Annotated in this window: 340 protein-coding genes, 2 tRNA genes, 5 pseudogenes and 1 riboswitch; of the genes and pseudogenes, 212 read left to right on the top strand and 135 right to left on the bottom strand. The window is 61.5% G+C overall.

Annotated features, from left to right (window positions below; all coding sequences use genetic code 11):
• Nucleotides 1–29: 29 nt before the first annotated feature.
• The 4 genes from ACFSDX_RS22010 to gap all read right to left on the bottom strand — a co-directional run bounded on the left by ACFSDX_RS22010 (nucleotide 30) and on the right by gap (nucleotide 3,340).
• On the bottom strand, nucleotides 30–374 hold the full coding sequence (locus ACFSDX_RS22010; protein ID WP_382317528.1) for a translation initiation factor: 345 nt from the start codon (nucleotides 372–374) through the stop codon (nucleotides 30–32).
• Nucleotides 375–386: 12 nt separating this feature from the next.
• The gene (locus tag ACFSDX_RS22005) at nucleotides 387–1,175 is read right to left on the bottom strand and encodes a DUF3050 domain-containing protein (RefSeq protein WP_382317526.1); all 789 of its coding nucleotides are present in this window, start codon (nucleotides 1,173–1,175) and stop codon (nucleotides 387–389) included.
• 136 nt (nucleotides 1,176–1,311) lie between these two features.
• Nucleotides 1,312–2,187: a diacylglycerol/lipid kinase family protein gene (locus ACFSDX_RS22000; protein ID WP_382317524.1), complete on the bottom strand. Its 876-nt coding sequence runs from the start codon at nucleotides 2,185–2,187 to the stop codon at nucleotides 1,312–1,314.
• 145 nt (nucleotides 2,188–2,332) lie between these two features.
• Nucleotides 2,333–3,340 carry a type I glyceraldehyde-3-phosphate dehydrogenase gene (gene gap, locus ACFSDX_RS21995; protein WP_382317522.1) on the bottom strand — a complete coding sequence of 336 codons (1,008 nt, stop codon included), beginning with the start codon at nucleotides 3,338–3,340 and terminating at the stop codon, nucleotides 2,333–2,335.
• Between the two features lie 252 nt (nucleotides 3,341–3,592).
• Here gap and ACFSDX_RS21990 point away from each other — a divergent pair.
• Both ACFSDX_RS21990 and ACFSDX_RS21985 read left to right on the top strand, forming a co-directional pair.
• Nucleotides 3,593–3,664 (top strand) — tRNA-Glu (locus ACFSDX_RS21990).
• 53 nt (nucleotides 3,665–3,717) lie between these two features.
• Nucleotides 3,718–3,789, top strand: a tRNA-Glu gene (locus ACFSDX_RS21985).
• Nucleotides 3,790–4,429: 640 nt separating this feature from the next.
• On the opposite strand, the gene ACFSDX_RS21980 is transcribed toward ACFSDX_RS21985, so the two are convergent.
• Nucleotides 4,430–5,446 carry a 2-hydroxyacid dehydrogenase gene (locus tag ACFSDX_RS21980; RefSeq protein WP_382317520.1) on the bottom strand — a complete coding sequence of 339 codons (1,017 nt, stop codon included), beginning with the start codon at nucleotides 5,444–5,446 and terminating at the stop codon, nucleotides 4,430–4,432.
• A 202-nt stretch (nucleotides 5,447–5,648) separates the two neighbouring features.
• Here ACFSDX_RS21980 and ACFSDX_RS21975 point away from each other — a divergent pair, with 202 nt between their 5' ends.
• The 7 genes from ACFSDX_RS21975 (at nucleotide 5,649) to ACFSDX_RS21945 (ending at nucleotide 14,867) form a co-directional block, all read left to right on the top strand.
• Nucleotides 5,649–6,473: a universal stress protein gene (locus ACFSDX_RS21975; protein WP_382317518.1), complete on the top strand. Its 825-nt coding sequence runs from the start codon at nucleotides 5,649–5,651 to the stop codon at nucleotides 6,471–6,473.
• Nucleotides 6,474–6,563: 90 nt separating this feature from the next.
• The gene (locus tag ACFSDX_RS21970) at nucleotides 6,564–7,316 is read left to right on the top strand and encodes an SDR family NAD(P)-dependent oxidoreductase (RefSeq protein ID WP_382318219.1); all 753 of its coding nucleotides are present in this window, start codon (nucleotides 6,564–6,566) and stop codon (nucleotides 7,314–7,316) included.
• Between the two features lie 47 nt (nucleotides 7,317–7,363).
• Complete coding sequence (locus ACFSDX_RS21965; RefSeq protein ID WP_382317516.1) at nucleotides 7,364–7,666, top strand: hypothetical protein; 303 nt, start codon at nucleotides 7,364–7,366, stop codon at nucleotides 7,664–7,666.
• A gap of 134 nt (nucleotides 7,667–7,800) precedes the next feature.
• Entirely contained in the window at nucleotides 7,801–10,203 is a 2,403-nt protein-coding gene (locus tag ACFSDX_RS21960) for a phosphoketolase family protein (RefSeq protein ID WP_382317514.1), read from the top strand.
• Nucleotides 10,204–10,396: 193 nt separating this feature from the next.
• Complete coding sequence (locus ACFSDX_RS21955) at nucleotides 10,397–13,039, top strand: cation-translocating P-type ATPase (protein WP_382317513.1); 2,643 nt, start codon at nucleotides 10,397–10,399, stop codon at nucleotides 13,037–13,039.
• Nucleotides 13,040–13,130: 91 nt separating this feature from the next.
• Nucleotides 13,131–13,976, top strand: coding sequence for a universal stress protein (locus tag ACFSDX_RS21950; protein ID WP_382317511.1), 846 nt, complete (start codon nucleotides 13,131–13,133; stop codon nucleotides 13,974–13,976).
• 39 nt (nucleotides 13,977–14,015) lie between these two features.
• Entirely contained in the window at nucleotides 14,016–14,867 is an 852-nt protein-coding gene (locus ACFSDX_RS21945) for a universal stress protein (protein WP_382317509.1), read from the top strand.
• Between the two features lie 255 nt (nucleotides 14,868–15,122).
• Here the strand turns inward: ACFSDX_RS21945 and ACFSDX_RS21940 are convergent, their stop codons facing one another.
• From ACFSDX_RS21940 to ACFSDX_RS21910, 7 genes are all read right to left on the bottom strand, one after another.
• On the bottom strand, nucleotides 15,123–15,518 hold the full coding sequence (locus tag ACFSDX_RS21940; RefSeq protein ID WP_382317507.1) for a hypothetical protein: 396 nt from the start codon (nucleotides 15,516–15,518) through the stop codon (nucleotides 15,123–15,125).
• Between the two features lie 166 nt (nucleotides 15,519–15,684).
• Nucleotides 15,685–16,098 (bottom strand): response regulator, encoded by a 414-nt coding sequence (locus ACFSDX_RS21935; protein ID WP_382317505.1) that lies wholly within the window; start codon nucleotides 16,096–16,098, stop codon nucleotides 15,685–15,687.
• A 39-nt stretch (nucleotides 16,099–16,137) separates the two neighbouring features.
• Complete coding sequence (locus tag ACFSDX_RS21930) at nucleotides 16,138–18,681, bottom strand: PAS domain-containing sensor histidine kinase (RefSeq protein WP_382317503.1); 2,544 nt, start codon at nucleotides 18,679–18,681, stop codon at nucleotides 16,138–16,140.
• A gap of 202 nt (nucleotides 18,682–18,883) precedes the next feature.
• Nucleotides 18,884–19,117: a PID-CTERM protein-sorting domain-containing protein gene (locus ACFSDX_RS21925; protein WP_382317501.1), complete on the bottom strand. Its 234-nt coding sequence runs from the start codon at nucleotides 19,115–19,117 to the stop codon at nucleotides 18,884–18,886.
• A gap of 87 nt (nucleotides 19,118–19,204) precedes the next feature.
• The gene (locus tag ACFSDX_RS21920) at nucleotides 19,205–21,916 is read right to left on the bottom strand and encodes an ice-binding family protein (protein WP_382317499.1); all 2,712 of its coding nucleotides are present in this window, start codon (nucleotides 21,914–21,916) and stop codon (nucleotides 19,205–19,207) included.
• Nucleotides 21,917–22,020: 104 nt separating this feature from the next.
• Nucleotides 22,021–22,569 (bottom strand): helix-turn-helix domain-containing protein, encoded by a 549-nt coding sequence (locus ACFSDX_RS21915; RefSeq protein ID WP_382317497.1) that lies wholly within the window; start codon nucleotides 22,567–22,569, stop codon nucleotides 22,021–22,023.
• A gap of 229 nt (nucleotides 22,570–22,798) precedes the next feature.
• A complete protein-coding gene (locus tag ACFSDX_RS21910) occupies nucleotides 22,799–23,173 on the bottom strand; it encodes a YbbN family protein (protein ID WP_382317495.1) in 375 nt (124 codons plus the stop codon).
• Nucleotides 23,174–23,370: 197 nt separating this feature from the next.
• Between ACFSDX_RS21910 and ACFSDX_RS21905 the strand changes: the two genes are divergently transcribed.
• The 4 genes from ACFSDX_RS21905 (at nucleotide 23,371) to ACFSDX_RS21890 (ending at nucleotide 27,395) form a co-directional block, all read left to right on the top strand.
• Entirely contained in the window at nucleotides 23,371–24,984 is a 1,614-nt protein-coding gene (locus ACFSDX_RS21905) for a sensor histidine kinase (protein ID WP_382317493.1), read from the top strand.
• Nucleotides 24,985–25,176: 192 nt separating this feature from the next.
• The gene (locus ACFSDX_RS21900) at nucleotides 25,177–26,229 is read left to right on the top strand and encodes a response regulator (RefSeq protein ID WP_382317492.1); all 1,053 of its coding nucleotides are present in this window, start codon (nucleotides 25,177–25,179) and stop codon (nucleotides 26,227–26,229) included.
• Nucleotides 26,230–26,360: 131 nt separating this feature from the next.
• A complete protein-coding gene (locus ACFSDX_RS21895) occupies nucleotides 26,361–26,501 on the top strand; it encodes a hypothetical protein (protein WP_382317490.1) in 141 nt (46 codons plus the stop codon).
• Nucleotides 26,502–26,714: 213 nt separating this feature from the next.
• A complete protein-coding gene (locus ACFSDX_RS21890) occupies nucleotides 26,715–27,395 on the top strand; it encodes a porin family protein (RefSeq protein ID WP_382317489.1) in 681 nt (226 codons plus the stop codon).
• A gap of 62 nt (nucleotides 27,396–27,457) precedes the next feature.
• On the opposite strand, the gene ACFSDX_RS21885 is transcribed toward ACFSDX_RS21890, so the two are convergent.
• From ACFSDX_RS21885 to ACFSDX_RS21875, 3 genes are all read right to left on the bottom strand, one after another.
• Complete coding sequence (locus tag ACFSDX_RS21885; RefSeq protein WP_382317487.1) at nucleotides 27,458–30,355, bottom strand: glycoside hydrolase family 2 protein; 2,898 nt, start codon at nucleotides 30,353–30,355, stop codon at nucleotides 27,458–27,460.
• Nucleotides 30,356–30,502: 147 nt separating this feature from the next.
• Nucleotides 30,503–33,859, bottom strand: a complete 3,357-nt coding sequence (locus ACFSDX_RS21880) for a DUF5107 domain-containing protein (RefSeq protein WP_382317485.1) — start codon at nucleotides 33,857–33,859, stop codon at nucleotides 30,503–30,505.
• Nucleotides 33,860–34,072: 213 nt separating this feature from the next.
• Nucleotides 34,073–35,443, bottom strand: a complete 1,371-nt coding sequence (locus tag ACFSDX_RS21875; protein WP_382317483.1) for a sugar porter family MFS transporter — start codon at nucleotides 35,441–35,443, stop codon at nucleotides 34,073–34,075.
• Between the two features lie 215 nt (nucleotides 35,444–35,658).
• On the opposite strand from ACFSDX_RS21875, the gene ACFSDX_RS21870 reads away from it, so the two are divergent.
• On the top strand, nucleotides 35,659–36,531 hold the full coding sequence (locus tag ACFSDX_RS21870; protein ID WP_382317482.1) for an AraC family transcriptional regulator: 873 nt from the start codon (nucleotides 35,659–35,661) through the stop codon (nucleotides 36,529–36,531).
• Nucleotides 36,532–36,675: 144 nt separating this feature from the next.
• On the opposite strand, the gene ACFSDX_RS21865 is transcribed toward ACFSDX_RS21870, so the two are convergent.
• Nucleotides 36,676–37,263, bottom strand: coding sequence for an RNA polymerase sigma-70 factor (locus ACFSDX_RS21865; protein ID WP_382317480.1), 588 nt, complete (start codon nucleotides 37,261–37,263; stop codon nucleotides 36,676–36,678).
• A 230-nt stretch (nucleotides 37,264–37,493) separates the two neighbouring features.
• Between ACFSDX_RS21865 and ACFSDX_RS21860 the strand changes: the two genes are divergently transcribed.
• From ACFSDX_RS21860 to ACFSDX_RS21845, 4 genes are all read left to right on the top strand, one after another.
• The gene (locus ACFSDX_RS21860; RefSeq protein ID WP_382317478.1) at nucleotides 37,494–38,522 is read left to right on the top strand and encodes a FecR family protein; all 1,029 of its coding nucleotides are present in this window, start codon (nucleotides 37,494–37,496) and stop codon (nucleotides 38,520–38,522) included.
• 110 nt (nucleotides 38,523–38,632) lie between these two features.
• Nucleotides 38,633–42,019, top strand: a complete 3,387-nt coding sequence (locus ACFSDX_RS21855) for a SusC/RagA family TonB-linked outer membrane protein (protein WP_382317476.1) — start codon at nucleotides 38,633–38,635, stop codon at nucleotides 42,017–42,019.
• Between the two features lie 22 nt (nucleotides 42,020–42,041).
• Complete coding sequence (locus ACFSDX_RS21850) at nucleotides 42,042–43,559, top strand: RagB/SusD family nutrient uptake outer membrane protein (RefSeq protein WP_382317474.1); 1,518 nt, start codon at nucleotides 42,042–42,044, stop codon at nucleotides 43,557–43,559.
• Between the two features lie 272 nt (nucleotides 43,560–43,831).
• A complete protein-coding gene (locus ACFSDX_RS21845) occupies nucleotides 43,832–45,877 on the top strand; it encodes a HelD family protein (protein WP_382317472.1) in 2,046 nt (681 codons plus the stop codon).
• A gap of 207 nt (nucleotides 45,878–46,084) precedes the next feature.
• Here ACFSDX_RS21845 and ACFSDX_RS21840 read toward each other — a convergent pair whose 3' ends face one another.
• Nucleotides 46,085–47,059 carry a DUF5694 domain-containing protein gene (locus ACFSDX_RS21840; protein WP_382317471.1) on the bottom strand — a complete coding sequence of 325 codons (975 nt, stop codon included), beginning with the start codon at nucleotides 47,057–47,059 and terminating at the stop codon, nucleotides 46,085–46,087.
• 457 nt (nucleotides 47,060–47,516) lie between these two features.
• Here ACFSDX_RS21840 and ACFSDX_RS21835 point away from each other — a divergent pair, with 457 nt between their 5' ends.
• From ACFSDX_RS21835 to ACFSDX_RS21735, 21 genes are all read left to right on the top strand, one after another.
• Nucleotides 47,517–48,824 carry a flavin monoamine oxidase family protein gene (locus ACFSDX_RS21835; protein ID WP_382317469.1) on the top strand — a complete coding sequence of 436 codons (1,308 nt, stop codon included), beginning with the start codon at nucleotides 47,517–47,519 and terminating at the stop codon, nucleotides 48,822–48,824.
• Between the two features lie 375 nt (nucleotides 48,825–49,199).
• Nucleotides 49,200–49,385 (top strand): hypothetical protein, encoded by a 186-nt coding sequence (locus ACFSDX_RS21830; RefSeq protein WP_382317467.1) that lies wholly within the window; start codon nucleotides 49,200–49,202, stop codon nucleotides 49,383–49,385.
• A gap of 72 nt (nucleotides 49,386–49,457) precedes the next feature.
• On the top strand, nucleotides 49,458–49,679 hold the full coding sequence (locus ACFSDX_RS21825; RefSeq protein WP_382317465.1) for a hypothetical protein: 222 nt from the start codon (nucleotides 49,458–49,460) through the stop codon (nucleotides 49,677–49,679).
• Nucleotides 49,680–49,990: 311 nt separating this feature from the next.
• Nucleotides 49,991–51,295 carry an L-fucose:H+ symporter permease gene (fucP, locus tag ACFSDX_RS21820; protein ID WP_382317463.1) on the top strand — a complete coding sequence of 435 codons (1,305 nt, stop codon included), beginning with the start codon at nucleotides 49,991–49,993 and terminating at the stop codon, nucleotides 51,293–51,295.
• A gap of 216 nt (nucleotides 51,296–51,511) precedes the next feature.
• Nucleotides 51,512–52,276 (top strand): SDR family NAD(P)-dependent oxidoreductase, encoded by a 765-nt coding sequence (locus ACFSDX_RS21815; protein WP_382317461.1) that lies wholly within the window; start codon nucleotides 51,512–51,514, stop codon nucleotides 52,274–52,276.
• Between the two features lie 127 nt (nucleotides 52,277–52,403).
• On the top strand, nucleotides 52,404–53,261 hold the full coding sequence (locus ACFSDX_RS21810; RefSeq protein ID WP_382317459.1) for a fumarylacetoacetate hydrolase family protein: 858 nt from the start codon (nucleotides 52,404–52,406) through the stop codon (nucleotides 53,259–53,261).
• The gene (locus ACFSDX_RS21805) at nucleotides 53,248–54,084 is read left to right on the top strand and encodes an amidohydrolase family protein (protein ID WP_382317457.1); all 837 of its coding nucleotides are present in this window, start codon (nucleotides 53,248–53,250) and stop codon (nucleotides 54,082–54,084) included. The genes ACFSDX_RS21810 and ACFSDX_RS21805 overlap by 14 nt, the downstream gene beginning before the upstream one ends.
• A gap of 53 nt (nucleotides 54,085–54,137) precedes the next feature.
• Complete coding sequence (locus ACFSDX_RS21800; RefSeq protein ID WP_382317455.1) at nucleotides 54,138–54,926, top strand: L-fucose dehydrogenase; 789 nt, start codon at nucleotides 54,138–54,140, stop codon at nucleotides 54,924–54,926.
• Between the two features lie 51 nt (nucleotides 54,927–54,977).
• Nucleotides 54,978–55,994, top strand: coding sequence for a zinc-binding alcohol dehydrogenase family protein (locus ACFSDX_RS21795; protein WP_382317453.1), 1,017 nt, complete (start codon nucleotides 54,978–54,980; stop codon nucleotides 55,992–55,994).
• A gap of 530 nt (nucleotides 55,995–56,524) precedes the next feature.
• Nucleotides 56,525–56,974: a protein-disulfide reductase DsbD domain-containing protein gene (locus ACFSDX_RS21790; protein ID WP_382317451.1), complete on the top strand. Its 450-nt coding sequence runs from the start codon at nucleotides 56,525–56,527 to the stop codon at nucleotides 56,972–56,974.
• Nucleotides 56,975–56,982: 8 nt separating this feature from the next.
• Nucleotides 56,983–58,731 carry a protein-disulfide reductase DsbD family protein gene (locus ACFSDX_RS21785; protein ID WP_382317449.1) on the top strand — a complete coding sequence of 583 codons (1,749 nt, stop codon included), beginning with the start codon at nucleotides 56,983–56,985 and terminating at the stop codon, nucleotides 58,729–58,731.
• A gap of 541 nt (nucleotides 58,732–59,272) precedes the next feature.
• Nucleotides 59,273–62,395, top strand: a complete 3,123-nt coding sequence (locus tag ACFSDX_RS21780; protein WP_382317447.1) for a SusC/RagA family TonB-linked outer membrane protein — start codon at nucleotides 59,273–59,275, stop codon at nucleotides 62,393–62,395.
• Nucleotides 62,396–62,481: 86 nt separating this feature from the next.
• Nucleotides 62,482–64,047: a RagB/SusD family nutrient uptake outer membrane protein gene (locus ACFSDX_RS21775; protein ID WP_382317445.1), complete on the top strand. Its 1,566-nt coding sequence runs from the start codon at nucleotides 62,482–62,484 to the stop codon at nucleotides 64,045–64,047.
• Between the two features lie 264 nt (nucleotides 64,048–64,311).
• Nucleotides 64,312–65,514, top strand: coding sequence for an aldose epimerase family protein (locus ACFSDX_RS21770; RefSeq protein ID WP_382317443.1), 1,203 nt, complete (start codon nucleotides 64,312–64,314; stop codon nucleotides 65,512–65,514).
• 117 nt (nucleotides 65,515–65,631) lie between these two features.
• Nucleotides 65,632–67,356 (top strand): ribulokinase, encoded by a 1,725-nt coding sequence (locus ACFSDX_RS21765; protein ID WP_382317441.1) that lies wholly within the window; start codon nucleotides 65,632–65,634, stop codon nucleotides 67,354–67,356.
• Nucleotides 67,353–68,051 carry an L-ribulose-5-phosphate 4-epimerase gene (locus tag ACFSDX_RS21760; protein WP_382317440.1) on the top strand — a complete coding sequence of 233 codons (699 nt, stop codon included), beginning with the start codon at nucleotides 67,353–67,355 and terminating at the stop codon, nucleotides 68,049–68,051. Before ACFSDX_RS21765 ends, ACFSDX_RS21760 begins: the two co-directional genes overlap by 4 nt.
• Nucleotides 68,052–68,140: 89 nt before the next feature.
• Nucleotides 68,141–69,628: an L-arabinose isomerase gene (araA, locus tag ACFSDX_RS21755; protein WP_382317438.1), complete on the top strand. Its 1,488-nt coding sequence runs from the start codon at nucleotides 68,141–68,143 to the stop codon at nucleotides 69,626–69,628.
• A 205-nt stretch (nucleotides 69,629–69,833) separates the two neighbouring features.
• Nucleotides 69,834–71,900 carry an alpha-L-arabinofuranosidase C-terminal domain-containing protein gene (locus tag ACFSDX_RS21750; RefSeq protein ID WP_382317436.1) on the top strand — a complete coding sequence of 689 codons (2,067 nt, stop codon included), beginning with the start codon at nucleotides 69,834–69,836 and terminating at the stop codon, nucleotides 71,898–71,900.
• A gap of 132 nt (nucleotides 71,901–72,032) precedes the next feature.
• The gene (locus ACFSDX_RS21745; RefSeq protein ID WP_382317434.1) at nucleotides 72,033–73,526 is read left to right on the top strand and encodes an arabinan endo-1,5-alpha-L-arabinosidase; all 1,494 of its coding nucleotides are present in this window, start codon (nucleotides 72,033–72,035) and stop codon (nucleotides 73,524–73,526) included.
• A 126-nt stretch (nucleotides 73,527–73,652) separates the two neighbouring features.
• Nucleotides 73,653–75,497, top strand: a complete 1,845-nt coding sequence (locus tag ACFSDX_RS21740; RefSeq protein WP_382317432.1) for an NPCBM/NEW2 domain-containing protein — start codon at nucleotides 73,653–73,655, stop codon at nucleotides 75,495–75,497.
• Between the two features lie 219 nt (nucleotides 75,498–75,716).
• Nucleotides 75,717–77,822, top strand: a complete 2,106-nt coding sequence (locus ACFSDX_RS21735; RefSeq protein WP_382317430.1) for an alpha-galactosidase — start codon at nucleotides 75,717–75,719, stop codon at nucleotides 77,820–77,822.
• 199 nt (nucleotides 77,823–78,021) lie between these two features.
• On the opposite strand, the gene ACFSDX_RS21730 is transcribed toward ACFSDX_RS21735, so the two are convergent.
• Together ACFSDX_RS21730 and ACFSDX_RS21725 are read right to left on the bottom strand one after the other, a co-directional pair.
• Nucleotides 78,022–79,014, bottom strand: a complete 993-nt coding sequence (locus ACFSDX_RS21730) for a glycoside hydrolase family 43 protein (protein ID WP_382317429.1) — start codon at nucleotides 79,012–79,014, stop codon at nucleotides 78,022–78,024.
• 174 nt (nucleotides 79,015–79,188) lie between these two features.
• The gene (locus tag ACFSDX_RS21725) at nucleotides 79,189–80,172 is read right to left on the bottom strand and encodes an arabinan endo-1,5-alpha-L-arabinosidase (protein WP_382317427.1); all 984 of its coding nucleotides are present in this window, start codon (nucleotides 80,170–80,172) and stop codon (nucleotides 79,189–79,191) included.
• Between the two features lie 346 nt (nucleotides 80,173–80,518).
• Here ACFSDX_RS21725 and ACFSDX_RS21720 point away from each other — a divergent pair, with 346 nt between their 5' ends.
• The 6 genes from ACFSDX_RS21720 (at nucleotide 80,519) to ACFSDX_RS21695 (ending at nucleotide 87,593) form a co-directional block, all read left to right on the top strand.
• Nucleotides 80,519–81,577 carry a LacI family DNA-binding transcriptional regulator gene (locus tag ACFSDX_RS21720; protein WP_382317425.1) on the top strand — a complete coding sequence of 353 codons (1,059 nt, stop codon included), beginning with the start codon at nucleotides 80,519–80,521 and terminating at the stop codon, nucleotides 81,575–81,577.
• Nucleotides 81,578–81,682: 105 nt separating this feature from the next.
• Nucleotides 81,683–83,785 (top strand): glycoside hydrolase family 97 protein, encoded by a 2,103-nt coding sequence (locus ACFSDX_RS21715; protein ID WP_382317423.1) that lies wholly within the window; start codon nucleotides 81,683–81,685, stop codon nucleotides 83,783–83,785.
• Between the two features lie 36 nt (nucleotides 83,786–83,821).
• The gene (locus ACFSDX_RS21710) at nucleotides 83,822–84,196 is read left to right on the top strand and encodes an L-rhamnose mutarotase (RefSeq protein WP_382317421.1); all 375 of its coding nucleotides are present in this window, start codon (nucleotides 83,822–83,824) and stop codon (nucleotides 84,194–84,196) included.
• Nucleotides 84,197–84,307: 111 nt separating this feature from the next.
• Nucleotides 84,308–85,357, top strand: coding sequence for an aldo/keto reductase (locus ACFSDX_RS21705; protein ID WP_382317419.1), 1,050 nt, complete (start codon nucleotides 84,308–84,310; stop codon nucleotides 85,355–85,357).
• A 163-nt stretch (nucleotides 85,358–85,520) separates the two neighbouring features.
• Nucleotides 85,521–86,516 carry an aldo/keto reductase gene (locus tag ACFSDX_RS21700; RefSeq protein WP_382317417.1) on the top strand — a complete coding sequence of 332 codons (996 nt, stop codon included), beginning with the start codon at nucleotides 85,521–85,523 and terminating at the stop codon, nucleotides 86,514–86,516.
• Nucleotides 86,517–86,672: 156 nt separating this feature from the next.
• Nucleotides 86,673–87,593 carry a helix-turn-helix domain-containing protein gene (locus ACFSDX_RS21695; RefSeq protein WP_382317415.1) on the top strand — a complete coding sequence of 307 codons (921 nt, stop codon included), beginning with the start codon at nucleotides 86,673–86,675 and terminating at the stop codon, nucleotides 87,591–87,593.
• A 97-nt stretch (nucleotides 87,594–87,690) separates the two neighbouring features.
• On the opposite strand, the gene eutC is transcribed toward ACFSDX_RS21695, so the two are convergent.
• The 17 genes from eutC to ACFSDX_RS21610 all read right to left on the bottom strand — a co-directional run bounded on the left by eutC (nucleotide 87,691) and on the right by ACFSDX_RS21610 (nucleotide 109,340).
• Nucleotides 87,691–88,464 carry an ethanolamine ammonia-lyase subunit EutC gene (eutC, locus tag ACFSDX_RS21690; RefSeq protein ID WP_382317413.1) on the bottom strand — a complete coding sequence of 258 codons (774 nt, stop codon included), beginning with the start codon at nucleotides 88,462–88,464 and terminating at the stop codon, nucleotides 87,691–87,693.
• Nucleotides 88,465–88,517: 53 nt separating this feature from the next.
• Nucleotides 88,518–89,906, bottom strand: coding sequence for an ethanolamine ammonia-lyase subunit EutB (locus ACFSDX_RS21685; protein WP_382317411.1), 1,389 nt, complete (start codon nucleotides 89,904–89,906; stop codon nucleotides 88,518–88,520).
• Between the two features lie 193 nt (nucleotides 89,907–90,099).
• The gene (eat, locus tag ACFSDX_RS21680; RefSeq protein ID WP_382317409.1) at nucleotides 90,100–91,419 is read right to left on the bottom strand and encodes an ethanolamine permease; all 1,320 of its coding nucleotides are present in this window, start codon (nucleotides 91,417–91,419) and stop codon (nucleotides 90,100–90,102) included.
• A gap of 130 nt (nucleotides 91,420–91,549) precedes the next feature.
• On the bottom strand, nucleotides 91,550–92,617 hold the full coding sequence (locus tag ACFSDX_RS21675) for an ABC transporter ATP-binding protein (protein ID WP_382317407.1): 1,068 nt from the start codon (nucleotides 92,615–92,617) through the stop codon (nucleotides 91,550–91,552).
• A gap of 179 nt (nucleotides 92,618–92,796) precedes the next feature.
• Nucleotides 92,797–93,867, bottom strand: a complete 1,071-nt coding sequence (locus ACFSDX_RS21670) for an iron chelate uptake ABC transporter family permease subunit (RefSeq protein WP_382317405.1) — start codon at nucleotides 93,865–93,867, stop codon at nucleotides 92,797–92,799.
• The gene (locus tag ACFSDX_RS21665; RefSeq protein ID WP_382317403.1) at nucleotides 93,864–95,015 is read right to left on the bottom strand and encodes an ABC transporter substrate-binding protein; all 1,152 of its coding nucleotides are present in this window, start codon (nucleotides 95,013–95,015) and stop codon (nucleotides 93,864–93,866) included. Before ACFSDX_RS21665 ends, ACFSDX_RS21670 begins: the two co-directional genes overlap by 4 nt.
• 91 nt (nucleotides 95,016–95,106) lie before the next feature.
• Nucleotides 95,107–95,313: riboswitch (cobalamin riboswitch) on the bottom strand.
• Between the two features lie 178 nt (nucleotides 95,314–95,491).
• Nucleotides 95,492–96,322 carry a 5-dehydro-4-deoxy-D-glucuronate isomerase gene (gene kduI / locus ACFSDX_RS21660; protein ID WP_382317401.1) on the bottom strand — a complete coding sequence of 277 codons (831 nt, stop codon included), beginning with the start codon at nucleotides 96,320–96,322 and terminating at the stop codon, nucleotides 95,492–95,494.
• Between the two features lie 141 nt (nucleotides 96,323–96,463).
• On the bottom strand, nucleotides 96,464–97,234 hold the full coding sequence (locus ACFSDX_RS21655) for an SDR family NAD(P)-dependent oxidoreductase (protein WP_382317399.1): 771 nt from the start codon (nucleotides 97,232–97,234) through the stop codon (nucleotides 96,464–96,466).
• Nucleotides 97,235–97,319: 85 nt separating this feature from the next.
• Nucleotides 97,320–99,230, bottom strand: a complete 1,911-nt coding sequence (acs, locus tag ACFSDX_RS21650) for an acetate--CoA ligase (RefSeq protein ID WP_382317397.1) — start codon at nucleotides 99,228–99,230, stop codon at nucleotides 97,320–97,322.
• A 164-nt stretch (nucleotides 99,231–99,394) separates the two neighbouring features.
• A complete protein-coding gene (locus ACFSDX_RS21645) occupies nucleotides 99,395–99,763 on the bottom strand; it encodes a response regulator transcription factor (RefSeq protein WP_382317395.1) in 369 nt (122 codons plus the stop codon).
• A 2-nt stretch (nucleotides 99,764–99,765) separates the two neighbouring features.
• Nucleotides 99,766–102,618, bottom strand: coding sequence for an ATP-binding protein (locus ACFSDX_RS21640; RefSeq protein WP_382317392.1), 2,853 nt, complete (start codon nucleotides 102,616–102,618; stop codon nucleotides 99,766–99,768).
• Nucleotides 102,619–102,652: 34 nt separating this feature from the next.
• Nucleotides 102,653–102,868, bottom strand: coding sequence for a hypothetical protein (locus ACFSDX_RS21635; RefSeq protein WP_382317390.1), 216 nt, complete (start codon nucleotides 102,866–102,868; stop codon nucleotides 102,653–102,655).
• 118 nt (nucleotides 102,869–102,986) lie between these two features.
• Nucleotides 102,987–104,465 carry an MFS transporter gene (locus ACFSDX_RS21630; RefSeq protein WP_382317389.1) on the bottom strand — a complete coding sequence of 493 codons (1,479 nt, stop codon included), beginning with the start codon at nucleotides 104,463–104,465 and terminating at the stop codon, nucleotides 102,987–102,989.
• A gap of 55 nt (nucleotides 104,466–104,520) precedes the next feature.
• Nucleotides 104,521–106,086: a hypothetical protein gene (locus ACFSDX_RS21625; RefSeq protein ID WP_382317387.1), complete on the bottom strand. Its 1,566-nt coding sequence runs from the start codon at nucleotides 106,084–106,086 to the stop codon at nucleotides 104,521–104,523.
• Nucleotides 106,087–106,517: 431 nt separating this feature from the next.
• Nucleotides 106,518–107,786, bottom strand: a complete 1,269-nt coding sequence (locus tag ACFSDX_RS21620; RefSeq protein ID WP_382317385.1) for an MFS transporter — start codon at nucleotides 107,784–107,786, stop codon at nucleotides 106,518–106,520.
• Between the two features lie 140 nt (nucleotides 107,787–107,926).
• Entirely contained in the window at nucleotides 107,927–108,349 is a 423-nt protein-coding gene (locus ACFSDX_RS21615; protein WP_382317383.1) for an IS1/IS1595 family N-terminal zinc-binding domain-containing protein, read from the bottom strand.
• Nucleotides 108,350–108,428: 79 nt separating this feature from the next.
• Nucleotides 108,429–109,340, bottom strand: coding sequence for a M28 family peptidase (locus ACFSDX_RS21610; RefSeq protein WP_382317381.1), 912 nt, complete (start codon nucleotides 109,338–109,340; stop codon nucleotides 108,429–108,431).
• Nucleotides 109,341–109,421: 81 nt separating this feature from the next.
• On the opposite strand from ACFSDX_RS21610, the gene ACFSDX_RS21605 reads away from it, so the two are divergent.
• Nucleotides 109,422–110,351: a flavin reductase family protein gene (locus ACFSDX_RS21605; RefSeq protein ID WP_382317379.1), complete on the top strand. Its 930-nt coding sequence runs from the start codon at nucleotides 109,422–109,424 to the stop codon at nucleotides 110,349–110,351.
• Between the two features lie 82 nt (nucleotides 110,352–110,433).
• Here the strand turns inward: ACFSDX_RS21605 and ACFSDX_RS21600 are convergent, their stop codons facing one another.
• From ACFSDX_RS21600 to ACFSDX_RS21580, 5 genes are all read right to left on the bottom strand, one after another.
• Nucleotides 110,434–111,024, bottom strand: a complete 591-nt coding sequence (locus ACFSDX_RS21600) for a DUF2911 domain-containing protein (protein ID WP_382317377.1) — start codon at nucleotides 111,022–111,024, stop codon at nucleotides 110,434–110,436.
• 141 nt (nucleotides 111,025–111,165) lie between these two features.
• Complete coding sequence (locus ACFSDX_RS21595) at nucleotides 111,166–112,461, bottom strand: MFS transporter (RefSeq protein ID WP_382317375.1); 1,296 nt, start codon at nucleotides 112,459–112,461, stop codon at nucleotides 111,166–111,168.
• A gap of 146 nt (nucleotides 112,462–112,607) precedes the next feature.
• Nucleotides 112,608–113,168, bottom strand: coding sequence for a DapH/DapD/GlmU-related protein (locus ACFSDX_RS21590; RefSeq protein ID WP_382317373.1), 561 nt, complete (start codon nucleotides 113,166–113,168; stop codon nucleotides 112,608–112,610).
• Nucleotides 113,169–113,316: 148 nt separating this feature from the next.
• The gene (locus tag ACFSDX_RS21585; RefSeq protein ID WP_382317371.1) at nucleotides 113,317–113,895 is read right to left on the bottom strand and encodes a hypothetical protein; all 579 of its coding nucleotides are present in this window, start codon (nucleotides 113,893–113,895) and stop codon (nucleotides 113,317–113,319) included.
• Nucleotides 113,896–113,928: 33 nt separating this feature from the next.
• Entirely contained in the window at nucleotides 113,929–114,123 is a 195-nt protein-coding gene (locus ACFSDX_RS21580; protein WP_382317370.1) for a hypothetical protein, read from the bottom strand.
• 200 nt (nucleotides 114,124–114,323) lie between these two features.
• Here ACFSDX_RS21580 and ACFSDX_RS21575 point away from each other — a divergent pair, with 200 nt between their 5' ends.
• Nucleotides 114,324–115,892 (top strand): NAD(P)/FAD-dependent oxidoreductase, encoded by a 1,569-nt coding sequence (locus ACFSDX_RS21575; protein WP_382317368.1) that lies wholly within the window; start codon nucleotides 114,324–114,326, stop codon nucleotides 115,890–115,892.
• A 241-nt stretch (nucleotides 115,893–116,133) separates the two neighbouring features.
• The gene (locus tag ACFSDX_RS21570) at nucleotides 116,134–116,496 is read left to right on the top strand and encodes a CoA-binding protein (protein ID WP_382317365.1); all 363 of its coding nucleotides are present in this window, start codon (nucleotides 116,134–116,136) and stop codon (nucleotides 116,494–116,496) included.
• A gap of 132 nt (nucleotides 116,497–116,628) precedes the next feature.
• Here ACFSDX_RS21570 and ACFSDX_RS21565 read toward each other — a convergent pair whose 3' ends face one another.
• Nucleotides 116,629–118,137 carry a S8 family peptidase gene (locus ACFSDX_RS21565; protein WP_382317363.1) on the bottom strand — a complete coding sequence of 503 codons (1,509 nt, stop codon included), beginning with the start codon at nucleotides 118,135–118,137 and terminating at the stop codon, nucleotides 116,629–116,631.
• Nucleotides 118,138–118,596: 459 nt separating this feature from the next.
• Here ACFSDX_RS21565 and ACFSDX_RS21560 point away from each other — a divergent pair, with 459 nt between their 5' ends.
• The 6 genes from ACFSDX_RS21560 to ACFSDX_RS21535 all read left to right on the top strand — a co-directional run bounded on the left by ACFSDX_RS21560 (nucleotide 118,597) and on the right by ACFSDX_RS21535 (nucleotide 124,134).
• The gene (locus tag ACFSDX_RS21560; RefSeq protein WP_382317361.1) at nucleotides 118,597–120,036 is read left to right on the top strand and encodes an amidohydrolase; all 1,440 of its coding nucleotides are present in this window, start codon (nucleotides 118,597–118,599) and stop codon (nucleotides 120,034–120,036) included.
• A gap of 26 nt (nucleotides 120,037–120,062) precedes the next feature.
• The gene (locus ACFSDX_RS21555) at nucleotides 120,063–120,551 is read left to right on the top strand and encodes a peptide deformylase (protein WP_382317359.1); all 489 of its coding nucleotides are present in this window, start codon (nucleotides 120,063–120,065) and stop codon (nucleotides 120,549–120,551) included.
• Between the two features lie 113 nt (nucleotides 120,552–120,664).
• Nucleotides 120,665–121,111 carry a hypothetical protein gene (locus tag ACFSDX_RS21550; RefSeq protein WP_382317357.1) on the top strand — a complete coding sequence of 149 codons (447 nt, stop codon included), beginning with the start codon at nucleotides 120,665–120,667 and terminating at the stop codon, nucleotides 121,109–121,111.
• A gap of 148 nt (nucleotides 121,112–121,259) precedes the next feature.
• Nucleotides 121,260–121,826 carry an RNA polymerase sigma factor gene (locus tag ACFSDX_RS21545; RefSeq protein WP_382317355.1) on the top strand — a complete coding sequence of 189 codons (567 nt, stop codon included), beginning with the start codon at nucleotides 121,260–121,262 and terminating at the stop codon, nucleotides 121,824–121,826.
• A 21-nt stretch (nucleotides 121,827–121,847) separates the two neighbouring features.
• Nucleotides 121,848–122,894, top strand: coding sequence for a hypothetical protein (locus ACFSDX_RS21540; protein WP_382317353.1), 1,047 nt, complete (start codon nucleotides 121,848–121,850; stop codon nucleotides 122,892–122,894).
• Between the two features lie 100 nt (nucleotides 122,895–122,994).
• Nucleotides 122,995–124,134 carry an outer membrane beta-barrel protein gene (locus ACFSDX_RS21535; RefSeq protein WP_382317351.1) on the top strand — a complete coding sequence of 380 codons (1,140 nt, stop codon included), beginning with the start codon at nucleotides 122,995–122,997 and terminating at the stop codon, nucleotides 124,132–124,134.
• A 143-nt stretch (nucleotides 124,135–124,277) separates the two neighbouring features.
• On the opposite strand, the gene ACFSDX_RS21530 is transcribed toward ACFSDX_RS21535, so the two are convergent.
• Nucleotides 124,278–125,045 (bottom strand): TrmH family RNA methyltransferase, encoded by a 768-nt coding sequence (locus ACFSDX_RS21530; RefSeq protein ID WP_382317349.1) that lies wholly within the window; start codon nucleotides 125,043–125,045, stop codon nucleotides 124,278–124,280.
• On the opposite strand from ACFSDX_RS21530, the gene ACFSDX_RS21525 reads away from it, so the two are divergent.
• The gene (locus tag ACFSDX_RS21525; protein WP_382317347.1) at nucleotides 125,045–127,843 is read left to right on the top strand and encodes a BamA/TamA family outer membrane protein; all 2,799 of its coding nucleotides are present in this window, start codon (nucleotides 125,045–125,047) and stop codon (nucleotides 127,841–127,843) included. The genes ACFSDX_RS21530 and ACFSDX_RS21525 overlap by 1 nt on opposite strands.
• Before the next feature lie 31 nt (nucleotides 127,844–127,874).
• Here ACFSDX_RS21525 and ACFSDX_RS21520 read toward each other — a convergent pair whose 3' ends face one another.
• The 7 genes from ACFSDX_RS21520 to aroB all read right to left on the bottom strand — a co-directional run bounded on the left by ACFSDX_RS21520 (nucleotide 127,875) and on the right by aroB (nucleotide 137,564).
• Nucleotides 127,875–129,140, bottom strand: a complete 1,266-nt coding sequence (locus tag ACFSDX_RS21520) for a metal-dependent hydrolase family protein (protein ID WP_382317345.1) — start codon at nucleotides 129,138–129,140, stop codon at nucleotides 127,875–127,877.
• A gap of 165 nt (nucleotides 129,141–129,305) precedes the next feature.
• On the bottom strand, nucleotides 129,306–130,640 hold the full coding sequence (locus tag ACFSDX_RS21515; protein WP_382317343.1) for a glycoside hydrolase family 28 protein: 1,335 nt from the start codon (nucleotides 130,638–130,640) through the stop codon (nucleotides 129,306–129,308).
• A 156-nt stretch (nucleotides 130,641–130,796) separates the two neighbouring features.
• Nucleotides 130,797–132,998 (bottom strand): penicillin acylase family protein, encoded by a 2,202-nt coding sequence (locus ACFSDX_RS21510; RefSeq protein WP_382317341.1) that lies wholly within the window; start codon nucleotides 132,996–132,998, stop codon nucleotides 130,797–130,799.
• A 136-nt stretch (nucleotides 132,999–133,134) separates the two neighbouring features.
• Nucleotides 133,135–133,725 carry a hypothetical protein gene (locus tag ACFSDX_RS21505; RefSeq protein WP_382317339.1) on the bottom strand — a complete coding sequence of 197 codons (591 nt, stop codon included), beginning with the start codon at nucleotides 133,723–133,725 and terminating at the stop codon, nucleotides 133,135–133,137.
• 23 nt (nucleotides 133,726–133,748) lie between these two features.
• Nucleotides 133,749–134,963 (bottom strand): PAS domain-containing sensor histidine kinase, encoded by a 1,215-nt coding sequence (locus ACFSDX_RS21500; RefSeq protein WP_382317337.1) that lies wholly within the window; start codon nucleotides 134,961–134,963, stop codon nucleotides 133,749–133,751.
• A gap of 152 nt (nucleotides 134,964–135,115) precedes the next feature.
• Nucleotides 135,116–136,357, bottom strand: coding sequence for a 3-phosphoshikimate 1-carboxyvinyltransferase (locus ACFSDX_RS21495; RefSeq protein ID WP_382317335.1), 1,242 nt, complete (start codon nucleotides 136,355–136,357; stop codon nucleotides 135,116–135,118).
• Between the two features lie 166 nt (nucleotides 136,358–136,523).
• Nucleotides 136,524–137,564, bottom strand: a complete 1,041-nt coding sequence (gene aroB, locus ACFSDX_RS21490; protein ID WP_382317333.1) for a 3-dehydroquinate synthase — start codon at nucleotides 137,562–137,564, stop codon at nucleotides 136,524–136,526.
• Nucleotides 137,565–137,719: 155 nt separating this feature from the next.
• Here aroB and ACFSDX_RS21485 point away from each other — a divergent pair, with 155 nt between their 5' ends.
• Nucleotides 137,720–138,163 carry a hypothetical protein gene (locus tag ACFSDX_RS21485; protein WP_382317331.1) on the top strand — a complete coding sequence of 148 codons (444 nt, stop codon included), beginning with the start codon at nucleotides 137,720–137,722 and terminating at the stop codon, nucleotides 138,161–138,163.
• A gap of 82 nt (nucleotides 138,164–138,245) precedes the next feature.
• Here ACFSDX_RS21485 and ACFSDX_RS21480 read toward each other — a convergent pair whose 3' ends face one another.
• The gene (locus ACFSDX_RS21480; protein WP_382317329.1) at nucleotides 138,246–139,376 is read right to left on the bottom strand and encodes a chorismate mutase; all 1,131 of its coding nucleotides are present in this window, start codon (nucleotides 139,374–139,376) and stop codon (nucleotides 138,246–138,248) included.
• Between the two features lie 191 nt (nucleotides 139,377–139,567).
• Here ACFSDX_RS21480 and ACFSDX_RS21475 point away from each other — a divergent pair, with 191 nt between their 5' ends.
• The 9 genes from ACFSDX_RS21475 (at nucleotide 139,568) to ACFSDX_RS21435 (ending at nucleotide 152,118) form a co-directional block, all read left to right on the top strand.
• Complete coding sequence (locus ACFSDX_RS21475) at nucleotides 139,568–140,770, top strand: proline dehydrogenase family protein (RefSeq protein ID WP_382317327.1); 1,203 nt, start codon at nucleotides 139,568–139,570, stop codon at nucleotides 140,768–140,770.
• 207 nt (nucleotides 140,771–140,977) lie between these two features.
• Complete coding sequence (locus ACFSDX_RS21470) at nucleotides 140,978–141,358, top strand: hypothetical protein (protein WP_382317325.1); 381 nt, start codon at nucleotides 140,978–140,980, stop codon at nucleotides 141,356–141,358.
• A gap of 209 nt (nucleotides 141,359–141,567) precedes the next feature.
• Entirely contained in the window at nucleotides 141,568–142,443 is an 876-nt protein-coding gene (locus ACFSDX_RS21465; protein ID WP_382317323.1) for a hypothetical protein, read from the top strand.
• Nucleotides 142,444–142,937: 494 nt separating this feature from the next.
• A complete protein-coding gene (locus ACFSDX_RS21460; RefSeq protein ID WP_382317321.1) occupies nucleotides 142,938–146,297 on the top strand; it encodes an efflux RND transporter permease subunit in 3,360 nt (1,119 codons plus the stop codon).
• An 89-nt stretch (nucleotides 146,298–146,386) separates the two neighbouring features.
• Entirely contained in the window at nucleotides 146,387–147,583 is a 1,197-nt protein-coding gene (locus tag ACFSDX_RS21455) for an efflux RND transporter periplasmic adaptor subunit (RefSeq protein ID WP_382317319.1), read from the top strand.
• 167 nt (nucleotides 147,584–147,750) lie between these two features.
• Nucleotides 147,751–149,274: an efflux transporter outer membrane subunit gene (locus ACFSDX_RS21450; protein ID WP_382317317.1), complete on the top strand. Its 1,524-nt coding sequence runs from the start codon at nucleotides 147,751–147,753 to the stop codon at nucleotides 149,272–149,274.
• 91 nt (nucleotides 149,275–149,365) lie between these two features.
• Nucleotides 149,366–151,141: an ABC transporter ATP-binding protein gene (locus ACFSDX_RS21445; protein ID WP_382317315.1), complete on the top strand. Its 1,776-nt coding sequence runs from the start codon at nucleotides 149,366–149,368 to the stop codon at nucleotides 151,139–151,141.
• A gap of 136 nt (nucleotides 151,142–151,277) precedes the next feature.
• Nucleotides 151,278–151,649, top strand: coding sequence for a DoxX family protein (locus tag ACFSDX_RS21440; protein WP_382317313.1), 372 nt, complete (start codon nucleotides 151,278–151,280; stop codon nucleotides 151,647–151,649).
• A gap of 61 nt (nucleotides 151,650–151,710) precedes the next feature.
• The gene (locus ACFSDX_RS21435; RefSeq protein ID WP_382317311.1) at nucleotides 151,711–152,118 is read left to right on the top strand and encodes a hypothetical protein; all 408 of its coding nucleotides are present in this window, start codon (nucleotides 151,711–151,713) and stop codon (nucleotides 152,116–152,118) included.
• Nucleotides 152,119–152,241: 123 nt separating this feature from the next.
• Here ACFSDX_RS21435 and ACFSDX_RS21430 read toward each other — a convergent pair whose 3' ends face one another.
• Nucleotides 152,242–153,273, bottom strand: a complete 1,032-nt coding sequence (locus ACFSDX_RS21430) for an SMP-30/gluconolactonase/LRE family protein (RefSeq protein ID WP_382317309.1) — start codon at nucleotides 153,271–153,273, stop codon at nucleotides 152,242–152,244.
• A gap of 177 nt (nucleotides 153,274–153,450) precedes the next feature.
• Between ACFSDX_RS21430 and ACFSDX_RS21425 the strand changes: the two genes are divergently transcribed.
• Nucleotides 153,451–154,539 carry an SMP-30/gluconolactonase/LRE family protein gene (locus tag ACFSDX_RS21425; RefSeq protein WP_382317307.1) on the top strand — a complete coding sequence of 363 codons (1,089 nt, stop codon included), beginning with the start codon at nucleotides 153,451–153,453 and terminating at the stop codon, nucleotides 154,537–154,539.
• Between the two features lie 98 nt (nucleotides 154,540–154,637).
• Here ACFSDX_RS21425 and ACFSDX_RS21420 read toward each other — a convergent pair whose 3' ends face one another.
• The 6 genes from ACFSDX_RS21420 to ACFSDX_RS21395 form a co-directional block, all read right to left on the bottom strand.
• Nucleotides 154,638–155,627 (bottom strand): aldo/keto reductase, encoded by a 990-nt coding sequence (locus ACFSDX_RS21420; RefSeq protein WP_382317305.1) that lies wholly within the window; start codon nucleotides 155,625–155,627, stop codon nucleotides 154,638–154,640.
• A gap of 160 nt (nucleotides 155,628–155,787) precedes the next feature.
• Nucleotides 155,788–156,513 (bottom strand): methyltransferase domain-containing protein, encoded by a 726-nt coding sequence (locus ACFSDX_RS21415; RefSeq protein ID WP_382317303.1) that lies wholly within the window; start codon nucleotides 156,511–156,513, stop codon nucleotides 155,788–155,790.
• 123 nt (nucleotides 156,514–156,636) lie between these two features.
• Nucleotides 156,637–157,338, bottom strand: coding sequence for a DUF2459 domain-containing protein (locus tag ACFSDX_RS21410; RefSeq protein ID WP_382317301.1), 702 nt, complete (start codon nucleotides 157,336–157,338; stop codon nucleotides 156,637–156,639).
• 27 nt (nucleotides 157,339–157,365) lie between these two features.
• Nucleotides 157,366–157,815: a peptide-methionine (R)-S-oxide reductase MsrB gene (msrB, locus tag ACFSDX_RS21405; RefSeq protein WP_382317299.1), complete on the bottom strand. Its 450-nt coding sequence runs from the start codon at nucleotides 157,813–157,815 to the stop codon at nucleotides 157,366–157,368.
• A gap of 66 nt (nucleotides 157,816–157,881) precedes the next feature.
• The gene (locus tag ACFSDX_RS21400) at nucleotides 157,882–158,814 is read right to left on the bottom strand and encodes a DMT family transporter (protein WP_382317297.1); all 933 of its coding nucleotides are present in this window, start codon (nucleotides 158,812–158,814) and stop codon (nucleotides 157,882–157,884) included.
• Between the two features lie 75 nt (nucleotides 158,815–158,889).
• A complete protein-coding gene (locus tag ACFSDX_RS21395; RefSeq protein ID WP_382317295.1) occupies nucleotides 158,890–161,169 on the bottom strand; it encodes an aconitate hydratase in 2,280 nt (759 codons plus the stop codon).
• A gap of 224 nt (nucleotides 161,170–161,393) precedes the next feature.
• Between ACFSDX_RS21395 and ACFSDX_RS21390 the strand changes: the two genes are divergently transcribed.
• On the top strand, nucleotides 161,394–162,725 hold the full coding sequence (locus ACFSDX_RS21390) for a TlpA disulfide reductase family protein (protein WP_382317293.1): 1,332 nt from the start codon (nucleotides 161,394–161,396) through the stop codon (nucleotides 162,723–162,725).
• An 88-nt stretch (nucleotides 162,726–162,813) separates the two neighbouring features.
• Here the strand turns inward: ACFSDX_RS21390 and ACFSDX_RS21385 are convergent, their stop codons facing one another.
• A complete protein-coding gene (locus tag ACFSDX_RS21385) occupies nucleotides 162,814–163,695 on the bottom strand; it encodes a hypothetical protein (protein WP_382317292.1) in 882 nt (293 codons plus the stop codon).
• 200 nt (nucleotides 163,696–163,895) lie between these two features.
• Here ACFSDX_RS21385 and ACFSDX_RS21380 point away from each other — a divergent pair, with 200 nt between their 5' ends.
• Nucleotides 163,896–165,329, top strand: a complete 1,434-nt coding sequence (locus ACFSDX_RS21380) for a M48 family metalloprotease (RefSeq protein WP_382317290.1) — start codon at nucleotides 163,896–163,898, stop codon at nucleotides 165,327–165,329.
• Between the two features lie 168 nt (nucleotides 165,330–165,497).
• On the opposite strand, the gene ychF is transcribed toward ACFSDX_RS21380, so the two are convergent.
• On the bottom strand, nucleotides 165,498–166,598 hold the full coding sequence (gene ychF / locus ACFSDX_RS21375) for a redox-regulated ATPase YchF (protein WP_382317288.1): 1,101 nt from the start codon (nucleotides 166,596–166,598) through the stop codon (nucleotides 165,498–165,500).
• A 190-nt stretch (nucleotides 166,599–166,788) separates the two neighbouring features.
• Nucleotides 166,789–167,175, bottom strand: coding sequence for a DUF3276 family protein (locus ACFSDX_RS21370; protein WP_382317286.1), 387 nt, complete (start codon nucleotides 167,173–167,175; stop codon nucleotides 166,789–166,791).
• Nucleotides 167,176–167,408: 233 nt separating this feature from the next.
• Between ACFSDX_RS21370 and ACFSDX_RS21365 the strand changes: the two genes are divergently transcribed.
• From ACFSDX_RS21365 to ACFSDX_RS21355, 3 genes are all read left to right on the top strand, one after another.
• Complete coding sequence (locus tag ACFSDX_RS21365) at nucleotides 167,409–168,347, top strand: DUF58 domain-containing protein (RefSeq protein ID WP_382317285.1); 939 nt, start codon at nucleotides 167,409–167,411, stop codon at nucleotides 168,345–168,347.
• 5 nt (nucleotides 168,348–168,352) lie between these two features.
• Nucleotides 168,353–168,595 carry a hypothetical protein gene (locus ACFSDX_RS21360; RefSeq protein ID WP_382317284.1) on the top strand — a complete coding sequence of 81 codons (243 nt, stop codon included), beginning with the start codon at nucleotides 168,353–168,355 and terminating at the stop codon, nucleotides 168,593–168,595.
• 135 nt (nucleotides 168,596–168,730) lie between these two features.
• Entirely contained in the window at nucleotides 168,731–169,189 is a 459-nt protein-coding gene (locus ACFSDX_RS21355; RefSeq protein ID WP_382317282.1) for a hypothetical protein, read from the top strand.
• Nucleotides 169,190–169,481: 292 nt separating this feature from the next.
• On the opposite strand, the gene ACFSDX_RS21350 is transcribed toward ACFSDX_RS21355, so the two are convergent.
• Nucleotides 169,482–170,243 (bottom strand): SDR family oxidoreductase, encoded by a 762-nt coding sequence (locus ACFSDX_RS21350; protein ID WP_382317280.1) that lies wholly within the window; start codon nucleotides 170,241–170,243, stop codon nucleotides 169,482–169,484.
• A 53-nt stretch (nucleotides 170,244–170,296) separates the two neighbouring features.
• On the bottom strand, nucleotides 170,297–170,749 hold the full coding sequence (locus ACFSDX_RS21345; protein ID WP_382317279.1) for a helix-turn-helix domain-containing protein: 453 nt from the start codon (nucleotides 170,747–170,749) through the stop codon (nucleotides 170,297–170,299).
• Nucleotides 170,750–170,869: 120 nt separating this feature from the next.
• Between ACFSDX_RS21345 and ACFSDX_RS21340 the strand changes: the two genes are divergently transcribed.
• The 4 genes from ACFSDX_RS21340 (at nucleotide 170,870) to ACFSDX_RS21325 (ending at nucleotide 174,365) form a co-directional block, all read left to right on the top strand.
• Nucleotides 170,870–171,433, top strand: a complete 564-nt coding sequence (locus ACFSDX_RS21340; protein ID WP_382317277.1) for a DUF1572 family protein — start codon at nucleotides 170,870–170,872, stop codon at nucleotides 171,431–171,433.
• Nucleotides 171,434–171,483: 50 nt separating this feature from the next.
• Nucleotides 171,484–172,386, top strand: a complete 903-nt coding sequence (locus tag ACFSDX_RS21335; RefSeq protein ID WP_382317275.1) for a helix-turn-helix domain-containing protein — start codon at nucleotides 171,484–171,486, stop codon at nucleotides 172,384–172,386.
• A gap of 81 nt (nucleotides 172,387–172,467) precedes the next feature.
• Nucleotides 172,468–173,307, top strand: coding sequence for an SDR family NAD(P)-dependent oxidoreductase (locus ACFSDX_RS21330; protein ID WP_382317273.1), 840 nt, complete (start codon nucleotides 172,468–172,470; stop codon nucleotides 173,305–173,307).
• A gap of 206 nt (nucleotides 173,308–173,513) precedes the next feature.
• Nucleotides 173,514–174,365, top strand: coding sequence for an SDR family NAD(P)-dependent oxidoreductase (locus ACFSDX_RS21325; RefSeq protein WP_382317271.1), 852 nt, complete (start codon nucleotides 173,514–173,516; stop codon nucleotides 174,363–174,365).
• Between the two features lie 218 nt (nucleotides 174,366–174,583).
• On the opposite strand, the gene ACFSDX_RS21320 is transcribed toward ACFSDX_RS21325, so the two are convergent.
• The 6 genes from ACFSDX_RS21320 to ACFSDX_RS21295 form a co-directional block, all read right to left on the bottom strand.
• Entirely contained in the window at nucleotides 174,584–175,555 is a 972-nt protein-coding gene (locus ACFSDX_RS21320) for a deoxyhypusine synthase family protein (RefSeq protein WP_382317269.1), read from the bottom strand.
• A gap of 143 nt (nucleotides 175,556–175,698) precedes the next feature.
• Nucleotides 175,699–176,241: an ATP-dependent protease subunit HslV gene (gene hslV, locus ACFSDX_RS21315; RefSeq protein WP_382317267.1), complete on the bottom strand. Its 543-nt coding sequence runs from the start codon at nucleotides 176,239–176,241 to the stop codon at nucleotides 175,699–175,701.
• Between the two features lie 138 nt (nucleotides 176,242–176,379).
• Entirely contained in the window at nucleotides 176,380–177,453 is a 1,074-nt protein-coding gene (locus ACFSDX_RS21310) for an acyltransferase family protein (protein WP_382317265.1), read from the bottom strand.
• A 304-nt stretch (nucleotides 177,454–177,757) separates the two neighbouring features.
• Nucleotides 177,758–180,340, bottom strand: coding sequence for a TonB-dependent receptor (locus ACFSDX_RS21305; protein WP_382317263.1), 2,583 nt, complete (start codon nucleotides 180,338–180,340; stop codon nucleotides 177,758–177,760).
• 159 nt (nucleotides 180,341–180,499) lie between these two features.
• The gene (locus ACFSDX_RS21300; protein WP_382317261.1) at nucleotides 180,500–182,218 is read right to left on the bottom strand and encodes a pyruvate dehydrogenase complex dihydrolipoamide acetyltransferase; all 1,719 of its coding nucleotides are present in this window, start codon (nucleotides 182,216–182,218) and stop codon (nucleotides 180,500–180,502) included.
• Between the two features lie 92 nt (nucleotides 182,219–182,310).
• Nucleotides 182,311–182,928, bottom strand: coding sequence for a histidine phosphatase family protein (locus ACFSDX_RS21295; protein ID WP_382317259.1), 618 nt, complete (start codon nucleotides 182,926–182,928; stop codon nucleotides 182,311–182,313).
• Nucleotides 182,929–183,078: 150 nt separating this feature from the next.
• Between ACFSDX_RS21295 and ACFSDX_RS21290 the strand changes: the two genes are divergently transcribed.
• The 6 genes from ACFSDX_RS21290 to ACFSDX_RS21265 all read left to right on the top strand — a co-directional run bounded on the left by ACFSDX_RS21290 (nucleotide 183,079) and on the right by ACFSDX_RS21265 (nucleotide 190,501).
• Nucleotides 183,079–183,513 (top strand): hotdog fold thioesterase, encoded by a 435-nt coding sequence (locus tag ACFSDX_RS21290; protein WP_382317257.1) that lies wholly within the window; start codon nucleotides 183,079–183,081, stop codon nucleotides 183,511–183,513.
• Nucleotides 183,513–184,745, top strand: coding sequence for a chorismate-binding protein (locus ACFSDX_RS21285; protein ID WP_382317255.1), 1,233 nt, complete (start codon nucleotides 183,513–183,515; stop codon nucleotides 184,743–184,745). Before ACFSDX_RS21290 ends, ACFSDX_RS21285 begins: the two co-directional genes overlap by 1 nt.
• Nucleotides 184,746–184,820: 75 nt before the next feature.
• Complete coding sequence (gene menD / locus ACFSDX_RS21280; RefSeq protein ID WP_382317253.1) at nucleotides 184,821–186,572, top strand: 2-succinyl-5-enolpyruvyl-6-hydroxy-3-cyclohexene-1-carboxylic-acid synthase; 1,752 nt, start codon at nucleotides 184,821–184,823, stop codon at nucleotides 186,570–186,572.
• 122 nt (nucleotides 186,573–186,694) lie between these two features.
• Nucleotides 186,695–187,519: a 1,4-dihydroxy-2-naphthoyl-CoA synthase gene (gene menB / locus ACFSDX_RS21275; RefSeq protein ID WP_382317251.1), complete on the top strand. Its 825-nt coding sequence runs from the start codon at nucleotides 186,695–186,697 to the stop codon at nucleotides 187,517–187,519.
• A gap of 295 nt (nucleotides 187,520–187,814) precedes the next feature.
• On the top strand, nucleotides 187,815–188,633 hold the full coding sequence (locus tag ACFSDX_RS21270) for a tyrosine-type recombinase/integrase (RefSeq protein ID WP_382317249.1): 819 nt from the start codon (nucleotides 187,815–187,817) through the stop codon (nucleotides 188,631–188,633).
• Nucleotides 188,634–188,827: 194 nt separating this feature from the next.
• Complete coding sequence (locus tag ACFSDX_RS21265; protein WP_382317247.1) at nucleotides 188,828–190,501, top strand: matrixin family metalloprotease; 1,674 nt, start codon at nucleotides 188,828–188,830, stop codon at nucleotides 190,499–190,501.
• A gap of 77 nt (nucleotides 190,502–190,578) precedes the next feature.
• On the opposite strand, the gene ACFSDX_RS21260 is transcribed toward ACFSDX_RS21265, so the two are convergent.
• Nucleotides 190,579–190,779 carry a hypothetical protein gene (locus ACFSDX_RS21260; RefSeq protein WP_382317244.1) on the bottom strand — a complete coding sequence of 67 codons (201 nt, stop codon included), beginning with the start codon at nucleotides 190,777–190,779 and terminating at the stop codon, nucleotides 190,579–190,581.
• Nucleotides 190,780–190,928: 149 nt separating this feature from the next.
• Between ACFSDX_RS21260 and ACFSDX_RS21255 the strand changes: the two genes are divergently transcribed.
• The 8 genes from ACFSDX_RS21255 to ACFSDX_RS21220 all read left to right on the top strand — a co-directional run bounded on the left by ACFSDX_RS21255 (nucleotide 190,929) and on the right by ACFSDX_RS21220 (nucleotide 198,021).
• On the top strand, nucleotides 190,929–191,378 hold the full coding sequence (locus ACFSDX_RS21255; RefSeq protein ID WP_382317242.1) for a hypothetical protein: 450 nt from the start codon (nucleotides 190,929–190,931) through the stop codon (nucleotides 191,376–191,378).
• A 35-nt stretch (nucleotides 191,379–191,413) separates the two neighbouring features.
• Nucleotides 191,414–191,665 carry a UPF0175 family protein gene (locus ACFSDX_RS21250; RefSeq protein WP_382317240.1) on the top strand — a complete coding sequence of 84 codons (252 nt, stop codon included), beginning with the start codon at nucleotides 191,414–191,416 and terminating at the stop codon, nucleotides 191,663–191,665.
• On the top strand, nucleotides 191,622–192,095 hold the full coding sequence (locus ACFSDX_RS21245; RefSeq protein ID WP_382317238.1) for a PIN domain-containing protein: 474 nt from the start codon (nucleotides 191,622–191,624) through the stop codon (nucleotides 192,093–192,095). Before ACFSDX_RS21250 ends, ACFSDX_RS21245 begins: the two co-directional genes overlap by 44 nt.
• A 9-nt stretch (nucleotides 192,096–192,104) precedes the next feature.
• The gene (locus ACFSDX_RS21240; protein ID WP_382317236.1) at nucleotides 192,105–193,211 is read left to right on the top strand and encodes an AMP-binding protein; all 1,107 of its coding nucleotides are present in this window, start codon (nucleotides 192,105–192,107) and stop codon (nucleotides 193,209–193,211) included.
• A 98-nt stretch (nucleotides 193,212–193,309) separates the two neighbouring features.
• Entirely contained in the window at nucleotides 193,310–194,116 is an 807-nt protein-coding gene (locus ACFSDX_RS21235; protein WP_382317234.1) for a DUF481 domain-containing protein, read from the top strand.
• Nucleotides 194,117–194,443: 327 nt separating this feature from the next.
• On the top strand, nucleotides 194,444–195,157 hold the full coding sequence (locus tag ACFSDX_RS21230; protein ID WP_382317232.1) for an HAD family hydrolase: 714 nt from the start codon (nucleotides 194,444–194,446) through the stop codon (nucleotides 195,155–195,157).
• Between the two features lie 15 nt (nucleotides 195,158–195,172).
• A complete protein-coding gene (locus ACFSDX_RS21225; RefSeq protein ID WP_382317230.1) occupies nucleotides 195,173–196,210 on the top strand; it encodes a UbiA family prenyltransferase in 1,038 nt (345 codons plus the stop codon).
• A 98-nt stretch (nucleotides 196,211–196,308) separates the two neighbouring features.
• Entirely contained in the window at nucleotides 196,309–198,021 is a 1,713-nt protein-coding gene (locus ACFSDX_RS21220; RefSeq protein WP_382317228.1) for a hypothetical protein, read from the top strand.
• Between the two features lie 19 nt (nucleotides 198,022–198,040).
• Here the strand turns inward: ACFSDX_RS21220 and ACFSDX_RS21215 are convergent, their stop codons facing one another.
• Both ACFSDX_RS21215 and ACFSDX_RS21210 read right to left on the bottom strand, forming a co-directional pair.
• Entirely contained in the window at nucleotides 198,041–198,820 is a 780-nt protein-coding gene (locus tag ACFSDX_RS21215) for a hypothetical protein (RefSeq protein ID WP_382317226.1), read from the bottom strand.
• A 234-nt stretch (nucleotides 198,821–199,054) separates the two neighbouring features.
• Complete coding sequence (locus tag ACFSDX_RS21210) at nucleotides 199,055–200,494, bottom strand: TlpA family protein disulfide reductase (RefSeq protein ID WP_382317224.1); 1,440 nt, start codon at nucleotides 200,492–200,494, stop codon at nucleotides 199,055–199,057.
• 181 nt (nucleotides 200,495–200,675) lie between these two features.
• Here ACFSDX_RS21210 and ACFSDX_RS21205 point away from each other — a divergent pair, with 181 nt between their 5' ends.
• The 6 genes and pseudogenes from ACFSDX_RS21205 (at nucleotide 200,676) to ACFSDX_RS21180 (ending at nucleotide 205,771) form a co-directional block, all read left to right on the top strand.
• Complete coding sequence (locus ACFSDX_RS21205) at nucleotides 200,676–201,131, top strand: ABA4-like family protein (protein WP_382317222.1); 456 nt, start codon at nucleotides 200,676–200,678, stop codon at nucleotides 201,129–201,131.
• 3 nt (nucleotides 201,132–201,134) lie between these two features.
• Nucleotides 201,135–202,013: a hypothetical protein gene (locus ACFSDX_RS21200; protein WP_382317220.1), complete on the top strand. Its 879-nt coding sequence runs from the start codon at nucleotides 201,135–201,137 to the stop codon at nucleotides 202,011–202,013.
• A 198-nt stretch (nucleotides 202,014–202,211) separates the two neighbouring features.
• Nucleotides 202,212–203,153 (top strand): alpha/beta fold hydrolase, encoded by a 942-nt coding sequence (locus tag ACFSDX_RS21195; protein WP_382317218.1) that lies wholly within the window; start codon nucleotides 202,212–202,214, stop codon nucleotides 203,151–203,153.
• A gap of 3 nt (nucleotides 203,154–203,156) precedes the next feature.
• On the top strand, nucleotides 203,157–204,212 hold the full coding sequence (locus ACFSDX_RS21190; RefSeq protein ID WP_382317216.1) for a sensor histidine kinase: 1,056 nt from the start codon (nucleotides 203,157–203,159) through the stop codon (nucleotides 204,210–204,212).
• A 101-nt stretch (nucleotides 204,213–204,313) separates the two neighbouring features.
• Nucleotides 204,314–205,129 (top strand): LytR/AlgR family response regulator transcription factor, encoded by an 816-nt coding sequence (locus tag ACFSDX_RS21185; RefSeq protein WP_382317214.1) that lies wholly within the window; start codon nucleotides 204,314–204,316, stop codon nucleotides 205,127–205,129.
• A 60-nt stretch (nucleotides 205,130–205,189) separates the two neighbouring features.
• Nucleotides 205,190–205,771 (top strand): annotated as a pseudogene (locus ACFSDX_RS21180) (Uma2 family endonuclease).
• Nucleotides 205,772–205,842: 71 nt separating this feature from the next.
• Here ACFSDX_RS21180 and ACFSDX_RS21175 read toward each other — a convergent pair.
• From ACFSDX_RS21175 to ACFSDX_RS21150, 6 genes are all read right to left on the bottom strand, one after another.
• Nucleotides 205,843–206,706: a LytR/AlgR family response regulator transcription factor gene (locus ACFSDX_RS21175; RefSeq protein ID WP_382317212.1), complete on the bottom strand. Its 864-nt coding sequence runs from the start codon at nucleotides 206,704–206,706 to the stop codon at nucleotides 205,843–205,845.
• Between the two features lie 100 nt (nucleotides 206,707–206,806).
• Nucleotides 206,807–207,307, bottom strand: coding sequence for a hypothetical protein (locus tag ACFSDX_RS21170; RefSeq protein WP_382317210.1), 501 nt, complete (start codon nucleotides 207,305–207,307; stop codon nucleotides 206,807–206,809).
• A gap of 39 nt (nucleotides 207,308–207,346) precedes the next feature.
• The gene (locus tag ACFSDX_RS21165; protein ID WP_382317208.1) at nucleotides 207,347–208,498 is read right to left on the bottom strand and encodes a sensor histidine kinase; all 1,152 of its coding nucleotides are present in this window, start codon (nucleotides 208,496–208,498) and stop codon (nucleotides 207,347–207,349) included.
• Between the two features lie 69 nt (nucleotides 208,499–208,567).
• Nucleotides 208,568–209,284 (bottom strand): hypothetical protein, encoded by a 717-nt coding sequence (locus ACFSDX_RS21160; RefSeq protein ID WP_382317206.1) that lies wholly within the window; start codon nucleotides 209,282–209,284, stop codon nucleotides 208,568–208,570.
• Between the two features lie 235 nt (nucleotides 209,285–209,519).
• Nucleotides 209,520–212,123, bottom strand: coding sequence for a PIG-L family deacetylase (locus ACFSDX_RS21155; protein ID WP_382317204.1), 2,604 nt, complete (start codon nucleotides 212,121–212,123; stop codon nucleotides 209,520–209,522).
• 62 nt (nucleotides 212,124–212,185) lie between these two features.
• Nucleotides 212,186–214,438, bottom strand: coding sequence for a TonB-dependent receptor (locus ACFSDX_RS21150; protein ID WP_382317202.1), 2,253 nt, complete (start codon nucleotides 214,436–214,438; stop codon nucleotides 212,186–212,188).
• Nucleotides 214,439–214,641: 203 nt separating this feature from the next.
• Between ACFSDX_RS21150 and ACFSDX_RS21145 the strand changes: the two genes are divergently transcribed.
• The 5 genes from ACFSDX_RS21145 (at nucleotide 214,642) to ACFSDX_RS21125 (ending at nucleotide 220,717) form a co-directional block, all read left to right on the top strand.
• Nucleotides 214,642–215,934 carry a PAS domain-containing protein gene (locus ACFSDX_RS21145; RefSeq protein ID WP_382317199.1) on the top strand — a complete coding sequence of 431 codons (1,293 nt, stop codon included), beginning with the start codon at nucleotides 214,642–214,644 and terminating at the stop codon, nucleotides 215,932–215,934.
• Between the two features lie 267 nt (nucleotides 215,935–216,201).
• On the top strand, nucleotides 216,202–217,776 hold the full coding sequence (locus ACFSDX_RS21140) for an AMP-binding protein (RefSeq protein WP_382317197.1): 1,575 nt from the start codon (nucleotides 216,202–216,204) through the stop codon (nucleotides 217,774–217,776).
• Between the two features lie 23 nt (nucleotides 217,777–217,799).
• The gene (locus ACFSDX_RS21135) at nucleotides 217,800–218,987 is read left to right on the top strand and encodes a DUF3419 family protein (protein ID WP_382317195.1); all 1,188 of its coding nucleotides are present in this window, start codon (nucleotides 217,800–217,802) and stop codon (nucleotides 218,985–218,987) included.
• Nucleotides 218,984–220,117 carry an aminoglycoside phosphotransferase family protein gene (locus ACFSDX_RS21130; RefSeq protein WP_382317193.1) on the top strand — a complete coding sequence of 378 codons (1,134 nt, stop codon included), beginning with the start codon at nucleotides 218,984–218,986 and terminating at the stop codon, nucleotides 220,115–220,117. Before ACFSDX_RS21135 ends, ACFSDX_RS21130 begins: the two co-directional genes overlap by 4 nt.
• Before the next feature lie 381 nt (nucleotides 220,118–220,498).
• A complete protein-coding gene (locus tag ACFSDX_RS21125) occupies nucleotides 220,499–220,717 on the top strand; it encodes a hypothetical protein (protein ID WP_382317191.1) in 219 nt (72 codons plus the stop codon).
• A gap of 33 nt (nucleotides 220,718–220,750) precedes the next feature.
• Here ACFSDX_RS21125 and ACFSDX_RS21120 read toward each other — a convergent pair whose 3' ends face one another.
• Both ACFSDX_RS21120 and ACFSDX_RS21115 read right to left on the bottom strand, forming a co-directional pair.
• A complete protein-coding gene (locus ACFSDX_RS21120; protein WP_382318217.1) occupies nucleotides 220,751–221,110 on the bottom strand; it encodes a transposase in 360 nt (119 codons plus the stop codon).
• Between the two features lie 202 nt (nucleotides 221,111–221,312).
• A complete protein-coding gene (locus ACFSDX_RS21115) occupies nucleotides 221,313–221,531 on the bottom strand; it encodes a transposase (protein ID WP_382317189.1) in 219 nt (72 codons plus the stop codon).
• Between the two features lie 222 nt (nucleotides 221,532–221,753).
• Here ACFSDX_RS21115 and ACFSDX_RS21110 point away from each other — a divergent pair, with 222 nt between their 5' ends.
• The 4 genes from ACFSDX_RS21110 to ACFSDX_RS21095 all read left to right on the top strand — a co-directional run bounded on the left by ACFSDX_RS21110 (nucleotide 221,754) and on the right by ACFSDX_RS21095 (nucleotide 224,997).
• Nucleotides 221,754–223,547, top strand: a complete 1,794-nt coding sequence (locus ACFSDX_RS21110; RefSeq protein ID WP_382317187.1) for a PAS domain-containing sensor histidine kinase — start codon at nucleotides 221,754–221,756, stop codon at nucleotides 223,545–223,547.
• 194 nt (nucleotides 223,548–223,741) lie between these two features.
• Complete coding sequence (locus ACFSDX_RS21105) at nucleotides 223,742–223,936, top strand: hypothetical protein (RefSeq protein WP_382317185.1); 195 nt, start codon at nucleotides 223,742–223,744, stop codon at nucleotides 223,934–223,936.
• Between the two features lie 3 nt (nucleotides 223,937–223,939).
• Nucleotides 223,940–224,593: a hypothetical protein gene (locus ACFSDX_RS21100; protein ID WP_382317183.1), complete on the top strand. Its 654-nt coding sequence runs from the start codon at nucleotides 223,940–223,942 to the stop codon at nucleotides 224,591–224,593.
• Between the two features lie 227 nt (nucleotides 224,594–224,820).
• Nucleotides 224,821–224,997, top strand: coding sequence for a hypothetical protein (locus tag ACFSDX_RS21095; protein WP_382317181.1), 177 nt, complete (start codon nucleotides 224,821–224,823; stop codon nucleotides 224,995–224,997).
• Nucleotides 224,998–225,414: 417 nt separating this feature from the next.
• Here the strand turns inward: ACFSDX_RS21095 and ACFSDX_RS21090 are convergent, their stop codons facing one another.
• Nucleotides 225,415–228,507, bottom strand: a complete 3,093-nt coding sequence (locus tag ACFSDX_RS21090; RefSeq protein WP_382317179.1) for a PAS domain S-box protein — start codon at nucleotides 228,505–228,507, stop codon at nucleotides 225,415–225,417.
• Nucleotides 228,508–229,177: 670 nt separating this feature from the next.
• Here ACFSDX_RS21090 and ACFSDX_RS21085 point away from each other — a divergent pair.
• Nucleotides 229,178–230,443 (top strand): helix-turn-helix domain-containing protein, encoded by a 1,266-nt coding sequence (locus tag ACFSDX_RS21085; RefSeq protein WP_382317177.1) that lies wholly within the window; start codon nucleotides 229,178–229,180, stop codon nucleotides 230,441–230,443.
• Between the two features lie 225 nt (nucleotides 230,444–230,668).
• Nucleotides 230,669–233,125: an outer membrane beta-barrel protein gene (locus ACFSDX_RS21080; protein WP_382317175.1), complete on the top strand. Its 2,457-nt coding sequence runs from the start codon at nucleotides 230,669–230,671 to the stop codon at nucleotides 233,123–233,125.
• A 466-nt stretch (nucleotides 233,126–233,591) separates the two neighbouring features.
• Here the strand turns inward: ACFSDX_RS21080 and ACFSDX_RS21075 are convergent, their stop codons facing one another.
• The 6 genes from ACFSDX_RS21075 to ACFSDX_RS21055 all read right to left on the bottom strand — a co-directional run bounded on the left by ACFSDX_RS21075 (nucleotide 233,592) and on the right by ACFSDX_RS21055 (nucleotide 238,232).
• A complete protein-coding gene (locus tag ACFSDX_RS21075) occupies nucleotides 233,592–234,509 on the bottom strand; it encodes a hypothetical protein (RefSeq protein WP_382317173.1) in 918 nt (305 codons plus the stop codon).
• 865 nt (nucleotides 234,510–235,374) lie between these two features.
• Complete coding sequence (locus ACFSDX_RS21070) at nucleotides 235,375–236,646, bottom strand: transposase (RefSeq protein WP_465262261.1); 1,272 nt, start codon at nucleotides 236,644–236,646, stop codon at nucleotides 235,375–235,377.
• A gap of 62 nt (nucleotides 236,647–236,708) precedes the next feature.
• The gene (locus ACFSDX_RS25200) at nucleotides 236,709–236,906 is read right to left on the bottom strand and encodes a transposase (RefSeq protein WP_465262260.1); all 198 of its coding nucleotides are present in this window, start codon (nucleotides 236,904–236,906) and stop codon (nucleotides 236,709–236,711) included.
• 161 nt (nucleotides 236,907–237,067) lie between these two features.
• Complete coding sequence (locus ACFSDX_RS21065) at nucleotides 237,068–237,424, bottom strand: hypothetical protein (protein WP_382317171.1); 357 nt, start codon at nucleotides 237,422–237,424, stop codon at nucleotides 237,068–237,070.
• A gap of 131 nt (nucleotides 237,425–237,555) precedes the next feature.
• Nucleotides 237,556–237,825: a hypothetical protein gene (locus ACFSDX_RS21060; RefSeq protein ID WP_382317169.1), complete on the bottom strand. Its 270-nt coding sequence runs from the start codon at nucleotides 237,823–237,825 to the stop codon at nucleotides 237,556–237,558.
• A 47-nt stretch (nucleotides 237,826–237,872) separates the two neighbouring features.
• Nucleotides 237,873–238,232 carry a hypothetical protein gene (locus tag ACFSDX_RS21055; protein ID WP_382317167.1) on the bottom strand — a complete coding sequence of 120 codons (360 nt, stop codon included), beginning with the start codon at nucleotides 238,230–238,232 and terminating at the stop codon, nucleotides 237,873–237,875.
• A 909-nt stretch (nucleotides 238,233–239,141) separates the two neighbouring features.
• On the opposite strand from ACFSDX_RS21055, the gene ACFSDX_RS21050 reads away from it, so the two are divergent.
• The 6 genes from ACFSDX_RS21050 (at nucleotide 239,142) to ACFSDX_RS21025 (ending at nucleotide 245,679) form a co-directional block, all read left to right on the top strand.
• Nucleotides 239,142–239,699, top strand: coding sequence for a hypothetical protein (locus ACFSDX_RS21050; RefSeq protein ID WP_382317165.1), 558 nt, complete (start codon nucleotides 239,142–239,144; stop codon nucleotides 239,697–239,699).
• A 462-nt stretch (nucleotides 239,700–240,161) separates the two neighbouring features.
• Nucleotides 240,162–241,604 carry a S41 family peptidase gene (locus ACFSDX_RS21045; protein WP_382317163.1) on the top strand — a complete coding sequence of 481 codons (1,443 nt, stop codon included), beginning with the start codon at nucleotides 240,162–240,164 and terminating at the stop codon, nucleotides 241,602–241,604.
• A 171-nt stretch (nucleotides 241,605–241,775) separates the two neighbouring features.
• The gene (locus tag ACFSDX_RS21040; RefSeq protein ID WP_382317161.1) at nucleotides 241,776–242,186 is read left to right on the top strand and encodes a hypothetical protein; all 411 of its coding nucleotides are present in this window, start codon (nucleotides 241,776–241,778) and stop codon (nucleotides 242,184–242,186) included.
• A gap of 1,333 nt (nucleotides 242,187–243,519) precedes the next feature.
• On the top strand, nucleotides 243,520–243,906 hold the full coding sequence (locus ACFSDX_RS21035) for a hypothetical protein (RefSeq protein ID WP_382317159.1): 387 nt from the start codon (nucleotides 243,520–243,522) through the stop codon (nucleotides 243,904–243,906).
• A gap of 8 nt (nucleotides 243,907–243,914) precedes the next feature.
• Complete coding sequence (locus ACFSDX_RS21030; RefSeq protein ID WP_382318213.1) at nucleotides 243,915–244,820, top strand: IS3 family transposase; 906 nt, start codon at nucleotides 243,915–243,917, stop codon at nucleotides 244,818–244,820.
• Between the two features lie 250 nt (nucleotides 244,821–245,070).
• A complete protein-coding gene (locus tag ACFSDX_RS21025) occupies nucleotides 245,071–245,679 on the top strand; it encodes a recombinase family protein (RefSeq protein ID WP_382317157.1) in 609 nt (202 codons plus the stop codon).
• On the opposite strand, the gene ACFSDX_RS21020 is transcribed toward ACFSDX_RS21025, so the two are convergent.
• Complete coding sequence (locus tag ACFSDX_RS21020) at nucleotides 245,676–245,903, bottom strand: oxidoreductase (protein WP_382318212.1); 228 nt, start codon at nucleotides 245,901–245,903, stop codon at nucleotides 245,676–245,678. The genes ACFSDX_RS21025 and ACFSDX_RS21020 overlap by 4 nt on opposite strands.
• 265 nt (nucleotides 245,904–246,168) lie before the next feature.
• Here ACFSDX_RS21020 and ACFSDX_RS21015 point away from each other — a divergent pair, with 265 nt between their 5' ends.
• The 5 genes from ACFSDX_RS21015 (at nucleotide 246,169) to ACFSDX_RS20995 (ending at nucleotide 251,002) form a co-directional block, all read left to right on the top strand.
• Complete coding sequence (locus tag ACFSDX_RS21015; protein WP_382317155.1) at nucleotides 246,169–246,669, top strand: cupin domain-containing protein; 501 nt, start codon at nucleotides 246,169–246,171, stop codon at nucleotides 246,667–246,669.
• Between the two features lie 94 nt (nucleotides 246,670–246,763).
• Nucleotides 246,764–247,651, top strand: a complete 888-nt coding sequence (locus ACFSDX_RS21010; RefSeq protein WP_382317153.1) for an NmrA family NAD(P)-binding protein — start codon at nucleotides 246,764–246,766, stop codon at nucleotides 247,649–247,651.
• Between the two features lie 193 nt (nucleotides 247,652–247,844).
• A complete protein-coding gene (locus ACFSDX_RS21005) occupies nucleotides 247,845–248,825 on the top strand; it encodes a helix-turn-helix transcriptional regulator (RefSeq protein WP_382317151.1) in 981 nt (326 codons plus the stop codon).
• A gap of 238 nt (nucleotides 248,826–249,063) precedes the next feature.
• Nucleotides 249,064–249,927: an aldo/keto reductase gene (locus ACFSDX_RS21000; protein WP_382317149.1), complete on the top strand. Its 864-nt coding sequence runs from the start codon at nucleotides 249,064–249,066 to the stop codon at nucleotides 249,925–249,927.
• Between the two features lie 145 nt (nucleotides 249,928–250,072).
• Entirely contained in the window at nucleotides 250,073–251,002 is a 930-nt protein-coding gene (locus tag ACFSDX_RS20995) for an AraC family transcriptional regulator (RefSeq protein WP_382317147.1), read from the top strand.
• Between the two features lie 37 nt (nucleotides 251,003–251,039).
• Here the strand turns inward: ACFSDX_RS20995 and ACFSDX_RS20990 are convergent, their stop codons facing one another.
• The gene (locus ACFSDX_RS20990) at nucleotides 251,040–251,975 is read right to left on the bottom strand and encodes an alpha/beta hydrolase family protein (protein WP_382317145.1); all 936 of its coding nucleotides are present in this window, start codon (nucleotides 251,973–251,975) and stop codon (nucleotides 251,040–251,042) included.
• Nucleotides 251,976–252,449: 474 nt separating this feature from the next.
• Between ACFSDX_RS20990 and ACFSDX_RS20985 the strand changes: the two genes are divergently transcribed.
• From ACFSDX_RS20985 to ACFSDX_RS20960, 6 genes are all read left to right on the top strand, one after another.
• Nucleotides 252,450–252,833 (top strand): helix-turn-helix domain-containing protein, encoded by a 384-nt coding sequence (locus ACFSDX_RS20985; protein WP_382317143.1) that lies wholly within the window; start codon nucleotides 252,450–252,452, stop codon nucleotides 252,831–252,833.
• Between the two features lie 198 nt (nucleotides 252,834–253,031).
• Nucleotides 253,032–253,469, top strand: a complete 438-nt coding sequence (locus ACFSDX_RS20980) for an ester cyclase (RefSeq protein ID WP_382317141.1) — start codon at nucleotides 253,032–253,034, stop codon at nucleotides 253,467–253,469.
• A gap of 128 nt (nucleotides 253,470–253,597) precedes the next feature.
• The gene (locus tag ACFSDX_RS20975) at nucleotides 253,598–254,275 is read left to right on the top strand and encodes an SDR family NAD(P)-dependent oxidoreductase (RefSeq protein ID WP_382317139.1); all 678 of its coding nucleotides are present in this window, start codon (nucleotides 253,598–253,600) and stop codon (nucleotides 254,273–254,275) included.
• A 68-nt stretch (nucleotides 254,276–254,343) separates the two neighbouring features.
• Nucleotides 254,344–254,634: a DUF3861 domain-containing protein gene (locus ACFSDX_RS20970; RefSeq protein ID WP_382317137.1), complete on the top strand. Its 291-nt coding sequence runs from the start codon at nucleotides 254,344–254,346 to the stop codon at nucleotides 254,632–254,634.
• A gap of 55 nt (nucleotides 254,635–254,689) precedes the next feature.
• Nucleotides 254,690–255,451, top strand: coding sequence for an SDR family NAD(P)-dependent oxidoreductase (locus ACFSDX_RS20965; protein WP_382317135.1), 762 nt, complete (start codon nucleotides 254,690–254,692; stop codon nucleotides 255,449–255,451).
• A 49-nt stretch (nucleotides 255,452–255,500) separates the two neighbouring features.
• Nucleotides 255,501–256,250, top strand: coding sequence for an SDR family NAD(P)-dependent oxidoreductase (locus tag ACFSDX_RS20960; RefSeq protein WP_382317133.1), 750 nt, complete (start codon nucleotides 255,501–255,503; stop codon nucleotides 256,248–256,250).
• 24 nt (nucleotides 256,251–256,274) lie between these two features.
• Here the strand turns inward: ACFSDX_RS20960 and ACFSDX_RS20955 are convergent, their stop codons facing one another.
• From ACFSDX_RS20955 to ACFSDX_RS20940, 4 genes and pseudogenes are all read right to left on the bottom strand, one after another.
• Nucleotides 256,275–256,412 (bottom strand): hypothetical protein, encoded by a 138-nt coding sequence (locus ACFSDX_RS20955; protein ID WP_382317131.1) that lies wholly within the window; start codon nucleotides 256,410–256,412, stop codon nucleotides 256,275–256,277.
• A 15-nt stretch (nucleotides 256,413–256,427) separates the two neighbouring features.
• Nucleotides 256,428–256,598: pseudogene (locus ACFSDX_RS20950) on the bottom strand (integrase core domain-containing protein); the annotation flags it as partial.
• A gap of 10 nt (nucleotides 256,599–256,608) precedes the next feature.
• Nucleotides 256,609–257,307, bottom strand: a complete 699-nt coding sequence (locus ACFSDX_RS20945) for an IS3 family transposase (protein WP_382317129.1) — start codon at nucleotides 257,305–257,307, stop codon at nucleotides 256,609–256,611.
• Nucleotides 257,304–257,468 carry a hypothetical protein gene (locus ACFSDX_RS20940; RefSeq protein WP_382317127.1) on the bottom strand — a complete coding sequence of 55 codons (165 nt, stop codon included), beginning with the start codon at nucleotides 257,466–257,468 and terminating at the stop codon, nucleotides 257,304–257,306. The genes ACFSDX_RS20945 and ACFSDX_RS20940 overlap by 4 nt, the downstream gene beginning before the upstream one ends.
• A 667-nt stretch (nucleotides 257,469–258,135) precedes the next feature.
• Between ACFSDX_RS20940 and ACFSDX_RS20935 the strand changes: the two genes are divergently transcribed.
• From ACFSDX_RS20935 to ACFSDX_RS20835, 21 genes are all read left to right on the top strand, one after another.
• Entirely contained in the window at nucleotides 258,136–258,645 is a 510-nt protein-coding gene (locus tag ACFSDX_RS20935) for a hypothetical protein (protein ID WP_382317125.1), read from the top strand.
• A 264-nt stretch (nucleotides 258,646–258,909) separates the two neighbouring features.
• Entirely contained in the window at nucleotides 258,910–259,497 is a 588-nt protein-coding gene (locus ACFSDX_RS20930) for a hypothetical protein (RefSeq protein WP_382317123.1), read from the top strand.
• Between the two features lie 530 nt (nucleotides 259,498–260,027).
• Nucleotides 260,028–261,302, top strand: a complete 1,275-nt coding sequence (locus ACFSDX_RS20925; protein WP_382317121.1) for an erythromycin esterase family protein — start codon at nucleotides 260,028–260,030, stop codon at nucleotides 261,300–261,302.
• 258 nt (nucleotides 261,303–261,560) lie between these two features.
• Nucleotides 261,561–261,947: a hypothetical protein gene (locus ACFSDX_RS20920; RefSeq protein WP_382317119.1), complete on the top strand. Its 387-nt coding sequence runs from the start codon at nucleotides 261,561–261,563 to the stop codon at nucleotides 261,945–261,947.
• 737 nt (nucleotides 261,948–262,684) lie between these two features.
• The gene (locus ACFSDX_RS20915; RefSeq protein WP_382317117.1) at nucleotides 262,685–264,289 is read left to right on the top strand and encodes a sensor histidine kinase; all 1,605 of its coding nucleotides are present in this window, start codon (nucleotides 262,685–262,687) and stop codon (nucleotides 264,287–264,289) included.
• Nucleotides 264,290–264,846: 557 nt separating this feature from the next.
• Nucleotides 264,847–265,371, top strand: coding sequence for a hypothetical protein (locus tag ACFSDX_RS20910; protein ID WP_382317115.1), 525 nt, complete (start codon nucleotides 264,847–264,849; stop codon nucleotides 265,369–265,371).
• Between the two features lie 108 nt (nucleotides 265,372–265,479).
• Complete coding sequence (locus ACFSDX_RS20905; RefSeq protein ID WP_382317113.1) at nucleotides 265,480–265,959, top strand: hypothetical protein; 480 nt, start codon at nucleotides 265,480–265,482, stop codon at nucleotides 265,957–265,959.
• Between the two features lie 758 nt (nucleotides 265,960–266,717).
• Nucleotides 266,718–267,725 (top strand): DUF2931 family protein, encoded by a 1,008-nt coding sequence (locus tag ACFSDX_RS20900; protein WP_382317111.1) that lies wholly within the window; start codon nucleotides 266,718–266,720, stop codon nucleotides 267,723–267,725.
• Between the two features lie 185 nt (nucleotides 267,726–267,910).
• The gene (locus ACFSDX_RS20895) at nucleotides 267,911–268,735 is read left to right on the top strand and encodes a hypothetical protein (RefSeq protein ID WP_382317109.1); all 825 of its coding nucleotides are present in this window, start codon (nucleotides 267,911–267,913) and stop codon (nucleotides 268,733–268,735) included.
• Nucleotides 268,736–268,757: 22 nt separating this feature from the next.
• A complete protein-coding gene (locus ACFSDX_RS20890; protein ID WP_382317107.1) occupies nucleotides 268,758–269,360 on the top strand; it encodes a hypothetical protein in 603 nt (200 codons plus the stop codon).
• 47 nt (nucleotides 269,361–269,407) lie between these two features.
• Nucleotides 269,408–269,800, top strand: a complete 393-nt coding sequence (locus ACFSDX_RS20885) for a hypothetical protein (protein ID WP_382317105.1) — start codon at nucleotides 269,408–269,410, stop codon at nucleotides 269,798–269,800.
• A gap of 53 nt (nucleotides 269,801–269,853) precedes the next feature.
• On the top strand, nucleotides 269,854–272,385 hold the full coding sequence (locus ACFSDX_RS20880; RefSeq protein ID WP_382317103.1) for a DUF4132 domain-containing protein: 2,532 nt from the start codon (nucleotides 269,854–269,856) through the stop codon (nucleotides 272,383–272,385).
• Nucleotides 272,386–272,410: 25 nt separating this feature from the next.
• Nucleotides 272,411–273,985: a TPM domain-containing protein gene (locus ACFSDX_RS20875; RefSeq protein WP_382317101.1), complete on the top strand. Its 1,575-nt coding sequence runs from the start codon at nucleotides 272,411–272,413 to the stop codon at nucleotides 273,983–273,985.
• A 214-nt stretch (nucleotides 273,986–274,199) separates the two neighbouring features.
• Complete coding sequence (locus tag ACFSDX_RS20870; protein WP_382317099.1) at nucleotides 274,200–274,898, top strand: hypothetical protein; 699 nt, start codon at nucleotides 274,200–274,202, stop codon at nucleotides 274,896–274,898.
• Nucleotides 274,899–274,904: 6 nt separating this feature from the next.
• The gene (locus ACFSDX_RS20865; RefSeq protein WP_382317097.1) at nucleotides 274,905–275,693 is read left to right on the top strand and encodes a hypothetical protein; all 789 of its coding nucleotides are present in this window, start codon (nucleotides 274,905–274,907) and stop codon (nucleotides 275,691–275,693) included.
• A 22-nt stretch (nucleotides 275,694–275,715) separates the two neighbouring features.
• Nucleotides 275,716–276,243 carry an SMI1/KNR4 family protein gene (locus ACFSDX_RS20860; RefSeq protein ID WP_382317095.1) on the top strand — a complete coding sequence of 176 codons (528 nt, stop codon included), beginning with the start codon at nucleotides 275,716–275,718 and terminating at the stop codon, nucleotides 276,241–276,243.
• 21 nt (nucleotides 276,244–276,264) lie between these two features.
• Nucleotides 276,265–276,849 carry a hypothetical protein gene (locus ACFSDX_RS20855; RefSeq protein ID WP_382317093.1) on the top strand — a complete coding sequence of 195 codons (585 nt, stop codon included), beginning with the start codon at nucleotides 276,265–276,267 and terminating at the stop codon, nucleotides 276,847–276,849.
• Nucleotides 276,850–276,879: 30 nt separating this feature from the next.
• Complete coding sequence (locus ACFSDX_RS20850) at nucleotides 276,880–277,692, top strand: hypothetical protein (protein ID WP_382317091.1); 813 nt, start codon at nucleotides 276,880–276,882, stop codon at nucleotides 277,690–277,692.
• Between the two features lie 12 nt (nucleotides 277,693–277,704).
• On the top strand, nucleotides 277,705–278,454 hold the full coding sequence (locus ACFSDX_RS20845) for a hypothetical protein (RefSeq protein ID WP_382317089.1): 750 nt from the start codon (nucleotides 277,705–277,707) through the stop codon (nucleotides 278,452–278,454).
• Nucleotides 278,455–278,477: 23 nt separating this feature from the next.
• A complete protein-coding gene (locus tag ACFSDX_RS20840) occupies nucleotides 278,478–278,822 on the top strand; it encodes a hypothetical protein (protein ID WP_382317087.1) in 345 nt (114 codons plus the stop codon).
• Nucleotides 278,823–278,901: 79 nt separating this feature from the next.
• Nucleotides 278,902–279,123: a hypothetical protein gene (locus ACFSDX_RS20835; protein WP_382317085.1), complete on the top strand. Its 222-nt coding sequence runs from the start codon at nucleotides 278,902–278,904 to the stop codon at nucleotides 279,121–279,123.
• 61 nt (nucleotides 279,124–279,184) lie between these two features.
• Here ACFSDX_RS20835 and ACFSDX_RS20830 read toward each other — a convergent pair whose 3' ends face one another.
• The gene (locus ACFSDX_RS20830) at nucleotides 279,185–279,517 is read right to left on the bottom strand and encodes an RsiV family protein (protein ID WP_382317083.1); all 333 of its coding nucleotides are present in this window, start codon (nucleotides 279,515–279,517) and stop codon (nucleotides 279,185–279,187) included.
• Nucleotides 279,518–280,151: 634 nt separating this feature from the next.
• On the opposite strand from ACFSDX_RS20830, the gene ACFSDX_RS20825 reads away from it, so the two are divergent.
• Nucleotides 280,152–280,772: a hypothetical protein gene (locus ACFSDX_RS20825; protein WP_382317081.1), complete on the top strand. Its 621-nt coding sequence runs from the start codon at nucleotides 280,152–280,154 to the stop codon at nucleotides 280,770–280,772.
• A 313-nt stretch (nucleotides 280,773–281,085) separates the two neighbouring features.
• Here the strand turns inward: ACFSDX_RS20825 and ACFSDX_RS20820 are convergent, their stop codons facing one another.
• From ACFSDX_RS20820 to ACFSDX_RS20810, 3 genes are all read right to left on the bottom strand, one after another.
• The gene (locus tag ACFSDX_RS20820; protein ID WP_382317079.1) at nucleotides 281,086–281,214 is read right to left on the bottom strand and encodes a hypothetical protein; all 129 of its coding nucleotides are present in this window, start codon (nucleotides 281,212–281,214) and stop codon (nucleotides 281,086–281,088) included.
• A gap of 150 nt (nucleotides 281,215–281,364) precedes the next feature.
• Nucleotides 281,365–282,330, bottom strand: coding sequence for a Na/Pi cotransporter family protein (locus tag ACFSDX_RS20815; protein ID WP_382317077.1), 966 nt, complete (start codon nucleotides 282,328–282,330; stop codon nucleotides 281,365–281,367).
• Between the two features lie 365 nt (nucleotides 282,331–282,695).
• Nucleotides 282,696–283,175 carry a YciE/YciF ferroxidase family protein gene (locus tag ACFSDX_RS20810; protein WP_382317075.1) on the bottom strand — a complete coding sequence of 160 codons (480 nt, stop codon included), beginning with the start codon at nucleotides 283,173–283,175 and terminating at the stop codon, nucleotides 282,696–282,698.
• A 554-nt stretch (nucleotides 283,176–283,729) separates the two neighbouring features.
• Between ACFSDX_RS20810 and ACFSDX_RS20805 the strand changes: the two genes are divergently transcribed.
• Nucleotides 283,730–283,855, top strand: a complete 126-nt coding sequence (locus ACFSDX_RS20805; RefSeq protein ID WP_382317073.1) for a hypothetical protein — start codon at nucleotides 283,730–283,732, stop codon at nucleotides 283,853–283,855.
• Nucleotides 283,856–283,909: 54 nt separating this feature from the next.
• Here ACFSDX_RS20805 and ACFSDX_RS20800 read toward each other — a convergent pair whose 3' ends face one another.
• The 3 genes from ACFSDX_RS20800 to ACFSDX_RS20790 form a co-directional block, all read right to left on the bottom strand.
• Nucleotides 283,910–284,905: a hypothetical protein gene (locus tag ACFSDX_RS20800; protein WP_382317071.1), complete on the bottom strand. Its 996-nt coding sequence runs from the start codon at nucleotides 284,903–284,905 to the stop codon at nucleotides 283,910–283,912.
• Nucleotides 284,906–285,161: 256 nt separating this feature from the next.
• Nucleotides 285,162–285,779: a hypothetical protein gene (locus ACFSDX_RS20795; RefSeq protein ID WP_382317069.1), complete on the bottom strand. Its 618-nt coding sequence runs from the start codon at nucleotides 285,777–285,779 to the stop codon at nucleotides 285,162–285,164.
• A 433-nt stretch (nucleotides 285,780–286,212) separates the two neighbouring features.
• Complete coding sequence (locus ACFSDX_RS20790; protein ID WP_382317067.1) at nucleotides 286,213–286,923, bottom strand: hypothetical protein; 711 nt, start codon at nucleotides 286,921–286,923, stop codon at nucleotides 286,213–286,215.
• Between the two features lie 168 nt (nucleotides 286,924–287,091).
• Here ACFSDX_RS20790 and ACFSDX_RS20785 point away from each other — a divergent pair, with 168 nt between their 5' ends.
• The 3 genes from ACFSDX_RS20785 (at nucleotide 287,092) to ACFSDX_RS20775 (ending at nucleotide 289,250) form a co-directional block, all read left to right on the top strand.
• Entirely contained in the window at nucleotides 287,092–287,688 is a 597-nt protein-coding gene (locus ACFSDX_RS20785) for a hypothetical protein (protein ID WP_382317065.1), read from the top strand.
• A gap of 196 nt (nucleotides 287,689–287,884) precedes the next feature.
• Nucleotides 287,885–288,190 (top strand): hypothetical protein, encoded by a 306-nt coding sequence (locus ACFSDX_RS20780; protein WP_382317063.1) that lies wholly within the window; start codon nucleotides 287,885–287,887, stop codon nucleotides 288,188–288,190.
• A 631-nt stretch (nucleotides 288,191–288,821) separates the two neighbouring features.
• Nucleotides 288,822–289,250 (top strand): hypothetical protein, encoded by a 429-nt coding sequence (locus ACFSDX_RS20775; RefSeq protein ID WP_382317061.1) that lies wholly within the window; start codon nucleotides 288,822–288,824, stop codon nucleotides 289,248–289,250.
• Nucleotides 289,251–289,291: 41 nt separating this feature from the next.
• Here ACFSDX_RS20775 and ACFSDX_RS20770 read toward each other — a convergent pair whose 3' ends face one another.
• Nucleotides 289,292–289,771: a hypothetical protein gene (locus tag ACFSDX_RS20770; RefSeq protein ID WP_382317059.1), complete on the bottom strand. Its 480-nt coding sequence runs from the start codon at nucleotides 289,769–289,771 to the stop codon at nucleotides 289,292–289,294.
• A gap of 208 nt (nucleotides 289,772–289,979) precedes the next feature.
• Nucleotides 289,980–290,138: a hypothetical protein gene (locus tag ACFSDX_RS20765; RefSeq protein WP_382317057.1), complete on the bottom strand. Its 159-nt coding sequence runs from the start codon at nucleotides 290,136–290,138 to the stop codon at nucleotides 289,980–289,982.
• Nucleotides 290,139–290,361: 223 nt separating this feature from the next.
• On the opposite strand from ACFSDX_RS20765, the gene ACFSDX_RS20760 reads away from it, so the two are divergent.
• From ACFSDX_RS20760 to ACFSDX_RS20740, 5 genes are all read left to right on the top strand, one after another.
• Nucleotides 290,362–291,165: a hypothetical protein gene (locus tag ACFSDX_RS20760; RefSeq protein WP_382317055.1), complete on the top strand. Its 804-nt coding sequence runs from the start codon at nucleotides 290,362–290,364 to the stop codon at nucleotides 291,163–291,165.
• A 13-nt stretch (nucleotides 291,166–291,178) separates the two neighbouring features.
• Nucleotides 291,179–291,790 carry a hypothetical protein gene (locus tag ACFSDX_RS20755; RefSeq protein ID WP_382317053.1) on the top strand — a complete coding sequence of 204 codons (612 nt, stop codon included), beginning with the start codon at nucleotides 291,179–291,181 and terminating at the stop codon, nucleotides 291,788–291,790.
• A 63-nt stretch (nucleotides 291,791–291,853) separates the two neighbouring features.
• Complete coding sequence (locus tag ACFSDX_RS20750) at nucleotides 291,854–292,474, top strand: M949_RS01915 family surface polysaccharide biosynthesis protein (RefSeq protein WP_382317051.1); 621 nt, start codon at nucleotides 291,854–291,856, stop codon at nucleotides 292,472–292,474.
• A 423-nt stretch (nucleotides 292,475–292,897) separates the two neighbouring features.
• Nucleotides 292,898–293,314, top strand: a complete 417-nt coding sequence (locus ACFSDX_RS20745; protein ID WP_382317049.1) for a hypothetical protein — start codon at nucleotides 292,898–292,900, stop codon at nucleotides 293,312–293,314.
• 338 nt (nucleotides 293,315–293,652) lie between these two features.
• Nucleotides 293,653–294,372, top strand: coding sequence for an SIMPL domain-containing protein (locus tag ACFSDX_RS20740; RefSeq protein ID WP_382317047.1), 720 nt, complete (start codon nucleotides 293,653–293,655; stop codon nucleotides 294,370–294,372).
• A 155-nt stretch (nucleotides 294,373–294,527) separates the two neighbouring features.
• Here the strand turns inward: ACFSDX_RS20740 and ACFSDX_RS20735 are convergent, their stop codons facing one another.
• From ACFSDX_RS20735 to ACFSDX_RS20700, 8 genes are all read right to left on the bottom strand, one after another.
• Entirely contained in the window at nucleotides 294,528–294,887 is a 360-nt protein-coding gene (locus ACFSDX_RS20735) for a hypothetical protein (RefSeq protein ID WP_382317045.1), read from the bottom strand.
• Nucleotides 294,884–296,872, bottom strand: a complete 1,989-nt coding sequence (locus tag ACFSDX_RS20730) for a zinc ribbon domain-containing protein (RefSeq protein ID WP_382317043.1) — start codon at nucleotides 296,870–296,872, stop codon at nucleotides 294,884–294,886. Before ACFSDX_RS20730 ends, ACFSDX_RS20735 begins: the two co-directional genes overlap by 4 nt.
• Nucleotides 296,873–296,901: 29 nt before the next feature.
• On the bottom strand, nucleotides 296,902–297,477 hold the full coding sequence (locus tag ACFSDX_RS20725) for a hypothetical protein (protein WP_382317041.1): 576 nt from the start codon (nucleotides 297,475–297,477) through the stop codon (nucleotides 296,902–296,904).
• 106 nt (nucleotides 297,478–297,583) lie between these two features.
• Entirely contained in the window at nucleotides 297,584–297,856 is a 273-nt protein-coding gene (locus ACFSDX_RS20720) for a hypothetical protein (RefSeq protein WP_382317039.1), read from the bottom strand.
• Nucleotides 297,857–297,879: 23 nt separating this feature from the next.
• On the bottom strand, nucleotides 297,880–298,887 hold the full coding sequence (locus ACFSDX_RS20715) for an SPFH domain-containing protein (RefSeq protein WP_382317037.1): 1,008 nt from the start codon (nucleotides 298,885–298,887) through the stop codon (nucleotides 297,880–297,882).
• Nucleotides 298,888–298,889: 2 nt separating this feature from the next.
• The gene (locus tag ACFSDX_RS20710; RefSeq protein ID WP_382317035.1) at nucleotides 298,890–300,269 is read right to left on the bottom strand and encodes a hypothetical protein; all 1,380 of its coding nucleotides are present in this window, start codon (nucleotides 300,267–300,269) and stop codon (nucleotides 298,890–298,892) included.
• A gap of 331 nt (nucleotides 300,270–300,600) precedes the next feature.
• Complete coding sequence (locus ACFSDX_RS20705; protein ID WP_382317033.1) at nucleotides 300,601–301,584, bottom strand: hypothetical protein; 984 nt, start codon at nucleotides 301,582–301,584, stop codon at nucleotides 300,601–300,603.
• 153 nt (nucleotides 301,585–301,737) lie between these two features.
• Nucleotides 301,738–302,916, bottom strand: coding sequence for a DUF4272 domain-containing protein (locus tag ACFSDX_RS20700; protein ID WP_382317031.1), 1,179 nt, complete (start codon nucleotides 302,914–302,916; stop codon nucleotides 301,738–301,740).
• Nucleotides 302,917–303,157: 241 nt separating this feature from the next.
• Between ACFSDX_RS20700 and ACFSDX_RS20695 the strand changes: the two genes are divergently transcribed.
• The 4 genes from ACFSDX_RS20695 to ACFSDX_RS20680 all read left to right on the top strand — a co-directional run bounded on the left by ACFSDX_RS20695 (nucleotide 303,158) and on the right by ACFSDX_RS20680 (nucleotide 305,409).
• Complete coding sequence (locus ACFSDX_RS20695) at nucleotides 303,158–303,304, top strand: hypothetical protein (RefSeq protein WP_382317029.1); 147 nt, start codon at nucleotides 303,158–303,160, stop codon at nucleotides 303,302–303,304.
• A 33-nt stretch (nucleotides 303,305–303,337) separates the two neighbouring features.
• A complete protein-coding gene (locus tag ACFSDX_RS20690) occupies nucleotides 303,338–303,880 on the top strand; it encodes a hypothetical protein (RefSeq protein ID WP_382317027.1) in 543 nt (180 codons plus the stop codon).
• Between the two features lie 3 nt (nucleotides 303,881–303,883).
• The gene (locus ACFSDX_RS20685) at nucleotides 303,884–304,459 is read left to right on the top strand and encodes an SWIM zinc finger family protein (protein WP_382317025.1); all 576 of its coding nucleotides are present in this window, start codon (nucleotides 303,884–303,886) and stop codon (nucleotides 304,457–304,459) included.
• A gap of 146 nt (nucleotides 304,460–304,605) precedes the next feature.
• Nucleotides 304,606–305,409 (top strand): DUF6493 family protein, encoded by an 804-nt coding sequence (locus ACFSDX_RS20680; RefSeq protein WP_382317023.1) that lies wholly within the window; start codon nucleotides 304,606–304,608, stop codon nucleotides 305,407–305,409.
• A 425-nt stretch (nucleotides 305,410–305,834) separates the two neighbouring features.
• Here ACFSDX_RS20680 and ACFSDX_RS20675 read toward each other — a convergent pair whose 3' ends face one another.
• A complete protein-coding gene (locus ACFSDX_RS20675) occupies nucleotides 305,835–306,182 on the bottom strand; it encodes a transposase (RefSeq protein ID WP_382317021.1) in 348 nt (115 codons plus the stop codon).
• Nucleotides 306,183–306,310: 128 nt separating this feature from the next.
• Here ACFSDX_RS20675 and ACFSDX_RS20670 point away from each other — a divergent pair, with 128 nt between their 5' ends.
• A complete protein-coding gene (locus ACFSDX_RS20670) occupies nucleotides 306,311–306,532 on the top strand; it encodes a hypothetical protein (protein WP_382317019.1) in 222 nt (73 codons plus the stop codon).
• A 354-nt stretch (nucleotides 306,533–306,886) separates the two neighbouring features.
• Here the strand turns inward: ACFSDX_RS20670 and ACFSDX_RS20665 are convergent, their stop codons facing one another.
• A complete protein-coding gene (locus ACFSDX_RS20665) occupies nucleotides 306,887–307,303 on the bottom strand; it encodes a transposase (protein WP_382317017.1) in 417 nt (138 codons plus the stop codon).
• 499 nt (nucleotides 307,304–307,802) lie between these two features.
• On the opposite strand from ACFSDX_RS20665, the gene ACFSDX_RS20660 reads away from it, so the two are divergent.
• Nucleotides 307,803–308,918: a TlpA family protein disulfide reductase gene (locus ACFSDX_RS20660; protein ID WP_382317015.1), complete on the top strand. Its 1,116-nt coding sequence runs from the start codon at nucleotides 307,803–307,805 to the stop codon at nucleotides 308,916–308,918.
• Between the two features lie 228 nt (nucleotides 308,919–309,146).
• On the opposite strand, the gene ACFSDX_RS20655 is transcribed toward ACFSDX_RS20660, so the two are convergent.
• Together ACFSDX_RS20655 and ACFSDX_RS20650 are read right to left on the bottom strand one after the other, a co-directional pair.
• The gene (locus ACFSDX_RS20655) at nucleotides 309,147–309,911 is read right to left on the bottom strand and encodes an outer membrane beta-barrel protein (protein ID WP_382317013.1); all 765 of its coding nucleotides are present in this window, start codon (nucleotides 309,909–309,911) and stop codon (nucleotides 309,147–309,149) included.
• A 771-nt stretch (nucleotides 309,912–310,682) separates the two neighbouring features.
• On the bottom strand, nucleotides 310,683–311,471 hold the full coding sequence (locus tag ACFSDX_RS20650; protein WP_382317011.1) for a serine aminopeptidase domain-containing protein: 789 nt from the start codon (nucleotides 311,469–311,471) through the stop codon (nucleotides 310,683–310,685).
• Between the two features lie 579 nt (nucleotides 311,472–312,050).
• Here ACFSDX_RS20650 and ACFSDX_RS20645 point away from each other — a divergent pair.
• Nucleotides 312,051–312,350, top strand: coding sequence for a hypothetical protein (locus tag ACFSDX_RS20645; RefSeq protein WP_382317009.1), 300 nt, complete (start codon nucleotides 312,051–312,053; stop codon nucleotides 312,348–312,350).
• Between the two features lie 303 nt (nucleotides 312,351–312,653).
• Here the strand turns inward: ACFSDX_RS20645 and ACFSDX_RS20640 are convergent, their stop codons facing one another.
• Nucleotides 312,654–313,007, bottom strand: coding sequence for a recombinase family protein (locus tag ACFSDX_RS20640; protein ID WP_382318210.1), 354 nt, complete (start codon nucleotides 313,005–313,007; stop codon nucleotides 312,654–312,656).
• Nucleotides 313,008–313,156: 149 nt separating this feature from the next.
• Here ACFSDX_RS20640 and ACFSDX_RS20635 point away from each other — a divergent pair, with 149 nt between their 5' ends.
• From ACFSDX_RS20635 to ACFSDX_RS20620, 4 genes are all read left to right on the top strand, one after another.
• Nucleotides 313,157–313,648: a hypothetical protein gene (locus ACFSDX_RS20635; RefSeq protein ID WP_382317007.1), complete on the top strand. Its 492-nt coding sequence runs from the start codon at nucleotides 313,157–313,159 to the stop codon at nucleotides 313,646–313,648.
• 1,044 nt (nucleotides 313,649–314,692) lie between these two features.
• Complete coding sequence (locus ACFSDX_RS20630) at nucleotides 314,693–315,505, top strand: DUF6597 domain-containing transcriptional factor (protein WP_382317005.1); 813 nt, start codon at nucleotides 314,693–314,695, stop codon at nucleotides 315,503–315,505.
• Nucleotides 315,506–315,587: 82 nt separating this feature from the next.
• The gene (locus tag ACFSDX_RS20625; protein ID WP_382317002.1) at nucleotides 315,588–316,229 is read left to right on the top strand and encodes an NAD(P)-dependent oxidoreductase; all 642 of its coding nucleotides are present in this window, start codon (nucleotides 315,588–315,590) and stop codon (nucleotides 316,227–316,229) included.
• Between the two features lie 10 nt (nucleotides 316,230–316,239).
• Entirely contained in the window at nucleotides 316,240–316,752 is a 513-nt protein-coding gene (locus ACFSDX_RS20620; protein WP_382316999.1) for an anthrone oxygenase family protein, read from the top strand.
• A gap of 19 nt (nucleotides 316,753–316,771) precedes the next feature.
• Here ACFSDX_RS20620 and ACFSDX_RS20615 read toward each other — a convergent pair whose 3' ends face one another.
• A complete protein-coding gene (locus ACFSDX_RS20615; RefSeq protein ID WP_382316996.1) occupies nucleotides 316,772–317,689 on the bottom strand; it encodes an MFS transporter in 918 nt (305 codons plus the stop codon).
• A 987-nt stretch (nucleotides 317,690–318,676) separates the two neighbouring features.
• On the opposite strand from ACFSDX_RS20615, the gene ACFSDX_RS20610 reads away from it, so the two are divergent.
• Nucleotides 318,677–318,877, top strand: a complete 201-nt coding sequence (locus ACFSDX_RS20610) for a hypothetical protein (RefSeq protein WP_382316994.1) — start codon at nucleotides 318,677–318,679, stop codon at nucleotides 318,875–318,877.
• Nucleotides 318,878–319,159: 282 nt separating this feature from the next.
• Here ACFSDX_RS20610 and ACFSDX_RS20605 read toward each other — a convergent pair whose 3' ends face one another.
• Complete coding sequence (locus ACFSDX_RS20605; protein ID WP_382316992.1) at nucleotides 319,160–319,459, bottom strand: energy transducer TonB; 300 nt, start codon at nucleotides 319,457–319,459, stop codon at nucleotides 319,160–319,162.
• A 2,023-nt stretch (nucleotides 319,460–321,482) separates the two neighbouring features.
• Between ACFSDX_RS20605 and ACFSDX_RS20600 the strand changes: the two genes are divergently transcribed.
• On the top strand, nucleotides 321,483–321,782 hold the full coding sequence (locus ACFSDX_RS20600) for a hypothetical protein (protein WP_382316990.1): 300 nt from the start codon (nucleotides 321,483–321,485) through the stop codon (nucleotides 321,780–321,782).
• An 81-nt stretch (nucleotides 321,783–321,863) separates the two neighbouring features.
• Here ACFSDX_RS20600 and ACFSDX_RS20595 read toward each other — a convergent pair whose 3' ends face one another.
• Nucleotides 321,864–323,099, bottom strand: a complete 1,236-nt coding sequence (locus tag ACFSDX_RS20595) for an alpha/beta hydrolase-fold protein (protein ID WP_382316988.1) — start codon at nucleotides 323,097–323,099, stop codon at nucleotides 321,864–321,866.
• A gap of 731 nt (nucleotides 323,100–323,830) precedes the next feature.
• On the opposite strand from ACFSDX_RS20595, the gene rbsK reads away from it, so the two are divergent.
• From rbsK to ACFSDX_RS20535, 12 genes are all read left to right on the top strand, one after another.
• The gene (gene rbsK, locus ACFSDX_RS20590) at nucleotides 323,831–324,739 is read left to right on the top strand and encodes a ribokinase (protein WP_382316987.1); all 909 of its coding nucleotides are present in this window, start codon (nucleotides 323,831–323,833) and stop codon (nucleotides 324,737–324,739) included.
• A 15-nt stretch (nucleotides 324,740–324,754) separates the two neighbouring features.
• Entirely contained in the window at nucleotides 324,755–325,729 is a 975-nt protein-coding gene (locus ACFSDX_RS20585) for a nucleoside hydrolase (RefSeq protein WP_382316985.1), read from the top strand.
• Between the two features lie 1,200 nt (nucleotides 325,730–326,929).
• A complete protein-coding gene (locus tag ACFSDX_RS20580; protein ID WP_465262259.1) occupies nucleotides 326,930–330,088 on the top strand; it encodes a TonB-dependent receptor in 3,159 nt (1,052 codons plus the stop codon).
• 397 nt (nucleotides 330,089–330,485) lie between these two features.
• Complete coding sequence (locus tag ACFSDX_RS20575; protein WP_382316981.1) at nucleotides 330,486–331,409, top strand: glycerophosphodiester phosphodiesterase family protein; 924 nt, start codon at nucleotides 330,486–330,488, stop codon at nucleotides 331,407–331,409.
• Between the two features lie 149 nt (nucleotides 331,410–331,558).
• Nucleotides 331,559–331,831 (top strand): hypothetical protein, encoded by a 273-nt coding sequence (locus ACFSDX_RS20570; RefSeq protein ID WP_382316979.1) that lies wholly within the window; start codon nucleotides 331,559–331,561, stop codon nucleotides 331,829–331,831.
• Entirely contained in the window at nucleotides 331,783–332,085 is a 303-nt protein-coding gene (locus ACFSDX_RS20565; protein WP_382318208.1) for a helix-turn-helix domain-containing protein, read from the top strand. Before ACFSDX_RS20570 ends, ACFSDX_RS20565 begins: the two co-directional genes overlap by 49 nt.
• Nucleotides 332,086–332,191: 106 nt before the next feature.
• On the top strand, nucleotides 332,192–333,010 hold the full coding sequence (locus ACFSDX_RS20560) for an SDR family NAD(P)-dependent oxidoreductase (RefSeq protein ID WP_382318206.1): 819 nt from the start codon (nucleotides 332,192–332,194) through the stop codon (nucleotides 333,008–333,010).
• A 560-nt stretch (nucleotides 333,011–333,570) separates the two neighbouring features.
• Nucleotides 333,571–334,158: a Crp/Fnr family transcriptional regulator gene (locus ACFSDX_RS20555; RefSeq protein WP_382316978.1), complete on the top strand. Its 588-nt coding sequence runs from the start codon at nucleotides 333,571–333,573 to the stop codon at nucleotides 334,156–334,158.
• A 78-nt stretch (nucleotides 334,159–334,236) separates the two neighbouring features.
• Nucleotides 334,237–334,419 (top strand): hypothetical protein, encoded by a 183-nt coding sequence (locus ACFSDX_RS20550; protein ID WP_382316977.1) that lies wholly within the window; start codon nucleotides 334,237–334,239, stop codon nucleotides 334,417–334,419.
• Nucleotides 334,420–334,889: 470 nt separating this feature from the next.
• Entirely contained in the window at nucleotides 334,890–335,432 is a 543-nt protein-coding gene (locus ACFSDX_RS20545) for a hypothetical protein (protein WP_382316975.1), read from the top strand.
• Between the two features lie 227 nt (nucleotides 335,433–335,659).
• Complete coding sequence (locus ACFSDX_RS20540) at nucleotides 335,660–336,439, top strand: alpha/beta hydrolase (protein WP_382316973.1); 780 nt, start codon at nucleotides 335,660–335,662, stop codon at nucleotides 336,437–336,439.
• A gap of 146 nt (nucleotides 336,440–336,585) precedes the next feature.
• Nucleotides 336,586–337,425, top strand: a complete 840-nt coding sequence (locus ACFSDX_RS20535) for a sialate O-acetylesterase (RefSeq protein WP_382316971.1) — start codon at nucleotides 336,586–336,588, stop codon at nucleotides 337,423–337,425.
• 363 nt (nucleotides 337,426–337,788) lie between these two features.
• Here the strand turns inward: ACFSDX_RS20535 and ACFSDX_RS20530 are convergent, their stop codons facing one another.
• On the bottom strand, nucleotides 337,789–337,989 hold the full coding sequence (locus ACFSDX_RS20530; RefSeq protein WP_382318204.1) for a transposase: 201 nt from the start codon (nucleotides 337,987–337,989) through the stop codon (nucleotides 337,789–337,791).
• A gap of 99 nt (nucleotides 337,990–338,088) precedes the next feature.
• Nucleotides 338,089–338,274, bottom strand: coding sequence for a transposase (locus tag ACFSDX_RS20525; RefSeq protein ID WP_382316969.1), 186 nt, complete (start codon nucleotides 338,272–338,274; stop codon nucleotides 338,089–338,091).
• A gap of 170 nt (nucleotides 338,275–338,444) precedes the next feature.
• On the opposite strand from ACFSDX_RS20525, the gene ACFSDX_RS20520 reads away from it, so the two are divergent.
• From ACFSDX_RS20520 to ACFSDX_RS20480, 9 genes are all read left to right on the top strand, one after another.
• A complete protein-coding gene (locus ACFSDX_RS20520; protein ID WP_382316968.1) occupies nucleotides 338,445–339,020 on the top strand; it encodes a Crp/Fnr family transcriptional regulator in 576 nt (191 codons plus the stop codon).
• Between the two features lie 155 nt (nucleotides 339,021–339,175).
• Nucleotides 339,176–339,706 carry an SRPBCC domain-containing protein gene (locus ACFSDX_RS20515; protein WP_382316966.1) on the top strand — a complete coding sequence of 177 codons (531 nt, stop codon included), beginning with the start codon at nucleotides 339,176–339,178 and terminating at the stop codon, nucleotides 339,704–339,706.
• The gene (locus ACFSDX_RS20510; protein WP_382316964.1) at nucleotides 339,615–340,379 is read left to right on the top strand and encodes an NADPH-dependent F420 reductase; all 765 of its coding nucleotides are present in this window, start codon (nucleotides 339,615–339,617) and stop codon (nucleotides 340,377–340,379) included. Before ACFSDX_RS20515 ends, ACFSDX_RS20510 begins: the two co-directional genes overlap by 92 nt.
• A gap of 3 nt (nucleotides 340,380–340,382) precedes the next feature.
• Nucleotides 340,383–340,886 carry an SRPBCC domain-containing protein gene (locus tag ACFSDX_RS20505; protein ID WP_382316962.1) on the top strand — a complete coding sequence of 168 codons (504 nt, stop codon included), beginning with the start codon at nucleotides 340,383–340,385 and terminating at the stop codon, nucleotides 340,884–340,886.
• Nucleotides 340,887–341,023: 137 nt separating this feature from the next.
• A complete protein-coding gene (gene budC, locus ACFSDX_RS20500) occupies nucleotides 341,024–341,800 on the top strand; it encodes a meso-2,3-butanediol dehydrogenase (protein WP_382316960.1) in 777 nt (258 codons plus the stop codon).
• Nucleotides 341,801–342,401: 601 nt separating this feature from the next.
• Nucleotides 342,402–342,836 carry a hypothetical protein gene (locus ACFSDX_RS20495; protein WP_382316958.1) on the top strand — a complete coding sequence of 145 codons (435 nt, stop codon included), beginning with the start codon at nucleotides 342,402–342,404 and terminating at the stop codon, nucleotides 342,834–342,836.
• Nucleotides 342,837–343,597: 761 nt separating this feature from the next.
• Nucleotides 343,598–343,933, top strand: coding sequence for a DUF7668 domain-containing protein (locus ACFSDX_RS20490; protein ID WP_382316956.1), 336 nt, complete (start codon nucleotides 343,598–343,600; stop codon nucleotides 343,931–343,933).
• A 365-nt stretch (nucleotides 343,934–344,298) separates the two neighbouring features.
• Nucleotides 344,299–344,622 carry a hypothetical protein gene (locus ACFSDX_RS20485; protein ID WP_382316954.1) on the top strand — a complete coding sequence of 108 codons (324 nt, stop codon included), beginning with the start codon at nucleotides 344,299–344,301 and terminating at the stop codon, nucleotides 344,620–344,622.
• 836 nt (nucleotides 344,623–345,458) lie between these two features.
• Nucleotides 345,459–345,905, top strand: coding sequence for a BLUF domain-containing protein (locus ACFSDX_RS20480; RefSeq protein WP_382316952.1), 447 nt, complete (start codon nucleotides 345,459–345,461; stop codon nucleotides 345,903–345,905).
• 670 nt (nucleotides 345,906–346,575) lie between these two features.
• Here ACFSDX_RS20480 and ACFSDX_RS20475 read toward each other — a convergent pair.
• Nucleotides 346,576–349,179, bottom strand: a complete 2,604-nt coding sequence (locus ACFSDX_RS20475; RefSeq protein WP_382318202.1) for a malectin domain-containing carbohydrate-binding protein — start codon at nucleotides 349,177–349,179, stop codon at nucleotides 346,576–346,578.
• A 393-nt stretch (nucleotides 349,180–349,572) separates the two neighbouring features.
• Between ACFSDX_RS20475 and ACFSDX_RS20470 the strand changes: the two genes are divergently transcribed.
• From ACFSDX_RS20470 to ACFSDX_RS20455, 4 genes and pseudogenes are all read left to right on the top strand, one after another.
• On the top strand, nucleotides 349,573–349,710 hold the full coding sequence (locus tag ACFSDX_RS20470) for a hypothetical protein (RefSeq protein WP_382316950.1): 138 nt from the start codon (nucleotides 349,573–349,575) through the stop codon (nucleotides 349,708–349,710).
• Nucleotides 349,711–349,725: 15 nt separating this feature from the next.
• Nucleotides 349,726–350,616, top strand: a pseudogene (locus ACFSDX_RS20465) (transposase); the annotation flags it as partial.
• A 27-nt stretch (nucleotides 350,617–350,643) separates the two neighbouring features.
• Nucleotides 350,644–351,072: a transposase gene (locus ACFSDX_RS20460; RefSeq protein ID WP_382316949.1), complete on the top strand. Its 429-nt coding sequence runs from the start codon at nucleotides 350,644–350,646 to the stop codon at nucleotides 351,070–351,072.
• Between the two features lie 1,021 nt (nucleotides 351,073–352,093).
• Nucleotides 352,094–353,779, top strand: a complete 1,686-nt coding sequence (locus ACFSDX_RS20455) for a twin-arginine translocation signal domain-containing protein (protein WP_382316947.1) — start codon at nucleotides 352,094–352,096, stop codon at nucleotides 353,777–353,779.
• A 311-nt stretch (nucleotides 353,780–354,090) separates the two neighbouring features.
• On the opposite strand, the gene ACFSDX_RS20450 is transcribed toward ACFSDX_RS20455, so the two are convergent.
• From ACFSDX_RS20450 to ACFSDX_RS20435, 4 genes are all read right to left on the bottom strand, one after another.
• Nucleotides 354,091–354,327 carry an integrase core domain-containing protein gene (locus ACFSDX_RS20450; protein WP_382318198.1) on the bottom strand — a complete coding sequence of 79 codons (237 nt, stop codon included), beginning with the start codon at nucleotides 354,325–354,327 and terminating at the stop codon, nucleotides 354,091–354,093.
• Complete coding sequence (locus tag ACFSDX_RS20445; RefSeq protein ID WP_382316945.1) at nucleotides 354,290–354,592, bottom strand: DDE-type integrase/transposase/recombinase; 303 nt, start codon at nucleotides 354,590–354,592, stop codon at nucleotides 354,290–354,292. Before ACFSDX_RS20445 ends, ACFSDX_RS20450 begins: the two co-directional genes overlap by 38 nt.
• Before the next feature lie 405 nt (nucleotides 354,593–354,997).
• Nucleotides 354,998–355,288: a transposase gene (locus ACFSDX_RS20440; RefSeq protein ID WP_382316943.1), complete on the bottom strand. Its 291-nt coding sequence runs from the start codon at nucleotides 355,286–355,288 to the stop codon at nucleotides 354,998–355,000.
• A 110-nt stretch (nucleotides 355,289–355,398) separates the two neighbouring features.
• The gene (locus ACFSDX_RS20435) at nucleotides 355,399–356,406 is read right to left on the bottom strand and encodes a LacI family DNA-binding transcriptional regulator (protein WP_382316942.1); all 1,008 of its coding nucleotides are present in this window, start codon (nucleotides 356,404–356,406) and stop codon (nucleotides 355,399–355,401) included.
• 298 nt (nucleotides 356,407–356,704) lie between these two features.
• Between ACFSDX_RS20435 and ACFSDX_RS20430 the strand changes: the two genes are divergently transcribed.
• The 9 genes from ACFSDX_RS20430 to ACFSDX_RS20390 all read left to right on the top strand — a co-directional run bounded on the left by ACFSDX_RS20430 (nucleotide 356,705) and on the right by ACFSDX_RS20390 (nucleotide 371,612).
• The gene (locus ACFSDX_RS20430) at nucleotides 356,705–357,637 is read left to right on the top strand and encodes an aldo/keto reductase (protein WP_382316940.1); all 933 of its coding nucleotides are present in this window, start codon (nucleotides 356,705–356,707) and stop codon (nucleotides 357,635–357,637) included.
• A 102-nt stretch (nucleotides 357,638–357,739) separates the two neighbouring features.
• Nucleotides 357,740–358,114, top strand: coding sequence for an L-rhamnose mutarotase (locus ACFSDX_RS20425; protein WP_382316938.1), 375 nt, complete (start codon nucleotides 357,740–357,742; stop codon nucleotides 358,112–358,114).
• Nucleotides 358,115–358,187: 73 nt separating this feature from the next.
• A complete protein-coding gene (gene fucP, locus ACFSDX_RS20420) occupies nucleotides 358,188–359,441 on the top strand; it encodes an L-fucose:H+ symporter permease (protein ID WP_382316936.1) in 1,254 nt (417 codons plus the stop codon).
• A gap of 39 nt (nucleotides 359,442–359,480) precedes the next feature.
• Nucleotides 359,481–360,497, top strand: coding sequence for a zinc-binding alcohol dehydrogenase family protein (locus tag ACFSDX_RS20415; protein ID WP_382316934.1), 1,017 nt, complete (start codon nucleotides 359,481–359,483; stop codon nucleotides 360,495–360,497).
• Between the two features lie 122 nt (nucleotides 360,498–360,619).
• Nucleotides 360,620–363,667 (top strand): SusC/RagA family TonB-linked outer membrane protein, encoded by a 3,048-nt coding sequence (locus tag ACFSDX_RS20410; RefSeq protein ID WP_382316932.1) that lies wholly within the window; start codon nucleotides 360,620–360,622, stop codon nucleotides 363,665–363,667.
• A gap of 39 nt (nucleotides 363,668–363,706) precedes the next feature.
• Entirely contained in the window at nucleotides 363,707–365,344 is a 1,638-nt protein-coding gene (locus ACFSDX_RS20405) for a RagB/SusD family nutrient uptake outer membrane protein (RefSeq protein WP_382316930.1), read from the top strand.
• A 108-nt stretch (nucleotides 365,345–365,452) separates the two neighbouring features.
• Nucleotides 365,453–367,093, top strand: coding sequence for an alpha-L-fucosidase (locus ACFSDX_RS20400; RefSeq protein ID WP_382316928.1), 1,641 nt, complete (start codon nucleotides 365,453–365,455; stop codon nucleotides 367,091–367,093).
• Nucleotides 367,094–367,198: 105 nt separating this feature from the next.
• Nucleotides 367,199–369,358 (top strand): glycoside hydrolase family 43 protein, encoded by a 2,160-nt coding sequence (locus tag ACFSDX_RS20395; protein WP_382316926.1) that lies wholly within the window; start codon nucleotides 367,199–367,201, stop codon nucleotides 369,356–369,358.
• Nucleotides 369,359–369,773: 415 nt separating this feature from the next.
• The gene (locus ACFSDX_RS20390; RefSeq protein WP_382316924.1) at nucleotides 369,774–371,612 is read left to right on the top strand and encodes a glycoside hydrolase family 97 protein; all 1,839 of its coding nucleotides are present in this window, start codon (nucleotides 369,774–369,776) and stop codon (nucleotides 371,610–371,612) included.
• Nucleotides 371,613–371,819: 207 nt separating this feature from the next.
• Here the strand turns inward: ACFSDX_RS20390 and ACFSDX_RS20385 are convergent.
• Nucleotides 371,820–371,945, bottom strand: a pseudogene (locus ACFSDX_RS20385) (transposase); the annotation flags it as partial.
• Between ACFSDX_RS20385 and ACFSDX_RS20380 the strand changes: the two are divergent.
• From ACFSDX_RS20380 to ACFSDX_RS20370, 3 genes are all read left to right on the top strand, one after another.
• Nucleotides 371,907–372,230, top strand: a complete 324-nt coding sequence (locus tag ACFSDX_RS20380; protein WP_382318196.1) for a winged helix-turn-helix transcriptional regulator — start codon at nucleotides 371,907–371,909, stop codon at nucleotides 372,228–372,230. The pseudogene ACFSDX_RS20385 and the gene ACFSDX_RS20380 sit on opposite strands and share 39 nt — an antisense overlap.
• 251 nt (nucleotides 372,231–372,481) lie before the next feature.
• On the top strand, nucleotides 372,482–373,597 hold the full coding sequence (locus tag ACFSDX_RS20375) for a Gfo/Idh/MocA family protein (protein WP_382316922.1): 1,116 nt from the start codon (nucleotides 372,482–372,484) through the stop codon (nucleotides 373,595–373,597).
• 1,086 nt (nucleotides 373,598–374,683) lie between these two features.
• Complete coding sequence (locus ACFSDX_RS20370; protein ID WP_382316920.1) at nucleotides 374,684–375,250, top strand: zinc-binding dehydrogenase; 567 nt, start codon at nucleotides 374,684–374,686, stop codon at nucleotides 375,248–375,250.
• Between the two features lie 515 nt (nucleotides 375,251–375,765).
• On the opposite strand, the gene ACFSDX_RS20365 is transcribed toward ACFSDX_RS20370, so the two are convergent.
• From ACFSDX_RS20365 to ACFSDX_RS20345, 5 genes and pseudogenes are all read right to left on the bottom strand, one after another.
• Nucleotides 375,766–376,629: a sigma-70 family RNA polymerase sigma factor gene (locus ACFSDX_RS20365; protein WP_382316918.1), complete on the bottom strand. Its 864-nt coding sequence runs from the start codon at nucleotides 376,627–376,629 to the stop codon at nucleotides 375,766–375,768.
• A gap of 260 nt (nucleotides 376,630–376,889) precedes the next feature.
• Nucleotides 376,890–377,285: a transposase gene (locus ACFSDX_RS20360; protein WP_382316916.1), complete on the bottom strand. Its 396-nt coding sequence runs from the start codon at nucleotides 377,283–377,285 to the stop codon at nucleotides 376,890–376,892.
• A gap of 606 nt (nucleotides 377,286–377,891) precedes the next feature.
• Nucleotides 377,892–378,308, bottom strand: a pseudogene (locus tag ACFSDX_RS20355) (transposase); the annotation flags it as partial.
• A gap of 24 nt (nucleotides 378,309–378,332) precedes the next feature.
• Nucleotides 378,333–379,688 carry a sensor histidine kinase gene (locus ACFSDX_RS20350; RefSeq protein ID WP_382316914.1) on the bottom strand — a complete coding sequence of 452 codons (1,356 nt, stop codon included), beginning with the start codon at nucleotides 379,686–379,688 and terminating at the stop codon, nucleotides 378,333–378,335.
• Entirely contained in the window at nucleotides 379,678–381,060 is a 1,383-nt protein-coding gene (locus tag ACFSDX_RS20345) for a sigma-54-dependent transcriptional regulator (RefSeq protein ID WP_382316913.1), read from the bottom strand. Before ACFSDX_RS20345 ends, ACFSDX_RS20350 begins: the two co-directional genes overlap by 11 nt.
• A 300-nt stretch (nucleotides 381,061–381,360) precedes the next feature.
• On the opposite strand from ACFSDX_RS20345, the gene ACFSDX_RS20340 reads away from it, so the two are divergent.
• From ACFSDX_RS20340 to ACFSDX_RS20330, 3 genes are read left to right on the top strand one after another with little or no spacing between them, the layout of a single operon-like run.
• On the top strand, nucleotides 381,361–382,620 hold the full coding sequence (locus tag ACFSDX_RS20340; RefSeq protein WP_382316911.1) for an efflux RND transporter periplasmic adaptor subunit: 1,260 nt from the start codon (nucleotides 381,361–381,363) through the stop codon (nucleotides 382,618–382,620).
• 32 nt (nucleotides 382,621–382,652) lie between these two features.
• Nucleotides 382,653–383,336, top strand: coding sequence for an ABC transporter ATP-binding protein (locus ACFSDX_RS20335; RefSeq protein ID WP_022821726.1), 684 nt, complete (start codon nucleotides 382,653–382,655; stop codon nucleotides 383,334–383,336).
• A 21-nt stretch (nucleotides 383,337–383,357) separates the two neighbouring features.
• Nucleotides 383,358–385,715 (top strand): FtsX-like permease family protein, encoded by a 2,358-nt coding sequence (locus ACFSDX_RS20330; RefSeq protein ID WP_382316908.1) that lies wholly within the window; start codon nucleotides 383,358–383,360, stop codon nucleotides 385,713–385,715.
• Between the two features lie 322 nt (nucleotides 385,716–386,037).
• Here ACFSDX_RS20330 and ACFSDX_RS20325 read toward each other — a convergent pair whose 3' ends face one another.
• Entirely contained in the window at nucleotides 386,038–386,775 is a 738-nt protein-coding gene (locus ACFSDX_RS20325) for an SDR family NAD(P)-dependent oxidoreductase (protein ID WP_382316906.1), read from the bottom strand.
• 200 nt (nucleotides 386,776–386,975) lie between these two features.
• Between ACFSDX_RS20325 and ACFSDX_RS20320 the strand changes: the two genes are divergently transcribed.
• Nucleotides 386,976–387,314 (top strand): winged helix-turn-helix transcriptional regulator, encoded by a 339-nt coding sequence (locus tag ACFSDX_RS20320; RefSeq protein WP_382316904.1) that lies wholly within the window; start codon nucleotides 386,976–386,978, stop codon nucleotides 387,312–387,314.
• Between the two features lie 292 nt (nucleotides 387,315–387,606).
• On the opposite strand, the gene ACFSDX_RS20315 is transcribed toward ACFSDX_RS20320, so the two are convergent.
• Nucleotides 387,607–388,635, bottom strand: coding sequence for a glycoside hydrolase family 5 protein (locus tag ACFSDX_RS20315; protein WP_382316902.1), 1,029 nt, complete (start codon nucleotides 388,633–388,635; stop codon nucleotides 387,607–387,609).
• 400 nt (nucleotides 388,636–389,035) lie between these two features.
• Between ACFSDX_RS20315 and ACFSDX_RS20305 the strand changes: the two genes are divergently transcribed.
• The 3 genes from ACFSDX_RS20305 (at nucleotide 389,036) to ACFSDX_RS20295 (ending at nucleotide 394,038) form a co-directional block, all read left to right on the top strand.
• Entirely contained in the window at nucleotides 389,036–389,362 is a 327-nt protein-coding gene (locus tag ACFSDX_RS20305) for a recombinase family protein (RefSeq protein ID WP_382318232.1), read from the top strand.
• Between the two features lie 71 nt (nucleotides 389,363–389,433).
• Entirely contained in the window at nucleotides 389,434–393,504 is a 4,071-nt protein-coding gene (locus ACFSDX_RS20300) for a PAS domain S-box protein (RefSeq protein ID WP_382316900.1), read from the top strand.
• A 144-nt stretch (nucleotides 393,505–393,648) separates the two neighbouring features.
• On the top strand, nucleotides 393,649–394,038 hold the full coding sequence (locus ACFSDX_RS20295) for a response regulator (RefSeq protein WP_382316898.1): 390 nt from the start codon (nucleotides 393,649–393,651) through the stop codon (nucleotides 394,036–394,038).
• Here the strand turns inward: ACFSDX_RS20295 and ACFSDX_RS20290 are convergent.
• Both ACFSDX_RS20290 and ACFSDX_RS20285 read right to left on the bottom strand, forming a co-directional pair.
• Nucleotides 393,950–394,678 carry an esterase family protein gene (locus ACFSDX_RS20290; protein WP_382316896.1) on the bottom strand — a complete coding sequence of 243 codons (729 nt, stop codon included), beginning with the start codon at nucleotides 394,676–394,678 and terminating at the stop codon, nucleotides 393,950–393,952. The two genes, ACFSDX_RS20295 and ACFSDX_RS20290, sit on opposite strands and share 89 nt — an antisense overlap.
• A 56-nt stretch (nucleotides 394,679–394,734) precedes the next feature.
• On the bottom strand, nucleotides 394,735–395,343 hold the full coding sequence (locus ACFSDX_RS20285) for a GDSL-type esterase/lipase family protein (RefSeq protein WP_382316894.1): 609 nt from the start codon (nucleotides 395,341–395,343) through the stop codon (nucleotides 394,735–394,737).
• A 365-nt stretch (nucleotides 395,344–395,708) separates the two neighbouring features.
• Here ACFSDX_RS20285 and ACFSDX_RS20280 point away from each other — a divergent pair, with 365 nt between their 5' ends.
• Nucleotides 395,709–396,689, top strand: coding sequence for a Na/Pi cotransporter family protein (locus ACFSDX_RS20280; protein ID WP_382316892.1), 981 nt, complete (start codon nucleotides 395,709–395,711; stop codon nucleotides 396,687–396,689).
• The last annotated feature ends 540 nt before the right edge of the window (nucleotides 396,690–397,229 follow it).

The raw sequence follows: 397,229 nt of genomic DNA, 5'->3' as shown, positions 1-397,229 counted from the left end.
ACGCCAATTACCCCATTACCTATAGCACCCTACCCCCCTATCTGCTTGGCTTTGTAGCCTTCTTTCAGAAGAATCTCCAGCACTTTGGCGCGGAAGTCGCCTTGGATTACTACTTCGCCATCTTTGGCGCTGCCGCCCACGCCGCACTTGGTTTTGAGGAGTTTACCTAGGGTCTGTAAATCTTCCTCCCGGCCCACGAAGCCCGTGATGAGCGTGACCTGCTTGCCGCCGCGCTGCTTCTTATCAAGCTGCACGCGCAGCTGCTGCTGCTGGGGCGGCAGGGTGGTGGCCTCGGTGGGCTCGTTGGTTTGGTAGCTAAAGTCGGAGTTGGTTGAATAAACTACTCCCTGGCGCTGCGGCTGGTCTTTTTTCATAGTGGCAAAGGTCTATGCGGCGGCCGGCTCTTTGGCCAGCGCCGCCGCTATGCCATCCCAGAGGGCCACGCGGGCGGCCATGCCTTGGGCGGCCACGTCGGCGGCCTCGCGCCAGCGGGTGGCATCGGTGCCGCAGAGCTCGCGCACCATTTGGTGAGCCAGCGGCGCGTGGTGGTCCTCATCGAGCTCGATGTGGCGGTTGAGGTAATAAATAAACGTGTCGAGTTGGCCCGGAAAACGCTGCCCTAGGTCAGCTACCAAGTTGCGAAACATGTCGGGTATCACATCCTCCCGCCCGAAAGTGAAGGCGGCGGCCACGGCGTGCGTGTGCCCGCTGGCAATGACCTCAAACGTGTGCTTTACAAAGGCTTGCACGTTGGCCGGAGCTTCAGCGGCACCTAGGGCTTCCGTGACGCTGGCCCCTTGGGCCAGGGCCGCCAGCAGGCGCTCGGCGGGGGCGGTGTCGGCCCCGGCTTCGCGCATGGCGCGTAGGTACAGCTCGAAGTGGCTGGTGGGCCGGCCCTCGGGGTCGAGGTCAGTTTCTTCTTCCAGCACGATGTCGTTGATGAGGCGGCGCGTGGCGGAATTGCCGGTGGGCACCCACGGCAGCGTCACGCAGGTGAGGTCGCGCTGCAAGGCTTTGAGCAGCGACATAAAATCCCAAACCGCGAATACGTGGTGGCTCATGAACACCCGCAGGTCGTCGAGCGACTGAATGCGGCGGTAGAGCGGGTGGTCGACCATGCGCTGGCGGGCGGGCCGCAACTGCGTTTGCAGCTCCTGAATAAAATCCTGAGACATTGGGTTAGTAAAACTTAGCGAAGACAGAACGGCCTGATAACCATTTAACGGCTCTTTTTGTCCAGTTTTTTCCCGAAAAAATGGCGGCCGCGTCCACATTTATGCCATCAAAACCGCCCTACGTTGCCGGCGGGCCTCACATGGCCACCTCCAGCGCCAGCGGCAGCAAGTCGATAACGAACTCGGTGGCGTGCCCTAGGTAGTCGCCATCGGCGTGGTAGCCGATGGGCGCGGCGGCCCGCACCGTGGCGTGGCTGGTGTGGCTGTAGGCCGCGCCGCCCGTGCGCGGCAGCGTGCCCAGGGCCATACCCATGGCCACCTGCACCGCCCGCCAGGGCGGCAGCGCATTGATGAGGCACATATCGAGCAGGCCATCCTGGAGGCTGGCATTGGGGGCGATGTACACGTCGTTGCCATACTGCGAGGCGTTGGCAAAGGCCAGCACGTAGCAATCGGTGCGCAGCGTCTGGCCGTTGGTATCAACCGCTATCGGCACGGGCTCAAACGTTTTATATTCCTGCAACGTCACGCGCAGGTAGGTGCTGAGGCCCCGCGAGCCAGCCTGCGCAAATTGCTGGCTCACCCGCGCGTCGAAGCCTAACCCCGCCGTGCAAAAGAATGGCCGGTCATTTATGCATCCCACATCCATGCGGCTGAAGGCGGGCTGCCTCAGCCGCCGCAGGGCGGCCCCTAGGTTCAGCGGCACCTTCAGGTGGCGGGCCAGGCCATTGCCCGAGCCGCGGGGCACGATGCCCATAGCGGTATTTTCCTGATGCAGAAGCCCTTGCCCTACCTCATTCACGGTGCCATCGCCGCCCACGGCCACTACCACCCGACAGCCGGCCTGGGCCGCCGCGCGGGCCAGTTCGGTAGCGTGGCCGGGCCCTTCGGTGGGGCGTAGCAAGTAGTCGCCGCTGGCTTCCGAGCCAAAGTATCGCGCCAGCAGCGCCGGAAACTCGGCCCGGCGGCCAGTACCGGCCATCGGATTAAAAATAAAACAGGTACGCGGCATAAAACACGCAAGGCTACCAAGGGCAACCCATCAGGCCAGAAAATAAAAAGGCCTGCCTAGCAGGCAGGCCTTTTTTTAGTGATTAGTGGGTAGTGATTAATTATCAGCAGCTAATCACTACCCACTACTCGTTAATCACTACTAATTACCCTACCATTTTCTCACCCAGCTTCTGGATGAGGTCGGCGGTGCGGGTCGAGTAGCCGGTTTCGTTGTCGTACCAGCCCACTACTTTGGCCAGCGTGCCATTGGTCGAAGTCAGCTCCGAGTCGAAGATGCACGAATGCGGGTTGCCCACGATGTCGATGCTCACAATCGGGTCGGTGGTGTACTCCAGAATACCTTTCATGGCGCCGTCAGCGGCCGCTTTGATGGCGTCGTTGATTTCCTGCTTGGTGGCTTCTTTCTTCAGAATCACGGTCAGGTCAGTCAGCGAGCCGTCCGGCACGGGCACGCGCATGGCGATACCATCGAGCTTACCTTTCAGGGTAGGCAGCACCAGGCCCACGGCCTTGGCAGCCCCGGTCGAGGTCGGGATGATGCTGTAGGCAGCGGCGCGGGCGCGGCGCAGGTCTTTGTGAGGCGCGTCTTGCAGGTTCTGGTCCGAGGTGTAAGCGTGCACCGTGGTGATGTAGCCTTTCTCGATGCCAAAAACATCGTCTAGCACCTTGGCCATCGGGGCCAGGCAGTTGGTGGTGCAGCTTGCGTTCGAGATGATGGTTTCGTCACCCTTTAGGGTGTCCTCGTTCACGCCGAGTACTACCGTGGGAATGTTGCCGGTTGCCGGGGCCGAGATAACTACCTTTTTGGCACCCGCCGTAATGTGCTGACCAGCGCCGGCTTCATCCACAAAGCGGCCCGTGCTTTCGAGCACAATGTCGACGCCCATGTCTTTCCAGGGCAGCAGCTTGGGGTCGCGCTCGGCCAGGGCCGCGATGTGCTGGCCATTTACGGTCAGGCTATTGTCGTCGTAGCTCACCGTGCCGTCGAAACGGCCGTGGATGGAGTCATACTTGAGCAGGTGAGCCAGCGTCTTGTTGTCCGTCAGGTCGTTGATAGCCACAATCTCCACGTTGTCGCGCCCAAGCAGCGACTTGAAGGTGAGGCGGCCAATGCGGCCGAAGCCGTTGATGGCGACTTTAATTTTTGCCATTGTTGTTGGGAAAAATGGAAGTAGGGCGGGCCGCCCAAGCGGCACCAATGAAATACGGGGCGAAGGTAAGGGGTAGGGCGAGTTTACCGCCTATCCGTCCTTGTGTCTCCTGCCCGCTTCAACAAATAATGCCCCTGCGCAGTTTTTTTCCGGCTGAAAATCAGCGCAGTTTTAATGCCCAGACATTTTTATCAAGGCCAGTATTTGCTTTGAAGCTATGTTTTCGTACCTTTGCACCACCGAAACAAAAACGGTCCGTTCGTCTAGGGGTTAGGACAGTAGATTTTCATTCTACCAACAGGGGTTCGATTCCCCTACGGACTACTTCGAGGCTATCCCCTCACCGAGTAGTTACACTTGCTATATCACCATAACCCGGTCCGTTCGTCTAGGGGTTAGGACAGTAGATTTTCATTCTACCAACAGGGGTTCGATTCCCCTACGGACTACACCAAGTCGCTGAAAAGCGCAAAACAAAAGCCTCTCAGAGCCTCTGAGAGGCTTTTTTGCGTCTTAGGAGTACCACTTGCGCATAGGACTGTCCCGGCCGAAGAAGTGCAATCGCTTCTTATTGAAGCACTGCTCTTTTGGGAGCGAGCAAGTTTCCAATTTCAATAGTGCGGCCTCTCACCTGGTCGATGTTCGCCTCCTTACCAAGGAATTACGGAGTTACAGCCATGCCCGAGGTAGGCGCCAGCAGCGGCCCTGCTGCCGGACACAGCACTAAGCCGCCGAGCCTACCTAGGCACGGCATTGCGCCGAAGAGCATGGCTAGCAAGCCCACCGCGCCGCCGGGTACACCACCCTAAAAGGGTTAAGGCCACGCTCGACCACGCCGACAGGCACCGCGTATTTGGGACCGGCGCGGTCGGGTATAAAGACAATTGGCCGGCCCGTAAGAGCATCAGCTTATTGATACACCTAGGATGTTGCCAAGGCCTCGGTCGGCACACCAGCGGCCGGGGCCAGCTCCGGCAACACAACCGCTGAATGCCGAGTGGCTGGGCTAAGAAATGAAAGCGGAACAAGTCTCCTGGGCAATGACGCAGGCTGGGTAGTAGAGCAAGTAGCTTTCTTTACAACAAGCACCTAAGCCAAGGCGGTTACTGCTGGGGCGGGCAGTATCTCATTGGCGGTAAGCTGCCCGGCCAGCCAGCAGCCCAGCGTTTCGAGGGTAGTGGCGGCGATGTTGGTGAGCGCGTCGTGGGTCAGGAAGCCCTGATGGCCGGTTACGAGCGCATTGGGAAGGGCCAGCAGCCGCCCCAGCAGCTCATCTTGCAGGGGGTGCTGCGAGTGGTCATTGAAAAATAGGCCTTTCTCGTGCTCGTACACATCCAGCCCTAGGTAGCCCAGCTGGCCCGATTCGAGGGCCACGAGGGCCGCCGCAGTATCGAGCAGCGCGCCCCGACCCGTGTTGATAAGCATGGCCCCGCGCTTGAGGCGGGCCAGCCGGGCGGCGTCGAAGAGGTGGCGGGTAGCGGAGGTGAGCGGCGCGTGCAGCGAGATGACGTCGGACTGGGCACAGAGCTCGTCCAGCGGCACGTAGGTGAGGCCGTAGCGCTGGGTGAGGGTGGCATCGGGTTGCACGTCGGTGCCCAGCAGGCGGCAGCCGAAGCCGTGCAGCAGGCCCGCCAGCGTGCCGCCAATGGTGCCGCAGCCCACGATGCCCACCGTTTTGCCGTGCAGGTCGAAGCCCACGAGATTGTCGAGCCGGAAGTCGGCGCGGCGCACCTGGGCATCGGCCTGGCGCAGGTGGCGGTTGAGGGCCAGCATCAGGGCCAGGGCGTGCTCGGCAATGGCGAAGGGCGAATAGTGGGGCACGGTGGCCACGCGCAAACCCAGGCGGTGGGCGGCGGGCAGGTCCACGTTATCGTGGCCAGCGGCGCGCACTAGCAGGTAGCGCACACCCAGCGCCGCGAGCTTTTCGAGCACCGGCTCAGAGGCGTCGTCATTCACAAAAACGGCCACGGCGGTGCTGCCGGCGGCCTGCGCAGCGGTGTCCAGAGTCAGGGCCGCGTCCAAAAAAGCCAGGGCGGAGTGGCCCTGCGCGGCGGCGGTGAGGTAGGGACGCTCGAAGGGATAGGCGCTGAAAACGGTAATGGTCATGGGCGGTGGTGGAGGGGCAGCCAGCAGCTGGAAAAAAGGTGCCCGAGGCCGGCGGCCGGCGGGCGATGGCACAAGATTACGCCCCCGCCTAGGCCGGCAACTTGATGAAAATCATGCGGTGGGCTTGACTTTCCGCATGCCGATGGCAGCCCGCCCGCCGGTCCTTTGCCAGTGATTTTACCCCTGTGTTAATCACCGCCCCATGACGCCTTCGCTGCTCATTCTCACCGACTTCTTCCAGGCCGCCGACCGGGCGCTCGACTACGCTACCAACCTGGCCGCGCCGCTCGGCGCGCGGCTGGTGCTGCTGCACGTGCGCCGCGATTCTATTCTCGACCCGGAGATACTCACCGGTACATTTTCGAACCTGAGCCAGGAGGCGACTAATCTGGCCCTGAGCCGGGTAGCCAGCGACCTGGCCGTGCCGGTAGTGGTGGAGATTGGCCACGGCCGCGTGGCGGTGGCCGTGGCCGACGCCGTGAGCCGGCACCATCCGCTGCTGGTGGTGCTGGGCCGGGCCGACTACGCCGACATCCCCGACGAGCTAGTGCACACCACGGCGCTCGACATTCTGCGCACGGCGCCCTACCCCCTGCTGGTGGTGCCGGCCGCTGTGGCCACCACGGCCCCACCCCAGCGCGTGCTGCTGGCCCTCGACCGCGAGGCTTTCACGCTGGGTGACTATGCCGGCATGGCTCGCCACCTGCTCAATACCCTAGGGGCGAAGCTGACCGTGGTGCACGTGGCCGCCCACCCCGGCCCCGCGGACCGGGCGGCCGAGGTGTTGGAATCGGTGCGGTGGACGGGGCTGGCTATCGACCTGCCCACGCCCGTGCGCTTCCGCCACTCCACGGCCACCGCGCCGGCCGAGGGCATTCTGGCAGTGGCCCAGCCCGAAGACTACGATTTGGTGGTGGTGCTAGCGCGGCCCCGCAGCTTTTGGGGCGAATTATTCCACCACAGCGTCACGGCGCAGGTGCTGAAGCACAGCACCATCCCGGTGCTGGTACTACCCACCGAGGCCTAGCCGCCCCAGGGCCCGGCATGCAGCCGGGCATCGCTTTAACAACCGAGCGGGCCGTTACCAGCCCACCATCACGCATTTTTTATGAAACTGATAAACAACGATTTGCAAGGTAAAACCGCCCTCGTTACCGGGGGCGCTTCGGGCATTGGCAAGGCCGTAGCCCAGCTCTATGGGCAGTACGGCGCCAACGTTATGGTGTCGGACATCGACGAAACCCAGGGCCAGCAGGTGGCGGCCGAGATTGAGGCCGCCGGCGGCAAAGCCCGGTTTTTTCGGGCCGACGTGGGCGACCCCGCCCAGTGCCGGCAGTTGGTGCAGGAAACGGTGGCCGCTTTCGGTAGCCTCGACGTGGCCTGCAACAACGCCGGCATCACGGGCGAGATGAGCCTGACGGCCGACATGTCGCTCGAAGGCTGGCAGCGCATCATTAATGTGAACCTGAACAGCGTCTTCTTCTGCCTCAAGTACGAGCTGGAAGTGATGCTAAAGCAGGGCCACGGCGCGATTATCAACATGTCCTCCATCCTGGGGCAGGTGGGCACGCCCACGCTGGCGGGCTACGTCACGGCCAAGCACGGCGTGGTGGGCCTCACCAAAACGGCGGCCATGGAATACGCCGCCCAGGGTATCCGCATCAACGCCGTGGGCCCCGCCTACATCGACACGCCGCTGCTCCAGGGTTTCAGCCCCGAAACCAAGGCCGGGCTGGTGGCGCTGCACCCCATCGGCCGGCTGGGCCGGCCCGAAGAGGTGGCCGAGCTGGTCATCTGGCTCAGCTCCGAGCGGGCCTCGTTCGTGACCGGCGCCTACTACCCGGTCGACGGCGCTTACCTCGCCAAATAGCACCTAGTCAAGTGCTTAAGCTATTATCGCTTTCCTATCAAATTTCAATGAAACTCGCCGCAACAACCCCCACCCCAAAGTTCGAGCTATCTCAAAACCTATCTGCCGAACTGGATGAGTTGACCAAGAAGCACGCCCGGCAAATGCGGAAGCTGCTGGCTGGCTCCGCGAAGAAGCTAGCCAAAAAATTTGAGCGCCTGCTGGCCAAAGAGCAGCGCGCCCGCGCCCGGCAGCAGCGCGAAGTCGCCAAGGCCGCGGTGCAAACCCTGGTATTACAGGTCCACGAAGTCTTTGTTGGCTCGGTGGTGCAGGCGCACCGGGCAAGCCACCCCGGCGCCCTGGCCGCCTAGGGTACCCTACTGCAAAAGCAGCGCGGTGGCCCCGGTCGGCCGGCTCACGCCAGCGGACCGGAACCACCGCGGAAACTACGCCGGTCGACCCATTAGCGTCAACGAAGAACCCATCCAAAACCCTCCCAGCCTCTATGGAAACTACCCTCCTCGCGCCGGCCCCGGCCCTGGCTTTTGCTACCCCGCTCGCGCCCGATACCCTCCGGCTTATCGATGCCTACTGGCGGGCGGCCAACTACCTATCGGTGGGCCAGATGTATTTGTACGACAATCCCTTGCTGCGCGAGCCGCTGACGCTGGCCCACATCAAGCCGCTGCTGCTGGGGCATTGGGGCACTACGCCGGGCCAGAACTTCATTTACACCCACCTCAACCGGGTAATTAGCCGGTACGACCTGGACATGATTTACGTCTGTGGCCCCGGCCACGGCGGGCCGGCGGTGGTGGCGGGCACCTACCTGGAGGGCACGTACAGCGAGGTGTACCCCCACATCAGTCAGGACGAGGCGGGGCTGCGAAAGCTGTTTCGGCAGTTCTCGTTTCCGGGCGGCATTTCGAGCCACGCGGGGCCCCAGACGCCGGGCTCCATCCACGAGGGCGGCGAGCTGGGCTACTCGCTGAGCCACGCCTTCGGGGCGGTGTTCGATAACCCCGAACTCATCGTGGCCTGCGTGATTGGCGACGGCGAAGCCGAAACCGGCCCGCTGGCCACCGCCTGGCACGGCAACAAGTTCCTGAACCCCATCAGCGACGGCGCGGTACTGCCCATTCTGCACCTCAACGGCTACAAGATTTCCAACCCCACGGTGCTGGCCCGCATCACCCACGAGGAACTGGACCAGCTGCTGCGCGGCTACGGCTGGACGCCCTACTACGTGGAGGGCCACGAGCCCGAGCTGATGCACCAGGCCATGGCCCTGGCGCTCGACGAGGCCGTGGAAAATATCCTGGCCATTCAGCACAACGCCCAGTCGCAGACCGAGCCTACCCGGCCGCGCTGGCCGCTCATCGTGCTGCGCTCGCCCAAGGGCTGGACCGGCCCCAAGGAAGTGGATGGCCAGCCCAACGAAGGCTCTTTCCGCGCCCACCAGGTGCCGCTGGCCGTGTCGGCCGATACGCCGCCCGCGCACCTGGCGCAGCTAGAAGCCTGGCTGAGAAGCTACCGGCCCGAAGAGCTATTTGACGAAGCCGGCCGCCTGCTGCCCGAGCTAGCCGAGCTGGCCCCCCTAGGTGCCCGCCGCATGGGCGCCAACCCCCACGCCAACGGCGGCTTGCTGCTGCAACCGCTGCACCTACCCGATTTTGCCGACTATGCCGTGGCCGTGCCCGCACCGGGCACGGTAGAAGCCAGCGATACGGGCACGGTAGGCAAATTTCTGCGCGACATCGTGCAGCGCAATTCCGCGCCGCGCAACTTCCGCATCTTCGGCCCCGACGAGACACTTTCCAACAAGCTAGGGTCGGTGTTTGAGGTGACGAACCGGCAGTGGGACGCCGACACGGCCGCGCACGACGAGTTTCTGGCCCCCGCGGGCAGCGTGGTGGAAATGCTAAGCGAACACCAGTGCGAAGGCTGGCTGGAAGGCTACTTACTGACCGGCCGGCACGGACTGTTCAACAGCTACGAGGCGTTCATTCACATCGTCGATTCGATGTTCAACCAGCACGCCAAGTGGCTGAAATCGACCGCCGAGATTCCGTGGCGCCGCAACATCGCCTCGCTCAACTACCTGCTCACCAGCACCGTGTGGCGGCAGGACCACAACGGCTTCACGCACCAGGACCCCGGCTTTATGGACCACGTGGTGAACAAAAAAGCTAGCATCGTGCGGGTGTACCTGCCACCCGATGCCAACTGCCTGCTCTCGGTAATGGACCACTGCCTGCGCAGCCGCCACTACGTGAACGTCATCGTGGCCGCCAAGCACCCCGCTCCGCAGTGGCTGAGCATGGACGCCGCTATCAAGCACTGCACCCAGGGCATCGGCATCTGGCCCTGGGCCAGCTCCGACGCCGGCCAGGAGCCCGACGCCATCATGGCCTGCTGCGGCGACGTGCCCACCCTCGAAACCCTGGCCGCCGTCTCCATCCTGCGCGAGCACCTGCCAGAGCTGAAAATCCGGGTCGTGAACGTGGTGGATTTGCTGCGTCTCCAGCGCAGTATCGACCACCCGCACGGCCTGAGCGATGCCGACTACGACGCGCTGTTCACCCGCGACAAGCCGGTGATTTTCGCCTTCCACGGCTACCCCTGGCTGGTGCACCGCCTCACCTACAACCGCCCCAACAACACCCACTTGCACGTGCGCGGCTATAAGGAAGAAGGCACCATCACGACGGCCTTCGACATGACGGTGCTCAACGAGCTAGACCGCTTTCACCTGGTAATGGACGTGCTCGACCGCGTGCCCCAGCTCGGCAACCGCGGCGCGCACCTCAAGCAGCTGCTCAAGGATAAGCTCGTGGAGCACAAGCAGTATATCTACCGCCACGGCCAGGACATGCCGGAGATTCAGGACTGGAAGTGGGTGGGGTAAAGGGGAGAAATGATGAGGAATAAGTAAGCAAGAAGGCGGTCATGCTGAGCGCAGCGCAGCGGAGTCGAAGCATCTTGGCTGGGTTACTAACTCCCAGACGCTAGCAACGAAGCGGGCAAGATGCTTCGACTCCGCTGCGCTGCGCTCAGCACGACGATTTCGGACCCTAGCCAAAAACACACTTAGTTGATTTATGGACTATTACCTCACCCCCGTGGCCGACGTAGCCGCCGAGCTGGCGACCTCGCCGGCCGGCCTCGACGTGGCCACGGCCGGGCAGCGGCTGGCCGAGCACGGCCCTAACCAGCTGACCAATTCGCACCAGAAAACCATCTGGCAGTTGGTACTGCACCAGCTCTCCGACGTGATGATACTGGTGCTGCTGGCCGCCGCCGGGATGTCGGTGCTCATTGGGGAGGCCAAGTCGGCCTACGTCATTCTGGCTATCGTGGTACTTAATGCCATCATCGGCTTTGTGCAGGAGTACCGGGCCGATAAGGCCATGGAGGCCTTGCAAAAGATGGCCGCCAGCCACGCCCAGGTACTGCGCGACGGCCAGACCCAGCAGGTGCCCACGGCCGAGCTAGTGCCCGGCGACGTGGTGCTGCTCGAAGCCGGCAACGTCATTCCGGCCGACGTGCGCTTTCTGGAAACCCACGCCCTGAAGGTGGACGAGTCGTCGCTGACCGGCGAATCCAGCAACGTGGAAAAAACCGTGGCCGCGCTGCCGCCCGGCGAGTACCCGCTCGGTGACCGGCTCAACTTGGGCTACAAGGGCACGTCCGTCACTAATGGCCGGGCCACGGCCTACGTGGTGGCCACCGGCATGGGCACCGAGTTAGGCAAAATTGCGACCCTCATCCAAACGGCGGAGGTGGTGACGCCGCTGCAAAAGCGGCTGGGCACCCTGGGCAAGCGTCTCTCGGTGGTGGCGCTGGTAGTGGGAGCCCTGTTTTTCGGGATTGGCTGCCTGCGGGGCGAGCCCTGGGAAAACCTGCTGCTGGTCGCCATCTCGCTGGCCATCGCGGCGCTGCCCGAGGCGCTGCCAGCATTGGTTACCATCTCGTTAGCCCTAGGGGCCGGCCGGCTCATGAAAAGCCACGCTCTGATGCGCAAGCTGCCCGCCGTGGAAACCCTAGGGTCGGTTACCTATATCTGCACCGACAAAACGGGCACGCTCACCCTCAACCAGATGACGGTGGAGGCTCTCTACGAAGTGCCTGCGGTGCAGCTCGACGGGCTGGCCGACCGCAACGGGCTCCTCACGGCGATGGCCCTCAATACCGACGCCAGCCACGACCCAGAGAACCACTGGCTGGGCGACTCGACCGAGGTGGCGCTGGCCCGCTACGCGGAAGAAAAGGCCTACGCCCGCCCCGCCCTGGAAGCGCAGTTTCCGCGCCTGGCCGAGCTGCCCTTCGACTCGGAGCGCAAGTGCATGACCACCCTGCACCAGACCCCGCAGGGCGTGCTGGTACTCACCAAAGGAGCGGCCGGCTCGTTGTATAAGCAGCTCACCGCCAGTCAGCAAGGCAGCCTAGCCGACCTCACCCAACGCGTGGATGCGCAAGCCTCCCAGGGCTACCGGGTGCTGGCCTACGGAGCCAAGCTACTGCCCGAACTACCCGCCGACCTCACCCCGGCTACTGTCGAAACCGACCTCACTTTTCTGGGCTTCGCCAGCCTGATTGACCCACCTAGGGAAGAAGCCCGCCAGGCCGTGGCCGAGTGCAAGGCCGCCGGCATCATCCCCGTCATGATTACCGGCGACCACAAGCTCACCGCCCAGGCCATTGCCGAGAAGCTCGGCATTATTTCTTCCAAAGAAGAGCTGGTGCTAACCGGCCCCGAACTGACCGCGCTGGATGAGCCCGCCTTTGCCACCGTGGTGGAAAAAGTGCGCGTGTACGCCCGCGTAGACCCGGCCCAAAAGCTGCGCATCATCAACGCATTGCAGGCCAAGCACCAGTTCGTGGCCATGACTGGCGACGGCGTGAACGACGCGCCGGCCCTCAAAAACGCCGACATCGGCATCGCCATGGGCATCAACGGCACCGAGGTGGCCAAGGAAGCGGCAGCCATGATTCTGCTTGACGACGACTTCGCCACCATCGTGGAGGCCGTGAAGCACGGCCGCCGCATCTACGACAACATCCTCAAGTTTATCCGCTACATTTTGGCGGGCAGCGTGGGCGAAATCACGACCCTCTTTTTTGCGCCGCTGCTGGGCCTGCCCATCACGCTGCTGGCCATTCACATTCTGTGGATTAACCTCATCACCGACGGGCTACCCGGCCTGGCGCTGGCCTACGAGCCCTCCGAAAAGAACAGTATGCAGCGCCCGCCCGTGGACCCGCGCCAGACCATTTTCGCCGACGGCCTGGGCTGGTTCATTATGGGCGTGGGGCTGCTGGTGGGCGGCCTCACCATCGGGATGCAGGCCTGGTCCATCCAACAGGGCCTACCCCACTGGCAAACAATGGCCTTTACCGTGCTCTGCTTCAGCCAGCTAGGCTTGGCGCTGGCCATCCGCTCGCGCCGCGAGTCCATTTTTAGCCTCGGGCTGCTTTCCAACAAGCCCATGCTAGGCGCCGTGGCCTTGACCGTGGCGCTGTACCTGCTCATCATTTACGTGCCGTTCGGCAACCACCTCTTCAGCACCCAGCGCCTCACGGTGGCCGAACTGGGCATCACGCTGGCTTTGTCCAGCCTAGTGTTTTGGGCAGTTGAGCTGCAAAAGCTTATCAGCCGACGGCGCGGGGTGGCTATGGCTTCGCAAGTGGCAGCAGCGGCTACCTCGCTACTGCCGAAATCTGCTGCGCTCGCGCCGGCCTAGGTATCTGACAAAAAGCAAAGAGGCTGATTATTTAATTACCCAAGCAGCGATAGCCTACCTAGGCTATTGCTGCTGTCTTACCCCGTTACTTATGCCGCCCGCCCTTGTTGTGCTCACCGATTTCTCGCCTGCCGGTGACCGGGCCTGCGCCTACGCCGCCGCGCTGGCCGCCCCGCTAGGGGCCGCGCTGCACCTAGTGCACGTGTTTTCGATGCCCTTCACCAGTCCCCGTATGGCGGTGGCTATGCACGAAGCCATCGCTGAGCACGTGCAGGAAGACAGCTGGCTGCTTCAGCAAAAGGCTAGCGAGCTGCCCTTGCCGGCCACCACGCAAATAATCGAGGCAGACTGGGCGGGCGCCGTGGCGCAGGTCGTGGCCGAGTACCATCCGTTGCTGCTGGTCGCGGGCCTCACCGCCACTGATGGCCCCTTTGACGAATGGCAGAGCAACCGCCCGCTGCCGCTGGCTCACCAGACGGGCTACCCCCTGCTATTGGTGCCCGAAAACCTACCCCTGGCCGCGCAGCACCCGCCCCGCCGCCTGCTGCTGGCCGTGGAGGACCGGGCTTTTCAGCTCTCGCCCGAGGCGCAGTCACTAGGGCCGCGGCTGGACATTTTGGGCTGCCAGGCATTCGTGGCTACCGTCGTATCGCCCGACGCGCCCCCGGCTGGCCAGGCCGGGCTGCGCGCGGCCCAGCAGTGCGGCCTAGCCGCGGCCCTCACCAAGGCCAAGCTGCGCCAGGTAGTGGACGCGCAACCAGCCGCGGGCATCTGGCAGGCCGCCGATGAGGTAGAAGCTGACCTGGTGGTGCTGCCCGACCAGGGCCACGGCTGGGCGCACAAAGTATTCAGCGGCAGCGTCATCGCCGACGTGGTGCGCTACTCGCAGGTGCCCGTGCTGCTGCTGGCCGCGCACCTATGGTCTAAAACTGACTAGCGCCGCTTGCCCACTCTTCTCTTCTTCAAATTCTCTACCATGCCCCTCACCCTGATAGTATTCGCCGGCTTTTATGCCGCCGCCCGCCACGCCGTACGCTACGCCGATACCCTGGCCCAGGCAGTGGGTGGCAAGCTAGTGCTGCTGCACGTGAAGCGCGCCTCGCTTTTCGACCCCTACGAAGTGCTGTCCGAAGACTTGCGCCAGGCCGAGCTAGGCACCCAGCTCGACACCGCTGCCGCGCTCTACCGGCTCGCCGACGAGCTGCCCTCCCACCCCACCGTGGAGATAGCCCTCGACCTGCTGCCCATAGTGGCCCAAGACCAGGCCGACCAGCACCAGCCGGCGCTCTTCGTGCTGCCCCGGCCCGAGCCCTACTTCACCGATGCCGCCGGCCTGGCCCGCGATTGCGCCGAGCTGCTGCGCGCCGGCCACCACCCGCTGCTGGTGGTACCCGCCCACGGCCCAGCTAACCAGCTCCCACGCCGCATCCTCATCGCCGCCGATGCCGAAGCCTTCGCACTAGCCCGCCACGCCAAGCCGCTGCACCAGCTGCTGGCCCTGCCGGAAGCCACGCTGTTCTTGGCCCACGTATCGGACGGTGTGCGCGACGATGCCGACTGTGGGGCCGCCCTGCACGCCGTGCAAGTCAGTGGCCTACTCAAAGGCCTTGCCTCCCCCGAGCTAAGGGGCTATGAGTGCGACAATTATGAGCAGGGTGTCCTGAACGCCGTCCAAGACACCGAGGCTGACCTGCTGGTGGTATTTGCGCGTCAGCGCAGCTACCTAGGCGAGCTGTTTCACCACAGCGTCACGGCCCAGCTACTAGCGCGCTCGCCCGTACCGGTGCTGGTAGTGCCCACCGCCGCCGAGGTGGTACCGGCTCACTAGTCATGGCCCTAGGTAACCTAGCTCACGCCCCAGTGCCTGTTCCCTTAGATTAGGTGCGGGCCTTACACCCGCTCGCTTCCCTGCTCCCGGCCGTGCATTCCTTCCTCGCTTTACCGCCCGTTCTGCTACTGGTGACTGTGTCGCTCACCCACCCCTTTACGCTGGTTTCGCGCAGGGTAGCAGTGCGCTCATTGCCGGTTTTTAGGCAGCTAGCTACCAGCTTGAAGCCGGCACCCTGGTAGGGGCCGAGGCTTTTTAAACGACCCTTATTTTACCAGCTTGCTGCACCAGCCACTCGTTGGCCGCGCCTTCTTCATTGAAAAGGGCAACGTGGACGGACCGTTGCAGCTGCGCAACGTGCACTATATCTATTGCGTGGTCATCAACGCGCACCAAGTGAGTGGGCGACAGCAGGTAAGACAGAAAGGTTGGGCCGCCAAAATGGGCCGCCAGCGTGGGCATAAAGGTATCTAGCAGCCACTGCGCCGTTTCCGGGTCCTCGTTGTTGCGCCGCCGAATGTCCAGCAGCCAGAGCCGGGAGCCAAGGACCTGGGCCTCTGCAAATAAATATTGATAACTCGTCCGCATTTCGGCGGGGGTGACTTCGCCTAGCCACCGGCAAACCATCGTGCCCGTTTCGACGCGGTGCATACACTCCAAATAACCCGTTAGTCTCTTCATTAACGCTTTAAATTCTCTGATTCGGTTGAGGTTTTAGAATAAATAGCCAGTCCTTTTGACTAAGCATGCGTTGGAAATTGCATCCCCCTACCTAGGGTAGCCAGCGCAACGCAAACACTTCATTGTCTTGAACTTATTAGGCCGCCAGCTGGCGCTGAAAGTGCTCTTGCAGTAAGGCATCAATTTTGGCCCGCGTCAGGGGCTTTTGCAGCACGGCTATGTGGCGCAGGCCCCGCAGGCGTGCCAGGTCGTGGGGATGCGCGGAGGAAGTGAGAATGACCACGTAAATCGCTTGCGCCGGGGGCTGGGGCTGGTAAGCCGCCAAAAAATCGATGCCGCCCATGACGGGCATGTGGAGGTCAAGCAACACCAGCGCCGGACACGCCGCCCCCGCGGCGGCGCAGTGGTGGGCCAGTAGCGCCAGCGCTTCCTGCCCGTTGTGGGCTACCAGCACGTGGTCCGTAACCCCTAGCTGCTTGAGCAGGTGCGTATTTAAGTAGTTGGTGGACTCATCGTCGTCGACCAATAGAACACTGGAGAGCTTTTGCATGAGATGGCGAAAGGGAGGGCTAAAAATGGGAGTGTCGTCCTATTCTTTAGCTTTGCTCCTTGTTTCGTGGCTGGGCAGCGAGACGGTAAAGGTGGTGCCTTCCCCAATTTGGCTCTGCACGGCAATGGTGCCCCCGGCGTTTTCTACCAGGCGCTTGACCATGTAGAGGCCGATGCCCGTGCCGGCCACGTGGTCGTGCAGGCGCTGAAACAGGCCAAACAGCTGGCCTTGCTGGCCCTCCGTTAGCCCCAGCCCGTTGTCCTGGACTTCGAGCACCACGGTACCGCTGGTGCTGCGGCAGCGCAGCTCCACGATGGGCGGGCGGGCCGGGTGCCGGTACTTGAGCGCGTTGCTCAGCAAATTGTACACGATGCTGCGCAGGTTCTGCGGCGCAAACGACACGTGGGGGCACGCCGCCACCGTAACCGTGAGCTCAGCCCCGGTGGCGGCCAGGTCGGGGGCTAGGTCAAGGCGCAGGTCTTCTACTAGGGCGGCTAGGTCCACATTTTCAGCGGGTTGGGTATGAACCCGTTGCAGCAGGGCCACGTCGGTGAGCTGGGCGATGGTGAGCTGGAAGCGCTCCACGGACCGCTGCATCCGGTCGAGCAAAGGCTCGACCACCCCGGCGTGCAGGGCCTCGGCCGGCAGTTCCTCCCGCAGCGCCGCCAGCAAGCCCTCGATGTTGCCAATCGGCGTGCGCAGGTCGTGAGACGCCACGTAGATAAACGTGTCGAGGTCCGTGCTCGTGCGCAGTAGTTGCTGGCTGGTGCGGTCGCCTTCGAGGCGCAGCGCCTGCATCTGGCCGCGGGCCAGCACCTGTTCCGTCACGTCGTAGGCCAGGATGGAAAGACCGGCCGTCTGGCCGTTTTCCTGAAACGCCTGGTAGGTAAAAGTGAGATACGTTGTGGTGGGCGGGCCGCCGCCCGAAGGCGCCAGCACCAGCGGCATCTCCACACCAAAGTACGTTTCGCCCGTGCGGTACACCTGGTCGAGCAGGGCCACGTACCCCTGGGCCGCGGCCTCGGGCACGGCATCTACCAGCGAGCGGCCGCGCAGCTCGCGGCCCGGAAACAGCCGCTGGTAGGCCGGGTTTACGTACTCGATGCGGTGATTAGGCTCGCGCAGCAGGCAGATGGCGGCCGGGGTTTGCTCGAACACCTGGTGGAACGTAGCCCGCTCCTGGGCCTGGCGCTGGGCGGCGGCCAGCGCTTCGGCCTGCAAGGTATCGTTCTGGCGGCGGGCGAGCACCGCGTCCGTAACGTCGTAGGCGAAGAAGGAAACCCCCACGATGCGGCCCTGCTCCTGGTAGGCGTCGAAAGAGAACGTGAAATAGCGCGGGTGGGCGGGCCGCTCGGCAGACGGGGCCAGGGCCAATTCCTGCTCGACCCCCATGAAGGAGACGCCGGTGCGGTACACCTCGCCGAGCGCGGCAACCAGTTCCGGCGCGATGGCCCCGGCAAACACCTCGGCCAGGGGGCGGCCGGGCGGTAGGGGCTGGCCCGAAAAGAGCCGCTCAAAGGCGGGGTTGCAGTAGTCGAGCACCTGGGCCGCATCGCGCAGCACGCAAATGGCGGCGTGGGTCTTATTCAGGAAGCGCGTCAGGCTGGCGTGCTGCTGCTCGGCGGCGGCCCGGGCGCGGCGGGCATCGCGGGCGTGCACCCGCAGCGCCAGCGTGCGGCCCTCAATGCGCTCCTCCATCTCCCGGATGAGCAGGCGCAACTGCGCAGCCTGCACCTGCACTTGCTGGCGGGCCTGCTGGCGCACCTCCACCTGCTCGGTCACGTCGTAGCTAAAGTCCAGGACGCCGCAAATGCGGCCCTGGGCATCGCGCAAAGGGTAGTAGAACAGGTCTAGGTACACTAGCTGCAGCTGCCCGGTGCGGGTGAAGTCCAGCTTGACCGCTACGGCCTCGGCGTGGTACGGCTCCCCGGTTTTGTACACCCGGTCGAGCCGGGCCAACAGGTCTGGCTTGCCGGTTTCGGGCGGCGCCTCGCGCAGGGGGCGGCCGAGCAAGTCCGGACCCGAAAAGTAGCGCTGATAGCGCGGGTTGGCGAAGGCACAAACGTGGTCGGGGCCCTGGTAGGTGGCAACCTGGGCCGGCACCAGCAGCAGCACCTCGTCAGGGTACTGGCGCGGGGCATCCTCTTCGGCACGAGTGGTTGCTTCGGCGGCTTGGGTTGCGCGCCGGGCCAGCGCCGGGGAGCCGCCCGCCGGGCCGGTGGGGCCGGTGAAGCTCACGGCCAGCTGCGGGCCCTGGCGGCGGGCGGCCACCCGGAAGCCAGTATGCAAGCCGTCGGGCGGGTAGTTGCCCTCAAAAGTGCCGGCCTCGCCGGTCGCATACACGCGGCGGCAGAAGGCCAGCACTTCGGGGTCGTGGGCGGCAGGAAAACTAGCGAGGAAGCTGGTGTCGGGCCGCTCGGGCAAGCCCAGCATCCGCTGGCCGGCGGGGTTAAGGTAGTCGAAGGCAAAGTCTGTTAGTTCGTCGGGGCCGGGCCCGTAGAGCGGGCGCAGCAGAGCAAGGGCTGTGAGGGAGACGTTGAGCAGGGCCTGCAAAACATCGGCATCGGCCAGGGAAGTGGGCAACGGAGATTCAGAGGAAGGGATGAGCATGGCGGCGGCAGACGCGGCAAGGAAATAAAGTAGCCAGGAGTGCCGCCCTGGGAACTGCAAACGGGTGACGGGCCAACGGGTAGCCTTGCTGCCCACGGCCGCGAGCCCAACGCACACCAGCCGGCCCTTCCGAGCCGGAAGAGCCGGCTGGTGGCTTACCTAGGAACAAGGCGGATTAATTGGCGCGGCGGCGGGCGCGGAGTTTTTTTAGGCCGAAGGCCACCCCGCTCACCAGCAGCAGCGAGGCGCCCCCATCGAGGGGCACGGCCGTGGGGTCGGCCTGGGGCTGGGGTGGGCCGCCGGTGGCGCCGCCGTTGCCGGGGGCCTGGGCGTGGCTGACCAGGGCGGCCAGTAGCAGGCCCACCAGCAAGGCTGGGCGGCGCAACGAAAATAACAAAGAAGTAAACATTTAACAAGCAATAAGTAAGGCGAAGAGATGGGACTGCGGGGGCCGGTTGAGCGGCTGGCAAACCGCCTGCCCAACCGGCCCGTTGGCTTAGTGCAGGCTGAGGCGCTGGGCCGCTAGGCTGCCCACTTGCTGGCCTTGGGCATTCTGGGCGCGCAGGCGCACCAGGTATACCCCGCCGGCCAGGCCGGTAGTAGGCAAGCCGGTGCGCGCCGCACCCTGGCTTGCGGCCAGCGTGTAGCGGCCCATTACTTGACCTAGGGCATTAACCAGCGTGGCTTCCACGCTGCGCACCTCGGCCGGCAGGCCGGTTAGGGCCAGCGTGACTTCGCCCGGCGCGGCGGGGTTGGGGTAGAGCGTAGCCAGCGATTGGCTTAGCGCGGCGCTGGGCGCGGCAGCCAGGGGCGCGGCGGTGCCAAAAAGCAGCGAGAAGCGCCCGGTGCTCGGGGCATTGGCAGCTACGCTGAAGCTGTAGCTGGGCGTGGTGCCTAGGTTGGTGAGCGTGCCCGTGAGCGCATCGCGCAGCTGCACTGTGGTGCCGCCCGCCATCGTGGCAAAGTTGACCAGGGAAGTAGCCGTCAGGCTGTAGCTGCCGGCCGGCACGCTCAGCCATACGGGCACTACCTCGCCGGCCGTGGCCAGCGGCGCGCGGCCACTGATGCTCAGGCCCAGCTCGGGGGTGCCGGCGGTTACCTGGGCGGCCGTGCCTAGGTAGTAGCCGCTGGGGTTGGCCAGCTTATAGGCATCGAACTGGCCTTCGTAGCCAGCCGTAGCGCCTTGCTCATAGTACACGAAGGCCTCATCCTGGGCCGTAGCCACGGTGGCGGCCTGGGCCCCCAGGCCCAGGCTCAGGCGCAGTACGGGGCGCGTTTCGGCCATTTGGCGCTGAAACTTGGTGGCACCATCGAAGGTGGTGGCGCGGTTGGCATTGGTGAGGGCGATGCTGCCGGTGGTGCCGGCCGTGCTGGTGCGCACAAAAAAGGCCTGGCCGGTCGCAATCAGGCCGTTGCCGGCGCCTACGTTATTCGTGAAAGAGGTGTAGCGGCCCTGGTAAGCCTGGGTGCTCTGAAACACGTACACCGCCGCGTCAACGCCCGACAGCTGGCTGCTCCCCACGGTGCTCCAATCGAGCGGGGCGGGGTAAGGGTTGCCCACCAGCTGCCAGCCGGCTTCAGCTTGGCTACCGCGCTGCAACCCGCCAATAGTGAGGTCACCGTTGTTGAGCAGGCCCGTAAACTGCACTTTCTCGGCATTGCCAATCTGCACGGTATAGCCCTGCCCCACGGCGAGCGGGTCGGTGAGCGCGGCGGGCGACGCGTAGCCCTTATCAAACGCCGTCAGGTTGGTGCCCGTGGCAGCGTTGGCCAGCCGGCTCTGGTCGTAGCTGTATACCGAGGGGTAGGGCGTCACGCCGTTGGTTGTAATGGCCGTGTTATACAACGGATTAACCACCGGGCTGAAGCTGCCGCCGCGGGCGGTGGTGCTCAGGCTGGCCACTGTGGCATTGCTAACCGGCGCGCTGTAGTGGCGGTAGCCCGTGGTGCCGGTGTTGCCGCTGGCATCGAGGTAGCGCTGCACCGTCACTGGGCCCGTTACTTCGTTGCCGGCGCTCTGCACCACCAGGGCCGTGCCCAGCCCGTCAGATAGGAGCGTCAGCGGCTGGCCGTTGGTGCGCAGGCCGCCGCTGGCTAGGCCCAGCACGCCGTGCACGCTCAGGGCGCCGGTCTGGCTGGCCCCGGCGCTGTTGGCCACGCTCAGGTTCCAGAACTGCGTGCTGCCGCTGCCGCCCACGCCCTGCGCCACGGTGCCGCTCAAGGCAACCGTGCCGCCCGTGGCGCTGATGGTGCCGCTGTTGTCGATGGCATTGAGCACATTGAGCGTGCCGCCGCCCTGCGTGAGGCTGGCTGTGCTGCCAATAGTGAGGCTCTGGGCCACCGCGCTGCCGCTGCCAATCACGGGGTAAGGAGTAGTGCCGGTGGGCACAATGGCTTCTAGGGTGCTGGTAGGTACGCCATTAGACCAGTTGGCGGCCGTGTACCAGTCCGTGTTGAGGCCGCCATTGGCAGTACCCAGCCAGGCGGTCGACGTCACGGTTGGCAAGCTAAAGGTGCTGACGAAGGAGGGCGTCGAAGTCGGCAGAATGGACCCCGCCCGCGAAAGCCCCCGGCCTATCAGCGTCGTGCCTTCGGCCATGCTAATGGCGCCATCCACGAGCAAGGTGCCCTGCATGGTCGAGTTCTGACCTAGGTTAACGGCCCCGCCCGAAATCTGCCAATACACGTTGTCGGCGGTTGCGCCGCCGGCCAGCACCACCTTCGAGTTGGCAGCCGTAGTTAGCGCGCCCCCGCTTACCCGCAAGTAAAATTTTGCGTTCGCTACCCCGCCCGCATCCAGTATCAGCGTGCCGGCCAGCGTAGTTGCCCCGGTTACGCAGTAGGAGCCCGGCAGCAGCGTCACGGCCGGCGTGCCGCCGTAGATGGCCAGCGACGTAACGCAGGGGATGTTGGCCGAAAAGTAGCCGTAGGCAGTCTGCACATCGGTGGCCGCCTGCGTGGTAAAAGTGCTGGCCACCAGCGCGCTGCCAATGTTGATTACGCCCGGCGGAAACCCGCTGAAGGCGCCCGCATTGGTACCAATATTTCCGTTAACGATGGTAGGGCCGGCGTTGTTGACCGCGCCCACGGCCGTAAACAGCGCGAAGCTAGCGGCGGCGCCCAGCGGCGGCGGCGCTTGCCCCCACGCGGCCTGGGGCCCGTGCAGAAGCACCGCGGCCGTTGATACAAAGAGTAAGGAAAATTTCATGAATTAGAGATAGTTGACAGAATAAAATGTACCCTGCAAATCTCTGCCTTTTCCCACGCATGTATTTTACGCGATTATCCAAAAAAAATGCATTATTTCTACCTCTACAAATGCCGCATTTTATGCTTCAGCTGCTTGAAGAAAGTGGGCGTCAGCCCCGTCGTTTTTTTGAACTGTCCCGACAAGTGCGCTACACTGCAATAGTTGAGCTTATGCGCGATTTCCGTCAGGTTTAGCTCATCATAGAGCAGCAATTCCTTCACGCGCTCAACCCGATGATTGATGATTGACTGCTCAATCGTGACGCCAGTAGCCTCCGAAAACAGCGTAGACAAGTACTTGTAATCGCGGCTCAGCTGCTGACTTATATACTCAGAATTCTTCATTTTAGGCAGACTATCAGCCTGATGCACCATTTTTTGGATAACTTCTTTTATCCGCTCTATCACTTTGCCGTGGCTTCGGTCGAGTAGCTCTACGCCTAGCTGCTGTAGCTCATCCTTGAGTTGGTCCTGCTGCTGCGGCGTGATGCCCTTTTTGAATACCAGCTCTCCCAAATCCACTGTGCCGTGGTAGAGGCCTAGCTTATCAAGCTTGTCTTGCACGGCCATTTTACAGCGAACGCTGACCATGTATTTTATGTACAACTTCATCTTTAAATCTTACCAAAATACCATTATAATAGGGCAAAGGTAACGAGCTATTTCCTGTATGAGGCAGCCTGCTTGGCACTGGCGTGTTCTTCCATACGCTGGCGGATGGGGAAGCATTTCTACACTCGCGCGCAAGGCTCAAATAGTCAGATTTTTACCGCCGCCAAGCTTTTGCCCCGGCCTGGTGCAACAGCCGCCAGCCGCCCTGCGGGGCCGCGCGGCCCTGGCCCTAGGGGCCTGGTTGCCGGCCGGTCGGCCGGCCGGCGGCGGGCGCACTGGCCAGCTCGCTCAGCAGCAGCGACGCCAGCAGGGCACCATCGGGCAGGCCTTGCTGGCGATACAGTTCCGCACCGTCGCGCAGCAGCACAAAGGCGGGCACGCCCCGGCCGTCGAAGGCGCGCACCACGGCGGGGTGGCTGGCTTCGTCTACCCTTAGCACCCGGATGGCGGTGCCCAACTCGGCCTGCAAGTCTTGCAGCAGCAGATTGGTAGCCGTGCGCGCCTGCGGCGTTTCCTGCTGGGGGCCGGGGCCCACGGTGGGTAGCAGCACGAGCAACATGGCCGCATGAGCAGGCAGCAGCGGGACTATGGCGGAAGGAAACATGGGCTAGAGGGAAAGGTGATTTACACCGCGGCCGGCCCGGGGCGAGCCAGAAATAAGTAGCCGCAAAATTACCGGCAGCCCCTGCCGGCCCGTATGATAGATATCAGGAAGCCGGGTTGACGTTTGTCAAGTCCAGTTGCTAAGGGCCGCGCGTGCCTGCTGTCCCTCGGGGCCTCCGCGCGGTTGGTCCGCTGCCTATGCCCCTGCTCCCGGATGCCTATTCGGCCGTGATGGCCGACTTGCTGTACACTCATTCGGGCGAAATGCTGGGCATCTACGACCTGGCCCTAGGGTGGTTCACGCACGTGAACCCGGCCGGGGTGCGCCTGCTGGCCTACCCTTCCAAAGAAGCTTTTCTGGCCGACCCCAACCACTCGCTGCGCGTGCCGCCCTGGACGCCCGCCCAGTGGCAGCACCTGTGCGACCTCACCCGCCGCGAGGGCCACCACGAGCTGAAGGCCGACGTGCGCCGCCACGTGGGCGAGCCGTTTCGAGCCTACGTGAAGCTGACGTATTGCGAGCTGGCCGGTAAGCCCCTGCTGCTGGTCAACATCACCGAGCACAACCGCTTGCAGCAGGCAGAGCGCGCGCTGGCCCACAGCGTGCGCCGCTTCGAGGCCGTGTTTGCCAATGCTACCCTAGGCATCGTCGTCTGCGACGAGCCGGGGCGCATGGTATCGGTGAATGCGCAGGCCGGGCAGCTCTTTGGCTACGCGCCGGCCGAGCTACTGGGCCAGCCGATAGAACTGCTGGTGCCCGATGCCGCCGGCCGCCAGCACGTGCAGCAGCGCGCGGCCTACAACGCCGACCCGCAGGTGCGTAGCATGGGCCATAGCGACCGCCCGCTGGCCGGCCAGCGCCGCGACGGCACCGTGTTTCCGGTGGAGGCTAGCCTGAGCTATTTCTACCTCGATGAGGAGCTCTACGGGGTGGCTTACATCCTGGACCTGAGCGCCAAGCAGGCCGCCGAGCAGGAGCTGCTGGCCCAGCACGAGCGCGTGGCCCGCCTCAACGCCGAGCTGGAGCAGCGGGTAGTAGACCGCACCAATGCCCTGCTGCTGACCCTGGAGCAGCTTGAAAAGCGCGGCGATGAGCTGGCCCTGGCCCTGCAAGCCGAGCAGCAGCTAGGCGAGCTCAAGTCGCGCTTCGTGAGCATGGCCTCGCACGAGTTTCGCACCCCGCTCACGGCCATGCTCTCCTCGGCCGACCTCATTGAGGAGTTTCCTGGCGCGCACCAGCAGCCCCAGCGCCTCAAGCACGTGAACCACATCCGCACCTCGGTGCAGCACCTGAACACCATTCTGGAGGAGTTTCTATCGGTGGGCCGCATCGAGGAAGGCAAAATCGAGGCGCGCCCGGCCAACCTCAACCTCGATGACCTGGTGCGCGACACCGTGGCCGACGTGCAGAGCTTGCTCAAAACTGGCCAAACTATCGACTGGCAGGTGGAGTGCCCCGTACCGGTGCGGCTGGACGCTTCGCTGCTGCGCAAAATCCTGATGAACCTGCTCTCCAACGCCCTCAAATACTCGGGCGAGCACTCGGTTATTACCGTGCGGGCCGGCTGCGTACCCGAGGAGCTGACCATCACGGTGCAGGACCAGGGCATCGGTATTTCGCCGGAAGACCAGAATCACCTGTTCGAGCAGTTTTTCCGGGCACCCAGCGTCATCACCGAGCCGGGCACCGGCCTAGGGCTCTACATCATCGCCAAATATCTGGAGCTGATGGGCGGCACCATCGACCTGCAAAGCGCTCCCGGCGCTGGCACCACCGTCACCATCGCGCTGCCTCTTACTACGCCCGATTAGGGGTAGGCTAGCCAGAAAACGACCGCTGTAAAGCATCGGCATGCTCATCTGACGTCCGCAGGGCGCAGCGCAGTCGAAGCAGCTCTACTGCCCCATCCGCAACCGTTCAACGAAGCAGTAGAGCTGCTTCGTTGAACGGTTGCGCTGCGCGGACGCCAGATGAGCATGACGGCTAACCACTCCCCTCCCCCCATGCCCACTATCCTGCTTATTGAAGACCACCAGATTATTCGCGAGAACACGGCCCAGCTGCTGGAGCTGGCCGGCTACGCAACGCTGCTGGCCGAAAATGGCGAGCTGGGCGTGCAGCTAGCCCTGGCCACCCGGCCCGACCTCGTTATCTGCGACATCATGATGCCGGTGCTCGACGGCTACGGCGTGCTCCAGATTTTCAACCAGCACCCGCAGCTCACGGGCATTCCTTTCATCTTCCTCACTGCCAAAACCGAGCGCACCGACCAGCGCCTGGGCATGGCCCTAGGGGCCGACGACTACCTCACCAAGCCCTTCGTGAAGGCCGAGTTGCTGAGCGCCGTGCAGGGTCGCCTCAGCCGCTTTCAGCACCTCAAGCCTACTTACGAACCCACGCCCAGCGGCCTGGGCCACTTTCTGGACGACGCGCAGAAAACGGGTGACTTAGCCAGCCTCTCGCTCGACCGCAAAGCTCACCTGATTCGCAAAAAGCAGGATATTTACCTGGAGGGCGACGAGGCCACGCGGCTATACTTTGTGCAGAGCGGGCGGGTAAAAACCGTGAAAACCACCGACGGCGGCAAGGAGCTGCTGGTGGGCCTGCACGGCCCCGGCGACTTTTTTGGCTACCTGCCGCTACTCGAAAACACGCCCCACCGCGACTCGGCCATGGCCGTGGACGAAGCCGAGCTGCTCTACATTCCGAAGGATGATTTTACGGAGCTGCTGCTGTGCAACCCCGCCGTGGGCCAGCAGTTTGTGCGCCTGCTGGCGGGCCAGGTGAGCGGGCAGGCCGAGCAGTTGCTGGCCCTGGCCTACAACTCCATCCGGCGGCGCGTGGCCGACACGCTGGTGCAGCTGCACGCGCAGGCCGGCGGCACGGCCGAGGCCACCATTCAGCTCACCCGCGACGACATGGCCGCCATGGTGGGCACCGCCCCCGAATCACTGAGCCGCACGCTCAACGAGTTTAAGCAGGACGGCCTGGTTGAGCTGGCTCCGAATACCATTCGGGTGCTGGCACCCGAGAAATTGCGCCGGGCGCGTTGGTAGCCCACCAAGGTAGGCCCCCTGCTCGCCGCCTGGGCAGGCAGTTTACGAAGCTCATCCCCAGGGGATGAGCTTTTGCACTTCCGGGGATTTGGGAGGCTGGCACCTTTGATTCGTTGCTTCGGGGGCAGCTGATGGGCCTCTTGTCGAGGCCTCTGCCCCGCCCGGTCTGGCCCCGGCAGCTTCGCAGATACGAGCCGATGAATCTAAAAATCCTGTTGCTGCTGTTCATCGTGATTCTAGGGTCGGGGGCGCACGCGCTGGCCGAGGCCTAGGTGCCACCGCTTCCCTGCGTGGCCATGCCGCGGCAGTATCCGCTGCCCCGGCAGGTGATGTGGCGCCGATAGGTGACGTGGCGCCGGTTCTAGAGCTGGTACCGGGCCAGCTACGCCCAGGGCCCGGCCCGCCGGCGACAGGTCCGGGTAGCCGGCTATGCAACCCTTGCGAAGCGTAGTGGCTCTTCCGGTTGTCTATCTTCCCTTTTCATCATGCAACGAGCACTATTTTTACTCGGCGGCGGCCTGCTACTGGCCAGCTCCGCCCACGCTCAGCTAGGCGTGCGGGCGGGGGGTAACACGGCCACCTTCACCAAGGGAACGCGCCTGAGCGATGAAAACCCAGCCACGCGCCGGCTGGCGGGCTACCAAGTTGGGCTCTACTACCAGGTGCCGCTTACCAAGCACCTAGCGCTCGTTCCCGAAGTCCAGTTCAGCCGCGAGCGCTTCTCCGTCAGTTACACGCCGTTCACCCCTCCTGGTATTATCTACTTCGAAGGGCCGCCCCACAGCGAGTACGACCAGTCGCTGTCGTATCTGAACCTGCCCGTCTTACTACGGGCCAGCGCAGGGGCATTTTACCTCGAAGCCGGGCCGCAGGTTAGCTTACTAGTGGGGGGCCGCGCCAAAGATATTCCTTACGCAAACGGTACCATTAACAACTCCATCCACGTTGACCAAGCGGCTACCAGCAGCTACCGCCGCTTCGACGCCGGGCCCTGCGTAGGCGTTGGCGTCAAGCTGCCCGCCGGCCTGGAGGTAGGGCTACGCGCCTACTGGGGCCTCACCAAGCTCACGGCCGACGAGGACTATTCGATGGTTAGCCGAACATACACCGGCTTTCAGCGCCGCCAATCGCTACAAGCCTCCCTTACTTATCAGCTACCCGGCTAGCAGTAGTGTGGCAGTTTTCTTGTCTGAAAGCTTTTTCTCCCAAAAACAACCTAGGGTAATGGCTACTTAAACAAGCCCGCAATGCGCTGCGGCGCCACGGGCGTGGCTGGCTGAAAGCGGGGGCTGGCCATGTACTGCTCCAGGCTGGTGCGCAGCTGCCGGGCCTCGGGCCGGGTGGCGGCGTCGCCGACCAAGTCGATGGCCGAGAACAGGAGCTTGCCCCGGCCCACCCGGCACTCAAATATTAGCCCTAGGGACTGGGCCGTGACCCAGTCGTCGATGACGCGCACGATGGGCTGCAGGCCGGGCGCCACCGCCTCGAGCCGGATGGGGCTGGCGTGACTCATGGCATCCCACCACTGCCAGTTGCTGTGGTAGGCGGTGGGGAAGCCTTGCAGCGCGGGGTGCCGGGGGTTGCAGAGGATGCCGAGCGTGGTGGGGGCCTGCCCGCTGGTCCAGGCGGTGTTCCAGAAAATGCTGGAAAAGCCCATGGCCACGTTACCGCCCGCCGCGGCGCTGATGCTGCCCTTGGCAGCCGTGAGCAGCACGCTGCCGCCGCTTGCGAGCTTATCCAAGGCTTGCTTATCGAGCCGCTGCGTCACCAGAATCTGCTTACTAGCGGCAGGCTGGGCGCTGGGGTACACGAAGAAATCCCAGGAGTTTTCGAAAGCACCCACGGCCACGCGCAGCCGCAGTTGACGGGCCCGCGCCACGCTACCTAGGGATTGCCGGATTTCGCCCAGCACCTGGCCGTTGCCCAGCACGATGGCGCGGGCCGGCAACGTGCCGCTGAACAGGCGCTGCCCCTGCGCATCCTCGATAATCCAGGTGGGGGTTACGCTAGCCAAAGGCGCGGCGCCGAAGTGGGCGATTTCGACGGGCACCGTCAGGGTTTCCGAGTTGAGGTACACCATTTTGGGGAAGCGGGCCAGCGGCACGGTGGGGCTGCAAAAGCGCCGGTACTCGGGGCCGGTTACGTAGCCTTTGTCTTCCCAAAACGGGCTCAGCACGCCCACCAGCGCCGTGCCCTGGCCCGGAAAGTCGTAGAGGCCCAGCAACTGAAAGCCGCCGAAGCCGGGCGTACGCAGCGCCGCCTCAATGTCGGCCTTGTAGCAGAGCACTTGCAGCTTGCCCGAGGCCAGCAAAAAGCTATCGGCCAAACCCGCGAGGTGGCTGGCGGCCAGCCGGTCACGGAAAATCTCGAAGTTCTTGGCCTTCAGCACGCCGTCGTACTTCGCGATTTCCTTGAAGTCGGGGTACACGCACCACTGGCCGATTTCGTGGCTCACGGTGGGGTGCTGCCACTTGGCCGTGGTGGCGCGCCAGTCGTAGTCCGAGCGGGGCGGCTGGCCGTTTATGATGCTCTTGAGGCCCTGGCCCCAGGCCTGGATGCGCGGGTCGGGCGTGACGTTGTAGTTGTCGTCGGCCACGATGGGCCAGCCCGAGGCCACGGTGTAGAGCCGGCGCGCGTCGGTGGCCTTCCAGTAGTTGAGAAACTTGGTGAGGTAAGGAATGTGCTGCTTGCCGGCGGGCTCGTTGCCGTAGGTCATCATACAAAACGAGGGGTGGTTGCCGTAGGCGCGCACCATGCGCCGGCTCTCGGCGTAGAGGTAGGCGTCGAGCGGCAGGCCGTCGCCCACGGTGGCGCCCTGGTTGGCCCACGACGAGCACTCAATCTGCAAATACATCCCCGCCTGGTCGGCGGCCGCAAAGGCCGCTTCGGGCGGGCACCAGGAATGAAAGCGCAGGTGGTTAAGCCCATACGATTTGCAGATGGCAAAAATGCGCTGCCAGGCGGCCACGTCGGTCGGCGGGTAGCCGGTCTTAGGGAAGCTGGCGCACTCCAGCGTACCCCGCAAAAAAGTGGGCTGGCCGTTGATGGTAAACTGGGTGCCCCGCACGCCAAATTCGCGCATCCCGAAGGCCACCTGCTGGGTTTCCGGCTGGCTTTTGCCGGCGCTTAGCGTAAGGGCCAGCTGGTACACGTTGGGCGTAAACTCGCTCCACAATTGCGGCTGGGCGCCCATCGGGTAAGTGATTTCCAGGGCGGTGGTGTCGGGGTTGAGGCGCACTTTTTGGGTGAGAGCGGGCAGCGCGGCGGCGCCCGGCGCGCGCAGGGTGGCTTGCAGCCCTAGGGTAGCTGCCACGGCCTTGCCGGTGGTGTTGCGCAGCCGCAGCCGCACGACCACCTGCTTGCGCTGAATGTTGGGAAAGAGCTGGGCATCGGCCACGTACACTACCGGGCGGGCGGCCAGGTAGAGCTGCCCCACTAGGCCGTTCCAGTTGCCCTGGGTGTGGTCGGAAATGCTGTGCGAATTCTGTCCCACGTTGAAGTCCTTCACCCGGTTATCGACCCGCACCGTGAGGCGGTGCCGGCCGGGCGTGGCCCCGCGGCCCAGCATGACCACGTGGGCCGTGCCCAGGCTGTTTTGGGTACCTAGGGGCTGGTCGTCGAGCCAGACGGTGGTTTCCCAGTGCGCCCGCTCCAGGTACAGCTCAATGGGCCGCCCAGCCCAGGCGGCCGGAATGTCGATGGTTTTCTGGTACCAGGCCGCGCCCTTGTAGTACTTCACGGGCTGGAGCCAGAAGGGAATTTTGATGTCGCCCGGCCGCCGGTACGCTGCGTACTCGGGCTTGAAAAACCAGGAGGAATCCACAATCTGCCCGGTCCAGGGCGTGTTCACCCGAATTTCGTCGCCCTTGCCGTTGCTCGTCATCGAGCCCGGCAGGGTGATTTTATCGGCCAAATCGCGCGCAAACCAGCGCTGCGCGCCGCCTCGGTCAAGCGAATCGATGGCAAAGCGCCACTCACCCGCCAGGTCGAGGCGCTCGCTTGGCGCGCCCAGGCTATGCACCGCCTGGGCACGGACGGCCCCGGCCGCCGCCAGCCACACGAGTAGCAAAAGCAAGCCCCGGCCGGTGCGGAGGAAGGCGGAAGTGGTAGTAGAGCGGCGTATCATAGGATGAAGCTGGGTGGGATTCTGAGAAATGGAATGCGTTGGTCATGCAGAGCGCAGCGAAGCATCTCGCGTGGTGCAGTAACTCTTTGCGCAAGCAACGGTAGCAAGCGCGATGCTTCGCTGCGCTCTGCATGACGGACGACCTACCTAGGCCGGCAGCGCGGCGACGCTGGGCTGCCGCAGCAGCCGCAAGTGAGTGTGAGCCCCGGCGTGGCGGCCATCCTCGTGCAGCACGGCCGCCAGGGCGGCTTCAGCTTCGGGCAGCTGGCCTAGCCCTAGGTAGCCCAGCCCCATGAGGTAGCGGCAGTGCAGGGCGTTGCGCCGACTCAGGTCGTCCTCGAATATCAGTAAATCAGGCAGCGACACGGCGAAGTAATCGAGCTTCACCTCGTCGGGTAGGTGCTGCCGACCGTATTCCAGCAGGCGCGTGAAGATGACCTGGCTTTGCTCGGGCGAACCGAGCTTGCCCCAGGCCAGGCCCTGGTAGAAAATCTGGTCGGGCGGAGCGTCGTTGTAGAAGAGCGCCGCCGTGGGCTCGCTGTTGCCGGCCGTGGCCCGCTGCCAGGCCTGGCGGGCCGCCTGGGGCTGCCCTAGGGCCGCGTGGGCGCAGCCGAGCCAGTAGTGCAGCTCATTTTCGGGGGCGCCGGGCAGCTTGCCTTCGCCCAGCTTGGGCGGGTAGCTGGGGGCCAGCGCCTGGGTGAGGCGGGCCACGGCGGCGGACGGCTGGCCGGCGTGCAGGTCGGCTTTAGCCAGCTCGGTGAGGCTGCGCAGGTACTCGCCCGAAACCTTGCCTTCGCCGCCTTCCCAGGGGTGAAACTGCCGGGCTGACAGCAGCGCGTAGGCCCGCCCCGACTGGCCGAGCTGGTTAAGCAAAGCCACGCGCTCGAGGTACAGGTCGTCGCGAAACTCGACCAGGGCCGGGTGCGCTTCCAGCAGCGCCAGCTGGTCGGCCAGCGGCTGGTTCAGGCGGCGGTAGAGCTGGGAGAGCTCCAGCAGCACGCGGGCGTCGGTGGGGTCGAGGGCGAAGGCTTTTTCAAAGCAGGCCAGCGCCTTGTCGGGCGCCTGGCGCTTGTTGAAGTAGGCCAGGCCCAGGTTGCGCAGCGCGGTCGGAAAGGCGGGGTCGCGGGCGGCGGCCAGCTCCCAGGCGGCAATCGCCTCATCGTACTGCCGCTTGTCGTACCAGAGGTTGCCGAGCAGATAGTGCGCCTGGGCATCGACCGGGTTGAGGTCAGCGGCCAGCTGCAAGGCCGCGATGTCTTCGAGCCGATTGGGGAAAAACGGGGCCAGCGGCGTGGCCGCGCCCTGCCGGGCGTAGGCCAGCGCCTGGGTTTCGTTGCCCAGCTGCCGGCTGAAATGCGCCAGGTAGTAGGCCACCAGCGGGCCGGGCGCGGCGGCACCTAGGGCCAGCGTCAGCAGCTCGGTGGCTTCGGCGTAGCGGCCCATGGCGCCGTAGTCGAGGGCGTATTCGAGGTAGTTGTGGGCTTCACCGCGGGCCAGCGTTTGCAGCTGAGTCAGGCTTAGTGCGGCGGCTTCGGGCCGCCCAGCGGCGCGGTGCGCCAGCGCCTGCTCAAACAGCGCGCCTAGGTTGAAGCCGTCGCGGCGCAGGGCTTCGGCGGCGGTGGCGAGGGCCGCCTCGGGCTGGCCCAGCAGGCGCTGGGCGGCGGCCTGCACCACGTAGGCTTTGCCGTTACGGGCGTTGCGGTCCAGGGCCCAGCCGATGTGCTCCAGGGCCAGCGCGTAGTGCCCCCGCGCCACGTCGAGCTGGGCCACCGCGAAGTAGGCGCTGTCCTGCCAGCCGCTGTTCCAGGTCGCCTTAAAAAAGGCGTCGTAGGCCTCGTCGGGCCGGTTTTGGTGCTTCAGACTAAGCCCCAGGTTGTAGTAGGGCTCGCCGTCGTAGGGATTGGGGTTGCGCTGGGTGAGGGTGGCCACGGCTCGCCGGAAATACGGCTCGCTGCGGGCGAACTGGCCCCGGCGCAAATACCACGCCCCCAGGGCGTTGTTGCTGCGCGCATCCTGCGGGTCGCGGCGCAGGGCCTCCTCGTAGTAGGGCACGGGGCTGTAAGTGGCGTGGCGGTACTGCTCGAGGTGCTGGCCGGTGAGGAATAGCTGCTCGGTGTTTTCCACGGCCTGAGGCTCCGGGGCTGGGCGGGCGGCCTGGGGCACGTCGTTTTGCTTGTTCGCGGCGGGCGCGTAGCGCAGCAGCTCCCGGCCCTGGGCATCGTGCACGAGCAGCAGCCAGTCGAGTTCGGTAGTGCCGGCGGGCAGCGCCGCGCGCTGGGCAAAGCCTTGTTCGGGCGCCAGGTCGCGGGTTTCGTCGAGCACCGGCTGGCCGGCCACCAGCAGCCGCACCCGGCAGCCGGGCTGGGCCGAGGTCACGAATACCTGCACCTCGGCCGCGCCGGGGCCGGCGGCCTCCACGTTCACCAGCACGTCTTTGGTGGCGTTTTTGACCACCCCTAGGGCCTGGTAGGGCAGGAAATATTGGGTAAACGACTTCTCCTCGTAGGGCATCAGCCAGCTGAAATCGGGCTGGTTATCGGTGAACATCCCCGTCATCAGCTCGATGTAGGGGCCGTCCTCATCAGTGAGGTTGCGGTCCCAGGCCCGGCCGAAGTCGCCGTGGCCCCAGGTCCACTGCTTTTTGCCGGGCGAGACGTGGTGGTCGGCCACGTGCAGCAGCCCCGCCTGCGTGTCGTGCTCGTAGCCGCCCACGAAATCGTACTCCGAGTTGATGGCCATATACGACGTGGGCACCGGGATATTCCGGTAGCGCGAAATGTCGGTGCCCGGCGCGTAATCGACCTTATAATAAGTACCCGTGGCAATAGGAAACGTGGAAACGTCGCGCTTGCCGTGGTCGAACACGGCGTTGACATCGGGCGGAAACACCGACTGGTAATCGTCGTTGACGCGCACCGCCGGGTTGGCCCACCACAAAAACGTCTGGGGCAGCGCGGTCCGGTTGTAGAGCTGGGCCTTGATTTCGAGGTAGGCGCGGTCGGGGTGCAGCGTGAAGCCGGTCAGGCCCTTGGTCCGAAACATGCGCTCGACTTCGTTTATCCACACCGTGGCGCTGCCGTCGGCGTGCTGCTCCAGCCGAAAATCGACCGGCTCAAACGTGCTGGGGCGGTGGTGCTGCGGCCAGTTGAACTCGATGCCGCCCGAAATCCAGGGGCCCGTGAGGCCCACCAGCGCGGGCTTAATCACCTGGTTGTAATACACAAAATGGCGCTGCTTGAGCTTGTCGTAGGCCATTTGCACCCGGCCGCCCAGCTCGGGCAGAATCATGATTTTCAAGTACTTGTTTTCCAGAAACAAGCCCACGTACTCCTGGTCGTGCTTCTCGTCGTAAATCTTGTCGATGACCGGGTGCGGGTACACCACGCCGCTGCTGCCCTGATACACCCGCTTCTCAAAGAACATCGGGTTCTTGTCGGGCTCCCCTACTCCGTAGGTCGGGATGGTCACCGTTTCCTGCCACACGGCTACTGACGAAGGCTGCATAAGAGGTTGGTTAGCATGTAATAATGTTGATTACTTGGGTACTAGTTCGCCGGGCGTGTCACCTCACCCCCTAGCCCCCTCTCTTTGGGGAGAGGGGGGACTAGATTTTAGCCTTATCCCTAGCTGTTAGCTTTTTAGAATTAGAACTAGTCCCCCCTCTCCCCAAGGAGAGGGGGCTAGGGGGTGAGGTTGGCGTAAGGCGAGCCGCCAGGGCTAATGCCCAGTAAAGCCACCCTCCAATTCCTCCAGGGTCTGCCCCTTGGTTTCCTTCACCTTGGCCCGCACGAAAAAGAAGCCCAGCAGGCAAATGCCGGCGTAGAGGTAAAATGGCCCGTAGGTGCCAATGGCCTGGGCCAGAATGGGAAACGTGAACACCAGCACGAAGTAGGAGCCCCACAGCGCCACTGTAGCCACCGACGAGGCCACGCCCCGGATGCGGGTCGGAAAAATCTCGGAAATCACGACCCACGTCACCGGCGCCAGCGATAGCCCGTAGGTGCCGATGGCCGCCAGCACCACCCCCGACACCAGGCCCGGCGCGGCGTGGGTTTGCAGCAAAAAGGCCAGCCCTAGGTAGCTCACGGCCAGCCCCAGCGCCCCGAACAGCAGCAGCGGCCGCCGCCCCAGCTTATCGACCAAAAACATGGATACCAGCGTGAAAGTCAGGTTCACCGCCCCGATGCCGATGGTTTCGAGCAGCTGGCGGTTGAGGTCGGCGCCCACCGCCGCGAAGATGGTGCTTGTGTAGTTGAACACCACGTTGATACCGCAAAACTGCTGGAAAATGGCCAGCGTCACGCCCACCACCACGGCCGGCCGCACGCCCGCGCCCAGCACGTCTTTAAACCGGGCTTTGGGCTCACCACTAGTAGCGCGGGCTTGCAAGTCGGCCAGCGTGGCTTCCACGAAGGCCTCGTTGCCGATTTGGCGCAGCACGGCTTTGGCCTGCGCCACCCGGCCGGCCTGGGCCAGCCAGCGCGGGCTTTCGGGCAGCCACAGCACGCCTAGCAGGAACAGCACCGCCGGCACCGCGCCCAGCCCAAACATCCAGCGCCAGGCGTCGGGGCCCTGGTCGGCCAGCAGGTAGTTGACCAGGTTCGTGACCAGGATGCCTACTACCACGGTGAGCTGATTGATGGCCACATTGCGCCCGCGCACGGCAGCCGGCGACACTTCGGCGATGTAGAGCGGGCTCAGCATGGAGGCCATGCCCACCCCGATGCCGGCCGCAAAGCGCGCCACCACAAACAGCCCTAGGCCCGGGGCCAGGGCCATCGCCACCGACGATACGGCGAAGATGCCCGCCGCCAGCTGCAGGCCGGGCCGCCGGCCGTAGCGGTCGGCCAGCTGGCCCGCCACCAGGCTGCCGGCCATGCAGCCCAGCGCTAGCGAGCCCGTCAAAAAGCCTTCCCACCAAGCCGTGAGCGCAAACTGCGGCCGCAAAAAAGGCAGCGCCCCGGAAATCACCGCAAAGTCGAAGCCAAACAAATAGCCGCCCAGGGCCGCGATAAAGGCAATGCCCACAATGTAGCGCGAGTGGTACGCCACCGCAGAAGCAGCGGGCGGGGAAACGGAGGTAGGCATGGGCACGGGTGGGATGAAAGGTCGGCCGACCAGAAAAGCGCTTCCGGCCGCTGGTAGCACGAGCAGAGGGCTGGGTAGCTCCGGCGCGGCAAGCCGCCGCTGGGGTACCGCTAATTCATTGCAAAGATGACCACCTGGGCACCCGCTTGTAAATAGCTTTTCCAACGAAAAGATGGACGATACTACGGCCCCAGCGGCAGTTACCTTTAAGGCCGATGAAAGAAGGATTTCAGGGCCAACGGGCCTACAGCCTACCAGTGGCCCTGCTGCACGAAACCACCGGCCACCCCCTGTGCCAGGGCCTCTACGTCACGGATATTGGCTTTTACCCCGTGGCGCGGGCACACAAGCGCCACCGCCGCGCCGGCAGCGCCCAGCACCTGCTGCTCTACTGCGTGCAGGGCGCCGGCTGGTACCAGCTCAACCACGCCGAAAAACAGCCGCTGCGGGCCAACCAATGGGTGATTCTACCCGCGCACGTGCCCCACCGCTACGGGGCCGATGAGGCCACGCCCTGGACAATCTACTGGCTGCACTTTGCCGGCACGCAGGCGGCCGCGCTGTACGACTATCTGCAGGCGCAGGTGCCGGATGTGCCCGCTACCATCCGGCCCACCGAGGAGCGGCTTCAACTATTCGAAGCCATTTTTTCGCAGCTTACCCTTACCGCCACGCTGGCCGGCGTAGTGCAGGCCAGCGCTCGCCTAGGGCACTTTTTGCTGGGGCTGCTGCCCGCGGCCAGCCCGCTCGCGCTGCCTTCGGTGGCCGCCGGGGGCGTTGCGCAGTCGATTCAGTTCATGCGCGAGCACCTGGCCGCCAGCTTCACGGTTTCGGAGCTGGCGGCGCAGGCGGGGTTGTCGGCGTCGCACTACGGCGCGCTGTTTCGGGAGCAGGTGGGGCGCCCGCCCATCGTGTTCTTCAACTTTCTAAAAATGCAGCACGCCTGCCAGCAGCTCACCGACAGTAGCTTGCGCATCAAGGAAATAGCCCATCAGCTGGGCTTCGGCGATGTGTACTACTTCTCCCGCGTTTTCACGAAGGTCATGGGCGTTTCGCCCCGGCAGTTCCGGCAGGGCGACCGCGCCTAGGGGCCGCTTTGGGGCTCGAACAATTAACGGCCGTCTATCTGGCTGCTAGGCCGGCCCAGCTACTCGGGAAGCTGCGGGAGGCCGCAGGCAGGTTTTCTCCGAAGACCTGTCACCAGTTATCGCCTACCGAACGCTGATAAGAGGCTACAGCACCTGCCCGGCCAGCAAGATGAGCGCCAGCGACATACCGTGTGCCTGAAAATGCGCTCTCAGGAATTTAAGCGCTTGCGTCATTTGATTTTCCACGCACTTCACCGAGATGTTGAGTTGCTCGGCAATGAGGGCGTAGGAAAGTCCTTCCTGGCGGTTAAGAACAAATATTTGCCGCCGCCGGGCCGGTAGCTGGGCCATCGCCACCTGGTAAAACTGCTCCAGCTCCTGATACTCCACCACCCGGCTGGGGCTCGCTTCATCAATCAGGGTTTCCCCACCATACTCCTCAAACACCCAGTGGCGCTGCCGCCGCAGCTGCTTGAGCACGGCGTGGTAAGCCGACTTGTATAAGTAGGCTTTAAATATGATTCCTTCATCAAAGGAATGACGCCGCTCCCAGAGTTTCAAAAAGCATTCCTGCACCGCGTCGGCGGCGTCGGCGTGGCTCTTTAGGTAGCTGTGCGCAAAGCGACACAGCTCGGGCGCATACTGGTCAAACAGCAGGTCGAAAGCCTGGGAGTCGTCGGCCTGCAAGCGCGCTAAATACACCCGGTCCGGGCATTCTCGGATGATTTTCAAAGGGGGTGGGAAATAGGAAGGGTGGTAAAAGCAGCGGGTAAATATAGGAGTTTTTTACAAGATGCTATAAAAAAATTACAACTAATAATTTAGCTTAACTTCTGTCTATCAATATTTTCATCTTAAATACAAAAGATATTTTTAGGTTTAAGCAAAAATAATCACCTAGGTCGTTGGGGTAGGCACTGGTTCGAGGCTTTTACTGAGTGAATACTCACTTACCGTCGTGTATGCCCCCAGCCATTACTTATGAGGCCTGCTTACGCTACCTGCGCGGCGCAGCCCCGCTGGCTGAGGCGCGCGCCGTGCGGGCCTGGCTGGCCGACCCAGCCAATGAAGCGCAGGCTCAAGAGTGGATGAGCCGCTCGGTGGCGGAGGCGACCGCAGCAGCACCCGCCGCCACTGACTCTTACGACTATAATTATGCCCAGATACGGGCGAACCTCCACGCTCGCCTAGGGCTGGATGTTCGCCCTGCGCCGGTGCAGCCGAAGGCTCCGCACTGGCGCCGCTGGGCCCTGGCCGCCACCCTGGCGGGCGCTACCGTGGGCGCCACCTGGCTCTGGCCCCGGCCGGCGCCACGCAGCAGCGTAACCACGGCGCACTACGCCACCACTTACGGCCAGACGCGGGTGGTGCAGCTGCCCGATGGCTCGGTGGTCACGCTCAATGCGCGCTCGTCGGTGCGCTACGCGGCCCCGGCGCTGGCCTCGGCCCCGCGCGAGGTGTGGCTGGATGGCGAAGCCTTTTTTGCGGTCAAGCACTTGCCTACTAACCAGCGTTTTGTGGTGCACACCACGGCCGGCTTTCGGGTGGAGGTCCTAGGTACCCGGTTTGCGGTGTACCGGCGGCACGCGCAGGCCCGGGTCGTGCTGCTGTCGGGCAAAGTGCGCGTGGCCTTTGCCGACAGTACCCGGCCCGCCGTGGTGCTGAAGCCGGGCGAGCTGCTACAAACCTCCGATAAGCACCCTAGGGCGCTGGTACACAAGGCAGTGCAAGCGGCAGCCTACACGAGCTGGACCGCCAACGAGCTGCAATTTGAGGCCACGCCGCTGGCCGACCTGGCCACCCGCCTGCAAGACACCTACGGCGTGGAAGTGGTGGTGGCCAGCCCGGCGCTGCGCCAGCGCAAGTTCACCGGCACCTTCCCGATGGGCAACCTCGACGTGCTCTGCGAAGACCTCGCCGAGGCGTTTCATCTGCACGTCGAGCGCCAGCGAAACCGCCTGATTTTATCCAGCAAACCCTTGTCTGACTGAGCTTTCAAGAATGCGCTGCGCGCAAGAATATTGGTTAGAAATCCGCTGACGCTACGCCCAGCTGCCTCCGGCCACCACCTACTCACTCACCACTTTTCCCCACCCTTCTTATGAAAAACACGACTACCCAACCAGGCGGGCACGCTGCCCGCCTCGCCCTTCTCACGGCCGGGGCCTTGCTGCTGCAAGCGCCCGGCTCGGCGGCCTTCGCGCAGGTGCTGGCCCTGGCCCAGCCGGTGCAGGGGCCAACTACCCCCGCGGCGCCCACCATTTTGCTGCGGCAGGTGCTGCGGCAGTGGGAAAAGCAGCACAAGAGCATCATTGCCTACGACAGCGACCTGGTGGGCGATAAGCGCGTGGCGCTGCCCAGCGAGGCGGGCACCCTGGAAGAAAAGCTGGCGCGCACCCTAGGCGAGCTAGGGCTGAGCTTCAAGCGCCTGCGCACCAACAACTACGTCATCATGCCGGCCGGCACCAGCAGCGCCGCGAGCGCGGCGGAGGACTTTACGGTGGCGGGGCGGGTGGTCGATGCCAAAGGCGAGGGCCTGCCCGGCGTGACGGTGCTGGTGAAGGGCACGACCATCGGGGCCAGCACCGGCCCCAACGGGGAGTTTAGCCTGCGGGTGCCGGCTAATAGTACGCTGATATTCAGCTCGGTGGGCTTTGCCCGGCAAGAGGTGGCCGTAACGGGCCCAACTACGACGCTGAAAGTCAGCCTAGCCGACGACGCCAAGGACATCGGCGAAGTGGTGGTGGTGGGCTACGGCACCCAGCGGCGCGAGGACGTGACGGGCGCCATCTCTTCGGTGAAGGCGGAGGACATTCGCACGCAGGGCTCGAACACGGTGCAGAAATCGCTGCAGGGCCGCATTGCGGGCGTGCAGATAGAGTCGTCGGGCGGCAACCCTGGCTCGGGCGTGCGGGTGGTGATTCGGGGCGCGGGCTCGCTCAACAACAACAACCCGCTCTATATCGTGGACGGCGTGCAGGTGGACGATATCAACAATCTGCAACCCACGGACATCGCCTCGTTTAACGTGCTCAAGGACGCCTCGGCGGCGGCCATCTACGGCTCGCGGGCGGCTAATGGCGTGGTGCTCATCACCACGAAGGGCGGCAAGAAGGGCGAGAACCGCATGGATTTCAACGCCTACTACGGCGTGCAAACCATTGCCAAGAAGATAGACGTGCTGAACGCCTCGCAGTGGGCCACCGTCAGCAACGCGGCCCACGACAACGCGGGCCTGCCGCGCCTCGACATTGCCAAGAACCCGGAGACCCTAGGCGCGGGCACCGACTGGCAGAAGGAAATCTACCGCACCGCGCCCATGCAGAACTACACGCTGGGCACGAGCGGCGGCGGCGAAAACTTCACCTACAACCTATCGGGCGGCTACCTCGACCAGCAGGGCATCGTGAAGAAAACCGACTACAACCGCTGGAACCTGCGCGTGAAATCGGACTTCAACAAGGGCCGCGTGCGGCTGGGCGAAACCGTGATTCTGACCCGCGAATACTGGCGCAACATGGCCGGCGGCTGGGGCGGCCAGGGCGGCAACCCCGTGGGCTCGGCCCTGAAAATGATACCCGTCTTTCAGGTCTACGACCCCACGGCGGTGGGCGGCTACAGCGGCGCCTCGGGGCCGGTCGTGAACGTGGCCAACCCCGTGGCGCAGCTCAACCTGGAAGTGCCCGAAACCAAAACAACCACGGCCATCTTGAACGGCTTCGCGGAGGTTTCGCTCTTTAAGGGCTTGAAGTATAGGCTCAACCTAGGGTATACATCCACGTTTGGCTCGTACAACGACTACATTTTCCCCTACCAAGTGGGGGCGCTATTTAACAACGCCGATGCCGACCTGGCGCAGAACCGGAGCGAGCGGTCGTACTTCTTGCAGGAGCACACGGTGGCCTACGACCGGGCGTTTGGCAAGCACACCTTGCAGGCGCTGGTGGGCTACACCTACCAGGATACCAAGTACAATATTCTGAGCGGCTCGAAGAGCGGCATGCCCACCGGCATCGCGGTGCTCGACGCGGGCACCACCAACATTGCCAGCGGCGGCTACGCCTACGAAAGCGTGCTGCTCTCCTACCTAGGGCGCCTGGTGTACACCTTCAACGACCGCTACGTGCTCACGGGCACCTTCCGCCGCGACGGCTCGTCACGCTTCGGGCCGGCGTATAAGTACGGTAACTTCCCGTCCATCGCCGCGGCCTGGAACGTCGTGAACGAGCCCTTTTTCCAGCCCGCCCAAAAGGTGGTGAGCAACCTGAAGGTGCGGGCCAGCTACGGCATCCTGGGCAACCAGGAAATCCCGGACTATCGCTACGTGCCGCTGATTCAGCCCAACACCAACTACGTTATCGGCCAAGGGCAACAGCTGTGGTCGGGCGCCATTCAGACGGCGTTTGCCACGCCCGACATCAAGTGGGAAACGTCGAAAACCTTCGACGTGGGCGCTGATTTAGGCTTCTTCCAAAACAAGCTGAACCTGACGGCCGACTACTTCGTGCGGCGCAATTCGGACATTCTGCTGCAAGTGCCCATTCCACTGAGCAGCGGCGCCAGCGGCACCAGCCCCTACATCAACGCCGGCCAAATCACGAACAAGGGCATCGAAACCGCCCTGACCTACAACAACCAGGTAGGCGAGTTTAACTACCAAATCACCAGCACGTTTACGGCCATCGACAACAACGTTGATTTCCTAGGTACGGGCACGCAGCAGATTTCGGGCGGGCAGCCCACGCACCACGGCGCGTCGGCCACCATCACGCAGGCCGGCGGGCCGGTGGGGGCGTTTTATTTGATAAAGACGGACGGCATTTTCAACTCCCAGGATGAGATAAACGCCTACACTCGCGACGGCAAGCTGATTCAGCCGAGTGCCAAGCCCGGCGACGTCCGGTTCGTGGACGCCAACAACGACGGCACCATCAGCCAGGACGACCGCCAATACTGCGGCAGCCCCACGCCCAAGTTCACCTACGGCTTCGGCAGCAACGCCTCGTGGCGCAACTTCGACGTGAGCTTCTTCTTCCAGGGCACCTACGGCAACAAAATCTACAACGGCACGCGCGAAGATTTGGAAGGCATGAACCTGGAATTCAACTACTCGCCGGCCACGCTCAACGCCTGGACGCCCGACAACCACACTAACTTCCCGCGCGCCGTCATCAACGACCCCAACCTGAATAGCCAGACCTCGGACCGGTTTCTGGAGAGCGGCTCGTACCTGCGCCTGCGCACCCTGCAGCTGGGCTACACCCTACCCAAAAACCTGCTGAGCGCCGTCAAAATCAACAGCTGTCGCTTCTACCTCAGCTTCGATAACCTGCTCACCTTCACCAAGTACACGGGCTTCAACCCCGACCTAGGGCGCTACAACGCGGGCGCCGCCGGCGGGGGCATCCTCGACCGGGGCGTCGATTTTCCGCACGTAGCCTACCCGCTGGCGCGCACCTCGCTGCTCGGGGTGCAAGTTTCCTTCTAACCGTCTAGTTCCCACCCCTGATATGAAACGCTTTCTCTACGCTTCGCTGCTCGTGCTGGGCCTAGGCGCCTGCACCAAGGACCTCGACCAGGTCAGCCCCAACTCCATTGTCCAAACCAATTTCTGGAAAACCGACGCCGACTTCTTGTCGGGCCTGGCGGCTACCTACAAGACGTTCCACGACGTCAACAACGGCTACTACGGCGTGCGCGGCATCGAAACCACCAACGGCCGCGGCGACGACTTCTTCATCCGCAACGATGTGAAGGACTTGTACCAGCTGTCTACCTTCACCAACAACCCCACCACCGGCACGCCGGGCTCCATCTTCACGGGCTTCTACACCGGTATTTTCCGGGCCAACCAGGTGATAGAGCAGGCGCAGGCGGCCACCGGCCTCACGACCGATGCGCAGAAGCAGTACGTGGCCGAGGCGCAGTTCCTGCGCGGGCTCAACTACATGCTGGCGGCCACCAATTTCGGGGCCGTGCCCATCATCACCAAAGTGCCCGTGCAGCGCACCGACTACTTCGTGGCGCAGTCGCCCGAGGCCGACGTGTGGGCGCAGGCCGTGAAGGACTTGCAGGCCGCCGCCGCGGGCTTGCCCACCTCTTACCCCAGCGCGTGGGTGGGACGCGCCACCAAGGGCGCCGCCCTAGGTATGCTGGCCAAGGCCTACGTGTACCAGAAGAATTGGGTCGAGGCCGAGAAAATCTTCAAGCAACTGGCGCAGCCCAGTGGCCAGGCCCAGGCCCCCTACACCTACGATTTGATGGCCAACTTCGAAGACAACTTCGCGCGGGCCACCGACAACAACGCCGAGTCGCTGTTCGAAATCCAGAACCAGAACGTGGGCGGCTCGATGCCCTGGGCCGGCGAAAACGCCAACGAGGCCCTAGGGGTGACCACCGCCCAGGAATTTGCCCCCACTGAAGTAGCCGGCTGGTTTGAGGTATCGCCCACCGACAAGCTGTTCAACGAGTTCAAGCAGGAGCGCGCCGTGGGCGGCGACTACGACGCCCGCATGTACGCCACGCTGGTCTGGGACTACCCCGGCGCCATGTACTACAACAAGCCTTTCTCGGCCTTTAAGCTGGTATTTGGCTACAGCTCGCTCATCCGCAAGTACCAGAACTGGCGCGAGAACAACGAGGGCATCTGGATTTCGGACATCAACGAAAAGGTGCTGCGCTACGCCGACATCCTGCTGCTCTACGCCGAAACCGAAGCCATGCTGGGCCGCCCCGCCGACGCCATTCCGCTGCTCAACCGCATTCGCTCGCGGGCCAAGCTGGCCCCGCTGGCAGCCGGCCTCTCGGCTACCCAGATTATGACTGAGATTCGGCACCAGCGCATGCTGGAATTTTTCCGCGAGGGCCAGCGCTTCTACGACCTCAAGCGCTGGGGCCTGCTGGAGCAGGAAATCAAGAACAGCGACAAGGTGGGCCGCGAGTTCTACGCCCCCAAGTTTGCCTACTTCCCCATCCCGCAGGGCGAGCTGAACACCAACCCCAACATCAAGCAAAACGCGGGCTGGTAAAGCCTAGCTAATCAGCTTTATCCAACATGCTGGCTCGGTTGGTTCTTATGATACCCGGTTTCCAAACGGCACCCTAGGGGTAGCCTGACCCACAGTTTGCCCAGCCACGTTGGCTACCGCCCCGCTTCGGCCTCGCGCCGGGCGGGGCGTTTTTGATGGGGGAGTTTGGCGCAGCTACGCGGAGAAAACGGGCTGGGCCAGTGCGCCGCGAGCGGCGGCTGACCGAAATTTGCGGTCACCTTTGCACCCCCATTACCCAAGCCTTACCCAGGATGAACGCCACGGAGCAAGCAGAACGAGAATACCTGGAAGAAATCAAGGAGAAGCTGGCGCTGGCCATCCGGCGCGGCGACGACGCCGTGAAGCAGTTTTCGGAAGAGCTGCGCGAGAAAAAGCAGTATCTTCACGAGCACCAGTCGAGCCTGGACGACGCGGACCTGGTGGCCGCCGACCAGTCCATCAACCGCATGGCCTTCACCGGCGAGGCCGCTGTGGCCCGCAAGCGCCGGCTGCTCAAGCTGCTGCAATCACCCTACTTCGGGCGCATCGATTTCGTGCCGCAGGGCCGGGCCAAGGCGCCGGTGTACATCGGCGTGCACTCCTTCCTGGACGACCAGCAGCGCCAGAGCCTGATTTACGACTGGCGGGCGCCCATCTCGTCGCTGTTCTACGACTACGAGCTGGGCGAGGCCGCCTACCCCACGCCCTCGGGCTCGGTGGCGGGCACCATCGAGTTGAAGCGGCAGTACAAGATTCGGGACGGCCAGCTGGAATTCGTGCTCGAAAACGACGTGAATATCCACGACGACGTGTTGCAGCGCGAGCTGGCCAAGTCGTCCGACGATAAGATGAAGAACATCGTGGCCACCATTCAGCGCGACCAAAACGCGGTGATTCGCAACGAAACGGCGTCGGTAATGGTCATTCAGGGCGTGGCCGGCTCGGGTAAAACCTCGATTGCCCTGCACCGGATTGCGTTTTTGCTCTACCGCTACCGCGACACGATTGCGGCTAAAGATGTACTCATCATCTCGCCCAACAAAGTCTTTGCCGACTACATCTCCAACGTGCTGCCCGAGCTGGGCGAGGAGCACATTCCGGAGCTGGGCATGGAAGAGCTAGCGGCCGACCTGCTCGAAAACCGGTACCCGTTCCAGACCTTCTTCGAGCAGGTTTCGACGCTGCTCGAAAACCCCGACCCCGCCTTTGTCGAGCGCATCCGGTTTAAGTCGGCGGGCGATTTTTTGAGCCAGCTCAATAAATACCTGCTGCACGTGGAGAACAATTACGTCACGGGCAGCGAGTTGCGGCTGGGCCGGCTGCTGGTGCCGCTGCCGTTCATCCAGGAGCGCTTCAAGGCCTACCACCGGGTGCCGCTGCTGAAGCGGTTTCCGCTGGTGGCCCAGGACGTGCGCACCTACGTGCGCGACGCCACCCAGCGCAAGCTGACCGGGCAGGAGAAATCCATCATCGGCGAGGCCATTCCGCGCATGTTCAAGTTTACGCAGGTGCTGGACTTCTACCGCGATTTTTACCGCTGGCTGGGCCGCCCCGAGCTCTGCCGCGTCGAGCCCGGCCAGCGCCTGGAATACGCCGATGTGTTCCCGCTCATCTACCTGCGGCTGCGCCTGGAAGGCATCACGGCCTACGAGCACGTCAAGCACTTGGTAATCGACGAAATGCAGGACTACACGCCCGTGCACTACGCCGTACTGGCCCGCCTGTTTCCGTGCCGCAAAACCATCCTGGGCGATGTCAACCAGACGGTGAACCCCTACAGCGCGTCCTCGGCCGAAACCATCGAGCGCGTTTTTCCGCAGGCCGAAATCGTGAAGCTGCACCGCAGCTACCGCTCCACTCTCGAAATCACGACTTTCGCGCAGCGCATCACCCCCAACCCCGACCTCATCCCACTGGAAAGACACGGCCGCGAGCCCTTTATAATGCGCTTCGACAGCCCTGCCGAGGAATTGCGGGCTGTGCAACAGTTGGTCGCGGCCTTCCAGAGCGGCGGCCAGCAGTCGCTAGGTATCATCTGCAAAACGCAGCGCCAGGCCACGCAGGTGCACCAGGCGCTGCAAGGCCCCGGCGTGCAGCTGCTCACGGCCGAGTCCTCGACCTTTAAGGAAGGCGTCATCATCACCACGGCCTACCTGGCCAAGGGGCTCGAATTTGACGAGGTCGTCGTGCCTTTCGCCTCCGCCGCCACTTACCAAACGGAGGTGGATAAGGGAATGCTCTACGTGGCCTGCACCCGCGCCATGCACCAGCTCACGCTGACGCATACCGGGGCGGTTACGGAGTTCTTGGCGGCCTAGGAGGTTGTTTGGGTTAGCTTTTTTTAATAGTCTCGTTATCAGATAAAAACAAAATAAAAACGGGTCATGCTGAACGTAGTGAAGCATCTCTACCGCTTCGTTCAAGCCGTACAACGAGGCGGTAGAGATGCTTCACTACGCTCAGCATGACCCGTTTTTACAAAGACTCTTAATCCAGAAACAAGTCTACCACCCAGTCATCGCCAGCTAGCCCTTCTTAAGCTTGTTGAGCCGGCGCCCGGCCGGCGCCTTCAGGTACGTGTGCGCGGGCACCACGTGGTAGGTGGGGTTGGCGCCCAGCAGCTCTTCCAGCACGGCCACGTGGTTTTGGCCCATGATTACCAGCAGGCGCTGGGCGCGGGTCTTTTGCTGAATGCGGAGCAGGTTGGAATAGATTTTCAGATTGCGGTTGTAGAACAGCGTGATGTAGTGCGCCCCCACGTAGGCCGTGTCTACCGGGCCTAGGTCGTTGGTATTGAGGCCGCCGGCCGCGAACGTGCCGCCCGTGACCAGCGCCGGCGTGTTGAACAGCGCTCGGTGGCTCAGGGCAATGAGGGCGGGCTGATTGATGAGGGCCAGGTAATCGTAGACCGATAAGCTGTCGTGCTGCACCTGGCGCCGCAGGGGCCGGGCCGCCGTTTGCAGCTCCTTCAGTCCCTGCTGGAAAAAAGCAATGTTGCGGCCGTTGCTCAGCAGCCCTTGCGACGTAGCCGCGTAGTAATCGATGCTCTGGGGCGCGGCCAGGTGCAGCTCCTTGGCCAGCGCAAACCCGATTTGGTAGCGCTCGCTGCGCCCGTAGGGCAGGGCCGTAAATTGCAGGTGGCCTTGCTGGTAGGCGGCATATAGGCTATCTATTTGCGGCTGCTCTTTGGGCTCGGCTTCCAGCAAAATAAACTCGGGCCGGAAGCGCCGAAGCTGGGCGCGGAGTTGGGCCAGCTCGGCCTGCTTTTTGGGGCTGAATACGTCCGACCTGGGGTCCTGGGCCGTGTAGAGCTGGTGCAGATGGTCGCAGCCCATCACCATGACCTCGACGGGGCGGGCGGGCGCCTGTGCCTGTGCCTGTGCCTGGCTGGGCGCAGCCGCCACTGCACCTAGGGCCAGCCCCAGGCTGCCTAACAGGTAACGCGCCGCCCAGGAGGGGGCGGCGGGGCGCAGCTTGGCGCAAAGAGTAGCAAAACGCATGTAGCAGGATAGAGCAATACCGCACAAAAGAAAGGACCAGCCCGCGAACGCCCCAACCGGCAAGGCCGGCCCCGCCGCCGCCGCTAAGCCTCGCACCCAGCCGCCCCAACGGCCCCGATTGTTATGAAAGGCCGGGGCCATCGGGCGCAGCAAGCGGCCCGGTCGCGGGGCGCTACCGCTGTTTGCGGCGGGCCCTCCCACCTACCTAGGCTGCTCAGGTAATGCCGGAGTCAGGGGAAGGGCCGGGTAGTAGCGCAAACTTTGTAATTCACGTTTTTGGACGGGACCCGAGCGGTGCGGGCACGCGAACTACAAAGTTTGCGCTAGTAACTACTGACGTCGAAACCCCTCTGACTGGCAGCACTCAAGGCCTTGCTGGCCCAGTGATAGCGGCTAGGACGCCGGCGCACTCCGTCTGCGCAGGCTTTTCTTTACAGTAATAAATCCTACCCTTATTATGTCCGCCAGCCCCGCTTCCTTCGATACCGACGTGCTCATCATCGGGGCGGGCGCGGCCGGGCTGCTGGCGGCGCGCGACATTGCCGCGGCCGGCCGGCGCGTGCTGCTAGTCGAGGCCCGCGACTACCTAGGGGGCCGCGCGCACACGCTGCAGCCGCCGGGCTTCACGCAGGCCATTGAGGCGGGCGCCGAGTTTATGCACGGCGAAGTGCCCCTCACGCGCGCCCTGCTCGCCGAGGCGGGCATTGGCTGGCAGGACACCGCCGGCCGCACCTACGTAGTGCAAGAGGGTGAGGCCCGGGCCGACGCCGACTTCTTTGCCCAGCTGCCGCTTGTGCTGGCCAAGCTCGCCGAGCTGACGGAAGACCTGCCCCTGGCTGACTTCCTGGCCCGCGAGTTTGCGGGGCCCGCCCACGCCGAGCTGCGGGCCACTACCACGCAGTTTGCCGAAGGCTACGACGCGGCCGATGCCCAGCTCGTCAGCGCCCTGGCCCTGCGCGACGAGTGGCTGGCGGGCGGCGCCGAAGACTCGCCCCGCCCGGTGGGTGGCTACGGGCCGCTGCTGGCCTGGCTGGCCGCGCAGGCCCAGGCCGCCGGGGCCATAGTGCACCTCGCCACGCCGGTGCTGGAAATCCGTTGGCAGCCGGGCCAAGTGGAGGTGCTAGCCACCACCGGCGCCGCCTACCGCGCCCGGCAAGTGCTGTGCACCGTGCCGCTGGGCGTGTGGCAGCGGCGCGCCGGGCAGCCGGGTTACCTAGGCCTCAGCCCCGACCTGCCCGCCCACCGCGCGGCCGCCGCCCAGCTCGGGTTTGGCGAAGTCATCAAATTCGTACTCGAGTTTGAAACCCCCTTCTGGCAAGCGCAGCTGCCCGAGCTGGAGTTTTTGCTGTCCGAAGCGCCCGTGCCCACCTGGTGGAGCCAGCTACCCAACCCCCGCCCCCTGCTCACGGGCTGGGTAGCCGGGCCCGCCGCCCAGCGCCTGCGCACGGCCTCAGCCGATGCCCTGCTGCACCTGGCCCTCACCTCGCTGGCGCAGCTGCTGCACACGCCCATGAGCGCGCTGCAAGCCCAGCTCCGCGCCAGCTACGTGCGCAACTGGGGCGCCGAAGCGCACGCCTACGGGGCCTACTCCTACCCCACGGTGGGCGCGCCCGCCGCCCGCGCCGCGCTCGCCGCCCCTGTGGCCGACACCCTGTTTTGGGCCGGCGAAGGCCTCTACGAAGGCCCCGCGGGTGGCACCGTTGAGGCGGCGCTCGTGAGTGGCCGGCAAGCAGCGCGCGCGCTGCTGGCCGCGCGGCCGGCCTAGGTTCCCTCGCCCACCGCGCCGCTGGCCAAGACCCGCGAGAACGCTAGTCCGCAGCTGATTTTCCCGGGTTGCGAAAGCCGTGGCCAGCAGCGGACTAGGTCCCGGAAACCCGCGCAAAAAGGAAAGAGCTGCTATAGAACTATTTAGCAAAGCCAGCTACTCAGGCAAAGCCGGTGCAGCTGCTTTTTGGTACAGTTTTCGGTAGAAAGTCTTCGTAGCGAGCGGGTTTTGCTTGGCTCGTGCGCTACGCAGCGGGTTAGCTCTTTCCTAAAAATGGCAGGGCCTGAAAATGGAAGCAGAGCCAGCATTTTTTTAGGCGTGGCAATAGCATTTTTCCATAACTTTACTAGTCTTCACTACTTATAAAATTATTCCATGAAAAATGAGCAAGAACGGCGAGGAATCGTGGCAGCAGCCATCTCCTGGACCAAAACCACGGCTATAACCCCCAGTCTCTACGAAAAAAACCTGCTTCAGCAGTACATTGAAGGCGTGCTAACGATTGACCGTGTAATTGAATTATTAGAAGAAAATAGTGAAAATTCAATGAAGCGCCGGTAGCGTTCGCTTTTATTTAAAATAATTGTACGAAATAAGTATCGACGTTCTGGTTTTATCCTCTACCTTCATGCTATGAACTATGCCTTCCCCGCCCAACAATCGCTGCCCGTTTCTTCCTTAGTTACGGAGCAAAGCCGCCAGCGCCTTATCAAAGCCGTTATTTCGTATAAGCAAGGCACGGCTTACACAACAGAGCCCGCCCAGCGCCACCTGCTCAACCAGTTTGTGCAGGGCCGGCTGACTATAGATGAAGTTGTATATTACCTGGAAACGACTGCTGCTTCTCCAAGGTAGGCAGCGGCAAGTCCGGAAGCACCCGTGCCCCTCTATGCTGCTGGTATAGAGGGGCACGGGTGCTTCCGGGCCTCACTGACTCGGTACTCCTAGGTCGCATTTTTGGCTCAAAACAGGAGTAGCCAGGCCCCGCTACTATTCTACAGGAAGAGGCCAAAGGCCGATACAACCAGCTGGTGTACCCAGGCCCCGCCGAATGGGGCGGGGTAAGTACTGTCGATTGCGGCGAAGCGGGCAAAAGGCGTTCGCGCTGCTTAATGCGCAAAATGACGTTCTTTTACCCCACCATCTAACCTCAGCTCTCCCGCCCAATGGCATTGCCCCCGCGCACTACCCCCACCGCCACCCTGGCGGCGGACCCCAGCACTAGCAGCCGGCTTCTGTTTCCGTTCATTCTGGTTACCTGCGTGTTCTTCCTCTGGGGCATGGCGCACAACCTGGATTCCATCCTGATTCCGCACCTCAAAAAAGCCTGCCAGCTCGACAACCGGCAGTCGACGCTGGTGGATACGGCCGTGTTTCTGGCCTACTTTCTGATGGCGATTCCGGCCGGCATGCTGCTCAAGCGGTTTGGGTACAAAAACTGCATTATCATTGGGCTGGTGGCGTTTGCGGCGGGCGCGTTTCTGTTTGTGCCGGCGGCGGGCGCTCGCTCCTACACGCTGTTTCTGACGGCCCTGTTCATTATCGGCTGCGGCCTCACCACCCTCGAAACGGCGGCCAACCCCTACGCCGCCGTGCTGGGCGCGCCGGAGGGCGCCACGGGCCGGCTCAACTTGGCGCAGGCCTTCAACGGACTTTCGGCCATAATCGCCCCCATCCTGGGCACGCGCCTGATATTATCGGGCCAGGAGTACAGCGCCGCGCAGCTCGCGGCCATGCCCGACGCCACGCGGCTGGCCTACCTAGGACACGAGGCGGCGGCCGTGAAGCTGCCCTACATCGTGCTGGGCGGGGTGCTGCTGCTGGTAGCGCTGCTCTTTTACCTGGTGGCGCTGCCCGAGGTGCGGGCTGAGGAGAGCGAGCCTTCGGCGGGCGGCGGCTTCTTTAGCGTGCTGCGGCACCGGCACCTGACCTGGGCCGTGGCGGCGCAGTTTTTCTACGTGGGGGCGCAGGTGTGCGTCACCAGCTTTTTTATTCGGATGGCCAAGCAGGGCGGCGGCTTTGATGAAAAAACGGCCGGCTACTACCTGGGGCTGTACGGGCTGCTGTTCACGGCGGGGCGCTTCATCGGCACGGCTTTGCTGAAGTACGTGTCGTCGCAGCGGCTGCTTTCGCTGTATGCCGTGGCGGCCATTGCGCTGTGCGGGGTGGCGATGCTCGGCAACGGCGCCTCCGTTATTTACGCGCTGGGCGGGCTGGGTTTCTTCATGTCCATCATGTTTCCCACCATTTTCTCGCTGGGCCTGGCCGGCCTGGGCGACGATACCAAGCCCGGCTCGTCGTGGCTCGTGATGTCGATTGTGGGCGGGGCCGTGATGCCCTACCTCATGGGCACGGTCATTGATTTACAAGGCGATGCCATTCAGGCGGGCTACGTGGTGCCGCTGGCCTGCTTCGTGGTGGTGCTGCTGTTTGGGCTGTATGGCTACCGGGTGAAGGGGCGGCTGGTGTAGGGCGCGAACGGGGCGCCGTGCCCCCGCTGGCACCTAGGTGACCCTTAGTAGCGCGGCCGCCCCGGCCAAAAGCCCCCGCACCGCCGGTAGCTTCTGCTAGCTCGCGCATAGCCAGCAGGCGGGCGGGCCGCGGGCTGTTGCGTAGCTTTCCGCCTCCTAGGTAGCCGCGGCCCGCGCCAAACGCCTTGCGCGCGCGGCGGCTTTTACCCTCGCCTTATGTTCAGTTTAACCGGAAAAAGCGCCGTCATCACGGGTGGCGGCAGTGGCATCGGCCGCGCCATCGCCCTCCTTTTTGCCCGCCAGGGCGCCGAGGTTCATATTCTTGAGCTCAGCCTCGAAGCCGGCCAGGCCGCGGCCGACGAAATCCGGCAGGCCGGGGGCACCGCCCACGTGCACGCCGCCGATGTCAGCCAGCAGGCCGCCGTGGTCGCTGCGTTCGCGGCCATCGGCCGGGTCGATATCCTGGTCAACAACGCGGGCATCGCGCACGTCGGCAACGTGGAAACGACCGCCGAGGCCGACTTCGAGCGCGTGTATCAGGTCAACGTGAAGGGCGCCTACAACTGCCTGTTTGCGGCCGTGCCGCTGATGAAGGCGCAGGGCGGCGGGGCCATCGTGAACATGGCCAGCATCGCGGCGCACGTGGGCCTCACCGACCGCTTTGCCTACTCCATGAGCAAGGGCGCCATCTTCGCCATGACGCTCTCGGTGGCCCGCGACTTTCTAGGGAGTAACATTCGCTGCAACAGCATCTCGCCGGCGCGGGTGCACACGCCCTTCGTCGATGGCTTTATCGCCAAAAACTACGCCGGCCGCGAGGCCGAAATCTTCGACAAGCTCTCGAAAAGCCAGCCCATCGGCCGCATGGGCCAGCCCGACGAGGTGGCCGCCTTGGCGCTCTACCTCTGCTCGGATGAGGCAGGCTTCGTCACGGGCTGCGACTACCCACTCGACGGCGGTTTTATCAAGCTCAACACCTAATGCGCAATGCGTAATTTGAGTAATGGGTAATGAGCGTAATCGCTCTCAGGAGGAAACTCAACCGCTACCGATTACTCGCATTACCGATTACGCTCATTACCCATTACTCAAATTACCTATTCTAAAAATGAAACTCATCCGTTTCGGCCAGCCCGGCCAGGAAAAACCCGGCGTTATCATTGACGACCAGCGCTACGATGTGTCGGCATTCGGCCAAGACTATACCGAAGAGTTTTTCGCCACCGACGGCCTAACTCGGCTGGCCGATTTCTTGCAAAGCCACGAGGGCCAGCTGCCCAAAGTAGCCGACAGCGAGCGCCTGGGGCCACCCGTGGCGCGCCCCTCCAAAATCCTGTGCATCGGCCTCAACTACGCCGACCACGCCAAGGAAACCGGCGCCACGCCCCCGGCCGAGCCGGTGCTGTTTATGAAATCGACCACGGCCTACGTGGGGCCCAACGATAACATTATCATCCCCAAAAATTCGGTGAAAACCGACTGGGAAGTGGAGCTGGCGGTGGTCATTGGCAAGCGCGCTTCCTACGTGGAGGAGGCCGACGCGGCCAGCTACATCGCGGGCTACGTGCTGCACAACGACGTGTCGGAGCGCGAGTTTCAGCTCGAGCGCAGCGGCACTTGGGACAAGGGAAAGGGCTGCGACACCTTCGCACCGGTCGGCCCGTTTCTGGCCACGCCCGACGAGCTGGGCGACCTCGACAACCTGCGCCTGTGGCTGACCGTGAACGGCCAAATCATGCAGGACGGCACCACGGCCAACCTCATTTTTAAGGTGCCCTTCCTAGTTTCCTACCTCAGCCAGTTTATGACGCTGCTGCCCGGCGACATCATCTCGACCGGTACGCCGGCCGGCGTGGGCCTGGGCTTCAAGCCGCCCATCTACCTCAAGCCCGGCGACGTGGTGGAATTGGGTATCGACGGCCTAGGTACCTCGCGCCAAGTCGTGCAAGCGTATGCCGCGCATTGATGCCCACCAGCACTTCTGGCAGTTCGACCCGGAGCGCGACGCCTGGATAACGCTCGAGATGGCGGCCATCCGGCGCGACTTTTTGCCCGCCGATTTGCAGCCCCTTTTGCAGGAGCACGGCCTCGACGGCTGCGTGGCGGTGCAGGCCAGCCAAAGCGAGGCCGAAACCGACTGGCTGCTGGCGCTGGCCGCCACCCACGACTTCATAAAAGGCGTAGTGGGCTGGGTCGATTTGCAGGCCCCCGACGTGGCCGAGCGCCTAGGTCACTACCAGCAGTTTGCGAAGCTCAAAGGCTTCCGGCACGTGCTGCAAGGCGAGGCCGACCGGGCCCTGATGCTACAGCCGGCGTTTCGGCGCGGCATCGGGGCGCTGGCGGCGCGCGGGTTTACGTACGATTTGCTGATTTTGCCCGACCAGCTCGGCTACGCGGCCGAGCTGGCCGGGGACTTCCCCTACCAGCCGTTTGTGGTCGACCACATCGCCAAGCCACCCATAAAAGCCCGGGAAATCGACGACTGGCGGCAGGACATCCGGCAGCTGGCGGCGCACGACAACGTGTGCTGCAAAGTGTCGGGCCTCGTGACGGAGGCCGACTGGCAGCACTGGCAACCGCAGGATTTTGCGCCCTACCTCGACGTGGTGTTTGCCGCCTTCGGGCCGCAACGCGTGCTCTACGGCTCCGACTGGCCGGTGTGCAACGTGGCGGGCGGCTACGGCCGCATGTACACGCTGGTGGCCGATTACGTCGCCCGGCTGTCGGCCGCCGAGCAGGCGCAATTTTGGGGCGGCAACGCGGCGCGTTTCTACGGGCTTACTATATAAAGCGGTTTTTAATGCGCAATTGTCATTGCTTATTGTTAATTCCTCACTGAAAAATGGATTTACAGCTTCAGGACAAAGTCATCATCGTTACGGGCGGGGCCAAGGGCATCGGCGAAGGCATTGCCCAAGTACTGGCCCGCGAAGGCGCAGTACCAGTAATCGTGGGCCGCAAAGCGGCCGATAATGAGCAGGCCGTGGCGGCCATCGTGGCCGCGGGCGGCCGTGCCGGGCAGGTGGTAGCCGAGTTGTCGGAGCCCGCCGAGTGCGCCCAGGCCGTGGCGGCCGTAGTGGCGCAGTTTGGCCGCATCGACGGGCTGGTGAACAATGCCGGCGTCAACGACGGGGTAGGGCTGGAACACGGCGATTATGAGGGCTTTATGCAGAGCCTGCACCGCAACGTGGTGCACTACTACCTCATGGCCCACTACGCCCTGCCCGAGCTCATCAAGAGCAAGGGCGCCATTGTCAACATCTCGTCTAAAACCGCCGAAACCGGCCAGGGCAACACTTCGGCCTACGCCGCCGCCAACGGCGGCCGCAACGCCCTCACCCGCGAGTGGGCCGTAGAATTGCTCAAGTACAGCATCCGGGTGAATGCCGTGGTGGTGGCCGAATGCTGGACGCCCGCCTACGAAACTTGGATTGCCACGCTGCCCAACCCTGAGGAGAAGCTGCGCGAAATCACCAGCAAGATTCCGCTGGAAAACCGCATGACCACGGCCGAAGAAATCGCCAACACCACGGCCTTCCTACTCTCGGCCCGCAGCAGCCATACCACCGGCCAGATTCTGCACGTCGATGGCGGCTACGTGCACCTCGACCGCGCTCTGGCGAATGCCTGATTTTCAGTTATCAGTTATCGATACTACGCTAACCGCTCACTGATAATTGACTTGAATACCCTAGTCTGCACCGAGCCCGGCCACTTTGCTTACGAAACCCGGCCCACCCCTACCCCGACCGAGGGGCAAGCGCTGCTGCGCATCCGGCGCATTGGCATTTGCGGCACCGATTTGCACGCCTTTGAGGGCACGCAGCCGTTTTTCAGCTACCCTAGGGTGCTGGGCCACGAGCTGGCCGGCGAACTGGTAGACCCGGGCGGCGCCGCGGGCTTTGCCGTGGGCGAGGCGGTCGCGTTCATCCCGTATTACAACTGCGGGCACTGCGTGGCCTGCCGCGCGGGCAAGCCCAACTGCTGCGTGCAGATGCAGGTGTGCGGCGTGCACGTCGATGGCGGCATGGCCGAGCTGCTGGCCGTGCCCGCCCGGCTGCTGGTGCACGGCGAAGGGCTAAGCTACGACGAGCTGGCCTTGGTCGAGCCGCTGGCTATTGGGGCGCACGGCGTGCGCCGGGCCGACGTGCAGCCCGGCGAGTGGGTGCTGGTGGTGGGCGCCGGCCCCATCGGCCTAGGAGTGATGGAGTTTACGCGCATCGCGGGTGCGCAGGTTATCGCCTTGGATATCAACGAGCAGCGCTTAGCATTTTGTCGCGGTAACCTAGGCGTGGCGCACACCATCCATGCGCTGGCACCCGACGTGGCGGCGCAGTTGGCGGCCATTACGGGCGGCGATATGCCCACCGTCGTTATTGATGCCACGGGCAGCCTCCAGGCCATTACCAACGCGTTTGGCTACCTGGCTCACGGCGGGCGCTTCGTGCTGGTAGGCTTGCAAAAAGACGATATCAGCTTTTCGCACCCTGAGTTTCACAAGCGCGAGGCCACGCTGCTGAGCAGCCGCAACGCCACCCGCGCCGACTTCGAGCACGTTATCAGCTCCATGAAGCAAGGCCTGGTGAAACCCACTACCTACATCACGCACCGCACGGGCTTCGGCGAAGTAAAAGATAAATTTGCGCAGTGGCTGAACCCCGCCACCGGGGTTATCAAGGCGATGGTGGCGCTAGATTAGTCGAGGCTACTACTCTATACTGCGCTTTTAACATTCTAGGGTCCGTAACCGAGCCCCTGGTCCGTAACCGAGCCCCTACCCCTACATTCCTAAGAGCCGTTGGGCTGCGCTATGCGTTGCCCAACGGCTTTTTGCCTATGCCCCCGCGTGGTAGCTCACCTACCAGCACGTGGGCGCAATGAGCGCGGTGCGCTTACTCGGGCGGCAGCGGGCAAGCGCACGCGCGCCCTAGGCGTTAGCGCTAGCTAGCAGCAATAAACCGGTGGCATAGAAATTGTCAAAACAACTAGGCCCAGCAGTGGGTATTCGTCGGAGCAAACCGTTCTTGAGCAGCTACCCACTGCTCCGAAATGACTGGCCAGCCAGCCGACGCAACAGCTTGACTGGCTGCCCGCGGGCACGTCAGCTAGCGTTTACCCTCGCTGCAGAAACTAACTTTACCGGCAAGCGGCTTCTTTTTCTGGCTCCGCCACGAGCCGCTGTTCTCCTTACCATACGCTAGCGGGTACGCGCAGTACCTAGTACTTAACATGAAAAAAATTGCATTGGCAGCCTTTGCCCTGCTGGGTGCCACCCAGGCCCACGCCCAGATTCTGGCCCCGGTTCACTGGAGCTACGCTGCCAAGAAAACCAGCCCCACCGAAGCCGTAGTGCTCATTAAGGCCACCATCGATGCGGGCTGGCACGTGTATTCGCAGAATGTAAAGGACGGTGGCCCCGTGAAAACGACCGTCAAGTTTGACCCTTCCAAAGCCTACTCGCTAGTGGGCACTACGCAAGAGCCGAAGCCCATTACGCGCCTCGAAAAAACGTTTGGTATGGAAGTGAGCTACTTCGCCAACTCGGTTATTTTTCAGCAGAAAGTGAAGCTGACCGGCAAAGGCCCAGTCACGGTGAAAGGCAACCTGGAGTTTATGGCCTGCAACGATGAGAAGTGCCTGCCACCCGACGAAGTCACGTTCAGCATCCCCGTTAAGTAAGCGCCGCAATGAAAATTAGTAACCCCTTTGGGGCATTCGGCTTTTGGCGCAACCACGCAGCCTGGCTCCTGGCCTGCTGGCTGACCCTAGGGCTGCTAAGCGGGCTGCCGGCCCTGGCGCAGGACACCATATCGACCGCCGATATCGACTTCACACCTATGGAGGCGCCCGCACCGGCAGCCCCAGCGGCGGCAGCGGCGGCGCAGCAACCGGCCACTCAGGCCCCCCCTACCGCTAGCCCCGCCGCCCCTACCGAGAGCAGCGCAGCCGCTACCACGGTGGCACCCGCCAAGCCCAAGCCCGCACCCGCCGACACCTCGCTGTGGGTAACGTTCTTAGCGGGCTTGGCGGGCGGCTTTGCGGCCATCATCATGCCGTGCATCTTCCCGCTGCTCCCCATGACGGTGAGCTTCTTCACCAAGCGCTCGGGCACCCGGGCGCGGGGTATTCGCAACGCCTTTATCTACGGCCTGAGCATCATCGTCATCTACGTGGCGCTGGGCTTGCTCATCACCGTTTTGTTCGGCGCCGATGCCTTGAATGACTTGTCTACCAACGGGTTGTTCAACTTCTTCTTCTTCCTGATGCTGGTCGTATTCGGGGCTTCTTTCCTGGGAGCTTTCGAAATTATGCTGCCTACTTCGTGGGCCAATAAGATGGATGCCAAGGCCGATGAAGGCGGCTTGCTCGGTATCTTCTTCATGGCGGCGACGCTTTCGCTAGTGTCATTTTCGTGCACGGGGCCCATCATTGGCACCTTGCTGGTGCAGGCGGCCAGCATGGGCCAGCTGCTGGGGCCGGCCGTGGGCATGTTTGGGTTTGCGCTGGCGCTGGCCCTACCGTTCACGCTGTTTTCGCTCTTTCCGGGCTGGTTGTCTTCCTTGCCAAAATCGGGTGGCTGGCTCAATTCGGTGAAAGTGACCCTTGGCTTTTTGGAGCTGGCGCTGGCCCTAAAATTCCTGTCCAACGTGGACCTAGCCTACCACTGGGAGTGGTTCGACCGCGAAATATTCCTGGTGCTGTGGGTCGTTATTTTTGGCCTCATGGGCCTGTATCTGCTCGGTAAGCTGCGCTTTTCGCACGACAGCGAGATGCCGTTTGTCACGTTGCCGCGCTTGTTTTTGGCCATCATCACCCTGGCCTTCACGCTCTACCTAGTGCCGGGCCTGTGGGGCGCGCCCCTCAAGGCCGTTTCGGCTTTCCTACCTCCGCAGGATACGCAAGACTTTGACCTTTATACTCCTAGCCTACTCGGGGGCAGCGGCACCGCAGTGGCTCCCACCGCCGCTGATGCTACCCCACGTAAGTACGCCGAGCTGTTTCACGCGCCCCTAGGGCTCAAGGCGTTCTTCGATTACGACGAGGGCATGGCCTACGCGCAGAAAGTGGGCAAACCGGTGCTCATCGACTTCACCGGCCACGCTTGCGTGAACTGCCGCAAGATGGAAGCCAACGTGTGGCCCGATAAGCAAGTGCTGCCCCTCCTCCGGGACAAGTACGTACTGATTCAGCTCTACGTGGATGATAAGACCGAGCTGCCGGCGGCCGAGCAACGCGTATCAACCTACAGCGGCAAGACAATCAAAACCATCGGCAACAAGTGGAGCGACATGCAAGCCAGTCGCTTTAGCGCCAACTCCCAGCCCTACTACGTGCTGCTGGGCCAGGGGGGCAAGCAGCTGGCCCCCGCCCAGGGCGCCGACTACGAGCCTGCCAACTTTGCGCGCTTCCTCAACAGCGGCTTACAACTCTATTAGTACTTCGCTACTACCCTAGGGTATCCCGCGTGCGACGCGCATACTGCAATGACCAAGGCATAGCTTCCCAGCAACACGTCTGGGAGGCTAGGCCTTGGTCATTGTGGCAACTCGTAGTACCAGCGCACACTTCACTAAAACTGCTCAACTTCAGCAGGTAGTACCGCCTATTGAAAAGCTAGCGCACAGTCCAACTTACACAATCGTTAATGTTAATAGCTTAACAAAGCGTGCCACAGTCCGTTGTTAGCTTTAAGTAATAGGTACTTACTTCACCTGCTCGAACTAAAATATTTTTTTCACCAAAAAACTATTTTAGTATCGCTTAATCTTCGCTAATATTGTCAAGATATTAGCTACAACTACCCGCGTAGCCCGCGTATTTTTAAAATCAAAGCCTCCAATTTGATTTATCGCGGCTACGGGTTTTTTTAGAATATCTTACACAATCGATTGTGTAAAGTACAAGTTATATCTCCACTTTACCCCACCCAACCCTCTCTTTATGAGAAAGTCTATACCGAAGCTGCGGCGGCTTGCTGTGCCAGTCGCTCTCGGCTGCCTCTCGCTGCAGCCCATCCTGGCTTCTCCGCTGGCCACTACCAGCAGTAGCCACCTAGCGCCAGTAGCGGGCCCCGTAAGCGGCCGCATCGTCGATGAAAAAGGCGCGGGCCTACCGGGCGTTAACGTCATCGTGAAGGGCACCACGGTCGGCACCCAGACCGATGTGGACGGGCGCTATACCATCCAGGCGCCTGATGGGGCTACGCTGGTTTTCTCCTTTGTGGGCTACGCCAGCCAGGAAGTGGCTGTGGGCGGCCGCGCCACGGTAGACGTGGCCCTGGCGCCGGATGCCAAGTCGCTCAGCGATGTGGTGGTGGTGGGTTATTTGGCCCAGGACCGCCAGAACGTGAGCAGCGCAGTAGCATCGGTAGATGTGAAGGAGAGCACCAAACAGCCGGTACCCACCATCACGCAAGCCATTCAGGGGCAGGTAGCCGGGGTGCAGGTGACGGGCTCGGGCGGGCCAGGCGAAGCGCCGGTAGTGATAATTCGGGGAGCGGGGAGCGCTGGCAATAGCAGCAGCGCCCCGCTATACGTCATTGACGGGTTGTGGACGGATAACATTCGTGACCTAAATCCCAATGATATCGCCACGCTCAACGTGCTGAAGGATGCCTCTTCAACGGCTATTTATGGTGCTCGCGGAGCTAATGGCGTCATTCAAATTACCACTAAAAAGGGCAAATCCGGCACGCCTACCATTGGCCTCAATGCCTACATGGGCTTCGACCGGGTATCTAAACGCTACCAGCTCACCAACGCCAGCCAGTGGGCCGACCGCGCGGTGCAGGCCTACGCCAACGCGGGCATCAACCCGCTCGCCGCGGGCCAGAACAGCCTAGCGGGCGCGGTAAAGGGGCCGGGGGGCGCTTTCAACCCCAACGTGGATACCGACTGGCAAAAGGAGTTTTTCCAGACCGGCAAGGTAGAAGATTACAACGTCAGCTTTTCGGGCGGCACCAGCGGCGAAAACGTGGGCAGCAACTACCTGATTTCAGGTGAGTATTTCCACCAAGAGGGTATTGTGAAAGGCCCGGATTTTAAGCGCTATAGCCTGCGCCTAAACTCGGGCATGACCAAAGGTCGTTTCCGCTTTCAGGAAAATGCCCAGCTCACGCACATCAACACCACGCTGCTGAATGGGGCCCCCTTCATCGACGTGCTTACCATACTGCCCAGCGTGCCGGTCTACGACCCCGCCAACTTAGGGGGCTACGGCACGGGCTCGACCACGCAGAACACCTTCGCTACCAATCCTATCGGGGCGCAGCAGCTACTGCGCCGCACGCAGTCAGACAACCGGTTGGCGGGCAACATGACCTTCGACTACTCGATTTTTGACTTCCTGACCTACCGCCTGAACCTGGCCATGGACGGCCACATGTACAGCAACTCCGATGCGCAAAAGCTCGGCATCCTGCGCCAGAACACCACTATTCCCGCCTCTTACCTTTCCGAATACCAAGGGTATGACGTGTTCCTGATGGCGGAGAATACGTTGAATTTCAACAAAACCTTTGGCGACCACCACGTTAACGTGCTGGCGGGCTATTCGGAGCGGTATTATGACTACCACCAGACCACTGCCCAAACCCAGGGCTTTACGCCTACCCCGCAGTATTACTTCCAGCTGAGCGCCGGCCAGACGGTGGGCGTGGTACAGGGCACGGAGGGCGTGATTACCAACCGCTCGTACTTCTCACAGGCTACCTACGACTACAAGAACCGCTACTTGGTGAGCGGCAGCTTCCGCCGCGACGGCTCCTCACGCTTTATTGAGAAGAACCGCTTCGGCAACTTTGGGGCGGCTTCGCTCGGCTATCGCATCAGTGAGGAAGACTTCTTCAAGAATGCCCTGCCGGTAGTGAACAATCTGAAACTGCGCGCTAGCTACGGCATCATCGGCAACGACCAGCTGACGGGCGATTACTACGGCGGCTACCTGCCTACGCCTAACATTAACCAGAACGTGAACTACGTGCTGGGCAATGGGCAAGTTATTACTAACGGCCGCTCGCAAACGGTACTCGCCAGCCCCGACTTGCAGTGGGAAGAGCGCCGCACCAAGGATGCCGGCCTGGACTTGTCGATACTCGATAACCACCTGACCTTCACGGCCGACTACTACATCTCGGAAACGCGCAAGGCGCTGGCCCCGGTGGTAGTGCCCATCTACACGGGCAGCTTTGGCACGGTGTTCCAAAACGCGGGCAACATTGAAAACCGCGGCCTGGAACTGGCGCTGGGCTACCAGAATGTGAAGGGCGGCTTCACGTATAGCATCAACGGCAACATCACGACGCTGCGCAACCGCGTGACGGCGCTGCCCAACGAGGGCCAGACCCTGGTAGACGCGCAGGGCGTAACTAGCACCAGCGTGGGCACCAGCCTAGGCCAGTTTTTCCTGATTCCGATGGCTGGCATCTTCCAATCGCAGGATGAGGTAGCCAACTACAAATCGGCCAGCGGCACGGTAATTCAGCCCTACGCCTCGGCCGGCGACGTGAAGTACACCGACACCAACGGGGATGGTAAAATCGACACCAACGACCGCGTGCACACCGGCTCGGCCTTCCCCACCCTCCAGTACGGCCTCAACCTGAGCCTGGGCTACAAGGGCTTCGACCTCTCGATTTTTGGGCAGGGCGTGCATGGCAACCAGATTTTTAACAATGCCAAGGTGGCCCTAGAGAGCTACAACGGCCCGACCAACTACGAAGTAAACGTGCAGCCCTGGACGACCGACAACCACTCGAACTCGGTGCCGCGGGCCCTGCAGGGTGGCAGTGCCGACCCCAACCTGGCGCAGGCGGCTTCGCAAAACGCGCTTTATAACACCACGCGCTGGCTGGAAAGCGGCTCCTATTTGCGCCTCAAGAACGTGCAGCTAGGCTACACCTTCGGTAAGAATACCTTGGGCTGGGCCCCGGCCATTGCTTCGCTGCGGGTGTACGTAACGGGCCGTAACCTCGTGACCTTCACGAAATACAGCGGCTACGACCCCGAAATCATAGGCACCGGCTACTTTGGCCGCGGCGTCGACAACAGCGCTTACCCCAACGTACGCACCTTCACGGGCGGCATCCAGGCTACTTTTTAGTGGCTGATAACTAACGCCGGAGGCTGCCTATGAGGCAGCACCTAGGTAGTAGCAGCTAGTCATTGGTCATTAAAATACTCCTTTTTATGAAATCCCACAAACTCTTTACCCTAGCCCTGGCGGGTACCCTAGCGGTAACTACCAGTTGCAAAAAAGACTTACTCAACCAAACCAACCCCAACACGCTGTCGGTAGCGCAATTCTGGACCTCGGCTGATGATGCCAACCGGGGGGTAATTGCCTGCTACTCGGGCGTGCAGCAGTACGGCGTGTACGGCCATAGCTGGCAGTTTATGGCGGCGCGCTCGGATGAGTTTTATAGCCAGAGCCCCTACGTGGAGTTGGCCGTATTCACGCGCTTCATTCAGACCAACAACAACTTCTTCATTTCGGCCTACGCCTGGAATGACTACTACCGCACCATCTACCGCTGCAACCAGGCCCTGAACCATATTCCTACCATCACGATGGATGCGACGTTGAAGGCGCAGTACATCGCCGAGGCCAAGTTTATTCGGGCGCTGATGTACTATGACCTGGACTCATTTTTTGGCAACGTGCCGCTGATTGTAGAAGACCCCACCGTCACTACTCGCGTGCAGCAAGCCACGCCGGCCCAGGTAGAAGCCCAGATAATCACGGACTTGCTGGCGGCCATCCCGGACATGCCCACCACGTACCCTGGCGCCGACCTAGGGCGGGCCACCAAGTACGCCGGGCAAGCCCTGCTGGCCAAGATGTATATGCAGCAGCATAAGTACCAGGAGGCGTCCACGCTGATGACGGGCATTATCAGCTCGGGCAAATACTCGCTGACGGCCAACTACGCAGATAACTTTACCGAGAGCAACGAGAATAACAGCGAGTCGATTTTCGAAGTGCAGTATACTGGCTCGGTACTCGACGTGGGCCAAGGCCAGGATAATGCCTCGGCATCGGAAGGCTATGACCGGCCCAACTTCTTCGGGCCGCCCGTTTTATCGTACGCCGACGTGCAGCCCCGCCAGTCGCTGTTTGATAGCTTCACGGACTCTACGGTAGCGCTGGCCCCCGGCAGCACCAAAAAGCACCTAATCGACCCGCGCCGTGACATTAGCATCTTTAGCTACGTGGGCACGCCCAAAGTATACGGGCGGCGCTGGGACCGGTACTACCCCCCCGTGCTGGGCCAAACGGATAGCACGGGCTTGCAGCGTAGCCAACTCTACGGGCGTAAGTACCAGAACGACCGCACCCGCACCACGCCCGAAAACTTTACCTCGGGCATCAATTACCGGCTGATTCGCTACGCCGACATTTTACTGCTACAGGCCGAGGCCCTAAACGAACTCGGGCAAACCGCCAATGCCGTGCCGCTCGTGAACCAAGTGCGGGCCCGCGTGGGCCTGGCCCCCATTTCGGCGGCTAGCTACAACCAAGCCAGCCTGCGTCTCTACATGCGCAATGAGCGTGGCCGCGAGCTGGCCGGCGAAAACCAGCGCTGGTACGATATTCTGCGCTGGGGGCTGCTCGATGACCAAGCTGGCCTCAACTACCTGATAGCGAGAGATGCTGACTTTACCAATTTCGTGCTAGGCAAGTCAAAGCTGTTGCCCATTCCGCAAACGGATATCGACATCGACCCCACCATCAAGCAAAATCCTGGCTACTAGCTGGGCCGTAGCGGGCCGCTACTCTGCCACACCGGCTAGGGTAGCGGCCACTTGGCTTTGCCGTGTGCCCTAGGGTATGCGGCCAGTACAAGGCACGTGCATAACTTGCGGGGCCAACGGCTAATGGCAGCAAATTCAGACGCAGCACCCTTGGCTAGCCCTTGAGGCACAGCCTAGAGTGAGTAATTATTAATGCCGCCAAGCCGCTTGGTGGGTACGTTCACGCAGAGAATGAGTGTACCGTAATCTTTCATTTCCTTTTTCATGCCCATTTCCCACCGCTCCGCGCTTTTGGCCACCGGCCTAAGCACCGCCCTGCTGCTCGCCAGCTGCGACTCCAAACCTACCAGCCAGGATACGGCGGCCACCACCTCGGCACCCGCCGATTCGGCCACCACTGGTACTAAAGACTCTGCCATGCCTATTTCCGCTTCATTCGGCACCGCCGACGGCACCGAAATCCAGCTCTTCACCCTCACCAATGCCAAGGGAATGAAGGCCACCATCAGCACTTTCGGCGGCACGCTCACCAGCCTGCTCGTGCCCGACAAAGACGGTAAGCTGAGCGACGTGGTCCTAGGTTTCGATAATGTGAGCGGCTACACCAGCCCCGAGTTCAAGAAGTCGAACCCCTACTTTGGCGCGCTCATCGGGCGCTACGGCAACCGCATCGCCAAGGGCAAATTCACCATCGACGGTAAGGAATACCAGGTGGGCGTGAACAACAACGGCAACTCGTTGCACGGCGGCAACGTGGGCTTCAACCAGAAAGTCTGGACTGCTAAGCCCGGCACCTCAGCCGATGGCCAGACCCTGACGCTCACCTACCTGAGCAAGGACGGCGAGGAAGGCTACCCCGGCAACCTCAACGTGACGGTGACCTACACCCTCACCGAGGCCAACGCCCTGAGCATCGACTACGCGGCCACCACCGACAAGGCCACGCCCGTCAACCTCACCAACCACGCCTACTTCAACCTGGCCCTAGGGCAGAGCAAGGACGTGCTGGCCCACCAAGTCACCATCCCGGCCGACCGCTACACGGTAGTGGATGACAAGCTCATCCCGACCGGCGAGCTGAAGGCCGTGAAGGGCACGCCCTTCGACTTCACCAGCGCCCACGCTATTGGGGAGCGCATTGCGCAGGTGCCCGGCGGCTACGACCACAACTGGGTGCTGAACCAGGCCACCGGTAAGCACAGCGCCGCCACGGTGTATGAGCCTACCACCGGCCGCACCATGGAGGTAACTACCGACGAGCCCGGCGTGCAGTTTTACACCGGCAACTTCTTGGATGGCAGCCTAAAAGGCAAGGATAGCGTGGTCTACGGCAAGCACGCCGGCTTCTGCCTCGAAACCCAGCATTTCCCCGACTCGCCCAACCAAAAGGAATTTCCGAGCACCATTTTGAAGCCAGGCGAGACGTACCACACCACCACCAGCTACACGTTTGGGGTGCGGAAATAAGGAGTGAATTGGTGAATGAGTGAAGGAGTGAATGGTCTAACTAGACGACACGCACTCCCTCACTCATTCGCCCTTCACCAATTCACTCATTCACCAACTCACTCATTGAACACCACCGTGCCAGACCAAACCGCCACCCCGGCCTACGTTATCGGCCTTGACTACGGCACCGACTCGGCCCGCGCTTTGCTCGTGGATGCCCGCACCGGCGCCGAAATCGCGCAGGCCGTGCACTACTACCCGCGCTGGAAGCAGGGCCAGTACTGCAACCCCGCCAAAAACCGCTTTCGCCAGCACCCGCTCGACCACCTCGAGAGCCTGCAGGCCACGGTAAGCGAAGTAGCCAAAAAGGTGCCCGCCGAGCAGATTCTAGGTCTCGCTATCGACACCACGGGCAGTACGCCCGGTCCGGTGAACGAGCAGGGCCAATTGCTGGGTATGCTGCCCGAATTTGCCGAGAACCCCAACGCGCTGTTCGTGCTCTGGAAAGACCACACCGCGCTGGCCGAAGCCGCCGAAATCAACCACAAAGCCCGCACCTGGGGCGGCGAGGACTACACCAAGTATGAGGGCGGCATCTACTCCTCGGAGTGGTTTTGGGCCAAAATCATGCACATCGTGCGCGAGGATGAGGCTGTGGCCAAGGCCGCGTATTCGTGGATGGAACACTGCGACTGGCTCACGCTGACCCTCACCGGCCAGGACCTAGAGAGCTTCAAGCGCAGCCGCTGCGCCGCCGGCCACAAGGCCCTGTGGCACGCGAGCTGGGGCGGCCTGCCGCCCGAGGAGTTTCTAACCCACCTCGAACCAAAATTGGCTGGTTTACGCAATCGATTATTCACCGAAACGTACACGGCCGATGAAGTGGCCGGGCACCTTTCGGCCGAGTGGGCCGAGCGCCTAGGTCTGACTACCAACACGGTAATCGCCGTGGGCTCATTCGATGCCCACGCCGGTGCGGTAGCGGGCGAGATTGAGTCCTATTCAATGGTGAAGGTGATGGGCACCAGCACCTGCGACATCGTGGTGGCCCCAACCGCTGAGGTGGGTGACCACCTCGTGGCCGGCATCTGCGGGCAGGTTGATGGCTCGGTTATCCCCGGCATGCTGGGGCTGGAGGCCGGGCAGTCGGCCTTTGGCGACCTACTGGCCTGGTTCCGCCAGATGCTGGAGTGGCCCTTGCAGGCCGGGCCGTCGAAGGTATTGACGGCCGAGCAGCAAGCGGCTTATCGCCAGGAAGTGAGCGACAACCTCATCGTGCAGCTCACCAAAGCCGCCGCCGAAGTAGACCCCAACGAAAGCCACGTGCTGGCCCTCGACTGGGTCAACGGCCGCCGCACGCCAGATGCCAACCAGGCCCTGAAAGGCGCGCTGACGGGCCTAACGATGGGCACCTCGGCCCCGCAGGTATTCCGCGCGCTGGTCGAAGCCATTTGCTACGGCTCGAAGCAGATTGTGGAGCGCTTCGAGAGCGAAGGCATTCCGATTAAGCAGGTTATCGGCATCGGAGGCGTGGCTAAAAAGTCGGCCTTCGTGATGCAAACGCTGGCGGACGTGCTCGACCGGCCCATCAAGATTGCGGTGTCGGAGCAGGCGCCAGCCCTAGGTGCCGCTATGTACGCCGCCGTGGCTGCCGGCATTTATCCTGATGTTTTGGCTTCGCAAAAGGCCCTAGGTAGCGGTTTTGCCGAAACCTACACCCCCAACCCGGAGAGCGTGGCCCAGTACGCCACCCGCTACGCGCAGTACCAGGCGCTGGGCAAGTTCGTGGAAAGCGTGACGACCAGCCACTCGGAAGAGCCGGTAATGGAACCCGAAACCCCCGCCATCACCACCGCATGAGCCAGTACCAAGACCTAAAACAGACCTGCTACGAGGCCAATATGCAGCTGCCGGCCCTCGGGCTGGTGCTCTTCACCTTCGGCAACGCCAGCGTGGTTGACCGCGAGCGCAGCGTATTCGCCATCAAGCCCAGCGGCGTACCCTACGCTACGCTGAAGGCGGAGGACATCGTGATTGTGGACTTTGAGGGCAACGTGGTGGAAGGCACCAAGCGGCCTTCTTCCGACACCAAAACCCACGCGCTGCTCTTCAAGGAGTGGACGAACATCGGCGGTATCGTGCACACGCACAGCACCTACGCTACGGCCTGGGCCCAGGCGCAGCTCGATATTCCCATCCTGGGCACGACCCACGCCGACCACCTCACCGCCGACGTGCCCTGTGCGCCGCCCATGAGCGACGAGCTCATCGCGGGTGACTACGAGCACCAGACGGGCTGGCAAATCATCAACGAGTTTGAGAAGCGCGGCCTCTCGCCCGCCGAAGTCGAGATGATTTTGGTCGGCAACCATGCGCCCTTTACTTGGGGCAAAACGGTGGAGAAAGCCGTGTACCACAGCGCGGTGCTGGAAGAAGTGGCGCGACTCGCCTACCTCAGTTGCACGCTCAAGCCCGGCGTGGCGCGGCTGAAAGATGCCTTGATTAAAAAACACTACGAGCGCAAGCACGGCGCCAATTCTTACTACGGGCAATAAGCTGTATCGTGGACCCTGCGGGTCCGCGCGTGCTAGCACCCAACTGTTTAACTCGCGGACCCACAGGGTCCACGGTACTCCTCTTCATCATGATTGATATTTCAAAGTACGAAGCCTGGTTTATTACCGGCTCGCAGCACCTCTACGGCCCCGAAACCCTGGAGGAAGTGGCCCGCCACTCGCAGGAAATCGCCAAGGAGCTTGGTACCAAGCTGCCCATCAACATCGTGTACAAGCCGGTACTGACCGGCCCGGCCGAGATTTACAAGCTCATGCAGGAGGCCAACAACACGCCGAACTGTGTGGGCCTGATTGCCTGGATGCACACCTTCTCGCCGGCCAAAATGTGGATTAACGGCCTGAAAATCCTGCAGAAGCCGCTGGCCCACCTGCACACGCAGTACAACCGCGACATTCCGTGGGATGCCATCGACATGGACTTCATGAACACCAACCAGTCGGCGCACGGCGACCGCGAGTTTGGGTTCATCGGCGCCCGCATGCGCCTGAGCCGCAAGGTTATCGTGGGCCACTGGCAGAGCGAAGACGTGCGTGAGCGCCTCAGCATCTGGAGCCGCGTGGCTAGCGCCTGGGCCGACTGGCAGGGCGCGCATTTCGTGCGCTTCGGCGACAACATGCGTTACGTGGCCGTGACCGAAGGCGACAAAGTAGAAGCCGAAATTAAGTTTGGCTACGAGGTGAACACCTACGGTATCGGCGACCTGGTGGCCGAAGTAAACGCCGTGACCGACGCGCAGCTTGCCGAGCTGGTAGCCACCTACGAAAAGGAGTACGAGTTGGGCGACAACCTGAAAGAAGGCGGTGAGAAGCGCGAAAGCCTGCGCGACGCGGCCCGCATCGAACTGGGCATGCGCAAGTTCCTAACCGACCGCAACGCCAAGGGCTTCACCGACACGTTCGAGGATTTGCACGGTATGAAGCAGCTGCCCGGCATTGCCACGCAGCGCCTGATGGCCGATGGCTACGGCTTCGGCGGCGAGGGCGACTGGAAGACCTCGGCCCTAGTGCGCGCCATGAAAGTGATGGGCGCCGGCCTACCCGGCGGCAACTCCTTCATGGAGGATTATACCTACCACTTCGCGCCTGGCAACGAGCAGGTCCTAGGTTCGCACATGCTAGAAATCTGCCCCACCATCGCCGAAGGCAAGGTGCGCGCCGAAATTCACCCCCTCGGTATCGGTGGCAAGGAAGACCCGGTGCGCCTGGTGTTCAACTGCCCCGCCGGCCCGGCTCTCAACGCGACCATCGTGGATATGGGCAACCGTTTCCGCATGATTGTGAACACTGTGGAGGCCGTAGCCCCCGAGCAAGACCTACCCAACCTGCCCGTGGCCCGCGTGCTCTGGAAGGTGCATCCCGACATGAAAACCGGCCTCGCCGCCTGGATTCTGGCCGGCGGCGCCCACCACACCGGCTACAGCCAGAACCTGACCAGCGAGTACCTGGAGGACTTCGCCGAGATGGCCGGGATTGAGTTTTTGATTATCGACGAGGACACCAAGCTGCGCACGTTTAAGAACGAGCTGCGGTACAATGAGGTCGCTTTTAAGGGCTAGACTATAGCCTAGGGATTGCTAACGTGGCGCCTCACCCCTAGCCCCTCTCCGAAAAGGAGAGGGGGACTAGCTTCTAGAATTAGACTAGATTTTAAGACTAGAAGCTAGTTCCCCTCTCTCCTTCGGAGAGGGGCTAGGGGTGAGGCGCCCGCGTTAGGGCAAAGCCTTCCAACCCCCTCCCCACCCACTTATCTACTCCACTTTTATGATTTCTACTACCCGCTTTCCGGCCCTGGCCACCGGCCTGGCGCTGCTCGGCACCCTCGGGGCCAGCGCGCAGTCGGCGGCCCCGGCCAGCCTTACCGTGCAGGTCAACAAGCCCGGCGCCGCCGTTAATAAGAACATGTACGGCCTGTTTTTCGAGGACATCAACTTTGCGGCCGATGGCGGCCTGTACCCGGAGTTGGTTAAGAATAAGTCGTTTGAAATCGACGCCCGCCTCATCGGCTGGAAAGCCTTGCAAGGCGCGGCCAACCTCGACACCTACGCCGTGCGCAACGAGCAGCCCATCAGCACCAGCAACTCGCACTACGTGCGCCTGACTACCCGCAACGGGGCCAGCGGCGAGGCCGGTATTGAGAACGAAGGCTTTCGGGGCATGGGCGTGAAGGCGGGGGGCGAGTGCACGCTCTCGTTCTACGCGCGGCGCGGCGCGGGTAGCATCAATGGCGTCACGGCCAGCCTGGTGGGCGAGAAAGGCGAGGACCTAGGGCAGGTGGCCCTCACCGGTTTCACCAACGAGTGGAAGCAGTACACGGCCGTGCTCAAGTCGAGCAGTACCCACAACAAGGCCCACCTCAAGCTCGTGCTCAACGGTACCGGCACGGTGGACCTCGACGTGGTGTCGCTCTTCCCGAAAGACACCTGGAACAAGCGCCCCAACGGCCTGCGCACCGACCTGGTGCAGTTGCTCAAGGACATGAAGCCGGGCTTTCTGCGCTTTCCGGGCGGCTGCATTGTGGAGGGCCGCACCCTCTCGGAGCGCTACCAGTGGAAGGAAACCATCGGCGACGTGGCCGCTCGCCTGCCGATGATTAACCGCTGGAACATGGAGTTCAAGCACCGCTCGACGCCCGATTATTACCAGTCGTTTGGCCTCGGGTTCTTCGAATACTTCCAATTGTCCGAAGACATCGGCGCCGAGCCGCTGCCCATCCTCAACGTGGGCATGGCCTGCCAGTTTAACTCGGGCGAGCTCGCCCCGATGGGCACCGCCAGCACCAAGGGCGGCCCCAACGCCCCGGCCGCGGCGCCGCACGACCACGCCGCCGACGACCCGTCGCTGGACGTGTTTATTCAGGATGCGCTCGACCTCATTGAGTTTGCCAATGGCCCGGCCAGCAGCCCCTGGGGCGCCAGGCGCGCGGCCATGGGCCACCCAGCGCCCTTTAACCTCAAGATGTTGGGCATCGGCAACGAGCAGTGGGGCCCGCAGTATCTGGAGCGCTACGAGCCGTTTGCCAAGGCCGTGAAGGCCAAGTACCCGCAAATAGAAATTGTGAGCAGCGCCGGCCCGAGCCCCGACGGCGACCTCTTCGATAAGGCCAGCAAGCGCCTAGGTGAGCTGAAGGCCGAGTACGTGGACGAGCACTACTACGCCAAGGCCGACTGGTTTCGGCAAAATGTGGGCCGCTACGATAACTACGCCCGCACCGGCCCCAAAATATTCGCCGGCGAGTACGCCGCCCAGAGCGGCGCCATCGGCAGCCAGGACAATAAGAACACCTGGGATTGCGCCATTTCGGAAGCCGCTTTCATGACCGGCCTCGAGCGCAACGCCGACGTGGTGGGCATGGCCAGCTACGCCCCGCTCTTCGCCCACGTAGATGCCTGGCAGTGGACGCCCGATATGATTTGGTTTGACAACCTGAACTCATACGGCTCGCCGAGCTACTACGTGCAGAAAATGTATGCCCTCAACAAAGGCACCAAAGTACTGCCTGTAACCATGCCCGCCGGCGCCAAAAACGGAACCGACAACCTCTTCGCCAGCGCCGTGGCCGACGAGCCCACCGGCGAGGTGGTGATGAAACTGGTGAACTACTCCACCAGCCCGCGTCCCGTCAGCATCAACCTGGCCGGCGCCAAGGGCCTCGGCAAAACCGGCCGCGCCCAGACTATGGCCAGCGCCGACCTGCAAACCCAGAACAGCCTGACGGAGCCCAAAAAGCTCGCGCCGCAGGAATCGACCTTCGCTGTGAAGGGCGCCACGCTGACTTACACGCTGGCCCCGAACTCCTTTACGGTACTGCGCGTGCCGGCCAAGAAATAGGTACCTAGGGCCGTAGCTTGGACTTTCAATCCGCGAGTTTGCACACTTCATACTCGCGGACTGAAAGTCCAAGCTACGGTCTATTGTTCCTGGCACTGACTAGCAGCTCCTCTCCTGCTCAAAGAATTCCCTGTGAAAAAGCCCTTTTCTACGGCGCTGCGTTGGAGCAGTCTGCTCGTTGTGCTGCTGCTAGGCACCGCTTCTTGCAAAAAGGACGAGGCCACCGTCGCGCCCACCCCCGCGCCGGCCGCGTTTGACATTAATAACATCAGTGACACCTACCCTAGAGTGGCGCCGCTGAGTTCGTCGGCGCAGTGGGGCCCTTACAACGTGCACGACCCGGCCGTTATCAAGGCCGACGATGGCTATTACTACATGTACAGCACCGATGTAGGCTTTGGCATTCCGGATACCGACCTGACGCCCGGCTTGCAGGTGCGCCGCTCGAAGGATTTGATAGAGTGGCAGTTCGTGGGCTGGGTGTTTACGAATCCCGCAGCCCCCGCTCTGGGCCGGGCCTACATCACGCAGCGCGGCGGCACCCCCAACCGCCTGCTGTGGGCGCCCTACGTGCTGAAGGTGGGCAGCGAGTACCGCCTGTACTACTCGCTGGCTTCCAACAAACTACTGCTGAGCGCCATCGGCCTGGCCACGGCCACGTCGCCCACCGGGCCTTGGACGGAGAAGGGCCTGGTCGTGACCACCGATGACTCGGGGCCCAATATTACCAACGGTATTGACCCCACCGTTATCATCGACCAGCAGGGCCAGCACCACCTGTACTACGGCTCGGCCTTCGACGGCATTCATCGGGTGAAGCTCGACCCCGCCACCGGCCTCAACGCCATTACCGGCGACCGCGGCCCGCGCGTGGCGCAGCGCGGCTTCACGGGCGCGGCCATCAACGGCAACATCGAGGCACCCGAGATTATCTATAACAAGGAGCAGAACAAGTACTACCTGTTCATTTCCTACGACTGGCTCCAGACTAAGTATAACGTGCGCGTAGGCCGCGCCGACTCGCCCGAGGGCCCGTTCCTCGACTTTAAGGGCCGCGACATCAACCTAGCCGAAGACCACGGCCCCATGATTTTGGCGCCCTACCAGTTTGAGGGCCACAGCGGCTGGCAGGGCACGGCCCACTGCAGCGTGTTTGCCGACGCCAGCGGCCAGTACTACATGGCCCACCAGGGCCGGCCGGGCATCAACTCGTTCTACATGGACCTGCACGTGCGCAAGATTTTCTGGACGCCCTCGGGCTGGCCGGTGGTTTCGCCCGAGCGCTACGCAGGCGAAGACAACGCCGCCGTGGCCCAGGCCGACCTGACGGGCGCGTGGGAGCAGATTACGCTCAACTACGTCGTGATTCCGGGCTACGCCGCCGAACAGACGACGCCCAACTTCCAGTACAGCACCCCGCTAACGCTGGCCGCCGATGGCACCTTTGGCGGCAACGCCACCGGCACCTGGACCTACGCCGCGCCGCTGCTGACCCTGCGCTTCAGCAACGGCACTAGCGCCCCAGTAATCGTGCAGAAGGGCCGCGACTGGGAAAACAAGAAAGCCACCATCATCTTCACGGGCCTCGACAACAACGGCACGGCCGTGTGGGGCAAGAAAAAATAGTGCGTTTAGTAGGGTGCGGGGCTAGCCCCCGCCCGGCGTTGTTGAGCACGTGGCTGAACAACGCCGGGCGGGGGCTAGCCCCGCACCCTACCCATTTCGTTCACCACCGTCGTTCTCCTTACTTAAATGAATCACCTGCGTAACCTCTTTTTCGGCGGCGTTTGGGCCCTAGGTAGCACCACAGCCGCCTGGGCCCAGCAAGCCGCGCCCAAAACCGACTTCCACCAGTGGGCCGCTACGCCGCCCATGGGCTGGAACAGCTGGGACTGCTACGGCCCCACCGTGACGGAAGCCGAAACCAAGGCCAACGCCGACTACATGGCCAAAAACCTGAAAAGCAGCGGCTGGGAATATGTGGTCGTGGATATCCGGTGGTACGTGGGCAACGACACGGCCCACGGCTACAACGAGAAAGACCCCAACTGGAACATCGACCAGTACGGCCGCTTCGTGCCCGCGCCTAATCGGTTTCCGTCGGCCGCGGGCGGAAAGGGCTTCAAGCCGCTGGCCGACTACATGCACGCCAAGGGCCTAAAATTCGGCATTCACCTCATGCGCGGCGTGCCCGTGATTGCGGTGCAGCGCAAGCTGCCCATCAAGGGCACCAAGCTCACGGCCGACGCCATCCACAGCAAAGAAGGCCAGGCCGCGTGGCTGCACGATATGTACACGGTAGTGGCCGGCAAGCCCGGCGCCCAGGAGTACTACAACTCGCTGTTTGAACTGTACGCCAGCTGGGGCGTGGACCTGGTGAAGATTGACGACCTCTCGGAGCCCTACCACACCGGCGAGATTGAGATGATACGCAAGGCCATCGACCGCACGGGCCGCAAAATCGTGTTCAGCATGTCGCCGGGCGAAACACCGATTGCCGACGCCAAGCACGCGCAGCAGCACGCCAATATGTGGCGCACGGTGGGCGATTTCTGGGATTCGTGGGAGCAGCTCAAGGAGCATTTCGAGGTGTGCAACCGCTGGGCGCCCTACATCACGGCCGGCGCCTGGCCCGATGCCGATATGCTACCCCTAGGTCGCCTGGGCATCCGGGCCGAGCGAGGCGACGACCGCCAAACGCGCTTCACCCCCGACGAGCAGCGCACGCTTATGACTTTGTGGAGCATCTTCCGCTCGCCGCTCATGTTTGGCGGCGATTTGCCCAGCAACACGCCCGCCACGCTAGCCCTGATAACCAACCCTAGGGTGCTGGCCGTAAACAAAACCAGCACCAACAACCGCCAGCTATTCCGGCGCGGCGACCTGGTGGGCTGGGTAGCCGACGACCCCAAGACGGGCGACAAGTACGTGGCCCTCTTCAATGCCCAGGACCAGGGCCTGGCACCCGCCAGCGCGGCCGCCGCGGTCAGCCCGCTCATCACGCGCCAAACGCCGCAGGCCGCGCTCGACGTAGACATCACCGGCGCCCAAAAGCTGTACCTAAGCGTGCGCGGCGGCGACGATGGCACCGCCTGGGACCACGCCAACTGGCTGGCCCCAGTGCTCAAAAACGCCACCAAAACCACGCCCCTGACCGAGCTGACCTGGCAAAGCGCCAGCGCCGGCTGGGGCAAGGCCACCCTGAACAAAAGCGTGAGCGGCGGCCCGCTGCTGGTAGCCGGCAAAACCTATCCGGCCGGCATCGGCACGCACGCCAACTCCGTGATTGAGTACACCTTGCCCGCGGGCTACACCCGCTTTCAGGCTACCGTGGGTCTCGACCAGGCCGCGGCGGGGCAGAATACCGGCGGCACACTCCAGTTCTTGGTGTTCACCAAGAGCCCGCTGAGTCCCCAGCCCGCCGACTCGGTGCGCGTGCCCGTGGCCCTGGCCGACCTAGGGCTGGCGCCCGGCTGCATTGTGCAAGACCTGTGGAGCGGCCGCCAAGTGGGCAAGTTCACCACCGAGTTTGCGCCCTTCATCCGGCGGCACGGCGCGGGCTTCTACCGCATCTCGGGACCGAAGCTGGTCAAGTAGTTATTCAGCTGTAGCTTGGACTTTGTAGTCCGAGCGCGAGCGCAGCGAGCAGGTGCGTTAAGGCAGTTCGCTTACGCATGATGCTCGCTGCGCTCGCACTCGGACTACAAAGTCCAAGCTACAGTCTCTCCATTTCCCATGCCTAGGTCTCTTTCTTTATCGATGTTCCTATTACGCGCTCTTAGCGGGTTCTCTTTCTTACTCCTTGGGTTTTCTGCCATGGCTCAATTTACCTCGCCCATCGTCATTGAAACCGAGCACGTGAGCTTGGTCTTGGCTGTGGGCCAGCGCCAAAAGCTCTACCAAACCTACCTAGGGCCCAAGCTGGCCAGCGCCACTGAGTACGCGCAGCTGCCCCAGCGCCACGAGGCTTACCCGCCAGCCGGCACCGATAACCTATTTGAGCCCGCCCTGCGCGTGGTGCACGCCGACGGCAACCCCGCGCTGGCCCTGCAATTTGCCGACGTGCAAACTACCAAGGCGGGCGAGGGCGTGACTAATACCACCATCCGGCTGCGCGACCCGCTCTACCCGGTGGAGGTGCAGCTGCACTTCGTGGCCTACCAGCGCGAGGACGTAATTAAGACCTGGACCGAGATTGTGCACCGCGAGAAGAAGCCGGTGGTGCTCACCAACTACGCCTCGGCCATGCTGCACCTCGATGCGCACCAGTACTACCTCACCCAGCTGCACGGCGACTGGGCCGAGGAAGCCCAGCAGCAGGAAAGCCAGCTCACGAGCGGCGTCAAAGTCATTGATACCAAGCTCGGTACCCGCGCCGGCTGGTACCAGACGCCCTCCTTCTTTCTGGCGCCCGACCGCCCGGCCACCGAAACCACCGGCGACGTGCTGGCCGGCAGCCTGGCCTGGACCGGCAACTTCCGGCTGGCCTTCGAGCTCGATAACGAGAACATGCTGCGCGTGTCGGCCGGCATCAACCCCTACGCCTCGGAGTACACGCTGCCGGCCGGCCAGCCCTTCGTTACGCCCGAGTTCATCTTCACCTACAGCACCCAGGGCAAGGGCCAGGCCTCGCGCAACCTGCACCGCTGGGCCCGCCAGCAGGGCGGCACCCTCGACGGTACCCAGCCCCGCCTCACGCTGCTCAACAACTGGGAAGCCACGTTTTTCAACTTCGATGAGCCCAAGCTCGATGCCCTGATGGGCGAAGCGGCCAAGCTCGGCGTCGATTTGTTCCTGCTCGACGATGGCTGGTTTGGCAACAAATACCCGCGCAAAGACGACTCGCAGGGCCTTGGCGACTGGCAGCCCACCAAAACCAAGCTGCCCAACGGCGTGGGCCACCTCGTGCAAAGCGCCACCAGGGAGGGCATCAAATTCGGCATCTGGATAGAGCCCGAAATGGTGAACCCCAAGAGCGAGCTCTACGAAAAGCACCCCGACTGGGTGCTCCAGCTGCCGGGCCGCCCCGCCGACCTCTCGCGCAACCAGTTGGTGCTCGACCTTACCAACCCCAAGGTACAGGACTTCGTGTACGGCGTGGTAGACAGCCAGCTGAGCCAGGGCGCCGCCTACCTCAAGTGGGACTGCAACCGCATGATTACCAACGCCTACTCGCAGCACCTAGGTAAGGACCAGTCGCACCTGTACGTGGACTACGTGCGTGGCCTCTACCGCGTGCTGGCGCGCGTGCGCCAGAAGTATCCGCACACGCCCATGATGCTGTGCTCGGGCGGCGGCGCCCGCGCTGACTACGGCGGGCTCAAATACTTCACCGAGTTTTGGCCCAGCGACAACACCGATGCCTTGGAGCGCGTGTACATTCAGTGGGGCTTCCTCAACTTCTTTCCTTCTAACACCTTGGCGAGCCACGTCACGAACTGGAACCAGGGCCAGAGCCTGAAATTCCGCACCGACGTGGCTATGATAGGCAAGCTCGGCTACGACATTGAGGTGGATAAAATGACGCCCCCCGAACTTCAGTTCAGCCAGCAAGCCGTCAAGGACTACAAGCGCCTGAGCCCGGTTATCTGGCAGGGCGACGTGTTCAAGCTGCGCTCGCCCTACGAAACCAACCAAGCGGCCCTCATCTACGTGGCTGATAATCAGCAGAAAGCCGTCCTCTTCGGCTACGACCTGCGCACGCGCTTCCACGAAACGGTGCTGCCCGTGAAGCTCCAGGGCCTCAACCCCGCCCGGCGCTACCGCCTCACCGAAATCAACCTCATGCCCGGCCGCAAACCAGAAGTGGCCGCCAGCGGCCAAACGTACTCCGGCGACTACCTAATGAAAGTGGGCATATTGCTGAATAACGGCGAAGCCAAGCCGCTAACCAGCCACGTGCTGGAACTGACCGCGGAGTAAGACCTAGGGTATTATTTCACACAGAAAAGCCCGCTAATGCAGTACTAGCGGACTTTTTCTATTTTGCAACTATCTACAAATACTCAAAACCGTTTGTCCTTGCGAGCGGAGCGCAGCAATCGCACCTGTTCAGCCACCATTCGGGTGCGATTGCTGCGCTCCGCTCGCAAGGACAGCCGCTTCTATAATACCCTAGGTCCTACTTGGCGGCCTGTACGCCCTCGGTGGTCATTTGCACCCGTTTCAGCGTGCCGTCCTTGTTATAGTAGAGATAGTCGATGCACACCGAGCGGCGGTAGCTGCTGCCCTTCACGTCCATACCACCGTTGTGGTAGATGAAGTACGACTTGCCCTTGAAGTCGATGATAGACTGGTGATTAGTATTCGAATTACCGGCTATTTCGTTGAGCAAGCCTCTGTATTCCCACGGCCCCTCGATACTGCGGCTCATGGCGTAGGCTATTTTTTCGGGAAACTCGGTGGCGAAGCTCAGGTAGTACCAGCCGTTATGCTCGTGTATCCAGGGTGCTTCGGTGAAGCGCGGCAGGCCGCTCACCGTCTGGATGGGGCCATCGAGCTCGGTCATGTTGGGCTTGAGCTTGGCGTAATAGCAGGCCGTATTACCCCAAAACAGGTAAGCCTGGCCCTTCTTGTCGATAATGACGGTGGGGTCGATATCATCCCAGCTGATAGACGCCGCCTTGGTCATATCATTAGTAATCAAGGCCGAGCCGCGGGCATCCTTGAACGGACCCGTGGGATTGTCGGCCACTGCCACCCCGATGGCCTTGCCATGAATAGTGCCGTGCTCCACGGCCGCGTACCAGTAAAACTTGCCGTTGCGCGCAATTACCTGCGAGGCCCAGGCATCGTCCTTGGCCCAGGCAAAGTCGCTGACCTTCAAGGGCGACGGGTGCTCGGTCCAGTTCACCATGTCCTTAGACGAGAAGCACAGCCACTCATGCATTTCGTAGCGCTCTTGCGGGGCAGGCGCCACGTCGTGGCCGGTGTAGAGGTACACCGTGCCGTTTTGCACCATGGCGGCCGGGTCGGCGGTGTACTTGGTCTTGATGATGGGATTGCCACCGGGCTTCGGAGCGGCAGTTGGGGCTTGCGCCGCGGCCGAGCCGGCGGCCAATACTAGACCTAGGGCAGCGCCGGGAAGCAGAAAAGACAGTGTTTTGCGCAACATGGAAAGTTAAAAAGTGGGATGGGAAAGCGAAGTTGTTTGAGTTATTTCTGCTGCCTTAAAACGTCTGTCCTTGGGAACGCAGCGAAGCAACCGCACCTGAACCGTACCTAGGAAGCTCGTCCTAATGCGATTGCTTCGCTACGCTTGCAAGGACAGATACTTAGCCAGTCCGCGCTATTTAGCAGTCACCGTGGGCCAGCCAGCAGCATTCCAGATTATCGGCTCGATGCGCAGCTTGGGGCGACCTTTATCGTGGCCGTCGTAACCGTGAAATACCAGGTAGTCAACTTTATCGAAGGTCGCCACGGCGTTGTGGCCCACGCCAAACCAGTCGGCGTTGCCCTGCAAAACCAGCGTGCCGCCGCCCTGCTCCAGGGGCGTGCCCGCCTGGTCGAGGTAGGGACCGGTTACGGCCTTGGCGCGGCCCACCATCATCTTATAAGTGCTCTGCGGGCCGCGGCAGCAGTAGTCAAACGACACGAACAGGTAATAATAGTCGGCGTGCTTAAAGATAAACGGCCCCTCGATGGCCCCGTCGCCGGGCAGCGAGTCGGTGAGCGTGGCCGTGCGCGGGCGGCGGGCCAGCGTGCGCCACTGCGCGGGCTCGACTGGGCCGGTGAGGTCGGGCCGCAGCTGCACCAGCTTGATGCCGTTCCAGAACGAGCCGAAGGTGAGCCAGGGCGTGCCGCGCTCGTCGCGCACCAGGTTGGGGTCGATGGCGTTCCACATATCGCGGCCCGGCACCGACTCGATAACCGCGCCGTGGTCGGTCCACTTAAAATCGGGCGACCTAGGGTCCAACGTTTTGTTGGTGGCCAGGCCGATGGCCGAGCGGTTTTTGCCAAACGTGGAGATGGAATAAAACAGGCTGTACTGGCCGTTGGCAAACGAGATGTCGGGCGCCCAGATGTGGCCTTTGAAGCCCGGCACGTCGCGCTGGGCCCAGGCGGGCGGCGCGGCAAAGACGGGCTTCTCAGCCGTCCAACTCTGCCGGTCTTTCGACGACCACACCGTGATGCCGTTGCCAGTGCCGAAGAGGTAGTACGTGCCGTTTTGCCGCGTCAGCACCGGGTCGTGGATGGGAATGGCCGGCGACGGTGCCTGGGCGGGGCTTGCCAGGCTACGGAGCAAGAGCCCCAGCAGCAACAGTTTTTTCATGGAAGCAGCTTTACATAATCGATTGTGTAAAGGACTGCTAAGTACGGGGTTTTTTTGGAATTAGCCCGCGACTGGGTTGGCTGGGTATAAACGAAACGTTTAGCAAGCCGGCGATACCTAGGTCAATAAGCTACGGCGCAGCTTCATTACACAAACGTTTGTGCATTTTCACATTAGCGCAGGGCTAGCTACGTTGCCTATCGATGCCGGGGCCGGGGCACTACTGCGGGAGCCTAGCAGCGCAAAAACTACGAGGTGGGCCTGAAAAAACCGTTATTTTTTCTGAGCCGCTTAGCTTTGCAAGGGTATCTGGCCAGCTTTTTTGCTGCCGGCTCGCCGTGCCAGTATGACTCCCCGCAAAAAGCAATCTTCCGCTCCCAGCCCACACGCCGTTTCGATGGCCGACCTCGCCCGCGAGTTGGGCGTGTCGATGACGACCGTGTCGCGGGCCTTGAGCGACCACCACAGCATCGGGGCGGCCACCAAGCAGCGGGTCCTCAAGCTGGCCAAAAAACTCAACTACCAGCCCAACCACCTGGCCGCGGCCCTGCGCAAGGGCCAGAGCCGGCTGCTGGGCGTGGTGGTGCCCTATATCGAGGGCAAGTTCTTTCCCTCTGTTATTCAAGGCATTGAGCAGGCGGCCAGCAAGGCTGGCTTCAGCGTCATCGTGTGCCAGTCGCACGAAGACGTGCAGCTGGAGCGCCGCAACGTGGAAACGCTGCTGCACGCCCAGGTGGCGGGCGTGCTGGTCTCGCTGGCCCGCAACACGCTTGAGTTTCACCACTTCGACAAGGTGCGGGAGCGCGGCATTCCGCTGGTTTTTTTCGACCGCATTCCGGCCAGCGAGTTTGTCAACTCGGTGGTGCTCGACGACCGCGCCGGAGGCTTTGCGGCCACCAACCACCTGCTGGAGCAGGGCTGCCGCCGCGTGGCGCACCTGGCCGGGCCGCAGCACCTCAACATCTACCGCCAGCGGCAGCAGGGCTACCTCGATGCGCTGGCCGCCCACGGCCTCGAGCCGCAGCAAGAACTCATCATCTACTCCGACATGACCCAGGAGGAGGGCGCCCAGGCCACGCGCCAGCTGCTGACGCTCGCCAACCCCATTGACGGCATATTCGGGGCCGGCGACTCGGTCATCCTGGGAGCACTCCAAACGCTTAAAGGGCAGGGTATTCGCGTGCCGCGAGACATCGCCTTGGCCGGCTTCAGCAATGAGGGCTTCACGGCCATTACGGAGCCCAGGCTCACCTCCGTAGACCAGCGCTGCGAGGAGATGGGCGAGGCTGCCGTGCGCCTGTTTCTGGAGCTGGCCGCCGCCCCGGAGGCCCAGTTTCAGCAGCGCCAGGTAGTGTTGCAGCCCGAGCTGTTCATCCGCGAGTCGTCGCTGCAAGCCGTAGGCTAAAGCAACGCAGCCCTTAGCAGCTTTAATACAAATAATCGGGTGCCAGCCGGCAACCTACGGGGGCAAAACGTAGACTATGGCCTAGCTCCGAAATCGATTTCTAAGATGCATAAATCTCTGTTTGTAGTGCTGCTGGCCGCTGGCTTGCCGGCCCTAGCGCAAGCCCCTACCCCCCTCACGGCCCACCTCGACAAGGTGAGCCTCACCTTTGCCCTAGGTGCCAATGGGCAGCCCAACTACACCATCAACTACGAGCAAAAGCCGGTAGTACAACCCTCGCGCCTAGGTCTGGTTTTCCAGGATGGCCAGGGCTTTGACGGGGCGCTGACGCTGACCGGCAGCGAGATAAAGGACGTGGACGAGACCTGGCAGCCGGTTTGGGGCGAGGTCAAAAACATCCGCAACCACTACCAGCAGCTGACGGTGCACCTGCGCCAAAAGGCCGCGCCCGGCCGCCGGCTCGACGTGGTATTTCGGGTGTTTGCCGATGGCGTAGGCTTCCGCTACGAGTTTCCGCGGCAGCAGGCGCTTGGCAATTTCGTGGTAATGGACGAGCTCACCGAGTTTGCTCTGCCCGCCGACCACCAAGCCTTCTGGATACCCGGCGACTACGACACCAACGAGTACCTCTATACCAAGTCGCGGCTGAGCGCGGTCGATAATTCGGCGCAGGTCAAGAAGTCGGAGGAAATCGCGGTGCGCGTGGCGCCCGATGCGCAGGCCGTGGCCACGCCGCTCATGCTCAAGGCCGATAACGGACTGTACATCAATATCCACGAGGCGGCGCAGGTCAACTACCCGGCCATGCAGCTGCACGTGGACCGGGCCAGCCACCGCCTCACGGCCCGGCTGGTGCCCGATGCGGTGGGCAGCAAGGCCTTCTTGCACGCGCCCGCCCACACGCCCTGGCGCACGGTGGTGGTGAGCGACAAAGCCACCGATATTCTGGCTTCAAAGCTGATTCTCAACCTCAACGAGCCCAGCAAACTCACCAACACCGAGTGGATTAAGCCCATGAAATTCGTGGGCGTGTGGTGGGAAATGCAGATTGGCAAGTCGGATTGGAAGTACGCCAACAGCCTCGACACGCTCGATGCCAAGGGCCAGCTCATCCCAACCGGCCGCCACGGCGCTAATACCGCCAACGTGAAGCGCTACATCGACTTTGCCGCGCAGCACCACCTAGGCGGCGTGCTGGTCGAGGGCTGGAACGTGGGCTGGGAAGATTGGTTTGGCAACTGGAAGGAGAACGTATTCGACTTCGTGACGCCCTACCCCGACTTCAACGTGCAGCAAATCAGCGACTACGCCAAGGGTAAAGGCGTGCAGATGATAATGCACAACGAAACCTCGGGCGCCGCCACCAATTACGAGCAGCACCTCGATACGGCCTATCAATTTATGAACAAGTATGGCTACCCGGCCGTGAAAACGGGCTACGTGGGCCGCATCATCCCGCGCGGCGAGCACCACGACGGGCAGTGGATGAGCAACCACTTTGTGCGCGTGGCCGAGATGGCCGCCAAGCACCACGTCTCGGTCGATATGCACGAGTCGGTGCGCCCCACCGGCCTCTCGCGCACTTACCCCAACTGGATGGCCAGCGAGGCCGGCCGCGGCAACGAGTACAATGCCTTCAGCATCGGCAGCCCGCCCGAGCACGAAACCATTATGCCCTTCACCCGCTTCATGGGCGGCCCGATGGACTACACGCCCGGCATCTTCAAGCTCCAGAACTACGAGCCCACCGGCAAGCGCCGCGTGCAAACCACCCTAGCCAAGCAATTGGCCCTATACGTGACCCTGTACTCGCCGCTGCAAATGGCCGCCGACCTGCCCGAAAACTACAACGAGCACCTCGACGCCTTCCAGTTTATCGAAGATGTGCCGGTAGACTGGGACGATACCCGCATCGTGGCCGCCGAGCCCGGCGACTACCTCACCACCGCCCGCCGGGCCAAAGGCAAAGACGAGTGGTACCTAGGCAGCATCACCGACGAAAACGCCCGCCAGCAGCCCGTAAAGCTGGATTTCCTGACGCCCGGCCGCCGCTACCAAGCCATCATTTACGCCGATGCCAAGGACGCCGACTGGCAGAAGAACCCTGCTGCCTACCAGATTACCCGCCAGGTCGTGACCAGCAAGTCTACCCTCACGCTGCGGCTGGCGCCGGGCGGTGGCGCAGCCGTCAGCTTCAAGCCGCTGTAAGTAAGTTTGACCTTCCCACCACGCCCATTGTCTCTCATGGAATACCCGGAAGCCGCCCGCCCTACCCCCTTCAAACGCTATTGCAAAACCCTGAGTCTGCAAGCCGATGCAGCCCTGATAGCCGCGTACCGCGAACTGCACACGCCGGAGGGCACGTGGCCCGAGATAGCGCAGGGTATGCGCGAAATTGGCATTCTAGACATGGAAATCTACCTGCTCGGCACCCAAGCGTTCATGATAATGGACACGGTACCGGACTTCGACCACGACCAGGCCATGCAAGTACTGGCCACTAAGCCCCGTCAAGCCGAATGGGAACAAGTAGTGGCAGCCTGCCAGCAAACCACCGCCACGGCCACCGCCGCCGAAAAGTGGCAATTGATGGAGCGCATCTATAAGATGGACGGTTAGCCACCCTTTTTGTGTAGCAAAAGCTGCGGTTTGTGTAGGCGGCACTAGCCAACTTACGTGGACCTTTGAAGAACGGAAGCGCGGACTTAGCCGCGCTTCCGTTCTTTCGTTATGACGCTTACTGATTTTCGCACCCTAGGGCACTCGGGCCTAGTAGTGAGCCCGCTGGCGCTGGGCACCATGACGTTTGGCACCCCGCGCTGGGGCTCGGCCGACGACGTTTCCGAAAGTATTTTCCAGGCCTACGTGGAGGCCGGCGGCAATTTTATTGACACTGCCGACGTGTACGCCAAGGGCCGCAGCGAAGAGCTGGTAGGCGGCTACGTGGCCAGCCGCGGCCTGCGCGACCAGCTGGTGCTGGCCACCAAGTTTGGCTTCAACACCCAACCCGGCAACCCCCACGCGGGCGGCAACGGGCGCAAGCACATCCACCAGGCCCTCGAAGGCTCGCTGCGCCGCCTAGGCACCGATTACATCGACCTGTACTGGCTGCACGTGTGGGACATGGTGACGCCCGTGGAAGAGGTTTTGCAGACCCTGGGCGACCTGGTGCGGGCCGGCAAAATCCGCTACTTCGGCTTCTCCGACATGCCGGCCTGGTACGCCACCAAGGCCGCCACACTGGCCCAGGCCCACGGCGTGCCCGGCCCCATCGCCATGCAGATGGAGTACTCGCTGGTAGCGCGCACCCTCGAAACCGAGCACATACCCGCCGCCCGCGAGTGCGGCCTGGGCATCGTGCCGTGGAGCCCGCTGGCGGCGGGTTTCTTAGCGGGCAAGTACGAGCGAGCTGAGGCGGGCGCCACCGGCGAAGGCCGACTGAGCGGCCCCAACCCTTTCGGCAACAGCAAGTTTAGCGACCGCAACTGGCAGGTGCTCGACGTGCTGCGCCAGGTAGCCACCGCAGCCGGCCAGCCGCTGGCCCAAGTGGCCCTGGCCTGGGCGCTGGCCCGGCCGGGCGTTAGCTCGCTCATCGTGGGCGCCAGCAAATTGGAGCAACTGCGCGACAACATCGCGGCACTTAGTATCAACCTCACGCCTGAGCAACTGCAAACGCTGAACGTGGGCAGCGTGCCCGACCCAGCTTTTCCGGATGGCTTTTTCTCGGCGGGGCTGCAGCGCGGCATTTTCGGCGGGCACGCGGTGCAAGGATGGCAGTAGGTGCCATAGGGTAATTGAAGTTGTCATTGCGAGCGCCTTTTACTAACTCAACAGCTTCCAAATCCGCCGCGTTTTGTGTTGCAAAAGCGGTGGTTTGTATAAGCCGGTCCCTAGGTAAGCATCGGACCTTTGCCAGGCAAAACAACCAGTTTACCAACCTATTATGAATACCCTCAAACGCGTAGCCCTGGGTACCCAGGGCCTAGAAGTACCCATCGAAGGCCTCGGCTGCATGGGCATGACGGGCGGCATCAACGGCATGAGCGTGTACGGCGAAGCCGACGAAGCCGAGAGCCTCGCCACCCTGCACCGCGCCCTGGAACTGGGCGTGGACATGCTCGACACCGCCGACCTCTACGGCCCCATGCTCAATGAGCGCCTGGTGGGAAAAGCCATTGCCGGCCAGCGCGATAAGTTTACTATCGCCACCAAATTTGGCTTCGAAGTCGATGACCAGGAGCAGTGGACCGGCGGCTACAACGGCCGGCCCGAGTACGTGCGCAAGTCCATCGAGCGCTCTTTACGCAACCTCGGCACCGACTACGTGGACCTCTACTACCTGCACCGCATCGACCCCAACACGCCCGTGGAGGAAACGGTCGGCGCCATGAGCCGCCTCGTCGAAGAAGGCAAAGTGCGCTACCTAGGCCTGAGCGAAGTATCGGCCGACGTGCTGCGCCGGGTGCACGCCGTGCACCCCATTACGGCCCTGCAAACCGAATATTCGCTCTTTGACCGGCATGTGGAAGAAGAGGGAATCTTGGCCGCCGCCCGCGAGCTAGGCATTGGCTTTGTGGCATACTCGCCCCTAGGCCGGGGCTTTTTGTCGGGCGATATTAAGACGCCCGACGACTTTGAAGCCAACGACTCGCGCCGCTTTTTCCCGCGCTACCAGGGCGAGAATTTCTACAAAAACCTGGAGCTGGTGCAGAAGCTACAAACCCTGGCCGAGGCCAAAGGCGTGACCTCGTCGCAGCTCGCGCTGGCCTGGGTGCTGGCCCAGGGCGTGGTCGCCATTCCGGGCACCAAGCGCCGCAAATACCTAGAGGCCAACGTAGCCGCCGCCAGCATCACGCTGAGCCCGCAGGAATTGTCTGACCTCGACGCCATTATGCCGGTGGGCAGTGCCACCGGCGCGGCGTACCCGGCGGGGTTGTAGCTTGTTGGGTTCTTCAAAAATAACAGTCGTCATGCTGAGCTTGTCGAAGCATCTCTACCGCACCGTTGCAATGCCGTTCAACGGTGCAGTAGAGATGCTTCGACAAGCTCAGCATGACGGACGTTGTTCTAGTAATTTATACTATATTAACTCACTATGAAACCAGCTGCCACCGACCTCCAAGTCCTGCACACTGTCACGGAATTTTCGCGTTTTTGTGGCTTACCGGGTCCGACGCACCCGCTGCTTACGGTCATTGATTTGGCGGCTACGCGGGGCCAGCCGCGGCCGGTGGGCCTGACGCCGATAGTGCAGCAGTTCTATACCGTGTGGCTGAAAAAGGGCCTGAAGGGCAACATCCACTACGGGCGGCAGTCCTACGATTTTGGGGAGGGTATCCTGGGGTTTCAGGCGCCCGGCCAAGTCTTCGCCATCGACGAAACGCTGGACCTTTCCGAAATCAGCGGCTGGATGCTGCTCTTCCACCCCGACCTGCTACATAAGCACCCCCTAGGCAGCAAGATACTGAATTACAGCTTTTTCTCGTACCAAGTGCACGAGGCGCTGCACCTCTCGGCGCGCGAAGAACAGCAGCTCGACAGCGTGCTCACCAGCATCCGGCTCGAGCACGAGCAGCCCATTGATGTCTTTAGCCAGGATGTGCTTATCTCGCAGCTGGAGGTACTGCTCAACTACGCCAACCGCTTCTACCACCGCCAGTTCTTGACGCGGCGGCCAACCGAGCACGACCTCCTCAGCCGCTTCGAAACGCTGCTGACGGCCTACTTTGCCCAAAGCGGCGAGCAGCCGCTGCCCACCGTGCAGTACTTCGCCGACGCGCTGCACGTGTCGCCAGCCTACCTCAGCGACATGCTGCGCACGCTCACCGGCCAAACTACGCAGCAGCACATCCACTACGGCCTTATTGAAAAGGCCAAGCAACTGCTGCTCAGCACCTCGCTTTCCATCAACGAAACGGCTTTCCAGCTGGGTTTTGAATATCCGCAGTACTTCACGCGGCTTTTCAAAAACAAGACTGGCCTGACCCCGGCCGCCTTCCGGCTCTCTGCGCAGTAGCCGATAGGTGTACCGTGGACCCAGCGGGTCCGCGAGTTGCTTGCTGCATCAAGCTACCCACGCGCGGACCCGCCGGGTCCACGGTACACCTAGTCGGCTACTCGGCCAATAAATCAGCCTGGTCTTTTAGCCCTACGCCCGACAGCTCGCGGCGCAGCGCCTCGCGTAGCAGCCAGCCAAGCTTAGCCGCGGCCGCCGCGTAGGGCAAGCCCGCGGGCCGAATATTAGACACGCAATTGCGCGCTTCATCGGTGAGGCCGGGCCGCGGGCCGTAGGTAAAGTACGCGCCTAGGCTATCGGGCGCACTCAGCCCCGGCCGCTCGCCGATGAGCACCAGTACCAGCCGCGCCCGCAGCAGGTGGCCGACCTCGTCGCCCAGGGCCACCCGGGCCTGCTCGGCCAGCACCAGCGGCCCTACTCGAAAGCCGGTTTGCTGCACCTCGGGCAGCAGCAGGCGCAGCAGCGGCACGGCGTGCGCGTTGATGGCCGTGGCCGACAAGCCATCGGCCAGTATAAAGACTAGGTCGCACTCCTGGCCGGCGCTGGCGGCCAGCCGCGCGTTTGACGCGGCGGCTAACTGGCGGCCGTGGTCAGGGCGCTGGAGGTACTCCTGGCGGGTTTGGGCCTGGCTGCTTACCTGGTGCACGGGCAGGCCTAGGGCCTCTAGGTCGGCTACGAGCCGCTCAGTGTCCAGCGCCGAGTACACGGCATCGCGGGCGTGGGCGTGGGCCAGCTTGAAGGCCAGCGCCTCGTGCAGCGGCACGCTGGTGCCCGTGCGCCCCAGGGCAATGCGGGCGGCGGTGAACGCGCGCAGGCTGGCCCATGGGTCGGGCTCCGGGGCGGCCGGGGGTAGGTCGGGCAGGTTGGTCATGGGGCACTCTTGTAAGCGGTTTTCGGATGGTAGTGCGAGCTTTGCAGTTCGCGCTATAGCCGCAGCGCGGGTGGCAGCTGGCCCAGCAACCGCGACGCCGATGCGGCGGGCTGCAATTGTCCCTGACCATTGAAAATACCTTGTTGCGCCAGCCACGCCTCGAACTCGGGCGCGGGGCGCAAGCCCAGCACCTGGCGCACGTAGAGCGCATCGTGGAAGGAAGTGGACTGGTAGCCGAGCATGATATCATCGGCCCCCGGAATGCCCATGATATAGTTGCAGCCGGCCACGCCGAGCAGCGTTAGCAGAGTATCCATGTCGTCCTGGTCGGCCTCGGCGTGGTTGGTGTAGCATACGTCCACGCCCATCGGCAGCCCTAGGAGCTTGCCGCAAAAGTGGTCTTCGAGGGCCGCCCGGATGATTTGCTTGCCGTCGTAGAGGTACTCGGGGCCGATGAAACCGACCACCGTATTGACGAGCAGCGGCCGGAAGCGCCGGGCCACGGCGTAGGCGCGGGCCTCGCAGGTTTGCTGGTCGAGCCCGTGGTGCGCATTGGCCGAGAGGGAGCTGCCCTGGCCGGTTTCGAAATACATGACATCTTGCCCCAGCGTGCCGCGACCCAGGCTCAGCGTAGCCTCGTGGGCTTCTTGCAGCAGCCCTAGGTTGATACCGAAACTGGTATTGGTGGCCTCGGTACCGCCAATGGATTGAAACGTCAAATCGACCGGCACACCCTGCTCGATGAGCTGCAAGGAAGTCGTGACGTGGCACAGCACGCACGACTGCGTGGGAATGGCGTATTGCTCGCGCACCGCGTCGAGCATGTACAGCAAGTCGCCGACGGCTTTGGGATTATCGGTGGCCGGGTTAATACCCAGCACGGCGTCGCCGCTACCGTAGAGCAGGCCATCGACGAGGCTAGCGGCGATGCCGCGTAGGTCGTCGGTGGGGTGGTTGGGTTGGAGGCGGGTGGCCAGGTGCCCGCGCAGCCCCAGGGTGTTGCGAAAGCGCGTGACGACCTCCACGCGCCGGGCCACGGCAATCAGCTCCTGGTTGCGCAGCAGCTTGCTCACGGCAGCTACCATCTCGGGCGTGAGGCCGGGCGCCAGCGCACGCAGCGCCGCCGCATCGGCCGCGTCCGACACGAGGTAGTCGCGCAGCTGCCCCACCGTGAAATGCGCGATACTTGCGAAGGCCACCGCGTCGTGCGTGTCGAGTATCAGGCGCGTGACTTCGTCCTGCTCGTACGGCACCAGCGGCTCGTGCAGAAAGGTGCGCAGCGGCACGTCGGCCAGGGCGTATTGGGCGGCCACGCGCTCCTCGTAGGTGGCGGCAGCCACGCCGGCTAGCACGTCGCCCGAGCGCAACGGCGTGGCGCGGGCGAGCAGCGTTTTTAGGTCGTCGAAGATGTAGGCGCGCTGGCCAATGGTGTGGCGATACATTTTCAGTTAATCAAGTATCAGTGAGCAATTATCAGCAGAGCACGTTGGCATATTTCTACAACTTAGCTGACTCAGAAAAACGGTCGTCATGCTGCGCGCGGCGAAGCATCTCGCGTAGCGCAGTAATCTCTAACGCTAGCAACAGTGCGAGCGAGATGCTTCGCTGCGCGCTGCATGACGACCGTACTTTAAGCTAAGCCTTTTCAGAACTGTCTTCTACTCGCTGCCCCAATAATCGATACAGCACCGCCGCTAAGACCAAGCCGGCCAAAAACACCCCGCTCAGCCGCAAGTTATTGTACACCAGCGTACCTAGGCTTACCAACGTCAGCAGCAGCGCCACGGCCGGCACCAGCGGGTAGCCCGGCACGGCGAAGGGCCGCGCTAGCCCCGGCTCGCGGCGACGTAGGGCGAAGAGGCTGAGCAGGCTCACCCCGTACATCACTAGCGCGCCCAGCACCGAGAGGATAATGACTTGGTCAGTGCGGCCATAGACGACTGCTGCCACACCCACCGCACCGCCCGCCACCAGCGCCCAGTGCGGCGCACCCCGACCATTGAGCCGCGCCAGAAAGCCCGGCAAATAGCCGCTTCGCGCCAGCGCAAACACCTGCCGCGAGTAGCCGATAATGGTGCCGTGAAACGAGGCCACCAGCCCAAACAATCCGATGCTGGCGAAGAACTTGGTCCACGGGCTGGCTGGGCCCAACACCCGGGCTAGGGCCTCGGGCAGGGGGTAATCGAGGTGGGCCAGCTGGCGCCAGTCGGGCACGGCGCCACCCGTGAGCACCATTACGCCCAGGGCCAGCAGCACCAGTGTGCCCAGGCCGTAGCCATAGCCCAGCGGCAGGGTGCGGCGGGGCTCCTGCACTTCCTCGGCCACCATCGCCACGCCCTCGATAGCCAGGTAAAACCAGATGGCGAACGGCAGCGCCGCCAGCACCCCCGACAGCCGCAGCGGCACCGGATGCGCCAGAAAATTGCTCACCCGAAAATGCGGAGCCATAAACCCCATAAACACCAGCAATTCGGCCACCGCCAGCACTGTGACTATCAGCGAGAAGGTGGCCGACTCGCGCATCCCGCGCAGGTTTACCAGGGTGAACACTACGTAGCAGCCCAGCGCCGTGCCCAGCACCGGCACCGCCGGCCACAGAAAATGCCCATAGCTGCCCAGCGCCAGTGCAATGGCCGGCGGCGTGAGCAGGAACTCAATCAGCGTGGCGTAGCCGGCCACCAGGCCGCCCCACGGCCCCAGCGCCCGGTGCGCGTAGGCAAACGGCCCGCCCGCCTGTGGAATGGCCGTGGTCAGCTCCGTAAAGCTGAGGATGAAGGTGATGTATAGCAGCGTAACGACCAGCGTGGCCACCAGCATACCCACCGGGCCGGCCTGCTCCCAACCGTAGTTCCAGCCAAAGTATTCGCCCGAAATCACCAGGCCCACGGCAATGGCCCACAGGCCCAGCGGCGTCAGGGTTTTCTGGAGGCTAGGGGCGGCAGAATGCTCGGGCATGGGGCTAGCGCTGAGTGACGAAGCGCTAAGGTCAGCCGGGTTCGGTCATTTTGGGTTGGGGAGCGCGTGTTTTTTCACCGAAGAAGACGCGGAAGGTTTCGCGGACGGGCGCGGAGGCTGAATGACGGACCTAGGGTTTGCGTGGGTGGTATTGCGTCCGCAGGCCCGCCAAAAGCCCTTGTACGGTGTTATATACCTGCTGCTTACCGTCAATCTCGCTCATCCAGCGCCCGCCGCCGGGCGCTTCGCTCACGGCCACTTGGCAGGGCGCGGCGGGGCTGGTAGTCAGGGTGTAGCCAGCGCGGGTCAGGGCGCGGCGCGTCCAGAAGGCGGCGGGGCCCTCCCCTACTACTTGCACAGTCGGGCCCTGCGCCGCGTGCAGCGGAAAGGTGCCGGTGGCGGGGTCGAAGGCCAGTCCGTCGCGGGCGAAGGCGGCGGCAAACGTGCCGCTGAGTACTAGGTCTTCGGGGGTGCCGGCGTGCAGGCGGCCATCGGCGGGCAGCAGCCAGATGCGGTCGGCGGCTTGCAGGGCCAAGTCGAGCTCGTGAGTCGAGAGCAGGATGGCTTTGCCCAGCTGGCGGGCTAGGCGGTGCAGCAAGCGCATGAGGCTCACGCGGTTGGGCAGGTCGAGGTGGGCGGTGGGCTCGTCGAGCAGCACCACGGGCGTATCCTGGGCCAGGGCGCGGGCCAGCAGCACCTTCTGGCGCTCGCCGTCACTGAGCTCGCCCACTGGACGAGGAGCAAATGCCGCAGTGCCAGTGGCCGCCAGGGCGGCCTGCACCTGGGCCTCATCATGGGCTGAGAGGCTGCCCAGCCAGCCGGTATGCGGGTGGCGGCCTAGGCGCACTAATTCCAATACAGTGAGGCCACTAGCCTCCACCCGGTCGGTGAGCACGATGCTGAGCTGCCGAGCCCGCGCCGCCGCGCCTAGGTCAGTTAGCGGCGTGCCACCCAGGTCGAGGCGGCCGGCCAGCGGCGGCTGCAAGCCGGCCAGCGTCCGCATGAGCGTCGATTTGCCGGCCCCGTTGGGTCCCAGCAGGCATACCAATTCGCCGGGGCGCAGGGCCAGCGATAAGGGACCGGCGATGACTTTGGTCGCCCGGCCGCTGGTACGGTAACCGATGGTCAGGTCTTTCGACGTGAGAAGGGGAGCAGCGTATTCGTGCGGGGAAACAGACAAGTTATCGTTTTCGGTCATATAGGACTTATGCAAAAATCGTTTGTCATTGCGAGCGAAGTAATCCCCCCTGAGCGGCTCGTCCTAATGCGATTGCTTCGCTTTGCTCGCAATGACAAACGATTTTTGCGGTTCTATTAACGAAAGCTACATCTGTCATGCTGAACGCAGGGAAGCCTGACCGCACTCAATTCCCGCCCTCACACCCGCATTCCTTTGCGGCGCAGTACCACCCACAGCACCACCGGCGCCCCCAGCAGCGAGGTTACGATGCTCACCGGCAGCGCTGCTTGGCTGCCGGGCAGCTGCGTGAGGCAGTCGCAGAGCAGCATGAGAGCCGCGCCAGCCAAGCAGGCGGCGGGCAGCAAAATTCGGTGGTCGGCAGTGCCGAGCAGGCCGCGCACCAGGTGCGGCACCGCGATACCGATGAAGCCAATCGGCCCGCAAAAGGCCGTGATGCTGCCCGCCAGCAGGCTCGTGCTGGCAATGGTGAGCGTACGCGAGCGGCCCACCGTGAGGCCCAGGCTGCGGGCGTAATTTTCGCCCAGCAGCAGCGCATTCAGCGGCTTGGCCGAGGCAAAGGCCAGCAGCAGCCCCGCCCCCACGGCCAGCGCCAGCACCGCCAACTGCGGCCCCACCACGCCCCCTAGGGAGCCAAACGTCCAGAGCAGGTACTCCTGAATTTGCTCGGGGGCGCTGAAGTATTGCCACAAGCTTACGATGGCCACCGACAAGCTGCTTATCATCATGCCCACGATGAGCATCACCACGTTGTCGCGCACGCGGGCCGAGAGGCCCAGCACCAAGGCCATTATGAGCCCCGCGCCAGCGGTGGCGGCCGCCACCAGTGCCCAGCTGCCGCCCAGCCCCAGCTGCCGGATGACGTAGACGCTCGCCGCGCTGCCGCCCGCCAGCAGCAGGGCCGCCACGCCCAGGCCCGCCCCCGCCGAAATACCCAGCACCGACGGACTAGCCAGGGGGTTGCGAAACAACGTCTGCATTTGCAAGCCGCTCACCGCCAAGCCGCTGCCCACCAGCACGGCTGTCAAGGCCTTGGGCAGCCGAATCTGGTTGACGATAAACGTCCAGGGGCCCGGCTCGGCGGCGCGGGCGAAGAGGATGCGTACCACCGCCGCCGGCGGAATCCGCACCGACCCTAGGGCAATATCGAGCACGAAGCACCCGACCAGCAGCCCGGCTAGGCCGAGCAGCCAGGCGGCCGGGCGCCGGGCCGCGCCCGCCACCGGCAAGGGTCGAGGGGAGGTACTCACTTTAGCTTTTGGTAATAATAAAGCTGCCGGCCGGGCAGCAGCGCCGGGTGCAGTATTTGGATTAAATCGCCGAGTACCAGGTCGGGCCGCACTGCGCCCGATTCCCAGTAGTCGTTGGAGCCCTGGGCGTTGGTGCGGCGGTTGTTGTTGTAGAGCTGGCCGGTTTTGAAGGGGCGAAACGCGGCGAAGCGCGCATCCTGGGTCACCACGGCAGCCTTGGTCGTGAGGGTGCCGGTGTGTAGCCAGTAATCGGCGGTGAGGGCCACGGGCGCCACGGCTTCCACCGTGAGGGGCAGGCTACCGGTGGCCTTCACGCCGGCCCAGTGGTAGGCGCCGCCCGCATCGCGCAAAAACTGCGTCATATAATTGCCGGCTTCAGGCACGTACCACGTATCCTTAAACGGCAGATTGACAATGACCTGCGGACGCTTGGTTTGCTGGCGGACCAGCGCGGCCAGGCGCTCGTATTCGCGGGCTATTTGGTCGAATTTCTGGTTGGCCAGTGCCTCTTTGTCGAGCAGGGCAGCCAGCACTTTCACCCACTCAGCGCGGCCCAGGGGGGTCGTTTCGACCCACTCCGAGTTGAGCAGCACCGGGATGCCGGCCTGCTGTAGGGTTTGGTATTTGCGCAAGCCCTCGCCGGGCCAGCCGGTAGCCATTACCAGGTCGGGCTGATGCGCGATAAGTAGCTCATTATTCAGCTCGCGGCCATCGCCCACGGCAAAAATTTTGCCCTGCGCTATGCGCTGCCGCACCGGCACGGCCGACACGTATTGCAGGCTCCCGAGCCCCACCAGCACGTCGCTGGCACCTAGGAAATCGGCCAGCGCCACGTGCAGCGACGACAGCCCCACCAGGCTGCGAATGGGCGTTTCGATAACCTGGCTGGCCACAAAACCAGCCGGGTGCGCCCGGCCGCGCGGCACCAGCGCGTAGCGCGTAGCCGTGGTCTGCTGGCCCGAGGGGCTGAGGATGGTCAGCACCTTATACCCGGGCAAGTACTGAATAGTGAAGCCCTTGGCGTAGCGCACTGTGGTGCGTGCCAACACCTGCGGCGTGGCCCCAGCCCGTTGCGGCACAGCACGCGATGCGGCCGCCTGGCCAGCGGCCCCTAGGGTACTCGCCAGCACCAAGCCAGCCAGTAGCAAGCCCGCGTGAAGCGAAGAAAAAAAGCGGCCTCGACCCAACCGGCCAGGCGCAAAAGCATGAGTCATGGGCGAGCCTTTCTGCCGAAAGCTGTGGCGGTGAAGTGGCGTGGCAGGTCTTCTGGCTTCCCCACCGGCCGAGGCCTTCCCAAGCTGCCGGGCAGCTCAGTGGCACTACTTTTCGGCCGGCTTGGTGCGCGGGGTTACAGCAGCGGAGACTGCGCCGGACTCGCACCGGCTTCCCTTTTAAAACCCGCCTAGGTGTTACCCCAGGCCGGCTACCATTCCGCGAGCAAAGGTACTGGACAATTGCTGCGTCGGGTTTTTGCTACTGGCAAGCCTAGGTAGCCAGCACCAACGCCTACCCCTCTGCTGGTGCGAAGCAGAAAAGTAGGCGTTGGTGCTGTGCCGTGGACGCTACGCGTCCGCACGTGGGTAGCCAGTTGACTCGCGGACGCGCAGCGTTCACGGTACACGCCCTACCGTAAATCGGCCAGCGCCACTTGGTCCATGTCGGTATATTCCAAATTCTCACCCGCCATGCCCCAGATGAAGGCGTAGGCCGCCGAGCCGCAGCCGGTGTGGATAGACCACGGCGGCGACAGAATGGCCTGCTCGTTGCTCACCCACAGCGGGCGCGTTTCCTGGGGCTCGCCCAGCATGTGCAGGATGCGCTGGCCGTTGTTCATGTTAAAGTACAGGTACGCCTCCATGCGGCGGTCGTGCACGTGCGAAGGCATGGTATTCCAGACCGAGCCGGGCTTGAGCTGGGTGAGTCCCATCACGAGCTGGCAGCTGGCGAGGCCTTCGTTGAAGATGTACTTGTAGATGGTGCGCTCGTTGGCGGTTTCCATCGCGCCCATTTGCACGGGCGTGGCCTCGGCCTGGGTGCGGCGGGTGGTAGGATATTCCTTGTGCGCGGGCGCCGAAAGCAGGTAAAATTTGGCCGGCTCGGCCGCGTTCAGGCTTTTAAATTCGACCTCCTTGCTGCCCTTGCCCACGTAGAGGCAGTCCTGGTTACCTAGGTCGTAGGTGGTGCCATCGACCACAATCTGGCCCGCGCCGCCCACGTTGAGGGCGCCCAGCTCGCGGCGCTCCAGAAAGAAATTAGCCTTGAGATTATCGGGGTTGGGCAGCGGCAGGCTGGCCTCGGTGGGCATGGCGCCGCCCACTATCATGCGGTCGTAGTGGGTGTAGGTCAGCTCGATGGCGCCGGGCGTGAAGATATTCTCAATCAGAAAATGCTCGCGCAAACCGGTGGTATTCAGGCCGGCGGTTTCGCGGGGGCCAATGGCAAAGCGTTGTTTCATAAATCGCAGATTTAGCGGATTTAACGGATTTCGCAGATACGCCCGCCTGCGGCGGGCTGACTGGCTCTTGGTAAGGAGAATTTTACTTTTAGTGAGATGGGGCCGCGCGTGCTGGTGCTGGTGCTGGTGGCTACTTTAGGCTTAGCGGCCCATCCAGCCGCCGTCTACGGTGAGGATGGTGCCGTGCACGTAGGCGCCGGCCTCGGAAGACAGGAACACTACCGGGCCTTTGAAGTCGGCAGCTTCGCCCCAGCGGCCGGCCGGAATGCGACCTAGGATGCTGGCCGAACGGTCGGGGTCGTTGCGGAGAGCCTCAGTGTTGTCGGTGGCGATGTAGCCGGGTGCGATACCGTTCACGTTCACGCCTTTGCCGGCCCACTCGTTAGCCAAGGCCTTCACTACCGAGCCGATGGCGCCCTTGCTAGCCGCGTAGCCCGGCACATTGATACCACCCTGGAAGGTGAGCAGCGAAGCCGTAAAAATAATTTTGCCCGAGCCCTGCTTGAGCATTCGGCCGCCGATGGCGCGGGCCAGTCGAAAGGGTGAGTCTAGGTTGATAGCCAGCACGTTGTCCCAATCCTCATCGGAATGCTCGGCGGCGGGCGCGCGGCGAATGGTGCCCGCGTTATTTACTAAAATATCAATCTGCGCAAAGTCAGCCAGCACCTTTTCGGTAAAGGCGTCGGCGCTGGCGCGCTGACTGAAATCGGCCTGATAGGCGTGGAATTGCCGACCTAGGGCGCGCACCTGTCGGCCGGTTTCGCCACCATCGGCGGCCATCGTGGCCGATACGCCAATGATGTCGGCGCCCGCCTCCGCGAGACCTAGGGCCATGCCCTGGCCGATGCCGCGGTTGCTGCCAGTGACTAAGGCGATTTTGCCGTCGAGGCGAAAGAGGGAATCTACACTCATGGGGTGGCGGGGAAGTAAATCGATTGTGCCAAAAGTAAGAACGCCGCCCGGAGTCCGGGCGGCGTTCTTGAATTTAAATCAGGGCTTATTTCTTGCCCGCCACAATCTCTTCCACTACCAGCGGGTCGAGCAGCGTGGTGGTGTCGCCTAGGTTCGTGGTTTCGCCCTCGGCTACCTTGCGCAGGATACGGCGCATGATTTTGCCCGAGCGGGTTTTGGGCAAGCCGCTCACCAGCTGTATCTTATCGGGCTTGGCGATGCGGCCGATGTGGGCCACCACCGACTCGATGATGCTGCCTTCCACGCGCTGGCGGTCGAGGTCGTTGTCGGGCAGGCCATTGCGGCAAATGACGTAAGCGTAGATGCCCTGGCCCTTCACGTCGTGAGGGTAGCCGACTACGGCGCTTTCCACCACGTCGGGGCTTTCGTTGATGGCGCTCTCGATTTCGGCGGTGCCGAAGCGGTGGCCACTCACGTTAATCACGTCATCGACGCGGCCGATGATGCGGTACAGGCCCGCCTCGTCGCGGCGGGCGCCGTCGCCGGTGAAGTAGTAGCCGGGGTAGGGTTGGAAGTACGTTTGGCGAGCGCGCTCGTGGTCGCCCCAGGTGGTGCGGATGACGCCCGGCCAGCTCGCCTTAATGGCCAGGTAACCTTCCTGGTCGTTGCCTTCCAGCTCGCTGCCATCCTGGGCCAGCAGCACGGGCTGCACGCCGGGCAGCGGCAGGCCGGCGCGGGCGGGCACGCTGGGCGTGATGCCGGCCAGGGCCGAAATCATGATGCCGCCGGTTTCGGTCTGCCACCACGTGTCCACGATGGGGCAGCGGCCCTTGCCCACGTGCTGGTGGTACCAGTGCCAGGCTTCTTCGTTGATGGGCTCGCCCACCGACCCTAGGACGCGCAAGCTGCTGAGCGAGTAGGCCAGCACGTGGTCGAGGGGGTACGCCATGAGCGAGCGGATGGCCGTGGGCGCGGTGTAGAAAATCGAGACGTGGTGCTTGTCGATGACCTCCCAAAACCGGCCCGGCGAGGGGTAGGTCGGCACGCCCTCGAACATGAGTGAGGTGCTACCGCTCAGCAGCGGCCCGTAGAGCAAATAGGTGTGGCCGGTCACCCAGCCAATGTCGGCGGTGCACCAGTAAATGTCGTTTTCCTCCACCTGAAACACGTTTTGGAACGTGTACTGCGCCCATACCATGTAGCCGGCGGTGCTGTGCACCACGCCCTTAGGCTTGCCGGTGCTGCCGCTGGTGTAGAGGATGAAGAGCGGGTCCTCAGCCTTCATTTCGACGGCCGGGCAGGCTTTGGCCACGCCCCGCACCTCGTCGTGAAACCAGATATCACGGCCTTCCTGCATAATCACCGGCCAGCCGGTGTGCTCTATCACCAGCACGCCGCGCACGCCGGGGCAGGTTTGGAGGGCGTCGTCGACCACGCCTTTCACGGGTATTTGCTTGGCACCGCGGTTCAGGCCGTCGGCCGTGACCACGAAGGTGGCGTCGGCGTCGTTCACGCGGTCGGCAATGGCCGAGGCCGAGAAGCCCGCAAACACCACCGAGTGCACCGCCCCAATGCGGGCGCAGGCCAGCACCGTCACGGCCAGCTCGGGTATCATGGGCATGTAGATAACGACGCGCTCACCCTTCTGCACCCCGTTGTTGAGCAGCACGTTGGCCATCTGGCACACCTGCTCGTGCAGCTCGCGGTAGGTCAGGCGGATGTGGCGGTCCTTAGGGTCGTTGGGCTCGAAAATGATGGCCAGCTTGTTGGCGCGGGTGGCGAGGTGGCGGTCGAGGCAGTTCTCGGTGATGTTGAGCGTGGCCCCGTCGAACCAGGTGCTGGTGCCGGCCGGCGAAAACTCGCCGCCGCGCACGGTGTCCCATTTTTTACGCCAGGTAAATTCTTCGGCCACGTTGCCCCAGTACATATCGGGGTGCTCCGCGGCCTGCTGGTAGGCGGCGTTATATTCTTCGAGGGTGCGAATGCGAGAGGCCATGGTAGGGGTTGGTTGGGAATTTGAAAGTGAATGGTATAAGACGGTCAAAGCCGTCTGTCATGCTGAGCTTGTCGAAGCATCTCTACCGCTTCGTTGTTAACGTAAAAAGTTACTGCGTCACGCAAGATGCTTCGACAAGCTCAGCATGACGACCGTTATCTAGCCTAGTTAATAACCAGCAGCTCGCGGACTTTTTCCATGAGCTGGCGGGTGCTGAAGGGCTTAGCAATGTAAAGGTCGGCCCCCGCCGCGTAGCCCTGCTGCACGTCGGTGGGCTGGCTTTTGGCCGAGAGAAACACAACCTTGGTGGCGGCCCGAGCCGCGTTTTCCCGAATGGCGCGGCACACCTGGTAGCCGTCCACGTCGGGCATCATCACGTCGAGCAAAACTAGGTCGTAAGGCGTTTGGGTGATGGCGGCCAGGGCCTCGGTGCCGTTGCGCGCAATGCCGACCTGGTAGCCGTTTTTGCGCATCAAAAATTCGAGCGACATCACGATATTGGGCTCATCATCAACAATTAGGATAGCCGGCATAATTAGGCAGAATAAGAAGGACTAAATGGCGCCGCGGCGCGCACCGGCGCCACCAGCGGCAGCTCCACGAAGAAGCGGGCGCCCTGCTCGGGCGCGCTCTCGACCCAGATGCGACCCTGGTGCAGCTCGACCAGCTTTTTGGTGATGGCCAGGCCTAGGCCCGAGCCCTCGGGCTTGCGCATGTTCTGGTGCTGAGCCTGAAAAAACTTATCAAAAATCTGGTGGTGCTCGGCCGAGGCGATGCCCTTGCCGTTGTCCTCCACGCACAGCAGCAGGGCGTCGGCGGCGGGCCAGGCCAGCAGCCCGATGCGGCCCGTGCCACCCGGTGGGCAGGCCTTCACGGCGTTACTCAGCAGGTTGATGAGCACCTGCATCAGGCGGTCGCGGTCGGCGGGCAGGGGCGGCAGCTCGGCGGGCACGTCGAGGTGCAGACTGATGCCCTTGGCGCGGGCGAGCTGGCCCACGGCCTCGGCGGCCTCGGCGGCTACCTCGGCCAGCGCCACGGGCGTGCGCACCAGCGTGGCCTGGCCGCTCTCCAGTTTTTCGAGGTCGAGAATCAGGGAAATGAGGCGCGTGAGGCGCTCGGCCTCGCGCCCAATGGTGAGCTGAAACCGCTGCCGCTCGGCTTCCTCTAGGTCGGGGTTATCGGCCAGAATTTCGGCCAGCGCCCGGATGCTGGTGAGCGGCGTGCGCAGCTCGTGCGTCACGGTGTACAAGAACTCATCCTTCTGCTGGTCCAAGGCTTGTAGCTGCTGGTAGGCCTGGCGCAGCTCGTCGGTGAGGCGCTGGAGCTGCCGGCTCTGCTTGTGCAGCTGGCGGTTGGCTTCGAGTAGCTGCTGGCTTTCCTTGAGAATACCCACCACATTATCGTAGCTGATTTGCTCTTCGCCGGCCACCGAGGCCAGCAGCAGCCGCGCCGAGGCCGGCCCTAGGGTGCCGGCGAGCAGCTTTTCGGCGTAGAGCAGCAGGCGCGGGTCGGCGGGGGTGAATTGGTGAGGTGGTGAGGTAGTGAAGGAGTGAGCTACTGGCGGCTCCGCGCTGGAAGCTTCCTGAGAATTGCTCCTTGGTACTTGCTCATTGCTCATTGACAACGCATCGGGGAAGCGCTGGGCAAACGCCTGCAAAGCTTGATTGGTCCGCTTCTTACCTAGGAAGCCGAGGAGCAGCGCGCGCACATCGGGCAGCAGCGGGTGGCCCGGCCAGCCGGCCACTTCCTCGGCCAGGCTGCGGCGCCGAAACACGTCCACAAATACGTCGGCCTGGCGCAGCTCGAGCGCGCTCGGCGGCCAGGCCAATGACGCGCCCACGTAGAGGCCGATGTTAAAAAACCAGCTCCAGAACAAGCCGTGCGACAGGTAATCGAGCCCTTCCAGCCCCAGCAATGCGCCGGGCCGCAGGGCGCTGATGCCCCCTACCCCTTCGCTCAAAATGGATGTGGGCAGCCGGCCCGGCCCCACCACCGTGGGCACTACCAAGGTAAAAAACCACACTGCAAACCCCGCCAGCAGCCCCAGCGTGGCCCCGCGGCGGGTGCCACCCTTCCAGTAAAGGCCGCCCAGCACGGCGGGCACAAACTGCGCCACCGCCGCGAAGGACACCAAGCCGGTATTGACCAGCGGCAGTTGCCGGCCTACGGCCACGTAGTAGCCGTAGGCCAGGGCCAGCACCAGCACCACGGCCCCGCGCCGGCTTTGCAGCGCCACCCGCCCTAGGTAGGCAAAGCGCCGCGGCTGCCCGCCCGCCCGGCCCGACACCTCACGCACCAGCAGCGGCATCAGCAAGTGGTTGCTTATCATCACGCTCAGGGCCACCGCCTCCACGATAATCATGCTGCTGGCCGCCGACAGCCCACCCAGGTAGGTGAGCAGCGCCAGCCACGAGTGGCCCGTGTCCAGCGGCAAGGCTAGCACAAACGTGTCGGCATCGAAGCCGCTGCTGCCGAGGCGCAGCATTCCGCCGAAGGCAATGGGCAACACGAAAATGTTGATAATGAGCAGGTAGAGGGGAAATAGCCACATGGCCTTGCGCAGGTGGTCCTCGGACACGTTTTCGACCACGGCCACCTGAAACTGGCGCGGTAGCAGCAGCACCGCCGACATGCTGAGCACCAGCAGCGTGCCCCACTCGGCACTGCTGGTGCCGGCGCCGTGCAGGGTGAAGAGCCGGGCCAGCGCCGGCACCGCGGCGGCTTGGTCAAACACGTCGGCAAAGCCGTGAAACAGCCCGAACGTGACAAAGCCGCCCAGCACCAGAAAGGCCAGCAGCTTCACCAGGCTCTCGAGGGCCACGGCCAGCACCACGCCCTCGTGCCGCTCGGTGGCCTCCACCGAGCGCACCCCAAACAGGATGGTGAAAACCGCCAGCGCCCCCGCCGTAAACAACGCCGCCACGCTGGCCTCGACCCGCCCGCCGCTACCCACCAGCACCACGAAAGAGCCCGATATAGCTTTGATTTGCAAGGCAATGTAAGGCACCACGCCCAGCACGCATACCGCCGTCACGAGGGCCCCTAGGGCGGCGCTCTTGCCGTAGCGGGCCGAGATAAAGTCGGCAATGGAGGTGAGGCGCTGCTGCCGGCACACCCGCACTATTTTGCGCAGCACCAGCCACCAGGCCGGGGCCAGCAGCGCCGGCCCCAAGTAGATGCCCACGAAGCTGAGCCCCTGGTGCGCGGCCCGCCCCACCGAGCCATAATACGTCCAGGCGGTGCAGTACACGGCCATGCTCAGGGCGTACACGTAGGGGTTGGCGACCAGGCTTTGGCGGGTGGCCGACCGGCGCTCGGCGGCGTAGGCCACGCCGAAGAGCAGGGCCAGGTAGCCGAAGGAAAAGCCGATAACCAACAATTGATTCACCGCAGTAGCTGGGTTGCCGGGGCGCGCCCCGCGTTTAGGAAGTCTTGCTGACTAGCCAGCCAGTGAGGCTGATAAGGAGGGCCCAAATGAGCAGAATATACCAGTACAGCACCGGCACGCCCGCCACCCGCCCCCCGTGGTCGACTAGGGCCAATAAGGGAAAATTGAGTAGCACCCCAAACAGCACCGCCACGAATAGCAGCCGCTGGCCGCGCGAGCGCTCGGCCGGAGAGGTATGGTCTTCTTTCATCTTGTTTTAGCTTTCTAGAAGGCTATAAGGTGGAAACAGCGCTGCACTCACCTTAACCCAAAAACCCGCCAGGCAACGTGCCCAGCGGGTTTTTTAGCATAACCAGCCAGACAATTACTTAGCTGTCCATGAGCTTCACGTCGCGGGTGTCCTTCATCAGGGCCATGCCCACGACGAAGCAGATAAAGGCGATAACGACCGGGTAAATCAGGCCGACAATGCTGCTGTGCTCTTTGGCAAACGTGCCGACCGGCTGGGCCGCGGCCCACACGCCGATGGACGTAGCCACCAGCGGCACGAAGCCGCCAAAGATGCCATTGCCAATGTGATAAGGCACCGAGAGCGAGGTATAGCGCACGCTGGTCGGGAAGAGCTCGACGAGGTAGGCGGCGATGGGGCCGTACACCATCGTTACGAACACGACGAGGCAGAACACGAGCGCAATCATAGCCGGGATATTCGGGTCAAGAGCCTTCATAACGGCGGGCACGGCCTTGCCGGCGGCATCGACGGTGGCGGGCGTAACCTCGGTAATGGGACCGGCGAAGGCCTGGAGGCCGTGGAAGAGCGGCATCGTGAAGAGCGCCCCGCAAATCATACCGGTCATGATGATTTTCTTGCGCCCAATGCGGTCGGAGAGCGAGCCGAAGTACACGAACAGCGGCGTGGCCAGCAGCATCGACACCACCATGATGATGCTCGAATGCACGGTGTCAAGCTTGAGCGTGGCATTCATGAAGGTGAAGGCCTGAAACTGGCTGGTGTAGAAGATAACACCCTGGCCCATCGTCACACCGAAGAGGGCGATGAGCACCAAGCGGCGGTTCACGGGGTTCACGAACGAGTCGCGCAGGGGGCTTTTGCTGGTGGTGCCGGTAGCCTTGGCCTTGGCAAAGAGTGGCGACTCGTGCAGGCGCTTGCGGATGAAGTACGAGGCGATAACCAGGAAGCCCGAGAGCAAAAACGGGATGCGCCAGCCCCACTCTTTGAAGGCGGGCTCGCCGAGCAATTTGCGGGTTATGAGGATGATAGTGATACTGAGAATGAGGCCGCCGGTGGCCGTAATCTGGATGAAGCTGGTGTAGTAGCCGCGCTGCTTATCGGGGGCGTATTCGGCCACGTAGGTGGCCGCGCCACCGTATTCGCCACCTAGAGCCAGGCCCTGCAACAAGCGCAGAATCACTACGATAACCGGCGCCGCAATGCCAATAGAATCGTAGCTCGGCACGAGGCCCGTGATAAACGTGGCCCCGCCCATAATCAGCAGCGTGACCAGGAAGGTATACTTGCGCCCAATCATATCGCCGATGCGGCCGAAGAACACAGCCCCAAACGGCCGCACCACGAAGCCCGCCCCAAAGATGGCCAGCGCCCCGAGCAAGGACTTGGTAAGGTCGCCGGACTGCCCAAACAGCACCGGCCCAATAATGGCCGCCAACGAGCCAAAGATGTAGAAGTCGTACCACTCGATGACCGTGCCCACCGACGAGGCCGTGATGACCTGCCAGATGGTTTTGGAATCGACTTGGTTGTTGTCGTGCGCCGCCGGCGCATCCGCGGCCGCGTTGTAGCCGGCGGGGTTCAGGCTTTGTTCCATTGTAGCGTGTTGGGTGGGGAAAAGAGTTTAATTGCTTGCGGGTACTGCTTCCGGCTTACAAGAATACCTGGGTTTGCAGCGTGATTTCGGGGCGGTGGCGCACCTCGCCTACTACGCCCACGCCGTTCACGGTGGTGAGGTTGAAGTCGGGCCGCGCGCGGTAGTTGAGCGTCACCTTGGCGTTGTGGCCGTCGATGAGGAAGTTGAGGCCGGCGTCGTACATATTCACGCCCTGGATATTGCCAGTGCTGTTGCGTAGGCCCTCGTAGTTGCTGTGCAGGTAAGCCACGTAGGGTTGCAGGCGCACCTTTTTGCCTAGGGTGTTTTTACCCGTCAGGAAGCCGAGCTGCCCGTACACCGAGCCGCCGGTGCCCGACTGCGGCGCGGCATTGCCGCGGGTGGCGGCGGCGCCGTAGCCGGGGTTTTCGCCCCCCACAAAGCGCACGTAGTTCGGGCCAAAATCGTAGTTGTAGTACACCCCGTAGAAGGTAACGGCCGTGCGGCGGGCCGTATCGAGCGGCGCGTCGTAGAACACGTCGGCCCCGAACAGCTTGATGTCATGCTTGTTAGTCGCTACAGCGGCGTAAAGGTCCGAGCCCGCCGGCAGCCCCGACACGTTGGCCACGCTGGCAGTGGGGCGCGAAAACATGCCGTTCTGGTTGTACATAAAGCCCCCGCCCACGCTCAGCACCTTCTTAGTACCCAGGTACGTACCCTGCGTGTAGGGCAGCAGGTTGGCCTCGGGCTCCAGGAAATTGTAGCTGAAATAGCCTTGGTACACGTGGCTGTCGTTCTGCGGATTGTACTGCGCCACATTGGTGCCCGTGTTCAGCGTCACGCCGTTCAGGGTAGAGTTGACGCCCAGGCCCAGCGGGTTGCCGGTTTGCACGCCGCCCACCACGTAATTGGCGTTGGTGGGCAGGTTGGTTAGGAAGGGGTCGCTCATCGAGACGCGGTAATCGAACTTACCCACGCGGCCTTTGGCAAACACCCCCATCCAACGCGCAAACTGGTCGAGCGCGTCGATGGTTGGGAAGTTAGTGAGTGGAAAATCCATCGCCAGCATGCTCGTGGTGCTGGCGCTGCTCAGGCGCGAAATACCGTTGTAGTAGTGCAGGCCTGCCCCCAGGTTGAGGTACTTGTTGACCCGATACTCCGTCACAGCCTCGTGGATGAAGAACTGCGGCTTCTTACCGTCGGTAGTGGCATTCACGCCCCCGCTCAGGTTATTCTGGTTGTTGATACCTAGGTGAGTATAAATCAAAAACCGGGGGCTGAGCTGCGCCAGCAGTATCATGCGCGAGCGCCGGATGCCAAAGTCTAGCTGGCTGCTTTTGGGCAGGTTGGGGCCGCGCAGCGTGCCAGTATTGTTCTCGTTATAGCGGGTGTACACCTGCGTCCAGGCCATGAGGCGCACGTACTTCTGGCCATCGGGCGAAAGGTTGAATTTCATGCCGGCGCCGTAGGGTACGGGCTTGGTGGGGGCGGGCGGCGTAGGCGGGGGGGCCAGCGGAGCCGGGGCCGGCGCGGTGGTAGTGGGGGCCGGCGGGGCCACCTGCGCCCGAGCGGCGCCAGCTAGCAAGAGGCTACCTAGAGCCAGGGCGTAACGGGTATTCTGCATACTGCGGTGGGAATGAGCGAAGAAGTAATGCGTGGCGACAAGCAACCCTAGGGTCGTTTGAGCAGACTAAGTAGCACCTGTTCCCCCCTATACTTTCGTCTGGTGCCGTAGTTTTGGTAAATACTATAGATATACTCGCTTTTGATGGCTTCGAGCACGTTTTGAACCTACTTTTTCAGCTAGCCAATTAGCTACTCACGCTCACCAGGCTAACAATTTCTTTTTTGTTCAATTACTCGCTAATCAATTGATTTTATGTTAAATAATCAAATTATCATACCATAAAACATTGAGCTATAGCTACTAAGCAAACCTATATTACTTTAGCAATAATTGCTTTACTCATCTTTTATGAGCCACTCAAACAGCCAAGGGGCTGCTTCTGGTTAAAAAGCAGCCCCTTGGCTAGGTAAGCAAACAGGACATAGGTCTTACTCTAAGTAGTTGAGGTCCTTGGCATAGGTTTCGGGCAGGGTGCTGGCGCTGAAGAAGGCCAGCACCAGCAGCACCGTGCCGATAATGCCCGCGCCCCCGACCATACCCAGGGACGGCACTGCCTTCAGATATTGGAAGAGCGGCACGATAATGACCGTGGCCCCGCGGGCAAAATTGGGCACCGTGGTAGCCACCGTGGCGCGCAGGTTGGTGCCAAACTGCTCGGCCGCCACCGTCACAAACAACGCCCAAAACCCGCCAGCGTACCCGATGAGGAAGCAGGCCCCGTAGAAGAGCGTGGGTGTGGCGCCGCGCAAACCCAGCAGGTAAAACGCCACCGAGCCCGCCGAGGCGATGATAAAGATTTGCAGCGTGCGGTTGCGGCTGCGCATCCACTGGCTCACGGCGCCGCTCGTGAAGTCGCCGAGCGTGAGCCCGAAGTAGCACCAGAAGATACTGAGGCCGCCCGTAACGGGGCCCGTCAGGCCGAACTGCTTGCCAAACTCGGGGGCCAGGGTAATGAGAATACCCACCAAAAACCAGAACGGCGTGCCAATGAACAAGCAGCGCACGTACCGGTAAAACCGCGGACCGTTGGTAAACAAACTCAGGAAGTTGCCGCGTACCACGTTCGATTCCTTGGTTTGCTCAAACATGCCCGACTCGAATACGCTGGCCCGCAGTGCCAGCAGCGCCAGGCCCAGCCCACCACCAATGAAATAGGCATTGCGCCAGCCAAATTTATTGCCCACCAGGTAGGCCACCATGGCGCCCGACACGCCCACCGACGCCACTATCATGGTGCCGTAGCCGCGCTTTTCCTTGGGCAGCGTTTCGGCCACCAGCGTGATGCCCGCGCCCAGCTCGCCAGCCAGCCCGATGCCCGCCACCAGCCGCAGCCAGCCGTATTGCTCCACGGTTTGCACGAAGCCGTTGGCAATATTGGCCAGCGAATACAGTAGAATGGAGCCAAACAGCACCGAGAGCCGCCCGCGCTTATCGCCCAGCACGCCCCACAGCACGCCGCCCAGCAGCATGCCCCACATCTGCATGCTCAGCAGCTTCAGGCCCTGGTCGGTAATGGCGGTGGCGTCGGTGACGCCGATGCCCTTCAAGCTATCGACCCGGATGATACTGAACAGCACCAGGTCGTAGATATCGACAAAATAGCCGAGCGAGGCCACGATAACGACGGCGCTTAGCAGGCCCACCTCGGGGCGAGGTGTGCCGGGGGCGGGGAGAGAAGAGGCGGGTGGTTGACGCATAATAACCTGAATGAAGTGGCCGGCGGGCCTGTTTTAGCGCTTTCGGCGGCGCCCCGGCTTTAGCTGGGCAAAGTACCACGCGGGCGCAAGTCTTCCGTTTTGATGACCTAGGGCTGTGCTGAGTTGCTATAGCTGCGGCCCTACCCCGCCCGGAAGCGCTCCCAGCGTATCATCATGTACTTGTCGCCCAGCTCGGTCACGACCAGGCCCGCGCTCTTCAGGTTTTCCGGCTTCTGAAAGAACTCGGACAACTCTTTTTGATTCAGAATCTTGTAGGTCGGGTGGTAATCGGTCTGGCGGGGCACTTTAATGCCGTATTTCTTCACCCAGTTCATCACGCTCACGTGGCTCACGCCGAGCAGGCGCTCGATTTCGCGGTAGCTCACGCCCTCAATGTAAAGCTGCAAGGCCTTCACCACGTAGTAGGGATTTACCTCGCGGCCCACCTTGTCGACGGTGTAGTGGTAACCGCAGGCTTTGCATTTAAAGCGCTGTCGGTCATTGATAACGCCACTCTTAGTTGCTTCCTTCGAGTCGCATTTGGGGCAGGCGGGGGCAGACATGGGCGGGTGGGAAAGAGAAGAAAGGCCTAAAGCTATAGCTTTTTGCTAAATTGATAGTGCTTTGGCAAGGTGTTTTACCTCAAGGCAACAGCGCCGCCCGCAGCGCATCTACGGCCAGGGCCAGGCGCGGCAGGCTCATGCGGCCTAGGGTGTCGGTGCTCTGGTGGTAGTGCGCGTTGCGGTAAAAGGCGGTGTCGGTGAGCAGCAGCGCCGGGTAGCCGAAGTGCCAGTAGTTGAGGTGGTCCGAAAAATTGACGCCCGGCAGCCAGGCGGGCGCCTTGAAGCGGCGCACCGGCAGCCCGGCACTTGCCCGGTAGCGCCGCGCCAGTCGCCGCCCCCAGCGCCCGCTGCCGCCAAATTTCTGGGCCACGGTCACGTAGTTGCCGCGGCTGCCGTAGAGCAGTTTCAGCACACCTAGGGGGTAGCGCTGCGAGCCGCGCCGCTCGTCGTAGTAGCCCAGCATTTCGAGGGCCACCATGCCCGTAACGGGGATTTTGGCCGCCCGCAGGCTGGCGGCGTGCACGTAGCTGCCCATGTGCGGGGTGCGAAAGTAAGGCGGTTCTTCGAGGGTGTAGGCCACCAGGTCGATGCGCTGCGGCAGCGGCCGGGCCGACTGGCCTAGCAAGCGGGCCAGCTCCAGCAGGGCCGCCGTGCCGGTGCCGTTGTCGTCGGCGCCAGGCTGTTCGCCGCACACGTCGTAGTGCGCCCCCACGATGAGGCGCGGGCCGGCTTCGGGGCCGAAGGAGGCGATAACATTTTGATACGTAGTGCCATCGGCTGGCACCAGCTGGCGCGCTACGCGGCCGCCGGCCGCCCGCAAGTGCCGGGCCAGGTAGCTGGCCACCGAGTCGAGCACGGCGGGGTGCGCGGCGCTGCGGGCAGGCTGCCGAATGGTGAGGTAACGTAGATGCTGACCCAAGCGGGCCGTATCGGTGGCGGTGGGCTGCGCCTGGCTCAGCAGCGGCAGCAGACATAGACAGAGCATTTTCATGCGTTAAAACTACCACTAGTAGCTGCCTAGCGTACAGCCTAGGGCGCTGCCGACCTTTGCATCCATATCAGCCCCCACTTCATGCCTGCCCCTACCTACCGCACCATCGACCCCGCCGGGCTGCCACCCAGCGACTTTTATCAGTTCCTGATTAGCGCGGTCGCGCCGCGGCCCATCGCGTTCGTCAGCACCGTGTCGGCGGCGGGCGCCGTCAATCTGAGCCCCTACAGCTTCTTCAATGTCATGAGCTCTAACCCGCCCATCCTAGTGTTCTCGCCCACCAGCCGGGGCGCCGACAACTCGGAGAAAGACACGCTGCGCAACGTGCGCGAGGTGCCCGAGGTGGTAATTAATATCTGTGACTACCCGCTGGTCGAGCAGCTGTCCTTGGCCAGCGCCGAGTACCCGGCTGGCGTCAATGAGTTTACCAAAGCCGGCCTCACCGAAGCAGCTTCGACGCGCGTGCGCCCGCCCCGCGTGGCCGAGTGCCCGGCGGCGTTTGAGTGCGTGGTTGAGCAGCTGATTGCCCTAGGCGATGGCCCCGGCCACGGCACGCTAGTGGTGTGCCGCGTGGTGCAGGGGCACTTTCGCGAGGCGCTGCTGCTGGACGGCCGCCCCGGCCTCGACCCGCGCAAATTCGAGGCTGTGTCGCGCCTCAACGGCGACTGGTACAGCCGCCTCTCGCCGGAAAGCCTCTTCCCGGTGGTGCGCCCCAACCGGCGCCTAGGTATCGGTTTCGATGAGCTGCCCGAGCCCATCCGGCACAGCAACGTGCTCACCGGCAACCACCTAGCGCGCCTCGCCAACACCGAGCGCGACGCCCTGCCCACGCCCGCCCAAGTGGCCGAAATCAAGCAGGAACCCATGGTAGCTTACCTGCTGAACAAGCACCGCACCGCCCCCGCCGAGCAAGCCCACCAGCTCACGCTCCTGGGCCGGCAGTGGCTGGAAGAAGGCAAAGTAGCCGAGGCCTGGCGCGTGCTACTGCTGGCGCTCGCGCCAAGTACCTAGGGCGCTTTTTTGCACGCAAAAAGGCCCGGCAACGCCGCTCCAAGGAGTTGCATTGTCGGGCCTTTTACTAGCTTGTTAGCGCTTACTTGACCGTGAAGGAGGCAGCGGTTTTGCCCCACATCATCGTCACTTTGCCCGACTTGTCGGCCGTGATGGTAAACTGCTCGGCGGGCGTAGCGACGGTAGTAGGCTTCACTTTCACGCGCAGCACGTCGTCGGCGGCCTTGTACTCGTAGGCGCCCCACTGCTTGGCGGTTTTGTTGAAGATGATGGTCCACTCGGTGGCGCCGGGGATGGTAAATAGGCCGTAGGTACCGGCGGCCAGCGTCTGGCCTTCGATTTTCACGTCCTTGCTCACCGTAAAGGTGGTAGCCTCATTAGCGCCGGTGCGCCACACTTCGCCCACGGGCGCTAGCGGCGACTTCTCACCAAAAACCGCGCGGTCTTTCAGTGACGGGCGGCTGTAGTCGATGGTGACGTCGGTGCCGCGCACGTTGGTTTTTACTACGGCGGGCGGGCTCGGGCGCTTGGATTTGTCCTCGGGCTTTTTGGCCTGGGCGGGCTCCGGCATGGTAGTCTGGGTTTGGGCCTGAGCTTGGGCCGAATAGGAACCTAGGACCAGCGCGGTGCCGGCTACAGCCGCCACGAGAAAGTGGGATGAGAAGAAACGCATGTGAGGAAAAAAGTGAGTTGTAGGCAGGTAAGCCGAAAGCCCGGCAATTAGTTTGAGGAGTAGCGCGGACTTTCAGTCCGCGAGTGGATATGTCTGATAGTCGCCCAGTAGTTGCGCTAACTCGCGGACTGAAAGTCCGCGCTACTGCCCCGCCACCTCGTCCATGTGCCCGCTGGCCCGGCTCTCGCCCATGCGCCAGTATACCAGCAGCGAGAGCAGGGCGCAGCCCGTTACGTACCAGTAAAACCACTCTTCGCGGCCCTGCTCCTTGGCAAAGAGCGCCAGGTACTCGGCCGTGCCGCCAAAAATGGCCACCGTAAGCGCGTAGGGCAGCCCCACGCCCAGCGCCCGCACCTGCGTCGGAAACAGCTCGGCCTTCACCACGGCCGAAATACTGGTGTAGGCGCTCACCACAAACAGCGCCGCCACCAACAAGCCAAACGCCGCCCCAGCGCTGCTTGCGTGGGCCAGCAGCCGCAGCACCGGCACCGTGCCCAGCGTGGCCCCAATGCCAAAAAACAGCAGCACCGGCCGCCGCCCCACCCTATCCGAAATGGCACCCAGCAGCGGCTGAAACAGCAGCGCCACCGCCATCGCCCCAAACGAAATGAGCGTCGCCTGCTCCTTGCTGAAGCCGCTGGTATTCACCAGAAACTTCTGCGCGTAGGTCGTGAAGGTGTAGAACGCCAGCGTGCCACCTAGGGTGAGGCCCACCACCGTGAGCGTGGCGCGGGGGTAGGCGCGCAGCTGCTGCCAGGCCGAAGGCTTGGCCACGCGGCCGCCCGTAGCCTCACCGGCTTTTTCCTGCTCGAAGGCGGCCGTTTCGCTCATGTGCTGGCGCAGGTAGAGCGCCCCCAGCGCCGCCCCGGCCCCGATTACGAACGGCACCCGCCAGCCCCAGCTCGTCATTTCGGCAGGCGACAGGAACTGCTGGAGCGTCAGCTGCACGCTCAGGGCCAGCAGCTGCCCGCCCATGAGGGTCAGGTACTGAAAGCTCGACCAGAAGCCTCGGTGCCGCGCCCCCGCCATCTCGGAGAGGTAGGTGGCCGAGGTACCGTACTCGCCGCCCACACTGATGCCTTGCAGCAGCCGCGCCAGCAGCAGCAACGCCGGCGCCCCCAGCCCGATACTGGCGTAGCCCGGCGCCACCGCGATGAGCAACGAGCCGCCCGCCATCAATTGCACCGAGAGCAGCAGGGCGGCCCGCCGGCCCCGGCGGTCGGCATACGCGCCGAGCAGCGCCGCGCCCAGCGGCCGCATCAAAAAGCCCACCGCGAAGATGGCGGCCGTGTTCAGTAGTTGCGCCGTGGCGCTGGCCTTCGGGAAAAAGACCGGCGCGAAATACAGGGCAAATGCCGAGTACACGTACCAATCATACCACTCGACCAGGTTGCCGATGGAGCCGGAAATGATGGAGCGAAGCGGGGAAGTGGCCATAGTCGCGAAGGTAACGGCGAGCGGCTTCGGACTGCGGCTAGCAGGTTGCTGCTTTGCTTGATAGGCACTTTAAAAACGGGTCATGCTTCACTGCGTTCAGCATGACCTGTTTTTCAGCTTTCTTAATTCAGAAATAAATCTTATTCCTAAACCGCCTCAAAGGTCTTAATCACCCTAGCCGGAATGCCACCGACAATGGTATTGGCCACCACGTCTTTGTGGACGACCGCGCCCGCCGCCACCACGGCGTTTTCGCCCACCGTGACGCCGGGCAATATCGTGGCCGCCGCCCCAATCCAGGCGTTGCGTTTGATGAGCACCGGTTTGAGCAAGAGCACCTTGCGCTGCGCGGGCTCGATGGGATGATTTTCGGTGATGATGTTCACCTTGGGGCCAATCTGCACGTCGTCTTCGATGGTGATGCCGCCCAGGTCCAAAAACGTGCAGGCGTGGTTGATAAAGACGTTTTTACCCAGCGTGATGTGCCGGCCAAAATTGGTGTGGAACGGCGCGAATACCGTCGTGCCCGCGTCGATTTCGCGGCCGATTAGCTCGCCCAGGAGCTGGCGTATCTGGTCGGTATCGGTGGCGGCGTTGAGGGCGGGCGACAAGCGAATGGCCCGCGCAACCACCTCCCACATGGCGGCAATTTCCGGGTCATCGCGGCGAATTGGTCCGCCGGTCAGCATTCTTGCGAAAATATCCATGCGCTTTTAGTTTTTGGCCGCTGGCAAAGTAAAGTAACTAGCGTTAGCTGCCCGTTAACAATACCAGGTTGCCAGTAGTGGCTATGGTCGCTAGGCGGCTGAGGGGGCGAAGCACGGAAATAGGCATAGCGCCAGATAATACTAATTTCTAGTATACTGTTTTTATTATTGCATCAACTCCAGATATCAACTCGTCAACCTCTTCTTTTTTAGGTTCTTTATCCTTATTGTGGTCGCATAAATTTCTAATATCTCCTAAGTACTGTATTTTCCTCCAAGTTGGAGTATCATATACCTCTGCGGCTTTCAAAGCATTATTTAAGTCTGAAATAGAAGGGTGGCTTTTGGAATTTTTGAGATTATGATTTAGCAACACTTGTGCTAAGTGCTTTTCCAAAACGACGCCCGCGATTGCCCCAGCACCCCTAGAAAACCTATTCTTATTTAACTCTTTTGCTGCTTCAAGCTCGCCATCAAACAAATCAGCTTGTACTAGTTGTTTAATATCAAAAAGAGAACTCTCAAATCTTCGCTCTATTGATTTTAAAATATTAAGCTGTTGCTCAAACTGACTTATAGCAGCTTCTGGCCCAACCTTTCTTTTCTCGTAAGAAGTGACCGTTAAATTCTGAAGATAATCTTCAATTACATAATTACCATATTCAATAGACTTTCTTGCCTTAGGCTTCTCGAACAGTTTTACAAAATCAGATAGTCTATCAGGCAACAACTGCTTAATAAGGACTAATGACTCTGAATACTAGCTCTGATATTCTTTATTAAAAGGAATAATATTTTTTATAAATTCTTCGACTTTTTCTTCGTCACCAAAAGCGCTCTTAATCTGCTTTTTAATATTCTCAGGATAGCAATGATATTTCATAGAAACAACTAGCTCATCACCTTTTGCAGTTAAGAGCTTTAAATCATTTTTATACTTATCAATATTTTTCATTACCGACTTACAATTAATTCCTCAATTTAAATATGAAACTTCTAGTTTTCGTTAGCGCCTAGGACAACTCTAACAGCCATTATGCTCCCGTAATCTGAAACACCCACAAGTATAAACCATAACCAACCCAAAACCCGCCCATCCCGCCACCCATCGTAAATTTGCGCTTGCTTAACGGTTAACTCCCGTTCGCCTGCTTTATGAAACAAGAACTAGACTTGGCCCTACCCCCCGAGGTGGCCTACGACGAGCTGGCCCGCTACGCGGCCATTCTGGCCGCCGCCGGCCTGCGCCCCGGCGAAGCCGACTTCGTGCACATCCGCAAGCGCTCGCTCGATGCGCGGGGCCGGCGGCCGCTCATCCGCCTGCGGGCCGATGTGTACGACCGGGCCCACCCCGCCCCCGCCCGCGAGCTGCTGGGGCCGTGGTTTGAGTACCCCGACGTGCGCCGGGCGCGGCGGCGGGTGCTCATTGTGGGCGCGGGGCCGGCGGGGCTGTTTGCGGCGCTGCGCTGCATCGAGCTGGGTATCAAGCCCATCGTGCTGGAGCGCGGCAAGGACGTGCGCACCCGCCGCCGCGACCTGGCCGCCCTCAACAAGGAGCACCTCGTGAACCCCGACTCAAACTACTGCTTTGGCGAGGGCGGCGCGGGCACCTACTCCGATGGCAAGCTTTACACCCGCGCCACCAAGCGCGGCGACGTGGGCCGCATCTTGCGGCGGCTGGTGCAGCACGGCGCCACCCCCGATATCCTGGTCGATGCCCACCCCCACATCGGCACCAACAAGCTGCCCGCCGTGGTGCAGAGCCTGCGCGATGCCATCATCGAGGCCGGCGGCGAGGTGCGCTTCGAGACGCGGGTCGAGGATTTAATTCTGGATAACAACCACTTGCGCGGCGTGGTCACGCACACCAGCGAGGCCCTGGAGGCCGAGGCCACCGTGCTGGCCACCGGCCACTCGGCCCGCGATATCTACGAGCTGCTACACCGGCGCGGGGTGCTCATCGAGGCCAAACCGTTTGCCCTAGGGGTGCGCGTCGAGCACCCGCAGGCGCTCATCGACCGGGCGCAGTACGGGCAGCCCGAGCGCGGCCTGCTGCCGGCCGCCAGCTACGCGCTGGTCGAGCAAACCAAGGTGCGCGATGCCCAGCGTGGCGTGTTTTCGTTTTGCATGTGCCCCGGCGGCTTCATTGTGCCGGCGGCCACCGCACCCGGCGAGGTGGTGGTAAACGGCATGAGCCCCAGCCGCCGCGACTCGCGCTTTGCCAACTCGGGCATCGTGGCCGCTGTGGAGCTAGCCGATATAGACGTGGCCCAGCACGGCGTGCTGGCCGGCCTGCGCTTGCAGCAGGAAATAGAGCAGCGCGCCTGCCAGCTCGCCGGCAACACCCAACTGGCCCCCGCCCAGCGCCTAGGTGACTTTCTGCAAAAGAAACTCTCCCCTACCCTCCTCGAAACCAGCTACCAGCCCGGCCTGGTGAGCGTGGAGATGGACGCCGTGCTCGGCCCCGCCCTCAGCGAGCGGCTGCGGCAGGGCTTCCGCGCTTTCGGCCGCAAAATCCCCGATTTTGCCACCAACGCCGCCCAGATTGTGGGCGTCGAAAGCCGCACCTCGTCGCCCGTCCGCATCCCGCGCGACAATGACACCCTGCGCCACCCGGTAGTGGCCGGCCTCTACCCCTGCGGCGAAGGCGCGGGCTACGCCGGCGGCATCGTGAGCGCCGCCATGGACGGCGAGCGCGTAGCCGAAGCATTATCGCAGATTTAACGGATTGCGCAGATACGCCCGCCTGCGGCGGGCTGACTATATGCTTTGGACTATCTGTCTGGCTATGCAAATAGGGTTGACCATCTAAAGCATACCGCGCCCAACTGCCTAAATTCACTCACTCTACGTAAAACCAGCTAAGTGGTCAGTCCGACCCACATAACCAGTCCCAACCGCGTAGTCAGCCCGCCGCAGGCGGGCGTATCTGCGCAATCCGTTAAATCAGTTAAATCTGCGATTTATGAAAACGCTTGTTCTCGGTGCTACCGATAACCCCGACCGCTACGCTTACAAGGCCGTGCATTCCCTCAAGCGCCACGGCCACGACGTGGTGCCCGTAGGCATCCGCAAGGGCCAGGTGGCGGGTATCGCCATTCACACCGACCGGCCGCAGGATGCGGACATCGACACGGTAACGTTGTACGTAGGGCCACAAAACCAGCCGGGCTGGTATGATTATATTCTGAGCCTCAAGCCGCGCCGCATCATCTTCAACCCCGGCACCGAAAACCCGGAGCTGGAGCAGAAGGCACAGGCGGCTGGCATCATGACCGAGGAAGCCTGCACGCTGGTGATGCTGAGCGTGGGGCAGTACGAGAAATAGGCACTGCCCATTTCCCTCGCCTTCATGCCTGCCCTAGGTGCGGCGAAACCACCAAAATACAAGAGGCCCCGGCTGCGGGTTGGTACTGATACCAACCCGCAGCCGGGGCCTGCTAGTGTGCGGAAACTATCCTTAGTTAGCCTGCGTCACGGCCTTCAGGGCGTTTACGCGGCCGTAGCCGTAGTAGGGGTCGCGGCCGGGCTTGCCTAGGTCGTCGGCCGAGGCGCGCAGGGCGGACTCTACCTGCGTGGGGTCCATGCTGCCGCCGTTTTTGCCGATGAGGAGGGCAGCTACGCCGGTGGCGTGGGGCGCGGCCATGCTGGTGCCGGCCATCCAGGTGTAGCTACCGGCGCCGGTGGCCGATACGCGGCCCGTGCTCAGCACCATATCCAGGGCCCACACGTACTGGCGCACGCCGCGGAAAACCACAATCTCGTTGCCGGGGTAGGCGAAGTCGCCGCCGGGCGCGGCGAAGGTGACGGCCGGCGTGCCGTAGTTGGAGTACGAAGCAAAGCGGTCCAGATTGGCCGTGAGCGGCGCCAGGGCCCAGCCAATGGGGGCCGTGGCCGAGATGGAAAGCACGCCCGTAGCATCGGCCGGAATGTGCACCAGCGACTTATCCTGGTTGCCGTTGTTGGCGTCGTTACCGGCCGAGGCAATCAGGGTTACGCCGTTTTTGGTGGCGTAGCTCGTCACTTTGCTCAGCGCCACCAGCAGCTCCTGGGTGGCTTTGGTGTCGTTGACTACGTTGCCGGCGTCGTCGAGGTACTTGCCATTGCGCGGCAGGGCGGCCCCTAGGCTCATGTTGATGACGTCGGCGCGCTGCTGCGTGGCGTACAGGATGCCCTGCATCAGCCAGGAGAAGGAGCCCGAGCCCGCATCGCCCAACACCTTTACCAGCAATAGTTTCGCCTTGGGCGCAATACCGATTACGCCGATGTTGTTGTCGACGGCGGCGATGGTGCCGGCCGTGTGCGTGCCGTGGCTGGAGCCCGTGCCCACAAACTGGGCCGGCTCGCCGGGCACAAACGACATGCTGCCCACGATATTTTCCCGCAGGTCGGGGTGTTGCAGCTCAAAGCCGCCGTCTAGGTCGGCCACCAGCACGCCCTGGCCCTGGTTGCCCGTGTTCCAGGCCTCCGGGGCCTGAATGGCAGTGGCGCCCCACTGCAACGGATACAAGGGGTTGCTGTCGCCGGTGCTCGGCGGATTCACGTTGTCGGCGGCGGCAGTCTCCAGCACGCGGTTGGGCTCCGGCTCAAAACCCTGGTACGTGAAGTCGTGCACCACCGAGCGCACACCCGCAATCTTGGCGGCTTTGGTGGCAAAATCGGGGTCGTCGGAAGTAGCGATGGCTACGCCTACCTCGGCTAGCTTATTGGTCACCTTGCCGTTGGCAGCGGCCGTTTGGGCGTCTAGGTTAGCCGGCAGCTGGTCGCCGGTGGCAATGATGATATACTGCTTGGCGCGCAGCACAAAGCCCGGCGTGGCCTGGGCATCGCGCTGCACCGCACTGTTGCTGAGGCCAGCGTCGGCGCCGCCGGCCGTGGGGGATAGATTCTCTTTGGTGCACCCAAAGGCGCTGAGCAGACCTAGGCCCAGCAGAGGTAAAAAATTACGTGAGGAAATCAACTGACTCATACGAACTGGAAAAAGAGAATAAGAAGTATCTGACAGCCAAAGCTCTTGTGAAGCACTGGTGGCCAAATCTAATATTTCTATTTCTTTTCTTTCACATTTTATTCCCAGTAAAACAGGCACATTAATTCACTATAAATCAAGAATATAATTACTTATATTCTTTGCTTAGCAGCGCCTTGCCGCGCAGCAGTCGGCGTTTTATCAATCAGTTACTCGTTGGCTGGCTGGGCCGCTTTTTGCGCAAAAGCTGCCCAGAATAGTTTGCCAGGCTTGCTAAAATATTTCGGATTTTTAGCCGGCGTCTGGTAGCAGCTTGCCCTGGGCTACCACCCGAGCACTGGCCCTGAGCCTTTGACCGCCGGTCCCGCTGTACTATACCAGGTAAAATGTTGGCTGGCACCCGACCAGGGATTCCGGAAAGCCTTTATTTTTGGGCGACTACCTACTTACTAAACCCCGATGAGAAAACCCTACTTCCTAGGCTTGCTCGGCGCCGGGCTACTGGCCTTTCGGCCCGCCCCTACCCCGCCGGCCGAGCCCTTAAAAGCGCAGGCCATGCAAGACCTGCAAGCGCACTACGCCGACTACCGCCAGCTGGCCCAGCGCATCTGGGGCTTTGCGGAGGTGGGCTACAAGGAAACCCAGAGCTCGGCGCTGCTGCAAAAAACGCTGCGCGAGCACGGCTTTGCGGTGCAGGCAGGCGTGGCGGGCATCCCCACGGCCTTCGTGGCCACGTATGGCAGCGGGCAGCCGGTGATTGGCGTGCTGGCCGAGTATGATGCGTTGCCCGGCCTGGCCCAGCAGGCGGTGGCCACCAAAACGCCCATTGCGGGCCAGGATGCGGGCCACGGCTGCGGCCACAACCTGTTTGGCACGGCCAGCGTGGCCACGGGGCTCGAGTTGCAAAAGCTACTCAAGGAAGGCAAGCTGCGCGGCACCGTAAAGGTGTATGGCTGCCCGGCCGAGGAAGGCGGCAGCGGCAAAGTGTACCTGGTGCGCGCGGGCCTGTTTGAGGGCGTAGACGCGGTGGTGCACTGGCACCCGAGCAATAATAACGCGGCCATGACCGGCTCGTACATCGCCAATAAGTCGGCCAAATTCCGGTTTCACGGCATCGCCGCGCACGCGGCCGCCTCGCCCGAGCGCGGGCGCAGCGCCCTCGACGGCGTGGAGGCTCTGGACAATATGGTGAACATGCTGCGCGAGCACGTGCCCCAGGAAACGCGCATTCACTACGTTATCACGAGCGGCGGCAAGGCGCCCAACGTGGTGCCCGACTTCGCGGAGGTGTACTACTACGTGCGCCACCCCGACCGGGCCGTGGTGCAGGCCGTGTTTGAGCGCGTGACCAAGGCCGCCGAGGGCGCCGCCCTAGGTACCGGCACTGCCATGGACTACGAGGTAATCGGGGGCACGCACGAGCTGCTGCTCAACGAAACCCTGGCCCACGCCCTGCAAACTAACCTAGAGCAAGTGGGCGGCGTGACCTACACGCCCGAAGAAATGGCCTTCGGGCAGCAAATTCAGGCAACCCTGGGGGCCGCCGCGCCGCTCGTGGCCCAGGCCGCCGAAATCGGCCCCTACAAACCCCGCGACGGCGGCGGCAGCAGCGACGTGGGCGACGTGAGCTACGTGGTGCCCACCGTAGGCCTCACGGCCGCCACCTGGGTGCCCGGCACGCCCGCCCACAGCTGGCAGGCCGTGGCGTGCAGCGGCAAAGAAATCGGCACCAAGGGCATGATGGTGGCCGCCAAAACCATGACGCTCACGGCTATCGACCTGTTCACCAACCCCGAGCTGCTGACGAAAGCCAAAGCCGAACTCAGGCAAAAAGTGGGTAGCTACGTGTACAAGCCCCTGCTCGGTGACCGCAAGCCGGCCCTGAACTACCGCGACTAAAGCACCGCTTTTTCTCTGCCTTCCCCATGAAAACCCTGGCCGACCTGGTGCTCCTCGGCGACCCGCGCCTCTACGAAGTCTGCGCGCTCGTGACGGCGGCCGACTTGCCCCTGGTAGCCAGCTGGGTGGCCGATTTGCACAACGTAATGCAGGAGGTGCGCGCCCGCTACGGCTTCGGGCGCGGCATTGCGGCGCCGCAACTCGGCCTCATGAAGCGCCTGGTGTACCTGCACCTCGACGGCCAGCCCCACGTGCTGCTCAACCCCGAGCTGAGCGAGCCGAGCGCGGCCATGTTTGAAATGTGGGACGACTGCATGTGCTTCCCCAACCTGCTGGTGCGGGTGCAGCGCCACGAGGCCGTAACCGTAACCTACCGCGACGCCCAGTGGCAGCCGCAGCGCTGGCCGGTGCAGGGCGCGGTATCGGAACTGCTACAGCACGAGTGCGACCACCTGGATGGTATTTTGTGCACCATGCGGGCCCTGGATGACCAGTCGTTCCGGTGGCGGTTGTAGCTTGTCTATCAGTTGTCTACGCGCGGCGAAAACTGCAGCTAGCGCGTGGGGTGCGCGCTCCCTTTCCGCCCAAATTTTGCCCCCTAGGTCATCACTTTTTCCCTGCGTTTGCTATGAAGCTACTAGCTACCTTCCTAAGTATTTCGGGGCTGCTGGCGCTGGCCGGCTGCGCCAAACCCGACCTAGAGGCCGGGCCCCGCCACGACGTGAAAGTGCGGGTAGTGATAAAAGTACCATTCTCGACCGACTACGACTGGAGCTTTCAGGCGATGGATGAGTACAAGGGCAACCGGCAGCAGCTGGCCGCCAGCAGCGGCCGGGGCGGCTACCACTACGAGAGCTTTGAGCACAACGAAACCAACATGGCGGCCGGGCACGTGCTGACTACCACGGGGTCGTTTTCGCCCGCTAGCTTGCGCTCGGGCTCGCTTTCTTCGGCGGCCTACCTCACCATGAAAATCTTGGTGGATGGCACCGTGAAGGCTGATACCACCATCAATTCGCTCTTGCCCCCGACCAGCAGCGGCAACCGCGAAATTCGGCTGCGCGTGGTGCTCTAGGGGGCTGCCCGGCCAGCCGCTGGCCCTGCCCGCCGGGCAGGGCTTTTTTTGGGCAGAAAATTTTACCATCCCAGGCAACCCCTAGCGCACGCCCGGCATCTAGCGCCCCAAACCCCGATTCGCCTCTGCCCTACTCTTACCCGAAAACGTGACCGACGCCGACCTCATTGCCGCCTGCCTGCGAAGCGAACCGCGCGCGCAGCGCCAGCTCTACAACCAGTTTGCGGGGCTGATGCTGACGGTGTGCCGCCGCTACCTCAAGCGCCAGGAAGACGCCGAAGAAGCCCTGCTGCTGGGCTTTACCAAGGTGTTTCGGGCGTTGCACACCTTCAAGCAGGAGGGCTCGTTTGAGGGCTGGGTGCGGCGCATCATGGTGAATGAGGCGCTGATGGAGCTGCGCCGCCGCGAGCCGCTGCACCTCTCGTTTGAGGACTTTGCGCAGCCCGAAAACCTGGCCACCACGCCCGCCACCGCCGATACGCAGCTGCAGGCTGAGGAGCTACTGGCCCTGCTGCAAGAGCTGCCCACCGGCTACCGCACCGTGTTTAACCTCTACGCGCTGGAGGGCTACTCGCACCTCGAAATCGCGGAGGCCCTAGGTATCACGGAGGGCACCAGCAAGTCGCAGCTCAGCAAGGCGCGGGCGCTGCTCCAGCGCCGCCTCAGCGGCGGGCGAGCCGCCGCGCCGGCCAGCCAACCCGTTTATAGTCTATAATTTACTAGCCGCTCTATCCCGATGAATTCCGAAGATATCGACGACTTATTCCGACAGCAACTCGACGGCCACGCCTCGCCGCCAAGCGACGACCTGTGGGCGCGCCTGCAGCTGCCCGGCCCCGCGGCCGAAGCCGCCGGTGCTACGCCGGAACCGCTCGACACGCTGTTTCGGGCGGGCCTGCGCGGCCACGCCACGCCGCCTCGGCGCGAGCTCTGGGAACGCCTCGAAGACGAGCACCTACGCCCGCAGCCCCGCCGGCGGCGGGTAGCGGCCTGGTGGCAATACTCGGCCGCCGCCGTGCTGCTGCTTTTACTGCTGGCGGGCGGCGCCGGGCTATGGCGCGGCTCCTTCGGCCCCAAAGGCAACGACTTGGCTACGACCCAGCCGACAAAAGTGCCGGCGCTGCGGCCACGCCTGGCCCCCGCCACGCCGGGCCGGCCAGCGCTGACCGAACCAAGCCGCCCCGCCGCTACCATAGGTGCTCCGGCCGGCCAGCAGTTGGCGCAAGCCGCGACTGAGGCTTCGAAAAAAAATCGAGAAATTTTCGCTCCCCAGGCAACCGCGCCCCGGGCTTCTACATCTAGCACCCCGATGGCCACCACTACCCGGCCGCGCCGCGCCGCTGCGGCCAGCCGGGCAGCCGGTAGCCATCGCCAGCAGCCGGACGCGGCCGCTGGCCAACTGGCCACCGCCGGGAAGCGGCGCCCGGCCAGCCAGTCCCTGACCCCTTCGCAAGACTTTGATAACCAAGTAAAAGTCACCCACGCACCAACCACCATCCTTGCCGTAGCCACAGCCACTACAGCTACTCCCGAAGTCATCGAGGTAGACGTGCGGCGCGGCCCGGCACCTGCCCCCGTAGCGGCGCCCGTAATACTAGCCGCAATCGATGCCACGCCGCCCCCAACTCGCCGGCGCGTGCGCCTAGGGGGCCTACTGCGTCAGGCCGACCACCTTGTGCACGGCGAGTCGGTGAACCTGGCCGAAGCCTCCGACCCCTCCGAAACCGTAACCTTTCAGGCTCGCCTAGGGGGCCGGGTACTCTCCAAAACCATCCGCCTGTAGGCCCGCGCTCGCCGGCCTTGCCCTTTCTCAAAACTGCTTTTCCTACCTAGGCGTGGTGTGCCCACCGCGCTGCTCCTCACCTTCTTGCCTTTTTTTCACCATGAAACCTGCTCTTTTCTCCGCTGCTTTCCTAACCTTATTCGCCGCCGCCACTACTGGGGCTCAGGCCCGTACGCTGGCCGTGCCGCCCACCGATACCATCGTGGTGCGCCTGCCCAACAAAGCCATTATGACGCTAGTGGTGCGCGATGCCCAGCAGCTGCGCCAGCTGCCGCAGTACCACCTCGACTCGCTGGTGGCGCGGCTCGGCACCTACATCAAGCGGGCCGATGAGGCGGCCAAAACCGCCAAGACTGACCGCGTCACGGTAGAATTTTTCCCCAATCAGGATGCGCCCGGCCAAAACCTGCCCGAGCAAATCCGCATCACGACCCGCAAGCCAGCGCCCGGCGCCTCCGGCCCCAGCAATAGGGTGGAAGTGCTGCTGGAAAAGAAGTTTGGGATGGTGGTGAACATTGATGGCAAGAATAATGACAAGCCGCGGGCTACCGCCAGCCGCGCCGACCGCCAGGCGCACCGCGACTCGCTGCGCCTGGCGCGCATTGAAAACAAGTCGTTTTCGTCCGACTTCGTTTTTGACCTGGGGCTGAACGCGTTGGTCAATAAATCCAGCTCGGCGCTCGCTTCGCAGCGGCCCGAGCTGCGGACCCTGGGCTCGCGCTACGTCAACCTAGGCATCAATTACAAGCAGCGGCTGGGCGGCAAGCGCAGCCCGCTTTACCTGGTGGTGGGCCCCGAGTTTGCCTTCAACAACTACATGCTGGAGGGCAACAACAAGTGGATTAACCAGAACGGCCTCACCAGCGTGGTGCCCGAAACTAACGGCCGCCAGTACCAAAAAACCAAACTGGCGACTTCCACTTTTACCATTCCGCTGATGCTGGAGCTCAAGCTGCGCGACGAGCACCACCGCCGCACGCTCACGCTGGGCGCTGGGGGCTTCGTGGGCTACCGCCTCGCCAGCTGGACCAAGCTCAAGTACTACGAAGAAGGCACGATGTACAAGGACAAGGACCACAACAACTTCAACCTCAACGACTGGCAGTATGGCCTGCAAGGGGTAATCGGCTTCAAGTCGCTGACCTTCTTTGCCAAGTACAACCTCAACCAGCTCTTCAAAGACAACCAGGGCCCGCAGGCCCAGACGCTGAGCTTCGGCCTGCGCCTGTCGGGCAAATAGGCTGCTATACCCATCGTCTGTCATTGCGAGGAGGCACGACGAAGCAATCGCATCAAGACGAGCCATTCGGGTTCTTCCTAGGTGCGATTGCTTTGTCGGGCCTCCTCGCAATGGCAGCTGTCTGCTTTCTAATGCTGCCGCTCCTACAGATTCCGAAAGAAGTTATCGAGCAAAATCGCGGCTGACACGGCCACGTTGAGGCTTTCGGCGCGGCCGCCGGGGCCGTGCGGAATGTGCAGTCGCCGCGTGAGCTGGGCCGCCACGTCTTCGCTCAACCCGTGCGACTCGCTGCCCATCACGAGCACGCCGGCGGGTTGTAGGGTGAGGCGGTGCACGTTGTCGCCCTCCAGGTCGGCGCCGTAGATGCCGACTTCCTTGGGCAGCGTGCCAAGCCAGGCGCCTAGGTCGCGGTCGGCCCACACGGGCACGCGGCCGAAGGCGCCCATGCTGGCGGCCACGGCTTTGGGGTTGTAGGGGTCGGCGCAGTTTTCGCTCAAGACCAGGCCGGGCAGGCCGTACCAGTCGGCCAGGCGCCAGAGGGTACCTAGGTTGCCGGGGTCGGCCACGTTGTCGAGGGCCAGCACGAGGCGGCTGGCGGGCAGCGCGCCCGGCAGCGGCGGCTCGGCGGGCTGGGATACTACGGCCAGTGCGGCGGCGTTGGTTTGCAGGGTGCCGAGCTGGGTCAGCTCGTCTTCGGAGGCCAGGTGCAGGGGCACGCCGGGCGGCAGCTGGCGGCTGGCGGCCAACTGCTCGGCAAAGGCCGTAGTAGCCACTACGTGCTCGATGCCAAGGCCGGAGCTTAGCAATTCTAGCACGCTTTTGGCACCTTCGACCAGGAAGGCGGCGTGGCGTTGCCGATATTTGCGCTGATGCAGCGCCCGGACGTATTTGGCGAGGGCTTTAGATACCATTGGAGAAAGTACGCAAACTTACGCTGGCCCCCGGGCTTGGGCTGCTACTGGCGCTGCTGGGGCTGGCTGTGGGCTGCTCGCCGCTGCGCCTGCTTCAGCCCCAGCAACGCCTGCTCACGCAGGTGGAAGTGGAAAGCCACGACCTGAGCCCCGCCCAGCAAGAGCGCCTGCTGACGCTGGTGCAGCAGAAACCCAACCGCAACCTGCCCATTCCGCGGCTGGCGGTGTACCAGCTGGGGCACTCGTTCTACGACTCGGCCAAGATTCGCCAAAAAATCGAGCGCATCCAGGCCAAGTACGCCAGCCAGCTGGCGGCGGCCGGCACCGACTCGACCAAGGTCGGCAAGTTAGCTGCCCGCCGCGACAGCCGCCTGCAACGCAAGGAGCAGGCCCTGGCCAAGGGCAACGCCATTATGCGCCTGGGCGAGCCACCCGTTATCTACGACCCCGACCTGAGCCAGCGCACCGTGGACCAGCTCACGACCTACCTGCGCTCGCAGGGCTTTTTTCGGGCGCGGGTAACCTATACCGACTCGGCCCGCTCGAAGCGCAGCCTGGTCGATGGCCTGCTGCGCGCGCTGCAAGTGCGCAACAAGCCCGTGCACGCCGTACCGCTGCGCGACTCGGCCGGCCAGCGCCTGCACCGGCGCGTAACCGTAACCTACCAGGTGCAGGAAGGCCCCGGCTTTACGCTGAGCCAGTACACGCGCAGCATCCCCGACTCGGGGGTGGCGCGCGTGGTGGCGCAAAGCCAGGGTGCCGCGCTGCTGCACGTGGGCGATGCCTACAACGAAGACCTCATCGGGCAGGAGCGGCAGCGGCTAGAAGCGCTGCTCAAGAACGCGGGCTACTACGATTTTCGGGCCCAATTCATTACCCTAGAGGCCGATACCAGCTTTGAGAAAGCGCGGGTGCGCCTGGGCTTGCTCATTGCCAGCCCGGCCGGCGGGCACCGCCGCTACCGCCTGCGCCAGGTTACGATGCTGGCCGATGCCGCCCAGGGCCGGGTGCTGCGCGGCCTCACCGGCGACACGGCCCGCGTGGGCCGGCGCCAGCGCCTAGGTCGGCAGGGGGCCGAGGCACCGGCAGCACCCGAGGCGGAGGGCTCTATCGGCCGCATCTCAACGGCCAACATGCCGGCCGGGGTTACGGCGGCCGCCGTGTCCGACTCGCTGGCCGCCCGGCGCCGGGGGCGGCCACGCCTGGCCCCACGCGACACGGTGCGCTACGACTCGGTGGCGTTTGCCAGCCGGGGGCCGCTGCCCATCAAGCCCAGCATCCTCGTTCGCCAGATAACGCTGCGCCCCGGCCAGTTCTACAACCTAAGCCGTACCCAGCGCACGACGCGCCAGCTGTCGGCGCTGGACATGTACCGGTTCAATAACGTGGCGTTCAGCAAGGTGCCGGACGCCAAAGGACTGGCCGGCGACACCCTGGCGGCGCCCGCCACCGACCACTACCTCGATGCGCTGGTGACGGCCTCGCCCAGCCCGCGCTTTGCCGAAACCACCGAGTTTGGGGGCACCTACGTGGCCGGCAAGCCAGGGCCGTTTGTGAACGTGCGCCTGAAGTGGCGCAACCCCTTCCGCGGGGCCGAGGTGCTGGAGCTGAGCGGCCGCGTCGGGTTTGAGGGCCAGCTGGCGCGCCTGGGCAATGCCGAAAACGAAACCGACGCCGTGTATACCACCCAGTACGGCGTGACGGCGGCCCTGGTGCTCCCCAAGTTTTTGGCGCCCTTCAACACCAGCCGTTTGCTGCGCGATGCCCAGCCCCGCACCCGGCTCTCGCTTTCTTTCACACACAGCAAAACGCCCTACTACACCCGCAACAACGGCGAGTTCACCTTCGATTACCTCTGGCAAACCTCGCCCTACCAGCAGTATATCTTCACCCCGATTGATATTGGCTTGGTTAGCACGCCCACTATTACCGGCTTCTACCAGGCGCGTCTCGACAGCCTGCGCATCTTCCAGGGCAGCCCGCTGTACCAGTCGTTTCGGCCCATCTACGAGCCTAGCCTCAGCTTCACGTCGGTTTATAATTCCAACGATATCAACCAGACCCGCAGTGCGCGCTACCTGCGCCTGTTTGTGGAGGTGGGCGGCCTCACGCGGGGCTTGTATCAGAATAAGAGCTGGTTTGAGAACACCGGGCTGCGAGTCTACAACTTCGCCAAAATTGCGGCCGACTACCGGCGCTATTACCAGCTCTCACCCCAAACCTACCTGGCTTGGCGCCTCAACGGCGGTGTGGCCCACGCCCTCACCAAGAGCCCCGACATCGACGGCACGCTGGCCGACCGCTACATCATTCCCTACGATAAGTACTTTTTTACGGGCGGCTCGAACAGCGTGCGGGCCTGGAGCGCGCGCCGCCTGGGCACGGGCACCTACGCCACTACCCTGCCGGTACGCAACCCGGATGGCTCCTACAGCATCACCCGCGACTACTACACCGAGCAGCCCGGCGAGCTACTGCTCGAAGGCTCGGTAGAGTACCGCTTCCCAGTGTATTCCTTTATTAAGGGCGCCTTGTTCACTGATTTTGGCAACGTCTGGACGCTCCAGCCCGACGACGCTCGGCCCGGTGCCGAGTTCCGGCTCAACACCTTTGCCAAGCAGTTTGCGGTGGGCTCGGGCCTCGGCATCCGCTTCGATTTCACGTTCCTGATTCTGCGCTTCGACATCGCCACCAAGGTCTACGACCCCACCGCCGCCGAGCCATGGACCATCCGCAACGTCTTGAGCCAGACCCGCAACCAAACTGCCCTCAACATCGGTATCGGCTACCCATTCTAGGGTGGTCGTAACGCGACCTTTCCAGTTCGCGCTACGGTACTACTACGCCGCCTTTCATCACTAGCCGCACCTGGCGCAGGGCCTGCACCTGCTGGGTGGGGTCGCCAGCCACGGCCACGAGGTCGGCGAGCAGGCCGGGCGCCAGGCGGCCCCGGTCGGCGAGGTGGAAAATGCGGGCGTTGCCGCTCGTGGCGGCGCGCAGCACTTCTAAGGGACCTACGCCGTATTCCTGCACGAGCAGTTCCATTTCGCGGACGTTATCGCCGTGGGCAAATACGCCCACGTCGCCGCCCACCACCAGCGTTACGCCGGCCTGGCGGGCGGCCTGCATGGCGCGGCGCTTGTCGAGCACGCGCGGCGGCGCAGGGTCCTGGCCCTTCTTCCAACCGCGGTACTGCGAGGTGGCGTCGGTGGCGGCCACGGTGGGGCAAAACGCCACGCCGCGCTGCTTCATCAGCCGGAACACTTCGAGCGTGCCGCCATCGCCGTGCTCGATGGTTTCGACGCCGGCCAGCGTGGCCCGGCGCATACCCTCGGCGGTACTAGCATGGGCCACCACGCCCCGGCCCGCCGAGCGCGCCGTTTGCACGATGAGCGTCAGTTCTTCCTGCGAGAACGTGGGCTGGGTCGTGCCACCTGGGCCCCAGCGGTAATCGGCGTACACCTTTATTACGTCGGCCCCGTGCCCGATTTGCTCGCGCACCGCCCGGATGATGCCATCGACCCCATCGGCTTCCTGCGCGCCCTGGGGCAGGTCCTCCACGGCCGCCAGGTGCGGGCCGTAGCTGCCCGTAGCCACCAGCGCCCGCGTGGCCACCAGCAAGCGCGGCCCCGGAATAATACCCTGGTCAATGGCCTGCTTGAGGCCCACATCGGCGTAGCCGGCACCCTCCGTCCCTAGGTCGCGGGCGGTGGTGAAACCGGCCGCGAGCGTGCGCCGGGCGTGTACCGTGGCCCGCGCCACGCGCAAGGCCAGCGGCTCGGTCAGCACCTGGTCGTTCCAGCTGGTTTCATTATAAGGGTGCAGCAGCAGGTGCGAGTGCCCCTCAATGAGGCCCGGCAGCAACGTGAGGCCGGGCAATTCCTGGATGGTCGCGCCGGCCGGCACCGTGAGCTGCGCGGCGGGCCCTAGGGCTTTTATTTTATCGCCCTCCACCAACACGGCCCAGCCGGGGTGCAGGTCCTGGCCGTCGAAGACGGCGGCGGGGCGCAAGAGCGTGACGGTGCCTTGGGCGCTACCTAGGAGCGGCAGCAGTAGCAGCAGGCAAAAGCAATAGCAGAATAGTTGGTCCTTCATGCGGCAAGGGGCGTCGGTAGCTAGGCAGCACGCGCTTCCGGCAAGGTAGTACGCGGCAGACGCTGCCTCACAAAAAAGCCACCCCACAACATGGGGCGGCTTCTACCTAGGATGTGCTACCGGGTGAGCCGGCTGGGTGCTAGCTGCCTCCAAATGGCCCCACCGCTAATCAGGGCGCAGCGGCTGCGACGGCCCGGCCGGAATGTCGCCCGCTTTGGCCGCCTGCACCGGCGTGCCGTTCAGGGTCACGTTGTCGAAAACGATGCTAGGGTACTTGTTGGTGAACGTGGCTTTGGGCGAGGTGGCCGTCACATTTTTAAAGACGATGTTTTCCACCTTGTCGGTCGGGTTGCCGGCCAGCAGGGCAAACTCGCGGCACTGCACCTGCACGTTGGAGATGCGAATGTTGCGGATAGTGCCAAAGGGCTTTTCAGCGCTGCCAGCCAGGTTGAAAAACTGCGTCCAGGGCGAAAGGCTCACGATGGTGCCACACTTGCCGGTGATATTCTCGATGTTGATGTTTTCGTAGAGCTGGTACGTATCGGGGCGCATTTTGAAGAGCAGCACCGGCCGGTCATTGTCCATCCGGCAGTTGCGCATCGTGATATTGTTGGCGTGGATGCACTCGCTGCCGCAGGTGAGGGCGGCGTGCACCTCGCCGAAGGTGCAGTTCTCCACCAACACGTCTTCGATGGGGCCGTTTTCGGGCAGGTTTTGGGCGTCGGGGCCCTTGCCGCCCTTAATGCACACGCCATCGTCATTCACCGAAATGTAGCAGTTACGAATAACCACGTGCTTGCACACGTCGATATCGACGCCATCGGTGCTCGGCGCCTTCACGGGCCGAAAGGGCGAGCGGATGTCGCAGCCCTCGATGAGCACGTTGGTGCACTGGTACAAGTGCGTAGTCCAGAAGCCTGCGTTGTGCAGTTTCACGTCTTTAATCGTCACCTTGTCGCAGCCCCAGATAAAGAGTAGCCGGGGCCGGTGCACCTCCAGGTTGGTTGACGATTTGCCGGCTTTCGACATCGAGTCGCGGTGCGCCCAAAAGCCCTTCCAGAACTTCAGCCCGTTGCCGTCGATGGTGCCGGGCCCCGTAATAGTGAAGCCGTTGACCTTGGTAGCATTAACGAGCGCCGCGTAGTAATCCAGCTTCTGGCCTTCCATCCGCGACGGCACCAGCGGATAATCGGCGATGTTATCGGAGCCCTTGAGCTTAGCCCCGGCCAGCAGCCGCAGCTGCGTATTGAGCTTAAAAAACAGCGCGCCGCTCAGAAACACGCCCTTCGGAATCACAATCGTGCCGCCCCCACCGGCGCTCGCCTTGTCGATAATTTGCTGAATGACCCTTGTACTCAACTTGGTGCTATCGGTGCCCACCCCGTATTTAGTGATGAGGTATTCTTTGGGCGCGGCAGCCTTACTGAGCGTACTTTCACTTCGGAAAGGCAGCGAAAACGTAGCCAGCCAAGCGGTTAGCAGCGCAATAATTATTTTCATGGGCGAGTAAGATTCGTATGTAGCACGAAGAACAGGCTCCCCGTTGCGCCAACCATACTGTAGTTACCTGATATTGGCTTCGTAGCGCGGACTTTCAGTCCGCGAGTGGTAGACGTTTGAGACTCACGGACTGAAAGTCCGCGCTACTGCCCGCTCCTACTCGCCCGGCCGGTACGCCCGCTCCACGTGCTGGGCCACGTCTTCGGGGTAAAACCACACGTCCTTAAACTGGCCTTCGCAGTAGAGCGGGGCTTGGTCAGTGAAGTGCTTGGTACCCGGCTGGCTGCTGGCGCCGCCCGTGACTACGGAGCGGGCCACTACCCTAGGGCCAAACTCGACTACGGCCACGAAACTGTTGCCCACGTAGCCGTAGCGGCGGGTAGTGCCGGGGTAGGTTTTGGCCCCAAACGCGGCCAGTGAGCCCCAGGCCGACGACGTAAACGCCACCGGCAGGCTGGGCTGCTTATCATCATACGTTTCCTGGATGCGGCCGGTGAGGCGCTGGTAGCGGTTGACCTCGCCCCAGGGCGTTTGCCACTTGCCAAAGTCGCGGGTGAGCTCGCCCAGGGTTTCGGTGAGGGCGGCCACTTTTTCCTCGGGCGTGGTGTGTTCGATGGTAAAGGCCGTGAGACTGAGGTAGTCCAGGGGCTGACCGGCGGGCACGCGGCTGCGGCCCAGCTTCAGCACGCGCTCGCCCCAGTAGATAGCCAGCGTCTGGGCCACCGAGGTTTTGGCGTAGCGCAGGTTCCAGGTACGCAGCGTTTCCACGGCCTGCTGCAATTCCTGCGGGAAGGGGTCGCGGGGCGAGTCGGCCAGCAGCTGGTAGTCGCTCAGTAGGGCGGGTACCAGCTGCTCGAAGCCGGCTAGGTACGAGTCGTTGGCCGCCGCGATGAGGGTATCGAGGGTGAAGCTTTGCTTGCGGCTCAGCACCCGCACGGCGTTGATGCCGCGGTAGTTTTCGGCGTCGGGCGCCATATAAGTCGGGTACTTGGCCGGGTCGGGGCTGCTGGCCGGGCCCGCTACGGTGTAGGGTGTGGCGTTGCAATTCTGGATAAAGCCGCTGGCGGGGTTTTTCACTTGCACCAACTCGCTCACGGGATGCAGGCCGCGCCACTCGGTGCTGTCGGAGCGGCCTTCCACGGGCCGGCTCCAGTCGTAGCCGGCCGGGCGGCGGGGCATAAAGTTGCCGTGCCAGTAGGCGATGGTGCCGGTTTTATCGGCGAAGACGGTGTTGTTGGTGGCGTTGCCGTTCAGGGCCATCACCTTCTGAAAGCTGGCGTAGTCGGTGGCCTTGGTGCGCAGGTACGACTGCTCTAGGGCAGCCAGCGGGGTATCCATCATTTTCACGGTCACCCACTTGCCATTCAGCTCGCCCACCACGGGGCCGTGGCTAGTGCGGTAAATGGTGAATTTACGGCGCAGCAGCTGGCCGTCTTTGCGGTAGGCCAGCGACACTTCTTCGGTCTGCATCGGGCGCGGCTGGCCGTTGTAGCGGTAGGTGTACTTACCATCCTGCTGGGTCACGGTTTCGAGGTACTCGTCCATCGAGTCGGCCTGGCTGCTGGTGTGCATCCAGCCGCAGCTGGCATTAAAGCCCTGGTAGATAAAGAACTGGCCCCACGTCACGGCGCCGTAGGCGTTGAGGCCGGCTTGGCTGGTCATCTGCACCTCCGAGCGGAAGTAGAACGAGGTATGCGGATTTATCAGCAGCAGCGCGTGCCCGCTGGCGCTCTTGCCGGGTGCAATGGCAAAGCCGTTGGAGCCGGTGGGCTCGCGGTCGAACTTGTCAAAGTCGGGCCGCTGCCAGGAAGTCGTTTTTTGCTGGCTATAGAACGCCTTGATGCGCTCGACCGGCACCACGCTCACGTTGCCCCCGATACTACCCTCGCTGAAGAGCAGCGGCATCCAGGGCTGGAACCGGCGCAGCAGCCGGGGCTGCACCGTGGGGTGCGTGGCGAGGTAGTAGTTGGTGCCCGCCGCGAAGCCGTCGAGCAGCTGCTTCATCCAGGCCGGGCTCTGCTTGTACACCGCAATGGCGCGGGTTGTGTCCATAAACAAGCGCGCCCGCAGGTCGGTGTAGAGCGCCGCCTCCCCTTCTACCTCGGCCCGCCGACCTAGGGCCTCGAGGTAGTTGTCCTCGACCCGGGCAAAGTCGTCTTCGCACTGCGCGTAGAGCAGGCCAAACACGGCGTCGGCGTCGGTTTTGCCGCTCACGTGGGGCACGCCCCAGGTATCGCGCACGATGCGCACCTGCTGGGCCTGCTGCCGCCAGCGCGCTACTTCAGCGGGCTTGAAGGCTTGGGCGTGGCTGGCTGAAGCCGAACAAAAAACAAGACTAATAAGGAGGAATGGCCGCATAGGCGCGCAAAATACACCATTCCGCCTAGCTCTGCCCGGTACTCCGTTCCTGCCGAAGCTTGGCTACAGTAGCGGCCAGGTAAGCGCCGGGCAGCGCACTCGCCAAGGCTAAGTACTTCGTCAGCAGCCCCTCATCCTACCCGTGTTCAGCCAGCACAAGCAAGCAGGCTAGTTGGGCGTGTTCGTCGCTCACCTGCCCCCAGCATTGCTGCGCCAAGTCTTTAATTGCGGGGTAGCGCAGTTTGGCCAGCGAAGCCAGCGCGCAGGTTTTCGTGTAGTCGTCCGCCTCACGGTAGAGGGCCAGCAATACGCGCTCCAGCTCCGGCGTCAGCGCGGCGAATTTCCGGCAAGCAACTGCAAACTGATACTTTGCATCGGCAAACTCTCTGGGCGTCAGGGTTGCAGCTTTAGCGGCCAGGCGCAGAAAATCCGCTTGTTTCAGCACGCCTAGGTTGGATAGCTGCTCGCCGGGACTAAGCCAGGCAATGAGCCAACCCAGGTCCCAGTTTCTGGCAACCAGGTACAGCAAGTCGGTTTGCTCATCGTCGGTGAGGGCAGCCACCCCATCGGCCGCCAACAACGCCGTGACGTACGCCGCCACCTCCTTCCAGTGGGGGTAGCCAGCATCATCCACATTTAACTGGTCTATCTCCTCGGCTGTGTAATTCGCGGTCAGCCATTGCCGAAACTGCGCAACCAGCTCAGGCAGCTTATTTGCTGCTACCATTATACGGCAGTTGGCGGCCCACCTTATTTCAGGTCGATAAAGAAAGTAGTGCCTTCGTTTTCAGTGCTTTCCAACCATATTTGCCCCTGGTGCATTTCCACTATTTGCTTGGTAATGAACAGGCCCAGCCCGGTCGTGGTGTCGCCGTAGAGGCCGGGGCGGGAAGCGGTGCTGAATTTATCGAACACGTGCGGCTGCAGCTCGGCCGGAATACCCAGGCCGGTATCCTGCACGGTGAGGCGCACGTGGCCCTCGTGCGCTTGCAGGCAGACCTTGATGGTGCCGTCGGCGGGCGTAAATTTCAGCGCGTTGCTGAGCAGATTGTCGAGAATGCGGCCAAATTTATCGCGGTGAATGGCTACGTGTATTGTCTCCGTGGGTAGGTCCAGCACCAGGGCTATCTTTTTTTCCTGGGCCGCCACGCGAAACACTTCCAGCCGCTCCTGCAAAAAGGCGTTGAGGTCGGTGCGGTGGGTTTCCAGCCGAGTCGACTCAAGCTGCCCCAGGTACAGCACATCCTTGAGCAGGACATTGGCAGTTTCGCACGACTGGTTGGCCAGCGTCAGCAGCTTCTGCACGTCTTGCTGCGCGCTACCGGGCTCTATTTGCAGCACCCCCGCGTGGCTTTGCAGCAGCGCCACCACTATTTTGATGTTGTTGATGGGGTTTTTCAGGTCGTGCGCCACCAGGTGCATGATGGTTTCCTGGGCATCGTAGAGGCGCTTATGATTGATGGCCAGCTTCTTGCGTTCCGAAATATCTTCTAGGGTAGTGTAGCCCAGCTCGCCCGCTTCGTCCTGAAACAGCACCGACGTTACCTGGCACCAAAACGAGGAGCCATCCTGCCGAATCAAGCAGGTTTCCAGCACGAAGTAGGGCAGCTTGTGCGCCCACAGGCTTTCCTGCAGGTGGGTCCAATCAGCCTTGTGGTCGGGGTGGGCAAACTCGATAATCTTCCGCCCCACCAGCTCTTCGGCTTTCTCAAAGCCCAGCATAGCCAGCACCGCCGGGTTTACCTGCTTGATGACTAAGTCGCTGTCAATAATCTTATTGCCCAGCGGCGAGTGGTCAAACACCGTGCGAAAACGCACCTGGCTTTGCTCGTATTTGTCCTCTTTGGCTTGCTGGTTGGCCTGCGCCGCCTGGTCGGCGCGCAGCTGCTGGTTTTCCAGGCGCAGGGCATCCAACTCTTCCTGCAAAGAGCGGGTAGTAGACGGAGGTAGGCTGGCAGGCTTCATGGCAAAATAACAGAAAAGAGGCCGGAAGGTAAGCCGAAAGTTAGCGCGTTGCGGCAGGCTTCGGTGGCCCGCCGCCGTAGGCTTCCCAATAATATCGCCCTTCATCTATAAATTAACTTGCTTACTTAAAGACACTTATGTCTTGACTAAAGCTACGCTAACCCTACTTTAGCCAGCTCGCGCCAGTAGCTGGGGTACGACTTGCGCACCACCTGCGGCTCGGCCACCGTGAGCGGCCCGCGCAGGGCCAGCGGCGCAAAGGCCATGGCCATGCGGTGGTCTTCGTAAGTCGCTACTTCCTGGCCATTCACCGCAAAGTTGTTCGATTGAATCTCGAACACGCCCGGCGCCACCTCCACCATGTCGGCCCCGAACTTGCGCAGCTCGTTTTGCACGGCCGCGATGCGGTCGGTTTCCTTGATGCGCAGGCTGTCGAGGCCGGTGAGGCGCAGCGGCACCCCTAGGGCCGCCGCCACCACGGCCACCGTCTGGGCCAGGTCGGGGCAATCGGTGAAGTCGAGGGGCTGGGCCAGCAGCTCGGCTACGTCGAGCGGTACCTGGGTCAGGCGCACACCGCCCGCAGCGGGCAGAAACTCGGTGGCCACGCCCAGCGCCGTCATAATGTGCTGAATGACGTGGTCGCCCTGCCACGACTGCGCCCGCAGGCCCGGCAACGTAATGGACGAGCCCGCCGGGGCCAGCGCTACCAGCGCGTACCAGTAGCTAGCCGCCGACCAGTCGCTCTCCACCTCGTAATCGGCCGGGCGGTAGCCGCCGGGCTGGGCCGCCACCAGGTCGGGCGCCAGCTCCGCGGCCTGGGCGCCAAAGTGCTGCATCAGATTCAGGGTGAGGTGGATGTAGGGGCGCGAGCCCACTGGCCCGGTCAGGCGCAGGCGCAGGCCGCCGGGCAGCGCCGGCCCCACCAGCAGCAAGGCCGAAATGTACTGGCTGCTGATGTCGCCGCGCACGGCCAGCTCGGCGGCGGGCGTCGTCAGCTGCCCCCCGCTGAAGCGCAGCGGCGGGTAGCCTTCGCGCTCCACGTAGTCGATGGTGGCACCTAGGGCGCGCAGCCCATCCACGAGCACCGCAATGGGCCGCTGCTTCATGCGGGCCGCGCCGGTGAGCACGCCGCGCCAGCCACTCACGGCCAGGTAGGCCGTCATAAAGCGCATTACGGTGCCGGCGTCTTCGGCGTCGAGCAGGTCGGCGGTGGCGGCCTGGCCGAGCAGGCGCTCCATCAGCACGGTGTCGTTGGCCTCCGACAGGTTGGTGAGCGTGCCGCCATCGGCCAGCTTTTGGGCTAGCAGGGCGCGGTTGCTTTCACTTTTGGAAGCCGGCAGGTGGGCGGTGCCTTGGAGCGGGCCGCCGGCCCAGGTCAGGGTTTGGTGATGCATGATATTGTTAGTCGTCCGTCATGCTGAGCGCAGCGGAGTCGAAGCATTTTGGCCGCTTCATTGCTAACGCCAGGAGTTAGTCTACCAGCCAAGATGCTTCGACTCCGCTCCGTCTCTGCTTGATGCGCAGCATGCTCAACATGACGGGCGTGATTTTGAATTGAAATCAAATCGAGTTGTAATACTGCAAGCTCGCCGCTACCTCGGCCAGCGTAATAGGCTGGTCGAATACGCCGTGCCCCAGGCCCCGCAATAGGGTGCAGTTGATGACGTCGCCGCGGTTTTTCTTGTCCTGCACGGCGTAGGCCGCGATGGCTTCCGTTTCCAGGGTAATGAAGGATATTTTGCCAAACGCGGCGCCCACCACTTCCTGCACCTCGGCCAGCTCGGCGGCCGGCAGCAGCCCGCGCTGCACCGAGAGCCAGCTCTCGCAGATGAGGCCGGCCGCCACGGCTTCGCCGTGGCGCACCTCGCGGCCAGCTTGCGTGAGCAGGTAGCTTTCGAGGGCGTGGCCCACGGTGTGGCCAAAGTTGAGCAGCTTGCGCGGCCCGGCCTCGTGGGGGTCCAGGGCCACAATCTGCTCCTTCAAGGCCACCGAATGCCGGATGATGGGCGTCCAGTCGGCCACTGCCGCCGCGTCGAGCCCGCCTAGGTCCGCAAAAGCCGCCGCGTCGGCAATGAGCGCGTGCTTGATGATTTCGGCGTAGCCCGAGCGCAGCTCGGCCGGCGGCAGCGTGGCCAGAAAGCCAGGGTCGATGAACACGCCCGCCGGCTCCTGAAACACGCCGATGTGGTTTTTGAAGCCTTCAAAATCGACGCCCGTTTTGCCGCCCACCCCGGCATCGACCTGCGCCAGCAGCGTGGTCGGCAGCACGGCGCACGCCACGCCGCGCTTGTAAGTGGCGGCGCAAAAGCCCCCTAGGTCGGTAACCACGCCGCCGCCCAGGCAGACCAGCAGCGCGTGGCGGTCGGCCTGGTGCTGGGTCAGCCAGGCCCACACTTGGCCGCAGGTGGCCAGGGTTTTATACTCCTCGCCGGCCGCAATGGTCAGCTGCTCGTGGGCGGGCAGGTGGGGCGCCAGCAGGGGGTAGCAGTCGCGGGCGGTGTTAGTATCGGCCAGTACAAATAGGCGGCTCGGCGCACGTTGCCGCACAAAATCGGCCAGCGCGGGCAGCGCTTCGGGACCAATGACAAGGGAATTTTTCACTACCAGGCTATTAAGCTAACGGCGACAATCAGCCGCAAAGAAACGGCGGGCGGCCCGGCATTTTATAGCACGGCCTGCAACCAAATTGCATATCACTGGCTCCCTTCCGTACCTTCAGCTTCTTCCCACTCTCCCTAGGCTCCCTTTTTTGCTTCATGACCAAGCCTCTCCTCTTCGCACTGCTCGGGCTGTTTTCACTCACTGGCTGCGAGCAAAGCGCCGACGACATCCGGCCCGCCAACTACGATGTACTGGCCATGGAAACCGGGCATTGGGAATGGGATGGCACCTCCTTTTTCGGCCCGCAGTACACGCCCGCTAGCGTGGGCTATTCGCGCCAGCTAATTTTTACTGCCAACAATCGGCTACTGCTGCGGCGCTCCAACCAAGCCGAGCAGGTCATCAATTACCAGCTAGCGGTAGGAGCGGGCGGCCTGCCTACGGTTACCTTCAACACGAATGAAGCGAAGCTGGCCAACAGTGACGTTAAATATTACCAGATTACCCCACACGACGGCCAGCAGCTGCTCCAGCTGGCTGGCGAAGGGGCCGCATTCGACGCCGGCGGCTACGAGACCTACCACTGGGTGAAGGAATAAAATAATAGGTAATGAGCGTAGTGGGTAATGGGAGTAATGCTGAATAATCATTACTCCCATTACCCACTACGCTCATTACCTATCACAATCCTGGCCCTAGGTGCGCGGGCCCGTCGATGGGGCGGCCGTTGAGCACTTCGGTTTGCTGGCGGATGCTCTCGATGTGAATGAGCTTATAGAGCTCGCCCACGAATTTTTCGTCGATGTTGAGCTTTTTGCCCCACTCGGGGCGGGTTTTGAAGATTTCCTGCCAGCGCTCGAGCTGCAGGATTTTCACGTTGTTCTCCTTCTTGTACTCGGCCAGCTCTTGAATGAGGGCCATGCGGCGGGCCAGCATTTCGAGGATTTCGTGGTCGGCAGTGTCCATTTTCTGGCGCAGCTCCTCGGCCTTGTTGCGGTAGTCGGCGTTGTCGCTCGAGCGGTAGCGGTACTTGAGCTCGCTCAGGATTTCCTGCAAGCGGGCGGGCGTCACCTGCTGGGCGGCGTCGCTCAGGGCGTTATCAGGGTCGGGGTGCGTCTCGATGATGAGGCCATCGTAGTCGAGGTCCAGCGCCTTCTGCGCGATGGGCAGCAGCAAGTCGCGCGAGCCGCCAATGTGGCTGGGGTCGTTGATGAGCGGCAGCTGCGGGTAGCGCGTTTTCAGCTCAATCGGGATGGCCCAGGTAGGCGCGTTGCGGTAGCGCGAGGGTGCAAACGTGCTGAAACCCCGGTGGATAGCCGCCAGGTCGGTGATGCCGGCGCGCTCTAGGCGCTCGAGCGCCCCGGCCCACAGCGCCAGGTCGGGGTTCACAGGGTTTTTCACCATCACGGCTTGGCCGGTGCCGGCCAGGGCGTCGGCCAGTTCCTGCACCGCGAAGGGGTTCACGGTGGTGCGCGCCCCAATCCAGAGCACGTCGATGCCGTGTTTCAGGGCTTCTTCCACGTGCTTGGGCGTGGCTACCTCAATGGCCATGGGCAGGCCGGTTTCGGCGCGGGCGGCTTGCAGCCAGGGCAGGGCGGCGGCGCCGCGGCCCTCAAAGCCGCCAGGCTTAGTGCGCGGCTTCCAGATGCCGGCGCGGTACATGTCGGCCTGGCCGGCCGCCTTCAGGGCGCGGGCCACGGTGAGGACTTGCTCTTCGGACTCGGCCGAGCACGGGCCGGCGATGATGAGGGGTTGGCCCTTCTGGGCCAGCCGACGGGTGAAGTACGTGTCGGCGGTAGGGGTATTTTCCATGGGTAATTGATGGCCTAGGCGCCGCGGGCCGGGGCGGCGGGCAGTCGGGGCCCGGGCTTGCGGCGCCTAGGCTGCTTTGCAGCCCTAAAAGTACTTCGGCTGCGCCGAACCGGGTTCGAAAGGCCGACGTTACCTTCGTGGCGCCAAGCGCTTTCTTGCCCCGCTCCCACTCACCGTACCGAACCTAGTCTATGGCTGCCCCTATTTCTGCCGTACCCGTCGCGCCCCTTTCCTTCGAGGATACACGCATTGCCTTCGAAGCCAAGTCTGATACCGACCTGCGCAAAATGTACGCGCTGTTTGCGGCCATGAACAACGGCAGCTTGGTCAAAACGGGCGGCGGACTCATGAAAGCGGCGTTGAAATTCAGCTTGCCCGGCACGAAATTCCTCATTAAGAACTCGATTTTTAAGCAGTTCTGCGGCGGCGAATCTATTAAGGAGTGCAAGCCGGTAATTGCTGAGCTGGGCCGCTACCACATTGGCACCATCCTCGACTACTCGGTGGAGGGCACCGGCAACGACCAGAGCTTTGACCGCACCCGCGACGAGATTCTGGCCACTATCGAGCTGGCCTCCACTACGCCCAACATCCCCTTCTCGGTGTTTAAAGTGACGGGCCTCATGCCCACCGCTTTGCTCGAGAAAATGCAGGCCGGCACCGCCCTCACCGAGGTCGAGCAGGCGGCCTTCGCGCGCGGCCAGCAGCGCCTCGATGCCTTGTGCACCCACGCCCACCAACGCAGCGTGCGCCTGTTTGTGGATGCCGAGGAAAGCTGGTTTCAGCAAACCATCGACGACCTAGCCGAGGCCATGATGCAGCGCTACAACCAAGAGCGCGCCATTGTCTGGAACACCTACCAGCTGTATCGCCACGACCGCCTCGAGGCCCTGGAAGCCGCCCACGACCGCGCCGAGCAGGCTGGCTACTACCTAGGGGTGAAGCTGGTACGCGGCGCCTACATGGAGAAGGAGGCCCGCACCGCCAAGCAACGCGGCTACCAAAACCCCATCAACCCCAGCAAGCAGCACACCGACGACCTCTACAACGAGAGCCTGCGCTACTGCGTGCAGCACATCGACCGCGTGAGTTTGTGCGCGGGCACGCACAACGAGGCCAGCTCGCTGCTGCTCACGCAGCTTATGCAGGAGGCCGGCTTGGCGCCCGGCGACGAGCGCGTGTGGTTTGCCCAGCTCTACGGCATGAGCGATAACCTAAGCTACAACCTTGCCCACGCTGGCTACCACACGGCCAAATACGTGCCCTACGGCCCCGTGGAGGCCGTAATGCCCTACCTGCTGCGCCGCGCCGACGAAAACACGGCCATCTCGGGCCAGAGCAGCCGCGAGTTTCTACTCATTCAGCGCGAATTGCGCCGCCGCCAGGGCCGCTAGGCAGGTTTTTTGCAAAGTTTGGCAAGGTTGCTGTGGTGCAACGCAATGACCTCTTTTGGGCTCTTACCTGGGCAGTGCTTCGGTAGCCGGGCACCAATCCGACACGGAGTATTTCTGCGTATATACTATATTATTCCGTTACTTTAGCAGCTGCCCTCCCACCCACGGCTGCTTGGCCCACCTAGGGCCGCTTCTTTCTCACTTCGTATGATTACCCGCCTTCGCCACTACCTCATTCGCTACGCCCGGCAGCAGGCCGGCACGGTTAGCTACCTCACGCTGCTGCAAGAGACTGAACTAGGGCTGAATCTGGATATCTCGCACGAAAAATCGCGGCTCAACGAAATGCTCGCCGAGATTTCAACCGAAGAGCACGCCGCCGGCCGGCCCCTGCTCAGTGCCTTGGTGCGGGTGCAGGGCTCCAAAGGGCAAGGTGATAATTTTTATAAGCTGTGCGAGCGCCTGGGCTACGGCGAGTGGCGCAGCCTTAAGCAGGACGAGGACTTCCTCAAAGGCTTGATTAAAGACTGCCGCGAGTTTTGGCAAAAAGAAGCGAATTATGCGCAGTACGCGCTTAATGAAGCCTAAGAGCCCGCTTCTTTTTGGTACCTGCTTCACTATCTGCAAAAAGCCCTGGCCTAGCGTCGGGGCTTTTTTTATGCGCCTGCCCCAGGCTGTCTGGCGCCCGCCCGGCGGGCGTTGTGGACGACGTAACCCACGTTCGGCTTACCCCGTTAAGCTAGACGTCGCCAGACATACTGTGCTGGTTCCTTTTCCACCCAAACTATACTTTTGCCATGAGTACCAACGATGCAAACAACCCGATGAACAGCGGCACCGGCGCCGGCGCTAACTACGGCACCAGCAACACCGGTACCGGCCTCGGTAACAGTGGCAACCTCAGCACCGACAGCACCACATATGGCGCTGGTACGGACCGTGATGCCACCCAAAGCGGCGCCGCCGCTGCCGCCGATGACCTAGTAAACCCCACCGCTGGCCACCCCGGCGATGATTACAGCGCCACCGCCAAAGGTGCGGCCGTAGCCGGCACTGCCGGCGCCGCAGTAGGCCGCGGCATTGATGCCGTGCAGAACACCGCCGACCGTGCGGCCCACGCCGTGAAGGACGCCGTAACCGGCGAAGAAGACAGCTACCGCGAAGGCAGCACTACCAGCGGCATTTTCCGCGACCGTAGCAGCGCCGAGAAAGCATACCAGTCGATGCACGAGCGCGGCTACAGCAAGGACGACGTGCATTTGATGATGTCGAACGAAACCCGCGACACGCACTTCGCCGACGGCACGCACACTGAGCTAGGCGACAAGGCTATGGAAGGTGCGGGCGTAGGCTCGGCCATCGGTGGCACGGCCGGCGCTATTATTGGCGCCATTGCGGCCATTGGCACGTCGGTAGCTCTACCGGGCCTAGGTCTAATTATTGCTGGTCCGATTGCCGCTGCTTTGGCTGGCGCTGGTGCTGGTGGCCTCACGGGCGGCCTGGTAGGTGCGCTGGTAGGCTCGGGCATCCCTGAGGAGCACGCTGCCGAATACGAAGAAGGTATCAAAAACGGTGGCATTGTGATGGGTGTGAAGCCCCGCAACGCCGAGGATTCGAAGTACTTCGAAGAGCAGTTCAAGAACAACGACGCTGACAAAGTATACCGCTACTAAGTGGCCTTGCATAACAAAAAAGCCTCTCCCAGCCGGGAGAGGCTTTTTTGTTATGCTTCGCTGGCTCTACTTATTGCTGCTGGGCCTAGGTCATTCTTAACAACGCCGGGCGGGGCCAATCTTGCCGCTACGTGGTGACGAGCACGGGCAAAACACGCGCGCTGCATTGTACTTTTTTCTGGTTAGTGGTCAATAAATAGTCAACCTCGCCGGGCTTTATCTGCAACGTGGGAACCGACTAGGTGTCCCTTGGGCTTTAAGCTACTTCGCGCGGCCGCCTCCTAGCTAGGCTGTTTACGTACCGCCTAGCCCGAGCGAATGAATTATTAATGAACTAGTTGCCAACTGCACGCATCGCCGGCAACTCGCTGGCCTAATTTTAACTTGCCCACAACCATTCCTGGCAAAACCAGTTTTAGTACAGAATTTGGGCGTTGGCAGTGCGTGTTTTTATAACAACTGAACGCCTGGGCCGTGGGCCTTTAGCATAATATATGTGGATAGTAAGACTAGCGCTGGCGCGGCCCTACACCTTCGTGGTGATGGCGCTGCTCATTTTGATTGGGGGCGTGCTGACGATTCAGCGCATGGCGGTGGATATTTTCCCCGACATTCCGATTCCGGTCGTGGGCATTGTGTGGACGTACTCGGGCATCGCGCCCGAGGAAATGAACCAGCGCATCGTAGTGCCGGTCGAGCGCGCCATCACCACCACCGTAGCTAACGTAGAGCACCAGGAGAGCCAGAGCCTCAAAGGCATCGGGCTGATTAAGGTGTTCTTCCAGCCTGGCTCGGACCCCGATGCGGGCGTGGCGCAGCTCACGGCCATCAGCCAAACGCTGCTGCGGGTGCTGCCGCCCGGCATCACGCCGCCGCTCATCATCCGCTATTCGGCTTCCAACGTGCCGATTGCGCAGACTTCGCTCAGCTCGGAGACCCTAGGGGAATCGGACTTGTTTGACGCGGCCAACGCCTTTATCCGGCCCGGCCTGGCGGTGGTGCAGGGCGCCTCGGTGCTGCTACCCAATGGTGGCAAGCCCAAGCAAATAATGGTGGACCTTGACCCCAACAAGCTGGCGGGCAAAGGCCTGAGTGGCAATGACGTGGTAAACACGCTGCTGGCGCAGAATGTGATTATTCCGGCCGGCTCGGCCAAGATTGGCACCCGCGAGTACGACGTGCGGCTGAACTCAAGCCCCGAGGCCGTGGCCTCTCTCAACGACTTACCTATAAAGACTACGCCCGAGGGCACCACGGTCTACATCCGCGACGTAGCTTTTGTGCACGAGGGCGCGGCGGTGCAGCAAAACGTGGTGCGCCAGAACGGCCGCCGCACGGCCATTATTCCGATTCTAAAAAGCGGCTCAGCTTCCACGCTGGCCATTATTGATAAAATCAAGCAGGCGCTGCCGAACATTCAGGCCAATGCACCCCCTGGCCTGAATATAAAGCTCTTGTTTGACCAATCGTTTTTTGTGCGGGCCAGCATCAAGGGCGTTATTATTGAGGCCAGCATTGCGGCGGGCCTCACGGCGCTCATGATTCTGCTGTTTCTCGGCTCGTGGCGCTCGACGCTGATTATCGCCGTCAGCATTCCGCTTTCGATTCTGGTCAGCATCATCGTGATGAATATTCTGGGTCAGACCCTGAACATCATGACCCTAGGTGGCCTTTCGCTGGCCGTAGGCATCTTGGTGGATGACGCGACGGTGGAAATCGAGAACATCCACCGCAACATGGGCCAGAAAAAGGGCCTCAAACGCAGCATTCTGGATGGGGCGCAGCAGATTGCGACGCCCGCACTGGTGGCCACGCTGGCCATTTGCATCGTGTTTGTGCCAGTGTTTTTCCTAGGTGGCGTGGCCTCGGCCATTTTTGCTCCGCTGGCTACGGCGGTTATTTTCGCCATGCTGGCCTCGTATATTCTCAGCCGGACATTGGTACCGACGCTGGTAATGTACCTGCTGCGCAAGGAGTTGCCCATCTACCACGCTCAGGAAGAGGAAGAAGTGCCGAGCGCCCACTTCCGCAACGGCCGCGAGGTGAGCCAGCACGAGCGCGACCTAGCCCGCTTGCAGCGCCAGCAGTTCGAGCACGCGCACCCTAGCGGCACGGCCGAGGAAGAAGCCGAGCCCGACAGCACCGACGCCGAGCGCCGGGCCGCCGAGGGCATTACCAAAAGCTGGGTGTGGCGCCTGCACACGGCGTTCGAGCATCAGTTCGAGAAATTCCGGGCCACTTACACCAATGCGCTCGACTGGTCTTTGGACAACCGCAAGAAGGTCGTGACGGCCTTTGTGGTGGTGTTCATTGGCTCGCTGGGGCTGTACCCATTCATCGGCCAAAACTTCTTCCCGACGGTGGATGCCGGCCAGCTGCGCCTGCACATTCGGGTGCCCACCGGCACGCGGGTGGAGGAAACTGAGCGTCGCTTCCGACAAGTGGAGGAGATTATCAAGCAGGTAATTCCGAAGGATGAGCTGGACCTGGTGCTGGATAACATTGGCCTGCCGGCCATCCCTATCAACTTGCTGCTGAGCGACAACCCCACCATCGGCGCTGGCGACGGCGAGATTTTGGTGAGCATGCACGAAGAGCACGGCCCCACGGGCGAGTACATCGAGGAAATTCGCCGCCAGATTCACAAGCAATATCCCGACCTGGTTATCTTCTTCCAGCCGGCCGATATCGTGAATCAGACGCTGAACTTCGGCCTGCCCGCGCCGATTGATATTCAAGTGACGGGCCGCGATAAGGCCGCCAACCAGCGCATTGCGGGCGAGCTGAAACTGAAGATAGATAAAGTGTCGGGCATCGTTGACGCTTTTGTATACCAAGCCTTTGACCAGCCCCAGATTCGGCTCGACATTGACCGGGTGCGAGCCCAGCAGGCGGGCCTGACCCAGCGCGACATTGCCAACAACGTACTAGTCAATCTCTCGTCGAGCACTCAAACCACGCCTAACCAGTGGCTGAACCCGCAAAACGGCGTGAACTACACCGTGGCCGTGCAAACGCCCCCGAGCCAACTGTCCAACATCGACGAGCTCGGTAATATAACCGTGACCGGGGCGGCACAGCCCAACCCCCAGCTGCTCACCAGCTTCGCGCAGCTGCGCCGCACTGAGACTACGGCGGTGGCCTCGGACTATAACATTCAGCGCACCGTGGACCTCTACGCCAGCGTGAGCCAGCGTGACCTAGGTGGCGTGAGCGACGATGTGCGCCAGATTATTGCGGAGGCGCAGAAGAAGGCGCCCAAGGGCACCACCATCATTCTGCGTGGGCAGTCGGAGTCGATGCGCACCTCATTTATCGGCCTAGGGCTGGGAGTGGCGGGCGCTATCCTACTGGTTTACTTGCTAATGGCGGTGAACTTCCAGAGCTGGCTCGACCCGCTCATCATCATCACGGCCCTGCCGGGCGCGCTGGCGGGCATCCTGTGGATGCTCTTCATCACCCAAACCACGCTGAGCGTGCCGGCCCTGATGGGCGCCATCATGTGCATCGGGGTGGCCACGGCCAACTCGATTCTGCTGGTGACTTTCGCCAACGAGCGCCGCGAGGAAGAGCCCGACCTCGACCCGCGCGACGCGGCCCTCGACGCCGGCTTCACCCGCCTGCGCCCGGTATTGATGACGGCCCTGGCCATGATTATCGGCCTGCTTCCCATGTCGCTCGGCATGGGCGAGGGTGGCGAGCAAAACGCCCCCCTAGGCCGCGCCGTGATTGGCGGGCTCACGCTGGCCACGGTCACGACTCTGTTCTTCGTGCCGATTATGTTCTCCTACCTTAAGAAAAAGCACGAGCAACCCGCTGAGGCCCAGCCCGAGCCGCAGGCCCAAGCTGCTTAATAGTACCTTTTCTCTTGGCCGCCTCCCCGCGATGAGGTGGCCGAACACACTCTGCGAAAGCTCCTTTCACTTCGCGTAATCTCGCGCTAATGTCAACTGAAGAACGAAACAGCGGTAGTGGCCGCTTCTGGCTGCTTATTATTATTGCCTTAGTGGTTTTTGCGGGCTTATTCGTGCTGGGCTGGCTGCCCCGCCACCGCAAAAACGCCACCCGCGACGAAGAATCACACGCGCTAGCCAGTGCCAAGCCCGTAGTGACGGTGCAGCCCGCCAAACCCGCGCCCAACACAACCAGCGTGACGCTGCCCGCCGACCTGCGCTCGCAGCACGAAACCGAGCTGTTTGCCCGCGTCAATGGTTTTGTGCAGAGCTGGAAAGCCGACATCGGCCAGCATGTGCGCCGCGGTCAGGTGCTGGCCACCATCACCACGCCCGAGCTCGACCAGCAGATTGCCCAGGCCCAGGCCAACCTAGCGCTGGCCCGCACCTCCTACGGCCGCTTGCAGAGCGTGACGCTGCCGGGCGCCATTTCGAAGCAGGAGCTCGATGCTGGCCAGGCGCAGTACGCTGCTCAGCAGGCCGCCGTGCGGCAGCTGCAAGCCCAGCGCTCGTTTCGCCAAGTGGTGGCGCCCTTCAACGGTACCGTAACCCAGCGCAATGTGGACGTGGGTACGCTCGTGACGGGCGGCAACGCCACGGGCACCCAGCTGTTTAAAGTAGAGCAAACCGATACGCTGCGCGCTTTTGTGGATGTGCCGCAGAACTTCGTCACCAACATTCGGCGGGGCTTGCGCGCGCAGGTCTTGGTACCCGAGTTTCCTAACCAGCCCTTTCAGGGGATAGTGGCCCGCGATGCGGAAGCCCTCGACCCCCAAACCCGCACCCTGCGCACCGAAGTGCGCCTGCCCAACCGCCAAGGCAAGCTGCGCCCCGGCTCCTACGGCCAGGTGCGTTTCGACTTGCCGCAGACAGTACCCACCGTCTTGATTTCGGCTAATGCACTAGTGCCCAGCGGTACCGAGCAGAAAGTAGTGATGGTGCAGGACGGCAAAATCCACTTCCAAGCCATTGTCGTGGGCCGTGACTTTGGCTCGAACCTCGAAGTAAGCCAGGGCTTGAAAGGTGGTGAGCTACTGGTTATCAACCCCGCCGAAAATCTTATCGAAGGCCTAGCTGTGGATACGAAGATGGCCGAAGCGCCGAAGAAGCCCGCTGGTCCGCCGCCCGCGGCGCCCCGCCCCAACGACCCCGACGCGCCGCGGGTGTCGTCGCCGCTGGGCAAGTAACCGGTGACTACTATCTGTTATTGCGAGCATGTTGCACATCAAGCAAGGACGAAGCAATCGCACTAGCCACTAAAGCAGCACTCAAGCAGTTCGTTCTGATACGATTGCTTCGCTGCACTCGCAATGACAGATAATTGCTTGGCGAACTATTTTAGAATATACACAGAATGCGCATCCCTCTTATTTTAGTAGGCCTGACCCTAGGTGGCTGTGCGGCGACGCACTACCGCTATGACTCGCCCGCCCAGGCCGTGCCTACGGCTTGGAAGAATGCACACCCTGCCGACTCGCTCGGGCGCATTCAGCCCGAGCGGCCAGTGGCGGCCCCTACCGAAGTTCCAACGCAGCTTAGCCAAGTACCCGCCGCCGGGCCGTGGTGGGCCGTGTTCAACGACACCACGCTGACCCGGCTCGAAACGCAGGCCAATACCCTCAACTTCTCGACGCGGGCGGCCGTGGCGCGCGTCGAGCAGGCGCGGGCACAGCTGCGCATCGCCGACGCCCAACGGGCGCCGGTGGTGGCTCTTGCGCCTTCCACGTACTACTCGCAGCTGTCGGCGCTGCGGCCCCGGCAGGCTTCGGCTATTCCGGCCGTTGCTGTCAATCAGCAGCAGTTCTACGTGCCCGTCAACGTGAACTACGAGGTAGACCTGTGGGGCCGCCTGCGGCGCAACGCCCAGGCCGCTGATGCCAACCTGCAAGCCACCGAAGACGACGAGCAGGCCGTGCGCCTGACCGTGGCCGCCGACGCGGCCAACACCTACTTCGGGCTGCGCGGCCTCGATGCCGAGCTGCTGGTGCTCGACAGCGCCCGCCAGGCCCGCCGCTACAACGTGCAGCTCACCGCCGCCCGCTTTAAGGCGGGGGTAGACAATGAAATCGGGGTGCGCCGCGCCGAAACCGAGCTGGCCAACGTGGAAGCCAGCGCCGTGGAGCTGCGCCGCCAGCGGGCCGGCCTAGTAGCTTCGCTTTCTACACTTACGGGGCGGCCAGCCAGCAGCTTCGTGCTACCCTCGGTGCAGCCCGACTCGGTGGGCCCGGTCATTCCGCAGCCCACCAACCCCACCCCGGCCACGCCGCCCGGCCCGCTGCTGCCGGCGCCGCCCGCCATTCCGGCCAACGTGCCGGCCCAGCTGCTGGCCCGCCGCCCCGACCTGCGCCGCGCCGAGCGCCTGACCGCCGCCGCCGACCTGCGCGCCAAAGCCGCCCGCCTGGCCCGCCTGCCCACGCTGCAACTCAACGGCTACATCGGCCCGCAAACCACCAACGTAGGCGACCTGCCCAAGCTGGCCAACGCCTACACCTACTACGTGGGCGGCGGCTTCAACATCCCCATCTTCGACGGGGGCCGCCTGCGTGGCAACCAGCAGCTGGCCGAAGCCCAAACCAGCGAGGTAGTGGCCAACTCCCGCAACCTCACCCTCACCGCTTACGAGGAAGTCGAAACCGCCCTGGCCGACGTGGCCTTTAGCCGCGCCCAGCTAGCGGCCCAGCAGCGCGCGCTGCGGTCTGCCCGCCTGGCCGGCCGCCTCACCCTGGAGCGCTACCGCCGCGGCCTCACCGACTACTTCGCCGTGGTTGATGCCGACCGCCAAACCCTCGATGCCGCCCGCCTCGTGGTCCAAACCCAGACCACGCAGCTGCGAGCGGCCGTGCAGCTAGTGCGCACCCTAGGCGGCGGCTGGCAGTAGAAAGTAGCCTTACGCAACTTCGTTTCCTGCACAAAACTCCCGCTTACCTGTTCTCCTCGCGCCGGGCCCGCTGCCCGGCGCTTTTGCGTTTATGAAACTCCTCTACTCTTACCTGCGCCACTATTGGGTTTTGCTGGCGCTGGCGCTGCTATTGGCTGCCACCAACCAGATTTTTTCGCTGCTCGACCCCTACTTCTTCCGCAAATTGGTCGACCATTTTACGCCCAAGGGTGGCGGCAACACGGGGTTTCACCTGGTGCCGTTCTGGCCATTTTTTCGGGAAGCTATTCCCTACCTAGGGCTCATGCTGGGCGTGGCGATGATATCGCGCATTGCCAAAAACTTTCAGGATTACTACGTCAACGTCATCACCCAGCGGCTGGGCGCGCAGCTGTATTCCGATGGCTTGCAGCACTCGCTCGACCTGCCCTACCAGGTGTTTGAGGACCAGCGCTCGGGCGAGACCCTGGGCAAGCTCCAGAAGGTGCGCACCGACGTGGAGAAGCTTATTCAAAGTTTTGTCAACGTGCTATTTACCTCGTTGGTAGGCATCATCTTCGTGATGTGGTACGCCATCAGCGTGTACTGGCCCATTGCCCTAGGGTACTTCCTCACCATTCCGCTGCTCGGTATCCTGAGCTTTGCGCTGAGCAAGAAAATCAAGGTTATTCAGAAGACCATCGTGGGCGAAACCACGGCCCTGGCCGGCGCCACCACCGAAAGCCTGCGCAACATCGAGCTGATTAAAAGCCTGGGCCTGGCTAAGCAAGAAACCCAGCGCCTCAACGGCATCACCGACCGCATCCTGAAGCTGGAGCTGCGCAAGGTGCGCTACCTACGCTCGCTGAGCTTCGTGCAGGGCACGTTTGTGAACCTGCTGCGCAACGTCATTATCCTGCTGCTGCTGTATCTGCTGGTGCAGCGGCATATCAGCCTAGGGCAGTTTTTCTCGTTCTTCATTTACTCGTTCTCCATCTTTGGGCCGTTGCAAGAGCTGGGCAGCATCATCGGTGTTTACCGCGAAACCGAGGCTTCGCTGGCCAATTTCCAGCAGATTCTCGACACGCCCCGCGACGTGAAGCCTGCTCACCCGCAGCCCATCGCCAAAATCGAAACGCTGTCCTTCGACCACGTCGTGTTCAAGCACCTCACCGCCCCGGCCCCGGCCCTCGACGGCATTTCGTTCGGGGCCAAGCTCGGCGAAACCATCGCCTTCGTGGGCCCCAGCGGCTCGGGCAAAACCACGCTCGTGAAACTGCTTGTAGGCCTCTACCCCGCCCAGAGCGGCCAGATTCGCTACAACGATATTCCGAGTGCCGAGGTAGACCTCGACCAGCTACGCGAGCAAATCGGCTTCGTAACCCAGGATACGCAGCTCTTTGCCGGCACCATCCGCGAAAACCTGCGCTTTGTGGCCCCGCAGGCCACCGACGCTGAGTGCCTCGCGGCCCTGCACCAGGCCGCGGCCGACTCGCTGCTCGCCCGCGCGCCCAAGGGCCTCGACACCGTGCTCGGCGAGGGCGGCGTGAAGGTGAGCGGCGGCGAAAAGCAGCGCCTCAGCATAGCACGCGCCCTGCTGCGCCACCCTACCCTGCTAGTATTTGACGAAGCCACCTCGGCTCTCGACTCGCTCACGGAAGAGGAAATTGGCCGCACGGTGCGCGAGTTGTCGGGTTCACGTCAGCATATCACCGTGCTCATCGCGCACCGCCTCAGTACCGTGCTGCACGCCGACCGCATCTTCGTACTCGAGCGTGGGCAGGTGGCCGAGCACGGCCGCCACGACGAGCTATTGACTCAAAAAGGCCTCTACTACGCCATGTGGCGCCAGCAGATTGGCGAACGCAAAGAAGTGGCCGTGGGGTAAGCGCAGCCACTAGGCTAAGGCAACCAGGGTAACCTAGCCGTTGGGGCGCTATATCCGTGGGTATCAGCAAGGCGCCGCCCTTGCTGAAGACAGGCCGGTGGGATTACCTTGCGCCCGCTCACCTCATCTTTTTCTCATGGCCTCCTCTACCCGCAACATCATCGCCTGGATTTTACAAGTACTGCTGGCGCTTGCCTTCATCGCGTCGGGGGGCAATAAGCTTTTGCACCTAGCCGACACCGTGAAGGGGTTTGGCGGCATGGGCTTTCCGGGTTGGTTCGCCTACCTCATTGCGGGGGCCGAGGTGCTGGGCGGCATTGGGCTGCTGGTGCCGCGCTTCACGCGCCCGGCGGCCCTAGGGCTCATGGTCATCATGGTGGGCGCGGCCTATACCCACGCCACCAAGATTCCGGGCGGCCTATTGCCCAAGGGCTTCCCGGCCCTAGGTCTGCTGGCGCTGTTGGTAGTAGTGTATCTGCTACGTCGCCCCGCCGCTGCCCGCGCCTAAAACTATTCTTATTAAGTTAAAGGGTAGCGAGGCCACACCTGCGTCGCTACCCTTCTCTAGCATGGAATCGCCCGTTCAAACCGAAGAAGTATACGCCATCCCGGCTTCCTACCGGAAAATGGAAAACCTGCACATCCTGTTCTGGCTTGTCAAGGACATCAGCTGGTGCATGATTTGGAAGACGCTGGGCATCCTCATGGTTTTTCCGACCCTAGGTATTGCCCTCATCATTGCCTGGCGCACTCGCGCCTTGCAGTCGGAGCTGGCGCACAACCTAGCCATCGTATTCTGGATTTCAGCCAATTCGTACTGGATGATGAGCGAGTTTTTCGGCTTCGATACCCGGCCCGTCGGGCACCTTACCGATTTTAAGCACTTGGCTATCATTCCGTTCAGCATCGGGCTCCTGATTTTACTGTACTACTACCTCGTGCAGAAACCTCGCGAAACGCAAGTGGCGACGCTGTAAAGTAGCTTGGACTCTGTGAGTCCGAGCGCGAGCATAGCTCACATCTACGTTACCAAACGTCTGCAAGCGTGGATGTTCGCTCCGCTCACGCTCGGACTCGCAAAGTCCAAGCTACAGGCTGAATTACTTCCCTGGCACACCCTGGGCCAGCGTTTTGATGCGGCACACGAAGGTGGTCGCCATTAGGTACAACGAGTGGCCATCGTCGCCCCAGGCGCAGTTGGCCACTACCTCGCCGGGGTCGATGGTACCCAGCAGCTGGCCCTGCGGTGAAAGGATGAGCAGGCCACCCACGCCGGCCGCGTACACGTTGCCGGCCCGGTCTACCTTGAGGCCGTCGGGCACTTCCTTGAAGCGGTTTTTGGGTAAGGCAGCCATGTCGAAGAAGGTACGGCCCTTGCTTAGCTTACCATTCTTCCCCACTTCGTAGGCCATAATAATGGGGCGCAGTGAGTCGGCATTCGACACGTAGAGCGTGCGGCCATCGGGGCTGAAGGCCAGACCATTGGCGCGGGGCACATCGGTTATTTCGGCGGATACCTGGCCGTCGGGGGCGCGGCGAAACACGCCCGTGAAGGCCAGCTCGCGCGCGGGCTCCGGTCCTTTGTCTTTACCGAGCAGACCAAAGGGCGGGTCGGTGAAATAGAGCGAGCCATCGGGCGCCGATACCACATCGTTGGGGCTGTTGTAGCGCTTGCCCTGGTAGTTGTCGGTGAGGGTGCGCTTGCCGCTTTTCTCCCCTAGGGGCAACATGGCTAGGCGGCGGTCGCCGTGCTCGCAGAGCAGCAGGTTGCCCTTGCCATCCAGGGTCATGCCGTTGCTGGAGGGCTCGTCACTGTAGGGCAGGCGGCCAGTGTAGCCGCTGTGCTCCAGAAACTTCGAGCGACCGCCCTGCTCTTTCCAGCGGTAAATGGTGCGGGTCTTGGTATCCGAAAACAGCAGCATACTGCTGTCTGGCACCCACAGCGGGCCTTCGACGTGGGTATGGCCCGAAGAAATAATTTCAAGCTGCGCACCGGGCGCCACCAATTGGTCGAGGGCCGGGCGCTGGCGCACCACGCGGCCGGTGGTGAGGTACCTAGGCGCTTGCGCCTGGGCCGAACTAGCCGCTAACCCCAAGGCCAGGCAAGAAATAATAGAGAAACAGAAACGCATAGCCTATGTGCAGCAAAGGGAGCCCGCGCCCCCGTGAAACTTCGCTGCTTACCCGGCTCCGCACCCGAAGGTTGCGGTCGGCCACTCGGTTCAACCCTGGTCGGCCACCTTCGTAGGAACAGCTTCCGCGCCTTTCCGCGAACCTCTTCCGCGCCTTCCGCGGTAAAAATCTCCCTTATGCGCTTCCCCCCGCTCCTCGTCAGCCTGCTTTTTACGCTGTCGGCCGCCGCCCAAGACCTCAAAATCCCGCTGGAAGAAGTGGCCCAAACCGGCCATTACCAGCCCATCGGGGTCGGCGTCTCGCACAAGGGCCGGATTTTCATGACGTTTCCGAAGAAGAAAAACGATAAAAACTACTCCTACGACTACGGCTTGGCCGAAATCGTGAACGGCCAGCGCCGCCCCTACCCCAACGCCCTCTGGAACCAGTGGGATTCGACCCAGGCTGCCACCCGCTTCGTGAATGTGCAAGCCGCCGTGGTCGATGCCGACGATAACCTCTGGGTGCTCGACCCCTCCAATCCCGACGACCAGGCCCCCGTTATCGCGGGCATCAAGCTGCTCAAAATCAACCTAGGGACCAATAAAGTCGAGCGCATCTACCGCTTCGAGGACTTGCCCCGCGAGCGCACCGGCCTTAATGATGTGCGCATCGACACACGCCGCCAAATGGCTTACCTCTCCGACCCGGTACTGGCCGCCATCGTGGTGCTCGACCTGAAAACCGGCAAGAGCCGCCTCGCGCTGCAAGGCCATAAATCAACCACTACCGAGCCAGGCTTCGTGCTGCGCCTCGACGGCAAGGAGGTGAAAGACAAATCGGGTAAGCCCTTTAGCAGCAACGTCAACGGCATTGCGCTACCACCCGATGCTAAGTATTTCTACTACCGCGCCATCAATCAGACCAAGCTCTACCGCATCGGCACCGAGTACCTGGCTAACCCCGCACTGAGCAACGCCGAGCTCACCACCCACGTCGAAACCGTGGGCGAAACGGGCGTGAGCCACGGCATGCTCGCCGACGAAGCCGGCAACATCTACCTCTCCGACTCGCCCAACTACGCTATCCGGCGCGTGACGCCCGCCGGCCGCTTCGAAACGCTGGTACACGACCCGCGCCTGAGCTGGCCCGATACCTTCGCCCTAGGTCCCGATGGCTACTTGTACCTTACCGCCACGCAGATAAACCGCGCTCCGAAGTGGAACGGCGGCGAAAGCAAGGTTGATTACCCGTTCCGCCTGTACCGCATCAAGCTGCCTAAATAGCCCGCTTGTCATTGCGAGCGGAGCGAAGCAATCGCACCTGTTAAGCCACGCCGCTCAGGTGCGATTGCTTCGCTCCGCTCGCAATGACAACTATTTTTCTACCAAATCTGGTGCACCTGCGGCCGAATCAGGCGGTCGTACACTTCGCGCACGGCAGCCAGCTGCTCGGTGGTCAGTGCGGGCACCTCCTCCGTTTTCAGGTTAGACAGCAGCTGCTCGGGCTTGGAGGCGCCGGGAATGATGCAGCTGACCTCCGGAAACATTAATATCCAGCGCAGCGCCACGGGCGCCAGACTGGGCTGGCCGGGGAATACTTTTTTCAGTTCCTCCACCGCCGCCAGGCCGGTGTTATAGTCTACTCCCGCGAAGGTTTCGCCCTTGTCAAACGCCTCACCGTTGCGGTTGAAATTGCGGTGGTCATCTTTCTCGAAGGTCGTCTGGGCCGAAAACTTGCCCGTGAGCAGGCCGCTGGCCAGCGGCACCCGCACGATAATACCCACGTCGCGGCGCTGGGCTTCTTTGAAGAGCAGCTCGGCCGGGCGCTGCCGAAACATGTTGAAGATGACTTGCAGCGTCGTCACGTTGGGGTATTCGATGGCTTTCAGGCCTTCCTCGACCTTCTCCACGCTTACGCCTAGGTGCTGAATTTTACCTTCTTCCTTGAGGCGGTCGAACACCTCAAAAATTTCGGGGCGGTAGTAGACCTCCGTGGGCGGGCAGTGCAGTTGCACGAGGTCGAGGGTGTCGAGACCCATGTTGCGCAGGCTGTCCTCCACAAAGCCGCGCAGGGCGGCGGGCTGGTAGGCTTCGGCGGTGTGGGGCTGGAGGCGGCGGCCGCACTTGGTAGCCACGTAGATGCGCTCGCCGCTGCGGCTGCGCACGAGGCGGCCCACGGCTTTCTCGCTTTCGCCATCGCCGTACACGTCGGCGGTGTCGATGAAGTTGATGCCCGCGTCTACGGCCGCGTTTAGGATGTGGTCGGCATTCTGGTGGCTGAAGGACTCGCCCCATTTGCCGCCCACCTGCCAGGTGCCGAGGCTGATTTCAGAGATGGAGAAGCCGGTTTTGCCGAGGGTGCGGTGATGCATGAGTGGTGGGTTTAAAACAAGAAAAGCGGGCCTAGGCCCACTTTTCTAACTCTGAAATGGACCTAGGGTTGCGGCTGGCGAGCCAGTTGCGCGGACTTTGCAGTCCGCGTTCGTCATAGGTGTTCGCAAACAAACGCGGACTACACAGTCCGCGCAACGGCTAAATCTTGCCCTCGCCCACGCACGTCACGCCAAACAGCTTGTTGGCCGACGCGATTTTCATCTCCACCGAAGTTAGCCCCAGCAAAATATTATTCACCACCGGGCTGAAGGGCCGCATGTTCGATGCCGCGTCTTTGCCCTTGAGGTTGTCGAGCTGACGCACGGTCCATATCATCGGAAATAGGCCGCCGTAGAGGTAGTAGTTGCTGATTTTGCGGAAGCCCGCCGTTTGCAGCACCTTGCGCAGCATCGGGATTTTGTAGCGCCGGTAGTGCCCTAGGTACACGTCGTGCCCGCTCCAGAGCGACTGAAACGCCGGCACCGTGATGAAGAAGTAATTATTATCGCCCACGCAGGCCGCCTTCACGCTTTGCAGCATGGCCAGGTCGTCTTCGATGTGCTCGAGCACGTCCATCATTATCACCAGCCCGTTCTCAATCGTGGCGGGAATACCGTGGACTTTCTCTATTTTCTGGCCCTGCGTCAAGGACATTTCCTCGGGCGAGTAGCCCGTATCGACGAGGTAGACCTTGCTGATGGCATCGCCGTACAGTTTTTCGAGCTCGATGGCGAAGAAGCCCGACCCCGACCCAATGTCCACGATGGTCAGCGGCTTACCACCGGCCAGCGCCTTCTTGGCGTAGTTCAGCAGCGGCAGCTTTTTGCTTTGATAATACCAATGCACGTGCGGGTCAACACCGGCTTCAAGTTCTTTTAAATCCATGCGACTAAGTAAATTCTTGCTTAAGTACAGTGTCGTAAATATAGGCCGCCCATTCACATCCCGGGTTTTCAGCGGCCTCACGAGCCGCTGCCGGGCCGTGGCCGCCGCAGTTAATAAGCTAGCTTACTGCGGGTAATGCCGAAAAATGCCGCCGGCCAGGGGCGTCCACCAGGCCGCCGGCTGGCCGCTCACTTTCAGGCCATTGTTGGCCCAGGTGTTGCAGGTATGCCAAAAACTGTACGCCCACTGGCCCTCGTAAAAGGCATCGTGGCCGGCGTAGGTGTGGCCCGGCAGGTACTGCACGCGGCCATCGGCCCCTGGCCGGAAGCTGCCCTGCACGTAGGCCACCAGCCTGGCGTATTGGGCCGGCGTGAGCTCGAGGCGCACGCAGGTGGGGCTGGGCCGCAGCTCCTGGGTCGTGCGGAAGGTGGTGTGCATGGCCGAAGTACCCAGGTGAAACGCCGCCCGAAAGGCAATCGGCAACGTTAAATCGCCCCAACCCGGAATGTAGAAAAAGCCCTTGTCGCCCCAGCCAAAGGCCAGGTAGTCGTAGCCCGCGCTGTCGCGGCTGGTGGTGTGCGCAAATTTTAGCTGCCGGCTCCAGTCCACTTGTGGGGTGCGCACGGGCAGCACTAGGTCGGTGTGCACGCCGTTGGGCGTGTAGAGGTACACCGGGATGCGCGGCCCACCCGACGGCACCGGCTCGGCCGCCACCGGCACCAGCGCCAGGCCAAACGCGGCGGCCACATACAGCAGCAGCACGGCCACGAAGCCACCTAGGGCGTAGCTGATAACTTTCAGAGTTTTGCGAAAGAAGGTGCTCATACCCGGCAAACATAGCGCCGCCGTAGGTCACTCCTCGCCCAGCCGCACCAAGCTCGCCGAATTCAGGCAATACCGCAGGCCGCTGGGCGCCGGCCCGTCGGGGAAAACGTGCCCTAGGTGCCCATCGCACGCGTTACAGCGCGCCTCGATGCGCTGCATGTGGTGGCTGTCGTCAAAGGCGTAGCGGATGGTATTTTTGGCCGCGGGCTGCGTAAAGCTCGGCCAGCCCGACATGGCGTGGTACTTCGTGGCCGCGTCGAACAGGCGGCTGCCGCACCCGACGCAGGCATACACGCCCGGCTCGTAGCTGCGGCAGTAGGCGTTGCGATACGGCGGCTCGGTCTCGTGCTGCCGCAGCACCGCGTACTGCGACGGTGTCAACTGCGCCCGCCACTCGGCCTCCGATTTTTCGACGCGGCAGGGCGGCTCGGGGTTGCTGTATTTGGCGTAGTAAACGATGTCTTTCCAGCGCAGCATAAGGTTGTAGAATTTCGCAAAAAAGCCCGGCTACGGAGCCAACCGGGCTCGGCAACTACCCTAGGGTTAGCGCGCTGGCACAGCCGCCGACCTTTTCCAACTTAGCAGCAGTACGCCGGCTACGACCAAAGCCGTACCCCCGATTTGAGCCACGAAAATCGGCTCGTGCAAAAAGAAGTGCGCCTGCGCTATCGTAGAAATTGGCCCGATGCCGCTGATAATAGCCACATTATTAGCCCCAATGCGTTTCAGGCCCTGCGATATCAGGAAGGAGGGCAACACGGTAGAAAAGATGGCCAGCCCCAGGCCGTAGCCCCACAGCGCGCGGCTCGCCGCCAGCACCTCGCCGTGTCCCGCCAGGGCGAAGTGGCTAAAAATACCGGCAGTAGCCGCCAGCATCGCGTAGGCCGTGAACTTAGTAGCGCCCACCACCGGAATCAGCCGCGCGCTGCCCGCGATGTACATGGAGTAGGTGACGGCGCACAACACCACCAAAATGCTACCTAGGTACAAGCCCGGCCCGGTGGTGTCAATCGCCAGCTCGCCGACGTAGGCGATGACGATGCCGAGGTACGTCAGCAGCAACGCACCCTTCTGCACGCCCGTGATGCGCTGCTTGAACACCACCGCGTTGAGGAACACCACAAAGCTGGGATACAAAAACAGCAGCAGCCGTTCGAGGCCCGCCGACACGTATTGCAGGCCGATAAAATCCAGCAGGCTGCTCACGTAATAGCCTAGCACGCCCAGCACTACCACGGCGGCCCACTGGGGGCGAGTCATGCGCACGTTGCTCTTTTTGCTTGATACGAGCAGGGCAATTACCCCGTAAAATGGCAGCGCAAACGCCATGCGCAGGGTCAGCAGCGTAAGCGCATCGGTGTGCGTGGCGCCAAACGCCAGCTTAACGAGGATGGCCTTGGTAGAAAACAAAATGGCACCTACCAGCGTGAGTATAAAGCCAATGAGTGGTAAGCCGGGCCGGGAGGAAGGAGTCATGCGGTTCTGCATAAAAAAGGCCGCTCCAATCAGATTGGAACGGCCTTTCAAAAATCAGCTTGGTAGCTTCCGTACTTACACCGCCACGCCGCTTTCCTGCAACTTAATGAGGTTCAGGGCCGAGCCAGCTTTGAACCAGCCAATCTGGCCTTCGTTGTAGGTGTGGTTTACCGTGATGAGGTCGGTGTCGCCGTCGGCGTGGCGCAGGCGCACTTGCAGCGGCTTGCCGGGGGCGAAGGTCGTGAGGCCGAGGATGTCGATTTGGTCGTCTTCTTCGATGAGGTCGTAGTCGGCCTTGTTATCGAAGGTGAGGCCCAGCATTCCCTGCTTCTTGAGGTTGGTTTCGTGAATACGGGCGAAGCTTTTCACCAGCACGGCGCGCACGCCGAGGTGGCGGGGCTCCATGGCGGCGTGCTCACGCGAGCTGCCTTCGCCGTAGTTCTCGTCGCCAATCACGATGCTGCCGATGCCCATGCTCTTGAGATTGCGGGCCGCCTGCGGCACGGGCACATAGGGCTCACCCTGGATGCCACTGGCTTTCACCGAGTTGGTTTCGCCGGTGAACGCGTTGGTGGCGCCGATGAGCATGTTGTTGGAAATATTGTCCAGGTGGCCGCGAAACTTCAGCCACGGGCCGGCCATCGAGATGTGGTCGGTGGTGCACTTGCCCTGGGCCTTGATGAGCACGCGCAGACCCACGAGGTCGGTGCCTTCCCACTGTTTGAACGGCTCCAACAGCTGGAGGCGGTCGGAGCTGGGGTCAACCAGCACCTGCACACCCGAGCCATCGGCGGCGGGCGCCTGGAAACCAGCATCTTCTACGGCGTAGCCAGCCGGAGGCATTTCCAGGCCGCGGGGCTCGTCGAGCTTCACGGGGCCGTTGGTGCCGGGCAGCGTGTCGGTGAGCGGGTTAAAGGTCAGGTCGCCGGCGATGGCGAAAGCCGTCACGATTTCCGGCGAAGCCACGAAGGCGTGGGTGTTCGGGTTGCCGTCGTTGCGCTTGGCAAAGTTGCGGTTGAAGCTCGTGATAATCGAGTTCCGGCGCTTGGGGTCGTCGGTGTGGCGGGCCCACTGACCGATGCACGGGCCGCAGGCATTAGCCAGCACCACGCCGCCCATTTCGGCGAAGGTGTCGAGCAGGCCGTCGCGGGCCACCGTGTAGCGCACCAGCTCCGAGCCGGGCGTGATGGTGAACTCGGCCGCTACGTGCAGGCCTTTATCCACGGCCTGCTTCGCTATCGAGGCCGCGCGGGTGATGTCTTCGTAGGAAGAGTTGGTGCACGAGCCAATGAGGCCCACTTCCAACTTCTCGGGCCAGCCGTGCTCCTTTACGGCGGCGGCAAACTGCGAAATCGGCCACGCGGCGTCCGGCGTGAACGGGCCGTTCACGTAGGGCTCCAGCGTGTTGAGGTCGATTTCGATGAGCTGGTCGTAGAACTGCGCGGGGTCAGCGTACACTTCATCGTCGGCGCGCAGGTGCGCGGCTTGCGCGCGAGCTAGGTCCGCAATTTCGGCGCGGCCGGTGCCACGCAGATAATCGCCCATCTTTTCGTCGTAAGCAAATACCGAAGTCGTAGCCCCGATTTCTGCGCCCATGTTACAGATGGTGCCTTTGCCAGTTGCCGAGAGGCTTTCCGCACCCTCGCCAAAGTACTCGACAATGGCGCCGGTGCCGCCTTTCACGGTCAGGATGCCAGCTACGCGCAGGATTACGTCTTTAGCCGAGGTCCAACCGCTCATTTTGCCGGTCAGCTTCACGCCAATCACTTTCGGGAATTTCAACTCCCAGGGCATACCAGCCATCACGTCCACGGCGTCGGCGCCGCCGACCCCGATGGCAATCATACCTAGGCCACCCGCGTTGGGGGTGTGCGAGTCGGTGCCAATCATCATGCCGCCGGGGAAGGCGTAGTTTTCCAGCACTACCTGGTGGATGATGCCCGCGCCCGGCTTCCAGAAGCCGATGCCGTATTTATTGGAAACCGAAGCCAGGAAGTCGTAGACTTCTTTGTTCTCGCTGTTTGCAATAACCAAGTCTTCAGTGGCGCCGTCCTTGGCCTGAATCAGGTGGTCGCAGTGCACGGTCGAGGGCACGGCCACTGTGGGCTTGCCGGCCTGCATAAACTGCAACAGGGCCATTTGGGCCGTGGCATCCTGCATGGCCACGCGGTCGGGGGTGAAATCCACGTAGCTCACGCCGCGTTGGTAGGCTTCGCCTACTTTGCCACCAAAGAGGTGGGCGTACAGGATTTTTTCGGTAAGCGTGAGCGGGCGGCCAACGGCCGTGCGGGCCGCTTCGATGCGCGAGCCGAGGCCCGCGTACACGGTCCGAATCATATCAAGGTCAAACGCCATAGGGAGGAGAGTGGGTTATTAGCTTAGGCGCAAAAGTAATTCGGCGGGTAAGCAATTGCTAGGAATTTGGTAATTTAAGACTATACTTAGAAGCTGTCCAAATAAAGTGGCTTGAGTCAGTCTACATATTTACGTACGTGCGCCTACAAGTGCTGAGCCAATAGCGGCCATTAATATAACTAAGGCGTTGCCTTGCTAGTTTCAAGCCTTCTATCTTGCCTCTTATGAAAGCTCTTTCGCTTGCGCTCCTAGGTACTACCCTACTGGCCGGCTGCAACTCTACCGCCACCTCTGGCTCGGCTGATACGCCGGCCGCTTCGGCTGCCGCGCTGCTTACGCCCGGCCCGTGGCGCGGCGAGCTGGCCATCCAGGGCCAGCAGCTGCCCTTCTTATTCGAAGTAAAAACCGAGGCCGGCAAGCCCGTCGTCTACCTCGTCAACAAAGGCCTGAACGGCGAGGAGCGTCTGCGCTGCGACGAAATTTCGGCGGCCGGCGACTCGGTTACCATCCGGCTGCACGTTTTTGATGCGGCGCTAGTGGTGCGCGCCGATGGCAAAAACAAGCTGAAAGGCACCTGGGTGAAATACGACGCTAAGACGCCCTACAGGGTGCCGCTGGCGGCGGCGGTGGGCCAGCAGCTGTTTCCTAATAGCACTTACAGTGGCAATATGCTTCCTGCATTTCACAAAGAAATACGGCATACCGCTATCTATAAGACTCAATTTAAAGGTTCTGATGGCGCTACTTATCCGGCAGTTGGCGTATTCAAATACGATTCGCTCAACGCTGATAAAATTAGCGGCACTTTCTTAACTTCAACTGGCGATTATCGCTACCTGAATGGCACAGTTAGACTCAATAAAGGCAATTCAGCTTTGGAACTGGTCTTGAGTACGTTTGATGGCAGCCACGCCTTTCTTTTCACCAGCTTAATCGATAAAGCTGATATAAGGAATCTTAACGGCGACTTCTACTCTGGCAAATCTGGCCACGAAACCTGGACCGCTACCCTCGACCCCAAGGCTAAGCTGCCCGACGCCGACACGCTCACCTACCTCAAGAAAGGCGAGTCGCGGCTGAATTTTAAGTTTCCAAGCGTGGTAGCGGGCAGCAGCATCTCCCCCACCGACCCCAAGTACCGGGGCAAGGTGGTCGTTATTCAGGTGCTGGGCTCGTGGTGCCCCAACTGCATGGACGAGACCAAGTTCCTAGCCCCTTGGTACGAGAAGAACAAGGCCCGCGGCGTCGAAGTCATCGGCCTAGGCTACGAGCGCATGCCCGAATATGCGCCTGCCGCCGCCCGCCTGCGCCAGCTGAAGGAGCGCCTCAACATGGGCTACGACTTGGCCGTGGCCGGTGTGGCCAACAAAGACTCGGTGGCTAAGTCGATGCCGCAACTCGCCAAATTCCTGGCTTTTCCCACCACAATCTTCCTGGATAAGAAAGGCGTGGTGCGCAACATCCACACCGGCTACAACGGGCCGGGCACGGGCAAGTACTACGCTGAAGAAGTAGCCAGCTTCAACCGCACCGTGGATAAGCTACTGAAAGAGTAGGCTCTAGGTGGCAAAAAAAAGAGGGAGGTGAACCGGCAACTGATTACGCTGCGGGTTCACCTCCCTCTTTCTTTGCCACCTAGGTAGACTACTGCCCCGCCAGCTGCGCGCTGGTGCGCAGGCTGAGCGGCGAAAAGGAGTACTGCGAGCCGCCGCCGCCGCGCATGCCACCCCCGCGCATACCGCCCATACCGCCGCCATAGCCGCCGCCCATGCCTCCGCCATTCATGGCGCTGTAGGGGTCGGAAGAGCTATCGGACTTGGGCATTTTGGGCTTCATACCCGATAGCGTGACGCCCACCGTAGCGGCCTGGCCGGTGGCCAGGGCCGGCACCCGGCGGTAGAGCATGCGCATGGGCACGGCCAGCTCGTAGATGAGGTTGCCTTGGGCGTCGAGGTCGATGGCGACCTTCACGCCGAGCTGCGACTGCGTATCGGTGAGCACGGGCTCTTTACTGCCCCGGAAATTGAGCAGCTCCATCTCCTTGGCGCCCAGCAGCACCTGGCGCAGGCGGGCCTGGTGCTCGGCCAGGCGCTCGGCGGCCGAGGGGCCCATGGCCCCGGCGGGGCGGTTGTTATCGCCCTTGGGCAGCGACTCTAGGTCGATGGCCAGCGGAAACCGGATGCCGAGCTGCTGCTGGTTGCGGCCCGTGGTATCGAGCCAGATAACCATGCCTAGGTACACAAACTTGGCCTGCGTGCTGGCATCGTTGGCCTTGAGGCGGATGTACATGGTGCGCGTGTCGTTGAGCACCTCGTATTGCAGCTTGCTGTTGCTGTCGTACTGGAGCGAGTCGGTCCACTCGGTGGCTTTGCCGTCGATGGTGGGCGGCGTGGCCACGAAGCGGCTTTTTATTTTGCCGGGTGGCACTTTGGGGCCGCCCGTGGGGGCCGCCGTGGGCTGGTGGGTGCCCATGCTGAGCAGGGCAAAGGCCGGCAGCAGCGCCAGCCAGGAGAATATGAAGCGCATAGAGTAGTGATTTCGAGCCGCGGTAGATTACAAAACTACGCCACCCTGGCAAGTCGGCGGTGAAGTAGCCTCGGCGCCCTCCCAACGCTGGGTTGGCCGCATTCTTGCCTAGGTGCCCGGTAGCTTGCGGCCCGCAGAGTAACCTTAGCGGTTGTTTTGCGTGTTTGCAGCTTCACCTAACCTCCACCTTATTCCTGCCCATGCCTTTTCCTTTTCTCCGCGCCGGGGCCATTGCGCTGCTCTTCCTACCCCTCGCTGGCCTGGCCCCGCGCCCGGCAGCCCACCCCGATGCCATTAGTAGCCCGCTGCAGGGTGCCAAGCCCGACCCGCAGGTGATTGCGCAGTTTGGGCTGTTCGAAAACCCCAAATTGCAGCAGTACATCGCGACCCAGGGCAAGAAGATGACGGCCATTTCGGACCGCCCCGGCGATTATGGCTTCACCATCGTCGATTCGCCCATTATCAACGCCTTCGCCACGCCCGACGGGCACGTGTATTTCACGCGCGGCATTATGGCGTATTTCAACAACGAGGCACAGTTTACGGGCGTGCTCGGGCACGAGCTGGGGCACATCACGGCCCGCCACGGGCAGAAGCAGCAAACCAAATCGACTATTGCCAGCCTAGGGCTGCTACTGGGCTCGGTGGTAGCGCCTAGCGTTATGCAGTCCATTGGGGGGCTTGCTCAGCAGGGAGCGAGTATTTTTCTGCTCAAGTACAGCCGCGCCGCCGAGAATGAGGCCGATGGCCTAGGGGTAAAATATTCTACTAAGGTTGGCTACGATGCGGCCCAGATGGCCGACTTCTTCCTGACCCTGGAGCGCACCGAAAAAGCCAGCGGCGGCGGCAGCACGCCGGGCTTTCTCTCCTCGCACCCCAACTCGGCCGACCGCTACCAGCGCGTGAAAGGCCTGGCCGCCCAGGCCAAGCAAGGCCTCGGCAACCGCACCCTCACCGTGAACCGCGACAGCTACCTGCGCTCCATCGACGGCCTGCCCTATGGCGAAGACCCGCGCCAGGGCTTCGTGGAGAGCGGCGTGTTTTACCTACCCGAGCAGAAACTGCGCCTGCCCGTGCCCAGCGGCTGGAAGACCCAGAATTCGACCGACCAGTTTCAAATGGCTGAGCCCAACGGCAAGGCGGCGCTCATCCTCACCTCGGCCGGCACGGGCACGCTCGATGCCGCCGCCCAGGCCTTGGTCAAGCAAGTGGGCCTGAGCAACCCTAGCTCGCAGCAAACGACCATCAACAGCTTTCCGGCCCTGGTGGTAGAAGGCGACCAGGCCGCCCAGGACCAGCAGAGTGCCCCGAACCACGTGCGCGCCTACCTCGTGCAAGACGGCAAGAGCGTGTACGCCCTCATCGGCCTGGCGCCCACTGCTTCGTTTGCTACCTACGCCCCACAGTTTGCCAACGTGGCCCAGGGCTTCCAGCGCCTCACTGAGACAAGCAAGCTCAGCCGCCAGCCCGAGCGCATCCGCATCAAAACCGCTACCGCCGCCACTACGCTCGCCTCGACCCTAGCCGCCAGCGGCGTAGCCAGCAGCCGCTACGAGGAGGTAGCCATTCTCAACGGCATGCAAACCAACGACCGCTTGAGCAAAGGGATGCTCTACAAAGTGGTCGCCAAATAAATCGCAGATTTAACGGATTGCGCAGATACGCCTGCTAAAGCAGGCTGACGATGCAAACGCAGGAGTGGCTTCGCCAACTCTTTTTACGAGCTAGCCGAAGGCTGCTCTGCGTTTGCATCGTCAGCCTGCTTTAGCAGGCGTATCTGCGCAATCCGTTAAATCTGCGATTTAGACGTTAAAGCGGAAGTGCATGATGTCGCCATCCTGCACCACGTATTCTTTGCCTTCTACGGCCATTTTGCCGGCTTCTTTAATTTTGACTTCGGTTTTATATTCTTGGTAGTCAGCGAGCTTGATTACCTCGGCCCGGATGAAGCCCTTCTCGAAGTCGGAGTGAATGACGCCCGCTGCCGCCGGGGCTTTGTCGCCGCGGTGCACCGTCCAGGCGCGCACTTCCTGCACACCGGCTGTGAAGTAAGTGATGAGGTTGAGTAACTCGTAGCTGGCCCGAATGAGCTTGTTGAGGCCCGACTCGGTAAGGCCGTACTCGCCCAGGAACATTTCTTTTTCCTCGGGGTCTTCCATGTCGGCAATCTGTTCCTCGATGGCGGCCGATACCAGCACCACCTGGGCGCCTTCGGCCTTCACGTGTTCGCGCAGGGCCGTCACGTGCTTGTTGCCATCGGTAGCGATGCTGGCCTCATCCACGTTGGCCACGTAGATAACGGGCTTGATGGTGAGCAGCTGCAAGTCGGCCACGGCCACCAGGTCGTCGGCAGTAGCGGGCACGGCGCGGGCGTTTTCGCCGGCTTCAAGCGCCGTTTTGAACAGCTGGAGGCTAGCTACTTCCTTTTTGGCAGCGGCATCGCCAGCTTTGGCGCTGCGCTCGCTCTTGACAAGCTTCTTATCAATACTCTCCAAATCTTTGATTTGCAGCTCGGTATCAATTACGTCCTTATCAAAGACGGGGTCTACGCCCCCGGCCACGTGCACGATGTTGGGGTCGTCGAAGCAGCGCACCACGTGGATGATGGCATCGACCTCCCGAATGTTGGCCAGGAATTTATTACCTAGGCCCTCGCCCTTGCTCGCGCCCTTCACTAGGCCCGCGATGTCCACAAACTCGATGATGGTGGGCAGCACGCGCTTGGGGTTCACGAGGGCTTCCAGGATTTGGAGGCGCTCGTCGGGCACGGTGATAACGCCCACGTTGGGCTCTATCGTGCAAAAAGGATAGTTGGCCGACTCGGCCTTGGCGTTAGATAAAGCGTTGAAAAGCGTGGATTTGCCGACATTCGGCAGGCCGACAATACCGCAGCGGAGGCCCATTTGAGTGAGTTATGAGTTGTGAGTGATGAATTGTGAGTTACCCACAATGCGGGGGCAAAGGTACGGCCGGGGCCGTGGTAGCAGGCACTGCCCCGGGCCAGCACAAAAATGCGCCGCTACCCGGCGGGGCAGCGGCGCACAGTGGCTGTTTCGTTTATGAGTAGTGTTTTGTTCGTAGTTGGTCAGTGCGTTAGTAGGTGCTGTCGCCTAGGTCGGCGGCGGGCTGGGGTGGCTGCTGGGCCTCGGGGCGGGCGGGCTGCTCGCCTTCAAAAGCGGGGCGCGGGCGGTCAAGCTCGGCTACTTCCTCAGCGGTCAGCAGTTCGTCGCGCACGTAGTCCACAGCATCGTGCAGGGCGTCAATAAACTTGTTAAAATCTTCTTTGTAGAGGAAAATTTTGTGTTTTTCGTAGCTCGCCGGCCCATCGGGGTCGCTGCCGGGGCGGCGCTTGCTTTCGGTGATGGTGAGGTAGTAATCCTGGCCGCGCGTGGCCTTCACATCGAAGAAATAAGTGCGCTTGCCCGCCTTCATGCGGTGGGAATAAATTTCTTCCTGGTCTCGGGGGTAACGGTCGTCCACAATTGAAGTGTTAAAAAGCGAAAAGCTTATTTGGAGTAATTAAATCGCAACAATGGCTTACAAATATAAAACCAAATTTGATGAGCGCTACACGCAGTGTAAAAGCCCACTGCCGGGCCGTAACCAGGAGCTTATACTGAAGGTTTCATCTTCAGGAAATAAACGGAAGCCAGCGCAGTTGGGAAAGCAATAGATTTGTAGTAGTCACTGGTAATAAATTTCTTACGCTATATATGCCTACCTCAGCGCTTGACCTAGCAGCCATCCATTCCTTTGAGAACCTCGAGCTACTGGCCCGGCAGCTGGTCGATGGCTTTATTACGGGGTTGCACCAGTCGCCCTACCACGGCTTTTCGGTTGAGTTCAGCGAGCACCGCCTATATAATCCCGGCGAGAGCACCCGGCACATCGACTGGAAGGTGTTTGCCCGCACCGACAAGCTCTTTGTGAAGCGCTACGAAGAGGAAACCAACCTGCGCGCCCACCTACTGCTCGATGTGAGCCCGAGCATGTACTACCCCGCGCCGGGCCACGATAAGCTGAAATTTGCGGTGCTGGCGGCGGCGGCCCTCACCACGCTGCTGCAGCGCCAGCGCGATGCGGTGGGCCTCGTCACCTTCGGCGAGCAGATAGAGCTGCAAACGCCCGTGCGCTCGACCACCGCCCACCGCCACACGCTGCTGCTGGCGTTGCAGCAGCTACTTGAGCGCCCCGCCCCGGCCCCCGGCACCCGCCGCCCCACCGCGGCCACCGACGTGGCCGGCGTGCTACACACCATTGCGCAGCAAATCCCGAAGCGCTCGCTCGTCATCGTGTTCAGCGACATGCTGGGGCGCGGCGCCCAAGCGCAGGAAGCCGCCCTGGCCGCCTTGCAGCACCTGCGCCACCAACACCACGAGGTACTACTTTTCCACGTTCTAGACCGCGCCACTGAGTCGGATTTTGACTTTCAGGACCGCCCCTACATTTTTGAGGATGTCGAAACGGGCGAGGAAGTGCGCCTGCAGCCCGCCCAAGTGCGCGAGCAGTACCGCGTGGCCATGCGGCAGTTTGAGGAAGACCTGGCCCTGCGCTGCGGGCAGCTGAAAATCGATTTTGTGCCCGTCGATGTGCGCGAGCCCTTCGCCAAAGTTCTCTACGCCTACCTCATTAAGCGCGGCAAAGCGCGCTAATTTTCATGTTTGCCACCTATTTTTTCGGGGCCCTGTTCCTGCTTTTCCTAGATGCCTTGCTGGCGCTGGTCACCATGTACATCGCCTACTCGCACGGCCACTCGCGCTGGAAGTGGTTTTTGCTGGGCCTGGTCCTGCCGTTCCTCTCCATCTTCATCGCCTTAGGCGTGGCCATCCGCGACGAGCGCCGGGCCGAAGCGGCGCGGGGCGGCGCACCCAAGCCAGTACCCGAGCCCGGCGAGTTTTAAGGTTTTTGACGGGTCTTCGAGTAGCTTAAAAACTGCCGGTCCTTGCGAGCATCTTGCGCATCAAGCAAGGACAGAAGGCCGTACTTTCGCGGCAGTTTTTAACCGGCTGGGTTGCCCGGCATTTTTGCTTTTTGTATGTACCAAGTATTGTTGATTCTCCACTCGTGGGGGCGCTGGTTTGTGTTGGGGGCGGGCTTGCTGGCCGTATTCCGCGCCTATGGGGGCTGGACCGGCCGCCGGCCATTTACGAAAGGTGACAACGGTATCAGCGCGGCATTTTCGGGCTTTATGTGGCTGCAAGTCATCATTGGCCTGGGCCTTTACTTTGGCCTAAGCCCGGTGGGCCTCAAGGCGATGAAGGTGGCCGGCGCCATGAAGGACCCCACCATTCGCTTCTTCGGTATGGAGCACGTGGCCGTGATGATACTGGCCGCCATCTTGGCACAAGTGGGCCGCATCGCCCTCAAAAAGGCCCCGAGCGACACGCTCAAGCACAAGAAAGCCTTCATCTACTTCGGCATTGCCTTGCTGTTGGTACTGCTTATGATTCCGTGGGGCATCTGGAACCCCGCCCGCCCCCTATTCCGCCCCTAGACCGCAGATTTAACTGATTTAACGGATTGCGCAGATACGCCCGCCTGCGGCGGGCTGACTATGCTAGCGCAAGGGTGGCTTCGCCAGCTTTGCAACGGTATTCATTGGTGTATTTGCAGACAGATAGGTAAAAAGAAAAGGCCACTTCCCAGTGGCCTTTTCTTTTTACCCACGAGCACGCTAAAGAACAAGGCTATAAAGTGTCGAAGCTGCTCCCACGCATCACACGGATAGTCAGCCCGCCGCAGGCGGGCGTATCTGCGCAATCCGTTAAATCAATTAAATCTGCGGTCTAGATGGATTGTCCGCCGGAGGCTTCTAGGCGTTGGGCGGTTACCCAGCGGGCTTCGTCGGTGCAGAGGAAGGCCACTACCGGGCCAATGTCGTCGGCCAGGCCCACGCGACCTAGGGCCGTAAGCGCCACAATGTGGTCTTGAATTTCCTGATTGTCGCGCACGCGGCCACCGCCAAAGTCGGTGGCGATGGCGCCGGGCGCTACAATGTTGACGGCGATGCCACGGGCACCCAGCTCCTTGGCTTGGTACTTGGTGAGCGTCTCCATAGCCGCTTTCATGCTGGCGTAGGTCGAAGAGCCGGGGTAAATAATGCGCGTCAGGCCCGACGAGATATTGATGATGCGGCCACCATCATTGAGCAGCGGCAGCGCCTGCTGCGTCAGGAAAAACGGGCCTTTGAAATGGATGTTCAGCGCCTGGTCAAACTGCTCCTCCGTTGTTTCGGCAAACGGCGCGTACAGCCCAGTGCCGGCGTTATTGATGAGAAAGTCGAACCGGTCGGCGGCGAAAGTATTGCGCAGCGCCGCCCGTACCTGCTCAAAAAAAGCGCCGAAGGTGCTGACGCGGGAAGCATCGAGCTGCAAGGCCACCGCCTGCCGACCTAGGGCCGCAATCTCGGCCACTACGCCGGTGGCCTCCGCCTGCTGCGTGTGGTAGGTCAGGATAACGTCGATACCCTTTTGGGCGAGGTTCAGGGCCATGCTTTTGCCCAGGCCACGGCTGCCGCCGGTGACAAGCGCGATTTTGGAAGTACTCATCGGAAGAAATTGCTTGAGTGAATTAACAAGGCAAAGGTCTCGCTCCCGGTAAGCTAGCGTATGGTGAGTAGTTCAGTCTTTTTGGTGAGTACTTCCGCCTCGGCCACCAGCTCGCGCTGCTCGGCGCGGACCTGCTCGCGGTACTGCTTAGGCGTGCAACCGCCCGCAAAGCGCTTAAAAAACTTGGTAAAATTGGCCGGGTCGTAGGTGAGCGTGGCCGCGATGGCGGCCACGGGCTGGTCGGTATCGCGCAGCAGCCCCTGCGCCACGGCCAGGATGCGCAGCTGATAATCGTGGCAGGGCGCGTGGCCCGCCACGAGCTTAATCGTGTTGCTGAGGTGCGTGGGGTGCAGGCACAGCAGCCCGGCAAAGTCGCGGATTTCGAACATCTCGGTGGCGCGGCCCGCTACTAGGTCGGCCAGGTGCCGGTCGATTTCGCGCAGGTAATCAGCGTATATCTCGTGTTGGCGGGCCATTATTTTCCTGGGAATAACTAGCGTAGACATGTGCAGGCACTAAATAGGCGGTGAAATCTTCTTTCGGCAAGTAAGAATACACCAGACGCGGGGCGGGGCGATTTACTTTTAACCAACCAAGTCATCGACAGCCGCTCATTGCCCAGCCCTATGCCCACCGACTTTCTTGCCAGCGCCCACAAACAATTTGCCTATTACCAACTGCTTGGCGAGCAGGCCATGGCGCAAATTTCCGACGACAAGCTATTCTGGCAGCCTAATGCGGCCAGCAATAGCATCGCTACCATCGTGAAGCACTTGTGGGGCAATATGTTGTCGCGCTGGACTGACTTCCTCACCACCGACGGTGAAAAGCCCTGGCGCGCCCGCGAAGCCGAGTTCGACAACGACCTCACGACCCGCGCCGAAGTGCTGGCCCACTGGCACGCTGGCTGGCAGTGCCTCTTCGCCGCCCTAGGTGCCCTCACACCCGCCGACCTGACCCGCACCATCTACATCCGCAACCAGGGCCACTCCGTGCTGGAGGCTATCAACCGGCAGCTGGCGCACTACCCTTACCACGTGGGCCAAATCGTATTCCTGGCTCGACTGGTAGCCGATGAGAACTGGCAGTCGCTGTCGATTCCGCGCGGTAATTCGGCGGTGTATAATGCCGAGAAATTTGCCAAGCCGCCGCATGAGGAGCATTTTACGGACGAGAAGCTGAAGCCCTAGATAGACATAAACGTCGTTGACAGACCGTTTGATTCTCGTAACTTTGCGGCATGGCCCCGCTCACGACCCTCGAAGAGTTTTACCGCATCAAAATAGACTACCTGCCCGACAACCTGCGCCAGGACATTGGGCATTTCAACGTGTTTCGGCTCGATGACTTTGTGGGACCTAGGGCACATACTATGCCCTACAGCCGCAAGGATTTTTATAAAATCACGCTGGTGTCGGGGCGCAGTAACTACCACTTTGCCGACAAGACGATAGAGCTGCGCGGCCACGCGCTCTTTTTTGCTAACCCGCTGGTACCCTACCACTGGGAGCCGCTCGACGAAGACCAAACGGGGATTTTCTGCATTTTTACCGAGGCTTTTTTGCAGCGGCAATTGAGTACGATGCCCCAGGAGCTGCCGATGTTCAAGCCCGGTGGGCAGCCGGTGTACATGCTGAACAATGAGCAAGTAACGGCCCTGCGCCCGCTGTTTGAGAAGATGCTAACGGAGCTACATTCCGATTACATCTACAAATACGACCTGCTGCGCACTTACACAATGGAGTTATTGCACAGCACATTAAAGCTTCAGCCCGCCACTACCCTCTACCACGACAGCACGGCGGCTACGCGCATCGCCTCGCTGTTCACGGAGCTGCTGGAGCGGCAGTTCCCGATAGAGTCGCCGGGGCAGCGGGTGCGGCTGCGCAGCGCCGAGTCGTTTGCCGGCCAATTGGCCGTGCACGTCAACCACCTCAACCGCGCGCTCAAGAACGTGACCGGCAAAACCACGACCCAGCTCATTGCCAGCCGCCTAGTGCAGGAGGCCCACGCCCTGCTCAAGCACACAGCCTGGAACGTGGCCGAAATCAGCTACTGCCTGGGTTTTGAGGAGCCGGCGCACTTCAGCAACTTTTTCCGCAAGCAAACCGGGGTGGCGCCCTCAACGGTGCGGGCTGTTTGATTTTCGCAAGCATTGGTTTGAACCGGGTAAGCCAGTCGGCGGGCGGCAGTAGTTGTTTTGCATTGTCAAAAACGCAAAACTATGAGCACTCCCAAAACCTGGTTTGTGACCGGCGCCTCGCAGGGCCTGGGCCTGACCTTAGTAAAACGCCTGCTGCGCGAAGGCCACCGAGTGGCCGCCACCTCGCGCAGCCAAGAAACTCTGGCCCAAGCGGTAGGTACCACCTCGGCCGCCTTCCTGCCGCTGCAAGTAGACCTAGGCGATGATGGCAGCGTGCAAGCCGCCATTGCCCAAACTATCAGCACCTTCGGCCGCCTCGATGTGGTGGTAAATAACGCGGGCTACGGCATCGGCGGCAGCATCGAAGAGCTGAGCGAGGCCGAAACGCGCCAGGTATTCGACGTCAATGTATTCGGCACGCTCAACGTGTGCCGGCAGGCGCTGCCGCACTTGCGCCAGCAAGGCGCGGGGCACATTATCAACATTTCGTCCATCGCGGCGCTGGCCGGCGCCACGGGTTGGGCCGTGTATTCGGCCACCAAGGCGGCTGTGAGCGCCTTCACCGAAGGGCTAGCGCAGGATGTGGCCAGCTTCGGCATTAAGGCCACGGTGGTAGAGCCGGGCGGGTTTCGCACCAATTTCCTTACCGCCGAGTCGCTGACCCTGCCGCAGCAGCCCATCGCGGCCTATGCAGACGTGCGCGCCTCGCACGCCCGCTACCTCGCCCTGAATGGTGCCCAGGGCGGCGACCCCGAAAAAGCCGCGGCCGCCATCATCCAACTCGCCGCCGAGGCTAATCCGCCCCTGCACCTGCTGCTCGGCCCCGACGCCTACCAACGCGCCACGCAAAAGCTCGATGTGCTGCGCCAAAATTTTGAAGCCTGGCAACCCCTCACCCTTTCTACCAGCTTCGAAGCGTAGCGGCTGGCCGGGTGCAGCCCAGGAGTTGGCAGGGAGATGTCGGGCGTTAGTCGAGCATTTTTTTTGGCTTGCAACTACGGTAAGCCGTGTGGTATCGCGTCTATAGTACTAGTCATCGTCCCATCTACCTCTCTCCGTTATGCTGTATCTGTTCGGCCGCCTCGCTTTGAGCGATTCTCTTTCTTACCACGAAGATTTCCAAACTGATGACTACCAAGAAAATATGGTTCGTAACCGGGGCCTCGAAGGGCCTGGGTCTCACGCTCGTACGGCAGCTGTTGGCCGCCGGCTACGCCGTAGCCGCCACCTCCCGCAATCTGGCCGAGCTAACGCAGGCTGTGTCGGCTGCGCCTGACCAGTTCCTGCCCCTGCACATGGACCTAGGCAACGAGGCCAGCGTGCAACAAGCGATTGAAGCCACCATCCGCACCCTAGGCGGGCTCGATGTAGTAGTAAACAACGCTGGCTACGGCCAGCTCGGCGGCCTCGAAGAACTAACCGACCAGGAAGCTCGCCAGAATTTTGAGGTCAATGTTTTCGGCCTGCTCAACGTGCTGCGCTACGCCACGCCGCACCTGCGGCAGCAGCAAAGCGGCCGGGTGTTCAATATCTCCTCGGTGGGCGGCTACACCGGCAATTTCCCCGGCTGGGGCGTGTACTGCGGCACCAAGTTCGCGGTGGCCGGCCTCACCGAGTCGTATGCGGCTGAAATGAAGGATTTTGGCGTGCACGCCACGGTGGTGTACCCCGGCTACTTCCGCACCGATTTTCTCACCGGCGGCTCGCTTGGCACGCCCAAGAACCCCATCGCCGCCTACCAGGCCGTGCGCGACTCGCAGGCCGTCCACGAGCAGCAAATCAACGGCAACCAGCCCGGCGACCCGGTCAAAGCAGCCGAAGTACTCATCCAGGTCAGCGAGGCCGAAAACCCGCCCGTCCACCTGTTCCTGGGTGAAGATGCCAACCAGATAGCCGCCCAGCAAATAGCCACCGTGCAGCACGATTTGCAGCAGTGGCAGGCCGTAACGAGCGCGACGAATTTTGCGGTGGAGGCGTAGTACGAGCTCTAGAGCGCAGAATCGGTAGCGGCTCTAGGATGCGAGGCAGCTAAAAATAGTCTGTCATGCTGAGCGCAGCCGAAGCATCTCTACCGCTTCGTTGAACGGTATTGCAATGAAGCAGTAGAGATGCTTCGCTACGCTCAGCATGACAGACGTAAAAAGGCCGCCGCTGAAGCTTCAGCGGCGGCCTTTTTACTACCTAGGGCTACTAACAATTATTGCCCGAGCACGATGGCAAAAATCAGCGGGGCCACGATGGTGGCGTCGCTTTCGATGATGAATTTCGGCGTTTTCTCGCCCAACTTGCCCCAGGTGATTTTCTCGTTGGGCACGGCGCCCGAGTAGCTGCCGTAGCTGGTAGTAGAGTCCGAAATCTGGCAGAAATAGCCCCAAAGCGGCACCTCGTGGCGCTGCAAGTCCTGGTGCAGCATGGGCACCACGCAGATGGGGAAGTCGCCGGCAATGCCGCCACCAATCTGGAAGAAGCCTACTTTGCTTTCGTGGGTGGCGTTGTTGGTGTACCAGTCGGCCAAATACATCATGTACTGGATGCCGGTTTTCATGGTATGCACGTTCTTAATGTCGCCCGTGATAACATGGCCGGCGTAAATGTTGCCGAGCGTCGAGTCTTCCCAACCGGGGCAGATGATGGGCAGGTTTTTCTCGGCCGCGGCCAGCATCCACGAGTCTTTGGGGTCAATCTGGTAGTACTGCTCCAACTCGCCCGACTTCAGAATTTGGTAGAAGAACTCGTGGGGGAAGTACGCCTCGCCGGCCTTATCGGCCTGCTCCCAAAACTTCAGTACCGTGTGCTCGATGCGGCGCATGGCCTCCTCTTCGGGGATGCAGGTATCGGTCACGCGGTTCATGTGGCGCTTCAGCAGCTCGTGCTCGTCGGCGGCGGTGAGGTCGCGGTAATGCGGCACGCGCTCGTAGAAGTCGTGGGCTACGAGGTTGAAGATATCTTCTTCGAGGTTAGCGCCCGTACAGCTGATAATCTGCACTTTATCCTGGCGAATGAGCTCAGCTAGTTGAATACCCATTTCGGCGGTGCTCATGGCCCCGGCCAGGGTAATCATCATTTTGCCGCCGTCGGCGAGGTGCTTGTTGTAGCCATCGGCCGCGTCGATGAGGGCAGCGGCGTTGAAGTGGCGGTAGTGGTGCTTGAGGAAATTGGTGATATGCATGGGAGTAGGTGTTTAGACCTTTAAAAGCGCTTGTCATTGCGAGCGTAACGAAGCAATCGCAGTTGAACGGAACCCGAACGGCTCGTCTTTATGCAATTGCTTCGCCGCGCTCGCAATGACAAACGGGAAGAACGAAAAAGGGATTACGCCGGCTCGGCGATAATCAAATTGTGATTGGTATAAATGCAGATGTCGGCCGCAATGTGCAGGGCGTCTTCCACCATTTGGCGGGCCGTGAGGTGCGGGGCGTGCTTCTTGAGAGCCAGCGCGGCGGCCTGCGCGTACATGGCGCCGCTGCCGATAGCAGCCACGTCCATATCGGGTTCCAGCACGTCGCCGGTGCCGCTCACGATGAGTAATTCGTCCTTATCACAGACCACCATCATGGCTTCGAGCTTGCGCAGGTACTGGTCTTTGCGCCAGTCTTTGGCCAGCTCGATGGCGGCGCGCTTGAGGTTGTTGCCGTAGGCGGCGAGCTTCTCCTCGAAGCGGTCGAGCAGCATAAAGGCATCGGCGGTGGAGCCGGCAAAGCCGGTCACGACCTTGCCGTCGTTGAGCTGGCGCACTTTGCGCACGTTGTTTTTGGCCACGGTCTTATCCATCGTAGCCTGGCCATCGGCCCCTAGGGCAATCTGGCCATTATGGCGCACGCCAAGCACGGTTGTGGAGCGAATTTTTGGAAGCATGGGGCAAAAATACATCTCTTTCGGTGGGCAAGCCGTGCGCCGGCGATTTGCTAAATCAATAAAAAAAACGGTCCGGTTGTGAAACCGAACCGTTTTTCAGGCACTAGGGCCACGCTGTGCGCGCCCAGCGGCTTAAGCCTAGGAAAGCACCTTCTCAAGCTGCGGGACAGGGCTAGCCAGCGGAACTCGCCGCGGTTTCAGGCGGCCCATACCCCATTTGAAAAACCGTATCCACAGGCCACGCTGCCGCTCCAGCAACAGGCCTATCACACCGGCAACCAGTGTGATACCAATGATAGCCAGCCACATTTGCCCCATGTCATTCATGCGCCAGCCAAACACCGCTCGCCACAGTATCAGCAGAGGATAGTGCAGAATGTAGAGCGGAAAGGATAAATCGGCCACGGCCCGGAAGGCGCTTACCCATCCGCGCTCGGCGCTGGTACTGGCGCTTGCCGCGGGCAAAAACCACACTGCCAGGGCAAACAGCACCCCAATAACCCAGTCGCTCACAAACTGATTAGCATAGAAGAATGGTTTGTAGCCCACCACATAGGGAAAGCCTGGCAGGTTGGTGACAACGAGCCCGGCAACGAGCGTAAACCCAAAAACAAGCACCCAGGCGGTACCCACCGCCACCCGCGGCGTGGGCAGCCGATAGGCCGCAAAGCCCAAGAGCCAGATGGGCAGCAGCAGCAGAATTTTTGGCCCCGCAATAAGGCACGCAATGAGCGGAAGCAACAGTGATTTTACCTGAGCCCCACGGTAAAACCAAAGCCCAAAGATGGTGTAGTACCAGAATTCGTAGCTCAGCGACCACAACGGGTTGTTGATAGGCGGCGAGGCGGAAAACAGCCCAATCTCGTTGCAAAAGGCGAGGCACAGGGCGTAGCGGGGCACCGGATTGCCGCGGGTGTACTCAGCGGCCAGCTCGGGGGTGAGCTGGTGCACCAGCACCTCTATTATCGCCGTAATGAACAGCGCGGGCACCACCATGGAGTACAGGCGGCTTAGCCGGGCCACGGCATACTGCCGGGGGCCGCGGTTGTTGCTGGTAGTGGTGTAGGCAATGAGGTAGCCCGAAAGCACGAAGAATACGATTACCGCGGCATGCGATAAGTCGTTGAACAGCGCAACCAGCCTGGGGTAGGCATCGAGCCACTGGTAGAGGGCGTGGTAAACCAGCACCGTAAGGGCTGCCAACATGCGCATACTATCAAGAAAAATACTGGCACCACCGCCAACCGTCCGGGCCCTAAGTTTACTCATGAGGCGAAAATCTTTAAAAGATTATATATTATTTAAAAAAGTTAATCTGTGCTCAAGAATACACAACAGTAGTTAGTAAAGATTCCATTCTCATTATTAATATTTTAACACAAGCTGATAATTACCCAATGGATAAGCTTTATTATTTTTTTACTGCGCTGCTTTAAATTCACCTAGGGCTAAAAGCAAAGGGGATAGCTGCTTGCGCGGCTATCCCCTTTGCTTACTAAACGCTGAGCAGTGCTGCTTAGAATTTTACTTGCAGCTTGGCAAACAGCATCCGGCCATTCGAGCCCATTTGCACGGGGTCCCAGGCGCCGCCGGTTTCGGTTACCAGGGGGTTGAAGAAGCTGGGGTACACGTTGAAGAGGTTGGAGCTGCCCAGTGACAGGCGCAGCTGGTTGGTGAGGGCGTAGCTCAGGGCCACGTCGGTGGTGAGGCGCTGGCCGTAGTTTTCGGGGTTGCCGTCGTAATCAATCAGCTTGATACCGCCGAACTGCACGAAGCGCACCAGCGCGCCGAAGCGCCCTAGGTTGTAGTCGAAGGTCAAGTTGATTTTGAAGGGCGGCGCCGAGGCTTTCACAAACGCCTGCTCGCGCTTGCCGAAGAAGGTTTCCTCCTTACCCGCCAGGCCCGGCGTGGTTTTCACGCTGGTTACCAGCAGGCGGTTGAGGTTGGCGGCCAGCGTGGTGCTGAGGCGGCCGTTGCCCACGCCTATTGTATTGGCCAGCACGGCGTCGAGGCCCCAGGTGGTGGTGGAGGCGGCATTGGCGAAGAACTGCGCCTGCCCGACCCCTAGGTTGGTCAGCGTTGTCCCAATGATATTATCGTCGTCGCCGAACGTGCCGGTGAGCACGATGCGGTCCTTGATGTGCATGTAATAGCCATCCACGGTGAAGGTCAGAATCGACCCGGCCCGGCCCGTAAAGCCCACGCTCGCCGACTGCGAGCGCTCTTGCGTGAGGGCCGGAATACCCACGGCCCGCGACACCGCCCCGTCGTTGCGGTCGAGCAGAATATCGACCGGCACCCCGCCTACTACGTTGGTAAACACGGTGTTGAAATTAATCTGCGCCAGCGAAGGCGCCCGAAAACCAGTGCTGAGCGTACCGCGCAGCGAAAAATCATCGCCCAGCTTGAGGCGCGTGGCCACTTTACCGGTAACGTTGTTGCCAAAGTCGCTGTAGTTTTCGTAGCGCACCGCGCCTTCCAGCAGCAAGGCTTTGGTAATGTTGAGCTCAGCATCGGCGTACACGCCCACGTTGTTGCGGCGGGCATTTACTTCGTTGCGGGGCTGGAAGCCGGGAAAGCCCTGCGCCCCGGCCGCCACCCCGGTGCCGGGCGCGTAGTTGCGGTACGAGCCCTCCTCACCCGCAAAAAGCGAGTACCACTCGGTGCGAAACTCGCTGCCAAACGCCAGGTTCAGGCCCTGGGCCACGGCCTTGAAATTGCGGCTCACGCTGAAGTTCACCACATCTTGCTGCAGCTGGAAGCCGCCCGCGTCGAAGCTTCTGGGCGAAGCGGCCCCTAGGCTAGCATTCAGCGAGTTGCGCACGCCGTACTGAAAACGGTTCGAGCCGAAGCTATTGCTCAGGTCCACGTCCCAACCCCCAAAATTGCCGCGTAGCCCCGCTACCCCCTGGGCATCGAAAATGTTGCTGCTGATGATGGGGTCGAAGCCGTTGGGGTAGAGCGTGGCGTTGCTGCGCGGGTTCGGGATGGTATTGCCGTTGTCGTCCGTAATGGTTGGAAAGCGCGTGTAGGCGTAGGCATCGCCCCGGCGCACGTTGAAACCGCCGAACGCGTAGGCGTACATATTCTCGTTCAGCGGCAGCTTGCTGTTGAGGTAAGCCGACGTGTTGTAGGCCTTGGGGTCGCCGTACTCGCGGCGCTGAATACCGTCGGGGGCCGGCACGTTGGCGCGCTGGGTATGCTCGCGCTGGTTGAAGTCGGCCGTCAGGTTTATGTAGCCGCCCTCCCCCACGCCGATGCCGTAGTTGAGGTTGGCATTGAGGTTACCACCGTCGAAGGTCTTGTCATCGAAGCGATACTTGGCGGTGTACGCGGCGTAGTTGACGTTGGCGGTCAGCTCCTTGGTGCTGGTTTTGAGCACGATGTTAATAACGCCCGCAATGGCATCGGAGCCGTACTGCGCCGACGCGCCATCGCGCAGAATCTCGATGCGCTCGATGCTGGCCGCCGGAATCGTGTTCAGGTCGGTGCCCGTGTTGCCGCGGCCGCGCGTACCGAAAAGGTTGACGAGCGACGACTGGTGCCAGCGCTTGCCGTTCACGAGCACCAGCGTCTGATCGGGACCTAGGCCGCGCAGCGTGGCCGGGTCGGTGTGGTCGGCCCCGTCGGCCCCGGTCTGGCGGTTCGAGTTGAAGGAGGGCGCCACAAATTGCAGCAGCTGGTTGACGTCGAGCTGGCCGGTTTTGGCCGTTACCTGCTGCACGTCGATAATATCGACCGGCGAGGGCGAGTCCGTAACCGTGCGGTTGAGGCTGCGCGAGCCCACCACCTGCACGCCTTCGAGGGTCGTGCTGTTCTCGGCCAGCCGCACCGCAATGGGGCCGCCCGCGGGGCTCACTTCCTGGGTAGCGTAGCCTAGGGCCGTTACTTGCAGCCGGGGCTGGGCAGTGCGCGCCCGCAGCACAAAGCGGCCGCTGGCATCGGTGCCCGTACCGTTGTTGGTTCCTTTCTCGACTACCGTGGCCCCAATAACGGGCTTACCAGCCGCGTCCAGCACCTGGCCCGACAGCGTTTGACTCTGCGCAAATGCTGCGCTACTCGCCAGCACTAATGGGAATAACAGTAGACTATGCTTCATTTATCCTGGAATTATGATGATAAACGCAAATATAGACTGTTTCCCAAACCACCTCCTACGAAGGAGTCAGATTACCCATAAAAACAAAAAATCAGCCAGTAAGGGCTGATTTTTTGTAGTCTAGCTGCTAGTTATCAGCAGTACTAATCCAACTTAGGCTCAGATGAGCATGCGCATGGGGTCTTCGAGCAGGGCTTTTACCGTTTGTAGGAAGGCCGCGCCGGTAGCACCGTCTACTACGCGGTGGTCGCAGGAGAGCGTCACCTTCATAATGTTACCGATAGCTAGCTCACCGTTTTTCACCACGGCGGTTTGCTTGATGCCGCCCACGGCCAGGATGCAGGCATCGGGCGGGTTGATGATAGCGGTGAATTCGTCGATGCCGAACATGCCTAGGTTCGAGATAGTGAAGGTGCTGCCCTCCCACTCGGCGGGCTGCAGCTTCTTGCTCTTGGCTTTGCCGGCCAGCTCTTTCACCTCGGTGGCAATTTGGGCCATGCCTTTGCCATCCGCATTGCGGATAACGGGCACCAGCAGGCCTTCGTCCACAGCTACGGCTACGCCGATGTTGATTTGCTTGTTCTGGCGAATCTTATCACCGAGCCACGACGAGTTGATGACTGGGTGCTGCTTCAGCGCGACGGCGCAGGCCTTGAGCACCATGTCGTTGAAACTTAGCTTCACCGGCGACAGCTCGTTGAGCTTCACGCGGGTTTCCATGGCCTTGTCCATCAGGATTTCCATCGTGAGATAGAAATGCGGGGCCGTGAACAGGCTTTCCGACAAACGACGGGCAATCACCTTGCGCATCGACGATACGGGCGTGTCGGTGTAGGTGCCTTCGGCCGCAGCGGGCGCGGGGGCCGGCGCAGCGGCGGGCTTAGCAGCCGCCTGGTCGGGCAGGGCAGCCTGGATGTACTCGCTAGGTGCCTGGGCAGCAGGAACCGCCGCTGCAGCCGCAGCCTGGGGCTGAGCGTTTTGCAGGTCGCGGGCCACGATGCGGCCGTTTTCGCCCGAGCCTTTTACCTGGCGCAGGTCTACGCCTTTGTCTTTGGCAATGCTTTTGGCGAGCGGCGAGGCCAGCAGTCGGCCGTTGCTGTCGGCCTGGGGAGCGGCGGCGGGCGCAGCCTCCGCAGCGGCGGGCGCAGCAGCTTCGGCGGGCACAGCGGCGGCCGGGGCCGGGGCGCTGGCGCCGCCACCCAGGAGCGCCTGAATGTCAGCACCTTCCTCCCCGATGATGGCGAGAATGCCGTCTACTTCCACGGCTTCACCTTCCTTGGGGCCGGTGTAGAGCAGGGTACCGTCTTCGTAGTTTTCGAGCTCCATCGTGGCTTTGTCGGTCTCGACTTCAGCCAGCACATCGCCTGATTTCACCTTGTCGCCCACCTTTTTGAGCCAGGCGGCAATGGTGCCTTCGGTCATGGTATCGCTCATCTTGGGCATGCGCACTACCGTGGCTTTCTTGTTATTGGCAGGCGCGGCGGGCGCTGCCGGAGCAGCAGGCGCGGGGGCCGGTGCGGCAGCAGCCGGAGCCGGGGCGGGTGCGGGAGCCGGAGCAGCGGCGGGTGCGGGCGCGGCGGCCGGAGCTGGGGCGGCGCTACCGCCACCTGCGCCGCTCAGCAGGGCCGAAATGTCTTCGCCTTCCTTGCCCACAATCGCCAACACGCCATCAACCGGCACCGAGTCTTTCTCTTTGGGACCGATGTAGAGCAGGGTGCCGTCTTCATAGTTTTCCAGCTCCATCGTGGCTTTGTCGGTCTCGACTTCGGCCAGGATGTCCCCGGATTTTACTTTGTCGCCTACTTTTTTGAGCCAGGCCGCGATGGTCCCTTCGGTCATCGTGTCGCTCATTTTGGGCATTTTTATAATTTCGGCCATCGGAATTGCGGGTTGGGATTGGGGGCCAAAATTAGCCGGGAAAAGTCGGGTAAACAATCCGGGCACCTAATGGCGGGGAGGAAGAAGAACAGCTACTCAGCCAAATGGCTTACGTCAAGGAAATTGCGAATGGTAAACCGGCTACCCGTATAATGCAATTTATACAAGCAAAGGTTCTGGTGCTCAAACTCATCCATGCAGCTCAGCGGGTAGCCCATGAGCTGGCACAGCAGCACGCGCATGGCCCGGCCGTGCATGCACACGAGCACGATTTCATCATCGGGTCGGGTTTTGAGCAGCTCGATGAAGGGGCGCTGGCGGGCGGCCACGTCGGCGGGGCTCTCACCGCCGGGCAGGTGGGCAAGGTCGTTGCCGGCCAGCCACTCATCTAGTACATACTTATACTCGGCGTCTTCCTGGGGCGTGATGCGGGTGCCCTCGCGGGTGCCCCAGCTGATTTCGTTGAGGGCGACGTGCGACTCGTGCGGCAAGCCTAGGTCGATAAATTTGTGCACCGACTGGTGCGTGCGCTTGAGCCGGGAGGTGTAGACGCGGGCAAAGGGCAAGTCCTTATAAGCCTGCCAGAAGCGCTCGGCCTGCCAGCGGCCGCGCTCGTTAAGGTCAGAATCGACGCCGCTGCCCTGCACGATGCCTTGCACGTTGAAATCGGTCTGGCCGTGGCGGAGAAGGTAAAGCTGCTGAACGGGCACGGGCGTAGGCGAGTAGTTTTGTTGTAAAGTTGCTTGTCAGTTCGCAGTTGTTGGCAGTTTTCCGTTAATTTTTATTTCTGACACTTCGCCCGCTCACCGGTTATACTGGTCCGTCTCCTCTCCCACCGCCGCCCGCCCAACACCCTTCTCATGACCCTCGACGACGTAAAAATTTGGGCTTCGCACCGCCCCACCCTGGCTGATTCGCTGGGCATTGAACTCACCGATATTACCGAGCACTACCTCGAAGGACGCATGCCCGTAGATGGCCGCACCCACCAGCCCATGGGCCTGCTGCATGGCGGCGCCTCGGTGGCCCTGGCCGAAACCCTAGGTAGCATCGGCGCGGCCACCCGCATTGATGTCACGCGTCAAGCCTGCGTGGGCCTCGAAATCAACGCCAACCATATCAAGGGCGTGCGCGATGGCTGGGTGCGTGGCCGGGCCACGGCCTTGCACGTGGGCCGCAGCACGCAGGTGTGGGAAGTCCGCATCACGCACGAAGAAACCGGCGCGCTGGTTTGCATCAGCCGCATCACGATGGCCGTGATTGACCTGCCCGCGGCCAAAGCCCAGGAGGCCTGATGCCGGTGCCCGAACCTAGGCTGCTGGCCTGGCCCCCCGCGGCCAGCGGCCTCGATGCGTGGGCGCGGCTGCGGCACCTGGCGGCAGGCGCGCTGCGCACGGGCCGGCCGCTGGCCATCTGGCGCGAGCCGGGCGCCACGACCCGCTTGCTGGTGGCCCGGTCGCTGGAAGCCACCTACACCGGCCTGCCGCCCGCGCTCGACGACCGGGCGCCGGCCGGGTTCGCCTTTTTTCCGTTTCGCGACTCGGACCACAACCCGGCCCTTTTCCTGCCAGCCGATGTGCAGTACGACGTGGCCGAGCCCGCGGCGCTGAGCATATCGTGGGCGGCGCGCGAGCTCGTGCCCAACATTGCGGCCTGGCTGGCGCTGCCGCCCTTGCCCGAACTGGCCTGGCACTACAGCACCCAGCCGGCCCCCGCGGCGGCCACCGAGGCCCAGTACACCCAGCTGGTGCGTACGGGCGTGGCCGCCATTGAGGCCAGGGCGGTGGTGAAGGTGGTGAGCTCGCGCGCCGCCCGACGCCTGCTGCCCGCGGGGTTCGACCCGCTGGCGGCCTTTCAGGAGCTGAGCCAGCGCTATGAGCGCGCCTTTGTATCGCTGGTGAGCGTGCCGGGCGTGGGCACTTGGCTAGGGGCCTCGCCCGAGGTGCTGGCTGAGGTCACGGCCGGTGGCTTGTTTCACACCATGGCCCTGGCCGGCACCCAGCCGCTGCTACCCGACGTGCGGCCGCAGGATGCCATTTGGCGGCAAAAAGAGATTGAGGAGCAGGCACTGGTATCGCGCTACATCGTGAACTGCTTCAAGCAGTTGCGCCTGCGCGAATACCAGGAAACCGGCCCGCGCACCACCGTGGCCGGGCAGCTCCTGCACCTGCGCACCGACTTCGAGGTGGATTTGAAAAACGTACCGACGCCCGCCTCGCTGGGCACCGACATGCTGCGGCTGCTGCACCCCACGTCGGCGGTGGGTGGCATGCCTAGGGTGGCCGCGCTGGAGTTTTTGCGGCAGCACGAGGGCTACGACCGGGCGTACTACAGCGGCTTCCTAGGTCCGGTAAACGTGGCGGCGCCGGGCGTAGCGCGGCTCTTCGTGAACCTGCGCTGCTTGCAGCTGCGGGCCACCGAAGCCATCCTCTACGCCGGCACGGGGCTGACCGTGGACTCGGACCCAGCACGCGAGTGGCAGGAAACAGAATACAAAATGCAGACGATAGCGGCGATTTTACATTGACCTAAAGCGTTTGTCATTGCGAGCATGTTGCGTAGGCTTTATGATACCTGATAATTGTTAACTGATAACTGTTAAATGAATCCTCTCCAGGCCGTTTTTAACATCGCCGAAATCTGCGCCCAGCACGGTATTACCGACGTTATTTTGTCGCCGGGCTCGCGCTCGGCGCCGCTCACGCTGGCGTTTGCGCGGCACCCAGCCTACCGGGGGCGGCTGCGCGTGGTGCCCGACGAGCGGGCGGCGGCGTTTATCGGCCTAGGTATCGCGCAGGCCACGCGGCGCACCGTGGTGCTGGTGTGCACCAGCGGCACGGCGGGCCTTAATTACGCCCCGGCCGTGGCAGAGGCCTTTTTTCAGCAACTGCCGCTGCTCGTGCTCACCGCCGACCGGCCGCCCGAGTGGATAGACCAGCTCGATGGCCAAACCATTCGGCAGCGCGACTTGTACGGCGCGCACGCCAAAGGCACCTTCGACTTTCCGGCCGACACCTCGCACGCCGACGCCAAGTGGCACGCCGAGCGGCTTATCAATGAGGCGATTAATCTCACGCAGACCTTCCCAGCCGGGCCGGTGCAGGTGAATGTGCCCCTGCGCGAGCCCTTCTACCCCAAGCCGGACGAGGAGATGGGCTACGAGCAGGCTGTTAAAATTATCCGCGACGACCACTCAAACACCATCCTGCCACCCGCCGAAATTCTGGACCTGCGGCGGCAGCTGCGCGACGCGGGCCGCGTGCTGGTAGTGGCCGGCCAGATGCCCGAAAACCCTACGCTCACTGCCGCGCTCTACGAGTTTGCGGAGGCGCGGCAGGTACCCGTGGTGGCCGACACCATTGTGAACCTAGGCGACGTGCCGGCCGTGCGGCGACACGATGTTTTTCTGGCGAGCTTGTCGAAGGAGGATAAACTTGCGCTCCGGCCCGACCTGCTCATCACCTTCGGGCAGTCGCTAATCTCAAAGGCGCTAAAGCTGTTTTTGCGCGATGCGGCGCCCGCGCAACACTGGCACTTGCAGCCGGCTGGCGAGGTGGCTGATACGTTTCGCAGCCTCACGCGCATTATTCGGGTGCAGCCGGCGGTCTTTTTTCAACAGTTGGCAAATTTCGATACGAAGGATTACAACCGGGATGTGAATTCGAATCCAATTGGAGCCACAGCATCTACCCTTACCTGGCAGCAGGCTGACGCTGCCGCCACGCAGTTCCTAGGCAGCTTTTTTGCCACCGAAAACCAGCCGTTCAACGAATTCGCCGCGATGCGGCAGGCGCTGGCGGCGCTGCCCGATGGCGCGGCGCTGCACCTTGCCAACAGCATGGCCGTGCGCTACGCCAACATCCTAGGGCTGCCGGAGGGCCGGCAAATCGACGTATTTGCCAACCGCGGCACCAGCGGCATCGATGGTTGCAATTCGACGGCGGTGGGCGCGGCGCTGGCCCAGCCCGCGCGGCCGGTGGTGCTGCTGACCGGCGACGTGGCATTTTTCTACGACCGCAACGCCTTCTGGCACAATTATCCCACGCCCAACCTGCGGGTGGTGCTTTTTAATAACCACGGCGGTGGCATCTTCCGCCTCATCGACGGGCCACGGCAGCAGCCCGAGCTAGACGAGTTTTTTGAGACGCACCAAGCGCTCACGGCCGAGAATCTTTGCCGCGATTTTCAGCTGCGCTACTTGCCGGTGTCATCGTTCGAAGAACTTGCGGCGGCGCTGCCGGTTTTCTTTGCAGCTGAAAGCGGCGCGGCGGTGCTCGAAATCTTTACCGATTCGAAAACCAACGCGGCGTTTTTTGAAGACTATCGTAAGGCGGTAAAGCAAGCTTTTTCTTAATTCAGCTTCTGCGTTTCTTCTGCGAAAACTTCTGCGTTTTCTGCGGTGAAAACAATGCGTAATTCACCGCAGAAGACGCAGAAGTTTTCGCAGAAGAAACGCAGAAGTTCAACAACTCATTTATGTCTGAACCCATCGAGTGGACCCCGATTAAGGAGTTCCAAGAAATTCTCTTCTCCCAGCACGGGGGCATTGCCAAAATCAGCATCAACCGGCCGCAGGTGCACAACGCCTTCACGCCGCTCACGGTGGATGAGATGATTCAGGCGATGGACATTTGCCGCAATCGCACCGATATCGGCGTCGTCATCCTCACCGGCGAGGGCGGGCGCGCCTTTTGCTCGGGCGGCGACCAGAGCGTGCGCGGCCACGGCGGCTACGTAGGCGAAAACGCCGTGCCCCGCCTTAACGTACTCGACTTGCAAAAGATGATTCGCAGCATCCCCAAGCCCGTGATTGCGATGGTGGCGGGCTGGGCCATCGGTGGCGGCCACGTGCTGCACGTGGTCTGCGACCTCAGCATCGCGGCCGACAACGCCCGCTTCGGCCAGACGGGGCCCAACGTGGGCTCGTTCGACGGTGGCTTTGGCGCCTCCTACCTCGCCCGCGTGGTGGGCCAGAAGAAAGCCCGCGAAATCTGGTTCCTCTGCGACCAGTACGACGCCCAGGAAGCCCTCGACATGGGCTTGGTAAACAAAGTAGTACCGCTCGATAAGCTCGAAGAGACAACCGTGAGCTGGTGCCACAAGATTCTGCAAAAGAGCCCGTTGTCGCTGCGGATGCTGAAATCCAGCTTCAACGCCGAACTCGACGGGCAGGCTGGCATTCAGGAATTGGCCGGCAACGCCACGCTGCTCTACTACCTCAGCGACGAGGCCAAGGAGGGCAAAAACGCCTTTCTGGAGAAGCGCCAGCCCGACTTCTCGAAGTTTCCGAAGTTTCCGTAGGGCTTACTAGCCTTCCAAAGCACTCCGACATCCCGAGCCAACGTCCGGTACACCTGCTAAGCTAGCGGGTGTACCGGACGTTTGTTTTGGAGGCCAGCGGGGAAGGCAATAGCGCGTAGGCTTGCGCCGTAGCGTGCTACGACCGAGCCCGCGTTTAAATATTAATTATATTTTATATATTTAATATTTAAACGCGGGCTTACTAGGTGTTGAGATGTGCGGATTGCTAGAAAAAGGCTCGCGGCCAGGCGCCGGGGCTGCCCCTTGGGCGCCTTCCCCACTTGTGCCAGAGCTCGTGGAACGCTATTGCCAGCTGCTCGCGCTGCGACACTACAGCCCGCGCACGCAGAAAAACTACCGCGCTATTTTTCGGGCTTTCCTGGTGCACTTCGCCCCCCGCTCGCCGCTCGACCTAGGGCGGCAAGATATTATCGATTACCTGGCGGTGCGCGTGGCGGGAGGCATTTCGGAAGCGTACCAAAATGTGCTCATCAACGCGGTTAAGTTTTACTACGAGCAGGTAGCCGGCCTGCCCGCGCCCGTGTGGGCCTTGCCGCGGCCCAAGCGCCCGCTGCTGAGCCCGCGGCTGCTAACCCGAGCAGAGGTGCGGGCCCTGCTGCAAGGCACCGACAACCTCAAGCACCGCGCCATGCTCATGCTGGCCTATGGGCTGGGCCTGCGCCTGAACGAGGTGCTGGCCCTCACGCCCGCCGACCTCGATGCGCGGCGGCGCCTGCTGCGGGTGGGCGGGGGCACCAGCAAAAAACCACGCGAGCTGCCCGTGCCCGCGCTACTGCTGGCCCTGCTGCGCGAACACGTGCAGCAAGCGCGCCCGCAGCGGTTTTTGTTTGAGGGCACGCAGCCGGGCGAGGCGTACAGCGCCCGCAGCTTGCAGCAGGTGGTGCACCAGGCGGCGGTGCGCGCAGGCATTGGGCGCGCCGTGACGCTGCACATGCTGCGGCACTCGTTTGCGGCGCACCTGGTGGAGAGTGGGGCCGACCTCCACCTGTTGCAGGAGGTGCTGGGGCACGCCAGCCTCAAAACCACGGAGGCGTACCGGCACGTGGGCGGGCACCCCCACCTGGCCTCGCCGCTCGATGGGCTAGGGCTGTAAGTACCAGTACAGTAGCGTCATCCTACCTATTTTAGGTGGCTTGGCGCGGGTTTGTTGCGGGCCCCGCGTGGCGGGGCGCTATTTGCAGCGCCTGCCCACCGAGGCCCGTTTGGGGGCTCGCCGTGGGCTACTACGCGCGCAGGACAAGGCAGTTTTCCAGACAGGAGTACCCATTCCCACTCAATCCCTTTCTTATGGAACCACTATTGGCAGAGCCCCTAGTAGAAGCGCCCGAACAGGGCGAGCCCCGCGTTGACCCCAAGAAGTACCTGGCCCGCTTTGGCTACCTGGCCCCGGCCGACTCCGACCCCACCGACCGCCTGGCGCGCGTGCGCGACATTGGCTTGCCCGTGTCGGACCTGTCTACTACCAAGCTTGATGAACAGGCGGTTACGGCCCTCAAAACGTTTCAGCAGTTTTATAACCTGAAACCTACGGGCACCCTCACCGACGAAACCCGGCGCCTGATGCTGTCGCCCCGCTGCGGCATGCCCGACCGGCCGAAGCTCTTTGACCCGCAAACGGGCTTGATAGCCAACTTCGTGGTGCAGGGCAACCGCTGGGGCCGCACGAACCTGACGTACGCGTTCCAGAACTTTACGGGGGACCTAGGCACCGCGGACATCATCAACGCCATTCGGCAGGCTTTTTTGGCCTGGAGCAACTTCTGCTTTCTGACGTTTACGGAGGTGAGCGGCGCGGGCGATATCCGCATTCAGTTTACGGCGGGCGACCACGGCGATGGCGCCCCGTTTGACGGCCCCGGCGGCGTGTTGGCCCACGGCTTTTACCCACCGCCCAATGGCGGCGACCTGGCCGGCGACCTGCACTTCGACGACGCCGAAATCTGGTCGCTGACCGTGCCCACGCCGGCCGCCCGGTTCGACCTGTGGACGGTGGCCCTGCACGAGGTGGGCCACACGCTCGGCCTCGACCACTCCAACAACGCCGGGGCGGTGATGTACGCTTTCTACTCCGGCTTGCGGCGCAACCTGCAGCCCGACGACACCAGCGGCATCGCCTCCATCTACGGTGGCCGCAGTGCCAAGGCCACGCTCAGCGACACGGCCATTGGGCAGCCGGCCTGGGCGGCGCTCAACCAGCGCGGCTTCCTGGCCTGGACGGGCACCAACGCGGCGCACAACCTCAACGTGATGCAGACCGCCGAGCTGCGCGTGTGGGTCGACAAAGTCACCCTCGGGGAAACCTCGCTCTCGGGGCCGTCGCTCACCGTCTTCAACGGGCGGCTCTACCTGGCGTGGCGGGGCGTGGGCAACAACAAGCTGAACGTGATGTCATCGGGCGATGGCCGCACCTGGACCAACAAAGTGACCCTAGGCGACACCACGTTCAATAGCCCCGCCCTGTGCAGCGCCAACGGCAAGCTTTTCTTGGCCTGGACGGGTACCGACAACAGCCGCAAGCTCAACATCATGCAGTCGGGCAACGGCACCAATTGGGGCGGTAAGCTGACCCTAGGCGACACGTCGGTCGATGGGCCGTCGCTGTGCAGCCTCGGCAACCGCGTGCTGCTGGCGTGGGCGGGCACCAATGCCGCGCACAACCTCAACGTCATGTCTTACGACGGCGGCAGCAGCTTCTCCAACAAGGTGACGCTGGGCGAAAGCAGCTTCCTCACGCCCAACCTGACGACCGTGAACGGGACCGTTATCCTGGCCTGGACGGGCACCGACAGCGCCAACAAGCTCAACACCCTGCGCAGCACCAACGGCGTCAACTTCAGCCTGAAGGCTACGCTCAACGAAACGTCGTTTTTCGCCCCCAACGTCGGCTCCTTCAACGGCCGCTCGCTGCTGCTCTGGACGGGCAAGGACAATGCCCGGTCGCTGAACGTGATGACCATCTAAGCGCCTACCTAGGCAGCCACCAAAAAGCCCGGTCACTTGGCCGGGCTTTTTGTGTATCTTGCTATAGATGAGATTAGTTAAAAGCTAAAGCCGAGCGCGTGCAGGCTGGCGCACACGCCCGAAAAAAATCGCAGGCGCTCTTGCTTGCGCCACTTTTTCAGGACTTTGGCGCGGGCCTTAGCGGCCGCCAAGATGGGGCACGGCGCGGCGGCAGGGGCCGAAACGCTCGTTGCGGTAGCCAGTACCGATTCGGGGGTGGAATGCAGGTGGGATTGCATGGCGGAGAAGAGGTTAGTGTGTAGTAAGTATAGCGTTTTTTCAGCGGAAAAGCAAGCGCTACTGGGTGATGCTGGCGATGGCCGTACTAGCTTGGGGGTAGGATTGCCGATGTGGCACCCGGGCTTACCGCTTTAAGGTAAAAAGAGACGTGACGGACGCTGACTACAACCGCAACATCCAACGCTTTCGGCGGGCGCACTGGCTGCACTACGGCGCGCAGGCCCTGCTCATGGGCGCGGCCGGGCTGGCCACCCACCGCGGCGTGGCCGGGCCGGCGGCCATCAATCCGCAGCTAGCTACCTGGCCGGCCCTGCTGGCGCTGGCCGTGGCCGTGCCGCTGCTGAGCGTGGTGCTCTACGCCGTGTGCCAGAGCATTAGGCCCAACCTGCGGCGGCCCTACGCCGAAAACATGCGCATCTACCTCAGCCGCCTCATCGTGCGCAACAGCCTGCTGGGGCTGCTGGGCCTGCCGCTGCTGGCGGCCTACCTGCTCACGCACCAGGCGGCGGTGCTGGCTGTTTATGCGGGCTTGCTGCTCTTTGTGGGGCAGCGCACGGCGCCTTCGGCCAAGGCGTACCAGCGCTGGCTGCTGACCTAAGGCACCAAAGCGGGGAAGTTTGCGTACTTTCCAGTATGAAAACGCTCACCATCGAATTGCCGCACGAGCTCAGCCCCGCGCAGGAGCACGACCTGAAAATGGAGCTGGCGGGCACCCTCTATGCCAAGGGCTTGCTGACGACCAGCGAAGCCGCCGCGATGGTCGGCATCGAGCGGCGCGCGTTTATTGAGCAGATGGGGCAGTACGGGTTTTCGCTGCTAGCTACTTACACCGAAGCTGATTTTGAACACGACATCGCCACGCTCCATCATCATTTCGGACACTAGCTGCCTGATTCTACTTACCAAAATCGGATACCTGAAATTATTGCCCGAGCTATTCGGGCAGTGCCTTATAACGCCCACTGTAGCCGCTGAGTTTGGCCAACCATTGCCCACTTGGCTAGCTGTAAGAGCGCCCCTCGGCGCAGTACCAGCCGAGTTGCTCACGCGCCAGCACGATGCCGGTGAGCGCAGCGCTATTGCCCTGGCGCTGGAGCTGCCCGGCAGCGTACTTATCCTGGACGATGCCCCGGCTCGCCAGTTAGCGCAGTACTTGCAGCTACCCTTCACCGGCACCCTTGGCGTGCTGGCTTTGGCAAAAGCCCGCGGCTTGCTACCTCAGCTTCGGCCCATAGTAGAGCAATTGCGCACCATCGGCGGCATGTGGCTGAGCGATGCCGTGGCCGAGCGCGTGTGCCGCGAAGCCGGCGAATAACTTTGCCCCATGTCCTCTCCCAACCTCCCGACCTCCCTGCTGCTCAACGGCCGCGAATTTAGCTACGATACCCTGCGGCAAACGCCCGACCCCGCCGCCAGCCTCAACGGCTACGAGGCGCGGGTGCTGGAGCTGCTGCACCAGTGGCTGAGCGGCGCCCAGGAGTTTGGGCAGCGCACCTCAGGCAGCACCGGCGAGCCGCAGCTCATCGTACTCACGCGGCGGCAGCTGGCGGCGTCGGCCGCCCGCACCGGCGATTACTTCGACCTAGGGCCCGGCGACCGCGCGCTGGTCTGCCTCAACTGCGAGTACATCGGGGGCAAAATGATGCTGATTCGGGGCCTGGAGCGCCACCTGCACCTGACTGTGGTGGAGCCCCACGCCGACCCATTTACGGAAGTAAGCGCCGAGGCGGAGTTTGATTTTGCGGCCTTCGTGCCTTTGCAGCTGAGCGCCCTGCTGGCGGCGGGCCGCGCCGACCGGCTCAATAAGATGCGCGCCATCCTGGTGGGCGGCGCGGGCGTGGCGCCGAGCTTGCTGCGCCAGATTGAGCAGCTCACGGTGCCGGTGTACCTCACCTACGGCATGACCGAAACGGCCTCGCACGTGGCGCTGCGCCGCCTTAACGGCCCCGACGCCTCGCCCCACTACCGCGGGCTGCCCGGCCTGCACCTAGGCCAGGACGAGCGTGGCTGCCTCACGGTGCGCGGCGACGTCACCAACGACGAGCTCATCGTCACCAACGACCGCATCGAGCTGCTCGACAAGCACACGTTTGACTGGCTGGGCCGGGTCGATTTTGTGATAAACTCGGGCGGCGTAAAAGTGCAGGCCGAGAAGGTAGAGTTGGTGCTCGACGTGGCCCTGGCCGAGGTGGGCGAGTCGCGCCGCGTCTTTGTGGCGGGCCACCCCGACGAGCGCCTGGGCCAGGCCGTAACGGCTTATGTAGAAGGCGCTTCGCTAGCCCCAGCCACCGAAGAAAAAGTACTAGGCCTGCTGCGCGCGCGCCTCGCCAAGTACGAGGTACCTAGGGCGTTGGTGTACGTGCCCGCGTTCGAAGCCACAGCCTCGGGCAAGCTCGACCGGGCGGCTACCGTGCGGGCAGCGGCCGACTAAGCGCGGGCGCGGGGGTAGTTTTGCCCGGCATGAAGCATCCGTTAGCCAGTACCCCTTGCCCGAAGAAGCACCAGTTGAGCTGGCTGGTAGCTGGGCTAATGCTCCTGCTTAGCGCCGGGGGCGCCGGCCGCGCGCAGGCCCAAACTACCACCGCCCGCCCCGACTCGGCGGCCACCACCACCGTACCGCCCACCGCTAACGCGGCGAGCGGGCTGCCCTCGTCCGAGTTTGAGACCTACGCCGTGAAGAACGGCGTGCGCTACACGGCCACCTTCACCGGCATCCTGAGCACGGGCACCGTCGAGCGGGTGTACTTCACCACCAGCCACACCGGCAATTTCCGGCTCAGCGAGCACTGGCTGCTGCCCACGGCCCTCTCTTTCAGCTATGGTAAGCAGGATGGCCTGCTGCGCGAGCGCGAGCTGGTGGGCCTCGTCACGCCCACCTACCAGCGCGGCCGCGTGAAGTACTACCTGCTCGGCAACGCCGAGCAAAGCAACCTACGCGCCATTGCCCAGCGCCTGGTTACGGGCGTGGGCGCGGGCTACCAGCTCTACGCCGACACGCTCAGCAACGAGGTGAGCGTCAGTCAGTTTTTCTTATACGAAAACACCCAGTACCTCCTAGGGCTGCGGCGCGAGGTGCCGCGCAGCTCCACGCGCCTCAAGCTGCGCGGCAGCAAGGGCCCGGTGGTGCTCACGGCCCTGGTGTACTACCAGCCCTCGCTGCAAGACTACCTCGGCGACTACCGCGTGAACCTGACCAGCGGGCTCACCTTCACGCTCACCAAAAACCTGGGCCTCACGACCGCCTATTCGTATTCCTACGAGAGCATTGCCGTGGAGGGCCGCGCCCCCGGCAACGGCAACCTCACCATCGGCTTCACCTACGTGGCCGGCAAGTAGCGCGCGGCCTAGGTAGCTACCGGGCGCCAGTTGGCCCTGCACGCGCGGGCCAGCCGGCGCCCTTGCTTTTAGCATTATGGGCATACTGCACACCTACTTAGCTATAGCAGGCACGAGCTTTTGAGGAGCTTATTTTGCTACCGACCAGGTAGCAGAAGCGCCCTGTTTTCCCCAAAAAACCAAAAAATAATACGAATTTTAATAATTTATAATCAGCTTACTGCTAGCTGCTTGTATTCATCAAAAGTTCATCTTTTGACCCCTCCCGGCTATCATGCCAACTAGAGTATAGTGCTAATCACTAGTGCTATACCTAGTTTTGGTTTTATGACCCCAGCGCAGGAATTAGATTGGACTAGCATTAAAGCAGTAATTTTTGATGTCGATGGCACGCTCTACGCGCAAAGCAAGCTGCGCCGCCGCATGCTCTTCGACCTGCTGAGCTACTACGCCCTGCGGCCCTGGCGCCTGGGCGAAATGCTGCTGCTGCGCCGCTTCCGGGCCGAGCGCGAAAAGCGGCCGGGGCACCAGGGGCCGGACCTGGAAAACGCCCAGTACGCGTGGTGCGCCGAGGGCAGCCAGTTCTCGGTGGCGCAGGTGCGGGCGGTGGTCGGCCGCTGGATGTTTAGCCACCCCAACCAGTACCTAGGCAGCTGCGCCTACCCCGGCGCCGGGGCTTTCTTCGACGCGCTGCGGCAGCGCGGCATCCAGGTGGGCATCTACTCGGACTACCCGGCCCACGACAAGCTGGTGGCTCTGGGCCTGCGGGCCGACAGCGTGGTGAGCTCGACCGACCCCGAAATCGACCAGCTAAAACCCAACCCGAAGGGCCTGCTGCACGTGGCGGCGGCCCTGGGCCGGGCGCCCGCCGAGTGCCTGTTTGTGGGCGACCGCGCCGAGCTCGACGGCGTGTGCGCCGAGCGCGCCGGCATGCCCTGGCTGCTTGTGCCACCCCAACCCTTCGACCACTTCACTTTTTACCACGACCTGGCCCGCTCAGTAGCGGCTGCCGTGCCCGCCGCGCTTCCTTACCCCGTCTAACCTTTTTACCCTTTCATGAATCAAGCTTCTACTTCTGCCACCGATGCCCTCGCGGCACCCGCGGCCACCATTCCGGCCGGGCTCAAAGACTACGTAGCCATTGCGCGGCCTGATAACTGGGCCAAAAACGTGTTTATGATGCCGGGCGTGCTGTTCGCGTTCATCATCTACCGCACCCCGCTTGATGCCGATTTCTTTCTGAAGCTGGTGCTCGGCATAGTTAGCACCTGCCTGGTAGCCTCGGCCAACTACGTCATCAACGAGTACCTCGACGCCGAGTTCGACAAGTTTCACCCGCTCAAGAGCAAGCGCACGTCGGTGGTACGCGTCGTGAACCCGGTCATTGTGTACGCCGAGTGGCTGGGGCTGGCCCTGGTGGGCTTTTTGCTGGCTTACCAAATCAGCGTGCAGTTTCTGGTCGTGTCCATGTTCCTGCTCTTCATGGGCGTGATGTATAACGTGCGGCCCTTCCGCACCAAGGAGCGCGTGTACCTCGACGTGCTGTCCGAGTCGGTCAACAACCCCATCCGGTTTGCCCTAGGGTGGTTTATCGTGGCGCCGGCGCTGTCGGTCAGCGCGTTCGATGGCGTGGCCTTGTTCAACAGCCTGCCCCCGTCGAGCATCATCGTAGCCTACTGGATGGGCGGCGCCTTCCTGATGGCGACCAAGCGTTTTGCCGAGTTCCGCCTCATCAACAACCCCGAGCTGGCGGGCCTCTACCGCAAGTCGTTTCGATACTACACCGAGCACAGCCTGCTGATTTCGATGTTCTTCTACGCCCTCACGTCGGCGTTTTTCCTAGGTATCTTCCTGGTCAAAAACCGGGTCGAGCTGCTGTTCAGTTTCCCGTTTTTTGCCTTGCTGTTTGCGTGGTACCTGCGCATTGGGCTGCTCGACAACTCGCCGGTGCAGGGCTCCGAAAAGCTGTACACCCGCAAGTGGTTTATGCTCTACGTGGGGCTATTCTGCGCGCTGCTGGTAGTGCTGATGTTCGTTAAAATCCCGGTGCTCAGCTACCTGCTGGAGGACCACTACAACCTCAACCAGCACTAAGCATTTCGGGGGCTCGCGCCTGGGGGCTGCGGCTGCTTTTGCGGGCAGCGGCAGCACCCAGGCGCGGTTTTGTTTTTGCTCGTCACTCCTTGCGCCTTATGCTGCTTCGTTACTCCGCGCCGGCTACCCTGCTCGGCGAGCCCGCCCCGGTGGCGGCCCTGGCTACCACCGCCGACGCCCGCGCCCAGGCCCTGCAACAGCGGCTGCTGCTGGTGCTGCTGGGCCTAGGGTTCTTTTTCCGGCTGTTTCACTTCTTCAACAACCGCTCTTTTTTTATTGACGAGCTGTTTCTGAACGTCAATATCATCAAGCTTAACTTCTGGCAGCTGGCTACGCAGCCGTTTGACTACGAGCAAAAAGCACCCCTAGGCTACCTGTGGGCCTCGCGGCTGAGCGTGCTGCTGCTGGGCAAAAAGGAGCCCGCGCTGCGGCTGTTTTCGCTGCTGTGCGGCTTGGGCAGCTTGGTGGCCTTTGTGCCGGTGGCGCGGCACTTTTTGCGCGGCTGGAGCGTGGTGCTGGCGGTGGGCGTGCTGGCGCTGGCGTGGCCGGCCGTGTACCACTCGGTCGAGGCCAAGCAGTACAGCTGTGAGCTGTGCGCCACCGTTTTAGCCCTGCTGCTCTACGTGAAGTACCACCACCAAACCACGCTGGGCGCGCGGCTGGCCTGGGGCCTGGGCGGCGGGCTGCTGCTGTGGTTTTCATTTTCGGCCATCTTCGTGCTGGTCGGCATGAGCATCGCCATCTGCCTGCCGGCGCTGGTGCAGCGCGACTGGAAAAAGCTGGCGGGCTACCTCGTGCCCTGCGGCCTGTGGCTGCTCAGCTTCGCGCTGGTCTACGTGCTGTTTGTGAGCAAGTACCACAAGTCGGAATGGCTGACCTTCTTCTTCAAAGTCAGGTACGATGCCTACCTGCCCCTCGGCGGCGCGGGCGCCGCGCTGCGCTGGCTGGCGGCCCGGGCCTACGACCTGGTAGACCTGCCGCTGGGGCTGCGGCTTGATGTAGACCTAGTGGAGTACGCCCCGCTCACCAAGTTTGTGCTGAAGCTGGGCTGGGTAGCCTTGCCGCTGCTTGGCCTGGGGGCGTATCGCCTCGGCCGGCAGCGCGGGCAGTGGCTGCTGCTGTTTTTGCTGCCGGTAGCGCTGGCGCTGGCCGCGTCGGCGGTGCAGCAGTACCCCTTCTACGAGCGCTTTACGCTTTTTCTGGCGCCCCTGCTCACCCTAGTGCTGGCCTACGGCGTGCAGCAGCTGGGCCGCTGGCCGCGGGTGGGCGGGTGGCTGCAACCGCTGGTGGTGGTGGTGCTCCTGACGGTTTCGCTGGCCAACGTAATGCAGCCGCTGCTAGGAGCCAAGCGGTTTTACAACCAGTCGTACTACCGCGAAATCATGCTATACCTCGACAGCCACGTGCAGCCCGGCGATGGCGTGTACGTGTACTGGAACATGCGCCCCGCCTACGAGTACTACCACGAGGCGTACCAGCTAAAATTCACGGCGGTGGAGGGCAGCTACGTCAAAAACAAATCGGTCAGCCAAACCGACTACCTGCGCAATCTTCAGCCGGATTTTACTTCGCTGCGGGGTAAGAACCGCCTGTGGTACGTGTACGACGCCAACATGCTCGATGGCATCGCCGACATGGTGGGCCAGCCCACCTGGTACTTCAGCCCGCGCCAGAAACCGGGCTGGCTGTTGAATACCTACCTCGGCACCCTAGGCCAGCGGGTAGAGCACTACCACCGCAGCACGAGCACCCTGCAGGCGACGCTGTACGAGCTGCCCCAGGCGCCGCCCGCCGGCACCCCGCCGCGGTAGCAGCTGCCCGGCTGGTTTGCTACTTATCGTCTTCCTGCGCTGTTTTGCTGCCGTAAAACTTGTCGCGGGTGTAGGGGTTCAGGCCCCGCACCCGCAGGCCTTCCTGGGTAAAGAGGCGGGCCTTACCCCTGGCCACTTTCAGCAGGGGGCCTAGCAATATATTGGCCCTCAAGTAGAAAACCGGCCCGCCCAGCTCGCGCCGGATGGTGGGCGCCACCAGCACCGGCAGCCGCCAGCCAGCCCCCGCGCCCAGCGAAGCCCAGCGAAACAGCCGCATTTGGGCGGCCGCCGAGGGCTCGATAACCCCCAAAAAGTCGTTGGGCGTGCGGTCATAGATATTGGTCGAATCGTTGAGGTAGCGCACGTGCACCGAGCCCAGGCCCACCTGCAGGTTGCCGCTCAGCGACCAGCGCGTGTTGTGCAGCACCACGTACTCGGTGTACAGGGCCAGGTAGCGAAAGCGCAGCTCGGCATCGGCCTCGTCGGCCGCATTGTCGGGCAGGGGCTGCCGCGTTGGAATGCCCGTGCTCAAAAAGTACACGGCCGCGCCGGTGCGCACCCGGCCGCGCCATTCCATGCCCAGCTTGAGGCCATTGATGGTGCAAAACTGGCCGTTGATGATGGAGTAGCGCGAGTCGTACTGCACAACCAGGCGGCGGTGCGAAAAATAGGGGGCCTTTTCCGGGATGTCGGGCACCGTGTCGGGGGGCATCTCGGTGCGCAACGGCACTTTCACGGTGGCCGAGACCTCCTGCGCGCGCAGCACCCCCGGCAGCCCGGCTACCAGCACCGCCGCCAACCACCTAAAACAGTAACAACTTGACACTAAATACAAAAATACTCCAAAACCAGCACTGGCCCGGTTCGTAGCCCGGTCCCTTACGTTGTGCTTATAGCCAGCCTAAACCGTGCCAACACCATAATGTTGGCGGGCGGCTACCACCCTGGCTCCTCCGCAAGGGCGCGGGCCGCCTAGCGGAGCCCAGACGCGCCGCGCGGCCGTTGCACCCGCGCACCGGCAATGCAGGGCCGCCTACCGCGCCAGGGCCTGCTCAATGGCGGCTACCGTTTTGGCGCCTTCCATAGGGCGGGGCGCGTGCGCATCGATGATGCGGCCGTCGCGGCCGATGAGCCAGTAGGTGGGGTACTCATTGACCTGGTACGCCACGGACGCGGACGTTTCCTTGGGCTCGCGCAGGTGCACGCTGTTTGGGCTCGTGAAGTGGCTTTCGGCCAGCGTCTTCTGCCACTTATCCTCGGGGTCACCGACGGAGATATAGACGAAAACCACGTCGCGGCCCTCAAACTTCTTTTTCAGGTCGTGGCTGAACGTCGTCATTTCGTGCATGCAGGGCGCGCACCACGTACCCCAGAAGTCGAGGTACACCACCTTGCCGCGCAGGTCGGCCAGCGACACCTGCTTGCCCGTATTATCCAGCAGCGCGAAAGCGGGCGCGGGCCGGCCCACGGCCAGCAATTGGCGCTGCGCAATGCTCCGGCGCACGGTGCGGGCCAGGGCCGAATCGGCGTTGTGCAGCCGGAAAGTGGGGTACAGGGCCAACGCCCCCGGCAAGTCTTTTTCGAGCTTCCACATCATCAGCATTTGCATTTCCATATCGCGGGCTTTGCCCTCGCCGAGCTCCGAGGTGGCCAGGCGGTAGAGCCCCGGGCCGGCGGCGGGGTCGGGGCTGAGCGTGCCCGACGGGGCCAGCCGGTCCTGGTAGGCGTACAGGAACTGCGCCACGGCGGTATTCTCGTCAATACCGCGCCCTAGGTGCTGGCTCAGCTCTTTCAGGGGCGCCTGCTGCAAAAAATCGAAGTACGCGGGCGGCACTACTTCGCTGGGCGCGGCCTCGGTCGGCGCGGCGTTGGCGCGGCGGTAGCCCACGTAGTTGAGCAGCTGGGTGGCCCACTGAATATTAATGGCAAACTCGGCATCGCGCCGGGCGGCCGCGGGCAGCGGGTGCGCCTTAGCATAGGCGGCCAGGAAAGCCAGGCGCTGCTGCCGAAAGGCGTCGGCGTTGCGGCGCATCTCGGCGGGCGTAGTGCTGGGCTTGAGCTGGTCAGTGGGCCGGGGCGCGCCGTCGGCCGGGCCGAACTCAAATTTCCAGAGTGCCTGGGCCAGGTAGTTGTTGGCCACCGAGCCCCGGCCGCTGTAGACTAGGCTCTTATCGAAGTCCTTAAAATCGAGCGTCAGGTGCAGCTGGTCGCCGGGCAGCAGGTAGAGGCGCGTGCTCTGGCGGGCGTAGGTGAAGTGCACCGGCGTGGGGGTAGCGCCCGGCAGGTCGTTGAACTCAAACCGAAAGTCGCCGCTGGGGCTCAGAGGCGCTTTCACGCGCTTTTCGCCCACAAACAGCCGCACCGTGTCGCCGGCCGGCGCATTGGCGAGGTGGCCGCTGAACACCGTACGGGGCGGCTTGGGCGAGCCCACCAGGGCCGCGCTGAGGGCGAATAACCAAAGCGAAGGCAGCATACACAAACGGAAAAGGGAGGTGAGAAAGCTGGTAAAAGGCGGCGGGCCGGCGGGCCAGGCCGCGCCTCACCCCGGCCAAACGGCGGCTTGGCCCGCCCCCTAGGGCGGTTGGCCCCGATTGGGCTGGCGAGTGCCTGTACAGGCATGTAGGTTTGCCTATATAAACATAGCACGTAAACCGATGACTATCACCCCCGACTTCTTATTTTCTTTGGCCAATGCGCTGGCCCTGCCGGGCTGGGCGCTGCTGGTGCTGGCGCCCCGCTGGCGCGGTACTCGGGCGCTGGTTTTGAGCGGCGCGTGGCCGCTGGGCCTGGCGGTGCTCTACGCGGTATTTATCACAATTCACTACCTAGGGGCACACGGCAGCGAGGGCGGCTTTGGGTCGCTGGCGCAAGTGGCGGCGCTTTTCCACGACCCCTGGGCGCTGCTGGCGGGCTGGGTGCATTACCTATGCTTCGACCTGTGGGTGGGCGCCTGGGAGGTGCGCGATGCCCAGCGTCGCGGCGTGCCGCACTGGGCGCTGGTGCCGGCGCTAGCCCTCACCTTTTTGCTGGGCCCGGTGGGGCTGCTGGTGTACTGCGGAGCACGGGCGGCCCTAGGTCAAAAAGCCCTTGCGAAACCTTCTATTGCTTAACTTATGAAATCGCTTTTGCTCGCGGGGGTGCCCGCTTTGGCTACGCCCGCTATTCAGTCGGCTCTGGCCGCCGACCTCTCCTTGGGCCAGCGGGGCGCGCTGGCCGTGCAGGCGCTGCACCACACCAGCCCGGCGCTGGCCTGGGCCGGGTGGCTGCACGTGGGGCTGGCGGTGGTGGCCCTGGGGCTGCTGCCCCTCGACCACCGCCTCGTAACCGGCGCGCCGGCGTGGCTCAAGCCCCTCAAGTTTGCCGTGGCCGATGGGCTCTTCGTCTGGACGCTGGCCTGGCTGCTGGCGGGCTTGCCGGGGGCGGCCCGGCCGGCGGTGACGGCCATCGGGTGGGGCGTGGCCCTGAGCATGACGGTCGAGACGGCAGTCATTTTTGTGCAGGCCGCGCGGGGGCAAACCTCGCACTACAACACGTCGTCGGCGCTCAACACCGTGCTATTTGCGGCGATGGGCATTTTTATCGTCCTCAACACCCTGTTTAGCTTATGGGCGGTGTACGTGGTGTGGCACTACCCGCTGCCCGGCTCGGCGGGCTACGGCTGGGGCGTGCGGCTGGGTTTGCCGCTCTCGATAGCGGGCGCGCTGGTGGGCGGCTTCATGATTCGGCAGTTCGGCCACACAGTGGGCGCGCCCGACGGCGGCCCCGGCTGGCCGGGCCTGGGCTGGAGCACCCGGGCGGGCGACCTGCGCATCGCGCACTTTCTGGGGCTGCACGCGCTGCAAATTATCCCGGTGCTGGGCTGGGCCCTAAGCCGCTGGCAGCCAACCAAGGCCCCGGCCCTGACGTGGGCCGGCGCGGCCCTGTATGCGCTGGCCGTGGCGATGCTATTCGGGCAGGCGCTGGCCGGGCAGCCGCTGTGGCGGGGGCGCTAGGGCAGGTTTGCTTGCTACACTCGCCGCGCAGTAGGGTGCGGGGCTTGCCCCCGCCCAGCGTTAATTAAGAAATACGCTGCTCAACAACGCCGGGCGGGGGCAAGCCCCGCACCCTACCCCATTTTCACGAGCAACTTCGTAACCAGTATACTTATCGTGCTGATTTCTAACTTTATCCTGCTCCCATTCAGGCCCCTTGTGGCAGCGCTGATTCTACTCGTAAACGCGGCGGCGCTGGCGGGGCCCGCCTCTCACTTACTGAATGAGCAGCGCGCCCCGCTGCCCCCCGGTCCGTTGGCGTTTCGCACCTCCGATTCGGTGCAGTTGTTCGTGAAAATCGCGGGCCGCGGGGTGCCGTGCGTGGTGGTGCACGGCGGGCCGGGCGCGGGCAGCTACGGCCTCGAGCACCTAGGGCTGCAACCGCTCGAAAGCAGCCTGCAGCTCATCTACCTCGACCAGCGCGGCAGCGGGCGCTCGGCTTCGTCGCCGCGCCGAGCCTACGCGCTGGCCCGCCAGGTGCAGGATTTGGAGGAGTTGCGCATCCGGCTGGGGCTGCGGCAGTGGGTGCTGCTGGCGCACTCGTTTGGGGGCGTCATTGCCACGGCATATGCCCAGCGTTACCCCGAGCGGGTGCAGGCGCTGGTGCTGGTGAACGCGGTGCTCGACCCCGTGGCTTCGCTCGAAAGCATGGTGCACTACGGCGACAGCCTGCTACCCGCCGCTGCCCGGCCCCCGCTGCCGCCTACCGCGCCCCTGCCGCAGCGCCTGGGCGCCGTGCTGCAGGCCCTAGGTCAGCAAAAGCGGCTCTACCAGCTCCAATACGCCTTCGACACCGCGGCGGCCCGCGCCAGCCGGATGGTGCAGCCGCAGCCCGGCAACCGCGATTTTGCGGCTCACGTCTTTGACTTTCCCGACTACGGGCGCGACTATGCGCCGGCCACGGCTGCCCTAGGTATGCCCACGTTGGTGCTGGCCGGGCACGATGACTACACGGCCGGGCCGCGCGCCTACCGGGCCTTTCGCTTTCCGCGGCAGCGCGTGCTGGTGCTGCCCGGCCGGCACAACCTGCTGCAAGAGCAGCCCGCCCTGGCGCAGCAGGCCATTCGCACCTTTGTGGCGGCGCTACCCCGGCGCCGCTAGCTTATGCCCGCCGCCGCGCTCCCCCCCGCCCTACCCCTGCGCGACCGCCGCCTGACGCTGATTGGGCTGGTGCTCATCAGCCTGCTAATGCCGCTGGCCAACGGCGGCCCGTGGGCGTTGCAGTCGGTGGCGCATTTCAGCGTGGCCTGGCTGTGCTCCTTGGTGTACACGCTGGTGCTGGGGCTGGGCAACCGCGAAATCTGGCGTCAATTGCAGCGCCGCTACCCGCAAGTAGCCCAAACGCGGCAGCGACTCTGGTGGTTGGGTATCAGCAGCGTAGCGTACACTAGTCTGGCCACGGTACTGCTCACCCTGGGGCTGGGGCTGGTGCCGGGCGGCGGCACTACGTCGCCGCCGGCGCTGCTGCTCATCGCGGCCATCAACCTGGTGCCTACGCTGGTTGTTCTGCTCGTGTACGAAAGCCGCCACTCGTTTCAGCAGTGGGAGGAAAACCAGCACCGCGCCGACCAGCTCGCCCAGGCCCAAACCCAGGCCCAGCTCGACGCCCTGGCCCAGCAGCTCGACCCGCACTTTTTGTTTAACTCGCTCAACACCCTGGCCGCCCTCATCGAGCCCGCCAACGAGCCCGCCCAGCACTACGTGGAGGGCCTGGCCGATGTGTACCGCTACGTGCTGCTTAGCCGCGAGCGCCCCACCGTGCCGCTGGCCGAGGAGCTGGCATTCGTGCAAACCTACGTGGCCCTGCAAAAGGTGCGCTTCCGCGACAACGTGCTGGTGCACTACGACGTGCCGCCCGCCGCCCTAGGTCGGCACGTGGCCCCGCTGAGCGTGCAGGTGCTGGTCGAGAATGCCTTCAAGCACAACGAGGCCTCACGGGCCCGGCCGCTGCACCTTCGCCTCGTGGTCGATGCTGCCGGCACCGCCCTGCGCGTCGAAAACACCTGGCAGCCGCGGCCCGCCGGCCTGGTTCCCGGCACCGGCACGGGCCTGGCCAACGTGCGCCAGCGCTACGCCCTGCTAGGGGCACCCGCGCCGGTAGCCGTGGAGCAGGCGGCGGGCATCTTTGCCGTGGTGCTGCCCTTGCTGCCCACCGCGTAAGAGGAGTTAAGAGCTTATGGTTTACGCCCAAAAGCGTGCGTCCTGGTGCTAAAGGGTGAGAAAGCCTATTTTTAACTTTTACCTCCCAGCTTTCCACTCCCTTGCGCATTCTCATTCTCGAAGACGAGTACCCGGCCGCCGAGCGCCTCCAGCGGCTGCTGGCCCTGGCCGCGCCCACGGCCCAGGTGCTGGCCGTGCTCGACACCGTGGCCGGGGCGCTGGCCTGGCTGGCGGCTAATGCGGCGCCCGACCTCATCCTGAGCGATATTCAGCTGGCCGATGGCCTCAGCCTCGACGTGTTTGCCCAAACCCTGGTGCGCAGCCCGGTCATTTTCACCACCGCCTACGACCAGTACGCGCTGCAAGCCTTCCGGGCCAATGGCATCGACTACCTGCTCAAACCCCTCAAGCTGCCCGAGCTGCAAGCCGCCTTGGCTAAATTAAAAATTATGAATTATGAATTCAAAATTGAGCCTACCAATACTACAGACTCCATTCATAATTCAGAATTCTCAATTCATAATTTTTCACTAGAGCGCCTGCTCGACGCGCTGCCCCGCCCCCAGCGGCCGCATAAAACGCGCTTTCTGGTGCGCCAGGGCGAGAACCTGCTGCCGCTGCCCACCGCCGAAGCCGCCTGGTTTCAGAGCCGCCACGACACCACCACGCTGGCCACCCACGACGGCCGCCGCTTCGTGGTCGATTACACCCTCGAGCAGCTCGAACGCCTGCTCGACCCGAGCCAGTTCTTCCGGCTCAACCGCCAGCTGCTGGCCCAGCTGCCCGCCGTGCGCCGGCTGGTGCCGCACCTAGGCGGCAAGCTGCTGGTCGAGCTTAGCCCCGCCCCCACCGGCCCCGACGACGTGCTGGTGAGCAAGGAGAAAGCCGGCGCCGTCAAGAGCTGGCTGGAGGGCTAGGCGCGGCGGCTTGCTAAGCCTGTTCTGGCTATTTTGCTACAGCAATAACCTTACCCGCTGATGTATAGCATAAAGTTAAAATCCGCCGTACTTGACCGACTTAGTGAAGCTGATTTTTTTGAATTCTGCCTCGATAACCGCGACTTGCGCATAGAGCGCGAGCGCGATGGTCAAATCACGGTCATGCCCCCCATATTCACCGAAATCAGCGCGCTGAACGCCGAGCTCTCTGGCCAACTAGCCAACTGGAACCATCAGTATAACCTAGGTCGCACATTCGACTCGTCGGCCGGTTTCACGCTCTCGACCGGGGCCATGCTCTCGCCCGATGCCAGCTGGATAGCCTAGGCGCGCTGGGATGCGCTCAGCACCGACGACCGGCGCGGCTTCGCCCGCATCTGCCCCGATTTTGTAGCCGAGCTGCTCTCGCCCTCCGACCGCCTCACCGACACCATGCGCAAGATGGAGCACTGGCTGGAAGCCGGCGCTCGCCTCGCCTGGCTCATCGCCCCGGCCAGCGAGTCGGTCTTCATCTTTGAGCCAGGCCAGCAGGTGCGACCAGTCGTGGGCTTCGACCAAGCCCTGAGCGGCGAACCCGTGCTACCTGGCTTCGCGCTGGAGCTGCGGCGGCTAAAGAAGTAATGAGCAATTAACAGTGAGCAATGAGCCGCCTGCACTATTCGGTCTGCTCATCGCTCATTATTAATTGCTCATTACCTGTCGAGCCAGCTCTTGAATACGCTCACCTTTTCGCGGCTCACCAGGATGGGGCCTTCGCTCTCGGGCGGAGCGGGGCGGAGAATGGTTTGCAGCCGCGAGTTGGTGTAGTGAATAATGTCGTGGATGGCGGCCTGCCGGGCCAGGTAGGCGCGGTTGAGGCGGAAAAAGTGCGTGGGGTCGAGCAGGCTTTCGAGCTGCTCCATGGTGTAGTCTACCACGTACTTGCGGCCGTCGGTGCTTTGGAGCAAGGTCGTTTTTTCGAGGCTAAAAAAGTACGCCACCTGCTCCACGGGCACTACTTTGAGGTGCTCGCCCACGCGCACCACAAACTGCGCTTTGTAGCTGGCCACGGGCGCCGGCTGCCGCAGCTGCTGCAAAAGCGCCGCCAGCGTGGCGGCATCCAGGACTGGCGTGGCGGCGTTTTCGGAATTGACTTTTGTACTGGAAACCGAACCTTTTGTACTAAAATCCGGGCTTTCGGCCGCTAAACGGGCGGTTTCGGCTAGTCGCTGGCGCAATTTTACGATGGCTAGGCGCAGTTCTTCCTCATCGATGGGCTTGAGCAGGTAGTCTACGCTGTTCACCTTAAAGGCGCGCAGCGCGTACTGGTCGTAAGCGGTGGTGAAGATGACGGGGCACGTTACCGCTACCTGCTCAAACAGCTCAAAGCTAAGCCCATCGGCCAGGTGAATATCCAGAAATAGCACGTCGGGCGCGGGGCCGGCTTGCAGCAGCGCCACGGCCTGCGCCACCGATTCGGCCGGGCCGAGGATGGTGACGGGCGCGGCGTGCTTCTGAAGCAGGCTAGTGAGGCGGCGGGCCGCTAGGGGTTCATCTTCAACAACCAAAGCTAGCATAGCAGAAAGTTAGGGCGGTTTTGTAGGGAGTGTACCGTGGACCCGGCGGGTCCGCGCGTCAACCGGGTTCATACGCGGACCCGCCGGGCCCACGGTACCGTTATCGGGAGCGGGCCAGGCTGTCGCGCAGTTGCCACAGCTGCTGGCTGAGGGCGGCGGCGTGGTAGAAATAGTTGGTTTGGGCCAGCTGCGCCACCTCGCCCTCGCTGGAAGCCGCCAGCCGAAAGATGAGGGTGCGGCTGTGCAGTTGCCAGGCCTCGGCGGGCGCGGCGGCCAGGCGCACCATCAGCGTGGCTTCTAGCAGCGGCTGGAAGGCGGGGCCGGCGCTCGCCGCCACGGGGCGCAACGCCCGCAGCGCCGGCACCAGCCGCCGCAGCCGGGCCACGTCGCGCACCTGAAACGGGCGGGCCGGGCCGGCGCCCGCCACGAGCGGATACACGGTCAGGCTTTCCACGTCGGGCGGCGTTATTTCGCGCAGGACTTGCTCCACGGCCACGCGGCCGTTGGGGGTGGCGCCGCGGCGCACCAGCAGCCACCCGATGCCGGCGGCTGCCAGGGCGCACAGCACCCACAGAAGCTCGGGGTAAAAAGCTTTTTTCACGCGCTCATCAGCCTAACCCTACGCCCTGGGGGCGACTGGCTACAGGGCCAGCAGCGGCAAGGTAACCACGAACTCATTGCCCACGGGGCCCGCCGCCACGGGCCGCGGGGTGAGGAAGGCGTAGCGGGCGCGCAGGTTGGCCAGGCCGCGGCCCGAAGCTTCGTTGGCCGCCAGGCGGCGGGGGCGCAGGGTGTTGCGCACGGTGAGGGTGCGGGCGGCGGCATCCACGGCCACGTGCAGGCGCAGGGGGTCGGCTTGGTATGCGGTGTTGTGTTTAAGGGCGTTTTCGAGCAGCAGCTGCAAGGCCAGCGGCGGCACGTAACAGGCCCCTAGGTCGGCGGCCGGGGGCATGTCTAGCTCGACTTGCAGGGCTTCGTCGAGGCGGGTTTTTTGCAGGAAAATGTAGGCTTCGGCAAACTGCAATTCCTCCCCCAGGGGCACCAGCTCCTGGCTTTGGCTGTCGAGCACGTAGCGGTACACCTGGCTAAGCTGCCGGATGAAGCGCACCGCCCGGGCCGGGTCGTGCTCCTCCACCAGCGAAGTGAGGGCATTCAGCGAATTGAACAGGAAGTGCGGGTCTACCTGCCGGCGCAAGGAGTCGAGCCGCGCCACGGCCGACTCTTTTTCGAGGCGCTCGGCGCGCACGGTGGCTTCGCGCCAGGCCAGCAAAAACGAGCGCGAGTGCAAAAACAGCGAGATAACCACCGTGAGCAGCAGCGGAAACGCCGACTGCGCCAGGAAGTGGTGCTGCAAGGTGTAGCCCGGCGCCCGGTGCCAGAGCAGGATGGAAAAGCCCTCGCTCACGCCCACTATCACCAGCAGCGAGGCCAGCGTGGAAGCGCCCACCGTGAACAGCAGCCGCCGGATGGGCTGGGCATCCCACCCTACCTTGATATTGAGCCAATCGACGGTGTAGCCATTGGCCAGCCACAGCCCCACGCAGTAGGCCAGCGAGTAAGCCAGCGAGATGGCGTACTGCCTAGGGTCGCGCCAGGGCGGCGGCGCGTACAGGAAGGCCACTAGCGCGTTGGCCAGCGTTATCCAGCCCAGGCGGCGCCAGACTGCGCCCACCTGCGATATTTTTTCGGCCTTGGCGGCCCCCAGCTGCTGGTTGGCCAGGGCAAAAGGCGGCGGCAAAACGGGCGGTGAAGGAGCAGACACGGCGGGCGGCGAAGCAAGTAAAACAGTCATAAAAGTAATAAGCTACTGGCAGGCGGCAGCCAGGCCGCCGCCCGCCACTGGGAGGTGCCTAGGAGCCTCTTATTTGGCCGCCTGCGAGGCGACATCGTACTTTTTAAGGCGGCCCAACACTTGGCTCTGGCCCCAGCTGGGCGCCAGCGGGCTGGCGGGCCGGAAGGTGGCGTACTTGGCCTTGGCCTCTTCGTAGAGGGGCTTGGCCGCCTCGGCCCCGCCGCCAAACACGCTGGGCGTGTAGTACACGTTGTTGGCGCCCACCAGGTAGGGCCGCGGGTTGTTGGGGTTCAGGGCTTTGGCCTGGGCCACGGCCTCAGTCACCATCCGCGAGTACTTCATGCTGCGCAGCATGGGCGAAACCCCTAGGCGCGCCTGGTAGACGTAGGCTTGCAGCGTCAGCAGCTCCGATTCGTCGCCCTTCAGCCGGCGGGCCTGGGCGAGGGCGGCTTCGGCCTGGTCGAGCAGCTGGTCTTTGGCGTCGCCGTTTTCCTGGCTCTGGAATACGCTGATGAGCAGCGCGTAGGCCTGGTAGTAGCGGGGCAACCAGTCGGCCGGGGCTACGGCAGCGGCGCGCTCCAGCTTGGCGGCGAGGGTTTTGAGTTCGGCCGCGTCGCCGGTGTGCATCACCTGCGTGATGGTGGCACCAAGCAGCTCGGCGTAGCCGGCGGGCGTGGCCGTGGGTGCAGTGGGCGCGACAGTAGTTTGGCTTACGCCTTCCTTCGATTGGGCAGTGGCGCTGAGGCTGGCGGCTACGAGGGCAAGGGCAAAAAGCGGCTTTTTCATGGCTGTAATGGGGATGTGGCGGGTTGGCCGGGTTGATGGCTCAAAGGTGCCCCACCCCGCTCCTGCCCCAAATTCCCCGTTGCCGAACCAGCCCTAGGTGCGCCCGAACCGCCCGAAAAGCGGGAGGAGGCGTTTGGGCAGAAAGTACCGTGGACCCTGCGGGTCCGCGAGTGGCGTGCACTAGACAGAGCACGCCACCCGCGGACCCGCAGGGTCCACGATACAACTCGTTGGGCTACTTCCCGCCCGACTCTACTAGGTTGGCCAATATCCGGTAAGCGCCGGGCACGCCGGCCGGCAGCTCCCGAAACAGCGACAAGCCGGTGTAGATGTAGCGCCCTTTGCCGTAGGGCGCCACCAGGATGGCGCCTTGCTTATCAGTCTCGCCGGGGTCGTGGCTGGCCACGACGGGCTGATAGTGCGCATCCCACTGCGCGGGGTAGTAGAGGCCCTGCTCCTGTATCCAGCCGGTGGCGAAGTCGGCGGGCGTGAGCTTGTTAGGCGCGCTCAGCAGCGGCACTTGGGAGGTGAGGAACGTCACGGGCGTGTTCTCCACCGTCACGCGGTCGGCGGATAGCGTGAGGGGATAGGGACCGATTTCGGGTAGCACCGTGCCGCGGTTCACGACGTACTGCACCAGCATGGTGCCGCCGTTTTCAACGTATTTGAGCAGCTGCGGCTGCTGGGTTTTTAGCTTATCGAGCACGTTGTAGGCACGCACGCCCAGCACCACGGCGTCGTACTTGGCCAGGCGCTCGGTGGTGAGGTCGGTGGCGGGGTCGAGTAGACTCACGGTGTAGCCGAGCTGGCGCAGGGCCTCGGGCACCTCGTCGCCGGCGCCCATGAGGTAGCCGATGGTGCGGGTGTGGCCGCGCGCCACGTTCAAGCGCACTAGCGGGGCCGTGGCCTCGGGGAAGAGCGTCTGGGTCGGGATGTGCGGGTACTCGATGGTCTGGATGCCGCGGCTATATTTCTCGGTGCCCACGGTGGCCACGGCGCGCAATTCGGCTTTGCCCTCGGCCGCGCCGGCCAGCGGGCGCAGCGTGAAATTGATGGTTTGCTCGTCGTCCTTGTTCTTCAAGTTGAAGGCGGCCGTGGCGGGCTCGACCTGCCAGCCGCTGGGCACCTGCAAGGCCAGCGACCCAGCTACCCCAGCCTGGCCGGCGCGCAGCGTCACGGGCACGGGCTTGGGCTGCTGGTCGGCAAAGACATAGGCGCGGGCGGCGGGGATATTCACCAGCACCGGCGGCACCACGGCCAGCGGCTGGTAGAGCTCACCTAGGACCGGGTCAGTGTGCTTGTACTGGACGGGGACAGTAGCGGAATAATATAGTAGTACTCCCTTTACGGCATATGAAAAGCTTACCGACGCCACTGGCGCGTTTTCGGGCATGCCGCGCACAAAATGAGAGATGCTGGTAAAATCCGACTCCGGCTCCGAGAACTTGTACATCCCTACTGAACCAGGCTCGCGCAGCCAGTAAGGCTGGGAAATTAGCGCGTTGCTAAAACCCGCAACAGGTAGGGTACCAGTCACTCGTTTCCCAGGGCTCAGTTCAGCGGTTTGCTTAGGGTCTATGCGCGGCTCATCTAGCGTTATCGTAGTAGGGTCGCCCGGGAAATGACTTTTCGAGAGCCTGACCTTGTTTAACGTGATGGGCAAAGCCGACCGATTCAGAATCTCATAGGTAACGGAAGCTTGTCCGCCACTGGCAAGCGTCGGCTCGCTTACAGTTGCCTCCGCATAAATTCCTGAGCAGGCTTGTTGCAGGGTAGAAATAGCAGTCAGTTTTTCATCCAGCCAAAACAAGTCTTTTGCACCCGTTCTCAGACGAGCAAGTGCTTCGTAAGCTTTAGCCAGCCCCGCCACACTAGCGCTCGGGTTCGCCGCGTCATAAGTCCGAATCACCTCGCTCACCATTTTCCCCACCGCCGCGCCATTCGTAACGCGCCCCCAAGTCTGGTCGATGCCTTCGAATAAATCGGTTTTGGCGGACGTGCCTTTCACGAACTGGAAGTACTCGATGGCTTCGCCGCGCTGGGCGGCCGAGCCGAAGCCCTGGCTGCGGTGCTGCGAGCGCGAGTGGGCCGCGATTTCGCCGTAGCTCTGGCCCAGGAGCGGGTTATAGCCGCCGGCATCAAGCTTCAAATACCCATCCATGTTCTCGCCGGGCTTCACGAAGTAGCTGCCGGTGTTCCAGTAGAGGCGCTTGGGCTGCCAGGCTTGCACGTATTTGAGCTGCTCGGGGAAGCGCTTGGGGTCGCCGGCGGCGTCGAAGGCTTCGGCGGCCAGGATGGCGCTGGCCTGGTGGTGGCCGTGGCCGGCGCGGGCATCGGGCGGGAAGCGCGTGATGAGCACGTCGGGCCGCCGCTGGCGGATAACCCACACCATGTCACTGAGCACCTGCTCCTTGTCCCAGATGGTGAAGGTTTCGGCCGAGGTCTTGCTAAAGCCGAAGTCGTTGGCGCGGGTGAAGTACTGGTGCGCCCCGTCGATGCGCCGCGCCGCCAGCAGCTCCTGGGTGCGGATGACGCCGAGCTGCTCGCGCAGCTCGGGGCCGATGAGGTCCTGGCCACCATCGCCGCGGGTGCAGCTGAGGTAGCTGGTTTCGAGCTGGCGGCCGTTGGCGAGGTAGGCTAGCAGGCGGGTATTCTCGTCATCAGGGTGGGCGGCGATGTACATCACCGAGCCCACGACGTTGAGCTTTTTGAGACCTAGGAGGATTTCGGAGGACGTGTAGGTTTTGGGCGCCTGGGCGTTTGCATCAATGAGCAATGAACAATGAGCGATGAGTAGGCTCAACAAAGACAAGCGAGTAGCGCGGAGAAATCGAAACATAGGGTGCAAACAGGTTCGGGCCGTGAAGTTACCGGCGGAAAGGGCTCGCCGCCCACGTAACCCTAATCGGGCGCCACCGACGTATCACCGGTCGATTTCTTGTTAATCGAAATCAGCAGCGCAGCCACGATGAACTGCGGGGCCAACTGGCGCACGGGCGCGGCGGCGTAGCGGCCGGCGGCATCGGGCGTGGTGGCGTAGCGGTAGCCGTAGATGTTGTCGCGGCCGAGCAGGTTAGTTACACCTAGGTGCACAATGGTGTACTGCCCGGCCAGGTGCGTGAGGTAGCTCAGGCTGAGGTCGAGGCTTTGGTAGCTGGGCGTGCGGCCCTGGTTGAAGCCGGGCAGGTTGGGGTTGTGATAGGCGCGGGCACTGCCGTAGGCGTAGGTGCCGCTCACTTGCAGGTGCAGCTTCTCGAACCAGTACTTGCCCACCAAACTCAGGTTGTGGGTGGCAGCAAAGGTGGGCACGGCCGCCGCGAGGTCGCCGCGAAACTGGCGGCGGGTGTCGAGCAGGCCGTAGCTCACCCAAAAATCCACCTTCTTAAACGTCTGATAGCGGTCGCGGAAAAACACGTCCACGCCCTGGGCGTAGCCGGCGCCGGAGTTGGCGTAGGCCGCGGCGTTCAGCACGTTATAGCCATCGAAGCGCACCAGGCCGCGGTAGTCTTTACGGTAGAGCTCGGCGCGTAGCGTGCGGGCGCTGGTCTGGTACTGGTAGCTGAGGATGTAGTGCGCCGCCCGCTCGAACCCTAGGGCCGGCTGCACGCGCAGCAGGTCGTTGGTGGGGCTTTGGTAGAACAGGCCCCCGGCGGCGGCCACCTGCTGGCCGCCGCCCAGTTGCCAGGCCAGGGCCAGGCGCGGGGCCAAATTGGCCTGGCGCAGCAGGCCCGAGTACTCGCCCCGCAGCCCCACCCGCCCCGTGAGGCGCGGCGCCAGGCTCAGCTCGCTTTCGGCGAATACGGCGGGGCGCTTTTCCAGAAAGCCGGGAGTGTAGGTGGGCGCCTCGGACGTAGCCTGGTAGCGCAAGTCGTAGCGCTGGGCGGTGGCCTCGGCGCCGAGCTTGAGATTGAACCAGGTGCTGGCCGAGTCGTTGGTGAGCACCACGCGGGCGGTGGCAGTGCGCTCTACTTCCTCGATGCGCTGGGGCTCGGGCTGCACGGCGTTGTGCTCGCGGCTTAGGGCCAGGCCGGCGTGCAGGCTCCAGCCGCGGCGCAGGGCGGTGCGGTAGGTGGTGTTGAGGTAGTAGTTTTCATTTTGCAGCGCCGTGAGGCGGCCGGTAGCGGCGTAGGCGGCCTCGGGGTCGGCCTGGCGGGTGGCCACCCGCTGGCTACTGTAGGTAGCGTATATCTTAAACAGCCCGCCGCCCGCCGCGCGGTGGGCCAGCCGCACCGAGCCACCTAGGCGCTGCGGCGCCTGCTCCCAGCGTTGGTCGGGCGCGGTGAGGCCAAAGTAGGGCGCAAGGTTGGTGTAATCAATGGTAGCCGAGGCCGAGGTACGGTCCCAGCGCTGAGTGCGCGACAGGCTGCCGCCCACGCTCAGCAGCGAGATGCCGGTCTGGGTCTCCGGGTCGAGGTCGATGGAATTCAGCCCCACCACCGCGCTCAGCGCCTGCCCATACTCGACCGAGTAGCCGCCCGTGCTGAACAGCGTGCCCTTAAACAAGGTGGGCGCAAACCGGCCCCGCGCCGGCACGCCCGCCGTGCTGCCGCCGTAGAAGCTCTGCACGGGCAGCCCATCGAGGTAGTAGCGGGTTTCGGAGGCCGCCCCGCCGCGCACGAACAGCTTGCCTTCCTCGCCCACCCGCGTGGTGCCGGGCAGGGTGTTGAGGGCGCTGGCGATGTCGGCATTAGCCCCAGCAGTGGTCAAGATATCGAGCGGCTTGAGGGCGGCGGCGCGCTTCTCATCGCTGGCCTCAAAGGCGCCCGCCACGATGCTGACCGTACCTAGGGAGGCCCGGCTTTCGCGCAGGCGGCGGGGCGGCAGCACCAGCGCGCCGCCGGGCAGCGCCAGCGGCGTTTCCTGCATTTCGTAGCCGATGAGCGTGCACACCAGCGGCAGCGTACCCGTGGCCGTGGTGCCGAAGGTAAACCGGCCCAGCGAGTCGGTAGTAGCCCCGTCGAAGGTAGTTTTCAGGAACACGTTTACGCCAGGCAGCGGGCGGCCGGCCCCGTCGAGCACGGTGCCGCTGAGCTGGGTGGGCCCTAGGGCCGGGCGGGCGGGCGCCGCAGTGGCGAGCGGCGTGGCCGGCGTCTGGGCGGCGGCGGTACCTAGGGTGGCGCCGGCAAGCAGCAGGCAGAGTAGCGAAGATTTCATGGGGCCGGGCGGTTGGGGTGGCTTGGTGGCCCAAAGGTGCCCGGCCTAGGTAGCGGCCCTCAAGTAAAAGCTGCTGAACCCGCAAAACCCCGGCTTGAACCGTCAGGCAAGCGGGTTTGGGCGCCGCAGGGCAACGCCGACGGGGCCGCTACGTTTTAGGCGATGGAAATGCGTATTTTCGCCCCCGCTCTAGCCGATTTGTGATGCCTGACTCTGCTCTTCCCGTCGATTACCAACACCTTTTTCGGTCGCTCCCGGAGAATTTTTTGCTGATTGCGCCCGACGCCGACGCCACCATTCTCGACAATACCGACAGCCACGTGGCCGTGTCGCTCAAAAGCCGGGAAGAAGCCGTAGGCAAGCCATTTTTTGAGGCCTACCCCGCCGCCGACGATGGCAGCGCGGCCGTCATCCGCGAGTCGCACGACTACGTGCGCCAGCACCTGGCGCCGCACACCATGCCGCTCATTCGCTACGACCTGGCCGGGGCCGATGGGCAGTTGGAGGAGTTTTACTGGCAAGCCACCCACTACCCCGTGCTCGACGCCCAGGGCCGGCTGCAATACATTGTGCAGCGCACCCAAAACGTGACCGAGCAGCTGCGCATTGCCCGGGCCGCCGCCGAGGCCCAGGCCCGGCTAGCCGAGGAGCAGTCGCGCACGCTCTTCATTCTGGAAAGCCTGCCGGTGTTCATTTGGACCACCACGCCTACCGGCGAGGCCGATTATTTCAACCCGCGCTGGCTGGCCTTCACCGGCCACACCCTGGCCGAGGAGATTGGCGAAAGCTGGGCCAACAGCCTGCACCCCGACGACCAGGCGCGGGTGCACACTACCTGGCAGCACTGCATCACTACGGGCGATTCGTTTCAGGCCGAGTACCGCCTGCGCCGCGCCGATGGCGAGTACCGTTGGCTGCTGAGCCGCGCCGAGCCCCGCCGCGCCGACGATGGCACGATAACCATGTGGGTGGGCGGCGCCACCGACATCCACGACCAGAAGCAAATGGTGGAAGAGCTGCTCGACAACAACGAGCAGCAGGCCCTGCTCTCCGAGCAAGCCTACCAGAACTACCAACTGGCGCAGCAGCAGCGCCAAACCCTCTACGGCCTACTCATGCAGGCGCCCGCCTGCATCGGCATCACGCGGGGCCCCACGCACCGCTTCGAGTTTGTCAATGAAGGCCTGGCCAACCTCGTGCACCACACCGAGCTGGTGGGCCGCACCACGGCCGAGGCCTTCCCCGAGCTGCAAGGCCAGGGTATTCTCGAAGCGCTCGACGAGGTGTACGCCACCGGCGAAAGCTACCAGGGCCGCGAAATCCTCATCCGGCTCGGCACCGGTGACGGCAGCGGGCAGTTGCGCGATGCGTATTTCAACTCGTTCTACCAGCGCTTCGACGAAGGCGGCCAGGCCGCCGGCATCACCATCTACGCCTACGAGGTTACCGAACTGGTTGAAACCCGCCGCCAGCTCCACGAACTCCTAGGGCGCTAATACGCGGGTACCAAGCGCTTCGGCCTAAGCCCCTTCTAAAGTCTACTTGCTGGCCGAAGCCCGCGCCCTTTGCTACCGGCCCGCCAACGCGGCACCTAGCCCACACACGCCACACTAAATACTGTTTTACAAGTATTTAATGTGGCGTGTGCTGTTTGATAGCATGCGGCGACAGCACCAGCAGCTTACTGATTTTTTTGGTTTCTAAAGTCAGTTTGCTACAGAAATAGGCTGGCGCGAGCGAGCACCCGGCCGGCACCTTTGGGCATGCTTCTCGCTCCTGCTTCGCCCCTCGTTTGTTTGCCAGTGCCGCCGCCCGCCGCGCCGGCCCAGCACCCCAATTTTGCCGAGCGCTTGTTTGCAGCGCTGCGCCAGCAGCCCGCCCAGGAAGTGCTGCGCTGGCCCGCGGCCCAGCCCGGCGCCACCCCGCTCCGCGTGAGCGGGGCCGCCCTGCTGGCGCGGGTAGTGGCCTGGCAGCAAGCGCTGGAGGCCAACGGCCCCTTGCCCCTGGGTGCGCCCGTGCTGCTGGCCCACCCCGGCAGCCCCGAGCTGGTGGCGGCGCTGCTAGCTGTACTGGGCCTGGGTGGGGTGCCCGTGCTGCCCCCGGCGGACGCGAGCGCCCGCACGCTGTACCACTTGCTCAAAGCAGAGCGCATTGGGCGGGCGGTGGTAGCGCCCGGCACGCAGCGTCGGCTGGGGTGGCTGGGGCGCCTGGTGGGTTGCCGCTGCGTGGCCGCGCCCGCTGCGGCGGGCTACGACGACTGGGCCGGCCCCACGCCGGGCGCCGTGGCCACGCCCGTGCTGCGCGCCGTGCGCCCCGAGCAGCCGGCACTGATTTCGCACAGCTCGGGCTCGGCGTCGGGGCGGCCGGCGGCGGTGCGGCGCAGCCACCGGGTGCTGCAAGCCCAGCACGAGGCGCTGCGCACGCAGTTTCCGCCCTGGCCGGGGCAGCGCGACTTTCCGCTGTTTCCCAACGTCATTTTGCACAACCTGGCCGTGGGCACGCTCAGCATCGTGCCCGACCTATCTAGGGGTAAACTGGCGCTGCTCGACCCCGCCCGCATAATAGCTCAGCTGACTACCGAGCGCGTTGAAACGCTGACGGGCAACGTGTTTTATTTCGAGCAGCTGCTGGCCTACCTAGGGCAGTACCCAGCCACGTTTCCGGCGGTGCGGGCGCTGGGGGTGGGCGGCTCGCCGGTGCCCGAGCGGCTGCTGGCGGCGCTGCGCAGCTGCTTCCCGCGGGCCGTGTGCTACGTCATCTACGGCGCCTCCGAGGCTGAGCCCATTGCGGTGCGGGCCGCTACCGGCCCGGCCCTCGACCCGCGCCTGGGCTACTGCGTGGGCTCGCCGCACGCCGGCCTCGACCTTATGCTTTATGAGCCGCAACCGGTGTGGCAGCCCACGGCCACCGCCACCGACCTGGGCGCCCCCGCCGGCCCGCCGCGCTACCAGGCCGGCGAAGTGCTGGTGCGCGGCCCGCACGTGGCGCAGGCCCCCGGCGCCTGGCTACCCACCGGCGACTTCGGCTACCTCGACGCGGCCGGGCAGCTCTGGCTCACGGGCCGGCGCGGCGCGGCCATCCTGGTGCGCGGCGTGGGCCACTATCAGCTCGAGCACTGCCTGCGCCAGCTGCCGGGCGTGGCCCAGGTGGCCGCGCTGCCCCGCCCCGATGGCTCGGCTTTCGACGTGTGGGTGGCCGGCAGCACCACGGCCGCGGCGGTGCAGGCGGCCAGCGCGGCGGCCTTCGGGCCGGGGCTGCTAGGGCGGGTGTCGCACCGCGCCCGGCTGCCCGTCGATGGCCGGCACTTCTCCAAAATTCGCTACGACTTACTCCGCTAACCTCCCTTCTGCTACCGCTCGCTATGCACTCCGAATTTGCCCACATTCCTCTCGACCGCCTGCGCTACGGCTTGGTGTGGGAAGACCACGCCACGCTGTACCAGGCGCTCGACCTAGGGCCCGCCGACCATGCCCTCATCATCACCTCGGCGGGCTGCAACGCGCTGAATGCGCTGCTCGCCGGCCCGCGCCAAGTCACGGCCATCGACCTCAATCCGCTGCAAAACCAGCTGCTGGCCCTCAAGATGCACGCCATCGCGCACCACCCGCCGGCGGTGCTGCGCGGGCTGCTGGGCCTGGCTGGCCCGGCCGCCGTGGCGGCGGCCACCGTGGCGCTGCAAACCACGCTGCCCCCGGCCGACTACGCCGCCTGGGCCGCTTACCTCGCCCAGCACCCTAGGGGCCTGCTGCTGGCCGGGCAGCTCGAAAGCTACGTCACGGGCTTCGTGCCCAGCCTGCCGGCCGCGTGGCAAGCCCGGCTGCGCGGCTTACTCGACTGCGATAGCGTGGCCGAGCAGGCCGCGTACTTCCGGCAGGAGCTGGACCAGCCCGATTTTCGAGCGCGGTTCGGGGCGTATTTCGACGCGGTTAACCTCAGCCAAGGGCGCGACCCGCGCCTGTTTCGCTACGCGGCCGAGTCGGGCGGCACCACCTTTTACGAGCGGCTGCGGCGGCAGCTGGGCCAGCAGCTAGCGCGGGATAATTTCTTTTTCCGCTTCCTGTTTTTTGGGCCCGAAAACCTGCCCGAAGCGCTGCTACCGCCCTGCTACCGGGCGGCCAATCACCAGCTGCTGCGCCGCCGCCTATCAAGACTCCGGCTCGTGACGGGCGAGGCCAGCGAGTTCCTGCTATCGGCCGCCGGACACGATGTGACGAAGGCCAGCTTGTCCAACATTTTTGAGTACGTCAGCCCCGCCGAGTTTGGGCGCGTGAGCCGGGCGCTGGCCACCCGGCCGGCCCCGCTGCGCCTGGTTTTCTGGAACCTGCTGCAAGCGCAGGCGCCCCGGCGCACGGCCGCCGTGCCGCTGCTGCCCGCCCTTTCTACCGACCTAGGCGCGCACGATGCCTGCTTCTACTTCGGCGGCGTGCGGGTGCTCGACTACCTCACGGATTCAACTGATTTAACGGATGGCGCAGATGCGCCCGCCGCTCAGTTCTCGTCGCTTATCGCTTATTCTTCCGTCCTCCTTTCTACTGCCTTTTCGCGATGAATCCTGACTTTTTGCAAGCCCTACTGCGCCAGCACGCCCCGGCCCAGGCGGCCGAAGTGCGGGCCGTGCGCCCGAGGCCGCTCGATAGCTCGACCAGCATTCTATCCAGCCTCACGGCGGGGCGCACGGCGCAGCCCATCGGCCTCTACGGGCTGGAGGTGGAGCTGCGCGAGGCCGGCCAGCCCTGGCGCACCGAGCGCCTGGTGCTCAAGGCCAAGCCCCACGGCCGCGCCATTTGCCAGATGATTACGGGCCTGGCCCAGGCCTGCGGCGGGGCGGTGGCCGAGGTGTACCCGGCCTTCGAATATCTCACCGGCTTCGGCAACACGCACCGGCGCGAGCTGGCCGTGTACGCCGCCCCGGCCAGCCCGGCCGCCGCCCTGCTGCCCCGCGTGTGGGGCACCCACGCCGACCCGGCCACCGATACCTACCTCGTGGTACTAGAAGACCTCAGCGAGCGCGAGCTCCTAAACTCGGTGCTGGCGCCCGCGCACTGGACCGATGCGCACCTGCGCGCCGCCCTGCGCCAGCTCGCGGCCTGGCACGCCCACCATCTGGTACCAGCCGGCGCCGCGCCGCCCGAGGCCGCGCCCGCCACCTGGCCGCAGCTCGCCCCGCTTTGGGAGGCCCTGCTGGACCACGCCGGGCGGCAGTTCCCGGACCTCTATTCGGCGGCGCGGCGGCGGCACCTAGGGCAGGCTATCAGCGGTACTCCGGGCAATTGGGCTACGCTCAGTGCCTTATCCAAAACGCTCATTCACAACGACCTGAACCCGCGCAATACGTGCTTCCGGCCCGGCCCCGACGGCCAGCCCGCGCTGGTGGCCTACGACTGGGAGCTGGCCACCTACCACCTGCCGCAGTACGACGCGGTGGAGCTGCTGTGCTTCGTGCTCGGGCCCGACCGCTACCACCTGCGCGCCGGCTACCTAGGCTACTACCGCCAGCAGCTGCACGCCCGCACCGGCCGCTTTGCCGACGCGGCCGCCTTTGCCGAAGGCACCCGCCTGGCCACCCTAGAGTTTGGCCTTCACCGCCTGGGGCTGTATCTGCTGCCGCACACGCTCAGCCCCTACCCCTTCCTGCCGCGGGTGGTGGAAAGCTTTTTTGCGGCGGCGAATAGTGAGTAGTTATTAGCAGCCTTTCTGAACAAGGAAAACCAGAAACGGTCGTCATGCTTCACTGCGTGGCCACCAGATGAGCATGACGACCTGTTTTAAAAACGCTTATTCTATGGCCTTGTTATAGCATATCAGCAAGGGGATAAAATTACGCTAAACTTGATTTCTACCACAAGTGCGTCACTCATTGCCTTTTTTTATTGGTGCGGCCAGCAGTGGGCAGCAGGAGTGACGTCAGAGGGCGGGCAGTAGCCATTCCAGCTCCAGAAGTGCTTCATTTGACCGTCAGGCGCAACGTTTTGCCATCGGCGCGCACCATGTACACACCCGTGGCATATGCGGGCGGCAACACCAGCGCGGCTATACCCTCGGAGGCGCTTCGCCCGGCACGTGGCCAAGCTCAGCCTCACGCAGCAACTGAGTAGTCGTCCGCCCAGCACCCGGGGCTTCATACCCGTAGCCAAGCGCTGGTTCGTGGAGCGCACCTTTGCCTGGCTCACTGGCTTTCGGCGACTAGCCATCGACTACGAATTTACCCCGCGCTCGCACGAAACTTGGCTGCTCATTGCCAACATGACCGTGTGTCTCAGTTGCTTAACGAAAGCCTAATTCCCAAACACCCTCTAAGAGCGTGTTTGGGAATTAGGAGCTAGTAGTTCGTCGGAGGGACATAGTTAGGTTGGCAACTAGCAGCCAAGCTCCATGGCTAACTGGCTGGCGCTCATAGTCCATAACCACGAGGCGGAAGCAGTTGAGCCAGGCAAAGGTGCGCTCCACGACCCAGCGTTTGGTCACCGGCACGAAGCTACGTCCGGCAGTTGGGGGACGACTACCCAGTTGCTGTTGCCAGCCCAGGGCCTGCACATAGTGCGCAAAGCGCCCCTGATACGCCCTGTCCGTCAACACGCTGCGCAGACGACTAGCCCAGACTGGTCGCAGCTGGTTCCGGGCAGGTAATAGGGGGTTGGCGCCACGGCTGTCGTGGCCATTGGCTGCGTGCACGCGACGCGCCAAATCCACCCGCTCGTGTCGCAGAGTAGCTGGCGCTTACGGCCTTTGACGCGCTTGTGGGCATCGAGGCCCCGCTGCTGGCCCAGGCGCGGGACCAGTTTGACGCTTTGCGCATCGACTAGTGCCAGCGAACGCGTAGGCAGACGCCCTTGCGCCAGCCGGTCCGCGCGGTTACTGGCTTGATTGAGGCGGGCTAACGTGCCGTCCGCCTGCCAGCGGCGGAAGTAGTAATACACGGCAGGCCAGGGGGAAAGCAAGCGGGCAAATACCGCCACTGACAACCAGTTCGGCAGCTATTGTGCATGGCGTCAACTACTTGCCGCAGACAGTGGTGGCGTTTGCGCTGCACAGCCAGCAAGTGCGCGATAACTTGCCACTGCGAGTCAGTAAGGGGTTGATGACCGTCAACCATAATGCGTGCGGGAGCCTAGGAACTCCCACCGCAACTTACTGGCTCGTTTCTTTTTGCTCAGCTAATTCCTAAACACGCTCTAAAGGCATTCCACATGAAAGCAGCTAAGGACCAAACGATGGTAAGCTATCAACTGGCTCCCTGTCGCTCGCGATACAGGTAGTAAGACGGGCGAACAGCGCTGATTAGTATCTTCCGCTCCTCAACAGTAAGTCTCTGCAGATGGGCATCCGTGACGAGTTTCAGATGGTAGAGAACCTACTACTTTCTTCTTCCGACGTGCTGTGTGCCCTGGACCAGCACGACCGCTTGTGGCGGATAGGTATGGCCGGCCAGCGCGTACTGGGCTACGCGCCAGCGGAACTTACTGGGGCACCCTTCCGCACCCTTCTTCATCCCACCGACTATGCCCAGGTCGAGGCCGCCTACCAGGCCGCTCGGCAGCAAGCTACGCCCGTTTGCTTCGAGGGTCGCTGCCTGACCAAGACGGGGCAGGCAGTAGCGCTCGCGTGGTCAGTCTTTCGATGGCCTGCGACGGAGTTGCTACTTTGCATGGGGCGCACCGTCGAATCCCAGCTTGTCACGCGCCCCACAGAAATCCCGGCGGGCAATGCCCTGCTCGAACGCATTGCCGATGCCTATATCGAGGTTGATACGGACTGGACCATTACCCATTTCAACGACCAGGCCGAGCGAGTGCTGCAAATCGACCGTCAACAGTGCCTAGGCCGAAACCACTGGCAAGTCTTTCCCAACACGGTCAACAGCCGCTTCGGCTACTACCTGCACTTGGCGGTTGATTCAGGGCAGCCCGTCCATTTTGAAGCGCTTTCTACGCGCACGAACCGGTGGCTGGAAGTCAAAGCCCGGCCTACTGCTGAGGGACTTGCCATTTTCCTGGCCAACATCACGGACCGGGTTACGGCGGCTAAACACCTGGAGCAGCTGGCCCTGGTGGCCCAGGGCACGGACAACGGGGTGCTCATTAGCGATGCCCAGGGCCGCACCGAATGGGTCAACGAAGGCTTCACCAAGCACACGGGCTATGTCCTGGCCGACCTGCTAGGTCGCTTTCCCGGTGCCGTGCTCGACGGCCCCGACACCGACCCGGCGGTCCAAGAGACTATCCGCGCCTACTTCCGTCAGCCCGAACCCTTCTCCGTGCCGATTCTCACCTACACGAAAGCCGGCGAGAAGCTTTGGGTGTTGCTCCACGTTACGCCCATCTACAACCAAGCCGGCGAGCTGACGCAATTCATCTCTATTCAGCAGAACATCAATGCGCAAAAGGTGATGGAAGCCCAGCAGGCTCAGCTGACGCAGGACCTGTACGAGCACAATCGTGATTTGCAACAGTTCACCTACATGCTTTCGCACAATCTGCGGGCCCCGCTAGCCAACGCGTTAGGGCTAAGCCAGCTGCTCACCCGGGTCGGCAAGCACAGTCCCGTATTTGATGCCTCGCTGGGGTATCTGCGCCAGAGCCTCGAACAAGTGGATGGCGTGCTCCACGACCTGAACCTGGTGCTTTCCCTGCGCGACCAGCAGCACCAGCAAACCCCCGAAACCGTGGTGCTGGCCGAGGTCTGTGAGCAAGCTATCCAGCACTGGACGCCGGCCCTGACCGCGTGCGGGGGCCAGGTCACGCTCGACGTGGCGGAAGGCCTGCTGGTGCGCGGCACCCGGGCCTACGTGTACAGCCTGTTCGATAATCTGCTCTCTAATGCCCTGAAGTACCGCGCGCCAGCGCGCCCCTTACACATCACCATTGCGAGCGAGGCAGGCGCGCATGGCGGAGCTACGATTCAGTTCGCGGACAATGGCTCGGGCTTTGACCAGGTCAAGGCCGGAGCTAAATTATTCCAACTCTACCAGCGCTTCCACGGTGGGCACCAAGGCCGGGGGCTGGGCTTGTTCCTGGTCAAAACGCACGTGGAAGCGATGGGCGGTACCATCGAGGTCAGCAGCCAGGTGGGGGTAGGCACACGCTTCGTGATTCAGCTTAACCAACGCTAGCCGGGGCACTTACCTGCTCAAGGATGCGGGTAGCAGACTTTAAGGGGTCTCACTAGAGTAGGAACAGAAAACCCCGCTAAGGAATTTCGGTCAGCAATACTTATCAGGTAGCTGGGTTACGCAGCAGGCTCTGGGTGCCGGTAGTCAGTTGGAGGAAGCAAGTATCTTATCTTGCCAACACTAGCCTCCTCGTTATGGACCCCACCCCCAACCAGCCCGCTCCCGCCACCGATTCGGCTCAATTACCAGCTCTGCTCCAGCAACTCGTCGCGGACCTGGCCGACCCCGCCATTACCTATCTGCTAAAGGGACACTACTACGACCGCACGAACCACCCGCGCTACCGGCACTTCCCCGCCGTTTTTGCCCTGCGGCGAGGCGAGGTTTGAAACGTGGAAATTGGCTCGGATTTCGTGGCCTTCGACACAGAATTTGTCCGCTACCCTGAACAAGGCGAACTGCACTATCCGGGTCCGTGGGCTGACCGCTTCCGTGTCACCGTGCCCTTCGCCCAACTTTACCAACTCTGCCGCAAGGTCCTCACGCCTGCTGAGCAAGCGGCCGAAGAGGTGAGCTATAGACCAGACACTATCCTTTATTATAATGCGGTGGTCTATAAAGAGCACTCCGGCCCAGCCGATATTAATCAGGCCTATGCAGTAACTCCTACTTCGGGAGAGTACCCACTGATCACCCTACTGACGGCGGTAGCAGCCGGGTTGACAGACCCCGCCAATCACTACCTGATTAATACGACCGCTTTCGAGAGCCCGGACGGCCCCGTGCTGCTCAGCCTGCTCCACCTGCAGGCCCAGACCACTCGCGACCTGATCATAGAGTCAGATGCTTTCACCTGCTCGGTACTGCTGGACCCCTATGACCGCCGCCAGTGGTCGACCGTCCGCGTGGCCTTTGCCCAGGTCTGGCAGGTGCTGCGCAGCGATAGCCCGCAGGTCGACTTGGAAGAAATCGAGGATGCCGGGGGCCTGCTTTACCACGCGCCGGAAGTGCTGAGCGCCTACGTGCGGCAGGGCCGACTAGCCTAATCTACCTACCTGACTTCTGCATGGAAGAGCTACTGTACCCTCGCCACCCCGTGGATAAGTACCACCGGTCGCAACTCTAATTTCTCGCCACGCTGCCAGAAGCACAACGGGCCTATCACGCCCGGCTGTTTCGGCTCGTCAACGCCAGTTACCGCTACCAGCAGCAGGCCGCGGGTGAGGTGACGGAAGACGACTTCCACCATTGGCTCGCAGGCTTACCCGATAAGATGCGGCTAGCCATGGAACGCGATGGGTTTGAAGCGAGCAAGAACAGCCTGCCGCTACGGCGGCACGCGCTCGAGCGCCGCGACCTGGGCTACGATGCGTTTTTGCAAGCCATCCTTTCGCCCGAGGATTGGGCCTATCAACAGAAATTAGCGCAGTCATCGGCGCCCAAGCCCTAACTCAGCTAAAGGAAGAAAAGACAAGTGGTCGACGACCGATTTTGAGTGGTGAAATAAGCATTTTCGGGCAAAAGTTTCATGTTAAGGATGGTCATTCGCAACACGTAAAACGGCTCTTCACCTTGCGTAGCTACTGGATGACTTAGCTAAGGTTGGCGGTAAACTCGATGACGTTGCCATTAAGGTGCACCTAGAGGGGCTCAGAAAGTGCCTTGCGGAACGAGTGGTTCAGAAAGTCTTTGCCAAGTAAGTGCGTTTGTGAGCTGGGGATGAGTCCGCCATGTGCGCTTTGTTAGCCTAAAACTGGCATCCTAAGCTTTGTCCAGCGTACCTAAAAAACCGCAGTAAAAACACGCTTTTCAGACCAAACCCTTGAACGTACGCTAGCCTTCGGTTTTTAAGCTGTGCCCTAGTCGCCTATACCAGGGAGGGGGTAGGCGCAAGTGACCGTAACTTCTCTGCCAACTCTTGAGCAGCAAGGGTGCAGGCGGTTTCTACCTGCGAGAACAAGGCGATGAGTCCCATCATAGCTTCCTGGCTGGCCCCATCGCCGACGGAAATCAGGCTGACCGCCTTACTCTGAATGGATTTGGCAATGTCTTCAAACGTCGGGTTCATGCCCATCGTAGCAAACGTGGGGATGATGGAATGCGTGGCGCGCTTCAGCGCAAGCCAGTCTTTTTCCGCAATGGCTTGCTTCATAGTTTGCACCAACTGCGGAATTTCCTGGAGGTAGAGACCAATCATCTCCGCCATACGGGCTTCGCTTTTCGTTATGCGCTGCAGGTAGTCAAAGTTGACGCAGGTCAGGGCCTGGGGTTGGATTTGGCTATCTGCCATGGCTGGCGCCGAGATTTTGTTGGCGTCGGCCAGCTTTAGATACTTGATAATCTTACTGTAGAGCAGCTTGTCATCAATGGGTTTTGAGATGTAGTCGTTCATACCCACGGCCTTGCACTTCTCCACGTCCACCGTGGTCACGTCGGCCGTCAGGGCAATGATGGGTAGGGTCAGGTGCAATTCGTTGCGGATGTATTCGGTGGCCTCAAACCCATTCATGACCGGCATCTGCAAGTCCATGAGCACGATGTCGTAGCGGGTAGTGCGCAGCTTTTCGAGGGCGATTTTCCCGTTGCCAGCCACGTCCATTTCAAAGCCGAAGTCCTCCAGCAGCGTCTTCATCAGCAGCTGGTTCAGCGCAATGTCCTCCACCACCAGAATCTTCGCGTTCTTAAAGCCCGTTTCTAGCTCAATAGTCAGGCCCGATTCGGCGTCGGCTTTTTCGGTGGTTTTGCCAAAGCTCAGGATAAAACTGAAGGTGGAGCCTACCCCCACCTTGCTCTTCACGTGGATGGTGCCGCCCTGGGGCTCCACCAAGTTTTTTACAATGGCCAGTCCCAGGCCCGTGCCGCCGTACAGGCGGCTGGTGCCGCTAGTAGCCTGCTGAAAGTCATCGAACACGGTGCTCAACTTGGCTTCCTCAATGCCGATGCCAGTGTCGGTGACGGCGAACTCCAGGATGACTTTTTCCTGGTCCTGGACCAGCATCCGCACGCCCACCGTGATGGTGCCCTCGCTCGTAAACTTGACGGCGTTGCTCACTAAGTTGAGAATGATTTGGTGCAGCCGCACTGGGTCGCCTACCAGCACCTCCGGTATTTTGGCGTCGTAGTCCATCACCAGGGCCAGATTTTTCTCCTGAATCTTAGTTTCGAACAGGTGTACCATGGCTGACACCGACGCGGCGAGCTTGAACGGGATTTGCTCAAAGGTCATCTTGCCCGCGTCGACCTTGGCTAGGTCCAGAATGTCGTTGATAAGAACAATCAATGTATCGCCGCTGAGCTTGATGGCCGTCAGATACTCGCGCTGTTTTTCCGTCAGCTCCGTCTTCAGCACCACCTTCGTGAAGCCGATGATGGCGTTCATAGGCGTGCGAATTTCGTGGCTCATGTTGCTCAGAAACTGCTGTTTCGCCTTCACCGCATTTTCGGCGATGCTAGTCGCGCTTTCGGCCTTGGCCTGGGCTTCTTCGGCCAGCACGGTAGCGCGCTCGGCTGCGAATTTGGCTTCAATCAGCTCGGTCGCAATGCGCTTCTGGTCCGTCACGTCGCGGGCCACAATCACTACCCCCAGCACCTTACCGTTGTCGTTCTTATACACCGAGCCGTTAAAAAGCACGTCCGTCAGCTTGCCGTCTTTGTGGCGCAAGGTGAGGGGCGAATCGGCCACCGTGCCCTTGGCAAACACTTCCTGGTACACTTCGCGCGCCATCTGTGGGTCGGTGAAGTACACGAAGAAATCCGACCCAATCAACTGTGTACGGTCTAGGCCGGTGATGTTCACCGTGGCCTGGTTCATGTCCGTTATTTTGCCTTCCGGGCTGATGGTCACCAGCGGGTCGCGGCTGGCCTCAATCAGGCCCCGGGCATAGTTGGCCACGCGCAACTCGGCCGCCCGCTTCACTTTCTCATCGTTTTGAAAGGCCAGCTCCTTGTTAGCTAGGACTAGTTCGGCCGCGCGCTTTTCCTTTTCGTCGTTTTGAAAGGCCAGTTCCGCATTCGCGATGATGAGCTCCTGCGCCCGCTTCTCCTTTTCGTCGTTTTGAAACGCTAGTTCTTTATTGGCAATGCTCAGCTCAGCGGCTCGCTTTTCCTTCTCATCGTTTTGGAAGGCTAGCTCTTTGTTTGCCAGAATCAGCTCGTGGGCCCGTTTTTCTTTCTCATCATTCTGAAACGCCAGCTCCGCGTTGGCGATAAGTAGTTCCTGCGCCCGCTTCTCTTTCTCATTGTTTTGAAACGCCAGTTCCGTGTTGGCGATGCTGAGTTCGGCGGCCCGCTTTTCCTTCTCATTGTTTTGGAAAGCTAGCTCGATGTTCGCCACGCTCAGTTCCTGAGCACGCTTTCCTTTTTCGTCGTTTTGAAAGGCCAGTTCTTCGTTGGCGATGCTGAGCTCCGCCGCGCGCTTTTCCTTTTCGTCATTTTGAAAGGCCAACTCTTCATTGGCGACGCTTAATTCCTGCGCCCGTTTCTCTTTCTCATCGTTTTGAAACGCCAGCTCTTCGTTAGCAATGCTGAGCTCATCGGCTCGTTTTTCCTTCTCGTTGTGCTGGAAAGCGAGTTCTTTGTTGGCAATACCTAGCTCAGTGGCCCAGTTTTTCTCGGCTACTTCCCGAGCCACTATCATCGCGCCCAGCACCACACCCTGGTCGTCCTTGTGCACAGAGCCATCGAACAAAACCTCGGTCAGCGTGCCACTAGTGTGGCGGAGTGTAAACGGCACGTTGCTAACTGCTCCATTGGCCACGACTTGCCGGCAGACGTTCCAAACCAATTCTGGCTCCGTAAAAAAGGCGGCAAAATCAGACCGCATCAAGGTGTCGCGTTCCACGCCCGTGAGGGTTACTGCCGCCTCATTGGTATCGATGATAGTGCCCTCTAGGTTAACCGTAACTAACAAATCCTGGCTTGCTTCAATCAAGCGCCGATACTTCTTCTCGCTTTCCTTCATGGGTACTGTTCACCGGCCTAGCAGGCAAGTGGTAATTGGTTTATAAGGAGGACGTGCCCTGGCCCCTTGGCAGGAGTAGCAGGTAATTTCAATTAGTAAAGACTGTTTTATATTAGTTTAATACAAAAAAATTATAGAGCTACACGTGCTATAACTTTGAATATCAAACAAGATACGAATCTTTGTCTTAAGAAAATTTATATCAAGCGTAATTATTCAATTACACTTTCCTCCATACAGGCTAATCAATTAGCGGTTAGATATAGAAGCTTCCCCCAATCAACTCGGCTTAGCCAGGTGCGCCACGCTACTACCCCCCTCCCCTACCCCTACCAAGCAGTTGAAGGTCCCCCTTTGTAGCGAGTCAAGAAGTGGGTTTAATAAGCAATGGAGCTGAACCAGGCTTTCTGAGCCCTCCCTAATAGTGGCCCCTTTAGATAGGCTGTACAGTAAAATGACCGTTTTTATGAACATTGGGGTGGTCTAGTGAGATAGCCTAACATAAGGCCCCGAAAGGTGCACTTATGTTGGGCCATCTCACTAGACCACTTCAACACGCCAGACAGGCTTCGAATTGGGCCAAAAACAGAAATAGTCAGGCTAACTCTACGGAGCACTTTTGTGCGAAGTACCTTCGCTGGCTATCCCCTTCTGCTACTTTAAGGTTCGTATGCTCTTTCATTTTGGGGCGCGTAGCTCGCTGCTGCTGCCTTTTGCGTTCACTAGCACCCTGGTCACCGGCTGGCTGCTACTGCGGTCGCTACGGCGCAGTAACCTACCCGATGCGCTCCTAGCCCTGCTACTGGCAGTACCCACCCTGCAAATAGGGCGCGAGATGCTGGCCCACGCTGGCTGGTACGATAGCCACGATGGGCATACGACGGTCATGCTGTACCTACCCTGGCAACTCAATCTGTTCCTGGGGCCGGCTTACTACCTGTATTTTCGGAGCCTGACCAACCAGGAGTTTCGGCTGCGGTTGCGAACCTGGCAGCACTTGGTGCCGGGCTTTCTGCAGCTTGGACTGATGGCCGCCGCAGCGGGCTATGACCTCTTCTATCTCGTTGGCGTGAGAGGCCAACCACTGCCAACTGAAGAGGGTGCCAAAGGGCCGGCCCTGGTAGCAATAGAAGCCCTTACGCACTACCTGAGCTACCTGCAATATGGGCTACTGCCGGCCTATTGCTGGTGGGTGCTGGCCGACTACCGGCGCTACCGGCGCTACCTCGACGACAACTTTTCGGACACCGAGCGCCTACGCTTTGCCGGGCTGCGACAGTTGGTGGTGGTGCAGGTACTGGCCCTGGTGTTGAGTCAGCTCTTCACGCTGGCCAGCTGGAAATTTGGGAGCCTGAGCGAGGCGGCCTCCTGGAATTACTTTTTCCTCCGTGGGCTGCTGGTGTATTGGCTGATTGCCGTGGGGTTGCAGGCCAACTACGCCGCCGCCACTACGCCGCTGCGCTTCGATACTGACCCCGACCCCGACCTACTTACCCTACCCGAACCAGTGGCCCAGCTGAGTCCGGTCCCAATGGCCGAAGTCCCGGCGGCCCCGGTGGCGCCTGAAGTGGAATTATTGGCGGAGCCGACACCGGAACTGCTGGCTTGGCGCGATAAGCTCCTCGCCCTAATGAGCGAGCAGCAACCCTGGCTTGAACCCGAGCTGACCCTGACAGAGCTGGCTCATCGGCTACGCCTCACGCCGGGTTTACTCTCCAAAGTCATCAATACAGGCTGCGGCCAGAACTTCAATGACTTTGTGAATGCCTACCGGGTGCGCGAAGCACAGCGCTTGCTCGCTGACCCGCGCTTTGCGCACTACTCGCTGGTAGGCGTGGCCCTGGAAAGCGGATTTAACTCACGCTCAACGTTTAACCGGGTATTTAAAAAGGTAGTGGGCCAGGCCCCCAGCGAGCTGACCCGCCCCAAATCATAATTTGGGGCAGGCCAATCTATGCCCTGGGACATGAGCACCTAGGGTGAGCAGGAGTTTTGCGGCATCGTTTCACCTAGCCCGCTGCCTCCCGTGTCCCGCTATTCCCCCCCTGCTCTTTTTACCGCTGCCTGTAACGTCTGCCTGGCCTGGCTAACAGTCAAAGTCCCCCGCCCCGCCTCAACCAACCGCCAGCGCGGGCGGGCGTTAACCTGGGCATGCGCGGCGTTGACTAGCTGTTTTTTCCTGTTTCTCCATCGGCGATTAATCAACTGGCTTATCCTGGGCTGGGGGCTAGGCGGCGTAGCGGCAGCCTTTGGGCAAGGCACGGCACCCCTTAGAGGCGTAGTGTTGGACCCGGCCGGGGCACCCGTTGAGTTTGCTACCGTTACCCTGCACCTGGCCACTGATTCTACCCTGGTCAAGTCGGAGTTCAGCGATGCGAAAGGGGCCTTTGCGCTGCAAGCGCCAGCTGGGGGGCGCTACCTTCTATCAGCGGCGCAGGTGGGCTACCAGCGCTATTGGAGTACGCCATTCGGGCTGCCGGCCGCGGGGCTGGTACTGCCCCCGATGGCCCTGCGTACCAGCGCCGCTACGGCGCTGCAAGAGGTAATCGTGACCGGCCAAAAGCCCTTGTTCGAGCGCCAAGCCGACCGTACCATCGTCAACGTCGAAAACTCGCCGCTGGCGGCCGGTAATACGGCCCTCGATGTGCTCGCCCGCGCACCGGGCATCACGGTGGACGGCAGCGACAACCTAGCGCTGCGCGGTAAGCAGGGCCTACTGGTGCTCATCGACGGGAAGCGCCAGCCCATGACGGGTACTGAGCTAGCCGACTACCTGCGCACCCTGCCGGCCGAGCAGCTAAAGAACATTGAGCTGATTACCAACCCGCCCGCCAGCTACGACGCCCAGGGCACGGCCGGCGTCATCGCCATCAACCTCAAAAAAGACCAGCGCCAGGGGGCCAACGGTAGCCTCAACCTAGGCTACGGCCGCGGCGTGTACGGCCGCTTTACTACGGGGCTCACCGGCAACTACCGGCAGGGCAAAACCAATGCCTACGGCTCGTATACCTACGCTGACCGCAGCACCTACCTGCGGCTAACCAGTCACCGGGTATTTTACGACCAGGGCCAGCCCACCAGCGGCAGCACCCAGGAAGATTACACCGCCACCCGTACCCAGGTGCACAACTGGAAAGCCGGGGTGGACTACGCTTTCACGGGCCGCACCACGCTGGGGGCCGCCCTCACCGGCCAGGCTGCCCAAAGTAATGGTTCGGGCACCAACGCCGTGACGCTGCTCGACGCCAGCGGCGCTCCCAGCCGCGCCCTGACCTCGCCGGCCTACCGCAACGCCAGCACCCCCAACCTAACCGCCAACCTGAACTTGCGCCAGGTCTTTGCCGATTCCAGCAACAGCCGCGCCCTGACCGCCGATGTCAATTACGCCACGTACCGCCTCGGCCGGCAGCAAGGCTTGTCCGCGCTGCTCGATGGCAGTGCGGGACCGACGCTGCTCACCAGCGACCAGACCGGCCGCCTCACGCTGCTCACCGGCCAGCTCGATTACGCGCACCCGCTGGCGTACCGCCAGCTCTTGTCCGGCGGGCTGAAAGTCAGCCAGGTGCAGTCTACTAACAATGCTGTTTTTCAGCAGACTGCCAGCGGGGTTACGACCCTGGATACGGCGCAAACCAATCGATTCCGGTACACCGAAACCATCCGGGCGGGCTACCTCAACTGGCAGCAAACCGGGGCGCGGGCTACCTGGCAGGTGGGCCTGCGGGGCGAGCACACGGCAGCCCTAGGGGTGCAGGAAGTGGGTAAACAAAGCTTTGACCGCCAGTACTTCCAGCTTTTTCCCAGCGCGTCGTTCAAGTACACGTTTTCGCCCCAGCACGAGCTGACGCTGGCCCTGAGCCGCCGCCTTGACCGGCCGGGTTATGACCAGCTCAATCCTTTCCGCATTTACCTCAACGCCACTACCTACCGCTCGGGTAATCCCGCCCTGCTGCCCCAAACCAGCTATAACGCGGAGGTGACCCACACGTACCGGCAGAAGTACACCGTCGGCTTGAGCTACAGCAACACGCGGCACCCCTTTCTCATCGTGGTGCAGCCCGCTTCCGCCACCAGCCGCTTCGTGCTGTCTCGTCCCGTCAACCTCGGCCCCCAGCACTACGCCGCCCTCACGTTCACCGTGCCCGTTACGCTTACCAAAAACTGGTCGGTTTATAACAACGCCGTTTTTTACTACACCCGTTTCACGGGCGAATTGGCGGGCACTGCGCTCAACCGGGCCAAGGCGTCGGTTAATTTGAGCAGCACCCATACGTTCACACTAGGCCGCGGCTGGAGTGCCGACCTAAGCGCCAATTACCAGTCGCCGGAAGTGTATGGCTTCATTACCTCGCGTTCTAATGGCGACCTGACCATCGGGGCCCAAAAAAGTCTGCTTAAAGGCCAGGGCACACTCAAGTTCAACGTAACTGATGTGCTCTACACGAACCGCAACCTCGCTACCTCCACGTACGACAACTACGTGGACCACTTCACCCAAAGCCGGGATTCACGGGTGGCGACCCTCTCGTTTAGCTACCGCTTAGGCAGCAATCAATTAGCCGCCAGCCACCGGGCGGATAGCGCGGAAGAAGAAAAGCGCCGGGTAGGTGGGCAGTAAGCGGGCGCTTTACGTCTAATCCCGTAGCCGTTGTCATTTTATGTTGGTACGCCCCGTGTCTGCGGTGGTACTTCTTCGACTATCCCCGCGCTTGGACGCAGCACAAGTTGTCGCAGCTAGCTTACTGCCTTACAAAAAGGCGGCCTTATTGCTAGTGTGAAGGACCGATTTGATTGTAGTGGCCGCACGCGAGACCCTCGGCTGCAACAGCTACTACTGTTTTTCGAATACCTTTCCTGTCTACGCCAACGGCCCTGAAAACCACGTTTCAGGGCCGTTTTGCGAGGGGTTTTTCGAACGCTTCTGTTGGGTCAGAAAGTACCTGTGTCCTATCGAGGATTCAGAACCTACTTCTTGACCTACTGAAATGCCCCTTAGGCTAGCTTTTAGCACTCACTAGAAGGGCCCTCAGTATGGCGCACCTTTCTGAGCCTGACTATAACCAATGATTTTTACTACTATAACTTTAGCGCTGCTGTAGCAGCCACTCTACTAGCTCGCCACTATCAGCGATGCTCCAAGCATGCGGGTGGCGCTGATTGGTTGGCTTGCGGTAACCCTTATCCTGAGTGATGACGAGGGTAGCTTGACTATTGCCGAGCCGGTTTAGCTCGTTAATCATGGCTGAGCACATAGTCACGTTCATGCTGGTAAAGTCGGCACGCCGTTGCGAGAGCCACCACCGGATATCGGGCTCCGAGTACAAGCGTAGCGGCACATGCAACAGGCTTTTGATAGCAGCTTGGCTGGTATCAGAAAAGGAATAAGGCGAGAAGCGATAATACTGCTGCCTTGCTGTTTGGGGAGGCCCTCCCATTTCCTGTTTTATCCGGTCCACCATGTACACGTTTTCGGCACTGGCCTGGCCGCCGGCAGCCAGCCGGATGTCGCGTTGAGCAGAGTCATAAAAGCGCTCGAAGTCGAGCGGTGGGTCAATGGCAAAAACTGCTGCTGGCTTCCTCGTGGCAAGCTCCGCAAACTTAATGGCCGTGCTACCTCCAATCGAAAACCCGCCTACATAACAGCGCAGATTGCGCAGCTCGTGTTTACTGGCCACATCGCTAACGATTCTGCGCAACGCTTGCTGGCTAGCGCTATCCACGCCGAAGGATAGCGTACCTTGTTGAAGGGTCGGGATAATGGTCAATAGCCCCTTTCGAGCTGCATCCAGCGGCAAGCTGGTTTGTTGCAGCACGTTGCTGGCAGCTTCACCGAACCCGGGTACTAGGACTAGATACCCTTTCCATGGCCGGGTAGTCGGGTAGATTAGCGTGTAACAATTGCGGGTAGTGTCGCGCTTATCTAAAAAGACCTTTTCTAGGCGCTGCCCATACGTGTTGGTCAGTATAAAAAAGGCTAGGAGCGTGGTAATTGTTCGGGGCATGACAGGAAGCTTAGGCGAGAAAGACGACCACCCGCCTACTGAGGATGCATAGTGTTCAGCGTACGGACTGCTAGCCCGTTGCCAGTAGATTTATGTAGATAATTACTTCAAGATGAGTCATATAAGCAATGACTTGAGGTAAGCTTCCGCTCGAACCGTGACGTTTCGCTTTCCAATGGATAGTCCGGGCACGGGGGAGGCTTGGTAGGCGCCAGTAGTTCAGCCAGCGGAGTGGCTATACCACTCAACGACCAAGTCTGTTCAATCAATGAGTAGAACTTTAAGTGGATAGCGGGCGATTAGCTTCGCTGCTATGACTCGTTTTTATCTCTTTACATAATGCGTGTTCTTGTACAAGACTCGGAATAGTGCGGCTCTTGGCTCTGCTAGCCGCAGCGCTTGGCATAGTACTTATTAAAGATACAACTTCGGTTATTCCTCCTGTTTTTAATTCGAAACTAATGAAGACACTCCTACTCTTTCTGCTCATGGCTCCTTTAACCGGCTGGGCGCAAGAGCAGCTAGCGCCTCGGGTCGTAAGGCCAAAAGCGTCCCTAACGTCAGCAGAGATTCAACAAGCCATTACGAAAATGGCAAATCCGCGCTATTTCTACCTTCCACTGGGTACATTTTTGTATAGAAACCTGCGGGATACGGTTGGGAATCACTATGCGAGTCCACTCCCCGCGGGAGAGTGGCAATTAGCCGTTCTTCATTCTGTTAACAGCCGCTGGCTAGCTGTTCGATGGTTACCAGGCTCTGCCCCATTCGCTGCTGCCGATACTGCCGTTTACTACATGCCTGCAATGAAAGGGGCACAGAATATAATTCGATTGTGAGACAGCTTCTACTTTAAACAACCTTCTTACGTGTTGTAAACGACCGTGGCTGTTGCAGAACGCAGGCTATGTGTGGGCTTGGCTAACAAGTGGACTCGCCGAAGCTTAGGACTGGTCAACCGAGGACTAAAATGAGGCGTGCAGCGCCCTTGTGGCGGTGGGTAGAGCGCGATTGCTACGCGAGCGGTTTGTTTTGGTTGATGCTTGAGTAACTTCTTGAGATTGTAAGCAATCGCGCTGAGCAGCATTGCCTTATGAGCAGCTGCCCGGCCCTTAGTGCCGACCCGTCGCAGCCCATAGTGATGCAACAAGCTCCTAAAAACAGGTTCGACCGTGCGCTGCCGGATCCGGCGCATCGGCTGGCCTGCCCGACTTTGTTGCCGATACCAGGCGCGCCGATAAGCTGCATCAAAGGCCGAGCGCACAAACTTTTGTTGAGGAGCGGCCGGTGTACAACTCATCTTCAACGGGCACTGCTGGCAGTCTTGATAGACCGCCCGGTAGTTCTTGACCCAGTTCCCATCTTGACTAGGCGCATAATTGCGAAAAGGGAGCAGCTTGCCCGCCGGGCAGCGAAATGCATCGACCTCCGCCTCATACGTAAAGCCTTCGACAGCTGGCTTATAAGCTCCGAAAACAGGAATCCAGGGCGTCATTCCCCGCTGTTCGAGGAAGGCGTAGTTGAAGCCATTGGAGTAGCCCGTATCGGCCACAAAATCGCGCAGCGTCAATTCGTTGGCAGCCAGACGGGTTTGCAGCTGTGGCACCAGCTCCGGCACGTGCGCGCTGTCGCGGCGGTCCGCAAAGTCCGCTTGGATGTGGCGGATGATGCCCGCAGCCGTATCCACAGCCACACTACAAAGGTAGTTGAGGGCGCGTGCCTTGCCCGGTTTGACGGAGATGCGCGCCTCAGGGTCGGTGGGGCTGTAATGCGTTTTGTTGCTCAACAACTGGGCTTTGGGATGGCGGGCGCCGAGCCCACCCGGCGCGGCTTGCCGCTTGGCCCGGCGGGTTGCCTCGCGGCGCAGCTGGTGAGCGGGGGCGGAGTGCACGGCCGCCGCTGGCGCCAGAGTCACCGGCTTGCCGGCTACCGTTAATGAGGGGGCCACAGTCGCTTGCTTTTCGCGCAAGCTATCGAGGGAAGCCGCGGCTTTAACCGGGGCCGAGTCTACAGCCTGCGTATCGCCGGCCACCAGCCCCGCGCTTACGCACTGGGCAAACACTTGGTCAAAGAGGTGCTCGAAGACGGCAGCTGGGTAGAGCTGGCGGGTGCGGCTAATCGTGGAGTGCCAGGGCAAGTCCTCGTCTACCTCGTAGCCTAGAAAGTAGAGAATATCCAGCCGCAGGGCACATTACTCGATTAAGCGCCGGTCGCTGACGATGTTTCCAAGCGGCCCACCAGCACGAGCTTAAAGAAGACGACTGGGTCAAAGGAGGGCTGTCCGGTGTGGCTATAAACTGGGCGGGTCTGCGGGCGCAGAAACTCCCAGTCTAGCAACTCACGCAAGCGGCGGTAGAAATTGTGCTTCGGCACCCGCTCGGAGAGGCGGAAGTGCATGCTGACTTTATCGTGAAAGTGTTTCTGGCCCTACATCCACTTTATACGAGCGCCTTACTTCTCCGATACTTTTGCAACAGCCACGACCGTTCACAACACGTAAAAAGGGCGTGTCTTTCCTGCCGCTCGAACCAATCGTGACCTTGGTTAACTGTAACTCCTTACCACCCTTCCGCTTTAGCTAGCGCCGGGTCCGTAATGCGGGCCAACTGCTTGTATTGCTCACTCGACTCTATGAAATTTTGTAGCAGGGTCGGCGGGTTGCCCTTGCCATCGTCGTACAAGCACTCGAAGCCCGCCGCTCGCAAGTGTTCGTACTCGGCACTACCGTTCGCTACGGCGTGCACGAATTGGATTCGGGGAATGAGGAATCCTTCTTCGCATACCTCGCACTCAAACCCAAAGTAGGCTTTCGGTTGGGAGCTGTCCGAATAGTAGCGCCGGTAATATTCATCAATTCCCAGCGTAAGCAACTCCTGGGGATTGGGATAGGATAACTGTTCATCAATAGGTTGCATAACAGGGAGCGGCGCAGGGTGGTATTTTACAAGTGCAACAAAGGGGGTCTAGCCCCACGCTTGGAATTAAGGCGAATTTCAGCTTGTCCGGCGGCTGCGCCTAGCGTGGTACTTTGCCGGATAAGCGGCCTCTAGTTCGTGGCCTGCCTGTGCTTAGCCTCCACCCACGAAATAGGGGCCACTGGGGCTACGGCCTGCCCCGCTACGGAAAGCAACAGCAACTGCCTATCCTCGGTCTGCTCGTAGAGCTGGCCGCTACCGGGATATTCTACTATGTGCCGGCCTTGTTCGTCCCGGTAAGTAAGGCAGGTGTTATACGCCGCTGCCTCCCGCCGTAGTTGCGTCTGGATTTGCTGCTGAAACGCCGGGTCAAGTAGCAAGGTACTAAGATTATCGAGCATACTCATAAACAGCTAGTTTAGGGTTAATAGAAGCGCGTTATGCTGCCCTATTCTAGCCATGGTATTCCTTCTGGCATCACCGTGTAGGGCACGTAGGGCGGTAACTCGTTCATTTGCTGCATTAGCGCCGCCATTTCCGCCGCGTAGGGGTACACCCGGCCGGGCTGCTCCGGCGGCAGCGGGCGCACGTCGGCCGCCGGGGCAATATCGGGCCGGTACCACCGCAGCAGCTCGTCCTCCACCTGCGTCTGGTCAATCTCGCCCGCGATGTAGCGCAACTCTAGGTGCGCCATATCCTGCGAGGGCACCGCCCGGTCGCTGGCGCCCGTACTAATGGCCCACCGCACTGCCTGCCCCCGCTGCGCGGGGGTCTGTTCTTCTTCGTGAAACTGGGGCTTATAGCTCATATATACCTATTTTACACGTTATTTACTAGCCGGTTAACTACTGATGAGCGGCTTTACGACTACGCCACTTCAGGTCCAGATAGTTTTGCCTCAGCGGCACCATTTGGTTCTGCGCGTAGCCACTAAAAGTAAAGAGACCCGGTAGGAAACAAGACCCTACCACTAACGCAGACCAGTAGAATTAAGGTACGGCCTTACAAGGGGAACGGCTTGGAAGTGGCGTAACCTAGTCAAGTGACTGATAAAACCTCTTAGTTCACCTTGGGTGAGCAGTTAGTGTGCGTTTTTGCTATACCGGGACAGCCAGCCTGGCAATCCCGGCGCTGCCTGCCGGTTGTCTACGTATAAATCCGGCGCGTCAGACCTTGTGCAGCCGGTAGCCGTTGCGCTACGGGTCGCGTACCAGTCGGCTACCGGAAAGCAGGCGGCACCTACCTTATAACACTGATTGACTGTCTGATAAGATTTTTAGTCTGCCCTGGCAATTCCCTTAGTTGCTCACCCAAGGTGAACTAAGAGATTTTATCAGCCAAGTAAGAGGTTTTATCAGTTACTTAAGAGGGTTGAATGGGAGCTAGCCAAGCGGCCGTGGGTGAGGCGTCGCGCAGCACACCCCGGCTGGGCGGTTTAAAGGGAACAGCGCCCGAAATAATGCCCGCTTTATAGTCCAAACGGGTAAGGGTGAGTTGGCCACCCAAGTAAAGTGCAGTTCTTCTTTTACATACTTCTGACAGGCTGTGCTACCGGCCGGACACCAAGGCCAGTCAGCAATGGCCGAGCATACTTAATGGTCGTATCCTTAACTTACTAGGCCGGATGCTATTAAAGTAACGAAGCATCCGGCCTGGTTTTCCCTACCAGTCCCGCCTTCAAACTGCTCCTTTCCCCCGTCATTTTACAGGCTGTATCATGTCCGATTACGAAGATGGCTACGCGGCTGCGCAGAACAATCAAGGCGGAAACTACCACTCCTCCAAAGCGGCTGGTGCCCTACTCGGCGCAGGGGTCGTCGGGGCTGCCCGTCTGGTGCCCCTGGCCCTGCGGCTCCTGGTCGAAACCATCGTAGCTGCGCCCTTTCTGGTGCTGGCCCTGGTCGTCACGCATCCACTGGATTTCCTGGGCAGCCGGTATAGTACCCCCCGCCTGCTCTGCATCGCGGCGGTGGCCTACGGGACCCTCGCGCTGCTCTACTACCTTAAAGGAATAGCGATTGCGCTGCGCCTGCGCGGGGAACGTGCCGGGTCGCTGCTACTGGCTGGCTGCGTCGTGGTTTCAGTAATAGTGCCGGCCCTGCTGCTGCACTGGCTTATGGATTACTCCCTCCCAACGGCAAGTCTGCTGGTGAGTTGGGGGGTACCGGTAGCCTTTGGCCTGTTCACGTATACCCGCTACCGCTTTACCCAGGACTTCGCCCCAACCTTCACGCTTTGGGCTTACCGCCTCGGGTATCGAGCTGCTAGCAGGTAAGTAAGGATGGGCGACAACCTGTATATACCAGGTGATTTAGGGTAGCCAAACAGGAAGTACCGTTGAGGATTGGCTGAGAGTGGCATGCTAAGAACGTTCGTTCGCATATGCTACGCGAGTGCCGCTACATGGCGCACCTTTCAAGGGAAGCTCATAGGTTTGGGTACGATAAGGGTCAGCTGTAGGCAGCCCCGGCCTTTTGATGAAGGCCGAGGCTATCTATGTTTAATACGTGAGAGTAGATGTTCTATTCCAGGCAAGAACCGCTTTAGCGAGTACGGAGGCGTTTATAACGTTTATTAAACGGAGGATTGATTGACGTTATAAGCTCCTCTTTTACGTATTGTAAATGGTGATTACTAGTACATAAAGGGGTGTGCTATCAAAAAATAGCGCAATTTGTAACGAGATGAGTTTTGCGCGGTATCCTAGGTAATAGGATACTTTCTTCCCTTTTTCCTTATGAAGCTATCCCTACTACTTATGCTCCTGTGGGTGTCCATCTTATCTGTTGCGGCGCAGACTGTCCCATGTGGTTGCGCGCAAGATTTTGATTTCACGGTCAAGTACTTAGAGCAGAATCTACCCGCCTTTCACGATGCAGTTACCCCGAAAACGCAGCCAGCTTATACCCAGTTTAAACAGCAGTTACGCCGCGCCCTAGTTGCCGACCCAGTGCCCGCGCACTGTATCCGCTACCTTATGCGCTATGTGAGCTTCTTTCACGATAGTCACACGGATATTAGCGGTAGTCCACCTAGTGGGCCGCCGGTCAAAGAAACAGATGCGGCGGCAGTCGCGGCTTTTCAAGCATCCCCCCTCTTTCAAACGACGGAGCGTGTTCGTCTCCTACCATTGAACCACGTTTCTGGCGAGACGATAGAAGGGCGCTATCGCACGCCTGATAGTACGTATACTATTCAAATACAACAAGATAAAACACCTTTGCGTGATTACGTCGGCGTCATTGTACAATCGCGTACGCCGCTTTGGCAGCCCGGGCAAGTCAAGCTGGAATTGCAGCGTAACCCAGATGGCCGCACGTTTCAATGTTACCAGTATCAGCGCAATCACGCTTTACAAGCCCAACCCGTTGTCTGGCTGGAATATGGTCGTTTACGCAACACGACGCGGCAAAAAGTAGCTGCCCCAGCCCTACCGCCGCCCGCTGCTCCGCAAGCCCAATTTCGGCAACTTGACGCTACGACGGCTTATCTGCGCATTCCCTCGTTTGGCAGCACGTGGACTACCCGCCTCGATTCCCTCTACCGACACGCGCAACTGGCTATTGAACAGAGCCAGAATCTTATCTTTGATGTGCGCGACAACGGCGGCGGCTCTGACCAGAATGTGGAGCCCTTGATTCCTTTCTTCACCAGCGGGCCTTTTCAGGATGACCAGCAAGAGGAGTACTACGTCACCCCGGCTAATATTCAGCGGTTTACAGAATACCTGCACACCTTGCAACAAGATTCGGCTCAAGTGGAAGCCGCGACGTTGCAGCATACGCGACAGAAGTTGGCGTGGCTTCGCAAAGCGCCCCTGAATCAGTTTGTGCCAGACCCTGCTACTACTGGTCGTCGGTTTACGAGCCCCGCGAGGGCAAATCCGAAGCAGGTAGTTATCCTTTATAACCAGGGCTGTAGTAGTTCATGCGAAACCTTGTTGTTCTGGGCGAAGAATTCAACTAAGACCACGCTGGTAGGCGAACCTTCAGGCGGGTATGTGGGCTATGGAAACGTATTTTCGGTGAGTACCCCTTGTCTGCGGTTTCAACTAAACGCCACCACCTTACGGCTTCCTAATCAGCTTCAGTACGAGGGTAAAGGAGTGACACCAGCCGTGCGACTGCACCCAGACGAAGACTGGTTAGCGCAAACAATGCGCCTACTAAAGCAGAACTAAGTACAGTGGGAAAATGCCACGCTGGCCGCTCTATAGTGTAAGGTCAAAAACGGTACTGATTCTAAGGTTGGGTTTATAAGCAGTCTTATGTAAAGGAACTAAAGGAAGGTTACTAACATCGAAAGCGGCGCAAATTAATCTGGCTTTTTTTCAATTCGTACTCCGCAATTCATGAATCCACATCTACAAAGTTTCCTTGAGGTGTTTATCGCTAAACGGTATCGAGAAAGTAGACTGCACAGCGCAGCAAAAACCAGTTCAGCAAAAAAAGGGAATCCTCTTCGCGGCATGGATGCCTTATATCGGGAGTTGGATGAGCGCTACTGTATACCACTGCCCAAAGGAAATCAGCAGCAAGAAATAGCTTTTGTGCGCCAAGCATTGGCTAAATATAAGCTAGCTACTTGCTATTTATTATCTGCTTACGAGTCTTTTAACGAGCAAAATATGCTTGTTGAAGAAGCATTGGAAAAGATTGTTGGAGGAAGCTCCACTACTATCATTTCGTTTCTGCTAGGGGTAGCCTATTTCGAAGGACACTCGGTGGGTGACCGCTACCTGTGTATCAAAGAAGTCCAATAGACGAGCTTGTCACGTTTCTTAAACGAACGACTGACTAATGTCTCAGCCTGCGCTAGTCCTTTCATGAACGAATCATTGCAAAGAGCTCAGTCTCGCAAACGTCGCATCAGGGCGAGTGCCGGGGCTAGGCGTATCTGCTCCGCGACGGGTAAGCGGCCATGGCCGTTAGCTTCCCACGTCAGACTAAACACTACTTTTCGCTGGTGCTTTACGACTAAGTACTCGATACTGGTGTCCGTCGCCCGGAAACACAGACTTACTAAATGACCAGGTGTAGCGACGAGTTGAGTCAGCGAACAGTGCCACGTAGTATCTGTCACCTGGGCACTATAGATGCGCTGTGGCCCATACTTATACACTACAAAGCGGGTGGCGGAGCGTTGGTGCACCAGTAAGCACCGATTGCGGCCTGAGAAGCCTGCTACTTGTCTACTATAGAGTACGACATAGGCCGTGTCCAGCGACTGGTCGAACTCCTGGATGACTTGTTGGCTATCGGTAAAGCCGAATCCAGGAGGACTCGGTACTACTTGTACGGGACAAACCGGCGACGTTGGGGAGACTACGGCCAGCGCAGCAGTCGAGTGGGGTCTTTTCGCACAGGCTGTCAGCAAGCTCAGCAGCAAGAGGAGCGTACGCATAGCAGGGGAGCGTCAGAGTCAAAAGTATAGGGCTAGGCGGATGGCTCATTAAGGCGTCCCTTTTTAAGCTGTCCTTTTCCAACGGCCTTGTTGAAAGGGGTAGTAATCAACCATCCTACTTACGGGCTCATTTGGCGAATAACTTCGCGTACCCGCGCTATTCTAGCCTCATCTAGCGGGGAAAGAGTCTGTCGAGGGCCGTTCTCTAGGTAGAGGCTAAACTGGGTAGTCGTATCGTGCTTGACTAAGACGACCTCGAAGAAAGGGTCAGTCCAAGAAGCCGTACAGAGGTTGACAAAATAACCGGTCGGGAGGCGCGCCAGCCTAGTTTGACACGTGGAATCGAGGAGCAGCGTGCTATCTAAACGGGGTAAGTAGGAGTAGCGCATAAAGCGATGTGGGGCGCGCTGGACCAGGCGAATACACTGACTCTGCTCACTATAGTTCGTCGGTACGGCTAAGTAGAGGGCGGCATAAGGAGTGCCGGCCTGCCGCTTAAAACCCTGCAAGGCTTGTTCGGCGCTCGTCAGGGACCGATAAAGGGGACGAGCTACCAGGCGTAAGGAACAGGTCGGTGCGTCCTGTCGCTGGGGGGGGTTGGCGAAACAACCGGCCCGCGCGTGCAAGCTGTACTTAGCAGGACTAGGAGGGGGTGTCTTGTCCTAAAATGAGTTGACCATCACCCCCTGCAGATGGAGCACTTATTTTTATTTCGTAGCCAGGTGCATGAGTTGAAAATGCGCCAGATGGTCGAGGAAATTAACCTCGGCCGCCACACCATCGAGTCGGCCATGGCCAAGTACCAGGTGCTGACCCGCAAGACGGTCACCCAGTGGCTAGAACGCGTGCGGCAGGAGGAGTTGGCCCGTACACAGGCCATGAAAGAGTCTGCCCCCAAACCAGTGTCAACGCTCGTCGAGCGCGTGGCTCAGACGGCCGACACCCTGGCCGGTCGCGTTAAGCAGCTTGAGAAAGAGCTGGAACAAGCCGAACTTCAGGTGCTTTACTATAAGACCGTTATCCGCGCAGCCGAGCAGCAACTCGGGGTGAACCTCGAAAAAAAGTCCGTTACCAAGTAGTCCAGCTCCTGCGAGTAAGCCATCCGCGGTTTTGCCTGCGGCGGATGAGTGGACTATTTGGGTTCAGCCGGCAGGCGTACTACCAACACGAAAATCGGCAGTTCACCAGCGAAGAGCGCGACCAGCGTGTGCTGGACTTGGTGGCTCAGGTGAGGGAAGACCACCCCCGCATGGGTGGCAAAAAGCTCTACTATCTGCTGAAAGAGCAATTGGTGAGCCAAGGTATCAAACTGGGCCGTGATGCGCTATTTGATATGCTAGCTGCCAATAACTTACTCATCCGCCGACGCAAGCGCAAGACCATCACTACGTTCTCCCGGCACCAGTTTCGCAAGCACCCAAACCTGATTAAGAATCTAACCCCGTTGCGGCCCAACCAGGTCTGGGTAGCCGATATTACGTACTGGTTTACCGAGGCCGGGTGCCTCTACGTCTCGCTGCTCACCGATGCCTACTCGCACCGCATCATGGGGTTTGCCGTGGCCGAGACGCTGGCCACCGTGCACTGCCGCCGAGCATTAGAGATGGCTCTTAGGCAACTCACCAAGAAAGCCGGCAAGCACTTGATTCACCATAGTGACCGTGGCATCCAATATTGCAGCCAGGAATATCTGGCCCCCCTGGCCGCGTGGCACGTGCAGGTGAGCATGACCGAAAACTCCGACCCGCTGGAAAATCCGGTGGCTGAACGGGTTAATGGCATCTTGAAGCAAGAATATTTAAGTCATTATACCGTGCGCTCGCTGGACGAGGCCGCTCAACACCTCGAACAGGCGGTGTTTCTCTATAACTACAAACGCCCCCATCTGAGCTGTGCGATGCAAAGCCCAAACGAGGCACGCCGTAGCTGGGGACCCCTGGAACGGCACTGGAAAAACTACTACAAACCGCCGGTCACCGAGCCGTCAGAATGAAGTACTTTTAGGACTACCAGCGAACTGGCCAACCCAGGCTCGGACTATCGTCAAACGGTCAACTTATTTCAGGACGAGATATTAGCAAATGGTCGTTCAGCAAAACGAACGTCTAACTGTACAAGCTGGCTCGTCATGCGGTACTCATTAAAGGAAGTGAAAAACGGGCCGTTTTGGTACAGCAAACTTGTTCACCAATCAAGGTACATAAAATCCGACAGGCGTGATGGCAAATCTGTACTTTTGTCGCATGAACATTGGCTATGCCCGCGTCTCCACCCGCGACCAGAACTTGGAACTGCAACTCGATGCCTTAACCAACGCCGGGTGCGACACCATTTACCAAGAGAAGGTATCAGGGGCGAGTGCCAGCCGCCCGGAGTTGGAGCGGCGGCGGCACCAGCTGCGCGCGGGCGACACGGTCTACATCTACAAGCTCGATCGGTTGGGACGCTCGCTCAAACATTTACTCCAAGTGGTGGGCGACTTGCAGCAGCGGGGCGTAGGGCTGGTCTCGCTCACCGATGCCATCAACACGACCTTCGCTCAGGGTCGGCTCGTGTTTAATCTGTTCGCCTCGCTGGCTAAGTTTGAGCGCGAGCTGATTCGCGAGCGTACCCACGCCAGCCTAGCCTCGGCCCGGGCGCGGGGCCGACTGGGCGGCCGTCGGCGGGGCCTCTCCGAAGAAGCCGAGCGCATGGCCATCGCGGCCGAGACCCTTTACCGGGAGCAGCAGCTTGGGGTCAACGAAATTGCCCAGCGCCTGCGCATCTCCAAAGTCACGCTCTATAAATACCTGCGCCATCGCGGCGTCGTTATCCACGCCCACCGCAAGGCTTCGAGTAGCGCGTCAACTTAGGTCAGATTTCTGCAACAGGCACGGTCTATTTCGCGGGGGTAGCCCACTTCCGGACCAGGCGAGGTGCCTTCGGTAATGACCAGACCAGCGCCGGCGCATTGCTTGTAATAAACGGCCCTCAACCCATTCGGCAAGTTGTGCAGCGCCCGGCTTCTGGTCATCGGGGCCATCACAACATGATTCTTTAGCTGTAGGGCGCCTTTCGCAAAGGTCGATAGTAGCATTTTCATGTGGCGGCGTACGCTAAATTTTACGAGGCAAAGCTGGCCTTTTTCAAGACCGGAGAATGGCGAAAAAACAGTTCGAAGCGAATAGGCTATTTAGTCGAGCTACCTGCCAAATGAAGCCACATAGCTTCGTGTTTTTACACTTTGTAGGCAGCGGCGGTAGGATAATCTGCTTTGTCGGATAGGACTGATTTGTTACCCTATGAGACTATTTTACGGTCGTGCATCCCGCCCACCTTTGCAGTGCACTTAGCCAAATAAGATGGACGCTGACAAGAAGCAACCCGTAAGCCTAGGCCCCGAAGCCGGGCAAAGCGTGTCCGTGGTAGGGGACACGTACCGCATCCTCGTGAGTGGCAAAGACACCGCCGGTGCTTTCGCTACGATTGATATGCTCATCCCGCCCGGCGGGGGCCCCGGGCCGCACGCGCACGCGGATTTTGAGGAATCCTTTTACGTAATTGACGGGGAGATTGAAGTCAAATCCGAGTTCGGCAATTTCCTGGCCGGCAAAGGGTCCTTCATCCGGATTCCGAAGGGTGGCGTGGTACACGGCTTTAAAAACGAGAGCCAGCAAATGGCCCATTTGTTATGCACCGTGGTGCCGGCTGGCCTGGAAACGTTGTTCGAGGAGATTGGCCAACCCGTCGCGGCGGGGCACTTTCTGCCGCCGATGCACATGGATGAAGCTATGGTGCACAAACTGATGGCCGCGGCGGAAAAGCACGGGCAACAAGTATTTCCGCCCAATTACCTCGGGTAAACCCGCTGTAAGGAAAACACCCCCTTTTAAGTAGGCCCTTGGAAAAAAGCATGGGCCGGAATAGCTCCGCCTACCTAGTAAAATACTGAAAACCATGAAAATCACAACAGCCGGCTCCTTAGGCAATGTGGCCAAGCCACTCGTAGAAAAGCTGCTCGCCGCCGGCCATGCGGTAACCGTTATTACCAGTAAGGCCGACCGTCAAAGCGAAATCGAGGCCTTGGGGGCCGTCGCGGCCGTGGGTTCTCTCAGTGATGCGGCGTTCTTAACCCAGGCGTTCGACGGGGCGGATGCCGTTTTCGCCATGATGCCGCCGGCCCTGGGCACGTCTAACCTGATTCAAAACATCGCGGATGCCGGGCAGGCCTATGCCCAGGCAATAACGGCGGCGGGGGTGCCCCGCGTGGTCCTGCTGAGCAGCGTGGGGGCCGATGCGGCCGCCGGCACGGGCCCGGTCCAAGGCGTGCACCGGGTAGAGCAACTGTTTCAACACCTGTCCGGGGTGAACGTCACGGTGCTCAGGTCCGGGTTCTTCTACGTGAACTTCCTCCGGGATATTCCGCTGATTAAAAGCCAGGGCATCTTCGGCAATAATTACGGAGGGGATATCAAACTGGCCCTGACCCACCCGGAGGATGTCGCGGTGGCCGCGGCAAGCGAGCTGCAAGCGGCCGGCAACGGGTTTGAGGTGAAGTACATCGTGGGTGATGTCGCGACCGGCAACGAGATTGCCGCGCTGTTTGGGGCGGCGATTGGCAAACCGGATTTGACTTGGACATCCATTCCCGACGAGCAGCTGAAACAAGGGATGCTATCGGGCGGAGTGCCCGCCGAATTGGTCGGGCTCATCACCGAGATGGGCCAAGGCGTGCGAGCCGGACTGATTACCCAAGACTTCTTTGCTAAAGGGGCCGCAGTAACCGGCAAAATCAAACTAGACCAATTCGTGGAAGAGTTTAAAAACCGGTACCAGCAGGCTTAAAAATACCCCAATTGGAACCGTAATTTACGGTTTCAGTTGGGGTAACGGGGTCTCGTTTCGATATAATGAAAAAAATATTGTATTGAGATGCCTCACAACTGGAGGACTAGGGACCGTTTTTTAATCCTTCCCATTACTTGTAGCTTACGGGCAGGAATTGTTGCTAGGATTAGCAAGTACCGGACCCATTGCCATGACATTCAGTTTTTCTGCCACCCCCGAATTTGATTTTATCACCTGCTTTGCCCAGCACATCCAGGCAACTTTACGCGATGGGATGTTGGAGATGCCCGAGAAGCTAGGGCAAGGGTTCATTCGCAAAATAGCTTTCGGGCCCGATTTCAAAATCACCATCCACCACTACCTGCTCCAGGAAGACCTCATCATCAAGCGCAGCACCTCCGGCCTAGGCAATGACTTAATTACCGTCTTTTTCTACGACAACGAGCAGCCGCTCGGCATTGCGTACGACAATAACCCCCACGTACTGTTTTCCCAGCGCGATGAGTCGGCCATCCAGGTTACGTCCAACGACCTGAGCTCTACCATCCGATTTCCGGCGCATCAGCGCATTAATTACGTGGTGGTGGCGATTAAGCCGACGCGCTTAAAGGAGTTGTTGGGTATCAGCAACCCTAATTCAGTCGTGCAAACCATCACCCGCAGCGGCAGTTCTTTCCTGTTTTTTGAAAGGATGCAAGCGGAGGCCAAGCTACTGCTTAAAAAAATGGCGGCCGTGGATATGAGCGATGGCCTGAGCAATTTCTATGTGCAAAACAAGGTGCAGGAACTGCTCTACCTGATTTTTCATAGCCTGTCTTTGCGAGAAAGCGCAGCCCACCAAACCATCAACAGCGCGGATGTTGCCAGACTGCTCCACATCCGCAAAGAAATTCTCAGCGACTTGAGTGTGCCGCCGGTAATGCGCGAGTTGGCGCAAATTGCCGCCATGAGCGAGACCAAGCTAAAGCATCTCTTTAGGCAGACGTTCGGCAACACCATCTACAACTACTACCAGCAAGCCCGCATGGAGGAAGCCGCCTTTTTGCTCAAGCACGGCAAGCATTCGGTCGCCCAGGTCGGCTATGAATTAGGCTTTTCCAATCTGAGCCACTTCAGCCGGCTGTTCGAGAAGCATTATGGCCAGAACCCCAAGCGGTTTTCTGCTTCTTAACTAACTCCGCAAGGGGGTAGCAAGTCCCAGCGCTGAGGACCGGGGGCCCCAATGCGCGAGTTTCCGTTAGTATCCACCTAGCCCAACGGCGAGGCTGTCTGCATCAGGTAAGCGGTTCCGCAATTTGTGCTACTCAAACCCGCATTTGGAGGGCTCGCTGCCTGGGGTGGCCGCGGAACTTTGTGGTGCTCTTAGGCCCCGCGCCGCAGGAGCTATCAACTCCCTACTATCCTCAATTATGGCTACTTCTTTGCCGCTAGAAACCACCTTCGCCCTCGGGGGCGACTTACCCGTTAGCCGGCTCGGCTTCGGGGCGATGCGCATCACTGGTCCGGGTCTGTACGGCCCTCCCGCGGACCGGCCGGCGATGCTGGCGCTGCTGCGGCGGGCCGTGGAACTCGGCGTGACGTTCATTGACACGGCCGACATGTATGGCCCCTTCGTCTCGGAGGCGCTGATTGCCGAGGCGCTGCACCCCTACCCCGCCAGGCTGGTGGTGGGCACCAAAGGCGGCGTGGTGCGCTACGGCCCCGGCCAGGAGGTGCTGCTCGACGGCACCCCTCAGCACCTGCACGAGGCCCTGGCCGGCAGCCTACGCCGCCTGAAGCTGGAGCGAATCGACCTCTACCAGCTGCATCGCCTCGACCCGCGGGTGCCCACCGAGCGCACGTTCGCCGCCTTGGCGCAGGCCCAGCAGCAGGGCCTAGTGCGGCACCTAGGCTTGTCGGAAGTGTCGGTCGAGGACATTCAGTTTGCCCAGCAGCATTTTCCGGTGGCCTCCGTGCAGAACCGCTACAGCCTCTTCGACCGGGCGGCCGAGCCCGTGCTGGACTATTGCCGCGCGCAGGGCATTGCCTTTATTCCGTGGTTCCCCATCGGCGGCGGGCAGGTGCAGGAAACGGACGCGCTCCAGCAGGTCGCCGCGCGGCACCAGGTGTCGGTGCGGCAAGTCGCCCTGAGCTGGCTGCTTCACCACGCGCCCCACGTGCTGCCCATTCCGGGCACGACCAGCCTAGCCCACTTGGCTGAGAATATGCAAGCCCTACACTTGTCCCTTACCGCCGAGGATATGCAGGCTCTGGACGCATTGAGTCACGAATAGCTCCGCGCCCTACCCCGCCGGGGAATCGCCGGACCGCCGGGGTAACCTAGTCGAGTGTTCACCAACCAGTTCTACCCGCCTGCTACCAATTAGTAGCGAGCGGGTAGAACTAGTTTTTTCGTAGCTTATACCTTACTAGCCCCCTATGAATACCCCAGTCTTCACTACCCTGTCCACCGTAGCCGACTTCACGCGGCATTACGGCTTTCCCCCGCCGGCCCATCCGTTGGTCACGGTCGTGGACCTAGCTCAGCACCCGCCCGCCGGGGCGGCGGCCGCCCCGGCTTGGCGCGCGCTTTACGTTATCCTACTCAAGCGGCACTTCGACGGGCAGCTCCCCTACGGGCAGCAGGTTTACGATTACCAGCCGGGCGAGCTGGCCTTCTTCGCGCCCGGCCAACCCGTGTCTTTTTGCCCAGCTGCCGACCAAGCCGGCGCGGGCTGGCTGGTCGTCTTTCACCCGGATTTACTGGCGCGCGCGCCGGCCACATCGCCGCTGGGCCGCTACCCCTTCTTTAGCTATCGCGTGCGGCAGGCCCTGTTACTCTCAGCCCCCGACGAGCAACGACTCCGCCACGCCGTACTGGGGCTGCGGCAGGAAAGTGAGCTGCCGGCCGATGCTTTCAGCCAGCAACTGCTCAGCACGCAGCTCGACGTGGTGTTGCAAGTGGTCAACCGGGCCTACCACCAGCAGTTTCCCACCGAACCGGTAGGCGGCCCCGACCTGCTCACTCGCTTTGAGGCCCTGCTGGCGAAGTACCTAGACCACGCCGCCGACCAGCCCCTGCTCACCGTGCAGCACCTGGCGGAGGCGCTGCATGTGGCGCCCACCTACCTGGGCGAGGTTCTGCGCCGGCACACGGGCCAAAACGCGCAGCAGCACCTGCACGCCGCGCTGCTCGAAAAAGCCCGGCAACTGCTGCTAAGCACGCCCTTAAGCGTGCGCGAGGTGGCCTTTCGCCTGGGCTTCGAAAACCCGTCCTACCTCGGCCGTCTCTTCAGGCAGAAGACTGGTCTTACCCCCACCGAATTTAAGCAGATGGCTACTAGTCAGGCTATTCTGGTGCCAGCCTAACGAACTACGCCAGCTAGGGAAGGGGGTAGTGGACAACCTAGCGGCACTCCACCTGTCCGAGCGGCTCAGGCTGCGCCCGCAGGGCCGCGCAAGCCGCCGACCAGGCCGGGTCGGCGGGGTAAAGGGTGCTGCGCAGGTACGCCCAGGTCAGCTGCTGGATGGCCGCGATGCGCGCCGGGCTTTCGTCGGTGGTTTCCCGCGACTCGTACCCGGCAATACCGCCCAACGAGTGCTCGGCCCCGAAGAGCGTGAGCAGGCACTTGCCCGGTGGACTCAACCAGTAAGCATCGGCCCGCCAGTCGGCCCCGCGCGGGCTCATGGCCGACACGTCGTGGTCACCCACCACCACGAGCGTGGGGGTGGTCAGGTACCGGAAATCGGGCTGGAGGAAGGGATGATTGCGGGCCGCGGCCGGGCTTAAATCGGCCCCGCCCCGACCCGGCGCGGCCAGCAGGATACCCGCCTTGACGCGCGCATCCAACATGTTAACTTCCTGCCCATCTACCGGGTCAGGCAGGCGGGCGCCGAGCAGCACGCCCGCCGTCTGCCCGCCGTAGGAGTGCCCGGCTACGGCCACACGAGTATGGTCGAGGCGGCCGCGCAGGCCCGGTACGGCGGCTTCAATAGTAGCTAGGTTGTCAAGAATATGGCGCAGGTCCGCCACTCGGTGCCGCCAAATGGTGGGCCGGCGAGCATCGTCGGGCGGCAGGCCGAGTGTGCGCGAATCCAGGTGCGTCGGCTGCACCACGACGAAGCCGTGCGCAGCCCAAAACTGCACCAGGGGGCCATAGCCATTCAGCGAGGAGCCATTGCCGTGCGAAAAGAGGATAAGGGGCAAGTCGCGCCCGCTCACCGGAGCGGACACGCGCACGTGCAGCGCCTGGCCTCGCTCCGGCGCAGCTATTACAACCGGGCTAACGGAGACAACCGCGACTGGCGCGCTACCTGACAGGCTATAGAGTAAGTCTTTCATGGGAATAAATACGTGGTGAAAAAGCTGCGCCGCGGAGGTAGTAGCTTCCACGACAAAGTTCAATAGTTGCGGCTCACCGCTTACCCTTCAAATTGCGGTTTGAGCAGCACAAATTGCGGAAACGCGTAAAAAACTCCTTGCCGGCTTGCTGATTGGCGCGGCTGGTTATGCAGGAAAATAGCTGTGACTAGTGTAAATGCGCTGAGCCGCCGTTTCCTAGGTGCAGGTGCAGCTTAAGCTTCTGCATAGCTTGTGCAACGGGCGGGATAGAGCCAGGATAGTTTTAGCCCTCCTGTGCTAATAAACCACCCTGTCGGATAAAGCTGATTTGTTATCCCCTAGGACTATTTTCCGGTCGGGTATCCCGCCCACCTTTGCAGTTGTTACCGGGCGATAAAAACGCAAATCTTCCCCCGCGTTTCAGCAGAGCAAATACAAAACTTGTATCTATAACTCACCAACTCGTTCTGCGTCATGCGTATCCCACAGCAGTATCTGAGCCGGCAGGCGGAAATCAGCGCCTCTTTCGTCCGCGTGATGAACCAGCAGATGGATGATTTCATGGCCGGCCGGCTCGAAGAAATGGGCCATATTAAGGACATCGCCAGCGTGATGTGTTTGCACCCGACGCACGTCAGCGCCATCGTCAAAGCCCACACTGGCCGCCACCCGTGCTACTTTTTCGAGCAGCGCATTTTGCAAGAAGCCAAAGCCTTGCTGGCCGACCCAGCTGCCACGGTAAGCAGCGTGGCGGCCCGCCTAACGTATGATGCCTCCAATTTTGCCAAGTTCTTTAAGCTCTACGAAGGCATTACGCCCTCCGAGTACCGCCGGCAACATCTTAATGCTCCCAACTAGCTAGCAAACTCCCTATCAAACCAGCGGCCCAGAAAAGCCGAAGCGCACTGCTTCGGCTTTTTTTTGGCCCTCCCTAATGCAAGTGAGCCCGGTTTTGTGGCCCGCGACTCCCCCTCGATAAGAAACTTAAATACTCACCGGATAGCCCGCTAGTGCCCGCTGGACCTTTGTCTTGTTCTTCACCCAACGCCCCATTGTATGCTGTTTCCTGCCCCCACCTCCCAGCCCCTGACCCCGGCCGAGATTCACGCCATTGAAGTATTTTATTCCGCCTGGAAAGCCAAGCAGCCCGAACTGCTGGACCAGGTATGCACCCCTGACTGGCAGGACATTCCGCTCGGTCCTGGCCAGGGTCCCGGTCCCCAGGGCCTGGGCGCCATCATGGGGGCCTTCACCACGGCCTTCCCCGACACGGAGGTCGTTATCCACGAACTGTTCGGGACCCACGAGCGGGTCGGGGTACGTGCCGAAATCCGCTTCACCAACCCGCACGACATTCCGGGTGCGGCGGCGCCTGGCAGCCCGGTGTCGATTGCCCTACACGAGTTTCACTATCTACAGGACGGTAAGCTCACCCACACCTGGCACCTGGAAGACGGGGCCTTTATGTCCTACGCGGGGTTTGCCCTGAGCTAACCCCCCACCTCCTTCTCGCGGGCCCCTACTGGCCGCCGGCTATCGCAGCGCGGGGCTTGGGCAAGGTGCGGCCTTTCCGCACTACTTTTTTGCCCGCTCAACTTTCTCTTTTTCAACAACTTCCTTTTATGGATACGCACGCAAAAACGGCCGTCGTCACGGGGGCCAACAGCGGCATCGGCCTGGCCCTCACCAAAAAGCTGCTCGCCGAAGGCTACCGCGTCATCGCCACGGCCCGTTCGGGCCGGATAGACGGCCTGCACCACGACCAGCTGACGGTCATTCCCCTGGACATCACCGACGTGGCCAGCACTGAACAGGCCGTGGCCCGCATCGGCCAACTGACGCCCGGCATTGATTTGCTCGTCAACAATGCTGGGGTTGCCCCCGACGTGATGAGCATGGCTCCGCCCGAGCGCACCAGCTTCCACGACACGTTCGCCACCAACGTGGACGGCACCGTGTTTTTCACCGAGCCGATGCTGGCACTGCTCAAGGACGGGGCCCAGGTCGTCTTTATTACCTCTAGCATGGGCTTGCCCAGCCAGGCGGGGCCCAACGGCACGGCTTACCGCCTCTCGAAAGCGGCCGTTAATATGTACGCCGCCATGCTGGCCCAGCGCGTGGCCGACCGCCATATTAATGTGACACCCGTGCACCCCGGCTGGGTCCAGACCCGCCTAGGTGGCGACAGCGCCCCCTTTACGCCGGAGCAGGCGGCCGACGGCATTTTTCAGGGCATCGTAGCGCGCCCCGAAAGCGGCCAGTTCTGGAACGTGGAAACCAACGCCGTCATGGCCTATTAAGCAAAGAACGGGGCCGGCTTACGTCGGCCCCCGACTTGCTTACGCACCTGCTTTCATCCCCTCGGCGCATGGCAAAACGCGCCAACACCTACCGGCTCACGCTGGCCCTGCAAACGCTGGCCAGCGGCGAAGCGGCCCCACCCCGGGCGCTGGAACTGATTTTCGATAACCACGACGAGTTGTTTACCATCATCGACCGGCTGCGGCAGCGAGACCCCTTCGGCGACCCGGCGCAAGCCACCGAGTTGGCCATTGGCCTGAAGCTCTTCAGCGAGGTGATGCTCAAAAACCGCAGCCATCCGCTGTTCGAAGAATTTTGGCCAGCCTTCCGCCTCTTCCTGGCCAAGCTCAAGGGCTAGGCGGTGCTACCGGCCAGTTTATCACTATATCTCCCACTTACTAGCTAAGCAGCTAATGGCAACCACTCCAAAAATCGCCCTTGTTACGGGCGGCAGCCAGGGCCTGGGCAAAGAAATGGCCCTGCAACTGGCCCACCACGGCCACGACGTCGTGCTGACCTACCACAGCCACCCTGAAGCCGCCGAGGCGGTAGTCGCCCAAATCCGGGGGGCCGGGCGGCAGGCGTTCGCGCTACCCTTCGATGTGGCCGACAGCGGCACGTTCGACGCGTTTGTGCGCGCGCTAACGGAGCGCCTGACCGCGCAAACCGGCCACCCAAACTTCGACTTTCTAATTAATAACGCGGGCAGCGGGGCCGACACGCTCATTGCCGACACCCCGGAAGCGGTACTCGACGAGTTGTACCGCATTCACGTCAAGGGGCCCTACCTGCTCACGCAGAAGGTGTTGCCCTTCCTCAACGACGGTGGCCGGGTCGTCAACCTGGCGTCGGGTCTCACCCGCTTTACTACCCTGGGCCGCTCGGCCTACGCCACCATGAAGGGGGCCGTCGAGACGTTTACCCGGTACCTGGCCAAGGAAGTGGGGCCGCGCGGCATCACGGCCAACTCGCTGGCCCCCGGCATCATCCAGACCAGCTTCACCGAGGCCACCTTCGCCCAGCCCGAAAACGTGGCGCGCCTCCAATCCATCACGGCGCTGGGCCGCACCGGCACGCCCGAGGACATTGGCGGCGTGGTTGCCTTCCTGTGCTCGGACGAGGCCCGCTGGATTACTGGGCAGCGCCTGGAAGTGTCGGGCGGCATGAACCTGTAGCCGGCCGGCTAGCAGGATTTAATCTATTCCTCTGTTAACCAAACCCATTATGTATCCTGACTTGAAAGGCAAGGTGGCCTTAATCACCGGCGCGACCAAAGGTATCGGTCGCGGCATCGCCGAAAAGTACGCCACGCTGGGCCTACGGCTCGTGCTTAACTATTCTTCCGATGAAACGTCGGCCCAGGACACGGCGCAGGCCCTGGACCGGGCCGGGGTGGAGTACCGGCTGGTGAAGGCCGATATGTCAAGCCCCGCCGCCATTGAAAAGCTGTTCAGCGAGGCGCTAGTCAATTTTGGCCAACTCGACATTGTAGTAGCCAATGCCGGCATCGAACTGATTGAAACGCCGGTGCTCCAGTCCACCGAGCAGGACTTTGACAAGGTGTTCAACCTCAATGTCAAAGGGACGTTTTTCGTTATGCAGCAAGCGGCCAAGCACGTGGTCGATGGGGGCCGCATCATCCTCATCTCTTCCACCATGAGTATCCACCCCGACGCCGGGGCCTCTATCTACGCCGCCAGCAAGGCCGGTCAGAAGCTATTCGTGGAGGTGCTGGCTAAGGAAATCGGTCCGCGCCACGTCACCGTTAATTCCATTATGCCCGGCATCATCGACAATGCCGGCGTGATTACGGCCCTGCACCCCGACATGAAAAAGCAGATGATGGCTGGCAGCCCCTTTAACCGCTTGGGCACGGCGGCCGACGTGGGCAACGTGGCGGCCTTTCTGGCCTCGGCGGAGGCTAGCTTCATCCACGGGCAGCACCTAGCCGTGAACGGCGGCTCCATTCATTAACCGTTACCAAGCGGCAAAAGGCACTCAGATTGCGCCTTGCCGGCGCTTGAAGTCGTCAGCTGCCAGCCGGATGCCCTCGGCATAGGGCGTAGGCGTGACGCCATCCGTGCGGTCGAATTTGCTCGAAGCGAACACGTACGACTCCTCGTATTGATAAAGCATTTTGAGGTGGTCTAGCTAAGCTGGACACAATTGGGACATGGTTTGAAAGTGGGTTTCGAAGTGGTTGGGCGATTGGTAGCCGAGCGCCGAGTGACGTTGCTCGGCATTGTAGTAGGCCACATGATGGTTGATTTCGAGCTTGGCTTCGGCCAGGCCAGGGAAGCTGCCGCCGTCAAGCAGTTCGGCCTTAAAGCGGCTAAAACGATTCGGCGTGGGCGTTGTCGTAGCAGTTACCGCGCCGGCTCATGCTCGCTACGGCCCCGTGGCGGGTAAGCAGTTGCTTGAAGCGGGTGGCCGTGTACTGGCTGCCTTGGTTGGAATGCACGACAAGGCCCGCCGCAGGCCAGCGTACGGCCAACGCACGGCGCAGCGCCTCGCTGACCAGGTCTTCGGGCATGGTGTCGCGCACGTCCCAGCCCACCACTTTGCGCGAGCAGCGGTCCAGCCACACGGCCAGATACAGCCAGCCGCCGCCCTGGCGCGGCAGATAAGTGATGTCGCCTACCCAGACGCGGTTCGGGGCGGTAGGGGCCGGCTGGCCGAGCAAGCGGTTGGGCGCGGCGCACACGGCCGGGTCCGAATCGGTAGTGCGCGGCACAAACGAGCGCGGCTGTTGCGCCCGCAGGTCGTGGGCCTTGAGCACGCGGCGGATGCGCCAGCGGCCCACCGCGTGGCCTTTGGCCTGCGCTTCGGCGCGGAGTCGGCACGTGCCGTAGCGTTGGCTGTGCCGGCTAAAAGCTTCGCGTACGGCCACTTGCCAAGCCGGCTCGACCGGTGGCGCTTGTTGACGGCGCTGCCAGGCATAGCAAGCCGCCGGCGGCACGCGCAGCACCTGGCAGAGCTGGCGCACCGGGGCCTGGCTGGCCCGCTGGGCGATGTAGCGGTAGGTGCTCACGGGGTCGGCTGGCCGAAGATGACCAAGGCTTTATTTAAAATATCGAACTCCTGCGCCAGCCGCTTGTTGGCCGCGCGCAGGGCTCGAACCTCCGAGTCACGGGCCACTTCCGCGCTGCTCACTTCGGCCACGACTTGCGCCTGTTGCCAGCGGTAGAGCACCTTGAGGCTGATGCCTAGTTGCCGGGCCGCGGCTTAGGTGCTGCGGCTCTCACTGGCCAGGCGCAGGGCCTCGGCCTTGAACGCCTCGTCGTATTTACGCCGTTTGTCGGGCGACGACCCGCTAGCTTTTGCTGTCATGACAGAATATATATATTTTTCTTCTGTCCACCTTCCGTAGACCACCTAAGTTGGGCGCCGAGCCTTGCCGGCTAGCACGCTGGCAGAGTTAACTCTACTTCTGGTAAGTGCTCAATACCGAACGCTAATGCACCCAGCCTTGCGTAATAATCGGGGCGAATGGCGGGACGTGGTCTTGGCTGGGCTTACCAGGTGCGGGACAGAGGCTGAGGACTTAGCCCCAGATGAGTTATACGATGGCACCGCAATTATCTGGTGACGTGCAGTCAATCTTTTCCCCGAATGGCAGCGTGAGGTGTCAGGAGCTCAGAAAGTCCCCTTCCGAGCGAATGGCTCAGAAATTACGTAGCAAATGCATTCCTAGTTCGCGTTGAGGGTCTAAGAAGCCGCAAAGGGGTGGTTCCGAAATGTGCGCCTTTTGAAACAAGCTTCTCCTTGCGGATTCTTTTACAAGCTATAAACGCAGAGTAGTAGCCTGTAGGGCGCTTACCTTGTACCTACTAAGTTGCACGCCCTCTTCTCTTGCAGAATGACTCAAAAATTCGTACCCCTACTGACCCTTGGACTGGCCTTAGCTAGCTGCCAGAAAGACGAAGCGCCGCAACCCCAACCCGTACCCGTAGAGAAGAATTTTACGGTTGGATACCATTTCATCAACCAAGGTGATGCCCGGCTAGAAACCGTGTGGTTGCAGACTAAAACCTTCTATCCGGATAAGAACGGGCCAGGCAATAACACGCTGAGTATCCATGACGATACCTACCCCAATATCACGTCCACTCAACAGGTGAGTCACGCTGCCTCGTCGGAGACCAGGTTGAAAACCGCGTATCCGGGCTGCATTACGTACATGAAGGTGATCATCCGCTTTCGGACGCCGGGCTATACCCCTTTTCCAAGCGCCGTGGCACCAAGTGGGGGCTACCGGACGCGCGTCTTTGAACTGCTACCCGATACGGTCACGGCCGCGGCGAATTGCACGCGCACCTTTACGTGGCCTGCCGATACGTTGACCTATCCGGAAGTGCGGTACTACTAGGAAGCCCTTGCTAATCAGTTGGCTGAAAATTCCTTTTCCTGCACGCCTAGCCGCTGCCTGGTACCAGGTGCCAGTGTTCCAGGATAGATGACGTGTCTTGTTTCTGCTTGGAAAGTGCCTGACCTACAACGCTTCGGCGCGGTGCGGTATCTTCCCGTTACCAACGTTCCTTTCCGGAATAATCCATCCTCTTTTTTTTCTTACTAATGTTCCTGCGTCAAGTGACCGGTTGCGGCTTGCTGTTCATCGCCCCCTTGCTACCCCATGGCGGCGGATTCGGCACCAAGGCACCGCTTTTACGTCGGGGCGGGGGCCTACACCAGCCAACACGAGCACTGGGGCGCCCGCTACGGGCTACCTGCCACGCGTCCGGTGCAGGTCGCGTTCGGCTACCGGCTGCGCCCGCGCCTGGCCCTGGAGCTGAACGCCGTGACCGCCGCCACCCACGGAGCCGTGTTCGGCTTCACGCCGCAGGCCACCGGTGCGCCGCTGCCCTACACTAGTACGTACGCCAACCGGTCTACCTCCGTGGCCGCGCTGGTCCGCTACGCACTAGTCCGCTCGCCGGCCCGCCGGCTGCAGGTCGACGGCGTGGGCGGCCTAACGCTGCACCGGTTTTCCTTCGACGGCACGGGCTTGTATCCCGACAACGCCGCCCCCGGAGGCTTCAGATACTACGACTTGCACTCACGCGACGGCGACGTCTTGTTTACCGCCGGTGTGAGCGTGCGCTACCGGCTCTGCCCGCACCTCGAGGTCGTGGCCGACGGCACGCTCAGCCCCAGCTTGCGGGCTCTGCGCGACGTGACAGCGGCCGCGGCCGTGGGGCTGCGCTACAATTTTGGTCACTAATTCCCGGCGGTTCACCAGGGTTGCCTGCAGGCGTGCGCCCAGTAGTCATTCGCAGGGCTTTCGCCAGAACGCTCCTGTCGGTGAGCGCCTAGCAACTGCTCAGCACCAGGTACTAGTAGGCCGTTGCAGGGCTGGAGGAATTTAAGAAACCCGTCTACTATTTAAAGTTTACGAAATTGACAGGAGGGGGGAGTTTCGTAAACTCGAAACCAAGTGCTTTCCCGGGCCTAAACAAATAAGATTTTAGGAGTAGGGAGGAAGGGCAATTATTACCTCTTCTATCTTCTTTTTGTCCTTTTACATAATCGGTCTTATAAGCCGAGACTGGGGATAGTGTGGCTTTTAGCTTGCGTGGTGAAGCAACGGATTTTAGTACTTGATAAGTGAGTAGTCTGCTAATTGCCTCTTATTGGCACCCGCTGGGCTACCTTTTTCTTCCCTAGCCAGACAACGCTTATTGCCTACCCCGCATCTACCGGCTACTTTCACCGTCCTGTTGAGCCAGACAGGTACGTTTTTTTCGTCGCCCCATGCGTAGAAGTCCCACCCCGAACGGCCATCCCATTACCCCTGCCAGCCGGCCGGCCGGCAGGTGGATAAGCCTGCTTTTTTTGCTGGCTTTCAGCCAACTACGTGCCCAGACCCCAGCCGATATTATCCGCCTCAACCAGCAGCTTACCCCCATTGCCGCGGTGCGGGCTGGCAGCGGGTTTGCCGACCTGGCGCCGCTGGCCCCGGTGGTGGCATCGGCGCGGGTAGTGGGCCTAGGCGAATGCACGCACGGCACACACGAGGTGTTCCAGCTCAAGCACCGGCTGCTGGAGTACCTGGTCACGCAACAGGGCTTCACGACGCTAGCTCTCGAAGTCGATTACGGGTGGGGCGAAATCCTAAACGATTATATCCAGACGGGGGCGGGCGACTCGCTCCTTGTCCGTCAGGCTGCGGGCTTTACCCTCTGGGACACCACCGAGTTTTGGGAGATGGTGGAATGGATGCGGGTCTACAACCAGCAGCACGCTGCCAAAATCCGCTACGTGGGCATTGACATGCAAGACCCCCGGCCCAACCTACTGCGCCTCGAGCACTTTGCCACCCAGCGGGCGGATACCGTGCTGCAGCGGCGCGTACGAAACCTGCGCACTGCCTATGCCGCGTCCGGCCCGGCTTCGGCCGACACTAGACAGCGCCTCGTACGCCTGTCGGATGACCTGCTGCAACACCTGCAAACGGTGGCAGCCCCGGCGGCCGTGCAGCAGCATGGGCAGGTGCTACGCCAGTGGGCCGAACAGCCAACCGATTTGAAACGCGACCAAGTAATGGCCGCTAACGTTGTCTGGCTGCTGGGGCAGGAGCCGGCAGCCAAAGCCGTGCTGTGGGCACACAATATGCACATCCGGCGCGATGAGTATCAACTGCGGATGGGGCAGTACCTGTCGAAGCAATTTGGGCCGGCCTACGTGGCCGTGGGCTTCGCCACGGGCCACGGCATGGCCAGCGTCTTTAACGCCGGCGGCTCGGCCCAGGCCCTCGCGCTCACGCCCCCTGTTCCTAATTCCTTTGAGGCCTGGCTTGACCAAGCGAGTGCACCCACTTACCTCCTCAATCTGCGCAGTGCGGCCACGACGAGCAAGTGGCTGACTAAGAACCGGAAGTTTCGCAATGTTGGCGAATCAGAACCGCCTCGCGGCGCGGCCTACCAGTTTATGTGGTACGCCCCGCTGTCTAGCGCATTTGATGCCCTTTTTTACCTACACGAAACGTCTGCTTCGCACCCCTACCGCGCCGCGCATCCGGCGCGGTAGCTTGGCGCACTAACTATCTTGCTAGCCCTCTAGTAGCTCGCCTTCTATCGGTGAAAGACGCCCACCTACTCTTAACTCTAAGCTAGTATGCACTTGATAGCTCGTCTCGCTTCGCTGCTGCTGCTCTTTGGCTAGGTAGCTGGGCTGCGCGAAGTCGCGGCCCAAACCGTACAGCGGCGTGTGCTGCCCGCTACGGCGCGGCACCCAATTACCCAGCCGCTGGCCGTTCGCCATCGGGCGTTCAATCAACTCGCGCCCTTGCATCAGTCTCCCCTAGGCTTGCTCGTCTTGCTGCCGGGGCGGGGCGAGCCCGCCCGGGACGTGTTTCGGGCCACGCGCTTAGCGCACGAAGCCGCGGCCCGCGGCTTGTTGGTGCTGGTACTCGGACTCAATGACCGGGTCTACTTGGACTCGCTTAGCTTACACGTGATAGATGCTGCAATTGGGCAGGCCGTGCGGACGAATCCCACACTGGCGGCGTATGTCGCGCTGGGGGGCTTCTCGGCGGGCGGACAGCTCGCCTTGGCTTATGCCAAAACCGTGCGCCGCGATAGCACCCACCGGCCGTGGCAAATCCACGCCGTGCTTGGGGTCAATCCGCCCGTAGACTTGGTAGCGAATTGGCAGCGGGCGCAGCGACAGTAAGCCGATTGCCCAGCGTTGCAAGCCAGCAATCAACACATTGTTCAAGAGTTGGCTGCAGCTCTCCCGCGCAAGTGCCAGCGGTCTACCAAGCCCGGTCGGCCTTTGTGCAGGGAGACTCGCTCGGAGGCAATGCGCACTACCTGCGTCACCTCCCGGTGCGGCTCTATTGTGAGCCGGACCTCGCCTTCTGGCAGTAGCACTACTGTGCTAGCTTCCAGCTTAGCGACCTTAACGCCCCAAGTGCGGCCGCGTTGGTGGCATGCCTCCAGCGCCAGGGCAATCAGCAGGCCACGTACGTGTAAACCACGGGCAAGGGCTTTCAGGGCACGCACCGCATGCCCCATGCGTGGAGCATTGTCGAGACGGCCGAGGGAACCGCGTGGCTGGCCGCCATGCTAGATGTTGCTAGTCGGTAGCTAAGGCCCGCAGTTGAAAAGCTTTTCACTAGTGTTGCAAGACACTGAGAGAGCTTCTACATAGTATAACTCTCGTTCTTAGACAAATCCTGAAGGGAGGACAATTTTGCCCCGATAGGGTATGGTCAACGCGTTGCTTGGCGAAGCAACCATTACGCTGGGGCGACGTCTCTGGTCTTACGTAAAAGACTGAGCCACTAGTCAAACTCTGGCCTTGCCGTCGCGTTAGTGGCCTGGCCGCCCCCGACTGGTGGCCTGCCGCTACTGTGCGCAAAACCAGGTGCACTGCCCTCTTCTTCACTGGCTTCCGCCCGTCTGCTCATGCCCCTTCGTGCGCTTACTTCCCCCGCCCCCCCCTTCCGGCCCGAAGGCGCACTGCTCGACTTACTGGTCGTCTCGCTCACGGCCGTCTATGTGCTGCGCCCGGTCTACGGCCCTGCCCCGGCCCGCGAGCTGGAAGACTTCGCCCTCGACTACCTCAACCCCGCCGGCCAGCGCCTAAGCGGCTTGGCCGAGCGCCCCGGCGGCACGCTGCGCACCCGCTTCCCCCACCCCGAGGGGGCCGGCATCCTGGCCTACTACCAGCGCGTATACCTGCAAGGGGACCTCGACAGCTACGACGTCACCTACCAAGCCGACGGGCGCGACCACCACTTCCATCTCGCCGCTCGGCGTAGCGGCGACTGGCTCCTGGTCAGCTTCACTGACCTCAGCGAGCAGGCCCGCGCGCAAGCTGCCCGCGTGGCCGCCGAGCAGCAGCGCCACGAGCTGCGGGCGCTCGTGGCGCAGGCCCCCGTGGCGGTGGCGGTCTACCAGGGGCCGCAGTACCGCGTCGCGCTGGCCAACGCCGCGACGCTAGCCATCTGGGACCGCACCTGGGCGCAGGTGCAGGACCGGCCCGTATTCGAGGAGGTGTTGCCCGAGGCGGCGGACCCCTCCGTGGTGGCCCACTTCGACCAGGTTTTTACCACGGGCCAGCCCTTCACGGCGCACGAGCGACCGACTATCATCCACCGCCACGGCCGGCCCGAGGTGGTGTACTGGAACTTCGTGTTTCAACCTAACCGCCAGCCCGACGGCCGCATTCGCGGCATTATCTCCGTCGGCACCGACGTGAGCGAGCAGGTCCGGGCCCGCCAGCAGGTGGAGGGGCTCAATCAGGAGCTGGCCTCCCTCAACGAGGAACTGCGGGCCACTAATGGGGAATTGCAACTCGCCAACGGCCAGCTCACGCGCACCAACCAAGACCTGGACAACTTCATTTATACGGCCTCGCACGAGCTCAAAATCCCCCTGGCCAACATCGAGCGCCTGCTGCAGGCCTTGGCCCGCGAACTGCCCCCCACCGCCCTGGTGGGCGACGTACCCGACATGCTCCAACTCGTGCAGCAGGCCACCGAGCGCTTCCGGCGCACCGTGGAGCAGCTTACCCACGTGCGCAAGCTGCCCCAGGCCCCTGCCCAGCCCGCCACGCCCGTGCGGCTGGCCGCGGTGGTAGAGGAGGTGCGGCTCGACTTGCTGCCACTCGTGCAGCAAACCCGGGCCCGGCTCACCCTGGACGTGCCGGCGGCGGTGCACGTGCCGTTGTCCGAGCCCAATCTGCGCGCGGTGGTCTACAACCTGCTCAGCAACGCCCTCAAATACCACCACCCCGACCGGGCTCCGGCGGTGCGGCTCACCTACTTCCGGCAGGACCACCAGCACGTGTTGCGGGTGCAGGACAACGGCTTGGGCTTCGACGTGGCCACGGCCGCGGATAAGCTCTTTGGCCTGTTCCAACGCGTGCATACTCACGTGGCAGGCACGGGCATCGGCCTCTACCTGGTCAAGAAGATAGTGGAAACTAGCGGTGGGCATCTCACGGTGGTCAGCCAGCCCGGGCAAGGCAGCGCCTTCACCGTCTTTCTGCCCGTAGGGGAAAAGTAATCTGCCCGCGCCGCTGGACCGCATCGAGGAGAGGCAACCCGCAGTAGGGCTACCAACGAGCTTGTCGCCAGCGTTGAAGGAGCCCTAAATGCTGATGAAGAATAGCTGGCAAAACCGCTGCGCAGAGTTCCGCCTAGGGCCGCTTATCTGAGCACCTACTTGGATAGCTACTTTAGGACCTACTTAGGTACCTAGGTAGGTTGAGATGGTCTAGCTAAAACGGATAGGGAGAATTCTTAACTTTTCCTATTGTATGCTAGAGAAGAAAGTGTGGTAGTAGCGGCGAGTACCCAGCGGGACGGGCAGTGTCAGGAGTATTGCTATGGCTAACATCGGCCAGCTAACGCGGGGTCACCGGCCTACATACGAACGAGATAAAACTAAGTATTAAGCCAAAACAACGGGTTTTGATGAGCAGGCATTGCGTAGGCTCAAACAGTAGGGCATACCCGGAGGACCAGTTACGTACGCGGATGAGAATACCTTGCTCTCCCGTATTTTTGAGTTGCCTGTAAACAGGTTGCAAGCAGTAGAGGCGACTAAAAACTTGGGGTGTTATGCAAAAAACTCAAATTGATAAATTGCTTTTTATTGCGACACTTTTAATGCTTACCTCTTGCGGACAAAGCACAGATTCAAAAATTGCTGCGAGAAAGCCACCTATACCACAGGCCGCACTTGAAGGCGCACAGGCAAGCGACCAAGCAGTAGCTTTTATAAACGCTTACGTTGCTAATTGCAACAAGAAGAAAGGGGCAGTTGAAATTGCGCAATGGGTAGATTCTTATAAGCTGACTACTACTCGTTTCAAGACGGAATTAAAAAAACTACTGGCTGACGCCTATAGAGAAGACCCTGAATTGGGGCTCGATGCAGACCCCATAGTTGATGCGCAGGACTATCCAGACAAGGGGTTTGAATTAGATTCTTTTGATGGCCAGACAAACTACGTCATTGTAAAAGGCAAAAACTGGCCAGATTTCAAATTAACCATGAAAATGGTTTTAGAAAATAACAACTGGCTTGTTGATGGTTGCGGAATTATTAACATGCCAGTTACTAAACGAATCACCAGAAAGTGAAATAGCACCTTACTACGTTTGGTAGCCCTCATTTGCCGGGGCGGTCGCAGGCGGGCTTGCTCGTTACGGGGCTGGTTATGGGTCGGCTATCGGCTGTTTTTTCGTCTCATGGGCACCAAAGTTCTTCAGGTATCCCGGTGGATGGCGCTGGCCGGATGGCTGGCGACGGTGCCGGCCCACGGGCAAACCCGGCTGCCCGTTTTTGCCCAGTACCCAGCCGGGGCGCCGTACTGGGGCAAGCCCGTAGCGCCCCGGCTGGTGCCGGGCACGGCGGCTTGGCACTTTCGCACGCGCATTCGAGAGGCCTCCCGGCCGCCGGTCAATTTTGCCGGGCACTACGTGCTAGCGAGTTGGGGCTGCGGCGCAGAATGCCTTATCTTCGCCCTCATCGACTGCAAAACCGGGATTGTTCAATTCGACACACCAACGGTGTGCTGCTGGGGAACCGCCGTGCCCCACAACTTTGAGCCGATATACGGCCGTCTTGATAGCCGCCTACTGGTTTTGACGGGCCTGCTAAACGAGGCCGGCCCGTCCGGCACCCACTACTTCGCCTTCAGCCACGGGCAACTGTCGCCGTTGCGTTGACGCAGAGGTATACACTTTTTCCGACGAATCACTTTTCACTGGTAGGCTTGAACATCAGGAGCGCCGAAGGAATGGCTACTGGTTAGCTTCAGGCCGGGACGTACCAGGCCCGACGGACTGCATGGCAGTGAGCCGAACAAATGATTCCAATGCCACCCAAAACTAGCCTGCTTGATTGGCCTACTTCTTGGCAGTTGAGCCTAGTAACTCGTAGGCCGCCGCGTAGCAACGCTTTGGTGTGCAGGCTCGTGAAAAGGAAAAACCTGACCACCGCGACGAGGCCTACCATACTGAGGCGGACCATCACTTACTGGAAGCGCGTGGTAATGGCTGGGCCGGGCCGCGGGCGAAGCCAGTTACGCCGCGCGGCCAGCACAAACAAAGCCACGCTACCGAGGACTAGGAGCTGAAATAGCTCTGCGCTGGTTAGGCCCGTGCGCTAGATAAAAGCCGGGAATGAGAGGTGCTGCATCGCGCAAAAGGGGGGAGTACGCTCCCTAGGCGAAGGGCGGCCCGCCAGCGTAGCGCCTCCAAGTTAGGATGCCTGGGCGCCGCTTGAGCCAGTCCTTGCGCCCTTCCTACGCACGAGCGCGCGTTTCAGCGCGTTATTGCCGGCTCACAGCCCGTTGCGCATGCTTCTATCACCTACCTTGGCTTGGTGCATCAACCAGCGGTTACTCAGGCGTTCTCTTCCCATGCCGTGCCTGCTGCTGGCTGGCTTGCTAGGGTGCGGCCAGCCCCAGCCCCCGGCCCCCCCTATGTCTACTAGTCCGCCTACCCCCGCCCAGCTCCGCCGCGCCGATGGCAAGTTTGCCCTTTCGGCTACCCCCGGCACGGCCGACGGCTACCCCGCCCGCTTCGAGCAGGCCCGCTTTCTCACGCCCGGCGGGGGCAGCTTTCCCGTGCCCTACGGGCACTTACTAAAGGGCAACTGGGGCGGTTCGGCGGTGTATTGGGCCGTGGGCGACGACTACCAGGCCGTGCCCGACAGCCTGGAAATCCGCTGGTTTTCCTACCCCGAAGACAAGTTTTACGAAGGTCATTTTCATCTGCCGCAGGCGCGCCTGCGCACCCTGCTCGAGCGGGGGCTGTGGGAGCGGGAAAGCCAGAGCTACTTCACGTACAGCACGCTCAATGTGTGCGTGATACCTACGGGAGGCGTCGTCGTCTGGCTTTCGGCCGGGCAGAGCAACAAGGTGCTCATCGGCCGCTACCAGGCCCAGAAAATCGCCTACGACTACGCCCACTTCCGGCCGGGCGTCGACCGGGCGGCCGCGGTGCGCGAGACCCAGGCGGCGCTTTCGGCCGAGGTTCGGCACGAGATTGCCACGGGCGCGCTCAGCAGCCACAAATGGGATGCCTACCTGACCCCCTATCCCTGGCAGCTCGCCTTCAGCCGGCCGCTCACTCTCACCCGGTTTGCTTTGGGCTTTTTTAGTGCCGAGGCTATTGGCGACCCTATCAGTGCCGATGCCGCGGCCCAAGCGCAGCTCGTGCTGGCTCCCAGCCCGAAGGCCGTGCCCCGGAGCGCCATGCTCTACGTCGCGGCGCCCAACGGGCGCCAGCGCTTGTTCAAGGTGCTGCCCTTCGACGAAGCGCAGACGATGGCCGCATTCCAGACCCTGCACGCGCAGCACCCCCAGGCCGTTATCACGCTCTACGTGGACCCGGACGAGGACCTGCGCCAGGTTACGCTCTCGCTCCGGGCCGGCGGGCAAGTGCTGGCGCTGACCAAGACCAGCGTGCAGGTCTTTGACCTCCCGTAACGACGCGCTGGTTCGCCAGCCAAGATTGAAGTAAATGTCGCGACCTCTAAACGGGCTTCTTGCAGGCTAGCAGACGTGCCACCGCCGGGTAGCCGTCAGGCCAAAACCGGGTCGCCTTACCAGCCGTGGTAGCCACTAATTGCCTGCCTTTCTCAGCCGCCCGGCGGTTTTTCTCAGTGCTACTTATGAAGCGTTACCTCCTGCTACTTGTGCTACCTGCGGCCGCTTGCCACCCCGACCAGCCCGCTACCACCAGCGCACCCGCCGCCCAGGTGTCGGTGGCTGGCCAGCCGCCGACACCTGCCGCGCCGTCGGGCTTTACCCCGCCCACCGGCCGCCTGCGCTCGGGCGATACTGACCACCCCACCGACCACGACACGCTGCGCGTGCCCGGTGGCGGCGTGCTCTACCTAAAGCCCAGCACGGCCGCGGCCTTCGAGCGGGCGCCCACCGAGCTAGCATGGGAAGCTGACAAGCGCCTGACCACTAGCGGCTCGGTGCGCCGCGTGGGCGATGACCTGCTGCTCCAGCCCGAGCGCGGCCCCGTGGTGAAGTTCACCACCCGGCGCACTAGCGAGCACAGCTCCAATGCGGAGATTAACCAGCAGGCCGAATCGCGCTACTTGGGCCAGCTGGCGAAGGCGCACCTATGGGTAGTGCAGACCGATTCGTCTACGAAGCAAGTTACGACGCTGGTAGACCAGCGCACCGGCCGCCGCACCGTCGTGACGGGCCAGCCCGCCGTGTCGCCCGATGGACAGTACCTGCTCAGCACCCGCAGCGACCAGGGCAACGATGGTAGCGACGAAAGCGCCGTGGGCACGCAGCTCTACCAGCTCACCCCGGCTGGCCCGCGCTTGCTGTGGACGCGCCTGACCCAGCACTGGGGCAGCAATGAGGCCCGCTGGCTGGGGCCGCGCACCGTGCTGCTCAAGCAGGAGTACGAGTCCGCCAGCCAGGAATCGGACGCGCCGCCCGAAACCTACGTGCAGGTGGAACTGCCCCGCTAGAATACCCTTACTTTGCTGCGCTATGACGTTAGAAACTGCTTTCGCCGAAATTCAGCAATTCTGGCCCGGTGGGCTACCATTTGCCTTCGGCCGCGGTGGGGCGGCGGCCCGCCTCAGCGCCGAGTTCGGGCGCCCGCTGCCGCCCGATTTGGTGACGTACCTCGATACGGTGGCCCCCGCCGAGGAGGTGGAGTTTGCCACTGTGGGCAATCCCTTGCAGCTCTACGGCCTGGCCCGCCTGGGGCCTCAGCAGCCGGGCTATAGCTTCAACCCCGTGACCCAGAAGCCTTTGCCTGACTGGAATCCGGCTTTTTTTCTGCTGGCTGATGAAGGGGCCGACCCGGTAGTGCTCGACCTCGGGCAGCCGGCGGCCGGCATTCAAAAGCTGCTGCACGGCGCGGGCAGCTGGGACGAGGGCGACACTATAGCCGATACGCTGGGGCAGTTTCTGCTGTGCAGCGCGGCCCTGCACCACGCTCTCAACGCCTTTGAGGACGAGCCCCTGGTCGATGATGTGCGGGGCTTCAACCTAGCACCGCAAGCCGCCGCGTGGCTGTTTCCGCGCCTGAAAACCTGGGCTGGCCCGCACTACGCCGCCTGGGGCGCGGCCTTCGACAACGCCTGATTTATTTCGAAAGAAAGCCTTTCTATCGCCCCCTAACCCCCTTGCCGATGCCCCTGCTCACCATTCTCGACGAAACGGCCAGCGGCAGCATCCTGCACCGGCTGGAACTGGAAATCGACCAGGAAATGCTCACCGTGGGCGAGCTCATCGCCCGGCGCGTGCACGACGAAGTAGCCGCCTACAATGCCCGCCAGACTGGCACCTTCCAGGGCCTGGTGCAGCCCACCGAGTCGGAGCGGGTGCTCAACGGCTACCGCCTGCGACCCAGCCAGCTCATTGATGCCGAACAGCAGGTGTACCGCGCGCTCGAAGCGTTTCAGCAAAACAGCTTTTTTGTGCTCATCAACGACCGGCAGGCCGAAAGCCTCGACGAGGAAGTGTGGCTGGGCGAGGGCGCCACGGCCAGCTTCCTGAAACTTACGCCGCTGGTGGGCGGCTGAAGTATGGGCGCCGCCGGCCCGTTTTGTTTGTTTTCTTTTCCTGCCTCACTACTATGCCCGAGCGTCAACCCGAACCCTTCAACCTCATCATCTTTGACGATGCCAGCGCCGAGGCCGTCGAGATGAAGCCCATCCTGCCCGACCTGCTGGGGCAGGCCCTGCAAAAAGACTACGGCACCAAGCTCACCGAACTGCCAGCTTACCAAGCCGTGCGGGCGCAGAATGCCGCTTATCAGGGCCGGTTGGCGCTAGCCCTCGCCACGGCCATGTGCCGCTGCGCGCAGGCCGACTACCGTGCCCGCTACACCCTGGCCGAACTACTGGGCGGCCTGCTACGCGGCACCTTGGCCCTGAGCGAAGCTGACTATCTGCGGTTGTTTCAACTCTATGGCTTGGACGTTGACGCGCCCCCGGCCACGCTGGAACTGTGGCCCTTCCCCTGGGGCCTCACGCTGGCTCAAGTGGGGCGGCTAGCCAAAAAGCAGGGCCAGCTCAGTCCACGCATGCTAGCCCTGCTCGCGCTAGTGTTGCAGGCTACCAGCGGAGGGCAGGGTGACGGGGCCAAGCTCAATATCAAGGTGCAAGAAATTCTCAATCAGGTTGGTGTGGAGGAATTGCCCACCGTCACGTTTGCCGAGGGCGACCCGCTGGGCCGGCAGCTTAATGCATTTGTGGCAGACCTCGACCCAGCGGCGGCTACTACCGCCGCCTGGCTGCGCCTGCTGCAACTATGGCAAAAAGCCAGCGGCAGCCAGCCCACCGCCAGCTACCGCAAAGAGCTGGCTGCCACCACCGCTGCCCTAGGTGCCGAGGTCGTGCGAGCGCAGGGCCGCGCCTGGCTCGACACGCTAGGCACGATGCCGGTGGTAGAGGAAACGCAGACCATTCATTACCCTAATAATTACGATTACACTTACACTAGCTATACGTACCTGCTCGATGCCAACGCGCCCATAGCCAAGGGACTCGTCTGGACGCTGCAACCGCTGGCCGATGCTGGCGTGCTGGCGCTGCTGACTACCCTAGGAGCCAAGTGTTTCCGCAAAATTCCGGGGAAGGGGCCGCTGGCGGCCGGCCTAGGTAATGCCTGCCTGCTGGCGCTGTCGCAAAACGGGCTGCCCGGCGTGGCGGCCCTGGCGCGGGTGCGCTCGAAAATCCGGCAGACGAACACCCAAGAACTCATCGCCCGTTACATCGCTCAGGAATCGGCGAAGCTGGGGGTAAGTCCGGCCGAAATTGAGGACATGGCCGCACCCGATTTTGGGCTCGAAAACGGGCAGCTGACGGAAGGGTTTGGCGACTACACCGCTACCCTCACCCTGGCCGATGGCAAGGCTGAGGTGCAGTGGCAAAAGGCCGGCAAGCCGCTCAAAAGCGCCCCCGCCGCCCTCAAAGCCACCCACACCGACGAGGTCAAGGAGCTCAAAGCCGCCCAAACCCAGGCCCAGCAAACCTACACTGCCCAGCGCGACCGCCTCGACCGCAGCTTCGTGGACGAGCGCCGCATTCCGTGGCCCTGGTTCGAGCAATACTACGTGCGGCACGGGCTGCTGAGCTTGCTGGCCCGCCCCCTCATCTGGCGCCTGCACCGACCCGAGGGCGCGTTTCAGGATGCGCTCTACCTGGGTGATACCTGGCAGGATGCCCATGGCCAGCCCGTGCCCGCCCCGGTGGCCGATACCCAGCTACAGCTCTGGCACCCCGTGCTGGCGCCCGCGGCCGAGGTGCTGGCCTGGCGCGAGCTGCTAGAAAAGCACCAATTGCGCCAGCCGCTGAAGCAAGCATTTCGGGAGGTGTACCTGCTGACCCCGCCTGAGGAGCGCACCGCTACTTATAGCAACCGCATGGCGGCGCACATTCTCAAGCAGCACCAGTTCAACAGCTTGGCGAAGCTGCGGGGCTGGCGCTACCGCCTGCTCGGGGCCTACGACAAGGGCTACGACTCCGAAATCGCCAGCCTGCCGCTGCCCGCCCACGACCTCACGGCCGAGTACTGGGTGAGCGAGGTGCAGGCCGACGGCGAGTGGAACGAAACCGGCATCTATAACTACGTGAGCACCGACCAAATCCGCTTCACACGGGGCGACGCGCCGGTGCCTTTGCCTGGGGTGCCGCCGCTGGCCTTCTCGGAGGTGATGCGCGACGTGGATTTGTTCGTGGGCGTGGCCAGCGTGGGCAACGACCCGCAGTGGCGCGATAACGGCGGCCTGGCCCAGTTCCGCGACTACTGGACGCACTATAGCTTCGGCGACCTGAGCGAGGTGGCCAAAACTCGTAAGCTGGCCTTGGAGCGCCTGGTGCCGCGCCTCAAAATCGGCAAGGTGAGCGAAATCAAGGGCAACTTCTTGGTGGTTAAGGGCCACCGCCACGTCTACAAAATCCACCTGGGGTCGGGTAATATCCTGATGGAGCCCAACGACCAGTACCTATGCATCGTGCCCGACCGCTCCAGTAAAACGCTGGGCGAGAGCGCCGTTTTCCTGCCCTTCGAGGGCGACGCGGTGCTGTCCATCATCCTCAGCAAGGCCCAGCTGCTGATGGATGATGACAAGATTACGGACGAAACCATCCTGCGCCAGCTGTAGCGGGCGCCCCACTTACCTTTTGCGTATGCGTTGCTTTTGGCTGTCTTGCTGGTTGTTGGGGGTGAGCTTATTGGCGGGCTGCCAGGCTAATGCACCGGTTCCTGCGCACATCACAACCGACAACTATCTCACCACCATTCCCGACCCTAAGACGCTGGGCGAAGCCTACGTGAGCGACCCCGACGGGGTGCTGCCGCCCGGCGCTGCGCCCGTTCTCAATGCCCAGCTCGACAGCCTCGACTGCAGCGGCCGGGCCCACATCGACGTGGTGCTGGTGCGCAGCTTGGGCGCGGCGGTGCCCAAAACGGCCGCCACGGCGCTGTTCAACAAATGGAAAATCGGCAGCAAAACCACTAATAACGGCTTACTGATGCTGCTGGTGCTCGACCAGCGCCGCGTGGAGTTTGAGACCGGCTACGGCCTCGAAGCCGACCTGCCCGATATTATTTGCTACCGCATTCAGCAGCGCTACATGCTGGAGCCCGCCCGCGCCGGCGACTACGACGGGGCCGTGCGGCAGGGGGTGGCGGCCATCATCCGGCATTTGCGGCCGCCCGCCGCGCTGCCCAAGCCGGTGCTGCGCACAGCTGCTGACTCGACGCAGTATTACGTGGACAGCCTGCAACGGGCTATCATGGCGCGCAACGGGATGCTGGACAAAGAGGACCCGCTGAATACCGCCCAGTCCGGCGAAAACCTGGACGACTACTACGCCATGCCCAAGCCCGCGCCGCCCATCGGCACGCTGGCGGTGGGCTTGCTGGCGCTGGTGCTCTACCTGGTACTGTGGCACCGCACCACGCAGGGACTGCGGGCGCGCTGGTGGCTGCTGCCGGTGACCCTAGCGCTGGTAATTAGTCTGGTAGCACCAGCTTTGCAGGACGAGTTGCCGACGGGGGTGTTTATGGCGCTCGTCTACGGGTTGCCGCTGCTGTATCTGCACGGCTATTTTGGGTGGCAATACTGGCGGGCGCGGCGCCCGGTGCCCGCCCCGGCCGACCGCCCCGCAGCCTACGGGCAGCGGCAGGCGGCGCACCGGGGATTGGGCTTCACGGCCTACCTGTTTCCGGGGGCGCTGGCGCTGTACTGGGCCTGGTACCGCCGGCAGTTGGCCGCGCTGCGCGACGCGCCTTTCGCCTGCCCCGAGTGCGGGCAGCCGATGCAAAAGCTCGATAGCGCGGCCGAAAAGACTCACCTCGAAGCCGGTCAGCAAGTGGAGGAAAAGGCGCGTTCCGTAGACTACGACGTCTGGGAATGCTCGGGCGGACATCGCCTGCCGCTCGCCTACCCCAACCCAGACAGCGAGGATATTATCTGCCCCGCCTGCAACCACCGCACCCTCGCGCCAGGACGGTTACGGGTAGAGCAGGCCGCCACTACCGCCGCCGAGGGCTGGGGCTGGCGGGTCGCTACCTGCCGCTTTTGCCAACACGAGGAGAAAACCAGGAAAACTATCCCGCGCCGGCCCAGCCCCAGCGACCGCGGGGCCAGTGGTGGCTCGTCATCATCATGGGGCAGTAGCTCGAGTAGCAGTTCCAGCAGCCGGAGCACCAGTAGCGGCGGCTCGTCGGGCGGCGGCGGGGCGGGCAGCAGCTGGTAGGGGTCAGGACGTAGCTGCTATACTCTGTTGAAAAGTCTTTAGCCAAGGCGAGCAAACTGCTCTTCGACAAGCTTAGCATGACAAACGTTTTCATTTCCCGTGCCTCTCACCACAGGCCGAGCGTGAAGGCGGCCACTTTATATTCGCCATCGGCGAAACAGCTGGCTACGGTCATAGCGCAAGAAAACGGTGGTTTCAATTACGCAGCTTCCCCATGAGCCCTGAAGAAATCAAAACGGCTTTAGCCCGGCCCGCCGTGGCGTTTACCACGGGCGGCTTTCGGCCCACCCACACGGCTACCGAAAGTTGGTTGGGCCGCGTGTACCTGAGCCGCGCTGGCGAGACGCTGCCCCTCGACGCGCGGGGCCGGCCCATGTGGCCGCTGCTGCAACTGGTGCCGGCGGGCCTGCCCGCGGTACCGGCGCTGCTGGCTCATACCCAGGCGCTCACGGTATTCGTGAGCCAGAAACTGCCTGTAGACACTAAGCCGGCCCCCAACGGCCAAAACTGGCTGCTGCGCGAGTATCAGCTAGGCGAGCCCCTGGTACTGAACGAGCTCGCCACGGCCGCTTCACCGCTCCAGCCCTTCCCGCTGCAAGCCGGCCCGCCGCTCACGGACTACCCCGTGTGGGATGGCGGCGGGGCCGACCATTTAGTAGAAGAAGTTATGGCGCTCAAACACCGGGGCCTTGTCACAAGCTATTACGACCTCGTCGAAAACCACCCTGGCCACAAGCTCGGTGGCTGGCCGTCCTTCTGCCAGCCCGGCATTGAGTTCAGCCCTGGCTTTGAGTTTATGCTCCAGATTGCGTCGGACGCCAAAGCCCACTTCAACGTCGTGGACGGCGGCACCATTTTCCTGGCCAAAAACGCGGCTACCGGGGAGTGGGAATTTTACTGCGACTTTTATTAGCGCCCCATGCTGCTCGGCGTCTACTGGTACTACGGCTTCCCCAAGGGCCTTTACCACTTCGATTTCTTCGCCTTCGGGGCGGGCCGGGGTGGGCACGCCGACGGCCCCGCCGAGCTCACAGCCACCGTGCGCGCCCCCGACCCGGCCGCCCTGCTGGCCGCCGTGCGGGCCGTGGCCGCCTGCTACCCCGAGGGGTACCTTTTTGGGAAGGCGCACGGCGACGTGCTGCACCTGGACCTGGGTGACTACGCCCTCACCGACTACACGTTTCACGTGGCCGGCGAGCTGGAGAAGGTACTGCGCCAACACCACGCCACGCCCACTACCGAGCCACTGCCCGCCGACACCCCGTTGCTGCGCCTGGCCGAGGCGTACGACCCCACGCCGCCCTACAGCTACGGCGACGGCCAGCTGCAAGCCGTCAGCTCCCGCCCCGGCAAGCACCGGGCCGAGGTAGCGTTGCTGCGCCTCGACTGCCACCTGCCACTAGTCCAACAGGCTGATTTTCTAGCAGCGCTAGAAATACTGTGCACCCAGTTTGGGCTCGATGTACTATATTATTTCGACCGCAAAATTGTTCCTCAGGTCAATCTGATGGTATTCTTCGGCAATGGCCGGCAGGGCGTGGGCGGCCAGCCCCTGCGCTATACCGATACCGCCGCGTTCAAAACGGCCGTGCTAGCGAGCCTGGCCGCGCATAGCGGCCAGCCCCAGCACCTAGGCGACTACCCCGCCGGCTATCCGCGTCGCGGCCCCCACGTCATCCGCGTGGTCGATGCCGACTTTGTTTTGTAACCATAACCCTACCCCACTAGTCATGGAATTACCCGCCGATTTTGATGCCCCGCACTTCTGGGAAGACAGCGACTACGCCGCCGAGGCCTACACCGAACCCTGGCCCAGCGACGAGCTGATTGGCCGCGTCGAGGCCGACCTGGGCTACCGGCTGCCCGCCTTCTACGTGGCTCTGCTGCGGACGCGTAACGGCGGCGTGCCGCGCAACACCTGCTTCCCCACCACCGAGGCGACCAGCTGGGCCGACGACCACATTGCCATTACGGCCATTTGCGGCATTGGCTACGAAAAACGAATTTCATTGTGCGGCGACCAAGGCAGCCAGTTTATGCTGGACGAGTGGGAATACCCGGCCATCGGCGTGGTGGTGGCCGACTGCCCCTCGGCCGGGCACGACCTGGTGATGCTCGACTACCGCGCCTGCGGCCCGCAGGGCGAGCCGGCCGTGGTGCACGTGGACCAGGAAGACGACTACCGCATTACGCCGCTGGCCCCCACGTTCGAGGCCTTTGCGCGGGGGCTGCTGCCCGAATCGGCCTTTGAAGAATAGCCCGCTAGCCCCTGTTTACTCATGCTCAGCTTCTTTTCTGCTGGTGCTTTACTGCTAGCGCTAGCCGGCCCAAAGCAGGCCCCGCGCGAGCCCGCGCCACCGCTGCCCGCTGCTATTCGCCGGGCACTGCCCGCAGGCTACACCGTACTCGACGCGGCCCGAGGCGACCTCAACCGCGACGCGCTCCTCGACTGGCTGGTGGTGCTGCACCGGCCCGACGAGCAAAAGACTTCCAACGTGGTAGACCATCCCACCAAGCGGCCGCTGCTGGTATTTGTGGGCGGCGCGGGCGGCACTTATACCCTGGCCGCCCGCACCGACAACGCTGTGTACTGCGTGGATTGCGGCGGCATCATGGGCGACCCTTTCATGGGCCTAGCCATCAAGAAGGGCTATTTTACGGTGGAGCACTACGGCGGCAGCGCCCAGCGCTGGACGCGCTACGTGACCTTCCGCTACGACCCGGCCGCCCGCACCTGGCTGCTGCACCGCGATGGCCACGAGCACTTCCACGCGACGCACCCCGAGCACGGCACCACCACGGCCACCACCGCTAAGGACTTTGGCCGGGTGCCGCTGGCCAAGTTTGATATCTACAAAGAGTAAGCACGGGCCTACCCCCTTCCCTTCTTTCTGATGAGCGACTACCTGAAGCATTTACGCCCGATTGCCCTGGGTGGCCTGGCCGCCGGGCTGCTGGGCCTCGGCGCCTGCCACCCCGACCAGCCCGCCGCTACTGCCCCGCCCACCAGTCCACCGGCCACAACCAAGCCAGCAGTTCCTAGAGTCGCCGCTGGCCCCATCGATACCCTGCACCTGCCCGGCGGCCAGGTAGTGCAGCTGCGCCCCAGCACGGCGGATGCTTTCCACAAGCTGCCCTTCAGCGGCCTGCCCGATTTGCCCAATGACTCTACTTCCGAGCACCTGCCCGCCGACCAGGGCGGCGTTACCCGCCAGGGCTTGGCGCTGCGGCTGCGGCCGGCGCAGGGCCCTGAGGTGCGGCTAGCCTCCACGCCCGACGCGCAGTTTACCCTGGAAAATGCGGCCGCCGTGCGGTATAGGTACTGGGGTAGCTTGCCCGCCGCCCACCAGTGGGCGGTGCGCGCCTGGGCCTGGGAATCGGACGGCACGGTGCTTGTCGACCAGCGCACCGGCCGCCACCTGGCCGAGCTGCCCGGCGACCCCGTGGCTGCCCCTGATGGCCGCCTGGTGCTGCTCACCAGCCCCGGCCTGGGAGGCGGCGACCAGGCCAATATGCTGAGTCTGGTGCAGGTAGAAGCGACCGGCGCGCGCCTGCTCTGGCAGCTGGAGCCCACTACCTGGGAGCCCGTCGAAGCTCGCTGGGCCGCCCCTTGCCGCGTGGTGCTGAAGCGCCGCCACGCCCTGCCCGATGGCAGTATGGCCGACGATGCCCGCGTGACCTATGACGAACTTACGCTGCCCCGCTAGAGCGCTTTCGCTATGGCCCCCACTCGCTTGCTACCAGCCGCGGTATTCCTGCTAGGGGCTTGCCGGCCCGACTTTCAGGAGTTGCCGCCGCGCCTCAAGCCGCTGCTCGAAACCCTACCCGCCCGCTACCGGCCCCTCGACCGGCAAGATACGCTGGAAAGCTTCTGGGCGCCCGATTCGCTGCTGGCCGACAGTATGTTTCAGTACACCAACGCCCACCGTAGCCAGGTGCTGCTGCGGGTGTGGTTTGTGCCCGCTTCGGTCGCAGCGGCGGCCCGGCTCGATACGCTGCACTTCCGCCGCCCCTACTTCCGGCCCGAGGAATATGACCGCGCCGGCTACCACTGGGACTTTTTTTCGGGCCGCAGCGCGGACCCCGACCTGACCGAAACGGCCGACCGGGTGCCGGTGCGGCTGGCCCTGTCGTACTCCTGGCGGTATATGCTGCTGGAATACCGGCGCTGGTCGTCGGCCGACGACAGCGAGCCCCGGTACTACGACCGCAATACCTACCTGATGGACTACCCTTTTGGGGCCGAGGCCGAAGCCCGCCTTAGCGACTCGGTGGCGTACATCCGCGTATTTCCGATGCTGGCCCACCAGCCCCGGCCCGACACGCTTTACCCCTACTACGCCTACAGCCTACCCGTCCGGGTTCTGCACAAGCGCATTCCCTTCGTGGCTGACCAGCCCGACACCACCCGGCAGGCGCTGCTGCGCCTCAGCTTTCGCGTACTCAGCCACTCGCCCAACCAGGATTAAGCCCTGGAAAAAAGCAATACCACGTGAAAAACGGCTTACTACAGCTCGCCGCGCATCTAGCTCGCCTTGGCTTTACACCCACTTATCGGGGCGACCCCTACGGCCAGGGGCTCGACTGGCTGTACTTCGACTGTTTCTTCCGGGAAGCTGCCGTGCGGCAGCAATTCGGCCTGGGCGGCGAAGTAATGTACGTGGCCTACGACGGCCGGGCAGCGGGCCAGGAAGCAGGCTTCTACGACCCCAGCACTGGTTTTGGCATCATGGGCTATCACCCCGACTACGGCCGGGCGAGTAGCAAACCGGAAATCACCGGTGCCGAATGCGGCGACCAGCTGCCGCCCGATTCAGGCGCGGCCCCGGCAGCTTAGGCCGGGCCGGGTTACCTTCCGGAACCTGCTGTATCTACTATTAGCCGCACGTGCTGCGGCTTTTTCCTGTCCTTGCACCATGATTTCGCCTGCCAACCAGTGGCCCCTTCCCGGCCAAATCGACCCGAATCTGACGCCGTGCGCTTTCTGCCGGCGGCGGCTGTGCATTGGGGGCAAACCCGTCTTTGCCAGCTGCTCCTGCAAAGCTTTCGGGCCATTCGTGACCGTGGCAGCGCTGGTGGCCGGGGCGCTGGCGGCGCTGGGTGGCAGCATCTGGTGGCTGAGCCGGCGCAAGCAGTAAGGTCACCTTCTCGGGGCTGGCTGCTGGGCCTGAGCTTATCGTAACGCTGCCTGGTTGCTCATCACCTTGCCACGTGCGTGCCGGGCCCCGGCAGCGGCAAGCCCTCGCGCAGCAGCGGGCGCAGCTCGGCCAGGGGCACGAATACGGAAACTTCGCCCAGGGCGTAGGCAGTGATTTCGTAGGGCACGTACCCGAACATCACGCCGCCAGGCGTGAGGCACACGTTCGTAGTCAGCTGCATCTTATTGTCCAACAGCTTCGTATCGAGTCGCTTGTTGGCGCCGACGCCCAGGGCGCGTCGCGCGCCAGCAAGGGCAGCAGCTGGGCGCGGGTACCGGGCCGGAAAATAGCGTCGAACGTGAGCACCCGGCCGGTGCGCAAATCGAAGCTGCACAGGGTGCTGCCAAAGTTGCCGTGCGCGCCCCCCGACTAGCCGTAGTCGAAGAGACGCAGACTCAGCAAACTGCCCTGCTGGCAGATGACCGAGGCGCTGCGCTGGCTTTTGAAGCGCAGGCTGGGGCTGTACGTATCGGCCAAGTCGAGCGTGGCCGTTGAGTTGGCGGCCAGGTCTTCGGCTAGGCCCGCCGCATCTTCGCGGTAGGACTTGCTGAACTCCGCCCGCTGCTGTCGCCACAGGCTAACTAGGGCCGGTAACGGCCGGATACCCCCCGCCGCCTCACTACCGGGATGGGGCGGGGTGATGGTAAGGTGCAGGGCTAAAGAATCAGCAGCGCCCGTTAGCTGGCCCCGGGTACTGGGCGTAGCCGGGGCGACGAAAATCGGCCAGCGCTGGCGCAGTGGCCGCGGCGCTTTAGGCGGGGTCCTTTTTGGGAGAGGGGCAAGCGGTAAGCGCCAGTAGCAGCGGCGCGGCCTACCGTGGTGCAGAACGATTCATAACCGTGAAAGAAGCGCAGAAAAGCGGCGCTGGGCTAGGCTATGAGCGGTAAACAAGACCGTGCTACCTTGCGGGCGGTGCCGCCACGTCTTCCTTATCCACTGGCGCTAGCTTGGCCCTACCCCTCTGGCTTATGCCCACGAAAACGTACTATCTCGACAACGCCCGCACCGATGAGGTAACTGCCACCTGGAGCTTGTTCTTCCGCAACTTCCGCCTCGACTACCAGGGCCGGGAGCTGGGCCAGCTCACTCCGGCCGAGCTCAAAGCCGGCCACGAGTTTGCCCTGCCCGACGGCCGCCGTCTGCTGGTGCGGCTTCAGCAAAAATTCGGCGCGCAGGGCCTCGACTTTCAGCTCGATGGCCGGCCCCTCGGCGACACCGTGAACGACCCGCTTACGCAAATCAACGGGGGCTTTGCGGCTACCATGGTCATTGCGGGCCTCAATGAGGCGCTGTCAGCAGTGGCCATGCTGGGACCGGTTGAATTTTTGCTGGCGTTCGGCTTTGGCTGGGGCACGCTGGCGGAAGGCGCGCTCTACGCTGGCCTGGGCTGGCTGGGCAAATACCGCCAGCTGGCCTGGGCCTTTTGGGTAGCCCTGGCCTTACTGGTGCTCGATGGTGTACTGCTGCTGGGCAGCGGTCAGGGCACGGGCGGGGTGGTGGTGCGCCTGTTTCTAGGCATGGCCATCTACCGGGCTGCGGTGGCGGCGCGCCGGGTGCGGATATCGTCCGTTTTGGCAGCTAGTGAGTGAGTTTGTTAGGCTTTGGGCTGCTTATCAGCAAGAGCCAAAGCGTATGCTTTCTAACCTTTTGCATTGCTTACTTGACAACGGCCAAGCGCAGCGTTTAGTACCAACTAAAGCTGAAAATCAGCCAGTAAATACTCATTGTGGGCGAGCTCCTTACTCGCCATGTGCACGACAGAGTAAGACTCTGTAATGCGCGTTAGAGCGGCACGTTCCAAGGCCTGGGGCAATGTACCGGGTCGGAAAGAGTGCTCCGGGTAGAAGCCGTTGAGCCAGCTGCACGCTCGCGCAACTAATGTAACAGACCAGGCAAGCGCAGTTAGTGCGTGTAGAGCAACACCAAGGATACAAATACCGTGGCGCTCATTATAAAGGCCACGATGCGGTTGTCGCGGCGTTCGTCGGCCAGAACAGGTTCTTCGGCAGTACTAGGGTTCGAGGAAGTCATGGGGAAGAATGAATTCAGGGCCAGGCGGATTTCCCAGACCAGGACGAAGGGAAACTGAGTACGGCCACGAAGGCAGGTATAAGCGGGCGGTCGGACCGACTGGTTTATTACTTTACCATGTTAAGTTTTCATCTTTCCTGCACGGCTACCTCAGGCGGCCGACACCGGCTGCTCCTGGTCCGGGAGCCAGGCATCGAGCAGGCGCTGGCACAGGGGCACCAGGGGGGCGAAAAGCAGCACGCCCGCCACGTTGAAGAGCACGTGGGCGTGGGCTATCTGCCGGGCTATGTCGGCGTGGCCAGCTACCAGCACTACGAGGGCAGTGAGCGGCTTGATGAGCAGCAAGCCCAGCGTGATGGAAATGGCATTGAAACCCAGGTGAAACAGCCCCGTTTTCAGCGCCGCCCGCCCGCGGCCAATCGTCGCCAGCAGCGTATCGGAGCAAGTGCCCAGTTCGGCGCCTAGCATCACGGCAATGCCGGCGGGCAGCGTGACCAAGCCTTTGGCGGCGAGCTTGATGACCATACCCAGCGTAGCGGAGGAGGACTGAATAAGCAAGGTGAGCAGCGCGCCTGCCCCGGCGCCGCGCACTGGGTTTTCGAGCTTAAGCAGCCAGGCCTGCACGCCCCGGTAATCCTTGAGTGGGGCCGCGGCCTCGCCAATCAGAAACAAGCTGAAAAACAGTAATCCGAAGCAAAAAAGGGCGCGGCCACTCGCCCGCCCCGCCCGCTTTTTACTGAAGGAGAGCAGCAGCAAGCCAGGCAGCATGGCCACCACCGCGTACTGGCCCAGGTCGAAGGCGAAGAGTTGGCTGGAGATAGTAGTGCCAATATTAGCGCCTAATACTACCCCCAGCGAATTGCGAAACGGCAGCGCCCCGGCGCTCACTAGGGCAATGGCCAGAATGATGACCACGGACGACGAATCGAGCACGGCCGTGACGATGGTACCCGTGAGGATTGCGGCGGGCACGGACTTAGTAAAGCGGTCGAGTAGACCCTTCACCCGCTCGCCCGCCAGGTGCCGCAGCGAGAGGGCCAGCCGGCTTACGGCGTATAGAAACAGTACTAGGCCACTACCGGCCAGCAGGGCAATCGACCACACGGAGGACGTCATAGATAGAAGAGAGGAGCGCTGGAGGCAGGCGCCGTTCCCTCAACGTGACGACCGGATTTCGTGCTGAATCAGCCTTGTGAAGAAATTATGAAGTGGGTTCGCATTAAGTAATAGAAGCACTGGTATCGATAATTTGCAGAACAAGCAATTCACTGTTGTAGAACTGCTTATTCTGTCGGGCGGCCTTGCTATTTAGCGGAATGAAAGGCCATCGCAACCCTAGCGTTGGGCTCCGTCGGTAAGGCTTTTAGCACTACCGAAGGCAGCCCTAGGTATCAACTCACGGTACACCTTACGAAAGAGCCCCCGGCCCTAGCAGTAGTTGCTAGAACCGGGGGCTGGAAACAGGGATAACTTCTTACTGCTTAGCCGGCTGCTAGCAGGCGTTCTGCCAGAGCCGTATGCTGCTCATCGGCCTGCTTGGCGTCTTCTACGCACTGGTGCAGCTCCTGCGCGGTTTGCGTGAGGCCCGCCGCTTTGGCATACGAGGCCACCGTGCCAAACGAGGCAATCCAGTAGTGCAGGGCCAGCTGGCCGCTCGTGATGATACCCAGGTCGCGTACCTCGCTGGTCGTGGCCTTGCCACGGATTTCCTTACTCACCTCAAAGTGCGCTTCCATAATCTCGTTGTCCTGGTCGTCGACGCCGCCGGCCTCGGTTATTGCCCGCTCTAGGCGCTGCTCCCACTGCTTGGCCGTGTCGTTGCCGCGCTGGAGCAGGGTCTTGAGTTCGGCATCGGTGGCATCGTCCAGGATGTCGTCGGTAGCCTTCGCGGCCACTTTGCTGCCAGCGTGCTGGGCGGCCAGGCCGTCCTTGATGAGTTGCTTGAGGTCTTCCGTATTCATGGCAATGGGGATTGGGGAGAGAAGGATTGCCTAACGTACTATCTTGGCTTGGTGCGGGTTGTCTACTTCCTGGGGCGCCTCGGGCGGGGCGACCCAAGTTCGTGGCTGGTTCCCTTGACTGGTCTGTTAGGGAAGGACCTCACCGCAAGGCACCTGCCAGCCAGGCTACGCGCAGCTTACTAGGGAAGCTGGGTCTTCGAAAGGATAACGTTACCATTTTACTTCGGCTCCGACCTGGGCGGGCGGCCAAGCCCGCTAGTGCTGAATTTGGGAACTACCCAACGCCACCTGCGCTTGGTGGCGCGCGGGGCGCGTGCTCAGTAAGCAGGGGCTGTTTCTGAAGCGCGTAGCCAGCTCATGATAGGCTTTACTTTACCCGCAGCCTTACGATAGGTAGTAAAAAGCGCATGGAGCGGATAATGCACCGATTACTACTTTCCTGGGTACTGCTACTGGGCGCCTGCGTGCTTACGCAAGGGCTGCCTGTTCCGGGAAGTGCCCAGCTCAGCTATGAGCTTATGGTTGTGGTAGCCCTTACCAGCCCGGTAGTAATTGTGCTCCTGCTCTTATTCGTGGTACTAGGGTTACGCGAGGCGCTGCACCGGCTGCGCGTGCTGCGGCGGGCGCGCAAGTGGAAGCGGATGGAGCCGCGGGCCCCTTGGATTGGGGAGCAAGAGTAGGACGAGTAACCAACGCAGAGGGCGAGAAACCCGCCCGGCGCCCTGCTAACCCAGTTACCAGCCATCGTAATCCTCCCGACGGCCAACTATCACGCCGGGCAGGCGGGCCAGCGCACTGGCCAGGGCCGGCAACGCCGGGGCCGCCAGGGCATCGGTAAGGCGCAGCGTGCCGATGTCGAGCTGCACGTAGCCCGGGCCGCGGCCCGGTTGCGCCGTCAGCAGCTCGATGCGCGGCGGCGCGGCCACCGGCAGCACCAGCGTATCCCAACGAGTGGAAACGGCCCAGGCCGCCCGGCCGGGTACGGGCCACAAGGCTACCTCGGCGGCCGCTAGCCGCTGCTGGAAGTAGGGTGGGGTTTCGAGCAGGTGCTCACGGTACAAGGCGCGCTGCACCCGGCGCCGCTCATCGTTGGGCGGCCGCGGCTCGCCGAAGTTGAAGTGCGTGTAGGGCACTTGCGCCTGGGTTAAGTGAAACACGGTGGCCGCCACGGCTGGCCCGGCCACCGCTGCTAACAGCGCCGCCTCGCGGGCGGCTGCCACGGCGTAGGGGTGGGCGGCCGTTTGTTCATCTTCCCAGTCCAGAAATAAACTCGCCCCTACTGGCCCGCCGGCCTCGGGCCGGGCACCCCCGTAGGCCGCCAGCGACAGCCGTACCCCCGGCCACTGCCAGTGCGCCGCGTACACCACCATGCTGGACCCGGTTACTCCGGGTCGCTCCATTACCTCGGCCTGGGTAGGCGGCCCCAATTGGGCCGTAAGAGGCTCCTGCCACTGGCTGGCTTCGGCGGGCTGGCCCGCGTAGTGCGGGGGCGCGGCTAAGTGGTAACTGGCGTGCAGCACCGGCCGGGCGTGGGCCGGGGCGCGCAGGTCGCACCCGGTAGCAGCCAAGCCCAGCACGTGCGAACAGGCCGGGCGTAGGTTGGGCCAGCCGCCGTAGGGTGGCCACTGGGGCCGGCCGGCCAGGCGGGCGGCGGCTTCGGCCAGAGTAGTGCCCCAGGGCAAGGTCAACTCATCGAGGAAAAAGCCAGTCAACGGCGGGGAAGAAGCCATGGGCTGCAAAGTAAGCCCGCCCCCGGACTACGGGGAACGGCAGTGGGCGCAGGCCTACCCGGCTGTACGGGCCACTGTTGAAATTCGGGTCAATCGAGACAGCACTAGCCGCCGACGAAGCGTGCCTGCTACCAAACTCCGCCACCGGGTTCCGGCAAGGCAAAGTATCTGCCGCTCATCCGGCTGGCTTCGGCAAAGGTGCTTCTACATCGCCTGCCAGCCTAGGAAGACGCGGACGCTGCCTCAGTCAGCCAACTTAACCGGCGGAGCCGTCGCTTAGCTGGTGCTGACCAGCCGGCACCAGCTCAAACACCTCACCGTCAATTAATTCATAACGCAGCAGGCCGGCTTGCGGGTCCCAGTACCAGGCGCGCAGCGGCGGCGCGCCGTAGGCAATGGCGTTGCGGCCGGCCTCAAAATAGTAGGCTTGCGGAAAGCGCTGGCCACTGGCCAGGGTGCAGGCCCGCGGCAGCAACCGGAAGTGGTGGTGGTCATCGCGCTCGTGAAAGTAGGCCTCCAGGCCCGCCATCCGAAAGTCGAGTTGGGCGGGCTGCTGGGCGCTCCACTTAACCACGTACAAGGTCAGGTCGCGGGCGCCGCCCTGCGGGAAAGCAGTGAGACGCAGCGTGAGGTGGAAGTGCGCGGGCTGGTCTGAGCCGATTTCCAGCCAGTTGCAATCGAGGTTATTATAGGTGTCGACCCGCTCGGCCACGCGGTAGGTAGCCGCGTGGCCCCGGTCGCTGCGAAACGCAATTTCCTGACCCACGCGGGGGTAAGCGCCCGTCCAGGCCCGGTCATCGGCCGAGAGCGGCAGCTTGGTGCAGGGGTTACAGGCGCTGGCCAGCAGTACGAGGAGCGGGAGGAGCTTTTTCATCGTCAAGGGCTACCAGCGTAAGTTCGTCAGCGCACAAAAATGGCATCTGCCAACTGTTAGCCCTGCTTAGCTGCCCACATACCCGCCTCTACAACTGGTAGCATACCCCGGTGCGGCAGCCCCCGCAAGCACTCGTTGCGCGCCGACCAGCACCAGTGCGGCGGGAGCTATCCCCTCGCTTGGCTAGCGGCTGGCGTGCGGGTGCGCCAGCCCGCACTCCCGCGCCCGTTGCCCGCTACCTACTGGGATTAGCTCCCGTTAAAAGTGCTGGGGCTAGTACTGCTGGTCGTATCGGCACTGGTCGGGCTGTCATTTCTGGCAGCTACCTTTTCGATAAATTCGCCGGCTGGGCGGTAGCGCTAACGCACTTTTTCAACTGCTGATTTGCCTAGATTATCAGTTGCATTAGCAGCTAATTACCTGCTCAATATCCTCACGCCGTGAGGTCGGCATCGGCCCGCCCCAGGTAGTAGAGGCACCCATACGTTATCGCCGGGGGCAGCAGCAGGATGCCCACCGAGTAGCCCAGCCCCAATAGACCCAGGGCCACCGCCAGCGCGCCCCAGCTAGCCCAGAGCAGCCCCCGCGCCGTGCGGGTCTGGTAAAACAGCGGGCGGCGCAGCGGCCCTGACTTGGTACGTCGGGCCAGGCGCTTGGCCAGCACATCGAGGCGCACGGTGCCGGTGGGGTCGTCGGGACGCGGGCCGGGGCGGTCGGCCAAGTGCAGCACCCGGCCGTCGGCCAGCTCCAGGCGCAGGTGGTACTGGGCAAAGCCCCGCCACCGCAGCAGGCGCAGCCAATAGGTGTAGGCCACGATACTGCTGAGCGCGATGGTTTCGGCCGGCTGGTTTTGGCCCGGCTTCAGCGGCGCTAAGTGCAGCGCCTCGCGGGCGATAGCTAGCAGCCGGGGCTGGTTGCCGCGCACTGCCCGGTAGCCGCCCCCCAGCACCAGTGCCAGGCTGAGCAGCTCGCCCAGCACGCTGCGCCACGGCCAGTGGCCGCCTGCCAGCTTTAGGGTATTTATGGCCAGCAGCACGCCCCCTAGCGGAAGCGCCACGGCTACCAGCAGGCCAGTGGGCCGCAGCAGTACCAGGCAGCGTGGGGCCGGTCGGGCGGCCAGGAGGGCGGGCGAGTGGGCAGGCATTTGGGGAAGGACGCAAAAAGATAACAGGGCCGGAAATGCCGCCCAGCCACCTACTGCCGCGCGGCGTAAAACTAACCTACGGTCGAGTTCGTAGGCACTCACAAGGGCTTCACGCCACCTTCACCAGCCTATCTGCCCGTCGCTTTTCTTTCACTTCTTTCCATCACCATGCTGTTCCATTTCACGCCTGCTTGTCGCGCCGCTGCGGTGGCCGCACTCATTTTTCTAACCGCTACGGCGGCCCACGCCCAGGGCAAAGTAGCCGACGCGCCCAAGCCCGGCAACCATACCCCAGCCAACGAGCAGGCTTACGCCCGCGCCGTGATGGCCGATGCCACCCAGCCCAGCAAGGACGATGCCGAGCACGCCAACTCGCAGTATTTCCGGCGCCTGCGCTACGAGTACAAGATGCCCGTCAAGTTTACCTGGACCGAAGCCGCTGCCCAGCACCTCACCGAGAAGCGCGACCTGGAGCTGTGGACCGTCATCGAAAACATCAGCACCGACCTCGTGCGCTCGCTCGGCGGCAGCCGGGCCGAGTACTATCAGGCCCCGATTCGCAAAATCAAGGAAATCCACTTCGCCACCACCGCCCAGGAGCCCACGCCCGCCCAAATGGGCGCCCAGCACGGCTGGTTCTACTCCTGGAACAAGGCCACCGGCGTGTTGACGATGGCCATGAGCACGAGTACTAAATCGCCGGCGCCGGTGAGCGAAGACAGCGAGCGCAACACCACCAACTGGATTCTGGCCAACGTGAAGTAGCCCGGCTGCACTCTACCATACTAAAAAGTAACAGGGCATGAAAAACGGGGCAGCCCGACCTTTGGAACTCGTTCTGCCCCGTGAAGCAACGTCTCAACCTCCTTATTTTCAGCTATAAAAGCTATTCACTTATAGTTGAAATCAAAGAAAAGGTTGTTTGTTAAAGATTCATTCTAAACCATTAATAAAAAATCTAATGCTTTCATCTCTAATGAGCAAAGACAATGGCGCTGAAGGTAGCGACCTAACCGGCAAAATTTTGAGTGCTTTGGGACCTGTAATTGCCGAACACTGGCCCAAGATTGAGCCTTATGCTGACAAAGCGTTGGCCGCGGCCCAAAACGATGAAACTATCGAAATGCTAGCCCGCAATGTTTATCCATGGTTGCCCATGGTGGTGCGTTTAGCTATCAAAGAAGATAAGTTTGTTGCTTTTACCCTGGAACACAAAGGACCGCTCCTGGCCAAGCTGGCAGAAGTCAAAAACAAAGAAACCACCTGATTTTTGCCAAGTAGTTGGCGCTTGAGGGCAGACCTATATTAGACTGCTGACTAACAATGGCTTTCTGTTTCTTTTCGTCTCAGCCGGGCTGAACTGGCTTGACCAGCTTTACGCCAAGCGCTGGCCGATTGAACAGTGCTTCTGGAACTTGAAAGGACGCAGCTTTAATTTGGGAGTCAGCCACTTGCGCGGGGGCCTACAAACGAACTAGAAGCTGAAACCTATCGCCCATAAAAAGCACGGCTAACGCGCTATTAGCCTCAGTTGCCACGGCCTCAATATCCTGCGCTAGCTTATCCCCCCTGGCACCTCGCCCTACGAGCCGCGCTAGCGGCTCGTAGGGCGATTAGCTGATTATTTTGCTAGACAAACATTTAATAATCAATTAACTAAGGATAGCAGGCTAGAGTAGCCCGGCTGCCTCACCCAAGCAGCCGCTGCCTAGTAAGCCCGGCCCTGGCTACTGAATGGGTGGCTACGCGCAGTAGCTGAAAAATACTTGTCCCAAGGGCACATGCTGACGGTAATTTGACCATACCAAGGGCTTTGCTTGGAATGACTCAGATTTGCTATACTTCTGCGTCGATGGCCGCGACTCGACCACCATCTCCTTTCAATTGCAGAGTTGCTGATGAACAAGTTAGCGCTACTCGGTGGGGTGCTGGCCCTGGTCAGCCTGACGCCACCAACTTACAAAACCTACCACAACGCCTGCTTCGGCTACCGCATCGACTACCCGGCCGATTTTCGGCCCGAGCCCGAGCCCGAAAACGGCGATGGCCGCCACTTTCTCTCGCCCGATGGGCAGGCCATACTCACCGTATTTGCGGGCTATGCGGCTGCAGAAAACGGCCTAGCCAGGCGCCGGCAAGTGGCGCGCGCAAACTGGCAGGCGCAGCGCGCCACCTTCGACCAGCCCACGCGCACGGGCTACGTGCTGTCAGGGCAGGTGAAGGGCCGGATTTTCTACGAAAAAACGGTACTCAAGCGCAACACGCTCACCACCTTCGTGTGGGAGTATCCAGCTGCCCGCAAGGCCGCGCTGGATGCCGTGGTTTAGCACACCAGTCAGACAATACCACCCAGCGTGGCGGGCGCGGACTAGCGCGCCGGGTGGCGAGCGGCCAGCCAGGTGCGGAAGGCAGCCACTTCCTCGGCCGTTAGGCGGTGCTTGTCGAGCAGAAGCACCAGGCGCGGAAACGGCCGCAGCACCAGGTAAAAGCGGTGGCGGCTTTCGCTGGCGTGGCGCACCCACTGCCAGTCGTGGGCTTCGGCTAGGGCCCCGCTGGTGGGCTGCACCGTGAGGCCATCGGCCCGAAACGCTATTTCAGCCTCGAAGTACTTTTGCCGCCGCTGGGCGTAGCTGCTGGCCACCACCGCCAGCAGCCCTAGGCCCACCAGGCCGGCCGCGGCGGCCAGCAGCGTGCGCCAAAAATTATGCACCAGCGTAGGCCGGGCCAGGCTGAGCAGCAGGGCGGCCAGCAGGTAGCGCCACACGCTGCGGCGGCGAAAAGTATACAGCTTGCCGGCCAGCAGCGCAGCAAAATCGCTCTGAAAACGCCGGGTAATGTGACTGACCATTGGGGTAAATTACAGGGGTTATTCCAGCTGCTCGGGAAGCTGGGTGGGTCGCTAGGCCGTCAGGCCGGGCTGGGGTCGCTGGCCTCCTCCGTACCCTGGTCATTCCAGTAGTGCCAGTCAGCGGCTTTGTGGCCGGCTTGGTAAGTGCCCGTGGCCGCGAGGCGCGTATTGACGTGAAAATCCTGCCAAAGACCTTCTTCCGCGCCGTTTAGGTAAGTGCCGGCCGAGGCCAGGGCCCATTGGGATGGAAGGCCTGGAAGAGACCGTGGCGCAGCCAGCGGGTGCCATCGGGCGACAACTGGCGAGCATAGCGGTAGCGAATCCGGCCGTCCGCAAAGGGAATTTCGGCAATATGGAGCTCAGACATTCCGTGGGCTTACTTTACTACCAGTAGCTTACGGCTACTGGTCGCCGCCCGTTACCCTAGCCACGAGACTGCCTGCGGGACGCTTAGATTCTGATTACTGCTACGAGAGAAAAATGAAGCTGAGGTGATACCTTGCCCGCAGTCTTGGCCGGGGGCCGGTCTTGCGCTGGGGGACAGCCGGCCGAGGCGGATGCCATTCCGACGAACTCACTCAACTCCTCTTATGCGCCTTTTCTTTCCCTTGCGCGCCGCCCGCTGGTGGTGGTGCGGCTGCTTGCTGGCCGGGCTGCTAGGGCTGCCGCTGGCCGGCTCCGCCCAGGCCCCGCCACCTAGTATAGATTACCTGGCCCCGCTCAAAACCAAAAACCTGACCCGGCTGTGGCGGGCCGACCAGCTGACCTTCTACGCCACAAAAGGCACCGGCGTATTCCCCGAGCCGCTGGGCTTTATCGGGGCCGACTACCAGCGGTTTTACCTGCACTACACCAGTGTGCGCCCCGACCCCGCCCGACCTCATGTGTACCTAGTGAGCGGCAAAACGCGGGTGAAAACCAATGTGTGCGCCTTTACAGGCACCATCACGGTAACGAAAGCGCGGCTCTACAAAGCGCCCAATACGGAGTACCCGCAGTTTCGGGAGGGCGAGCTCACCTGCCGCGTCGAGCTGGCCGAAGACCGCCGCCAGCCGGGCAGCGGCACCATCAGCGGCACGCTCACCACCTATTTCTACCTCGACGCCAAGGGCCAGCCCCAGTACAACACCCTCGAACCCAGCGACGGCTTTAATAACAACCAGTGCGTGGCCACCTGGACGAGCTACGCTACCCAGCAACGCAAGCCCTGCCACTGGGGCGATTTTAAAATTCCCGATGCCGGGGACCTAGACTTCAGCGTCAGCGATTTTGAAGTCGCCGCCAAGTACGTGGCCAACGGCTGGCAAACCTACATGGCGGCGCTGGAAGGCCAGGATGATACTCCCAAAACCCGCCAGGCCCGGGCCGAGGAAAAACGCCCGTGGTGGCACTAGTGGCAATAACCGGGTGACCAGACTCTCTGCCCTGCATCACGTGGCAGCCCAGGCCAGACGCGTAGCCCGGCACTTTCCGCTCACACTGCTGTGCGCTGGCGTGGTGTGTTTATCTGGCTGCCAGGCTATTGGCGCCAATCAGTACCCAGAGGTACCGGCCGCCTGGGTGTTTCCGCTGGGGTTGTCTGTGGCGCTAAGGCTGCCGCTCACGCTGGCCCTGGCGGCTGAGCGTTACCGCTGGCCCCGGCCGGGGTGCTGGGCGGCGCCAGGCGGCGCACTGGCGTTGCTGGCCGGCGGGTATGCGTTGGCCCCAGCCCAGCCAGGCCTAGTGTGGAACCTGCGGCTGGCGGTGCTGCTGTGGTTGTACCTAGGCGAACGGCAGGAGCAAGTGCTGTTCAAGTCATTTATTTTCGGCAACGGGCCCGACTATTCCAGCGAAGGCCTCTTGCGAATAGTGGGAACCACCGAGCTGCTTGGCTACGCCGCCACCGCCACTGGCCGCGTGATGCTGGCCCTGCGCTACAAAGCTGCCGCTTTTCCTTTCGACAGTGGCCGGGCGCGGGTAGGCCGTCGCTATCGCCTCAGAACCGACGGTAACCATTCGTGGTGGAACTGCGCCGAATGAACGTTCATTAACCACCAGGGCTAGCCGTAGCCCAGTCCCGCGCGCTAGCTCATCAACTTGTATATGAATAATTTACTTGCTTTCGCTACCCTTCTACTCAGTTTCAGCGCCCAGGCACAGTTGCGGGTGAGCCCGCTGGCCCCGGCGGCCGTGCCCGCCGCTCTGCGGCGTAGCGGCCGCGTGGTGCAGGCCCTACGCTACACCGACCACACCGGCACCTACACCGTGCTGGCTACCGAAATTGGCCCCAGACCCGACCCCGCCGCCCAAAACAGCGATGGCCAGCGCGCCGACCTCTACGCCTACCAATACCCGGCTACCGGACCGTCCCCGAGCTGGCAAGTACACGACTTTGTGGACGACTGCCCGCTCGACCTAGAAGCCGGGTTTCTCCCGAAAGCGCTCAGCGTCACCGACCTCGACCAGGACGGCACGGCCGAAGTCTGGCTGGTGTACCGCACCACCTGCCGGGGCGACGTGAGCCCGAGCACCCAGAAAGTCATCATGTACGAAGGCCCGCGCAAGTATGCCGTGCGGGGCACCAGCCGCATCGCCCTCGGCGGCGGCCAGCACGATGGCGGCACCTACAACCTCGATGCCGCCTGGGCGGCCGCGCCCACTACCTTCCGCCAGCACGCGGCGCAGCTTTGGCAGCAGCACCGCGACGAACGGCTAAGTGAGTAATCTTTCTACCCTTTATCCGAAATTATTTTTCCCGTTTGCGCTACTCATACGGATAGGGTCGGGCTGCGGGGCCTATCTCGTGTCAGCGCGCTACCGGCGCCCCCAGCAGATACGCTCCTACGCCACCCAGTAGCAGCCCCAATAGAATAAGCACCCAGCGAACCGGGCTGGCTGGTACCGGCCGGGGCGGTTCCACTGGCGGCTCCGGTTGTACAAGCAGGGTGGGGTCGTCGCTGCCTAAGAAGTCCTTGGTGCCGCAATAAGGGCAGCGGTAGTCACCGGGCCGGGGCTCGACCTGCTGCACCTTGCCGCATTTAGGGCATTGAATAGTCCATAGTTGGTTTGCCATGCTGAAAGCGACTTGGCCCTGAGTCTGGCCCGTACTTTTACGGCCGTGTTCTGGCCCCAAAATTACTCTTTTTCATGCGTTTTCTTTCCATCTTGGCGAGCGCGGCCGTCGGGCTACTAGCCAGCGGCTGCCACGCTCCTAGCCAACTACCCGCGCAGGCCTTGCAGCATCCGCAGGCCAAAAACCTGACGCAGACCTGGCGCCACAGCCAAGAAGAAGACCAGGGCGAGATGCAGGTATACCGCCCGGCTTCCTACGCCTTTCCACCGGCTCGGGGCCGCGAGGGCTACACGTTCGCGCCCGGCGGCCAGCTCACTAAGCTCGCCATCGCCCCCACCGACGGCACCCTGCCCCTACCCGGTTGCTGGCGCTGGGTAAGTGCCCGGGCCCTGCACCTTACGTTCGAGGATTCATCGCAGCAAGACTGCCGCCTAGAGGTACTGGAATTAACATCCGACGTGCTGAAAGTTAAGGTGCTGCAACCGCGCTAGCACGCCAGCCTCAGCCGGTTTTTTTATAAGACTAGCGCACCAAAGAACTCAAATGAGACACGGGTAATGCAAGTGACACCAATAGCATATTTATACCAGAAAGTGTAACGATAGCAGTGGGTGAGCAACGTCAATGCTACGGGTCTGCAAAATACTGATTACCAGCTTATTTTATGTGTTGAATACAAGATTTTTATCTGCTAGCAGTAAGCGAGCATTAAAATGACGTGTGCATTTGCCGCTGCCAAAGCATCAAGCAGTGAGCCAATAAGGCTAGGCGCAGGAGCTACTTATGCCAGCTGTTAATTCGCCTTGCCTCTCCACTTATTTTCTTGCCTATGCTTCGTTCCATTTCCGCCGCCTTTGCTGTTTCGCTGCTGGGCCTTGGGGCCTGCCAGCCCGCCCCCACCGCTACCACGCCCCGCCAAGTGCGCAGCGTGGGCTATGGCCACGTTACGGTATATCCCAACTACGCTGAGCTGACGGTGGACGCCGCCTTTACCCGCCCTAGGCTCAAAGACGCCGTGGCCGAGGTACAGCGCGTAGTAGACCAAGTGCTGGCCGTATCGAAGCGCTACGCGCCGGGCCGCGATGATGTGCGCGTCAGCAGCACGTCATCCAACAAGGAATTTAGCTATGTAAAGGGCAAAGAAGTCTTTACTGGGTTCAACTCCACGCAGTCGGTTACGGTGCGTATCAATGACTTACGCCAGCTATCCCCTTACCTAGAGCAATTGCTAGCCACGCCCATCAGCCGCATCAAGGACTTGAGCTACGGCCACAGCCAGGCCGACAGCCTGCGCCGCGAGGCCGACGTATTGGCCTTGGCTGATGCCGTGAAAACGGCCGACAAACTGTGCGCTGCCCTACACGTCAAGCGCGGCGCAGTGCTGGAGGTTAGCGACAGCTCCAGCCCCGAAAGCAGCAACACCAACGGCTACCGCCCCGCCGCCGATATCGAGCTGTATAGCAAGAGCTTCGGCGGCCAGGGCTTCAAAATGAGCCCCGAGCTGCTGCGCTTCGACAGCCAGTGTAGCCTGTCGTCGGCGCTGGAATAGAACTGGGCTGTTGGTTGGTAGAGTAATCAGGGTCATCCCGGTTGTCTGTTTAGCACATGTGCCCCTTCCAGACTTTAGTTCGCCTAGTAAGTGACGAGCGGTAGGAGGTGAAAAGTGGGAGGTTGCCAATAGGGAGGAAAATATAATGCCCTACCCTAGCGAGTACCCACAAATGCCTGCCATAACAGCGTGCCCAGATTACCGCGGTCGAGTTGAGGGTAGGCTGCCCAGAGGCAATCGTAAGCGGCCGGGCCGGCCAGCAGCTGCCGATTTACGCGGCTGCCCAGGTCGGCAGCCAACTCCTGCAATGCTAGCAGGTGCTGTTGCACTACTTCGGCTTCTGTTTTGGTCAAAGTCGGGAAGGCGGCCTGGCAGGTGCCCGGCAGAGCTGCCGGGCCGCCGGGCGGTGGGTGCAAGCAGTAGTGCAGGGCGTAGTCTAGCGGGTCGGTGAAAGCGCGGGGTGGCGGGGCGGGCGACCCGCGCCACCAGGCCCGTAGTCGCATGAGCCAGCTCATGGCTTACTAGCCAGCGCTTCCTTAGCTAGGTAGGGCACATGGTCATCGGGCGCATCGGTGAGGCTGACCAGGCCGGCTAGGTCGGCCCGAGTGGCCTCGCGCCAGGGAGCGTGGGCTTGCAGCTGGGCTAGCACCTGCACAGCCCAGCGGTTTACCAGGCCCCAGCCGGTGTAGTGCCGGGCCAGGTCTACAAGGGCCGTCCGGAACTGCCCGACCAGCGGCAGCGGCAGCGCCGCTAGCGCCTGCAAAAACGCGGCGGCCTCGGCCGGCGGCGCCTCGGCTATCGTATCCAGCGGGCGCAAGAATTTGCTTTCCGTTTCCAGAGCAAGGAGCACGTGCAAATGCTTGACGCCGTACACGAAGTATTCGATGTAAGCCGCGAAAGAGCCGAAATAGAAGCGCGCGGCCTCCTCAGTAAAGCCCAGCGGCAGCGAAGGCGACTGGTGGTAGCCATCGTACCAACTAAGTAGCACCTGGTTAGCCTGCCGGCGCGCAGCCAATAGGGCGTTTTCGTCCCAGAGCACGCCGCGCAGGAAGGCGTGCAACGCCTGCGCTTCGGCGGGCGGACTGGTGGCCAGCTGCTGCTGCGCCAGCCCTCGCAGCCCTTGCAGTGAGTCGGCCGGGGCGGTGCGCCAGTTTTCGGCCACAAATTCTGGGGGCAGCGGCGGGAACACGCCGCCGGGCAAATTGTAAGTGTTAAAAAGGTTGAGGGCCACGTACTCGCGGTAGAGCGCCAGTAGCTCTGGGGGCGTGAGGGCCGGGTTTTGCAGAAGCTTGGCACCAAAACTCCGGTCAGGATGGGCGCGCAGCAGGCGCACGGCGTCGCCGGGCTGCAGGTCGAGCGCCAGCAGGTTGCGCAGCATATCCTGGTTGTGGTGGCGCCGGGCCTGCGCGGCGGCCAATTCAGCCGTGAAATAGGCCCGCAGGGCCGGCCGGGGGCGGCCTTGATGAGCCATTGCTCGCAGGATATAATCTACTTCGAGCTCCTTAAAAGTGGGGAACAGCGCGGCCAACTCCGCGTCGATGTCCACGCCGGCTTTAGTGAGCACGTACGCGGCGGCAAATTGGCAGCGGGGCACCCGCAGCGCGGCCAGCAGCGGCTCAGTTGTGTAGCTGGCCAGGGCAGCCGCAAAGGCGATATCCGGGTCTTCCGAAGCCAGCGCTTCGGCGAATACGGGCCGGGGTTTGCCCTGCCAGGAAGCCGCCATCACCGCCAGGTTGGTAGCTGCTTCTAGGGCCACGGGCCCGGTGGTAGTCTGCTTCAGAATGTCCTCAATTTGGTCCTTGCCAAATGCCGCCCCAGTGACGCCAAAACGCCAGTGGCTCATCACCAAGGCCACTTCGAGGCGCACGGCCGGGTCGGGGTCTTTGAGGTAGGGCAAGACAAATTTTACGTCGGCCCCCATGCCGGCCCCGACGTAGTCGAAGAAACCGGCTTGCCAAATGCGGATGCGCGCCAGTGCACTGAGCAGCCGGCTGATTGTGAGCGGTGACTGCTCCCGAATTTCCTGCAGCTTTTCTAGGTCATCGGTGCCCCGCCGGGGCGGCATGGCGAGGGCCTGCAAGTCCTCATCATTCAATGGCAACAGCGGCAGCATAGCCTCCTGCCAGGCGCTGGCCCAGCCGTGCTGCCGGCCAAAGCTTTCGGCATACGCCAGGTCCTGCACGTGTCGCTCCACGGCCATGGCGTGCCGTTGGTAGAGCCGCGTAAAGTGCTCAACTTGCTCAAGGTCCATAGCCGTGAGCCGGTCGGGCAGCACAAATTGGTCGATGCCTAGGTGCTTGAGCCAGCGGGCGGCGCCGTACTGCTCGTCGGGTACCTGGCCGGCCCCACAGTGCCGGCAGAACTTGCCCTCGGGCGTCAGTTTCGCGCACCAGTGGCAGCGCTTTTCGCGCCGTACCACGTGGCCGCAGTTGCCGCAGAGGTCGCCGGGCTGCCAGTCGGGCGGCTGCACTTGGCCGCAGGTTTCACACGTAGCTCGCATCGGAAACGGCTCCTAGGTTCTGGTTTAAGTTAGATTCGGGCCCGGCGCACGCGGCCCCAAAGCTGCTCTTTTTCTTCGGCCGTCGCCTCGTTCAGGCGGCGCGGAATCTCGTCTTTGGCCAGGCCATCGCGGCGCAGCAGCAGGGCCAGCGGCAGCTCGGCGGTGCGCACGAAGTGGGCCCCACAGTTGCGGCAGAACTTGCCGGGGCCGCTGGCGCCGCACCAAAAGCACTGCTCGATGGGCTCGGCCTGGCGGCCGCAGTTCCCGCACAGGTCGCCGGGTGTGTAGTCCTTGGGCTGCTTGTGGTGGCAGTTGGCACAGAATATCACGTCCGACGAATCGACCACGATGGTGGGCAGCGGCGCGGCGGGTGCGGCCGGGCCCGCCGCTACGGCGGGCACCGCGGGCAGGGCCCATTCCAGCACCCGCGTTGCTACGTCAGGGTCGAGGTCAGGCAGCAGCTCTAACAGTGTTATCACGGTACCAATCTGCTCAAAATCACCGCGTCCTTGCACGCCCATGGCCCCTAGGGCGGTTAGCTGCTCGTCAGTCAGGCCCTTGGCCTTAAGGATAGTACGCTCCAGAAGCGAAAATTCAGTTGCCATTTTCGGGGTAGCTAGGTGGGTTGGAAAAGAATAAGTAAAAGGGCTAAAAATGAGCTGCAAAAGCTTTGTGCACGGGGCCAGCCACCGCGATTAAGTACTGCCTAGGTTAGTTTAAATCCGAAAACTCTTCCCGCTCGGCACCGGCCTTGGGCTGGGCCCGGCGGCCGGTTCGCATATCGTAGCCCGCCCTAGGGTCTTTAAAGAAGCCAAACCAGACAACTACCAGCGCTACCAGGGCCAACGCCAGCACGAGTAGCGTGGCGCCACTGCGCAGCAGCGTAAACTGGCCGAGTACCGTTACGCCCCAAATGCGCAGGACCAGCAGCCCCGCTAGCACCAATCCCAGCAGTAGAATTAAGGCACCAATTAGCTGTTTCATAACTAGCTATAGCTAAAGTTTCTTTACAGTTTATCGAGCCAAATTTGCTTTTTGGCATCGAACTCTTCCTGCGTGAGAATGCCCTCGTTGAGCAGCAGCTTGAGCTTCTGGAGCTGCTGCACCGGGTCGGGGTCCGCGGCGGGCGAGCTGTCCGCCGGGCCGCCCGTTTGGCTGGCGAAAACCTTGCCTAGTTCGGCGCCCGCGCCCAGCTGCAAGCCTGCGCCGGCCAGGCCGCCCTCGGTGCGGGCGGCATCGCGCAGGGCCTTCAGCTTTTCGTGCTCGGCGTAGTTGAGGCCCCCGGCGGCGGCCGCCTGCGCGGCGGCCGACATGTTCGATATCTTACCGATGCGCTGCTGGGTGCCCTGGTCAAACACCGTCCCGTTGATGCGAAAATCGGTCAGTTCGAAGCCCAGTTGCGCAAAGTCGGCCGCCAGCTGCGCGCGCAGCGCCGCCGAGAGGGTGCCCAGCTGCGCATCGAGCTGCTGGTACGAAAACTGCGCCCCCGCCAGCTGCGTGGCCAGGGCTTGCCCCAGGCGGCTTTGCAGCAGCGTCTTGGCCTCCTGCGTGGTGTAGAGGTCTTTTAGGCCCGCTACCTCTGTCACGAACTGCCGGGCATCGACCAGCCGAAACGAGAAGTTGCCGTTGGCCCCCAGCTCCACCGGAAACTGGTACACCGGGTCGAGGTACTTCACGGGCGAGGCGGTGCCCCAGGGCTGGTTCACATTTTCGGCGCTGCGGTAGAAGTACACGCGCAGCCGGTGCTCGCTCTCGAAGCCCGTGCGCAGCTTGGTGAGCGTGGTGATAAACGGGTGGTTGTCCGTAGCTAGGTTGTAGATGCCTTCGGTGGGTAGCACCTCCACCACGCGGCCCTCGTACACGAGCAGCGCCCCCTGGCCGGGGCCCACGATGAGCTTGCTGGCATCCTTGATTTCGTCGCTGGCCGTGGGGAAGCGGTAGAGCAACACGCCCGGCTGCTGGTTGGCCCACTCGATGATGATGGACAGCTGGTTGCGAAAAAAGCTAAAGGCCATAGCTAGGGTTTTTCGGGGTCAAAGTGTTTGAGCAGTTTCCCGTCCGGGCTGATGACGTAGGTGTCGTGGTCGCCGCCCAGCACGAAGCCGGTTTTGGTAAGCAGCGCCTGGTCGAGGCTGCCACTGGCATCGGGCAGCGGCAGCGTGAAGCGGATGGCGGCCGTGCGGGCATCGAGGCACTGCACCGTCAGGGGGCTGTTTTCGGCGGCCGTGGGCCGGAAGGTAATCAGCACCTGGTCCGCATCGTAATACCGCACGCCGGGGTTGAAGTAAAGCCGGCCGGGCGTGAAATCGGTGTACGACAGCACCCGCGACTCGCGCATGGCGCCGGGGGTGGTAAGCACCTTGCGGTGCGGGTCAGCACTGGTAAAAATACCCGACCCGCCGTAGTCGTCTTCCCACTCAAACTCGGGCGCGTCCTTGGGCCCACCGAGGTTGTCGCGATATTGGTATTTAATAAGTTGCAGCTTTTCCTCAGGGTAGGCCATCCCCTTGGTGCTGAAAGTAAACGCCGTTTTGGTAGGGCTGCCCGGTCGCAGGCTCTTAAAGCCCGTTTGCGCCGCGTACAAGTTGTCCTGGTTGTATACCTTATGAATGAGCGGGAAGTAGCTCAGGGTGCGCCCGTCGTTGGTGAACACGCGGAAGCCGTCGCCTAGGTTTTCGCTGATAAACTCCACGCTGGCTACGCCGCTGGCCAGCTCTGGCTGGTGCTGGAACAGGGTTTGGCTCACGTCTTCCGCGCGGTGCGTGGTGGGGTCGAGCTGGTACACGATGGCCTTGTTGAACACCACGTACAGGGCGCCGTCGGCAAACCGCCGCAGCTTGAAGGTGGCCGACGAGCGGCCCGCCGGCAGCCGGGGCAGCGGCTGGCTTCGGAGCTCGGCGCCCGTGCTGGCATCGTAAAAGCTGGCAAAGAGGCTGTCTCGGAAAGCGCTCGCGCCACTGTAATTCCGGTCGCCGATGATGACCCGCTCGGGCCGGCCGCCCGCGCCTGGGTACAGCATCGTTTCGGTAGTGCTCCAAGTATACGTACTGGGCTGTTCGCTAGGCTTATCGGGGCGACCAGCCACCACCGTGCCGCTCGGAACTGCCACCGGATAGTAGACCACAGGGCTGGGGCTAAACAGGCTGCGAACGCCCCCTGCCAGTAGCAAGGCCCCTACGGCCACGGCCCCTACCACTACCGCCCGCCGCGTGCCCGTCAGCTCGGGGGTAGGCGCGGCGGGCGCGGGCTGCCGCACCGTATAGTTGACGTTGATATCGTCGTTGTCGAGGTAGTACTCCGTGCCGCAGCTCTCGCAGCGGAAGGTGTCCGGCCGAATCGCCGTTTTTTGGGTGCTGCCGCACTTCGGGCACTCAATCGCTTTTATTGATTTGGCCATACTGCCGGTCCTGCTGGGCGCTGCTCGTGGAAGGTACTGGGCGAAAGCTACTGCTTGTCAGAAGTCAAATCAACAAGTTTGGTAGCAGTTGCTTGAGCCACTGCCCGTGCCACCTGGGGTGGCCAAGCGTGCAGGGCGAGCCGAAGCGGGGCATCTCCTTGCTAGGCAAGTAGCGATTAGCTGCTAGTAAGTGATTTAAGGTCAACGTTAAAAGGCAGCAAAGTGAAAGCTCATGGGCGTAGTAGCTGGGTCATTACCCATACTGGGCTGGCCGGGCTACCTAGGACTTCTGGCAAGCTGGAAACTGACGTAAATCAAACGTGCAAGCCCACTACTCTTGGTAGGTAGCGTAGCGGTCAAGGATGCCATTCTTGAAGAGCAGCGTCCATTCTTTGCCCTGGAAGCGGCTGTAGTACCACACGGTGGTGCGTTCTTCTTCCATGCTTTCGGCCTGCCGCTTAGGCTTGCCCATCACTTGCTCTACCTCCTTCATACTCATCCCCTTCACCAGCGCGCCTTGCTGGATGGCCTTCCACTTGGTGGCCGAGGTGCCGGCGGCGCTGGTGCGCGGGTCGCTGAAGCTGAAATTCTTCAGAAAAGCATCGGCGGGCAAGTCCGCACTGCCGGCGACCCGGACGCCGTTGGTGCCGCTAAAGATGTAGTTCTGCTCCTGCACCTGCTGGGGCTGCAGGCCCACGTACTCGAAGGTGAGGCGCACCGGCGCCCGGCCAATGCCCGGCGCTACTTTAATGATTTTGACCGGCACGAACTTAGGCAAATACTGCACGTTGTCGCGGGTCGAGGCGCGGCTGATGTACGCTTGCAGCACGTACAGCGTCTGGCCCACCAGGAGCCGCCGCGCCCTTTCCACTTCCTCCAGATTCACCAGGCAGGGGGCGCCGTTGCGGTCGGGCGCGCGCTTCAGCTCGGCCAGCGGCGTATTGATGATGTGCGCGTACTGCTTACCGCCGGGCGCCTTAAACACGACGGCCACCTGGTCGGTGTTGCTGCCGTTGCCATTGTTGTTGTGGCCGCGGTCGCGGAACCCATCGAGGCGGGCGAAGGTGAACGTAGTGCCCACCAGCGCCTTGTCGTTGGGCGAATTATCGTAGAGGTCGGTGCCCATGAACGCGGGACCTTTGAAAACCATGAGCGGGCAATCGAAGCTCCCCGACAGGTCGGGCATCACGAAGCGCATGCCCGGCGTCCAGGCCGTGAGGGGGCGGTAGGGAAATTCCTTGTTGAAGTCGAAGCCCTGGGCCTGGGCCGACAAGGCGGCGCCCAGCATGCTCAGCAGTAGCAGTTGCTTGCGCATACGGATGATAAAAAAGTCTTTATAAAAGCGTCTTTTTACTCTTTTGCCCTGGCGGCCAACTTGCGTTTGCACCAGAGCCAGCAGCCGATTTGCTCGGCAAGGCCTGCTCAGTCCGACCCTAGGGCTCAAATAAGCCAACCAGCCTGGGCTAACTCAGGTATCGGTGCTCACGTCGTCCCAGTCTTCCTCAAAGCGGGTAGTCAGCCAGTTGAGAGCGTAGAGGCGCTCGTGCACCGCGCCGCTTTCGAGGCCCGCGGGGGTAGGCCGCTGGTGCAGGCGGGCATCTACGCAGGCCCAGGCGTAGCGGTAGGTGAGGTCGGCCGCGTCGAGGATTTCGGCGGCCGGCCGCAGTCGGGCCTGCTGCCGAAACGCCGCCTCGCTGAGTGGGGCCAGCAGCCCCATATCGGCGCCGGGGTCGCAGGGGTGGTCGGGGTAATCCAGCTCGGGCACGAAGCCCAGCGCCCACAGCAGCGCGTGCAGCGCTTCGTAGCGCCAGGTGGCATTCACGAGCGCCTGCTGGTCGGGCGCGGGGTTGTCGGCGAAGGCCCGCTCGGCGGGGCTCAGGTGGTCCAGCGCGCCATAGGCCTCGTCGAAACCTTCCAGCGAGTCGGCTTCCAGCCCCTCCCCTTTCAGCGCCACGTAGGCCAGGGCCAGCGCCCGGTCTACCACGGCGTCCTGGGGGCGAAGCGGCACGGTAGTATCGCTGGCTACCGGCGGCAGGCTGGCTGCGAAAGGAATGCCCCGCACCTGCAACGCAGCTTCCGAGCGGGCTTTGCGGGCGAGCTGGTCGGGCAGCGGGTCCGGCTCATCGTAGTAGCGGCTCTCGATGCTGACGGGCAGCTGAGCGGCCGCGTCGCCCGCGCCCAGGGTGTCGGTGAGCAGCCGGCCCGCGGGGTCGTAAAACGCCTGCCCGGCGGCGGGGTACAGCGAGTTGGGCTCCGAAAATACCAGCGCCTCGTAGTGCGCCAGCACCGGCGCCAGCCAGGCGCCAAAACCGGCCGGAAATGCGGGCTCGGCGCTAATAGTCAGCTCCGTATTGAGGGTCGTGATTTTGGTGAGCAGCCGGCTTTGCTGGTCGGGGCTGGCCATCGGCAGTTTTTGCACGAAGCCGTACATGCCAGCCAGGTTCTGGGTAAAGTCGTCGGTGACAGCGCGCAGCTGATAATCGGGCTGGGTGCGCTTGCGGCCGTGCACGCGCAGCGTGGGGGAGGCGGGCGGGCCGGCCAGCCATTCCAGCGGGCCGGTTTGGGCTACCGGCCCGTAGGGCTCGGCCAGCTGCGCGCTGAAATAATCGAGGTCGGTGGCGTGGGTGTATAACGTCAGGCGTTCCATGGGGCTGCGGGGAAGGATGAGGTTAAGTGCTAGGTGAACGGTCAGCCGCGCCCAGGGTTGGAGCAAGGCGAACAGTTTCCGTGAACTATCTGTGAACTACGGGTAATTTGCGGCGTGACAAATTTACATAATGCTAAAACTATTTGCCAAATATATTAGCAAATTAGCTAACCTTGCCCCACTTTACAGTAGATAAACTTGACTGTTCATCTCAGCCTTTCTTCACCTCAACTCCCTGCTTATGTTCGACCTCGTGTATGCCTACACCCAGCCCTCGGCCCTAACGCCCTCAGCTGAGGGCGATACCCTACTGCTCGCCACCTACGCCGAAAATACGCCGGCCAGTGGGGCCACCAGCTTTTTTCGGGGCCAACTGCGCGATGCCTAGCTAACGGCCCGCTGACTAACCAAGTTAGCCAAAGTGGTAGCCTCGCGCTTCGTGCCGCAGAGCGCCGCCCTGCGCGACCCCATCGTGACGGCCGGGGCCGAGCGGCTGCGCTTCGAGGCCTTTTCGTCGTGCAACGGCGTGTACGCCCGCCTCGACCTAGGGCCGGCCGCGCTGGACGGCGAGATAATCCAGAGCGGCACCACCAACGTGGATTTCAACGAGCCGATGGTGAACGCGCTGAGCCGCATCAGTTGCCACGAGCCGGTGCGCCTGAGCGTGGGCCAGCAGGAAGTGCCCCTGGAGCGCGCCGCTGGCCACGTGACCGAGCGCAAAGTGACCTTGCCCGAGCGCTGGCTCAAGGGCCTGGCCGGCGCGCATGCCTACTTGGCCCAGATGGAGGTAAAAGCTCATGCTCAGTCGCTTGCAGGCCACTCAGCTGGGGCGGCCCGGGGTGCCACTTACCTGGTGGTGTGCGGAGGCCGGCCGGCGCTGGTGCCAGTGGCCGGGCCGGGCGCGGTGCGCATTGTTGGGGCGCACCGCCTGCGCCTGCTCGATGGCCTACTACCCCTGAGCTAGGCCGTGCGCGTGTACGCCACGCCCGACGGGCAGGCCTCGGTCGTGGTGTTGGAACTGGGCGGCGGCCAAGAGTTTTTGCTGGCCCTGTCAGCCGAGGTCAAGCGGGGCTTTTCGGGAGAGGGCAACCAACTCGATGCGCTGGCTGAAGACCTGCTGACCGAATGGCTGACTGGGGCTAACAATTTGTTCCACAGCAACGAGGCGTTCAACCCCACGCTCTTCGGCCTGACCCACGACCTGGAGCTGGCTACCGTGGCGCGGCTGTGCGCCAGCCTGGCCGCGATGGGGTTGCAGGGCTTCAACCTGCGCGATAACCAGTACTTCTACCGCCGCTTGCCCTTCAAAACCTTGCGTATTTTGCAACTCAATCCGCGCCTCAAAAACGCCGACGACGTGCAGCTGGTGGCCGTGGGCCCGGGCGGGCGCACCGAGGCCCGCGTGTGCGGCACCGAAGCCTGGCACACGGTGCAGCGCGGCGGCACTGAGCCGCCGCGCTGCACCTGCCAGTGGTTCAGCACTAACCAGGGCCAGCGCGGGGTGTGCAAGCATATTTTGGCCGCGCAACTGCGGTTTGGGTAGGTGCGCAGTAGCGCAGACTTTTAGTTTGCGGGTACCTAGCATGCCCACTTGCGAACTCAAAGTCCGCGCTACCATCGCGCTGCCCCGCGCCGCCTCCTTTCCCTAGGTCTGCCTTATTTTCTCATCCTCGGTTACCCTTTCCCAGCATGTCCAATACCCTCGAAACGTTTGAGCACCTCGTGCGCCATCGCACTCCGGGAGAAATGCTGCCCTTCCTACTAGCCCTGGGTAAAAGCGACCTAGTACCCATGCGGCAGCGCACGCTGAGCCTGGAGAAAGAGCTGCAAGACAGTTCCGAGACTACCGGCCAACCTGACCAGACGCGCAGCCAGTTGACCCCGCAACGAGCGCACCTGCTGTTTCTGGCCGGGCTGGCCACGTATTCGGCCAAGGAAGCGCGGCGCTTGAATCCGTGGACCGGGCACGAAATGGCGTTGCCCGAGGGTTGGCCGGCGCAGGGCGAGGTACCGCCGTTTCTGGCCATTATCCGGCAGTTTCGGCCGGCGTGGCTGGGCGAGTGGCTGCTGCGCCGCACCCGCGACAGTAGCTGGGGCGTGCCGCAGTACAGCCCGCTGCGCGAGCTGCTGGCCGCCGGGCTGGTGCCCTACGCCCCCTGGCTAACGGCGCAGAGCGTGGCCATCTTGCCTACGCACTGCAACTGGCGGCGCAACCACGTACCGGGCGGCGACATCCCCGATTTTGACCAGTTGATACTAGCCGACGTGCGCGCCGACGAAATCCTGCTGCGCCGCGACCTGCCGCTGCTGCTCGACTTCGACACGATAGCCGATTCGAGCAGCGCATACTCAGAACGGGAGGAGAGGTCGGTTGCTAGCGGCGGGCTGCCTCATTACCTACTTACTCTTATCTGCAGTAGCAAAAGCAACTTCAAACAAGGGTCGCAACTCTTCACTAGTTTTACTGTAGGCCCAAGAGGCATCAGCGCTTGACGCTTGGCTTATCGAATTTTGGAGCCACTGCTGCAGTTGCACTACCTTACTTTCCGAAAGGCGCACTTTAAATAATTCTTCCGCGATGCGCGCCAGCATAAAATCGCGGTTGACCATCCCAGCTACCAAAATAACCCGCTGCTCATTTAGCGCATGGGGCCACCTCCCAAACTGGGCTTGGTAGTCATCCGCCGTAAAGTATTCTGACCAGTTTATATCTGCCTCCTGCTGAAGGTCTGGACTCAGGCTGTCATAGAACGTGAGCCAGGTCTGGCAATGTGGAGGAAGAGCATCTAGAGTAAACTCTTCGGCTTTGTCTTGAATAGGAATGTTCGGCATGCCCAAAACTACTTCACATAACGGGTGTGTCTGTTGCAGAACTCTCCGTTACTTCGAGTGTACCTGCCTGGGGAGGTTTTACGGAGCTAACCAGCGGCTAAAAACCCCAAAAAGGCCCTCTGCAGCAGTTGATGGTGGTCTGCTTGGCAAGCCAGGGCCACGCTGCGCACCCGGTTGGGCTGATACTTCAAGAGATTCTTGAGATTGTAGGCAACCGCACTAAGCACCATCGCTTTATGCGCGGCTGCGTGCCCTTTGGTACTGCCCCGGCGCAGGCCGTAATGGTGAAACAGATTGCCAAACACGGGTTCCACCGTGCCCTGGCGCAGGCGTCTTCTGCGCTGTCCCGCCCGACTCTGCTGGCGGTGCCAAGCCCGCAAGTAGGCGGCATCAAAAGGCGAGCGCACGAGCTTTTTCTGGGTGGCCGAGGGCACGCTGGTGGGCTTGAGCGGGCAGGCCTGGCAGTCGCGGTCTCGGCCAGGTAGTTCTTGAGCCAGGTGCCATCTAAGCTCGTGCCGTAGTTACGAAAGGGTAGCAGTTTGCCCGCCGGGCAGCGATACGCATGCACGTCTGGCTCATAGCTAGAGCCTTCGACTACTGGTTCGTACTTGCCGAAGACCGTAATCCAGGGCGTGATGCCCCGTTGTTCGAGAAAGGCGTAGTTGAAGCCGTTGGAGTAGCCCGTATTGGCCAGCACCTCCGGCAGCTGCTGCTGCTGCGTCAGACGTGCCTGCAGCTGCGCGACGAGCCGGGGCAAGTGAACGCTGTCGCGGCTACCGGCTAGGTCGGCCTGCACATGACTAATCAGGCCGCTGGCCGTGTCCACGGCCAGACTGCAGAGGTAGTTGAGGGCCCGCGCCTTACCAGGTTTGACCTAAATGCATGCCTCAGGGTTACTGCTACTGGTGTGGGTCTTATTACTCAAGAGCTGGGCCTTAGTATGGTGAGCGCCTAAGCCGCCGGCCGCGCGGTGCTGCTTGGCTTGGCACGTGGCTACGCGCCGCAATTCGTGCGCCGGCGTGGCGGGTGCCGTAGGTAGCGGGGCCAGCGTCGGGCTCTCGTCCACGACCCGCAGCGCGGGCGCCAGCTGCTTGGGCGCAGACTCTCGAGCGAAGCATTGGCCTTGACGGGGGCGGAATCAATCGCCTGCGTCTGGTCGACCACCAGGCCCGCGGCGAGGCACTTGGTCAAAGAGGTACTCAAACACGGCCGCTGGGTAGAGCTGGCGGGTGCGGCTAATCGTGGAGTGCCAAGGTAAGTCCTCGTCGACTTCGTAGCCCAAAAAATAAAGGCTATCGAGCGGCAAACTGCAGTGCTCGACCAGGCGTCGGTCGCTAACCAGATTTTCCAGTCGGCTGACCAGCATGAGCTTGAAGACGACGACGGGGTCGAGCGAGGGCTGGCCCGTGTGGCTGTAGAGGTCCTGGGTCTGCTGGTAGAGAAAGCCCCAGTCCAGCAACTCAGCTAGGCGGAGGTAGAGATTCTGCTTCGGCACGCGCTCCGACAAGCGAAAGCGCAGCACGATTCGGTCGGTGAACTGCTTGTGGCCCTGCATAACCCTAAGATACCGCTGGCCACCCACTTACTTCTGCAACAGCCACTGCGCCTTACTGACCCACCCTTTTAGCGGAGGCGCAACCCCGTGTCTAGCTCACCAAGGCATGCCGTGTGGACTTTTTGAGCCATTCGCTCCGCACCGTACGGGGTCGCACGATAGTAGGAACGGAAAACAACGCTTAGTCCACCCGACTAACAAAAATGAGCTGATTCGTCTCATCAAGTCAGTTACTCAGGCTGGAATGAGCTGTTGATATATGAGATAAGCAAAAGCCACATGACAGCCTTGCCAGAACCTGACTTTCTCAAAAACTGCCTTGGTAGTGTTTAAACGTACATTTTAGGAGGCACTAGCAAAGTGTAGTGATAAACAGTATTTTGAAGCTTATAGTAATTTCTCGCTCCGTTGTAACGAGAACCCCAGTAGCTAGTCGTTTTTGTTCAACTAGTTACTTAAGGCAAGTATTACTATACTACCAAACCTATATCTTAGAGCGATGAAAGTAGTTGCTCTGTTCCTGGTGATATTGGTGTGGGGGGCAGGTGCGGTGCGCGGGCAAACCGGGCAACAAGCACTCCATGACTATCGCGCAACCCTACGGCGCATAAAGCTGATTGGCTATACCATCCAACGGATTGATTCCTTTGGCACGGAGGATGTCTGGAATCACCTGGGCTCCGGCGTTCTACAGCCCGACCCGGCAAGCAACTTGCTGGGTGCCCGCTTTTTCGTCTCGCAACGCAATGCGGCGCGCTCCTACTTCCATAATGGGCACACCGGGTACGCGCTGGACGACCAGGCACTCACCTTTGATTCGACGCGTGCGCCCTTCGCGCTCGGGGTGCTGGGTAGCCCCGAAGGCCAAATGGTGGTCGAGGAGCTACTCACCATTGATTCGACCTACCAACGCGTCGAGTATCAGCTCAGTCCACAGGGCCCCCAGTTGACGCTCTATTACCCCAATCAAACCAACTACGATATTCTGCACCATACCATCTGCCTCACACTAGACTCGGCAACGGGATTGCCCCGTGCGGTCAAGACGGTCATGCACCGGGGCGGCACCAAATGGACGACGCTCAAGCTTCTTTCCAACGTACGCCTGAATCAAGCCGCTGACCAAGCCCTGCTGGCCCAGCCCCCCTTTCTGAGCACCTATACCTATGCCGTACCCCCCGCCCCAGTAGCACCGCCTACCTTGGTAGGGCGCGCAGCCCCACCTTTTCGGCTACCTAGTATCACGCGCCAGTCCGTGGACCTAGCGACCTACCTCGGACAAGTGGTCGTGCTAGATTTTTGGGCGACGTGGTGCAGTCCATGCATCGCGGCCATGCCTAAAGTGCAGGCCTTACAGTCCCGCTATAAAAAACAGGGCGTGACGGTACTAGGCATTTTAGTGGATGCATCGAACAATGCCACTCGGGCGCAAGGTATCCTAGACCGGCAGCGGGTAAACTATATCAACTTGCTGGACAACAATAAGGTAAAGAAATTGTACCAAGTGAGTTTTTTTCCCAGATATGTGGTCATCGATAAGAAAGGAATGGTTACGTTCGATGGCGCAGCAGATGCCTCGCAGCTAGAGCAAGCGATTCAAGCGGCCTTGCGCTGAAATAATAGCCTTTTCACATGTTGTGAACGACCTTCCTAGTACGTAAAACGCTGCTGAGCCTGACTAGCCAAGCCTCATCCTTGGAACGTTCGAAAAACCCTCCACGAAAACGCCTCGAAAAACACGGTTTTCGGGGCTTTCAGAGTGGGTAGTTAAGTGATTCGAGAAACAGTCCCTTCTGCTACCTTCCCTTGACCGCTCTTGGTCAAACTAAAAAGATTGATTTGCTCACTTCCGTGACTGTCGGCCAGTAAACAAATAGGCTATTGAAGCGTGAACTGTCTTATTGTGATAATTAGGCTCCTCTGTGGGAATGTATAGAGGTTGGTGCGCTTGCAGATTTGTCAACCCCTGACTATAAGCGACCTGTACCTGCAAGCCTTTGAGTTGGAATCCTATACCTGCTTGCAGACCAGCATCATAGCGTTGAACGTAATGCGCTCCGTCATTTTGAAACTCATTTCCAGCCCGCACTGGAATCTCACCTTCTGAATGGTTACGATTTCCCCCTTCCACTCCTTGGTAATTGTCATACAACACTCGTCCGCCCAACAGCCGCCCCACGTATCCTCCGCCAAAAAGCTGAAATCCCTGCCCGTTCGCCTTTTGGGCGTACACTAGGTTCACGGGCAACGTCAGGTAGTTCAGCGAATAGACATTGAAGACGCTGCCCACCCCTACTTGACCAGTATTACTAATGGCACGATAGTTACCACTGAGTACAAACCCCTTTTGAGAATATAATAGGGCAGGTTGTAGCGCAACATGGCGATGGCGGATGCTGGCTACGATACCTCCTTCAAAACGTGATACATAGCTATTATTATAGGCATAAATCGAATTTGCATCCCGGTAATTGGCCGATGAAATATTCACCCCTAGTGTAGGGCCAACACTCAAGTGGGTTTGAGCGCAAATGTGCTGCATGATGAAATTCAGACCGAGAACGAACACGCCGGTTCGCACAGGGTGGAGAAAGGTAGGATACATCATTATAGAGAGTTGAATAACAGTCGGCCAGAAATAGAAGGATAAGCAAGGCCCAGGCTAAAGTGAATGCTTGACAAGATACCAGCAAAGGATTCAGCTACAATTGTCTAGCACACCACTTTTGAACCTATCATCTTTGGCCAGAAAGGTGCGCCTTTCTGGCCTTCGTCTGAAACTGCTTACAGTAATTTTAATCCCTCGCTGCTACAAGAAGGCCGGCACCTCGGTACGTGCGCCCAGCCGCGCCGCCAAGGCCCGAGGCCGGAGCCTCCAGCAGCTTACCCGTTCACTATATTAGCCGGCATGAAAGCACTTGTACTCAGCATCCTACTCCTGGCTGCCGCCCCTACCCTGGCTCAGAAGGTCTCCACTCCCCCCACCCACTCCTCCAGTTCCACAATTCTCCTGGCTGGGGCAGCAATGGCTGGCCTGTGCTTCTTCTTAGCCGTACGGGCAGTTACTAAAAAGCAAAAGCGGCCGCAGGAGTAGGGGTCGCACGAGAGTAAGAACAGAAAACCCCGCTAAGCCGCTTTTCGCACTAAAATTCACTAGGAGAGAAGGGGTAAGTGCCTTTCTGCCAGCAGTACTGGCAATGAGTGGGCATGGGTAAACAGCTAAACAGTAAGGCGCACGAGTCCGCTTGCTAGTATAAAACTTCTTATTTATAGCCACTTACGCCTTTTGAGGTGTCTTAGCGGGGTTTTCTGTTCCTACTCTCGTGCGCCCCCAGATAGCAGTGGGTAATCCTCTTCATCGTTATTGATTGAGGACCCATTACTTCTTCTCTATAAAGTGGGACACAGCCGCATTCATTTGCTGTTTCTGGGCTTCGGTAGCCCCATCCCACATATCGTTATGAATGGTCGTCGGCAGTTGGACAAGTTCGATGCCGAACTGGGTCTGTTCGGCAGGGGTCGGTAACACACCGGCATCGGCGAACTGGTCAATAGACCGCAGCGAGAGCACCCGCGGGTAAGGCCGCCGAGGGAACGGAACGCGGCGGTTGTCAAACGAAATAAGTTGCTGCACCTGCCGCAGTTCCGGGTGTTCCTGCGCCAACAGCATGACCATATCGCCGCCATTGGAATGCCCCATGAGTAGCACGTGCTGCCAATCTAACTGGGGTTGGCGCTGCGCTAACTCCTGTAGGACAAAGCGAATAGTTTGAACGCCACGCTCCCAGTTCGGATAGCGCGCCTGATAGAGATTCTCGGTCATGGCAATTGGCTCGTCCCCAGGCAGCTCATGCTGAATACTAATGACATAATAGCCATGAGCTACTAAATTGTCCGCCAGAAACTTGTAATCAGTATTCTTGCCGTGATAGGCATGATTAAGCAGCGCTACTTTCAGCTTGTGCGCAGAGCCCCTACCGGGTTGGGGGAAATACCGCACCAGTGGGATGCGGCGCTGGCGAGTTGGGTCAACGAGTTGTAAACTGTCGGTGACTATCTGAGCGACAACCAGGCCACCAGAGAAGCTAAGCGCTGGCGGTGAACCACTACGCGTACAACCGCTTACCAATAGGCTACTTATCCAGTAGAAAAGGAGTCGACTACGCATAGCAGATAGATAGAGCACCCGAAATAAGAGCCGCTGGCACAAAGTAAGGCAGCTGCCGAGAGATACTTAGAAGGGGTGAATGATTATTCCTGTGTCTCTAAATACCTGTTTTCTGTCTTGTCACCTTTTATGAACGAACCTCTTAAAAGGTGACAAGCCTACAGGTCTGCTCGTGCAAGCACCCTATTTGGGAGTTGCTAAACAACTCGAACAAACTCGCTGACGCGGAAGTCAAGTAGCTTGCAGGTTGCTGCTATGGCTCAGCTGCGGCGTAGTAGCAAAAGACAATCGTTTCCCCGCTCCTTAAAGCCCTCGAAAGAGCCGTGCGGAAACGAACGCCACTACTAGCGTTTTTGCCTCTATCCACCCGGTCTAGGGAGTGCTTGTTACCTTTCTAGGGAATTCTCCTTTAGTAGGCGAGCAAGCCCCCACACTATTCCTGACTCGCCTATGCGCCTGACTACTGGGCCGCCTAGCTCCCCATGGCGCCTACAGATTGTCCGCTGGGTATACGCCCTCGGCTTTCTAGCCGGCACTTACACCCATGCCAGAGGGATACTAACCAACGGGTTTTTAGCTATGCCCGTCCCCTTCGCCATTGGGCTCTATTGGGATGCGCTCACGGTGCTGGACCTGCTCACCGTGCTGCTACTCTGGTGGCGCCCAAAGCTCGGCCTCTGGCTAGCTGTTGCTATTATGGTGTCTGATATCAGTGTAAACACGCGCGTCTACTTAGCGGGGTATTTTGGGGCGCCTAGGGCCCATATGGTCCCCCTATCCCTGTTTGAGCAGTCTTTATTTGGCTTATTTGTACTCCTCACCGCCCCGCTTGCTTATACCCAGCTTACCAGTCAGAAGCAGCCGGCGGCAGCCGGCTAACGCCTACTTGCGCCCCCCGTCTACGAAGGGCTGATTTTGGTCGAAATCCATTCCTATCGGCGATTTTGCCCTAGTTGCTCCCCGCCAGCAAGTACTTCGCGACCGTACTAGGCGACAGGTGTAGCGCGCGGGCAATAGCTTGATTGGAGGCGCCACTAGCCTTGAGGCGCCGCAGTTGCGCGATGATATCGGCGCTTTTCGCTAGCGCCCCTAGCTGCACCCCAGCCGCCTTCTTCTTGGCCAACGCGGCCTTCGTATTTTCGGAAATCTTGATCAAGTCCTGGGCGGCGATGGTGGCTAGCATCAAGACGATGACGTCGCCGAACGGCCGAGCGAGTCGAGGTAGGGCTCGGTGAAGGACTTGTAATTCACCCCATGGTCTCGGAGCTCCTTCAAGTAGCGCAGCGTGGCCAGCGCACCTTCCCGGCTGAAGCGGTCCAGGCGCCAGAACACCACCAAGTCAAACTTCTGCTGGTAGGCCGCGAGCAGCAGCTGCTTGAATTCGGTGCGGTCCGCTTTGCCTCCGGACTCCTGGTCGGTGAACACTTTGTAGATACTGCCATGCCGCTCGGCAAACGCGCGGAGCTGGTGCAGTTGGTTCTCGGTGTCCTGCCCTTTATCCTTGGTCGACACGCGGGCATAGATGGCGACTCGCATCCTCAAAAACATACGCTTTCCTTGGCTGCTGCTTCGTCCCTGCTGTTTACGAGCGGGAGCTCGGGCGTGCCGTGACACGGGGTAATAGTATTACTTAATATTAAAGTAAGTCTATTACATTTACACGCAGACCTCTCACCGGTAGGTAAATGAACGCGCTGCGCTGCTTGCTCGATACCCCTAGGTTGTGCATCTGGTACGACCCCGTCAACGACTGGCTCTATAACCAATGGCTCGGCTACCACGATGACGTATCTGTCCTAGCCTGCACCCAGGCCATTAGCGCCTGTCTGCGCGCGCAGCCCTGCCCCAAAATCCTGAGTGATCATAGCCAGCTCTCGGGCAATTGGTTGGTCGCTTCCCCCTTTGTTGGGCAGCAAGGCTTGGCCCAACTCGCGACGCAGGGGGTCACCTATTTCGCCTGGGTATACTCCCCCTGCTATGCCGACCGCCTGGCCATGGAGCAAGCCCTCTCTTACTCGCTCGCCCCTATTGTCAACATCTTCGACAACCTGGCCGATGCGTACGAGTGGTTACAACGCTTTCCGGGGCAGCGTTCCCGAGTAGAAGCCGGTACTGCTTGCGCCTCCCCCAATACCTCTCCCCCTAGCCAAGCAGACCACCCAGCCCTGTTTTCCTAAGCTATAGCGCTAATAAATATCGAACCCCAGCCTGCCCTTACGAGACCTTTCCGCAGCCCTGACGGTAGGGTAACGCTGCTTGACCATGGCGCAGAACTATCCTGGCTGCCCGTGCTCCGTCTTGTAGGCAACCTGACCAGTCGCGTATCCGCCTGCCTGGCAAGTGCTCGGGGATACACTAATTGGTCCTCCAAGAAAGGGTGTCAAAAAACACCGTAAAAAATCGGCGTTTCTAGCCCGTCTGAGCCCCCTAGTTAGGCCTCCAAGAAACGTCCTTTTTTGGAGAGCAGTTACCCGATGACTTTTCTTCGTCTTACCTTTGCAAATGCTGTGTCACCAAACTCTCTCCTTGTATCGACTGCTTGCGAGTGCGCTCTGACTCTCACACAGCCCCTAAGCAGCCTGGTTGCCGCTTCTCCCAGGTCTTAACAAATTGTCCGAGGAGAAGCGGTCGACGCAGTTTCTGGGCTTAGTGGGCGTACAAAACAAGCAGGGAGATAACGACGGTGGCGCCCATTGCCCAGGCGACAATGCGATTGTCACGGCGTTCGTCGAGGTGTTGCGTCTCGGCGGAATTGCTAGTGGTAGTAAACATTATAAAAGGGGGCGGATTAAGAAGCAAAAAGGGAGAGAATACCTAAAAAGTGTGCCCGGCACACGGCCACAAAATTACGGGTGAGCCGCCAGCTAAACCAGTTGCGTAGCATTTTTCCCTGTTACGTTTTCATCGGCCGCGCTTTTGAAGGTAGTAGGGCCGCGTCCCACAGAATAGCCGCTGGCCGGCTGACCACAATCGCTGGGGCCGGGGGAGACGCTCAATGACTACTCCCTGAGCTACTAAAAGGCCCCTGTTCGTCCACTTAGCTAGGGGAAGGGGTAGGTGGATTTTGTCAGTTTACCAGGCTACCTTAGCGGTAACCCGTCGGAGGTGGCCTACCTGCTGCTAGCCTAGGCGTACTTCTTTCGGGTATCCTTTTTGGCTGTCATCCCGGTCGCCAGTAGCCTGGCCTCCTCCTTGTCGGCCGTTGTTACGGTTTTCCAGCCATGCACTTTCAGCGCTTTGCTCCCTGCTCCCCCCTGCGGCCCTACGTGCACTATTTCTGGACGTTGGAAAGCGCGGGTCTCGGTTCCCCAACCCGGCCGTTTCGCACGATTGCAGATGGCTGCCCGGGCCTGATTTTCCAGCCACCGACCAGCGCTCCCATCCTGGACCCCACCGGTAAGCGCTGGCCCACGCTGCTGCTCCATGGCCAAACCACGCAGCCCGGCGACATGCAGCCCCAGGGCCCTTTCCGGCTGGTCGGCGCGTGTCTGCACCCCAGCGCGGTGCCCACCCTGTTTCAACTCCCGGCCCCGGAGCTGACCGATACCTGTGTAGACCTGGCGTTGCTGCCCGCAACTGGCCCGGCTTTGGCCCAGTTGCTGCAGGATACGCCCACCCCTACGCAGCAAGTGCCCCGACTCGCCGCGCTGCTGCTCGCCGCCCTCCGCTCAGCGCGCGAACCCGCGGACCCCGGCATGGTCTATGCCGCGGAGCAAATCCGAGCGGCCCCGCACCAGGTGTCACTCGCGCAGGTGCGGGCGGACTGTTGCCTTTCCGAACGCAGCTTCCAGCGGCGCTTCAAGCACGCGGTGGGCATCACGCCCCAGCTGTTTGCCCGCATCTGCCGCTTTCAGGCCTCGCTACACCAGCTGCGGGCAGCAGATTACGCGCGCCTCTCGGAGGTGGCCTACGCCCACGCGTACGCCGACCAGTCGCACCACATCCGCGCCTTCCAGGAATTTGCGGGCGTGTCGCCCCGCCAATACCGCCTTCAGGCGCGGCCGGAACTCGGCGGCTTTCCGGCCCTGCTCTAGCGCGAGTAAGTTGGCGGATTCGTTCTATTTCTCCCCGGCTGGCGCAGCGTGCTTTGTGGCTCACTATCGGCAACAACATCGCATGAGCAAACCTCTCCATCTCCTCGTTTTTGGTGCCACTGGCGGCACCGGCCAGCACCTAGTCACGCAAGCCCTGGCGCAGGGCCACCTCGTCACCGCCTTCGTTCGCACGCCGGCCAAGCTGAGTATCACACACCCCTGCCTGCGCGTGGTGCAAGGCGATGTGCTCGTCTACGCCGACGTACTGGCGGCCATGCCCGGGCAGGAAGCTGTCTTGTGCGCCCTGGGCACGCCCAGTTCTCAGAAGGACACCCTGCGCTCCACCGGCACCTGCCATATCCTGCAGGCCATGCAGGAATGCGGTATTGCGCGCCTCATCTGCCTGACCACCCTCGGCACTGGCGATAGCAAAGCGGCCTTACCCTTCCACTACAAGTATCTCCTGGTTCCGCTGCTGCTGCGCCAGGCCTTCGCCGATTCGGAAACGCAGGAGCAACACATCCGGCAGAGCGCGGTGGCCTGGACGATTGCCCGGCCGGGGGAGCTGACCAATGGCCCGCAGACCGGGGCGTATCAGCACGGCTTTGCGGCCACGGCCAAAGGCCTGCGCATGAAAATCGCGCGGGCCGACGTAGCCCATTTCATGCTTCGCCAGCTCCACGAGCCGACCTACGTGCGAGCGGCAGTTAGTCTGTCCTATTAGCGGCGCCAAGATGCCTAATAAATCGTGGGTCTTACTGCTGGCGATGCTGCCCACTGGCTTAATCACGGGGGTATTCTACGGCTTTTCGGTGGCTATCAATCCGGCGTTAGCCCGGCTGCCTGATGCGGTCTACCTCGAGACCATGCAAGCTATCAACGAGGTGATTCAGAACCCATTATTTGGCCTGCCATTTTTTGGGGCACCCCTGCTACTACTCTGGGCGACCTGGCTGCACCGCCGGGCGGCCCGGTCAGTAGCCCAACCGCTTCGGCTGGCAGCGCTACTTTACCTGGTGGGCAATCTCGGCGTGACGCTGGGGGCCAATGTGCCGCTCAATGAGGAGTTAGCGGCTTTCCCAATTGCCCATGCCCAGGCATCGCAGGTGGCGACATTGCGCACGCATTTTGCCCGGACCTGGACGGGTTGGCACACCGTACGTACGGTGGCCAGCGTAGGGGCGTGGGGCCTACTGCTGGCCGCCTGCCTAGCCGACGCGACGCCCCGTGCCCAGAAAAAAGCCTAGCCAAGCGGCGCGGGCCTACCTACTCGTTAGGCTCGTTCCTCTTGGCTAGACCGCTCAGCCTGGGTGAAGCGGTAGTGAGCCGCTGGGCTGGTTCGCGCCAGGCCGCCAGCCCGACGACCACCGTCAAACACAGCGCAAACCAGAGCCAGGGCAGGCGCAAATCGAGTACCGATAAGCCGGCGAATACCCCGGTAGTAGCCACGCTGGCCACCGCCTGAAAGGCTTGGTTGAGGCCGAACAGCTCGCCCCGGTCAGCCTCGGTGGTGCGCCGGGCCAAGCGGCCCTCCAGCAAGCCGGGAATAAGCGAGAGGGTCGCGCAGTCGAGCGTAACCAGCCCGTAAAAGGCCAGCTTCGAAGTGCCAACCAGTCCATAGCCCAGCAGCACGGGGGCACCCAGCACCGCCAGCCACACGATAGCGCGGCGCTGGGGGAGGCGGTCGGCCAGGTAGGTGAAGAACCCGTAGTTGAACACAATGCTCAACGCGCCGAAGAAGATGAACAGGTACGAAATGCCCCGGGCGTCCAGCTGCAAGGGGCCCTGGCTCAGAAACGGGACGAAGTAGAAATAGTAGCCCGCGCTGAGCGTGAAGGCCACCTGGGTGAGCACCAAGCGCTGAATGCCAGGACTAGTGGTTTCCTTGGCGCGCAGGCGCGCCCACAACGTGAAGGGGTTGCTGCTACGGGCCAACTCCGCGCGGAGCTCGGCCCCGCGCACGGGATTGCGCTGGCGATGCGTTTCGGGCAGCAGGCAGCTGAGCAGCACATTGAAGGCGGCCAGCCCTACGGCCAGGCGCACCACATAGGTCGCTTGCTGACCCGCCGGTACGTGCAGGGCCGTGAGCAGCAGCCCCGCCGCCAGCGGCCCCAGTACGAAGCCCAGCGAGACAATGGCGCCCTCCAGGCCCAAGTTGCGGAAGAGCCGTTCGGGGGGCGACATATCGCGGCGTACAAGCCGTTGGTTACGCCGTCAGAGACGCGGTTGGCAAAGTAGACGCTGGCCCGCACGGGGAGTAGCAGCCCATTGGCGAGCAGCGTGCCCAGGGCCGACAGAATGAAGACGGGCCGGCGGCCGTAGCCATCGCTGAGCCGCCCCAGCAAGGGCGCCGAGAGGAGTTGCACGCCCAGAAACACGCCGGTGCCCACCGCCAACCACAACTGCGGTTGGGCTAGCCCCCGCACAAAATCTGGCATGACCGGTCCAATAGCCGTCCCGACTACAACATCAACCAGAATAATGGCATACAATAAGATTAGGCGACGGTCAGGGGGAGCAAGCACGGGGCAAAAGTATGCGGATGGCCAAGCGTAGGCTATTTCAAGAGCCAGAAAGGCGCCCCTTGAGGAGGCTCAGGAAGTAGGGCGCTCAGAAAGTCCACAGCGAGTGCCTTGCCGGCTCGCGTGGTGGGAATTCGGCAAGCTAAAAAGTAGTGCGTCCGACATGGGCACCTTTTTGCACTGCTAGGGCTGCTTACTGTCGCAAACACTAGCGCACGCGCGTGCTTATCCTAGCCCCTACGCTTGCTCCTACTTATATCTACTCCAAAGAACGCCCTCACCAAATAACTCATTGCCGTTTTAGAACCGCGTCTTGAGCATGAAGTCGCGGACCGGCTCTCGCTGGAAGCTATTACCAAGATTCTACGCAAGCTGGCTAAGCAAGTGCTCATGCAGCCGGGTAATTTGTGGGTAATCAAGCGAGTGGGTGGGCCGAGCGGGAGCGGGTAGGAGCTGCCTTGGTCGCTCACTACTGTTAGTGCGCACGCCGCGCTGCTCGTGGCCGCGTAAGGAGTAGTGCAAAGGAAGCCGCGACGACCCGGTCTGCATAGCGCGCACCTATCCCATGATATGGGAATGACACAGTGCGGTCACGTAAATATAACTTTTCACAGCCTCAGAGGCCAGGATTCCATCCGAGCTTTGTCGCATGAAAAACGAACAAGTCCATCGCAAAATTATTGCTGCGGCTCTTTTTCCGGCCATTGGCTATACCAACGTGCCGAGTGCCTACGAGCAGTTCCTGACTGACCACTACATTGCGGGGCGCTTAACTATCCACCAATCAGTTAGATTATTAGAAGAATATCATTGCCATAACGCGAGTAGTGGACGCCGACAGCACTACTAATAACTTCTAGGCTATTTATAATATATAACTTTTTATTAATACTTAAAGTGGATATATTTGCAGGCAGCCACGAGCAGTCCTACTTCGATTAGCGAAGGCTGACTTACGCTGCTTAAGTACTGGTGGCGTCTCATGCACCAGTACTTAAGTCCTGGCCAGTCGGTCAAGGCTTTTTTATTCCTGCTTCCGCCGGCACAATGACCGTGTAAAGGGGATGGTGTCTCCGCTTAACACCCTGGTCGGGCTCAAATAGTTTTTGGCTCCCGTCCTAACGGGCACAGCTTAGCTAGCCCGTTTAAAGGAGAAGACAATGGGCAAGGTGCAGCGCACGCGCACCGGCTGGCCTTGCTCGCGGCCGGGGTTCCACCAGGGCATCAGCCAAACAAGCCGGGTAGCTTCGGCATTGAAAGCAGGATTACTCGACTTCACGACCACTGGGTTGAGTACCCGCCCTTGTTCATCGATGATAAACTGCATGACGACCGTACCGGATAGGCCTGCCCGCACGGCCTCGGCCGGATACTTCGTGTTCGCGGCTAAGTAGCGATGTAGGGCGAGTTCGCCCCCGGTAAAGGTGGGCATTTGCTCGGCATAGGGCAGCACCGCGACGGTCACTGAGGCTTCTCCAGCGCTGGTATTTATCGGAGCGGCCGTCGTCGGCTCAGCAACGGCGGGTGACAGGGAGCGGAGCGTTGGCGTTGGCATCAGCGACACAGTGGCCGTCGTCAGGGGGGCGGCAGGCTTCCTGGCCGCACGCCCCGGCGTAGGTGTAGGCTGAGGTTGAGGCGCTGACGGCCGCGCGCCACTCATCGTTAAACTAAGTAGCCCTAAGCAAAAAGCGAGTAGTAATGTGCACATCGTAATCAGGTGTAATAGAAGGAAGGATAGAAGCTCGGCACCAGGTAAAAAAGCTACTTGTAGTTAAGCCTGCAAATTTATTAGTATGCTGACTAATAAGAATTTTAGTCTCTGTTATTGATTAGTTAAATTTGCTGCAAACTTGATTACAAGAAGGGAGAAAAGCATTTGCTGATGAGCAAGGCTTTACTTCCGCTAGCACCCACGCCAGCTGGGTAGGAAGACGTAAAGGCGCATGATTGAGCGAGCGTCATCGAAATGAACCTGGGCGTAAACAGCAAAAAACCTTACCTGAAGCAAGTAGGGTTTTGAGGGTTACAATGAGAAAAACATTTCCGGTCTTGCTGAGGCAAAGAGCTCCGTACAGAAGGTCGGAAGCAAGAGCTGCTTATTGCGTATCCGTAGCAAGCTCGTTGCGGGGGCAAGGAGTAGTAACAGATGCGTAGGCGCTGCTGCCGCTAATTGCGCGGCGCTCGTAGGTCCAGCACTCCTGGCTTAGGGCACCAGAGTCGGGCAGCGCTACTAGTAGCGAAAGGAGTTTTTGCTTCCTTACCTGGTCTTCGTAGCTAGACCTTACCGCAACAGCCTTGGGGGCTAGTCTCACGAGTAGCCGCGCGCCAGCAGGGGCCTTTTCTAGGTCTTGGAAGATGCTATCTGCTTTCGGCTTGCACGAACTTAGGCAGGAGCTGTCCCAGGACCTCCTTCTAGCTCGTTAGCGCGCTCGAAAGCTACCTTCGCGGCCTCCTATTAGCAGCCACCCTACCCCTCTTTACTTATGTTGCGGGATGCGCATGGTCATGAATTCACGCCCGGAGCCAGTGCCTATGTCTGCGCGTGGTCTTCGGAGGATGCGTTAAGCCTGCCTTATTTATGGAAAGTAGCACGGCTCCCTACTGGGGATTTGGGCCTGCAACCCCGTCCCGATGGGGGTTTCGAGCGCTAACGCCGGCCCTCGCGCAGGCACTGTGCCTGTTTGAGGAACCAAGTTTTGCCCAGCCGGAAGCGAATGCGGACGTATGGCAGCACTTCTTAGCATTAGACTGGGTCATTCATGGGGAGAAAGTAGGCAATAAGGCCGAGTACTTCTTCTGCGTCCGGCGCGTCCAGCCGGTTGCCGGCGAGCGCAACGCGCAGCACCCACTCATCACAACCAACAGCTTACGCGGGACCGGAACCTTAGATGAGCAGCGGGCCCGGCTGATTTGGAAGCAATTGCTCAAGGACATAGGCACGCGGCGTATGCGCTAACTCCCTGTCAAATGGCCCGCTCGCCCGCTTTGTGCGCCACGACAGCCCAAGCTCGTGCATGAACTATGTGCCTTAGCTGCCCAGCTCGGACCCTTGTACCCAGCCCCACTTTGTCTACTTGTCTGCCGATTACTAGCTAGGAATAGTTGATTAACATAATTGGTGCTTACAAACCCACTCTTGAAATAAGTGCGGGTTTCGGCCCGTCAGACTGCCGCGTCCAGCGTGGTACTTTGGCGGGGGCCATGCCCTAGTTTGGAGTTTACGAAACTCATCCCCTCGGCGCGTTTCGTAAACTTTGATTCGTAGACGGGTTTCGTAAACTCACCACGTGCTGCAGTGGCCCACTGGCACCTAGTGCCGAGTAACTGCGAGTAGTTCACCAAAAGGAGGGAATTGAATGCCTGAGCAATTGATGGGCAAGGCGCTACATTCATCCATGAAAAATCTATTCTTGGTCTATGCGTCCTACTAGGTCTATGCGTGCCTACTAGCGCTGTTGGCCTCTCCCTTCCCGTCGGTGGCGGGTGAGCCGAGTGTGGTCGTTGTCCGCATCCTGGACGGCAACGGCGGCAACGTCCATCTGGCGCTCACGGGACCGAATGGGCGCAAGGAGCAGCGCGAATTCAAAGCGCCGGGGTGCCTGGGCACGAAGGGCCTGCTGGGCAACCTGCAAGCGGCCAGCCAAGGGTACCAGGAGGTGACTGAGAAGCTTTACAAGGAAAGCTATGCATTGAAGAGCACCCTGCTTAATCCCACCGCCAATCTGACCACCTTGGTTTTTATCAAGCCCGGCTAGGGTTCAGCGAAAGGGTCGAAAGGTAAACGCGTTCAATTTATTCAAAGGTGGGTTAAGGCACGTGGTCATGAACCGACAAGCTTACTGGCCCTGCATTTTCTCTAGTTTCTTCCGAACGCTGGCACTCTCTTTAATCGCCAACGATTGCCTGAAATAGGCAGTGGCCTTTTTGGTCTCGTGTCGGGCGTGGTAATAATCGCCCAGACCCTCGTGCGCACCCGCCGTTGTCGGATAAAGAGCCAGATAATAGTCAAATAACCGTTTTGCCTTTTCGTACTGCTTTTGATTCAGCGCGTTGTGCCCGTTCCAGTTCACTAACTCTTCAGCCGGGTGAACCGGGTAGCCCAGTTGTTTGGAGGCGTAGGCATAATGATTTTTAATCTTGTTGACCAAATAACCCGGGTCGGGGTTCTTTTCCTCGCTAACGTTTATGTTAATGGGGTAGAACGCGAATAAGAAGTGGAAGGCATCGTACGCCGCAATGAATGGCACCGACATGTGGCTGTCGTTTGCATAGTATTTGCCTTGGTAATTCAAGCCGTTTTGTTTGTTTTTTTCCAAGTAGCCCTGCAATTGCAACAGGCTGCGTAGGTGCTTGGTGTCGAACGTGGTGTCAGCTTGGATGGTGTTGAGGTCGAGGTCGTCATCCACGGTGTGGGCAATACCTAAGTACAGGGATGTGCCAGCAAAACGCCTTGTTTCCAACGCTGCTTTTGCGTCCCGTAACAAGGCTTGGTTGTCCCACCACATGCTCGGGTCGAGGCAGACATAGGCATTGAATAAAGGGGTGTGGTGGACAAAAGTTTGCATCGCCGCCAACCCACCCAGCGAGTGCCCCATGAGCAGTTTGTAGGGTTGGGTGGGGTAATGGCGGTCCAGGTAGGGCATCAATTCTTGCTCGATAAACGCCAGGAATTGTTCGCCTCCCCCGGAGGCTTGGGTGGAGGCCGCGTCCCAGTACGGCGGAATCACCTCGGCGTGGGTGGGGGTTAGTTCTTTTCTTCTGTTTTCGTGCAGGATGCCCACCACCATCATTTCCGGACAAACCGAATTGTAGTGGGTGCTTAAAAATTGGAGCATGCTGACCGTGGAGGCAAACTGGGCATCGGCATCAAAGACATAGGCCACGGGGTACCGCTTTTTCGTTGCACTAGCCGCGGAACCACTCGTGGGCACATGCACATAAAAAAATCTTTTGGCGCCCAGTACGGCGGATTGAATGCTGTCTTTTTTCCCGAGCACGAGTTGATTGCCGGGCTGCGCGTGGCAAGCAAAGGGGAACGCCAGGCATGAAAGAAAGAAAAGCAAATGTTTCATCAGGGCAAGGGCTAAAGTATGCGGACCAAGGCTCTTTGGTGCGGGGAACAGCACCTACTTCTTGTTTTCAACTGCCAATTTCGGTCGCAAACGTTCGCCTACGCCTGCTCCCCCTCGTCGGAGGGTAGGGGAGCAGGGACTTCTACGATCGAATCCCTCTGCCAGCGGTCGTTCGCGGACGATGGTTCGCCCCTACCGTGTTCTGCCCTGGATGAGGCTGCCGTAGTGTTTATCCGTTCAGCCAAACGGTGGTTTAAATTAGGTAAGTCCTTTTTACATCCTGTAAACGACGGTGGCTGTTGCAGAACCCGTTGGACGGCCTAATAACCGAGTAAGCAGTCTATCAAGCGCACCTAAAAGGCCCGCTTACCAGCCCTTCCCATTCGATTCGGCTCGTCAAGCACTGTCTTCCAAGCCTCTCACCAGGTTCTGCAACAGCCACGACGGATTCCAGCATGTAAAAGATAGCACTGCCTTAGGAGTCTCAAGCAGGCACATCTTCTGGAGCTAGACCAAGTAGTGGTCGAGCACCCATTACCCTCCACGTACCGACTACATTTTACTCGCCTAAGCGCCGTACCTTCCCCACGCTGCTTCTCGTTGGGGACGGTACCGCGGCGCGGGCGCCTGAAATGACGCCCGACCACGTTACGGCGTGAAGTTGCCGTCTTAACGCAAGGCGTAGGCCAGCGCCAGGCTATTCGTATCTGCTTACTGGTCTTTGCTTACCCATGCCTGTTCTCGTAATTGGTAGCTATAATACCGATTTGGTTATTCGTTGCCCCCGCTTGCCCGCACCGGGTGAAACCATCCTGGGCGGCACCTTCGCGCAGCACCACGGCGGCAAAGGAGCCAACCAGGCCGTGGCGGCGGCCCGCCTTGCCGCGGCCGGGCAGGTGCACTTTGTGGCCAAGGTAGGCGACGATGAATTCGGCCGGCAGGCGCTAACGCAGTTGCGGGCTGAAGGAGTGGATACCACAGGCGTGCGCGTGGCCCCCGGGCAGCCGTCGGGGGTGGCCCTGATTAACGTGGCGACGGCAACGGGCGAAAACAGCATCAGCGTCGCCGCCGGGGCCAACGAACACCTGCGCCCGGCCGACGCCGACACGGCGCTAGCCGACGCTGCCCCTGGCACGGTGGTGGTGCTCCAACTCGAAATCCCCCTGCCGACGGTGCTCCACGTGGCTCGGCAGGCCGCGGCGCGTGGGTTGCGCGTGGTCCTAAACCCAGCTCCGGCTCAGCCGTTACCCGCGGGCCTGGGCGCGGACCTCTACGCCCTGACGCCCAACGAAACCGAGGCCGAAACGCTGACCGGCGTGCGGGTAACCGATGCAGCCACCGCCACCCTCGCCGCAGAGCGCCTGCACGCGGCCGGTATCAGCCGGGTCGTTATTACACTTGGCGCGCAGGGTGCCTTCTGGTCCGACGGTACCGGGGCGGCGCTGGTCGCGGCCCCGGCGGTACAGGCGGTCGACACAACGGCCGCCGGCGACTGCTTCACCGGGGCGCTGGCGGTGGCCTTGGCCGAGGGCCACGTGTTGCCCGACGCCGTCGCGTTTGCGTGCCGGGCGGCAGCGCTCGCCGTCACCCGGCCCGGCGCCCAGGCCAGTTTACCAACCCGAGCCGAACTTACCGGCTGATTTCCCCCTCTGTTCATGGCCAAGCGCCTGCTCCTCCTTGACACCGACCCCGGCGTGGACGACGCCATGGCCCTGCAGTTTGCCTTGGGCCTGCCTCAGTTTGAGGTACTGGCCTTGACTACTGTGTTCGGTAACGTGGCGGTGGAACTGGCCACCACTAACGCGCTGCGACTGCTGCATCTGGCCGGCCGCGCCGACATTCCCGTGGCCCAAGGCGCGGCTCACCCCTTAGCTGGTACCTTCGACGGGGGCGCCCCCTTTGTGCACGGCGACGACGGCCAGGGCAACACCGGCTATCCCCCAGCGCCGACGCAGGCTGTCTCCCAGCCCGCCGCCGAGCTGCTAGCCGAGGTGATCGGCCGCCACTCTGGGCAGGTCACGCTCGTCGCGCTGGGCCCGCTCACCAACCTGGCGCACGCGCTGCGCTTGCGGCCCAGTCTGGTGCACGAAGTGGCCGAAGTCGTGGTCATGGGCGGCAATGCCTTTTGCGCCGGCAACGCCACCCCCGCAGCGGAAGCCAACGTGTTGTCTGATCCCGACGCGGCGGACCTAGTGCTGGGGGCGGGCTGGCCCCTAACGCTGTTTGGACTCGACGTGACACAGCAGGTCAATATGCCCGGCGCGGTGCTGGACGAGCTAGCCCGTCTCACTGGCCCGCTCAGTGCTTACGTGGGCCAGATGGTGCCGTTTTACCGCCGCTTTTGCGAGCGCGTGCGCCAGATTGACGGCATCTACGTCCACGACGCGACCCCGCTAGCCTACCTGCTGGCGCCGGAGTTGTTCCGCTTCGTGCACCAGCCGGTGCGCGTCGATACGTCCCCGGGCATCGGGCGGGGCAAAACCTGGCCGGCATCTAGCGACCCCGACCAGTTGCAACGCCCCGCCTTGCGGCCCTGGCTCGGCCGCCCGAACGTCAAGATTGCCGTCGGGGTACAGGGTAGCGCCGTGGTGAGCCGCCTGCGAGAAGAGTTAGTGAAGAGTAATCTGTGAGCCTAAAGTGGGATGCCTAGGCAAGCTGCTGTAGGCAAAAGCCATCAATTGAGCATCTACTACGCATGCGTTACGCATTATTTTTCCTCGTGGCCTGCCTCTTGATCGGCCGTTTGCCCACCCTTGCCCAAACCTACCCTACTCCGCTCAGCACGAACAGCTCCGTTTGGCTAGACAGTATCCAGCACCTGTCACTGTCCCAGCAAGTAGTCGCCGTGCAGCAGCGCGCGTGGTGCGATACGCTTCTGGCTTCCTATTAGCCGCCCGTGTGCCGAACGGGTCAGTCCGCTGCCGAGCGTAACGCCGCCGCTCGGGCGCTACCAGCTTCTACGAAGCCATGGGGGCTACCCCTGCTCTATGTGGTGAACGGACAGACGTTCTACAACAATGATGTGGCGACGATAACCCGCTTGCAGCAAGCCTTGCGAAACTACCCGATTAAGCAGGTAACGCTCCTGCGCGATGTGACAGCGGCAGCCCTCTATGGCGCGCGGGCGGCTAATGGGGTGGTAGTGCTATCCAGTACAAAGGCAAAGAAGCGCTGATAAACAGCAGCATACTCCTTTCTGAGGATTATCTGTATAGTAATTAACGATAGATTCCTTCTTGTAAGACGTAGCTACTTAGCATAATTTTCGTTATAAGCTTAACTGTCTTTGTAGCTTATGTTAGCTATTTTACCTTGTTTAAGTTGGCCAGTGGGACTGGAAATGGCAAGTCCAGCTTACGCATCTTTTGCCACTTCTGTCGCACCGACCTGCCAGCATATCTGACGTTGTAATAGTTACTTCACCGTCACCTCTTGGTGCATAGCATGCAGGATAAGTAGCTAATTAGGTTGATTAGCTTGGTCGAGCCATGCCTCACAAGAATGAGGGCCGGTGGCCTGCGTTGAGCGGCTTTCACTTGCCGGACGCAGAAAAAACAGCATCGTAGCGCCGATATGTAATCGGTGAGGGACTGTTTTTTGGAACGTTCGAAAGATAAGACTCTATTCTGCAAATATTTACTCAACCACTTCCCTATAAATAGCAGTATTCATGGGAAAGTCTCGCTCTAAACTATTTTAGTGAAGCCGCTTTAATGATTATTTCATAATGCATCGAGACTACCTTCTTAATAAGGTGCCAATACTTTTGCAGCCGACCTAAAAAAGTCCTGCAAATGATACAAAAAGTACAGAAATTAGCAAGTATTTACTTGTTTTTACTACTCCTCTTTACCCACATTGCCGCGGTAGCTCAGACCTCGCAGGCGGGCATAAGTGGCACGGTTACCGACGAGAAGAAGGAGCCTGTTCCGGGCGCTACCGTCCTAGTGAAAAACGAAGCCACTGGCTTTACTACTGGTACCAGTACTGGCCTGAAGGGCGAGTACACGTTTCGCCAACTGCCGCTGGGTGGCCCCTATACCATTACCATTTCTTTTATCGGGTACGCCACCCAAACCCGCAGTGGCTACACGCTGAACCTGAGCGACATTTTGCGATTGGACGCACAGATGCAAACGTCAAGTAACGAGCTGGAGGCAGTGGTGGTCAATGGCTCCAGCATGCAGAACAATATTCCTAATCTGGGGGCCTCTACCGCCGTCAATGCGCAGAATATTAACAAGCTGCCCGTCCTAGGTCGGAATTTTACCACCCTTATCGACCTTTCTCCCCTGAGCCGGGGCGGTAGTGTATCTGGGCAGTTGGCTACCTCGACCAACTACACCATTGATGGGATGACCGCCAAAAATGCTACGTTTGGTGGAACGGCGGGCACCGGGGCACCTTACTCTATTTCTATTGAGGCGGTGCGGGAGTTTAAGGTGGTGACCAACCAGTACGATGTGACCTACGGCCGCAGCGGCGGCGGCACCATCAACACGGCCACCAAATCGGGTACTAATACCTTCAGCGGCAGTGCGTTCTCTTTCGTGCGGGCCAACTGGTTGTCTTCGCCGTACGATATCCGTGGCAACCGCCGCAACGTGCCGTTCTCTACGTACCAGTACGGCTTTTCGCTGGGTGGCCCCATCATCAAGGACAAGATACAGTTCTTCGTGGCCTATGACCACCAGCGCGATGCACGGCCCTTGCAGATTGCCGACATTCAGGGCCCCGCCGATGAGCAACGCCTCAACCTGACGCAGTCTACGCTGGACCGGTACGTGTCGATTGCGCGCAGTAAATACGGCGTAGCTAATTCACCCCAATTCGGCTCGTTCGATAAAACCGAAAACACCGACGCTATTTTCGCGCGGCTTGATTTTCAGCTCAACGACAAGAATCTATTAACGATTAGCAACAACTATATCTACGATAAAAACAACCAAAATATCAACGATAATACGGCCATCAATCTATACGAAGTGTACGGCACCAGTCGCAACAAAAGCAACAGTACGCTGGCCTCGCTGCGCTCTACGCTGAGCCCGCGCTTGACTAATGAACTGAAGGTGCAGGAATTATCAGCTTCGGTGGAAAGCATTTCGGGTAGCCAGCTTCCGTCGGGTTTCGCTACTATTCCGCGGGCCATTGTAGACCGGGTACAGTCTTCGGTAGATGGCCGCAACGTGTTCACGTCCATTCAGCTCGGCGGCCAGCGCTACGCCCCCGAGTACTTCTTCAGCAACGTGTCGCAGCTCACCGACAACGTTTACTATAACACGGATAAAATTAATTTCACCTTCGGCACGGACCTGATGTATTCGCGCCTGAACTCGCGGTATGGCAGCGAGGTAAATGGACGCTTCTTCTACACTGGCCTTGACAATTTTGAGAAGCTGGCGCCCTACCGCTACGCGCGGGAAATTCCGCTGGTTGAAGACCCGAGCGTGAAGCAGCACTTCGTGAATGCCGGCCTCTACGCCCAAATGCAAACCAAGCTGGCGCACGGACTGGATGTAATGGCGGGTATTCGGGCCGACTACACCACGTATTTGGACAAGCCGAACTTCAACCAGGTAGTATTTGAGGACCTAGGCCTGAAGACGGACCACTCTTTGAACACCTTCCAGCTCCAGCCCCGGGCGCAGTTGACGTGGGACGTGGGCGAGCGGCAGAAAGACATCGTCCGGCTGGGTGGGGGCATCTTCGGGTCGGATATTCTCAACTATACCATGATTAACAACATGGTATTCGACGGCACCAAACTGGCTTCGGTGGATATCACGAACTCCGCGGCCCGGCCCAATCTGGTACCCACCCCCAACTTTCCGGGCTACCGCGACAACCCGGCTACGTCGCCCGGCGCTGAGCTATTCAACCTGCCTGGGGTGCAGCGTCTCTCCACCATCAACCTGAACCGCGAGGACGTGCGCATTCCGGTGGTGTACAAAGCCAACTTCTCCTACAATCGCTTCCTCACCGAGCGGTTTCGGCTGGGCGTAAGTGCCTACGTGAGCTTGGCCCGCAACAACTACATGTACACGGATGCCAACATGGTGGACCAGCCCTACTTCCGACTGGCCAACGAAGACAACCGCGGCGTGTACGTACCCGCCAACACCATCAGCCCCACCAACGGGGCCGCCGACTGGACCCTAGGTCGCAAAACCCAGCGCGTAGGCCGCGTGCTGGCCCTGAACAGTGAGGGCAAAGTAAACCAGTACGCCTTTGTGCTGGACGGTACCTACCGCTATTTCCAGGACGGCGAGTTTTCGTTTAGCTACACCTACAACGATACCAAAGACAATACCTCCTACAACGGCAACGTGGCCAACACCGCCACCCTGTCTTTGCCGGTGCGCGACGACCCCCGCAACCTGAGCAACCTCACGGCCTCCGACAACCAGTTCCGGACCAAGGTGGTGCTATACGGCACCCTGCCTACCTTTTATGGCGTGAGCGTCGGGCTGCGCTACTCCGGCATCGGGGGCACTCGCTACTCGTTGCTGGCGGGCGGCAACGTAAACGGCGACTTTGTGGCGTCCAATGATTTGGCTTATGTCTTCGACCCTAATGACCCAAGCGTGCCAGAGACCCTTCGCAACGGCGTTAAAAGCATCCTGGATAACCCTAACGCCAGCCAAAGCCTAAAGGACTACGTGCGCCGCAGCCTTGGGAAAGTAGCGGAAAGAAATGGCGGCATCAACGGCTTCTATGGCCAGTTCGATATTCGGGTGGCTAAACGCTTCAAGACCTTCGGCAAGAAGCAATACGTAGAGTTTTCCGGCGACTTGTTTAACGCTCTCAACTTATTAAACAAGAGCAATGGGGTCATCCAAACCCTAGGCAGCCAGAATATCTATTCTGTTGCCGGCTTTAATCCAGCCACTAGCTCCTATAACTACAACGTCAATGCCAACACGGGGGTAGTTTCACCATCTGGCAATCCGTATCAGTTCCAGATAGGGTTACGCTACGGATTCTGAGTTTGAAGCTGGAATCCGTCATCTAGCGTGCCGCTACGCCTAGTGCCTTTTACTGATGATAGTGGAGGCATGTGGCGCCAGATGTGGGCAGCGTAGCTTCTGGTGGATAAGCACCTGTTTTGACGCAGCGCGCTGCGTCGAGTGGCCCAGCTTGGCTAACCAGCAAACCTGTCACGGCGCTAGAGCCTTCCGCTTAGCCAGCAAGGCGACCCTGCTGCATAACGACCAGCTGTTTTTCGCCAAGCCCTCGGCAAATGTCCTGAAAATCCGCTTCGAAATCATCGACCATTTGGGCCAGGTTTACAGGGGTATCGTTGCGGTGTAACGCCTTGTAGCTTGGCGGCTGCGAGCGCAAGCGCAACGAGCAGCTGACGCTACTAATTAATCCTAACGCGAGATGCTCGCTATGCGCGCGCTCCTACTCGTAGCATCCAAGCTACTTTCCCCCAGCATGAACTACTTGGCCATCCTAGCCCTGCTCGCGCTCTCCGCCGCCACCCCACCACGTCCGCCTGATATACAGGGCCATCGAGGATGCCGCGGGCTGATGCCCGAAAACACTATTCCGGCCATGCGCCGGGCGCTGGACCTGGGTGTGACGACGCTGGAAATGGACATCGCCATCAGCCAAGACAAGCAGGTGCTGCTTTCGCACGACGCGTACCTAAACGCCGATTTTGTGTACCAGCCCGATGGCCAACCCATTGCTAAAGCCGACGAAAAAAAGTTGAAGCTCTATGGCCTGCCCTACGCTGACATTCGGCGCTACGACGTGGGCAGCCACGGCAACCCGCAGTTTCCTAGGCAGCAAAAGCTTCGGACCCACAAGCCATTACTGGCTGAGGTCATCGACTCGGCCGAGGCCTACGCCACGCGCACACACCGGGCAGCGCCGTTTTACAATATCGAAACTAAAACTACGCCGGCGGGCGATGGTATCGACCACCCCGCACCGGCAGAGTTTGTGCAGCTCCTGCTGGCAGTAGTCACTGCCAAGAGTATCCAGAGCCGGGTAGTGATTCAGTCATTCGACCCGCGCACCCTAGAAGTAGTGCACCGCACGCAACCCCAACTACGCACAGCGCTGCTGGTGGCAAACTCGGATAGCTTACCTGTCAACCTGCAGCGTCTGAGCTTCCGGCCCACTATCTATAGTCCCTATTACAAACTGGTGACTCCAGAACTGGTGCGGGCCTGCCACCAGCGTCGTATACTGATTATTCCGTGGACAGTGAACACGCCTGCTGAAGCCAAGCACCTGCTAGAGCAGCAGGTCGATGGCTTAATTACGGACTATCCTGACCTTGTAAAGAATCCCTAAGTTGATGCTATGCCAACCCGCAGATTCCGTATGCTTGGGAGCCGCTGGCCGACGCGCATACGGGCTTTTTCTGCATTTTTACAGCGGCCTTTTTTGACGATTTCGGGCGGCTTACCGACTACCCCGTCTTTCAGCCCGGCGGCCCGGCCGTGGTGATGCTCCTCCCGGCGCAAGTGGCGCAGGCCACGGTCCTCTTCCAGCGGATGCTCGCCAAAAACCGCTCGGAGTATACCTACAAGCAGGACGTGCTGCGCACGCTGGTCTTCGAACTGATACACGACGTGCTGAGCCTCCAGCCGGCGACCCCGGTGGCGGGCACCGGCAGCAGTGCGCCGCGGGTGGCCAATCTGTTTCTGGACTTGCTGGAACGGCAATTCCCCATCGAATCCCCGCAGCAGCGGGTGCAACTGCACGCCCCCTAGCGTTTGCCCAACAGCTGGCCGTGCACGTGAACCACTTAAACCAAGCGGTGAACAAACGCACCGGCAAAACCACGACGCAGGTCATCGCCGCCCGCGTGGTGCAGGAAGCCCGCACGCTGCTGCACCACACCGACTGGACGGTGTCCGAAATTGCCTGGTGCCTGGGCTTCGACGAGTTGCCCCCGTTCATGCGCTTTTTCAAAAAACACACGGCGCACACGCCCCTGGCCTTTCGCCACTTGGTGCAGGTTTGATTGGGGCAATTAGTGATTTGAAAGGGGCAGTGATGAAGGAATCTGGGCGCGGGACCTTTGCAGCTCACTTCGAGCTCCTGTCATGAACTCCACTCCCGTTTAGTATATCACCGGGGCATCCAAGGGCCTGGGTCTCGCACTCGTCACCGAACTGCTCGCCAAAGGCTACCGTGTGGCGGCCACCTCCCGCGACCCGGCCGCGCTGGCGCGGGCCGTGCCAGCGGCTGACGCGGCGCACTTCCTACCCTTGGCCGTGGACTTGACCCAGGACACGTCGGTGGCGGCTTCCTTCAAGGAGGTGCACCAAACCTTTGGCCGCCTCGATGTGGTCGTCAACAACGCCGGCTACGGCACGGGCGGCGCGCTGGAGAAGCTGAGTAGCGCCGAAATTCAGGCCAGCTTCGACGCAAATTTCTTCGCCGTTATCCGCGTCATTCAACAGGCCCTGCCGTACCTGCGCTGCCAGCGGTCGGGGCACATTCTCAACATCTCTTCGATTGCGGGCTTTGCCCCCGGCGTGGGCTGGTCGGTGTACGCGGCCGCCAAGTTTGCCGTCACCGGCTTGTCCGAAGCCTTGGCCCCGTTCAACATCCACGTAAGTGCCGTATCGCCCAGCTGGTTTCGTACCAATTTTGTCAAGTCCGACTCCATTGCATTTGCCCAGCAGCCTTCGGATGACTACCCCAAAATCCGGGCCGCCCACGCACGGTTCAATCAATTGGACGGCAAGCAGCTGGGCAACCCGTCCAAAGTCGCCGCCGCCTTGCTGGTCCTAGTCACCAACCGTAACCCGCCCAAAAACCTGTTTTTGGGCAGCGATGCCTGGATGCGGGCAACAGCTAAAATCGAACAGCTAGCCGAGCAAACCGCCCAGTGGCAGGCCGTATCCGCTTCGACCGACTTTGCGGCGGATGCCGAGGCGTAGTCCTGAGCCACAGGCGCGGCAAGGAGGAGAAGTAGAGGTTACGTCAATTCGTTTTTGGTAGTCAAAGCGGCTTCGCATTGTTTTCCGTTCCTCTTATCAGGTGACTCTTAGTAAAGCGCATCTTTCGCACCCAGTCCGGCTTCGTGTAAGGCTCGGCAAGGCCTCCTAGGTATTGCACCCACAGATGCTGTCGAGCAGGTCCCACGGCGGGAAAATACTCAGCGGGAATAGGGGAAATCAATCGCTATGGTTGGGCGGCGGCCCTTTAGCCAATCGGCGCAGCAGCAGATGACAGAGACAAGCTTTGATAATCGTCTTGCTGGTACGCGGACTGGTTTTGTAATCCCGGCCCGCTACGCGGCGGTACTTACTCAGTCAAACAGTAGCAGTTAAATCAGTAACAGTAAGCAGCGCGGAACACAGAATAAATTCGCATACCTCTTTCATCTCCCTGCTACCTCCAAGAAATGCAGTGCACACGCACGCTATTCTTTTAACTGCATCAACCATCTTTACCGCATCACAGTAACCATATGCCGAGCCTAGTGGCGACTGATTCCATGAGTGATGCATTCGAGCAGTACCTGCGCATGCAGATAGAAGTACCACCGGCCGAATGGGCGTTTCTGGCCTCGCAGCTGGGGAAGAAAATTCTGGCTAAGAACGAGCTGTGGCTCCCGGCCGGCCAGGTGGGGCGGCACCTGGCCTTCCTAGAAACGGGCGTGCTGCGCTCGTTTTTGCGGACGGACAAGGGCGAAATTAACAATGCTTTTTTCCTGGCCGGTTCTATGGCCGGAGCCTTTACCAGCTTCCTGACCCAGGCTCCTTCTGCCTGGGCCGTGCAAGCGCTGGCCCCCACCCGGCTGGTGACCATCTCCTACGACTTGTTCCAAACGCTCTACGCGCGCCATCCCTGCTGGCTACGTTGGGGGCACCAGGTGCTGGAAGCCCAGTTTCTGCATAAATGCCGCCGCGAAACGGCGTTTATGCGCGCCTCGGCAGCCGAGCACTACCAGGCCCTGCGCCAGCTCTACCCCACGCTGGAGCAGCAGGTGGCCCAGTATCACATTGCCTCCTACCTGGGTATCACCCCCGAAACGCTGAGCCGGATTCGGGCGGCAGCGCCGGTACCCTCGCTTCTTTCTTGATGTACATCAAGGCATCGTAGCCAGGCGGAAAGGACCTTTGTAACATCATTCACCGGTACCTACTCCACGCTTCGCACCATGTCCTTCCTGCATCTCAAATTCAGTGCGCCGGCCACTGCCGACTTTGCAGCAGGCGTAGCGGGGGCACTCCTTGACCTCTCCGCGCAGGTGCTGCACAAGCAGACCGCGTACAGCGCCGTAGGCCTGGGCTACGTGGACCCCATGCAGTTGTTTATCGGAGGCGAAAGCCTGGCCAAGTAAAGCTTAGCCAGCCACATTCCCGATAGCAAGATTACCCGACGGCACCAATTCTAACGACGAAAAGGCGACTCACCAGTAGTTAGTCTTTGCCCGCCTGGGCGAGGTCCTCGGGGCCCTGCGCCCGGTCAGCGACGTCTGCGTGCACGCGGTGCGGGCCGATACCTACGGCACGCAGGTCTTTCACTGAAGCACCGCTACAGCCAGCGATAGCAGGTCGGATAAGTACGCTGCTTGGCGTTAGGGCAACGCCCTGCAACGGCCCTTCTACCCTGAATTCGCAACCTAGCGCGGCCTTCCAACGCGAGGCCAAAAAGGGTTGAGGCGCTGCCCGCCACTAGCCAGGAGTCTTACCATGCTATGCTGAAATTCTTGCCGGTAACACGCGCGCAAATTCATCGCAGCAATCCGTCTATTCATACCCCTTACATCACATGTCACCAGCCACTTCCTCATTTTCGCAACCGACCAGTATGGCCCAGGACTTACGAATCCTCTATTTCGTGCGAGCGGCTTTCGCCCTCCTCTGGGCGGGCCTGCTGGCCGCCCAACTTCCGGCCCTGACGCCCCTGCTCTTGGTGCTGTATCCCATTTGGGACGTGCTGGCCACCTTTGCCGACTTGCGAGCCAGTCGCCGTAGCAACCGGGAAGCTACCGGGCCGCGTTACCTCAACATCTTGATTGGCCTGGCTACCGCGGCAGCCGTGGTCGTAGCCCTGCAACAGGGTACCGCGGCCGTACTCGCTGTCTTCGGGGCCTGGGCCATTTTGACCGGCTTCATTCAGCTTATCCTGGGCTGGCGTCGGCAGCGTGCGGTGGGAGGCCAGTGGCCGATGATGCTGAGCGGCGGGCAATCGGCCCTGGCGGGCACCGCCTTCATCCTGCTTGCGCATTCGCCCTCCCTGGGCATTAAAAGCCTGGTTGGGTATGCGGCGTTCGGCGGCTTCTATTTTCTGCTGGCGGCCTGGCGGTTACACGCAACGAAGCCTGCTGCGTTGTCGGATACGGTTTCCTAGTTTCGGATGGATTAGCATTCGCCCCGGTCCCGGGCAACCTCGCCAAGACGCAGGCTAGCCGACCGACAATGTTGACTCCTGCCAGCACGACCACTGGCCCGCCCTTCGCCAATGGCTACTGGCCCATAGCGCCCGTTTCACACCTGCTTAAATCAGACCAGCTCACTTACTTCTTCCGGTTGTCCGGCTGTTTAGCTACTCAATACCTACTTAAAATGCTCCATTTCATGTCTTTCTTCTCTCAAATTGCCGCCTCCGTACTCACGGCTGGCCTGCTGACAATGGCCAGTGCCCCAACTGCTCAGGCCCAAACCGCACCGGCCGGCATCCGCAACATCTTGCTCGTGCACGGGGCTTATGCCGATGGCTCGGGTTGGAAAGGCGTGTACGACATCCTCGTGAAAGACGGCTACGCCGTGAGCCTGGTGCAGGAACCGCTGACCTCGCAGGCCGAGGACGTGGCCGCCGTCAAGCGCATGCTGGCCCGCCAGACGGGTCCTAGCATTCTGGTGGGGCACAGCTACGGCGGGGCCGTCATCACCGAAGCCGGCACCGATGCCCAGGTAGCCGGGCTGGTTTACATCGCGGCCCACGCCCCGGACGCGGGCGAGAGCACCACCTCCAACAAAAATAAAATGCCCGGCGCCACCAAAGCCGTGGCGGCCACACCGAACGGGTTCCTCTTCGTCGACCCCGCTCATTTTGCCGCCGACTTCGCCGCCGACCTTCCCCCCGCGCAGGCGGCGTTCATGGCCCACGCCCAGATGCCGGTCGCGGCGGTCGCGGCGGCGGCCCTCATTAGCGTGCCCGCCTGGAAAACCAAGCCCAGCTGGTTCGTCGTGGCCGGGGCCGACCGCATGATTAACCCCGACCTAGAGCGCATGTACGCCACCCGTGCTAAAAGCCACACCATCGAGATAGCTGGGGCCAGCCACTCGGTCTACATTTCCCACGCCAAGGAAGTGGCGGCCCTGATTGAGCAAGCCGCCAAGCAAGCGGGCAAGTAAATGACAGGAAACGTATGAGAGCCAGGGCGTATCGACGCATCAGGCGGGATACTTATTGCTTGCCTATTCTGTGGGTGGAAGCCCAGGACACACACCTAGGCAGTATTTGCACTAAAACATATTCCTTAAAACAAGACTAACACGTCATGGTGCACTCCTTCTTACTGATAGGGCAGTCAAATATGGCAGGGCGAGGGTTTCTGAAAGATGTTCCCCTCCTCTTCGACAACCAGATAAAGATGCTGGTAAATGGGCGCTGGCAAACAATGTGGGAGCCCATAAACCACGACCGGCCTACTGCTGGCGTTGGTCTGGCGGCTTCTTTTGCCGCGACTTGGCGGTTGAAGCATGAAGGCGAAGAAATTGGCTTGATTCCTTGTGCGGATGGCGGTACCAGCCTGGATGATTGGGCGGTCGGTGAGGTGCTTTTTGAACACGCCGTATTTCAGGCAAAGCTTGCCCAACGAATCAGCACAGTAGCTGGGATTCTATGGCACCAAGGAGAAAACGACTGCTCTTTAGAACAGTCCAGCCGTTACCAAGAGAAGTTCTCCCTAATTGTAGAGGCTTTTCGGCGGGAATTGAATACGCCAGACATCCCACTTATTATCGGTGGGCTGGGCGATTTTCTAAGCCGGGGCAGGTATGGCGCTTACTTCACGGGCTATCCAGCCGTTAATGAGGCGTTGCAGCAATTCGCTAGCACAACCCCTAATTGCTATTTCGTAACCGCAGCAGGGCTGACCGCCAACCCAGATGGGCTACATTTTGATGCTGTTTCGCAGCGAATATTTGGCATTCGCTACTTCGAGGGCTTTCACCAGCAGAAGCATATACTAGCTCAGCTTCCAGATGAAAAGGGAATAGTTGATAGTATCAGTAACCGACCATTGTCAAAAGCGGAGAAGGCTGCATTATTAGAGATTCGGTTTGCCAACGGTGAGCTAGCTTTGGTTGACTTAGAAATGCAGCTGCAAAATCTGTAAGCAACACTAAGCCAGCGTTTAATGCAGGTGGACTACTGACCAGTTTAGCTAAGAGCGTGCTTGGGAATTAGGGGCTCGTCGCTCGTCGCAGGGACATGGTTAAATTGGCGGCGAAGAGCCAAGCCGCATGGCTAGTGGGCTGTCGTCACAGTCCATAACGACCCGGCGGAAGTGGTTGAGCCAAGTAAAAGTGCGTTCCACGACCCAGTTCCTGGCCACCGGCACGAAACTGAGCCCAGCAGTTGGCGGACGACTGGCTACTTGACGCGTCCAGCTCAGGACCAGCACCTGCCGCACAAAACGTCCCTAATACGCCTTGTCCATCAACACGCTACGTAGGCGGCTGGCCCAAGCCAGACAAAGTTAGCTTCGGTCGGGCAGCAGGGGTTGCGCGCCGCGGCTGTCGTGGCCATTGGCCGCGCGCACTACGACGCGCCAGATGCGCCCACCTGTGTCGCAGAGCACCTGACGCTTGCGGCCATTGACGCGCTTGTGCGCATCCAGTCCCCGTTGCTGGCCCAGACGTGGGGCCAGTTTGACACTTTGGGCATCGACCAGCGCCAGCGAAGGCGTAGGCAGCCGTCTCTGCGCCAGCCGGTCCGCGCAGTTACTGGCCTGACTCAGGCGCTCAAACGTGCCATCTGCCCGCCACCAGGCAAAGTACTAATAAACGGCCGGCCAGGGTGGAAAACAGGTAGGCAGGTTGCGCCATTGGCACCCGGTTTGGCATTTATATAGCATGTCATCAAATATTTGCCATAATCTATGGCAGCGTTTCTGTTGGGTGGGCAGCAGCGGTTCCATAACTTGCCACTGCGAGTAGATAAGGGGTTGATGACAGTCAACCATAAGGTAAGTGGAGCCTAGAAACTCCGCTTACCACTTACTGGCTCGTTTTCTTTTGGGCTACCCGATTCCCAAACACGTTCTAAGAGATAAGCGGCTAACTCGGCTGTGCACCATACCGCCACGCAGCTGCTCATGGGGCGTAGTTAATTGTCCTAAACTAGTGGTATGCGATGGATGAGATTTTCCTAAATTACCTGACTGCCAGGGGCACCTTCACCGACGCGGAGCTGCAACAGCTAGTATCGGCTACCCTCGTCAAGCAGCTAAAGCGGCGGGAACTCCTACTGCGGCAGGGCGAAGTGTGCCGTTACATGGCCTTCGTGGTCAGCGGCTGCTTGCGCCTGTACCGCACGGGCGAGGATGCGGTGGAGCACATTCTGCGCTTTGCCCCCGAAAACTGGTGGCTGAACGATTACGAAAGCTTTCGCAGTGGGCAGCCGGCCAAAAGCACAATTGACGCGTTGGAAGACACGCTCGTCCTGTTGTGGTCGAAAGAAAGCTGGGAGCGGCTGAAAAGAGAAATCCCGACCTTTGACGCGCTACAGAACCACTTACTAATCCGCAGCCTGGATGCCCAGGTCGACCGCCTCCATACGACCATCAGCCTCCCCGCGGAAGAGCGCTACCACGCGTTTCTCACGTCCTTTCCCAATTTATACCAACGGGTGCCTTTGCACATGATTGCCTCCTACTTGGGGGTAACGCGTAAAACCCTGGGCCGCATCCGCCAGCACACCAGTTTATAGGAAGTAGCCTTTTACGGTGAAGGGTGCGCCCGCGCACTGTTTTTGGAAAGGCGGGCGGCGCTCATTTTGGGACAAATGTCCCCGTTTTCCCAGGTTACGGAGCGGAATTTTGTATTACCAGCCGACTGACCGGCTAGTGATACCAACTACGCGCTATGACACTATATCCGGAAGCTGCTACGTTTGAAGCAATCAAGTGGCCCAAGGGCATGGCACCCAGCCAATCCCCCATCCATTTCACCAACGAGCTAGAGGTCGCGGCCTCGGCCGAAACTATCTGGTCGCTGCTCATCGACCCCAACACCTGGCCCCGCTACTACCCCGGCGTTGCCCACGTGCAGCTACTAGACGGACAGGAGTCGTTGCGCCTGGGCACACGGTTCGAAACAAGCCTGGCTGGCCAGGACGTCGCGGTGTTTGTGCAGGAGTTTGAACCGATGACGCGTATCGCTTGGAGCGGCTATCCAAAAGTCGATGAGCAGTCTACGGCGTACCACGCCTGGATTATCACGCCCACGCCAGGTGGCTGCCACCTGTGGACGGAAGAGACGATGCAGGGCCCGCACTGGATTGAACTAGCTAAGCAGGCGCCCGATGCATTTTGGCTCGCCCACGAGCGGCTCCTGGCGGACCTGGCAAAAGTCGCCCTCGAACGCGAAGCTTCGCTCGCCCGCAACCACCGGTAGGCACGGCCTAGGTACACCATGCCCCCCGCGTCATCACCCCCACTCAGCTTTCTGTTTTAACTCCAACACGATGCGCTACGCCATCATAGGTACTGGTCACGTTGGCCAGGCACTCGCCAAAGCCTTTGCCCGTCAGGGAATCGAGGTGGCTTTCGCCAGCCGGCGCTCGCCCGAGGCCCTCACGCCGGTGGCCAAGGCCATCGGGCCCACCATCATCCCCCACTCGCTGCCGGACGCCCTACAAGCGGATGTCGTCCTGTTGGCGATGCCCTTTAAGGCGTATCAGGAGGTCGCGCAGGCCACAGAAAGCTGGCCGGGCAAGACCGTCATCGACGTGACCAACGCCTACGGAATTTCCTCCGAAGAGCTGGGCAACCGGCCTTCCTCCGTCGTGCTTGCCGAAGCACTGCCGGGGGCCAACCTGGTCAAGGCTTTCAACCACTTGCCCGCCGCCGTGCTGGCTGAAGACCCTAGGGCTAACGGCATGCGGCGGGTGCTTTTCCTGTCGGGCGACGAGGCAAGCGCCATCGCTACGGTAGCGACCTTAGTTACCCGACTTGGCTTCGTCCCGATTAATCTGGGGAAGCTGGCCGAAGGTGGCCTCCTCGTCCAAGCCCGGGGCAACAGCTGGGGGCCCCTAATTTTCCAAGACCTTTTCCAGCAAGCCAAATAAGCCATGTATAATCACGTAAGCTGGCCGCCCGCCTATGACCCGAAGACCTCGGCGATTTACGCCCTAAACGACATTGACGTGCAGGCCCCGCCCGAAGTGGTATGGAAACTCCTCGTCGAAGCCGAGCACTGGGCCCGCTACTTCCCGGCCGAAAACCAGGTCAAGCTGTTGAGTGGGGAACCGGAACTAGCCCTCGGAATCCACTGGACCCGGGTGACCGTAGGTTTTCCAATGAGTCTGGTCGTGACAGAATACGAATCCTTGCGCCGGCTCGCGTGGTCCACGACCGTTGACGGCGACGAGACTGGTTCGAGTGCCTACCACGGCTGGGTCATCACCCCCACGGAAACGGGCTGCCACGTGCTAACGGAAGAAACGCAGCAAGGGGCCTTCTTCCTGGAAGAGCTGGGCCGGAAGCATCCTGGAGCGCTCTACCGCTATCACCAGGAGTGGGTCGAATGCCTCGCCCGCGCCGCCGAGGCGGAAGTTGCCCAGGCGGGAGGCTAATTGGCAAGACAGGTGCCGGGCACGGGCAGGCGCCTAGGTTCAGCCGGCATCCGCTTGGGGCCGGGGCCATTTCCCTCGACAGTCTCAGATATAAGAGCAGCAGAAGGCCACCTAAACTATTTTTAGTTAAAGCAGTAATGAATCGATTCGAAGATAAAGTAGTGATTGTCACAGGTGCTGGCTCCGGCATTGGCGCCGGCATAGCGCGCCGCTTTCTCCAGGAAGGGGCGGCCGTGGTGCTCAACGGACGGCGAGAACACAAGCTACAGGAAACGCTAATGGGGTTCAACGCAGCGAAAACGTTATTTCACCCGGGTGATGTGTCGGACGAGGCCTACGTGCAGCGCCTAGTGGTAGACACAGTTACCAAGTTCGGGAAGCTAGATGTGCTGGTCAATAACGCCGGTTTTGCCATCCTTGGTCCTTTCGAGCAGACCACTACCGAGGCTTGGCGAACTATCCTGGGAACCGACCTGGATGGCGTTTTTTTCGCCGCTCGCGCAGCGCTACCGCACCTGTTGAAGACGGCGGGTTCCATCGTCAATATCTCTTCCGTATCGGGTTTGGGCGGCGATTGGGGGCTAAGTGCGTACAATGCGGCCAAGGGGGCCGTCACCAACTTTACCCGCGCCCTGGCGCTGGAGTACGGCGCACGGGGCGTACGCGTCAACGCCGTCGCGCCTAGCTTGACCTCTTCCGAGGCGACCGCCGAGCTGGAGAAGAGCGAGGCAGTAAAGGCTGCTTTTGCCGACCGTATGCCGAAGGCGCGGGCCGCTACGCCGGCTGAAATTGCGGCGGTCGTCGCTTTTCTCGCCAGCGAGGATGCCAGTTTCGTCAATGGCGTAATCCTGCCGGTTGATGGGGGGCTCTCGGCCTCGAATGGCCAACCCAACTTCCTCGCCCTCCTTGGCTAGCGTCGGTCAGGCACGGGTGACGAAAGTAGGGGCATGACAGCCCTCCGACCCACCCCAGCGAAGTAGATGAGGAGGGATGGGCTGTGGCCTCTTACCTAGCCCTGATTAAGTTAGGCCATACTAACGCTAACGTTCCAGTGTTAAAGTGCAGCTCTAGAAGCTCATCTTACACTCGGACGACACAGGCGACGCTATATCAGAAAAGGGTGATGACCGCCGTCTCCGGGGCGTCCTCTCCGCTTTTCAGGCGCTGGCTTATCAGGCCTTACCAGGAGGAAGCGGCGAAACCCAGGCGCTTCCCCCTATCCAGTGCCTGAAAACGGCGCATTAGCGATGCGGTTAGTCCAAACGTGATGATTACGCCTTAGTTACACGGTATGTGGAGGACTTACGGGGCGCAAACAGTTCCCAGCAGGGGGTGAAAAAGCCTGTTTAACGCACCGTTTGTGGCTATAACTGGGTGACGCCACCCGGCTATAATGCGGTTTTAACCAAATTATAACCACTGGGCCGGGTGATGTCACCTAGCTGCGCGGTCAATGACCGCCAATGCGCGGGTGGTGTCACCTGGTTTTAACCGCAACCCTGGGTGACGCCACCCGTGTGCGCCGGACGTCTGCGCCCTCTTCCTCTACCCATGCCCTACCTCATCGCCCCCCGCCGCCGCATCACGCTCAACTTCCAGGCTACCGACTATGACGCGCTGGCCGCCGACGCTGCCCGGGCCGGGCACGCGGCCCCCAGCGCCTACGCCCTGCCCTGGTCCAAGCGCGCGGCGCGGCGCCGCGCCCTGGAGCGCGCGCTGGCCACCCGGCCGACCCAGGCCGACTACCAGCAGCAACTAGCCGAGGCCGTGGACAAGGCCGTGACCGCGTTAATCACCAAGACTGAGGCGGCGCCGTCCTCGACCGAGGCGCCACCGCCCTTGACCCCAGAGCAGGAGACGCGCGCCGAGGCGAGTCCTAGCCCCGCCCCTACCCGACGGGGTCCGCGCAGCCAGGTGGCGGTGGCAAAAGTCAACCTGCGGAGGGCGTGAGGGAGTTCGCTCCTGCTCGGCTTTCACGCGTTGCAGACTTGGCTGGTCAAACTAGTGAGCAGGCACCCGCTCAACCACCACCTGCTCCAACTGGTTAATTGGAGCGTTGTCTAGGCGCTCTTTGCGCACTTCTATAGATGCCTCCTGTGGGCAAGCGCTGCCTCTAGCGGGATTTTCAAAGCGTTCTACTTACTGAAGGCTATTACTGGAAGTTGCTTAGCGGGGTTTGCTGTTCCAGCTCTCGTGCGACCTCGAAACGTCTTGGCGAAAGCCTCATTTTTCCAAGCTAGGAGCGCTTCCACGGTAAAGAGCATGGTCTGGCCATCGTGCGTTCTCAAGACGGTTGGCCAAGGCATCTCAGGATGGTTACGGGCCATTACTACCGATAAGGAGGCGAACGCCTCCTCAAGTCGCGTCAGGTGGAGGGGTCGCCAAGCTAATAGCTGACAGAAGTGGACAAAAGCTGCCCCATAGGGGGTATTAGGCGCCGAAACCAGCATCAACTGAGAAGTTGCAGGTGAACGTGTGCCCTCTAGGGTCGAGCCATGGAAAGTACTACATCTACCCAGCGTCCCCTCCTGAACCCACCCTTATTCTAAGAGGGGATTCAGGAGGGGACGCTGGGGTAAATAATGGCGTTTTACAAGTAGTAGTCCGTCGTTTTCAATATGTAAAAAAGCATTTGCCTTACTTAAACGGCTATTTTCCTTGATGCGTGAGAGTGGGTTTTTTTTTAAGCAGTTTTTCCTTAGTAGCTACTTATGAACAGCACGAAACTAGCGGACACCCTAGCACTCATCATTAGCCTGCTTTCCAGGCGTGCTTTCGACGAGCTGTACCACCTAGACAGAAACAAAAGGCTGCTTCCTCAGGAACTAGCCGGGAGCATTGACGAATATGGAGGGGAAGTCACGCCACCCAAACCACTGATTTGGAATTATGACTTTTATCCGATTGATGGCACGGAGGACGTATTCGTGGATTGCGACTTATTCATTGACTACCAATTGAGTGACCTCACATTGCAATGCCTGATGCACGAGGAAAGTCAAGAAGGGCGGTATGCTTTTTCAATCCAGAACATCCATGTAATGTAAAACGGTTTTTAGGAACTGGTTTACTACTGCCCGTCTACAAGATACCCCGCAGCGACGAGTCTTAATAAATGCTCAAATTGAAGCCCTGCCCCGATAAAGTACTACGCCGGCTGCATTGGCCGGCCGGGTCTAAAACCACTACTTTTCCAGGAGTTGTCCGGTAAACTACATTATGTAATTCGACTATTTTTAGAACAGTCTAAGCAGCGTGTAAATTTAACGCCTCATTCTTGTTTAGTTTCTATCGCCTAATGGGTTACACGCTTCGCGCCTTTCTTGGTCCTACCCAAATTGTGCAGCAATTAGCTAGCCACTTCCAGCACGCTTATAGTGTAGAACTAGCTGCAGGTCTCTCGTTGCTCCCTATGACCGAGGACCTGTATGACGAAGTGAACCACTTTGTCGAATCCACTACGATTGCTTCCTGTCTGTTTCTAACCAGCTACGTCGAACAGCAAGTACTCTCGTTGCTTGGTTCCGCTAGTATCGGCTATGTAGAGGCCGAGTATTTTGGAGGCAAAGGCCACCAAATCGGCCTGCTCTGGCAAGGTGGCCAGCGAAGCCCAGCTCCCCTGACGATTAATGCCGTGTTATGCGGATTGGGCCTCACGGCAAGTGGGGCGCGTGATGAGTTCACGACGGTGGACTTAGGGCGTTATCGAGAGACCGAGGACTGGTTGCCCGCTTAAATGGGCCAAGTACTTAAGCGGGTTTTCAACTTCGCCTAATAAGACATTTTCCAAAGGAACCTCTTCAAATGACTCAGGCTCGTCTCTGCGTAAGAACAGGAGCCTTCTATATCACTTCCTGAGTGTAGCAGTGAGGGGTACCACAAGCCCATAGGTTATACACCATGGCCCTGTATTTAACGGCTTGCGGTGGCCAAAATCAATCTCCATACCGGCCGCAAACCAGTACCAATGCCACTTTTGCAAGTCCTCGGGATGTCGGTCGTTGTGCATCCCATAGACGCTACGCAGGCTGTCTAATATACCGACCCATTGCCATTTCTCTAATTCCGGCAGGGTGAGTTGTAGGCCGGTTAGCTTACCTGTGGTAAATAATGGATGCGGCTCCATTGGCAGATGAGCGATACTGTCTTTATCGTAGCGAACCCTGGCTACTAAGGCCTGGCAGGACCGGAGCGAATCAAGTTGCTGTAGCACTTGCTCGCGAGGCGTGCCAGCCCGCAGGTTAAAGCCTAGGGTAGCGGGTGGCTGTTTGGCAGCTGCAGCCCGCCGATGCAGGTATTCTTGCTCGGGGTCGGTGCAGCTAACAAGTAGTAACAAAACAGGCAGCAAAGCAAGTCGATTGATACGAACTATATCACGGTGGTGCATGAGTTGTTAAGGCGCTAATAAAGGGTAGCCCAACTAGGCTGGACGAATTAAGCACCCAAGCAGGTCCGAAAGGCGCACTTGATTGACCTGCTCTCGCCCAGCTCTTGGCGTGCGGCGGGAATTCAGCTAAGGCTTTTGGGACTACGCCCTGCTACCTTTAGCGACCCACGTCTGCCCTCTGCCTCATGCCGCTCTACTATCTCGTCTACGAAAGCCAGGCCACGCAGCCGTTCTCGGAAACAGCGTTAACAGCTTTACTGGAGCAGGCCCGGCACTACAACACGGCCCATAACGTAACGGGCCTGTTATTACACACGCCCAGCGGTCGCCTGATTCAGGTCCTGGAAGGGGAGCGGGGGCTCGTAGAAGCCCTCTACCTGCGCATTGCCCGCGACCCGCGCCACCAGCACTGTACCATCCTTTCGAGTGGCCCGCTGCCTGCCCGGCGCTTCGGGGAGTGGCGCATGGGCTTTCGGGCCACCAGCGAGGGGGCCCTGACCACCTTGCGGGGGCATGTAGATACGGCCGCCGCCGCTTTCTTACTGCCCCTACTGCCCGCCGTATCGGGGTTGCTGCTGACCAAGCTCCTCGAGTATGTGCGCCGCACCCCCCCCCACCCTCTGCTCCAGTAAACCCGGCGCTAGCTATGTGGGCAGGTGCCCGAGCGAAGCCGGCCAGAGGAGGGAGTGGAGAGAGCTTTAGCGCGGCAGCTTTGTGGCTTGGCCTTACTAAGCCAAACGAAGCGTAACAACCCGTTCGAAAAACCCTCCCCGCGCAGGCCTCAACAAACGGCGTTTTCAGGGCCGTGGGCGGGGGAGGAAAGGTTGTTCGAGAAATAGTAGTGGCTGTTGCAGAACTCGGCGCGACACCTTCAAGCGAGCGCTCGACGAGCTGGATGGAGCTAGGAAGGCTAGCCTGCGTGCCTTTTACCCGTACCTAGCAGCTAGTTTACGCTCTTGCCGTGCTTGCTAGATGGGCCACGACCAGTTGTCTTCTGTGACACGCCGGTTAATGTTAGCCAAGGTAATTCATCAGTTAGGAGAGCTAACTTGTTTTTCGATACGACATTGTTATCAGCTAGGCATTGGGTAGAACACGAAATGGTACGAAATTCCGGCCTAGGATGGCCTGTATTAGGTAACAAGTGGCACAAAGCACTTACCTGTATAGGAAAAGTTATGAACCACAGACTATGTAATTTCAAAATATAGCCTGCTTCCAGACTTTATCGAATGTCACAAGCAGACCGATGTGCCGCTGGTATTTCTAGAAATAACTTTTTACAGCTGGTAGCGAATGACTCTATTTAACGAGCACCAGCCGCTGGGTGTGCGCTTTTCCGCCTAGCAGCAAGCGGCACGTATACACGCCTGCCGGCAAGCTCGTGCCATTGAGTGTGCGTTCATAGTCGTGCCCCGCTTCGGCCACCTCGTCAAAGAGGGTGGCCATCAACTGGCCTAGCAAGTTGTAGACCAGCACCTGGGCTTTGCCCGTTTCCAAGGCTTGGAAGTGGAGCGTGGTCCAATCTGTGGATGGGTTGGGATAAGCTTCAAACACGGGTGGGGCTACCTTGGCCTCTTGGCGCAGGGTCGCCTGCGCACGGGCGACCGAGGCCGCAGTTCTAGCGGGCACGACTTCGATGGCTGTTATTTCAGGGTTATCTAGGCCACCCGCATTTAGGGCCGTAAAGTCAAGGTTCAGCAGGCCGTCGCTGACCGTGACCGGGATGGTTTCGGTGGTGGCCGTGAAAGCGCCTACCTTCTTATAAATATCGTAGGCTGTGAGCACTGGCGCGTTTTCGGCGGAAACATCAAAGACCCGTTGGCCGGCCCCAGTCCAGTAGAGTTCCGCGAAGTGCAACTTGACGGTGTAGGTGCCATTGACTACGGGCAAGGCATAGCTCATCACCCCGTTGGTGCCGTAGCGTTCGCTCTGGTATAGGGCATCATCGGTGGTCCCGGCGATGGCGGCGCTGGTCATGGCCGTGTTGCCTGGTGCGGGTGAGAAGGCCTGGTCCGCGTAGAAGAAACCGGTTGAAGTACTCAACGTCTCGCCGCCGGCGTTAAGCCGATAAGTTGTAGGAATATTGCCAATGGAGTTGGGGAGAATCTCGATGGCTGTTACTTCAGGGTTATCTAGGCCACCCGCATTTAGGGCCGTAAAGTCAAGGTTTAGCAGGCCGTCGCTGACCGTAACCGGGATGGTTTCGGTGGTGGCCGTGAAAGCGCCTACCTTCTTATAAATATCGTAGGCTGTGAGCACTGGCGCGTTTTCGGCGGAAACATCAAAGACCCGTTGGCCGGCCCCAGTCCAGTAGAGTTCCGCGAAGTGCAACTTGACGGTGTAGGTGCCATTGACTACGGGCAAGGCATAGCTCATCACCCCGTTGGTGCCGTAGCGTTCGCTCTGGTATAGGGCATCATCGGTGGTCTCGGCGATGGCGGCGCTGGTCATGGCCGTGTTGCCTGGTGCGGGCGCATAATAGTGGTCTGCCGTAAACGTGCCCTGGGAGGTGCTCACGGTTTCGCCGCCTGCATTGATGCGGTAACTGGCGCTGACGGGCTCCGTAGCTGGGTTTAGTCGGATGCTGGCTGAGCCAATTGTCCCGCTGCTTAAGTTGGCCGTCGCGAAATCCAGGGTGCCATTACCGTCGAGGTCGCCCACAGCAATAGCTCGTGGGCTGCCAGCAACCACCAGGGCTTGGTCGCCGCTAAAGTTGCCCAGGCCGTCGTTACGTCGTAAGCTCACTGAATTAGGAAAGCCGCCTGCCAGCAAATCGAGGTCCCCATCGCCGTCGACATCGCCTAGCGCTTCGAACACAGCAAAGGAGCCCAGGTTCACGAATCGGCTGCCGCCGAATGTGCCTTGCCCATCGTTGAACACCACAGTGACCGTGCTGCCCGTGTTGGCAGCCACCACATCCAGGTCACTGTCGCCATCCACATCACCCAGTAGCAAGCCCCCGGGCATTGTGGCAATACTCAGGCGCTGGCCAGTGCTGGCAAAGGAGCCCTGACCGGTGTTCAGGCGCACGTCGATGAGTCCATTGCGGCCGCTTGCCAGCAGGTCCAGGGTCCCATCGTTATTAACGTCACCCAGCACGACGGTCGAGGCGTTGAGGCTTACCGGCACGGCGGGGCCCTCGCTGAAACCAGCGCGGCCGTTGTTCAGCCGCACCCGCACGACTGTGCTGGGTATGGACCCACTGCTTGTCAACCCTTCAGTTACTAAATCCAAGTCTCCGTCGCCATCCACGTCCCCCACAGCGGTACCGCCTAGGCCCGCCGGTTCAAGGTTGCCGAAAGTGCCGCCATTGTTTAAACGCACCCCGCCACTGGTCACTAAATCCAGGTCGCCGTCGCTGTCCAAATCGCCCAGCAGGATTCGGCCCGCCCCGATACCAGGTATTTCCTGACCGCTAGTGAAAGTACCGTTTCCAACATTTAGGCGTACGCTGACGGTATTTTCGGGGCCAGTGCTGACCGAATTTACGGAGAGCAAGTCCAGGTCACCGTCGGCGTCTATATCGCCTACGGCGAGACTAAACGGGTTGCTCAACGGCACGTCGGGGTTGCTGCGGAATATGCCAGAACCAGGGGCAGTAGCCGTCGTGAACTGGAAAACGTAGGGGCGGGTCAAGCTCTGCTGATTACTGCTCTGCACGGCGGTAGTCACGGTCGTAGAAACCAACTCTCCCGGTTTGAAGGGCACCATGGGGCGCAAAGTGAGCGCGTTACCATTAACCGCGGTCGCACCTTGCTTATAGCCGCCAGCCTGCGAGCTGAATACAGCAAGCGCTGACCTAGTAGCAGAACTATTGCTCAATGCCTGGCTGAAGCCTACGGCCACATCCGTAGCAGAGGGGGCAGCCAGCGCATTGCGAGTCGGCGACCAACTGGTCGGCATAAACCCTTGGGCGCGCACGTTGCCGGCTGCGAGAAGAAAGGTGAGTAATAGTCCCGTGTACCCTCCGTAGTGTAAAGCGGCAGTAACAGACAAGCGAGTAATAAAAGGCATAGTGTTACTGAGAATGAAGGGTGGGCAAGTCAGTTACCAAAGAATAGAACTCTAAATATATAAAACTTTTTTTATTAAATAAATAATATTATATCTTAAAGATTTTTTATTTTAGCTTGGGTTGTGCTTGGGCAAGCGGACCCGCCCTTTGAGTATGCAGGTGAGATGGTCTAGCCTGAGCGGAAAGTTTAAGGATGTTATTTTGATTAACTAATCGGTAGGCTCAATAAGGCACGGTGGCTATTGCAGAAGTAGGTGGCTGGCCAGCGGTACCTTAGGCCTATGCAGGGCCATAAGCAGTTCACCGATAACGTGCTGCGCTTTCGTTTGTCGGAGCGCGTACCGAAGCAGAATCTCTACCACCGCCTAGCCGAGCTGCTCGACTGGGACTTTCTCTACCAGCAGACCCAGAGCCTCTAAAGCCATACAGGCCAGCCCTCGCTGGACCCGGTGGTCTTCTTTAAGCTGATGCTGGTCAGCCGCCTGGAAAACCTGGTCAGCGACCGGCGCCTCGTTGAGCACTGCAGCTTGCGGCTGGACATCCTATACTTTCTGGGCTATGAAGTCGACGAAGACCTACCCTGGCACTCTACCATCAGTCGTACCCGCCAGCTCTACCCAGTCGCCGTTTTTGAGCACCTGTTCGACCACGTGTTTGCTCAATGCGTAGCCGCCGACTTAGTGACCGGCCACACGCAAGCCGTGGACTCGGCCCCAGTCAAAGCCAACGCCTTGCTCGAGCGCTTATGCGAAAAGCAGTCCGCCGAAGCACCCGCCCCCCCGCTGCACGTGGCCGGCGAGCCCGTGCCAGCTGGCCTAGCTGCTCTGCCAGCGGCCCTGCTCTCCAGCCCGGCGCATGAGCTGCGGCGCGTGGCCACCACCTACGCCCGCTACCTGCGCAACAACAGCGGTCCCTTGGGTCGCGACCGGGCCCAGGCCCGTTTGCTGAGCAACAAAACGCACTACAGCCCCACCGACCCCAACGCCCGCATCTCGGTCAAGCCGGGCAAGGCGCGCGCCCTCAACTACCTGTGCAGCATGGCCGTGGACGAAGGCCACGGCCTCATCAGTCATATCCAAGCCGATTTCGCCGACCGCCGTGATAGCGTGTTGCTGGAAAGTATCGTTGCGCCGCTCCACCAGCGCCTGCTCACCCATGACTTGCCGGTGCGAGAGGTAGTAGCGGACACCAATTATTCGAATGGCGTAAACTACGCCCTGCTCGAAGCGCGGGGCATCACGCCTTGGATTCCCGTTTTCGGCAAATACAAGCCCGAAACGGAGGGCTTTACCTACGATGCGGGAGCGACTGCTTTACCTGCTTAGCTGGCAAGAAACTACCTTTCAAAGCGTTTGACAAGAATCAGGACGGTAGGTTGGGGAAAATATACCGGGCGACTAGCCGGGACTGCCGCTTGTGCCCGCGTAAGCCGACCTGCGCCCCCAAGGTCAAGAAGCGGCAAATCATCCGCACGGCCCCGGGCCCTCACCCGACAGCAGAGCCGACAGGGTCAACGCATGCGCCGGCTGCGGCAGCGCACGATTGAACCCGTGTTTAGCAGCTTACTCCAGCACTACGGCCTACGCCGGGTCAATACGCGAGGTCGCAGTGGCGCCCACAAAACGATGCTACTCACGGCCATTGCCTTCAATCTCAAAAAGCTGCTCAAGCACCAGCCTAAGAGAACTCTGCGCCTGGCCATGGCCCTGCCTAGGATGCCCCTAGAAGGGCAGTTTTTGCCCTATTGGCGGGAGCCTTACCGCCGGCAGTGTCCGCAGTAGGAACGAGTCAAGAGTTCTGCAACAGCCCCTGCACCTTACGGACCCGCTTGTTTAGCATCGGTGCAACCCTATTTCTAGCTCGCAAACACACTTGTTACGGACTTTCTGAGTCACTTGCCCTGCTCAGTACTTTCTGAGCCCTCTGAAGGCGCGCCTTGCTGAGCCACCTAGGTAAGTAGCTGAAAAGTCATGGCATGCTGGATTCATAATAGCCAGGAAAAAAGGCAATGATTGATTCAGCCCGCCGAGACTCTTCGTAGTAAGCTCCGATCCCCTGCTTATAACTTGTCCAGCCGGCCTCGTCTTGTGTCAACCCAGAGTCATCATGAAACAATGCCAGGGCCTTCTTTTTCGATAAGGGCAGCAGAGATACGCCATTTAACAGCACGCGGGCCGGCCGAGTGAACGCTAGTGCCGCACATATTTCCCCTTCCTGGTAGATGACAACAGGCCTAACGACGGGTAGTAATCGGTATCTTCAACTTCGGCACGTAAAAATTGTGTGGGCGTTTCGGCCAACTGTGCCCGTATTGCTGACCGGTTCATACCGAAGCGCAATGCATCCGCTCCGAGGTCAGGTGTAAGGGTAAAAGTCATGTCGCAAGATGGACTTTTAGAATACCGCTCCAACAAACGCTCCTTTTCGGATACCAGGAAGCTTCTTAATAGTTCAGGCCCTTATCTGGCAAAAAAGCGATACCTAAAACAGGTTTACCCAATCTAAAGTGACGTTTAGGCACTCCTAATGGCTTTTTGATACGCCACGCAAGTGGGCTGGCTGCCAAACGCGACTTTTGGACCAAACTTTTAACCAAGGCCCATAACTCATGGCAATCCATCTAGGCCCGTATTTTGGACCAACGGGGCGGCAAGTGAGTGTGGGGCGTGGAGGCCGACCACGCCCCCTAACGGATTAGGACCAGGCCAGTCGTTGGAAGTGCCCGTACCACAACGGCCCCGCAAGCCGCGAGATTCTGCGCCGTAGCGCCTACATTTCAGGCTCTCATCAACGTGCCTACCCGTGAACAGAAGAAATTTCCTTCAGTTTTCCGGCGCTGCGCTGGGCAGCCTAGTAACCTTAGCAGCTGTGGGCCCCGCGGCCGCCCCCGCCGAGACTGTGGAGCTGCCCACCCGCGTGCTCGTGCGGCTCGGTCCGGGGCCCCAGGCGCAGGCGCTGGTGGCTGCCGACGGCCGCCGTTCCTGGACCTACCGCGATGTGACGGTGCGCCTGGTGCCGCAGGCTGGCGGGGGCCTGGCCGTGGCCGTGCAGTCGCCCACCCTGCCCTTGCACGCCGTGGAGCTGCACTGGCGCTACGCCGTTCCGGCCGGGGCCACCGTGCTCGGCGACGCCTGGGAGCGCACCTACGGCGACGTGCACTTTCAGCCGCCCGCCCTGGCCCGCCCGCTGCCCTGGTACCTGGTGCAGCACGACCCGCGCAGCGGCCGCACGGCTTGCTTTGGGGTGCGTACGGGGGCCCGCACTTTTTGCCACTGGCAGGTGGGCAGCGGTCAGCTGCAGCTCACCCTCGATACGGAGAGCGGCGGGGTGGGCGTGCGGCTGGGGGCCCGCACGCTGGCCGCCGCCACGGTGCTGGCCACCACGAGCCGGCCGGGCGAAAACGCCTTCGCCACGGCCCACCGCTTTTGCGGCCTGATGAGCCCCGCCCCGCGGCTACCGCGCCAGCCCGTGTACGGCATCAACGACTGGTACTTTGCCTACGGCAACAACTCGGCCGACCTGATTTTGCAGCACACCCGGCTGCTGGCCGACCTCATGCCAGCCGGCGATAACCGCCCGTTTTCGGTCATTGACGCTGGCTGGGCGGCCTACGCGCCTGCCCTACCCAACGACGGCTCGTGGAACGACGACTTCTCGCGGCCTAATGCCAAGTTCCCCGACATGAGCAAGTTAGGAGCCGACATTCGGCAGCTAGGCATGCGGCCGGGGCTGTGGATGCGCCCGCTCTGCGCCCGCCACGACGCGCCGGCCAACCGGCTGCTACCCCGCATCGCGGGCCGTAACGACCCGCGCCGGCCCGTCCTCGACCCCACCATCCCCGAGAACCTGGCCGGTATCCAACGCAATTTTGCCACTTACCAAGCGTGGGGCTATGACCTGGTGAAGCACGACTTTAGCACCTATGACTTGCTGGGCCGCTGGGGCTTCGATATGAAGGAGCGCCTCACGCCCGCCGGCTGGCGCTTCCACGACGACACCCGCACCACGGCCGAGATTACGCTGGCCCTGTACCAGGCCATGCGCGACGCGGCGGGGCCTGCCTACCTCATCGGCTGCAACACCGTGGGCCACCTGGCGGCGGGCCTGTTTGAGCTGAGCCGCACCGGCGACGACACCAGCGGCCAGGAATGGGACCGCACCCGCAAAATGGGCGTCAACACGCTGGGTTTCCGGCTGGTGCAGCATAACCAGTTTTTTGCCGTTGATGGCGACTGCGTGGGCATCACGCCCAAGGTAGCCTGGGCCCAGAATGCGGAGTGGCTGCGCCTGCTGGCCGGCAGCGGGGCCCCGTTGTTCGTGTCGGCCCAGCCGGAGGCCATCGGTGCCCCCCAAAAAGCCGCCCTGACGGCCGCCCTCGCCCAAGCCGCCCGCCCAATGCCCGTGGGCGAGCCACTCGACTGGCTCACTACCTTATGCCCCACCCGGTGGCGGCTCGATGGCCAAACTACCACCTTCGACTGGAGCTAGCTGCCCGCCAGTAATGTACCCCTATGAACTGCTTGCTGCTCACCGTTTCCCTGCTGCTGCCGGCCGCTGGGGCCCTGGGCTCAACGTATTCCCTGCAGGACTAGTGGGCCCTGAGCAATGACAAAATCCTGGCCACCGCCGCCATCCAAAAGGCTGTTGATGCCTGCAACCAGGGCGGCGGCGGCACCGTGAAAGTACCGGCCGGCACGTACCTGGTGGGCACCATCACGCTGAAAACTAACGTCAATCTGCACCTTAGGCCTTGGTTAAAATTTTGGTATTGGGGTGGTCCAATAGAAACGGACAGTGAGCTAAGATATACTGATTTGAAAGTCGCGTTCAAATTGGTGCGGCGAGCGATAACCCAGCGCGGAGTGCCGACGGTCGAGATTAAAGTAGGTGTCGAGGTAGTGGGCGACCTCTAAACGGGCCTCTTTGAGGCTAGCAAAGGCGCCACCGTTCGGGAGCAATTCGGTTTTGAGTGTGCTCCAGCCCGCCTCGGCCTGGGCATTATCGTAGGGGGTACCCGGCCGGCTGTAGCTGGCCAGTGCCTGAGCTTGTTCGATGCGTGCCCGGCACGCTGAGCTGGTGTATTGGCTGCCCCGGTCGGCGTGGATAATCAGGCCAGGAGCTGGCTGGCGCAGCGTCAGCGCCTGCTCTAGGCCTGTCTAGGCCTGTGAGCACTAGCTCGGTGGGCATCTGCTGGTCGAGGTGCCAGCCGACTGCACGCCGCGAGCAGGTATCGCGCCAGGTGGCCAGAAAGCACCAGCGCCCGCCGACTAGCGGCAGGTAGGTGATATCCCCCCGACCCACACCTGATGGGGGGCCGTGGGCGCGGGCTGGTTAAGCAGCAAGTTTTCGGCCACGACCGCTTCGGGGGCGGCCACGGTGGTGCGCGGGCGTTGCGGCCGCGTACTCAGCGCCCGCAAGCCGCGGCGATTAGCCAGCTGCGCAGCGCATAGCGCCCGACAGCGTGCCCTTCCGCGCGTAATTCTGCCCGTAGGCGGCGGGTGCCATAGCGCTGGGCATGGCCAGAAATGGCGGCGGTGGCCGCAGGCTCCCAAGCGGGTGTTAGCCGCGCTGGCCGGCTCCGCCACTGCTAGTAGCTCGCCACACTGACCGCTAGCACGCGGCAGAGCCCCTGTACCGGCTCGGTAGCAGCAAGCTGCTCGATAAACTGGTAACGGCTCATAACTGAAGCGGTTGGGAGAGCCTGCGTCAAAAGCAGGCACTGGTCACGACTTTTTTTAACATATCGCGTTCCTGTTCCACGCGTTTGAGCTCGGCGCGCAGGCGTTTAATCTCTGCGCGCTCTGCGCTGGTAGGCACGGCCTCGGCTAACGCCTCGCGCTGCCAGCGGCCAAGCAAAGCGGGCGAGAGACCCTGGGCGCGAGCCACGTCGGTTTGCCGGGCCCCAGCGGCCACCTGGCGCACGCACGCGGCTTTAAAAGCCGGCGTGTATTTCTTGCGGGTCAGCGGCGAGCCGCTCGGAAGTGTTTTGTCAGCCATGAGCAGTGGAAGGAAGACTTGCCACTGGCTGTTTTTACTCGACCACCTCACCTTCACGTCTCTCTTCTGGTCGGTGTAGGTAGATTACTTCAAACGGCCTTAATATTTCTTCATAGAGAAGACTCGCGCACTACCAGCTGCGTGGCCAGCACCACCTGGCGCGGGGGTACATTGCCCTTGGTTTGCTCCAGAAATAAGAGCGCCGCCGTGCGCCCCATCTCAAATGTGGGATGCATGACGGAGGTCAGCATGGGCTCGACCACCGTGGCATGGTACTCGTCGGTGAAACCCACCAGTGCCACATCGGCCGGAATGCGCAAGCCCTGCCGCCGTATTTCCTTCATGGCGGCAAAAGCCGTGGTGTCGTTTACGCCAAAAATGGCATCGGGCGGCTCGGGCAGGGCTAGTAGCTGCTGGGTGGCCGCAGTGGCGCTTTCGGCGCTGAGGTCGGAGGACACGAGCAGTTGCGCATCGAAAGCCAGGCCCTCGGTGGCGAGGCCTTCGCGGTAGCCGGCCACCCGCTCGCGGCTGATGTTGAGCGCCGCCGGCCCGGCGATGTGCGCGATGCGCCGCCGGCCCTGCGCCACAAAGTGCCGGGTGATGCGGCAGGCGGCCGCCTGATTATCGACTACCACGGTGGGTACCTCCGTGGGGCGGCACACGCGGTCGAAGAACACGAGCGGCGTGCCGGCGGCCAGCAGCGGGTCGAAATGCGCGTAGGTGCGCGTTTCCTGCGACAAGCACATGATAATGCCCTCCACGCGCAATTGCAGCAGGTTGGCGAGGCACTCTTGCTCCTTCTCGAAGCTCTCGTAGCTGCACCGAATCACGATGTAGTAGCCGTGCTCGATGGCCACGCTCTCGATGCCGCTGATGATGGAGGCGAAGAAATGGGTAACCAGCGCCGGCACAATGACCCCAATGATGCGGGTGGCATTCTTGAGCAAGCCCATGGCCAGCGGGTTGGGGCTGTAGTGCAGCTCCTGGGCCAGCTGCTGCACCCGCTGGGTGAGTTCGGGGCCAATGTCGGGGTGGTTGCGCAGGGCCCGCGACACGGTGGAGATGGATACGTTGAGCGCCTGGGCTAGCGTCTTCAGCGAAACGGGACGTTTGCTCATGGCGAGTACTTCTAGGATAATAATAAGGTAATAATACAGGCTGCCCGGCGCAACTAAGCTGGGTGCAGTGCTCACTACGCGCGCCTACCTAGGTCCACTTACATACCTCCTCGATACGGGTCCAAAACTAACGCGCTGCTGGGTGGCACTTATTTTTTTCTCCGCAAAGCTTTGCGCAAAGCTTTGCGGAGAAAAACTTGCAATAACCTGATAAACAGTTGGTTTTACCCTATTAGCTTTGGCCACTGCAGGTCCTCACAGGACAATTAGTTTCTATCCAATCTACTTCTCCCACCCCATGCACTACCGCCAGGTCGGCCGTACCGATATGCACGTATCCCCCTTAAGCCTAGGGGCTTCGGCCCTGGGTGGGGTGTTTGAAGACATTGACCCAGCGCAGGGCATCCGCACCGTGCACGAAGCGGTGGCGCAGGGTGTCAATTTTATCGACGTGGCCCCGTACTACGGCTTTACCAAGGCCGAGGCCGTGCTGGGCCAGGCCCTGCGCACCCTGCCCAGGCCGCAGTATTTGCTCTCGACCAAAGTAGGCCGCTACGGCCACAACGGCGTAAAAACCTGGGATTACAGCGCCGCCCGCGTAGCCCAAAGCGTGGACGAGAGCCTGACCCGCCTGCATACCGACTACCTCGACCTGCTGAGCGTGCACGATGTGGAGTTTGCTGACCTAGAGCAGGTTATTCACGAAACTATTCCGGCCCTGCACGCCCTCAAGGCGGCTGGTAAGGTGCGCTACATCGGCATCACGGGCCTGCCGCTGGCCAAGCTGCACTACATCCTCGACCGGGTGCCGGCCGGCACCCTCGACACGGTGCTTTCCTTCTGCCACTACTGCCTCAATGACGATGCGCTGGCCGAGCACGTGGCCTACTTCGAAGAGCGCGGCGTGGGTGTTATCAATGCCGCGCCGCTGGCCATGGGGCTGCTTTCGGCCCAAGGGCCGCCGGCCTGGCATCCGGCCTCAGCCGCCCTCAAGAAGCACGCTCGGCGGGCCGCGGCCCACTGCGCCAGCCAGGGATATCCCATTGAGCAGCTGGCCATTCAGTTTGCGGTGAGCCACCTGGGGCTGGCCACTACCCTGGTGAGCGCTGCCTGCCCGCGCCTGATGCGCCAGAACATTGAATGGGCCGCCACGCCCCCCGACCCCGACCTGCTACGCGAGGTGCGCGCCCTGCTGCACCCCGTGCTGGGCGAAACCTGGGACAACTCCTGACGAAAGAATTAAAAATTATAAATGAAAAATTAAAGCCTTAAGTAGTTGGTAAGCAAATTTTTAATTCATCATTTTTAATTTTTAATTCCCTTATCCCCACCCATGGCCTACGCCGAAGATGCCCGCCCTACCCCCTTCAAACGATACTGCAAAGCCCTGCGCCTGCAAGCCGATACCGAGTTGCTGGCCGCCTATCGCCATCTGCACGCCCCTGGCAATGCCTGGCCCGAAATAACCCAGGGCATGCGCGAAGTCGGCATTCTGGACATGGAAATATACCTCATTGACAACCAGGCCTTCATGCTAATGGACACGGTGCCGGAGTTCGACCACGACCAGGCCATGCAGACGCTGGCCACCAAGCCCCGCCAAGCCGAATGGGAAGCCCTGGTCGCCCCGTTTCAGCAAACCACGCCCGACGCCACGGCCGCCGAAAAATGGCAGCTGCTCGAGCGCATCTACAAACTGGGCGCCTAGGCTGCCCCGACTGCTCTAGCCCGGCGGCCTCACGCTATTGGCTTTTCTCTACCCTTCTCTCTCCATCCCACCCGTGACCGCTGCCCGCACTACTACGTTTGCCGTTGGCCTGATAACCTGCCTGTTCTTCCTCTGGGGCTTCGCGCTGAATCTGAACCCGATTCTGATTCCGCACCTCAAGAAGGCCTGCCAGCTTACCGATGGCCAGTCGGCGCTCATCGATTCGGCCTCCTACCTAGCTTACTTTCTGCTGGCGCTGCCGGCCGGGCAGTTCATGAAGCGCTTCGGCTACAAGGGTGGTATGTTATTGGGTTTGGGGCTGTTTGCCACCGGCGCGCTGCTGTTTTATCCCGCGGCTGCGCTGCGCTCCTACGCCTTTTTTCTGGGGGCGCTGTTCGTCATCGCCTCCGGCCTCACGTTTTTGGAGACGGCCGCCAACCCCTACATCACCGGCCTGGGTAGCCCCGAGGGCGCTACCCAGCGGCTAAATTTTGCGCAGTCGTTCAATGGCCTGGCGGCCACGCTGGCGCCGCTGCTGGGCGGCATTTTCATCCTATCTGGCAAGAGCCCGAGTAGCGCGCAGCTGGCCGCGCTGTCGCCCGCCGCGCTCGCGGCCTACCTCGACCACGAGGCGGCGGCCGTGCAGGTGCCCTACCTGCTCATCGGGGGTTTCGTGCTGCTCATCGCCCTGCTGCTGTGGCGCACGCCCCTGCCCGCCCTGGCCGAGGAAGAAGTCGCTGCTACGGCCGATGGCGGCCTGTGGCAGCAAAAAAACCTGGTATTCGGGGTGCTGGCGCAGTTTTTCTACGTGGGGGCGCAGGTTTGCGTGAGCAGCTTTTTCATTCGGTTTGCCAGCAGCGTGGCGGGGATGGAGGAGAAATTGGCCGCCCAGTACCTGGCAGTGGCTTTGTTTGGGTTCATGGCCGGGCGTTTCCTGGGCACGGTGCTGATGCGCTTTGTACCGGCAGCGCGGCTGCTGGCCCTCTACAGCGTGCTCAATGTGGGCCTGCTGGTGCTGGCCACCACCCTGCACGGCACGGGGGCGGTATATGCGCTGCTGGGCGTCGAGTTCTTCATGTCCATCATGTTTCCGACCATCTTTTCGCTGGGCATTCGGGGGCTGGGCGCCCGCACCAAGGATGGCTCGGCGCTGCTGGTGATGGCCATTGCGGGCGGGGCCGTGCTGCCGGTGGTGATGGGCCATGTCTCCGACGCCAGCACCATCCAAACTGCCTACCTGGTACCCGCGCTTTGCTTTTTGGTGGTGCTGGGCTTCGCACTACGCAATAGTTCGGTGAAGCAGCTCACGCTCGTCACGGCCCACTAGTCTCGCTATTATCTCTCTAAAAAAAATAGCTTATAAACTATGAACACCCTCGTTTGCCTAGCCCCCGGCACCCTGGCCTACCAAGACCGTCCTGCCCCAACGCCCCGGCCGGGCGAGGCGCTGCTGCGCATCCGGCGGGTGGGCATCTGCGGCACCGATTTGCACGCTTACGAAGGCACGCAGCCGTTTTTTAGCTACCCTCGGGTGCTGGGCCACGAGCTAGCCGGCGAACTGGTGGACACGGGCGGGGCCGCCGGCTTTGCCGTGGGTGAGGCCGTGACCTTCATCCCGTACCTCCACTGCGGGCACTGCGTGGCCTGCCGCGCTGGCAAGCCCAATTGCTGCGTGCACATGCAGGTGTGCGGCGTGCACGTGGACGGTGGCATGACCGAGCTATTGGCCGTGCCGGCTAGCGCGCTGGTAGCCGGCCAGGGCCTGGGCTACGACGAGCTGGCCCTGGTAGAACCGCTGGCCATTGGGGCGCACGGCGTGCGGCGAGCCGCTGTGCAGCCCGGCGAGTGGGTGCTGGTGGTGGGCGCCGGCCCCATCGGGCTGGGCGTGATGGAGTTTGCCCGCATCGCGGGCGGCCAGGTCATTGCCCTGGATGTGAACGAGCAGCGGCTGGCTTTCTGCCGCGAACGGCTGGGCGTAACCCACACGATTAACGGACGCAACGTGGACGTGGCCGAAGCGCTACGCACCATCACCGATGGCGACATGCCCACGGTGGTTATCGACGCCACGGGTAGCCTAGGGGCTATCAACCAAGGCTTTGCCTACCTGGCCCACGGCGGGCGCTACGTGCTGGTGGGCTTGCAGAAGGGCGATATCAGCTTTTCGCACCCCGAGTTTCACAAGCGCGAGGCTACCCTGCTGAGCAGCCGCAACGCCACCCGCCAGGACTTCGAGCACGTGCTGGGCGCCATGCGCGCCGGGCAGGTGCAGCCCACTACCTACATCACGCACCGCGTGGCCTTCGGGCAGGTAAGCCAAGAGTTCGCCACCTGGCTTGACCCTGCCAGCGGGGTCATCAAGGCCATGATTGAGCTGCCCTAGGCCCCAGCGGCCCTGCTAATCACGCAGCCGCCCAACCGCTTGTACAAAACCGCGACCTAGGGCCGCCAGCTACTTCGCGCCCCTCTATCAAATCTATTTTCCCACTCAACCCCCTGCAAACCATGAAAGTACCGTTTTACTTCCTCCTGTTTGCTACGCGCCGGCCACTGGGCCTGGCGGTAGCTGGCCTAGGGCTGGCGCTGGCGCCGCTGGCCGCCCAGGCGCAGGCCGCCCGCACCGTGTCGGGCACCGTCACCGATAACACCGGCGCGGCGCTGCCCGGCGTGACCGTGCTCCAAAAGGGTACCACCAACGGCCAGAGCACCGGGGCCGATGGTAAGTTCAGCATCTCGCTGCCGGCGGGGCCGGCCACGCTGCAATTTTCGTTCGTGGGCTACGCCAGCCAGGAAGCACCCATCACTGACCAAACTACGCTGGCCGTGACCATGGGCGCATCGGCCAAGGGCCTCGACGAGGTGGTGGTAGTGGGCTACGGCACCCAAAAGAAGGTGAACCTGACCGGCGCGGTATCCACAATTTCGTCGGCCGACATTGATAACCGGCCCATTACGCAGGCGTCGCAGGCGCTGGCGGGCTTGGCGCCCGGCGTGCAGGTGCAGCAGTCCGGCGGCCGGCCGGGGGCCAATGGCGCGAACATCACGGTGCGGGGCATTGGCACATTTAATTCGGGCAGCGCGCCGCTGGTGTTGATTGACGGCATCGCGGGCTCGATTGACGACGTGGCGCCCGACAATATCGGCACCATCACGGTGCTCAAGGATGCGGCGTCGGCGGCCATTTATGGCAACCGGGCGGCCAACGGCGTTATCCTGATAACGACCAAGCGTGGGCAGGCCGGCAAGATGGACGTGAGCTACAACAACTACGTGGGCTGGGAGCGGGTGACCCGGCTGCCGCAGTTCGTGAACTCGGCCACCTACGCCCGCCTCACCGGCGCGTCGGCCCAGACCGTAGCCAACTACGAGGCCGGCACCGATACCGATAACTACGGCAATGTGAACCACCTGAGTGATTTGCTGCACTCGGGCTCGGGCTTCCAGCAGTACCACAACCTGAGCTTCGCGGGCGGCGAGAAGAATACCACCTACCTGTTTTCGGCCAGCTACCGCGGCCAGGATGGCATCACGGCCGAAACCAACAACAAGCGCTACGATTTTCAGGCCAACATCGACAGCAAGCTGCGCGATAATTTGACGCTGAAAACCAGCCTGCTCGGCTACTCCCAAATTCGCAACCAGCCGGTGTCCAACTCGGCGGGCATCGATGGCATCATCGGCTTTGCGGTACGCGAGCCCAATACCTATGCCGGCCGCAAGTCGGACGGCACCTACGGGCACCAGGATTTCTACTCGCCCGAGGCCTGGCTCGACGCCGATGGCTTCGATAATTTCCGGGCCAAGAACTTCTACGGCAACACGTCTCTCATCTATGAACCTATTAAGGGCCTGGCCTTTACCGGCACGGCGGGCTACCACTACTACACCAGCACCACGACTACGTACCGGCCCGACGTCTACCTCGACAAGAACACCTACGTGGGCCCCAACAACCTCTACAATGGCACGACCGATGGCCAGGAAGTGACGCTGATTGGCCTGGCGACCTACGCCAAGTCTATCAAGGACAACAACTTTAAGGTGCTGCTGGGCTACCAGCAGGAAGACCACCGCGACAACTCGTTTTCGGCCTACCGCGACCGCTTTCCCAACAACCTGCTCTACCAGCTCGACGCGGGCGCCAGCACCAACCAGCAGAACAGCGGCTCGGCCGGTGAGTACGCGTTCCGCTCGTATTTCGGGCGCCTCAGCTACAACTACAACGAGCGGTATTTGCTCGAAGTGAATGCCCGCTATGACGGCTCGTCGCGGTTTGCGTCGGGCAACCAGTACGGCTTTTTCCCGGCCGTGTCGGCGGGCTGGCGCTTGTCGGAAGAATCCTTTTTGAAGGACAAGACGACCTGGCTGGATGAGCTGAAAATCAGGGGTTCGTACGGTACGCTCGGCAACGCCAATGTTGGTACGAATGGTAATATTAACAACTACCCCTACCAGTACACCTACAGCACGGGCACGCGCTACAACTTCGGCGGCACCATTGCGCCGGGCGCGGCCGTTACTTCGGCAGCCAACGCCAACATCAAGTGGGAAACCACCACGTCGAGCGACATCGGCCTGGATTTCAGCGTCTGGAAAGGCAAGCTCAGCGGCTCGTTCGACGTGTACCAGCGCACCGCCAAGAACATCCTCTACCAAGTGCCCGTGTCGGGGGCGCTGGGCCTGGATGCGCCCATCGTGAACGCCGGCTCGATTCGCAACCGCGGCTTCGAGGCTAGCCTGACCTATAACGCCACCGCCGGCGCGTTCCGCCTGGCCGTGACGCCCAATTTCTCTTATAACCAGCAGCAGGTCATTCAGATAGCCGGCGATTTGCAGTCGGTGATTCCGACCTTCTTCGTGGGTCAGCCTCTCAATTCCATCTACGGCTACGTGGCCGACGGCCTCTTCACGAACACCGACGACGTGGCCAGCTACCCCGCGCAGCCCACTCCGGGCCAGCCGGGCACTATCCGCTTCAAGGACATCAGCGGCCCCAACGGCGTGCCCGATGGCAAAGTGGACGCTACCTACGACCGCACCATCATCGGCACCCGCAACCCCAAAACGTCCTACGGCCTCAACATCAACGCCGGCTACAAGGGCTTCGATTTGTCGATGCTGTTCCAGGGCCTGGGCGACTATACCGTGCAAATGTCTTCGTACCAGGCCTATGCCTACTACAACGGCGGCAACATTCAGCAGTGGCAGGTGGACAACGCCTGGACGCCTGAAAACCCCGACCCCAACGCCAAGTACCCGCGCATCACGAACCTGAGCCAGGGCAGCGCCAACGTGCAAACCAACTCGTTCTGGAACCGCTCGGGCACCTACCTGCGCTTCAAAAACCTGCAAATCGGCTACACCATCCCGGCCGGGCCGCTGGCCAAGCTGCACGTGAGCAAAGTGCGGGTGTTCGCGGGCGGCCAGAACCTCTTCAGCCTCAATAGCTTCTACCCCGGCTGGGACCCCGAAAACAGCCAGGGCACGGGCGACAACCCGAGCTTCTACCCGCTCACGGCCATCTACACCTTTGGCCTGAACATCAAGCTGTAACCGAAACTATCTCACTGAATTCCCACCCTCGCTATCGTCATGAAAAAGAATCAGATTTCGGTTAAAAGCCTGACCTCGGCCCTGGCCTGCGGGCTAGCCCTGCTGGGCACCGCCGGCTGCAAAAAAGACCTGCTCGACAAGCAGCCCCTCTCGTCCATCTCCGACGCTACTTTCTGGAAAACCGCCAACGACGCTACCCTGGCCCTGAACGGGGTGTACGACACCGGGGCGGGCTTCACGGGCTACAATTTCTGGGCCGGCACGTCGATGGTGAACCTCGACCTGATGGCCGGTAATGGGTCCGAGAAAGAGCTCATTCCCGACCAGTTTACCAACGGCACGCTGAGCTCGGCCTACAGCTACGTAGGGTCGTATTATTCGCAGGCTTACCGCCAGATTACGCGCTGCAATAACTTCCTCGACAACATCGACAAGGTGACGATGGATGCCACGCAGAAGGCCACTATGGTCAACGAAGTGCGTACCCTGCGGGCCTACAATTACTTCAACCTAGGGCTGTATTTCGGCGCCGTACCGCTCATCGAGCACGTGCTCACGGTAGACGAGGCCAACAGCATTGCCCGCACGCCCCAGGCCACGGTGTGGGCATTTTGCGAAACGGAATTGAAGGCCGCTGCGGCCGTGCTGCCGCCTTCGGTATCCGACGCCCAGCAGGGCCACATGACGGCCGCCAGCGCCCTGGCTATCCTGGGCCGCGTGCAGCTAGCCGAAAAGAAGTGGGCCGATGCCGCCACCAGCTACAAGACCATCATGGACTTTGGCTACTACACCATCGACCCGCGCTACCGCGAGCTATTTCTGAACGCGGGCGAGCTGAGCCACGAGGTTATCATGTCGCAGCAGTACATCCGCGACACCTACAACCAGGCGCTGCTGCAATACCTGACGCCCGAAACCTGGGGTGGCTGGCACCAGTACTCGCCTTTTAATGAGCTGGTTAAAACCTACGAATGCACCGACGGGCTGCCCATCACGCAGTCGCCGCTCTACGACAAAAACAACCCCTACGCCAACCGCGACCCGCGGCTCGACTTCACGGTCATGATTTCGGGGCGCACCACGTTCCGGGGCATCACGTACTCGGCCGTGCCCGGCACCACCCTGCCCGACCGCCTCAACCAGTACCCTGGCGTGTGGAGCGGCTACGCCATCTACAAGTTCTTGGAAGACGACCCAGCCGTGGCCACGACCTCAAACGACGGTAACAACATGCCCCTCATCCGCTACGCCGAGGTGCTGCTGGGTTACCTAGAGGCCCGGCTGGAATTGGGCGCCGGCGTTGACCGAGCGCTGCTCGATGCCACCATCAACAAGGTGCGGAGCCGGGCCGCCGTGCACATGCCCGCCGTGACGACTACCGACCCCACGGCCCTGCGCACCATCCTGCGCCGCGAGCGCCGCGTGGAGTTTGCCTTTGAGGGTATCCGCTACTTTGACTGCCTGCGCTGGGGTATCATCGGCGCCGAAAACAACCAGCAGTTCACGGGCATGAAGCTCACCAACACACCGGCCACCTACACCGCCTACCCCGTCGATGCGGACGGCTACTACATTTACAAGAAGCGCAATTTCATCGTCGGCCGAAACGAGCTGTGGCCCATCCCGCAGTCGGAGCGCGACTTGAACAAGAATCTGACGCAGAATCCGGGGTATTAAGCACGTAGCGCGGACTTTTAGTCCGCGAGTGTCAGGCAACAGCTTTACTCACTCGCGGACTAAAAGTCCGCGCTACTGCGCAATCACTCTCAATTTCTCTCCCCAACAATGAACCGCAGAACCCTCCTTAAAAACCTCGCCCTGGCCGCCCCCGCCGCCTGGCTGCCCAGCGTAGTCGCCGGCCTCAACTGGAGCCCGCTGGCCCCGGCCGCCTTCCAGCCCACCTGGGATTCCTTGGCCCAGTACCAGACGCCCGAGTGGTTTCGGGATGCCAAATTCGGCCTCTGGGCGCACTGGGGGCCGCAGTGCCAGCCCGAGCGCGGCGACTGGTACGCCCGCGGCATGTACCAGGAGGGCTCGGACCAGTACAAATACCACGTCGAGAAGTACGGCCACCCATCCAAGTTCGGCTTCAAGGACGTGATAAACGAGTGGAAGGCCGAGGAGTGGAACCCTGAGGAGCTGCTGGCTTTGTACAAGAAAGCCGGCGCCAAGTACTTCGTGTGTTTGGCTAATCACCACGACAACTTCGACCTCTTCGACAGCAGCCACCAGCCCTGGAACTCAACCCGCCTGGGCCCCAAAAAAGACCTGGTAGGCGGCTGGGCCAAAGCCGCCAAAAAGCAGGGTCTGCGCTTCGGCGTCAGCGTGCACGCCGCCCATACCTGGAGCTGGCTCGAAACCAGCCAGCGCGCCGACAAAGACGGCCCGCTGGCCGGCGTGCCCTACGATGGCAAAGTGACCACCGCCGACGGCCAGGGCAAATGGTGGCAGGGCTACGACCCGCAGGCCCTCTACGCCCAAAATCACCCCCTGAGCCAGAACAGCCAGGACAACGGCATGATACACCGGCAGTGGGACTGGGGCAACGGCGTGACGCCGCCCAGCAAGGAGTACTGCGAGAAGTTCTACAACCGCACCATCGAGCTGCTGGACAAGTACGAGCCCGACGTGGTGTATTTCGACGATACTGCCCTGCCGCTGTGGCCCGTGAACGATGCCGGCCTGCGCATCGCGGCGCACATGTACAACACTAGCACCCAGCGCCACGGCGGGCGCAACGAGGCCGTTATCCTGGGCAAAATCCTGACCCCGGCGCAGCGCAAGTGCATGGTCTGGGACATCGAGCGCGGCCAGAGCAACGAAATCGAGCCCCTGCCCTGGCAAACCGATACCTGCCTGGGCCAGTGGCACTACGACCGCCGCATCTACGACCAGCACGGCTACAAGAGCGCCCAAACCGTCATTCACACCCTCGTCGACGTGGTGAGCAAAAACGGCAACCTGCTCGTGAGCGTGCCCGTGCGCGGCAACGGCAGCATCGACGACCAGGAGCGCGCCATCGTGGAGGGCATCGCCGCCTGGATGCAGGCCAACGGCGAAAGCATCTACGGCACCCGGCCCTGGAAAATCTTTGGCGAAGGCCCAGCCCAGGCCGCCGCTGCCGCCCTCAGCGCCCAGGGCTTTAACGAAGGCAAGGGCAAGCCTTTCGGGGCCGAGGATATCCGCTACGTCACCAAGGGCAAAACACTATTTGCCACCGCCCTCGGGTGGCCCACGAGCGGCCGGCTGCTGCTCAAGTCGCTGGCCGCGGGTGGGCCGCACTACACGGGTAAGGTCAAGCAGGTGGAGTTGCTGGGCGCGCCGGGCAAGCTCAAGTTTGAGCACACCAAGGAGGGCTTGGCCGTGGTGCTGCCCGCCCAAAAGCCCAACGACATTGCCTACGCGCTCAAGATTATGTCGGTCTAGCGGGGTCAGTTCGAGCAGTTACTCTGCGTCCGTTTGCGCCGGGGCAAACTGGTTTCATAACCGGATAATTACTGTATGTTTTCTAACCGATTGAATCTTGCTTTTTTGCGTTTGCGGCGTGTCGGCTGGGCTAGTGTGCTGGCCCTGGGGCTGGCCGCGCCAGCGGCCGCCAGCACCCCGCCTAAACCCGAAAAGCCCAGCGCCTACTTATTCGTGTACTTCACCGGCAACGACAAAAAGGAGGAGGCCATTCGCTTTGCCCTCAGCCCCGATGGCTACCACTACACGGCGCTGAACGGCAACCGGCCGGTTATCAACTCGGCCGCCATCAGCCAAACCGGGGGCGTGCGCGACCCGCACATTTTGCGCGGTGCCGATGGCAAAACGTTCTTCATGGTGGCTACCGACATGGTGTCGGCCAAGGGCTGGGACTCGAATCGGGGCCTGGTGCTGCTGCGCTCCACGGACTTGCTCAACTGGACATCGAGCGCCGTGCATTTTCCCAAGCGCTACGCGGGCCAGGAAACGCTGAAGCGCGTGTGGGCCCCGCAAACCATCTACGACGCCCAGGCCAAGAAGTACCTGGTGTATTTCTCGTTGCAGTACGATAAGCAACCTGACAAAATCTACTACGCCTACGCCAACAAAAGCTTTACTGACCTGGAAGGCGAGCCTAAGCAGCTGTTTTTCAGCCCCACCAACGGCTCGTGCATTGATGGCGACATCGTGGCCAAAGGCGGCAAGTACTACCTATTCTTCAAAACCGAAGGCCAGGGCAACGGTATAAAAGTTGCGGTGTCGGATAAGCTCACCAGCGGCTACGTGCAGCGCGACCCCTACGTACAGCAAACCACCAGCCCGGTGGAGGGCGCGGGCACGTTTAAGCTCAATAATTCCGACGACTACATCCTGATGTACGACATGTACACCAGCGGCAAGTATCAATTTACCCGCACCCGCGACCTGGCGCACTTCGCGGTAGTGGACGGCGAGGTGAGTATGAATTTTCACCCGCGCCACGGTACCGTGCTGCCCATCACGGCCGGCGAGGCCACGCGCCTGGCCAACCGCTGGCTGGCTCCCGCCGACGTGCTGGCGATGACCCAAAACCCCGCCCTCCGGCCGCACAACACGGTGGTGGACAGCGCGGCAAGCAAGGTAGCCTTTCTGGTGCTGCCGGGCACCAACCGGCAGGCGTTTGACCTGCAGCTCAGCCACCCGTTCCTGCCCGTGTCGCCGAGCGGCGCGCAGAACTTCGCCCCAGGTCCCGTGACGTACACCGTGGGCCAGGGCGCGGCCCGGCGCCCGTACCAGGTGAGCGTGACCGAAACCCACAACCCCGCGCTGAACGGCTACTATGCCGACCCGGCCATCCTCTACGCCGAGAAAACGGGCAAATTCTACCTCTACCCCACCACCGACGGCTTCACGGGCTGGTCGGGCACGTATTTCAAGACTTTTTCGTCGCCGGACCTGGTGAACTGGAAGGATGAGGGGGTGATTCTGGATTTACCCAGGGACGTAGCGTGGGCGAAGAAGAGCGCCTGGGCCCCGTGCATTATCGAGCAAAAAACGGCCACTGGCTATCGTTACGCGTATTATTTCTGCGCGGGCGCCAAAATTGGGGTGGCCTTATCGGATAGCCCCACCGGGCCATTCCAGGACACCGGCCAGCCCCTGCTCGACAAGCTGCCGGAAGGCGTGAAAGGCGGCCAGCAGATAGACCCGGCCGTATTCAAAGACCCCAAAAGCGGCAAGACCTACCTCTACTGGGGCAATGGCTACTTGGCCGGCGCTGAGCTGAATGACGACCTGGTATCGCTGAAGCCCGGCACCACGCGGGTGCTAACGCCCGATGCCACCTTCCGCGAGGGCGGCCACGTGCTGTATCGCAACGGCACCTACTACTTTATGTGGAGCGAGGACGATACGCGCAGCCCCAACTACCAGGTGCGCTACGGCACAGCCGCCTCGCCGCTCGGACCCATCACGGTACCCGCCAACAACTTAGTCGTCAGTAAAAATGCCGCGGCGGGCATTTACGGCACGGGCCACAACTCGACCATCCAGGTGCCGGGCCGTGACGAGTGGTACCTGGTGTACCACCGTTTTACCTACCCCCAGGGCATCAAGATGGGCGACGAGGCTGGTTTTCACCGCGAGGTGTGCATCGACAAGCTGGAGTTTAATGCTGACGGCAGTATCCGGCCTGTAGTGCCTACCCACGCGGGCATCTCGCCGGTGCGGGTAAATAAGCCGCAGTAGCTGCGCCGTGCCTGGGCGAGCCGTGCCTGGTAATCAGCATGGGGCGTGCTTAAACTGCGCTTGTGGGCTTACTTACGAAAGTGAACCAACGGCCAGTAGAGCAAAAGGGGACCTAGCAGCGCCCAAAGGCACGTCTTGCTGGCTTTGGCCAGGTCTCCAAAGTATCTAATTCCATCTTATGCTTGCGGAAAAAACCTTCTATCTGCTTGATGTTGATGGCTGACTTATTTCAGAACAATGCGTTCTCCGCTAGCCCATTAGCTCCGGATTCCAGAAAAATAAGCTGGCGCAGTTGCCTTGGCTGACCATTCTCTCTGCTAAGTTCCTTTTCTTGTGAGCTGGCCCATTCTACCCGCGTACTTCAACCGCAATGTTCATAAAAGCTGGTCTCTCTTATTTGCTACTGCTGCTACCGTTGCTGCTCCGCGCCGAATCTAATTATCCTGCTTCTGCACGCCAAGCAGCGCAGCACAAGCCCCTGGCAACGCTGGGGTCGCCTGATAAAGCGCTGCGACTGCAGTTTTATTATGACCGCGCCGGCGCTATCACCTACACTTTTAGCGCGCAATCAAAAGTCTTGCTGGCAGACTCAAAACTAGGCTTGCAGCAACCTGGCGCCCCACCCGCGCCCACCGTTTCGCGCCGCGCGGTTGATGCCGTCTGGAAGCCAATTTGGGGGAAAAGGGCCGTTGTACCCGAGAAGTATAACGAGCTTACTTTTAACCTGAAAACGTATAAAATAATAGCGCGGGCTTACAACGAGGGCATCGCTTTTCGCTACGACTATCCCGCTGACAAGGCTGTTACTGAGCTAACCACTTTTGCTTTTGCCGGTAATTACACCGCCTGGTATTACAACGGCGAAAACCATAATCTTGGCCCCGAAAAATTAGCAGATTGCGACGGCAAGCGCATGCCAGTCATGACCATCAAAGTGGATGGTGGTATCTACCTGGCCCTGCACGAAGCAGATTTGGTGAGCGGAGAACCGCTGCTGCTCCAATCTAAGAAAGGGGAAAACCGCTTCACCATCGCGTCTCAGCCCACGACCGCTTGGAAGGTGGTAATGTATGGCAAGACAGCAGGGGACCTAGTCGATTCGCACCTGCTCGAATTGCTGAATCCGGCGCCCGCGAGCGGCCAAGACTTTTCCTGGGTTAAGCCGGGGGTTGCCCTCTGGGACTGGCGCATCAATGGCGCGCACACCGAAGGTTTTGCGTACGACATGTCGCTGCCTTCCTGGAAAAGAATGGTGGACTTTGCCGCAGCCAACCAGCTCCCTTACCTCGTGCTGGATGCCGATTGGTACGGGCCCGAATTTGGCAAAGAATCGGACCCGGTGAAGGGCGGCAAAGTGGCACAGGTGCACGAGATTATTGCCTACGGCAAGAGCAAAGGCGTTGGCATTTGGCTCTACCTCAATGATGTAGGCGGCCGCAACTACGCCCTAGACCAAACCTTGAAACGCTACCACGATTGGGGCGCGGCCGGAATCAAATACGGGTTTATGTCCGGTAATCCCACCGAGAAAAACCAACGCACGCGCATGATTACCGAGCTGTGCGCGCAGAATCGCCTGCTGTGTGATTTTCATGATGGGCCGACGCATCCCTACGGGCAACTGCGCACCTTCCCCAACGCCCTGACCCGCGAGTATTGCAAGGCCCAGCTCGACGGCCACCAGGTGGTGGAGCCCAAGACCTTTGTCACGTCGGTTTTTGTCAACATGGTGGCCGGCCCGCTCGATATGGGCAACGGCTTTGCGAGCCTCTCGCAGACCGGTAGAGTTGATAATTCCTCTCCGGTGCCCTCGACCCTGGCTGGTGAGGCGGCGCGCACGCTCATTGTATTTTCGGGCGCTACCATTATCCCCGACATCCCGGAGAACTATCAAAAACACCCAGAGCTACTAGCCTTTATCGCGGCGCAAAAAATGCCCTGGCTCGCTAGCAAAACGGTGCAAGGCGAGATTGGCGAGTACATCGTCATGGCCCGGCAGGCCCAGGATAAAACCTGGCTGCTTGGCGCCGCCACGAACGAACAAGCCCGCGAACTGGCTATTCCGCTCGCTTTCTTAGGTAAAGGGCGCTACACGGCCACCCTTATTCAGGATGGAGCCCAGGCCGACTACCGCACCCAGCAAGAAAGCTATACCACGGATAAAAAGCAAGTTAGCGCCACCGATATCATCCGGGTAAAGCTGGCTCCTGGAGGTGGTGCATGTCTAATTTTGAAGCAGGCAACTGACATCTGAATGCTTCTGCTTTAGCTTCCGGACAAGAGTGCTTGGCTCGTTGTACCTACTTCATATCTTATGGGTGTCGCACGAAAACCTGAACAGAAAACCCTACCAATAAATCTGGTTCTGCTAATCACCAACTCGCAGATGCTGTTATCCGCCTTTCTTTGCCTATCCCAAGAATTGCATTAAGAACTCTTGGTCCACTAGGGCGTGTGGACATTAGAGTAACCAGACGAAAGCAGCGGCGCAGTAGGCAAGGGCCAGGAAGGAGGCTGTTTTTTCGTAGCGGGTGGCCAGACGGCGGTACTGCTTGAGCCGATTGAAGAAGCGTTCGACTTTGTTGCGGTCGGCCTCAAGCAGGCCTTTCCTACCTTGTCGGACCAAGTGCTTGGTCAGCGCTTAGCCGAGTTGGTGCGCGAGCAACTAGTCGAAAAGACTGCGGTGGCAGACACCATCCCGCCACAAATTCGCTACACGCCCACACCCAAGGGGCGCGCCCTGCTGACTATTATCGATGCCCTGCAACACTGGGGTCAACAGGATTGGTCCAGCGACCAGCCGCGAGGGAAGCTGGCTTACCTATTACTGGGAATTACGCGAACGCCCGTCCCACTACGTCGTATAGCATAGTCGGATGTGAACGGCATTCATACGCCAATCTGCTAATAGACTCGTGGCCGATTTTTAAGCTGGGGTCATGAATTGACTCAGCTTTCACCTAGCAGCCTAAAGGTGCTGTTGCCAACGCATAGCTGTACCCGCTACGCCCTATTCGTAGTTACCCCTGCCTAAACTCAGGCGCATCACCCAGAAAATCATGGCCTCACTTCCGTCGGCCTTGGCTAGTCGGGCAAGGAATTATCACCTAACCAGTTATTTTTATGTTTGAACACACCAAGAAAGTTCGCTACGCCGTTGTGGCCGGTGGCCAGATTTCGCAGCAGGCGTTTATGCCCGGCATTGCGCGCACCAACAATTCCGAGCTCGCGGCGCTAGTGACGGGTGACCCAGTTAAGGCCGATGAGCTAGCCGACCAGTATAACATTAAGGCGTGGTCGTACGAGGAGTATGGCGCGTTGTTGGCCTCGGGCGAAATCGACGCCGTATACGTGGCTACCCCCAATGCGCTGCATACCCCCTTCGTAGTAGCCGCGCTGGAGGCTGGTATCCACGTGCTGCTGGAAAAGCCTATGGCCTCGAGCGTAGCGGAAGCTGAGCAAATCCTAGCAGCGCAGCAAAAAAGCGGGGCTAAGCTGATGATTGCCTACCGCCTGCACTATGAGCCCGGCAATGTCGAGCTATTTACGCGGGCCCAAAACGGAGACTTTGGCGAGTTGCGAGCCTTCTCCTCCGTTTTCGCCCAGAATGTGGCGGAAGCCAATTCGCGCGGCCACAATGGGTACTGGGGCGGGCCGGTGCCCGACATGGGCACCTATCCGCTCAATGCAGTCCGCAACTTCTTCGACGAGGAGCCCATCGCCGTGCACGCCGTCGGCACGAAAACGCCGGAGCGCGGCTTCAACTTTCACGATACGGTGGCCGTGACCCTGCGCTTCGCCAGTGAGCGCACCGCCCAGTTCACCGTTAGCTACGCGACAGCGTCGGCTGAGAGCTTTACCTTAATTGGCACCAAAGCCACAGTTTACGCCTCACCCTGCTTCATGTTTGGGCCCAAGGTGGGTATCTCCTATATTGAGAAAACCGAAGAGGGCAGTAAAACACACGAATTCAAACCTGTTGAGCAGTTTGGCAACGAAACCCAGTACTTTTCCGACTGCATCCTCCACGACCGTCATCCGGAAGCCGACGGCGAAGAAGGCCTGCTGGATGTGCGCGTGCTAGCTGCCGTCGAGCAGTCGTTAGCAAGCGGCGAAACGGTGTCGTTGCCCCCCGTGCAGCGCCGCCGCCGCGTGCAAGCCGACCAGGCCCTGGAGCTGAAGCCAGCGAAGGAACCTAGTGAAGACGATATGATTAGCATTATTCCGCAATCAGCGTAGCCACTACCTTTCTACTAGCGCCTTCCGCAAGTTGGTTCCTTACGAGCCGTTATTTCACCTTACATAAGGCTTCAGGGCTGCACTCATTGGCTATCGGCTTGTCGATGAACGAGACTGTTAGCTTCCATATCGTCTCTCCCTCTACCGAATAAGGTTTCTCCTCACACCTCATCGTAGAATAGGTTTGGCAGCAGCATGTTATTACGCCTTGAGGTGGGCTTTGCTTAAATGTTCTTACGTGTTAACTACAGCCAGCCCCGGCCTTCGCGAAGGCCGGGGCTGGCTGTAGTTAACACGCATCGTACCTGAGCGGTACTCTAAGTCGGATTGTCAAACTCAATGTTGATGAGTAACAATTGTGATACCTAAACTTATTGAGCTGGATTGGCATAAAATTTCATCCGATAAGAGAAGGTTATCAGTCCTTAAGAATCGAAAGCGCACCATTAAAATGCGGTGCCACTTCAGGCCCCACAATGGCTGTTCACCTGCTTCTCGTCAACGTGGTTGTCAGGGTCTACCACTGCTTGGCTTAGAAAGGCTAAACTCAACCCTGCTAACTTCAGACAACTTGGTTGCTTGCCGCACAGGTTTCCGACCATTGGGAGCGGCGTACCCTATCGTAAAGGATATTCGGCTGGGCACCCGCTTTACACAGCACGCACTGACCAACTAGTAGTTATCATTTAGCAGTCGCCCTTTTTGAAGCAACTCATGTCGCCGCGCGAATCCCTCAGCCAGTTTCACCAGCACTATTTGCGGGCGCATCTGCTGCAAGTGCCGCAGCCATTCAACGTCTTTCCCATCGCTACCGGGGTCAGTTAGCCGAGCCTGCCCTACGGCTGGCGCGATTTTTACCAAATCAGTCTCTATACGGCCGGTACTACGCAGCTGCAATACGCCGAGCACTCGCTCCGAATTGAGAGCCCCGCGCTGCTGCTTTACCATCCGCTCGCCCCCTATGCCTGCACGCCTATTAAGCCGCTGCACGGGTATTGTTGTCTGTTTACCACCGAGTTTCGGCCGACGCCAGGGCAGGGAGTACCGTGGGTAGACTCGCCCTTATTTCAGCTTGGTACCAGCCCCGTGTTTCTGCTCACCGACGAGCAGTGCGCGTTCCTGACCCAGCTTTTCCAGCAGATGCTGGCCGTGGTGGGCCTGGGCGGCCTGGGGCACATGGGCGTAAAATTCGGCGTCGCCTTCGGGGCCGAGGTGACCGTGCTCAGCACCTCCGAAGCCAAGCGCGAAGCTGCCAAGACGTTAGGCGCGCACCACTTTGTCGTCACCAAAAACGCCGCGGAAGTAGCGGCCGTGCAGGGGCAGTTTGATTTTATTTTGGATACGGTGGCGGCTGACCACGACATCAACCTGTACCTGCCCCTGCTGCGTACCAACGGCACCTACATCAACGTGGGCATGCCGCTGGCTCCCTTGCAGGTGCCCTCCTTTAGCCTAGCGAATGGCAACAAAACGGTGACCGGCTCGGGGGCCGGAGGCCTGCCCGAAACCCAGGAAATGCTGGATTTCTGCGCTGAGCACAACCTAGTGTCGGATATCGAATTGATTGCTATTAAAGATATTCACCCCGCTTTCGAGCGCATGCTGAAAGGCGACGTGCGCTATCGCTTTGTCATTGACATGGCTACGTTGTAAGGGCGGCGTGTCCTGGCAAGTTGAACTCTCAACTGGTAACGTGCGGCACGCGTTGCGCTTTCCCGAGGGGGGGCCGCTTGTTGCTCTTCTCGCAATGCAGTGGGTGAAAGCTAGCGCCATATCCTTTCTACGTGTCCTGCTGGTGGAGACTCTCGTTACAACAGGGCGAAAAAGTGCGTTACTCCATCTCTTCAACCTTACGAGTACCATTCTTACGCGCTAAACTGAACAGCCCCGACCTTTATCAAAAGGCCGGGGCTGTCTGTAGTTAACCCTTATCGTACTTAAAGTCCTCGGCGTCGGGTTGTCAAACTTAATGCTGATAAGGGGGTCTTATCAGTCCTTACCACGCTAGCCGAAGTAACGCACCCCTCTGCTTATCGCTACCTGTCTGAAGCTCGGTCGCTCTAATTTCTTACGCGATGCGTTAGCAATATGTACTGTTTTAACCCTCGCTTGAATCATGAGGCTCTAACTCAGAATGTTCTTACTTTATAAGGAAGCTGACAAAGAGGCTAACCTAGGTACGATTTGAGCGACTGCGAGCGCGACGTGTGTTTAAGGCGGCGAATGGCCTTCTCCTTTATCTGCCGTACCCGCTCGCGGGTCAAGCTAAATTGCTCGCCAATCTCTTCCAGCGTTTGCGCCGCGTGGCCATTCAGCCCGAAGTGGAGCGTAATGACGTCGGCCTCCCGCCGGGTCAGCGTCGAGAGCGCGCGCTGCACCTCCCGGCGCAATGAGTCGTGCAGCAAGCCCGCATCCGGCGTGGCTTGCCCCTCATCCTGCAGCACATCGAGTAAGCCGTTTTCTTCCCCATTTACGAAGGGCGCATCCATCGACACATGGCGGCCCGCAATTTTGAGCGTGTCCACCACCTCGGCGGTCGTTAGCTCCAGAAGCTCGGCAATCTCGTCGGGCGAGGGCTCACGCTCGAACTTCTGCTCCAGCTCCGCAAACGAGCGGCTGATTTTGTTGAGCGAGCCCACCCGGTTCAAGGGCAGACGCACGATGCGGCTCTGCTCAGCTAGGGCTTGCAAGATGCTCTGGCGAATCCACCACACGGCGTAGGAGATAAACTTGAAGCCCTTCGTTTCATCGAAGCGCTTGGCCGCTTTAATCAACCCTAGGTTGCCCTCGTTGATGAGGTCGCCCAGCGTCAGGCCCTGGTTCTGGTACTGCTTGGACACCGAGACCACGAAGCGCAGGTTGGCTTTAGTCAGTTTTTCCAGGGCCATCTGGTCGCCCTCGCGGATGCGCTGGGCCAGCTCTACTTCCTCGTCGATAGAGACCAGGCTCACTTTGCCAATCTCCTGCAAGTATTTATCCAGCGATTGGCTTTCGCGGTTGGTAATCTGCTTACTAATTTTTAACTGTCTCATTCGGGAACGGCGCTGCCTAAAGGAGGCAATAGTAAACTATAACTCCCAGAGCTGCGATTTGGTTCGACGGTCCCAGCGACGATGCCCCGCCGGAAGGGTCACGGCTGGAGCAAAAGCCTGACCGCCGTAAGTTTAGGTAGTCCATTATGAACGAATATTTTAAGGCACTATATGCGCTGAGACGGTTTGCCATTTAATACTACTTACGTAACGTTTATGAAACGCACGTGGCTGTTGCAGAACTCAGGTTCAGTTGCCACTCAATTAAGCGAGTACTCAGCAAGGAGGTGCTTCTCGCTCAGATAGGGCTCAAAGGAGCGCTTAAGCAGCCGTAGCGAGGCGGGCTGGAGGGCCAGGGCTAGGCTCACGACCCGCTTGGGCTGATGCTTGAGCAGTTCCTCGAGGTTGTAGGCAACCGCGCTGAGCAGCATGGCTTTGTGAGCGGCTGCTTGGCCTTTCGTGTTAGCTCGTCGCAGGCCGTAGTGCTGGAGGAGGCTGCCAAAAACGGGTTCTACCGTGCGTTGCCGAACCCGACGTATCTGCTGCCCCTGGCGCGTGCGCTGCCAGTACCACGCCCGTCGATAGGCCGCGTCGAAGGCCGAGCGAATCACCTGTTTAAACTGGCTGTGGGGACACAGCTCGCTTTGAGGGGGCACTGTTGGCAGTCTTTATAGGCGGCGCGATACTGCTTGACCCATTTTTCGTTCTCCGTCGTGCGAAAGGAGCGAAACGGGAGGAGCTTGTCAGCCCGGCAGCGGTACGCATCGGCCGCCGGCTCGTAGGTAAATCTCTCCACCGTGGGTTTATAAGGGCCAAAAACGGGAATCCAGGGTGGGAGGCCCCACTGCTCTAAAAAGGCGTAGTTGAAGCCGTTGGAGTAGCCTGTGTCGGCCACAAAATCCCGGAGCATTACCTCCTGGGCCCTGAGTCGGGCTTGCAGGCGCGGCACCAGGGTCGGTAAGTTAGGCAATCGCGACTATCGGCAAAATCAGCCTGGATATGGCTAATCACACCCGTGGCGGTGTCCACGGCCAGACTACAGAGGGAATTCAGCGCCCGCACTTTACCGGGTTTAACGGAGATGCGTGCTTCGGGGTCGCTGGGACTGTAATGCGTCCTATTACTTAATAATTGGGCTTTAGCATGGTGCGCGCCCAGCCCCCCAGGCGCGGCGTGGCGTTTGGCTTGACGCGCCGCGATACGCCGCAACTGCAACGCCGTCTTGGCCGTGGATAGCTCGGGTAGGACAGCCATTTCCTCGGTCACACGCAGGGGAGCGGCTGGCGCTTTTTCGCGTAAGCTATCGAGTGAGGCATTGGCTTTGACGGGAGCTGAATCTGCCGCTTGCGTATCCCCTGCGACGAGCCCAGCGGCCACACACTGGCCAAAACCTGGTCGAAGAGGTGCTCGAAGACGGTAACCGGATACAGCTGGCGGGTACGGCTGATAGTCGAGTGCCAGGGCAGGTCTTCGTCCACCTCATAGCCCAAGAAGTAGAGAATATCCAGCCGTAGGTTACAGTGCTCGACGAGGCGAAAATCACTGACCAGATTTTCCAGGCGGCTGACCAGCATCAGCTTGAAGAAGACGATGGGGTCTGGAGAGGGCTGGCTGGTGTGGCTGTAGAAGTGCTGGGTCTGCTGGTAGAGAAAGTCCCAGTCAAGTAGCTCGGCTAGCCGACGGTAGAGATTCCATTACAACCCTTAGGAAGCAGCCGGACCAGGAAACCACAGTTGAAACGCACTACCTGCCCCGGCCACGGAATGGACCTGAATGCTGCCCTGGTGCAACTGCATGATTTGCTTGGCCAGGCTCAACCCAATGCCGGAACCATTGGGGTGGGTGGTGAAAAAAGGGATAAAGATGCTGTCCAGCACGTCGGCGGGGATACCACTCCCGTTGTCTTTCACCTCGATAACCACCCGTTCCTGTTCATCGGGCCAGGCCAGCAGACTAATGCGAGGGTTAGGGGTTTGCGCAAGCGCCTGCGCTGCATTAAGCACGAGATTAATAAGCACTTGCTCCAGCAGGTGACCGTCGGCGTGCAGGGTAAGGTGGGCGGGCCGGACGCTAAGGGTGACCTCAATGCCTTGCGCAGCCAGTTGTTCCGCTAGTAGCTGCCGGGTGGCCTGGAGCAATTCCTGCACATAAAGGGTCGTACGCTGCGGCGAGGCCAGGGTGCTAAAGTCGCGGTACACTTGGGCGAAGCGCAGCAGCCCTTCACTGCGCTGCTGGATGATGCGAATGCCGGTGCCCACGTCGTCGAGCAACTCATCCGAAGCCTCCTGCTGCCGGGCGCGCTGCACGTGGCGGCCCAGTGAATCAGCCAGCGAAGCGATGGGGGCGACCGAGTTCATGATTTCGTGCGTCATCACCCGCAGCAATTGCTGCCAGGCGGCGGTCTCGGTATCGGCCAGGGCCTGGCTCACGTTCTTGAATGCGAGGAGGGTAAACGCTTCGCCGCGTAGCTTAAACTGCGTGGCCGACACGAGCAGTTGCACCGTTTGGGGACCTACCGTCAGCTTCACCACCACGGGCTGGCCGGGCACCGCCCGGCAGATGGCCTCGTAGAGAGCCGGCTGGCGGGCTTGCAGCGCCCGAATGTTTTTCAGGTACGGCAGATGCAGCGTCTGCTTAAACGCCTCGTTCACCCAGGCCACGGTGCCCGCCGCGTCGTAGGACACGATGCCGGTATCAAGCAGGGCCAAGATGGTTTGCAGGTACTGAAACTGCCCTTCCTGCTCGGCCCGCAGCTCCCGAAACGTGGTGTTAACTTGGTTGAAGGCCGCGTGCAAGGGCCGCAGTGACGCCGGGCCGGCCTGCGCCGGGTACTGCCGCGAAAAATCCCGGTACTTCAGGGCCAGGGTGAAGTCGGCCAGCGCCTGCTGGCCGCGCGTTAAATAGAGGGTTAGGTCCAGGACCAGCACTACCAGCAGCACTAGGGCCCCTAGGGCTAGCCCGTAGGCATGGTGCTGCGTGGCGTATCCGCCCGCGGCCAGCGTGGCTACCAGCAGTACTAATCGTCCCAGCAGGCGAGCATCCAGGCTATTAAATATCATGCTTTTCGAGCCGACGGTAGAGGGCGGTGCGGGTGAGGCCCAGTTCCTTGGCCGCTTTGGTGAGGTTGCCCTGGTGACGCTCAATGGCCTGCTGAATGGTATTTTTTTCTACTTCCAGCAACGGCAATGGATGCTCAGCCACATTTGCAGCTGGCGCTGCCGCCGCGGAAGCAACTGCCGATTCGGGATTCCGAAACGAGAAATCAGCCGGCAGCAGCATGGGGCCGGCCCCGAGGATAACGGCCCGCTCCACAGCATGTTGCAGTTCCCGCACGTTACCGGGCCAGGGGTGCTCCCGGAGCTTGCGCAGGGCCGCGGCACTGAATTCCGGCACGGGTTGCCGGTTGCGGGTCGCATACACCTGCGCGAAGTGCTGGGCCAGCAGCGGCACGTCGTCGTCCCGTTCGCGCAGGGGCGGCAGCGTGATTTCGACGGTGTTGAGGCGGTACATCAAGTCCTGGCGAAAAGCCCCACGGGCTACTAGGGCGTGCAACGGAGCGTTGGTGGCCGACAGCAGCCGGATATCCACCGGCACGGGGGTGTTGCTGCCTAAGGGCACCACCTGGCGGTTTTGCAGGGCCGTGAGCAGCTTGGCTTGCTGCGGCAGGCCAATGTTGCCAATCTCATCCAGAAACAACGTTCCGCCGGTGGCCGCCTCGAACCGGCCCATGCGGCTGGCCTGGGCATCCGTGAACGCGCCCTTGGTGTGCCCAAACAGCTCGCTTTCAAACAATCCTTCGCTGAGCGCGGCCACATCGGCGGCCACGAACGGCCGGGCGGCGCGGCGCGACTGCTCGTGCAGCGATTTGGCAACCAGCTCCTTGCCCGTGCCGTTCTCGCCCAATAGCAGCACGTTGGCTTCGGTTGGAGCAACCTTTTCAATAATAGCGCGCACTTCCTGCATGGCGACCGACTCTCCGAGCAGCGCGGTAGCCGCGGCCGGCCCGACTACTTTTTTCGGGGTACCCCCGCTTTTGCTGCCGGCTTTAGGTTGGAGAGCAGCGGCCAGTGTTTGCAGCAGCTGGTCGTTGTGCCAGGGCTTGAGCAGGAAGTCGGTGGCGCCGGCTTTAAGGGCGCGGACCGCCGTGCGCACGTCGCCATAAGCTGTAATTAGGATAACGGCCGTGGTGGGATTGTGCTCCCGGATGCGGCCCAGCCAATAGAAGCCTTCGTTGCCGGTGGCCTGGCCGCTGCGGTAATTCATATCGAGCAGCACGGCGTCGAAGTGCTGCTGGCGGAGCAGGGAGAGCAGCAGCTCCGGGTTGCGCTCCGTCACAACTTCCCGCACCTCACTTTTGAGCAGCAGCTTGAGGGCGAACAACACGTCGGGCTCGTCGTCTACCACCAGGATGCGGGCGTGCTTAAGATTCATGAAGAAGCGGCTTGGTAAAACGTAAAAGTCGGGGCTAGCAGGTACCCGCCCAATGCCGGCCACATAAACCGTGCAGGCCTTGGAAAAGACTGGGTCTCAGTTAGCCAGGCTGTTCTCGGCCTGGCAATAGATGCAAACTGTATCAGAACCGAACGGTCAACTGTATCAAAACCGGACGTTCGGCAACCACTAACTACCAGGCTTTCAAATCAGGCTATTGATTAGCAATACTTTGCAACAAAGGCACCGTTCTTGGCACCTCCGGTCAGTAGCTTTTTGCTATTGCCTACGCCGAATCGAATGGATGTCCTGATACCGAAGAGAAAGTGGTCGTTTGTTACTCGCTGGTGGTGGTTGGGGGCCCTGGTGCTAGCAGGCACGGGCGCGGCCGGCCTCTACTGGCCTAGGCCTGGCCAGCGGCTGCACGTGGCGGCCAGCCGGCTGACCATCAGCCCCGTCGTGCGGGGTAATTTTCAGGAATTTACGGCCATCGACGGGGTAGTGCAGCCCCTGCACACCGTGTACTTGGACGCGGCGGAGGCCGGTACGGTGCAGCAGGTATTAGTGGAAGAAGGCACGACCCTGACGGTGGGCCAGCCCCTGCTGCGGCTGACCAACCCCGACTTGCAGCTGGAAATGGTGAACCGCGAAACGGCCGTGTACGACTTGATGAACAACCTGCGCAATACCCGCACCCAACTGCTGCAAAACCGCATTCTGCGCCAGAATCAGCTGGCCGACATCGACTTCCAGCTGGCCGAGGCCCGGCGGGTGTTCGACACCAACCAGGTGCTGTACAGCCAGAAGGTGATTGCGCGGCAGGACTACTTGCAAAGCCAGAACGCCTACCGCTACCAGCGGCGCCGGCGGCAGCTGACGCAGCAGACCCTGCGCCAGGATTCGATGGCCATGCAGCAGCAGCTGGGCGCCATGCAGGAATCGGTGCAGCGCATGACCAGCAACCTGGCCCTGATGCGGCGCAAGATGGACGACCTGCTGCTGCGGGCCCCGGTGGGCGGGCGGCTCAGCTCGCTGGCGGCGGAAGTGGGCGAGGCTAAAACCCGGGGCCAGCGCCTGGGGCAGATTGATGCGCTGGCGGGCGTGAAACTGCACGCCGCGGTGGACGAGTTTTACATTGCCCGCATAGCGGCTGGTCAGGTGGGCGAAGTGGTGGTGGATGGCCAGGCGTATTCCTTGCGCGTGACCAAAATATTCGCTCAGGTGGCCAAAGGCCTGCAAATCGACCTGGCCTTTACCGGCACCCCGCCCCCGGGCCTGCGGCGGGGCCAGACCTTGCCCATCCGGCTGGCGCTGAGCACGAAGGCTCCGGCGGTGCTGCTGCCCAAAGGCGGCTTTTACCAGCAAACCGTGGGCAACTGGGCGTTCAAGCTGGGGGCCGACGGCACCCGGGCCCAGCGGGTGGCCATCCGGCTGGGCCGGCAGAACCCCGACTACTACGAGGTGCTGGCCGGCCTGCAACCCGGCGACCGAGTCGTAACCTCTAGCTACGAAGGCTACGCCGACCAGCAGGAGCTGGTGCTAGATAATGACCGCCCCTAGGTAACTAAAATTGACCCCTAAAGGATAAATCCATGATTAAGACCGAAAACCTGGAAAAGGTGTACCGCACCGAGGAGGTGCAAACCAAGGCGCTCAACCACGTCTCGCTGACGGTGGAGCAGGGGGAGTTTGTGGCCATCATGGGGCCCTCGGGCTGCGGCAAATCGACGCTGCTCAACCTGCTGGGCCTGCTCGACGAGCCCGACGGCGGTAGCCTGCAACTGCTGGGCACCGAAACCAGCCGCTACTCCGAGCGCCAACGGGCCGAGCTGCGCAAGCGCAGCCTGGGCTTCGTGTTTCAGAGTTTCAACCTGATTGACGAGCTAACGGTGTTTGAGAACGTGGAGCTGCCCCTGCGCTACCTCGGCGTGGGGGCCGCCGAGCGGCGACAGCGGGTGGAGCAGGTGTTGGAGAAAATGCAGCTCCTGCACCGGCGCAACCACTTTCCGCTGCAACTCTCGGGCGGGCAGCAGCAGCGCGTGGCCGTGGCCCGCGCCGTGGTGAACGCCCCGCCGCTGCTGCTGGCCGACGAGCCCACCGGCAACCTCGACTCGGCCAGCGGCCACGACGTGCTGGGCCTGCTGACCGAGCTGAACGAGGCAGGCACCACCGTGCTCATGGTCACGCACTCCGAGCACGACGCGCGGTACGCCCGGCGCGTCATCCGCCTGCTCGACGGGCAGGTGGTGCTGGAAAACAGCCGCAGCCAATTCTAACCGATTCCTCCTCCTTCGGCCATGCTTCCCTACCCCCTGCTGCTCCTCTACCGCAACTTTAAGCGGTTCAAAAGCACGTTCTTCATCAACCTGATTGGCCTCTCGACCGGCCTGGCCTGCGCGCTACTTATCTACCTGTGGATAAGCGACGAGCGCAGCTTCGACCGCTACCACGCCCTGGACGGCCGGCTCTACCAGGTGCTGGAAAACCGGCCCACGGCCGGCGGCATCGAGACCCAAACCGGTACCATACCGCTGCTGGCCGAGGCCCTGCGGCAGGAAATGCCGGAGATTGAATTCGTGGCCACCACCACGCCGGTCCCGTTCTTCCCCGCGTTCACGCTGGTGGCGGGCGGCCAGCACCTCACCGCCGTCGCCAAATACGCGGACCCGGCCTTCTTCCAGCTGTTTTCCTACCCCCTCCTGGTAGGTACCCCCGCCACGGTACTGCGGAATAAAGACGCCATTGTACTCTCCGAGGCCCTGGCAACTAAGCTCTTTCGGTCGCCGCAGAACAGCCTAGGCAAAGCCGTGGAATGGCAAATGGCCGACCGAAAACAGACCTGCCTGGTGGCCGGGGTGTTTGCCGGGGTGCCCCGCAACTCGTCGGAGCAATTTGACTGTGTGCTGCCGTTTGCCTCGTTCAAGGACCAGATGCAGATGAGCGAGACCATCAAGTGGGACGACGACGGCCCCTTCAGTACCTACCTAGCTCTGAAGGAGGATGCCGACCCCGCGCAGTTTCAAGCCAAGCTGGCGGGTTTGTTGAAAACCAAAAGCGCCCAGGCCCAGGCCCAGGGGCGCACGCTGTTTGTGCGGCCGTTCGCGGCGGCGTACCTGCACGGCACCTACGAAAACGGCGTCGCCACCGGGGGGCGCATTGCCTATGTGCGGCTCTTCGCCCTGATTGCCGGGCTCATTCTGGTGATTGCCAGCATCAATTTCATGAACCTGTTCACCGCCAAGGCCTCGCGGCGGGTCAAGGAAGTGGGCATTCGCAAGGCCCTGGGGGCGAGCCGCGCCGCGCTGGTGGGGCAGTACCTGACGGAGTCCGTGGTGATGGCCTTGCTGGCCCTGGTCGTGGCCGTGGGGCTGGTACAGCTCGTGCTGCCGCAGTTCAGCGAGTTGACAGGCAAGCCGCTGGCCTTGCGTTGGGAGTGGCCGCTGGTGGGGGCCAGCCTGGCCCTGGCCCTGGGTACAGGGCTGCTGGCGGGCAGTTACCCCGCGTTCTACCTGTCGGGTTTTCAGCCGGCGGCCGTGCTAAAAGGCACGCTGCCGACCCGGGCCGGCGACGTGTGGACGCGGCAGGGCCTGGTCGTGCTGCAATTTACGCTCTCGGTGCTCTTCATCGTGGCCGTGGTGGTCGTCAACGCGCAGCTGGCGTTTGTGCAGCGCCAGCCGCTGGGCTACAACAAAGCCCACGTGCTCCGCTTTGATACGGGCGGCAAGGCGGCGCGTGAACAGGCGACTTTTCTGAGCGAGGTGAAGAAATTGCCCGGCGTCGTGCAGGCGTCCAGCGTCTTGGGCGGCTTCCTGGGGGGGCGCCACATCGAGGAGATAAGCTGGCAGGGGAAGCGCCTGCCCGTCGGGACGATGCTGGTCAACTATGACCTGGTGGAAACGATGGGTATGCACCTGGTAGCCGGCCGCAGTTTTTCGCGGCAGTTCCGCGCCGACAGTGCCGCCATCCTCGTCAACCAGGCCCTGGTGGCCGGCCTGGGGATGCCGGACCCCGTGGGCCAACGACTCGACGGGGCCCGCATTGTGGGCGTGGTCCGCGACTTCCACTACGAGTCCCTGCACGAAAAAATCAAACCCCTTCGCCTCCAACTCGACCCCCAGATTAACACGGTGCTAGTGAAGCTCCAGCCCAACGCGGAGCAGGCCACGCTTGCGCGGCTTCAGCAACTGTATGCCGCCTACAACCCCGGCTTTACGCTCGACTACACGTTTCTGGATGCTGACTACCAGGCCCAGTACGTGGCCGAGCGGCGGGTGGCGGTGCTCGCCCGCTACTTCGCCGGACTAGCCATTCTCATCTCCGCCCTAGGTCTGCTGGGGCTAGCCGCCTTCACCGCCGAGCGGCGGCGCAAAGAAATTGGCATCCGCAAGGCCTTGGGTGCGAGCGAGCTAGGCATTGTGTGGCTGTTAACCAGCAGCCTGACCTGGCTAGTCGTTGTGGCCATCGTATTGGCGCTGCCGCTGAGCTACCTGCTCCTGCAGCGGTGGCTGGAAGGCTTCGCTTACCGCGTGGCGTGGCAGTGGTGGTACTTCGCGGCGGCCGGGATGGGGGCCCTGCTCATTGCCTGGCTCACGGTAAGCGTGCAGGCTTGGCGCGCCGCCCGCCGCAACCCCGTGCTGAGCCTGCGGGCCGAGTGATGATAGGCAAATAAGCTGGCCGCGCCCATTCGCTAAAAGGCAGGGAGCTACCCTCGTAAATTGGGAAATGTCGTTCAACGAAAGCGCCTACCCGTTCTTTCTGTTCCTGCTCTTTGCTACCTCAAAAAGCACCACGCTAGTCGCGCCCCTGTAGGAGAGTAAAAATCTACACGTATTCCAAAATTGCGGTCACAACACGTATCATGTAGTTGAACAAAAGGAGGAATAGCTACTAGCATCAGCTTAATAGTTATTCCTCCTTTTGTTTAATTCCTGGCGGCAAGTAATAACTGACCCCAGTTATTTCCAGCGCGAAGCGACCTTAAATAGCGGAAGTCCCACCATCGACGGCCAGCTCTACCCCATTCACGTAGCTCGAGTCGTCGGAAGCTAAGAACAGCGCCACCGTCGCAATCTCTTGCGGGCGGCCCATCTTGCCCCGCGGAATCAGCGCTTCAAATTGCCGCTTCGTTTCGGCGTCAAACACCTGGTCTTGAATCGGGGTTGCAATCTGCCCCGGGCTCAGCACGTTCACCCGGATGTTCCGGTCCTTTAGTTCGTTGAGCCAGGTGCGGGCGAAGGAGCGCAATGCCGCCTTGCTCGCCGAATACACACTATAGGTCGGCCAGCCTTTGACCGAGGCAATCGAACTGTTCAGGATGATGGAGCCGCCTTCGTTAAACAGGGGCAAAGCCTTCTGGACCGTGAAAAGCGTGCCCCGCGTGTTGACATCGAAAATGGCGTCGAACTGCTCGGGGGTTATCTCACCGAGCTTGCGCGCCTCTCCCGCCACGCCGGCGCTGGCAAACAGCACATCGAGGCGGCCCTTTTCCCGCTTGACCGTCTCGAACAGGCGGTCTAGGTCGTCGAGGTTGGCCGCGTCACCCTGCACGCCGGTGACGTTGCGGCCGATGGTGCGCACGGCTTCGTCCAGCCGCGCCTGCTGGCGGCCCGTGATGAAGACGTAAGCGCCTTCTTCCACAAATAATTGGGCGGTGGCCAAGGCCATGCCCGAAGTGCCGCCCGTAATGACGGCTACTTTTCCGGTGAGCTTTCCCATAGTAGGAGGTAAATGGAGGAGTGATTGTCCAGTGGATAGCGTGCGTGCGCAAAGAGACGGTAGAGGCGAACTGACGCGCCATCCATGCTGGTTACTTAAAGCAACTATCTACTGTTACTTTTTGTTACTATAAGTAATCATTTTTCTCCGCAAACTGGTTACCTACTCGTACCTATTCCTTTCTTACCGACTCTGCTCTCATGCGTGACGCCGCTTTTCGCACCTCTACCTGCTCGATGACCCGCACCATGAGCGTGCTGAATAGCAAGTGGAAACCTATTATTATCGTGATGCTCACCGAGCGGCGGCGCTTTGGCCAGCTCGCGCAGTTCATGCCCCTCATCTCGCGCAAGGTGCTTGCCGAGCAACTCAAAGAATTGGAGGAGGACGGCCTCATTTGCCGCGAGGCCTTTGCCGAGATACCGCCCCGGGTGGAGTACTCGCTCACGGCGCATGGGCAGGCCTTGCTCCCTATCCTAGACCAGCTCTGCGCCTGGCACAGCGCGGCGCCCGCTACGCAGGCAGCTGAGGCAACCTAACCAAAGGAGTAGTGCTTTCAGAAAGGAAATAGGTTGAGAATTCCATTGGCCCCGAAAAGTGCGCTTTGTTGCGGCCCCTCTCCTACCCCAATGAGTTCATGCAAGAAGCCCTCCTCTTACTGATTTAGGAACTGGGTGCTGAAAGCTTTGGCAGGCTAGCCTTGTGATTCACCCTTTATAAGCCGGGTACTGCCTCAACCTGTTTCCACCTGATTCGCTCGCTACCGCGTACGCCGGCAAGTGTACCGTCTGGGCAGCTCTGACTCCGCCAGCGGGTGCTATTCCCCGCAGGCTATTGCTCAACATTATACTTGCGCAAATACGCCCGTACTTTCCGGCCTGATTCTTTTAAATCTTCGTCCTTCCAGGGACCGGTGGAACTGGCTGTTTTTTGGAGAATGGAGCAAGTTTCGTCCTTGTCCGATACCGACCAGGTAATCCAGCTCAGGCCCCGCGCTTCCAGCCAGTCGATGTAGTCTTGCCAGGCCGCGTAGTCGAGCGGACCATCGCCGGTTGCGGCCATGCCGGCCGACTCAGAAACGAAGATGGGCAGCCCGCTTTTCAGCGCTTCGTCGGTGCGGTCGCGCAAGGCCTTCTGGTGGGTGGCCGCGTAGAAGTGCATGGTGTACATTAGGTTCTGCTGGCCCCGGATGGGGTCGGCGGCGGGCAGGTGCACGTCCTGGTCCCAGTGCGGGGAGCCCACCAGAATGATGTTGTCGGGGTCGTTTTGCCGAATCGTTCGGATGATTTCCTCGGCGTAACTCTTTACCTCACTCCAACTTTCCTGGTCGGGCTCGTTGAAGAGCTCGTAAATGACGTGGGGCTGGTGGCCGTATTTCTTGGACACTTCGGCAAAAAAGACTTTGGCTTCGGCCAGATTGATGTTGTGGCTGTGCCAATCGATGATGACGTAGATGTCCGCCTTGATGGCGCCCTCCACGACGGCGTACAGTTTCTGCTTCGAGAAAGTCGGGTCTTTCTGGTAGCAGCGTTCGCCGACCTCAATACCCATGGCTGCGCGCACCACCGTGCAGTGAAAGTCGTCTTTGAGCCACGCTACGCTTTGCGCATTGTAGAAGCGGGGCCACAAGCTGTGCCAGCCGTAGCTCAGGCCCCGCAGCATCAGCTTCTGGCCGTTTTGGTCGACCAGTTGCGTACCCTTAACGCGGAGCTGCCCATGGGTGCTGACAAATTTGGCTGGGCGAGCGGCTGGCTTACTGGGGACCGCCAGCTGCGTAGCAGTCAGGGATAATGGAGGGGTACCTAGGGGAAGCAGCGCGCCCAACAAGGAGAAGGCGAAGAGGTAGTGAAAGCCAGGCATACGGGCTGGAGGTTAAAGTCAGAGGAGGTGCTCAACTGTCGAAGCCAAAGGGGGCCGGCTAACAGAGGAAGGGGCTGTTTTGGCAAAGAAACTTCCCATTCCGTCATTAGATTCCGAAAAGTTGTTAGACCCCGTTAGTGGAAACCCTACTTTTAGAGCCTACTATTCATCTATATCCACCCTCCAAAATAGGCCGTTTACTAAATGACTATAGGGGATGCCTTTAGCCAAAACCACTTCTTTTCGAAAGGTCGTTCTCTCAGGCCCGCCTGTTTTACCTACTACCGCGCCTCCACCCAAAGGCAAGGTAACTGCGGCCTCGGGCTCGAAACCCAACAAACGGCGGTAGTCAGCTTCCTCAAAGGGGACCAGCCGCAGGGCGAATATGTCGAGGTGGAGAGTGGTAAAAAGAATCAGCGACCTCAACTACTCGCTGCTACAGCCGCGGCGCGCGGCGGGTGGAGTGCTGCTCATTGCCAAGCTCGACCGCCTTTCCCGCAACGCGAGTTTCATCCTAACGCTGCGCGACTCGGGCGTGGACTTCGTCTGTTGCGACATGCCCGATGCGAACACCCTTACCGTGGGCCTCTTCGCGGTGGTCGGTGGCCCCAAACGCGTAGCTTCCGACGCGCTTATCCCATGCAACGGCGGCACGTTCACACCTGTTTTTTCATTCGCCCACGGGCTTCTTCCTACGGTTCAGGTTACCGTGCCAAGGCGCCGCTGAGGGAATAAAATGTGCGTAAGCTTGTGGAACACAACGCCCCCGTTGTGCTTTTTCGCGCCGCCCGCTTTCGCATGAACCCGTCCGCTAACAGCCCCACCGAGCGGCCCGGCCACCGCTCGCCGCCTGGCCCCGCACACAACCCGTCTGCCCCCGACTACTACCACGCCCTCTTCAATAGCACGGACCAGGGCTTCTGCGTGCTGGAGTTGCAGTTCGACGCCACCGGGCAGACCGTGGTGGATTGCATCTACCGGCAGGCGAACCCGGTATTTTCTCAGCAGTCGGGCATTCCGATGGACGTAGTCGGCCGAAGCGCCCTGGAAGTGATGCCCGACCTGGAGCACTTCTGGTTCGACACCTACGGCCGGGTGGCGCGCACCGGCGAATCGGAACGCCTGGAGCAGTACGTGCCGCCGGTGGGCCGCTGGTTCGACGTGCACACCTTCCGGGTCGGGGGGCCGGGCAGCCGCGAGGTCGGCGTGCTCTTCCACGACGTCACGGCCCGCAAGCAGGCCGCCGCCACCGACGCCTTCCGCCTGCGGCTGGCCGACGCGCTAGGCCCGCTGAGCGACCCGGTGGCCATCCAGGAAGCGGTGACGCGCCTGGCCCAGCAGCACTTCGCCGCCGACCGCTGCTATTACGTCGAAATCGAGGGCGGCCTGGGCATTATCCGGCGCGACGCCGCCGCCGATGGACTGCCCTCGCTGGCCGGCACCTACCCGTACGCCGACTTTGCCCTGCTGCAAGCCGTCTTTCAAGCCGGCCGGCCGTTCAGCGTACGCGATGTGCGCCAGGACGCGTCGGTGGACGAGACCCTGCGCCAGCTCTGCGTGCAGCTACAGCTGATTTCGTACCTCGACGTGCCCATCCTCAAAAACGGGCAGCCGGCCGGGGTGCTGTGCCTAGTGCAGAGCCAGCCCCGCGACTGGACCGCCGCCGAGCTTACCCTGGCCGCCGAAGTAGCCGAGCGCACCTGGGCCGCCGTGGAGCGCGCCCACGCCGAAGCGTCCCTGACGCAGTCGGAAGCGAAGTACCGCTCCTTGTTTGACTCCATCGACGAGGGCTTCGCGACCCTAGAAGTGCTGTTTGACGCGGCGGGCCAGGCCACTGACTACCGCATTCTGGACATGAACTCTGCCTACGAGAAAGCAATGGGTATGCCGCGTACCGCGGTGGGCCAGCGGGTGCGGGAGCTAGTGCCCGAGGCGGAGGAGGCCATGCTGCGGCGCTACGGCGAGGTGGCGCTCACCGGCGAGCCCGTCCGCTTCGAGCAGCACGTGGCCGCGCTGGGCCGCTGGTTCGACGTGTTCAGCTCCCGAATGGGCGGCGCCGGCAGCCGCACCGTGGCCTGCGTCTTTACCGACATCACCGCCCGCAAGCAGCAGGCGCAGCAGCAAGCATTCCTGCTCCGGTTTTCCGATGCCTTACGGGCGGAAACGAGTGCCACCAGCGTGGTGTACCAGGCGCTCGGTATGCTCTGTGAGCAGTTGCGGCTCGACCGCTGCTACGTCGGCATTTACGACCTGGCGGGGGACCGCGGCATTTTCCCCCACCAAGTGGGAAACGACCGGATACCGCCCCTGCCCGCCGAGGTTCGCTTGTCCGATTTTCCCGACGCCCTGCGGGTCGCCCACGACCAGACGTTGCGCATCGACGACCTGGCCCAAACCGAAGGCCTTTCCGACACGGACCGGCAAAACCTGGGGGCCCTAGGTATGCGGGCCCTCGTGGCCGCTTCGCTGCGCCGCGGTGCCGACGGGCCGCAGTGGTCCATTGTCGCCTTGTCGGCGGACGTGCGGCACTGGACGCCGGGCGAGGTGGCCCTGCTCGAAGAAGCCACCGAGCGCACCTGGGCCGCGGTGCAGCGGGCACAGGCCGAAGAGGCTCGGCGCCAGTCGGAGGAGGAATTCCGCCTGCTGGTCACGACCACCTCCGACACGGTGTACCGCATGAGCGCCGACTGCACGCAGCTGGAGCAGCTCCTCGGCAAAGACTTTCTGGCCGATACGCTGAGTCCCTCCCGCACCTGGACGACTCAGTACATCCCGGACGAGGACCAGCCGCGGGTGCAGGCCGCCATCGCCGACGCCATCGCCCGCAAAGGCCCGCTGGAACTGGAACACCGCGTGCAGCAGGCCGACGGCACCGTGGGCTGGGCGCATTCGCGGGCCGTGCCCGTGCTCGACGCGCAGGGCGAAGTGACGGGCTGGCTGGGCGCGGCCACCAACATCACGGCCAGCAAGCAGGCCGAGGAGGCGCTGCGCGAATCGGAAGCGCGGTTTCGCGCCGTGGCCAACCTGGTGCCCGACTTGCTCTGGCGCAGCACCCCCGACAGCGACACCACCTGGTACAACCAGCGGTGGTATGAATACACGGGCCAGACGCCCGCTGAAGCCGCCCGCTACGGCTGGACGAACGCCATTCACCCCGCTGACCGGGCCGCCTCGAGCCACCGCTACCACACGGCCGTGGGCAGCGGCCAGGCGCTGCGGCAAGAGCACCGCATTCGCTCGGCGCAGGGCGAGTACCGCTGGTTTCAGGTGCAGGCCCTTCCCCTGCGCAACGAGCACGGCACGGTCACGGCCTGGTACGGGGCCGCGACGGACATCCACGCCCGCAAGCTGGCCGAGGAGGACTTGCGCCACGCCGAAGAAAGCCACCGCGCCGAGCTAGAGCAGCAGGTGGCTGCGCGCACCCAAGAGCTGCGGGAAAGCCGCGACCTGCTGCACGGCATCGCCGAGTCACAATCGGCTTCCATCAGCGCCTTTAAAGCCGTTCGTGACGAGCACGGCCGCGTCGTGGACCTAGAATACGTCTTCGTCAACACCCCCACCCAGCAGATTGCGGGCGGGCGGCCGCTGGTGGGCCGGCGCTACCTAGAAGAGTTTCCGGAAGCAGAAAACGCCGGCTTTCTAGATTCCTTCCGCCGCGTGATTGAAACCGGGGTCGGCGAGGACCGGGAGTTGCCGTACCACGACGACAAACTCACGGTCTGGTTTCGCAGCAACGCCACCAAGCTGGACGACGGCGTGCTGGTGGTGGGCGAAGACGTCACCCCCCGCAAGCAGGCCGAGCAGGAGCGCCTGAAAACTTTACGCCTGCTGGAGCAAGCCGAAGCCGTGGCCGGCCTGGGCAGTTGGGACTACGACCGGCTGAGCCAGGAAGTCCGGTGGTCGGAGGGCATGTACCGGCTGTTCGGGTTGCCGGTGGGGCAGCCGGTCCGCCCCGACATCTACCTGCAGTTCGTCGTGGACGAAGACCGGGTCCGGGCCGAGGACCTAGTGCGCCACGTGCAAACGGGCGACGGCAACTTTGAGGAAACCCTGCGCCTGCGCGTGGGCGAGCAGTTGAAAACCGTGCGCATCAAGTCCGTGGTGCTCCACAACGAGGCCGGCCAGCCCGTGCGGGTACTGGGCGTGGACCTAGACATCAGCCAGCTGCAGCGCCTGGAGGACGACAACCTGCGCCTGCGCCTCACCCAGCAGCAGGCCCTGTTCGAGGCCGTGCAGGCCGCCCAGGAGGAAGAGCGCCGGCGCATGGCCGAGAGCCTGCACAACGGCATTGGCCAGATGCTCTTCGCCACCAAGCTGCGCCTCGACCAGCTCCACGCCCCGGTGCTGCACACCCTGCCGGCCCTGGCTGCCGCCCGCAATGAGGCCGACCAACTGCTGAGCGAAGCCATCCGCCAGACCCGAGCGCTCTCGCACGAGCTGGTACCGCTGGCCCTGAAAGAGTTTGGCCTAGTGCAGGCTTTACTAGATATCGGCCGCAAGATGAGCACGCCCCAGCTGCAGCTGCGCAGCCAGGTGGTGTATGACGAGGACGCCGCCCCGCTCAGCGCGGCGCTACAAATGGCCCTCTACCGCATGGCCCAGGAGCTGGCCCAGAACATTGTGAAGCACGCCACCGGCGCTACCGAAGCCAGCCTGGAGCTGGAAACCATGCCCGGCTGGGTGCTGCTGCGGGCCGAGGACAATGGCGCGGGCTTTACCCCGGAGTCGGCCGAGCGCCCTGGTTTGGGCCTGCGCAGCATCCGCGACCGGGTGGCCCTGCTCGGGGGCCAAGTGAACACAGGGGCCGCGGCAGCCGGTGGGGCGTACGTCCGCATCCGCATCCCGTTATTCGATTCTCCTTCGCTATGATACGCTTGTGTCTCGTCGACGACCACGCCGTGTTGCGCTTCGGCTTGCGCCCTCTTCCAGCAGCAAGCCGAAGCGTAGGTGGTGGGCGAAGCCGAAAACGGCGCGCAGCTGCTGTCCTAGCTGCTCGCTGCGTCTTGCGACGCGGTGCTGCTCGACTTGCACCGGCCTAGACTCGACGGGCGGGCCACCACCCAGCGCCTACGTGCCGAGTTTCCCGCGGTGCGCGTGTTGATACTCTCCCCGAACGACCATGCCCTCGCCATTGGGCAGGTGATGGCGGCCGGCGCCCAGGGCTACGTGCTGAACAACGCGAGCCACGATGAAATCCTGGTGGGCATACGGGCCGTGGCGGCCGGTAAGCGCTTCCTAGGCTCCGAACTGGGCCTCACTATGCTCGGCAAGGTGCTGCCCACTGAAACGGAGCCCACCAAGCCCACCGACGGCTTCACAGGTATAGCTGCACCATACGCTGCCAAGCGAGCGGCGTGTGGGCTTCCCCGGGCCATACGTGTAGCTGGTGGTCAATATTTTTAGCCCAGAGTTGCTGGTCCAGCACGCAGTTATCTACCAGAAAGGCGTCTTCAGCCCCGACTATCAGCTTGATATCGAGTCGCCGAAGGTGGCTCAAGTAGAAGTCGTCGTGGAGGTTAGGCAGAAAGCGGTTGGGAGAATTTAGATACACGTTTTGGTCGACGTAGCCCTGAAATAAATCCCCGAAGCAACCCATGGCTTGCGTCAGGTCGTAGCGCCCGCTCATGCCCACCACTTTGGCAAAGAGCTGTGGGGAGCGAAACGCCACGTTCACCGCGTGGAAGGCGCCCATGCTGCACCCCGCCGCCATCAGGCACGGGTCGGGGTTGAGGTGGCGGGTTAGGGGCACTACTTCGTCCAGCAAGTACCGCTCGTACTGTAAGTGCCGCTGGATGCGTTCGGCCGGGTGCTTGGCCCGGCAATACAAGCTTTCGGCATCCACGCTATCCACGCAGTAAAGCTGCAAATCGCCCCGCTCAAGCCGGGGCCGCAGCGCCTCGACCACCCCCCAGCTTTCGTAATCGAAGAAGCGGGCTTTGCGGGTAGGAAAAAACAGCACCCGCGCCCCCGCGTGGCCGAAGACCAGCAGCTCCATCTGCCGACCTAGGGCCGGGCTCCACCATTGTCGGTACTCGCGGCGCATAAATCTTGCTGGTAAGTAAGCTAGGGGCGAAACGCAAGCGGTGCAGGTAGCCTACCTCACGCAGGTAGCAACCCCATTTGGCTAAGCTGCCAGCCGATGGCCTGCCGCCAGCGGGCGTAGCCAGCCGGAGACAGGTGCAGCCCATCGGCCTCGTAGAGTGTCGGCTGCGGCTTGCCCTGCCCATCGAGCATGGCCGGGTAGAGGTCAAGAAAATAGTAGGGTGGCCCCAGCGCCGCGATGCGCTGCTGAATGCAAGCGTTGGCGTACTGAATGTGCTCGCGCAGGTAATGCCGGGCCGGGCTGGGCTTGATGGAGATAAAGCACAGCGGGATAATCCCTAGGTGCGCTTTGCTAACCGCGAGCAGCTGCTCAAAAAACAGCACTACCTCCTCGGGTGTGCGCCCGTCGCCTAGGTCGTTATCGCCCGCGTACACCACCAGCGCCGCAGGTTGCTGCCGGGGTACTACGCGCTCAAAAAACCAAGCGCAAGCCGCCAATGTCGAGCCGCCGAAGCCTAGGTTAACGGCTGGTAGCTGCGGAAAATCCTGCGCTAAATTGGGCCAGCGCGTAAACGTGGAGCTGCCGTAGAATACTACTTTCGGCTGCGCCGCCCTCGCGCTGGGTAGCTGCTCCAGCCGCTGAATCTCCTCTTCATACCACTGCATAGGCGGCGGGCACTTGGCTAGTTGAGTAGCAAAGGTCGGCCCGCATGAAGTCCGCTAGGTTACCCTTTTGTCAAGTCTGGGTAATGAGTGCGGGCGGGCGATAGCGAGGTGATTTAGTTAAGTCAGCCAGTTTGAGGACGTAATTGAAAGTACAATGCCGTGCTTTGAAGCGCAGCACGCAGAGCTATTAAGCGCTAAATTTTCTTAAGTTAAGGCGCAGATTACCAGCTAGTATTAGGTACGTCAAAGCTGAAGCTGCTAGTGGCGGATAACTGCCTTCACAATTTCATCATGAGGCAGATTCAGCGCGGAATTTACCAATTACGTTGGTGAGGAGCAGCGATTACTCCAACGCATCTACCCCTATGACGTCCTCCGCGTGGTCAATTGCCTTACTGGCCAGTACCGGCCTGGTGCTGTTTCTCTACGCCGTGAGCCGGCTAGCCCTCTCGCTGCGCCACCTGGCGGGGGAGCGGGTGAAAAGCTGGCTCGACCGCTTCACCAAGTCCGTGCCCGCTGCCATTCTCACGGGCACCGTCGTGACGACCCTGCTCGATTCCTCGTCCGTGGTCATTATTTTGGCCATTGCCCTAGTAAGTGCCGGGGCGCTACCATTTCGCAATTCGCTGGGAGTAGTGTTAGGCGCCAATATCGGCACTACCATTTCCAGCCAGCTCTTCGCCTTCGACCTGGGCCAGTACGCGGTGGTGGCCATGCTGCCGGGCTTACTACTGCTCTTTTTCAGTAAAAAGCGGGCGGGGCGGGCCAGTGGCCGCGCCCTGTTTTGCTTCGGGCTGCTGTTTTTTAGTTTATTCCTGATTGGCGAGGCAGCAGCCCCACTCAAGGACTACCAGGGCGTACAGGCTTGGCTACTTAAACTCGAAAACCCGGTGCGCGGCGCGGGGGCGGGGGCACTGCTCACCCTGCTTATTCAGTCTTCCTCGGCTACGCTAGGCATGGTCATTAAGCTAGCCGCGAAAGGCTTGGTCACGCTGCCCGCCGGCATTGCCGTGATGCTGGGCGCTGAGTTAGGCACCTGTTCGGATACGCTGCTGGCCACGATTGGCCGTGGGCGGGCCGCGCTGAAAACGGGGTTATTTCACCTGGGCTTCAACGCTATTTCCATCACGTTAGGCTTGCTGCTCATCCAGCCGTTCACTGCTTTGGTGCTGCTGGTGGCCGGCCACGCCGATGTGGCCCGGCAAATAGCCCACGCCCACGTGCTGTTCAACTTGGCGGGCGTATTACTCTTTGCCCCATTAGTGCCGCTGTGCCAGCGCTTGCTCGACGCCTGGCTCCCGGACCAAGCACAGCCGGCTCCGGCCCTGGCGGTAAAGACCGCTTGACGCAGCAGTATCGCCTAATGGCCAAGCAGCAAGTGGAAACCCCTGACATGTCTGCACCGACCATCATACGGGTAAGGTGAAAACTTAACATGGCAAAGTGACAAACTAGCCGGGGTGATTGCCCACTTTTCCTTATTTTTGCGGTCGTACTCAGCTTCTCTTCGTCTTGGTCCAGGAAATTCTTCTGGTCTCGAATTCATCTCTTCCCATGACTTCCTTGAACACTAGTACCGCCGAAGAACCTATCCTCGCGGAGGAACGTCGCGACAACCGCATCGTGGCCTTGGTCATGAGCGCGACGGTACTTGTATCCCTGGTGCTGCTTTACGCGCACTAGCCGTAGCCAACAGCCAAGCGGCGGCAGCTAGTAGACCGTGCCCCCACCGGCTGATGCAGGAGGAGCGGACGAGGGGCAAGAAAAAATGTAGCTGCTAGCCCCTGTGGCTCCTTCACCCTATTACCCCTGCCGCTAGCTCTGGCTATGACGCTGCGCCGCTTCCGCCTGCTCTCCCCTAACCTCCTCCCAGATACTAAGCCGGT

Source organism: Hymenobacter bucti (assembly GCF_042681145.1).
Lineage (GTDB): Bacteria > Bacteroidota > Bacteroidia > Cytophagales > Hymenobacteraceae > Hymenobacter > Hymenobacter bucti.
The sequence above is the reverse complement of the archived record's forward strand: the minus strand, read 5'-3'. Positions and strand labels throughout refer to the sequence as shown.

Bases quoted from the DNA above. Each gene is read 5' to 3' on its own strand.
- ACFSDX_RS22010 (WP_382317528.1), bottom strand. From the start codon at position 374: ATGAAAAAAGACCAGCCGCAGCGCCAGGGAGTAGTTTATTCAACCAAC.
- ACFSDX_RS22005 (WP_382317526.1), bottom strand. From the start codon at position 1,175: ATGTCTCAGGATTTTATTCAGGAGCTGCAAACGCAGTTGCGGCCCGCC.
- ACFSDX_RS22000 (WP_382317524.1), bottom strand. From the start codon at position 2,187: ATGCCGCGTACCTGTTTTATTTTTAATCCGATGGCCGGTACTGGCCGC.
- gap (WP_382317522.1), bottom strand. From the start codon at position 3,340: ATGGCAAAAATTAAAGTCGCCATCAACGGCTTCGGCCGCATTGGCCGC.
- ACFSDX_RS21980 (WP_382317520.1), bottom strand. From the start codon at position 5,446: ATGACCATTACCGTTTTCAGCGCCTATCCCTTCGAGCGTCCCTACCTC.
- ACFSDX_RS21975 (WP_382317518.1), top strand. From the start codon at position 5,649: ATGACGCCTTCGCTGCTCATTCTCACCGACTTCTTCCAGGCCGCCGAC.
- ACFSDX_RS21965 (WP_382317516.1), top strand. From the start codon at position 7,364: ATGAAACTCGCCGCAACAACCCCCACCCCAAAGTTCGAGCTATCTCAA.
- ACFSDX_RS21960 (WP_382317514.1), top strand. From the start codon at position 7,801: ATGGAAACTACCCTCCTCGCGCCGGCCCCGGCCCTGGCTTTTGCTACC.
- ACFSDX_RS21955 (WP_382317513.1), top strand. From the start codon at position 10,397: ATGGACTATTACCTCACCCCCGTGGCCGACGTAGCCGCCGAGCTGGCG.
- ACFSDX_RS21950 (WP_382317511.1), top strand. From the start codon at position 13,131: ATGCCGCCCGCCCTTGTTGTGCTCACCGATTTCTCGCCTGCCGGTGAC.
- ACFSDX_RS21945 (WP_382317509.1), top strand. From the start codon at position 14,016: ATGCCCCTCACCCTGATAGTATTCGCCGGCTTTTATGCCGCCGCCCGC.
- ACFSDX_RS21940 (WP_382317507.1), bottom strand. From the start codon at position 15,518: ATGCACCGCGTCGAAACGGGCACGATGGTTTGCCGGTGGCTAGGCGAA.
- ACFSDX_RS21935 (WP_382317505.1), bottom strand. From the start codon at position 16,098: ATGCAAAAGCTCTCCAGTGTTCTATTGGTCGACGACGATGAGTCCACC.
- ACFSDX_RS21925 (WP_382317501.1), bottom strand. From the start codon at position 19,117: ATGTTTACTTCTTTGTTATTTTCGTTGCGCCGCCCAGCCTTGCTGGTG.
- ACFSDX_RS21920 (WP_382317499.1), bottom strand. From the start codon at position 21,916: ATGAAATTTTCCTTACTCTTTGTATCAACGGCCGCGGTGCTTCTGCAC.
- ACFSDX_RS21915 (WP_382317497.1), bottom strand. From the start codon at position 22,569: ATGAAGTTGTACATAAAATACATGGTCAGCGTTCGCTGTAAAATGGCC.
- ACFSDX_RS21910 (WP_382317495.1), bottom strand. From the start codon at position 23,173: ATGTTTCCTTCCGCCATAGTCCCGCTGCTGCCTGCTCATGCGGCCATG.
- ACFSDX_RS21905 (WP_382317493.1), top strand. From the start codon at position 23,371: ATGCCCCTGCTCCCGGATGCCTATTCGGCCGTGATGGCCGACTTGCTG.
- ACFSDX_RS21900 (WP_382317492.1), top strand. From the start codon at position 25,177: ATGCCCACTATCCTGCTTATTGAAGACCACCAGATTATTCGCGAGAAC.
- ACFSDX_RS21895 (WP_382317490.1), top strand. From the start codon at position 26,361: ATGGGCCTCTTGTCGAGGCCTCTGCCCCGCCCGGTCTGGCCCCGGCAG.
- ACFSDX_RS21890 (WP_382317489.1), top strand. From the start codon at position 26,715: ATGCAACGAGCACTATTTTTACTCGGCGGCGGCCTGCTACTGGCCAGC.
- ACFSDX_RS21885 (WP_382317487.1), bottom strand. From the start codon at position 30,355: ATGATACGCCGCTCTACTACCACTTCCGCCTTCCTCCGCACCGGCCGG.
- ACFSDX_RS21880 (WP_382317485.1), bottom strand. From the start codon at position 33,859: ATGCAGCCTTCGTCAGTAGCCGTGTGGCAGGAAACGGTGACCATCCCG.
- ACFSDX_RS21875 (WP_382317483.1), bottom strand. From the start codon at position 35,443: ATGCCTACCTCCGTTTCCCCGCCCGCTGCTTCTGCGGTGGCGTACCAC.
- ACFSDX_RS21870 (WP_382317482.1), top strand. From the start codon at position 35,659: ATGAAAGAAGGATTTCAGGGCCAACGGGCCTACAGCCTACCAGTGGCC.
- ACFSDX_RS21860 (WP_382317478.1), top strand. From the start codon at position 37,494: ATGCCCCCAGCCATTACTTATGAGGCCTGCTTACGCTACCTGCGCGGC.
- ACFSDX_RS21855 (WP_382317476.1), top strand. From the start codon at position 38,633: ATGAAAAACACGACTACCCAACCAGGCGGGCACGCTGCCCGCCTCGCC.
- ACFSDX_RS21850 (WP_382317474.1), top strand. From the start codon at position 42,042: ATGAAACGCTTTCTCTACGCTTCGCTGCTCGTGCTGGGCCTAGGCGCC.
- ACFSDX_RS21845 (WP_382317472.1), top strand. From the start codon at position 43,832: ATGAACGCCACGGAGCAAGCAGAACGAGAATACCTGGAAGAAATCAAG.
- ACFSDX_RS21840 (WP_382317471.1), bottom strand. From the start codon at position 47,059: ATGCGTTTTGCTACTCTTTGCGCCAAGCTGCGCCCCGCCGCCCCCTCC.
- ACFSDX_RS21835 (WP_382317469.1), top strand. From the start codon at position 47,517: ATGTCCGCCAGCCCCGCTTCCTTCGATACCGACGTGCTCATCATCGGG.
- ACFSDX_RS21830 (WP_382317467.1), top strand. From the start codon at position 49,200: ATGAAAAATGAGCAAGAACGGCGAGGAATCGTGGCAGCAGCCATCTCC.
- ACFSDX_RS21825 (WP_382317465.1), top strand. From the start codon at position 49,458: ATGAACTATGCCTTCCCCGCCCAACAATCGCTGCCCGTTTCTTCCTTA.
- fucP (WP_382317463.1), top strand. From the start codon at position 49,991: ATGGCATTGCCCCCGCGCACTACCCCCACCGCCACCCTGGCGGCGGAC.
- ACFSDX_RS21815 (WP_382317461.1), top strand. From the start codon at position 51,512: ATGTTCAGTTTAACCGGAAAAAGCGCCGTCATCACGGGTGGCGGCAGT.
- ACFSDX_RS21810 (WP_382317459.1), top strand. From the start codon at position 52,404: ATGAAACTCATCCGTTTCGGCCAGCCCGGCCAGGAAAAACCCGGCGTT.
- ACFSDX_RS21805 (WP_382317457.1), top strand. From the start codon at position 53,248: ATGCCGCGCATTGATGCCCACCAGCACTTCTGGCAGTTCGACCCGGAG.
- ACFSDX_RS21800 (WP_382317455.1), top strand. From the start codon at position 54,138: ATGGATTTACAGCTTCAGGACAAAGTCATCATCGTTACGGGCGGGGCC.
- ACFSDX_RS21790 (WP_382317451.1), top strand. From the start codon at position 56,525: ATGAAAAAAATTGCATTGGCAGCCTTTGCCCTGCTGGGTGCCACCCAG.
- ACFSDX_RS21785 (WP_382317449.1), top strand. From the start codon at position 56,983: ATGAAAATTAGTAACCCCTTTGGGGCATTCGGCTTTTGGCGCAACCAC.
- ACFSDX_RS21775 (WP_382317445.1), top strand. From the start codon at position 62,482: ATGAAATCCCACAAACTCTTTACCCTAGCCCTGGCGGGTACCCTAGCG.
- ACFSDX_RS21770 (WP_382317443.1), top strand. From the start codon at position 64,312: ATGCCCATTTCCCACCGCTCCGCGCTTTTGGCCACCGGCCTAAGCACC.
- ACFSDX_RS21760 (WP_382317440.1), top strand. From the start codon at position 67,353: ATGAGCCAGTACCAAGACCTAAAACAGACCTGCTACGAGGCCAATATG.
- araA (WP_382317438.1), top strand. From the start codon at position 68,141: ATGATTGATATTTCAAAGTACGAAGCCTGGTTTATTACCGGCTCGCAG.
- ACFSDX_RS21750 (WP_382317436.1), top strand. From the start codon at position 69,834: ATGATTTCTACTACCCGCTTTCCGGCCCTGGCCACCGGCCTGGCGCTG.
- ACFSDX_RS21740 (WP_382317432.1), top strand. From the start codon at position 73,653: ATGAATCACCTGCGTAACCTCTTTTTCGGCGGCGTTTGGGCCCTAGGT.
- ACFSDX_RS21735 (WP_382317430.1), top strand. From the start codon at position 75,717: ATGGCTCAATTTACCTCGCCCATCGTCATTGAAACCGAGCACGTGAGC.
- ACFSDX_RS21730 (WP_382317429.1), bottom strand. From the start codon at position 79,014: ATGTTGCGCAAAACACTGTCTTTTCTGCTTCCCGGCGCTGCCCTAGGT.
- ACFSDX_RS21725 (WP_382317427.1), bottom strand. From the start codon at position 80,172: ATGAAAAAACTGTTGCTGCTGGGGCTCTTGCTCCGTAGCCTGGCAAGC.
- ACFSDX_RS21720 (WP_382317425.1), top strand. From the start codon at position 80,519: ATGACTCCCCGCAAAAAGCAATCTTCCGCTCCCAGCCCACACGCCGTT.
- ACFSDX_RS21715 (WP_382317423.1), top strand. From the start codon at position 81,683: ATGCATAAATCTCTGTTTGTAGTGCTGCTGGCCGCTGGCTTGCCGGCC.
- ACFSDX_RS21710 (WP_382317421.1), top strand. From the start codon at position 83,822: ATGGAATACCCGGAAGCCGCCCGCCCTACCCCCTTCAAACGCTATTGC.
- ACFSDX_RS21705 (WP_382317419.1), top strand. From the start codon at position 84,308: ATGACGCTTACTGATTTTCGCACCCTAGGGCACTCGGGCCTAGTAGTG.
- ACFSDX_RS21700 (WP_382317417.1), top strand. From the start codon at position 85,521: ATGAATACCCTCAAACGCGTAGCCCTGGGTACCCAGGGCCTAGAAGTA.
- ACFSDX_RS21695 (WP_382317415.1), top strand. From the start codon at position 86,673: ATGAAACCAGCTGCCACCGACCTCCAAGTCCTGCACACTGTCACGGAA.
- eutC (WP_382317413.1), bottom strand. From the start codon at position 88,464: ATGACCAACCTGCCCGACCTACCCCCGGCCGCCCCGGAGCCCGACCCA.
- ACFSDX_RS21685 (WP_382317411.1), bottom strand. From the start codon at position 89,906: ATGTATCGCCACACCATTGGCCAGCGCGCCTACATCTTCGACGACCTA.
- eat (WP_382317409.1), bottom strand. From the start codon at position 91,419: ATGCCCGAGCATTCTGCCGCCCCTAGCCTCCAGAAAACCCTGACGCCG.
- ACFSDX_RS21675 (WP_382317407.1), bottom strand. From the start codon at position 92,617: ATGACCGAAAACGATAACTTGTCTGTTTCCCCGCACGAATACGCTGCT.
- kduI (WP_382317401.1), bottom strand. From the start codon at position 96,322: ATGAAACAACGCTTTGCCATTGGCCCCCGCGAAACCGCCGGCCTGAAT.
- ACFSDX_RS21655 (WP_382317399.1), bottom strand. From the start codon at position 97,234: ATGAGTGTAGATTCCCTCTTTCGCCTCGACGGCAAAATCGCCTTAGTC.
- acs (WP_382317397.1), bottom strand. From the start codon at position 99,230: ATGGCCTCTCGCATTCGCACCCTCGAAGAATATAACGCCGCCTACCAG.
- ACFSDX_RS21645 (WP_382317395.1), bottom strand. From the start codon at position 99,763: ATGCCGGCTATCCTAATTGTTGATGATGAGCCCAATATCGTGATGTCG.
- ACFSDX_RS21635 (WP_382317390.1), bottom strand. From the start codon at position 102,868: ATGAAAGAAGACCATACCTCTCCGGCCGAGCGCTCGCGCGGCCAGCGG.
- ACFSDX_RS21630 (WP_382317389.1), bottom strand. From the start codon at position 104,465: ATGGAACAAAGCCTGAACCCCGCCGGCTACAACGCGGCCGCGGATGCG.
- ACFSDX_RS21625 (WP_382317387.1), bottom strand. From the start codon at position 106,086: ATGCAGAATACCCGTTACGCCCTGGCTCTAGGTAGCCTCTTGCTAGCT.
- ACFSDX_RS21620 (WP_382317385.1), bottom strand. From the start codon at position 107,786: ATGCGTCAACCACCCGCCTCTTCTCTCCCCGCCCCCGGCACACCTCGC.
- ACFSDX_RS21615 (WP_382317383.1), bottom strand. From the start codon at position 108,349: ATGTCTGCCCCCGCCTGCCCCAAATGCGACTCGAAGGAAGCAACTAAG.
- ACFSDX_RS21610 (WP_382317381.1), bottom strand. From the start codon at position 109,340: ATGAAAATGCTCTGTCTATGTCTGCTGCCGCTGCTGAGCCAGGCGCAG.
- ACFSDX_RS21605 (WP_382317379.1), top strand. From the start codon at position 109,422: ATGCCTGCCCCTACCTACCGCACCATCGACCCCGCCGGGCTGCCACCC.
- ACFSDX_RS21600 (WP_382317377.1), bottom strand. From the start codon at position 111,024: ATGCGTTTCTTCTCATCCCACTTTCTCGTGGCGGCTGTAGCCGGCACC.
- ACFSDX_RS21595 (WP_382317375.1), bottom strand. From the start codon at position 112,461: ATGGCCACTTCCCCGCTTCGCTCCATCATTTCCGGCTCCATCGGCAAC.
- ACFSDX_RS21590 (WP_382317373.1), bottom strand. From the start codon at position 113,168: ATGGATATTTTCGCAAGAATGCTGACCGGCGGACCAATTCGCCGCGAT.
- ACFSDX_RS21580 (WP_382317370.1), bottom strand. From the start codon at position 114,123: ATGAAAAATATTGATAAGTATAAAAATGATTTAAAGCTCTTAACTGCA.
- ACFSDX_RS21575 (WP_382317368.1), top strand. From the start codon at position 114,324: ATGAAACAAGAACTAGACTTGGCCCTACCCCCCGAGGTGGCCTACGAC.
- ACFSDX_RS21570 (WP_382317365.1), top strand. From the start codon at position 116,134: ATGAAAACGCTTGTTCTCGGTGCTACCGATAACCCCGACCGCTACGCT.
- ACFSDX_RS21565 (WP_382317363.1), bottom strand. From the start codon at position 118,137: ATGAGTCAGTTGATTTCCTCACGTAATTTTTTACCTCTGCTGGGCCTA.
- ACFSDX_RS21560 (WP_382317361.1), top strand. From the start codon at position 118,597: ATGAGAAAACCCTACTTCCTAGGCTTGCTCGGCGCCGGGCTACTGGCC.
- ACFSDX_RS21555 (WP_382317359.1), top strand. From the start codon at position 120,063: ATGAAAACCCTGGCCGACCTGGTGCTCCTCGGCGACCCGCGCCTCTAC.
- ACFSDX_RS21550 (WP_382317357.1), top strand. From the start codon at position 120,665: ATGAAGCTACTAGCTACCTTCCTAAGTATTTCGGGGCTGCTGGCGCTG.
- ACFSDX_RS21540 (WP_382317353.1), top strand. From the start codon at position 121,848: ATGAATTCCGAAGATATCGACGACTTATTCCGACAGCAACTCGACGGC.
- ACFSDX_RS21535 (WP_382317351.1), top strand. From the start codon at position 122,995: ATGAAACCTGCTCTTTTCTCCGCTGCTTTCCTAACCTTATTCGCCGCC.
- ACFSDX_RS21530 (WP_382317349.1), bottom strand. From the start codon at position 125,045: ATGGTATCTAAAGCCCTCGCCAAATACGTCCGGGCGCTGCATCAGCGC.
- ACFSDX_RS21520 (WP_382317345.1), bottom strand. From the start codon at position 129,140: ATGAAGGACCAACTATTCTGCTATTGCTTTTGCCTGCTGCTACTGCTG.
- ACFSDX_RS21515 (WP_382317343.1), bottom strand. From the start codon at position 130,640: ATGAAAATAATTATTGCGCTGCTAACCGCTTGGCTGGCTACGTTTTCG.
- ACFSDX_RS21510 (WP_382317341.1), bottom strand. From the start codon at position 132,998: ATGCGGCCATTCCTCCTTATTAGTCTTGTTTTTTGTTCGGCTTCAGCC.
- ACFSDX_RS21505 (WP_382317339.1), bottom strand. From the start codon at position 133,725: ATGGTAGCAGCAAATAAGCTGCCTGAGCTGGTTGCGCAGTTTCGGCAA.
- ACFSDX_RS21500 (WP_382317337.1), bottom strand. From the start codon at position 134,963: ATGAAGCCTGCCAGCCTACCTCCGTCTACTACCCGCTCTTTGCAGGAA.
- ACFSDX_RS21495 (WP_382317335.1), bottom strand. From the start codon at position 136,357: ATGCATCACCAAACCCTGACCTGGGCCGGCGGCCCGCTCCAAGGCACC.
- ACFSDX_RS21485 (WP_382317331.1), top strand. From the start codon at position 137,720: ATGACCAAGCCTCTCCTCTTCGCACTGCTCGGGCTGTTTTCACTCACT.
- ACFSDX_RS21480 (WP_382317329.1), bottom strand. From the start codon at position 139,376: ATGGAAAATACCCCTACCGCCGACACGTACTTCACCCGTCGGCTGGCC.
- ACFSDX_RS21475 (WP_382317327.1), top strand. From the start codon at position 139,568: ATGGCTGCCCCTATTTCTGCCGTACCCGTCGCGCCCCTTTCCTTCGAG.
- ACFSDX_RS21470 (WP_382317325.1), top strand. From the start codon at position 140,978: ATGATTACCCGCCTTCGCCACTACCTCATTCGCTACGCCCGGCAGCAG.
- ACFSDX_RS21465 (WP_382317323.1), top strand. From the start codon at position 141,568: ATGAGTACCAACGATGCAAACAACCCGATGAACAGCGGCACCGGCGCC.
- ACFSDX_RS21460 (WP_382317321.1), top strand. From the start codon at position 142,938: ATGTGGATAGTAAGACTAGCGCTGGCGCGGCCCTACACCTTCGTGGTG.
- ACFSDX_RS21455 (WP_382317319.1), top strand. From the start codon at position 146,387: ATGTCAACTGAAGAACGAAACAGCGGTAGTGGCCGCTTCTGGCTGCTT.
- ACFSDX_RS21450 (WP_382317317.1), top strand. From the start codon at position 147,751: ATGCGCATCCCTCTTATTTTAGTAGGCCTGACCCTAGGTGGCTGTGCG.
- ACFSDX_RS21445 (WP_382317315.1), top strand. From the start codon at position 149,366: ATGAAACTCCTCTACTCTTACCTGCGCCACTATTGGGTTTTGCTGGCG.
- ACFSDX_RS21440 (WP_382317313.1), top strand. From the start codon at position 151,278: ATGGCCTCCTCTACCCGCAACATCATCGCCTGGATTTTACAAGTACTG.
- ACFSDX_RS21435 (WP_382317311.1), top strand. From the start codon at position 151,711: ATGGAATCGCCCGTTCAAACCGAAGAAGTATACGCCATCCCGGCTTCC.
- ACFSDX_RS21430 (WP_382317309.1), bottom strand. From the start codon at position 153,273: ATGCGTTTCTGTTTCTCTATTATTTCTTGCCTGGCCTTGGGGTTAGCG.
- ACFSDX_RS21425 (WP_382317307.1), top strand. From the start codon at position 153,451: ATGCGCTTCCCCCCGCTCCTCGTCAGCCTGCTTTTTACGCTGTCGGCC.
- ACFSDX_RS21420 (WP_382317305.1), bottom strand. From the start codon at position 155,627: ATGCATCACCGCACCCTCGGCAAAACCGGCTTCTCCATCTCTGAAATC.
- ACFSDX_RS21415 (WP_382317303.1), bottom strand. From the start codon at position 156,513: ATGGATTTAAAAGAACTTGAAGCCGGTGTTGACCCGCACGTGCATTGG.
- ACFSDX_RS21410 (WP_382317301.1), bottom strand. From the start codon at position 157,338: ATGAGCACCTTCTTTCGCAAAACTCTGAAAGTTATCAGCTACGCCCTA.
- msrB (WP_382317299.1), bottom strand. From the start codon at position 157,815: ATGCTGCGCTGGAAAGACATCGTTTACTACGCCAAATACAGCAACCCC.
- ACFSDX_RS21400 (WP_382317297.1), bottom strand. From the start codon at position 158,814: ATGACTCCTTCCTCCCGGCCCGGCTTACCACTCATTGGCTTTATACTC.
- ACFSDX_RS21395 (WP_382317295.1), bottom strand. From the start codon at position 161,169: ATGGCGTTTGACCTTGATATGATTCGGACCGTGTACGCGGGCCTCGGC.
- ACFSDX_RS21390 (WP_382317293.1), top strand. From the start codon at position 161,394: ATGAAAGCTCTTTCGCTTGCGCTCCTAGGTACTACCCTACTGGCCGGC.
- ACFSDX_RS21385 (WP_382317292.1), bottom strand. From the start codon at position 163,695: ATGCGCTTCATATTCTCCTGGCTGGCGCTGCTGCCGGCCTTTGCCCTG.
- ACFSDX_RS21380 (WP_382317290.1), top strand. From the start codon at position 163,896: ATGCCTTTTCCTTTTCTCCGCGCCGGGGCCATTGCGCTGCTCTTCCTA.
- ychF (WP_382317288.1), bottom strand. From the start codon at position 166,598: ATGGGCCTCCGCTGCGGTATTGTCGGCCTGCCGAATGTCGGCAAATCC.
- ACFSDX_RS21365 (WP_382317285.1), top strand. From the start codon at position 167,409: ATGCCTACCTCAGCGCTTGACCTAGCAGCCATCCATTCCTTTGAGAAC.
- ACFSDX_RS21360 (WP_382317284.1), top strand. From the start codon at position 168,353: ATGTTTGCCACCTATTTTTTCGGGGCCCTGTTCCTGCTTTTCCTAGAT.
- ACFSDX_RS21355 (WP_382317282.1), top strand. From the start codon at position 168,731: ATGTACCAAGTATTGTTGATTCTCCACTCGTGGGGGCGCTGGTTTGTG.
- ACFSDX_RS21350 (WP_382317280.1), bottom strand. From the start codon at position 170,243: ATGAGTACTTCCAAAATCGCGCTTGTCACCGGCGGCAGCCGTGGCCTG.
- ACFSDX_RS21345 (WP_382317279.1), bottom strand. From the start codon at position 170,749: ATGTCTACGCTAGTTATTCCCAGGAAAATAATGGCCCGCCAACACGAG.
- ACFSDX_RS21340 (WP_382317277.1), top strand. From the start codon at position 170,870: ATGCCCACCGACTTTCTTGCCAGCGCCCACAAACAATTTGCCTATTAC.
- ACFSDX_RS21335 (WP_382317275.1), top strand. From the start codon at position 171,484: ATGGCCCCGCTCACGACCCTCGAAGAGTTTTACCGCATCAAAATAGAC.
- ACFSDX_RS21330 (WP_382317273.1), top strand. From the start codon at position 172,468: ATGAGCACTCCCAAAACCTGGTTTGTGACCGGCGCCTCGCAGGGCCTG.
- ACFSDX_RS21325 (WP_382317271.1), top strand. From the start codon at position 173,514: ATGACTACCAAGAAAATATGGTTCGTAACCGGGGCCTCGAAGGGCCTG.
- ACFSDX_RS21320 (WP_382317269.1), bottom strand. From the start codon at position 175,555: ATGCATATCACCAATTTCCTCAAGCACCACTACCGCCACTTCAACGCC.
- hslV (WP_382317267.1), bottom strand. From the start codon at position 176,241: ATGCTTCCAAAAATTCGCTCCACAACCGTGCTTGGCGTGCGCCATAAT.
- ACFSDX_RS21310 (WP_382317265.1), bottom strand. From the start codon at position 177,453: ATGCGCATGTTGGCAGCCCTTACGGTGCTGGTTTACCACGCCCTCTAC.
- ACFSDX_RS21305 (WP_382317263.1), bottom strand. From the start codon at position 180,340: ATGAAGCATAGTCTACTGTTATTCCCATTAGTGCTGGCGAGTAGCGCA.
- ACFSDX_RS21300 (WP_382317261.1), bottom strand. From the start codon at position 182,218: ATGGCCGAAATTATAAAAATGCCCAAAATGAGCGACACGATGACCGAA.
- ACFSDX_RS21290 (WP_382317257.1), top strand. From the start codon at position 183,079: ATGACCCTCGACGACGTAAAAATTTGGGCTTCGCACCGCCCCACCCTG.
- ACFSDX_RS21285 (WP_382317255.1), top strand. From the start codon at position 183,513: ATGCCGGTGCCCGAACCTAGGCTGCTGGCCTGGCCCCCCGCGGCCAGC.
- menD (WP_382317253.1), top strand. From the start codon at position 184,821: ATGAATCCTCTCCAGGCCGTTTTTAACATCGCCGAAATCTGCGCCCAG.
- menB (WP_382317251.1), top strand. From the start codon at position 186,695: ATGTCTGAACCCATCGAGTGGACCCCGATTAAGGAGTTCCAAGAAATT.
- ACFSDX_RS21265 (WP_382317247.1), top strand. From the start codon at position 188,828: ATGGAACCACTATTGGCAGAGCCCCTAGTAGAAGCGCCCGAACAGGGC.
- ACFSDX_RS21260 (WP_382317244.1), bottom strand. From the start codon at position 190,779: ATGCAATCCCACCTGCATTCCACCCCCGAATCGGTACTGGCTACCGCA.
- ACFSDX_RS21250 (WP_382317240.1), top strand. From the start codon at position 191,414: ATGAAAACGCTCACCATCGAATTGCCGCACGAGCTCAGCCCCGCGCAG.
- ACFSDX_RS21240 (WP_382317236.1), top strand. From the start codon at position 192,105: ATGTCCTCTCCCAACCTCCCGACCTCCCTGCTGCTCAACGGCCGCGAA.
- ACFSDX_RS21235 (WP_382317234.1), top strand. From the start codon at position 193,310: ATGCTCCTGCTTAGCGCCGGGGGCGCCGGCCGCGCGCAGGCCCAAACT.
- ACFSDX_RS21230 (WP_382317232.1), top strand. From the start codon at position 194,444: ATGACCCCAGCGCAGGAATTAGATTGGACTAGCATTAAAGCAGTAATT.
- ACFSDX_RS21225 (WP_382317230.1), top strand. From the start codon at position 195,173: ATGAATCAAGCTTCTACTTCTGCCACCGATGCCCTCGCGGCACCCGCG.
- ACFSDX_RS21220 (WP_382317228.1), top strand. From the start codon at position 196,309: ATGCTGCTTCGTTACTCCGCGCCGGCTACCCTGCTCGGCGAGCCCGCC.
- ACFSDX_RS21210 (WP_382317224.1), bottom strand. From the start codon at position 200,494: ATGCTGCCTTCGCTTTGGTTATTCGCCCTCAGCGCGGCCCTGGTGGGC.
- ACFSDX_RS21205 (WP_382317222.1), top strand. From the start codon at position 200,676: ATGACTATCACCCCCGACTTCTTATTTTCTTTGGCCAATGCGCTGGCC.
- ACFSDX_RS21200 (WP_382317220.1), top strand. From the start codon at position 201,135: ATGAAATCGCTTTTGCTCGCGGGGGTGCCCGCTTTGGCTACGCCCGCT.
- ACFSDX_RS21190 (WP_382317216.1), top strand. From the start codon at position 203,157: ATGCCCGCCGCCGCGCTCCCCCCCGCCCTACCCCTGCGCGACCGCCGC.
- ACFSDX_RS21175 (WP_382317212.1), bottom strand. From the start codon at position 206,706: ATGCTAGCTTTGGTTGTTGAAGATGAACCCCTAGCGGCCCGCCGCCTC.
- ACFSDX_RS21165 (WP_382317208.1), bottom strand. From the start codon at position 208,498: ATGACTGTTTTACTTGCTTCGCCGCCCGCCGTGTCTGCTCCTTCACCG.
- ACFSDX_RS21160 (WP_382317206.1), bottom strand. From the start codon at position 209,284: ATGAAAAAGCCGCTTTTTGCCCTTGCCCTCGTAGCCGCCAGCCTCAGC.
- ACFSDX_RS21155 (WP_382317204.1), bottom strand. From the start codon at position 212,123: ATGTTTCGATTTCTCCGCGCTACTCGCTTGTCTTTGTTGAGCCTACTC.
- ACFSDX_RS21150 (WP_382317202.1), bottom strand. From the start codon at position 214,438: ATGAAATCTTCGCTACTCTGCCTGCTGCTTGCCGGCGCCACCCTAGGT.
- ACFSDX_RS21145 (WP_382317199.1), top strand. From the start codon at position 214,642: ATGCCTGACTCTGCTCTTCCCGTCGATTACCAACACCTTTTTCGGTCG.
- ACFSDX_RS21140 (WP_382317197.1), top strand. From the start codon at position 216,202: ATGCTTCTCGCTCCTGCTTCGCCCCTCGTTTGTTTGCCAGTGCCGCCG.
- ACFSDX_RS21135 (WP_382317195.1), top strand. From the start codon at position 217,800: ATGCACTCCGAATTTGCCCACATTCCTCTCGACCGCCTGCGCTACGGC.
- ACFSDX_RS21130 (WP_382317193.1), top strand. From the start codon at position 218,984: ATGAATCCTGACTTTTTGCAAGCCCTACTGCGCCAGCACGCCCCGGCC.
- ACFSDX_RS21115 (WP_382317189.1), bottom strand. From the start codon at position 221,531: ATGGTTGACGGTCATCAACCCCTTACTGACTCGCAGTGGCAAGTTATC.
- ACFSDX_RS21110 (WP_382317187.1), top strand. From the start codon at position 221,754: ATGGGCATCCGTGACGAGTTTCAGATGGTAGAGAACCTACTACTTTCT.
- ACFSDX_RS21105 (WP_382317185.1), top strand. From the start codon at position 223,742: ATGGACCCCACCCCCAACCAGCCCGCTCCCGCCACCGATTCGGCTCAA.
- ACFSDX_RS21095 (WP_382317181.1), top strand. From the start codon at position 224,821: ATGCGGCTAGCCATGGAACGCGATGGGTTTGAAGCGAGCAAGAACAGC.
- ACFSDX_RS21090 (WP_382317179.1), bottom strand. From the start codon at position 228,507: ATGAAGGAAAGCGAGAAGAAGTATCGGCGCTTGATTGAAGCAAGCCAG.
- ACFSDX_RS21085 (WP_382317177.1), top strand. From the start codon at position 229,178: ATGCTCTTTCATTTTGGGGCGCGTAGCTCGCTGCTGCTGCCTTTTGCG.
- ACFSDX_RS21075 (WP_382317173.1), bottom strand. From the start codon at position 234,509: ATGCCCCGAACAATTACCACGCTCCTAGCCTTTTTTATACTGACCAAC.
- ACFSDX_RS25200 (WP_465262260.1), bottom strand. From the start codon at position 236,906: ATGCACTTCCGCCTCTCCGAGCGGGTGCCGAAGCACAATTTCTACCGC.
- ACFSDX_RS21065 (WP_382317171.1), bottom strand. From the start codon at position 237,424: ATGCAACCTATTGATGAACAGTTATCCTATCCCAATCCCCAGGAGTTG.
- ACFSDX_RS21060 (WP_382317169.1), bottom strand. From the start codon at position 237,825: ATGCTCGATAATCTTAGTACCTTGCTACTTGACCCGGCGTTTCAGCAG.
- ACFSDX_RS21055 (WP_382317167.1), bottom strand. From the start codon at position 238,232: ATGAGCTATAAGCCCCAGTTTCACGAAGAAGAACAGACCCCCGCGCAG.
- ACFSDX_RS21050 (WP_382317165.1), top strand. From the start codon at position 239,142: ATGTCCGATTACGAAGATGGCTACGCGGCTGCGCAGAACAATCAAGGC.
- ACFSDX_RS21045 (WP_382317163.1), top strand. From the start codon at position 240,162: ATGAAGCTATCCCTACTACTTATGCTCCTGTGGGTGTCCATCTTATCT.
- ACFSDX_RS21040 (WP_382317161.1), top strand. From the start codon at position 241,776: ATGAATCCACATCTACAAAGTTTCCTTGAGGTGTTTATCGCTAAACGG.
- ACFSDX_RS21035 (WP_382317159.1), top strand. From the start codon at position 243,520: ATGGAGCACTTATTTTTATTTCGTAGCCAGGTGCATGAGTTGAAAATG.
- ACFSDX_RS21025 (WP_382317157.1), top strand. From the start codon at position 245,071: ATGAACATTGGCTATGCCCGCGTCTCCACCCGCGACCAGAACTTGGAA.
- ACFSDX_RS21020 (WP_382318212.1), bottom strand. From the start codon at position 245,903: ATGCTACTATCGACCTTTGCGAAAGGCGCCCTACAGCTAAAGAATCAT.
- ACFSDX_RS21015 (WP_382317155.1), top strand. From the start codon at position 246,169: ATGGACGCTGACAAGAAGCAACCCGTAAGCCTAGGCCCCGAAGCCGGG.
- ACFSDX_RS21010 (WP_382317153.1), top strand. From the start codon at position 246,764: ATGAAAATCACAACAGCCGGCTCCTTAGGCAATGTGGCCAAGCCACTC.
- ACFSDX_RS21005 (WP_382317151.1), top strand. From the start codon at position 247,845: ATGACATTCAGTTTTTCTGCCACCCCCGAATTTGATTTTATCACCTGC.
- ACFSDX_RS21000 (WP_382317149.1), top strand. From the start codon at position 249,064: ATGGCTACTTCTTTGCCGCTAGAAACCACCTTCGCCCTCGGGGGCGAC.
- ACFSDX_RS20995 (WP_382317147.1), top strand. From the start codon at position 250,073: ATGAATACCCCAGTCTTCACTACCCTGTCCACCGTAGCCGACTTCACG.
- ACFSDX_RS20990 (WP_382317145.1), bottom strand. From the start codon at position 251,975: ATGAAAGACTTACTCTATAGCCTGTCAGGTAGCGCGCCAGTCGCGGTT.
- ACFSDX_RS20985 (WP_382317143.1), top strand. From the start codon at position 252,450: ATGCGTATCCCACAGCAGTATCTGAGCCGGCAGGCGGAAATCAGCGCC.
- ACFSDX_RS20980 (WP_382317141.1), top strand. From the start codon at position 253,032: ATGCTGTTTCCTGCCCCCACCTCCCAGCCCCTGACCCCGGCCGAGATT.
- ACFSDX_RS20975 (WP_382317139.1), top strand. From the start codon at position 253,598: ATGGATACGCACGCAAAAACGGCCGTCGTCACGGGGGCCAACAGCGGC.
- ACFSDX_RS20970 (WP_382317137.1), top strand. From the start codon at position 254,344: ATGGCAAAACGCGCCAACACCTACCGGCTCACGCTGGCCCTGCAAACG.
- ACFSDX_RS20965 (WP_382317135.1), top strand. From the start codon at position 254,690: ATGGCAACCACTCCAAAAATCGCCCTTGTTACGGGCGGCAGCCAGGGC.
- ACFSDX_RS20960 (WP_382317133.1), top strand. From the start codon at position 255,501: ATGTATCCTGACTTGAAAGGCAAGGTGGCCTTAATCACCGGCGCGACC.
- ACFSDX_RS20955 (WP_382317131.1), bottom strand. From the start codon at position 256,412: ATGCTTTATCAATACGAGGAGTCGTACGTGTTCGCTTCGAGCAAATTC.
- ACFSDX_RS20935 (WP_382317125.1), top strand. From the start codon at position 258,136: ATGACTCAAAAATTCGTACCCCTACTGACCCTTGGACTGGCCTTAGCT.
- ACFSDX_RS20930 (WP_382317123.1), top strand. From the start codon at position 258,910: ATGGCGGCGGATTCGGCACCAAGGCACCGCTTTTACGTCGGGGCGGGG.
- ACFSDX_RS20925 (WP_382317121.1), top strand. From the start codon at position 260,028: ATGCGTAGAAGTCCCACCCCGAACGGCCATCCCATTACCCCTGCCAGC.
- ACFSDX_RS20915 (WP_382317117.1), top strand. From the start codon at position 262,685: ATGCCCCTTCGTGCGCTTACTTCCCCCGCCCCCCCCTTCCGGCCCGAA.
- ACFSDX_RS20910 (WP_382317115.1), top strand. From the start codon at position 264,847: ATGCAAAAAACTCAAATTGATAAATTGCTTTTTATTGCGACACTTTTA.
- ACFSDX_RS20905 (WP_382317113.1), top strand. From the start codon at position 265,480: ATGGGCACCAAAGTTCTTCAGGTATCCCGGTGGATGGCGCTGGCCGGA.
- ACFSDX_RS20900 (WP_382317111.1), top strand. From the start codon at position 266,718: ATGTCTACTAGTCCGCCTACCCCCGCCCAGCTCCGCCGCGCCGATGGC.
- ACFSDX_RS20895 (WP_382317109.1), top strand. From the start codon at position 267,911: ATGAAGCGTTACCTCCTGCTACTTGTGCTACCTGCGGCCGCTTGCCAC.
- ACFSDX_RS20890 (WP_382317107.1), top strand. From the start codon at position 268,758: ATGACGTTAGAAACTGCTTTCGCCGAAATTCAGCAATTCTGGCCCGGT.
- ACFSDX_RS20885 (WP_382317105.1), top strand. From the start codon at position 269,408: ATGCCCCTGCTCACCATTCTCGACGAAACGGCCAGCGGCAGCATCCTG.
- ACFSDX_RS20880 (WP_382317103.1), top strand. From the start codon at position 269,854: ATGCCCGAGCGTCAACCCGAACCCTTCAACCTCATCATCTTTGACGAT.
- ACFSDX_RS20875 (WP_382317101.1), top strand. From the start codon at position 272,411: ATGCGTTGCTTTTGGCTGTCTTGCTGGTTGTTGGGGGTGAGCTTATTG.
- ACFSDX_RS20870 (WP_382317099.1), top strand. From the start codon at position 274,200: ATGAGCCCTGAAGAAATCAAAACGGCTTTAGCCCGGCCCGCCGTGGCG.
- ACFSDX_RS20865 (WP_382317097.1), top strand. From the start codon at position 274,905: ATGCTGCTCGGCGTCTACTGGTACTACGGCTTCCCCAAGGGCCTTTAC.
- ACFSDX_RS20860 (WP_382317095.1), top strand. From the start codon at position 275,716: ATGGAATTACCCGCCGATTTTGATGCCCCGCACTTCTGGGAAGACAGC.
- ACFSDX_RS20855 (WP_382317093.1), top strand. From the start codon at position 276,265: ATGCTCAGCTTCTTTTCTGCTGGTGCTTTACTGCTAGCGCTAGCCGGC.
- ACFSDX_RS20850 (WP_382317091.1), top strand. From the start codon at position 276,880: ATGAGCGACTACCTGAAGCATTTACGCCCGATTGCCCTGGGTGGCCTG.
- ACFSDX_RS20845 (WP_382317089.1), top strand. From the start codon at position 277,705: ATGGCCCCCACTCGCTTGCTACCAGCCGCGGTATTCCTGCTAGGGGCT.
- ACFSDX_RS20835 (WP_382317085.1), top strand. From the start codon at position 278,902: ATGATTTCGCCTGCCAACCAGTGGCCCCTTCCCGGCCAAATCGACCCG.
- ACFSDX_RS20825 (WP_382317081.1), top strand. From the start codon at position 280,152: ATGCCCACGAAAACGTACTATCTCGACAACGCCCGCACCGATGAGGTA.
- ACFSDX_RS20820 (WP_382317079.1), bottom strand. From the start codon at position 281,214: ATGACTTCCTCGAACCCTAGTACTGCCGAAGAACCTGTTCTGGCCGAC.
- ACFSDX_RS20815 (WP_382317077.1), bottom strand. From the start codon at position 282,330: ATGACGTCCTCCGTGTGGTCGATTGCCCTGCTGGCCGGTAGTGGCCTA.
- ACFSDX_RS20810 (WP_382317075.1), bottom strand. From the start codon at position 283,175: ATGAATACGGAAGACCTCAAGCAACTCATCAAGGACGGCCTGGCCGCC.
- ACFSDX_RS20800 (WP_382317071.1), bottom strand. From the start codon at position 284,905: ATGGCTTCTTCCCCGCCGTTGACTGGCTTTTTCCTCGATGAGTTGACC.
- ACFSDX_RS20795 (WP_382317069.1), bottom strand. From the start codon at position 285,779: ATGAAAAAGCTCCTCCCGCTCCTCGTACTGCTGGCCAGCGCCTGTAAC.
- ACFSDX_RS20790 (WP_382317067.1), bottom strand. From the start codon at position 286,923: ATGCCTGCCCACTCGCCCGCCCTCCTGGCCGCCCGACCGGCCCCACGC.
- ACFSDX_RS20785 (WP_382317065.1), top strand. From the start codon at position 287,092: ATGCTGTTCCATTTCACGCCTGCTTGTCGCGCCGCTGCGGTGGCCGCA.
- ACFSDX_RS20780 (WP_382317063.1), top strand. From the start codon at position 287,885: ATGCTTTCATCTCTAATGAGCAAAGACAATGGCGCTGAAGGTAGCGAC.
- ACFSDX_RS20775 (WP_382317061.1), top strand. From the start codon at position 288,822: ATGAACAAGTTAGCGCTACTCGGTGGGGTGCTGGCCCTGGTCAGCCTG.
- ACFSDX_RS20770 (WP_382317059.1), bottom strand. From the start codon at position 289,771: ATGGTCAGTCACATTACCCGGCGTTTTCAGAGCGATTTTGCTGCGCTG.
- ACFSDX_RS20765 (WP_382317057.1), bottom strand. From the start codon at position 290,138: ATGTCTGAGCTCCATATTGCCGAAATTCCCTTTGCGGACGGCCGGATT.
- ACFSDX_RS20760 (WP_382317055.1), top strand. From the start codon at position 290,362: ATGCGCCTTTTCTTTCCCTTGCGCGCCGCCCGCTGGTGGTGGTGCGGC.
- ACFSDX_RS20750 (WP_382317051.1), top strand. From the start codon at position 291,854: ATGAATAATTTACTTGCTTTCGCTACCCTTCTACTCAGTTTCAGCGCC.
- ACFSDX_RS20745 (WP_382317049.1), top strand. From the start codon at position 292,898: ATGCGTTTTCTTTCCATCTTGGCGAGCGCGGCCGTCGGGCTACTAGCC.
- ACFSDX_RS20740 (WP_382317047.1), top strand. From the start codon at position 293,653: ATGCTTCGTTCCATTTCCGCCGCCTTTGCTGTTTCGCTGCTGGGCCTT.
- ACFSDX_RS20735 (WP_382317045.1), bottom strand. From the start codon at position 294,887: ATGAGCTGGCTCATGCGACTACGGGCCTGGTGGCGCGGGTCGCCCGCC.
- ACFSDX_RS20730 (WP_382317043.1), bottom strand. From the start codon at position 296,872: ATGCGAGCTACGTGTGAAACCTGCGGCCAAGTGCAGCCGCCCGACTGG.
- ACFSDX_RS20725 (WP_382317041.1), bottom strand. From the start codon at position 297,477: ATGGCAACTGAATTTTCGCTTCTGGAGCGTACTATCCTTAAGGCCAAG.
- ACFSDX_RS20720 (WP_382317039.1), bottom strand. From the start codon at position 297,856: ATGAAACAGCTAATTGGTGCCTTAATTCTACTGCTGGGATTGGTGCTA.
- ACFSDX_RS20715 (WP_382317037.1), bottom strand. From the start codon at position 298,887: ATGGCCTTTAGCTTTTTTCGCAACCAGCTGTCCATCATCATCGAGTGG.
- ACFSDX_RS20710 (WP_382317035.1), bottom strand. From the start codon at position 300,269: ATGGCCAAATCAATAAAAGCGATTGAGTGCCCGAAGTGCGGCAGCACC.
- ACFSDX_RS20705 (WP_382317033.1), bottom strand. From the start codon at position 301,584: ATGCGCAAGCAACTGCTACTGCTGAGCATGCTGGGCGCCGCCTTGTCG.
- ACFSDX_RS20700 (WP_382317031.1), bottom strand. From the start codon at position 302,916: ATGGAACGCCTGACGTTATACACCCACGCCACCGACCTCGATTATTTC.
- ACFSDX_RS20695 (WP_382317029.1), top strand. From the start codon at position 303,158: ATGTTCGACCTCGTGTATGCCTACACCCAGCCCTCGGCCCTAACGCCC.
- ACFSDX_RS20680 (WP_382317023.1), top strand. From the start codon at position 304,606: ATGTCCAATACCCTCGAAACGTTTGAGCACCTCGTGCGCCATCGCACT.
- ACFSDX_RS20670 (WP_382317019.1), top strand. From the start codon at position 306,311: ATGCACGTCTGGCTCATAGCTAGAGCCTTCGACTACTGGTTCGTACTT.
- ACFSDX_RS20665 (WP_382317017.1), bottom strand. From the start codon at position 307,303: ATGCAGGGCCACAAGCAGTTCACCGACCGAATCGTGCTGCGCTTTCGC.
- ACFSDX_RS20660 (WP_382317015.1), top strand. From the start codon at position 307,803: ATGAAAGTAGTTGCTCTGTTCCTGGTGATATTGGTGTGGGGGGCAGGT.
- ACFSDX_RS20655 (WP_382317013.1), bottom strand. From the start codon at position 309,911: ATGATGTATCCTACCTTTCTCCACCCTGTGCGAACCGGCGTGTTCGTT.
- ACFSDX_RS20650 (WP_382317011.1), bottom strand. From the start codon at position 311,471: ATGCGTAGTCGACTCCTTTTCTACTGGATAAGTAGCCTATTGGTAAGC.
- ACFSDX_RS20645 (WP_382317009.1), top strand. From the start codon at position 312,051: ATGCCCGTCCCCTTCGCCATTGGGCTCTATTGGGATGCGCTCACGGTG.
- ACFSDX_RS20640 (WP_382318210.1), bottom strand. From the start codon at position 313,007: ATGCGAGTCGCCATCTATGCCCGCGTGTCGACCAAGGATAAAGGGCAG.
- ACFSDX_RS20635 (WP_382317007.1), top strand. From the start codon at position 313,157: ATGAACGCGCTGCGCTGCTTGCTCGATACCCCTAGGTTGTGCATCTGG.
- ACFSDX_RS20630 (WP_382317005.1), top strand. From the start codon at position 314,693: ATGCACTTTCAGCGCTTTGCTCCCTGCTCCCCCCTGCGGCCCTACGTG.
- ACFSDX_RS20625 (WP_382317002.1), top strand. From the start codon at position 315,588: ATGAGCAAACCTCTCCATCTCCTCGTTTTTGGTGCCACTGGCGGCACC.
- ACFSDX_RS20620 (WP_382316999.1), top strand. From the start codon at position 316,240: ATGCCTAATAAATCGTGGGTCTTACTGCTGGCGATGCTGCCCACTGGC.
- ACFSDX_RS20615 (WP_382316996.1), bottom strand. From the start codon at position 317,689: ATGTCGCCCCCCGAACGGCTCTTCCGCAACTTGGGCCTGGAGGGCGCC.
- ACFSDX_RS20610 (WP_382316994.1), top strand. From the start codon at position 318,677: ATGAAAAACGAACAAGTCCATCGCAAAATTATTGCTGCGGCTCTTTTT.
- ACFSDX_RS20605 (WP_382316992.1), bottom strand. From the start codon at position 319,459: ATGCCCACCTTTACCGGGGGCGAACTCGCCCTACATCGCTACTTAGCC.
- ACFSDX_RS20595 (WP_382316988.1), bottom strand. From the start codon at position 323,099: ATGAAACATTTGCTTTTCTTTCTTTCATGCCTGGCGTTCCCCTTTGCT.
- rbsK (WP_382316987.1), top strand. From the start codon at position 323,831: ATGCCTGTTCTCGTAATTGGTAGCTATAATACCGATTTGGTTATTCGT.
- ACFSDX_RS20585 (WP_382316985.1), top strand. From the start codon at position 324,755: ATGGCCAAGCGCCTGCTCCTCCTTGACACCGACCCCGGCGTGGACGAC.
- ACFSDX_RS20575 (WP_382316981.1), top strand. From the start codon at position 330,486: ATGCTCGCTATGCGCGCGCTCCTACTCGTAGCATCCAAGCTACTTTCC.
- ACFSDX_RS20555 (WP_382316978.1), top strand. From the start codon at position 333,571: ATGAGTGATGCATTCGAGCAGTACCTGCGCATGCAGATAGAAGTACCA.
- ACFSDX_RS20550 (WP_382316977.1), top strand. From the start codon at position 334,237: ATGTCCTTCCTGCATCTCAAATTCAGTGCGCCGGCCACTGCCGACTTT.
- ACFSDX_RS20545 (WP_382316975.1), top strand. From the start codon at position 334,890: ATGGCCCAGGACTTACGAATCCTCTATTTCGTGCGAGCGGCTTTCGCC.
- ACFSDX_RS20540 (WP_382316973.1), top strand. From the start codon at position 335,660: ATGTCTTTCTTCTCTCAAATTGCCGCCTCCGTACTCACGGCTGGCCTG.
- ACFSDX_RS20535 (WP_382316971.1), top strand. From the start codon at position 336,586: ATGGTGCACTCCTTCTTACTGATAGGGCAGTCAAATATGGCAGGGCGA.
- ACFSDX_RS20525 (WP_382316969.1), bottom strand. From the start codon at position 338,274: ATGGTTGACTGTCATCAACCCCTTATCTACTCGCAGTGGCAAGTTATG.
- ACFSDX_RS20520 (WP_382316968.1), top strand. From the start codon at position 338,445: ATGGATGAGATTTTCCTAAATTACCTGACTGCCAGGGGCACCTTCACC.
- ACFSDX_RS20515 (WP_382316966.1), top strand. From the start codon at position 339,176: ATGACACTATATCCGGAAGCTGCTACGTTTGAAGCAATCAAGTGGCCC.
- ACFSDX_RS20510 (WP_382316964.1), top strand. From the start codon at position 339,615: ATGCATTTTGGCTCGCCCACGAGCGGCTCCTGGCGGACCTGGCAAAAG.
- ACFSDX_RS20505 (WP_382316962.1), top strand. From the start codon at position 340,383: ATGTATAATCACGTAAGCTGGCCGCCCGCCTATGACCCGAAGACCTCG.
- budC (WP_382316960.1), top strand. From the start codon at position 341,024: ATGAATCGATTCGAAGATAAAGTAGTGATTGTCACAGGTGCTGGCTCC.
- ACFSDX_RS20490 (WP_382316956.1), top strand. From the start codon at position 343,598: ATGAACAGCACGAAACTAGCGGACACCCTAGCACTCATCATTAGCCTG.
- ACFSDX_RS20485 (WP_382316954.1), top strand. From the start codon at position 344,299: ATGACCGAGGACCTGTATGACGAAGTGAACCACTTTGTCGAATCCACT.
- ACFSDX_RS20480 (WP_382316952.1), top strand. From the start codon at position 345,459: ATGCCGCTCTACTATCTCGTCTACGAAAGCCAGGCCACGCAGCCGTTC.
- ACFSDX_RS20475 (WP_382318202.1), bottom strand. From the start codon at position 349,179: ATGCCGACCAGTTGGTCGCCGACTCGCAATGCGCTGGCTGCCCCCTCT.
- ACFSDX_RS20470 (WP_382316950.1), top strand. From the start codon at position 349,573: ATGCAGGGCCATAAGCAGTTCACCGATAACGTGCTGCGCTTTCGTTTG.
- ACFSDX_RS20440 (WP_382316943.1), bottom strand. From the start codon at position 355,288: ATGGCTGACAAAACACTTCCGAGCGGCTCGCCGCTGACCCGCAAGAAA.
- ACFSDX_RS20435 (WP_382316942.1), bottom strand. From the start codon at position 356,406: ATGAGCAAACGTCCCGTTTCGCTGAAGACGCTAGCCCAGGCGCTCAAC.
- ACFSDX_RS20430 (WP_382316940.1), top strand. From the start codon at position 356,705: ATGCACTACCGCCAGGTCGGCCGTACCGATATGCACGTATCCCCCTTA.
- ACFSDX_RS20425 (WP_382316938.1), top strand. From the start codon at position 357,740: ATGGCCTACGCCGAAGATGCCCGCCCTACCCCCTTCAAACGATACTGC.
- ACFSDX_RS20415 (WP_382316934.1), top strand. From the start codon at position 359,481: ATGAACACCCTCGTTTGCCTAGCCCCCGGCACCCTGGCCTACCAAGAC.
- ACFSDX_RS20410 (WP_382316932.1), top strand. From the start codon at position 360,620: ATGAAAGTACCGTTTTACTTCCTCCTGTTTGCTACGCGCCGGCCACTG.
- ACFSDX_RS20405 (WP_382316930.1), top strand. From the start codon at position 363,707: ATGAAAAAGAATCAGATTTCGGTTAAAAGCCTGACCTCGGCCCTGGCC.
- ACFSDX_RS20400 (WP_382316928.1), top strand. From the start codon at position 365,453: ATGAACCGCAGAACCCTCCTTAAAAACCTCGCCCTGGCCGCCCCCGCC.
- ACFSDX_RS20375 (WP_382316922.1), top strand. From the start codon at position 372,482: ATGTTTGAACACACCAAGAAAGTTCGCTACGCCGTTGTGGCCGGTGGC.
- ACFSDX_RS20365 (WP_382316918.1), bottom strand. From the start codon at position 376,629: ATGAGACAGTTAAAAATTAGTAAGCAGATTACCAACCGCGAAAGCCAA.
- ACFSDX_RS20350 (WP_382316914.1), bottom strand. From the start codon at position 379,688: ATGATATTTAATAGCCTGGATGCTCGCCTGCTGGGACGATTAGTACTG.
- ACFSDX_RS20345 (WP_382316913.1), bottom strand. From the start codon at position 381,060: ATGAATCTTAAGCACGCCCGCATCCTGGTGGTAGACGACGAGCCCGAC.
- ACFSDX_RS20340 (WP_382316911.1), top strand. From the start codon at position 381,361: ATGGATGTCCTGATACCGAAGAGAAAGTGGTCGTTTGTTACTCGCTGG.
- ACFSDX_RS20335 (WP_022821726.1), top strand. From the start codon at position 382,653: ATGATTAAGACCGAAAACCTGGAAAAGGTGTACCGCACCGAGGAGGTG.
- ACFSDX_RS20330 (WP_382316908.1), top strand. From the start codon at position 383,358: ATGCTTCCCTACCCCCTGCTGCTCCTCTACCGCAACTTTAAGCGGTTC.
- ACFSDX_RS20325 (WP_382316906.1), bottom strand. From the start codon at position 386,775: ATGGGAAAGCTCACCGGAAAAGTAGCCGTCATTACGGGCGGCACTTCG.
- ACFSDX_RS20320 (WP_382316904.1), top strand. From the start codon at position 386,976: ATGCGTGACGCCGCTTTTCGCACCTCTACCTGCTCGATGACCCGCACC.
- ACFSDX_RS20315 (WP_382316902.1), bottom strand. From the start codon at position 388,635: ATGCCTGGCTTTCACTACCTCTTCGCCTTCTCCTTGTTGGGCGCGCTG.
- ACFSDX_RS20300 (WP_382316900.1), top strand. From the start codon at position 389,434: ATGAACCCGTCCGCTAACAGCCCCACCGAGCGGCCCGGCCACCGCTCG.
- ACFSDX_RS20290 (WP_382316896.1), bottom strand. From the start codon at position 394,678: ATGCGCCGCGAGTACCGACAATGGTGGAGCCCGGCCCTAGGTCGGCAG.
- ACFSDX_RS20285 (WP_382316894.1), bottom strand. From the start codon at position 395,343: ATGCAGTGGTATGAAGAGGAGATTCAGCGGCTGGAGCAGCTACCCAGC.
- ACFSDX_RS20280 (WP_382316892.1), top strand. From the start codon at position 395,709: ATGACGTCCTCCGCGTGGTCAATTGCCTTACTGGCCAGTACCGGCCTG.